This is a genomic window from Geobacter pickeringii, assembly GCF_000817955.1.
GTDB classification, from domain to species: Bacteria; Desulfobacterota; Desulfuromonadia; order Geobacterales; family Geobacteraceae; genus Geobacter; species Geobacter pickeringii.
In genome coordinates this window covers 2,912,501-3,365,626 of record NZ_CP009788.1, presented here as the reverse complement: position 1 = coordinate 3,365,626, position 453,126 = coordinate 2,912,501, and the positions used below count along the sequence as shown (strand labels likewise).

Here is a 453,126-nt window from a genome sequence, read left to right as displayed (position 1 = left end):
GGTGGGGGTTCGATTTTGATCTGATCATCAAAAAGGGAGCAGGGGCCTTCGTCTGTGGTGAGGAAACGGCTCTCATGGCTTCCATTGAAGGTGAGCGCGGCATGCCACGCCCCCGTCCTCCTTTTCCTGCCGTCAAAGGCCTCTGGGCAAAGCCGACCAACATCAACAATGTTGAAACGTTTGCCAACGTTCGCCACATCATCAATAAAGGTGCCGAGTGGTATGCATCCCTTGGGACAGATACCACCAAAGGGACCAAGATTTTTGCTGTAACCGGCAAGGTGAAACATACCGGACTGGTGGAAGTTCCGGCAGGTATGACCGTCCGCGATGTCATCTATAGCGTCTGCGGAGGCATTGCTAATAACCGCAAGTTCAAGGCAGTTCAGGCTGGTGGCCCTTCTGGCGGCTGTATACCTGCAGAAGTCCTCGATACTCCCGTTGACTACGACTCGCTCATCAAGGCAGGGGCCATGATGGGATCCGGTGGCTTGGTCGTCATGGACGAGACTACCTGCATGGTTGATGTTGCGAGATTCTTCCTGACCTTTACCAGGATGGAATCGTGCGGAAAGTGTGTGCCGTGCCGAATCGGTCTCAAGGCGATGCTCGACATCCTTGAGCGGATCACCGGAGGGCGCGGACAGGCGTCGGATATCGAGACGCTGCTTGAAATTGGAGCGACTATCAAGAAGGCATCGCTGTGCGGCCTCGGACAGACGGCCCCCAACCCGATTCTTTCCACGATCAAATATTTCCGCCACGAGTACGAGGCCCACATCCAGGATAAGCGCTGCCCGTCCAACTGCTGCAAGGAACTGCTTCTCTGGCAGGTGGTGGAAGAGAAGTGCGTAAAGTGCGGTGCCTGTTTCAAAGCATGCCCTTCAGATGCGATTGTTTGGGAGAAGGGGCAGCTCGCCTACCTAGATAAGGAAAAGTGCACGAAGTGCAAGTCATGTTATGACGCTTGCCGCTTCATGGCGATAGAGTAGCCGCTCGCAGAGCTAACTTTCGAGGGAACAGAGGTCACGATGGTAAACCTTACGATCGACGGACAACAGGTAACGGTACCCAAAGACGCTACCATTTATGATGCCGCCAAAACGGCCGGCATCAGGATACCCATTCTCTGTCATGACAAGAAGCTCCATCCTTTTGGTGGCTGCCGCATGTGCCTCGTTGAAGTGGAGCAGATGAAGGGGCGGCAGATCCCTGCGTGCACGACGCCTGTAACAGAGGGGATGATCGTAAGCACCATGACGCCTGAGATCATCAAGGCACGCAAGATGGTGCTTGAGCTGCTTCTGCTGAAACACCCGATTGATTGTCCCGTCTGTGATGCCGCCGGAGACTGCGATCTTCAGAATCTGACCTATGAATATGAGGTAAACGTTAACCGGTTTGTCGACGAGAAGTTCCAGCATCAGATCGACTACGAAAACCCTCTCATTGAGCGGGACATGAACCGGTGCGTTCATTGCGGAAAATGTGCGCGGATCTGTGACGAAATTGTCTCTTTTGGTGCCTACTCCTTTATCAATCGTGGCATCGAAGCAAAAATCGGTACCCAGTTCGATGGCCCCCTCAATTGCGAATTCTGTGGTTCCTGTGTTTCGGTGTGCCCTGTCGGAGCACTGATTTCACGTCCGTTTAAGTTCAAGGCACGGTGGTGGTCTCTCAACAAGGTCAAGACCGTCTGTTCGTACTGCGGCACCGGTTGCAACCTCACCCTGGGAGTTAAGGATAATAAGGTTCTGACGACGATTTACGACGAAAACCAGGGTTTTCACAACGGTCAACTCTGCACCCGCGGTCGTTTTGGTTATCAATTCGTGAACAGCGCAAAGCGACTTACCACTCCGCTTGTCCGCAAGGGTGGCCAATTGGAGCCTGCGACGTGGGAAGAAGCACTGAGCCTCGTTAAGCAGCAGCTTTCCGACGCAAAGGCTGTGGGTGGTAGCTCGTGCGCAGGCCTTGTGACACCACGCCTCACCAACGAGGAACTCTACCTCTTCAAGAAACTCTTCAATGAGGCGATAGGCTCGGACAACATTGATCATTCTGCAGGATATGGGCATGCGGCCCTCACTGCGGGTGCTGCTGAGAGCATAGGCGTTCCCGCTTCTTCTGCCACCATTGCGGATATCCAGGCATCAGATCTCCTCCTTGTGATCAAGAGCGATGCGTATGAAACCCACCCCGTCCTCGGCTTTGAGATAAACCTTGGAGTTAAGCGGAAAGCGATTGACCTCCGGATCGTATCGGACAAGAGCGGGAAGCTCACCAAGCTTCCTAAAGCGACGACCTACCTGCACAAGCCCGGGGGTGAAGTGGCACTTCTCAATGCCCTTGCCAAGGTGATTCTGGACGAAGGTCTCACCGCTGATGCGGCGGCATCAATCACCGGTTTTGAACAGCTCAAGAAAGATCTTGAAAGCGCTGCTGCCGCTTCGACGGTGTGCGGAGTAAGTGCAGACGAGATAGCAACGCTGGCCCGGGATTATGCAAAAGCCGGTAAAGCTCTGATCGTCTTTCCGACAGGAATTGGCTACCCCAGCCATGGCAAAGCGCTTGCCCAGGCTGCCTTTAACCTTGCCCTCCTAACCGGCAAGGTCAGTTCGGAGGGAAATGGCGTCCTGATCCTCGGTGAGAAGAATAATAGTCAGGGGGCGGCCGATCTTAAGCTCCACCCGGTCGCGGGTGGTAAAGATGCGGCAGCCATCATTGACGGCTGTGCCTCTGGAGCGATAAAGACCCTGTATGTAGTGGGTGAGAATCCGGTGATATCGTATCCGAACCGGCAAAAAGTCGAGGCGGCACTGGGCAAAGTCGACTTCCTTGTGGTTCAGGATCTGTTCCTCACAGAGACCGCTGCTAGGGCGAATGTGGTGTTGCCTGCCTGCTCGTTTGCTGAGAAAGATGGCAGTTTCACCAGTGTAGGTAAGGCAGTTCAGCGTGTGCGCAAAGCTATCAAACCCGTCGGCCTCGCAAAGAGCGATTTCGAGATACTTTCTGAACTCTGTGCGACCGTTGGAGGAGGTGAGCGGTATCGCGACGTTGCTGCTGTGTTCGATGAAATCGCGAAGAATGTGCCTGCATATGCTGGGCTTACGCTGGAAGGACTTGGGGAGAACGGAAAAGTTTACCATGTAACAGTTAAACCGAAGTTCGTTTCAGTGAGCGCCGAAGTCCCCGTTGCCGAACCTGGCACGATGATTCTCGTGACCGGTAGCGCACTTTACCACTGTGGAACCATGTCGCTCTTCGGTGAGGGACCGATGTACGTCTGCCCTGAGGGATACGTCGAGCTGGGCAGATCTGATGCTGCTCGACTCGGTGTGGCTGATGGGACGGACCTCATGATTAAATCGAAGATCGGTGAGGTGAAGCTCAAGGCGAAAGTGGGTAATCGCCTGCCGGAAGGGGTTGTGTTCGCCCCTTACCACTTTGCGGAACAATCGATCAACACCATTACTGATGGCTCTACGGCAACCTTGGTCAGCATCAGCAAGTAGCAACAATCATCTGAGAATATAAATCTTACAGAGGGGAAGAGGAGCATATGGGATACGAAATATTAGGATTGCCGATGGCTTACTACATTGCCATGGTCGCCAAAGTGCTCGTCGTCTTTGTGTTCGTTCTGCTTACGGTCGCCTATGCAACGTATGCAGAGCGCAAGATCATTGGTCACATGCAGGTTCGCCTCGGGCCCATGAGAACCGGCTGGCATGGCCTTCTCCAGCCGATCGCTGACGGGTTAAAACTTTTCTTCAAAGAAGAGATCATCCCGTCACAGTCAAACAAATTTGCCTTCCTGATTGCACCGCTAATTGCCCTCGTCCCCGCCTTTATCTCCTTCGCGGTTATACCTTTCGGTGACACGGTTGAGATTGCGGGATACAAGATTCCTCTCCAGATCGCGGCGTATTATGACACTGCTGCAGGAAAGGTCATCGACATTAATGTGGGAGTGCTTTACATCCTCGCTCTCGCGTCGGTGGGGGTGTACGGCATTGTTCTCGCCGGATGGGCATCGAACAGCAAATACTCCCTTCTCGGAGGGCTTCGCTCTTCTGCCCAGATGATATCATATGAACTGGCTGCAGGGCTCTCCATCATCGCCGTCTTTATGCTCTCAGAGTCTCTCTCTCTGCAGAAAATTGTCGCCGACCAGGCGGGGTTCGGCTGGTATGCCTTCAAGCAACCCCTCGCGTTCATTCTCTTCTTCATCTGCTCGCTGGCGGAGATCAACCGGACGCCGTTCGACCTTCCTGAGGCTGAAAGCGAACTGGTGTCCGGTTTTTGTACCGAATATTCCAGTATGAAGTATGCCATGTTCTTCATGGCGGAATACGCGAACATGATCACGGTGTGTGCCGTCACCACAACGCTTTTCCTCGGCGGCTGGCATGGCCCCTTTCCTCCCGTAATCAACTTTATTGCGAAAGTTTACTTCCTGATATTCACCTGTATGTGGATTCGGGCTACGTACCCCCGGTACCGCTACGACCAGCTTATGCGTCTCGGTTGGAAGGTGTTCTTGCCCCTGTCGCTTCTGAACATCGTTGCCACTGGCGTGGTAGTCGCGCTCTAGTCAACTTCATGACGAGGATATTGAAATGATTGTGCCGCTGCTTAAAGGACTCAAGATCACTCTGTCTCATCTGTTCCAGAAACCAATCACGCTTCAGTACCCAGATGAGAAGCCGCAGGTTTCCCCGAATTTCAGGGGGCTGCATGCGCTCAAGGTGTCCCATGACCGGGCCAAGTGTGTTGCGTGTTATCTTTGTCCGACGGTCTGCCCGGCCAAGTGCATCACGGTTGAAGCGGGAGAAGACCAGAATCACGACAAATATGCAGAGCGTTACGAAATTGACATGCTGCGCTGCATTTTCTGCGGATACTGTGTCGAGGCGTGCCCCGTGGATGCGCTCAAGATGACGGGTGAATTTGAGCTGGCAAACTACAAGCGCGAAGATTTCGTCTTTATCAAAGAGAGACTTTTAGAAAAGCGATAAAGGAGCAGCAATGGAAACGTTCTTCTTTACGATTGTGGCAGCGGTGGCTGTCCTGGCCAGTCTTTTGGTCATTACCTGTAAAAACCCGATCAACAGCGCACTCTCCCTCATTCTGACGTTTTTCTGTCTCGCTACGCTGTACGTGATGCTCGACGCTCCGTTCATGGCGGCAGTGCAGGTTATCGTCTATGCCGGAGCGATCATGGTCTTGATCGTCTTTGTCATAATGCTTCTCAATCTGAGGTCTGAAGCCGGAAAGCGGAGTTCCCACACCGTCTTGTTCGGGAGCCTGATCGGTCTCTTCACGATGTTCCAGCTGTTCTACCTACTGGGGCGCAGTGCTCTTACGGGGGCCAAGGGAAGCCTTGACAGCGATCTGATCCATAAAGTTGGGCACACGGAGATAATTGGCAAGGCGCTTTACACGGATTTTCTTCTTCCCTTTGAGGTGACCTCTATATTGCTCCTCGTGGCAATCATCGGTGCGGTCATTCTCACGAAACGTAAAATTTAACCGATAGGGGTAAAGCACATGGTACCTTTGAACAGTTACTTGATTCTCAGCGCGATACTCTTTTCCATCGGGACGATCGGTGTCCTCACACGGCGAAACGCCATAGTCATCTTCATGTGTGTGGAGATGATGCTCAATGCCGTAAATCTGACGTTCATCGCTCTTTCTCGGCATCTCGGCAGTATTGACGGTCAAATATTCGTCTTTTTTGTCATGACGGTAGCTGCGGCGGAAGCGGCAGTGGGCCTTGCTCTCATGATTGCGTTCTACAAGAATCGCGAATCGATCGATGTCGAGGATATCAAGCTGATGAAGCTGTAGCAGAGAGAACGAAATCCTGAATTTCTCGCTATAAAGGAGTCTTGAATGTTCGAGTACGTATGGCTGATACCTCTGTTTCCGCTGCTTGGCGTTGTCATCAACGGCCTCTTCGGGAAAAAAATCAAGAACGAAACGGTGATTGGTGGCCTTGGGGCCCTGATGGTCTTTAGTTCGTTTCTCGTCTCTTGCGGAATCTTTATAGAGCTCCTCTCAAGGGGGGCTGAAGAGCGTGCATTTGAGAAGGTACTGTTTACCTGGATCAAGTCAGGCACGTTCAAGGCCGATATCGGTTTTCTCATTGATCCACTGTCGGCGCTCATGATTATGGTTGTGACTGGGGTTGGTTTTCTGATCCATGTTTATTCCATCGGATACATGCATGGAGAGGAAGGTTTTTACCGGTATTTCACCTACTTGAATCTTTTCACTTTCTCAATGTTACTGCTGGTGCTGGGCAACAACCTCCTCCTTATGTTTGTCGGATGGGAAGGGGTTGGTCTTTGCTCTTATCTGTTGATCGGGTACTACTTCCACAAAAAATCCGCGGGAGACGCCGGTAAGAAGGCATTCGTCATGAACCGCGTCGGCGATTTCGGATTCCTCCTTGGTCTGTTTACCATGTACTGGTATTTCGGCCATACCCATAACGTCTGGACGATTAACTTCCGTGAACTGGCCGCAAATGCCCACCTTCTTCCCGTGGGAGGGGTTGTCACCGTTATAACGCTCTGCTTCTTCCTTGGAGCAACCGGTAAGTCGGCCCAGATACCGCTTTATACCTGGCTTCCGGATGCGATGGAAGGTCCGACACCGGTTTCCGCACTCATCCACGCCGCTACCATGGTCACCGCCGGTGTCTACATGATCGGCAGGATGAATTTCGTCTACATCCGCTCCCACGAAACAATGATGATCGTTGCTATCGTCGGTGCCGCTACGGCAATATTCGCTGCAAGCATTGGCACGGCGCAAAACGACATCAAGCGGGTTCTTGCCTATTCGACAGTTTCACAGCTTGGCTTTATGTTCCTTGCCATGGGCGTAGGGGCGTTTACGGCTGGTATCTTCCATCTGATGACCCATGCCTTCTTCAAGGCGTGTCTCTTCCTTGGGTCCGGTTCCGTCATTCATGCAATGCACCATGCGTTGCACCATATCCATTCCCATGATGATCCGCAAGACATGAGAAACATGGGGGGACTCAAGTCGGCTATGCCGATCACGTTCCTCACGTTCCTCGTTTCCACTATTGCAATCGCCGGAATTCCGGGATTCTCCGGCTTCTTCTCCAAGGATGAGATTCTGTGGCAGGCTTTCGCCAATCCTCTGCACGGAGATCTGAACCTTATCCTCTGGGCAACGGGAGCGATTGCGGCAGGTTTTACAGCGTTCTACATGTTCCGGCTCGTCTTTATGACATTCTTCGGTGAGTGCAGGATCAAAGAAAAGGCTAAGAGCCACCTGCATGAGTCGCCATTTGTTATTACGCTCCCCTTGATTGTATTGGGAGTGCTTGCAATCGTTGGTGGCTATGTTGGCATTCCCAAGGTCATCGGAGAGGTCTTCGGCGGAGTTCCCAACCTTTTTGAACACTATCTGGAGCCGGTCTTCAAGGGATCCCACGAGTTCATGGCACAACAACTCCATCATGCCGAAGGGCATCACAGCGCGGCTCTGGAGTGGGGACTCATGGCAACGTCAGTTGTTATTGCCTTGGTTGGTATATCCATTGCCTTTTTCCTCTACATTGTTTCCCCCAGTATTCCCGCAAAGTTTACGGCTGCATTCCCGCGGCTTCATCGAGCCGTGTACAACAAATGGTACATCGACGAGCTTTATGATTTTCTCTTCGTGAACCCCTGTAAGGCTCTTGGGAATTTCCTCTGGAAGGGATTTGATGTTCTCGTGGTCGACGGCATCGTTAATGGTGTGGCTGCTGTCGTTAAAGGAATCGGTAGTGTGTTGAGAAACATTCAGACTGGCTATGTGCATAATTACGCCATCAGCATGGCCCTTGGCGTGGTTGTGATCGTAGCGTTCTACCTCTTTCGCTAATTGAGAATTAACTAGGACCAAAGGAGCAGATTCATGAGTCAGTTTCCCTTAATCAGCGTGATGACCTTTCTTCCACTTCTGGGGGTCGTACTGCTCTTCTTCGTCCCCAAGCAGAGCCATTCGGTCCACCGAATGCTTGCTATGCTTGTCACGCTGGCTACCTTTGTAATTTCATTGCCGGTGGCGACAGGTTTCCAGAGCAATGCAGAGTTCCAGTTCGTGGAAAGGGTCCCCTGGATTGCCGCCGGGCCGTTCCAGATGAATTATCACGTGGGGATTGATGGCATCAGCATCTGGCTTGTTATGTTGACGACCTTCATCATGCCGATTGCGATCCTCTCGACATGGACTGCAGTTGAGGAAAAGGTAAAAGAGTACATGATCTGTCTCCTGCTGCTTGAGGTTGGCATGTTGGGAGCGTTTGTGTCGCTTGACCTCTTTCTTTTCTACATCTTCTGGGAAGTGATGCTCATTCCGATGTACTTCATCATCGGAATCTGGGGTGGCAAAAACAAGATTTACGCTGCAGTTAAGTTCTTTATCTATACGATGGTCGGTTCGCTTCTCATGCTGGTCGCTCTGGTCACCCTCTATTTCAAGGCGGGCGGTGGCGATTTTAATCTGCTTAGGTTTTATGAGGTCGGGCTCGACCCAGCGACTCAAACTTGGATGTTCTTGGCTTTTGCCCTTGCGTTCGCCATTAAGGTGCCGATGTTTCCGCTGCATACTTGGTTGCCGGATGCCCACACCGAGGCTCCGACGGCCGGTTCCGTCATACTCGCTGCAGTGCTGCTGAAGATGGGGACCTACGGTTTTGTTCGGTTTGCCATGCCGCTGTTCCCCGATGCAACCGCCAAGTTTACTCCTCTGTTCGCGGTACTGTCGGTAATTGGAATCATCTACGCGGCCCTTGTGGCCATGGTGCAGGAAGATGTTAAGAAGCTGGTCGCGTATTCGTCGGTTGCCCACCTTGGCTACGTCATGCTCGGGGTGTTTGCCCTTAACCTACAGGGGCTTTCTGGCGGAATGCTGCAGATGCTTAATCATGGTGTTTCCACTGGGGCACTCTTCCTTATCGTTGGTTTCATTTATGAGCGTCGTCACACCCGTCTGATTACCGATTTTGGCGGTCTTGCGAAGCAGATGCCGGTATTCGCGACGATTTTTATGATCGTCACCCTCTCGTCCATCGGGTTGCCGGGGACCAACGGGTTCGTCGGCGAGTTCCTCGTTCTGCTTGGTTCATTTGAAAGCGAACTCCGGTGGTATGCTGTTATCGGTACGAGCGGCGTGATTTTGGCGGCTGTCTATATGCTCTGGATGTTCCAGCGGGTTATGTTCGGAGAGCTCAATAACCCGAAAAACCAGACTCTCTCGGACCTGAACGCCCGCGAAATTGGACTGATGCTCCCGCTCCTGTTCCTGATTTTCTACATGGGGGTATACCCGACACCGTTCATAGAAAAGATGAGTCCGTCGCTTGAAAAATTGATCGTCCATGTGAAATCTAGGCAGACAGCCAAGGCACAAATTCCGCAGATGCCGGTCCCGCAGGCGATGCCTGCGGTAATCATGCCGCCTGCAGAGTCCAAGTAACCGTCTCAGAAAAGCCACCGGAGGAAACTTAGATGGAAACTATCGCTATTCCTGCTATCAACCTGGCGCCAATCATGCCGGAGGTCATCCTTTCGATCTTCGGGATGGCGCTGCTCCTTGTGAATGTGTTTGTTCCGAGTGAGCAAAAGGCCTATCTGGGATACCTGAGTCTCGGCGGTATTCTGATCACTGCAATGACGGTCCTGAGCGGTTGGAATGCACCCGTATCAGGATTCAGCGGGGCGGTGCTCCAGGACAATTTTGCCGTTTTTTTCAAGTGTATCTTTCTCCTCTCGGGGGGGCTGACGGTCCTGATCTCGGATCATTACTTCAAACGCGAGGAATGTAATGTCGGGGAACTGTACCCGCTTCTTCTCTTTGCCACCGTTGGCATGATGCTCATGGCCTCAGGCACTGACCTGATGACCATCTTCCTTGGTTTGGAAGTGCTCTCGGTTTCACTTTATGTGCTCGCCGGCCTGAACCGCGCAAACCTCAAGTCAAACGAAGCCGGACTCAAGTATTTCCTTCTTGGTGCATTTTCCACCGGGTTCCTGCTCTATGGCATGGCGCTCACGTATGGCGCAACGGGAACGACTCGGGTCGTAAAAATCGCTGAGTACATTGCTCAGAATGGAGTTGTCGCCAAGAATCCGATGTTCTTCATCGGCATGCTGCTCATGGCGGTTGGTTTCTCGTTCAAGATTGCGGCGGCACCCTTCCACATGTGGACCCCTGATGTATACGAAGGGGCGCCGACCCCCATGACTGCGTTCATGTCTGCAGGGCCGAAAGCTGCCGGTTTCGCGGCATTCATGCGGGTCATCCTCATTGCGTTCCCGGCACTGAAGGCCGATTGGTCTGCCCTCCTCTGGATACTTGCTGTTCTTACGATGACGATCGGCAATCTGATTGCACTCAACCAGGATAACATCAAACGGATGCTGGCGTACTCCTCCATAGCCCACGCTGGGTACGCTCTGGTTGGTTTTACGGCGGGTAACCCTGAAGGGACGGCCGGTATTCTTTTCTACATGCTCTCCTACGCCTTTATGAACATTGGTGCATTTGCGATCATTGTCCTTGTTGGCAAGAAGGGGGAAGAGAACAACAACGTATCTGATTATGCAGGTTTTGCCACGAAGCATCCCGTTCTTGCCCTGGCGATGGCCATCTTTCTCTTTTCCCTTGCGGGAATGCCCCCGACCGCAGGATTCATCGGCAAGTTTTACCTGTTCTCGGGTGCCATCAAGGCTGGATACATCTGGCTTGCGATCATCGGGGTACTTAACAGCGCGGCTTCCGTGTATTACTATCTGAGAGTCATGGTTTACATGTACATGAAGAACCCGGTTGAAGAGTTCGACTGGATGAAATTGTCCGCCCCGGTTGCACTCTGTATAACCATTTCGGTCGTCGGCGTACTCGTGCCCGGCGTAATGCCTGCATACCTCTTGGAGCTTGCCCAGAAAGCAGTCCTGCTCTAAGAAACACCGATCGTTTCCATCACAAAAAGAGCCCCTCCGCGCGGAGGGGCTCTTTTTGTTTGCCAAGGCCAAGGTCTTGACGGTGAGACGGTGAAACGGCACCTATTCAAGGGAGCCGAGCCTGAGCTGAATTGGAAACGTTGAGAAAAGTGCCGGGCTCATTTCAAGCTCATCCGGTCAAGAAAGAGGGCTAGTCGTGATGGCCGAATGAAGATGAAAAAAGAAGGCTGCGCTGGTCGCGACGCGACGGTGTAGTCATCTGCCGGGTGCTGGAGGGATCAGGTTGGTGTCAATGTGAGGGGACGAACAGGAAAACCATATCGTGTACGCCGGTGCGAGCCATGCTGCTGAACGCGGTTGACCTCGCGTTTTAAAACTCCATGGCAGCGAGGGGTGATGTTATCCGATAACGGCTTGAAGCGATTCGTCGATCTTTCCAATATCGACCTTCGTGTTGAAGCAGGGGCCAAAGGGGCGGTCGTTGAGAACGCCGATCACCGGGAGCGGGTAACAGTCCTTTATTCCTGAGGTGAGGTCCCGTTCGCATGCGACGGCCAGGACGAGCTTCGGTCTCTTTTCGATGATTACCTTTCGGGCCAAGGTGCCGCCCGTGGCGACGGAAATATCGATCGAGTACTTATGGGCAAGTTCAGCAAGTCCCATGATGTCGCATCTGCCACAGCGGACACACTTGTTGATGTCGCCGGTCACCTTGATCTCGCACTCGAACAATTGCAGGCAGTGAGGGAGAAGGATCAGTATCCGGTCCGGCTTGACCTTGAATCGCTGCGAGAGGACAAGGCTGTTGTTCATGGCGATGAAAGATTGGCGGATGGTGTCGATCGATATGCCGAATGCACGACCGATCAGTTCAATGGCGGGTAGAAGGAATTTGACCACGACACCGCGGAGAAAACGGGTGAACAGGATGTCCTTCCCCAAGGCAGAGGTCAGGACAAGAACCAGGGTGCCGACGAGGGCAAGGAGGGAAAGGGCGCCAAACACGACGCCGGCGATACGCGGCAGGCTCGGGTGGATATTGGCGAGGCCCGTAGTGGGAATCCACCAGAGAAGGTAGATCACCCCGACGATCAGAAGGCAGGTGAGCCCCATGAGGCAGATAAAGAGACGTTTTTGAGGCTGTTTCTGGTCAGGCATCGTTCATTCCACGCTGTGCGCCGAGGGTGGTTTGCGGTTCGATGCGATATCCGGCAAGGAATTCGAATGCCGGTAACCGCTTCCGTCCCTCAAGCTGAAGTTCTTGGATAAGCAGGCTTTCTGCGCCACAGGCAACGAGGATTCCTTCCCTGTCGGCTTTAATGACACGCCCCGGTTTGCCGGAGGCACTGACGACTGATGCTCGGCAGATTTTGAGGGTCTTGCCGTGGAGCGAGGTGAACGCGCCGGGCCAGGGAGTGAGCCCCCGTACGAGGTTCTTGATCTCCTGAGCCGCTTTTGTCCAATCGATGTGGCCGGTTTCCTTTTTGAGCATCGGTGCATAGCAGGAAAGGGCATCATCCTGTTTTTCCCGGGTCAGGGTTCCGGCGGCAAGCCGGTCAAGCGTCTCATCAATGGTGTCGGCGCCAAGACAGGAAAGGCGGTCGTGCAGAGCTTGCGCATCCTCATCGGGATCGATGGGTATGGCGCGTTTCACCAGCATGTCCCCCGTGTCGAGACCGGCATCCATCTGCATCGTGGTAATACCGGTTTCCGTCTCGCCGTTGACGAGACACCAGTTGATGGGGGCGGCACCCCGGTACCGCGGGAGAAGCGACGCATGGATGTTAATGCAGCCGTGCTTCGGAATGTCGAGAAGGCTCTGGGGCAGGATCTGGCCGAATGCGACCACGACGATGAGGTCGGGGCGCAGTGCCCGGATCTGCTCGACAACCTCCGGTGCGCGGACCTTGAGGGGCTGGATCACCGGGATGCCGTGTTCTTGGGCCAGTGCCTTGACCGGTGGCGGAACGAGCTTCTGACCGCGTCCCTTCGGACGGTCGGGTTGGGTGACGACGGCGAGGACATCCTCGCCGCGCTCGATCAGTCTGAGCAGGGTGGGACAGGCGAAGTCGGGGGTTCCCATAAAGATAGTGCGAAGACCTGCCATGGCGATCAGTTAACCCTCCTCTGCGGTACGGCGGAATTTTTTCCGGAACATCTCGCGTTTGAGGGGAGAGAGGTGGTCGACAAAGAGGACTCCGTCCAAATGGTCGATCTCGTGTTGGAACGCGATGGCCAGAAGCCCCGCCCCCCGGTAGGTGACCTCTTCTCCCTCAAGGTTCAGGGCCTTGACCACGACCTCTTCATGGCGGTGGACATTGGCGGCGTACTTGGGGATGGAGAGGCACCCCTCCTCCTCGAACGATTCCCCCTCGGAATGGACGATCAGCGGATTAATGCAGACAATCAGCTCGGGCTTCTCGTCCTTCTGGGAAACGTCGATGACGATAACCCTCTGATTGACACCCACCTGGGGGGCGGCAAGGCCAACTCCCTGGGCGTCATACATGGTCTCGGCCATGTCTCGGACGAGTTCCCGAATCTTGTCGTTGATGACCGGAACCGGCGCCGACTTCTTCTTGAGGATCGGATCGGGATAGGTGAGGATTGTACGTATCATGATAAGCCTTTTGCAGCCGGCTTCCTCCCCGGATCACGGGAGGGCGGCCTGCGGTGTTGACGGTTGTTATTCTCATGAATATAGAGAGTTGGCCGAAAAAAATCAAATCCTTCCTGTTGGCCGGGCGTCACATCAGATCGACCGGATCGACGTCGACATGGAGACGGATGCCGGATGACGGTGCGTAGGTCCGCTGATTGCGAAGAAGGAGCCGATGCAGCGCGGACCGATTGGGGGCCTTGAGAAGGATCTGCCACCGGAAGCGTCCCCGGAGTTTGGCCAGGGGGGCGGCCACCGGGCCGAGGATCTCGATCCGTCCCCCCTGTTCGGCCCGCAGGTCGCGGAGATGCGCTGCCAGACGGTCCGACTCTGCTTCGGTGGCGGAAGGGGAGGTCCCTGTTAGGTAAAAGACTGCAAGGTAGGTGAAAGGGGGGTAGCCGGCATCGCGACGGAACGCGAGCTCGGTGGCGTAGAACCCTTCGATGTCGCCGGCAACGGCGTGGGTGAGGGCATAGTGTTCGGGCGTCAGGGTCTGGATGAGGACCCGGCCGGGGTTCTCCCCCCGACCGGCCCGGCCGATGAGTTGAGTCACCAGTTGAAAGGTCCGCTCGCCGCTCCGGTAGTCAGGGATGTTGAGGCTCGACTCCACCGAGAGGATTCCAACCAGGGTGATGCCGGGGAAATCGTGCCCCTTGGCGACCATCTGGGTGCCGATCAGGATGTCGGTCTTCCGCTCGGCCACCCTCCTGAGGATGCGGGCATGTCCCCCCTTCCCCGCCGTGGTGTCCCGATCCATCCGCTCGACGCGTGCCTCCGGGAAGCGTTCCCGCATCCGCATCTCCACCTGTTCGGTTCCGAGGCCGAGAAGCGTTACCTGCCCGCTGCCGCAGCCGGGGCAGACCGACGGGGCCGGAATGGCGTAGTCGCAGTAATGGCAGATGTGGCGGTTCTTGCGCTGGTGGTAGGTAAGGGTGACGGCGCAGTTGGGGCAGCGGAGCACGTGGCCGCACTCCTCGCAGGTGAGCCAGGTGGCAAAGCCTCGGCGGTTGAGGAAGAGGAGGGTCTGGCCGCTGCGGTCGAGGTTGTCGGCAACCGCTGCGGCGAGGGGGGAGAGGAGCGTTTCGCCCCGCTGGCCCCGGGCATCGAGGAGCTCTGCCGGCGGAAGCGGCATGCCGTTCACCCGCTCGGGGAGCTCGAGGAGGGTGAGTTTGCCGCTGGCTGCGGCATGCCACGTGGTTACCTGGGGGGTAGCGGTGCCGAGGATGACCGATGCCCCGGCGATCTTCCCCCGAACAAGGGCCAGGTCCCGGGCATTGTAGCGGAACCCCTCACCCTGCTTGTAGGATGACTCGTGCTCTTCGTCCACCACGATCATGCCGAGCCGCTCCAGGGGGGCGAAGATGGCGGAGCGGGCGCCGATGACGATGGTTGCCTCGCCCCGCCGGATCCGGCGCCACTCGTCGTAGCGCTCGCCGTCGGAGAGGCCGCTGTGCAGGACTGCAATGCCGCACTGGAAGCGACGACGGAACCGGTTGACGAGCTGGGGGGTGAGGGCGATCTCCGGGACGAGGACGAGGGCGGTTTGCCCCTGCGCCACAACCCGGGCGATGGCCTGGAGGTAGACCTCTGTCTTGCCGCTTCCGGTGACGCCCAGGAGGAGAAACGGCGCGAACCGGCCGGCATCGAGGGCGGAGGCGATCTGTCCCAGGGCGGCCGCCTGCCCCGCGTTGAGGGGGAGGGGGGAATCGGGTTCGACCGCCTCTTCGCGAAACGGGTCCCGGTACACCTCCCGCGCCTCGCTCTCCACGAGGTCGAGCTCCCGCAGCCGGCGGAGCGGGGAGGCGCAGTCGCCGAAGAGCTCCCGCAGTGTCGCGGTGGTCGTCTCCCCCGCCTGGCGAAGGTGGGCCAGAAGCTGCGCTCCCTTCCCCCGCGGAGCGGGGCGCTCCATAGCTCCGGCCGCGGCCCGGTAGACGGTCTCCGTCCGTACCGACCGGCCACCGGTCAGTTCCCCGCCGGAGTGGCCGGTGCTCCCCCGGCGGCTCTGGATATTGATGCCGGCGGGGAGAGCCGCCTTGATCACCTCGCCGAGGGGGTGCAGGTAATAGGAGGCGGCCCAGCGGTAGAGCTCCAGCTCCCGGAGGGTGAAGAGGGGGGCTTCGTCGAGAAGATCGACGATCGTCCGCAGTTCGCGCCCTTCGTCCGTGCCGAAGCCGAGGATATAGCCGGTGACGGTGCGCCTGCCGAAGGGGACCAGCACCCGCCTGCCGGGGGCCGCTGCGCCACGGAGTTCCGGCGGGACCCGGTAGTGGAAGGTGGTGTCGAGGGGGAGCGGGACGGCGACTTCGATGATGTTCGAATGGGAGTCCTTCATGGGGTACGGGGCGGGGGATGATGAGCGGGGAACCGCTCATCATCCCCCGCCGGTCATGGTTTCCGGAGTATTTCTTCGGCGATGGCTCGGCCGAAGCCTTCGAGTTGCCCCAGCGCCTCGGGGCGCGGCGTGAACGGAAAACGCAGAAACGGAGCCGGCAGCTTGAAGTTGAGCCCCTTGAGCCGCTCCTCCGCGATCCGGCACGCCTCGCCGCTCCAGCCGTAGCTGCCGAAGACGCCGGCGATGTTCCCCTTCAGCTTCACCGTGGAGAGGTAGGCCAGGACGTCCCACATCGGTTTGGGGACATCGCGGTTGATGGTCGGGATCCCGAAGATGAGGGCGTCCCCCTCCTCCATCAGATCGCGGATCTCGCCCGGAGTGAGGTGGGATATGTGGCGGCTCACCACCTCGATGCCGGGGAGTGCGGCACCCTTTGCCACGGCGGCCGCCATCCGCTCGGTGTTGCCGTGGGGAGAGAGGTAGAAGATGACGATCTTTCTGGCGGCGGGAGCGGGGCGGCACCACTCCTCGTAGTAGCCGACGTATTTCCACGGATCGGTGCGGATCACCGGGCCGTGGCTCGGGCAGAGGATCTCGATCCGTTCGGCGCGGATCTTGTCGATGGCCGCCAGCGCCTTGTCCTTGAAGGGGCGCATGATGCAGTCGAAGTAGAACTCCATGTCCGGGCGGTAGTCGGGGAGCTCGTCGTTGAAGATCCCGTCGCCGCAGTAGTGGGCGCCGAAGGCGTCGCAGGTGAAGAGGACGCCGTCATCCTCCAGGAGCGAGAACATGGTGTCGGGCCAGTGGAGAAAGGGGGCGATGAGGAAGCGCAGGCGCTTCCCCCCCAGGTCGATCACCTCACCGTCCTTCACCACGTGGGAGGCGAAGGGGGTGTGGATCAGGTTGCCGAGGAAGGTTTTGGCTGCCTGGCTGGAGACGACGGTCGCACGGGGGGAGTGCCGGAGCATCTCCGCCAGGGAGCCGGAGTGATCCGGTTCCGTGTGGTTGACGACGTAGTAGTCGACGGTGGCCGGGTCGACGAGCTCCTTCACCTTGGCGAGGAACTCCGCCGAGCGCTCCCCCTTCACCGTGTCGATGATGGCGGTCTTCTCGCTCCCCTTGATCAGGTACGCATTGTAAGTGGTCCCCTGCTCGGTGGGGAAGAGATCGTCGAAGGTGCGCAGCTCCGGATCCCGGGAGCCAATCCACCAGAGTCCCGGCTTTATCTCGATGATGTCGTTCATGGGATACCCCTTCCTGCGGTCGTGTAGACGCAGGGGAGATAATAGCAGGATGCCCCGCGCCGGACAAGGGTGACGGGGAGTTTTTTCTCGCGGCGTCCAGCACGTACCATGGGGCGGCGGTGGTGGCATCCCTTGACTTCGTTCCGTCCCCTGGGGTACGCTTGACCGATTCGCCCGACAAGAGGAATGCCCGTGGAGTTTGTTGACGAAAAGCTGTACAAAAGGATCAAAAACGCGGTGGGGAGGGCCGTCGCCGACTTCGGCCTCATCGAGGAGGGGGACCGGGTTGCCGTGGCGGTCTCCGGGGGGAAGGATTCCTACACCCTCCTCCACATCCTGGAGGAGCTCCGGCGGCGGGCACCGGTGAAGTATGAGCTGATGGCGCTCACCATCGATTCGGGCTACCCCGGCTTCCGCAGCGACGTCATCGCCGCCCATCTGCGGGAGCACGGCTTCGCCCACCACGTGGAGAGCACCACCCACTACGACATCATCAGGGAGAAGCGCCGCCCCGGCTCCTCCTACTGCTCCATCTGTGCCCGGCTCAAGCGCGGCGCCCTCTACACCCTGGCCCAGAGGTTCGGCTGCAACAAGCTGGCGCTCGGGCACCATCTGGACGATTTCGTGGAGACGCTGCTGCTCAACCAGTTCTACGTCGGCTCCCTCAAGGCGATGGCACCGCGGATGCTGGCCGACAACGGCGAGACGACGGTGATCCGTCCCCTGGTCTACGTGGAGGAGCGGGAGATCATCCCCTTCGCCCGGGGAAACCGCTTCCCGGTCGTCTGCTGCTGCTGCCCGGTCTGCGGCAAGGCGGACCTGCAGCGCAAGCGGATGAAAGAGCTCCTGAAGGAGCTGGAGAAGGAGAACCCCGCCGTCAAGCGGAGCCTCCTGCGGGCACTGGCCAACGTGCAGCCGCGGCACCTCCTCGACCGGGAACTGCAGCGGACCTGCGCGATCCCCTGACGGCATTCCTCGCGGGGGGCTTCTTCTCCCGGGCGGGTTGCGCCACGGGGCGGTCGCGTCTCATGTCGACGAAGGCGATGCAGGCGCACCAGGCGACGAGGGCGGCGCCGAAGACGACGAGTGGTTCCATGGTATCCTCCTCTGTTGCTGATGGAGAAAGGATAGCCGATATGTGCGTCAGAATATGTCACAAGGAGTGATGGCGTGAGCAAGCGTTATGTACAGCCCCTCCGGATCGCCACCCAGTGGGCCTTTCTCTTTTTCCAGATCTACCTCGGCGTCCGGCTGTTTCTCTTCGTGCGCCACTTCCGCTCCGGCGGGGCCGTCCCCTTCGTGCCGCGGGGCGAGGGGGTGGAGGGGTTTCTCCCCATTGCCGGGCTCCTCGGGGTGAGGGACTGGTTTCAGAGCGGCTCCATCAACCCGGTCCATCCGGCGTCGGTGCTCCTCTTCGTGACGGTGGTGGCGGTTTCGCTTCTTCTCAAACGCTCCTTCTGCTCCTGGGTCTGCCCGGTGGGAACCCTGTCGGAACTGCTCTGGAAGCGGGGCTTTGTCCTCTTCAGGCGCAACGTCCGTCCCCCGCGCTGGCTTGACGGGGCGCTGCGGGGGATCAAGTATCTCCTTCTCCTCTTTTTCCTCTATTTCATCCTCTGGAGCATGGCGCCGGAGGCGGTATCTGACTTCATCCTCTCCGACTACAACAAGATCGTCGACGTGCGGCTCCTCGACTTCTTCCTCCATCTCTCGGGGATTCCCCTTGTGGTGATCCTCGTCCTCCTTGTCCTGTCGCTTCCGGTGCGAAACCCCTTCTGCCGCTACCTCTGCCCCTACGGGGCGCTCCTGGGGCTCGTCTCGATGCTTTCTCCGGTGAAGGTGACGCGGGAGGGGAAGGCGTGCGTTGCCTGCGGCGTCTGCACCCAGGTCTGCCCCGCCTACATCCCGGTCATGGCCAAGGAGCGGGTCCATTCCGAGGAGTGCATCGGCTGCTGGCGCTGCGTCAGCCACTGCCGGGCCATGGGAGCCCTGGACATGAAGTTTCCGGGGCGAAAGCTCGTGGTGAACGCCATCCTTTTCGCCGCGCTGGTGGTGCTCTTCTTCGTGGGGGCGTCCCTGGTCGGGCGTGCCACGGGACACTGGAAATCGCAGATACCCTATGCCGAGTACATGCGGCTTCTGGGGCCGTAAGGCAATTGATCGAAAAATTTTTTTAAAAGGAGGCCTTCCATGTCCCTCACAACCGAACTCGTCGACTGGACCTACGAACAGAAGTGCCGCACGGCCGTTGCAGCCCTGGAGAAGAACGGCTTCACCGCCCTCTACTGCCCCGGCGGGAAAGAGGCGTCCGACTACATCGTCGCCGAGGCGGCCGAGGCGCAGAGCGTCGGTTTCGGCGGCTCCATGTCGGTGGTGGACCTGCAGGTCATCGACCGGCTGGGGGAGATGGGGAAGGAGCTCCTCATTCACGGCCAGCCGGGGCTCTCACTTGAGGAGCGGGTGGCCATCATGCGGCGCCAGCTCACCTGCGACCTCTTCCTCTCCGGCACCAACGCCCTGACCCTCGGCGGCTGGCTGGTCAACATCGATGCCACGGGGAACCGGGTCGGCTCCATGTTCTTCGGGCCGAAGAAGGTGATCGTCGTGGCGGGGCGCAACAAGCTGGTGGACGGCGGCGTGGAGGAGGCGATCACCCGGATCAAGGAGTGGGCCTCCCCCCCCAACGCCCGGCGGCTTTCCTACAAGACCCCCTGTGGCACCACCGGCTTCTGTTCCGACTGCAACTCCCCCGACCGGATCTGCCGCATCACCACCGTCATCGACCGCAAGCCGCGCCTCACCGACCTGCGGGTGCTCGTGGTGAACGAGGACCTGGGGCTGTAAGTGGTGTTGCTCCGGGGGCTCCTGGACGTCCTCTTTCCCCCTCTCTGCCACGTCTGCCGGAAGCCGGTGCCGGAGGCGGGGGAGCTGCATCTTTGCCCCGACTGTCGGGGGGCGATGACCCCGGTCGCCTCCCCCTGCTGCCCGGTCTGCGGGATCCCCTTCGGGACGGAAGGGGGGATCGATCACCCGTGCGGCGACTGCCTCACCGCTCCTCCCCCCTTTGACGCGGCCCGGGGGGCGCTCGTTTTTGCCGGTCCTGTCCAGGAGCTCATCCACCGGTTCAAGTACGGCCACAAGGTCCACCTCCGCCGCCCCCTCGCTCTCCTGGCGGTCGAGCATCTCACCCCCTTTGTCCGTGGCGTTGCCCCCGACCTCATCGTTCCCGTGCCGCTCCACCGTGTCCGGCTCCGGGAGCGGGGATTCAACCAGGCGATCCTCATCGGTGAGGTCATGGCGCGGCACTGGGGAGCGCCGCTTCTGCGCGACACCCTGCGCCGCGTCCGGCCTACCGCCCCCCAGGTGGCGCTCAGCGCACCACAGCGGCGGGAGAATGTACGGGGGGCGTTTTCGGTTGCCGTCCCCGAGCGGGTCGAGGGGCGTCGGGTGCTCCTCGTGGATGACGTCTGCACCACCGGGAGCACCCTGGCCGAGTGCGCCCGGGTGCTGCGCCGTGCCGGCGTGGCGTCGGTGGCGGCCGTCACGGTCGCCCGCGCTCCGTAACGCGTTCTTCAGGTCGTTTTCCTCCGCGGTTCCCCCCTTTTTTACACCCCTCTCCCCGCCCGGCTTGTTTTCCCACCTTCGGCATCGATGTGATCCGTATCGAAGAAGCTACGAGAAATAGCGTTCTAAATGGTTTAATGTACCGGGTTGAGCAGATGATTTATCTCAGCTTTTTGGTGTGGATCAGTTGCGGTTTTAAAATAAACAAACTTAGCTGTTTTTAATTTGCAGCAAGCCGATTTACAGGAAAAAAAGGCATGATACACTTTCACCTTGACAATGATTTGTTTTGGTGAGATTGAGTCGTAACAAATGCCGTTCTAAAATATTGTCAGGCGATTTCGGGCCGGCGGGTCCGCTGAGATGGCGCTTTTTATCCTCAACAGAGAAGAAGGAGGAGTTCCATGTCGAAGAGCAGTGACGAACGGGAAGCGGTGCCACGTCCCTCCGCCGGGGCTGGTTCCTGGGAAGAGCGGGGGATCACCCGGCGCGACTTCATGAAGTTCTGCACCGCCATGTCGGCGGCCCTGGCGCTGCCGGTGTCGCTGGTGCCGCGGATCGCCGAGGCCTTGGAGGCCGACGGCCGCCCCTCGGTGATCTGGCTGGAGTTCCAGAGCTGCACCGGCGATACCGAGGCGCTGCTGCGGGCCGCCAACCCCACGGTGGGGGAGATCGTCCTCGACGTCCTCTCCGTGGACTACGCCGAGACCATCATGGCCGCCGCCGGCCACCAGGCCGAGGAGGCACGGCTCAAGACCCTCAAGGAGCGGAGCGGCAAGTACATCGCCATCGTCGAGGGGGCGATCCCGATGAAGGACAACGGGGTCTACTGCTGCGTCGGCGGCCGGTCCGCCGTCGACATCGCCCGGGAGGTCTGCGGCGGCGCCATGGCCACCATCACCGTCGGCACCTGCGCCTCCTACGGCGGCATCCCGGCCGCCGCCCCCAACCCCACCGGCGCCGTGGGGGTGAAGGACGCGGTCCCCGGGGCCACGGTCATCAACCTCCCGGGGTGCCCGGTCAACACCGACAACCTGGTGGCCACGGTGGTCCACCTCCTCACCTTCGGCAAGCCGCCGGCCACCGACGGCAAGGGGCGCCCCCTCTTCGCCTACGGCAAGAAGATCCATGACAACTGCGAGCGCCGCCCCCACTTCGATGCCGGCCAGTACGTGGAGCAGTGGGGGGACCAGGGGCACCGGAAAGGGTACTGCCTCTACAAGATGGGGTGCAAGGGGCCCGAGACCTTCCACAACTGCCCGACCCAGCGCTACAACGAGAAGACAAGCTGGCCGGTGGGGTCCGGCCACGGCTGTGCCGGCTGTTCCGAGCCCCACTTCTGGGACACCATGACCCCCTTCTATCGGCGACTCCCCCACGTTCCCGGATTCGGTATCGAGACCACGGCCGACAAGATCGGCCTCGGCGTCGCTGCCGCCACGGCGGCGGCCTTCGGCGTCCACGGGGTGGTGAGCGCGCTGCGCAAGGGAGACGAATCCGACGCGGGGAAGGAGGGGTAGAGCATGGCCAGAATCGTCGTTGATCCGATTACGAGAATAGAGGGGCACCTCCGGATCCAGGCTGAGGTGAACGGGGGGCATATCACCGACGCCTGGAGCTCCAGCACCATGTTCCGGGGGATCGAGAAGATCCTGAAGGGGCGCGATCCGCGGGACGCCTGGTACTTCACCCAGCGCCTCTGCGGCGTCTGCACCACGGTCCACTCCATCGCCTCCATCCGGGCAGTGGAGAACGCCCTGAACATCCACGTCCCGATGAACGCGGAGCTGATCCGCAACCTCATCATCGGCATCCAGGTGGTGCAGGACCATGTGATCCACTTCTACCACCTCCACGCCCTCGACTGGGTGGACGTGGTCTCGGCGCTGAAGGCCGACCCGGCCAGGACCGCCGTCCTGGCGGCGTCCCTCTCCGACTGGCCCCTCAACTCCCCCACCTACTTCAAGGGGGTGCAGGACAAGGTGGCGGCCTTCGTGAAGAAAGGGCGGCTCGGTCCCTTCGGCAACGCCTACTGGGGGCACCCGGCCTACAAGCTTCCCCCCGAGGCGAACCTGATGGCTACGGCCCATTATCTGGAGGCTCTGGACTGGCAGCGGGAGGTCATCAAGATCCACGCCATCCTCGGCTCCAAGAACCCCCATCCCCAGACCTTCCTGGTGGGGGGGATGGCGATCCCGGTGGACCCCAACTCCCAGAACGCCCTCAACGCCGACAAGATCGCCGAGGTCGGCCAGCTGCTGAAGAAGGCGAAGGAGTTCGTGGAGAAGGTCTACATCCCCGACCTCCTGGCGGTGGCCTCCTTCTACAAGGAGTGGGCCGGCATCGGCGGCGGGGTGGGGAACTACCTGAGCTACGGCGAGTACCCGCTGGACAACAGCGGCAAGCCGGAAAAGCTCTGGTTCCCCCAGGGGATCATCCTGGGCAAGGATCTCTCCCGGGTCTACCCCATCGACCAGAAGAAGATCACCGAGAGCGTGGCCCACTCCTGGTACGAGGGGGGGGACGCCGGGGTCCATCCGTGGGACGGGCAGACCGAGGCAAAGTACACCGGGCCGAAGCCCCCCTACGACATGATCGACACTGACCAGAAGTACTCGTGGGTCAAGTCGCCGCGCTACGACGGCAAGCCGATGGAGACCGGTCCCCTGGCCACCATCCTCGTGGCCTACGCCGCGGGGCACAAGGGGGCCAAGGGGGCGGTGGACCTGGTGCTCGGCAAGCTCGGGGTCGGTCCCGAGGCGCTCTTCTCGACGCTGGGGCGGACGGCGGCCCGGGGGATCGAGACCCTGCTGGTGGCCCAGGAGCTTCCCAAGTGGCTCGACATGCTGGTGGCCAACGTGGCCGGCGGCGACCTGGCGATCCACAATGGCGAGAAGTGGGATCCCGCCACCTGGCCCCGGGAGGCCCAGGGATACGGCTGGCACAACGCTCCCCGGGGAGCGCTGGGACACTGGATCAGGATCAGGGACCAGAAGATCGAGAACTACCAGGCGGTGGTTCCCTCCACCTGGAACGCCTCCCCCCGGGACGAGAAGGGGCAGCGGGGTCCCTACGAGGCGGCGCTGGTCGGCACCCCCATGGCCGACCCGAACAAGCCCCTGGAGATCCTCCGGACCATCCACTCCTTCGATCCGTGCCTCGCCTGCGCCGTCCACGTGGTCGACCCCGACGGCGGCGAGCTGGTGAACGTCAAGGTCCTGTAAGGGGGAAGCCATGACTGACGAGAAACAGTGCCTTACCGAGCAATACGTCTGGGAGGTCCCGGTGCGGGCGACCCACTGGGTCAACATGCTCGCCATCATCGTCCTCTCGGTCACCGGCGTCTTCATCGGCTCCCCCACACCCGTGGGGCTCGACCCCGCCGACTACGTCATGGGATGGGTGCGGGTGGTGCACTTCACGGCCGGCTACACCTTCGCCGTAAGCGTGGCGAGCCGCATCTGGTGGGCCTTCGTCGGCAACCGCCATGCCGGGTGGCGCGAGTTCGTTCCGTTCGTCTACCCCGAGGGGCGGCGCAACATGGGGCGGATGTTCCTCTACTACACATTCCTTTCCCGGAAGGTCCCCCATCCCATCGGCCACAACGCCCTGGCCGGCGCCACCTACCTCCTGGTCTTCGTTCTCTACCTGGTGATGGTCGCCACCGGCTTTGCCCTCTACGCCGAGCACGCCCCCGGCGGGGTGATGCACACACTCTTCACCCCCCTCTACGCCCTCTTCAGCAACCAGGGGATGCGACTCACCCACCACCTGGTCATGTGGCTCCTCATCGGTTTTGCCATCCACCACATCTACAGCGCCTGGCTCATGGACGTGAAGGAGCGGGGCGGGGTCATGTCGAGCATCTTCGGCGGCTACAAGCCGGTGAAGCGGGAGGAGTAGGGTGGCGGTCCTCGTCCTCGGCATCGGGAACCTGATCATGACCGACGACGGCATCGGTGTCCGGGTGGTGCAGCGGCTCGCCGCCTCCTACCGCTTCCCCTCCGGCGTGACGGTGGTGGACGGCGGCACCCTCGGCCTCGACCTCCTCCCGATGATGGAGGGGGTCGACCGGCTCCTCATCATCGATGCCGTGGAGACCGGCGGGGCGCCGGGGACGCTGGTGCGGCTCGCCGGGGACGAGATCCCGGTGGCGTTCCGGACCAAGCTCTCGCCGCACCAGATGGGGCTCCAGGACCTCCTGGCCGTGGCGGAGCTCCAGGGAAACCTGCCGGGAGAGATGGTCCTCTGGGGGGTCCAGCCGGAGAGTGTCGAGGTGGGGATGGAGCTTACCGCGGCCGTTGCCGCCCGGGAAGAGCTCCTGGAGGATGAGGTCCTGGCCGAACTGGCCGGCTGGGGGATCGCTCCCGAGCCGGTCACCGCTCCGTAAGCAGCAGACTATCGTGCCGCCACCTTGGGGCGTTCGGGCCGTGCCGGTCCGGACGCCCTTTTTTCGTCCCCGGTCCCGGCCACTTCTCCCTTGCCGGGAGAGAGAGCCTCTGTTATGTTCGGTGCGGTAAACGAACCATCTTTCCGGGAGGTATCCCATGGTTGAGGCAATGAAGAACGTGGTGATCTTTGTCCGTGATTTCGAGGCGGCGAAGCAGTTTTACAAAGAGCGGCTCAAACTCCCCCTCGTTCAGGAGGGGATGACGATGATGGAGTTCTTCTCCGGCGGGACCACCCTGGGGGTTGCCCTGGCCCTGACCGAAGACGCCCAGGCGCTGGCAGGCCGTCACACCGGGATCACCCTGCGGGTGAAGGAGATCGACACCTTCTGCCGCGAGCTGGCCGAGGCCGGGGTGCGGTTCGACCAGCCCCTGGAGCAGAGCCCCTGGGGAAAGATGGCGGTGGTCGCCGACCCGGACGGGAACCTTTTGGCCATGGTGGACCGGTAGGGGGGTGGCGATGCGGATCCTCACCGAAGCGCTCCTCGACGAGGTGACGGCCCAGGCCGCCGCCGCACCCCGTGGGCGCAAGAACCACAATCTCCATCCCTCCGACGATTTCTGCTGTCACCGGCTCCTGAACGCCATCGAGCCGGGATCGTACATCCAGCCCCACCGTCACCTGGACCCGCTGAAGGACGAGTCGATGGTGGTCGTGCGGGGAGCCCTCGGCGTCGTTTCCTTCAATGAAGAGGGGGAGGTGACCGGGACGTTCATCCTCCGGTGCGGCGGAGAGGCCTTTGCCGTCGACATTCCCCACGGCGAATTCCATACCGTCGTCAGCCTCGCCCCGGGGACCGTCTTCTTCGAGGCCAAGGCCGGCCCCTACCTCCCCCTCACCGCCGACGAGAAAGCTCCCTGGGCCCCTGCCGAAGGGGAGCCGGCCGCATCCTCCTACCTCGACTCCCTGGTGCAGATGTTCCCTCGGCAGTGAATTCCATGCGCTTTTTTGCCGTGCTGCTCGTGACGGTTTTCCTCTGGGGTGAGGCCGGCGCCGCCCCCCGCTCTCCCCGTCCCGAGGCCGGGATCGGCATCCTCTTCATCCGTCCCCCCCCTGCGGACCGCGACGGGGGATCGCCGCTGGTCGTCCTCTACCGCGAGCCCGGTGTCAGCCGGATCGGCGAGTGGCGCGCCGCGTCGCTGCCGCTCCTCTCCCTGCCGGCGGAAGAGGGGGGCGGCATTCCCGTTGCCGTAATGGCCAAGCGTGGAGCGTGGTTCCGGGTCGCCTACGACGATGCGGGGCGCTCCGGCTGGGTGGAGGGAGAGCGGGTATGGTCCTTCCTCCCGTGGGACGAGTATCTCAAGGGGAAAGGGATCCGCCTCCTGCCGGGTCTCCGGAAGCCGTACTACATCCTCCGGGCCGGCCCCGTCGACCATGCCCCCGAACTGCGGACCCTCTCTCCCGAAAATTCGCTCAGAGTCATCGAGGTGGCGGGAGACCGGGCGCGGGTCATCCTCGACCTTGCGGTGATGGGGTGGCTTTCGTGGCGCGACGAGGACGGACGGCTCCTGGTCGGCGTCCGGTGACGGCGGCGAAGCCAAAAAAGCGTTGACTTGGGGAAAACGCTGTGTTATTCGAAACCGTATGAATAAAAACACCGTTTCCATTATCCTGGCAGCACGAGCTATCAGCGCAGCGGCGATTAGCGCCGCAGGGGTGCCCGCTGCCGTGTAAGGAGCCGTTGTTACGCTTCGTTTATTGAAAGGCCGTGGGTAACCCCCGCGGCCTTTGTCGTTTCAGCTGCACCAAACCAACAAAAGACGGGGGATGACGTGAGAAACGAACTGGTGACGCCCGGCGCGGGCGAACTGACCTACGAGATCCGCAACATCGTCAACGTGGCGGAAAAACTCCAGAAGCACGGCGTGAAGATCAACTGGGAGAACATCGGCGACCCGATCGTGAAGGGGGAGGAGATTCCCCGCTGGATGAAGGAGATCGTGGCCGGCGAGGTGATGGAAAACGACACCTGGGGGTACTGCCACACCCGCGGCGTCCTGGAGACCCGGGAATTCCTCTGCGAGCTGACCAACCGGCGCGGCGGGGCCCGGATCACCCCCGACGACATCATCTTCTTCAACGGTCTGGGGGACGCCATCTCCACGGTCTACGGCAACCTGCGCCACGAGACCCGGGTGCTGATGCCGTCCCCCACCTACACCACCCACTCCATCGGCGAGGCGGCCCACGCCCTCGCCTCGCCGGTCTGCTACCGGCTGAAGCCAGAGGATCACTGGTTCCCCGACCTGGAGGACCTGGAGAACCACGTCAAGTACAACCCCCAGATCTCCGGCATCCTCCTCATCAACCCCGACAACCCCACCGGCATGGTCTACCCCAGGGAGACCCTGGAGAGAATCGTCGCCATCGCCCGCAGCTACGGCCTCTTCATCATCGCCGACGAGGTCTACAACAACATCACCTACAACGGCCAGACCACCGTCCCCATCTCCGACGTCATCGGCGACGTGCCGGCCATCGCCATGAAGGGGATCTCCAAGGAAATCCCGTGGCCCGGCTCCCGCTGCGGCTGGATCGAGGTCTACAACAGCGGGAAGGACGAGCAGTTCCGCAAATACGTCAACTCCGTCCTCTCCGCCAAGATGAACGAGGTCTGCTCCACCACCCTGCCGCAGAAGTGCATCCCGGCCATCATGAAGCACCCGGAGTACCAGACCTACCTCCAGGAGCGGATCAGGCGCTACGAGCGGATGAGCACCATTACCTTCGACTGCCTCAAGGAAGTGCCGGGGCTCATGGTAAACCGGACCAACGGCGCCTTCTACATGTCGGTGGCGTTCCGGGACGGCCTCCTCACCGACCGCCAGTCCCTCCCCATCGGGAACGTCGAGGTGCGGGAGCTGGTGGAGAGCCTGGTGAACGTCCCCGGCGTCTCGCCGGACAAGCGGTTAGTCTACTACATCCTGGCGAGCACCGGCATCTGCATCGTGCCGCTCTCCTCCTTTAACACCCCGCTCCAGGGGTTCCGGGTGACGCTGCTGGAGAAGGACGAGGCCGAGTGCCTCCGGGTCTACCAGACCCTGGCGAAGAAGATCGCGGAGTATCTGAACTCCTGAACCACGCGTGCTGTCGAATGAAAAAAGGGTTGACCGCTCTTCCGGTCAACCCTTTTTCCGTTTCTCGACGCTGCGGCTATTCGTGCCCCTCCACGTACTTCTTGAACACCCACCCCTCGTGCTCCTTTTTCCCCCGGCTCCAGCGGATCTTGACCCAGTTCCCCTCTTCTCCGATGATTTCGACCCGCTTGCCACCCTGAAGGACGGCCACCGGTTTTTTCCCGGACGAGGGGTCGGGGCGGACGTTCACGTACTTGTGATGCTGCTTGATCCGGCTGGCAACCGGCACCGGGGCGGCTGCCGGCTTCTGCTCGACGGCCGGAGAAGGGGCCGGCGTCGGCACGGCGACGGCCGGTGGCGGGGAGGTTGTGGGGGCGTCGACCTCGAAGCCGACCCCCGGCGCCAGGGGGCCGCCGTGTTCGCCGCCGGATTGCGGAGCCACGGTGGTGCAGGCCGCCGTGAGGGCGAGGGAGAGGATGAGCGCCATCCGGACGAAAGGGGGCCGTTGGTGGGACTGGTTCATGGGTTCGTACCTCCATCGGGATCAAAGATGACGGCGAAGGAGCCGTCACCATTCATGTCGAGCCGGACCGCTTCCGGCGCCTCGCCCGTGCCGAGCCGCACCAGCAGCTCCCGGGAGAGGAGCGGGAGCACGGCGCCGCGCAGGATGTGGTCGATGGCCCGGGCGCCGCTCTCCACCTCGGTGCAGCGGGCGGCGATCGTTGCCGTTACGGCAGGGGACCACCGGAGTGCCGTCCGGCTGTTCTCCCGGAGCCGGTCGGCAACGCGGCCGAGCTTCAGGGTGACGATCTCTTCCAGGTACTCCGGGGCCAGGGCCAGGTAGGGAACCACCGTCATCCGGGCCAGGAGCGCCGGCTTGAAGTGCCGGGAGAGGTGGGGCCGGACGGCGGTGTTGAGTTCGTCGACCGTGGGGGGGCGCTCTCCGGCGCAGCGGGCGGTGATGACCTCCGAGGCCAGGTTGCTCGTCAGGAAGATGACCGTATTGGCGAAGTCTATCACCCGTCCCTCGCCGTCGGCAAGCATCCCTTTGTCGAAGACCTGATAGAAGAGGTTGAGGACGTCGGGGTGGGCCTTCTCCACCTCGTCCAGAAGCACCACCGAGTAAGGCTGGCGGCGGACCGCCTCGGTGAGGACGCCCCCCTCGCCGTACCCCACGTATCCCGGCGGCGAGCCGATGAGCCGGCTCGTGGTGTGGCGTTCCTGGAACTCGCTCATGTTGATGACGGTGAGGAATCGCTCGCCGCCGAAGAGGAGATCGGCCACGGCCAGGGCGGTCTCGGTCTTGCCGACGCCTGAGGGGCCGACGAGGAGAAAGACCCCCAGTGGCTGGCGCGGCTCCTTGAGCCCGGCCGCGGAGGAGCGGAGCGCCTCGGCCACTGCCGAGAGGGCCGGCTCCTGCCCCCGGATGCGGCGGCTCAGGTCGTCCTCCAGGGTGAGAACCCCGGCGACCCGGTCCTTCCGGAGGCTCCCGAGGGGGATGCCGGTCCAGTCGGCCACCACCCGCGCCACCACCTCCGGGTCCACCTCGATCTTCACCAGCGGGGGGGCGGCCTGGACCGCCTCCAGCCGCCCCGTGGCCTCCGCCACCCGGGCCTTCAGCGCGTCGCCCGCTTCCGCATCAGCCGTCGCCAGCTCCCTTCTCAGGCCAATCACCTCCTCAGCCCGTTCCTGCTCCCCCTGCCAGCGCGCCGTGATGGCTGCCAGCTCCTCCCGCAGGGCCGTCAGTTCCTCCGCCAGTGCGGCCACACCCCCGTCGTCCACCGTCCGGCCGTGGAGCCGGTCGCGGGAGAGGGCCGCTTCCTCCCGCTCCAGGGCCTGGATGCGGCGCTCCTTCTCCTCCACGGGTGCCGGCTTGCCGGTGAGGAGGAGCTTCACCCGCGCCGCCGCCGTGTCGAGGAGATCCACCGCCTTGTCCGGGAGCTGCCGCCCCGCGAGGTAGCGGGAGGAGAGCTCCGCCGCCGCCCGGATGGCGTCGTCGCGGATGATGACGCCGTGGGCCGCCTCGTACTTCTCCTTCAGCCCCCGGAGGATCAGCACCGCCGTCTCCACCGACGGCTCGTCCAGCTTCACCGGCTGGAAGCGCCGGGCCAGGGCCGCGTCCTTCTCGAAGTACTTCTTGTACTCGCTCCAGGTGGTGGCGGCGATGGTCCGCAGCTCCCCCCGGGCCAGGGCCGGCTTGAGGAGGTTGGCGGCGTCGCCTCCCCCCGACTGGTTGCCGGCGCCGATGAGGGTGTGGGCCTCGTCGATGAAGAGGACCACCGGTCGGGGCGACCCCTTCACCTCCTCGATGACGCTCTTCAGGCGGTTCTCGAACTCCCCCTTCACCCCGGCCCCCGCCTGGAGGAGCCCGAGGTCGAGCCCCAGGAGCCGCACCTCCCGGAGCATGTCGGGGACGTCCCCCTCCACGATCCGCAGCGCCAGCCCCTCCACCACCGCGGTCTTGCCGACCCCCGCCTCTCCCACCACGATCGGGTTGTTCTTCCGCCGCCGGGCCAGGATGTCGACCATCCGGGCGATCTCCCGATCCCGGCCGAAGACCGGGTCGATGTCGCCGTCGGCCGCCTTGCGGGTGTAATCGGTGCAGAAGCGGGCGAGGGGCGTGCCGTCGCCGGAAGGTTCCGCGCCGCCGGCAGGGGGCGCCGCTGCGGGGGCGTTTTCCGCCGAGCCGGCCGTGGCCGTGCCGAAGCGGCCGAGGAGCGTCTCCCGGCCGATGGGGATCAGGAGGTCCACGTAGCGGCCGGCCGTCAGCTGGAGCGGCCGGGCCAGGAGCGCCAGGAGGAGCGCGCCGGAGCGGATCCGCCCCTCGTCCAGGTCGAGGGAGGCGATGAGCCAGCCGCTCTGGAGCCACTCCAGGAGCACCGGGGAGAAGACCGGCCTGCCGGAGTTGCCGGCCGGGAGCTCGTCGAGGACCCGCGTAATCCCGCTTTTCACGGCGGCGGCATCGCTCTCGAACGCGTGGAGGATGGCCGCAAGGTCGCCCCCCGGCTCGTCAAGGAGCCGCGCCAGGAGGTGCTCCACGGTCACCTCGTAGTGGCCCCGGGCCACGCAGAGCCCGGCCGCCCCTTCCAGGGCGCGGGAGCAGGAGGGATTGAGGCGGTCGAGGAGGGCTTTCAGGTCAACGGTCAGCAATGGGTGACTCCTTGGGAGGGATGGTGGGGAAAGGTGACGCTGGCCTGGGCCCCCTCCGCCGGCCGGCCGAGCCAGCCGTTCCACCCGAGCCGCGTCCCCGGCAGGGGGCCGAGGGAGGCGACGGGGGCCTCGTCCGGGGCCAGCGTCAGCTCCAGATCCCAGGCGAGGGGGGTGTCCAGGTAGAGCTCCACGATGAGGTCGAGGGTCCGGCGGGCCGGAGTGCCGGGGAGAAAGGCCGCGAATTGCTCACGGGAGAGGGGGCCGAGGCGGAGGAGGAACATGCCGCTCCGGTCCTCCAGTTCGCCTCCCACCACCGTGTCGGTGCCGAGGGTGCTGCCGGTCATCCCGACGGCGAGGCGCTGATCCGGGGGGATCGCGACCCGCCTTAGCCGGCAGGGGAAAACCTCCGCCGGGACGGCAAGGACGTCGGCGATGATCGTTTGCAGTCCCAGGGCCGACCGGGGAGAGTGCCCCAGGAGCCCCGCGTAACGGAGCCAGCGCCGGGGTTCAGGGAGGGAGCGCCGCAGTTCTGCCTCGCCGAGACCCGCCAGGGAGAAGAGCCGTTCGAGGTCGTCGGCGCTTTCATCTTCCACTGTCCGGAAGAAGAGCCGGTACTTGGCCGTGCCGGCGGTGGCGAGTTCGAAGAGGCGCTGGCTCAGGATGTCGAGGAGGTCGCGGCTGGCGGAGGAGTCCTCCCGCGCCTCGTCGATGAGCTCTTCCGTGTAGAAGGTGGGGAGGGGGGAAGCCGAACCGTAGAGGCCGAGAAACCGGGTCGTGACGCGGTAGCCGTCGTCCTGGCGCTCGATCTGTGCCACGTCGGCGGCCGGAAAGGCGAGGGAGAGTTCCGGGCGGACCCGGATCGCGGAGGGGGCGGGAGCCAGGAGCCGCAGCAGCCGCATCGCCTGGGCGAAGGAGAACTCGTGCCCCCGCTGGAGGAGCTCCGTCTCTAGAGGAGCGGGCGCTGTCCGAGCCGGGGCGGCCACGGATACTCCTCTCCCCGCACGCTCTCGCGCACGGTCAGGCGGGTGTAGCTGTTGAGGGCGGCATATCCCCCGAGGAAACGGTCGAGGACCGACCCGAAGAGGAAGAGGTCTCCCGGGCCGGCGAAGTGGTCCCCCCTGAGGGTCAGGGTGATCTCGCTCCCCCGGAGCAGGTGTCCTCCCACGAGGCGGTCGGCCGGCGCGGCGGTCACCGCCTCGATCCCGGCGATCCGTCGCCGGTGGGCGGCCAGGGCGGTCTGGTCTCCCCCTCCGTCGAAGAGGTAGAGGGAGAGAAGCGCCCGGAGGTTGTCGGCGCTGGCCAGGGAGAGGCGGTTCAGGGCGAGATGGGAGACGAGCCGCCAGAGGAGGTTTTTCCCCAGGGGGGGGAGGAGCGCCGGGGTGACGGGGGCGAGGTTCCGGAAGGTGGCGCCGTCGGGGGAGCTTGCGGTCGGTTCGCGCAGGTCGCCGATCCGCAGGCTCTCCGGCAGCCGGCCGTTGCTGCAGGTGAGCTCGGCGGAGAGGGTCTCCGGCTCCGGCAGCCCCTCCCCCTTCGGGTAGGCCACGGAGAGGTGGACGTCGAAGCCGGCGCGGACCGGTGCGGTGCCGACCGAGGTGTGGAACGCGGGGTGATGGGCCGATGGCTCCCGGAACTGCTCGAAGGGATGGTAGGGGCGTTCCGTGGCGCTCCCGCGGATGAAGCCGGTCACCCGGTCGACCGAATGGATCTGGCCGTGCCCCCGGGGGAGTCCCGCCGGCCGCACCAGGTGGCGCTCGGCGCGGTGGTCAAGGAGGATCGGGTCGGCATCGGCGGGGAAGAGGTTTACCGCCGGCGTGGCGAAGAGGGCGATACTCTCCCGCTTCACCCGCGGCGGGGGGAACGGGAGGTCGCCGAGCTCGAAGGTGACGGTGAAGCGTGTGCCGCTCCCCCGGCCGGTCCAGCGCTCCCAGCCGGTCAGCTCCAGGAAGAGGAAGCGCCGGGGGGCGGTGAGGTACTCCTGGAGGAGCCGGTAGCCGGGAAAGGCGTGGGGGGGGTAGGGGATGAGGGGCTCGTCGTCGGCGAAGCCGGCCGGCTGGAGGGAGTGCGCCGGGAGAATGGCGGCCGTCCCCCCCTCCGCGGGGGTGAGGACGATCCGCTTCAGGTGCCGGGAGAGGATGAGGAAGAGCTCCGCCGCCGGGACGTAGTCGCCGGCCAGGAAGAGCCGCAGCGACCGGGGCTCCCAGCGGTCGAGGGGGATGCCGGAGAGTTGCAGCGACAGGGTCACGGCCGGTCCCCTCCCCGCCGGCTGGGCGAAGGAGGCGTCGAGAAGCTCCAGGGGGTGGAGCTCCACCGGGCTCGTGGTCCGGAAGAGGCAGCGGGTTCCCTCCACCGGCACCGAGGCGAGCTGCACCCCCGCCGGGATGGTCTGGCTCTGGACCAGCGACGGCTTCGGCGCGAAGGCGACGATGGTGGTGGCCGGCACCGGCCTCAGGTAGTGGGGGGCCACGAGGCGCATCAGGTCGTGGACCACCTCGGGGAAGTCGTCGTCCAGCTTCCGCCGCAGGAGCGCCGTCTGGAAGGCGACCCCCTCCAGGAGCCGCTCCACGTCCGGGTCGGCCGAGGGGCCGCCGAGCAGCGGCGCCAGGGCCGGGTGGGCCGCGGCGAACTCGGCCCCGAGCTCCTTGAGGCGGGCCAGCTCTTCCTGGTAGTGGGGGGTGATCATCGCAACTCCTATCTCTTCACCGCAATCTTCCCGTCGGTGTCCACCAGGGTCTCGAAACGGACCTCTCCTCCGTTGCCGTCGCTGAGCCGGGCGGTGATCCCGAACCGGAGCGCCAGCACGTCGTCATCCTGGGGGATGAAGGCGACCCGCACGCCGGCCAGGCGCGGCTCGTACCCCTGGATGGCGGCGCGGATGCTCCGCTCGATCTCCCGCACCGAATCGGGGTAGCTCTGGAGGAAATCGAGGAAGTCGGGGACCCCGAACTCCGGGGCGATGGGGGCGCTCCCCTGGCGGGTGTTGAGGATCTGGCGGAGATGCCCCAGGATGGAGTCCACGAGGCGGCCCTGGTCGGTCCGGCCGCGCCGGGACGGTTCCCGCTCGAAGGAGCGGATGCGTTCGAGGAGGCGTTCTTCCCGCATGAATCTACCCCTTCGCCACCACCATCAGCTCCACCTCCAGGTCGGCCGGGGCGTTGGTCCAGTGGAGGGCGAGGGCGTGCTCCCGCTCCACCAGGGGCCACTGGTCGCCGGCGGCGTTCACGGCGAAGTAGTGGGTGTCGGCGCGGCGGGGAAGCTCCTGGGGCGGAACCGGCAGGTGGCTCAGGCCGATGCCGGGAAGGGCCCGGGCGGCCAGGACCGGCAGGTGTTCCCGGGCGCTGAGCTTGGCGGCGGTCTCCAGGGAGGTGAGAAACGCCGCCGGCTCCGTGGCGGTCCGCAGGGCGAGGTAGTAGCGGCTGGCGCCGTCAAAGACGCTCGGCTTCAGCTCGGCGCTGAAGAAGGTGCCGTCGTGGAGGAGGGGGATCACGTAGTCGGGGCCGGCGGTGATCTCGTCCAGGAGTCGGGCGATGAGGTCCCGGACGGCGGCGAAGCACTCCCCGAGGGCGCGGTGGTCGTAGGGGGGGAGGAGCCGGAAGCCGTCATCCAGTTCGCCGAGGGCCGAGACCCGTTCGGAGAAGGAGGCGAGCTCGCCGATGAGCTGGCGCAGCGCCCCGTAGACGTCCCACGGGTGGACCTGCCGCGCCTCGGTCAGGTGGAAGAGGAGCGGCACATGGCGTGCGAGGGAGCGAAGCGCCAGGAGGTAGACCATGTCCCGGGAGCCGAACCCGGCGTTCTGGATGCCGCGCTGCTTCTTGTGCTCTTCGAGCTGTCGGACGCGGGCCGCCACCTGGTCCCGGATCTCCCGGACGATGCGGAAGAGGGGCTCGCTGGCTTCGAGGGAGAGGGCGGGGGGGATGAACCGGCCGGAGAGCCGCACCTCGGCCCCGAAACGCTCCAGCCGCGCCACCGGGATCAGGTGCCAGTCGCCCAGCTGGTCCCGTTCGGTCTCCCAGAAGATCTTCAGCACGTGGCGCAGTCGCTTTACCTGCCCTGCCGCCCCGCCGGCGTGGAGATCCCGGACCTCCTCCGGGTCGGCCGCGACAGCGAAGCGGGTGGTGACCCCCGCCAGATTTTCGAGCCGTTCGACACCGGTGACGTTCTCTCCCGTGCCGTTCCACTTGCGCACCCCCACGGAGACCGTGAGCGGCCGGTCCCCCTCGATCCAGGAGTCGTCGAAGGAGCGGGGCTCGCAGAGGGCGTTCTCGCCGATGACTGCCCAGGTGCCGTCGGGGAAGAGGAACTCGCCGCTCAGGATGCTGAAGATCCGGGTGCCGAGGGCGCTCTGCTCGATCTCCAGCTCGCCCGCGCCCCAGAAGTGGGGGTGGAGGTGGCGGAAGAGGGGAGCGAGGCGCCCCTGGATCGCGAGGTCGTGGAGCTGGAAGTGCTGGGGCTGGAGAAAGAGCCCCTGGTGCCAGTAGAGGGGTGGATGGGCGGTCATGGCTTCGGGGGCTCCTCCGTCACGTCCTGGAGCTCCCGGGGGCCCAGGATGAGCTTGATGTCGATGGCGCCCGGCTTCACGAGCCGGGTGCGGCTGATGAACCCCGTTGTCTCCTCCACCGCCGGGATCGGGTAGAGACGGACCGACTGCTCCTTGTGGAGGTTGTAGTAGCCGGCCACGAACCCGACGTAACGGGCACCCTCGGCCCGGTCGAGGCTTTCGGCCAGCTCCTGCCCCGGCTGGATCACGAACTGTTTCGTGGTGGCAACGCCCGGATCGAAGCGGCCGCACTCCAGCAGCCGCGCCAGACCGTCCGGTTCGTTGCGGAACTGGTTGAAGGCGTTGGGGTCCCGGAGCTGGTAGATGCAGGCCACCAGGGCGTGGGGGGCGCGCTGGAAGAGGTTTAGTTGCCGGTCGCCCGTGAGCCGGAGGCGGATCGCCTCCTTTTCGAACCCCCACTCCACGGAAGGCTTTACCTCGGGGGTCGAGGAACAGGCGCCGAGCAACAGGACGGCAAACGACAGCGACAGCAAAGCGGTGCGGCGCTTCATCGGGTTCTCCCTCTGCGATGTGCGGCGACGTGGTTGAAAACGGATACTGCAGGCGGGTTGCGGGGATGAGACGTTCCTTGGCCCATCGCAACGTTAAAAACAGCTTATTATCATTTTTTATTCTGAGGTGTCAACCTGCTTGAGGGGGCGCGGTGGAGGGGGGAGGACGCCGGATTGGCGGGAGGGGGAGGGGTGAGAAGCAGAGGAGAGCCGCCGCGGAAGGGGTATGGCAGCGGCTCGGGAGACCGGGGAGGGTCAGACGCGGAACGCCTTCCCCCCCTCGGTGGTAAGCCAGCCGATCATCCGCTTGCCGATCTCCGGGAGCGACACTACCTCGGCGACCCCGCCACGGGCGATGGCCTCCTTCGGCATGCCGAAGACCACGCAGCTCTCTTCGTCCTGGGCAATGGTGAATGCCCCTGCCTGGCGCATCTCCGCCATCCCGTCGGCTCCGTCGTCCCCCATCCCGGTCAGGATGACACCGACGGCGTTGTTGCCGGCGGAGTTGGCGGCGGAGCGGAAGAGGACGTCGACCGAGGGGCGGTGTCGGTTGACCGGCGGCCCGTCGGCGAGCTCGGCCACGTAGTTGGCGCCGCTGCGGGCGAGGAGGAGGTGGCGGTTTCCCGGGGCGAGGTAGGCGTGGCCGGGGAGGATCCGGTCGCCGTGCTCCGCCTCCTTCACGCTGAGGCGGCAGGCCCCGTCGAGGCGCTTGGCAAAGGTCCGCGTGAACGCCTCGGGCATGTGCTGGGTGATGAGGATGCCGGGGAAGTCGGCGGGGAGGGTGGCGAGCAACTCCCTGAGCGCTTCGGTCCCTCCGGTGGATGCCCCGATGACGATCACCTTCTCCGTGCCGGCAAAGCAGCGGGAGCGGGCCGGCAGAACCGCGTCGGCGCCCTGCTTCGGCTCCACGGTTCGCTGGATATGGCCCGGCCCCGGCCGCTTCAGGCGCGCCCGGGCGGCGATGCGGATCTTGTCGGCGATCTCGCGGGCGTACTCCATGATGCCGGAGCGGATGTCGAGCTTCGGCTTGGTGATGTAGTCCACCGCCCCGAGTTCCAGGGCGTGGAGGGTGATGAAGGAGCTCTTCTCCGTCAGCGACGAGATCATCACCACCGGCATGGGACGGAGCCGCATCAGTTTCTCGAGAAAGACCAGGCCGTCCATCCGCGGCATCTCCACATCGAGGGTGAGGACGTCGGGGTTGAGGGCCTTGATCTTCTCCCGGGCCACGAGGGGGTCGGGGGCGACGCCGACCACCTCCATGTCGGGCTGGCTGTTGATGATCTCCGTCAGAAGGCTGCGGATGAGCGCCGAATCGTCGACGACGAGAACCTTGATGGACATGGGGGACAACCTCGTAACAATGGGCGTCAGACGACGCCGGTAACGCTGGGGGTGGCGCCCTCCCGCTATGCCGCGGGGGAGGCCGAGCGGATCCGGCGCACGAAGACGCGGCCGCTGCGGGGGGAGAAGTAGATCTTCCGCGGATGGACGTCCCCCACGTCCAGGGCCGCCACCGGGATGCCGCGGTGCTCCAGGTAGTGGAGCGCGAAGTCGGCGTTGCGGCTTCCGACGTCGGTCATGCCGTCCATCACCCTCCCGGCGCCGAAGACCTTGGCCTCCAGGTGGGGGAGGCGTGCCCCGAGGCGCGCCACGTGCTCCAGCAGGAATTCCATGGCGTGGGAGCCGTAGCGGGCCGACGGCGCTGCCGGCGGGGGGGTGTCGCCGGCAGCGGGGAGCATGAAGTGGTTCATCCCGCCGATGCCGGTCAGGCGGTCGCGAAGGCAGACCGAGACGCAGGAGCCGAGGAGCGTGACGATCATGGTGTCGGCGTCGGTGGCGTGGTACTCCCCCGGCAGGAGCTTCACCGCCAGGCGGTTGAAGGTCCGGTCGAAGTAGGTGCTCTCCGTGAAGGATCGAGCGGGCATGGTACCCTCCGTCAGGCCGGGTGGCACGGCGCGTAGACCGTCTTGCCGCAGAGCCGGAACAGGTCGCCGGCCTGGTGGAAGCTCTCCGAATGGCCGGCAAAGAGGAGCCCCTCCGGCTGAAGCCGGGGAACGAAGCGCTTCAGGACCTGGTACTGGGTCTCCTTGTCGAAGTAGATCATCACGTTGCGGCAGAAGATGGCATCGAACCGCTCGGCCAGGGGCCACCGCTCGTCTAGGAGGTTGAGCCGGCCGAAGGTGACGAGCCACTGGAGCTCGGGCTTCACCCGGACGTAGCCGGCGTTCTTTCCCTCCCCCCGCAGGAAGAAGCGCTTCATCCGGGCGGGGGAGAGCTCCTTCACCCGCTCCGTCGGGTAGATCCCCCGCCGCCCCCGCTCCAGGGCGCTGGTGTCGATGTCGGTGGCGTGGATCCGCACCGGCGGGGTGAAGCTGCCGAAGAGCTCCACCATCGTCATGGCGAGGGAGTACGGCTCTTCCCCCGACGACGCCGCGCTGCTCCAAATAGTGAGGGGGCGGCGTAGCGGCAGGAGCTCTTCGAGGTGCCGGGCGAGGATCGGGAAGTGGTGCGGCTCACGGAAGAAGGAGGTCAGGTTGGTGGTGAGGGCGTTGATGAACTCCTCCGTCTCCCCCGGCTCTCCCCGCTCCACCAGGTCGATGTACGCGGCGAAGGAGGCGATCCCCCGGAGCCGCAGCCGCCGGGCGAGGCGGCTGTAGACCATCTGCTGCTTGTTCGGGTTGAGGGAGATGCCGGCCCAGCGGTAGATCAGCTCCCTGATCCGCCCGAAGTCGGCGGCGGTGTAGCGGAACTGGTGGAGGCCGGCGGCGTCCCCGGCGGAAGATGTCAGGCAATTTACTCCAGCCGTCATCGGCAACCTCTGGCTTCGAACGTGATTCCAAGCGTCATCCACGATGCCCCGTTTTCCCCTCACCCCCCCGCTCCCTCTGGGCGAATACCCTCTCCCCCGGGGAGAGGGTGGCCGAAGGCCGGGTGAGGGGTTTCCTCCCCCGCTCCCGACTAGAATTCCTTCCAGTCGTCCTCATCGTATCCCACCGCTTTCTGCAGAGGGGCTTCCTCCTGCGCCTGTCCCGGCTTGTGGTAGCCGTTGGCGGCCCCTTTCGGCTTCGGAAGCTGCTTGGCGGGTCGGGCCGTCGGGGCCGGCGCCTTGGCGGCGGGGCCTTTGCGGGCCGGCTCCTTCGCCACCTGGAGCGACTCGTCGAGCGTGAACTTGCTCACCATATCCACCATGGCGTTGGCCTGCTCGGCCAGCGACTCGGCGGCGGCCGCCGCCTCTTCCACCAGGGCCGCGTTCTGCTGGGTCACGTCGTCCATCTGGGTGATGGCGGTGTTCACCTGCTCGATGCCGCTGGACTGCTCCAGGGAGGCGGCGGAGATCTCCGCCATGATGTCGGTGACCCGCTTGATGCTCGTCACGATCTCCTGCATGGTGGTCCCCGCCTCGGTCACGAGGCGGCTGCCGTCCTCCACCTTCCCGACCGAATCTTCGATGAGGGTCTTGATCTCCTTGGCCGCGGCGGCGCTGCGCTGGGCGAGGCTCCGCACCTCGCCGGCCACCACGGCGAAGCCGCGCCCCTGCTCGCCGGCCCGGGCCGCCTCCACCGCCGCGTTGAGGGCGAGGATGTTGGTCTGGAAGGCGATCCCGTCGATGACGGTGATGATGTCGGCGATCTTGCGGGAACTGGCGGTGATCCCCTCCATGGTGGTCACCACCTTGCCGATGACGTCCCCTCCCTTCACGGCCACGTCGCTGGCGGTGACCGCCAGCTGGTTGGCCTGCTGGGCGTTGTCGGCGTTCTGCTTCACGGTGGAGGTGAGCTCCTCCATGCTGGAGGCGGTCTCCTCCAGGGCCGAGGCCTGCTCCTCGGTCCGCTGGGAGAGGTTCACGTTGCCGGCCGAGATCTGCTCCGTGGCGGTGGCGATGGAGTCGGCACCGTTACGGACCTCGCCGACGATGTGGGAGAGGCTTCCGCTCATGTGGGAGAGGGCCGTGAGGAGCTGCCCCGTTTCGTCCGCACTCTTCACCTCGATGACGGTGGTCAGGTCGCCGGCGGCGATCTGCTCCGAGGCCGCGATCGCCTCGGCCAGGGCCCGGCGGATCCGGTTCGCCACCAGCCAGGCGAAGAGGAAGATCAGGGCGGCGAAGGCGACGGTGGCGCCGATCACCTTCATCCTCAGGGCGTTCAGCTCCTTCTGGACGTCATCCACGTAGATGCCGCTGCCGATGACCCACCCCCACTCCTTGATCAGCTGGACGTGGGAAATCTTGGGGCTTGGCGCCGTGGCCCCCGGCTTTGACCACTGGTACGCCACCTCCCCCTCCCCCTTCTCCTTGGCGACCCTGGCCATCTCCACGAAGATCTGCTTCCCGCTCGGGTCCTTGATGTCGTCCAGCTTCTTCCCTTCCAGCTCCGGCTTCATCGGGTGCATCACCATCACCGGTTCGACGGTGTTGATCCAGAAATACTCGTTCCCCTGGTAACGGAGCTTGCGGATGTTGTCGATGGCCCGCTTCTGGGCCTCGGCCTCGGTCATGTCGCCGCTCTTGACCCGTGCCACGTACCCGTCGACAAGGGTGACCACGGTGTCCACGGTGCTCCCCACGGTCTCCTTCTTTTCGGCCATCAGCTTCTGCTCCACCAGGGGGAGGAGATAGAAGAGGATGCCGGCGATGAGGACGACGATGGTCGTCACCGAGATGCTGAGGATCTTCGTCAGGATCGTCCAGTCTTTGAAGTGCTTGAATTTCATCGGTATCACCTTTCTCCGCGTAATATCGTTGGGCGGCCCGTCAGGCCGCCAGGTCCACGAGCTGCATCTCCGCGCTCCCCATGAGCGTCTCGATGTCGACGAGGATCAGCATCCGCTCGTCGACGGTGGCCAGCCCCGCCAGGTAGCGGGTGTCAAGGCTCGACGAGAGCTCCGGCGCGGGCTTGACCTGCTCCGGTGCCAGGGCCACCACGTCGGATACGCCGTCCACCACCATCCCCACCACCCGGTCGAGGACGTTGATGATGATGACCACGGTGAACTGGCCGTACTCAGCGGTGCCGACGTTGAACTTGATCCGCATGTCGACGATGGGGACGATGACCCCCCGCAGGTTGATGACCCCCTTGATGAAGTCGGGGGTGTTGGCGATGCGGGTCACCGCATCGTAGCCGCGGATCTCCTGGACCTTGAGGATGTCCATCCCGTACTCCTCGCTGCCGAGGGTGAAGGTGAGGTACTCCCTTGCCCCGTTTGCCGCCGTCCCGGAGACGGCCCCTGTTCCCTGTTCCATGCTCTTCTCCCTTGGCTTCGATGGTGCCGCCTACGCGGCCTGTTCCCTGTTTTTCCCCCGCCACATCGCGGTGATTTCCCCCACGTCGAGGATCAGCGCCACCCGGCCGTCCCCCATGATGGTCGCCCCGGCCGAGCCGGGGACCTTGCGGAAGTTCTCTTCCAGGCTCTTGATGACCACCTGCTGTTCGTCCACGAGGGCGTCCACCTGGAGGGCCACCCGGTCCCCCTCGGCATCCACCACCACCAGGACCCCCGCTTCGGGGCGCTCCTCGGCGCCGCCGATGGCGAAGAGCCCGTGGAGGGGGATGAGCGGCAGATACTCGCCCCGCATCGGGAGGACGCGGCCGGCGCCGCTCACGGTGCGGATATCGCCGGGCTGCGGCTGGAGCGACTCGACGATGGCGTTGATCGGAATGATGAACTTCTCCCCCCCCACCGCCACCGCCAGGCCGTCCAGGATCGCCAGGGTGAGGGGGAGGCTCAGGGTGATCCGCGTCCCCGCCCCCGCCTCGCTGGCGATGGTCACCCGTCCCCCGAGGGACTGGACATTGCGCAGCACCACATCCATCCCCACCCCCCGGCCGGAGACGTCGGTGACTGTCTCGGCGGTGGAGAAGCCGGGGGCGAAGATGAGCTGCCAGACTTCGTCGTCGGAGAGGGTATCGCTTACGGCGAGCCCGCGCTCCGCCGCCTTCTTCATGATCCGCTCCCGGTCGAGCCCCGCGCCGTCGTCCATGACGTCGATCACGATCTTGCCGCCGATCTGGGAGGCCCGGAGCGTCACCGTGCCGGCGGCGGGCTTCCCGGCCGCCACCCGCGCTGCGGGGGGCTCGATGGCGTGGTCGAGGGCGTTGCGCACGAGGTGGGTGAGGGGGTCGGCCAGCTTCTCCACCAGCCCCTTGTCGAGCTCCGTGGTCTCCCCCACCATCCGGAGCTCCACCTCCTTGCCGAGCTTCGCCGCCAGGTCCCGCACCAGGCGGGGGAAGCGGCTGAAGACGAGGCTGATGGGGACGAGCCGCATGGACATGACGCTCTCCTGGAGGTCACGGGTGTTGCGGGAGAGCTGCTGGAGCCCCCGGTGCAGGTCGGCGAACTGCACCGGATCGAGAATAGCCCCGAGCTGGGCGAGCATCGCCTGGGTGATGACCAGTTCCCCCACCTGGTTGATGATCTGGTCCACCTTGCCGACCCCGACGCGGATGGACCCCTCGGCCTGCTCGCGCCCCCCGCGTCCCTCCGGCGCCGGCGTGCTCCCCGGGCGGAGGGCGGGCTCCTCCGCGGCCACTGCCGGTGCGGCGGCGGGGGGTTCGGCGGCGGTGACGGTGAGGTCGCCGTCGTCGGCCACGAACTCGAAGATGTCGCGGATCTCGCTCTCCGGGACGGTGGTTTCCAGCTCCAGCCGCCAGCGGCAGTGGCAGAGCTCCGGATCCAGGTCGGTGAGCTCCGGCGCCGCGGCGACATCGGCCCGGACGGTGAGCGCCCCCAGGCCGGCCAGTTCGTCGAAGAGGTTTTCGATCCGGATCCCCCGGCAGAAGACATCGGGCGCGGGGGCGAAGTCGATCCGGTAGCGGGTGGTGCCGGCGGCGGGGGCGCTTCGGCGGGGTGCGGGAGCGCCGGCGGCGCGACGTCGGTGGCGGGGGCGAGAAGCTCCCGCAGGGCGGCGCACGCCCGGTCGATGGCTCCCTGGTCCACCGGCGCCCCGTCGCGGCGTCCCGCCAGCTGCATGGCGATCACGTCGGTGGCTTCGAGGAAGAGGTCGATCATGGCCCGGGTGAGCCCCAGTTCCCCTCCGCGCACCCGGTCGAGGACCGATTCGAGCTCGTGGGTCACCACGGTCATCTCCCCGAAGCCGAAGATTCCCCCCCCTCCCTTGATGGAGTGGGCGGCGCGAAAGATGGCGTTGAGCTCCTCCCGGTCCGGCGCGGCGGGGTCGATGGCGAGGAGCAGGCGTTCCATCTCGGCCAGGTGCTCGGCGCACTCCTCGAAGAAGACGAGGCCGAAGGAGCTGATATCGATGGCGGGTGTTGAGTCGGCGGCTGCGGTCATTTCCCTAAACCCCCGTCCCTTCCAGTTCAGCGTCGAACCCGAGCATGGCCATGCTCGAGCGGACATGCTCCGGCTGGTTGACGATGGTCGGCGCGAACCCGTGCCGCCGGAGATGACGAAGGAAGACGGCGAGCAGCTGGCAGCCGCTGGCGTCAATGCTCTCCACGTCGCGGACGCAGATCTCGCGGGAGGTGGAGGCGTCCGCCTCTCTGCCGGCGAGGAGCGATCCCAGGTGGGTGGTGAGCTCGCTCAGCCGGTCGGTTACGCAGCAGATCGACCAGTTGCCGCTGAGCGCGATCCGTGCGGTGGTGTCGGCATGTTCGGGCATGGGTTCCGTTCCTCCTCCTGCAGCGCAGTTCATGGTGACCGGGCGATCCCTCCGGCCTGATTTCTCATTAAGCACGGAGGGTGCCAAGGTGTTTACATAAAAAATTCAGTTATTACGGTATGTTGTGGACGGCTGGCAAGCGGAGGGGTGCGACGATAGTTGCCCGGCTCAGGGGGGAGGGCGCCAAAGCCGCGCCGGATGCCGCCGGACGCTCTGTGCAACGGTTGTCCGGGGTGCCTGTTTTGTCGCACCTGTTCGGGGGAGTGGGGTGACTAACGGGGAAGGGTGGGGAAAATCAGGAATCGGTGCGCCGGCTGAGCCGCTTGTTGAGGGCCTGCCGGCTGATGCCGAGATAGGTGGCGGCAATTCCCTGGTTTCCGGCGGCTTGGGTGAGAGCGCGGGCGATGAGGGTCTCCTCCGCCTCTTTCAGGGTCGGTATCCGGTCGTCGGGGGGGCCGTCGGCCGGGAGACGGTCGAGGAGGGAGGGGGTGCCGAAGTGGTGGCTGGCCCGGTTGGCCCCCATCGTTTCGAGAAAGCTGTCGATGGCGAGCATCCGCCGGTCGTGGCGGGCGACGGCGTCGAAGACCATGGCCTGCAGCTCCCTGATGTTGCCGGGGAAATCGTAGGTGGCGAGGTAGCCGGAGAGCTCGTCGGGAGGGGTCGGCTTCCGCTTGCCGAGGGCGGCGGCCGCCTCTCCGAGGAAGTGCTCCACGAGGAGCGGCAGGTCCTCTTTCCGGTCGCGCAGCGGCGGGATCTGCACTTCATGGGCGCAGAGGCGGTAGTAGAGGTCGCGGCGGAAGGTCCCCTGCTCGGTCAGCGGCTTCAACCGCCGGTTGGTGGCGGCGACGATGCGGGCCGTGGAGGGGCGGGGGGTGTCGGCCCCCAGGGGGTAATATTCCCGCTCCTGCAGCACCCTCAGGAGTTTCACCTGGGCGGCGGCGCCCAGTTCCCCGATCTCGTCGAGGAAGAGCGTTCCTCCTTCGGCCCGGGCCAGTAGCCCCTCCCGGTCGCGGTCGGCGCCGGTGAAGGCACCCCGGCGATGGCCGAAGAGGGTGTCCGAGAAGAGGTGGTCGTCAAGGCCGGCGATGGTGACGGCGACGAACTCTCCGGAGCGTCCGCTCAGGGCATGGACGGCCCGGGCGGCGAGCTCCTTCCCCACCCCTGTTTCGCCGCAGACGAGGAGCGGCTGGGGAGAGGGGGCCACCGACTCCAGGTAGTGGAAGATCGCCCGCATCCGGGGGCTGCGGGTGATGATCGGGGCGAAGATCTCCTCGTGCTTCAAGCGGTCGGTGAGGAGGTGGTCGCGCAGGGAATCCACCTCGCAGCGGAGGTCTCGCATCTCCAGGGCGCGGCGGGCGCTCGCCACGAGGCGGGCCTCCTCCACCGGCTTCACGAAGTAGTCGAAGGCCCCCGCCTGCATGCACGCCACCGCCATCTCCACCTCGTTGGCCGCGGTGACGACGATGACCGGGATCTGGGGGTGGCGGGCGGTGATCTCCTTCAGGAGTTCGTAGCCGGGGAGGTGGGGCATGTAGAGGTCGAGGAGGATCAGGGCCACCTCCTCCCGGGCCAGGGTCTCCATCACCCGGCGGCTGTCGCTCTCGGTCAGGACCCGGGTGAAGCCACAACTGCGGAGCATGACGGCGGTGGTGAAGAGGATCTCTTCCTCGTCATCCACCAGCAGGATCGGGAAGGAGGTGGCGGCGCTCATCGGATACCCTCCGCCGGTGCCGCCGGCAGGGTCACCGTGGCGGTGGTCCCGGCGCCGGGGGACGATTCGAACTGCAGCGAGCCGTTATGCTCCTGGATGATGGATGCGCAGATGGAGAGGCCGAGCCCGGTGCCGCCCCGCTCGAGCTTGGTGGTGAAGAACGGCTCCGTGAGGCGCGCCAGGACCTCCTTCGACATCCCCTCCCCTTCGTCCCGGACGGTGATGACGACGGCGGCCGCGTCGCGGTCCAGCCGGCTGGAGACGGTGAGCCCCGCCCCCCTGCCGGAGAGGGACTGGAGTCCGTTCATGATCAGGTTGATCACCACCTGCTCCACCTGCTGCGCCTTCCCCGCGGCGGGGGGGATGGTGTCGTCGAGGCGGAGCTGGAAGGCGTCGGTCTGGCGGTGGATGTGGTGGCTCAGGATCAGCGCCGCGTCGCGGATGATCTTGTTGACGTCGATGGCGCTGCGGCCGGCGCTCTTGTCCTCCCGGGCGAAATCCTTGAGGTTGCCGACGATGGCGCTGATCCGGCGCGACCCCTCCTTGAGACCGAGAAGGAGCCGGGGGACGATCCGCTCGATATCCTCGAAGGGGAGCCCGCCGAGGGTGATGCATCCCCCCTCCTCGCGGTGCCGTGCCAGGATCGGCATGACGTCGAGCCAGATCTTTTCGAGGATGCCGGCGTTTCCCTGGATGAAGGTGTTGGGGTTGTTGATCTCGTGGGCGATGCCGGAGACGAGGACCCCGAGCGACGTCATCTTGTTGGCGTGGATGAGCCGCGCCTGGGTGTTGCGCGCCTCTTCCTCCAGCCGGAGCCGGTCGGTGATGTTGCGGATGGAGCAGTAGATGACCTCTTCGCTCCGGAGGCGGATGGTCTTCCCCCAGATGGAGACGATGATTGCTTCGCCGCTCTTGCGGATGTTGCCGAGCCGGTCCATGTGGAAGACGGCTGCCTCCCCCGGCGGGGGGACCGCCCGGACGAAGGAGTTGTACTCTTCCGGCGCGATGAACGACCAGGGGCCCAGCCGGGCCAGTTCGCCGCGGCTGAAGCCGAAGAGCCGCTCCGCCGCCGGGTTGGCGTCGAGCACGTCGAAGTTCTCGCGCCGGAGCAGGACGATGGCGTCCTCGTTCTGCCCGAAGATCTCGCGGAAGCGCTCTTCGCTCTCCCTGAGCGCTTCTTCGGCCCGCTTGCGCCCTTCGATGTCCCGGGCGATGCCGGTGGTGCCGACCACCTCCCCGTTCTCGCCGATGACCGGCGTCTTGATGGTCTCGATCCAGCGCCGTTCCGCTCCGTCGTCAAGGGCCTCCTCGATCCTGCGGCGCTGCCGCTGCGCCATTACCCGCCGGTCATCCTGGCGGTAGAGCTCCGCCAGATCCCGGGGCCAGATCTCCAGGTCGGTCTTTCCCCTGAGCGCCGCGGGGGTCGAACCGCAGGCGCGGGCGAAGGCCTCGTTGACGGCGATGAAGCGGCTCTCGGTATCCTTGAGCCAGACGAGGTCGGGGATGTTGTCGAGGATCGCCTGCTGCTGCCGCTGCAGGGCCTTGAGGGAGCGGAGGTTGGCCTCCACCGTTTCCCGTCCCCGGCTCCGTTCGATGGCGATGCTTGCCAGGTTGGTTGCCCGTTCGATCTGGTGCAGTTCGGCGTTGCCCGGCTGGCGGACGCTGCGGTAGTAGAGGGCGAAGGTGCCGAGAAGCTCGCCCGTGCTGGCCATGACCGGCGTTGACCAGCACGCCCGGAGCCCGTGGACGAGGGGGAGCTTGCGGTACTTGGCCCAGAAGGGGTCGGTGGCGATGTCCGCCACGATCACCTGCCGGCGCTCATGGGCCGCCGTGCCGCAGGAGCCGATGGCGGGGCCGATCCTCGTGCCGTCGATGGTCCGGTTGTAGTCGTCGGGAAGGCTCGGCGCCGCGCCGTGCCGCAGGTGCATGCCGTCGGGGTCCACCAGGAGGATGGAGCAGATTCCGCCGTCGGTCTGCCCCTCGATGGTGAGGCAGATCCGCTCCAGCACCTCGGCCAGGGGGGCTTCGCCGGCGATGAGCTCCAAGATCCGCTTTTCGCCTTCCTGGAGGCGCTGCGCCCGCTTCTGGGCCGTGACATCCTGGTACGACATGACGCTGTGGGTGGTGCCGGGGATCATTTTGACGCTGGCGAGGATGTTGTGAAGGATGCCGGAGCGGTCGACGAACTCGAATTCGTAGGTGGCCGGCGCCGTTCCCCCGTCGGTGCGGCGGGCCTGGTGGTACGCCATCATCCGCTGGAGGCAGTGGTCGGCGACGAACTCGGTCCAGCTCTTTTTCCCTTCGATCTCTTCGCGGCGGTACCCTGAGAGACGGACGAACTCCTCGTTCACCAGCGAGAGGGTCGTGTCTTCCTCGATGATGACGGTGGCGGTGCCGGTGGTCTCGAACACGGCCCGGTACCGCTCCTCCGAGGCGCGCAGGGCCTCTTCCGCCCGGCGGGTGGCGGTCATGTCCACGAACGTCGCCATGAGCGCGCTGTCGGAGCCGTTTCCCCCCGGGACGAGGCTCGCCGTCAGCCGGATGAACATGGTACTGCCGTCGTTCCTCCTGCCGACCAGCTCCCCGGTCCAGTGGCCGGTCTCCCGCACCTGAGCCATGACCGCCGCCGCATCTTCCGGATATTCCCAGAACTCCACGGCATGTCTGCCAAGGACCTCCTCCTCCATCACCCCCCACATTTCGAGAAATGCCCGGTTTACGTAGGTGAGCCGCCCCGTGAGGTCGGAAAACGCCATGGCGGTAACCGAGGTGGCGATGGCGGTCTCCTTGAACTCCAGTTCCCGGAGGGTGCGGCGCCGGAGGCGGAGGAGCCCGCCGGCGAGGAGGGCAAAGGCGGTGGAGATGGTGGCGGCAGTTACGATCACCTCGCGGCGCATGTGATGGTAGTGTTCGAGGAATTCCCCCTTTTTCACCCCCACGTAGAGGGCGCCGATCACCCTGCCGGAGGGATCGCGGATCGGGTCGTACGCCGTGAAGTAGGGGACGCCAAGGATGTCGGCCACGCCGCGGTACGGTTTCCCGTTTTTGAAAAGCGCCTCGTAGGCCGGTCCTTTCAGGGTGGTCCCGATGGCACGGCTTCCATCCGGACGCCGCACGCTCGTCGAGATCCGCGTGCTTCCCTGGAAGATGGTCGCTGTGCCGCCGAAGATGGCACTGACCGTGTCGGGAAGTTCGTAGTTTCCCTTCAGCGGCGTGCCGCCGAGCGTCATGGTGTCGTCCTCGATTCGAAAGACTCCCCCCCTCTCCCGTATCAGCCGCCAGAAGGTCTGGATCCCCTGTTCCTGTTCAATCGCCGCCTGGCGCTCTGCTTCGCCGTCGATCCGCATGACGAAATGGCCCGTCGCCAGGGCGATTGCAACGATGATGATGAGTACGGAGAGATAATACGAATTTTTAATAATTTTCATAGGTTCCCGATGCAGGTGGTGCGACGGTCGTCCCACGGACTTATGGTGTATACCTTGTCGGTATTTTGGGAAAAAAATTTAGCGGATTTTAGGTGTGATTTTGTTGCCGATTTGTGGCGGGTGGCGAGAACGGCGGATTGGAGAGGGGGGATGGTTGCATGAAACAACAATGGCCTCCACGCGTTCGTGAAGGCCGTTGTTGTTATCTGGTGGAGACGAGCGGGATCGAACCGCCGACCTACGCGTTGCGAACGCGTCGCTCTCCCAACTGAGCTACGTCCCCGAATGAATGCGAAAACTCCTTTTTTATACATGAAAGTACGGGGCTTGAAAAGGAGAAATTTATGGTTTGACGGGCAGCACGACGGTGAATTCGGCTCCTCCCTCCGGGCGGTTCGCCACGTCGATGCGACCCCCGTGATTGGTGATGATCCGGTGGGAGATGGCCAGACCAAGTCCGGTGCCGGTCTCTTTGGTCGTGAAGAAGGGGTCGAAGATGGTGTGGATGACGTCGACGGGGATGCCGCAGCCGGTGTCGGAGACCTTGACCGCCACGGCACGGTTGCCGTTGAGGGTCGTCGGGAAGCTCTCGATGGTCAGGGTGCCGCCGGGGTCCATGACCTCGTTGGCGTTGCTGAGAAGGTTGATGAAGACGTGGCGCAGTTGCTGGCAGTCGCCCAGGAATGACGAAAGCCGCGAGGTCAGCCGTTTTTCGACCTGGATTCGCTTTTCCTCCAGAGGCATCGTCACCACGCCGAGGGCGTCTTCGACGATCTGGTTGATGGTGCAGCGGGAATAGCAGATGGTGGTTTTCTTGGAGAAAAAGAGGATGTCGGCCAGCAGTTTCTCCAGGTGGAGAACTTCCCGCTGGATGAGGTCGGCGTATTGCCATTCCTCGGAGCCGGTGGCAACGCGCTTCTTGAGGCGGCCGGCAAAGCCGCCGACGGAAACGAGGGGTGTCTTGAGCTCGTGGGTGATAATGGCGGCCATCTTGCCGATGTCGGCAAGTTTTTCCCCCTGGAGGAGGCGTTCCTGGGCCTCGTGGAGGTTGCGGTTCGTGTCTTCGAGGCGGTTGAAGAGGATCGAGTTTTCGATGGCCATCCCCGCCTGATTGGTGAACAGCTGGAGGAGGTTGACCTCGTCGGCGGGGATGGGTCGGCCGCTCGGCTGGTTATCGACGAAGATCGCACCGATGACCCGCTCCTGGGCGATGAGGGGAGCAATGGCGCAGGGCGCCGAACCGAACCGCCGCAGAAACGTGCGGTCCACCGGCTGTTCCCGGGAGGGACGTTCCGTCAGGATGACGGTCCGTTCAGCAACGGCCCGGGAGACGAGGTTCCGCGTTTCGTCGAGGGGGAGGCGCGTGGCCTTCACCAGGGAGTCGAATTCGGACTCGGGGAACTCGGTGCCGGACGGCGATTCCTCGTCAAGGGGGCTCGCCGCGCCGTCTTCGCAGGTCATTCCCATCATCCCCTGGAGCACCCGTGATCGTTCGTTGGCCAGAAAGAGCATGGCCCGGTCGAAGAGGGGGGTGGGGCCGGAGGTGAGGGAGGAGAGGATCAGGCGGATGAGCCGGTTGAGCCTGACGGTGGAGAGCATGGCGTTGCTGATCTGGTTGAGGAACGAGAGTTCTTGGATCCGCCGGTTGGTCTCTTCGAGCTGCTTCATGCAGCGGACGACACCCGCCGCCTCCAGGAGAACTATTTGAAGGAGCTCCTCCTCGTCGCCGGAGAGGCGTTCGTCACGCACGGAGCCGAGGGAGGCGACGCCCACCAGGCGGTTGCCGTCGGTGAGGGGGTAGGCGGCAATCTGGCGTTCATTGCCGACGAACGGTTCGCCGGGGTGGAGCGCCGATACTCCCCGCCGCAGCTGCTTCGAGTTGGCGGCGCATCTGCCGGCTATTCCTTTTCCGAACGGGATGCTGCAGGGAAAGGGGCCATCGGGGAGCTGGGTCGAGATCTGGCGGGAGAGCTGGCGTGACTCTCCGTCCGAGACGAAAAAGGTGACGGAAACGCAGTGGAACGCCTCGGCGACGAGGTGGGCGAGGGCCTTCAGCCGCTCGTGGTGGGGGCGGTCGGTGATGTTGGCAATCCGAATTGCACTGCTCACTATCCTGAAATGATCTTGAACAGCCATTCAGACTCCGGTTGAAGGTTCAGCCAGGGGTGACGTGAGTGGCGGCAGGGATCAGGGGCGTTTTTCTTTTTGCTCCTGCTCCATCTTGCAGTCGATGCAGAGTGTGGTGACGGGACGGGCCTTGAGGCGGGCTTCGCTGATGTCTTCGCCGCAGACCTCGCAGGTGCCGAAGGAGCCGTCGTCAATCCGTTCGAGGGCATCCTTGATCTTGTTGATGAGCTTGCGCTCCCGGTCGCGAATGCGCAGTTCGAAGTTGCGATCCGACTCCTGGGTGGCCCGGTCGTTGGGGTCGGGGAAGTTGGTGGAGTCGACCGTCATCTCCGATACGGTCTTCCCGGCGTCCTCCAAGAGTGAGCGCATTTCTTCGTTGAGGATCGATCTGAAGTACTCCAGCTTTTCCCTGTCCATGCAACGACTCTCCCTTTGTTCGCTAAATCGAATAGATAGTAGGTGAATCGCGGCGTCAAGTAAAGAAAAAAGTAGGGTGCAATCCTTCCAATCCGTTCAGAGGAGCCGTTCCAGCGCCTCCTCCACCGAGCGCACCCCGATCACTTCCATCCCGGCGAGGGGGGACACCTGCGTGAGGCTCCCTGCGGGGATGACGGCGCGGGTGAAGCCGAGCTTGGCCGCCTCGCGGACCCTGGTCTCCGGCTGGGTGATGGCCCGGACTTCACCGGCGAGCCCCACTTCGCCGATGATGACCGTCTGCGGGTCGATGACCTTGTCGAGATGGCTCGACGCCAGGGCGGTCACCATGCCGAGGTCAGCCGCCGGCTCGTTCAGCCGGGCGCCGCCGGCGGCGTTGAGGAAGATGTCGCTGCCGGAAAGGTGGAGCCCTACCTTCTTGTCGAGTACCGCCACCAGGAGCGCGAGGCGGTTGTGGTCGACGCCGAGGGTGGTGCGCCGCGGCACGCCGAGGGACGAGGGGGTAACGAGAGCCTGCAACTCCACGAGGAGAGGACGGCTTCCCTCGATGGTGGTGACGACGGCGGAGCCGGAAACCCCCACGGGGCGCTCGGAGAGGAAAAGGGCCGAGGGATTCGCCACCTCGCGGAGCCCCCCTTCCTTCATCTCGAAGACGCCGATCTCGTTGGTGGAGCCGAAGCGGTTCTTCACCGCCCGCAGGATCCGGAAGGCGTGCCCCTGGTCCCCCTCGAAGTAGAGGACGGTGTCGACCATGTGCTCCAGGACCCGCGGCCCCGCCAGTGCCCCGTCCTTGGTCACGTGACCGACGATGAAGGTGGGGATTCCGCTCCGCTTCGCCGCCACCATCAGCTTGCCGGCGCACTCCCGGACCTGGCTGACGCTGCCGGGGGCCGATTCGAGGCCGGCGGTGAACATCGTCTGGATGGAGTCGATGACCACGGCCCGGGGGGAGAGTTCCGCAATCTGGCCGAGGATGGTCTCCAGTGAGGTTTCGGCCAGTACAAGGAGTTTCGGCGCCCTGATGTCGAGCCGTTCGGCGCGGAGCCGCGTCTGACGGGCCGACTCCTCTCCCGAGACGTAGAGGGCCGGCCCTGCGCTTTCCGCGAGATGGTTCATGACTTGCAAGAGGATGGTCGACTTGCCGATGCCGGGATCGCCGCCGATCAACACCAGGGAGCCGGCCACGAGCCCGCCGCCGAGGACCCGGTCGAATTCGGAGATGCCGCAGGAGAGCCGCTCCTCAGTCTCCCCCGCCACCTCGCAGAGCGGTACCGCCTTCACTCCGGCGGCAGGGGCGAGACGTCCCCCCTTCTCCCGCCCCCTCACCTCTTCGGTGAAGCTGTTCCAGGCGCCGCAGTCGGGGCACTTGCCGAGCCACTTGGGAGAGTGGTAGCCGCATCCCTGGCAGACGTAAATAGTCGTAGTTTTCATCGGTTTTCTCCTCGGTGGCTGCCGGGGGATACTAGAACGTTTGCCGGCTCCTTGTCAATTGCGGCGGCCGTGCCGTTCCTGCCGGGTAAGCGTTTGACAAAGATTTGGGCCGTAGCTACTATGAACGGATGTCAGGCCACCAGGGGGAGAGGTCGATGGAGATCGGAAGGGAAGGGGAGAGGATGAGAGACGCTGCTGCTCCCCCGCGCCGCTATGGTGCCGCCCTGGCCGAGCTCCACAAGGCACAGAAGGCGCTGGGGTTCTATCCCGATGGTCACCCCCGGCGCGCCGAGGCCATGGACCGCGCCTGCGGCGTCCTTCGTGCTGCCATGGGAGGGAGGGAGCTGGTGCTCGTTGTCGGCAAGGCAGGTTTTCTCGCCACCGACGGTGGCGCTGCCGTCGAGCAGAACCCCATGACCCTCTCCCTCGCCCGCGAGCTCTTCATCCGGCGGATTCGCCGTCTCACCCTCCTCCCCGATCTTTCCTGCACCGATCTCGCCTCCTTTCTCACCCTGCTCACCCTCGATCACCGGACGATCCCCGCCATCGGCGGCATGGAAGGGGCGATGGCCGAGAAGGGAATTGCCACCATCTGGGCCAACGAGATCGACCTGGCGGCGATTCTCCGCAAGCGCCGGGCGGTGGAGGAGCACGCCGGCGAAGTGGCGGCCGACGCCCCGGTTGCGGCCGGAGAGCCGCCTCCCGTTGCGGAGACCGTCGATGCCGTGGAGGTCGCCGCGGAGATTCCCCCCTCCTTCGGGGTGCTTGGCGTCTTCGACGAGCCTGCGTCTCCCGAGCCGCTTCCCGAAGGGGGAGAGGTCGAGGAGCTTCTTGCCCTTCTCGATCTTGAGTATGCTGACGACCGCTACGGGGAGCTTGCCCGGTTGCTGGGGGGAGCGTGCGGCCGGCTCAAGGAGCAGGAGGAGTTCGAGCGGCTCCTGCCGATCCTCGACGGGCTCCTCGGGCAGGCATGGAACCGGGCCAAGAGCCTCGTCAAGCGGAGCTATGCCCTTCTTGCCTTTGAACAGGCCGCCGCGGGACCGATGGTCGACTACCTCTCCCGTTTGGTGGAGGAGCGGGGAGGGGACGAGCGGGAATTTCTGTTTGCCATCTTCCGGCAACTCGGCTACCAGTCGGTGGAGCCGCTGATCGAGCGGCTTGCCCTGGCAGAGACGCTGGTTGCGCGGAAGAACCTCGCGGCCGCCCTCGTGGCGGTGGGGGAGGAGGCGGTGGGGCTGCTGGCCGAAAGGCTCGCCGACGAACGGTGGTATGTGGTGCGCAACGTGGCGTCCATCCTGGGGGAGATCGGTGCCGGGGAGTGTGTCGGCTCCCTGGTGATGGCTCTCGGTCACCCTGACGGGCGCGTGCGGCGGGAGGTCGTCCGGAGCCTGGCCATGATCGGCGGGAACGAAGCGGAGCGTCCCCTCGTCACACTGCTCGAAGATCAAGACCTGTCCGTCAGGCGCCAAGCCATTGTCTCCCTCGGCCAGATGCGGAGCCGGGCTGCCGTCGAGCCCCTCTGCGCCCTGGTCGCCGACCGCGATCCGCTCCTCCGGTCGCTCCCCCTCAAGAAAGACGCCGTCCAGTCCCTCGGCAGGATCGGCGACAGCAGGGCGGTTCCCGTTCTCGTGGAGCTGCTTTCCGGCCATCGCTGGTTCGCCCGGCACCGCTGGGAAGAGTTGCGGCTTGCCGCTGCCGTTGCCCTCGGGCTTCTGGGCGATCCCCAGGCACTCTCCCTTCTCGACCGACTCGCCACCCGGGAGGGGCGCCTCGCCACGGCCTGCGGCGAAGCCGTCGCATCCATCCGGCGGCTGACAGAGGATCCCCATGACTAACGTGACTCTCTCCCAGGCGCAGCGGGTGGTGCTGCTGCTTTCCGGCGCCGTTAAGGGGGTCGGGCTCTATCCGGAATCTCACCCCGCCATTACCCACCCCCTCCAGGAGCTTGCAGGGATCTTCGACGCTCTTCTGGCCGACCGGCACGAACTGCGCTTCGGAATTATCGACGGGGTCCTCTTCTTCGAGCAGCACCTTTTCTTCACCCCGAGCGCCGCAGTGGAGGAGCTGACGGAGCTCCTCGTGCGCAAGGGGGTGGAATCGGCCACCGTGATCCCCGGCCTGCAGGTCGAGGAGTTGCGGCACTTTGTGACGCTCCTCTCCCGGCGCCAGCTCCAGGGTGCCGCGTTGGCGGAAACGCTCCTGCGGGAGCGGATTGTCCATATTGCCCTCCTCCTGGCGGACCGTGACCGCCTCCGGGACGACGAGGAGGCGGAAGAGGACGGCCTCAATCCCCAGGCCACCTACCGGCAGGCCCTCACCGTGGTGGGAGGGATCTTCCGGGAGATCGAGGTCGGCCGGATTCCCAACAGCGACAAGCTTCGGGCCGTGGTCGACCAGATGGCGGTGCTGACCATCAAGGACCCCGCAACGCTGCTGGGGCTGGCCATGATCAAGGATTACGACAATTACACCTTCTACCACAGCGTCAACGTGGGGGTTCTTGCCATGGCGCTCGGGTCGGCGCTCGGTTTCCGGGGAGAGGAGCTGCAGGAGCTGGGGATGGCGGGGTTTCTCCATGACGTGGGGAAGACGCGGGTGGAAAAGACGATCCTCAACAAGCCGGGAAGGCTCTCCAGCGACGAATACGAGGAGATGAAGCTCCACTCGGAGAACGGCGCCCGGATCATCGGCGAGATGGAGGGGATCGGCCCCCGGGTGGCCCAGGCGGTGCTCGGCCACCACATCCGGTTCGACCGGACCGGCTATCCGCCGTGGGCACGGGCGCTCCCCTTTGACCGGTTCTGCGACATTATCGCCGTGGCCGACTGCTACGACGCCATCACGACGCTGCGGGTCTACAAATCCGCCCTCAACCCGAAGGCGGCCGTGGAGCTGCTCCGGGGGTTGGCCGGGTGGCATCTGGACGGCGCGCTCGTGGAGAAGTTCGCCGAGATGATGGGACGGTATCCGGTGGGGACCCTCGTCCGCCTCGACACCAACGAGATCGCCGTAGTATGGCGCCCTGACCCCCATGGGGGGGAACAGCCGACGGTCAAGATCATCATGGATGCGGTGGGGGGGATGCTGGAGCCACCGTTGGTGCGGGATCTGGCGGCAGGTGCGGCCGGAGGGGAGATCGTGGCGGTGGTCGATCCGCTTCTGAAGCTGATCGACGTCTCGAAATACCTGGAGTGACGGTCACCCCTCCAGGGGGAGCATCCCGAGGGCGGTTGCGGCGGCTTCGCGGGTCCGGGGGTGGGGCGAGTCGAGGAGGGGGGCGATCCGCTCCTCCAGGTTCGGCGCGCCGATTCTCCCGAGGGACTGGGCCGCTTCGGCGTCGAGCAGGCCGTCTCCCGCCGTGAGGAAGGGGAGGAGGAGTTGGACGGTCTCCGCTCCGGGGTAGCCGCCGAGGGCGGCAATGACCTTTGCCTTTACGGCCGTGTTCTGCTCCGAGAGCCGGTCCGCCAGGAGCGGAAAGGCCCGCGGTGGCGCCAGCTCCCCAAGAACCTCGATGGCGGCCGACTTGATGTCCTCTTCGGGACGCGACGCGCAGTAGAGAAGGGGGGGGAGAACCCGGTCGCCGCCGATCCTGCCGAGGGCGTAGATCGCCCTGACCTTGGTCCCCAGATCCCCTTTCCTGAGGAGCTCCACCACTTCGTCGAAGCTCCCGAGACCCTCCAGGCGCTCTAAGGCCCGGGCGGCGGCGAGGCGGACCTCCTCCGCGGAGTCTTTGAGGAGCGGCACCAACCGTTCCCGGCGTTTTCGGGTTGCGTTCGTTTCCATCACTGTGGCATTAGTAGCAGAATTGGCGGGTGGCAACAACTCTAATTCTACACCGGCGCCCTCGCCGTGCAACAGAGGCGAGCGGGGCCGGGGCACGAAAGGGAACAGTGATGAAGCTCAACTTCAAGGCCGCGCTCCTCTCCGCCTTCGTCCTGCCGGGACTCGGGCAGTTTGCCAGCGGCCGCAGGGTACGGGGGGGCGTGCTCCTCGTCCTGGCGAATATTTTTCTCCTGGCGGCACTCTTCCTGCTGCTGCGGGAGATGGGGCCGGTCTTCGTGGAGGCCAAGCTGACCGGCAAGGTCGATGCCGCCGCCGTCGCCGCCAAGGTTTCGGGGGGCGCTCCGGCGGCCAAGGCGCTTCTCGCCTGCTTCGCGGGGCTCTGGTGCTTTGCGGTCGTCGACGCCCTCATCGACCGGGGGGGGCGGCGCGATAACACCCCCCGCGAATAACGGCGGCGGTCGGGATTATCGGTTTGACATTTTTTGCCAAAGTGTGCGATAAAATAGGGAATTCATAGCCTGAGCCCCCGCAAGGGGGCTTACGTATGTCAGGCGGCGGAACGGAGCAGGCGTCATGTACTATTCGGAGATTGTGGCCACAGGCGGATTCGTCCCGGAACGGGTCGTTCCCAACGATTTTTTCAATTACCTCGTCGCGGATGCCGACGAATGGATCCGGTCGCGCACCGGCATCGGTGAGCGCCGCTTCGCCGCCCCTGATGTGTCGACCTCCGATCTCGCCACCGAGGCAGCGCGCCACGCCCTCGACATGGCAGGAATGCCGGCCGACGAGCTCGACTGCATCATCGTCGCCACGTCGACCCCGGACATGATCCTCCCCTCCACTGCCTGCATGGTCCAGAAGAACATCGGGGCCAGCAACGCCTTCGCCTTCGACATGAACGCCGTCTGCAGCGGGTTCGTCTACGCCGTGGAGACGGCGGACAACTTCATCCGCTCCGGCAAGTACCGGCGGGTCATGGTGATCGGCGCCGACACCTATTCCAAGATCCTCGACTTCGACGACAAGGGGAGTTGTCCCCTCTTCGGCGACGGCGCCGGCGCCCTCATCCTCGGCAGGACCGAGGAGAAGAAGGGGATCCTCCAGAGTGTGGTCCGGAGCGACGGCGGCGGCTGGGAACTGATCCAGGTCCCGTCGTCCGGTTCCCGCAAGCCGGTCACCGCCGAGACCATCGCGGCCCGGGAGAATACCTTCAAGATGGCTGGCAAGCAGGTCTTCATCTTCGCCACCGACGTCATCCCCAAGATCATCGCGGACGTTACCGGAAAAGCGGGGATCGAGGTGGGAGAGATCGACTACATCATCCCCCACCAGGCCAACGTCCGGATCATCGATTTCATCTCCAAGAAGACCGGCCTCGGCAAGGAGCGCTTCCTCCTGAACCTCCACCGCTACGGCAACACCGCTGCCGCCTCCGTGGGGCTCGCCCTCGACGAGAACCTGCGTAACGGCACCATCAAGGCGGGGCACCAGGTCCTGATGATGGGGTTTGGCGGCGGACTCTCCTGGGGGGGCGCCCTCATCCGGTTCTGATCCCCGCAATCCCTTCGCCGGCGGCCTCCACCCTCAGTCCCGCCGCGGCAAAGAGCTCCCCGACCCGCTCCGACGGCACCGACCGTTTCCACCCCTCGTGGAAGCGGTCGGCCGCCAGGACGACTCCCCCCGCCGCAAGCCGGCGGCAAATCCCCGCCACCGCCCGTTCCAGGGCACTGCGTTCGTGGATGAACGGACCGCCGAGAATCCCGTTGCAGAGGATGATGTCGTAACGCTCGCCCCTCTCCGGTGCCGTCAGCTCTTCGGCGGTGAAGGCGATCCGCGTCAGCGCACCCCCGGCATGGAGCCCGTCCCGGATCTGGCGAAACACCTCCTGCCGTGGCGGATCGTGGGGGAAAAAACCGTGGACGGCGGCGAAGATCTCCAGCGGCTCGCGGCTTGCGCCGAGGATCTGAAAACAGTGGGGGGGAAATCCGGCATCGAGGAGGAGGCTGGCCAGGCCATAGCTTCCTTCCCCGGCGCCGCAGGCGGCATCGAGGCAGCGGAGCCGTTCCCGCCGTGGTGAGCCCGATTTTCCGAGCCAGCGACGGAGAAAGGCCCCTTGTCCGGGATAGCGGTCGAAACTGGCGCCGTGGCGGCGGGGGACGAAGAGCGAGAAGAGAAAGGTGCGGCGGAGCCCGGCGTCGGCCGCAAGCCGCTCCAGAAGCCGGGCGGGGCTGGCCGTCCGGAACGGGAGGTCGAGGCGTTCGCTGCAGTCGGGCCAGCTCGGGGCGCGGTGAAGCGGGGTCCCTTCCAGGGAGCATTCGAAGCTGACCGCGAGCCGCAGGAGCCGGCGAAAGGCGGCGCCGATCTCTTCCTGGGGGATGAGGAGCGCCGTCGTCGATCGCACCTCGGGGGTGATTATCCCGCCGGGGGCCCAGATCCCCCCGGGGGTGGCGGCGCAGGCGGCAGACCGCTCGTGGAGGCGGCGGATGCGCCGCCGGAGACCGGGGTCGTCGAGCGCTCCCGCGACGAGAAGGAGGCTGAGGGCGCGCTCCGTATCGACGGGGTCCGTGACCGGATGCAGGGTGGCGAGGTGCTGTTCCATGATGATGACAGGCGCGTTGGAGGGCAAGGGATGGTGGCGGATGGTCCGTCTGCGGATCGTGCCATTGTACGTCGCGATTCCGGTTATGTCCACGGTGATGACGGAGGAAGCCCCATGGGGACCATGACACGACTCCGCGTCCTGGCGACGGTGGCGGTGAATGCGGTTGTCCCTGCCACGAAAAAGGGGGGCGTCGGTAACCCGGCCTCCGCCCATCCCGGCACGCCGGTGCCTCCGGGGCGCATCCCCGTGTCGCCGGCCGCCATTTCCGCCTGTCTCGCCCATCCCGAATCGTACGTGGACGGGGGAGGGAACCTCTCCCTCTTTTTCTGCGACGCCCCTGCTCTGGCGGCGCCGTTTCTCCTCTTTCGCCTCAAGCGGCTCGGTTTCTCCCGCTGCCGTGCCGCAGTCCATGCTGACGGCATCGTCCTCACCGCCCGGCGGTGACCCCCTCAGCCGGCGATCCGCGCGATCTCCGGCCCGATCTGGGTGAGGGGGAGAACCGAGTCGGCGACCCCTCCCTCCACGCAGGCCCGGGGCATCCCGTAGATGGTGGAGGTCGCCTCGTCCTGGGCGATGGTCGCCCCCCCTTTTTCCTTCAGGTGCTTCATCCCCTTGAACCCGTCGGCCCCCATGCCGGTGAGGATCACCCCGAGCATGGCGCCGTTGCTGGCGTCGGCCAGGGAGGTGATCATGTGGTCCACCGACGGCACGTAGATGTACTGGGGGCAGTCGGTGGTGGCGAGGGTCCTCACCACCACGCTGTTCCCCTGGCGGACGAGGGCGGTATGGCGTCCTCCGGGGGCCACGAGCGCCACCCCCGGCTGAAGGATGTCGCCGTCGTTCGCCTCCCTGATCTGGAGGGAGCATTTGCTGTTGAGCCGTTCGGCGTAGGGTCCGGTGAACGCCTTCGGCATGTGGATCGCTACCATGATGCCGTGGGGGAAATTGGCCGGGAGCCGGCCGAGGACCTCCTGAAGGGCGACGGGGCCGCCGGTGGAGGCGCCGATCCCGACGTACTGGACTCTCTGGTGCGGCAGCCGCGATGGAGCCGGTCGGGGTGGTGGCGTAACCCGCGGTACGGCTGACGGCGTGACCAGTGAGGAGAACCGCCGGCCGAGGAAGGATGGAGCGGCCCCCTTCACCTTGCGGAGCAGTTCCTCCCGGAAGACGCGCTGGGCGTCGGCGCTGTCGGTGACGTTCTTCGGGATATAGTCGAGGGCCCCGGCATCGAGGGCCTCGAAGGTTGCCCGGGCCCCCTCGCAGGTCAGGGTGGAGACCATGAGGACCCGCGTCGGGCATTTGGCCATGATCTGCCTCAGGGCTGAGATGCCGTCGAGCCGGGGCATCTCGATATCCATGGTGATCAGGTCGGGGCGCAGCGCCAGGGCCTTCTCCACCCCTTCCACGCCGTCCACCGCCACCCCCACCACCTCGATGGCGGGGTCCTTCTCGAGAACGCTCCGGATCACCATCCGCATGAACGACGAGTCGTCCACCACGAGGACCCGCAGTTTGCCGCTCTGGTTGGGAAGTATGGTCATGGTCACTTGTCCTTGAAGATATTCTGTACCAGTTCCTGGATCTCCTCCACCTGGTCGTCCAGTTCGTAGCAGAAGCGCTCGACGTCGAAGTCGCCCAGTTTCGAGCCTCCCCCCTGGACCATCTGCCATGCCGGCTCGTCCGCCAGGGAGAAGCTGACCCACTCCTTTCCGCCGTAGTCGAGGCGCCGGACCGTGCAGAAGAGATCGGCGAGGTTGACGATGGCGACGAGCCGCGGGTCGATTATGGCGTCGAGGGGGGTGTGGTGGCAGTAGATCACCTCACGGTACTCGGAGGGGAAGTTCCACTCCTGGGCCATGCAGAGGCCGATCTCGCAGTGGGTGGTCCCGAACTCCTCGGCCTCCGCGTCCACGAGGAGGTAGGGGCGCTCCTTCATCCGGTCGACGAGCCGCTGAAACTCGTTCCGGAAGTAGAAGCTCAGGAAGACCTCGCCGATGTCGTGGATGATCCCCCCGATGTACGCCTTCTCCGTGTCGCGGTAGCCCGCTTTCTCGGCAATGAGGCGGGCGACGATGCCGACGCCGAAGGAGTGCTCCCAGAATGGTTTGATGCCGAGGACCCCGTCCTTCCCCTCGAAACTCTGGATGAAGGCGCAGGTCAGGATGAACTCCCGGATGTGCCGCAGTCCCAGGTAGATGAGCGCCCCCTTCAGGGAGGCGATCTGCTGGGAGGGGCGATAGAGGGGGGAGTTGACGAGCTTGAGGACGCGGGCCGCCATCACCTGGTCGGTCAGGAGGAGGTCGGCGATCTCGTCGATATCGACTTCGGGCTGGTCGAGGAGGGAGAGGACGCGGCTCGCCACGGCGGGGATCGTCGGAAGATCCGTCATCCCCTTGATGAGGCTTATGGCCCGATCCATTCTTTCTGTAGTTTCCACGCGCTCCATACCGCCTTTCATTTTTTGTAGGCAAACCCACCGGGGAAGTGGACCGTCTTGAACCGGTCGTTGACCCCGTGGAGCGATTCGGACTGGCCCACGAAGAAGTAGCCGTAAGGCTGGAGGTTGTTGTAGAAGTGCTGCACCACCTTTGTCTTCGACGCCAGGTCGAAGTAGATCAGGACGTTGGCGCAGAGGATGAAGTCAAAGCTCTTCATGAAGACCATCTTGGTATCTTCGTAGAGGTTCAGGGAGGAGAAGGTCACCAGCTTCTTCACCTCGGGGGAGAGAACGTAGCGCCCTCCCGCCTCCTCTCGGAAGTATTTCTTGAGATAGAATTCGGGGGTGTTGCGGACGGCGTAGGAGTTGTAGACCCCGTCCCGCGCCTGGGCGAGGACCGTTTCGTTGATGTCGGTGCCGACGATCTCGATAATCCAGTCCTTCAGCAGCGTCGCCCGCTTCTCCAGCAGCATCATGGCGAGGGTGTAGGCCTCCTCCCCCGACGACGAGCCGGCGCTCCAGATCCGCAGCTTGCGGAAGCCGATCTTTCCCTTGGTGGCGACGATCTCGGGGAGGAATGCCGTCTCCAGTGCCTTGAGTTGGGGGGGGCTGCGGAAGAAGCAGGTTTCGTTGGTGGTGATCTCGTCGAGAAGCTTTGACAGCTCCGGGGATTTGCCCGCACCGCTCCTCAGGAGCCCCAGATACGAGGTGACGCTGGGGGTCCTGGTCTCCTCGAGCCGCCGGCTGATCCGGCTCTCCAGGAAGTATTTCTTGCTGGTGTGGAAGTAGATGCCGCAGTGGCTGTAGATGAAGTCCCGCAGGACCTCGAAATCCTTGTCCGATATCTTCGCGTTCATTACCTACCCGATTCGTGTCCCGTGTCGTGGCCGCGCAAGGCGGACGGTCAGGCCGCGATCCGCCCGCCACCACTCCCGTCGCTGTTTTCCAGCAGGCCGGCCGGATCGATGATGAGGGTCACCCGGCCGTCTCCCAGGATGGTGGAGCCGGCGATCCCCGGCAGGTTTGCCAGGTATTTGCCGAGGGACTTGATCGCCACCTCCTGCTGGCCGAGGAGCCGCGACACCACCAACCCCACCCGTTTCTCCGCCACCCCCACCACGACCACGTAGCAGGCGGCGCGGGTGCGGTCGCTTTCGGCCACGTTGAAGACCTTCTGGAGCCGCATGAGGGGGAGGACCGAGTTGCGGAGCTTGAGCACCTCCTGGCCGCCGATGACGTGGAACTCCCGCTCCTCCACCCGCAGGGTTTCGAGGACCGCCGCCAGGGGGATGGAGTAGGTCTCCTCCTCCACCTCGACGAGGAGCGACTGGATGATGGCGAGGGTCAGGGGGAGCTTGAGGATGAACTCCGACCCCTGGCCGAGCTCGCTCTTGATATCGATGATCCCGTTCAGCTTCTTGATGTTGGTCCGGACCACGTCCATGCCGACGCCGCGTCCCGACAGGTCGGTGGCCTTCTCCTTGGTGGAGAAGCCGGGGAGGAAGATGAGGTCGAGGATCTCCCGCTGTCCCATGACCGCCAGCTGCTCGTCGGTGACCAGCCCTTTTTCCTTTGCCTTGCGGGCGATCCGGTCGGCATCGATCCCCTTGCCGTCATCCTTGATGCTGATGACGATCTGGTTCCCCTCGTGGGCCGCCGAGAGGATGAGGGTCCCCTTGCGGGGTTTGCCGGCGGCTACCCGTTCGTCGGGGGTTTCGAGGCCGTGGTCCATGGCGTTGCGGATCAGGTGGATCAGCGGGTCGCCGATCTCGTCCACCACCGAGCGGTCCAGCTCCGTCTCCTCGCCGAGGACCACGAGATCCACCTCTTTGCCGAGGTCCCGCGCCAGGTTCCGGACGATGCGGGGGAATTTCTTGAAGACCTTCTCCACCGGGATCATCCGCATCTTCAGGACCTGCATCTGCAGCTCCGAGGTGACAAAGCTGATCCGCTTGGAGAGCTTGCCGAACTCCTCGCCGAAGGCGTTGTCCTCGCTCCCCCCCTGGTAGTCGGTGTTGAGCTGCATCATCCGGTTACGCTCCAGCACCAGCTCCCCCACCTGGTTCATCAGGTCGTCGAGGCGCTTGACGTCGACCCGGACGGTGGAGTTGTCGGAAAGATCGTCCACCTTCTTGTCGGCGTCCTTGGCCACGGGGGGCGGCGGGGTCCTGGCCGGGGCGGGGGGCTCGGCAGCCTTCACCGGCGCCGTCTCCGGCGCGGGCTGGGGCTCGGGGGAGGGGGAACTCTCCGCGACCGGTGCAGCGGGCTGCTCGGGAGCGGCCGTCGCCGGCTGCTTGAGGACCGTCGCCTCCTTCACATTGTCCGAGAGGTAGGGGAGGAGCTTCCCGATGGTGCCGTCGATCTCCCGGTCGACGATGTCTCCCCCCTTGATGTCGCTCACCAGCAGCTTGACCAGATCAACCGCCTCCAGGATCACGTCCATGATCTCGGGGGTTACCGCGAGCTCGCTGCGGCGCATCCGGTTGAGAACGTCCTCGGTCTTGTGCGTGACCTTGACGAGCAGCTCGAAGCCGAGGAAGCTCGATGCTCCCTTGACGGTGTGGATCGACCGGAAGATGCCGTTCATCAGCTCCGTGTCCGACGGCGCCTTTTCCAGCGCCACCAGATCATCGTCCAGCTTTTCCAGCAGCTCGGTGGTCTCGGTCAGGAAACCTTCCAGGAGTTCCTGGTCTTCGCACTCAATTGCCATGCGCTACTCCTCACGAACAGTAAATGAAAGCCTTCCTACATCATGCCGCTGAACAGCTGGCGCTCATCGCGGGAGATGAGCTTCTCCAGGTCGAGGAAAAAGAGGAGCCGCTCGGTCTGGTTGATGACCCCCGAGAGGCACTCCTGCTCCACGGCGCTGTTGACCACCGCCGGCGGCGGCTGGATCTCGCTCTCGGAGATCCGGATCACCTCCGACACCGCATCGACGACGAATCCCATCAGTTCTCCGTCCATGTCCATGACCATGATCCGGGTCTGGCTGCTGATCTCCCCTTCGGGAAGGCAGAAGCGCTTCCGCATGGAGATGATCGGAATGACCTTGCCGCGCAGATTGATGACCCCTTCGATGTAGTGGGGGGTGTTGGGGACGCGGGTGATGGTCGGCATCCTGATGATCTCCCGCACCTTCAGGACGTTGACCCCGTACTCTTCCTGCTCCAGTTTGAAGCTGACCAGCTGGATGAGCTCGCTTCTCGACTCTTCCACCTTGGTTTGCAGTGCCGTTTCCATCCATCTTCCTCCTTGTCCGTCCCGACTGCGGATACATTGCCCGGTTCCATGCCGCCGGTCGCTCCCCGTGCCGCGCGGGGGAGGTTTCCCGGCAATGCAATAATCGTTCTTGTCCGGCGGCGTCACGCTGGACTTCCGGTGCAAACGTGCTGCTGAAGGGAAGTGGTGCCGCGCAGTTATACTCTTCGGCGTATGCGGCGAAAATTTTACTATTTTTTTCGCGGAGCAGCCGGTGCGTGTGCCGTATGGACTGCCGTCCGTAAATTTGACACGACTCACGCCCCAGTGCCGTTATCTGCGCTCCATGTTTCCTGTGAGAGTCGCGTTTTCATAAGAAAGAAGTTTCCGCGGCGTAGGGTCAGAAATTTTTTCGACACCATCGTCATTTTGTTGACTTTTGTCATAATCCTGACTATTATGGCCTTTGCCGGCTGGATCAGGATGTTCAAGGCGCTACGTTCAGGGGAGACCATGGAAACAACGAGACTGCTCATTGCCGATGACGACAAGAAGACGCGGGACTTTGTGGCGGCGTTCCTCAAGTACAAGGGGTACGACGTGGTGCAGGCCTGCGACGGGCAGGACGCCCTCGACAAGCTGGAGACCGAGGAGGTGGACCTTGTCATCACCGACCTGATGATGCCCCGGGTCAATGGGCTCGAGTTCGTCAAAAAACTGAAATCGATGCGTCCCGGCACCGTCATCATCGCCTACAGCGCCTTCGGCAACCACGAGATGGCCTCGAACCTCCTCAAGGCGGGGGTCTTCTTCTACCTGGAAAAACCGTTCAACCTTGACGAGCTGGAGACCCACGTCAAGCGGGGGATGGAGCACCAATCCCTCCAGAGCCAGACCTATCGCCCCAAGCCGGCCATCAAGAACCGTTCGCTCATCCCCAACATCATCGGCGAGAGCCCCAAGATGCTCTCCCTCTTCGAGCTCATCGAAAAGGTCGCCGAGTCCGACTCGACGGTCCTCGTCCAGGGGGAGTCGGGGACCGGCAAAGAGCTCGTCGCCCGCGCCATCCATGACCTGAGCAACCGCAAGGCGCGCAACTTCGTCCCGGTCAACTGTGCCGCCATCCCCGACGAGCTCCTCGAAAGCGAGCTCTTCGGTCACGTGAAGGGGTCGTTCACCGGCGCCGTCGCCACCCGCATCGGCCGGTTCGAGATGGCGGACCGCGGTACCCTCTTCCTCGACGAGATCGGCGACATGAAACCGAACCTCCAGGTGAAGCTCCTGCGGGTGCTCCAGAACCGGGAGCTGGAGCCGGTGGGGGCCACCCGCTCCAAGAAGGTCGATGTCCGGATCATCGCCGCCACCAACCAGAACCTGGAAAAACTCGTGGCCACCAAGGCCTTCCGGGAGGACCTCTACTACCGGATCTCGGTTATTCCGATCTTCATCCCGCCGCTGCGGGAGCGCCGGGATGACATCCCCCTTCTCGTCAATACCTTCCTTGACCGCTTCAACCGCCACAAGAAGAGCAAGGTCAAGGGGATCGACAGCGATGCCATGGAACTCCTCTGCCACTACGAGTGGCCCGGCAACGTCCGCGAACTGGAAAATCTCGTGGAGCGTCTCGTCATCCTTAAGGGGTTCGGCATCATCGGCGTCAAGGATCTCCCCGAGAAGTACTCGGGGGTGGTCATTGCCCCCCCCTCCGAGGCGATGGCGCTTCCCGACAGCGGCATCTGCCTCAACACCGTCGTGGAAGAGTTCGAAAACGGCCTGATCATGCAGGCCCTCAAGAAGACCGGGGGGAACAAGAAGGAGGCTGCCCTTCTTCTCAACCTCAAACGGACCACGCTGATCGAAAAATTAAAAAAGAGAAAACTCGATTCGGTTGCCACGTCTTTTGCATAAGACGTGGGCATGATAATCGATTCGCTTGCACAGCTCCAGGCCGCCGCACCAACGACCAAAGAACGGGGTGAAACCTCCTCCGCTCCTGGCGATGACGCCCGGTTTGCCTCCCTCCTTACCTCCACTCTCGGCGGCTCCTCGTTGCCGGGGAGTCGCCCTAAAACCGCTGCCGCCGCTGCCGAACTGCTCCGCCTCGACATGATGCGAAGTGCCTTTTCCCTCGGGGATTCCGACGGGGGCGGGACCGTGCCCTCTCCTTCCCGGGCCATGGAACTGGTTCTGAAGAGCTTCGCGGAAAACGGTCGGAAATCCGACACCCCCGTCCCGGCATCCGCTGCGGTTTCTGGTGACGAGACGCTGCCGACACCCGAAGTGAATGCCGGCAACTGGCTCGACGACGTCGTCCAGCGCGCATCGCGTCGCTACGGAGTCGATGTCGGGCTGATCAAGGCAGTTATCAAGGCGGAGAGCAATTTCAACCCCAACGCGGTTTCTCCTGCCGGCGCCCAGGGGCTCATGCAACTCATGCCGGCGACGGCGCGGGGGTTGGGAGTCAGCAACTCCTTTGATCCCGAGCAGAATGTCATGGCGGGGACCCGATTTCTCAAGGACCTCCTCGACCGTTACCAGGGAAACGTCGATAAGGCTCTGGCCGCCTACAACTGGGGGCCGGGAAACGTCGACCGGAAGCCCCATCTCCTCCCCCGTGAGACACGGGAATATCTTGCCCGGGTCAAGGGGTACTGCGCGACGATGGCCTAGGGGCAGGGCTGGCGGCATATCTGGATGAAAGAAGGCTTCGGTGACGATCTCCGGGGCCTTTTCCGTGTGAAGTGGAGGGCACGTTTCAGCGAACAAAAGATGCCGGCAACTGCCGAATCGGGGTTACGCTGAGGAGAAAGGCCCGCATTCCGGGCGTCCCTGAGAGGCCTCACTTTGAACGAGTGCGGTTGAGGTGGGATTTTAGTCTCGCGGTGATAACAAAATGTTGACAACGACAAGAGAGTGAAATATTTATATGGAGTTCCTCGTTAGCATGAGGCGTTTGCACAAACAGAGGCTACTGCCCGGAAACGTCGAAAGACGCCAATGGGTAGACCAGGTCTTGCCGGATTAAGGCTTGACTTAAGGTAGCTGGTCATCTGACCTACGTTGTGCACTGCTGAAAACCTACGAGTGGGGAATCACGGCACGTTGTGTTCAGGCCACGGTTCTCCGTGGCTTTTTTTGTATCCATGTCGAAAGCGAAAGGTGGTGGTTATCCAATTGGACAGTCATAGTAGGCAAACGATTCATATGTAGATCCCGGCGGTAACCCCCCCAAGACTCCTTCAGGTTTTTCCGCTGGGCCACACTTCACCTGGCCGGCGGAGAGACTCCCCATAGACCCCCCTCTCCCCAAGCCCAACCATGTCAGCATATTGATTCGCAGCATAGCGCTTGAACAGCGTTATTGGTCCGTGGTTCGTCTAATTCTCGGTAACATATCGGCTGAAGGAGGTTTCACGTGTTCAGTGTCTCACAGCTTTACTACGAATTTCGCCGCATCTGGAAGGCGATCAAGCTCTTTTTCATCATATCCGGTCCCGGAATCGTCGTCATGGTGGCCGACAATGACGCCGGCGGCATTACGACATATGCCGCCACCGGCGCCAAGTATGGCTATCACCTGATCTGGTTCCTTCTTATCCTGATTCCGGTGGCCTACTATGTCCAGGAGATGACCGTCCGTTTGGGGGCAGTCACCAAGCGGGGCCATGGCGAAGCGATTTTTGCCGGCTTTGGCGCCTTCTGGGGCTGGTTCTCCCTGATCGACCTGATGGTGGTCAACTGGCTGACCCTGGTGACGGAATTTATCGGCATGACCTCCTCGCTCAGGATTTTCGGCATCCCGCCATGGCTCACGGTCATTGGCGTATGTATCATTATGTTGATCATGGTGGTACAGGGGAACTACTGGACGTGGGAAAAGATCGCGATCCTGTTTTGCGCCGTAAACCTGATCTACATCCCCGGCGCCTTCATCGTCAATCCATCGATGAAGGACATCATGCACTTGGGATTCGTACCGCACCTGCCGCCGGGAGGATTCACCAACGAGCTGTTCTTCTTCATCATGGCCAACATCGGCACCACCATCGCCCCGTGGATGCTCTTCTTCCAGCAGAGCGCCGTCGTGGACAAGGGGACGAAGGAGAAGGACATCCCATGGGGGAAGGTTGATACCTTCGTCGGGTCGATCATCACCGTGGTGGTGGCGATCTTCATCGTTATCGTCACCGGCACGATCCTGCCGGGCGTCAATATCGACGATGCGGCTCAGGCGTCACGGATGCTGATGAAGTACAACAAATATGCCGGTGCCTTCATGGCCATCGGCCTGTTCGACGCGGGCTTCCTTGGCGCCATCTGCATCTCCCTGGCCAGTTCCTGGGCCTTCGGCGAGGTCTTCGGCTGGGCCCACTCGCTCAACAACAAGATTCGCGAGGCCCCATGGTTCTACGGAAGCTACTTCCTGTCCCTCATAACCGCCGGCTGTGTTGTGCTGATCCCTAAAGCGCCGCTGGTGCTGATCACCCTGTTCGTGCAGGTGGTTGCCGTCACCCTGCTGCCGGCCGCTCTGGTCTTCCTGATACTCCTTTTGAACAACAAGAAGACCATGGGGGAGTATACAAATACCCTCTGGCAGAATATCGTCACCACGACCATAGTGGTGGGTATCGTCATCTTGTCTACCCTTTACGGGATCAGCGCCCTGTTCCCGGACATGTTCAAATAGGAGGTATGCACCATGATCAGAGATTTCTTCTCCCACAACTTTGCCAAGGTGCGGGAAATCAATAAAAAGTATGCCAAGCCGAACGTGGAGATGTCCGGATGGGTAAAAGGTTCCCTGCTTTTTCTGCGCCTCTACCTGATCTTCCTGGTCGGTCTGCTGCTGTACAAATTCATCACCATGCTCTGAAAGGAGGTGCGCCATGACACCCATGAAAAATTCCCAGAATGATCAGGTGTTCTTCCTGAGTGACCTGACCGGCATCCCGGTGCGCAACCAGGGCAAAAAGATCGGCAAGCTGGATGATCTCCTGATCGTAGAGCACGAAAAGGTTGCCGTGGTGACCCATGTCATCGTGAATCGCCCCTTCGGCCACAAGTCACTGCTTATTCCCTTCGGGAAGGTCGGTGAACTGAAACGGGACGGGATCGAACTCTCCCTCCCCACGGTGGAGGCATTTGAAGGCGAACCGGAAGAAAACCAGGTACTGCTCAAGGACCACATCCTGGACAAGAAGGTCATCGATCTGGATGGCAATGAAATCGATGTGGTGTATGACGTGAAACTGGTGTTGCGGAGCGGGAGCCTCTACGCCACGGATGTGGATTTCAGCCGCTATGGCCTGCTGAAAAGGCTCGGGCTGCGCTACGTGGCGCAATTCGCCTACCACCTGGCAGAGATGTTCAAGAAGGAGACCATCCCCTGGACGTATGTTCAGCGACTGCCGGAGAAGATCGGGAGTTTCAAGGGGAATGTACAGCTCAATATTCTCAAGGAGGCACTGCCGGAGATCCATCCCGTTGATTTGGCCGATATTCTGGAGGAGCTCTCCGAGGAGCAGCGCCTGGCCATCTTCAACGAACTGGAGACGGACCATGCCTCCGATACGCTGGAAGAGATGGAGCCCCGGGTGCAGCGCAGCCTGATCTCATCCATGGACAAGGAGCGGGTCGCCGACCTGATCGACGAGATGACCCCTGCCCAGGCGGCGGATGTCCTCTCGGTCCTTCCCACAGACCAAGCGGAAGAGATTCTCGACCTGATGGAGCATGACGAAACCGAAAAGATCGAAGCGCTTCTGGAAAACCAGGTCGACACCATCGCCAACCTGACAACCAATGCCTACATCAGGTTTGTGCCCGACACCCATTCCGACCTGGTCATTGCCGCGTACCGCAAGGCGGGCGAGGAGTCGGACGTACTAGATTACATTTACGTCGTGGATCACGACAACAAACTCAAGGGGGTTGTCAGTCTTCCGGAACTGCTGATGGCCAAGCAGAGCACGCCGCTCTCCGAGATCATGACCACCCAGGTTATCAGTCTCGACAGCACTGACACCCTTGAAGCTGCTGAAGAGAAATTCAAGCGCTATGGGTTTTCAGCCTTGCCGGTGCTTGATGGTGAAGATACGATCCAAGGCGTGGTTCCCTACCGTGACATCATGCAATTGGAGCATAATCTGTAATCCCGGGGAAAGGACCGGGGGCCTTCGATCTGTTCGGCCGTCGAGTAATGACGGCGGCGGGAGTTGTCTGCAGAAAATTATTATCTCCTGTCGGCAAGAGACCTTCAGGGGACCGCCATTGGACCGTGACAATGAAAAAGCCCTTCCACGCAGAGCGGAAGGGCTTCATTTTTTGGCGTCCCCTGGGGGATTTGAACCCCCGTCGCCGCCGTGAAAGGGCGGTGTCCTGGGCCGGGCTAGACGAAGGGGACGAAGGGAAAAGAACCCGGTGGGGAGTCCCGACCGGGTTCTTTGTTGGTAGATGGTGAGCCGCGTTGGGATCGAACCAACGACCACCTGATTAAAAGTCAGGTGCTCTACCAACTGAGCTAGCGGCTCGTGAAGAGAAAACGATTAATACCAGATGGAGCTGCAGGTGTCAATGTTTTTTTCTCTTTTTATGCAAACGGGTTTCTGATGGTGATTGTCTGGTCGCGGCCGGGACCCACCGACACGAGAACAATGGGACAGCCGACCAGCGCTTCCAGGCGCTTGACATAACGCTGGGCCGCGTCGGGAAGCTCGTCGAACGTGCGGGCGGCGCTGATGTCGCTTTTCCAGCCCGGCATCTCCTCGTAGATCGGCGTGCATTTCTCGAACACGGCCAGATTGGACGGAAGCTCTTCCAGCGGCTGGCCGTTGTACTGGTAGCCGGTGCAGATCCGTATGGAGTCGAAATCGTTGAGGACGTCCAGTTTTGTGAGGGCGATGCCGGTCAGGCCGTTCACTCGCGTGGCGAAGCGGACCACCATGGCATCGAACCACCCGCAGCGGCGGGGACGGCCGGTGGTGGAGCCGAATTCGTTCCCTGCCTGGCGAAGCTTCTCGCCGTCGGCGTCGAGGAGTTCAGTGGGGAACGGACCGCTGCCGACCCGCGTGACGTAAGCCTTCGAGATGCCGATGATCTCGTGGATCTCCCGGGGGCTGACACCGGCGCCGGTGCAGGCACCGCCGGCGCAGGTCGACGAGGAGGTTACGTAGGGGTAGGTGCCGTGGTCGACGTCGAGCAGTGTCCCCTGGGCCCCTTCGAACAGGATCTTCTTCCCGGCCGCGATATCCTTGTGCAGGATAAGGGTGGTGTCGGCGACGTACTTGCGCAGAATGTCGGCGTAGCCGCAGTACTGCTCGTAGATCTCCTCGAAGGTGAAGGGCGTGGCGCCGAGGAGCTTTTCGAGGATGAAGTTCTTTTCCTCAAGGGCTTCTCTGAGCTTGCGGGCAAAGATCTCGCGGTCGAGAAGGTCCATGAGGCGGATGCCGCGCCGGCCGATCTTGTCTTCGTAGGTCGGGCCGATGCCGCGGCCGGTGGTTCCGATCTTTTTCTCGCCGCTCTTCGCTTCGCGGGCGATGTCGATCTGCTTGTGGTACGGCATGATGACGTGGAGCGATTCGCTCACGAGCAGGGCGCTGTCGCTCTGGAGTCGCCCTTTTTCCTTGAGCCGGGTGACCTCCATGATGAAGACCTCGGGGTCGAGCACGACTCCGTTGCCGATGATGCAGCGCTTCCCTTCGTGCAGAATGCCGGAGGGGATCAGGTGGAGAATGGTCTTTTCCCCCGCCACGACGAGCGTGTGGCCGGCATTGTTGCCGCCCTGGTAGCGGACGACGTCGTCCGCATGCTCGGTATAGATGTCGACTACCTTCCCCTTCCCTTCGTCGCCCCACTGGGCTCCTACCACTACCACGTTAGCCATCGTATTCTCCTTGTCAGGGGCGGATGCGGAGGGAAAAGCCGTCCTTCATCAGGTCGGCCTTCCGGACTGCCACCCCATGTTTGTCGGCGACACGGACGAGGTAGACCTCGTCATCGGAACAGTATGGTCCGCCAATGACCATCATGTGAAGAATGTTCATGCGCCTTGCATAGGCGAGGGAATCGTCGAATTCCCGGCGTATGATGTCGCGTGCGGTCGTATAGCCGAGAGCGCGGAGCCGCTGGGCGATTTCAAGGGCCTCACGCCGGTCGTCCCTGAGGTTGAAGACCAGAACATCCCGCGTCTTGCTTGCCTCCACATCCGGCATCCGTTCAAGGGCGCTCAGGAGGGAGAGGATGTTAAACGCAAAGCCGGTGGCCGGCGCCGGAAAGCCGTAGCGCGCCGTGAGGTTGTCGTATCTTCCGCCGCTGCAGACGGCTTCGCCGATGCCGGTGACGAACCCTTCGAACGTGAGGCCGCTGTGATAGTCGAGCCCTCGAATCTCACCCAGATCGATGGTCAGATAATCCGAGACGCCATGGATGTCCAGAAGGTCGAGCACCTGGGCAATGTTGTCGAGGGCTTGTTTTGACGCGGCATTGGTGACGATCCGGGCGGCTTCTTCAAGGACTTCGCGTCCGCCAAAGAGGCGGGGGAGCGACAGCAATTCTTCTTTTGCGTTCTCGGGGATCGAGAGGGGTTCGACGAGCAGTTTGACTGCCGAAACATCCTTCTTGCCGATCGCCTCCTGGAGCGCAAGGCGGGTCGGCGCATCGAGGTCGATGGCGTCCATGATTCCGCGGAAAAAGCCGACATGGCCCAGGTCGAGCTTGAACCGCTCGAAGCCGAGGCTCCGCAGAACCTCCACCGCCATTGCCACCATCTCGGCGTCCGCTTCCGGCGAGTCGAGGCCGATCAGTTCGACGCCCGACTGGAAGATTTCCCTGCTTCGCCCGGACTGGAGTTCCGTGTGTCGAAGCACCCGACCGTTGTAGCAGAGGCGATGGGGAAGGGGGTAGCCATGCATGCGGGTGGCGACGATCCGTGCCACCTGGGGGGTGATGTCCGAGGGGATGGCGAGGAGCTTGCCGGTCTGCCGGTCGTCAAAGCGGAAGGTCTTTTCCTTCAGCTCTTCGCCGAGGCCGGCTGCCATGACGTCCTGAAATTCGAGGAGGGGAGTGATGACCCGCCGAAACCCCCAGAGTTCGAACACTGTGCGGATTTTTCCCTCGATGTAGCCGATCTTGTCGGCCTTCTCGGGGAGAAAATCGGTGACTCCCTTGGGGAGCGGGGCTTCTATCGGAATGATGTGGGACACTGGGTTCTCGATATGCGAATTTTGATCCGGATAGGCGAAAAATCGCGCAAAACGCCCGAAATCGTAGCAGTATGCAGGGGGGATGTCAATGCTTTATCGGGCAAAACGGGAGGGGACACTGCGTGCCCCCTCCCGTTGTTGCGCCTTCCCGCAGATTGCCCCGTGATTGGGATCATTCCACCTTCTTGATCGCCAGCACGCTGGCGCCGGAGGTGAAGACCCCTTCCTTTTTGGCCACTTCGAGCACCGTGAGCTCTTTTCTCGCCGGATCATAGCCGTAGTCGGCCAGGTAATTCTGGCTTATTTTCGTATGCCAGCGCTCGTCGAGAGAGGAGCCGTTCCAGGTGAAACAGTAAATCGAGTTCTTGGTATAGGCGCGGTTGTACCCGACCACGAAAAAGCCGCTGTTCTGGGGGATCATGATGTCTCCGCCAGGGGCAACGGTGATGCGCTGTTCCAGAAATACCCACCGATAGGCGACGCCGGTTGTTTGGACGTGCGATATATCCTCGCGTTTGAAATGGGTCTCCGATCCGCCAAGCTTATCGCTGCTGCGCCATATCTCCTCGCCTGCCGCCGAGTAGACCACCAGATAGCCGTCGCTGTTGAGAACAACGTAGTGGAGCTCGCCCGATGAATCCGTGAAGCGGTTAAAATTGTAGAGATTGCCAAACCGGGGGAGTTTGATCGGATTTTTCGTTTCGAACCGGTCTCCGTTCTTCACCAGCTCGAAGACGTCACCGTAGAAATCCTGATCGGTGCTCATCTGTTGGACGTAAATCCGCCGCTCTTTGCCGTCGAGGGCGATTCCCCGGAAGAAGTAGGGGAGATTGGCTGCCACCCGCTTAAGGGAATCGTTGGTGGCGACCCAGACCTGGGACGCCAGCGTCTCGCCATCCATCACCGTCAGGTAGATCTCCGGGATGCCATCCCCGTCGAGGTCGGCGGAATCGACGGCAAGGACCTTCTCGCGGGGAGAGAAGGAGACCTCGGCCACCAGCTTCAGCCCGTCATGCTTCCGGTAGAGGCGCAGGGTGTGCTCCTCGACAAGGTAGTACTCCTGAGAGCCATCTTGGCCGATGCGTCCCGGAGCCATGCCGATCAAAGCGCCGCCGAGCCTCTGGCTGACCCAGCTGCCGGTCGGTGCGCCGACCGGTTCCTGGGGGCGTATGATCTCGGGCGCGGCTGCCGTGGCGGTGCTCCGGATGATGTCAGGAGTCGCGCTCGGTGCCGGTGTCTGCATCCGTGCCGCCGCCGGGGGAGGGGAGACCGCAACCTTGGCGGTCAGCTCGCTGGCGAGAGCCTGCCCCAGCTTGCCGACGGCCGGAATCAGCTCGTCCTGGTTCTCTCCCTGCTGGAACGCGCGGGCGATGACCCTCCCTCCCGCATCCTTGGCAACGGCATCGATGCTGAAGACCTTGCCGAAGACGATATAGCTCCCCTTCACGAGGAGATCGGCCCCTGACGGCGAGTCAACGGAGATGATCTTCTCGCCGCTGAGGCGCGAGGCGAGGAGGGTCTGGAGGGTGGTCTTCAGTTCATCCTTGTTGGCAGCGCCGGTGACCGAAAACTCCGCGACGTAGGCCCGGATCGGGGCGGCCGATGCCCCGGCAATCGTCAGGGCGACAAGCAGCAGGGAACAGACAATAATCGCAATTTTTTTCATCGTTACTCCTGATGGGCGTGGGGTATCGGATCTCAATGCCGTATTTGACGATTTCGGCCAACAGCGTGCCGGGGCGGGCCCTTTTCAACCGGGTGAGAGAGTATCCCGGGACGTTCAAGGGGGGCGGGATGTCACGGGTAGCCCTCCCGAAGACCCTTTGCCGGTTGCATTTTCTTGAAAGTTCCCTGAGATTTCCGGGCATCGGGTGACGACGCTCAACCGTGGTTATCCAGTTCTTTACGGCTGGATTCACAGAGCTCCGCCTTCGGGTTGGCCGATTATCGCAAACCGAACGTCCCGCTGTCAAAGCAATAGTGCCTGTCGGGGCGATAGCAAAGGGGCGTCGGCGGATGCAAAAAGGGGGGAAGAGTCGCCTCTTCCCCCCCTCGGTTCACGCAGCCGGAAACGTGGTCTAGCTGCCGCCGGCCTTCAGGAGATCGTCGAGCATCTTGTTGGCCTCGTCGAGCTTCTGCTGGAGCTTCTTGATCTCATCTGCCGAATAGACCTTCTTCCCCTTCTTGATCTCGGCATTGAGCTTCTTGATCTTCTTCTGGATGCTGTCGACCTCGGTTGCGCAGTTTTTCGAGGCGAGCAGGCACTGGTCTTTTTCTTCCTTGGTCATTTCAGCGGCCAGTGCCGGGACGGTGGCGGACATCATGACTGCCGCCATGACTGCAAGAGCTATCTTTTTCATAGAATTGCCTCCGATCGTCTTGTTCGGGTTAAGTGCGGGGAGCCGGATGGTGAGGCAATCCGGCTCCCCCGGTTGGACAAAGGATTAGAATACGTACTGGAGCTGGACCCGGGCGGTGAAGGGGCTGTTGGGGAGGTCGCCCGCTGCCGCGCCGTTCTGCCCTTTGAAGTAGTCGCCCAGGAAGACGTAGGCGCCCTGGAGGCTGGCGGTCATGTTGTCATAGAGCTTGTACCCGAGCTCGGAGTTGATTTCCGTACCCATGTACTTGCCTTCGTGGGTGGTGTCCTTGGCGGCGGCCATCATGCCGAGATTGGTGTTGGAGAAGATTTTGCCGAAGGTCATGTCGTAGCCGAGGAAGCCGCCGACGATGCCGTGATTGCCATTGTTCAGGTCGAAGGCAATGGCCCGGTCGGTGCCGGCAGTAGCGTACTTGTTTCTCAGGAGGATCATCATTTCGCCGGGATAGAAGGCATGGCCGGCAGTATTGGCGCTACGCTCCATGATGGTCTGGAAGTCGTTACGGTCGTGGCGGGTGGGATCGTTCTCGCCAGAGATATAGAGGACATTGCTCCGGAAGGTCCCCGGACCGACGGCCGCCTTGGCGCCGACGTTGGCGGCAAAGGCACTGACGGTCTGGCCCTTGTCGGCAATGGCAGGATTGCCGAGGTGGCCGACCTGATAGATGAAGAAGCCGTCCAGGGTCACCGGCCCGATCTTCCCTTCGCCGTTTACGCCGAGCATGTGGATGTCGGTCCGGTCGGTGGATTGCCGGAGTACGTCGCTGTAAAGGAGGATGTAGTCTGCGCCTACTTTGACGTCCTTGGTGATGTTGTATTTGCCGGACACGTTCAGGAAGTCGCGGGTCATATACCCTGCTACGCTGTTGGTGGTTGTTCCAGCCAAAGAGGAGAAATTGGTGCCTACGGCATCATCGAACCGGAAATAGGCGAGGCCGAGGGTGGCGTTCCCCACCCGGGCGCTGGCCACGGCGCCGGCGGCGTCGTTATTGAAGATGATCCCCTTGTAGTTGTCGTTGTACCCCTGAATACCGACCTTCATGTTCACCGGGGTGGAGGGGATGTTGAAGTCGAGGTAGATGTTCTTGGTTTCCAGGTTGGTCTGGTCGGCACCGATGCCACCGCCGTTGTTCCGGGTGGTGTTGTTGGAGTTGTAGGAGTTGTCCCCCCAGCGGGAGTCAAACTCGAAATGGGTCACCAGCTTCAGGTCGTCGTTCGCCTTGGCGATGTACATGAGGCGGGCCCGCTGCTCGATGTAATTCTTGGTGCCGGGGTTATCCTTTACAGTCAGAGGGCCGGAGCCGGCATCATCATAGTTGGACATGATGCCGCGTACGCGGAACACGCCGTGGAATTCATTCTCCAGCGCCAGGGCCGGAACTGCCGTCGCAGCGGTCAGCGCACCAGCGGCGACTACTGCCAAAAGCTTCTTTTTCATCTGTTGCCTCCTTCATTGGTGATAAATTGCATTAGTTTAGTTTGGTACTGCACCGTGTTATTGTGTGAGAGAAATCACCACCTTTCCATTGTTAAAATGTCCAGATCAATAACTGGTAAGTACCCCCTCCAAAAGCAAGACCCTTTTCCGTTCCCTCCAGTGAGGGACGAGAAAAGGGTCGTAGGCACATCAGGTTTCCCTGCGATGCTTCATGCGTGTGGTTTTAAAAAGTATAGTGTCGACCGACATTGTCACCCGCACTTTCGTATCAGGGGTTAGATCATACTCATTCAAGGCATGCTGTCAAGGGTAATTCGCTCAACTATGCCTGATTATTGGGCATTTCTGTGTTTTGGGACAATATGTTGCCTTGTCGGGTGACAAGAAAATCAAAATAGCGTTTTAAAATTTAGGGACACTATAGAGATTTGACGGCCGTTGTCAAGAAAAAATTCCCTCATTTGTTTCGGACTGGCGCGGAGTTGAAGTGGTTTTACTTTCAGGGAGAAAGGGGCTGCAACCAGCAAATGAATCAGTGTCCCCCTTCGCAGAGCTCCGTCAGTACTCCGTGACTGCTTTTGGGGTGGACGAAGGCGATCCGTGCTCCGTGGGCGCCGTTGCGCGGCACGCTGTCGATCATCCGGGCGCCGCCGGCCACGAGTGAGGCGATAGCCGCTTCGATGTCCTCCACCTGATAGGCGATGTGATGGATGCCGGGGCCGTTCTTTTCCAAGGCCTTCGCAATGGGGCTTTCGGCGGAGGTCGGTTCCAGGAGTTCGATCTTGGATTCACCGATCTGCAGAAAAGCGACCGTGACCTTCTGCTCCGGGACTTCCTCGGTCCCTTTGAATGCCATGCCGAGTTGATCGCGATAGAAGGGGACTGCTTCAGCGAGCGACGGAACTGCTATGCCGATATGGTTGATTCTGGTAAACATGGAAAATCCTTTCGAAACCGTCGAGGGGGGCCCGAAGGCCGCCCTCGATTCGTTTACAGCACCACCGTCTCGCGGTGGACGCCGAAGACGTCGCGCATGACATTGGCGATCTCGCCGAGGGTCGCATAGGCTCTGACGGCTCCCAGGATCGGCGGCATGAGATTACCGGTTCCTTTTGCGGCCTCCGCCAGGGTCGCAAGGGCCTCCCGAACCGTGGCCTCGTCCCGCTTCGACTTCATGGCGGTAAGGGTCTTCTTCTGGGCGATCTCCACCTCTTCCTTGATCTTGAGGAGTTCCGGCTGGGGCTCATTCTGGATGGTGAACCTGTTGACGCCGACGATGATGAGGTCGTCGGTCTCGATGGCGCGTTGGTAGGCGTAGGCCGAGTCTTGGATCTCCTTCTGCTGGAAGCCGCGGGAGATGGCCTCCACGGCTCCGCCGAGGGTGTCGATCTTGTTGATGTACTCGGTGGCCGCCTTTTCGATCTGGTCGGTGAGCGATTCAACGAGGAAGCTTCCCGCCAGGGGGTCGATGGAGTCGGCGGCGCCCGATTCGTAAGCGATCACCTGCTGGGTGCGCAGCGCGATCCGGACGGAGTCCTCGGTGGGGAGAGCGAGGGCCTCGTCGCGGGAGTTGGTGTGGAGCGACTGGGTCCCGCCGAGGACGGCGGCCAGGGCCTGGATAGTCACCCGCATGATGTTGTTGTCGGGCTGCTGGGCGGTGAGGGTGCATCCCGCGGTCTGGGTGTGGAAGCGGAGCATCATGGAGCGCGGATCCTTGGCGCCGAAGCGCTCTTTCATGATCTTCGCCCACATGCGACGGGCGGCCCGGAACTTGGCCACCTCCTCGAGGAGGTTGTTGTGGGCGTTGAAGAAGAAGGCGAGGCGGGGAGCGAACTCGTCGACATTGAGGCCCGCCTTGAGGGCCGCTTCCACGTAGGCGATGCCGTCGGCAAGGGTGAACGCCACTTCCTGCACGGCAGATGAGCCGGCCTCGCGGATATGGTAGCCGGAGATGGAGATGGTGTTCCACTTGGGGACGTTGTCTTTGCAGTAGGCGAAGATGTCGGTGATGATCCGCATCGACTCCTTCGGGGGGTAGATGTACGTGCCGCGGGCCATGTATTCCTTGAGGATGTCGTTCTGGATGGTCCCTTGGAGTTTGTCGGCGGAAACGCCCTGCTTCTCGGCCACCGCAATGTACATGGCCAGGAGGATCGAGGCCGTGGAGTTGATGGTCATGGAGGTGGAAACCTTGTCCAGGGGGATGCCGTCGAACAGGACTTCCATGTCGGCGAGGGAGTCGATGGCGACCCCGACCTTGCCCACTTCGCCGGCGGCCATGGCGGCGTCGGAATCGTAACCCATCTGGGTCGGGAGGTCGAAGGCAACGGAGAGGCCGGTCTGACCCGCGGCGAGGAGGTATTTGTACCGTTCGTTGGACTCGCGGGCGGTGCCGAAACCGGCGTATTGCCGCATGGTCCAGAAGCGCCCCCGGTACATGGTGGGCTGGACGCCGCGGGTGAAGGGGTATTGGCCGGGAAATCCGAGGACCTCTTCGTACCCCGGATAGTCGAAGTCGGGAGTGAAACAGCGCTCCATCTCGATGCTGGAGGTGGTCCGGAAGTCAGTCTTGCGTTCGGGGGTTTTGGCGATGTTCTTGGCAACGACCGCTTCCTGCCATGCGTTTTTCGTTTCGGAAATACTCATTGTGTTCTCCTGATTCTATGAGATAGGGGGATGCTTCCTGTTTGATGCAAGGCAGTAACTGGATGACCGCCCTCCGATGACAGGGCGGGATACGTCGCGCGCTGCGGGAGGGAGCGGTCGATTTTTTTCTTGCAAGCACTGCCAGCGGTCTTATACTGTCGATTGAATCGTATACAGAGCTGCTATAATCCGACGGAAAGGAGAACGTCCATGAAATGTCCCGTTTGCAAGAATCACGAACATGTCGATATTGATCTGCATTCAGATGGATTTACGGAAAACATTATCGAATGTCCCATCTGTGGCGCCATCTGGTCGGTCAACCATGGAGTCATTGAGATCGTTAAGGACCCCCAGGAAAAGTCGTTTCTCGAAGCGAAGTCCGAGTGCGTCGAGGGGGACGACTACAACCTCGATGGAGCGTGACGTTTCTCCAAACAACTGACCCCGTCTTCGCAGGCGGGGTCGGGCGGCGGAAGAGGGCTCCGGCCAGAGGTCGGAGCCCTCTTTGCGTCTTCCCTCTGCCTTACAGCACAGCCTTCAGGTATGCGGTGGTGCGCTCGCGCCTTTCGCGCTCGATTACCTCGGGGTCCACGGCCACGAATTTCTCGTCCGGCGTGACCTTGAAGAGCGGTTGCCCCTTCTGGACGATGGTCCCGTCGCCACCCTGGATGAGGATCTTGTCGATGGTTCCGGAGAACTGGGCGTTCACCTTGTTGAACATCTTCATGACCTCGATGATGTAGAGCGGCTGCCCCTTCTCAAAGTGCATCCCTTCGACCACGAAGGGGGGCATCCCCGGCGCTTCCTGGCTGTAGTACATGCCGCCGCAGACCGCGACGATCTCGTCGGCCTTGGTGGCCGGCGGCGGGACGAGGATCTTTTTCATCCGGGCCTGCAGGTCGGGATCGTGCAGGTGGGAGGGGATGGTTACCTCCAGATCGTCCTCGACGCGGAAGCCCCAGAACCCCGTGTTCTCGGCCACAAGGAAGAGAATCCCGAGGAGCTCCAGACCTGCCTCGAAACCGGTGTGGGCGGCGCGGATCTCGTCCCATTGGGTGGCCGAGAAGGTTCCCTGGGGCTTCTCCTTCTGGAGAATTCCGTTCAGTTTGAAGTAGTCCCGGGTCCCGAACGCTTCTTCCAGCGAGGCGTAGAAGCGGAGTCCCTTCTGAAGCAGTTCGTTGTCGTGTCCCCAGATCACCTCGGCGGCCGGCGCCTTCGGGTCGAACGCCATGTTCAGGTATTCATACGTATCGGCTAGGATGGTCAGCGGGTTGTCGAGCCATTGCGCCTTCCCCTTTTCGATCGAGAAGTTTTTCTTGTTGATGGAAAGCCAGCCGGAGAGCAGGTGCGGATCCGCCAGCAGCCGGTCCATGGGGCGGGTTACCAAGGTTCCCTTGCGGTCGAGGATCTGGGCCATGGCCTTGGCCGCCTGCGGATCGTCGGGGAATTGCTCCGCCATCCGCTTGGCGTAGGCCTTCTTGAGCTGCAGGAAGGCGAACACCGTGTCGAGCTTGTTGGCCTCCTCCTTGAGCTGTCCGACGAGGGTCAGGTAGGGGACCACGAAGCGGGTGGTCGGCTTGGCCATGACGTTCTGCCCGATGAACCAGTTGACCAGGCCGTAGTGGAACTCCAGGTTGGTTGCCAGGTCGGTCCCGCGGAGGGTGGTCCTGCCAAGCACCTTGGCAAGGGCGCAGTAGCTGTCAAGACGGTCCTCACCCTGGGTAAGGAGCAGGGCGATGTTGGAGTCGTAGGCTCCCGCCACCTTGTACCGCATGAACATGCCGGTGTCGGGGTTTACCAGGCTGATCCCCTGGTCATCGCGGATCTCTCCTTCGATCGGCGTCGACCAGTAGCGGATCATGCCGCCGGCATGGGGGGAGAGGGAGCAGTCGGTGGCGTTGAGGCGGGCCTCGGCGCCGGCCCCGAACCGGGGGATGCGCTCCGGCTTCGGAAGCCGCTTCTTGTGACGCGCCAGGAGGGCCATGGCCTCCACCAGCGACTCAACGACGAAATAATCGCTCTTGTTCTTGGGGTTGGTGAACTTGAGGGCGTAGCAGAGCTCGGAGACACGGTGCTCCACCTGGATCCGGGTGTTCACCTCCATGAAGTAGTAGCGGTCCCGGTCGACGATGCACTCGAAGGTGGAGGCGGAGTCGAGCCCGACGGCCTGGCCGAACTTGGCGGCATCGTCCTCCATCCGCTTCAGGACCTTGAGATCGCTTTCCAGAGCCTTGACTTCCGCCTTCCGGCCGGCCTTCTTCGCCTTTTCGATGGCAAGGGCCAAGCTCTCCTGGGTTACCGACACCTCCAGGAGTTTCTGCTCGTGCATCTGCAGCGAACAGTCACGCCCCCCCAGGGAGACGCACCACTCGCCGTTCCCCAGAAGCTGGATTTCGTTGTGGCGGGTCTGCTCGATATTGAGCTCGATCAGGACGTTCTTGTTGTCGCCAACGCCGTTGGCCTTCACCTCGTTCAGGACCTCGCGGACCAGGCCCGGAGCCTCGACGGCGGCTTCCTTTACCTGCTTGTCGTTGGGGTTCTTGGCGGTCAGGAGCGACGCGCCCAGAATCCGCTGTCCCTTGCCGCCGCCGCCGCCGATGGCCTTGAGGCGGATCCGGCTCCCCGGGTACTCCCGGAACATCGCTTCCACCTCGGACTGCACCTGGGCACAGAGCTCCTCAATGGAGTAGAGGTCGAGCCCCTTTTCGTAGGAGGCGTAGAGGATCTGGTCGGCCAGGTCCTCAAGGGAAAGTTTTGCATCCTTCAGCACCGACGGATCGAGGGTCAGCCCCTCCGCCTTGGCCAGCGCCAACAGCTTGTCACGGGTCGGGTGCTTCTTCACCAGGGTCCGGGCGGTCACGTTGTTGATGCCGGGGGTGACGCTCACCCCCACCTCGAGGGCGGTCCGCTTTGCCTCGTCTTTCTTGCCGGCATCGGCCTGGGTCCGGGAGTTGGGACCGATGAACGAAAGCCCGGCGTTTTCGATGGCCGCCACGAACTCCTCATCCTCGGCCATGAAGCCGTAACCGGCGAAGATGGAGTCGTAGCCGTTGTCGAGGGCGATCTGGATGATCTGGCCGATCCGCTCCACCCGCTCTTCCTTGCTGGCCCCCGTGTAGTCGGGCACCCGGTGGACCCGGGTCGGGTCGGTCAGCTGCCGGAGTTCAGGCGCCAGGGCATTGGGGTAGACGATGGAGTCTTTCTCGGAGAGAAGAATGCCGTAATGGGTGATTCCCATCTCCTCGAAGACGTCCATCGCCTCCTTCCGGATCGGGCCTCGGCAGACGATGAGCGGTTTGAGATCCTCGCTGGCGAAGGAGCGTACCCACTCAGAGGGGGAGGTGCCCAGGCGGCGGTCCCGGTGAATCATGGGGTTATGTGTGTAGTAATCGACAGTCTGTGTCATTGCTCGCTATCTCCAATTCGTCGGAAAGTGATTTAATGGAACTCGCGCTGGACGGACTGCATCGGCGAGGCCTTGTAGTGCCGGAGGAAGAAATTCATGTTCTCGCCCAGCACTTTGCGCAGGTCGGTCGGCATGACGATGGAGGAGATGGAGCCCAGGCTCAGCGCTTCTCTCGGGTTCATCAACTCTTTCTCGTAGCGGAGGTTGAGGGCGGTTTCCTGCGCCTTCAGCCATTCGGCCGCTTCCTTCTCGGCATCCTTCTTGGCCTCATCGCCGTTCATGCCGGCCGCGGTCCGCTCCTGAACCCCCTTCCTGATCAGCTCGGGGACCGAGCCGCGGATCTTGCGGAGTTCGTCCTTGTAGACGAATTCCTTGCCGGCGGGGCCCATGACGGCCAGACGGGTGGTCGGAAGCGCCAGCACCAGATCGGCACCGGTGGGGTAGTTGTTGTAGGAGGCGTAGGCGCCGCCGAAGGCGTTGCGGATGATGAGGAGGATGCGCGGGGTCCGAATGTCGACGATGGAGTCGAGCATCGCCCGGCCGGCATGGACGATCCCGCGGGCTTCCTGCTCCCGCCCCGGGAGGAAGCCGGTGGTGTCCTCCATGAAGATGATGGGGATGTTGTAGATGTTGCAGAAACGGTTGAACCGGGCAATCTTGAACGCTGCGTCAACGTCGATCTGGCCGGAGTCGACGGCGCTGTTGTTGGCGACGAAGCCGACCACGTTTCCGCCGAGGCGGCCGAAGGCCGTGACGGCGTTGCGGGCCCGGTCCGGCTGAATCTCGAAATAGTCGCCGTGGTCGCAGATCTGCTGGATGATGATGGATATGTCGAACGGCGTGTTGAAGCCGGTCGGGGAGTTGAAGGCCTTTTTCAGGAGGGTGTTGATCTCCCAGGTCTTGCGATCGAGGGGGTCGCCCGTCTCCTGGTAGGGGGCGGCAACGCCGTTGTTGTCGGGGAGGTAGGAGAGGAGCCGGACCGCCGTCCGCAGAGCCGCAACCTCGTCGGTCACGGTGATGTCGGCCACGCCGGACTGGCCGTGGACCTTCGGTCCGCCGAGCTCCTCCGGGGTGATGTCCTCGCCGAGGACCGACTTCACGACGCCCGGACCGGTGAGGCCGAAAAAGGTGTCGCTGGGCTGGATGACGAAGCTTCCCTGCCGCGGCAGATAGGAGCCGCCGCCGGCGTTGAAGCCGAACATGCACATGATGGAGGGGACCACGCCGCTGATCTTCCGCAGCGCGGTGAATGCCTCGGCATAGCCGTCGAGGCCGCCGACCCCCGCCGGGACGTAGGCGCCGGCGCTGTCGTTCATCCCGATGAGGGGGATCCCCTTCTCGCCGGCCATCTGGAAGAGGCGGGCCAGTTTGCTTCCGTTGGTGGCGTCCATGGAGCCGGCGCGGACGGTGAAGTCATGGCCGTACACCGCCACATCCCGGCCGCCGACGTTGATGATGGCGGTTACCAGCGATGCCCCGTCCAGGTTCTTGCCCCAGTTCTGGTAGAGCACATACGGGTCCTTGTCGGTGAGGACGCGGATACGCTCCCAGACCGTCATCCGCTTCTTGAAATGCTGCTTTTCGATCTGATCGATGCTGACCGACTTGATCGGGCGCTGGGTCAGGTCGTACCCTTCCTGCATCGCCTCTTCGTAGGGGCCGGTGCTCTTGCTGATCTCGCCCGGAATGGTGAACTCGATTTTCTCGGGCGGATCGAACGGGTTCTTCAGCGACGGTTTAATCGTTTTATTGGACATCTTCGTCATCCTTCCGGTACGTAGAATTTTCCATCAGCGACTGCATCATTACGACTCCTCCTGCATGAATATTCGTTGGTAAGACCGTGCCGGGAGCCCGACCGTACGCGCCACCGGCGCGGGTCCCGAAAAAGGTGCGATTGCGATTGTTGTATACGGGGCGGGGCGAAAAAAACGGGCGCTAATCGGAAAGAAAAGGCCCGTGCGTTTTTCGGTCGGCCCGCTGGAGCGGCTAGCGAGCCACGACGGCGAGCACCCTGACTTCGCTGCCATCCTTGGAGAGAAGGCGGTGCTTCAGGGATGAATCGAAGTAGACGCAGTCGCCTTCTTCGAGGGTGATGCGTTCGTCTTCCACGAGGAGCTCGGCGGCCCCTGCCAGGACGAAGAGGAATTCCTCGCCGTCGTGGCTGTAGGTGTTCTCTTCGGCGGCCTTTTCCGAGACGGTGAGGAGGAACGGCTCCATCTTCTTGTTCTGCTTGCGAAACGAAAGGGACTCGTACGAGTATCCCTGACTGGTGCCGGCGCGGGAGATGACCCGCGGGATCACCTTCCGCTCCCCCCTGCGCACCACTTCATAGCGATACTCTTCCTCATCCTCGGTGAAAAACAGCCCGATTTTGACGTCGAAGAATTTGGCAATCTTCGAGAGCGTGGCGATGGGAGGGGAGACGTTGTTGTTCTCTATCTGCGAAATGAGGGCGGGCGAAAAACCTGTCTCGCGGGCGACCGCCTGGAGGGTCAGTTTTTTTGCGAGTCGGAGCTTTTTGATCTTCGCCCCGATGTTGTAGTCGGTCATCAACCACCCCGAAAGACAGAGAAATAAAACTGGTTTTTACCGTTGCAGTTAATACCCCAATTTAGCGTGTACTGTCAATAAAATATTTTTTATCTTGACTTAAATTCTCAGGTATGACGCGGTTTTATTCGCGAGGAGGAGCGGCGGGCGAAAGCGAGTTTTAAAACGATTTTATTGAGAATAAAAATCGGCCGGGGAGAGAGGTTCCCCGGCCGTGTCGGTTTCGACCTGGATTCGGCCGCCGCCGGTTTCCCGGTTTACGCTGATTCAGCGGATGGAGCGGGCGAGAACTTCGAGGGTGTGCATGACGCGGGTCCGGGTCCCGCGCTGCTTGAGGCCGTCGGAGAGCTGCATCATGCAGCCGGGGCAGCCGGTGACCACCGCCTCGGCGCCGGTCTTCTCGATGGCAACGCTCTTCCCCTCGTTGATGGCGAGGGAGGTGTCGTAGTGGTAAACGTTGAAGGTGCCGCCAAGGCCGCAGCATTTGTCCGCCCCTTCCATCTCCACCAGTTCCACGCCGGGGGTGCCGGCCAGCAGTTCCCGGGGCTGGCGGGTGATGGCCCGGGTCCGGAGGTGGCAGGGGTCGTGGTAGGTGATCTTCAGGGGGGCGCCGGCGCCGGTCTCGGCGGGATGGAGGCCGAGTTCCCGGAGGAGCTGGGCCGCGTCCACGGTCTTGTCGGCGATGGCCCTGATCCGCGCCGCCAGCTCCGGATGACGCTTGCCGATGAGGGCGGGATAGAACTTGTGGAGCGCGCCGCCGCAGGTGGCGCAGGCGGTCATGACGTAGTCGGCCTCGTACTTCTCCAGGGCCGCCAGGTTCTTTTCCGCCAGCCCCCTGACCGTATCCAGGTCGCCGCCGGACATGCCGGGGAGGCCGCAGCACTGCTGCTCCTTCGGGATGATGACGGTGCAACCCAGGTGGCGGAAGAGGGCGAGGGTCGCCTCTCCCACCTCGGTGTAGACGAAGTTGGTCATGCAGCCGACAAAAAAGACGACGCGCGGTTTTCCCGGCTCCCCCGGGATGACCTCGGGGTGGCGGTTCATGAACGGCGTGCGGGCGATCTGCGGGATATGGCGCCGGTTCCCGACGAAGGGGAGGGGGAACCGGAGCCGGAGCCCCGAGGTCGCGGGGACCTTGCGGAAGAAGAGTGGTCCAAGGATGGCCGCGGCAAGGGCGCCGAACGACATCAGCTTCCGGTTCCTGATTACCTGCCCCACCGCCTTGTGGAAGGTGGTGAGCCCCCGCTTCCGGGCCAGGGCCTCGCGGGCGGTGATGACGATTTCGTCGGTGGGGACCTCGTTGGGGCATTTCTCGACGCAGCTTCCGCAGAGAAGGCACTTGGACATGACCGCGTAGGTCTGGTCATCGAGGGTGATGTCTCCCTTGAGGAGGTGCTGGGCCACCGCCACCTTGCCGCGGGCCACTGCCGGTTCGCGTTGCAGCGCGGCGAAGGCGGGGCAGTGGGCCCGGCAGGCGCCGCACTTGACGCATTTTTTCAGTTCCTGTTCAACTCGTTTCAACGGATCCAAAATCTAAACCTTTCAATCGCCACAGAGACACAGAGGCACAGAGGCACAGAGGCACAGAGGCACAGAGCAACAGAGCAACAGAGAGTCCCCCCGATTATCTCACGATTACTGGGATTTTAGCCCCAAAATCAAGAGGTAATCACGAGGTCAGGAAAGCTTTTCTCCGTGTCTCTGTGTCTCTGAGGCAGGTTTTCTATACGGGGAACATCTTCCCCGGGTTGAGAATGCCATTCGGGTCCAGCGCCTTCTTTACCGACTGCATCGTGGCGATCTGCACCGGCGAGAGCTCCAAGGGGATGTAGGGCTGCTTGGCGAGCCCCACGCCGTGTTCGCCCGACATGGTTCCCCCCAGCTCCAGGGCCGCCCGGAAGATCTCCTCGATGGCGGCGTGGGCCTTCTCGTCCATCCCCGGAATCTCCTTGTCGACCATGACGTTGACGTGGATGTTGCCGTCGCCGGCGTGGCCGAAGTTGACGATGGGGATGCCATGGCGGGTGGCGATGGCGTCGATCCTCCGGATGACGTCGGGAACCCGGCTGCGGGGGACCACGATGTCTTCGTTGTACTTGGTCGGGTTTACGTCGCGCAGGCTGGGGGAGACGAGGCGCCGCACCTTCCAGAGCTGTTCCGACTCGGCGGCGTCCTTCGCCACCTTGAACTCCACGAGGCCGAGGGGCTTCACCACCTCGTGGACCCGGGCCGCCTGCTTCTCGATCAGATCCCGGTCGCCGTCCACCTCGATGAGGAGCACCGCCCGGGCCGCCGCCGGCAGTCCCAGGTTGAAGCGCCGGTCGACGCACTGGAGCGTGGCGTGGTCCATGAATTCCAGGGTGGTGGGGATGATCTTGTTGCCGATGATGGTGGATACCGCCCGGGCCGCACCGTCGATGGAGTCGAAGATGGTGAGCATGGTCTTCTTCGCTTCGGGGAGGGGGAGGAGCTTGAAGATGATCTTGGTGATTACCCCCAGGGTCCCCTCGGAGCCGACGAGGAGTCGGGTCAGGTCGTAGCCGACGACCCCCTTGTAGGTCTCCCCCCCGGTGCGGATGATCTCTCCCGTGGGAAGGACCACCTCCAGCCCCATGACGAAGTCGCGGGTCACGCCGTACTTCACCGCCCGGGGACCGCCGGCGTTCTCCGCCACGTTGCCGCCGATGGTGGAGAACTTGAGGGAGGCCGGATCGGGGGGGTAGAAGAGGCCGAGTTTCTCCACCGCCTGCTGGAACTGTTCGGTAACGACCCCCGGTTCCACTTCGGCTACCAGGTTCTCGGTGTCGATGCGCAGGATCCGGTTGAGGCGCGTCGTCACGAGGACGATCCCTCCCCCCTTGGGGAGCGCCCCGCCGGTGAAGCCGCTGCCGGCTCCCCGGGGAAAGACCGGGAACTGCTCCGCGTTGGCGAGCTTCAGGATGGCGGCGATCTCTTCCGGCGATCCGGGATGAACCACCGCGTCGGGGAGAAACTCCATCTGGGTGGCGTCGTAGCCGTAGCAGAGAAGATCCTGGCGGTCGGTGGCGACGTTTTCGGCGCCGACGATGGTTTTCAGGTGGTCGATCAGGCGTGGTTCGAGCATGAATGCCCCTTGTCTCGGTTTAAAGTCAGCTTCATGGCCGCCGGGAAGCATCGCTTCCCGCGGCCGGTTCCATTATGGGGAGCACCGTCCCCCCTTCGGGGATGACGTATGCGGCGTAATCGTCCGGCAGCAGGCGTGCCGCCTCCGTCATGGCCGCGGCCAGCGTTTTTGCGGGGATCAGCCCCATGGTCCGCACCTCTTCGGGGGGAAGCTCCGAAACGAGAACGATCCGGAACCGCTGCGCCTTCTGGAGGAGCGAGTAGGCGGTCTGGCCGTTGATCTCGTAGTGGCTCCTGAGCCGGGATTCGAAGGCGTCCAGATCCCGGTGCCGGAACCAGTCGAAGAAGGTGGCGTTGCCGTAGCCGTCGCGGCACTGGGCCAGCAGGATCATCACACCGCCATCCTTCAGGGCCTGGCTGGCGTATTCCATCGACTTGTGGGCCTGGATGACGTTGATGTCCTTGGGGAAGCCGCCGCAGGAGACGACGACCAGATCGGCCTTCTCCCTGAGCGGGTAGGCGAAGCGGTCGGCGTAGTACCGGCACCCCTCCGTATGGGCCTCCCGCCAGTGGCCGGCAAAGGTGGCGACGATCCGCTTCTCCGGTGACAGCACCGTGTTGAGGATGAAGGCGGGCTCCACCATGGCGCACGCCTCGTCCATGGCGGCATGGACCGGATTGCCGGCAAGATTGCCGGTGGTGGCAAGGGGGTTCTTGCCGCTTCCCTCGCCAGGGTTGAGGACGGCGAAGTGGCTCGCCATGCAGGATCTGCGGGCTGCCACCCCGGGGAGGATGCTTTTGCGCCCCCCGCCGAAGCCGGCGAAATAGTGGAAGCCGATGGTGCCGGTGAGGATCACCCGGTCCGCCTCCACCACCCGGCGGTTCACCTCAACCTCCACACCGCCCGGGGTGCGGCCGATGAAGGTGAGCTCCCCCGGGTCGTCGCAGTCGTGGTCGACGATCCGGATCCGTCCGAAGAGGGGGCCGGCGATCTTCGCGTGCTCGTGCTCCGTCTGCTTGCGGTGGATGCCGAGGGCCACGAGGATCTCGATGTCGCGGTCGCGGATCCCCGCCGCCGTGAGCCGCTCCACAAGGAGCGGGAGGTAGATCTCGCTGCCGGTGTAGCGGGTGATGTCCGAGGTGACGATGACGACCCGCTCGCCGGGGCGGAAGGCGCGGATCACATCGGTGCAGCGGTCGAGGGCGGCGGTGACGATCGCCTCCGGCGGATCCGCCGTCGCAGCCGCCGCCGGGCGGATGACCCCCCGGAGCCGCCCGGCGGGGAGCTCCAGCGAAAACGATATGTCACCGTACTTCAGGTCCATGGGGGTGGATGATACAGGGTGGCGCCGCAAAGCGCAACCGTGCCGGTTAAAACCTCTGGTGGTACTCCGCCACCTGCTGGGCGAAGGAACGGCCGAACTCGAAACACGCCTCTTCGTCGGCCCGCGACGGGCGGTAGGGGATCTGGATTCCCGGCTCCACGGTCTGCAGCCCCATCCGCTTGAACTCCTCGTACGCCTCCTTCACGGCGCCGCCCCCCCAGCCGAAGCTGCCGAAGGCGCCCACCATGCGGTTCTTGGGGCGCAGCCCCCGCAGGTGGGTGAGGAACTCGGCGACGGAGGGGTAGAGGATGTTGTTGAGGGTCGGCGAGCCGATGAGCGCCCCCTGGGATTTCCAGAACTCCTTGATGGCGACGCTCATGGGGGTCGCCCGGAGCTTCATGATCCGGCAGTCGAGCCCCGCGGCCCGGACCCCCTCGGCGATGGGGACCGCCATCTTCTCGGTGCTCTGCCACATGGTGTCGTAGATGATGGCGACCGACCGCCGGGCCTTGCCGCTGGCCATCTCGAGGTATTTGTCGAGCACCTTCCGGGGGTTCTTTCGCCAGATGAGCCCGTGGTCCGGGGCGATCATCTCGATCTCGATCCCCTTGGCCCGGATCTCGGCGATCTTGCTCGTGACGATCTGGCCGAAGGGCATGAGGATGTTGGCGTAGTAGTCGATGACCGCATCGTCCAGTTCCGCAGCCGAGTCGGAGTCCTCGAATTCGTCGTCGAAGCGCGCGGCCGATGCCACGTGCTGGCCGAAGGCATCCTGGCTGAAGAGGATCTTGTCCTCCCGGGCGTAGGTCACCATGGAGTCGGGCCAGTGGAGCATGGGGGTCTCGATGAACTCCAGGGTCCGCTTCCCGATGGCGAGGGTGTCGCCGGTCTTGACCGTCTTCACGTCCCAGCGGGAGAGGTCGAAGAAGCGCGCAAGGCCCTTCTTCCCCTTCTCCGAGATGTAGATGGTGGCATTGGGGGCCAGCTCCATGACGCAGTCGAGGCTCGTGGCGTGGTCGTTTTCGATGTGGTTGATGACGACGTTCTTGATCCGCGCCGGGTCCACAACCCCGGCGATGTTCTTGAGGGTGTAGGTGGCGAAATCGTGCTTCACCGTGTCGATGAGGGTGATCTCGTCATCGACGATCAGGTAGTTGTTGTAGGTGGTCCCCCGCGGCGTCTCGTAGCCGTGGAAGTCCCGCACCGCCCAGTCGACGGCGCCGACCCAGTAGATATCCTTTGTTATCTCGACAGCTTTCACGGGCGAATCCCTCCTTTTCTGGTATCCGGGCCTCTGCCGAGGCTACTCCACGATCTCCTCGAACTGGTCGCGGCCGACGCCGCAGACGGGGCAGACCTCGGGGGGCTCGGGCCCCTCATGAATGTAATCGCAGATGACGCATCTCCACTTCTTCACGGTATCCCTCCCTTACGGCGATTGGAATGAACGGCACGCGGGGCAGAGCCCGCTGAAGTTGATGGAAAAATCGGTGATGGCGAAGCCGCCTAATCCGGCGGTCGGCAGGACGATGGTGTCGAGGGCCGGATCGGAGAGGTCCTGAATCTTCTGGCAGCGGCTGCAGTAGAGGTGATGGTGCCGGACGGTGTCGGCATCGAAGCGGGCCTTGGCCTCGGGGTTGCTGATCTTCTGCACGACGCCGATCCCCACGAGGGTTTCAAGAACGCGGTAGACGGTGGTGCGCGAGATTCCCCGCAGCCGGCCGCGGACGGCTTCGTAGAGCTGGTCGGCGGAGGGGTGGTCGCTGCGCTCGGACAGGGCCTCGATGATAACGCGGCGCTGGACGGTGATGGCCAGGCCGCTTTCGCGGCAGCGCTCTTCCATCTGGCGTATTTTCAGTTGAGTGAAATCGGGCTCTCGCTGCATATAGTTTGGTATTTTATTGCAAACAGTCTGGGCTGTCAATTCGTTTGAACGGCCGGGCGGAGAACGGGACACGGTGTCGGCAGAGGGGAGGCGAGGAAAAGGAGCTATTTTTAACGTTGACAAAACCCCCTATTTCCTATAACAATTTTGCGTTTTTACTCGGCTGCGGGATGCCGGGATCCAGGAGAATCAAGGCCTTTCACGGGCTATCTTTGAGGAGGTTAGTCAATGGAACAGTATGCAGTCTATTTCGCCCTGGCGTGTGCCGTGGCGGCCGTCGCCTACGGACTCGTGTCGGCCCAGTGGATTCTGGGCCTTCCCCAGGGCAACGAGCGGATGAAGCAGATCGCCGCCGCCGTCCAGGAGGGGGCCGGCGCCTACATGAAGCGCCAGTACACCATTATTGCCGTGGTCGGTGCCGTCATGTTCGTGGCGCTCTTTGCCACCCTCGGCGTGAAAACCGCCATCGGTTTCGCCGTCGGGGCCCTGTTTTCCGGCCTGACCGGCTTCATCGGCATGTTCGTCTCAGTCCGCGCCAACATCCGGACCACCGAGGCTGCCAAGTCGGGAATCCACAAGGCGCTGAACGTTGCCTTCAAGGGTGGCGCCATCACCGGCATGCTCGTCGTCGGCCTCGGCCTCCTCGGCGTTGCCGGCTACTACATGGTGCTGCAGCAGCTCATGCCGGGCGCGCCGGTGAAGGAAGTGGTCAGCCAGCTGGTGGGGCTCGGCTTCGGCGGTTCGCTCATCTCCATCTTCGCCCGTCTCGGCGGCGGCATCTTCACCAAGGGAGCCGACGTCGGCGCCGACCTGGTCGGCAAGGTTGAGGCCGGCATCCCCGAGGACGATCCTCGCAACCCGGCGGTCATCGCCGACAACGTGGGTGATAACGTGGGCGACTGCGCCGGTATGGCGGCCGACCTCTTCGAGACCTATGCCGTCACCCTCATCGCCGCCATGCTGCTGGGGGCCATGGCCTTCAACAACTTCGCCGGTGCCGTCAGCTATCCGCTGATCCTCGGAGGCATCTCCATCATCGCCTCCATCATCGGCACCTTTTTCGTCAAGCTGGGTGCCAGCCAGAAGATCATGCCGGCCCTCTACAAGGGACTCATCGCCTCCGGCATCCTGGCCTGCATCGCCTTCTACTTCGTTACCGTCCAGATGTTCCCGGCCGGCAACCCGACCGGCTATTCCGCCACCAATATCTTCATTTCCGCTATCGTCGGCCTGGTGGTCACCGGCGCCATCTTCTGGATCACCGAGTACTATACCGCCACCGAGTACGGGCCGGTGAAGCACATTGCCCAGGCCTCCACCACCGGCCACGCCACCAACATCATCGCCGGCCTCGGCGTCTCCATGAAGTCGACCGCCCTGCCGATCATCGTCATCGCCGCCGGCATCATCGTGGCATTCACCTGTGCCGGCGTGTACGGCATCGCCATCGCCGCGGTCTCCATGCTCTCCCTCACCGGCATCGTCGTTGCCATGGATGCTTACGGGCCGATCACCGACAACGCCGGTGGTATCGCCGAGATGGCTGAACTGGATGACTCGGTGCGTGCCGTCACCGACCCGCTGGATGCGGTCGGCAACACCACAAAGGCGGTGACCAAGGGGTACGCCATCGGCTCCGCCGGTCTCGCCGCCGTCATTCTCTTCACCTCCTATGTGGACGAACTGAAGGCCGCTGGCAAGATCGTCTCCTTCGACCTCTCCAACCCCAAGATCATTGTCGGCCTCTTCCTGGGCGGCATGCTCCCCTACTACTTCGCCGCCCTCTGCATGGAAGCGGTCGGCAAGGCTGGCGGCGCCGTCGTTGAGGAGGTTCGCCGCCAGTTCCGCACCATCAAGGGAATCATGGAAGGGACCGGCAAGCCCGACTACGCCGCCTGCGTCGACATCGTCACCAGAACGGCCCTGAAGGAGATGGTTATCCCGGGGATCATCCCGATCGCCGCGCCGATCATCATCGGCTTCACCCTCGGCGTAGAAGCGCTGGGTGGCGTGATCGTCGGCACCATCGTCACCGGCATCTTCGTCGCCATCTCCATGACCACCGGCGGCGGCGCCTGGGACAACGCCAAGAAGTACATCGAGGACGGGCACCACGGCGGCAAGGGGGGCGACGCTCACAAGGCCGCCGTCACCGGCGATACCGTCGGCGACCCGTATAAGGATACCGCCGGCCCGGCCGTCAACCCGATGATCAAGATCATCAACATCGTGTCGCTTCTGATCGTGCCGCTTCTCAGCAAGTTCTAGTCGTCAGACCTGCTTTACGGAAACAGAAAACGGCAGCCCCCGAGGGAGCTGCCGTTTTCTGTTTCCGGTACGCGCTTGCGGTCAGTGGGAAGGGGGTGCTGGTTCCGTAGCGGATGGAGGGGCCTTTCCCGCCCCCTTGAAAGGATTCTGTTTCCAGAAGACTCCCAGGACCGACCGGTCCCCTTCGGAGAGTTTCGCCCCTTTCTGCTCCATTCTCCGGGTGATCTGCTCCATATCCTTCCGTTCCCGGACGGCGGCCTCAATCCGCTGCCGGTTGTGACAGGCAACGCACTTCTCGTCAAGGACCCTGATTCCCTGCTGGCGGAAGGTCCACCCTCTCACATCCTCCTGGCCCAGCGCCGGCAGGGCAGCAAGGACGATGCCCGCGATCACCGTGCTCCGCATCAGGTCGTTCATCATTCCCTCACGTAGATGTCCTGATCCGACTCGTGAACCATGGTCATGACGTGGCGATACTCCTCCTCGATCAAGGCGTGGTGCTTCTCCGTCTCCTTGATCACGCGCTCGAAGATGCTCCGCACCAGGGGGTCGACGATATCCTTGACGAGGACCGAGTACTGGTCGATGCACGACTTCTCCTCACGCAGGGCGATCTCCAGGGCCTTCTGCTCGTGGGTCTCCTCGTCGATCGCCTTTATGAGGGCCACGTAGGTGGGATTCTTGCTGTCGGGAGGCTGAGCCATGTAGGAGGCGATGTCGCCGAATTCTCCCCCCTTGTAGTGGTCGAAGAACGCCTTGAGGTGCCCCACTTCTTCGTTCGCCAGGAGGTCGAAGACCTTCTTCGCGCGATCGTTCTTCGTGACGGCCCCCGCCTTCCGGTAGAAGTCCATGCTATCCTTTTCGCCCTTGATCGCCAGCTTCAGTGCTTCCTGAACCGAATACTCCCTGGTCATGTCGCGCTCCTCCTCTCATCCCATTGTAATGTTGTGTAGACAGTATAGCGGGAATCGGGGGCGGTTCAACCGGAGCGGTGCGTTTTTACTCCCGGGCGAGGAGGTCGTTCACGACCACCCCCGCCATGGTGAGGCCGAAGATGCTCGGAATGAAGGAGATGCTGCCGAGGATCACCCTCCGGTGCTCGCAGGAGAAGCGCTGCTCGTCCTTGTTGGGGCAGATGCAGTTGGAGCGGCAGCCGGCGTCGGCCACCACCTGCTCGCGGTATTCCTCGGTGGAGTAGACCACTTTTACGCCGCTTCTGATCCCCTCCTTGCGGAGGAGCTTGCGGACCACCCGGGCCAGGTGACATTTGCTCGTATCGGCGATGTCGGCAACCTTTATTTTCGTTGGATCGAGCTTGTTGGCAGCGCCCATGCTGGCGATGATCGGCAGCCCCCGCTCCTTGCAGCTGCGGATCAGGTGGAGCTTGCTCGTGATGTGGTCGATGGCGTCCACCACGTAGTCGTACCCGCCGGAGAGGAGGAAGTCGCTGTTCTCCCCCTCGTAGAAGTCCTTGTGGGGAACAATGTCGGCGGCGGGGTTGATGAGGCGGAGCCGCTCCGCCATCACCTGGACCTTGGCCCTCCCCACGGTGCCGTCCAGGGCGTGGAGCTGCCGGTTCACGTTGGTGAGGCAGATGTCGTCGAAGTCGACCAGGACGAGCCTGCCGACCCCGGCCCGGCAGAGGGCCTCGGCGGTGAAGCTCCCGACGCCGCCGAGGCCGAAGATGGCGACGGTGGCGCGACGGAGCCGGTCGAGACCGTCAGGGCCGATGAGAATTTCTGTGCGCGAAAAACGGTGGAGAGACATGGGATACCTCGAAATTGTTCATGGGTGCCAGGGTGGCGGGGAAAGCCTGAAGAGGCGCCGGGCGTTGTCGGTGGTTGCCCGTTCCACGGTGTCGGGGGAAGCTCCCCGGATCTCCGCCACCTTCCGGGCCGTCTCCGCCAGGAAGGCCGGCTCGTTGGGGCGGCCGCGGTGGGGCTCGGGTGTCAGGTCGGGGGAGTCGGTTTCGAGGAGCAGCCGGTCGAGGGGGAGCTGCCGGGCCACTGCCACCGGACGGACCGCTGTGGCGTAGGTCACCGTCCCCGACAGGGAGATGAAAAGCCCGCGCTGCAGGCAGGCGGCGGCGATCTCGGGGCTGCCGGAAAAGGCGTGCATCACCCCGCCGGCCCGTGCGCCCCCCTCTTCGTCGAGGATGGTCAGCAGATCCCGGAATGCCTTGCGGCAGTGGAGAATGACCGGCAGCCCCGCGTCCGCCGCCACGCGAAGCTGGGCGCGAAACGCCGCCTGCTGCGCCTCCCGCGGAACGCCGGTGAGGGTGTAGTCGAGGCCGATCTCCCCGATGGCACATGCTTCCCGGGCATACTGCCTGAGCAGGGCGAGGGCTTCCGCATCCGCCGCATCCGCCGCCATGGGGTGGATGCCGAAGGCGGCCTGGACCGCCGGCCCCTGTGCGCGGGCCAGGGCCGCGATTTCTCCCCAGCCCCTTGGGGTGACGCCGGGGACGAGGAACTGGGTCACGCCGGCGCGGCGGGCGGCGTCCAGGACCTCAGGGTGGCGGGATAAAAGCGGAGGGGCGTTAAGGTGACAGTGGGTGTCGATGAGCATGCTGCACCCCCGGCATACGGTGTCGCGGTGCGGGAAGGGGCTTCGTCGGGGCGGGCGGAATCACTCTCTCACGGCGAGAAGAACCGGACGAGTTCCGCCGTCAGGGCCTCCAGGGTGTACGCCGGCGGTTCGACGTCGACCTTCAGCCCCAGTTCCTGGCAGCTCCGGGAGGTGATGGGGCCGATGGAGGCGATCGCCACCCCGTCGAGGAGCCGCAGGAGGCGGTTTTCGCCAAGGATCGCCGCCAGATTTTCCACCGTTGAGGACGAGGTGAAGGTGACGCAGTGGATCCGCTTTGCCTCAAGGTCCGCAATGACCCCCGCCGGGATGACCTCAGGGGTGACATTGCGGTAGGCGACCGGCGCCGTCACCTCGGCCCCAAGTGCGGCCAGTCCCGCCGGGATCACGTCCCGCGCCCGGTCTCCCTTCGGGAAGAGGACCCGTGCGCCGGAGACGACGGAACGGAGCGCCTCGACGACCCCCTCCCCCTTGTAGTCGCCGGGGATGAGATCGGGACGCAGGCCGTGGAGTGCCAGCGCCTCGGCCGTCTTGGGCCCCACGACACAGATCCGGCAGGGGCCGAGGGCGCGGCTGTCTTTCCCCTGGGCGGCGAGGCGCGCGAAGAAGAAGCGGACGGCGTTGTACGAGGTGAAGACGACCCAGTCGAAGGTGGCGAGGCGGGCGACTGCCGCGTCCAGCTCGTCCCAGCTTTCAGGGGGGGCGATGGCGATGGTGGGGCATTCGACCACCCGGGCCCCCTTCCTCCGGAGAATTGCGCTGAATTCCCCCGCTTGGTCGGCGGCGCGGGTGACGAGGATTCCCCTGCCGAAGAGGGGACGACTGTCGAACCACCGCAGCTTCTCCCGCAGGGTGACCACTTCGCCGACCACCGTCACCGCGGGGGCCTTGAAACCGGTCCGTCGGGCCTTGTCCGCGATGTCGGACAGGGTGCCGGCCAGCACTTCCTGCTCGGGTCGGGTCCCCCAGCGGACCAGCGCCACCGGTGTCTCCGGGGGGCGGCCGTGGGCCATGAGGTTTGCCGTGATCTGGGGGAGGTTTTTCATCCCCATGTAGAAGACCACGGTCCCGCTACCGAGGGAGAGTCCCTCCCAGTCGATCTCCGACGCTTCCTTGCCGGGGCTCTCGTGGCCGGTGACGAAGGCGACGGAGGTGGTGAAATCGCGGTGGGTGAGGGGGATGCCGGCGTAGGCCGCCGCGCCGATCGCCGCCGTGACGCCGGGAACGATCTCGAAGGGAATGCCGGCTGCCACCAGTGCTTCGCACTCCTCGCCCCCCCGCCCGAAGACGAAAGGGTCGCCCCCCTTGAGGCGCGCCACAACGCGACCCTCTCGGGCCTTCTCCACCAGGAGTTCGTTGATCTGCCACTGCTCCCGGTTGTGGTGGCCCCCCACCTTGCCGGCGTAGATCAGTTCGGCTCCGGGACGGGCGTACTGCAGGAGGTCGTCGTTGGCCAGATAGTCGTAGACAACGACATCGGCGAGCCCCATGCACTCCTTTCCCCGGACCGTGATGAGGCCCGGATCGCCGGGGCCGGCGCCGATGAGGTAGACGAGACTGTTATTGTCGGATGTGTGGGTCATCGGATTGAAAAAACGGAGCTAACCACAGAGGGCACGGAGGCCCACTGTGGTTAATGCCTTTGATCGTGAATGAATTAAACGGGAATCTCTTTCTCCCGCGACACTTCCCGCTGGTAGACCTCGGCAAGGATCTCGTGGCCGCCGGCGGCGAGGAGATCCTCGGCCAGGGCGATGCCGAGCTTGTCGCAGTCGGTCGCCGGGCCGGTGATGCTCTCCTTCACGGAGCGCGTCCCGTCCACCGAGGCGATGAAGCCGGTGAGGGTGAGGGTGTCGCCCCCTACCTGGCCGTGGGCGGCGATGGGGACCTGGCACCCCCCCTCGCAGCGCCAGAGCAGCGCCCGCTCGGCCCGGACGGCGTGGGCGGTGTCGGGGTGGTTGAAGAAGTCGATGGTCTCCCGGACCGCCGTGTCGTCCAGACGGCATTCGAGGCCGAGGGCCCCCTGGCCGATGGCGGGGAGCGAGAGCTCCACCGGGAGGTACTCGGTGACGGCGTCGGTGAAGCCGAGACGCTTGAGCCCCGCAGCGGCAAGGATCACCGCGTCCAGGTTCTCCTCGGTGAGCTTCCGGATCCGAGTCTCCACGTTGCCGCGGATAACGACCATCTCAAGGTCGGGACGGACCTTGAGGAGCTGGGCCTGGCGACGCAGGGCCGAGGTGCCGATCTTTGCCCCCCGGGGAAGGTCGGCGAAGGTCACCCCGCGGGAGATGACGGCATCGCGCGGGTCTTCACGCTCCGTGATGCAGACCAAGCCGAGCCCTTCGGGGAACTCCGTCGGCACGTCCTTCATGCTGTGGACCGCGATGTCGATCTCGCCCCGGAGCATCGCCTCTTCGATCTCCTTGACGAAGAGCCCCTTCCCCCCCACCTGGGCGAGAGGGACGTCGAGGATCTTGTCTCCCATGGTCTTGATCTTCACCAGTTCCACGGTCATGCCGGGGTAGCGCTTTTCGAGCTCGGACTTCACCCAGTTGGCCTGCCAGAGGGCGAGCTGGCTCGCGCGGGTTCCTATTTTCAGGTGCTTCAGTGCCATGAAAAGACTCCTTGTAGATTATTCTTCCAGTTCGCCGAGCTCCGTCTCCTCGGCTGCTCCTGTCTGCAGATCGAAGAGGGCGCGCACGGCGTCGACGTAGAGGTCGGTCCTCCCCCCCTGACCGGTCTTCTTGAGGGCCGCGATGGGAGGGTGGAGGAGCTTGTTGACGATGGCGTTGGTGAGGGCCTCCAGCCGCTTCTCCCCGTCGGGAGGAAGGTCCTTCCAGGTGGAGAGGGTCTTCTCCAGTTCGTTTTTCCGGATTTCGTCGAATTTCGAGCGGAGGGCCACAATGGTCGGGGTGACCTCCAGATTGGAGATCCACTTGTAAAACTGCCCGATCTCCTCGTCGATGATCGCCTCGGCCTTTTTTGCCTCCTCGGCCCGCTGCTGGAGGTTGGAGGCGACCACTCCCTGGAGGTCGTCCATGTCATAGAGGTAGACGTTCTCCACGTCGTTGACCTTGGGGTCGATGTCCCGCGGCACGGCGATGTCGATGAAGAACATCGGTTTGAGCTTGCGGCGCCGGATCACCTCTTCCACGTCTTTCGGCTTGATGATGAAATGGGTGGCGCCGGTGGAGGAGAGAACGATGTCGGCCTTGTGGAGCTGGTCGAAGAGGTCCTCGAAGCGGATCGCTTTCCCCTCGAACTCTTCGGCAAGCCGCTCGGCCCGTTCAAAGGTCCGGTTGGTCACCATGACGCCGCGCACGCCGTTGTTGATGAAATGCTTTGCCGCCAGTTCGCACATCTCGCCGGCGCCGACCAGCAGCACCGTCTTGTCCGACAGCTCGCCGAAGATCTTCCTGGCGAGCTCCACGGCGGCAAAGGAGACGGAGACGGCGGAGGAAGCGATCTTCGTCTCGGTCCGGACCCGCTTCGCCACCGAGAAGGCCTTGTGGAGGAAGCGGTTGAGGATGATGCCGGAGGTCTTGAACTCGGCCGCGTAGCCGTAGGAGGTCTTGATCTGGCCGAGGATCTGGGGCTCTCCCACCACCATGGAGTCGAGGCTCGCCGCGACCCGGAAGACGTGGCGGATGGCGGCCTCGCCGTGGTGGGCGTAGAGGTGCGGCTCAAGGGTGTCGGCAGAGATGGTGTGGTAGTCGGCCAGAAAGCGCTTGACCCGGGCCATGCCGCCGGCGATGTCGCGGGTGGTGGCGTAGATCTCCACCCGGTTGCAGGTGGAGACGATGACCGCCTCGGTGATCTCCGGCAACTCCACCACCGCCCGGAGCGGCTTTTCCATCTGGGTCGGCGAGAAGGCGACCTTCTCCCGGATGTCGACCGAAGCTGTTTTGTGTGAAAGTCCTACAACGATGATTTCCATAGCGTTTGCCGTGCCTCGTCCGTTACTTGTAGCTGTGCAGCCCCGGCAGGAACAGGTTTACGCCGAGGAAGGTGAAGAGGAGCACAAAGAAGCCGACGATGGCCAGGATTGCTGCTTTTTTTCCCCGCCAGCCGGTGGTGAGACGGCCATGGATGAGGGCAGCGTAAACGAACCAGGTGATGAGCGACCAAGTCTCCTTCGGATCCCAGCTCCAGTACGTCCCCCAGGCCGTTTCGGCCCAGATGGCCCCGCTGATGATGGCGAAGGTGAGCAGGGGAAAGCCGAAGGTGAGACAGCGGTAGTTGATCTCGTCCAGGATGTCGAGGGACGGAAGCTTCTGGTACATGGCACCGAGCTTCTTCTGCTTCAGGAACCGCTCCTGAATCAGGTACATGATGGCGGCGCCGAAGGCGACGGCGAAGGCGGCATAGCTCAGGAAGGCCATGACGGTGTGGACGGCGAGCCACCTGCTCTTCAGGGCCGGATTGAGAGGGGCCATCGCCGACGGGAAGCTGGTGGAGGCGCTCAGGATCAGGAGCGCCAGCGGGGTGACGAAGGAGCCGAGGATGACGGTCCGGTATTTCCGCTCGCAGGCGAGGTAGACGCCGACGATGGCGAGTCCGAAGAAGGAGAGGGACTCGTGGAGGTTCGTGATGGGGGTGTGCCCCGCCTCGATGTAGCGATCGACGGTGTAAAGGGAGTGGGCCGCGAACCCCGCCACGAGGATCCAGCGAGCCACCCGCCCCAGCGCTTCCCGCGGCTTGACGAGATAGGCAAGATAGGCGACGGTAGCGACCAGGTAGAGTGCCAGGGTTGTCGCGAAGAGCAGGGCATTCATGCGGAATCCTTTTTTTCGACTCCCAGCCTCTCCCGGGTGAAGCCGGGCCCGGCGAGCCGTGTCAGGAGGAGATCGATTGCGTCGTGCCGGCGCGCGCGGACCAGCTCGAGGAGGGGGGACGCGGCCAGTTCGTTAAAAATCTTCTTATTGTAAGCGGTGTCTTTCGAGACCGTCAACAGCTTTTCACGGAACGCGCCGAGGATTGCCAGCGCTTCCGCGTATTCGGGGCCGAATTCTTCCTCAAGCTGCTCACGGATGAGCCGGGCGAGGGCAGGGCTCTTTCCCCCCGTCGAGACGGCAATGAGGAGTTCTCCCCGCCGGACGACCGACGGCATAGTGAAGGTGCCGAGCGCCGGCGAGTCGGCGAGGGAGACGAGGATTCCCCGGGACGCTGCCTCCTCGGCCACGGTCCGGTTGACGGCGGCACTGTCGGTGGCGGCGAAGACGAGGAAGGCGCCGGCGAGGTCGCCGGGCTCGTAGGGGCGCTGGATATGGGTGAGCAGCCCTTGGTCCCGGAGTTCGCCGAGGCTCGGGTCGAGCCGCGGGGCGATAATGGTAATCCGGGCGCCCCCCTCCAGGAGAGCGTGGCATTTGCGGCAGGCAACGCCACCTCCTCCGACGATGGTGGCGGTGCGCCCCCTGATGTTCAGATTGACGGGGAAAAAGTTCATGGGCTCCCAGGCGAAAACGGCGCTTTCACCCTTATGTAGCAGATTTCCCCTTCCTTGCCAAGGGGAGGGGGGTGAGGGTGGTGCGAAGCCTTGTCCGATGCCGCACGGTGAGCCTTTTCTTATGGTTGCAGGGAAAGATTTCCTCCTTGATGTTTTCCGGGAGCTCGGCTATATTTTGAAAGCACTATACATGTCAAAGGAGGCTCTCATGGCCAGTGAAAAGGTTCTTACGCTTAGCGACGACGGCTTCGATGCGGACGTCCTCAAGTCGAGCGTTCCGGTTCTCGTAGATTTCTGGGCGACGTGGTGTGCCCCCTGCAAGGCGATAGCACCGGTCATCGACGCCATTGCCGAAGAATATGACGGCAAGGTCAAAGTCGGCAAGGTGAATGTGGACGACAACCCGGCAACCCCAGGCAAGTACGGGGTTCGCGGCATTCCGACCGTCATCCTCTTCAAGGACGGCAAGGTTGTCGATCAGGTCGTCGGGGCCGTTCCCAAGGCGCAGCTCGAAGCCCTCATCAAGAAGGCCCTCTAACCGGGAAGAAGGCAGGTAGCCATGAAGATTTCCCTCTTTCTGCGGTTTGCCCTGGCGGTTGCCGCTCTGTCTGTCCTGGCGTTGCCGGTGCCGTCCCACGCCGTGGTCCAGAAGGGGCAGGCGGCGCCTCCGATAAAGGTGGTGAGCACCTCGGGGCAGCCGATCACTCTGAACAACTACAAGGGGTATGTCCTGGTGATCGACTTCTTTGCCACCTGGTGCCCCCCATGCCGGGAGGCGATCCCTCACCTGATGACGCTCAACCGGAAGTATGCCAAGCAGGGTCTGCAGATCCTCGGCCTCTCCCTCGACGAGGGGGATGAGCAGGGGGTGAGGGATTTCATCACCAGCAAGCGGATCAATTACCCGATCGCCCTTGCGTCCCAGGATATCCAGGCTGACTATGGCCTCCGCTCTCTGCCGACGGTGTATGTTGTCTCCAAGAAGGGAGTTGTGGCGGAGAAGTTTCAGGGTGGATCCGAAGAGACCCTCCGTACCATGGAGAGTCTCATCAAGAAGCTTCTGGCCGAGCCGTAGCTGCCGGCGTGACCCATGTATGAACGAAGGCGGCGCTCCTAGGAAGGGGTGCCGCCTTCGTTGTTTTCGTGCAGTGCCGTCCAGATCGTCTCCGCCAGAGTCGGGGGGATCGAGGGGGTCGCCGCCAGCTCCTCGCGGCTCGCCTTCCGGAGGCTCTGCACGCTTCCGAACCGGCGCAGCAGCTCTCTGCGGCGCTTGACCCCGATCCCCGGGATGGCGTCGAGGATCGACGCCACCGTAGCCTTGCCCCGCAGTGTCTGGTGGTAGGTGATGGCAAAGCGGTGGGCCTCGTCGCGGATCTGGGCGAGCAGGAGGAGGGGGGGGGAGTTCTGGCGCAGCACCACCGGATTCTTCCTTCCAGGCAGGAAGACCCGCTCGTCGCTCCGCGTCACGTGCTCCCCCATCATGTCCCGCTCCACGCGGCTCTTGGCCAGGGAGGCCGCGTCGACCCCTTCGATCCGCAGGTCCCTGAGCACGGCCGTCAGGATGTTGAGCTGGCCTGGTCCTCCGTCCACGATGATCAGGTCGGGGAGATCGCCCTCGGCAACCCCCCGGGCAAAGCGCCGGGAGAGGACTTCGTGCATCATGGCGAAATCGTCGGCGCCGGCAACGGTCCTGATGCGGTAGCGCCGGTAGTTCGCCTTGTCGGCCTTGGCGTCGCGGAAGCTGACCCTGCTCCCTACGGCGAAACGGCCCTGGATGGTGGAGATGTCATAGCACTCGATCCGCCGGGGGAGGGTGCGCAGGTGGAGTCGCTCCTTCAGTTCGCCGAGGACGGCCTCGGCCCCGGCCTCCCGGTCCCGGTGCTCGCGTAGCGAATGCTCGGCGTTTTTGACGGCGAGCCGCACCAGTTCGGCCTTGGTCCCCCGGCGCGGCGCGGTGAGGGTGGTCCGCTTTCCCCGCTTTTCGGACAGCAGTTCCCCGAGGATCCCTTCGTCGCCGATGGGGGACGGGATCAGCACCTCGTCGGGAATGAGTACCTCCCGGCCGTAGTATTCGTTGAGAAATGAAGAGATCCCCTCCGCATCGTCCAGTTCCCAGTTCACGATGAAATTCCTGCTGCCGATGAGCCGGCCGCCCCGCATGAACAGCAGTGACAGCGAGAGCTCGGTTCCTTCGCGGCAGAAACCGAGCACGTCCGTATCCCCTCCGCTGGTCACCACCTTCTGCTTCTCAACCGTCACCTCGATGGCGCGGAGCAGGTCGCGGTAGCGGGCAGCCTCCTCGTACTGCTCCCGGGCGGCGGCTGCGCCCATCCGCTCCCGGAAGATCTTTGCCAGATCACGGTTTTTTCCCCGCAGGAACAGGGCCGCTCCTTCGGCCAATGCCCGGTAATCCTCGGGGGAGATGAGCCCGTGGCACGGTGCCGAGCATTGCCGGAGCTGGAAGAAGAGGCAGGGGCGCTTGCGCCGGCGACAGGTCTCCAGCGGGTAGTGTCGCAGGGGGAAGAGCTTGTAGAGTTGTTTCAACGCTTCCCGGGCGGCGGAGGCGGAGGAGTAGGGGCCGAAATAGTGGGCCCCGTCGCGTGCCACCGTGCGGATGATGGTCAGGCGGGGGAACTCTTCACGCATGTCCATGCGCAGCGAAAAGTAGGTCTTGTCGTCGCGCAGGTCGATGTTGTAACGGGGACGATGCTGCTTGATGAGGGTGTTTTCGAGGATGAGGGCCTCTTTTTCGGTGTCGGTGACGATGACGTCCAGTTCCTCGACCCGTGCCATGAGGAACTGGATCTGCCACCGTGATTCGACGTGCTTGCCGAAGTAGGAGCGCACCCGTTTCCGGAGGCTCTTCGCCTTGCCGACGTACAGGATCTCGCCGCGTGCTCCCTTCATGAGGTAGACGCCGGGAGTATTCGGGAGGGTAGCCAGTCTCGCCTTGTCGATCATGGGGAGAGTATACCGGCGGAGCGGGCCGTTTGGAAGGGGGGATCGGAGGGTCTGCACATTCCCGGAAGCATCCTGGAAGCGACCGCTCCGGTCGACGGTTTTTCGCGTAATTACAAGGGCTCACGCCGCCATTCTTCGTTGACAAGCTGGTGTTATGATGATATTTAACTGAAGCTGATTAAGACTACGCTCCCGCTTGAGGTTGGAAAGGCTAACCCCGTGACTTTTATGAAATATTTCCGCACTGCCATGTTCAAGTGCCTGACCGGATGTCTCATAATCGCGTCGCTCCTTTCCTCTCCCGCCCATGCAGTCAACTCGGAAGACTCCCAAATCTTCATCGCCGGCTTCAACGCCTACCAGAAAAAAGATTACCAGTCCGCCATCGAGCGGATGAAGACGGTTCTTGAGAAATACCCCGACACCCCCCTTCGGGACATGGCCATCTTCTGGCTCGCCCGTGCCAGCTATAAGGCGGGCTTTGATCGGGATGCGGCCCGCTCCATGTCCCAGTTCTTCAAGGAATATCCCGACAGCCCCCTCAAGGGGACCGTGGAGGATGAACTGTTGGCTCTGGTCGCACGTTACGACAAGGGCGAGCAGTTGCCGGTCATGGCCAAGCGCGAGGGGACGGAAAAGGCCACTGAGGTGGCGGCTGCCAAGAAGGCGCTTGCCGATAAGACCGCTGCTGCCAAGCAGGCTGCGGAAGCTGCCGCCCGTCAGAAGACGGATGCCGAGCGGCTTGCGACCCAGAGAGCGGCAGCAGAAAAGGCTTCCGCAGAGAAGGCTGCGGCAGAGAAGCTTGCCGCAGAACGGGCTGCCGCGGAGAAAGCCGCCACCGAGATGGCCGCGGCCCAGAAGGCCGCCGCGGACAAGGCCGTCCGTGAGAAGGCCGAAACCGAGCGTCTGGCTGCGGAAAAGGCGGCCAAGGAAAAGGCCGAGGCAGAACGGATTGCGGCCGAGAAAGCCGCCTTGGAGAAGAGGGAAGTAGAGCGCATCGCCGCGGAAAAAGCTGCCGCCGAGATGGCTGCGGCCCAGAAGGCCGCAGCGGACAAGGCCGCCCGCGAGAAGGCCGAGACCGAGCGTCTGGCTGCGGAAAAGGCGGTCAAGGAAAAGGCCGAGGCAGAACGGATTGTCGCTGAGAAAGCTGCCCAGGATAAGGCGGAAGCGGAGCGCATCGCCGCGGAGAAAGCTGCCGCCGAGATGGTTGCGGCCCAGAAGGCTGCCGCGGACAAGGCCGCCCGTGAGAAGACCGAGACCGAGCGTCTGGCTGCGGAAAAGGCGGCCAAGGAAAAGGCCGAGGCAGAACGGATTGCCGCGGAGAAAGCCGCCCAGGAGAAGAGGGATGCGGAGCGCGTCGCCGCGGAGAATGCCGCTGTCGAGATGGCTGCGGCCCAGAAGGCCGCCGCGGACAAGGCCGTCCGTGAGAAGGCCGAGACCGAGCGTCTGGCTGCGGAAAAGGCGGCCAAGGAAAAGGCCGAGTCAGAACGGATTGCCGCCGAGAAAGTCGCCCAGGATAAGGCGGAAGTGGAGCGCATCGCCGCCGAGAAAGCCGCTGTCGAGATGGCTGCCGCCCAGAAGGCCGCCGCGGACAAGGCCGTCCGTGAGAAGGCCGAGACCGAACGCCTGGCAGCGGAAAAGGCGGCCAAGGAAAAGGCCGACGCAGAGCGGATTGCCGCCGAGAAGGCCGCTCAGGAAAAGGCGGCGGTGGCACACAGGGTAGAAGCGGAAGAGCGGGCGGCGCGCAGTGCCGCGCTTCGGGAAAAGGCCATTGCAGAATACAAATCGCTGGTCGAGCGTTTCCCCGGGACGAAGGCGGCGGCAACGGCCGCGGCCAAGCTGGCGGAGCTCGGCATTGCCTTTACCCCGGCAGCCAAGGCGGTGGCGGCCGTTCCGGTGCCGGAGAAGAATGCCCAGGTCCTGTCGCTTGAAGTCGGACAGTTTGCCGATATCGAGCTGACAATCCCGCCGGCGGCCCAGAGCCTGGAGGTGGGCAAGCGCCATGAGATCCCGTTCGAGGTTGTCAATAACGGTAACGGTTCGGACAGCTTCTATCTCGAGTCGGGCTTCCCGGCCGAGTTCAACGCCCAGTTCGCGGACGCCGCCAAGAAGGAGTTGCCGGTCAATCTTACGTCGACCCTGGCGCCGGGTGAACGGTTCAGGGGGGTACTCTCCCTCGTGGTGCCGCGTGAGTTCATCGATGGCCAGAAGATAGTCTATCCGATCAAGATCGCCTCACGGCTCGAGCGCGACGCGTCCCAGGCCCGCGACATCTTCCTGACCGCGTCCGCGCCGCTGCTGCGGGCGGTGGTCAAGACCGACAAGGTCCAGATACTTCCCGGCGAGAAGGTCTCCTACCGCATTGCCCTCCTCAATATCGGCACGGCAACGGCCCAGGGGGTCGCACTCCGGTTGAACTATCCTCCCCAGTATGAGCCGGTCGGCGTCGCCGGTTCCGGTTTCAAGCAGGAGATGAAGGCGGTCCTCGTGCTCGACGGCATGCGGCTCAATTCGGGCGAAAGCCGCGAGTTCGAGGTGACCTTCCAGCTCAAGGAAGAGGCGATCGCCCAGCAGGAACTTTTCCTGCGGGCTGATATCGCCAATACGGAGCTCCAGACGCGGGATTCCTTCCTCTCCGCCGCCGCCTTTGTGAAGGCGGTGAGCGGCGTGGCGATCAGGACCAACAGCGAGAAAATCGTGGTGATCCCGGGACAGCCCGTTTCCATTCCGCTCGTGGTGACCAACACCGGCAACGTCCGCGAGGATTTCCTGATCAAGCCCAACCTCCCGGCCAACGTTACCTATACGTTCTATCAGGATCTGAACCGCGACGGCATCCGTCAGGCGAACGAACCGATCATCAACCATGTGGGACCGCTGGCGCCCAAGGAAGAATCGTACGTGATCCTCGATCTCGCCACCCCCGCCACCGAGAACGACGGGGCGAGCACGACGATCACCATGGCCTTTGAACCGGAGAGCGACAAGACCCAGACAAAGGTGGCGACGCTCCGACTGGTCTACTCGCGGCCGGTGGTCGATCTCGCCATGGCCGGCAAGGGTGGACGGCTCAAGCCAGGCGAGGTTTCGTCCTTTGAGTTGAACTTCACCAACAAGGGGTCCAACATGGCGAAGGCGGTGGAGCTGCAGAGCTTCCTGCCGCGCGACCTGGAGCTGATCGCATCGGATCCAGCCTTTGCCAAAGGGACCAATGGTGATTACTTCTGGAGGTTCGACGAACTCGGGGCCGGCGAGAAGCGGACCATCAAGGTGACCTTCCGCGTCAAGGCGGGAACTGCAGTCGGAAAGAGCATTCAGGTCCGGAATGTCCTGAAATACCAAGATCTGCTGGGGAACAGGTACTGATATGAACAACGCCCTCAGGGTTGTCGCTTCGTCTCTCGTTCTTGCCTGCCTCACACCGCCGCTCGGCGGGGCGGAGGAGTATCTCCTCTACTCCCCTGAAGCTTCCGAAGGGAAACGCCCCGCGGGTCCCGACGAAGGGGTGCTCGTCAAGAGCATCACGATCCGCAAGGGGGATACCCTCTATTCCCTTTCGCGCAAGTATGGCGGGAAGGGGGGATACTACCCCCAGATCCTTCTCTTCAACCTGATAAAAAACCCTGATCTGATCTATGCGGGGAACAAGCTGCTCGTGCCGCTCCCGCCGGAAGGGAAAGGGGAGGTGCCGACGGTGCACCCGAAGAAGAAAAAGAGTGAGAAGACGGTCCGGGTGCACCGGAAAGAGGGAGAAGGGAAGAAGGCCGTTCCGGAAAGGGTGAAAGAATCTGCGGTCTCCTCTCCCGAGCCCCGGGGCGGTGCCGGTGGAACAAAGGCGCCCGAGGCGGCGTCACGCAAGTCGGCTGCCGAGGTGCTGCGTCCGGCGACCGCTGCCCCAAAAAAGACGGATGAAAACGAGCAAGCCCTCTTCGAGGCCGGGGTCAGCGCGTATAAATCGGGCGCCCTGCAGCAGTCGATCGATGCGTTCGATCGTTTCCTCGCCCGCTACCCCGCGTCACCGCTCGTCCCCGATGCGACGCTCTATCGGGCCGACGCGCTCATGAAACTGGCCGGACAGTAACCGCTCCGCCACCCACCAACGGGGGGCTGCCCCCGCGCCACACCCTAACACCCCGCTACCTTTCGGGACGAATGCGTGTCGCACCGCCACCCGGCGGCTGTCGCACCGTCCTGCGGCCTCCCCGCCCACGATTGTCCTGACGTATCTCTACCCGTTGTTTATTTCTTCCTCCTGGGCGCGTTCTGCAGCAGCTCGGCAAAGACAGGATCCGACGGTTTGCTGGTGAGCAGCAGCCTTCCCGGAGAATCCCCTTTGCGAGTGATCTTGAAGCCGGTGACGCTGATCCGGTAGCGACCATAGTCCAGATCGTAGCGGCCAAAAGAGTAGGGGTAGTTCAGTTCCTTCAGAAGCTTTTCCGTGACGGTGGCAAAATCGTCCTTCGGCTGGGGCTGGACGATGCCATAGCCCTGAAGCTGAAGGAGCCGGTAGAGGGTGTAGTTGTACGAATCGCTCTCGCCACAGTCGAGGATAAAGCGCTTGCCTCCCGATTCGAACTGGCCGTCGACGCGGATGCTGAAGCGGCTTTCGGCATTCTGTCCCATGGAGCCGGTGACGATCCTGTTCCGGTCCAACTTCAGGGAGAGGATCTCCATGAGGGACAACGCCATGTCGCACGGTGCCGCGGGTAGAAGGGAGCGGAGGTCGTATCCCGGTTCGTCTGAGTGAACGGGCTCGTTTTGGCAGAGTTCCGCCACGCGGTACCCCCGGCGGTTGAGGTATTCCTTGAGAGGGAGCGGCAGGCACGGTTCGTTCTCGTTAACGAAGATGAGAACGCTCTCGGGGCCCCGACCGGCATCGGGAAGCGTGGTGATCCGGAAATCGGCCAGGATGGCGAGCCGGGGATCGGCACCGAGCTCCACCATGACGTTTTCGTCAATACGGGCGAATTCGGCAGTCCGGAGTAGATCGGCAAAGAAGGCCTTGAAGCTGTCCTTGCCGCGGGGAACGATCCTGATGTCGGGGTGCTTCTGGATGAGCTGCCCCTTGGTCGTGGCGTTCAGGGCGCCGCGGACGTCGACCAGAATCTTGCCGCCGTCTGCCGCCAGGAGCAGCGGATAGTCCTCTGGGGAGAGAACCCGGCCGTTGAGAGTGATCGGTTCCACTCGCCCCTGGTCGGGAACCAGCTGCTCCCAGATCCTGAGAAGGGCGACGGAGAACGGAAGGGGGGGCTGAGTCGCCGTTTCCCCCGGTGCTGCAGGGAGGGGGAGTGCGGCGGGAAGGGGGCGGGGGGCTTCAGCCACCGGTTGCTGGGGGGGCTGGGGAGGTGCCGCCGCAGGGGGAGTGGCGACCGGCGTCGGTTCCGCTGCCGGCTGTGGTGCCGGAGCGGAACCGGCCGGCTTTGCCACCTTCGGCGTAACCGATTTGCGCCTCCCCCGGGGGATGAGGAGGGTTCGACCCACCTCGAGGCGCGTGGCGCTGGTGAGATGGTTGATCCGCTGGACCTCGGGGATCAGTGCTTCCGCTTCGGCGTTGGAGAGGCCGAAGTCCCGCATCAGGATCTTGAAGAGAAAGTCCCCGGGCTTGACCGTGTAACGGGTGAGAGTCTCGTTTCCCTCGGGGGCTGATGGTTGTGCCGCGTCTCCCCCTTTGTCCGTCGGCGTTCGATGGGGACGGGCGGACGGATGCTTCGGAGGGCGTGCCGGGGGGGCGGTGCTCTCCAGTTCCCGCGGGTCGAGCTCGAAAGAGGGGGGAGCGGCGCCGGCCAAGCCGCCGTAGCAGAGCGAGAGGGTTCCCCATACCAGAAACGAGCGGGCAAGGGTGTGGGCGGTACGGTTGATCATGGTAACATCCGATGGCTATTGAAAGTAGACGACAAAGGCCCGTATGGGGCCCCGGGGGGCGGTCCGGTAGATGACGAGCCGGGCTCCGGAGGCAACGGTCCCCTTTTCCGCGAGGAACTTCCCTTTGGCTTCCTTCTCCGCAATGGCGAAATCCCGTGACTCGGTCATCTGCGCCAGCGCTCCCCGCAGGAACGACTCAGGGATACCGACTCCGCTCCGGTCGATGGCCTGGACCGCCTTGATCCCGCTCTCCTCGCGGTAGACCTTGAATTCGGTGCGTGCCCCGCGATACCGCTCCCACCCCGGATGGGCGGCGCCGTATTTTTTGTCGAAACCGTCCCGTGGAATGAACGCCGGAAGCTTGGCAAGTCCTTTGGCTGCCGGCTTCGGAGCGGCGGGTGGTTCAGATTGCTTCGGAGTCGGCACCGGTCTCTTTTCTGCGGCCTTCGGGGCAGCAGGGAGGGGGGTAGCGGTCGTGGCCGGAGAAGCGGAGACGGGACGGGCAGCCGTCACCGGCGTTTCCGAGGGTGACGGCTTGGCCGGGGCGCCGGCGCTCTGCTTTGTCGCGGGGGCTTTGGGAGGGGGAACCGGCACTTTGGTTGGCATCAGGAGGAAAAGCAGTGCCATGCCGGCGACAAAGACGGCTGCCGCCACCAGGTATGGCTGCAGCGTCCCCGTCCGGGCCCGTCCGCGGGTGTGGAGGGCGCCGTTGGCCGATCCTTCCGGTTTGACGGTCCCCTCTGCCGGGTGGTTGAGCGCCATGGTATCCTCGAGTGCAGCCAGGGCCACGGGCGCAGGGGTGTCATCCAGGGCGCTCTGCAGGGTCTGGTCGAACGGAGAGGTCTCTGTCTTCGGCAGGACCGGTTCCGCGGCGGCTGGCTCCGCCGGATTCGGCTCGGGACGGGGCGAAGGTGCGCCGTCGCCGGCGGGAAGCGGTGACGCCATGGCCTCGTCTGCCGCAGTCACGGGCTCGGCGGGTGCCGGGCTTTCGGCAGTCGAATCAGTCGAATCGGTGCCGCCCGAGATGAGCCCGATGATGGCGGCGACGAGTTCCTCGTCGGCGAGGGATACGTTCAGGCATGCATCGACAACACCCTGAACCGGCGCACAGCGGCCATCTTCACCGAACAGGGCGACCACGGGACGCTTCCCCGCAATCTCCGCCACCAAATGGCGGGCGATGATTTCTCCCGAGAGCCCGGAGAGGTGGTTCTGGATGAAGAGAAACGCAGGCGGCGCTTCGGCAATGTCCAGAATCCCCTGGCGCAGGGAACGGGAGATCCGGAAGTCGATCTGGGAGGACTCCCTGGTGAAGTCGAAGAGTTGTTCGAGCCGATCCTGGTCGGCGATGAGAAGGATTGTGACCACGTGTGCCCCGTGTGCCGGAAAGTCAGAGTATTCTAAGAGACCGTCGGCCGAGAATCAACAGCAAATGCGACGATTGCATGCAAAAATGCTGCCCCTCGGTGATGTTGGCGGGCAACCGACGGAAAAAGGGATGGACAGGGGGTCGGCGGACCGTGTACGGTTGAGGCGATTCACAACCGTTTCACCCAGGAGAGGACCTCCGCCATGGAGTACATCGCCGATCTCCACGTCCACTCGCCTTTTTCCCGGGCCACGAGCAGGGAGTGCGACCCCGCCGGACTCGCCGCCTGGGCCCGGGTGAAAGGGATCCAGGTGGTGGGTACCGGAGACTTCACCCACCCCGGCTGGCTCGCCCGGCTGAAGGAGCTCTTCGTGCCGGTCGAGCCGGGCTTCTTCCGCCTGCGGGACGAAAACGTGCCGTCGCCGCTGCCGGGCCTTCCCGCCGCCCCGGCGCCGGTCCGGTTCATGCTCTCCGCCGAGATCAGCTGCATCTATAAGCGCCACGGCGCGGTCCGCAAGGTCCACAACCTCCTCTACGTCCCCGATCTCGCCGCCGCCGAGCGGGTCAGCGTCCGGCTGGCCGGCATCGGCAACATCGAGTCCGACGGCCGTCCCATCCTCGGCCTCGACTCCCGGAACCTGCTGGAGATCCTCCTGGAGGCGGCGCCGGAGGGGTTCCTCGTCCCGGCCCACATCTGGACGCCGTGGTTTTCCCTCTTCGGCTCCAAGTCGGGATTCGACGCCGTGGAGGAGTGCTTCGGCGACCTCACCCCCCACGTCTTCGCCCTGGAGACCGGCCTCTCCTCCGACCCCGAGATGAACCGGATGATCTCGGCCCTCGACCGCTTCACCCTGATCTCCAACTCCGACTGCCACTCCCCCGGCCGCCTCGGTCGGGAGGCGAATCTTCTCGCCACCGGCTTCGATTTCTTCTCCCTGCGCGATGCCCTGAAGGAGAACCGTCGCGACCGGTTCCGCGGCACCGTGGAGTTCTTCCCCGAGGAGGGGAAGTACCACCTGGACGGCCACCGTGCCTGCGGGGTTTGCCTGGAGCCCTCTGAGACGCGGCACCTCAGCGGCCGCTGCCCGGTCTGCGGCCGCCCCCTCACCGTGGGGGTCCTCCACCGGGTGCTGGAGCTGGCGGACCGCGACCGGCCGCTCTTTCCCGAGGATGCGCCGGAAGTCTTCAGCATGGTCCCCCTCCCCGAGGTGCTCGGCGAGATCCTCGACGTCGGCCCCGCCTCCAAGGAGGTGGCGCGCCAGTACGCCCGGCTCGTGGCCCGCTTCGGTTCGGAGTTCGCCATCCTCCTCCACGCCTCAGGAGAGGAGCTGGCGGAGGCGTCGCCGCTGCTCGCCGAAGCCATCGGCCGCATCCGGGCCGGGCGCGTCATCCGCCACGGCGGCTACGACGGGGAGTACGGCACGATCCGGGTCTTCGAGGAGGGGGAGGTGGCGCGCCTCGCCGGCCAGGGAGGGCTCTTCGGCGACGACACCCCGCGGAGAGGGCGGAAAAAGGCGCCCGCCCCGCGGGTGCCGCTTCCCGCACGGCAGGAAAAGGGTGCGGCGCCGGCGGTGCCGGCGGGGCCCAATCCGGAGCAGGCTGAAGCGATCGGATGCACCGACCGGCAGATGCTGGTGGCCGCCGGCCCTGGGACCGGCAAGACCTTCACCCTCGTCGCCCGACTGGCGGCGCTGCTGGAGCGGCCCGACACGGTGCCGGAGCGGGTATGGGCCATCACCTTCACCAACCGGGCGGCCGTCGAGGTGCGTGAGCGCCTCGTCCGTGCCGCCGGTGCGGCGGGGGAGCGGGTCTTCGTCGGCACCTTCCACAGCCTCTGCCTGGGGTGGCTGCGGGCTGCCGCGCCCGACCTCGCCGTGCTGGGGGAGGAGAGCCGTGACCGCTTCCTGCGCCGCCTCTTCCCCGGGCTGGCGAAGCGGGAGCGGGACTCCCTCGCCGGGGAGATCGCCGCCTTTCTCCACCGGGCGGAGGGGGAGGGGGCCGCGGACGCGCCGCCGGAGCCGGTGCGCCGCTATCTTGACGAGCTGTCGCGCCTCGCGCTCGTCGATCTGGACGATGTGGTGCCGGAGGCGGTCCGCCGGCTGCGGCGTGACGCCTCGTTCCGGCAGCGGATCTGCGGCGGGGTGGCGCATCTCTTCGTCGACGAATTCCAGGACCTGAACGCCTCCCAGTACACCCTGGTGGAGACCCTCGGCCGGGAGGCGGAGGTCTTCGCCATCGGCGACCCGGACCAGGCGATCTACGGCTTCCGGGGGAGTTGCCCCGCCTTTTTCTTCCGCTTTGCCGAGCTCCCCGCCACCCGTCGACTCTCCCTCGTCCGGAACTACCGCTCGGCGGCGCCGATCATCGAGGCTGCCTCGGCGGTCATCGCCCGCAACCGGCTGCGGAGCGGCCTCATCCTCACTGCAGCCACGTGGGGGTCCGGTTCCATCGAGCTCCACCGGCCGACCACGGCCACGGCGGAAGCGGAGTTCATCGCGCGAAGGATCGAGGAGTTCATGGGAGGGACCAGCCACCTTTCCCTCGCCACGGGGCGGGGCGGAGAGCGGGGGCGCGGGCGGAGCTTCGGGGAGATCGCCGTCCTCTACCGGCTCACGAAGCAGGCCGACGAGCTGGCCGCCGCCCTGGAGCGGCGGGGGATCCCCTTCCAGCTCGTGGGGGCCGTCCCCTACTTCCTCGGGTCGGCGGCGCGGGGGCTCACCCGCTTCGTCCTGGCGGCGGACGGCAGCCGGGAGATGGCCCACTGGCTCGCGCTGCTGCGGGAGCTCTCCGGCATCGGCGCGGCGAGCATCGGACGGCTGGAGGAGGCGCTCCCCCTCACCGGCGACTTTTTCTCCCTTGCGGCGGCCGTGGAGCTTCCCCCGGCGGCGGCCGGCCAGGCTGCGGCCCTGGCGCAGGCCCTGGAGCGCTTCCGGGAGACCGCTGCCCAAGACGGGGTTGCCCCGGCCCTTGGGGAGGCGGCCGTCTTCCTCGGCGCCGACGGCGGGCACCCCGACTGCCGGCGCCTCCTGACCCTGGCCGGCAGCTTCGGCGCCGACCTTTCGGCCTTTGCCCGACACCTGCGGGAGTACGCCGCCGAGACGGTCTACGACGACCGTGCCGAGGGGGTGGCCCTCATGACCCTCCATGCCGCCAAGGGGCTCGAATTTCCGGTGGTCTTTCTGGCGGGGTGCGAGGAGGGACTCCTCCCCTGCGCCCTCTGGCAGGACGCCGATCTGGAGGAGGAACGGCGGCTCTTCTATGTGGGGATGACGCGGGCGCGGGAGGCACTGGTCCTCACCGCGGCGGTGGAGCGTCCCTGGTGCGGCCCCGGCGAGCGCCCCCTCTCCCGCTTCGTGGCGGAGATCCCGGAGCATCTGGTCCGGAAAGGCGTGCCCCCCCGCAACGGTTCCCCGGCGCGAGGGAGCGAGCAGCTGACCCTGTTCTGAGGGTGGTTTCTTCTCAGCCTCCGAGCACCTCGGCCCGGAACCGCTCGAATCCGGCCTGCTCGATGGCCTTTCCGAGCCGTAGCTCGCTCCCCGAGTTCCGGTACCATCCGATGATCCGGTCGATGAGGGCGAGGACCTCGTCGTCCGTCGCCAGGCCGTCGGTCAGGAGTTCGGCCAGCTGTGGCCGCGCCCCGGCGTTCCCCCCCACATAGACCCGCCACCCCTTCGGCGTTCCCATGACGCCGATATCCTTCACCGTCACTTCCGCGCAGGAGAGCATGCACCCCGAGATCCCCATCTTCATCTTGTTGGGGAGCTCCATGGCGTGATAGAGGGCGTCGATCTTCAGCCCGAGGGCGACGGAGTCCTGCACCGCCCGCTTGCACCAGGTGGTGCCGGGGCAGATCTTGACGCTCCGCACGCAGAGGCCGATGGCCGCTCCCGGCTTCTCCTGCAGGTCGCGCCAGATGGCGTCCAGGTCGTCTTCCTTCACCCCCATGAGGGCGATCCGCTGGGCCGAGGTGAGCTTCAGTTCCTTTACGCCGTAGCGGTCCGCCACGTCGCAGATTTTACGAAGCGTGGCGGTGTCGGTGATCCCTCCCGGGATATGGGGGGCGATGGCATAGGTTTCCCGATCCCGCTGGAGGATCGCCCCTTTTTCGAGGATGTCTTTCTTCATCGGTGTCTCCTTCGGTAGATGGTTGAACAGTTCTCTATCACACTTTCCGGGCCGGATAAAGGGGGAGCCCCTGCCGGTCACTCGCCGGCCCGGGCCATGTCGCGGGCAATGGTGCCGCCGCAGAGGAAAGAGAAGAGGGCGGCGGCGAGAATGGCGAGGGGGGTGGCGAGAAGGGCGGTGCGGAGCCCCAGGCGATCCGAGAGCCAGCCGATGACGGCGGGGGAGATGGCGTCTCCGAGGGCGTGGATGAAGAAGATGTTGACGGCAAACGCCATGGAGCGGATCGCCGGGCGCGTCACGTTGACGATGACGGTGTTGAGGGGGCCGGTGTTGAGGAAGAGGAAGAACTCGGCCACGAACATGGCGGTGAGGCAGTGGCCGAGGGAGGGGGCGAGGATGGCCCAGGCCGCGGCCGGCGTGCCGATGACAAACCCCCACGCCGAGACGACGAGATGTCCCCGGGGGGTGCGCCGCTGGAGCAGGTCGCCGAGCCATCCGCCGGTCAGGGTGCCGCAGATGCCGGTGACGACGGTGATGGCGCCGAAAATGGTGTTCCCCCGCGCCACGTCGAGGCCGTGCATCCTGAAGAGGAAGGTGGGTATCCACTGGGCGAGGCCGCCGAGGGCAAAGGTCATGGCGGCCATGGCGAGGGTGTTGATGAGGAACGTGCGGTTGTCCAGGAGGGTGCGGTAGCCGGGGGGGGCCGTGGCGTCCGGGGGGCTCCCGCTGCCGTCGCGGTGCGGCTCCTGCAAGAGCCCGAGGGGGAGCGCAAGGGCAAGGCCGGGAAGCCCGACGACGAGGAAGGCGGCGTGCCAGCCGAGACGGTGGCCGATGAGGCCGCCGATGAGGTAGCCGAGGGCACTGCCGACCGGGATGGCGAGGAAGAAGAGGGACAGGATCCGGGCGCGCCGTTCCTTGGGAAAGAAATCGGTCAGGAGTCCCGGCGATACGGTGCCGAAACTCGCCTCGCCGATCCCGACGGCGGCCCTGGCCGCCAGCAGGCCCCGGTAGCCGGAGACGACGCCGGCCGCCGCGGTCGCCACGCTCCAGACCGCCACCCCGGCGGCGGCAAGGCGCGGTCGGCTCCACCGGTCGCCCCACCAGCCGAAGAAGGGCGCCGAGACCATGTAGCAGATCATGAAGGCGCTGCCGATGAGGCCAAGGGCGGTGTCGGAGAGGGCGAGATCGGCCTTGATGAGCGGAAAGACGGCGTAGAGAATCTGCCGGTCGATGTAGTTGAGGAGGTTCACGGCAAGGAGGAGCGCCAGGGCGTAGCGTCCGCCGCGGGAGCGGCGGGGGGGGGGCACCGGTGCGGGCGCATCGTGGCGGGGCATGGCAGACGGCACCGCGCTAGCGCGGCACGTTCTCCGCGACGAACCGTTTCACCAGTTCGGACGTCTCCTTGGCAAGGTCGAGGAACTCGACGCCGAAGCCGTCGGGGAGCCCCTTCTTGATCCGCTGATGTCCCTGGTTGATCCAGGCGACCCGGCTTTCGGTCTCCACCAGTACCGGTCCGGGAAGGACGAAACCGAGGTGGAGGGTCTCGTCGACCTCCATGTTGCACCGGGCGGCCACATAGGCGCCATTGGGGCTGAGATCCTCGACGGTGCCGTGAAAGCTCTCGTCGCCTTTCCGGAAGACGGCGAGGCCGCCATAGCTGACGCGGAGCTGCCGCCGCTCCACGTCGGGGAGGAACCGCCGCCCGACATCGAGGAATTCGCGGCGGTCGAGGGGCTTGGTGATGATGGCGTCGCACCCCGCGGTCCGGCATGCCAGCCGGTCGTCGTCCTTCCCCTCGCCGACGACCATGATGACGGGGATCCGGTGGAGGCGGGGGTCGGCCTTGAGGCGGGCGCAGCACGCGGCGCCGCTCATCTCGGGCATCCGGTAGTCGAGGACGATGAGGGCCGGGCGGTGGGTGCGCACCCGTTCGAGGGCGGCGGGGCCGCTCTCGGCGGTCATGACCGATACGGGCGACTCCCTGAGGAATTCGCACAGCAGATTGAGGAAGAACTGCTCGTCATCCACGAGGAGGACCGTTGGCTCACCCATGGTGGTCCTCCTTCAATCCCAGTTCCCGCGTTTCGAGCCGTTTGATCCGGTCGCGCAACTCCGCGGCCTTTTCGAAGTCGAGCTTTTTCGCCGCGTCGAGCATCTCCTTGCGGAGCTTCTTGACGAGCTTCGGGATCTTCTCTGCCGGGAGGTACTCCTCCCGGGGCTCGGCGGCAAGGGGAATCGTCAGGTAGTCCCGCTCCTCGATCGATTCCAGGATGGTGCGCAGCCCCTTCTTCACCGTCTGGGGGGTGATGCCGTGCTCGGTGTTGAATGTCTCCTGAAGCGTCCGGCGGCGGGCCGTCTCGCCGATGCAGCTCTGCATGGAGCCGGTCACCGTGTCGGCGTACATGACGACGCGGCCGTTGACGTTGCGCGCGGCCCGGCCGCAGGTCTGGATGAGGGAGCGGGCCGAGCGGAGGAATCCCTCCTTGTCGGCGTCGAGGATCGCCACCAGCGACACCTCGGGGATGTCGAGCCCTTCCCGCAGGAGGTTGATCCCGACGAGGACGTCGAACTCACCGAGGCGCAGATCCCGGATGATCTGCATCCGCTGGATGGTGTCGATGTCCGAGTGGAGGTACTTCACCCGGACACCCAAGTCCCGGTAGTAGTCGGTGAGATCCTCCGCCATCCGTTTGGTGAGGGTCGTGGCGAGGACCCGCTCCCCCCGGGCCACCGTCTCGCGGATCTCGTGGAGGAGATCGTCCACCTGGCCGCTCGCCGGCCGCACCTGGATCACCGGGTCGAGGAGGCCGGTGGGGCGGATCACCTGCTCCACCACCACGCCCCCCACCTGGACCAGTTCGTAGTCGGCGGGGGTGGCCGAGACGTAGACCGCCTGGTTGAGCCGCTCGGTGAATTCCCGGAAGGTGAGGGGGCGGTTGTCGAGGGCTGCCGGAAGGCGGAAGCCGTAGTTGACCAGGGTCTCCTTGCGGCTGCGGTCTCCCCGGTACATCCCCCCCACCTGGGGGACGGTGACGTGGGATTCGTCGGCGAAGAGGAGGTAATCGCGGGGGAAGTAGTCGAGGAGGGTGTAGGGGGGCTCCCCCGCCGCCCGGCCGTCGAAGTAGCGGGAGTAGTTCTCGATTCCCTGGCAGAATCCTATCTCCTCCATCATCTCCAGGTCATACATGGTCCGCTGCTCTATCCGCTGGGCCTCCACCAGCATGTTCTCTCCCCGGAACCACTGGATCCGCTCCCGCAGGTCGGTCCGGATCTCTTCGATGGCCCGCTCCAGCGTCTCCCGGGTCGCCACGTAGTGGGAGGCGGGGTAGATGGCGCACTTGGCGAGGCGCTGGAGCACGAGGCCGCGCAGGGGGTCGATCTCGGCGATGGCCTCCACCGTGTCGCCAAAGAACTCGATCCGCAGCGCCTTCTCGTCCTCATGGGCCGGGAAGATCTCCACGATATCGCCCCGCACGCGAAAGGTCCCCCGGTGGAAGTCGACGTCGTTACGCTCGTACTGGATCTCCACCAGTTTCCTCAGGAGCGTCTCCCGGCCGTACTCCTCCCCCTGGTGAAAGAAGACGTGCATCGCCTGGTACTCGGCGGGGGAGCCGATGCCGTAGATGCAGGAGACCGAGGCGACGATGATCACGTCACGCCGGGTGAGGAGGCTGCGGGTGGCGGCGTGGCGCAGCTTGTCGATCTCGTCGTTGATGGAGGAGTCCTTCTCGATGAAGGTGTCGGTGGTGGGGAGGTACGCTTCGGGCTGGTAATAGTCGTAGTAGGAGACGAAATACTCCACGGCATTGTGGGGGAAGAGCTCCTTGAACTCGCCGTAGAGCTGGGCCGCCAGGGTCTTGTTGGGGGCAAGAATGAGGGCGGGGCGGTTCACCGAGGCGATGACGTTGGCCATGGTGAACGTCTTGCCGCTGCCGGTGACCCCCAGCAGGACCTGCTCGCGGTCGCCGCGGAGGATGCCGTCGCCCAGTTCGGCGATCGCCTTCGGTTGGTCCCCGCGGGGAGCGTAGTCACTGACAAGGGTGAAGCGATCCATGGGGGGGATAGTAGCATGAACGGCGGCGCATTGCACCGGGCAAAAGGGCGATGCCCCGCAACACCCCGCTTATTTCGCCGAGTTGTAGAGCTTGGGAATCAGGTTCAGCTGGAGCCAGTAGCTGCCGATAAGGCGCAGCGCCTCGCTCAGCTGGTTGAAGTCGACCGGTTTCCGGATGTAGCTGTTGGCCCCGAGACGGTGACATTCGAGAATGTCCTGCTCTTCGTTGGACGAGGTGAAGACCACCACCGGCAGGAGCCTGGTCCGTTCGTCGGCCCGCAAACGGCGCAGGACCTCGAGGCCGTCCACCTTGGGGAGCTTCAGGTCGAGCAAAATGAGGCGCGGCATGACACCCATGTCGCGGTCGTGGTACGAACCGGTGCCGAACAGATAGTCCAGGGCCTCGACTCCATCGCGCGCCACCACCACGTCGGAAGAAATCCCGTGCTTGCGGAGCGCCCGCAGTGTCAGGATTTCGTCGTCGGGGTTGTCTTCAACGAGAAGAATGTGCCTGTTGGTCATGGGGTCCGTGGGACCCTTCTCATCCCGGCAACCGGTGAAGAAGAGGCGGTGAGATGTTTACATTTTGTTACCTTACCATAAGTGAAAATAAAAAAGGGAGTGTCTAAAAAAAATATACTGAGGTTGTACGTCTGGGCGGTGGGGGCGAGTCGGAGATGTTGCGCTTGATTTTTGGCTATCCCGGTGCAATACTCGATTCTAATACTGATTCGACGGAGGTTTCGTATGTTCGGTTTCGGCATGCCCGAACTCATTGTCATTCTCGTTATCGTCCTGGTGGTTTTCGGGGCCGGACGGCTGCCGGAGATCGGCGGCGCCCTCGGCAAAAGCATCAGGAACTTCAAGAAGGCCTCGGAGGGGAAGGAAGAGATCGAGATCAAGGCCGAAAAGAAGGACGATACCAGGAAAGAAGGGTAGATCCCCTCGGGAGGAAGGGAGGCCGCCTCTTGCGGCAGCCCTCCTTCCCGTTATCCTGTCGCCGTTCAGTGCCGTTTCAGGCACCGCCGGCGGTCAGTGCTTCTTCTTTTTCTTCACCTTTTTCCCCCCGGCTCCCTTCGAACCGTCGGATTTTTTCGACACCCCTGACTTCTTCCCCCCTTTTCCCTTTTTCCCCTTGCGCCCTTTCTTCGAGTACTTGGTCGGTTCGGGAGAGAGTTCCTCCTTGATGTTGCTCAGGAGCACCGCAGTCTCTTCGAGCCCCGGGTCGGCCTTCTTGGCCGCTTCCAGGGCCTCCTTCGCTTCGGTGATCTTGCCGGTCTTGACGTAGACCCGGCCGAGGGCGTTCAGGGACTTGGCATGGTCTCCCTTGAGCTCCACCGCCTTCTTGTACTCTTCCTCCGCCGGACCATACTCCTTTTTGAACTCATAGATCAGACCGAGCTTGTAGTGGCTTGCCGGGTCCTTGGGGGCGAGTTCCACCCCCTCTTTGAGCAGCGCAATAAGCTCGTCGTATTTCTTCCCCTTCACGTAGAGCGACGTCAGGACGTTGCGGCTCTCCGCATCGTCCTTCTTGAGGCGAAGCACTTCCCGGTACTGCTTCTCGGCCTCCTCCGTCTGGTTTCCCTTCCGGTAGAGGGCTGCCAGCTCCCGGTGGGCCTCCAGGTTGTCGGGGTTGAGCTTCAGCGCTTCCTGGTAGGAGGCGACGGCTTCCTTGGGATTCTTGGCGGTGACGAAGACCCGGGCGAGTTTCAGGTGGAGGAGCGGATTGTTGTCGCCTCGCTTGAGGAGTTCCCGGTACTGCTCGATGGCCTGGGGGTAACTGCCGCGCAGTGAATAGATATCCGCCAGCCGGCGCCGGGCGTCGCCGTTCTCGGGGGTGGCCTGCAGCGCCTGCTTGTACTCGACGACGGCTTCATCGATGAGTCCCTTGCGCTCGTAGAGGACGCCGAGGTCGTAGTAGATGTCGCCGGTACCCTTCTTGAGCCGTACGAGTTCCTTGTAGGATGCGATGGCCTCGTCGTCGAGCCCCGCCGCCATCTGGGCATCGCCAAGCTTCAGGAGTGCTTCGGGCCACTCTCCCTTTTCTTTGACGGCGGCCCGGTACTCTTCGGCGGCCTTGGCATACTCCTTCGCCTTCGCCAGGTCGTCTCCCCGCCGGAGATGCTCTTCGGGGAGGATGCCGCGCTGTTTCCCCGCAAGGAGGTATTCGTAGTCGGCAGCCTGGCGGTCCCCCTTTTTCTCGTAGGCGTCGGCCAGGAGCAGGTGGATCTCTTTGTTCTGGGGGGCGGCGATCTGGGCCTGTTTCAGCTCCTCGATCGCCTTGTCGGTCCGTCCGTCGACGGTGTAGAGGGCCGCAAGGCCGAGGCGGGCCCGCTCGCTCGTGGGGGCAAGGGCGATGGCCTTGCGGAATTCCTGCTCGGCCGTGTCGGAACGCCCCATGGCCCGGTGGAGCTCAGCCAGGTCGGTGTGGACGGCCGGGTCCTCGGGGAGGGCTTTGGCCGCTTCGCCGTAATGGTAGAGGGCGAGGGAGTAGAGCTTGCGCTCGGTGAAGATCTTTCCCAGTCCGCGATGATAGAGGGGGTCGGGGGTGGTGGCGATGGCCCGGGTCAACTCCACGACCGCATCGTCGTATGCCCCCTTCCGGAGGAGGGCCAATCCCAGATTCCCCTGAACCCGCGGCAGCGACGAATCGAGGCGGAGCACTTCGCGGTATCCCTTGATGGCGTCGTCGAGACGATTCTCCCGCTCGGCCCGGAGTGCCAGAACAAAACGCCCCGGGGCACCATTGGGGCAGTATTCCAGGATGCGGTCCTCGGCACCCTTCGGATCGCTTTCATCGCCCGTGGCGAGATCGACGGCAATGCTCCGGGCCTCGCCGCAGCGCTGCTCGGCCGACCTGGCGGCGCCGGTGGTCAGGGCGGCGACGGAAAGGGTGAGGGTGAGGGTTGCGATGGTTCTTTTCACGAGATTCCTCCCGGAACGTTTTTGTGAGTAAGTGCCCGAGAAACAGGCCGGATGTTCGATGGTGGTGCGGACCCCTCCCGGGGGCGGCATTCGGCCGAGGGCGGCGATCGGGTTACGGCCGGCGGTGGAGCGGGGAGCGGCAGGGAACCGGTGGCCGGCAGGCACAGAGTGCTTGGTCGTTCGGCCGGAGGCGGCCCGCGCTTTCTGCTTTTGATAGGGCTCCGCCCGCAGGCGAGACGGGGGGGATTATACACAGTGGGGAGGGGAAATTCAATTTTTAACGCTGCCGGGCCGCCAGGAGGGGCGCGCCGGGCAGATTACCTTGACTTCGAACGCAAAGATGATTAAATCATCAAAAACTTGGGTCCGGCCTCCGCAGCAGAGGGGAGGAGCCACGGGGCCCGATGGGCAGACGGGGGTGTTATGGCTGTGATTCCCAAGGAACCGCTCGACTGGATGACGCTGCTGCAGCTCAAGGTGGACGAGGTCTTTGACCTCCTCGCCCGGAGCGATAGCGGGGAGCGCCTCGGCGAATGCGATTTCGTCCCCCTCGTCGATATTTTCGAGACGCCCGATTCCTTCACCATCGAAGTGGAACTCCCCGGTTTCGAGGGGAGCGAGATATCCCTCAAGCTCTGCTGCAACATGCTGATCGTCGAGGGAACAAAGCGGGACGACACCCGCGAGGGGGTCGGCTACATCTGTCTGGAGCGTCATTTCGGCCGTTTCTGCCGGGCCATAGAGGTGCCGCCGACCGTCGACCTTGCCGGCGTCAGGGCGCGCTACCGGCAGGGGGTCCTGACGGTGGTCTTTCCCCGCCTGTCGGACAAGGGGCAGATCATCCGCGAGATACCGATTGAACAAGGAGATGTGTGATGAAAGATAAAGAAGATACCGTGGAAGCAAAGCAGGAAAGCGAAGAGCTCAAGATACCGGACATCCTGCCGCTCCTGCCGGTGCGGGACGTGGTGGTCTATCCGTACATGATCCTCCCCCTCTTCGTGGGGAGGGAGATTTCGATCAGCGCGGTGGACCAGGCCCTCTCCCGCGACCGCCTCATTTTCCTCGCCACCCAGAAGGAGATGGGGGACGAGGAGCCGACCCCGGAGGGGATCTATTCCGTCGGCACCGTGGCGATGATCATGCGGATGCTCAAGCTTCCCGACGGGCGGGTGAAGATCCTCGTCCAGGGTCTCGCCAAGGGGCGGATCGTCGAGTTCGTCGACGACAAGCCCTATTTCTCGGTCCGGATCGAGCGGATCGTGGAACCGGCGGCCACCGAGGAGTCCCTGGAGACCGAGGCCCTGATGCGGGCGGTCAAGGAGCAGCTCTCCAAGGTCGTCTCCCTCGGCAAGGTGATCTCCCCGGAAGTCCTCGTCATCGTCGAGAACATGCAGGAGCCGGGAAGCCTGGCCGATCTCATCGCGAGCAATATCGGCCTCAAGGTGGACGACGCCCAGCGGCTCCTCGAGATCATCGATCCCCTGGAGCGGCTTCAGAAGGTGAACGAACTCCTCAGCAAGGAACACGAGCTCCTCGACATGCAGGCGAAGATCCAGTCGGCCGCCAAAGAGGAGATGGGGAAGAGCCAGCGCGAGTACTTCCTGCGGGAGCAGCTTCGTGCCATCCAGCAGGAGCTCGGCGAGACCGATGCCCGTGCCGAGGAGATCAGCGAGCTCCGCAAGTCGATCGATCAGGCCAAGATGCCGTCGGCGGTGGAGAAGGAAGCCCTCAAGCAGCTCGGCCGGCTGGAGCAGATGCACCCCGATGCCGCCGAAGCGGGGATGCTCCGGACGTACCTCGACTGGCTGGTGGAGCTGCCGTGGGGGAAATCGACCAAGGATGTCCTTGATATCAAGCGGGCGAAGGAGATCCTGGACGAGGATCATTTCTACCTGGAGAAGATCAAGGAGCGGATCCTGGAGTTCCTCGCCGTCCGCAAGCTCAAGAAGAAGATGAAGGGGCCGATCCTCTGCTTCGTGGGCCCTCCGGGGGTGGGGAAGACCTCTCTCGGCAAGTCCATCGCCCGGGCCATGGGGCGAAAGTTTGTCCGGATCTCCCTCGGAGGGGTGCGCGACGAGGCGGAGATCCGCGGCCACCGCCGCACCTACGTCGGCGCGCTGCCGGGGCGGATCATCCAGGGGCTCAAGCAGGCCGGCTCCAACAACCCGGTCTTCATGCTCGACGAGCTCGACAAGCTCGGCTCCGACTTCCGGGGCGATCCCTCCTCGGCGCTGCTGGAGGTTCTCGATCCGGAGCAGAACCACATGTTCTCGGACCACTACATCAACCTCCCCTTCAGCCTCTCCAACGTGATGTTCATCGCCACGGCCAACCAGATGGACACCATCCCGGGGCCGCTCCTCGACCGGATGGAGGTGATTTCCCTGGCCGGCTACACCGAGGAGGAGAAGCTGGAGATCTCCAAGCGCTACCTGATCCCGCGCCAGACCAAGGAGAACGGCATCACCGACAAGCAGATCAGCTTCACCGACGAGGCGATCCGGACGATCATCGCCAAGTACACCCGGGAGGCAGGGCTGCGGAACCTGGAACGGGAGATCGGCGGGGTCTGCCGCAAGGTGGCGCGGAAGGTGGCCGAGGGGGATACGCGGCACTTCCGGATCACCCCGGCGGCGGTGGCGAAGTATCTCGGTCCGGCCAAGTTCATCCGCGAGGGGGAGATGGAGAAGAACGAGATCGGCACGGTGACCGGTCTCGCCTGGACCCCGGTGGGGGGCGAGGTCCTCTTCGTGGAGGCAACGACCATGAACGGCAAGGGGGGGCTCACCCTCACCGGCCACCTGGGAGATGTCATGAAGGAGTCGGTGCAGGCGGCCCTCTCCTATATCCGGTCCAAGTCCAGGGAGTTCCATCTTCCGGACGATTTCCTCTCGGGGGTCGACATTCACGTCCACGTTCCGGCCGGCGCCATCCCGAAGGACGGCCCCTCCGCCGGTGTCACCATGGCGACGGCCCTCGTCTCCGCCCTCTCCCGCATCCCGGTCCGCAAGGATGTGGCGATGACCGGCGAGATCACGCTGCGGGGGAAGGTGCTCCCCATCGGCGGCCTCAAGGAGAAGATGCTCGCCGCCATCCGTGCCGGCATCAAGACCATCGTCATTCCGGAGCAGAACCTGAAGGATCTGGAGGAGGTGCCGAAACATATCCTGAAAAAGGTTACGGTCGTCACTGCCAAGGTGATCGACGATGTCCTCCAGGTGGCCCTTGAGACGTTCCCGCCGGCTCCTCCTGCAGGGGCTGAAAAGCCGGCGGCCAAGGCGAAAACCGCTCCTCGCCGGGTCACGGCGCCGGCCAAAGGGGTTGTTGCGGGGGCCAAAGGGTGAATCTCCGGGAGATAGGGGAATTCGGCCTCATCGGCCGGATCGCCTCCCGGGTGACAACGGGGCCGGCGGTGCGGATCGGCATCGGCGACGATGCCGCCGCCACCGAGCCGACCCCGGGGCGCCTCATTCTCACCACCTCCGACATGCTCGTAGAGGGGGTCCACTTCGATCTTTCCTTCACTGATCCGTACCGGCTCGGCCGAAAGTCCCTGGCGGTGAACCTCTCCGATATCGCCGCCATGGGAGGGGAGCCCCGGGACTTCCTTCTCTCACTCGCCATCCCGCCCGGGCTGTCCGTCGAGTTTCTCGACCGCTTCGCCGAGGGGATGCTCTCCCTGGCCGACGAGCACGCCGTGGCGTTGGTCGGTGGGGACACCTGCCGTTCGCCGGCGGGACTCGTCATTTCCGTCACCCTCCATGGTGAGCAGCAGCCCGACTCGATCGTCCGCCGCCACGGGGCCCGACCCGACGACCGCCTCTTCATCACCGGCACGGTGGGCGATTCGGCCATGGGGCTGGAGCTTCTGCGCAGGGGGGAACGGGAGGGATGGGCAGTGGAGCGCCATCTCGACCCGTCGCCCCGGGTTGCGGCAGGCCGGGCACTGGCCGCGGCGGGGCTTGCCACGGCCATGATCGATGTGAGCGACGGCGTCGTCGCCGACCTGGGGCACATTCTGGAACAATCCGGTTGTGGCGCCCGGGTGGAGGCGGCGCTCCTCCCCCGCTCTCCGTTCTTTCGCGAAGAAGCGGGGCGGGTCGCCTCTTCACCGGATCTCCTGGCTCTGACCGGCGGCGAGGACTACGAGCTCCTCTTTTCCGTGCGTGCGGAGCGCGAGCATGAGGTCGCCGCGGTACTCCGGGGGACGGGGACGACCGCCACCGCCATCGGCAGTATCACCGCCGGCAGCGGGGTGACGGTCGTGGCGGCCGATGGCGCGGAGCTGGCGCTTCCCCGTGGTGGTTACAACCACTTTGCGAACGGAATGTGAACAGTCTCTGACCCGGGTGCCGGTTTCGGAACGATTGTTGCTGCCGAAAAATCTCAAATCCCCGCATACGGACGACTCCCGTGATGAAACACTCGACGCCCATCCCCCAGCAGGCGGAAGATTTCCCCTTCGAATTCTCCGAGGCGGCGTTTGCGCGGATTCGCCAGATCCTCCGGGAACGCCGGAACTTCGATATCGGCAGCTACAAAGACAAGTACATGAAGCGCCGTATCGCCATCAGGGTGCGGGCGACCCATGCCGTCTCGGCGACGGTTTACAGCGAACTGCTGGCCGGAAGCGAGCGGGAGCTCGACGCGCTCCTCAAAGGGCTCACCATCCACGTGAGCCACTTCTTCCGCAACCGCTCCACCTTCGGCAGGATCCGGGACGAAGTCCTCCCCGCCCTCTTTGCCCGGCTCCACCGGGAGGGGAGGGCGGAGGCGACCTTCTGGAGCGTGGGGTGCTCCAGCGGCGAAGAGCCCTATTCCCTGGCGATCCTGCTGAAGGATTCATTCCCCGAGGAGCTGAATAGGCTCAAGATTTCCGTGGTGGCGACCGATATAAATGAGGGGATACTCGACGCGGCCCGGAGGGGAGGGTACCCGCCGGACCGCCTCCACGAGACCCCTCCCGAGGTCGTGACCCGCCATTTCACGGCAAATGGCGGCAAGTTCCACCTGGCGCCCGACATCCGGTCGATGGTGGCGTTTCGGCGTGGCGACCTCTTCGATTACGCGTCGTACCTCGCAAGCGACCTGATCCTCTGCCGCAACGTCCTCATCTATTTCGAGCGGGAAGAGCAGGAGCGGATTCTCATGGGGCTCGCCGCCTCGCTGCCGGCCGGCGGCATCCTGGTGCTCGGCAAGGCCGAAACCCTCGTGGGCGAAAGCCGGCGGCGCTTCGTGACGGTCTGTCCCGTGGAGCGGATCTACCAGAAGAACAGGCTGTCGCTCTACTGAACGGCCCGGCTAGCGGGTAGCAGCTTGCCGCCGACCGGTTCGCGGCGCGCGGAGAAGAACAACTGAGCAACTCAATATGGAGGATCAATGGCCAAGACAGTGATGATCGTGGATGATGCTCTGTTCATGCGGAACATGCTGCGGGGCATTCTTGAGGGGGAAGGGTTCCAGGTTGTCGCCGAGGCGGCCGATGGTGCGGAGGCGGTGGTCAAGTACCGCGACGTGCGTCCCGACATCGTGACCCTCGATATCATCATGCCGGTGAAAAACGGCATCGAAGCGTTGCGGGAGATCATGGTCATCGATCCCCACGCGCGGGTTGTCATCTGCAGCGCCGTGGGGCAGGAGTCCCTCGTCCAGAAGGCACAGAGCGTCGGCGCGCGCGATTTCATCCTCAAGCCGTTCAACCCCGACCGGGTCAAAGAGGTCATGCGGCAGGTGGCCGCGGGGTAGCACATGGACATGTCCCGGTACCGGGATCTGTTCGTCGCCGAGGCCCGGGAGCACCTCGCCGTGATGGGTGAGACCATCCTGGCGCTGGAAAAAGCGCCGGCGTCCCCCGAGCTCATCGATTCGCTTTTCCGCTGCGCCCATTCCCTCAAGGGGATGGCCTCATCCATGGAGTATCCCGAGATCGCCACCCTCGCCCACAGCGCTGAGGGGGTGTTGAGCCGGGTTCGTGCGGGGGCGCTCTCCTTCGATGCCGGTGCGGCGGACCTCCTGCTGACTGCCGCCGGTCTCCTGGGGCGGATGGTCGATGCCGTCGCCGCAGGGGAGAAGGGCGCAGTCGATGCCTCTCCCCTCATCGAGCAACTCCTCGCCTTCGGCACGGAACCGGAAACGGTGGGGGAGGGGAAAACGTCGGGTGGACGGGCTGCGTCGTCGCCGTCACCCGTCGATGACGCACCTCTCCCGGCGAAGCGCTGATGCTGCTCCGGCTTCGCTACCGCTGACGCCGTCACCGATCTTTCCGGCAGCGCCGTTCTCGGCGACGGCCGGGTTATCTTTCATTCTCGATCTTGTCAGCCTGCTCGGCCCGTTGTGGGGGACGCGCCGGTTGCCGACTCCACATGCCGGTATCGCTTAAGGGGGGGACTGCATGAAATTTGATTCGTTGACGGAGGAGCACCTCGACGCGCTGCGGGAGGTGAGCAACATCGGCGTTGCCCATGCCGCCACGGCACTCTCGCAGTTGATCGGCCGCAGTATCTCGCTTCAGGTCCCCAAGGTCCTCATGACCGAAATCACCAAGGTCCCCGAAGCCTTCGGCGGTGCGGAGAAAATCGTGGTCGGCATCTACCTCCAGATGCTGGGCGACGCCCGGGGGAACATCCTCATCGTCCTGCCGCGCGAAAGCGCCCTGAAGCTCCTGTCGCGGCTTCTCCCCCGGGAGAAGAGCGAGGGGGCGCTCCTCACCGAGCTGGAGATCTCCGCGCTCAAGGAAGTGGGGAACATCCTGGCTTCGGCCTACCTCAACGCCCTCGGCACGCTGATGCACAAGACGCTCATTCCGTCGGTGCCGGTCCTCTCGTTCGACATGGCCGGGGCGGTCATCGACTACGTCCTGATCGAGCTGGGGGAGGTGGGAGACCTGGCGCTCGTGGTGGAGACAGAGTTCTTCGGGGAGGACGAGAAGATCAACGGCCAGTTCTTCCTCCTCCCTGATCCCGATTCCCTCAAGATCATTCTGAATGCCATCGGGGTGAGCCTTTGAGCAGAATCCTCAGTGTCGGCATATCCGAGTTCAGGGTGGCGGCGGCGCCGTCGATCCTCATGACCTACGGTCTCGGGTCCTGTGTTGGCATTGCCCTCTACGATCCCGTCGCCCTCACCGGGAGCCTCGCCCATACCCTTCTCCCGGCACCGGTACGCTTCCAGGACGACGGTGGCAGGTCTGCCAAATTTACCTGCTGGGCCGTGGATCTCATGGTGGAGGAGCTGGGCAAATGCGGTTGCGCCATTGACCGTCTTGTGGCAAAATTGGCCGGCGGTGCCACCATGTTCGAGCCCCGGCATCGGACCACCCATGGGGGCATCGGCGAACGGAACGTGACGGCGGCGCGGGAGGCTCTGGAACGGTGCGGAATACCGCTCGTCGCCGAGGATACCGGGGGAGACTACGGTCGAAGCCTCGAATTCAACACGGCCACCGGCATCATCATGGTGCGGGCGCTGCAGCGCCCCATCAAGCAGCTGTGAGGGAGGGGAGATGAATGCTCTGAGATTCCTGCTGGCGGGACTGGCGCTTCTCGGCTCCGTGGCGTCGGCAGCGGCCGCCCCGGTCGGAACGGTGAACGTCGGGCTCCAGGACGTGATCGACACGGTGGAGAAGTCGTTTCTGCCCAACTCATCCGACCCCTTTGGCGCCCCGCCGCTGAAGACGGTGTCCGCCGATTTCTTCCAGCGGTCGACCCTTGCCGCGAAACAGCGTGAAATGCGGGCCGATGGAGAGATGTTCTTCCGCAGCGCGACAAACCGCGACCCCCTGATGTTCCGGTTCGACTATTTCCGTCCGCTGCAGCAGGAGATCGTCTCCAACGGCCGGACCCTCTGGATGTACCTTCCTGAGAATCGCCAGGTGATCCTGAGCGATGTGACGCCGGTCTTCAACCCGTACACCTTCAACCCCGAGCGGGACCGGGCGTCGAATTTCCTCCAGGGGCTGCCGCGGATATCGAAGGACTTTCTCGTGGTGCTCGCCTCCGATCAGCGCGACATCGCGGGAAACTACGTGTTGGAGCTCACCCCCCGGCGTGCAACCGCCTCCATCACCAAACTCTATGTCGTCGTCAACCGCGACACGGTCCTGAGCTACGTGCGGAGCGGCAGGAACATCTCCGCCACCTTCGCGGCCCTCGGGCGGCCGGAATGGGCCTTCCCGATCCTCTCCACCACCATGGTGGACCACGACGGGAACACGACGACCATCGAATTCAGCAACGTGCGGGCCAACATCATGCTGAGCGACAGCCTCTTCACCTTTGCCATCCCGCCGGGGGTGGAGATTGTGAAGCCCCCCCGGGGGCGCTGAGCCAGCCAGTCCCAGCGATTGTCTCGACGAGGGCGGTATGGGTCATGCCGCCCTCGCTGTTTACTTCCCGTCTCAACGTCCAGGAGGAGTCGATGATGTTCCGGATGATTGCCCCGTGTCTTGTCGCCCTGATCGTGATGGCGTCGTCGCCGGCGGCCGTAGTGGCGGCGTCGCTCGGCGACGTGGTTACCACCCTGGAGCAGGGATATGCGTCGCTCAGAGACCTGCAGGCGGCGTTTTCCCAGCGCACCGAGCTGGCGTCGGTGAAGCGGGCCCAGAGCGGGTCGGGAGAGCTCTTCATCCGGAAGGGGAGCGGTGGTGCGATGTTTCGCTTCAACTACGTCAAGCCGCCCCAGCAGATTGTCTCCAACGGCAAGACCGTCTGGTACTACCTCCCGGAGAACCGCCAGGTGATGACCATGGATGCCTCCGCCCTCTTCACGGGGGGAGGAGGGGTGGCGCTCTCCTATCTGACCGGCATGGGAGAGGTGTCGAAGGATTTCACGGCCCGTCTCGTGGGTGAGGGGCGCGACGCCAAGGGGAACTACCTCCTGGAACTCGTGCCAAAGAAGCCGGGACAGGCGTTTACCAAGCTCCATCTCACCGTGTCGGGGCGGGCGGTGGACGAGTTCGTCAAGAGCGGAAAGGCTTCGGTGCCGTTTCCGATCGTCTCGTCGGTGGTCTTCGACCAGCTCGGGAACCGGACGGCCATCGAGTTCAGCAAGGTCCGCGTGAACCGTGGCGTGAGCGCCGCGCTCTTCACCTTCAAGGTCCCTGCGGGGGTTGAGGTCATCGCCAACCCCCTCGGGAAAAAATAATCACACGATACGGACAGGGGAGGAATCCGGATGCCTTCATTTGACATTGTTTCCAAGGTAGAGATGCAGGAGGTCGATAATGCGGTGAACCAGACCGTGAAGGAGATCGGCCAGCGGTACGATTTCAAGGGGGCCAAATGCGAGGTGACCCTGGAGAAGGATTCGATCAAGATCCTCGCCGATGACGACTTCCGGCTCAAGGCGGTGGTCGACATCCTCCAGTCCAAGTTCATCAAGCGCAACATCTCCCCCAAGGCGCTCCAGTACGGCAAGGCGGAGACGGCGTCGGGCGGGATGGTGCGTCAGACCGTCACCATCCAGCAGGGGGTCTCCAAGGAGAAGGGGAAGGAGATCGTCGCCGTCATCAAGGATTCCAAGCTCAAGGTGCAGGGGCAGATTCAGGACGACCAGGTCCGGGTGACGGGGAAGAACCGCGATGACCTCCAGGAGGCGATCCGGCTCCTCAAGGGGAAGGATTTGGGGATCGAACTGCAGTTCGTCAATTTCCGCGATTAGATGCCGCCCCGGCTTCGGCCGGCGTCAGCCGTCAATACACACGAAGAGGTGAAAGTGAGTAACGCCGTCAAGGAAAAGATCAGCATGGTCAGCCTCGGCTGCCCGAAAAACCTGGTGGACGCCGAGGTCATGCTCGGCTGCCTCGCCAACAATAGCTACGAGATCACCACCGACGAACGGGAGGCCGACATCATCATCGTCAACACCTGCTCGTTCATAAAGGAGGCGAAACAGGAGAGCATCGACACGATCCTCGACCTGGCCGACCGCAAGCACGACGCCAAGTGCAAGCTTCTCATCGTCACCGGGTGTCTCCCCCAGCGCTATCAGGAGGAGCTGGCCACGGAGCTCCCCGAGGTCGACATCTTCGTCGGCACCGGCGATTATCCGCGGATTGCCGAGATCATCGCGGAGAAGCGGGGGAGAGAGGAGCAGATCCGCTACGTGGGGGATCCGAATTTCATCTACGACGAGTCCCTGCCGCGTCTCAAATCGTCCCCCTCCTACACCGCCTATCTCAAGATCGCCGAAGGATGCTCCAACTGCTGCTCCTACTGCGTGATCCCCTCGCTGCGGGGAGCGTTCCGCTCCCGGCAGCTGGAGGAGCTGCTGCGGGAGGCGCGGGAACTGGCCGCCGGCGGGGTGAAGGAGCTGAACCTCATTGCTCAGGACATCACCGCCTACGGGCGCGATCTGCCGGGGCGTCCGACCCTCGAAACTCTCATCGAGGGGCTCGCGGCCATCGACGGGGTGCGGTGGATCCGTCTCCTCTACGCCTACCCGGACGGGATCACCAACAGCCTCATCGAAACCATCAAGAACGAGCCGAAGGTCTGCAAGTACCTCGATCTTCCGATTCAGCACATCAGCGACCCCGTCCTGAAGCGGATGAACCGCCGCAGCGGCGAGGCCGAGATCCGTGCCCTCGTGGCGAAGCTCAAGGAGGAGATTCCGGACATCGCCCTGCGGACCTCCCTCATCGTCGGCTTTCCCGGCGAGACCGACGAGGATTTCCGCACTCTCGTCCACTTCGTGGAAGAGGCCCAGTTCGACCGTCTCGGTGTCTTCTGCTATTCCCGCGAGGAGGGGACCCCGGCGGCGGAGATGGCCGACCAGGTCTCCGAGCGGGTCAAGCGGGAGCGCCACAAGAAGCTGATGCGGACCCAGGCCCGCCTCTCCTTCAAGCGGAACCGGCGCCTCATCGACACCGTCGAGGAGGTGGTGGTTGAAGGGTACAGCGAGGAGACGGAACTCTTGCTCAAGGGGCGCTCCTCACGCCAGGCCCCCGACATCGACGGCCAGGTCTACATCACCGCCGGCACCGCCAATGTCGGCGACATCGTCCGGCTGCGGATCACCGATTCCTCGGACTACGACCTGATCGGCGAAATTGTTTCCTGAGAGGGGGGCAGCAGGACTGCTGACTGGGCCCGGTTTTTGCTTGACAAAAGAGCCGATTTGGGTAATATTTCGTGACCTTTTAACCCCCAATAACGATATGGAGTGATGTAAATGGTTGAAAAACAAGAAGAAATGAAGGATATTCTCCTCAGGATGAAGGAGGAGATCCTTGCAGGGATAAACAAGGCGATGAAGTCAGGCTCCGAGTCCACCGCGGGCGAGCCGACCGGCGACATCTACGACCAGGCGTCCAGTGAGCGCGACCGGGAGCTGGGCCTGCTGCTGAACGATCGGGAGCGCGGGAAGCTCCGCCAGATCGATGAAGCCCTCACGCGGCTCGAGGATAACGAGTACGGGGTCTGCGAGGAGTGCGAGGAGGATATCCCCCTCGGCCGTCTCAAGGCGATGCCCTTCGCCCGCTTCTGCGTCAAGTGCCAGTCGGACATGGAGAAGCTCCAGGCCCAGACTCGCCGGTTTGAAGAGGACCGGGCGTACCGGGAGATATCCTTCAACGAGGAAGAGGAGGGGTAGAAACCCCTTCCCGGAGATGACAGAAAGGGCGCTGCCGGTTAACGGCAGCGCCCTTTCTGCGTTGGGATTGGCCTCCCGCCGCATCCGGCTCGGAGGCTGTCGGCCTAGGCGACGATGAGGCTCGTGCCGGTCATCTCCGCCGGCTTGGGGATGCCGAGGATGTCAAGCATGGTCGGCGCGATGTCGGCCAGGATTCCGGGGCGAAGCCGCACCTCCCTGCGGGAGTCGTCCACGAGAATCAGGGGGACCAGGTCGCTTGTGTGGGCGGTATGGGGGCCGCCGTTCTCGTCCACCATGATCTCGGCATTGCCATGGTCGGCGGTGATGATGGCGGTCCCCCCCTTTTCGCGCACCTTGGCCACGAGCCTGCCGACGCACTGGTCCACCGCCTCGATGGCCCGGATGGCGGCGTCGAGGATGCCGGTGTGCCCCACCATGTCGGCGTTGGCGAGGTTGAGGACGATCACGTCGTGGGTCCCCTCGTTAAGCCGCTTCAGGAGCTCGTCGGTGACGGCGAAAGCGCTCATCTCCGGCTTCAGGTCGTAGGTCGCGACCTCCTTCGGCGAGGGGATCAGACAGCGGTCTTCGCCGGGGGAGGGGGTCTCGTTCCCTCCATTGAAGAAGAAGGTGACGTGGGCGTATTTCTCGGTCTCGGCGATCCGGAGCTGACGAAGCCCCGCGCGGCTCACGACCTCGCCGAGGATGTTGGTGAGCTCTTCGGAGGCAAAGGCGATGGGGAGCCCGAAGGTGGCGTCGTATTCGGTCATGCAGACGTAGGAGGCGAGGGCCGGCGCGTTCCCCCGCGGGAAGCCGGCGAACGCGGGGTCGGCAAGGGCGCGGGTGATCTCCCGTGCCCGGTCGGAGCGGAAGTTGAAGAAGATGAATCCGTCGCCGTCCCGGACCGTTCCCGCCGGGTCGCCATCGCCGGCAATGACCGTTGGTTCCACGAATTCATCGGTGACGCCGGCGGCATAGCTGGCGGCAATGGCCGCGGCCGCGCCGGGCTGACGGATTCCGGTCCCCCGCACCATGGCGTCGTAGGCCCGCTCCACCCGTTCCCACCGGTTGTCCCGGTCCATGGCGTAGTAGCGGCCGATGACCGTGGCGACCGCGCCGATGCCGATCTTTCCCATCTCCGCTTCGAGCTGAGCCAGGTAGTCGGCGCCGCTTTGAGGCGGGGTGTCACGGCCGTCGAGGAGGGCGTGGACGTACACCTCGGCGATCCCCTCGCGCTTGGCCAGCTCCAGCAGGGCATAGAGGTGGGTGAGGTGCGAGTGGACGCCGCCGTCGGAGAGGAGACCGGCAAGGTGGAGCCGCCCCCCGCCCCCTTCGTCCGGGCGATGCAGTCGCGGAGCACCGGATTGGCGAAGAAGTCGCCGTCCTGGATCGCCTTGGTGATCCGGGTCAGGTCCTGGTAGACGACGCGGCCGGCGCCGATGTTCAGGTGCCCCACCTCCGAGTTCCCCATCTGGCCGTCGGGGAGCCCCACGGCCAGACCCGAGGTCTGCATCTCAACGCAGGGATAGGTGGCGCAGAGGCTGGACATGTTCGGCGTCCGTGCCAGGGCGATGGCGTTGTTCTCGCGGTGGGGGCTGAGCCCCCAGCCGTCGAGGATCATGAGGAGCAGCGGCTTTTTCGGCATGGGCACTCCTTTGCGTTCAGTGGTGGTACGGTTCTCCGTTGATGATCGTGTGAGCGCGGTAGATCTGCTCCAGGAGCACGACACGGACCATCTGGTGGGTGAGGGTCATGCGGGAGAGGGCGATGGTCTTGTCCGCCCGGGCCCGGAAGCTGTCGGCGAAGCCGTAGGCGCCGCCAATGGCGAAGGCGAGCTCCGGCACGGCGGTGTCCCGCTGCCGGGCAATGAAGGCGGCGAACTGGGGGGAGGTCATCTCGTCGCCCCGCTCGTCGAGGAGGACGAGCCGGGCGTTTCGCGGGAGGAGCTTTTCGAGCCGGTCACCCTCCCGGGCCCGCATCGCTTCGGCGGCGGCCCCCTTTTCGTCCCGCGCCTCGGCGATCTCCAGGGGGGCGTAGCGCCTGATCCGGCCGGCGTACTCGTCGATCCCGCGCCGCACCCACTCCTCCTGGGTCTTGCCGACCCAGAGGACGCGGAGCTTCACGCCCCGTGGCCCTCTTTTCCCTCCCAGAGGTACTCGGCCGGGATCTCCAGCAGGGGGGCTTCCGCCCAGAGTTCATCCAGGTCGTAGTAGCCGCGGAGTTCCTCGCGGAACACGTGGACGATGACGTCGCCGTAGTCGATGACGATCCAGTTCCCTTCGTTGAGCCCTTCCACATCCAGGGCCTTGCCGTAGGGCTTGAGCCCCTTCTTCACCGAATCGGCGATGGCCTGGGCCTGCTTGTCGGAGCGGCCAGTGGCGAGCACCAGGTAGTCGGCAATGGAGGTGAGGCGCCGGATCTCCATAACCTTCACGTCGAGGGCCTTTTTGTCGAGGGCGAACCGGGCGCACTGCAGCGCCCGCTCCTGGGGGGTGAGCGTTGGTTTATCCTGCATCGGTATAAATCCTTTGTTCCTTGATGTAGTGCTCGACCCGTTCCGGTACCAGATACCTGATCGACCGGCCGAGGCGGGCGAGTGTGCGGATGGCGCTGGACGAGATGTCGAGGGGGACGCCGGCCAGGTGGTAAACCGAATATCCCGAGCGGTGGGCAAGTCGTTTTTCGGCGTCATGATAGCAGAACTGGCTTGCGATGGCAACCGGCAGAGCCGTCGTCAGATCGGGCACTTCCGCCCCCGGCCGCTCCACCACGACAATGTTGCATGCGTCGAAGATGGCGGTGTATTCCCGCCACGAGCCGATGTCGAGAAACGAGTCGCTGCCGATGATGAAAAAGAACTCGTCCCCCGGATGCTCGCGGCGCAACTCCCGGAGCGTGTCGATGGAGTACGATTTCCCGGCGCGCCGTCCTTCGATGTCCGATACGGCGAAGGCGGGGTTGTCGACGGTGGCGCGGCGCACCATTTTGCACCGGGTCTCGAACGGCAGCTCCCCCGCCATCGGCTTGTGGGGAGGCGCGGCGGCCGGGATGAAGATCACCCGGTCAAGGGCGAAGCGGTCCCGGACCTCCTCCGCGATGCGGAGGTGGGCAAGGTGGATCGGATTGAAGGTGCCGCCGAGGATGCCGGTTTTCATTCGTTACCCTGGATTCGGCAGGTGTCGGCATGCTTCATTCGCGGAAACGCGCTCGTTCTGCCGTTCTAGGCTCATTTCGCTGCAACCGATTAACTCGCCCTTCGGGCTCGGACAGAATCGGCTGCTGACGCTCCATTTCGCCAAGAACGCCAACGAACGAGCGCGTAATCGCTCATTACGCATGCCGACACCTGCCGGATGCCGCTACTGCCTCACCTGGCCGTTGCCGTAGACGATAAACTTCGTCGTCGTCAGGTCCTCCAGTCCCATGGGGCCGAAGGAGTGGAGCTTGGTGGTGGAAATGCCGATCTCGGCGCCGAGGCCGAGCTGGTTGCCGTCCGCGAAGCGGGTGGAGGCGTTGACGAGCACCGTGCTCGAATTCACCTCCCGGATGAAGCGCTGGGCGTTGCGGTAGTCGTCCGTGATGATCGCCTCGGTGTGGAGAGAGCCGTAGCGGTTGATATGGGCCACCGCCTCGTCCAGGCCGTCGACCACGCGGGCGGCGAGGATCAGCTCCAGGTACTCGGCGGCCCAGTCCTCTTCGGTGGCGGCCTTGGCAGCCGGGGCGAACTGCCGGAAGCAGTCGTCACCCCGCAGCTCCACCTGGAGGCCGGCAAGGGTGGCGGCGATGCGGGGGACGAAGGTTTCGGCGATGTCCTTGTGGACCAGGAGGGTTTCCAGGGAGTTGCAGACGCCGGGGCGCTGGACTTTGGCGTTGACGACGATCCGCTCCGCCATGTCGAAGTCGGCGGCGGCGTCGACGAAGATATGGCAGACCCCCTTGTAGTGCTTGATGACCGGGATCTTGGAGTGCTCCACCACGAAGCGGATCAGGCTCTCGCCACCTCGGGGAATGATGAGGTCGATGGACTCCTCCTGCTTGAGCATCTCCAGGACCCCCTCCCGCTCGGGAAAGGGGATTACCGAGAGGGCCGCCTCGGGAATCCCCGCCTTCTTCATCTCACCGGTCAGGATGCGGGCGATGGCTATGTTTGAGTGGAGCGCCTCGGAGCCGCCGCGGAGGATCACGCCGTTCCCCGCCTTGAGGCAGAGGGCCGCGGCGTCGGCGGTGACGTTGGGGCGCGCCTCGTAGATGATCCCGATGACGCCGAGGGGGATCCGCATCTTTCCCACCATCAGGTCGTTGGGGCGCTTCCACATTTTGGTAACTTCCCCGACCGGGTCCGGGAGTGCCGCCACCTCCCGCAGGCCGTCCGCCATCGCCCGGATCCGTGCCTCGTTCAGCATGAGGCGGTCGAGCATGGCCGCCGAGAGCCCCTTCTGCTCCCCCGCCTCCAGGTCCTTCCGGTTCTCCTCGATCAGGTGGGGGGTGTTGTTGATGAGGGCCATGGCCATGGCCACGAGGAGGTCGTTCTTGGCCCCGGTGGAGAGCTTTGCCATGGCGATGGCAGCCTGGCGGGCGTCGGCGGCGATGGTGCGTATCTTCTCTGCGATGGTCATGTCCTGCCCTCCGTTAAAGAATGACGAGGTTGTCCCGGTGGATGATCTCATCCCCGTACTTGTAGCCGAGGATCGTCTCGATTTCGCCGCTGCGGTGGCCGAGGATCCGTTCGATCTCGGCGTGGGAGTAGTCGACGAGCCCCCGGGCGACCTCGATTTCGTCGGGACCGCAGACCCGGACGCAGGCCCCCCGGTCGAATTCCCCCTCCACCCGGACCACGCCGGAAGGGAGGAGGCTCTTCCCCTGGCGGGCGAGGACTGCCCGGGCACCGTCGTCCACGATGATCCGTCCCGACGGCTTCAGGGTGTGGGCGATCCAGTGCTTGCGCCGGTTGAGGCTCTCCCGCGCCGGCAGAAAGAGGGTGCCGACCTCGCGCCCCGCGAAGGCCTCGGTCAGGATTCCCGGCACCTTGCCGTTCACCATGAGGGTCGGGACGCCGGACTGGGCCGCCTTCTTCGCCGCGGCGAGCTTGGTCACCATCCCGCCGGTCCCTACGGTGGAGGCGCTGCCGCCGGCAGCCCGCTCGGTCTCCCGCGTGACGCTTTTCACCAGGTGGATGAGGCGTGCGTCGGGGTTCGCGCGGGGGTCCGAGTCGTAGAACCCGTCGATATCGGTCAGGATGACGAGCAGGTGCGCCTCGGCCAGGTTGGTCACCAGGGCCGAGAGGTTGTCGTTGTCGCCGAACTTGATCTCGTCCACCACCACCGTGTCGTTCTCGTTGATGACCGGGATGACCCCGAAGGAGAGCAGCGTGTCGAGGGTGGCGCGGGCGTTGAGGAAGCGGAGGCGGTTGGCTAGGTCGTCCCGGGTGAGGAGGATCTGGGCCACCTTGTGGCCGAACCGGCCGAAGGCCTCCTCGTAAGTGCGCATGAGGTGCGACTGGCCAATGGCCGCTGCCGCCTGTTTCTGGGGGATGCTCCGGGGGCGCCCTTCGATCCCCAGCTCGCGCCGGCCGGCGGCTACGGCGCCGGAGGAGACGATGATCACCTCGTGGCCGTCTTCACGCAGGGTGGCGACTTCGGCGGCCAGGCCGTCGATGAGGTCGAGGTCGAGGCCGTTGTCCTCGCAGGTGAGGACCCGGCTGCCGATCTTGATGACGATACGTTTGGCCTTCTTCAGGTTCTCGGTTCGCATGGGCTCTGTCACGGGGCCGGAGTTCCGGCCGGTCTCAGGAAAATACCGTGTCTGCCGTCAGCGGCAAACGGCTCCTACCACTCTTCCTCGGCGCTTCCCCACAGGTTGCGGGCGATCTCGTCGAGCAGCGGCGCAATCCCCTCGCCGGTGGCGGCGGAGATGGGGAAGACCGCGAGCCCCCGCTCTTCGAACCAGGGGAGGATCTCCGGCAGGTTTTCGCGCACCGCCGGGAGGTCAAGCTTGTTGACCACGACGATCTGCCGCTTCTCGGCCAGCTCCGGGCTGAAGAGGGCCAGCTCGCGGTTCAGGGTCTCGAACTCCCGGATCGGGTCCCGGTCGGGAATCCAGGAGAGGTCGAGGATGTGGAGCAGGACGTTGGTCCGCTCCACGTGCTTCAGGAAGCGGTGGCCGAGTCCCGCCCCCTCGGCCGCCCCTTCGATGATGCCGGGGATGTCGGCCACCACGAAGGAGCGGTAGTTCTTGTACGGTACCACCCCCAGGTTCGGCTTGAGGGTGGTGAAGGGGTAGTCGGCGATCTTAGGCCGGGCGGCGGAGACCTTGGTGATGAACGACGACTTCCCGACGTTGGGGAAGCCGAGGAGCCCCACGTCGGCCATGAGCTTGAGTTCGAGCCGGAGCCAGCGCTCCTCCCCCGCTTCCCCCGGCTGAGCGAACTTGGGAGCCCGGTTGGTGGAGGTGGCGAACCGGGCATTCCCCTGGCCGCCGCGTCCCCCCTTGAGGAGCACCAGGGTCTGGTCCTGCTCGGTCATGTCGGCGAGGACCTCCCCGCTCTCGGCATCCTTGATGATGGTTCCGGCGGGGATCCGGATCTCCAGGTTGTCGCCGTTGGCGCCGTGGCGGTCGCTCCCCATGCCGTTTTTCCCCTTCCCCGCCTTGAGGTGGGGGCGGTAGCGGAGGTCGAGGAGGGTGGAGAGGTTGGGGTCCACCGTGATGACGACATCACCCCCCTTGCCGCCGTCGCCGCCGTTGGGGCCGCCGTAGGGGATGAACTTCTCCCGGCGGAAGGAGACACAGCCGGCGCCGCCGTGGCCCGATTCCGCGTGGATCTTTACTTCATCGATGAACTGCATGGTGTACCATTTCCCTTGTTTCGAGAAACAACAAAAGCCCGGAACTCGAAAGTCCCAGGCTTTTGGGTTCCTGTTGCGCGGCGGAAATCAGTTCGCCGGGTAGACGGAAACCTTCTTCTTGTCCCGCCCCAGCCGTTCGAACTTCACGACACCGTCGATCAGGGCAAAGAGGGTGTAGTCCTTGCCGCAGCCGACGTTGGTGCCGGGGTGGATCTGGGTGCCGCGCTGGCGGTAGATGATGTTCCCCGCCTTGACGGTCTCCCCGCCGAACTTTTTGCAGCCGAGTCGTTTGGATTCCGAATCGCGTCCGTTCCGTGTGGAACCGACGCCTTTTTTGTGTGCCATGGTGTCAAACCTCCCGACGGCTTCCTGTAGCGATCAGTCAGGATTGCGGGCCGTCGTAACTAATGTGTCCGATGTTGATTAACCGTTGATCTTCTCGATCTTGAGGATCGTTCTCGGTTGACGGTGCCCGCGCAGTTTCCTGCTGTTTTTGCGCCGCTTCGACTTGAAGACGAGGATCTTCTTGTCTTTGCCCTGCTCGACGATCTTGCCGACCACAGAGGCGCTGGGCACTAACGGTGTTCCGATCTTGACCGTGTCGCCGCCAACCATCAGGACTTCGCTGAGTTCGATCGTGTCGCCAACGGCGCCGTCGAGCTTTTCGACTTTCAGAAAGTCGCCTTCGGAAACTTTATACTGCTTCCCTCCGGTTCTCACTACTGCGTACATGTACTTCACCACCTTTACGCAAATTTTTTGAAGAGCGTGAAAGTATATCGGGAAAAGCACCATGAGTCAAGGAGTTTTTTATCCGACCTCGACCATCACGTCGTCGCCCGCCACCTGCACCGGGTAGGTCTTCAGGGTGTACTCGGGAAATTCCCGGCAGGCGCCGGTCTTCAGGTTGAAGCGATAGCCGTGGCGCTGGCAGGAGAGGTGCTCCGCATCCTTGATCAGGGCGCCGGCGAGGGGGGCTCCCTGGTGGGGGCACTCGGTTTCGCAGGCGTAGACCTCACTCTTGATCCTGACGAGGAGAATCTCCTGGCCGTTGACGGTGACGACTTTCTTCCCCCAGTCGGGGATCTCGGAAACCTTGGCGGCGAATACCATGGCAAACCTCCTCAGTTAAATTGGGATGTCAGGGGATGACGATCCGTATCGCGTGGGCCGACTGCTCGGCCCGGGCCCGGGCCTGATCGGTGTCGGCCCCCAGGGAGAGCGCCACTCCCATCCGCCGTCCCGGCCGGGTGTCAGGCTTGCCGAAGAGGCGGAGCTTCGTCTCCGGTACGGAGAGCGCCTCGCCCAGGCCGTCGAAGGTGACCTCGCCGGCCGGGGCGGTGGCCAGGATCACGTGGGAGGCGGCCGGGGCGACGTTCACGACGTCGGGGATGGGGAGGCCGAGGATCGCCCGGACGTGGAGCTCGAACTCGGAGAGGTTCTGGGAGATCATCGTCACCATCCCGGTGTCGTGGGGGCGGGGGGAGACCTCGCTGAACCAGACCCGGTCCCCCTTGATGAAGAGCTCCACCCCGAAGATGCCGAAACCGCCGAGGGCGTCGGTCACCGCCCTGGCCTGCCGCTGGGACTCCGCCAGGGCGGCCGGCGTCATGGCCATCGGCTGCCACGACTCGTGGTAGTCCCCCTTGATCTGGATGTGGCCGATGGGGGGGCAGAAGGTGGTGCCGCCGGCGTGGCGCACCGTCAGGAGCGTGATCTCGTAGTCGAAGGAGATGAACTCCTCGACGATCACCGTGTCGGAGGCCCCCCGCGCCCCTTCCATGGCGTAGGTCCAGGCGCCGTCGATCTCCTCGGCTCCCTTCACGACGCTCTGTCCCTTGCCGGAGGAACTCATGATCGGCTTCACCACGCAGGGGAGGCCGATCTCCGTCACCGCCGCGCGGAACGCCTCACGGCTTGCGGCAAAGCGGTAGGCCGCCGTCGGCAGCCCCAGCTCCTCTGCGGCCAGGCGGCGGATCCCCTCGCGGTTCATGGTCAGGTTGGTGGCGCGGGCCGTGGGGATCACGGTGTACCCTTCCTGCTCCAGCTCCCGGAGGTAGGGGGTGTCGATCGCCTCGATCTCCGGGACGATGAGATGGGGGCGCTCCTGGGCCACGATCCGGCCGAGCTCGCTCCGGTCCAGCATGTTGATCACATGGGCGCGGTGGGCCACCTGCATGGCCGGGGCGTCGGCGTAGCGGTCCACGGCGATGACCTCCACACCGAGCCGCTGGGCCTCGATGACCACTTCCTTGCCGAGCTCGCCGGAGCCGAGGAGCATGAGGCGGATGGCGCTTTTCTTGAGGGGGGTTCCGATCATGACGAGTTATCCTTTGCGTGTCAGCTGATGGCGATCTCGAACTGCTCCTGGTGGAAGCCCGGCTTGGCCCGGACGGTGATCCGCTTCTTGAACTTTTTCTCCAGCTCCTCCAGCCCCCGGCGCTCCTCGTCGTAGAGGAGGTCGGCCACCTGGGGATGGACGGTGAGCATCACCTTGGTGCCGCGGATGTCGAGCATCTCGCGCCGCAACTCCCGGAAGATCTCGTGGCAGACCGTGGTCTTGGCCTTCACGTAACCGCGCCCCTCGCAGTAGGGGCACTGCTCGCAGAGCATCCGCCCGATGGACTCCCGCACCCGCTTGCGGGTCATCTCCACCAGACCGAGTTCCGAGATCTTCAGGATGTTGGTCTTGGACTTGTCGCTCTTCAGCGCCTCTTCCAGGGCGGTGAAGACCTTCTCGCGGTTCACCTCCTTCTCCATGTCGATGAAGTCGATGATGATGATCCCGCCGATGTTGCGCAGCCTGAGCTGGTAGGCGATCTCCTTCACCGCCTCCAGATTGGTCTTGAGGATGGTGTCCTCCAGGTTGTGCTTCCCCACGAAGCGGCCGGTGTTGACGTCGATGGCGGTCAGCGCCTCGGTCTGCTCGATGATGATGTAGCCCCCCGATTTCAGCCAGACCTTGCGCCCCAGGGCCCGGCTGATCTCCACCTCCAGCCCGAAGTGGTCGAAGATCGGCTCGTCCTCGTCGTAGAGCTCCATGGTGTACTTCATCTTCGGCATGAAGGTGGAGATGAACTGGACGATCTTGTCGTGCTCGTGCTTGGAGTCGACGACGATCTTGTTCACGTTCTCGGTGAGGATGTCGCGGATTACCTTCTGGGTCACGTCGAGGTCGGCGTGGATTAGGCTCGGGGCGTGCCCCCGCTCGTTGCGCTTGACGATCTCCTCCCAGAGCTTCGTCAGGTAGTGCATGTCGGCGACGAGGTCCTCCTCGCTCTTCCCCTCGGCGGCGGTCCGGACGATGAAGCCGCCGGCGGCGGGCTTCACCCGCTCCACGATCTCCTTGAGCCGCTCCCGCTCTTCCTCTTCCTCAATCCGTCGGGAGATCCCCACGTGGTCCACGGTCGGCATGTAGACCAGATGCCGGCCGGGGAGCGAGATGTGGGAGGTGATCCGGGCCCCCTTGGTGCCGATCGGCTCCTTGGAGACCTGGACGAGGATCTCCTGCCCCTCCTGGAGCAGCTCCTCGATGGGGTGGAGCGGCTGGATCACCTGCTCGCTCTCCCCCTCTCCCTTGCCGTTGCCGTCCATGAAGGTCTCGAACTCCTCCATGGCATCGAAGACGTCGGCGACGTAGAGGAAAGCCGCCTTCTCCAGGCCGATGTCGACGAAGGCCGCCTGCATGCCGGGAAGGACGCGGACGACCTTCCCCTTGTAGATGTTGCCGACGATTCCCCGGACCCGGCTCCGCTCGATGTAGAGCTCGGCGATGGTGCCGTTCTCGATGAGGGCAATGCGGGTCTCGTGGGAGGAGGTGTTGATGACGAGTTCATTGGCCATTGGTCGTATCCTGTATCTGTATGGGTAATGGTAACGGCGTGTCTCTGAATATGACGTCGAGCTTTTCGATCCGGGCGCCGGCCAGGGCCTCGGGGGGGAGGCCGGTGACGGCGGCGGTGAACTCCAGCGGTTTCCCCCGGCCGATGACCAGTTCCAGGGCGGTGCCGGAGACCGTGAGCCCTGCCAGTTCGTGGCGCAGGTCGTACTCGGCCGGCTTTTTTCCCTTCTTTTCCTTGCGGAAGGGGAAGCTTTCGAGGGCGAGGAAGGCGGCTGCCCGGTCGGCGAGGCCGGTCGTAGCCTCCGCCGGGAGGATGACCCGGTAGCGGACCTTGTCCATGAGGACCGAGAGGGACGGCGTGCCGGGAGGGACCACCCGCGCTTCCGTGATCCGCATCCCGTCGGGGAGAGTGGCGTTGAGCCGCTCCGTGAGCTCCTCGGGGGTGAAGTCCGGGGCGACCTCCAGGTCCAGATATTCGGCCCACGATTCTACACCGACCGAAAGGGCGGTGGCAAACGAGAATTTGGGGTGGGGGTGGAACCCCCGGGAGTACCGGATCGGGATCCGGCCGCGCCCCACGGCCCGGGTGAAGAGGCCGATCATCTCCAGGTGGCTCAGGTAGCGGAGCGGTCCGGTCTTGGTGTAGCGGCAGCGGATGGTCACCTTCCCGTCGTCCGCCGGCTGTGCCGCGATCCGGGGCGTCCGGGCGCCCGGTCCCCCCTCCGCCGCGAGCCGCATCGCGATCCGGTCGAAATCGCAGACCCCGCAGCCGGTGCAGCGGCCGAAACGGCAGTCCTCCGTCGGGGCGCCGAGGCCCGACCGGCCCAGTTCTCCCAGGAGGAATTCCCTGGTGACGCCGAAGTCGAGATGATCCCAGGGGAGGACCTCGTCCCGCTCCCGCCGGCGGTGGTAGAAGCAGGGGTCGATGCCGACGCCCTCGAAGGCGTCGCGCCACGCCGCCGCGTTGAAGCGGTCGCCCCAGCCGTCGAAGCGGCAGCCGAGCTCCCACGCCCGGATCAGGGCGGCGCCGAGGCGCCGGTCTCCCCGGGCGAAGACCCCCTCCATGAACGAGAGGGGGGGGGCGTGCCACTTGAAGACGAGCCGCTTCGCCCGCAGCTCCGTGCGCAGAAGCGCCTGGCGGGCGAGGATCTCGTCGTGGCCGATCTGAGGCTCCCACTGGAAGGGGGTGTGGGCCTTGGGGACGAAGGTGGAGACCGAGACGTTCACCTCGCCGCCGCTCCCGGCCCGCTTCCCTTCGAGCTTCACCTTTCTCCCGAGTTCCACGATGCCGTGGAGGTCCTCTTCGATCTCGCCGGGGAGGCCGATCATGAAGTAGAGCTTGATGAGTCGCCAGCCGTTGGAGTAAGCCTCGAAGGCGTTGCGGAGCAGGTCCTCCTCGGTGATCCCCTTGTTGATGATCCGGCGCAGCCGCTCGCTCCCCGCCTCGGGGGCAAGGGTGAAGCCGGTCTTGCGCACCTTCCGGATCTCCTCCACGAGCTCCTGGTTGAGGCTCCCCACCCGCAGCGACGGCAGCGACACCGCCACCTTCTCCTCGGCGTAACGGACCATCAGTTCCTTGAGGAGCGGGGTGAGGCAGCCGTAATCGCCGGTGGAGAGAGAGAGAAGCGAGATCTCGTCGTAGCCGGTCCCCCTCAGCGTTTCCTCCACCAGTTCCAGGATCTTCTCCGGCGAGCGCTCCCGCACCGGCCGGTAGAGGTAGCCGGCCTGGCAGAAGCGGCAGCCGCGGGTGCACCCCCGGCCGATCTCGATGCTCACCCGGTCGTGGACCGTCTTGAGGAAGGGGACCACCGGCGCGGTGGGGTAGGTGGCCTCGTTCAGGTCGGCGACGAAGCGGCGCCGCACCGGCCCGTACCCTTCCCGCAGCGGGGTGATGGCCCTGATGCGGCCATCGTCGTGATACTCAACCGTGAAGAACGACGGGACGTAGACGCCGTCGATCCGGGCGAGCCGCTCCAGGAGCTCGCGCTTCGGGCCCCCGCTCTTCTTCCAGTCGCGACAGGCGGCAGCGATCTCCACCACCGCCTCTTCGCCGTCACCGAGGAGAAACGCGTCGAAGATGTCGGCCAGCGGCTCGGGGTTGCAGGCGCAGGGGCCGCCGCCGATGACGAGGGGGTAGCCATTCTCCCGCTCGGCGGCGAGGAAGGGGATTCCCGCCAGGTCGAGCATGGTGAGGATATTGGTATACGAGAGCTCGTACTGCAGGGTGAAGCCGAGGATGTCGGTCCGGGCCAGGGGGGTGCCGCTCTCCAGGGTGGCGAGGGGGATCCCCGTGCTCCGCAGCTGTTCTTCCCGGTCGGCCCACGGGGTGTAGGCCCGTTCCGCCGCCACCCACGGGAGGTCGTTGAGGACCGCGTAGAGGATCTGGAGGCCCAGGTGGCTCATCCCCACTTCATAGACATCGGGGAAGGCGAGGGCGAAACGGATCTCTGCCCCTTCCTTGGGGCGGGAGCCGACCTCGTTTCCCATGTAGCGGGCCGGTTTCTCTATGGCAAGCAAGCTGTTGTGCGACACGTATTACGCTCCAGGTGCCGCGGCTCGTGGCCGCAGTGCACGAAAACATTTTAAAATACTCCATAATTGCCATTAAGGCAAGGAACCAGATTGGTTTCGGCCGGCCGGCAGCGTGCTGTCAGTTCTGCCTTATATGCGGTATGTGGTGGATGATATGCGGCGCCATTGGACCCCTGTAGTGCGGCTGCGGGGCGCCGGGAGCGGAGTTAGGGTCTGTAAAGTCGGCTAGTTGCGGCAATAATGGAAAAGTGGCACGGACCCTGCTATAACGCCGGTTACTAAATATCTTTTTGGAGGTTTGTGATGAAAAAAGTTCTGTCCTCGATCGTAGCCGCCCTGGTAGCCGTTTCTTTCGCTGGCGTTGTGTTCGCCGCTGAAGCGAAGAAAGAAGAAGCTCCGGCTGCTGCTCCGGCTGCTGCTGAGAAGAAAGAAGAGAAGAAGCCGGCTAAGAAAGCCAAGAAAGCCAAGAAAGCCAAGAAAGCCGAGAAGAAAGAAGAAGCTCCGGCTGCTCCGGCTGCCGAGAAGAAGTAATTCTTCTTTACGAGCAATGAAAAAAGCCGCATCTTCGGATGCGGCTTTTTTTGTGCCCATTTCGACCTGCCGGAAGCGTCGCAGCAGGGATGCGGAGGGGCTCCTATTCCTTCTGCCAGACGTAGGGCGGCTCCAGGTACGGCTCGAAGAAACCGGGCCAGGCGACGAAGAAGGTCGCCAGCTCCCCCACGCCGCTCAAGGTTCTGACCACGGTCATCCCCACTCCCTTCAGCGGACCGATGAGAATTCCCTTCGTCGGACCCGACTCCTGCCACGTCACGTACACCTGTTTCGGCAGCTCAAGCCAGCCGGTGGCCGTATTGGCCACCCCCCGCGAGAATTTGTTCGCCATGCCGTCCACGACCTCCTGCGGCGAGGCATTGTCGACGTTGCGCAATCCTCCGGCGAAAGCCGGCGGGAGGCAGGCCGTCGCGGTCACGATCGTCAGCAGTGCCGCTGCCATGCGGAGGCGTCCCCTCATTGGCTGTCACCCCGCTTTTCGGCCGGTTCGCCGGCCACCTGTCCCGGCTCACCCCGCGGCTCTTCCCACCCCTTCCAGACATAGTCGGGCTCTATCATCGGGTCGTAGTAGCCGGGTTGGGGGACGAGGAAGAAGACCGTCTCGGCGGCGCCGATGAACGCCCGGTAGGCGGTCATGCCGATCCCCTTGAGGGGGCCGATGACATAGCCGACCGTCCCTCGGTCCCGGACGCTCAGATATGACTGCTTGGGGAGCTCGACGACGGCGGTGGCGATGTTGGTGACGCCACGGGCGAACTTGAAGGCCATCTTCTCCGCGATGAACTCGGGTTTGGGGCCATCTGAGGCGAAGGCTGGCGGGGTCAGGGCGAGGGTGGCAAGAAGGAGGGCGGAAAGCGTGACGGAACGCATAAAATTCTCCTTGTGATGGGTGGTAAACGCCTGATACCCCTTGTAACACAAATACTTTGGAGTGGCAAGCAACGAGGCTTTTCTGCAGGCTGCATCCGGCAAGCCGCGGGGGGCACGGGCAGACAGGTTCGCGCGAACCCCTCAGTCAAAGAGCGAGCGCTCCCGCGGCAGGAACGGCGCGAACCGCTTCAGCATCTGGCGGAGCTTGTCCAGGTAGTATTCCGTGTTCTCGTCGGGGCGGGCGGGATCGTACCGGGATGCCGGTTTGCAGCTTTCGTACACCGTCACCCCCTTTCCCCGGCCGGCGACGTAGTAGCTGATCTGATCGCCGGCACGGTACTCGTGGTCTGCCTTGAGTGCAATCTCGAAGGCTGCCGACGGATTGCGCTTCCCCTGGCGCACCTTCTGGAGGTAGGTGGCCGGCGATTCGCCGAGGGTTTCGGTCCGGGCGAGCCGGTCGACGGGGATGAGGTGGTCCCGGAGACGCCGGGCGTATTCGTCGTGGAGAAGGGGGATCGCCTCCCCTTCGCCGGTCAGCAGGAGCCGGATCATCTCCGCCATGAATTCCCGCAGGTAGCGCTCGATCCCCCGGGACTTGAGGGCGCTTCCCTTGACGCGCACCGCACCGTCGTGACCGAGGAGGGCGTAGTTTTTCATCTTGTAGGAAAACATGGCGTGGTACCGGCCGTCCAGTTCCACCTCGATCCCCTCGGGAAGGGTCGCCGACAGCTCGCTGACCAGGGACTGTTCCTGTTCGGGCGAGGTGATTCCGGGCGGGGGGATGAAGTAGATGCCGTCGGTGTCCACCTCCACGGGGTGGGCACCCCGGTCCCTCAGCCACTGGAGCATGGTGCCAATGGTCTCCCGGCCGAGCCGGGTCACCTCCGCGGCGGCCCGGACGTCGGCGAAGGGGTGGAGGGTGGTGCCGAGGTAGCCGTAGAAGGAGTTGATCAGGATCTTGAACGTCTGCTGAAGGGCGTCGTAGTACTCCCGCTCGTGCGGCTCCTCTGCCTGGCGGGCGAGGGCCTTGGCCCGCAGGCGGAACTCCCGCAGGCTTTTCAGCAGCGGCAGGTAGAGGCCGAGGTTCTCCCGGGCCGGCGCGATACCGTAGGCAAGCATGAGGGATGGATAGAGGGAGGCGACGTCGCAGTGGACGATGGGGGAGAGTACCCCGGTCTCGAAGATGTCGGTGTACCCCCCCTCGAAGGGGGTCGCCTCCCCGGTGGGGATCGGGACGGCCCGTTCCTGCCGCAGGTATTCCCTCAGGAAGAGGGCGTTGATCCGGGTGGCGTTGCCCCGGATGACGCAGGTCTGATAGGTGTAAGGGAAGATTCGGGCCTGGAGGAACCAGGAGTAGGAGAGGAGTCGCGACAGGGCCAGGGTCTCCCGCACGTCGTCCAGATTGTAGCGCCGCAGGCTCTCGGGATCGGTCCGGAAGATCTCGTCCATGGCCTGGCGGTCCAGGTAGACCCGGTCGGGAGCGGCGATGCCGAAGTGGCGCGCCGCCTGCTTGAGTCCGTGGCTCTCCAGCTCGCGGCTCGTGACGTCGTAGATCAGGAGGAGGAAGTAGGTGTCGATGACGGAGCGGCCGTAGATGTCCCAGCGGGGGTAGTCGACGGCCCGCTCGGCCACGGTGAAGCGCGACGGGTGGACCCGCGGCACGCTCCCGTCGCGACCCCAGGCGAGCCGCACCCCGTGGCGGGCGGCCCGGACGCGGAGATACTCCAGGTCGAAGCGGAAGAGGTTGTGCCCCTCGATCACGTCCGGGTCCCGCTCGCGGATGATGGCCGTGAGCCGCTCCAGCATCTCCCGCTCGTCCAGCTCGTGCCCCGAGAGGTATGCCTCGAATCCCCCTTCCTCCATGACGGCGATGGAGAGGATCCGGTCCTCCTCCCGGGCGGGGTTGGAGAATTCGAATCCCGGGGCGCAGGCGGTTTCGATGTCGAGGGCGAGGCGGCGGAGCTGCGCGAACTCCACCCCCTTGAAGAGGGTCGTGCCGGTGAGGAGGAGGTGCTGGTGGACCGGGTCAGAGAGAAAGAGGTAGGGGGCGCCGGGGGCCGACGGGGTGTGGCCGCTCCGTTTCGCCAGCAGCTCCTTCGCTTCGGTGCAGTCGTGCCAGTCACGGAAGAGGGCGAGGTGGCGGAGTTCGCCGGGCCCGGCCAGGGGGCGCAGCTCGACGTCACCCCTGAAGCCGCTCAAGAGGTCGGGCTCCGTCAGGACGATGAAGGGGCGGAAGGGGACATCCCGGAATACGGCCCCGTGGGGGGTACGGATGAAGAGGCGGATGAAGCGTCCCGCCAGTTCCGCCGCCACGACCCCTTCCGTCGGGTCGGCTCCGAAGAGAAGCGGCGTATCGGTCAGGTGGAGATCGTCCATGGCTATTGGTCCGAGGTTGACTGCGGGGCTGAAACAGAAACGGCACGGCCCGGTGGACCATGCCGTCTGTTTCATCTGTTGTTTCGGGCCTATCCCACCGAGTGCTTGGCAAGGTAGTCGGCTACCCCCGCCGCAGTCGGCTTCATCGCCTCGTCCCCCTCCTGCCAGTTAGCGGGGCAGACCTGATCGCCGTGGGTCTCGACGAACTGGAGGGCGTCGACCATCCGCATCGCCTCGGCGACGCTGCGGCCGAGGGGGAGATCGTTGATGACCGCGTGGCGGACGATCCCCTTGGTGTCGATCAGGAAGAGGCCGCGCAGCGCCACGGAGTTGTTGAAGAGGACCCCGTACTGCTTGGCGATCTCCTTGTTGAGGTCGGAGACGAGGGGGTACTGGATGTTGCCGATGCCGCCGTCCTCCACCTTGGTGTTCTTCCAGGCGAAGTGGGTGAACTTGGAGTCGACGGAGACGCCGATGACCTCGCAGTTCTTCTCCTTGAATTTGCCGATCGTCTTGTTGAAGGCGAGAATTTCCGACGGGCAGACGAAGGTGAAGTCGAGGGGATAGAAGAAGAGGATCACGTACTTGCCGCGGAAACTCGAAAGCTTGAGGGTGCCGAAGGTGTTATCGGGCAAGACCGCATCAGCGGTGAAATCAGGGGCTTCCTGGGTTACGAGGGTACACATGCACATGGGGAGTATCTCCTTTCCGGCGTGAAATTGGTTTGCACAGGGAAATAGATACCAGCCGGAAAACCCCTTGTCAATTAAAAAAGATAAAAAGAGTCTTTTTTGTCTTTTGCGGTGAACGCGATGCCGGGAAGGGGGAGATAAGCGTGAGTCCGTGACGGATGCCGCCCCGCTTCGCTCCGCGTGCCGCTCGCACCGCCCCGGTACGGCTCATTTCGCTACCGGCCTGAAACTCACCCTGACGGGTTCGGACAATCAGGCCGGTGGCCGCTCCATGTCGCCTACCGCGGCTGGCACTCGGGCACAGTCGCTCCGTCGGGACGACATCCGTCACGGACTCAGGATAAAAATGGCCGGGGGAGGGGAAGGTTACTTGACGGTCCCCTGGATGCCGATGGTGACTTCGCGGAAGGGGATCTCCTTCCCCGAGGCGGCCAGGGCCTGGCGGGCCGCCATGACGATGCCGCCGCAGCACGGGACTTCCATCCGCACGACCGTGATGCTCCTGATGGTGGAGACGCGGAAGATCTCCGTCAGCTTTTCCTGGTAGAACCGGTTGTCGTCGAGCTTGGGGCAGCCGATGACCAGCGCCCTGCCGTCGAGGAAGTCGCGGTGGAAGTCGGCGTAGGCGAAGGGGACGCAGTCGGCGGCGATGACGAGGTCGGCATCCTGGAAGTAGGGGGCGGTGGGGGGAACCAGGTGGAGCTGGACCGGCCACTGGCGGAGTCTGCTCGGCTGGGGGGGCGCCGTTGTTTCCGCGCCGCTCTGCGCAGGGGCATCGAAGACCATGGCGCGGGAGCCGGGACAGCCGCCGCCATGGTGGTGCTGGGGCGCGGCCTGCGCCGGCGCGTGGTGGGCAGGTCCCCGGCCGATGTCTTTCAGATGCTTCTCCACCGCCTCCTCGTTGAATTCGTCGGCCTCCCGCTCGATGATCCGGATGGCATCGCGGGGGCAGTCCCCGAGGCAGGCGCCGAGGCCGTCGCAGAGGTTGTCGGCGGAGAGCACCGCCTTGCCGTTGACGATCCTGATGGCCCCTTCGGCGCAGGCCGGGACGCAGAGGCCGCAGCCGTTGCACGCATCTTCGTCGATCTGAACGATTTTTCTGATCATGGTGTTTCTCCCCGAATGAAAATGAACGGTGATGCCGTCTAGAAAAAATAGTGCCAAAGGTAGTCGAACCGGCCGCGCATGATCATGCGCCGCCCCGAGAACGCCATGACCTCGCGGATCCTGGCGCGGTACTCCTTGCCGTAGCAATGGATGCGGCAGTGCTTGCACGACGGTTTCGGGTCGAGGGGGCACTTGCGCCGCTTGGCGATGCCGTGGGCCAGAAGCCCGGCGCATTCGCCGCAGAGCTCCACCCCCTGCCGGTACCGGTGGGCGATCTCCGGCGGGAGGTCGAAGGGGGCGCGGTCCCCGCGGTCGTGGCGGGCATGGCAGTAAACCCGGACGAAGTCGATCAGGACCCGCAGGTCGTGCTGCTGTTTTTTCGTGAATGGTTCCATGGGGCCAATCATAGGATAAACGGCAGGCGGTTGTCATGACCCAGATCAAAAAACTCCGCTTTCATCCGGGGGGCGGTTTTGCTTTTCGGGCTGTTCTGTGCTATGTAACCCCCATGAACAGACGAACTCCCCTTATTATCCCCCGTGCCGACCACCCCATCTCCCGCTCCCTCGTCAGTCCCAACGCCCTGCGCGTCCTCTACCGCCTCAAGGAGAACGGCCACCTCGCCTTTCTCGTGGGGGGATGCGTCCGCGATCTGCTCCTGGGGCGGGAGCCGAAGGACTTCGACGTGGCCACCGACGCCACCCCGAACCAGGTGAAGCGGATCTTCCGCAACTGCCGCTTGGTGGGGCGGCGGTTCCGCCTCGCCCATATCCACTTCCAGGACGAGATCATCGAGGTCGCCACCTTCCGCGCCCTCGCCACGGGAGAGGAGGAGCCCGAGCCGGAGCCGGCCGCCGGAGGAGAGCCCGGTGAGGGGGAGCGTCCCCGGCCGCCGCGGCATCTGGTGAGCGAGGAGGGGGTGGTGCTGCGGGACAACGTCTTCGGCACCCCGGAGGAGGACGCGCTGCGGCGCGACTTCACCGTCAACGCCCTTTCCTACACTGTCGCCGATTTTTCGATCATCGACTACGTGGGGGGGATGGAGGACCTGCGGCGGGGGGTGATCCGGACCATCGGCGACCCCCTCGTCCGCTTCACCGAGGATCCGGTCCGGATGCTCCGGGCGGTCCGCTTCGCCGCGCTCCTCGGCTTCGCCGTGGAGGATGAGACCTGGCATGCGGTTTTGGAACTCGCTCCCGCCATAACGCGGGCCACGGCGCCGCGGCTCTACGAGGAGGTCTTGAAACTCTTCCTCTCCGGCGAGGGGGAGCGGGTCTACCAGCTCATGCGCCAGACCGGGCTCTTCGGGCACCTCTTCCCCCGTTTCAGTGCCTGGCTCGACCGGGAGAGCGACGGCTTTCCCCATGCCCAACTCGGCAAGGCCCTCGAATGGGTCGACAGCCAGATGGGGAGCGGGGAGCCGGTGTCGCCGCCGCTCCTTCTGGCGCTCATGTTCGGGGAGTTCCTGGAGGAGCGGGCCGATGAGCTCGCCGCGTCGGGAGTCCCCCCCCAGGAGTCGATGAGTGCCGCCGTAGCCGAATTCCTCGGCGAGCAGGCCCCCCTGGTCACCGTACCCCACCGGATCGGCCTCGCCGTGCGGGAGATGCTGGCGCTGCAGTACCGCCTCCGGAAGATCCCCGGCAAGCGCCCCCAGGCGGTGCTCGCCCGCAACTGCTTTGCCGAGGCGATCGCCTACCTGCGGTGCCGCTCCCTCCTCACGGGTGAGGGGACGAAGGTCCTCGACTGGTGGGAGCGTTACGCGCGGGAGAGCGTCATGCCTCCCGTGGAGGGGGGGAGCGGCGAAGGGGACAGTGCGCCGCGCCGGAAGAGGCGCCGTCGGCGGCGGGGGAAGAAGCCGCCGGCATCCTGAGCCGTCATCCCTCAGACGTGATTGCGCAGCATCAGTTCCGTGGGGGTGGGGGTGAGGTAGACCTGGCCGAGGAGATACTCATCCCCGCACGTCCTGGCGTAGTGCCGCAGGAGCGTCACCGGCACCACCAGGGGGACGAGCCGCCGGCGGTATTCGTCGATCACCTCGCCGAGCTCGTCCCGCTCGTCCCGCGGGAGCCGTTTCCTGAAGGAGCAGGCGATGTGCCGGAGGACGGCGGTGTTCTTGGGGACGGTGGCGAGGCGGGCGAGGGCCTTCATGAAGAGCGCCCCGTAGCGCGCGAAGAGCTCGTCCCGCGGCACCTCCTTTCCGCGGGCCACCAGCCCCCCCAACTCCCGGCAGAGCTCCGGACTGTGAGCCATGAGCAGGAGTTTGTGGGCGGTGTGGAACTTCGCGAGGCGGCCGGGCGTCCCCCCTCCCGCCACCAGGTCTTTCCACCGCCGGTACGCGAAAATCCGCACGACGAAGTTCTCCCGCAGCTCCAGGTCGTGGAGCCGCCCCTCCTCTTCCACCGGCAGGAGCGGGAAGCGTGCCGTCACCGCCTCGGCAAAGAGCCCCCGCCCCATCCTCGCCGGCATCCCCGCCCGGTGGACCTTCACCCTGAAGAGCCCGGAACTGGGCGAATCCTTCTTGAAGATGAAGCCGCAGAGGTCCGCGGCCGCCAGTTCCCCGACCTTCTCCGCGTACCACCTCCGCATCCGTTCCGTGTGATCAATACGGCTCCTGGTGGTGACGAGCCGGACCTCCCCCGTTACCTCTTCGAGCCGCATCGGTTCCCGGGGAGCAGGCAGGCCGCAGCCGACTTCGGGGCAGACCGGGACGAGGCGGAAGAACGCCCCGAGGGTGTCGGTGAGGTAACGGTCGTGCTTGTGCCCTCCGTCGTAGCGGACCCGCTCCCCGAGGAGGCAGGAACTGATTCCGATGGCGATTGGTGTCTCCATTGCGCTCTCCGTCGTGCGAGAAAAATTATTAATGATATGCCGCCGGATGCCGATAAAACAAAGGTGGCTCAAGGGTTGGTCCCCGCCGTGGCCGGAGCGTCGGTCGGTTCAGTGGCAGTATTTTTAATTAACAATCACCGCGGCACCGATCGCAGCCAGCCTTGAAAATAAGGGATTTGCTGCTATAATTTGTGCCATTTCCTCTGATGGAAATCAACCCCGCCGGAGAGGTTTTCGTGGATTGGGAGTGCTGCTGGGACAGGGAGGTCATCGAGCCGGGCGATTGCCCCAACATCGGCGAAGGTGAGGAGGTGCTCTACTCCTCACTCCGGCGCCGGATGGCGGAGAAGTGCATCGAGTGTCCCCGTTTCCAGGCCGACCTGAAGCGGTTGCGGGATGAGGGGAACCCCCTGGCGGAGATCCTGCCGCACGTCCTGACCGAGCTCCAGGAGCAGCGGGGAAAGCTCCAGGCCATGGGGAGCTTCCTCGACAGCCGGGACCGGGAGATCAAGTTCCTTCACGAGATCAGCCTCGTGCTCCAGACCTCCGTGGACCTCGACGAGGTGCTGTCGGTGGTCATGACCGCCATCACCGCGGGCAAGGGGTTCGGGATGAACCGGGCGTTTCTGCTCCTGGCCGACAAGGAGCGGAAGAACCTGAAGGGGTACCTGGGGGTCGGCCCCCGGAGCTACGGCGAGGCCTGGGAGATCTGGGGCGATATCCAGCGCGACGACTTCACCCTCAAGGAGATGGCGAAGAACTTCTACAAGACGAAGCTCTCCTCGGAGAAGCAGAAGTTCCACGACATCCTGGAACGGCTCGCCGTCCCCCTTGCCGAGCACGGCCACATCCTCAACCGCTCGCTGCGGGAGAAACGGCCGGTTCTGGTGGAAAACGCGTTCCACAATCCCGATGTCGACTGCTCCCTCGCCCAGCTCCTGGGGGTCGACACCTTCCTGATCACCCCGCTCATCTCCCGTAACCGGCGGATCGGTGTCATCATCTCCGACAACTGCATCACCCACAAGCCGATCACCCCCCAGGATGTCCAGTCCCTGGAGACCTTCGCCTTCCCGGTCGCCTTTGCCATCGAGCGGGCCTCGCTCTACGAACGGCTCCAGGAGGAGCTCCTCAAGGTGACCGCCGCCAACGTGAAGCTCCAGGAGCAGCAGGAGCTGATCGTGAAGATGGAACGGATGGCCCTCGTGGGGAAGATCACGTCGAGCATCGCCCACTCCATCCGCAACCCTCTCATGATCATCGGCGGGTTTGCCCGCTCGCTCCTCAAGGGGGCCGGTGAGGGGGACCCGAAGCGGGAGTACCTGGAGTCGATCGTGCGTGAGGCACGCCAGCTGGAGGGGGTTCTCGCGGAGGTCCTCAACTACTCCGACTCCCTCTACCCGACACTGGACACCTGGGACGTGAACCATCTGGCGAGCGCGGTCTGCCGGGAACTCGATGGCCGGTTCGCCGAGCGGCGCATCACCTGCCACCTGCGGCTGGATGCGGGGCTGCCGCCGGCACGCATCGATTACAAGCAGGTCTCCTACTGCCTGCGGACCGTCCTCGCCACCTGCATGGAGGGGTTGCCGGACGGGGGGGATGTCCGGATCGAGACCCGCCTCGACGATGGCTGGATCGTCCTGTCGGTGCAGGATGCCGGCCGGCCGGTCCGCCGGGAGAGCCTGGAGGCGATGACCACCCCCCTCGGCAGCGCGCAGGAGATGGGGAACGGCCTCGGCCTCGCCATCTGCAGGACCATCATGGAGAAGCATGGCAACGTCTTCGACATCGAGAGCCCCCCGGCGGGGGGGACCCGTTATATCATCAAACTACCCGTGAACAGGGAGGGTATTGCCCATGGCTAGACTGCTCGTAGTGGACGATGAAAGCAGCATCCGGCTCCTCTATTCCCAGGAGCTGGCGGATGAGGGGTACGAGGTGGTCACCGCCGCCACCGCCACCGAAGCGGCGGAAAAGATCCGGGAGAACGAGTTCGACCTGGTCGTCCTCGACATCAAGCTCAAGAACGAGAGCGGGCTCGACCTGCTGCAGAAGGTGGTGAAGGAGCGGCACAACATGCCGGTGATCCTCTGCACCGCCTTCTCCTGCTTCAAGGACGATTTTTCCGCCTGGCTCGCCGACGGCTACGTGGTGAAGTCGAGCGACCTTACGGAGCTGAAGGACGAGATCGCCAAGGTCCTCGCCAAGAAGAAACAGCTCAAGGGATAGAACCGGGGGGCACTCCCGTCACATTTGCAGATGCACTGACTCAACCGAAAAGGAGCGTTCCAGATGAAAGCTGTGATTATGGCCGGCGGGTTCGGCACCCGCATCCAACCGCTGACGAGCAACATCCCGAAACCGATGATCCCGCTGCTGAACCGTCCGATCATGCTCCACATCGTGGAACTGCTGAAGAAGTACGAGATCACCGATCTCGTGATGCTCCTCTATCACCAGCCGGCGGTGATCAAGAACTTCTTCCGCGACGGCACCGACTTCGGGGTGAAGATCACCTACGTCACCCCTCTGGAGGACATGGGGACCGCCGGGGCGGTGAAGTGCGCCGAGAAGTACCTGGACGAGCGGTTCCTCATCATCAGCGGCGATCTCCTGACCGACTTCAACCTCCAGAAGGTGATCGACTTCCACGAGGAGAACAAGGCCCTCGCCACCATCACCCTCACCTCGGTGAAGGATCCGCTCCAGTTCGGCGTGGTCATCACCGACAAGCAGAAGCGGATCACTCAGTTCCTGGAGAAGCCGGGGTGGGGGGAGGTGATCTCCGACACCATCAACACCGGGATCTACGTCCTGGAGCCGGAGATTTTCAAGTACATCCCCGAGAGTGAGAACTTCGACTTCTCCCAGGATCTCTTCCCGAAGCTGCTGGAGAAGCAGGAGCCGCTCTTCGGCTACACCGCCAAGGGGTACTGGCGCGACATTGGCAACACCGACTCCTACCGTGAGGCCCACCACGACATCTTCAAAGGGCGGGTGAACGTGAAGATCGACGAGCCGAAGCAGGACCTGGTGGGGAAGGATCTGCGGCTCGGCACCGACGTGAACCTGGACGACCACGTGACCCTGGAGGGGACGGTGGTGGTGGGGGACAACTCCCAGGTCTTCGAGGGGGCCCAGATCAAGGACTCGGTCATCGGCCGCAACTGCACCGTCGAGGCGGGGGTGAAGCTCAACCGCTGCGTCATCTGGGACAACGTCTACGTGAAGAAGGGGGCGAAGCTCAACGACAGCGTGCTCTGCGGCAACGTCCGGGTCGGCCACGGGGTGGTGATGGAGGAAGGGGTCATCGTCGCCGACGACACCGCCATCGGCGAGGAATCCTATATCAAGCGCGACGTGAAGATCTGGCCCCGCAAGGTGATCGAGGCGGGCGCCACGGTGACCGGCAACCTGATCTGGGGCGAGAAGTGGAAGAAGTCCCTCTTCGAGGGGGCGATGGTCAAGGGGCTCACCAACATCGAGCTCACCCCCGAGTTCGTGGCCAAGCTCGGCTGCGCCTACGGCACCGCCCTCGGCAAGGGGAGTTACATCCTCTCCGGCCGCGATGCCTACCGCTCCTCCCGGATGCTGAAGCGGAGCTTCATCGGCGGGCTCCTCTCCGCCGGCATCAACGTCCGCGACCTCACCATGGTGCCGATGCCGGTGCTGCGCTACAAGCTCCGGAGCTTCGGCGAGGTGGGGGGGGTCCAGTTCCGCCAGGCCATCGACGACCCCGCTTCCACCGAGATCGTCTTCCTCGACGGCGACGGCCTCGACTTCTCCAGCTCCATGGGGAAGAACGTGGAGCGGATCTTCTTCAAGGAGAACTTCCGCCGCGCCCACCACACCGAGCCGGGCGGCCTCTCCGAGCTCCCCCAGGTGATGGATTTCTACCGTGAAGGGTTCCTCCACGCCATCGACAAGGCGCCGCTGCAGAAGAAGAAGTTTAAGGTGGTGATCGACTTCAACCACTCGGCGGCGAGCCAGCTCCTCCCCGGTATCCTCACCTCCATCGGCTGCGAGGTCATCAGCCTCAACGCCTACGTGGACGAAGAGCGGGGAATCCAGGCGATGACCGAGCGGACCCAGAGCCTCTCCCAGCTCTCCAAGATCGTCGCCACCCTGGAGGCCAACGCCGGCTTCTGGCTCGACCCGACCATCGAGGGGGTCATCGTCCTCGACGAAGGGGGGCGGGTCTACGAGGGGGCGGAGCTCCTGCCGCTCATGGTGGGGCTCATGCTGAAGGCGGGGGAGAAGGGGCTCTTCGCCGTGCCGGTCTCGGCCCCGTCCGCCATCGAGCGGATGGCCCAGGAGCGCGGCTGCGCCGCCACCAGGACCAAGAGCGCCGACCGGGCCATGATCGAGGCGGCCCAGTCGTCGGAGGTGATCCTCGCCGGCACCATGGACGGCCGCTTCGCCTTCCCGAAGTTCCAGGCCGCCTTCGACGGGATGTACGCCATCGCCCGGACCATCGAACTGGTGGCCCGGTGCGGGGTGCCGATCTCGAAAGTGATGGCGGAGATTCCCCAGCGGGCCTTCCTCCAGAGCCGCGTCCCCTGCGTCTGGGACATGAAGGGGGGGATCATGCGGAAGATGAGTGAGGACAGCCTCGACAAGGAGGCGAGCTTCATCGACGGCATCAAGGTCCACTTCGGCGAGGACTGGGCGCTGGTGCTCCCCGACCAGTACCACCCCTACGTCCACATCGTGGCCGAGGCGCGGGACCCGAAGACCGCCCAGAAGCTCCTCACCGACTACCAGAAAAAAGTGGAGCAGTGGAAGAAGGAGCTCTCCTAGATGGCCGAGCCGCTGCGCGTAGCCTTTCTCTGGCACATGCACCAGCCTTACTACAAGGACCCGGTGAAGGGAGAGTACGCCCTTCCCTGGACCTACCTCCACGCCGTGAAGGACTACTACGACATGGCGGCCATCGTCGACGCCACCCCCGGCGCCCGGGCGGTCTTCAACCTGGTGCCGTCGCTCCTGGACCAGCTCCTGGACTACGCCTCCGGCGAGGCGGTGGACCCGTGGCTCGTCCGGGGGAAGATGTCCCCCGCCGACATGGACGAAGAGGACCGCCTCTTCGTCCTGGAGAACTTCTTCTCCGCCAACCGGCAGCGGCTCATCGACCCCTCCCCCCGCTACCGGGAGCTCCTCGCCCTGGCGGGGGGCGGCAGGAAGGCGAAGGGGCGCGACCGCCTGAGGCATTTCGGCGATCAGGAGCTGCGCGACCTCCAGGTCTGCTTCTTCCTCGCCTGGACCGGGGAGGCGGCCCGCCGCCGCTATCCCGAGCTGAAGGAGCTCGCCCACAAGGGGCGCGGCTTCACCGAAGAGGAGAAGGCCCACCTCTTCGACCGCCACACCGAGATCCTCAACGCCATCATCCCCCTCTACCGGAAACTCCACGAGGAGGGGAAGGCGGAGCTTGCCGTCTCCCCCTACTATCACCCGATCCTGCCGCTCCTCTGCGATATGAAGGCGGCCCAGACCGCCATGCCGCGGGCCAATCTCCCCGCGGCCCGCTTCCGTCACCCCGAGGATGCCCGGAGTCAGGTCGCCCGGGGGGTTGCCCGCTTCCGTGAGCTCTTCGGCTTCGCTCCGGCGGGGATGTGGCCGTCGGAGGGGTCGGTGAGCGACGAGGCCCTCTCGATCATGGCCGGTTGCGGCCTCAAGTGGGTCGCCACCGACGAGGAGATCCTCGGCCGGACCCTTCCCGGCGGCCTCGGCCCCGACAAGGGGCTCCTCTATCACCCCTACACCTTCCGGTCCGGCGCCCGGGAGCTGAAGATGTTCTTCCGGGACCACCTCCTCTCCGACCTGATCGGCTTCACCTACTCGTCGTGGGACCCCCCCGGGCCGTGGAGGATTTCGTGGGGAGGCTCCGCGCCATCCGCCAGCGGGTCCCCGAGGCGCGGGTGGTGCCGGTCATCCTCGACGGCGAAAATGCCTGGGAGTACTATCCCGACAACGGTTACGACTTTCTCCGCTCCCTCTACGGCGCCGTCGCCGCCGCGGAAGGGGTCGAGCTCGTCACCTTTTCGGAGGCCCTCGCCCGGGAGCCCGAGCGGCGGGTGCTGGAGCACATCTACCCCGGCTCCTGGATCAACGGCAACTACGGCATCTGGGTGGGGCACCCGGAGGAGAACCTGGCGTGGGACTTCCTGGAACGGGCCCGGGAAGCGGCCGTCACCGCCAGCCCCCACGTGGCCGAGCTCCTGGCGGTGGGGGGGACGGCGAGGCCGGGGAGGCGGCGGAGATGCGCCGGGCGCGGCTCGTCGCCACCTCCCTCTATGCCGCCGAGGGGAGCGACTGGTTCTGGTGGTACGGCGACGACCATTTCTCCTCCCACAGCGACCGTTTCGACCGGCTGTTCCGCCGGCACCTGATGAACGTCTACCGCCTGCTGGGGCTCGAAACCCCGCGGGAGCTCTTCGAGCCCATCAAGAAGATGAGCCCGGCGGGGCTCGTGCGGGAGCCGGCGGCCCTCATCACGCCGACCATCAACGGTGTCGTCGACGACTACTTCGAATGGCTCGCCGCGGGACTCTACGACCTGACCAAGCAGTCGTCCGCCATGCATGCGGCGGAGAGCCTCCTGCAGTCGTTCTTCTACGGGTTCGACCGGGACAACCTCTACGTCCGCCTCGACGGTCCCGCCCCCCTCGCCGATTCCGTGACCGAGGGGGACGAGCTGCACCTCTACCTCGCCACCACGTGCGAGCACCGGCTCGACCTTCTCCCCGGCACTGCCGGCGCCACCCTGTACGTCAAAGGGGCGAAGGGGTGGCGGAAAGCCCGCGGCCGCTGCCGGTGGGCCATGGGGCGGGTCTGCGAGGCCGCCGTTCCCCTGGCATCCCTCGGCCTCGAGCCCCACGGGAAGCTCGCCGCCTTCGTGACCCTGACCCGCGCCGGCGAGGAGTTCGGCCGCTGGCCGGCCGACGCACCCCTCCTCCTCCCCTATGCGGGGCCCGACCTCGACACCGACAATTGGATCATATGATGACGGAGGAACGATGTCCGAACTGAGATGGGACCCCCTGAAGCAGCACTGGGTGATCATTGCCACCGATCGCGGCCGGCGGCCGCGGGATTTCCTCGTGGAGCCCGAGCCGACCGAGATGACGAGCTGCCCCTTCTGCTACGGCAATGAGGACAAGACTCCCCGGGAAATCTACGCCGCCCGGCCGGCGGGCCCCCCCAACTCCCCTGGCTGGAAGGTGCGGGTGATCCCGAACAAATACCCGGCGCTCCGGATCGAGGGGGAGCTCAACAGCCGGGGCTATGGTCTCTACGACGTCATGAACGGGATCGGGGCCCACGAGATCATCATCGAGACCCCTGACCACAACCGGGGACTCGCCGAACTCACCCCGGCGGAGATCACCGAGGTCCTCAAGGCGTGGCGCGCCCGGTTTCTCGACCTGCGCAACGACACCCGCTTCCGTTACATGGTGCTGTTCAAGAACCACGGCCTGCGGGCAGGGGCGACCCTCTCCCACTCCCACAGCCAGCTCATCGCCGTGCCGCTCATCCCCCCCGTGGCGGCCACCGAGCTGCGGATCTGCCGGGAGCACTTCGAGAGCAAGGAACGGTGCATCTTCTGCGACCTGATCGACTTCGAACTCCAGAGCGGCGAACGGGTGGTGCGCGAGTTCGCCAATCACGTCGTGATGACCCCCTACGCCTCCTGCTTCCCGTTCGAGCTCAGGCTCTACCCCAAGCGCCACGGCCACGACTTCGCGCTTCTCTCCGACGGGGAGCTGGGGGAGCTGGCGGTGGCGATGAAGGATATGCTCGGGCGTCTGAAGGGCGTCCTCAAGGACCCGCCGTACAACTTCATCCTCCATACGGCCCCGCCGCGGCAGCCGCGGCTCGGCAAGCCGGACTACTGGAGCTCCCTGGAGTACGATTATCACTGGCACATCGAGCTCGTACCCCGGCTCACCCAGATTGCCGGCTTCGAATGGGGGACCGGCTTCCACATCAACCCCACCTCGCCGGAGGATGCCGCCGCCTTCCTCCGTGAGGCGGAGTTTTGAGATGACGGGGCGGGACGCCGGGAGGGGGCGATGAAGATACTGGTGGTTGCTTCCGAGGTCACCCCGTTCGCCAAGACGGGGGGGCTCGCCGACGTGGCCGCGGCCCTGCCGAAGGAGCTCCGGCGCATGGGGCACGACGTTCGGGTGATCATGCCGTTCTATGGCTGCGTCGCCGCATCGGGGCAGACGATCCGCAAGGCCCGCAAGAGCGTGGAGGTGGAGGTCGGCGGCGCGCTCTACAAGGGGTTTCTCCGCCAGGCGTCCCTGGGGGAGGTGCCGCTCTATCTCGTGGAACAGCGGGAGCTGTTCGGCCGCGACCACCTCTACGGCACCGCCGAGGGGGACGACCCCGACAACCCCCGCCGCTTCGCCTTTTTCTGCCGCAGCGTCCTGCAGTTCCTGAAGCGGATGGATTTTCGTCCCGACGTGATCCACTGCCACGACTGGCAGACGGCCCTGATCCCGATCATCCTCCGGCACGAGCTCGGCGACGATCCGTTCTTTGCGCCGGCGGCCACGGTCTTCACCATCCACAATCTCGCCTACCAGGGGATTCACCCCCGGCCGGCCCTGGCGGAGATGGGGCTCAGCCCGGCGCTCTTCACGATGGAGGGGGTCGAATATTTCGGCCGGGTAAACCTCATGAAGGGGGCGATCCTCTCCGCCACCGTCATCACCACCGTTTCTCCCACCTACTGCCGCGAGATCCGCACGCCGGAACAGGGGTGCGGCCTGGAAGGGGTGCTGGCGGAGCGCAGCGGCGATCTCCACGGCATCCTCAACGGCCTCGATACCGACGAGTGGAACCCCGCCACGGACCGGCGGATCGTTCGCACCTACTCGTCCCGGGCCCTGGCCGGGAAGGGTGGGGACAAGCATGAGCTGCAGCGGGAACTCGGCCTCCCCCTTGCGGCGACGGTTCCCCTCATCGGCATGGTGGGACGGATCGTCGAGCAGAAGGGGATCGAGCTGGTTGCGGCGCTCCTCCCCCGTTTTGCCGCTGAGGAGCTCCAACTCGTCATCCTCGGCACCGGCGATGCGCGGTACATGGAGTTGCTGGACCGGTTCCGGCGGCGGGGGGTGGCGAACATCTCCATCAACCTCGGGTTTCGGGATCCGCTGGCCCCGCGGATCTATGCCGGAAGCGACATGTTCCTCATGCCGTCGCGCTTCGAGCCGTGCGGTCTCTCTCAGCTCATCGCACTTCGCTACGGGGCGGTCCCCATCGTTCGCCGCACCGGCGGTCTTGCCGATACGGTGGTCGACGCCACCGCCGACCCCCGGGAGGGGAACGGATTCTCCTTTGCTGAGTATTCTCCCGATGCCTGCTGGGAGGCGGTCCAGAGGGCCCTGACCGCTTGCCGCGATCGCGAGGGGTGGCGAAAAATCGTGCGGCGCGCTATGCTGAAGGATGTCTCCTGGCGCAATGCCGCGGGGGAATACGAGGAGCTGTACCGGGCGGCCATCGAGAAGAGGCGGGGGTGAGGGACCGATGAGCGAAGAGGCGAATGAACTGGACGAGCTGAGCAAGGAGATCCGGAAGGTGATCGATGCCAACCGGAAGTTTCTGGAGCGGGTCCTCGACGACGATTTCGATGCCGAAGATGCCCCCGAGGAGCAGGACGACGAGGGGTTCGAAGAGTTGTAGCCTCCCGACGGCTCATCTGGCCGTGGGGGACGGGAGCACCGATCGAAACGATGACGAAACGAAAGAGCCCCGGGGGACAACCTCCGGGGCTCTTTCGTTTCAGTCAGCTCATGGTGCGGCGGGGGATCAGTGCTTCCCTCCCCCCGGGACGTCTTCGCCGCCGGCGGAGTGGCAGTCGCTGCAGTTGGTCTTCATGATCTCGTCCCCGATGTCGACCGGGTGGACGAACTGCTTGACTTCCTTGCCGGCAGGGATGTTCTCCTGCTTCTGCCCGATGACGGTGTGGCACATGTTGCAGTCCTTGGAAATCACCCTGCCGTTGGTGGCCTTGTGCTTGCCGTCGTGGCAGCGAAAGCAACCCGGCGTGTAGAAGTGGCCGATGTGGTTCGGGTAGGTGTTCCAGGTGACCTTCATCTCGGGGAAGAAGTTCCGGCTGTAGATGTCCTTGATCTGGTCGACCGCCTGGTTGATGGCGGCACCCTTCTGCTTGGCCACCTCCGGGTAGTTCTTGGCGTAGTAGTCGGGGATGCCGGCGGCGATGGCCGCATGGGCCTCGGCCTTGGTCTTGTACGGCTTCTCCAGCAGCTCGACGCCGATTTTCTTGATGTAGGGGAGCGCCGCATCGATCTTGTTCGAGACGATATGCTCATCCATCTCCTGGCCCGGCGAACGGTAGATGTGGGTCGGCCGGTTGTGACAGTCGGTGCAGTCCATGAGGCGCTTCTTCGCCGTGGCGATCTGTTCCTTGGTGAGCGGCTTCTCGGTGCTCATGTACTCCAGGAAGGAGCCGTCCTTCTGCTTGACGGCGATGTACGGGATCTCGAGGCGCTTCTTGTCGTTGGCGATGTAGTAGACCTCAGTGCCGATATGCCAGTGGATCCCCTTGGCATGGGGGGACTTGGGGGTGCCGCCGATGTTGATCAGGAGGTTGACCTCCCGCGGGGTGTTCTCCTTGTTCGGGGCGTAGTGATAGAAGACCTTCTGTCGGCCGGCATAGAACTTCTCGGGCCAGTGGCAGTGCTCGCAGGTGTCGCGGGCGGGGCGCAGGTTCTCGATGGGGGTCTCGATGGGGGTCGGGTAACTGTGGGTGGCGACCGCCCATACCTGGCGCAGGCCGGAAATCTTCGCCTTCACGTACCACTCGGCGCCGGGGCCCACGTGGCACTCAACGCACTTGACCCGGGCATGGGGGGAGTTGGACCACGCCGTGTGTTCCGGCGTCATGACCGTATGGCAGAGCTCGCCGCAGAAGGTGGTCGATTCGGTGAATTCGAAGCCGAGGATGGAGGCGATGGATACGATCAGGACGAAAATGACGCTGGCAAGCACGAAGAAGATGAAGAGGTGCCGCTTGTGCGGATCGTTGAAGTCGAGCCGGGGGTAAAGGGGGATCTCCTCCGGGGTGACCGTTCGCCGCTGCTGGCGAACCCGCCATGCCCCCACCGGCACGAGCAGCAGGCCAACGATGAGCATCCCCGGGAACGCGAAGTAGACCAGGAGCCCGATGTAGGGGTGCTCGAACCCGGTGATCGCCTCCATGGCGAGGAATGCGATGATGAGTCCTGTTGCCACGAAGGCAAGGAGGAGACCCACCAAGCTGATCGGGTTCCAGAGATAGCCTGCAGTCTTACGTAACGTCATACATCCTCCTCAGCTAAAACACTTTTTTGCATTGTTGTCAGACAAGGTGTAAACACTGACACGTTTAAACTAGGCATTATTACTACTCAACGCGTTCAGTTGTCAATTTAAAAAGTCTTTCGCCGGGGAAAAGCGTTGTTTGGAAGGAGAGATGACCAAGGCTGTTTTCATGAAACTAGGTTAAAATGCGGTTTGGCAGGCGTGGGGGCGGCTTGACAAACGGGAGGCTCTTCTGCTAGCCTCAGAAGGCTTTCTGAGCTGCTTCGGGGGCGGGTTACCCGCTGGCCCCGTCCGGCCTTTTTCGACTTTAATGAACGAGGAGACGATACGTCATGGCAAAAAAACTCTTCATTCCAGGACCGGTTGAGGTTCACCCTGACATCCTCCAGGCGATGGCTACCCCCATGATCGGACATCGGATGCCCGAGTATGCCGACTTGCACGGCCGGGTAACTGCCGGGCTCAAAAGGCTCCTTGCCACGGAATCGCGGGTCTTCCTCGCCACGTCCAGCGCCTTCGGCGTCATGGAGGGGGCGGTGCGAAACCTGGTCGGCAGCCGCTGCGTCAACTTCTGCAATGGCGCCTTTTCCGACAAGTGGCACGACGTCACGAAGCGCTGCGGCAAGGAGGCCGATGCGGTGAAGGTGGAGTGGGGCGAGCCGATCACCGCCGAGGTGGTGGACCGCGCCCTTGCCACGGGGAAGTACGACAGTATGACCCTCATCCATAACGAAACCTCCACCGGGGTCATGTCTCCCCTGCCTGAGATCGCCGCGGTGCTCAGGAAATATCCGGAGGTGGTCTCCATTATCGACACGGTCTCCTCCATGAGCGCCCTGAGCATTCCGGTTGACGAGCTCGGCATCGACTGCTGCATCTTCGGCGTCCAGAAGGCCTTTGCCCTGCCGCCGGGGCTCGCGGTCTTCACCGCCAGTGAAAAGGCGCTCTCCCGGGCACGGACGGTGGAGGGGCGCGGCTACTACTTCGACTTCGTGGAGTTCGAGACCAACGACGCCAAGAACAACACCCCGTCCACCCCCTGCATCTCCTTGATCTACGCCCTTGACCGGCAGCTCGGCAGGATGTTCGGCGAGGGAGTGGAGCAGCGCTGGGCCCGGCATCGGGAGATGGCATCCTTCGTTCGGGGATGGGTTGCCGAGCGGGGGTACGGTTTCTTTGCGGCCGAGCCCTATCGTTCCGTCACCCTCACCTGTGCCGTCAACTCCCGCGGCACCGACCTTGCGGCGCTCAAGAAGATGCTTGCCGAGCGGGGATACGCCTTCGACGACGGCTACGGGAAGATCAAGGGGAAGACCTTCCGCATTCCCCACATGGGGGATATGCGGCGGCAGGATCTGGAAGAGTTCCTGGCGGTTGTGGATGACTGCCTCGGGGGGCTTCCCGGCTGAAGGGGGTAAGACAGCCGCCTCGAGCTGTTTTTTCGGGAATTGCTGCTATACTTTTCCCAGGCGGTCCGTTGTCGCGGTCCCTGCGGAAACGGGGAAGAGGCTTCCGGAATGCTGTCTGTGTGGCCGTGCTCGTCTGAGACGGGTATGGCCGATCGATTCAGGGCCAGGTTTGGGTGGATGGAAGAGGGGGCTCTTCGCGATCCGGGCCGGTCGGTGAGAGGAGGGTGTGGCTATGAAATGTCCGGAGTGCGGGAGCAGGACGTCGGTCGAGATCGATATGCATTCGGAGGGGTTCACCGCCGATGAATCGCCGGTCAAGGAGTGTGGCTCCTGCGGGCTCGTCTGGCGGGTGAGGGTCGTTAAGGGAAAGCCGACGGTCGACATCATCAAGGCAGCCGAAAAGAAGGTTCAATAAAGGCGAAAGCCTCTCGCGAGAGAGGCTTTCTGTCGTTTGCGGCACGGTTTCCCCGTCGGTCAGGCCGGTTCGAAGAGTTCCTTCCCGGCCCCGCAGATGGGGCACACCCACCCGTCGGGCAGATCTTCGAACGGGGTGCCGGGGGGGACGCCGTTCTCCGGGTCCCCGGCGGCGGGATCGTATTCGTATTGGCAGATCGTGCAGCGCCAGCGTTGCATCGGACACCTCCTCGTTTTTTTCGGTCAGCAGTGTTACTCCTGCCAGGATATGGCCTGGACCGGGCAGCCGTCGATGGCCTGCTGGATCTCCCCTTCGGAGGCCCCCGCCGCATCGTAGACCTCCGACTTCCCATCATCGTTGAACCTGAACACACCGGGGCAGGTCGACACGCAGAGTCCGCAGCTGATGCATGCCTCCTGATCGACCTGGGGTCTTCTTGCCATTGACAATCCCTCCTTCAGAATCAAATGTTCCCAATTGTAGCAATCGGGGGTCCTGTGTCAATCCGGGAATGGCATAGAATTCAGTCTCGCGTGCCTAACTTTTCGTCATTTCTGATTATTTTACTGGCACTTGATATTTTTTTGTGATAATAAATCCGGTTACAATAAACAGGGTTATGGGCGGACCTCCGGGGGGGCTTTGCCGGACTCCGCATCGCAACGGTAGAGCTGTGCAACACACATATACTGCTGGGAGGAGGGAGAAGAGGCATGAGTTACGAAGTTCCGAAGAATGAAAAACTGTTGAAATGGGTCGAGGAAGTCACGGTCCTGTGCGAGCCGGAGCGGATCCACTGGTGCGACGGCTCCCAGGAAGAGTACGACGAACTCTGCAATCTGCTGGTCAAGAGCGGCACCTTCCGCACGCTCAATCCGGAAAAACGTCCCAACAGCTACCTGGCTTGGTCCGATCCGATCGACGTGGCGCGGGTGGAAGACCGCACCTACATCTGCAGCCTCTCCAAGCAGGATGCCGGCCCGACCAACAACTGGATGCATCCGAAGGCGATGAAGGAGAAGCTCCAGGGGCTCTTCAAAGGGTGCATGAAGGGGCGGACCATGTACATCATCCCCTTCAGCATGGGGCCGCTGGGCTCGCCGATCGCCAAGATCGGAATAGAGATCTCCGACTCCCCCTACGTGGCGGTCAACATGAAGATCATGACCCGCATGGGGAAGGCGGTGCTGGATGTCCTCGGCAACGGGGAGTTCGTGCCGTGCCTGCACTCGGTGGGTGCCCCCCTGGCGCCGGGTCAGAAGGATGTGGCCTGGCCGTGCAACAAGGAGAAGTACATCGTCCACTTCCCCGAAGAGCGGGCGATCTGGTCCTTCGGCTCGGGCTACGGCGGCAACGCCCTGCTCGGCAAGAAGTGCCTGGCCCTGCGCATCGCCTCCAAGCAAGGGAAGGATGAAGGGTGGCTGGCCGAGCATATGCTGATCCTCGGCGTCGAGTCGCCGGCCGGCGATAAGACCTATGTGGGTGCCGCCTTCCCGAGCGCCTGCGGCAAGACCAACTTCGCCATGCTGATCCCGCCCAAGCCGCTGCAGGACAAGGGATGGAAGGTTACCACCCTGGGGGACGACATCGCCTGGATCAAGCCCGGCCCCGACGGCCAGGTCTACGCCATCAACCCCGAGTACGGCTACTTCGGCGTCGCCCCCGGCACCAACGTCAAGACCAACCCCAACGCCATGACCTCCTGCGCCTCCAACACCATCTTCACCAACGTGGCGCTGACCGAGGATGGCGACGTCTGGTGGGAGGGGATGACCGACGAGCCGCCGGCAAAGCTCACCGACTGGCAGGGAAATGAGTGGACGCCGGGATGCGGCCGTCCGGCCGCCCACCCCAATGCCCGCTTCACCGCGCCGGCCTCCCAGTGCCCCTCCATCGACCCCGACTGGGAAAACCCCAAGGGGGTGCCGATGAGCGCCTTCATCTTCGGCGGCCGCCGCAAGGATACCGTGCCGCTGGTCTACCAGGCCTTCAACTGGAACTTCGGCGTCTATCTCGCCTCCACCCTCGGGTCTGAGACCACCGCCGCGGCCGTCGGCGCCACCGGCAACGTCCGTCGCGACCCCTTTGCCATGCTCCCCTTCTGCGGCTACCACATGGCCGATTACTTCAGCCACTGGCTCCAGTTCGGCCGTACCATTCCCAAGCCGCCCCGCATCTTCAGTGTCAACTGGTTCCGCAAGGATGCCAACGGCAAATTCATCTGGCCCGGCTACGGCGACAACATGCGGGTCCTCAAGTGGATCGTCGAGCGGGTCCAGGGCAAGGCCGCTGCCGTCGAGTCACCGCTGGGGTGGATGCCGCGCTACGAGGATATGGATTGGGACGGGCTGGATATGACTCGCGAGAAGTTCAACGAGCTGACCTCCGTCGACCGCGACGTCTGGCAGAACGAGCTCGTTGCCCACGAGGAGCTGTTCGTTAAGCTCTACGACCGTCTCCCCAAGGAGTTCCTGCACATCCGCCAGCTCATCACCTCCAGCCTCTGGCGTTCGCCGGAGCACTGGGAGCAGATCGGGGAGGTTCACCCCGAGGGATGGAACGAGTAAGCACCGCGTGACGCGCCTCGGCTTCCCGCGGGAGCCGGGGCGCGAAGCGTCCGTGTGAAAAGATGAAAAGGGTGGGAGGATGCCGGAACACGGCACGCCTCCCACCCTTTTTTCATGGCCGGCGTTTCCCGGCCACCCTGTAGTTGTAAAACATTATTTTATCTGGTAAGGTATACGAAATCCGCTGTACGCGGCGATCATCCAAGATAGCGAGGTTGCAATGGCCCAGGCGTTTGATTTTACCCGGTTGCGGAGACTCACGGTAATCCATGCGGTGGTTCAGCTCTTTCTCCTGATCCTGCTGGCCGGCTCGGCCTACGTGTTCCTGGTCAAGGTCCCGTCGGCGTCGGTATTGGGGAGCATCGTCCGGGTGGTGGTGATCCAGCTCGCCCTCTTCTACCCCATCTACAAATTCGCCGGCGCGGATGCCGAGCGGGAGGTGGCGTCGTCCGCGCCGCACCTCACCACCGACGAGCAGAACGCCCTGCGCCGCAAGCGGGTCTTCAGCGACATCGTCAAGGGGGCGCTCTTCATCTTCTTCGTGGTCTTCACCCTCCGGGCCCCGGGGGCGCCGGCGGTGCAGTTCATGATCCTCTCCCTCTTCCTTCTCTCCTACCTCTGCTACTTCCAGTGCTTCAACCAGGTGGCGAAGCGACTGATGCGGCAGAAGAGCTGAAAAACCGCGTCATCTCGCCGAAAACCTCGTCGCTCGGGCCGCTGGCCAGTTTCACCGGCGGCAGCGAGCGGAGGAAGAACCTGCCGTAGTTCTTGGTGAGGACCCGGCTGTCGAGGATCAGGACCGCCCCCCGGTCCTCCCGGCTCCGGATCAGCCTCCCGAATCCCTGCTTGAACTTGATGACCGCCTGGGGGACCGTGTACTCCATGAAGGGATCCCCCCCCCGCTCCGCGATGTGCTCGGCCCGCGCCTCCAGGATCGGCTCCGTCGGCACCCGGAAGGGGAGTCGCGTGATCGCCACGAGCTCCAGCGCCTTCCCCTGAACGTCGACCCCCTCCCAGAAGGAGTCGGTGCCGAAGAGGACGGCGTTTTTCTCCCGACGGAAGCGGGAGAGGAGATGGTGGCGGTTCACCTCGCCCTGGCGCAGGGGGGTGAGGCCGCGCCGCTTCATGGTCTCGGCCATGCGACCGTAGAGCCGCGTCAGGAGATCGTAGGAGGTGAAGAGGACGAAGGCGTGCCCTTCGGAGATGGCGAGCCCCCGGTGGAGGGCCACCTCCAGCGCCTCGCCGAAGCCGCGGGCGACCGGTTCGGGGAGGTCGGACGGGATGCCGACGAAGGCCTGGTGCTCGTAATCGAAGGGGGAGGCGAGGAGGAGCTCCGTCACCCGCTCCCGGTTCACCAGCCCGATGCCGGTCCGCCGCTTCAGGAAGTCGAAGGTCTCCCCCACCGCCAGGGTGGCCGAGGTGACCACTACCGTCCGGAAGGCGTCGATGACCGTCGCCTTGAGGGATTGGGCCACCTCCAGAGGAGAGGAGCAGAGCCGCACCGTGATCCCCTTCGCCCCCTTCTTCACCTCGAACCAGCGGCAGACCTCGTCGTCGCGGGCGATGAAGGCGAGGAGGTCCGCCGCGCTCGCCTCCAGCCGTCCGGCGATCCCCTTGAGATCGATGAGGGTTCCGGAGAGCTTTTCCTGGCTCCGCTCGGGAAGCCGGCCGCACCCCTTGAGAAATTCCTTCACCTGCTGCACATAGCCGTTGAGATCCGCCGCCAGCTCCCGGGCCTCGTCCTCCACCTCGCGCCAGAGCTTCGCATTGTGGAGCGCCGGGGTGACCCGCAGCTTCCGTTCGCCTCCCGTTTCCCCCTTCAGATGGGTGAGGAGGGCAAGCCCCACGGCGTCCAGCGCCCGGGTGGCGGCGTCGACCAGGGTCTGGCGGCGCGGGAGGAGGGTCCCTTCCAGAAGCTCGGCCAGCTCCCGGTAGAGGTCGTCGAAGACCTCGGGGACTTCCCGGGCGAGCTGGGACGAGAGTTGGGGGAGGAGCCCCCGCTGCGGCTTGCGCGGGTTCTGCAGCTTGCCGAGGAGCTTCAGGAGCCCCTGGCGGGAGATCTGGGAGGAGAGGTGCCCCGTGGCTACATCCTCCAGATGGTGCCCCTCGTCGAAGATCAGCCGCTCGAAGGGGGGGAGGATGGCGGTGGAACCGTAGCCGGTCTCCCGGCGCAGCGCCACGTCGGCCATGAGGAGGGAGTGGTTCACCACCAGGAGGTCGGCGCTGGCCGCCTGCCGGCGGGCGGTGTAGAAGAAGCAGCGGGCGTAGAAGGGGCATTTGACCCGGCCGCACTGGTCGGCCTCGCACGCCACCTCGTCCCAGCTCTCCTCCTTCGGGATGAAGGAGAGGTCGCTCTTGCACCCCTCGCTGGTCTGGGCGCTCCAGGCGACGATGGCCGCCAGTTCCCCCGCTGCCGGGTCGTCGGCGAAGAGGGAGGGCTCGCTCTTCACCCCTTCGAGCTTGCGGAGGCAGAGATAGTTCCCCCGCCCCTTGACCAGAACCGCCCGGAATCCGAGGCTGCCGTGCTCCCGGAGGAACGGGATGTCCTTGCGGGTGAGCTGCTCCTGCAGGTTGATGGTGTTGGTGGAGACGACCACCCGCTCCTTGTTGCGGATGGCCCAGAGGGCCGCGGGGACCAGGTAGGCGAGGGATTTGCCGGTACCGGTGCCGGCCTCGATCACCGCCACCCGGTTGTCGTTGAACGCTTCAGTGACGGCGAAAGCCATCCGGAGCTGCTCGTCGCGGAATTCGTAGCCGGGGAGATTCTCTGCAAAGACGCCGCCGTGGGCGAACATCCGCTCGATCTCCGGGAAGGAGAGCCGCTCCACCTCCCGGCGGGCGAAGGGGGCCACCGCCTGGTAACAGTCGGTCACGTCGTTGTTGACGATGGAGAAGCCGACCCCCTGGTTTCCAAGGAGGGAGGCGATCTCGATGTCGGCTTGGGACGGGGTGAGGAGGCCGGAGGGGTGGTTGTGGATCACCACGTCGCCGAAGCTCGTGGCGATCATGATGGCGGCCACGGCGTCCCGGTTCCCCCGGGCGAGGGGCTCTGCCTCCACCACGATCCGGTTCTCGTCGGTGCGGCCGAGGAAAAAGACCTCGTTTCCGCCGGCGTCGCGGATCGCCTCGCGCATGGCGACGATGGCCTGTTCTGAAAAGTACTGTTTCATCCGGTCGAGGATACCGGAGAGCGGGGCGGGGTGGCAACGAAAAAGGGGCGGATCGCTCCGCCCCTCGCTCCCGCCGGGTCGGCCGCCGGCAGTTACTTCTTGTGGCACTCCCCGCACTTGGTGGGGCCGGCCTTCTTCTGCTCGTGACACCCCTTGCAGGTCTTGTGCGCCCAATCCTTGCCGAATCCCTCGATCTTGCCGGGACCCTTCTCGTGGCAGGTCTTGCAGTCGCCCGCAATCTGCTGGTGCTTCTTGTGGTCGAAGGTCACCGCGCCGTTTTTGGCCGGGAAGGTGACGGTGTCGGCCGCCAGCGCCGTGCCGGCGGCGATGAGGGTGAAGGCCAGCGTTGCAATCAGCTTGTTCATGGTGCATCTCCTTTTTCCGTGGGTTGTGCGAAATCGCATGGTCCCATTCTAGCGGGATGCACCCGGCGCGGGGTATCGACATCTATCGGGATTCGACCCGATGTCGGGTCCGGCAGCACCCGGAATGGCTGTGAAATCGGTCGGTTACTTCCCCTGGTGGCAGCCGTTGCAGCGAGTCGGCCCCTTTTTCAGTTCCTCGTGGCACCCCTTGCACCCCTTGCCGTGGGCGAGCACCTTGTTGAACCCGTCGATCTTCCCCGGCCCCTTCTCGTGGCAGCCGCGGCACTGGCCGAGGGCCTCCTGGTGCTTCTTGTGGGGGAAGACCACGGTGCCGATCCGGGTAGGGAAGGTGATTTTCTCGATGGCGAGGGCAGGTCCGGCAACGAGGATAAGCGCCGTCGCCGCGACGAGAATTCTGGTCTGCATGGAAAGGACTCCTTTTGACAACGGGTGGCGATGCGAACAACGATCGATTGCAAATTTCCTGCCCTCTTCCGGGAGGGGGCTCAAATCGCTTTCGCCGGGGGGCGAAAACCTGTTACAATTGAACGCTATGGAAACTACCGCCGAGAAAAACGACAAGGCCGGCGCCCCCATCGTCGCCATCGACGGCTCGACCATAAAGAGGATCCGCGAAGCGAAAAAGCTGACCCAGCTCTACGTGGCGAGCGTGGTGGGGGTGACCACCGACACCATCTCCCGCTGGGAGAACAACCGCTATCCGACCATCAAGCGGGATAACGCCGAGAAGCTGGCGACGGCCCTGGAGGTCGCCGTGGAGGAGATCCTGAGACGGGAGCCTTCCGCCGAAGAGCTTCCGGCCGAGCCACCACCCCCGCCGGTGACGTCCCGAAAGCGCTGGTGGTGGGGCGCCCTGCTCCTGGCGGTGGCCGTGGCGGTGGCGGGCGTGTTCCTCTTCCAGCGCTCGACCCCCCCCCTGCCGCCCGGCGGCTTCTCGCCCCTTTCGGCGCCCCGGGGCTGGTGGTGCCGGTACAGGTGAAGATCGCGCGGGAAGCGGGAGATGCCTCCGGTTTCATCGTTAAGGAGCGGTTTCCCGCCGGTTGGCGTTTTATGGGCGCCAATCCGCCGATCACCGGTGAGGTGGGGGACCAGGGGGTGAAGTGGCTCATCCCCGGCGGCGCGGGGCCGGTTACCATCTCCTACGCCCTCCAGATCCCGCCGGATACCCCGCTGGGGGGGCGCGTCACCTTCGACGGCGAGCTGGTCTTGCGGGACGATGGCGCCACCCGCCGGGAGCCGGTCGGCGGCGGGAAGGTCCTGACCGTTGCCGGCATCCACTGGGCCGACACCAACGGCGACCGCCGGATCGACGACAACGAGATCATGCCCGCCTACTACTTGACCGAGGAGATGAAGGGGCTCGGCCTCGACTGGAAGACCATCGAGACCATCTGGAGCGGCACGGGGTATACCTGGGACGACCGGCAGAAGCGCTTCGAGGTCGTGCGGTGACGGAGCGCCAGCGGCGCTACCGCGCCTTTTCCGACGAGCTTCGCCGGGAATTCGGTTGCCGCGTGCAGCGGGTATCCGTTGACGCCGGCTTCACCTGCCCCAACCGCGACGGGAACCGCGGCACGGGGGGGTGCATCTTCTGCGGCGGCAAGGGGTCCGGCTCCTTCGGCATCCGGCCGGAGCTCTCCGTTACCGACCAGCTCGGCCACGGCAGGGAGTTCCTCGCCCGCCGCTACGGCGCCGTGAAATTCCTCGCCTACTTCCAGGCCTACTCCAACACCTACGCCCCCCCCGAACGACTTCGGGCGCTGTACGACGAGGCCCTCGCCGTTCCCGGCATCGCTGGCCTCATCGTTGGCACCCGCCCCGACTGTCTTCCTCCCCCCGTCATCGACCTGCTGGCCGAATATGCCCGCACGACCTACTTCTGGCTCGAACTGGGACTCCAGTCCCCCGTCGACCGGACCCTGGCCCTCATCAACCGGGGGCACGACTTCGCCGCCTTCCAGGAGGGGATGCACCGCTGCACGGCGGAGGGAATCCGGGTCTGCGCCCACATCATCCTCGGCCTGCCGGGGGAGAGCAGGGAGGCGATGCTGGCCACGGCCGGCATCCTGAACCGCCTCGGGGTCGCCGGGGTGAAGCTGCACCAGCTCCACGTGATGAAGGGGACGCCGCTTGAGGAGATGTACCAACGGGGCGAGGTGCGCTGCCTGGGGCGGGACGACTACGTGGGGGTGGTCTGCGACTTTCTGGAGCGGCTCGATCCGGGGATCGTCATCCACCGCCTCGTGGGAGACGCCCCTGCCGACCAGCTGGTGGCTCCCCTCTGGTCGCTGCGCAAGGGGGAGGTGCTGGAGGCCATCGACGGGGAGCTGGCGCGGCGCGGGACGCGTCAGGGGAGCGCGCTGGTGGCGGGCTAGAAGCTAGAAGGGGTAGCCGAGGCCGACGAAGATCGCCGGCCCATCCTTGCCGACGCCGAGATCCACCCGGCCGACGATGTTGGGGCGCACGACCGCCCGGAAGCCGATGCCGGGGTTGAACTCGAAGCTCTTGGTCTTTGCCTTGTCGAGGGACTCCATGACGGCGCCGAGGTCGATGAAGGGGGCGAGCTCCCAGTCGGTGTTGACGTCGAAGACGCTCCAGCGGAAGAGCCTGATCCGCTCCTCCAGGTTGCAGAGGAGATAGCTGGAGTCGATGAAGCGGTTGCGGCCGTAGCCCCGGAGGGTATTCTCCCCCCCGAGGATGCTCCGCTCCAGGAACGGGACGTCGTCGCCGAGGGTCTGGTTGTAGGCGAGCCGCACCACCGAGATGTAGCGGGCGTCGGCAAAGGGGAAGTAACCCTTGGTTTCCGCCTCGTAGTGACGATAGCCGGCGTCGCTGCCGAGGAAGCGGGCGCTCCACTCGATGGCGGCCTTGGCGTAGAGACCCCTGGTCGGCATGTCGCGGGAATCGAGGGTGTTGTAGACGAGGGCGAGCTTCTGGGCGTGGGCGACGAACCCGTCGAGCCCGGGGACCTCTGCGTTTGAGAAACGGTCGCGGGTGTAGGGGAGGTTCTGGACCGCCCCCTGTGCGATCCAGACCTTGCGAATCCGTTCGCCGACCACGAGCTGGAGCTTGTCGACGATGTCGTAGCCGGCGCTGACGGTGAACCCGAGCTCCTGGTCGGCATAGTTGGTCTCGTTGGCCTTGCGGCTCTCCGACTGGAATCCGAAGAACCGGGCCGAGCCGTCGCTGAGCCGGTAGAAGAAGGCGTTGGTTTCGAGCTTCCCCTCCAGCAGGCTCTTGTCCCGGAGGCGGAGCTCGTAGTCCTCGTTGATCTTGGTCGATTTCGAGAGGTTCAGCTCCCAGTTCCGGTCGGGACGCGGGAAGAAGGCGCCGTAGAGGGAGAAGGTGGTGCCGAAGTTCTGGTTGTAGTTGATCTGGGGGGCGAGGAGGGTGCTCACCTCGTCCTTGGCGTTGTGGAGGAGAAACGCGGAGAGCGCCCCCACGGTGGCCCCCTCGTTGGGGCTCGTGGCGATGACCGGCAGGGGGATGCTCACCACCTTCGTCGGGTCGCCGAAGGTCTCGTTGGTGAGGGGGTAGGGGAGCTTCTCCCGGGGGACCATATTCGTGCAGGCGCCGAGAATCATGGCCACGGCGCCAAGGATGATCATGCGTATCGGACTCATGGGGTGTCTTCCTGCCTGCGTGATGAATAGCTTCAAAGAATAACCCGTTTCGGCCCGATCTTCAACCAGAAATGCCGGCAGTTACTTCGCCTCCTCCATCTGCTCCAGCCAGTGGAGCCAGGCGAGGAGTTCCGCCACCGCCCGGTAGAGGGCCGGCGGAATCTCTCCGTCGAGGTCGACCTGCATCAGCTGGCTCACCAGCTCGGGAGACTGGTGGACGTAGACCCCCGCCTCCCGCGCGCAGGCGATGATCGCCTCGGCGGCGACGCCGTATCCCTTCGCCACCACCTGGGGGGCGTACTGCCCCTCCTTGTAGGTGAGGGCCACCGCTTTCCTGTCCCGTTCATACTCCGCCATGACGCACCGTCAGGCCGGAAAGGGTGATGCCGGCTCCTTCCATGTTTTCCTGCAGTCGCCCGGCTCCCTCCGACAGGAGGGCCGTGGTCTGCTCCTCGGCCGCCACCAGCGAGACGGCGACCCCTTCGCCTGCCAGATTGAGGACCGCCCGGACCTCGCCGAGGCGGGGAAAGGCGATCCGCACCTCGGTCTGCCAGTTCCGCCCCCCCTTACCCCCTTCCGCTTCCCGTTCCTGCACCGTCCACTCCATGTCCTGGCCGGGCCAGACCTGGCCGAGCCAGCTGAAGACGCCGGTAGTGAGGACCGCGAGTTGCTCCTTGATGATCGGGATGGTCTGGGGCTCCACCCCTCTCTGGAGTGGGGGGGGGAGTCGGGGAGCGCCGCCGGCCGGTCGATGGCCGTTTCGCCGCCGGTCCGTGCTGCGCCGCCGGTGATCTCTCCCGCAGTCGGCGTGCCGAGGGGGGCCCCGGCGCGAGTCAGGTGTGGCTCCCCGTTTCGGGGCGAAATCGGGGTGGAACGGGGCATTTCCCCGTCGACGGTTACCCGCGGCTCACCTCCCGCGGCGGCCGGTGACGCCGGGGGGGGCGGTTCCGGCGCCTTGGCCGCAGGAAGCGGCTCCCGCTCCGGCAGCAGCGGGACCTCTCGCGGGAGCGCCGCTCCCGGCGCCGGCGCTCCGTCCGGCGGGAGCGGGGAGGCCGTCGGCGCGGCCGGCGAGGCCGAGGGCGAGGAGTGGGAGGCCGCACCGTGAACGGATGGATCGTGAATGGCTGCGTCGTGGGCTGGTGCCGCTGGCGGAGCGCCCGGTGCCGCCGGCGCGGGAGCTGCGCCTTCGGCTGGCGGCGGTGCGAAGCCGGCCGGCGGTGCGTCGGTGGCACCGGGACGGAGTGCCGCTGCCGCCTGGTCGGGGTGTCCGGCCTCCGGCAATGCTGCCGCGGCGGGGGGGGGCGGTGCCGGTGCCATCCCGTCCGCGGGGGGCGGTTCGCTCCCCTTGGCGGGGGACGCATCAGCAGTAGTGGCTGCGGGTGCGGGGAGGGCGGCGTCGCGTGATGCTCCCCCTGCCGGGGGAGAGGGATTCTGGCCTCGGGGGGCCGGCTCGCCCTCCGAAGCGGCGGGGGACGCTGCGGAAGAGGGCGCAGCCGGCGGGGCCGCCGCCGGCGTCTCCGCCGTTTCGGCCGGCAGGAGCGCGGCAAGGCGCGAGAGGGTCCCCTGGGGCTCCTTCAGAAGATCCACCAGGGGGCGGTCTCCCCGCATCCACCCGGCCAGGTGCGATTCGTAGAAATTTCCGCTCCGGGAGAGGGCGTTCTTGAGCCCTTCGGCCAGGGTCGCCGGATCGCTGGAGGGGGAGGGGAGGATGAGGGACGGTCGGGGAAGCGGGGCAGTGGCGGAGGGGGAGTTTCCCTCTTGGGCGAGGCCGTTGAGCCAGCGCCCGGCATCGCTGATCTGGACCGGGGCGCCGGAGTTGGCCGATTTCGACAGGGCGAAGATGATGCGGGGCTCGTCGGTGACGTAGGTGAGCTCCACCGCCTGCCCCGGCTGGAGGTTGAGGGGGAGCTCCATCTTGAGGAGCTCGTTGGCGACCCGGACGAGGTAGCGGCTCTGGGGGAGGCTCGCCATCACCTCTCCCTGGACCACCTGCCCCGGGGTCAGGTTGAGGGGGGTGAGGGACTGCCAGGTCCCCTCCACGAGGGAGGCGGCGGTGTCCTTGAGGAGCGCCTGGGCGATCCGGGCTATTTCCTGCGTGACGATCATGCCATACGTATCGGCCGAAACGGGAAAAACTTAACACATCCGTCGGGCGTTTTCCCCGTGTCACCCCCAGGCGAGGAGCCCCTGCTCGTAGACCGGGCCGATCTTCGGGTGCCGGGGCATGACCCGCACCATGAAGCCGTGCCTGCCGCAGAAATGGGGCTCGATCTTCCCGGCGAAGCGGTGCAGCCCGTCGCTGACGGCCCCGCCGTGGGAGAGGGGGAGCAGTTCGCCGCCGACGATGTTTCCCCGGGAGTCGAGGACGCCGCAGTAGAGATCCACCGTCACCTGGTCGGGGAGGATGTCGCCGAGGGAGACCTCCGCCGTCACCGGGATGGCCGCTCCGAGGGGAACCTCGGCGGTGGCCCCCGCATCCAGGCGGGTGACCCGGACCTGGCTCCATCCCCGGTGCATCTCCCCCTTCCACCGGGTGAGGTCGACGGCGAGGGCGAGCCGGTCGCCGGAGAGCTTCTCCCACTGGCCGTAGGCGGGAAGGTAGCAGAGCTGGGTGTACTCCTGCACCATCCGCTCGGTGCTGAAGAGGGGGCAGAGGGTCTGGAGGCTCGCCTTGATGCAGGAGAGCCAGCCGCGGGGGATGTCGTCGGTCCCCCGGTCATAAAAGAGGGGGACGATCTCTTTCTCCAGCAGGTCGTAAATGGCGCGGCTCTCCACCTCGTTCTGGTAGTCGACGTCGTCGTAGACCTCGCCGTTGCCGATGGCCCAGCCGTTGTTCCCCCGGTACCCCTCGGGCCACCAGCCGTCCAGGACGCTCATGTTGAGCCCCCCGTTGAAGGCGACCTTCATGCCGCTGGTGCCACTCGCCTCCAGGGGGCGGCGGGGGGTGTTGAGCCAGACGTCCACCCCCTGCACCAGGTGTCGCGCCACCGCCATGTCGTAGTCCTCGATGAAGACGATCTTCCCCCGGAAGCGCCCGCCGATGGAGTGCTGGAAGATCTCGCGGATCAGCTCCTTCCCCTCCACGTCGTGGGGGTGGGCCTTGCCGGCGAAGATGATCTGCACCGGCCGGTCGCTGCTGCCGAGGATCCTTTCGAGCCGCGCCAGATCGCGGAAGAGGAGGGTCCCCCGCTTGTAGGTGGCGAAGCGGCGCGCGAAGCCGATGGTGAGGGCCTCCGGGTCCAGGACCTCCTCCGCCGCGGCGATCTCCTTGGCGGTGGCCCCCACCTGCCGGAGGTGGTCCTTCAGACGGCGGCGGGCGAAGAGGACGAGCCGTTCGCGGCACCGCTCGTGGGTCCGCCAGAGCTCCGAGTCGGGGATGTTGGCGACCCGCTTCCAGAGGACCGGATCGGTGGAGTCCTCGCGCCAGCGGGATCCCAGGTAGCGGGTGAGGAGCCCCGCCATCTCGTTGGAGAGCCAGGTCTTGGTGTGGACGCCGTTGGTGACGGAGGTGATGGGGATATGCTCGTCGGGGAGCTCGGGCCAGAGGTTCTTCCACATCCGCCGCGAGATCTCGCCGTGGAGCTGGCTGACGCCGTTGGCATGGTTGGCGAGCTTCAGGGCGAGGACCGCCATGCAGAAGGTCTCGTTGAGGTTGCGGGGATTGATCCGGCCGAGCCCCAGGAACTCTTCGCGGGAGATGCCGAGGGAGCGGTAGAGGCGCCCTAGGTACCGCTCCAGGAGGTCGGGGGGGAAGTGGTCGATGCCGGCGTCCACCGGGGTGTGGGTGGTGAAGATGTTGCCGGCCCGTACCGCCTCCATCGCCTCCGCGAAGCTCAGGCCGTGCTCCTCCATCAGGAGCCGGGTTCGCTCCAGGGCCAGGAACGCCGCGTGCCCCTCGTTCATGTGGCAGACGTTGGGGGTGATGCCGAGCTGGTGCAGGGCCCGGATGCCGCCGACGCCGAGGAGGATCTCCTGGCGGATCCGCATCTCCTGGTCGCCGCCGTAGAGCTGGGCCGTGATCTCCCGGTCCTCCGGGGCATTCCCCTCCAGGTTCGTGTCGAGGAGGTAGAGGGGGACCCGCCCCACCTGCACGCTCCAGATGTGGGCCGTCACCGTCCGCCCCGCCATGTCGAGCACCACCGCCACCGGCTCGCCGCTCTCGTCCCGTTCCAGGCGCAGCGGCAGGTTGTAGAAGTCGTTCTCGGGGTAGAGCTCCTGCTGCCACCCCTCGATGTTGAGGTACTGGCGGAAGTATCCCTGGCGGTAGAGGAGCCCGATCCCCACCAGGGGGATGCCGAGGTCGCTGGCCGATTTCAGGTGGTCGCCCGCCAGGATGCCGAGCCCGCCGGAGTAGGTGGGGAGCGATTCGTGGAGACCGAACTCCATGGAGAAGTAGGCGGCGATGAGGCTTTTCCCGCCGTTGCAGCTGCGGTCGAACCAGGTGCGGGCCCCCATGTAGTCGCGGAACTTCTCGCTGACCCGCTGGAGCTGCGACATGAACCCCTCGTCGGCCACCAGCTTCTCCAGCGTCGTCTGCTGGAGGATGCCGAGCATCTCCACCGGGTTGTGGCGGGTCTGCTGCCAGAGGTCGATGTCGAGCCGCTTGAAGAGCTCGACCCCTTCGGGCTCCCAGGTCCACCAGAGGTTGTAGGCAAGCTTCTGCAGGGGGGCCAGTTCACCGCTGAGGGTCGGGAGGACGGTGAACCGGTGGATGCTGCGGACAAAATCCATGGAAAACCTCCGGCGTGCAGGCTGAAGTTTCACGGCTGACGGGTGAAGATTGAAGGAAAGGCTACCGTGAAAGGGGGGCGCGTCAAGGGGGCGAAACCACGTTTTTACCCTGGGTGCCGGTTACCCCGGTTTTTCGATGCCGAATTTTTCCAGGCGGTACTGGAGGGTCTTGTAGCTCATGCCGAGCAGCGGCGCTGCCTTGGCGATGACCCAGTCGGCCCGCTCCATCGCCTTGATGATGAGGTTCTTCTCCAGTTCCTCGAACTGGATCCCGTCGGCGGGGAGCTCGAAGGGGACCCAGCCGGCCTGGGAAAGCCCCTCCGTCACCTCGATCGGGAGGTCGGACGGCTCGATCTGATCGCTCTCCGCCATGAGAACCCCCCGCTCGATGACCGACTCCAGCTGCCGGACGTTCCCGGGCCAGCTGTAGTTCATGACGAGCTTCAGCGCCGGCCGGGAGATCCCCTTCACGCCGATGCCGGACTGGCTGCTGTACTTGCGGACGAAAAAATCGGCCAGGGTGGCGATGTCGCTCCCCCGCTCCCGCAGCGGCGGGAGGTTGATCCGGATGACGTTGAGCCGGTAGAAGAGGTCCTCCCGGAACCCCCCCCTCCTGATCTCCGCCTCCAGTTCCCGGTTGGTGGCGGAGAGGATCCGGACATCCACCGGGACGTTCACCTTCCCCCCCACCCGGCGGATCTCCTTGGTCTGGATGGCGCGCAGGAGCTTTGCCTGCATCGCCACGCTCATCTCGCCGATCTCGTCGAGGAAGACGGTCCCCCCGTCGGCCGCTTCGAAGATCCCGATCTCCCGGCTGCTGGCGCCGGTGAAGGCCCCTTTTTCGTGGCCGAAGAGCTCGCTCTCCATGAGGGTTTCGGGGATGGCGGCGCAGTTGATGGCGAAAAACGGCTTCTCCTTGCGGGGGCTCCCGTCGTGGATGGCGCTGGCCACCAGCTCCTTCCCGGTCCCCGATTCGCCGTAGATGAGGACCGTCGAGTTGGTGGGGGCGATCTTGGTGATGACCCGGTAGACCTCCTTCATCTTCGGGTGGGCGCCGATGATGTTGGGGATGGCGTTGGTCTCCTCCAGCTTCCGGTGGAGTGCCCGGTTCTCCTTCACGAGGCTCACCCGCTCCAGGGCGCGCCGCAGGGTGAGGAGGAGGTTGTCCCGCTCCAGCGGCTTCTCCAGGTAGTCGAAGGCGCCGAGCTTCATCGCCTCCACCGCCGAGTCCACGGTGCCGTGGGCCGTCATCATGATGGTGCACTGCTGGGGGTCGTCGGTGAGGACCTGCTCCATGAGCTCCATCCCCGACATCCCCTGCATCTTCAGATCGGTGAGGATGATGTCGAACTCCCTGCCTTCCAGCGTCTCCAGTGCCTCCCGGGCGCCGGAGACCGCCACCGTCCGGTGCCCCTCCCCCTCCAGGATCGTCTGGAGGATCTCGCGCTGGCCGCGCTCGTCGTCAACGATGAGAATGGTCCCTTTCATTCCGTCTCCTTTGGTCGTGCCGGCAGAACCACCGTGAATGTCGTCCCCGCCCCCTCCGTGCTCGCCACGCGGATCTCGCCGCCGTGCTCCCGGATGATCCGTTCGGTGATCGCCAGGCCAAGGCCGATGCCCGCCTCCTTGGTGGTGAACCACGGCTGGAAGATCTTCGCCACGTCCTCCTCGCGGATCCCCCCCCCCTGGTCGGCGAAGGTGAGGAGGAAGGCGCGCTGCTCCGGATCGAAGGCGGCGCCGAGGGTGACGGTCCCGCCGGCAGGCATCGCCTGGGCCGCGTTGGTGACGAAGTTGAAGACGCAGTTGCGGAGCATCTCCCCGTCGGCGCGCAAGGGGGGAAGGTCGGGGGGGATGTGGGCCTCCACCGTCACCCGCTGCTCGGCGAGCTTGTCGTGGAGCACCGGCAGCGCCTTTGCCAGCAGATCCGGGTACGACAACTCCGTGATCCGCAGCTTGAGCGGCCGGCCGTAGTTCATGAAGTTGACCACCATGTAGTTGGCCCGGCGGACCTCCTCCTTGATCTTGTCGGCCAGGGGGACGAACTGCTCCTGACGGTCGGGGCAGGCTGCCTGGAATTCACTCTTCAGGTGGTCGATGGCGAGGCTGATGTAGTTCAGGGGGTTGCGGATCTCGTGGGCGATCCCCGAGGCGAGCTGCCCCACCTTGGAGAGGTGTTCCGCCTCGTAGAGCCGCTTCTCCAGCGACTCCCGCTCCCGGAGCTTGGCCACCATCTCGTTGCAGTTGCGGGCCAGCTCCCCGATCTCGTCCCCGCTCTGGGCCGGAAAGGTGACGGAGAGGTCCCCGTCGGCCACCCGCCGCACCCCGTCCGCCAGATTGTTGATGGGGGCCGTGTACCGCTTGGCGAGGAAGATGGTGAGGGTGATGCCGAGGAGGAAGACGAGGGAGGTCGCCACCACCCGGTTGACCAGGTTCTCGTGCTGGATGGTCCGGATGTTGTCCAGCAGAAGGTTGATCTGCACGTACCCCAGGTGCTCGTCGCCGACGATGACCGGCACCACCAGGTTGTAAGGGCGGACCGAGCCGCTCCCCCCCCGGGCGCCGGGGGAGGCGCGCAGCCCCGTCACCAGCTTCTTGAGCTCCTTCTTCTTGCCGATCTTCGCCGGGTCCGAGGAGTCGATGATCTCCCCCTCGTTGCTGATGATGTTGATCTCGTTGACCCCCTTCTCCTTCGCCTCCTTCATGTACTCGATGAGGCGGGAGCGGTCGGCCTCGTACTCGGAGGTGAGATCCTCGATGCTCATCTGGATCGCCTTGGAGACCACCGTCGAGCTCTCCTGGATCTCCCGGACCATCTCGTTCTGGCTGTACTCGTTGAGGAAAAAGAGGGTGACTACGGCGATGACGAGCAGCGTCAGCATGATCGTCACCAGTTTGGAGTTGAGGGTCATGGGGGCCTCGTGTAAATGGTACGAAATACCGCGGAATTATACACGACCCCCCGGGGGGAGACAAGGCGAATGTCCCCCGTCGCCCGTCGCCGCTCCTTCCCTTTACCGGGGGAGTTCTGCTATCATCGGCGGAAAAACGGCGGGGCTGCCCGGACGGAGGATTTCGTGCACGAGATGTCCATAACCCAGAGCGTGGTGGAGATATGTGAGAAGAATGCGGAGGGGCGGCGGGTCCTGGCCGTGACCCTGGAGATCGGGGAGCTCTCCGGCGTCGTCCCCGAGGCGGTGGAGTTCTGCTTCGAGGCATGCACCAGCGGCACCCTCCTGGAAGGTGCCCGGCTTGCCATCGAGCGGGTGCCGGGGCGGGGCGAGTGCCCCGCCTGCCGTGCCGAGATGCCGGTCAAAACCTACTTCGAGCCATGCCCCTCCTGCGGGGCCTACGGCGTGCGGATCACCGCCGGGGAAGAGCTGCGGGTGAAGGAGCTGGAGGTGGAGTAGGAGAACTGACGTGCCGGAAGGATGGCCGCCACAGGGCGGGAAAGGTACTCAGTAATGGTAACGACAGGCGATGACGACAATCTCGCTTTCTTCAACCTGATATACGAGACGATGTTCGCGGTCGATCCGACGGGACCAGCAACCCGCAAGCTGGAAGCGGAGCGGCTCCGGTTTTCCGGTCCCATCGAAAGGGGTGCGACGAATCTCTTCGAGAAGAGCGAAAATTCGGTCAGCCTGACGTTTGTCGGTCTTTAGCCAGTAACGCAGGTCATCGAGTGCGGTCGGAGTGAATGTGACATTCATAGATCAAGGGCATCCAGGGGGGTACGTTTCCCCGCCCGGGCTTCTTCAAGCGATTGCATGAGCCGTGCGGCATTGGCAGGGTTGGACAGCAGATATTCGCTTTCCATGATGGACTCATAGTCTTCAAGGCTCAACAGGACGACGTTCTCTCCTTTTCGACGCGTAATCAGTATTGGTTCGTGGTTGTTACAAGCTTCGTCCATGACATCCTTTAAAGAATGACGAGCTTCGCTATAGGTAATCGCGTTCATGGCGGTTCTCCTTGAAAATGACAAGATGTTGTACAATAACATGCAATTACATATCTCGCAATGGTAAGATCACAGCCAACCAGTTGGGGGAAGAAAACGGGACAGGCTACTTACGCGAGCAATTGCTGGCCATGCGTGGAAACTGATTTTAACTGGCTAATAATTTTAAAGGTAATTAAATATGGTGTCCCCTGAATTCCTGTAAATTGCTCTATCTCGTTCTTCTTGATTTTTTCAATTTCCGTCAAAGTTTCTTTTTTGGTTTTTGCAGTTTGCTCAGGAGTGCTTGCGCTGACTTGTACTTGCACAAAAGAGCAATCGATCTCTTTGTAGGGGGCTTCGCCATAACAGCGCATGGCAAGTCCTGCGTTATTTCCAACGGATCCTTGCAGGTAGAAGTATGGTGGCTTGCTAATGTCTTGTTCCTCTGAGTATGCAAGCCCAGTCGATGCGCACAACAACAGGATGGTTATCAATGCTTTCATGGCCCACCTTTTTTCAATTTTTTTCCTCATCCAACGGCTTGGGAGAACAGCGGCGGTTTTCAGGCCGCTGCTTCTTCCTGGTTGGGCGCCTCCTTATCTAAGTTGCTAATATGTCGAGCCTGACACCAGAACCACCTCATGATGTTTCGGATATTTCTTTTGATCTTTCAGTGAGTTTTATCCGCCCTAAATACTTCAATATCTCTTTATATTTCGTTTCTTTCAGCTTTACAAAATGGCGTACAAAGTCAATGACCAAAGCGCCAAGTAGAAATATGTACAAAATAAGCACGATTGATCTAGGTTGCTTATTGACCCTTTCTTGAAGGCCCCCTAAAACTAATGGGATTACCACCACAACGAACGTGTTGAAATACAAACCCAAATCAGTGGTTTTTCTGTTTTCTATTTCTAACGAAACTACTTCGATCAGTGTATCAACATTGCTATTGACGTTGAGTATTCTAGAATTTAAGCTTTCTTCAAACTTTTGATAATGCGACTTTGGCATAATGTCGTGTATTTGTGTCACATGGTTAATGTCAATACATGCAGCTGGCTCGAAATAGTTGCGCATTAAAAAATTAATTAGTATGGATATGCCAAAGTACACAACAACTGAAATAATATTCACAACCAAATTATTTGTTGTAACTAGTATAAAAACAAAAGTTGCGATTAATAGTAAATATGCTGAAATTGTCAACTTAAATAGTCCTGAAATTCCAGACAATTGTCGGGTGAACAGAAATTTTCGTAGAGACTTAACGCGTGAGGCGTCTCTGTATGCTCCGTCGAGATGTTCAATTATAGTTTTTAGAGTCATCCTATTCCTCCAATTCTCTGGTCTGCCCAACTCGTAAATCACCCGTTAGGGCGAGCTATCTAAAAATATATAGAACCATATACATGTACATGGACGCGTCTATATCTATATGGGGTTCGGCTATATAGATTTATATGGGAGGCTCGTTTGCCCAGTTATCCGAAACCATCTACATCTATAGGGGTGACTAAGGGGACGTAGTTGATTTGTTGACGAGCCTCTCAACTTGTTCCCACAGTGGCGTCCCCTGCGCCACTATCTCACCGCCACGTACCCAGAGGTGGTCCCAGTTTGTAGGACAGGTTGGCGGCGGGAATAAGGTGGATTGCCGATTGTAGTCATGCCGCCAGTGAGAGAATACGGCCGGCGTAGCCAGACCGGGGGTTTTGCCGATTTTCGGGGACCACCTCTTAGTCCCTCCAGAAATGATCACGGTGTTGAGGCAGCCTTTGGGGTGCTCCCGGCAATATACGGAATCTCTTGTGGTGAGTAAATTGATAATTTCCAAGTCAAGGCGTGTGCTGGGGGCGCTAAGGGGAGAGACGAGGACTGTCTGCCGTCGTGGTGCTACTCCCTCATGCCCGCGGCACGATCATATCCGCGGCCAGGGCGGCCAGCAGCAGGAGGAGGTAGGCGATGGAGGCAGCGAAGGCGCGGCCGTAGCGCTCCCGGGCCACGACGGTGCGCCAGAGGGTGGCGAGGAAGCCGCCGCCGAGGATGAGGGCCGCCGCGGCGTAGCGCCCCGAGCAGGGGCCGAAGAGCCAGAGGGCGAGGGAGGCCGGGACGAGCGCGGTGGCGTAGGCGAAGAGGATGACCTTGGTGTAGGGTGCGCCGAGGACGGCGGGGAGGACCGGTACGCTGGCCCGGTGGTAGTCGTCCCGGTACATGAGGGCCAGGGTCCAGAAGTGGGGAGGCTGCCAGAGGAGCATGAAGAGGAAGAGGGCCACGCCGTCGACCCCGAGGGCCGGGGCGGCGGCGCAGTAGCCGATGAGCGCCGGCAGCGCCCCCGGAATCCCCCCCGGCACCGCGCTGTAGGGGGAGCGCCCCTTGAGCCAGAGGGTGTAGAGGAAGATGTAGGACGCCGCCGCCAGGGCGATGAGGAGCCCGGCGGCGGGGGGGAGCAGCGCCAGCGCCAGCCCGAGTCCCCCGGCGATGAGGCCGAGCGCCGCGGCCATGGCGCGCCCCCGGCCGACCCGGCCGAGGATCGCCGTCCGGCGGGCGAGGCGGGCCATGCAGGTGTCGCGCTCGGCCTCCAGGCAAGAGTTGAGCATCGCCGCCCCGCCGGCCGCCAGCGCGAGGGCCGCGAGGCAGGCGAGGGCGCTCTCCGCCGCCGGCATCCCCCGGGCCGCCAGCGCCATGCCGGCGAACCCCTCGATGACGACCGCCGCCACGATCCCCGGCTTGGCCAGGAGCAGGAGCGATCCCCCGCGCGCCGGCGCCGTTGCCGCGATTCCTTCTCCCATCAGGCGGGTTCCCCCTTCACGGCTGCCGACCACATCCTCCCCATGACGAGGACGATGGCGAGCGCCACCGCCAGGTGGCACGCCGTTGCCACGTAGGAGAGCCCCGAGAGGACCACCACGCCGCCGATCCCCACCTGCGCCGCGCCGAGCACGAGAAGCGCCAGGGCGCTCCGGCGGTGGGGGGAGAGCCGCGCGTCGAGGCGGGTCGCCACCCAGAAGACCGCCAGGGTGACGAGGATCAGGTAGGCGAAGAGCCGGTGGGAGAGGTGGGCGGCGAGCCCCGCGGAGGTGAGGGGGGGGAGCCACTGGCCGCCGCAGGCCGGGAAGTCGGGGCAGGCGAGCCCTGCCCCGGCGTGGCGGACGTAGGCGCCGAGGGCCGCCTGGCAGACCACGAGGAAGACGAGGCCGAGGAAGAGCCCCGCGTCTCCCCGGGCCGGGAATGCCGGCGTCCGTTCATTCCCCTCGAAGGCGGCCATGGCGGCGGCGAGGAGGAAGACCCCCATGCCGGTGGCGAAGTGGAGCGTCGTCAGGTTCACCGGGGTCTCCAGCAGGACCACCATCCCGCCGATGACGATCTCGACCCCGAGGATCGTCACCGCCGCGACAGGGACCGCCTTTGCCATCCCCCGCCATTGCCGCAGGCGCCTGCTCGCCAGCAGGAGGAGCGCGAGGGTCGCCACCGCCGCGATCACCCGGTGCATAAACTCCATCCAGATGTCGAGCCGGAAGGGGGGGAGCACCCGGCCATGGCAGAGGGGCCAGTCGGGGCAGGCGAGCCCCGCCTTCATCCCCGCCACCAGGTTCCCCCAGACGAGGAGGAGAAAAAACAGTCCCACGGTTATTCTGCCGAGCATGGCGGAACCTCCTTGCGAATTCAGCGGAACAGCGTGTCCGACAGCGTCCCGAAGATTATCAGCGCCAGAAACCCCAGGGGGAAGAGGGCGAAGGCCCAGACGAGCCTCCCCTCATTGCGCAGGTGCATGAAGTAGAGCGCCACCAGCGCCGCCTTCAGCGAGGCGATGGCCAGGGCCGCCGCGGCGTTCCCGAGCCCCAGGTCCAGGTAGGAGACCCCCCAGGTGATCCCCGTCAGGACGAGGAGCGCCAGCCAGATGGCGATGTAGGTGCGTTGGGCGGTCATCGGTCACCCCACGAGATAGAGGAGCGGAAAGAGATAGATCCAGACGAGGTCCACGAAGTGCCAGTAGAGCCCCCCGATCTCCACCGGCGTGCGGGAGGCGCGGGCGAAGTGCCCTTTGCGCGTCCGGGCCAGCAGCCAGCCGAGTACCCCCATCCCGGCCATGACGTGGATGCCGTGGAGCCCCGTCATGGTGAAGTAGAGGGAGAAGAAGAGGTTGGTCTTCGGGTAGAGGTGGCGGCTGAAGTCGTCGCTCCACTCCAGGTACTTCACCCCGAGGAAGGAGGCGGCCAAAACGATGGTGCAGAGGAGAAAGAGCCGAAGCCGCTTCCTGCGCCCCTGCCGTGCCGCCGCCACCGCCAGCGCCATGGTGAGGCTGCTGGTGATGAGGATCACCGTGTTCGCCGCTCCCAGGAGACGGTTCAGCTTCAGGTGCTCGGTGTGGAAGAGGTCGGGGTAGCGGAGCCGGAAGACCGTGTAGGTGGTGAAGAGCCCGCCGAAGAGGAGGACCTCCGTGGCGAGGAAGCACCAGATGCCGAGCCTGGCCGTATCCAGGGCGTAACTCCGCTCCTCCCGGCTCTCTTCCGCCCCCCCTTTCATCGGCACACCACCTTTTTCCCGTAGCCGTAGGGCCAGTCGGTGACGGTGGGAATCTCTTCAAAATTCTCCGTCGGGGGGGGCGACGGCGTCTGCCATTCCAGGGTGAGCCCCCGCCACGGATTGGCGCCGGCCTTTTCTCCCCGCAGCATCCCCCAGACGAAGTTGGCGAACATGATCGCCACGCCGACGGCGAGAATCCAGGAGCCGGCGGTGGCGAAGACGTTGTCGGCGTGGTACTTGGGGAGGTATTCGGCGTAGCGGCGCGGCATGCCGTGGTACCCCATGATGAACATGACGAAGAAGGTGGCGTTGAAGCCGACGAAGGTGACGGCCCAGGCGAGCTTCGCCACGGTCTCGTTCAGCATCCGCCCGGTCATCTTCGGGAACCAGTAGTGGAGCCCGGCGAAGAGCCCCATCACCGTCCCTCCCATCATGGTGTAGTGGAAGTGGGCCACCACGAAGTAGGTGTCGTGGAGGTGGACGTTGGTGGCCAAGGCGCCGAGAAACGGCCCGGTGAGCCCGCCGATGATGAAGAGGAAGATGAAGGTGAGGGCGTAGAGCATGGGGGATTCGAAGGTGATGGAGCCGCGGTAGAGGGTGGCGATCCAGTTGAAGACCTTCACCCCCGTTGGCACCGCCACGAAGAAGGTGAGAAACGAGAAGATCACCCCCGCCACCGGCGACATGCCGCTGACGAACATGTGGTGCCCCCAGACGAGAAAGCCGATGAAGGCGATGGCGAGCGACGAGTAGGCGATGGCCCGGTAGCCGAAGATCGCCTTGCGCGAGAAGACCGGGATCACCTCGGAGATGATTCCCATGGCGGGGAGGATCATGACGTAGACCACCGGGTGGGAGTAGAACCAGAAAAAGTGCTGGAAGAGGAGGGGGTCCCCCCCCTTGGCCGGGTCGAAGAAGCCGACCCCGAAGAGCCGCTCGGCGGCCAGGAGGAGGAAGGTGATCCCCACCACCGGCGTGGCGAGGACCTGGATGATGCTGGTGGCGTACATCCCCCAGATGAAGAGGGGGAGCCGCATCCAGGTGAGCCCCGGTGCCCGGAGGCGGTGGGTGGTGACGATGAAGTTGAGGCCGGTGAGGATCGACGACATCCCCACGAGGAAGATGCCGAAGGAGAGGGTGGCCACCGCCGCGCCGGTCTTGGCCGAGTAGGGGGTGTAGAAGGTCCAGCCGGTGTCCATGGGAGAGACCAGCGAGGCGAGGATCACTACGATGCCGCCGATGAAGACCCAGTAGGAGAGGAGGTTCAGCCGCGGGAAGGCGACGTCGCGGGCGCCGATGAGGAGCGGGATGAAGAAGTTACCGAGCCCCGACGGGATGCCGGGGATGATGAAGAGGAAGATCATGATCGCCCCGTGGAGGGTGAAGAGGACGTTGTAGGTGTGGTCGTTCATGAGGGACGGGCCGGGGGTGAGGAGCTCCAGCCGCATGAGGAGCGCGATCACCCCGCCGACGAGGAAGAAGAAGAGGGTGGTGAAGAGGTAGAGAACCCCGATCCGCTTGTGGTCGAGGGTGAGGGCCCAGGAGCGGAACCCCTTGTCGGTCAGGTACCCCCGGTCGGCGGGGGAGGTGTCGGTGGCGTGGTCAGTCATGGGTTTTCCTCGTCATTTCAGCGTCTTCAGGTACGCGATGATCGCCGCGATGTCGTCGTCCGAGAGGGTCCCCTTGAAGGTCGGCATCACCGGCGGGTACCCCTTGACAATCTTGGCGTTGGGCTCCACGATGGACTCCTTCAGGTAGTTTTCGTCGGCCACGACGCTCGATCCCCCCTCAAGCTCCACCTGGTGGCCGAAGACCCCCTTGAAGGTCGGTCCCACCTTGCGGCTCCCGTCGAGGGAGTGGCAGGCGAGGCACCCCGACTTCTCCACCAGTTCCTCGCCGCGGTGGGCGAGGGATTCCCCTCCCGCTCCCTCCGCCGGCCCCTTCTGCCACCGCGCGAAGTCGTCGGGGGGTACCACCACCAGGTTCGCCATCATGGCGGAGTGCCCCGTCCCGCAGTACTGGGAGCAGAAGATGACGAAGGTCCCCGTCTTCTCCGGCTGGAGCCAGAGGTGCGTGTACCGGCCGGGGAGGATATCCTGCTTGAGCCGGTAATCGGGGATGAAGAAGCCGTGGAGGACATCCGTTGAGGTCATGGTCAGCTTCACCGGCTTCCCCACCGGGATCCGCAGCTCGTTGATCACCTTGCGGCCGTCGGGGTAGGTGAACTCCCAGAGCCACTGCCGGGCGGTGACGTTGATCTCCATGGCGCCGGGGATGGGGCGCACCATGTCGCGGTATCCCCACCACCCCACCACGAAGATGGCCAGCACCAGGAGCGACGGGATCACCACCCAGATGAATTCCAGGATGCCGTTCTCCGTGATCTGGGGGGTCTCCTCCTCGGGCTCTCCGCGGCGCCGGCGGTACCGGATGGCGAAGTAGATCAGGAACCCCTGGGTCAGGAAGAAAAAGAAGAGCCCGACGGCGACGATGAAGAGAAAGACCGCATCCACCTCCCCCGTGGAGCGGGCGGCCTGGTCGGGGAAGAGGGCGAGGGTGTTCATGGCCGTTCCCTCCCGCTGCGCCGCTCCCGGCGCCAGAAGAGGGCGAGGGGGACCCCCACGGCGACGAGGGTGACGATGCCGGCGCCGGTCATGACCCGGGAGGCGAGGAGGGCGTACTTTTTCCCGACGGGGTCGTAGTGGTAGCAGGCGAGGATGATCCGGTTCATGAGGGGAGAGCCGCCGATCTTTCCGTCCGACGCCTCCATGAGGGCAAGCTTCAGGTCCCGCGGGGACTGCTCGATCCCGTAGAGGTAGCGCGCCACCCGGCCGTCGGGGGTGAGGATGACGATGACGGCGGGGTGGGCGTAGTTCACCTCGTCGGTCTTCACGTAGCGGTAGCCCACCGTCGTCGTGAGCCGCCGGATCTCCGGCTCGTGGCCGGTGAGGAAGGTCCAGCGCCCGGCCGGAACGGGAGTCCCCCGGAGCATGGCGTGGGTTTCGCTCTCCTTCTCCAGGGCGCGGGAGAGGGGCTCCCCGGGGTCGAAGCTCACCGTCACGATCCGGAAATCCTTCGCCAGGGAGAGCCCTTTCATTGTCTCCATGGTGCCGGCCAGGTTGCGGAAGATGGTGGGGCAGAGCATGGGGCACGAGTAGTAGTTGAGGGTGAGGATCACCGGCCCGTCGTCGAAGAAGTCGCCGAGGCGGACCGTTTTCCCGGTGGTGTCGGTGAAGACGAGCTCCTGCGGAATCCGGGCGCCGGGCTTCTCGTCAACGCCGATCTGGCGCAGGATCTCGTCGGCCGGATCGCGGCGGAATGGATCCTGCTGGTGGGCGTCGGCGGCTCCGCCGGGGCCGGCCACCGGGGCCAGGGTCAGGATCCCCGCCACCATGAAGCGGAGCGCTTTTCGCACCATCTCTTTGCCGCCGCGGGCGGCGCGTGGGAAGCTGATCATGGTCCGGGACCGTTTTTCCTTCGGGGGGTGGTGGGCACAGCTTCAATACTACCCCACGGGGGGGGCTTTGCAAGCCGCCGGACCGCGCCGGCGGCGGCCAAAATCGTTTTACAAACCGCGGCAAATATTCTAAAGTGGCGCCTCTGTGTAAACAATATCCCGCGTGGGGAGAAACGCCATGGAACCCCTCAAAAGTACGCCGCTTTCTGTCGAGCACGAACGCCTCAATGCCCTCATGGCCCCCTTCGGCGGCTGGCACATGCCGATCCAGTACGAGGGGATCATCGCCGAGCATAAATGGTGCCGCGGGCAGGCCGCCCTCTTCGACATCTGCCACATGGGGGAGTTCCTCTTCACGGGGGACATCGTCGCCTCGGGGCTGGAAGAGGTCTTCACCTTCTCCGTGGCGTCGATCCCGGTGGGGCGCTCCCGCTACGGCTTCCTCCTCAATGAAAACGGCGGGATCATCGACGATCTGATCGTCTTCCGCATCGCCCCCGACGAGGCGATGGTGGTGGTGAACGCCGCCACCATCGACAAGGACTTTGCCGCCATCTCGGCGCGGCTCTCCGGCGGGGAGTTCCGCAACGTCTCCGCCGCCACCGGCAAGCTCGATCTCCAGGGACCCCTCTCCCGCGAGGTGCTCACGGCGGTGGCCGGCCCCGAGATCGCTTCAATTCCCTATTTCAAGTTCATCAAAACCCAGGTGCTCGGTGCCGACGCCATCGTCAGCCGCACCGGCTACACCGGCGAGCTCGGCTACGAGATCTTCCTCCCGGCGGAGAAGACCGTGGAGCTCTGGCACCGGCTCCTGGCGGACGAGCGGGTGAAGCCCGCCGGCCTCGGCGCCCGGGACGTGCTCCGGCTGGAGGTGGGGTACAGCCTCTACGGCAGCGACATCGACGAGGCCACCACCCCCCTGGAGGCGGGGCTGGAGGCGTTCGTGAACTTCGACAAGGGGTTCGTCGGCAAAGAGGCGCTCCTGAAACAGCGGGCCGAAGGGACGGCGCGGACCAAGGTCGCCTTCCAGGTCGGCTCCCGCCGCTCGCCGCGCCACGACTACGAGATCTGCTTCGAAGGGGAGCGGGTCGGCACCGTCACGAGCGGCGTCTTCTCCCCCATGCTCGGCTGCGGCATCGGCATCGGCTACGTGACCCCCGCCGTCGCCACCCTCGGCGCGCCGCTCACCATCCGCCAGGAGAAGGTGAGCATGGAGGCGACGGTGGTGGAGCTGCCGTTCTACCGGGGCGGATCGCTGCGGTCCTGAAATCTTTTCATCCGAAATAAGAAGCAATTTGACATTACAGGAGGATTCACCATGGAAACCTATTTCACCAAAGAGCACGAGTGGGTCAAGGTCAAGGAGGGGGTTGCCGCGGTGGGGATCAGCGAGTACGCCGCCCACCAGCTCGGCGACGTCACCTTCGTGGAGCTCCCCGCGGTCGGGAAGAGCGTGAAGCAGTTCGAGGTCCTGGCGGCCATCGAGTCGGTGAAGGCGGCGAGCGACATCTACGCCCCGGTCTCCGGCACGGTGACCCAGGTGAACGATGCCTTGAACGACCGTCCCGAGATCGTGAACGAGGCCGCCGAGGACGCCGGCTGGATCGCCTGGATCGAGATGGCCGACCCGGCGGAACTGCAGAAGCTCATGACCCGCGCCCAGTACGACGACTACCTGAAAGGCCTCGAATAATGAGCGGTGCCAGCTACTGTCCCAACACCCCGGAGGAGATCCGGGAGATGCTGGCGGCCATCGGCGTCGGGAGCGTCGACGATCTCTTCCGCCCCATCGCGCCGGGGTTGCGGGCCAAGTCCTTCGACCTGCCGGAGGGGATGTCGGAGTTTGAGATGCTCCGCCACTTCCAGACCCTGGCCGGGAAGAACGCCCAGCACCTCACCCCCTTCGTCGGCGGCGGCTTTTACGATCACCTGATCCCGGCCGTGGTGGACCACCTCTCCGGGCGGGCCGAGTTCTACACCGCCTACACCCCCTACCAGCCCGAGTGCTCCCAGGGGACCCTCCAGGCGCTCTTCGAGTACCAGACCGCCATCTGCCGCCTGACCGGCATGGATGTCTCCAACGCCTCCCTCTACGACGGCGGGACGGCCCTGGCCGAGGGGGCCCTGATGGCGCTGCGGGTCACCGGCCGCAGCCGGCTGGTCATCGACGGCGCGGTGAACCCGCTCCACCGCGACATCGTCCGGACCTACCTCGCCAGCCTCGACGTGGAGCTGGTGGAGATCGGACCGAAGCTCGGGATGGAGGACGACGCGCGGCTGCGGGCCGCCATCGACGACGCCACGGCGGCGGTCATCGTCCAGAACCCCAACTTCTTCGGGAGCGTGAGCGACTTCCGCCGACTTGCCGCCGACGCCCACGCCGCCGGCGCGCTCCTGGTGGTTTCCGCCTACCCGGTGGCCCTGGGGCTCGTGGAGAGCCCCGGCGCCATGGGGGCCGACATCGTGGTGGGGGACGGCCAGAGCCTCGGCAACCCCCTCTCCTTCGGCGGCCCCTCCTTCGGCTTCATCGCCAGCCGCAAGGAGTACATCCGCAACCTCCCCGGCCGGATCATCGGCGAGACCGTGGACCGGAAGGGGCAGCGGGGGTTCGTCCTGACGCTGCAGGCCCGCGAGCAGCACATCAAGCGCCACAAGGCCACCTCCAACATCTGCAGTAACCAGAGCCTCTGCGCCCTGCGCGGCCTGATCTTCCTCTCGGCCCTGGGGAAGGAAGGGTTTGCCGAGCTCGCCCGCCTCAACTACGACAAGGCGGAGTATGCGAAGGGGGTCCTCGGGGGGCTCTCCGGGGTGGAGGTGGTGAACGGCTCCGCCACCTTCAACGAGTTCACCCTCTGCCTCCGGAAGAGCGCCGACGAGGTGGTGGCCGGGCTCCTCAAGCGGGGGGTGGCGGCGGGGGTCCCCCTGGGGCCGTACTACCCCGACATGGGGAACTGCCTGGTGGTGACCGTGACCGAAAAACGGACGAGGGAGGAGATCGACACCTTCGCCCGGCAGCTGGAGGGGGTGCTATGGAGCTGATCTACGAACAGTCACGGAGCGGGCGCCGCGGGGTGCGGCTTCCTGCGAGCGACGTCCCGGCCGCCGCCGGCCTTCCCGCCTCCCTGGCGCGGAGCGAGGCCGCCAACCTTCCCGAGGTGAGCGAGCTGGACGTGGTGCGCCACTTCACGAACCTGTCGCGCCGCAACTTCTCGGTGGACACCCACTTCTACCCCCTGGGCTCCTGCACCATGAAGTACAACGTCAAGGCGATCGAGGAGGCGGCCAGGCTCTTCGCGCCGTTCCACCCGATGGTGCCGCTCCTCCCCGGCGGGGCCTCCTTCAGCCAGGGAAGCCTCGGGCTCGCCCATGAGCTGGGGAGTGTCCTTGCCGAGATCACCGGCATGGACGAAGTGACCACCCAGCCCCTGGCCGGCGCCCACGGCGAGATGACCGGGATCATGCTGGTCGCCGCCTACCACAAGGCCAAGGGGAACAAGAAGAAGTACGTGGTGGTCCCCGACTCCTCCCACGGCACCAACCCGGCCTCCGCTGCCATGGTGGGATACGAGATCATCACCGTCCCCACCGCCCCTTACGGCGACATGGATCTGGATAAATTCCGCGAGGTGATGACCGACGAGGTGGCGGCGGTGATGATGACCTGCCCCAACACCCTCGGGCTCTTCAACCCGCACATCAAAGAGATCTGCGACATCGCCCACGACCACGACGCCCTCATGTACTACGACGGCGCCAACCTCAACGCCATCCTCGGCAAGGTCCGCCCCGGCGACGTCGGGTTCGACGTGATCCACGTGAACCTCCACAAGACCTTCGGCACCCCCCACGGCGGGGGCGGCCCGGGGAGCGGCCCGGTGGGGGTGAAGAAGCAGCTCGTCCCGTTCCTCCCCGATCCCCGGATCGTGAAGCACGCCGACGGAAGCTACGCCGTGGACTTCGCCCCCCACCGGACGAGCATCGGCCGCACCGCCGGCTTCTTCGGCAACTTCGGGGTCATGGCGAAGGCGTTCGCCTACATCACCATGCTCGGCCGCCAGGGGCTCATCGAGGTGAGCGAGCAGGCGGTCCTGAACGCCAACTACGTCATGAGCCGGCTGAAGGACGTGTACGACCTCCCCTACGACCAGACCTGCATGCACGAGTGCGTCTTCTCCGCCGGCCGCCAGGTGAAAAACGGCGTCCACGCCATCGACATCGCCAAGTTCCTCATCGACCGGGGATACCACCCCCCCACGGTCTATTTCCCGCTCATCGTCAAGGAGGCGATCATGATCGAGCCGACCGAGACCGAGAGCAAGGAGACTCTCGACGCCTTCATCGAGGTGATGCGCGCGGCGGCGGAGCTGGCCGAGACGGAGCCGGCCGCCTTCGCCGCAATGCCGGAGACCATGCCGGTCACGCGTCTCGACGAAACCAAGGCGGCGCGGGAGCAGAACGTCTGCTACTTTGGCTGCTGATTCCCCGCAGAACCTGACCCGCTGGCGCCTCATCGACACCGGCCCCCTGGATGGGAGGGCCAACATGGCGGTGGATGAGGCGCTGCTGCGGCATTTCGATCCCGCTGCATCGCTGCCGGTGCTCCGCCTCTACGGGTGGGAGCCACCGGCTTTTTCTTTGGGACGGTTCCAGAACGGGGCGGAGGCGCTGGATCTGGAGCGCTGCCGGGCCGCCGGGATTCCGGTGGTGCGCCGGATCACCGGCGGCGGGATGATCTACCACGCCGAGGAGCTGACCTATGCCGTCGTCTGCGGGCCGGCCCAGATTCCCGACGGGCGGGGGGTGAAGGGGGCGTTCCGGACCCTCACCCGCTTCCTCCTTAGTTTCTACGCCGGCCTCGGCCTCGACCCCTCCTGGGCGGTGGAACGCCAGCCGGCGGAGATGCTCGGGCTCCGGACCCCCCTCTGCTTTGCCGGCCGGGAGGAGTACGATATCCTTGCCGCTGGGAGGAAGATCGGCGGCAACGCCCAGCGGCGGCTGAAGGAGGCGGTCTTCCAGCACGGCTCCATCCCCCTGCGTCCCGCCCTGCCGCAGGCGCTGCCGTATCTCCGGCAGGTGCCGCCCGGTTTTCTGGAGGGGACGGCGAGCCTCGCCGAGCTCGGGATAACGGCAGGTGCCGCCATCCTGAAAGAGCGCCTTGCCGTCGCCTTCGCGGCCGCCCTCGGGGTGGAACTTGTCCCCTCGGTCCTCTCGGATGCCGAGGCGGCCACCGCCGCCCGACTCAAGGCGGAGCGCTACGGCAGCGACGCCTGGAACCTCCACGGAGAAAGCCCATGAACATCGTCCGCAAGCCGGAATGGTTGCAGAAGAGGATCAACCCCGCCGCCCACGCCGAGATGGAGGGGCTCCTCGGTGAGCTCCGCCTCCACACGGTCTGCCAGGAGGCCCGCTGCCCCAACATCACCGAGTGCTTCCGGGAGCGGCAGGCGACCTTCCTCATCCTCGGGGCCGACTGCACCCGCCTCTGCTCCTTCTGCAACGTGACCAAGAAGACACCTCTCCCCCCCGATCCCGGGGAGCCGGAGCGGGTGGCCGAGGCGGTGGCGCGGCTGCGTCTTGCCCACGTGGTGATCACGAGCCCCACCCGCGACGACCTCGCCGACGGCGGCGCCGGCCACTACGCCGCCACCGTCGCCGCCATCCGGAGTGCCTCCCCCGCCACCACGGTGGAGCTCCTCATCCCCGACTTCCAGGGGAGCGTCGCGAGCCTCCGGACGGTGGCCGCCGCGTCCCCCGCCATCATCGGCCACAATCTGGAGACCGTCCCGCGCCTCTACCAGATCCGGGCCGGGGCCGACTATGGCCGCTCCCTCGCCGTGCTCCGGACCCTGAAGGAGCTGGCGCCGGAGGTAAAGAGCAAGTCGGGGCTCATGCTCGGCCTCGGCGAGACGGAGAACGAGGTGCTGCAGGTGATGGCGGAGCTGCGGGAGGCGGGGTGCGCGTACCTGAGCCTCGGCCAGTACCTGGCGCCAAGCCGCAGCCATCACCCGGTGCACGAGTTCGTCCGCCCCGAGCTCTTCCAGCGGTTGCGGGAGAAGGGGGAGGCGATGGGGTTTGCCCATGTGGAGAGCGGTCCCTACGTGCGGAGTTCCTACCACGCCGCCCATTACGGCGAAGGGGTCTGAGTCGGCTGCCGGCTTTACACCCCGTCCGGTGGTGGTACCCTTGTGGAAAAACACCGACGGAGGGAGGGGACCATGAGCTACGGCGAGGACAGGATCTACAAGAAGGTGGAGGTGATCGGCGTTTCGAAGCGGGGGATCGAGGCGGCGATCCAGGCGGCGGTATCCAAGGCCCACAGGACTCTGGAAAAACTTTCCTGGTTCGAGGTGCAGGATATCCGGGGGCACGTGGCGGATGACGGAACGGTGAGCGAATACCAGGTGGTGCTCAAGGTGGCGTTCCAGCTCAAGGAGTGAGAATCCCGTGGATTGTTCAGCGGGGCTCTGGTATAGTCGCCCGGTATCCACTAACCGATTGAAAGGAAAGTCATTATGGCACAGGCACAGCAGGGCGATACCGTGAAGGTTCACTATACCGGCAAGCTTACCACCGGCGAGATATTCGATTCATCGGAGGAGTGCACCAGCTGCGACTGCGAGAGCGGCCCCATGGAGTTCACCATTGGCCAGGGCGAGGTGATTCCCGGCTTCGAGACGGCGGTCATCGGGATGAGCCCCGGCGAATCGAAGACGGTCACGATCCCCGTGGACCAGGCCTACGGCGAGCGGGTGGATCAGATGGTGGCAGAGGTTGAGCGGGAGTTTCTCCCTGCCGACGTGGTGCCGGAGGTGGGGCACCAGTACGAAGTGACCCAGGAGGGGGGCGATGTCTTCAGCGTGACCGTCACCGCCGTCACCGATACCCACGTCACCCTGGACGCCAACCACCCCCTGGCGGGCCGCGACCTGGTCTTCGAGATCAAGCTCCTCGAAATCGCCTGATTCCGAAACGACATACCGCATCAAAAAAGGGAAGGGGCTCGATGCCCCTTCCCTTTTTCTATTGAACAATCACCACCCTGCGAAACGTGGATTTTGTGTCCTGGCTAGGCGCCGAGCACGTGCGCGGAGGCGTACCCCTCGATACGCCGCACAAGCACGCGCGCAAGGCAACAACGCCAGGGCGCAAAAGCCGCGTTTCGCCCTCAGTTTTCGGTCATGAAGTGCTCTTCGTACATATCTTCCAACTGCTGCAGATGCTTGGTCTCGTCGGCGAGCATCTGGGCGAAGATCCCCCCCATCGGCGCCCCGGCGCACCCGTCGGCCATCCTCTTGTAGAAATCGATGGACCCCTTTTCCAGGTGAATGGCGTAGGCGAGGGCCTCGCGGGTGTCGGAATCGGCTCTCAACTCCTTTTTGGCCAGCACGTAGCCGAGGTTCATGGTCGGAATCTGCCGGGTGAGGGCGTCGCCCCCGGCCATCTGCCCCTCGAGGAGCGATTTCTCCAGGCTGCATTTGTGGTCGAGCTCGTCGACGGCAGCCTCCTTGAGGATCTCCCGGGCTCCCTTCAGCTTCACCTTGCGGATCGCGTCGAGGTAATGCCGGAACCCCTCCTCCTCCATCTTGATCGCCATCTCCACGGCGGCTTCGAACGTATAGCAGACAGCTCCCTGGTCACTCATGGCTTTTCCCCTTCCGTGTCTCGGTTAAATGACACTTTATTAACACACCAGCCGTTCAAGCACAAGGGTCTTGTATACACGATCTCCTGGCAATCGGCGGCAGGTGCGCTACACTTTCCGGCAGAAGCGGTCATCTGTCCAGTTGGGGGAGGGGCGTCATGAAGGTATTTCTCGCCGGAGGAACCGGTTTTGTGGGGGGGCACGTGCGGCGCGAACTGCTGGCCAGCGGTCACACCGTTCGCCTTCTGGTCCATAGCCGCCGGGACGGCCTGGAGCAGGGAGTGGAGCAGGCGGAGGGGGACGTGACCCGCCTCGAAATCTTCGCGCCGGCGGTGGCGGGGTGCGACGCCACCATAAACCTCGTGGGGATCATCCGGGAGTTTCCCGGCCGGGGGGTGACCTTCGAGCGGCTCCACGGGGAGGCGACCCGGAACGTGCTGGCGGCGGCGAAGGGGGGGGGCGTGAAGCGCCATCTCCAGATGTCCGCCCTCGGGACCCGTCCCCATGCCACCTCTCGCTACCACCAGACGAAGTGGGAGGCGGAGGAGCAGGTCCGGGGCTCGGGGCTCGACTGGACCATCTTCCGGCCGTCCATCGTCTTCGGGCCGAAGGACGACTTCATCAACAAGCTGGCCGGCTACATCAGGGGGTATCCGGCGGTGCCGGTCATCGGGGATGGGAAGTACCGACTCCAGCCGATCGCGGCCGACGACGTGGCGCGCTGCTTCGCCCGGGCCCTGGAGATCCCCGCAACGGTCGGTCAGACCTACGAACTGTGCGGCCCGGACCGGATCGTCTACAACGACCTCCTCGACACCATCGGCCGGGTGCTCGGCAGGGGGCGCGTGGCGAAGATCCCCAACCCCCTCGGGGTCATGAAGCTGGTGGTGCCGCTCCTGCAGGGATTTCCGTTCTTTCCGATCACCATGGATCAGATCCTGATGCTTGTGGAGGAGAACATCTGCGCCACCCCGTGGCCCGCGGTCTTCGGCTTCGAGCCCGAGCGGTTCGAGGCGGGAATCCGGAAGTACCTCCGCTAGCTTGCCCCCACCACCCCGCCCGACGGAGAACCCGGCAGATCATGCCGGGTTTTTTTCGTTACAGCAGCCCCTGGGAGACGAAGCTCGTGAACCGCCCGTCGCCGACGATGATGTGGTCGAGGACCTTGATCCCCATCAGATCCCCCGCCTCCCGCAGCCGGCGGGTGATCTCCAGGTCTTCGCGGCTCGGGGCGGGGTCGCCGGTGGGGTGGTTGTGGACGAGGATTACCGCGGCGGCGGATTCGCGCACCGCCGGGTTGAAGACCTCCCGCGGATGGACGATGCTCTGGTTGAGGGACCCTTCGGAGACCTGGACTTCGCGGATGATCCGGTTCTTGCCGTCCAGGAGCAGCGCCAGGAAATACTCCTTGCGCCGGTCCCGCAGGGCGAAGTGGTAGTGGTTGTAGATCTGCTCGGGGGAGGTGAAGCGGTCACTGCAGACCAGGAACCGGTCGGTATTGATCCGGGAGGCGATCTCCAGCGCGGCCTTGATGGAGGCCGCCTTGGCCGTCCCCATCCCCTTGACGGCGCAGAGTTCGGCCGCCGTGGTGCCGGCCAGGGTGCGGAGATCGCCGAACCGTTGCAGCAGCGCCCGGCCGAGGTCGATGGCGCTGTGTTTGGTCACTGAATCGCCGGTGCGGATGATGAGGGCGAGGAGCTCCGCGTCGGTGAGGATGCCGGCGCCGCGCCGCACCAGCTTCTCCCGGGGACGCTCGTCCTCGGGCCACTCCTTGATCCCCCCTCCCATCGCCATTCCCCCTTCATGCCTGGTTTCCCGCGTCGGACCGCCCCGGAGGGCGGACAAACCCTAGCATGAATCATAAATAATGAGAAATGGTTTTTGTTTGGGTTACTTTACGAAGAGGTAGACGAGCACGGTGCCCCCCACCAGGAGCCGGTACCAGACGAAGGGATAGAGGGAATGGCGCTGGACGAGACGCAGGAGCAGCGCGATGCTGAGGTAGCCGATGACGGCGGAGGTGGCGATGCCGATCAGCATCGGCTGCAGTTCTCCTGCGGGGATGCCGTGCTTGAAGAGGTGGCCGAGCTTGAGGATGGCGGCGCCGGCCACGATGGGGAGCGAGAGGAGAAAGGAAAAGCGGGCCGCCGTGTCGCGGCCGTACCCGGCGAAAAGGGCCGCGGTGATGGTGATGCCGGAGCGGGAGACGCCGGGGAGGAGGGCGAGGCACTGGGCGAAGCCGATGATGAGGGCCGTCCTGAGGTCGATGCGGTCCATGCGCCACCGCTTGCTGCCGATGGTGTCGGCCAGAGCCAGCAGCAGGCCGAAGCCGATGAGGAGTGCCGCGATGGCGGCCGGGTTATGCCGGAAGAGCGCCTCGATCGGTTCCTCCAGAGTCTTGCCGGCGATGGCCGCGGGGATGGTGCCGGCAATGAGGTAGAGGGGGAGCCGGGAGGCGGAGGAGCGGAAGCCGGTCGAGACGCCGGAGAAGAAGTTCACCACCAGTTCGGCGATGTCGCGGTGGAAGTAGAGGCAGAGGGCGATGAGGGTGCCGACGTGGAGCGCCACGTCAAAGGTGAGCCCCGATTCGGGCCAGCCGAGGAGCCAGGGGAGAAGGATCAGGTGCGCCGAGCTGCTGATGGGAAGGATCTCGGTGAGCCCCTGGAGGGCGCCGAGAACGGTGGCGTGAAGCGGGTTCATGAAAGGACCTCCGTGGTGGATGCGCAAGCCCGGGCACCGTAGAGCAAATAGTGCGTAAAATCAAGCGAAAACGGGCATGTCGTTTTCGTGACCATGAAACGCCGTTGTAACATTTTCCGTAGGAATTGGCGGTCAGATGTGGTATTGCTCTTCCGTTTGACACATCAAATCCGGCGGCCGAAAGCCGCCGCCACCGTGGAGGTTTCGATGTTCGGCCTGATCCCGAAGGAAGAGAAGTTTTTCACCATGTTCAAGGAGATGTCCGCCAACATCACGGAGGGAGCCCGCCTCCTGAAGGAGATGCTCGACAATTTCGACGACCCCCAGGCATCCCAGCGCCGCATCAAGGATGTGGAGCACCGGGGCGACGCCATCACCCACGACATCATCCAGAAGCTCAACAAGAGCTTCATCACCCCCTTTGACCGGGAGGACATCTACTCCCTGGCGTCGGCCCTGGACGACATGATCGACCTGATCGACGCCTCGGCGATCCGCTTCATCATGTACAACGTGGAAAAACCGACGGCAGAGGCCAAGGAGCTTGCCTTCATCATCCTCCAGTCGTGCCAGGCGGTGGAGAAGGCGGTTTCCCACCTGGGGGGGAAGTTCGAGCATATCGCCGAGCACTGCGTCGAGGTGAACGCCCTGGAGAACGAGGCCGACCGCGTCTGCCGGGAGGCGATCAGCCGCCTCTTCGACGAGGAGAAAGACCCGATCCAGCTCATCAAGTGGAAGGAGATCTACGAGACCCTCGAACGGGCCACCGACAAGTGCGAGGACGCGGCCAACATCCTGGAAAGCGTGGTGGTGAAAAATGCCTGACGTCATGCTCCTGATGCTCGTCCTGGTCATCGGGGCGGCCTTGGCGTTCGACTACATCAACGGGTTTCACGACACCGCCAACGCCATCGCCACCTGCGTCTCAACCCGGGCCCTGTCGGTCCGCTCGGCCATCATCATGGCGGCGGTCCTCAACTTCGCCGGGGCCATGATCTCCACCAAGGTCGCCGCCACCATCGGCAAGGGGATCGTCGACGCGGGCAACGTCACCCAGATGGTGGTGCTGGCCGGCATCCTCGGCGCCATCGTCTGGGACCTGATCACCTGGTACTACGGCCTTCCCGCCTCCTCCTCCCACGCCATCATCGGCGGCCTCATGGGTGCGGTCATCGCCCACGCCGGTTCCGGCGCCCTGCACTGGAAGGGGCTTGAGAAGATCGTCCTCTCCCTGGTCCTCTCCCCGATTGTCGGCGTTGCCCTCGGCTTCATCGTCATGGTCATCATGCTCTGGAGCTTCAGGGGCACCGCCCCCCATGCCATCAACAAGCAGTTCCGGCGGCTCCAGGTCCTTTCGGCCGCCTTCATGGCCTTTTCCCACGGCACCGCCGACGCCCAGAAGTCCATGGGGGTCATCACCATGGCCCTGGTGAGCTACGGTACCCTCTCCGCCTTCGTGGTCCCCACCTGGGTCAAGATCGCCTGCGCCGTGGCCATGGGGCTCGGCACCGCCGCCGGCGGGTGGCGGATCATCAAGACCGTCGGCAAGGACTTCGTGAAGCTGCAGCCGGTCCACGGCTTCTGCGTCGAAACCGCCTCGGCCGGGGTCATCCTGGGGGCGTCCTCCATCGGGATGCCGGTCAGCACCACCCACGTCATCACCTCCGCCATTCTCGGCGTCGGCCTCTCCAAGCGGCTCACGGCGGTAAACTGGAACGTGGCGGGACGGATCCTCGTCGCCTGGGTGCTGACCATCCCGGCCTCGGCCATCATGGCCTACGTCTGCTACCAGGTTTTCAATCCGCTTCTCGGGAAATAGGGGAGATGCTCTGCGGCCGGTGCGGGCCGCACGCTGCAGGAGACGAAACGAAAAAGCGGGGGATGCCCCGCTTTTTCGTTTCTGATGGACTTATTCCAGCTCTTCGCCCACCTCTTCCATCTCCTCGGTGATAGCGGCGAAGGTTTCGTCCCGCTTCCGGAAGCGGACGAGGAGCCAGTAGCAGAGGGCATAGGCGACGAGGGCGGCGGCAAAGCCGAGAAGGGACGAGCCGACGAGGAGGGAGGTGGCGTGGCTTTCCAGGTGCCGCCACTCGAGCCCCCGGATGTGGAGGGGTTGGGGGGGGAGCCCCCGGACGAGCCGTCCGAGCTTGTAGGAGAACCCGAGGGCCGGCACCACCGTCAGGGGGGTGTTCACCCAGGCGCCGGTGATGCAGGTGAGCTTGTTGATCCGGAGCAGGAACGCCGCCGCGATGGCGAGTGGGGTATGGATGCCGAAGAAGGGGGTGAAGCTGATGAAGACCCCCACGGCGAACCCCGCGGCGATATGCCCCGGGTGGCTGTCCAGGGAGAGGATCGTCTTGAGGTTTTTCTTCCATTTTTCCTTGTTGAACACGAGATCGTCTCCCTGATGCGCGGTCGAGTCTAATGGGGACCCCTCACCTTTGTCAATCCATTTCCCCCCGCGGCGGGCCGGCAAAGAGTCCTCCGGGGGGGCTGAGCTGAAAAATGACCGGCCTGCGCTATACTTTTACCGTTGACAATATTCCACACCAAATATATATGTTAAATCATATGTGCGGTGGCGCCGGCGCGTAGTGCCGTTCGCCTCCACGAGGAGGTTGTGTGATCCGGTTCCTTGCCCTCTCTTCCCTTCTGCTGCTTGTCACCCCCGCTGCCTGGGCCGCCGAGCCTGCCGTGAGCTTCCGGGAGGCCCTCCGCATGGCGCTGGAGCGCAACCACCTCGTCAGCGGCGCGGCGTACGAAAAGGAGGCCGCCGAACGGGGTGCGGCCGCCACCAGGAGCCGCTATCTCCCCCGCATCACGTTTGACGAGAGCTTTGCCGCCTCCAACTCTCCCACCCGCACCTTCATGATGAAGCTCGACCAGGGGCGCTTCGCCCAGGACGACTTCCAGCTCGGCAACCTCAACTCCCCCGCCACCCGCACCGATTTCCGGACCATGTTCTCCCTGGAGCAGCCGCTCTTCGATTTCTCCATCGGCTATGGCCGGGAGATGGCCGAGCGGGAGGCCGAGGAGAAGGGCTACCTCTTCGAGCGCCGCCGCGAGGATGCGGGGTATGCGGTCCTCGCCGCCTACCTGGGGGTCCAGCGGGCGCGGGCCGTCCTCGACGCCACCGAGAAGGAGGTGGTGGAGGCGCGGGAGCACCTGCGGCTGGCCAGGACCCGCAGCGAGGGGGGGACGGGGCTTCGGTCGGACGAGCTGCGGGCCCGCACCTTCCTTTCCGAGGCGGAGGAGCGGACCATCACCGCCCTGAACGACCTGCAACTCGCCAAGATGCGGCTCGCCCTCGCGGTGGGGGGCGGTGCGGGGGAATCCCTCGACATCCGCGAGGAGATGAAGGGGGAACCGCTCCGGCTGCAGGAGGAAGAGCTCGTGCGCGCGGCCCTCGTCACCCGTCAGGACCTGAAGGGGGCCGAGAAGGGGGTCGAGCGGGCCGCCGCCGCCGTCGGCCTCGCCGCCAGCGCCTGGCTCCCGACCGTCTATGCCGGCGCCTCATGGCAGATGAATGACCGCGACATCCCCTTCGGCCGCGACAACGACGCCTGGAACGCGGGGGTGACCCTTCGGTGGGAGCTCTTCGACGGGATGCGGCGGAGCAGCGACCAGGGGCGGGCCCGTGCCTCCCGCGACGCGGCGGTCCAGTACCGGGAACAGTTCCGCAAGGAGATCGCCCTCCAGATCCGGGAGAGCCTCCTGCGCCGGGGCGAGGCGGGGAAGCGCCTGGAGGTCGCCCGCCATGCCTTCCTGGCGGCCGAGGAGGGGATGCGGCTCGTGAACAAGCGGTTCGGGGAGGGGCTCGCCACCATGGTGGAGCTCCTCGACGCCCAGACTTCCCTCAACCGTTCCCGCACCGGGCTCGTGGAGCGGGAGACCGATCTTCAGCTGGCGACGGCGCGGGTCTACCACGCCGCCGGCCTCTTTCTGAAGGAGATGATGAATCCGTGACGGCTGCCGCCCCGCTTCGCTCCGCGTGCCGCTCGCACCGCCGCGGCGCGGCTCATTTCGCTACCGGCCTGAAACTCACCCTGACGGGTTCGGACAATCAGGCCGGTGGCCGCTCCATGTCGCCTGCCGCGGCTGGCGCTCGGGCACAGTCGCTCCGTCGGGGCGGCAGACGTCACGATTCTTGGGAGATGAATAGATGACCAGAGGGAAACTGTGCGTCATGATCCTTCCCGCCGTTCTGGCGATGGCCGGCTGCGGCGCAAAGGAAGGGGCGAAGGAGACGGCCGCGCCGGCCGTCGTGACGGGGGTGCCGACGGAGGCCGTTGCCGCGGTGGCGATCCCCGAGGGGACGGAGGCGGTGGGGACCGTGCGGGCCCGGAATGCCGCGGTGATCGCCGCCCGCCTTGCCGGCACCGTTTCCGGCATCTTCGTCCGGGAGGGGGATCGGGTCGGGAAGGGGAAACTCCTCGTGACCCTCGACGCGGCGGAGAGCGCCGCCCAGGCGGCGGGAGCCCGGGCCACGGAGGACGAGGCCCGGCGGGGGGTGGACGAGGCCCGGGCGCACCAGCGGCTTGCCGATACCACCTTTGCCCGCTACCAGAACCTGTACGCGGAACAGGCCGTCACCCGCCAGGAATTCGACAACCGCAGGGCGGACAAGGAGGTGGCGGACCAGGGGGTGGAGCGGGCCGTCGCCCGGCTCGCCGCGGCGCGGGAAGGGGCCCGGGCCGCCGGGATGGTGGCGGGGTACGGCCGGATCACCGCTCCCCTGACGGGGGTGGTGACCGCCAGGCAGGCCGAGCGGGGGATGACCGTCTTCCCGGGGAGCCCGCTCCTCACCGTGGAGGAGATGGGGAGCTACCGGCTGGAGGCGGCGGTCCCCGAATCGGAGATCGGCCGGGTGAAGATCGGCGCCCGGCTGCCGGTCGCCGTCGAGGGGGCCGGCGTCGCCGCCACGGGGCGGGTCGCCGAGGTGGTTCCCGCCGCCGATCCCGGCAGCAGGACCTTCACCGTGAAGGTCGATCTCTCCGGCAGCGGCCTCAGGTCGGGGATGTTCGGCCGCGTCTTCATCCCGACCGGCGAACGGAACGGGATCTCGGTGCCGAAGGGGGCCGTCGTGGAGCGGGGTGGGCTCACCTCGGTCTGGGTGGTTGACGGCCGGGGAATTGCCCGGATGCGGCTCGTGAAGTGCGGAAAACCCCTGGGCGGGCGGATCGAGATCCTCTCCGGGGTGACGGCCGGCGAGCGGGTGGTGACCGGCGGAACGGAGAACGTGGTGGAAGGGGCCCGGATCCAATGACCGGACTCGGCGTTGCCGGAAAGATCGCCCGGGCGTTCATCGATTCCAAGCTGACGCCGCTCATCGTGGCGGCGTCGCTTCTCCTGGGGCTCTACGCGGTGCTCGTGACCCCGCGGGAGGAGGAGCCCCAGATTGTCGTGCCGATGGTCGACATCTACCTCCCGCTCCCCGGTTCCGCGCCGCAGGAGGTGGAGGAGCGGGTGGTGGCCCCCTTCGAGAAGAAGATGTGGGAGCTCCCCGGCGTGGAGTATGTCTACTCCATGAGCCGCCCCGGCATGGGATTGGTCACCGTCCGCTTCCTCGTGGGCGAGGACCTGGAGAAGTCGCTGGTCAAGCTCTACAACAAGGTGATGGAGAACCGCCGGCTCCTGCCGCCGGGGGCGGGGGAGCCACTGGTGGCGCCGAAGTCCATCGACGATGTGCCGATCCTGACCCTCACCCTCTGGTCCGACCGGACCGATGGCGCCGGCCTCCGGCGGGTGGCCCGGGAACTCTGCGACGAGCTGAAGAAGGGCGAGAATGTGGCGGAGACCGGGATCAAGGGGGGACTCCCCCGCCAGCTCTCGGTCCGCCTCGACACGGCGCGGCTCGCCGCCTACGGCCTCTCGCCGCTGCAGGTGGCCGGGGCGCTCCAGCGGGGGAACGCCTCCCTGCCGTCGGGATCCTTTGCCGCCGGCAACCGGGAATATCTGGTGGATGGCGGGGGGCTGCTCGCCGATGCCGATTCTGCGCGGCGGCTGGTGGTGAGCGTCCATGACGGGAGACCGGTCTATCTGGGAGATGTGGCCCAGGTGATCGACGGCCCCGCGGAGCCGAAGGAGTACGTCTTCTTCGGCCTGGGGCCGGCGGGTGGGAACGTCAATAAATCGACCAGCTACCCCGCCGTCACCATCTCCGTGGCCAAGCGCAAGGGGGCCAACGCCACCTGGGTGGCCGACGATCTCCTGAAACGGGTGGAGTTCCTGAAGGGGAAGGCGATCCCCTCCGACGTGCGGGTGACGGTCACCCGCAACTACGGTGAGACCGCCCGGGAGAAGAACAACGAGCTCCTCTTCCACATGTTCCTGGCGGCCATCTCGGTCACGATCCTCATCGCCGTATTCATGGGGTGGCGGGCCGGGGCCGTGGCGGCCATCGCCATCCCGGTGACCCTGGCGCTGACCATGCTGGTCTTCAACCGGATCGGCTACACCCTGAACCGGATCACCCTCTTCGCCCTCATCTTCTCCATCGGCATCCTGGTGGACGACGCCATCGTGGTGGTGGAGAACATCCACCGCTACTTCACCACCACGCGGCTCAACCCCCTGGAGGCTGCCATCCGGGCCGTGGACGAGATCGGCAACCCGACGGTGCTCGCCACCTTCGCCGTCATCGCCTCCATCCTCCCCATGGGGTTTGTGGGGGGGCTCATGGGTCCGTACATGCGGCCGATTCCCGTGGGGGCCAGCATGGCGATGCTCCTCTCCCTGTTCATCGCCTTCATCGTCACCCCCTACTTCGCCTACCGGCTCATGAAGGGTGAATCCCACTTCGGGAGCGACGCGGCGGCCGAGGAGTCGCGGCTCACCGCCTTCTACCGGAAGTGGATGGGGCTCCTCATTCACCGCAAACCCCTCCGCTACGGCTTCCTGACCGGGGTGGTGGTGCTCCTCCTCGTCTCCTGCTCCCTCATCTACCTCAAGCTCGTCACCGTCAAGATGCTCCCCTTCGACAACAAGAACGAGCTCCAGGTGATCATCGACGCCCCCGAAGGGACCCCGCTGGAGGATACGGCCCGGATGACCGCCGAGATGGCCGACGTCCTCCGGACGGTCCCCGAAGTGACCGACTTCCAGAGCTACGTGGGGACCGGCGCCCCCTTCAACTTCAACGGCCTGGTCCGCCACTACTACCTGCGGAGCGGCCCCAACGTGGCCGACATCCAGGTGAACTTCCTCCACAAGGAGGAGCGGAAGGACCAGTCCCACGCCCTGGCCAAGCGGATTCGGCCGCTCCTGAAGGCCGTGGCCGACCGCCACGGCGCCCGGATCAAGGTGGCCGAGGTGCCGCCGGGGCCGCCGGTCCTCTCGACGCTGGTCACCGAGGTCTACGGCCCCGACCAGGCAACCCGCCTCGACATCGCCCGGAAGATCAAGGCGATCTACCGGAAGGTGGACGGCGTGGTGGACACCGACTGGTACGTGGAGGACGACCAGCCGAAGGTGACCTTTGCCGTGGACCGGGAGAAGGCGGCCCTCTCCGGCATCGCCGTGGAGGACGTGGCCCGGACGCTGCGGATCGCCCTCGCCGGGGAAGACGCCGGCATCATGCACCTTCCCCGTGAAAAGGAGACGGTGCCGATCACCCTCCGGCTCCCGGCGGCCCAGCGCAGCTCCGTGGCCTCGCTCTCCGCCATCTACGTCCCCGGACCGCGGGGAAACGTCCCCCTCTCCCAGTTGGTGCGGGTCACCACCGCCACGGAGGAGAAGAGCCGCTACCGCAAGAACCTCAAAAGCGTGGTCTACGTCACCGGTGACGTGGCCGGGGCCATCGAGGCGCCGGTCTACGCCATCATGAAGATGCAGCGGGAGATCGACAAGATCGCGCTCCCCGGCGGCTACCACATCGAGCAGCGGGCCGCGACGCAACCCTGGAGCGAGGAGCGCCCCGGCATCAAGTGGGACGGCGAGTGGCACATCACCTACGAGGTCTTCCGCGACCTGGGGCTCGCCTTCGGAGCGGTGATGATCCTGATCTACCTGCTGGTGGTGGCCTGGTTCCGTGACTTCACCACGCCGCTGGTCATCATGGCGCCGATCCCCCTCACCCTCATCGGCATCCTCCCGGGGCATGCCCTCTTCGGCGCCTTCTTCACCGCCACGAGCATGATCGGCTTCATCGCCCTGGCCGGGATCATCGTGCGGAACTCCATCATCCTCATCGACTTTGCCGAGCTGAAGCGGCGGGAGGGGCTCCCCCTGGACGAGGCGATCATCGAGGCCGGTGCGGTCCGGTTCCGCCCCATGCTCCTGACCGCGGCGGCGGTGGTGGTGGGGAGCTTCGTCATCGTCTTCGACCCGATCTTTCAGGGGCTGGCCCTGGCGATGATGTTCGGGGAGATCGCCTCCACGACCCTGTCGCGGGTGACGATACCGATATTGTATTATATGGTGGAGAACTGGAAGGAGCGACGGCGGAAGGGTGTTCCCGTATCGTAGGGGCAATCCGTATCGTAGGGGCAATTCATGAATTGCCCCTACAGGGCGTTCAGAAAATCGATTCGTAATCGGAGGTTCAATGTTCTGGCAGAAAAAACAAGACAGCCCGGAGGGTGAGACGGTGGCGGAGAAGGTGGGGGTGGAGGCGGAAGGGTTCCATCGCTCAGGGAAGATGCACTGTGCCGAGGCGGTGCTCATGGCGGTGCGCGCCCATTTCTTCGCGACGGTGCCGGAGGAGATCGTCCGGGCGGCCGCCGGCTTTGGGGGCGGTTCCGGGGCGGGGTGCATCTGCGGCGCCGTCGCCAGCGGCACCATGGCCTTCGGGCTCGCCCTTCCCGACGACAAGCGGCGGGTGAAACAGGTGACGAAGGAGCTCCACGAGTGGTTCAAGCACGAGTACGGCGCCTCCTGCTGCCGGATCGTCATGCCCAACGCCAAGGGGCGGGGGGGGTGCGCCGTCCTCACCGGCGAGGTGGCGAAGAAAGTGGCGGAGCTTCTGGCAGGGTAGAGGCGCCGCCGGACCGGGGCGGCCGCGACGGGCGTCCCGAGAGAGGGAGGATAGTCATGGAACTGACGACGGCATACGCATTCGGCAAGAGTGTCGGAATGGCCTACGGCGAGACCGTGGCCCGGGTCCGGGAGGAACTGGCGAAGGAAGGGTTCGGCATCCTCACCGAGATCGACGTGACGCACAAGTTCAAGGAGAAGCTCGGCCGCGACTTCCGCGACTACGTCATCCTCGGCGCCTGCAACCCGGCCATGGCCTGGGAGGCGTTCGGACGGGAGCTGAACATCGGGACGCTCCTCCCCTGCAACGTCTGCGTCTACACCGGCGACGACGGCGCCACGGTGGTGATGGTCATGGACCCGGTGGCCGCCCTCGGGATGATCGGCAACCCGGAGCTGACCGAACTGGCCGGTATCGTCCGGCAGAAGCTGGAGCGGGTGCTGGCGGCGCTGAAATAATCCCCTCACCCCTCTCCCTGAGGGAGAAATCATCCCCTCTCCCCGGAGGAGAGGGTGGCCGAAGGCCGGGTGAGGGTCCGGAAGTACGAGTCATCCGGAGTGCGTTCGCATAAAGGCAAGGAGAACTGACACCATGTACATCGACAGAATGCTCAGAATCATCGCGGGGGCCTTCATCCTCCTCTCGGTCGTCCTGGCCGTGAAGGTGAATCTCAACTGGCTCTGGTTCACCGCCTTCGTGGGGCTCAACCTCTTCCAGTCGGGGTTCACCAACTGGTGCCCCATGATCACCCTCCTGGAAAAGCTCGGGGTGCCGCGGTTCCCGAAGGGGAGCTCTTCCCGATGAAGTGCCGGATCACGATCCTCTGCGACAATACGGTGGGCCCGGTCTCCGGCACCATGGGGGAGCACGGCTTCGCCGCTCTGGTGGAGCGGGAGGACGGGGCACTGCTCTTCGACACCGGCCAGGGGCTGACGCTGCTGCATAACGCCCAGCGGATGCACAAGGATCTCCACCGGGTGGAGCGGGTCATCCTCTCCCACGGGCACTACGACCATACCGGCGGGCTCTGGCCGCTGCTGCGCAGCTGTGGCCCCAAGGAGGTGCTGGCCCATCCCGGCGTCTTTGCCCCCCGCTACGTGGGGCGGGACACGGGGGAGCGGATCTCCGTCGGCATCCCCTGGGACGAGGAGTTTCTCCGGGGGCAGCGGGCGCGGTTCAATCTCAGCGATCAGTTTCGGGAGATCGTGCCCGGCTTGTTCCTCACCGGCGAGGTCCCCCGGACCACCCCCTTCGAGACGGGGGACGCCGGACTCTCCTGCGACGAAGCCGGCTGCCACGCCGACCCCCTCTGCGACGACCAGTCGCTCATCATCCGCACCGAACGGGGGCTCGTGCTGCTCCTCGGCTGCTGCCACGCGGGGCTCGTGAACACCATCGAGTGGGCCCGGGAGGCCACCGGCGTCGCCGGGATCTATGCCGTCATCGGCGGCACCCACCTCGGCTTCTGCTCCCCCCGGCAGCTGGACGAGACGGTGGCGGCGCTGCGGCGCTTCGACGTGCGAAAGATCCTCGGGAGCCACTGCACCGGATTCCAGGCCGCCGCGCGGCTCGCCCAGGAGCTTCCCGGCCGCTTCCACCCGGCGTACGTCGGCTACACCCTCGAGCTGTAACGGCAGCAGGTTGTCGCCGCCGGCCCCGCGGCGGAGAAGGAGCCATCCCATGACCATCTTCAACGATTTTTCCGAGGCCTACGATCTCATGTTTCCCCGGGAGGAGCGGATCCGGAGCGAGGAGCCGTTCTGGCGGGAGCTCGTCGCCCGCCACGGGGTGAAATCGGTCCTCGACTGCGCCTGCGGCACCGGCGGCCATCCGATCCTCTTCGCCCGGCTGGGGTGCGCCGCCTACGGTTCCGACCTCTCGCCGAACATGGTCGAGGCGGCCATGGCCAACGCCGTGGCGGCGGGGACCACGGTGAACCTGCGGGTCTCCTCCTTTACGGAGCTCACCGCCGCGTTCAAAGAGGACGAGCGGTTCGACGCGGTGATCTGCGTCGGCAACTCCCTCACCCTGGCCCCCACCGACGACGACGTGGCGAAGGCGCTCCGGGAGATGTACGCCGTCCTCAACCCCGGTGGAATCTGCGTCCTCAATATCTTCAACTGGGACCGGCTCGCCGCCGAGGGGCTCCGGATCATGCCGGCCGCCGTGGCCGAAAAGGAGGGGCGCGAGCTCACCTTCCTGCGGGTCTTCCATCACCGGGGGGACGTGATCCATCTCAATATCGTGGTGGTCACCCGGGACGGCGCGAAGGCGGTGACGGAGATCCTCACCGCCCGCCAGCGCCCCGTCGGCCCCGCGCGGCTCGTGGAGTACGTCAAGACCGCCGGCTTCACCTCCTGGGAGGCGACGGCCGGCTACTCCGCCACCCCCTTCGATCCTGCCTCGTCGGACATTCTCACCCTGGTGGCGCGTAAGGCGTAACGCCCTACCGGCTCCGTTCCGGCGGTGCGGCCCCGCGTTCCCGCCCGGGGAGGGTGAAGTAAACCGTCGCTCCCCTGTCGATCGCCCCTTCCGCCCAGATCCTCCCGCCGTGACGGTGGACGATGCGCTGGACTGTGGCGAGGCCGATTCCCGTCCCCTCGAATTCCTCCTGGCGATGGAGGCGGTGGAAGGGGCGGAAGAGCTTGTCGGCGTACTGCATGTCGAACCCGACGCCATTGTCGCGCACGGAAAACGTCACTTCCCCGTCCACCGTTTCCGCACTGAGTTCGATGGTGGCATTCTCCTTGGTGGAGGTGTATTTCCAGGCATTGCCCAGGAGGTTTTGCAGGATCAGACTGGTCAGCTGGGGGTCGGCGCGGGCGGTCAGCTCCCCCACCGTCGTGAACCGCACGCGGCGTTCCGGTTCCACGGTCCGGAGCTCCTGGATGATCGCCGTCCCCATCTCCCCCAGATCCACCGGTTCGCGGCTGACCTCCACCCGTGCCACCCGTGCCAGTTCCAGCAGGTCATCGATGAGCCCCCCCATGTTCCTGCTGGCGACGCGGATCCGCTCCAGGCAATGCTGTCCCTCGGCGTCGAGCTCCCCTCTATGCTCTTCCTGGAGGACCGCGCTGTAGCTGTTGATATGGCGCAGCGGGGCGCGCAGGTCGTGGGAGACGGAATAGGCGAAGGCTTCCAGTTCGCGGTTGGAATTTTCGAGGTCGGCGGTGCGGTGGAGCAGGTCCTGGTTCAGCCGCATGATCTCCAGCCGGTCCTGCCGGCGCCGGACGTCACCCCGCGCCCAGACGGCGCAGACAATCCCGAGGATCACCAGGAACGACCCCTGCAGCGTGACGAACATCCCCTTCGATCTGCTGATCCGGGGGGCCATCACCTCCGGCGGCAGGTACGAGACGATCTTCCACCGGTAATCCTTGGAACCACTTCCCGCCTCCGGTGTCCCCTCTTCCCCCGACGCAAAGGGATGCACCGTCACGAAGCTGAACAATCCCCCCCCATCGTAAAACTGCCCGCTTTCCCCCTCTGACATGCGCCTCCAGGCCGAGGGGAAGTCCCGGTCGAACTTCCGGTTGCGGCGATTGTCGAACATGAAGCCCCATTCGTCCTCCGGGCGGGGCCCCATGAGCCAGTAGCCGTCGCTGTTGAGGAGCATGAGCTGGTCCGACAGGTGCGGCGTCAGCCCTCTCAGGTGGGAGATGAGCCGGGCACCCAGATAGTTGAGGATCACGATCCCCCGCTTGCGGCCGGCGCGGTCGAAGACCGGCGTTGCCAGGCGGATCATCGGCTTTGGCGGCTGCTCGATCTGGCCGTGCTCGACATTCAGGTCAAAGGGGGAGATATACACCTCGCCCCGGGGGAGCCGGATGGTCTCCTCGAAATAGTAGCGCTGCGCCTTGGACTGAAGTTCCGCTTCGGGGACGATGGCGGGGTGGCCGTCGCCGTAGTTGATCCTGAGCCGCTCCATGCCGGTTTCGTCGATGAAGCGGATCTGGTCGTAGAGCTTTTTGTTCCGTGCCAGGGAGAGGTAGTCGGCGGCCAGGAGCCGTTTGAAGGAGGGATAATATCCTGCCAGCATTTCGGAAAGTTCCGGTTGCTCGGCCAGGTACTGGAGATCGCCGCCGATGGCATCCAGTTCGGTGACGATCCGGTTTTTTGCCAGCTCCAGCGTCTGGATCGCCGTGTTCTCCACGATCAGCCGCCGGCTGCGCCGGTCGCTGTAGTAGAGCCAGAACGCCATCAGGCTCGTGAGGAGCGCGAGCGGGAGGTAGATGGCGAAGAAGCGCTTCAATACGGCCCGCACTCCGGCGGGGTGAGGTGCGGATGCTCCTTCGGGCATGGCGGGATCTCCGAAACGTCGACACTGGTTGGTGGCGGTGAGCTGCATCTAATCTTTGCGGGAATCGACTTAATCATAACAAAGATTTCGCGATTGCTCCAGAATCCGCGTTCATGTTCGTTTTCGTGATAATGGAAAGACGTTCTATTTTAGCTAAAGTCTCGGCCGCTTCTGCCGATAGATACTACTACGACCCTCCCGCCGCAGGGGGGGCGCAATGGTTTGGGAGAATCTACGCCGGGCAAAGGAGGCGCCATGGTTATCAAGAGGTATCGGAACTGGAAGATTCTGCCGAAGGTGATGACCCTTTCGGCGGTGACGGTGGCCCTCATCGCCGGGCTGGTCGCCTTTTTCCTCCTCCCCCGCATTGAGGCGAAGCTGATGGAGGGGAAGCAGGAGGCGACCAAGAATGCCGTGGAGGTCGCCTACCACACCATCCACAGCTACGGCGAGAGGGCGAAAAAGGGGGAGCTGGCGGTGGCGGAGGCCCAGAAGCGGGCCATGGACGATCTCAAAGATGTCCGCTACAAGGGGAAGGAGTACTTCTGGATCAACGACCTCAGCCCCCGGATGATCATGCATCCCATCAAGCCGGAACTGAACGGCAAGGATCTCTCGGAGAACAAGGATCCCAAGGGGAAGCGGTTCTTCGTCGAATTCGTGAAGACCTGCCGCGAGAAGGGGGCGGGGTTCGTCGATTACATGTGGCCCAAGCCGGGGGCGAGCGAGCCGGTTCCCAAGATCTCCTACGTCAAGCTCTATGAGCCGTGGGGGTGGGTGCTCGGCAGCGGCATCTACGTCGACGACGTGAAGGAGGAGATGGCAACGCTTCGCTGGTGGGTCCTGGGCGGCACGTTCCTCTTCGCCTGCTTCGCCCTCTCGCTCGCCTTTTCGGTGGGGCTCGGCATCGTCCGCCCGCTGCGCCACGTCGTGGTGAGCCTCAACGACATCGCCGAAGGGGAGGGGGACCTGACCCGGCGGATCGCGGTGCAGCGCGAAGACGAATCGGGGACCCTCGCCCGCTCCTTCAACACCTTCGTGGAGAAACTGCAGGGGATCATCGGCCAGGTGGCCCAGAATGCCGCCCAGGTGGCTGCGGCGGCGGGACAGGTGCAGGCGGCGTCGCAGCACATGGCCGATGGGGCCGAGCAGGTGGCCGGCCAGGCCGGCTCGGTGGCCACGGCCAGCGAGGAGATGGCCGCCACCAGCATGGAGATCGCCCGCAACTGCGTCACCCTGGCCGACGGCTCCCAGACCGCCAGCCGTTCGGCGGAGAGCGGGGCCACGGTGGTCCTGGAGACCGTGTCGGTCATGGGGCGGATCGCCGACCGGGTGACGGCGGCGGCCAGGACCGTGGAGAGTCTCGGGGCGCGCAGCGACCAGATCGGAGAGATCGTCGGCACCATCGAGGATATCGCCGACCAGACGAACCTCCTGGCACTGAACGCCGCCATCGAGGCGGCCCGGGCCGGCGAGCAGGGGCGGGGCTTCGCCGTGGTGGCCGACGAGGTGCGGGCCCTGGCGGAACGGACCACCAAGGCGACCAAGGAGATCTCCCTGATGATCAAGGCGATCCAGCAGGAGACCCGGGGTGCCGTCTCTTCCATGGAAGACGGCGTCCACGAGGTCGAGCGGGGGACCGGCGAGGCGGCCCGCTCCGGCGACGCGCTCCGCGAGATCCTCGACCAGGTCAATGCCGTCACCGTGCAGATCGGCCAGATCGCCACCGCCGCCGAGCAGCAGACCTCCACCACCTCGGAGATCAGCGGGAGCATCCAGAACATCACCGACGCGGCCCACGACACCGCCCGGGGGGCGCAGGAGTCTGCCGCCGCCGCCGCTCAACTGGCCGTTTTGGCTGAGGAATTGCAGAAACTGGTGGGACGGTTCCGAGTGGCTGTATGATGTAATTGCTAATATATTGATATTGCAATTATATTGTGGTGGCCGGCGACTTCCCGGCCATTTTTTTGCTCACGTGTTCGGTTTTTTGACGCGGGCATGCCGCGGGATACAAACGTAAAACGTCAGGAAGGAGTGGGGAGATGCAGTTCACGATCAGGCAGAAAATGGGGGGGACTCTCGGAATCACCTGTGTCGGCATGGCCATCATCGTGGTCTTCATGCTGGTCGGCTTCAGCAAGGTGCAGCGGCAGCAAAACCTCATGGACCGCCTCACCCTGGTCAACAACACGGCCCTGCGCGGAAACATCGCCATGCTCAAGGCGCGGGAATACGAGGCGGAGTTCTTCGACCGCAGGCAGGAAAAGTGGGTGCCGCGGGCCAAGGAGATGGTGGGGAAGGTCAACGGGGAGCTGGACGTTATCGCCAAAAACTCCGACGATCCGAAGATCCGGGGGGCGGCCGACAAGGCGCGCGCCCTTGCCGGAAAGTACGTGGCGCAGCTGGATGCCCTCGCCGGCAAGGCCCGGGCGAGCGATTACCGGGATCCATCCCTTGCCGAGGACCGGGAGGAACTGCGCGACGTCATCAACGAATTCGAGCCGCTCCTGGACAGCACCATCCCGAAGCAGGTCACTGCCGCCTACCAGGCGGCGAACCGGGAGATGGACGACGTGATCGCCACCACCCGCACCCAGATCGTCGTGACGGTCGGTGCCGTCGCCGCCATCCTCATCGCGTGCCTTCTCACCATCTCCCTCTCCATCTCGGCATCGCTGCGCACCGTCATCGGGCGGTTGCAGGACATTGCCGACGGCGACGGGGACCTGACCACGCGGATCGAGCTGACGCGCCACGACGAGTTCGGCGAGCTGGCCTCCTGCTTCAACAACTTCGTCGAGAAGCTCCACGCTATCATCTACCAGGTCTCCCAGAGCACCCTCCAGGTGGCGTCGGCCTCCTTTCAGCTCCAGGCCACCGCCGAGCAGATGGCCCGGGGAGCCGAGGCGGCGGTTACCCAGGCCAATACCGTCTCCACGGCCAGTGAGGAGCTGGCGGCCAGCACCTACCAGATTGCCGGCAACTGCGGCACGGTGGCGGAGAGTGCGCGCCTCGCCGATGAATCGGCCCGCACCGGCGTGGCGGTGGTCGACGAGACCATCGCGGTCATGGGGCGGATCGCCGACCGGGTCAAGGACTCGGCGCGGACCGTGGAGAGCCTCGGCGTCCGGGGGGACCAGATCGGCGCCATCATCTCCACCATCGAGGATATTGCCGACCAGACGAACCTCCTGGCGCTGAACGCCGCCATCGAGGCGGCCCGGGCGGGAGAGCAGGGACGGGGGTTCGCGGTGGTGGCCGACGAGGTCAGGGCCCTGGCCGAGCGGACCTCCCGCGCCACCAGGGAGATCTCCCAGATGATCAAGAGCATCCAGGTGGAAACCCGCGAGGCGGTAACCGTGATGGAGCAGGGGGTGAAGGAGGTGGCGCGGGGGACCGGCGAGGCGGCCCGCTCGGGGGAGGCTCTGCGGCAGATCCTGGAGCAGTTCGCCACCCTCAATGGCCAGGTGGGGCAGATTTCCACCGCTGCCGACGAGCAGACCCGGACCACCGCCGAGATCAGCACGAGTATCGTCGAAATATCCGACATCATTCTGGCCACCGCCAAGGGGGCGACCGATTCGGCCGGCGCCGCCGGCGGGCTCGCACACCTGGCGGAGGAGCTGAAGTCCCTCGTGGGGCGTTTCCGGCTGGCGGCGTGACGGTCCCCCCGTTTCTGCTCTGACCGGGATGCGTTGTTGTGGCTGTCTATTATGACTAAAGTTTCTTTCATCGCGTCCGATGTAGAGAAGTACGGCACGGAAAATATGCAACCGAAAGGGAGGGACGGCATGGCACTGATTACGTGGAGTGACAGTCTGAGCGTGAAGGTGAAGCAGTTCGACGACCAGCACAAGAAGCTCGTCGACATGGTGAACCAGCTTTTCGACGCCATGAAGAGCGGCAAGGGGAATCAGGTCATGGGGGATATCCTCAAGCAGCTCATCGCCTACACCCAGACCCACTTCGCCGCCGAGGAGCGGTTGATGGCGCAGCACGCCTACCCCGACTACGAGGCCCACAAGAAGGAGCACAACGCCCTCGTCATGCAGGTGCTCGACCTCCAGAAACAGTTCCAGGAGGGGAAGGCGGTTCTTACCCAGAACGTCATGACCTTCCTGCGCGACTGGCTTTCCAAGCATATCCAGGGCGACGACAGGAAGTACGGCGTCTTTTTCAACGGCAAAGGGATTTCCTGAGGCCGGTTTCCTCTGCTCAAGGGATGGAACGGACCGTGCATGGCGCTCCGATGTTTGAATTTGCTTCGGGGCGGTGAGGTTACATCTATGGGAGAGGTTCGGAACGCTGGAGGGATGGAGGCGGTTTTCCGCGAGGCGGAAGTGGCGACCGATGCCGCCAACCTCCTGGCCCTGGGGTCGCTCATCGATTCCCTTGCCGGTGGCCTGCCGGGGGGCGTTCCCGGCCGGGAAGCCGCAGAGGCGGCGCGGGCCACTGCCGCGCTGGAGCGGCTCGCCCGCGCTTCAGGGCTGTTTTGACGGCAACGATTCAAATTTCCGACTCCCGGCGTGCCCGGGGCGGAACACCGAAATATGACGCACGTGATGAAAGGGGAAGGAGACAGGCATGGCCAACGTACTCATTGTGGATGATTCTTCAACCATGAGGAAGATTATTTCCCGCTCGCTCCGCCAGGCGGGGCTCCCGGTCGACGAGATTTTCGAGGCGGGCGACGGCATCGAAGGGCTCAACGTCCTCTCGGGCAAGAGCGTCGACCTGATCCTCTCCGATATCAACATGCCGAACATGGACGGCCTTGAGTTCATCAAGCAGGCCCGTGCCAACGGCAACAAGGCTCCCATCGTCATGATCACCACCGAGGGGGGGGAGGATATCCTCAAGCAGGCGATGGACAACGGCGCCAGCGACAGCATCAAGAAGCCCTTTACCCCTGAGCAGCTCAACGAAAAGCTCGGAGGACTCCTATGAGCCTCGATACCGGTGTGGCGGACGCAACGAAGCTCACCGAAGAGGATGTGGCCGGCTACATCATCAGCGCCACCAAGGAAGTGTTCAATACCATGGTGATGATGGAGCTCGAGGACCAGTATCCCCTCCGGGAGCCGATCACCCGGTTCCACTGCAGCGTCACCGGCATGGTGGGGCTGGCAGGGACCTATACCGGCATCCTCTCCATCCACTGTCCCCAGCAGTTCGCCCTCCGGATCACCTCCAGCATGCTCGGCATGGAGGTGGAGGAGGTGGGTGAGGATGTGAACGACGCCCTCGGCGAGATTTCGAACATGCTCGGCGGCTACGTGAAGATGATCCTCTCCAAGGGGGGGCTTGACCTCCACCTCTCGGTCCCCACGGTAATCTCGGGCGAAGAGTACACCCTTAACGCCATGGCCGACAGCGACTGCGTCATCATCCCCTTTCTCAACGAGGGGGAGCGCTTTCTCGTGGGACTCAAACTGAAGAAAGAAGCGTAACGGGAGCCCGTTCTGGTCATGGAAGGTTTCGCCGCTCTTACATCCGTCGTCAATAACGCCCTTACGCAGACCGCCGGCGACAGCGGGATGCTCCTGGGGCAGGAGCTGGTCATTGCCGATGCCGACCTGATCGGCACCAACCGGCAGACCTACTTCTCCGATCTGGACGACGTCTGCTTCGTGGCCGAGATCACCGCCAGCGGCGAGTACCCGGGGAAGTTCTTCGCCGTCTTCGGTCTGCGGGACGCCATCTGCCTCAGCGGCTTCCTGCTCGGGATCCCTCCGGCCCGGATCAACGAGAAGCGCCGCCTGGCCATCATGGAGAATGACGACGCCGATGCCTTCTCCGAGATCACCAACCAGCTGGTCGGCTCCTTCAACTCGGTCTTCCAGCCCGCCTTTGCCAACAAGGTCCACCTGAAGGTCACTCCGCCCAGGAAGTTCATCCCCGAAGAGACGGAGCTCACCGAGACCGAGCCGGTCCCCGACGGCGAATACCTTCTTTTCCGCGGCCGGATGGAGCTTTCCGGCTTCGAGATGGGGAACGTCGATATCCTGATTCCCCGTCCCCTGGCGGAACTGTTCGACCCCCCGGGGGAGGAGCCGGAGCCGGCCGCAGTTGAAGAGCCGGCGGCGGAGGGCGAATCTTCCGCTGCCACCGCCGGGACGGTGGAGGATGCGGCGGAGGCTCCCGGCGTGCCGGACGACGGCTTCCGCAAGGTCCTGATCCTGGAAGACGATGCCGGTGACCGTCAACTGGTCCGGGAACTGCTCCAGGAGCGGGGATTCGAGCCGGTGGAGGCGGGGCTCGACGCCGACATCCGGGAGATCGTTTCCCAGGGGGGAGTCGGGCTCGTGGTGCTCGGCATCCATAACGGCGATGACCGCGACATGGCGGTCTGCATCAAGATCAAGGCCATCGCCCAGGGCGAGCGCCTCCCCATCATCATGTGCGCCCGCGAGTGGACCCGCTCCGCCGTCCTCAAGGCGATCAAGTACGGCGCCCGCGACATCATCGTCAAGCCGTACCGCCCCGACGAGGTGCTGGCCAAGGTGGAGAAGTTCCTCTCGGCGGCCTGACCTCCCTCCGTTTCGTTTTTTTCTGTCGTGATGGTCAAGATATTGACTTTTGTCCCCCTCTTTTGACGCTCCTTCCGTTTTCCGTAATTCCCTTCGTGTAACTCTCTGATATTGCGATGCCCGTCGTGGCGAATTCCGGCACGTCTTTTGCCGTGTAGCGCACGGGGGAATACGTCCTCCGGTCCGGCTGCCGCGGCGCGGGAGCCGGCTACTTCGATACACTAAAGGGTGTGACATGGTGAACAACGCCACGACCAGGGGGCGAACGGTGCTCCTGCGGTCGGTCATGACGCTCGTCTTTGCGCTCTTCGTCGTCTCCTTCGCCTGGGGGGGGGAGCCGAACCGGCTCTACCGGATCGACATCCGCCAGCGGAGTGGCTTCACCCGCCTCGGCCTGAAACTCGACCGCCAGCCGGAGTATGTCGTCACCTCCCTGTCGGGAAACCGGGTCCGGGTGACGCTGCGGGAGACCAGCGGCAGACGGTGGAAGCGCCTCCGTTCCTATGCCGACTCTCATGTGGCGGGGGTGACGGTGGGTCGCCGGGGCGGGGATCTGCTCGTCACCGTGGCGGTGAAGGGGAATCCCCTCGGGGTCCGGGTCCTTTCCCCCGACGATTCGGACGTCCTTACCATCGATGTCGGGGACGCCCTGGTGCCGCGGCGCCGCTCCCCCCTGGCGGAGGGGCGCGAGGGGATCCGCGCCGGCGTGGAGCAGCTCCTCACCCGCTTCGATCCCCCGTTGCGCTCCGACATCCCCTTCACTCCCACCGACCGCCGGCAGTTGGAGAAGGTCATTCCCCCCGATCTCGTGGCGCAGGTCCTCGCCGGCGAGGCGGCCCTCTACCAGGGGCAGGGTGGGGCGGCCGAAGAGGTCTTCGCCCCCCTCGCCGCCCGGGAGACCCCCGTCCGGGGGCTCGCCCTGTTCCGGCTCGGCGAGGCCCGCTACATGCTCCAGAAGTACGGCGAGGCCCTCAAGGAGTTCCGGGAGGGGGAGCGGGTTTACCCCGACTTCCTCAGGATCTCCCCCGCCACCACCTTCGCCTATGCCGACAGCGTCGCCCGCAGCGGCGATCTCGAGGGGGGGCGCCGGATGATGGCGCGCCTCATCGCCGGCCTGGCTGACAAGGGGTACGCGCCGATGCTCCTCGTACGGCTGGCGGACATCCTCGCCCGCCAGGGACGCGAGCTGCATGCCGAGGCCATCTACCGGGCCGTGGCCGAAAACTTCACGGGAAGCAAGGCCCTCTGGCGGGCACGGATGAAGCTTGCGGACCGCCGGCTCGTGACCATGGACCCCGCCACCTTCGATTCCCTGGTGACGGAATATCTCGACATCTATCAGAATGGGGGCGACTACGGGCTGCGGGAGGAGGGGCTCTTCAAGGGGGCGCTCCTGATGTCGCTCTACGGCGACGCCGCCGCTGCCTTCGATCTCCTCCGGGAGTATGGCCGGAAATTCCCGCGGGGGGTTTACGGCAGCATCGTGCGGGGGATGCGCGAAGAGCTCCTCGTCCCCCTCTGGCGCGGGATTGTCCGCGACAAGGACGATGAGGGGCTCATCAGGCTTGCCCAGGAAAACAAGGAATACCTGGCGCGCTGTCTCGCCGATCCCGCCTTCGTCAAGCGCCTTTCCGACGCCTTTGCCGCCGGGGAGCGGACCCGGGACGAGGCGACGCTCTTCGCCTGGCTCGTCGACAAGGAGTGGAGCGGCGGCAGCGCCCCCGAGCTCTACCGCCGCCTCATCGACGACGCCCAGCGCCTCGCCGATCTCCCCCTGTTCGAGAAGGCGACGGCGGACTTCCTGCGCCGCTTCCCGGCCCATCCGGCGGCGCTCAGCTTCCGGGAACAGCTGGCGGCCCAGGAGTACCACCGCGGCGAGATGCCCAAGGTGGTGGCGCGGCTCTCGGGCTTCCTGGGCGGGAAGCAGCGTCCCGAGTCGGTGGAGAGCCTCTACTACCTCGGCAAGGCCCTGGACGGCACCGGCAGCCACAAGGATGCGGAACGGGCCATGACCCTCTTTCTGTCAGAAAACCGGCAGCGGGGAGGGGGGGGGGAGCTCGTCCCCGACGCGTACTACGTGGTTGCCGCCGCGCGGCTCGCCCGGGGGGACCGCGCCGGGGCGATGTCATATCTGCAGGCCGGCAGCGAGGCGGCTCCCGCCGGGGGGAAAGCGCCGTTCCTCTACAAGATGGGGGAGGTGGCCCGGTCGGCGGGGCGCTCCGATGAGGCGGTGCGCTACCTGAAGAGCGTGGCGGCGGAAACGAAGGACCCGGAGTGGCAGAAGATGGCATCCCAGGCCCTCGCCGATATCGAACTGCAGCGAAGCCTCGCCGGAAAAGTGAGGTTGTCAAAATGATGACAGGTGCCGGGTGGGGCGCTCGCTTTGAACACCAGCTCCCCGCTCCTCGCGCCCTGTTTGCGTTCTGGTACGGCTTTTGCTGATTAGCGTGTGCGGATAGAAGGAGGGGCTGTAATGCCGATTGACACCATATTCGGAACCACCGTAGACCTGCTGGCCAAGAGCATCGATCTCCGCGCCAAGAACCACACCATGATCTCCGCCAACCTGGCGAATGTCGAGACCCCCAACTTTACCCCGACCTCGCTCTCCTTCGAGGACGAGCTCAAGGGGGCCCTCAAGGAGAAGAAGGGGGCGCCGTCGGTGACCAACCCGCGCCACATCCCGCTCAAGGGGCACGGCGCCACCCTGCAGCAGGTGGAGGGCCGGGTGATTGAAACCCCGTCAACAACCCCCGGCAAGGACAACAACGGTGTGGAGCTTGAAGCGGAGATGGGGCGGATGGTGGAGAACCAGCTCATGTACAATGCTTCGATCCAGATCCTCGGCAAGAAATTCGAAGGCCTGAAAACGGCGATCAAGGGACAATAAACCATGGACTTCTTCAGCTCGATGCAGATCAGCTCCTCGGCCCTCACGGCCGAGCGGACCCGGATGAACCTCATCTCCTCCAACCTCGCCAACGCCAACTCAACCAAGACGGCGGAGGGGGGACCCTACAAGCGCAAGGACGCCGTTTTCTCCGCCACCCAGGTGGCCGAGACCTTCCGTTCCGCCCTGGACCGGATGCGGCGCGGCGCCCCCCAGGGGGTGGAGGTTACCCAGATCGTGGAGGACCAGAACCCGCCCCGCCTCCAGTACGACCCCACCCACCCGGACGCCAATGCCCAGGGGTACGTGGCGCTCCCCAACGTCAACGTGGTGGAGGAGATGGCCGACATGATCGCCGCCACCCGCGCCTACGAGGCGAACGTCACGGCGGTGCAGGCGGCCAAGAGCATGGCCCTGAAGACGCTGGAAATCGGCTCGAAGTAGGGCCGGGTAGCCGGACGTATTTTTTTTGACACAAAAAAAGGGGTGCCGCACAAGCATCCCCATTGAGGCCTATCGGCAGTAGCACGGAAAACTTGAGAGATTTTTAGGGAGGCAAACGTGTTGAACGGCATCGAGAGTGGCATCGGCATTACCAAGGCATTTTCGGCGGGGGACGCGACCGAGGCGAAACCTGCCGCCCTTGCTGCCGACGCCGGCAAGTTTTTCAACGAACTCGTGAACAAGGTGAACGATCTCCAGGTCAAGGCCGACGGTGCCGTCCAGGAGCTTGCCACCGGCGACTCCAAGGGGCTCCACGAGGTGATGATCGCCATGGAGAAGTCGTCGATCTCGTTCCAGTTCCTGACCCAGGTGCGGAACAAGGCGGTGGAGGCGTACAACGAAGTGATGCGGATGCAGGTGTAGGTGCGGGTGAGCGCTGAAAAACGCCCATCATGAAAGCAGCGCCCGCACCCGGCCGGATCAGGAGCGAAATCCGTCTCCCCCCGGGAAAAGGTGGCCAAAGGCCGGATGAGGGGGGCGGGAGCTGATGCAACACAATTTCCCCCTCACCCTGGCCCTCTCCCTCAGGGAGAGGGGACTGTTTGAAAAGTTACCTCATTGAATAAAACCTGTTGAACCCGGAGATAGATACATGCCTGAAGGTCTTAAAAAACTGGCACAGCCGTTCATGGCCCTCCCTCCCGCCAAGCGGTGGGTGGTGGGGGCGTGGTGGGGGTGTCGATCATCGCCTTCGCGCTGCTGATCATGGTCGCCAACCGGACCGATTACCGGCCACTCTTCACCAACCTCTCCACCGAGGATGCGGGTGAGATCGTCCGCAAGCTCAAGGAGCAGAAGGTGCCGTACCAGATCGGCGGCGACGGCAAGGCGATCCTCGTCCCCTCCGACAAGGTGTACGAGCTGCGGCTGGCGATGGCATCGGACGGCCTCCCCCAGGGGGGCGGGGTCGGCTTCGAGATCTTCGACCGGAAGAACTTCGGCATGACCGAGTTCGTGCAGAAGCTCAACTACCAGAGGGCGCTCCAGGGGGAGCTCTCCCGCACCATCGGCCAGATCTCCGGCGTGGAGCAGGCCCGGGTGCATCTCGTGATCCCCGAGAAGTCGCTCTTCAAGGAGAACGAGAAGCCGGCCACGGCGTCGGTGGTCCTGAAGGTGAAGGGGAACCGGCAGCTCCCCGACAATGACGTGCAAGGGATTGCCCACCTCATCTCCTCCGCCATTGAGGGGATGAACCCGGAAAATGTGACGGTCCTCGACAACAGGGGGAAGGTCCTCTCCCGCACCGGCCCGGCCGATGCCGCCGGCAAGATGACCGCCTCCATGCAGGAGATCCAGCGCACCTACGAGAAGAACGCCGAAGAGCGTCTCCAGTCGCTGCTCGACAAGGCCATGGGGAGCGGCAAGTCGGTGGCACGCGTCTCGGCGACCTTCGATTTCCGGCAGGTGGAGCGCTTCGAGGAGAAGTACGATCCCGAGACGGTGGTCCGGAGCGAGCAGCGGAGCGAGGAGAAGCTCGGCGGTGCCAACGGCGCTTCGGGGGTCCCCGGCGTCCAGACCAACCTCGGCAAGTCCCCTGGCGGGGCGGCCAATATGGCAGGAAACAACGGGAGCAAGAACGACGAGACGATGAACTACGAGGTGAGCCGCTCCACCGCCCGGACCATCGAGCCGGTGGGGACCCTCTCCAAGGTTTCGGTGGCGATCCTCGTGGACGGCAGTTACGCATCCCCCGCCGCCGGCAAGGACGGCAAGGGGGCCAAGCCGAAGTACACCCCCCGCTCCGCCGACGAGCTCCAGAAGGTCGATGCCCTCGTGAAGAGCGCCGTCGGCTTCAACGCCGGCCGCGGCGACCAGGTGACGGTGGTCAACATCCCGTTCCAGGATACCGGCGACGGCGGCACCGACGAGGCGGGCCAGTGGTGGAACGCGCCGCTCTTCCTCTCGCTCCTCAAGAACGGCCTCATCGGCTTCGGCTTCCTGGCGCTCCTCTTCTTCGTGGTCCGTCCCCTCATGAAGGTCCTCAGACCGCCGAAGGAGACCAGCTTCGAGCCGGTCCCCACAGCTGAGGACACCCTGAACCAGATCGCCGAGGCCCACCGGCTCCAGCTCGGCAACCAGTCCATCCGGCAGGTGGAGCTGATCAACATGGTGAAGGAAGAGCCGTACCAGGCGGCCCAGATTCTCCAGAACTGGCTCCGCAGCGACGAGCAGAAGAAGGCATGACCGCGCTCTCACCAATACCACATTTTTCGAGGTCCTAATTCCATGGACGGAGCAGATAAGGCTGCCATACTCCTCCTCTACCTTGGCCCCGAGGCAACCGCAGGGGTCTTCGAGCACATGGACGACTCCGAGATCAAGAAGATCTCCCGGAGCATGTCGCGACTCGGCCATGTCCCCCACTCGGTCATCCAGGAGGTGGTGGCGGAATTCACCAACGTGACCAACCCGGAAACCGGCATCTTCTCCCAGGGGGAGGAGTTCGTCCGCAAGATCCTGGAGCAGACCCTGGGGCCCCAGAAGGCGGAGCTTCTCCTCAAGGAGATCAGCACCTCCAGCTTCGGCGACATGGTCGACATCCTGGCGAACCTGGACGCGAAGACCATTGCCAACTTCCTCTCCCAGGAGCACCCCCAGACCATCGCCGTCATCCTGGCGAAGCTGCGGGCCAAGCAGACCAGCGAGATTATCTCCATGCTCCCCCAGGAGCTCCAGGCCGAGGTGGTGCTCCGGATCGCCGACGTCGACCAGGTCTCTCCCGAGATTCTCGAGGACATCGACGAGGTGATCCAGCGGGAGCTGACCGCCATGGGGGGGGTCCAGCGTTACAAGGTCGGCGGCGTCGAAAAGGTTGTCGACATGTTCAACCACCTGGACCGGAGCAAGGAGAAGCAGATCCTCGACAAGCTCGACGTCATCAGCCCGCCGCTGGCCGATGTCATCCGCAAGCACCTCTTCACCTTCGACGACATCTTCAAGCTCGACGACCGCTCGATCCAGGGGATCATGCGCGAGATCTCCAACGACACCCTGACCCTCGCCATGAAGACCGCCGACGATCACATCAAGGAGAAGATCTTCCGCAACATCTCGTCCCGCGCCGCCGAGATGATCAAGGAAGACCTGGAGGTCATGGGGCCGGTACGCCTCTCCGACGTGGAGAAGGCCCAGTCGGAGATCATCAAGATCGTCCGCCGCCTGGAGGAGGAAGGGAAGGTGGTCCTGGCCGGTCGCGGAGGCGACGATGTCCTCGTCTAAGGGGAACCGCATCATCAAGGCCGACCACCGGCACGCCGTTGCCGTGCAGGGGTACAGCTTTGCCGCCATCGCCGCCCTGCCGCACCCCCCGCCGGAAGAGCAGGAGTTCGATCCGAGTCCCGACGGCTTCGTCCCCCACTCCCTCGTGGCAGCGCTCCCTCCCCCCGCGGCTTCGGCGACCGCAGCCGAATCGGAGGAGCCGGCCGCCCCCCTCCCCGATCTGGAGGGGATGATCGTCCTGACGGAGGAAGAGCTCCAGGCAAAGGTCGACGAGGTCTACCGCAACGGAATGGAGGAGGGGCGACGCCAGGCCGAGCGGGGGCTCGCCAATGTATTCAAGTCGCTGCGCGAAGGGGTCTCGGCCCTGACGGGGCTGCGGCAGCGGGTCTTCAAGGAGAGCGAGGAGGATCTGCTCAAGCTCGCCGTCATGATCGCCCGGAAGATCGTCCAGCAGGAGATCGCCCAGGATCCGACGGTGCTCGCCGCCATCATCGCCGCGGCGGTGGGGGGGTGCGCCGAGCGCGACCGGGTGGTGGTCCGGCTCAACCCCGCCGACTTTGCGCTGGTCTCCGCCAACCGACAGGAGTACTTGGCGGGGCTCGGCGAGGAGACCCCCGTCACCCTCGCCTCCGATGAGAGCGTCGGCGCCGGGGGGTGTCTCGTGGAGACCGTCACCGGCACCGTCGATGCCCGGATCGAGGCCCAGATCGACGAGATCTACCGCACCCTCCTGGAGGAGCGGAGCGCGCCGGTGGAGACGCAGCCTCCGGCCCCGGTGGAACCGGAGCCGCTCGGGGAGGTCCCGCCGATCCCCGATGACGCCATCCCGCCGTTCAAGGGGCCGGGAGAGTGGGTGAAGGTGGACGAGGAGAAGTCCCATGTCTCTGCATAGGGTCGATTTCTCCCGCTATCTTTCCGCCGTGGAAGGGGTCCGGCCGATCCGGTTCCACGGCAAGGTGACCCAGGTGGTGGGGCTCGTCATCGAGGGGTACTGCCCCGACGCGGCCGTCGGCACCCTCTGTCACGTCCATCCCCACGAAGGGGAGCCGATCCCTGCCGAAGTGGTCGGCTTCCGCGACAACAAGACCCTTCTCATGCCTCTGGGCGAACTGCGGGGGGTGGGGCTCGGGAGCCTCATCTCCGTCAAGCGCAAGAAGGCATCCCTCGGCGTCGGCCCGGGACTCCTGGGACGGGTCATCGACGGGCTCGGCGAGCCGATCGACGACAAAGGGCCCCTGGCGGTCCGGGAAGAGTACCCGATCTACGCCAACCCTGTGAACCCCATGAAGCGCCGCCCCATCCGCAACCCCCTCGACCTCGGCATCCGGGCCATCAACGGCCTTCTTACCTGCGGCGAGGGACAGCGTGTCGGAATCATGGCGGGCTCCGGTGTCGGAAAATCGACACTGCTCGGGATGATCGCCCGCTACACCGAGGCGGACGTCAACGTCATCGCCCTCATCGGCGAGCGGGGACGGGAGCTGCGGGAGTTCATCGAGAAGGACCTCCAGGATGAGGGACTCAAGAAATCGGTGGTGGTGGTCGCCACCTCCGACCAGCCGCCGCTGGTCCGGATGCGCGGCGCCTACATCGCCACCACCATCGCCGAGTATTTCCAGGCCCAGGGGAAGAAGGTGCTCCTGATGATGGACTCCGCCACCCGTTTCGCCATGGCGATGCGGGAGGTGGGGCTTGCCATCGGCGAACCCCCCACGACCAAGGGGTACACCCCGTCGGTCTTCGCGGCGCTGCCGAAGCTGCTGGAGCGGACCGGCAACTTCCTTGACGGGAGCATCACCGGCCTCTATACGGTGCTCGTGGAGGGGGACGACTTCAACGAGCCGATCTCCGACGCCATGCGGAGCATCCTTGACGGCCACATCCTCCTCAACCGCGAACTGGCTGCCCGGGCCGTCTATCCCCCCATCGACGTCCTGGGGAGCGCGTCGCGGGTCATGATGGACGTGACCGAGAAGGGGCAGCAGGTCTTCGCCTCGCGCTTCAAGGAGCTCCTGGCCGCCTACAAACAGGCGGAGGACCTGATCAACATCGGCGCCTACAAGCCGGGGTCGAACCCGACCATCGACTACGCCATGGCGAAGATGGAGCAGATGATCGGCTTCCTCAAGCAGGGGGTCCACGACGGGGTCTCGCTGGAGCAGGCGGTGGAGGCCCTCGGCGACCTCTTCGACGAGGGGATGGCACTCTGATTGCAGTCTTGAGGGTGAAGGTACATCCTCGCTGAATCAGGGGTTTTTCGGAGTACTGCCATGATGCACAAACAGGGATTCCAGCTGCAGCAGGTCCTTAACTACCGGAAGGAAGTCGAGAAGGTCCGCAAGGTGGAGTTCGCCACCGCCAAGCGCGAGTTCGAGAGCGCCACGGAGCTTCTCGACCGCCACGAGGCCGAGGCCGACCGGGCCCGGGTGGAGTACAACAACAAGCAGGCGGCGGGGATTACCGCCAGCGAACTGCAGATGTACGGCGACTTTTTTCTGAGAAAGAGGAGCGACATTCAGTCGCAGCGGCTTCAGGTCGATACCCTGGGCCGGGAGATGACCGAGAAGCGGGAAGTGCTCCTGGATGCCGCCAAGGAGAAGAAGGCCCTGGAGCTCCTGAAGGAGAAGCAGATGCTCGCCTTCCGGCGCGAGATGGCCGCGAAGGAGCGGGCATTCCTGGAAGAGCTTGCCGTGCAGAAAAAGGTCGCCCGCTGATGCGGCTTGCCTTCTGGATACCGGTTCTGGCGGCGTCGGGGGCGCTCCTCCTCGCGCCGCCGCTCTCTTCTCCCCCCGCCAGCGCGGTCCAGGCCGCGGGGAGCGAGGCGGCGAAGCACCCGGCCCCCCACGGGACTGCGCCGGCCACCGGCGTCAAGGGGGCCGCCAGCGAAACGGCCGCCCTGGAGATCAAGCGCCAGCAGCTCGCCGCCCGGGAGGCGTCCCTCGCCATCAAGGAGCAGGAACTCAAGAACCTGGCCGCCACCCTCGATGCCCGGGTGAAGGAGCTGGAGGCGGCCAAGGCGTCCCTCGACCAGTCCCTCGATGCCCGGAAGAAGGTCCAGAAGACCGAATACCAGAAGATGCTCAAGGTCTACAAGGCCCTCAAGCCCGACGAGGCGGTGAAGCTCCTCGACAAGATGGACGAGGAGCAGGCCCTGGAGCTTCTGAACGAGATGGACCAGAAGCGGGTCGCCAAACTCCTGCCGCTCATCAAGCCGGAACGGGCACTGAAGTGGACCCGCCAGAACATGGCGGCGAAGTAGGTTTTTTCGCTCTTTGACAACCACATACGTCGCAGGAACGTGGATTTTTTCCAAGGTCAAGGCGATCAAGGAACGACGCGGAGGCGTACTCTTTGTACGCCGCACAAGGAGTTCCGCAGATCAACGCAGAGATTGGGGAAAAGCCGCGTTCCATTCCACCGAAGGAAGGAGGTGAAACAGAATGCAAATCATGCAGTTGCTCCAGATCGTTCCGCAGGCCACATCGCCGAACGGCGCCGCATCTGAAGCCCCTGCCGCTCCCACTGCCGATTCCTCGCTCTTCGCCGCGCTCTTCGCCGGGCTGGTTGTTCGCCCCGTCGAGGCCGCTTCCGCCGCACCGCTTCCCGACGTCACCTCCGCGGCTCCTCACGAAGATGCGAAAACCGGCACCACCGACGAGGAGGGTGCCACCGCAGCCGCTCAGGCTGTACAAGCAGCCCAGACCGCCCTGATCTCCCCCTTCGTCACGCTCCCGTCCCTGCCGCTCCCGGAGGGGGCTTCCGTCGCTTCCGCGGCACCACTGGCGACCCCTGCGGTCGCTGCCGCACCGAAAACGGCCGATAACGCCGTTGTCACCCCGAAGACGGAACTGCCCATCCCCCTGGCGGTCCCCCTTGCCATTCCGGCGGGGGAGGCGAAAACCGCTGCCCCGATCCCGGCCCTCGGCCCGGAGACGGCATCGGCCCAGCCCGGGACCGCGCAACCGGCATCGCCAGCCGTTTCGGCACCGCCGGCCGCAGAGACGCCGCCCGTACTCAAGGGCGACGTGGAGGTCCTCCGGGTGGCGCTCGATACGACGGCGCTGAAGAAGGAGGTGGTGGGGAACCAGCCGGAACTCCAGACGATGGAGAGCATTCCGGCGAACCAGGACGTATCGCTCCCTAAACCGCAGGATGTCCGGACCCTCGGTCCTGCCGCAGCCTATCCCGACCGGATACCCGCCATCGCGCGGGGAACCGATCATCCGCTTCGCGCGGCCCATGCCGCACCGGCGGAGGCAGCCGAAGGGGAAGCACCTGCCGCTTCCCGGGAGGGTGTTTCCGGGGGGGGTGCCACGCTCCGGAACGTCGAGGTAATCGTCAAGGACGAGGCCGGCGAACAGCAGTCGGCGGGGAACCACGACTCCGGCAGCCGGAAGGAATCGGTGGCAGTTAAGGATCACACCATTTCGCCCCCCGTTCAGGAGGGTGCCAAGGGGTTCGAAACTTCCATGCCGACCAAAGCCACGACGACGTCAGAGCCGTCGCGGGCCCTGCACGACAGTGTCATGGCCCAGGTGAAGGAAGGGATTGCGGCCCGCCAGGGGAACGGCAACGGCGAGATCACGGTCCGGCTCAATCCGGTGGATCTGGGAGAGCTTCGGATCAACGTCCGGGTGGTCGACCAGCACGTGAAGGTTGAGGTGCTGGCGGCAAACAGCCAGGTGCGGGATATCCTCCTCAACAACCTGGACTCCCTGAAGGACAACTTTTCGCGGCAGAACCTGACCATGTCCGGCTTCGACGTGTCGACCGGCACCGGCCAGGGATTCGACCAGTTCTTCCGCGGGGGGAGGGAGGCAGGCCAGGGTGTCTACCGCGGCCATTCCGGCAGCGGACCGGCACCGGACGACGCCGTCGTCACGGCTCAGAACTCAGACTACTACTACACCGACCGGCGGGACAATTCCCTGGTCGATCTCCGATTCTAGGAAAGGAGGTGCACACGAAATGGTTACCGGCGTAACAAACGACACGACCGCAGCAGCTGCGGCCATGAAAAAGTCGACCGGCATGAACAAGGACGACTTCCTGAAGCTCTTCATAACCCAACTCCAGAACCAGGACCCGCTCAAGCCCCAGGACAGCTCCCAGTTCATCGCGCAACTGGCCCAGCTGACCCAGGTGGAGCAGGCCTACAACACCAACACCAACCTGCAGAGCCTTCTTAGCGCCATGAACGGCGCCTCGAACCTCTCGGCGGTTTCGTTCATCGGCAAGGCAATCAAGGCCGACAGCGACCAGCTGAATCTCACCGCAGGAAGCGCAGCTACCGTTGGCTACCGGCTCCCGGCCAATGCCAGTCAGGTGCAGGTCGGCATTGCTGACGCAACTGGCAAGACGGTCCGGACCATAACCCTCGGCGCCACGGCGGCGGGCGATGGCTCCCTGGCCTGGGATGGCAGGGACAGCAGTGGAAATTCCCTTCCCTCCGGCAGCTACACCGTCACCGTTACCGGCATCAACAGTGACGGCACGCAGTTTTCGGGGAGCCCGCTGCTCCTCGGGAAGGTGGACGGAGTGACCCTCGAAGGGTCGGAGCCTTCCATAACGGTCAGCGGCATTTCGGTGCCGATCTCGAAAATACTCTCGGTAAAGGGGTGACTCTGGGATGATCGACAAGATCTTTTTTCCCGAACCACTTCCCATAAACCCGGGACAGAAACCGGCGCAGCCCCAGACCCCGAAGACGGGCGAGAAGAAAGGCGACTTTGCCCGGATCCTCGACGGAAAACTTCCGGCACAGGGGGTCAAATTTTCCAGCCATGCCCAGGAACGACTCAGGGCGCGGGGGATCAGCCTCAGCGAGAACGATCTCAGGAAGCTGGAGGGGGCGGTTGACAGCGTGGCCCAGAAGGGTGGGCGCGAATCGCTCATCATGATGGGGGACGCCGCGCTGGTGGTGAGCGTCACGAACCGGACGGTCATCACTGCCATGGACCGGGCAAGCATGCAGGGGAATGTGTTCACGAACATCGATTCCGCAGTGGTCTTTTAACCGGCGGCTCGCGACGGGCAGCCAGCGACTTTCAACCAACAACGGGCCGGACCTTCCGAGGGGGCCCGGGGACGCCGACCGATTGACGCGTCCCGTACAACCCCGGCGACAGCCGAACGGCTGCCGCCATGAGGAGGCAACACAATGAGCGTTACGTCCGCAATGTATACGGGCATCAGCGGCCTCGCGGCCAACGGCGAGGCGATGTCCGTCATCGGCAACAACATCTCCAACGTCAACACCACCGGCTTCAAGTCGGGGAGGATGCTCTTCTCCGACGTCCTCTCCAGCACCATCAGCGGCGGCTCCCAGATCGGGCGCGGCGTGCAGATCCAGGCGGTGCAGAACGATTTCAGCCAGGGCTCCTTCGAGAGTACCCAGAGCTCCACCGACCTCGCCATCCAGGGCGATTCCTTCTTCGTGGTGCAGAACAGCAACGGTCGCTACTACACCCGGGCCGGCGCCTTCAACTTCGACAAGGACAAGGTCCTCGTCAATCCCGACGGCTACCAGGTGCAGGGGTACGGGATCATCCCCGGAACCGGCCAGTCCAACGGGGTTCTCGGGGCCATCAATCTGACCAGCTTTGCCTCCACCCCCCCGAAACAGACCGCCAACGTGAAGATGGTGGTGAACCTCGACTCCACCCAGACCACGCCGGCCCTCCCCTGGGATCCGACCAACCCGGTGGCGACCTCCAACTTCTCCACCAGCCTCTCGGTTTACGACTCCCTGGGGAATGCCCACACGGCCACCGCCTACTTCCGCAAGACTGCGGCCAACGCCTGGGACTGGCACGTCATCATCCCCGACGCCACCGCCGGTACTCCGGGGAGCGTCACCACCCCCATCAACGGCACCCTGGCCTTCAGCAGCACCGGCGCCCTCACCGCCCAGACCCCGACGGCCGGCACGGCCCAGAACATCACCTTCGCCAACGGTTCCACCGTTCCCCAGCCGGTCCTGTTCGACCTCGGCGTCGGCGCCACCACCCAGTATGCCAGCGCCTCCATCGTCTCCTCCCAGACCCAGGACGGCTACTACCAGGGGACCCTCACCAAGGTCACCATCGACGACAAGGGGTACGTGAACGGCGTCTACTCCAACGGCCAGCTCCAGAAACTCTACCAGGTGGCCCTCGCCAAGTTCTCGTCCAATGACGGCCTCTCCAAGTCAGGAGGAAGCCTTTTCGAGGAGACCCTCGCCTCCGGCCAGCCGATGCTCTCCAATGCGGCGACCCCGGGGGTCGGCAAGATCCTCTCCAACTCCCTGGAGCAGTCCAACGTCGACATGGCGGCCCAGTTCGTCAAGATGATCACCACCCAGCGGGGCTACTCCGCCAACTCCAAGACGATCACCACCGCCGACGAGATGCTGCAGGAAGTCCTCGGCCTCAAGCGGTAACAGAAGGATCGCGGGGGACCGGTAACGGTCCCCCGCTTTTTTCCGGTGCCGCGGTCACCATCTCTTCTCCCCTCACCTCTGCCCCTCTCCCCTGGGGCGAGGGGTGAACTCATACCCTCTCCCGCCGGGTGAGGGGGGGTGACGGATAGTTGACAGGAGCCGGCAACGGGGTCATTGTACCCGTCTGCAGCATGGTGCTGACGGGCCGTTTTCGTGCTGCGAAGGCCATTTTCGGGGTATGAGCCCGTGTCAATAATTTGATCTGTGTTTCCCCGTTATCCCTCCCCCTGCCGGTGTGCCGACACCATTGTCGCGGGCCGGCTTCCCCATCTCCCTTCCTAGCTCCCCGTCTTTACTCCGTTTTTGCCACAATCACCCTCAACTGACGCATGATTCCAGTTCTGGCACTTCGGTTGCAACAACAGGCTTCGTTGCACCACATCGTGTACTTCCATATTCACCAAAAATAAAAGGAGGAGCTGATGGCTTCCGACGAGAAGGCGCCTGCCGAAGGCGCGCCCAAGAACAACAAGAAACTCTTTATCATCATCGGGGCTGCGGCCGTGGTGGTGATCGCCCTTGCCGTGGTCTTCATGGGGGGTGGGAAGAAGGAGAAGGGGAAGGAAGGCGAGGCCGAGGCGAAGGTGGAGCAGAAGGCCGAGGCCGGGAAGGAAGGGGGAGGCCACGGCGGCAAGGAGGGCGAGAAGGGGGGCGCGGCGGCCAACATCTTTGCCATGGAGCCGTTCATCGTCAATATCTATGACGGCCAGGAGATCCGCTACCTCCGGACGAAGATCGAGTTCGAAACCGCCGGCCCCGCCGCGAAGGCTGACATCGAGGCCCGCCAGGCGCCGCTGCGCGATGCGATTCTCGTCCTTCTCACCACCAAGACCCTCCAGGACGTGCAGGACCTCCAGGGGAAAAACCAGCTGCGCGACGAGATCATGGTTGCCGTGAACAAGATCCTGCCGCCGGGCAAGGTGAACAAGGTCTATTTCACCGATTTCGTGGTGCAATAAACGGTAGCGGAGCGAAAGAGCACCATGGAGAAAATCCTCACCAAACAGGAGATCGAGGCGCTGCTCGCAGCCGTCTTCGAGGGGAAGATCGAGCCCGACAAGGAGCTGGCGAAGACGGAAGGGGCCGCCGTTCACTCCTATGATCTCTTCAACAGTGAGGCCAAGGGGAACATCCCCAACCTCGACATCATCTACGACGGTTTCATCCGCTACCAGCGGGGGACCCTGTCGAACCGTCTCGGGCGCATCGTCGAGATCAAGAAGATGGGGGCCGGTTCCTACAAGTTCGACGACTTCATCCAGACCCTCCCCTCGCCGGTCGCCATGGCGATCTACAAGGCCGAACCCCTCAAGGGGGCGGCGCTCATCGCCTTCGACAGCACCCTGGTCTTCACCATCGTCGACTGCATCCTCGGCGGCACCGGCACCTCGGCGCTGCCGAGCACCAACCGGATGTTCACCTCCATCGAGCTGAAGCTCGTCTCGAAGATCGTGAAGGACGCCCTCGCCGATCTGGAGAAGGCGTGGGCCCCGCTCTACGCCACGAAGATGAGCCTGCTCCGGATGGAGATGAACCCCCGGCTCGTCAACATCGTTCCCCCCGAGTACCAGGTGGTGACGATGGAGATGCAGATCCAGATCGACGAGATCGTGGGGAAGATGGTCTTCGCCGTCCCCATCATGACCATCGAGCCGGTGAGGGAGAAGCTCAAGTCCGGCACCCAGTTCGACATGATGGCCATCGACCCCCAGTGGTCGTACCGGCTGTCGCGGGAGCTCCTGGAGGCCCCCCTCGGCGTCTCGGTGGAGGTGGGTGGGGCAGTCATCAGCCTCGACGACCTCCTCAATCTGACCCCCGGCGATACCATCATGCTTGACACCCCCTGCACCAGCAACCTCCGGGTGAAGGTGGGGGGGGTCGAGAAATTTTCCGGCACGCCGGGGCTGCGGCACGGCAACAAGGCGATCCAGATCGCCGCTATCAACGGTAAAGGGAGAGCGCAGTGAGCGACCTCGAAAAGGAAGAAGTGAAGGACGGGGCGGGCACCGAAGACCTCGACCGGAAGAGTCTGGAATTCATACTCGATATCCCGCTGCAGCTCACTGTCGAACTCGGCCGGACCAAGATGCTCGTGAAGGACGTCCTGCAGCTCAGCCAGGGGGCGGTGGTGGAGCTGACCAAGCTGGCGGGGGAGCCCCTCGACGTCTTCGTCAACTCCAAGCTCGTGGCCCGCGGCGAGGCAGTGGTGGTGAACGAGAAGTTCGGCGTCCGCCTCGTCGACATCGTGAGCCCCAACGAGCGGGTGGAGAAGGTGCTGTGAGATCCCTCACGGCGCTCGCCGCCACTGCGCTCATCCCCGCCGCTTCGGCTCTGGCGGCGGATCAGCAGCTGGCTGGGGGAGGATTCAGCATGATGGGGGCCTTCCTCCAGATGCTCGCCTCCCTGGCGCTGGTTCTCGGCATTATCTACCTCGTCTACTACCTCTCCAATCGCCTGTTCCGGGTGGGTGGGGCGCAGCGTGTCGCCGAGCGGCATATCCGGGTCGTGGAGACCCGCTACCTGGCGCCGAAGAAGTCCCTGGTCCTCGTGGAGGTGGGGGGAGAGTTCCTTCTCCTCGGCTCCAGCGGCGACCGGCTCAATTTCATCAAACAGATCGACATCCTGGAAGAGATCGAGGTGGTGGACGAGGAACCCGCCCGCCCGCCGCTGGCCATGCTCTTCCAGGGGAAGCTCGACGCCGTGGCCGCCCGGCTCGCGACGATGAAGCAGGGACGGGCCGACGCGCCCCGCTCCCCCCTGCGCCAATCCTAACACCACGGATGGTGTCTCCATGCTGAAACGCGTTTTTCTCATATCCGCGCTTTTGATCCTTGTCTGCGTCCCGACGGTCCTGGCCGTAGAGCCCGCCGGCATCCCCACCCTCAGCATCGGCGTGGGAAAGGCCTCCAAGCCGGGAGACGTCTCCTCCGTCCTCCAGATCTTCTTCCTCATGACGGTGCTCTCCCTGGCGCCGGGGCTCATCATGATGACCACCTCCTTCACCCGGATCGTGGTGGTCCTCTCGTTCCTGCGCCAGGCCATCGGCACCCAGCAGGCGCCGCCGAACCAGATCATCGTAGCCCTGTCGCTCTTTCTCACCTTCTTCGTCATGAGCCCGGTCTGGCAGCAGGTGAACACCCAGGCGATCCAGCCCTACCGGGCGGCCCAGATCAGCCAGGACGAGGCGATGAAGCGGGCCATGGTGCCGATGCGCAAGTTCATGCTCTCCCAGACCCGGGAGAAGGATCTGGCGCTCTTCCTCAACCTCTCCAAGATGCCCCGGCCCCGCAACGCCGACGACATCCCGACCCTCACCCTCATCCCGGCCTTCATGATCTCGGAGCTGCGGACCGCCTTCCAGATCGGCTTCCTGGTCTTCATCCCGTTCCTCGTGATCGACATGGTGGTCGCCTCGGTCCTCATGTCCATGGGGATGATGATGCTCCCGCCGGTCATGATCGCACTGCCGTTCAAGATCCTGCTCTTCGTCCTCGTGGATGGCTGGGGGCTGGTGATCGGCTCCCTCATCAAGAGTTTCGGGTAGGAGGAGACCATGAATCCCGACCTCGTCGTCCAGCTCACCCGCCGCAGCTTCGAAGTGACCCTCATGCTCTCGGCCCCCCTTCTCATCGCCGGCCTCGTGGTGGGGCTCCTCATCAGCATCTTCCAGGCGGTCACCTCCATCCAGGAGGCGACCCTGGCCTTCGCGCCGAAGATCATCGCCGTCATGGTGGCGCTGGTCATCTTCTTCCCATGGATGATGAGCTACATGAGCGACTTCACGCGGGAGATATACGCCCTGATCGCCACCATGAGACAGTAAAAGGCCGGTTCCTGGCCCCAGACTATGTTCCCCCTGACCACACCATTTCCGACGCCGAACGACGTCGCCTTCTTCGCCCTCGTCATGGGGCGGATGGCGGGTATCTTCTCGTCGATCCCCCTCTTCGGCGGGCGGCGGGTGCCGATGAACATCCGGGCCCTCGTCGTCGTCGCCATGACCTTCGTCTGCTATCCCATCGTCAGGATGAAGGCCCCCGAACTGCCGGGGGACATGCTCGGCCTCGGCATTCTCGTGGTCCGGGAGACCCTGGTGGGGATCAGTCTCGGGCTCCTCTCCCTCATCGTTTTCGCCGCGGTGGAGTTCTGCGGCCAGATCGTGGGGGTCCAGATCGGCCTCTCCATGGTGACGGAATTCGACCCGAGCCAGGGGGGGCAGCAGTCGATCATCTCCATCTTCCAGGAGATGATGGCGACGCTCCTCTTCATCACCCTCGGCGTCCACCACGTCTTCATCGCGGCCCTGGTCGAAAGCTTCAGTGTCCTCCCCCTCGGCTCATGGCACATGAGCGACGGACTCATGAAATTCCTCATCGTCACCCTGGGGCAGGTCTTCATCCTGGCGGTGAAGCTGGCCGCCCCGGTGATGGTGGCCCTCCTCGCCACGAGCGTCGTCCTCGGCATCATGGCCCGCTCCTTTCCCCAGATGAACGTCTTCTTCGTCAGCATGCCGCTCAACATCGGCATCGGCTTCATCATCCTCAGCCTCTCCCTCTACTTCTTCCTCCACTCCGTGCAGGGGGCCTTCGACACCCTCGGCCCCCAACTGAAGACCATCATGAAGCTCATGGGGACGGGGTAGGGCCACCATGTCCGAGGACAAACATTCCAAAACAGAACAGCCGACAGCGAAGAAGCTGGATGAGGCCAAGAAGAAGGGGGTTCCCCACAGCCGGGACCTCACCTCCACCGTCACGCTCATCGCCGCCATGGTCACCCTCTACTCCACCGGCGGCTTCATGTTCTCCACCCTCAAGCAGACCAGTGCCGATCTTCTCGGCTCCATGGGGACCTATCAGCTCACCGAATCGAGCGTCCAGCACCTCCTCATCAAGCTCCTGCTCGTCATTCTGAGCGTTCTCGCGCCGTTCATGCTGGTGGTCATCATCGTCGGCATCTGTACCACCACGATCCAGGTGGGGTTCTCCATAAACTCCGAACGGCTCGAATTCAAGTTCGAAAAGCTCAACCCCGTGGAGAACTTCGGCAAGCTCTTCAACAAGGATTCCCTCGTGGAGATGGTCAAGGCGGTGCTGAAGATCGCCATCGTCGGTTACATGGCCTACCGGATCCTGCGGGACGAACTGGACGGGATCATCTATCTGACCGAGACCGACATCGCCGGCACGCTGGAGCTCATGAAGCATCTCGCCTTCAAGATCGTTCTCCACACCTGCGGGGTGCTCCTGGTTCTCGGTGCCCTGGACCTCGCCTTCATCAAGTGGCGTTTCATCCAGAACCTCAAGATGACCAAGCAGGAGGTGAAGGACGAACACAAGGAGTCGGAGGGTGACCCGCAACTCAAGGGGAAGATCCGCCAGATGCAGGTGGAAACCGCCCGCCGCCGGCTGCGGCAGGTGATCCCCACCGCCGACGTGGTCGTCACCAACCCGACCCACTTCGCCATCGCCCTCAAGTACGAGCGCGAGACCATGGCGGCGCCGGTGGTCCTCGCCAAGGGGGCCGACCACATGGCCCAGACCATCAAGGCCATGGCCCGCGAGCACAACGTCATGCTCGTGGAAAACCGCTTTCTCGCCCGGGAGCTCTACGCCCAGGTCAAGGAGGGGGAGCCGATCCCCGAGAGCCTCTATGCGGCGGTGGCGGAGGTGTTAGCCTACGTCTACAGCCTCAAAGGGAAGATGTAGTCGCGTCCGTCTGCACGCCATCTTCGGCCGCTCCTCACTCGCGCAATCTTGGGCTACGCCTGCGGTTGCGCTCAATCGTCGCAGCCAAATCTGACGCACATACGAACGCGATGCAACGGCAGTGTCAATTAATTGTTATCGCGGGAGGCATTGAAAAGGGGAAAGGCCGGGGCATCTGCTCCGGCCTTTCTTTCGTCCGGCTCAGTTCGTCACCGGCCGGGGGGTGCCGTCGGCGTTGGGGGGGAGGATCGGGTAGACCACCTTCGGCTGCTTGCCGGTGAGGGTGTCGAGGAAGGCGGTGATGGTGCCGGCCTCGTCGTCGGTCAGTTTGATGCCGAGCTGGGCGCTCCCCATGATCTTCACGGCGTCGCTCAGCTTCCAGACCTTGCCGGAGTGGAAGTAGGGCTGGGTGATCGCCACGTTGCGCAGGCTCGGGGAGCGGAAGACGTACTTGTCGGCGGCGGTGTTGGTCACCTTGAACCGGCCGGTGTCCGCGGGGGGGCGGACGTCGGCCGCCGGCTCTTCGCGGACGCCGAAGGGGAAGTAGCCGGTGCCGCCCATGTTGACGCCGCCGTGGCAGGCGCCGCACCCCTTGTCGATGAAGAGCCGCAGCCCCTCCTCCTGACGGGCCGAGATCGCCCTGCGGTTCCCCTTGAGGTAGGCGTCAAAGGGGGCGCCGGGGGTGAGGAGGGTCGCCTCGAAGACCTCGATCGCCCGAGCCACGTTGTCGAAGGTGACCGGATCGGACTGGGCCGGGAACGCCTTCCGGAAGAGCGGCTGGTAGCCGGGGATGCTTTTGAGGGTCACCACGAGCTGGTCGGGCTTGTTGTTCATCTCCACCGAGGCCTGCACCGGCCCCTTGGCCTGGGCCGCCAGGTCCTCGGCCCGCCCGTCCCAGAACTGGGCGATGTTTAAGACGGCGTTCAGCACCGTGGGGGAGTTGCGCGGCCCCTTCTGCCAGCCGTGGCCGATGGCGGTCTCCTGTAGGTCGGCGCCGCCGAGCCCCACGTTGTGGCAGGTGTTGCAGCTGATGAGTTGCGAAGCCGAGAGCCGCGGGTCGAAGTAGAGCATCTTTCCCAGCTCCAGCTTGGCCGGGTTCGCCGGATTCCCCTTCATGGCCGGGGCCTTGTCGGGGATCGGCTTGAACAGCCCCTGCGCCCGTTTCATGACATCTTCCTTCCCCCAGGCGGCTCCCGCCGAACAGGCGAGGATGAGAGCCCACGAGACCGTGTTCGCCTTCATGTCGTCCTCCTTGCTGTCAAAATGTAGTATGGCCGAATCAAGTGTACCCGAAATTCCCGTTATGAAAACCGTCGCTTGTCCCCGGTCCCGCCGAATACGCCGCCGGTCCGTTTTCTCCGGGGGGGGCGGTGCCGGTTCCGCCGCAGACGGTTGCCGCTAATCGGGTTTACCGCGGAGGCGAGGTGGGGTAGTATGGGGGCGCGAGAGCCGGACAAGAGCCGGCCGTTTGCGGGAGGATGGCGGATGCAGAAGGGAAAGCCGGCGAAGAAGTACTCCCAGGCGGGGCGGGTCCACGATCTGATCCGCCTCATCGAGGCGCGCCACGGGGTCACCATCGAGGAGATGGCCGAGGAGACCGGCGTTGACCGGCGCACCGTCCACCGCGACCTGAACGCCATCCACGAGGCGGGGTACCCCCTGGTCTCCGAATGGCTGACCGGCCGCAAGGTCTACCGCTTCCTCACCCGCTTCAAGGACGTCCCCCCCGTCACCTTCACCCTCCAGGAACTGGTGGCCCTGTCGTTTTTCCGCTCCCAGCTCCACTTCCTCGACGGCACCCCCTTCCGCGACGATCTCGACGCGGCCTTCCGCAAGATCGGATCGGTCCTCCCCCCCCGCTACGCGGCCCACATGGAGCGGATCGCCGAGGTGTCGCTGCCGCTTTTGCAGGGACGGCGCGACTATGGCCGGGTGGCCGGATCGCTCACGACGATCCGCGACGCCCTCATCTACCAGTACCGACTCCGGCTCACGTACCGGGCGCCGGGGAAGGGGCGCTCCACCACCTACGCGGTGGACCCCTACACCCTCATCTTCTACAAGGGGGGGCTCTATCTCTTTGGCTACGCCCACAACCGCAAGGCGCTCCGGACCTTCGCCGCCGAGCGGATCGCCGGGGTGGAGCTGCTGAAGGAGCGGTTCGAGATCCCCGATGACTACCGCCCCGGCGACCGCCTGAAGGGTGCCTTCGGGATCGTCGACGAGGAGCCGCTGGCCGTCACGGTCCGCTTCGCTCCCGCCATCGCCCACGCCATCCGCGACCGGCTCTGGCACCCGAGCCAGAGCGTGCGCGAGGAGGCCGACGGAAGCGTGCTCCTCTCCTTCACCGCGGGGGGGCGGATGGAGATCGTCTCCTGGCTCCTCTCCTACGGCGCCCATGCCGAGGTGCTGGAGCCGGCCTGCCTGCGGGAGGAGATGGGGGCGATCGCCGCGGCCATGGCCGAGCGGTATCGGCAGATCCCCGTTTCGCCGCCGTGACGGGGCCGTTGTCCTAAAGTTTTAATCCTTTCCGCCGATACGAGAACAAGAGAGTTCCCCATTTCGTATCGCGCGTGGTTGCGGCGGGTCATACCGTATCCCCTCACAGTCGGCGCGTTGGAGCATGGCAATGCCGCTGGCGCAGGTCCCCCGCAAGATCCGTCACTACCTCCCCTCCGCCCTGAAGCAGTTCGTCGTTTTGCTCCTGATCCTCTTCACCATCGATACCCTCGTGATGTCTTTTCTGCCGTTGGTTGCGAAGGGATGCAACTATGCGTGGCTCACCATGCTGGACGGTACCCTGCTCATCCTCTTCGGAGGGCCCTTCATCTGGAGCTCCATCGTCAGCCCGCTGCGCGGCGTCGCCTTCACCGCCGCCTCCCATGCGGAAAACCTGCTGGACAACCTGGCCGACGGGGTGGTCAGCTTCGGTCACGACGGCCGGATCGTCTCGGGCAATCCGGCGGCGGAGCGGATGTTCGGCTACGGGGTGGAGGAACTGGTCGGGATGGGGATCGAGCAGCTCCTGGCCGGCAGGGAGGCGGAGGGGGGATACTTTCCGTTTACGACCCTGACCACGTGCGAGCGGGAGGAGTGCCGCATCTCGTACGGCGTGGCGGGGGTTCGCCGCGACGGCACCCGCTTCCCGGTCGATCTCTCGGTGAGCCGGGTCCTGGTGGAGGGGGCCTGGACGTTCATCGGCATCGTCCGCGATATGACCGAGCGGGTCGAGAGCGACGCGCGGCTCCATGAGACGAACGAACGGCTCCACGCCCTGATCCAGGCCTCGCCCCACGCCATCATCGCCATGGACCGCGGGGGAAACGTCTCCCTCTGGAACCGGGCGGCGGAGCAGATCTTCGGCTGGCGGGCCGAGGAGGTGGTGGGGCGTCCCTATCCCGCCATCCCCGAGGCGCGGCGTGAAGAGTACGCCGTCCTCAAGGGAAAGGTGCTGGGAGGAGGGATTTTCACCGACCAGGAGGTCCAGCGGCAGTGCAGGGACGGCTCGCTCATCACGGCGAGCGTCTCGTCCGCCCCCACCTTCGACGCCTCCGGTTCCGTCACGGGGATCATGACCATCATCTCCGACATCACCACCCGCAAGCAGGACGAGCAGAACCTGGTCCTCCTCAAGCGGGCCATCGAGTCGACCCTGAACGGCGTCATCATCACCGACGTGACCGGGACCGACAACCCCATCATCTACGTCAACCCGGCGTTCGAGCGGATGACCGGCTTCGGCGTCCATGAGGTGCTGGGGCAGAACCCCCGCTTCCTCCGGGGGGACGACCGGGACCAGGTGGAGCTCAAGAAGCTCGCCCAGACCCTCCAGGAGCACCGCGACGGCTACTTCGTGCTCCGCAACTACCGCAAGGACGGCAGCCTCTTCTGGAACGAGCTCTTCATCGCCCCCGTGCGCGACCGCGACGGTGCGGTGACCAACTACATCGGGGTCATGAACGACATCACCGAGCATCGCCGCTACGAGGAGCAGCTCGTCTACCAGGCGACCCACGACCCCCTCACCGGCCTCCCCAACCGCAACCTCCTCCAGGACCGGCTCGCCCAGGCCCTGGCCCTGGAGGCGTTCCGCCGCCGGACCCCGCTCTGCGTCATGTTCCTCGATCTCGACAACTTCAAGAAGGTCAACGACACCCTGGGGCACACGGTGGGGGACATGCTCCTCAAGGCGGTGGCCAACCGGCTCAGGAACTGCGTGCGGGGAGGGGACACGGTGGCGCGCCTCGGCGGCGACGAGTTCATCGTCGTCCTTCCCAACGTCCGGGAGGTGCAGGATGTCGTCATCGTCGCCAAGAAGATTCTCGACGTCTTTGCCACGCCGCTCCAGCTGATGGGGCACGAGATCTACATCACTGCCAGCATCGGCATCGCCATCTTCCCCACCGACGGCGAGACGGTGGACGCGCTCCTCAAGAATGCCGACGCCGCCATGTACCACGCCAAGGAGCAGGGGAAGAACAACTACCAGTTCTACTCGGAGGAGATGAACACCCGGGTCTTCGAGCGGCTCGCCCTGGAGACGAGCCTCCACCGGGCGGTGAAGCAGCAGGAGTTCCTCCTCCACTACCAGCCCCGGGTCGACCTGCGGACCGGGCGGGTATCGGGGGTGGAGGCGCTGGTGCGCTGGAACCATCCGGAGATGGGGCTCGTCTCGCCGGCCCGCTTCATCCCCCTGGCCGAGGAGACGGGGCTCATCGTGCCGCTGGGGGAGTGGGTGCTCAGGACCGCCTGCTCCCAGAACCGTCTCTGGCAGGAGGCGGGGCTGCCGCCGCTGCGGGTGGCGGTGAACCTCTCGGCCCGGCAGTTCCGGCAGGAGAACCTGATCGAGATGGTGGCCGCGGTGCTGGCGGATACCGGCCTCGACCCCCGGTGGCTGGAGCTGGAGCTCACCGAGAGCCTCGTCATGCAGCAGGCGGAGCGGTCCGCCGACGTCCTGCGCCAGCTGGCGGCCATGGGGATCGAGGTCGCCATCGACGACTTCGGCACCGGCTACTCGTCACTGAGCTATCTGAAGCGCTTCCCCATCGGCAACCTGAAGATCGACCAGTCGTTCGTGCGCGACCTCTGCCGCGACGCGGACGACGCGACCCTGGTGCGGACCATCATCACCATGGCCCACGGCCTCGGCATGAAGACCATCGCCGAGGGGGTGGAGACGCTGGAGCAGATGGATTTCCTCTGCCGCCACGGTTGCGAGGAGATGCAGGGGTACTACTTCAGCCGGCCGGTCTCCGCCGAGGATTTCGCCCTCCTCCTCCGGGAGGGGAAAGAGCTCGATCTGCGCCGCTACGCGGACGCCGACCCGAACGCCGCCGGAACCTGCCTCATGGGGAAGGAGGTTCGCTGCTGTGCCGGTAATTGCCCCTGACAGTGCCGGTTGGCAGGGCCCGGATTCCCCGGTGCGGTATGGGGAATGCCGGGCGATAAAAAAGGAGAAAAGGAGGTCGCCATGAAGGAAAAACCAGATGAAGAAAGCACGGAGCGCGTGACGGGCAGCATGTCACGACGGGGATTCATTACGGCGGCAGGCATCGTTGCCGTGGGAGGGGTGCTGGCCGGGGGGGCCATTGCGTCCGTCACCGGCGCCAAGGAAGCTGCCCCCGGAACGCCACCTCCGCTGCCGTGGCCGTGGCTGAAGATGGATCCGATGGAGGCCGGGAAGAGGACCTTTCACAACTACCACGCCAAGGGTGGCTGAGGGAGCGGTGCCTGGCTGGGGGTCCTCAGCCTTCTGAAAGAAAAGATCGGCTTCCCGTATACCCTCCTTCCCGACGACATGTTCCACCACGCCGCCGGCGGCTATGCCCTGCAGGGAACCCTCTGCGGCTCCATCGGCGCGTGCGGTGCCATCATCAACCTCGCGGCCATGGACAAGGAGAATTCGCACACGAAAATCCTGACGGATCTGATCTCCTGGTACAGCCAGTGCTCATTTCCGACCCAGCGGTTCGACGCCATCGCCACCTACAAGAACCAGGTGCAGAAGGTTGCCGTTTCTCCCCTCTGCCACACCTCGGTCTCCGGCTGGATGGTGGCGGCGAATTCTTCCTATCACGCGAAGGAGCGGAAGGACCGCTGCGCGAAAGTCGCCGCCGAGACGGTCTATCAGACGATGGTGATGCTCAACGCATACGCCGAAGGGAAGTACAAGCCACTGGCGGCAAAACTCTCCCCGGAAACCGAGAGCTGCCTGAGCTGCCACGGCCCCAAGGCGGCCGACAACGCGAAGGGGCAGATGGATTGCCTCAGTTGCCACGACGATCACACGAAGTGACGGCAAACATCTCATCTGCCCGCTGAATGCGAAAGGGACGGCCCAATAGACCGTCCCTTTTGCGTCTCTCCCCGTTCAGAGCTCCGTTTTCACGGCTCGATGCCGACGAAAAGATCTACCCCTAAACCCTGAACCATCCCACCATGCCGTTCAGTTCCACCGCAAGGCGCGAGAGGTCCGAGGATGAGTTCCTGACGTCGCTGAAGGAGCTCTGCAGTTCATGGGTGATGGCGGAGATCCGTTCCATGGTCCGTGACACCTCGCCGGTGGAGGCCGACTGCTCCTCGGCAGCCACGGCGGTCCGCTGGACCATGTCGGTCACCTGCTCCACGTAGGTGACGATGGCGTCGATGTTGCCGAGGGTATTTTTAACGTGCTGCACCACCTTTGATACCGATTCCCGCTCCTCCTGCATGTAGCTGACCGAGTCGCCGATGCTCGCCTCCATCTCCCTGATGGTGGCGCCGATCTCGCTGGTCGCTTCGGTGGTCCGCACCGCCAGCTGCCGCACGCTGTCGGCCACCACGGCGAAGCCGCGCCCCTGCTCCCCGGCCCGGGCCGCTTCGATGGCGGCGTTGAGGGCCAGGAGGTTGGTCTGGTCGGCGATGTCCTTGATGAGCGCCACGATGTCGTTGATCTTCTCCGACTGGGTCCCCACCACTTCCACCTTTTTAGCCGATTCCCGCACCGTCTCGGCAAAGTGCTCCAGTTCCTGCATGGTGCCGTGCATGGCTTCCCGTCCCTCTTCGGCGACCTTCTTCATGTTCACGGCGGCTTCGGAGGTGTCGCCGGAGTTGCGGGCAACCTCCTCCGTGGTCTGGGACATCTGGGTCATGGCGGTGGCCGACTGCTCGATCTGCATCGTCTGCTCCCGGGAGCCCACCTCCATGGCGCCGGCCGTGGCCGAAAGCTCTTCGGAACTGGAGGCAAGGTTTTCCGTGGCAACGCGGATCTTCCCGACCATATCGCGGAGGTTGGCGACCATGGCCGCCATGGCCGTTTCCACCCTGCCGATTTCGTCCTTGCGGTCGGTGGCCAGGATGCAGGCAAGGTCCCCCTCGGAAACCTTGCCCGATGCGTTGATCAGCTGGGTGAGCGGCCCGGCGATGGAGCGGTAGATCCAGAAGCCGAAGATGATGCCGAAAAGGACGGCGCCCGCACTGATGGCGGCAATGAGGAGGGTGCTGAATTTCACCATCCGGTTGACGGTGGCGATGGCCTTTTCCTGCTCGCCCTGGGCGACGGAGACGGTCTGTTTCCCCTTTTCCGCCTGTTTGAGCACGATGTCGCGGAGTTTTCCCGTGGCGGCCGCAGCCTTCGCATCCATTTCGAGCCGGCCCCGGATCTTCGAGATGATCCCGTCCTTGACGAACAGGAGGTTGTTGATGCTGGCCAGGGCCCCTTCCGTGTTGCGGAGGATGACCGCTTCTTTCCGGGCATTCAGTTTCGCCAGTGACCTGGCCAGGTCGTTTCTGACCACCGTGCTCCGTGAAAAGTCCCGTTTCAGTTCGGCCTCGATCAGATCGAGCTCCTTGGCGGAGGAGACGTTGAAGAGGCGGGACGAGAGCCCCTCGATGCTCAGGCCGAGGGAGAGGAGCTCCGAGTTGCTTGCCAGAATGGCCGTGGCAAGGGTTGAGTTGCCGAAAAACGACGACTGCTTGCGGGTCTCCGACGAAAAGCTGTCCGATGCCATGGCCCCTTCCTGCTCGACGGCAAGGATAACGGCGCTCAGCTTGTCCGTCACCTCCGCTGCCAGGCCGTCACGGAGCGTGGTGTCCGCTCCGGCCTGTCCGACGATGGCCGAATGGGCCTTCAGATATTCGGGGACTTTGATGCTCATCTGCCGGATGTCTGCCGCGATGGATGGGGATGTTTTCAGGAGCTCATTCTGTAGCGCCTTGTTCATGGCCGAATTGCACTTCCCCTGGGCAATGAGGACCGTTTTCCTGTTCTGGGCCTTTGCCGCCTCCAGAAAGCCGAGCTGGAAATCCTTCAGCGTCAGTTTCAGCGCTTCGACGTTCCTCACCCGGGCGGATACGTTCCTGGTGTCGTCCATCGAGCGGGTGTAGGACGATGCGGCAGTCACCTGCAGCCCCTTGATCTTGCTGTCCAGTTCCTTCAGGCGGGCGCTGGCCTCCCGCATTTTTTCCGTGATCACCCGGTCGGCGTTCACGGCATCCTCGTCAGCCGTCAGTCTCCCGTCGGTAACGGAAAAAAGTTCCCGGGCGATGCTGTTCAATTGGTCGTATGCCGTGATGATGCTCTCTCCGGCGAGGGCCTGCAGCGCGCCCTGGTCGGTGGCGACCTCCGCCAGCGACTTTTCCGCTTCGGCCCGGGCGGCCTTGAATTCGTTCCGGTCCCGGGAGGCACCGACCTTGATCAGGTCGGCCGTCGCCCCCTGGATTGCCCGCTGGAATTCCACCGTGCGCATCTGGAAGGGGGTGCTCCGTTCCGTCAGGTAGTGCAGGCGGTTGCTGACGGACCCCATGCCGATAATGCTCGTGGCGGCCACGGCGGCGACAATCAGGATGACGGTGATGACGTTGAGGATGAGCTTGGTTTTGATGGTCATGAAAGAACCCCGTAAGCATTGTGCGGTAGTGGGCAGCGCGTACCGTGCTGCCCGTCAGGGTCACTCCTTTACGTACTTCTGCCCCTCACCCGTGATGAAATCGATGAGCTTTTGCGCTGCCGGCGACGGTTTTCCCTTTGTTATCAGGATTATCGGACGGGAAAATTCGGGGGTGCCGACCGTTTTAACCGTCCCGTCAAGCATGGTAACCGGGCCGAAGCCGATGGCTTCGGGGGTCGATGCCACCTTGTCGCGCAGGTCCTCGAAACGTCCCGCATCGAGGATGTCGGTGGAGTAGGGCGCGTCATCCAAGGCGAGCTTCCGGTATGCGGCGTTGGTTGCGGGGTTGATTTTGGAGAGGACCACGATGATCGGGGCGTCGCTCCCGCCGACTTCCTTCCAGGAGGTTATCTTGCCGGTGAAGATCCCCTTGAGTTGCTCCCTGGAGAGCTCCTTCACCGGGTTGTCCCGATGGACGATGGTGTAGATTTTCCCTTTGCCGATGGTCGTCGGGATATAGGCGGCGGGGTCGTTGACGATGATATTTTCCTTCCGGGCTGCCGCGAGGAGATCGGCATAGGGGAGTCCGGCGGTGGACGCGTCAAGCTCTCCGTTCACAAGCTGCCTGAATGACATGGTGGCGCTGCTGTAAACGAGATTGAGCGAGATGCCGGAGGCCTTTTCGAAATGCTCCTTGACCGGCTTGAGGATGCAGTCGACGGGGGCGCCACCGCCGCCTACCTTCATTTCTTCGGCATGCGCACCGGCTGCCGCCGTCATTATCAATAACAGTCCCGCCATCAAACGCATCATCTGCTGTGGCATGCTTCCATCCTCCTGGGTTGAGTGATTATCCTGACTTTGGTTCCCGAGCGGGAGGAACCGTTGTCGGTTATTTTACGTACTTCTGTCCTTCCCCCGTGATGAAGTCGAGCAGCCTCCGGACCGTGGTGGACGGGGCGCCTTTGGTCACCAGGACGATGTCGCGGGAAATTTCCGGCGTCTTGGGGGCACGGACGCTGCCGTCGACGATGGCGGCAGGGCCGATGCCGATGGCTGGGGGATTGGAAGCCACGTTCACCTTGATTTCCGCGGCGGTGGTCGTTTCGAGCACGTCGTTCAGCACGGCTTCCCCGTCGAGCATCGCCTTGGTGAACATGCTGTTGGTCCCCGGGACCAGTTTCCCCCAGACGACGATAATCGGAGAGTCCGGGCCGCCCACCCCCTTCCAGTTGTCGATCTTGCCGGTGAAGATCCCCTTGAGCTGTTCCTTGGAGAGCTCCTTCACCGGGTTGTCCTTATGGACGATGACAACGATCCGGTCCTTGCCGATGACGGTGGAGCGATAGACCGACGGGTCCTTGACCCCGGCGCCCTCCTTTTTCATGAGCGCCATCCAGTCCGGGAAGGAGAGGCCGGCGGCCGCGGCGTCGACGGCTCCGCGGTCCAGGTCGGTGAGGGCGTTCTTCGGGCCGTTGGCAATGACGGAGAGCCGGATTCCCGTCGCCTTCTCGAAAGGGGCGCTGACCGGTTTCAACACATTTTCGACAGGGGCGGCGCCGGCGCCGACCTTGATTTCGTCGGCACCCCAGGCCAGGGTTGCGGCAGCTCCGATGCAGAACGCGGAAATCTGGGCGATGATCCTTTTCATGGCGTTACCTCCGTATGGGGTCGGGTTAGTTATGGGAATGCGTATACTGTTTCGTATCGGTCGATTTGTCTGGTTCTTGAGACGAAATTAAGAGTTTCTATGGCTCATCCCCAGGGGATAGAAGGTGGGGCCCCGGGCCTCCGCACGCCAATGCGAGGGATGCCGTTCTTCGCGCCGGGGGCGCCATTGACAAAACCGCGCCCTTCCACTATAAGTGGAATTTTTTCGGGAGGTTTTCGTGGAACAGGTGGACGACAGCGCCCTTCGCGGCGTTATCCGGAAGCGGATTTTGGAAAAGGGGCGGATTCCCTTCGTGGAGTTCATGACCGCCTGCCTCTATGAGCCGGGGCTCGGCTATTACACCTCTCCCGGCCGCAAGGTGGGGGCCGAGGGGGATTTCTATACGAGCATCAACGTCCACCGGGTCTTCGGGCGGCTCATCGCGCGGGAGATCTGCCGGATGTGGGAGGTGATGGGCTGCCCCGCCTCCTTCGACGCCGTGGAGGTGGGAGCCGGCCACGGCCAGCTGGCGAAGGATGTCCTCGACGCGATCCGCGAGCTGAACGCCGAGTTCTACGAACTCCTCTCCTTCCGGCTGGTGGAAGCGGAGCCCTCCCTGGCGGAGGTCCAGCGGACCCTGCTCGCCGACCATCTCCCGAGGCTCTCCTGGAGCCCCCCCGCCGACCTGGCCGAAGGGCGCCTGCGCTTCACCGGCTGCCTCTATTCCAACGAACTCATCGACTCGTTCCCGGTCCACCTGGTGGAGATGACGCCGGCGGGGGTGCGGGAGGTCTTCGTGGTCGCCGACGGTGACCGGTTCGCCGAGGTCCTGGAGCCTCCTTCCACGCCGGAGCTGGAGGGATACCTGGCGCGCCTCGGCATCACTCTCGATCCGGGACACCGGGCGGAGATCAACCTCAATGCGCTCCGCTGGCTCGGATCGGTGGCGACGGCCCTCGAGCGGGGCTTCGTCCTGACCATCGACTACGGCTACCTGGCCCCCGAGCTGTACGGCCCCATGCGCCGCAACGGGACGCTGCTCTGCTACTGGCGCCACACCATCGAGGAGGACCTCTACGTCCGGGTCGGCAGGCAGGACATGACGAGCCACGTCGACTTTACCTCCCTCATGGCGGAGGGGGAAGCCCTCGGGCTGAAGAAGGCGTGGTACGGCGAGCAGTACCGCTTCCTCGTGGCGGCGGGGATGATGGAGGAGATGATGGCGCTGGAGGCGGCCGCAACCACCGAGGAGGAGCGCCTCAGGATCCGCCTCACCCTCAAGAAGCTCGTCCTTCCCGAGGGGGGGATGGGGGACACCTTCAAGGTCCTCGTGCAGGCGAAGGGGGTGGAGAACCCGCGGCTGCTCTGCATGCGGGAGTGGGGGCAGCTCTTTTGACAGCCCGGTCGCGGATGATAGACTTGAGCCAGGACGGCGGAGACGGCGCCCTGGGGGGGGTCAAGGCCGTGGTGTTCGATCTCGACGGCACCCTCTACGTCAGCCGGGAGCTGGGGGAGGAGATTGCCGCCGTCGCGGCCCGTTACCTGGCCGAACGGCGTGGTATCACCCCGGAGGAGGCCGACCGGCTCATACGGGAGACAAAGGCGGAGCTCACCGCCCGCACCGGCTTCCGGTCGTCCCTGAGCCATGCCACCATCGAATTGGGGGGGGACCTGCGGGAGCTGCACTGCCGCTTTGCCGCCGAGATCGATCCTTCGCCGTTCCTGGTGCGGGACGAGCGGGTGATCCGCTTCCTGCGGGATCTGGCGAGGCGGGCCGAACTCATCCTCTACACGAACAACAACCGTTCCCTCGCGGAGCGGATCCTCGCCGGCCTCGGCCTGGCAAGGGCGTTCCGGCGCGTGGTGACCATCGAGGAGAGCTGGCGCCCCAAGCCGGACCGGCAGACCCTTGAGGAGATCATCGGCGCTGCCGGGGTGTGCCCCGAGGAGTGTCTCTTCGTCGGGGACCGGTACGACATCGATCTGCGGCTCCCGGCGGAGCTCGGATGCCAGGTATATCTTTCACGCAGCGTCGACGAGCTGCTTGCATTGCATTCCATCATGAGTGAGGAGCACCGATGAACGAAACCCGGAAAGAGACCCTCGACGCCATCATGCGCGCCATGGAGATCGAGAAGGAGACCTTCGATTTCTACACCAAGGCGGAGCACAAGACCTTCAACGCCGAAGGGAAGCGGATCTTCCGCTGGCTTGCCAAGACCGAGGAGCAGCACTACCTGAAGCTCACCGAGCTCTACGAATCGCTCCACGAGGGGGGGCGCTGGGTCTTCTACGGAGGTTCCACCATCGTCCTCGATCCGGCGGCGCCGGGGGAGACGCAGGTCGGTTTCGACACCGATGATCTTCAGGCCCTGGAGATCGCCATGGAGATCGAAAGGAAGGGGATCGACTACTTCGAGTCCCTCATGGAAAAGACCGGCGACCCGGACGGCAAGAGCATGCTCAAGGCCCTGCGGGACGAGGAGGCGGAACACCTGCGGGTGGTCACCGAGAGATACCGGGCGCTCAAGGGGGGGTAGTTTCCCTTCCGGCCCGGCGACATACGGCAGGATAAACCACAAGGAGGAGACAACGATGGTGGAAGAAGTCAGGAAGGTTCTCGATATGGTGCGCCCCGCGCTCCAGGCGGACGGCGGCGATGTGGAGCTCGTGGAGGTCACCGAGGACGGCGTGGTGAAGGTTAAACTCGTCGGTGCCTGCGGTCACTGCCCCATGTCGACCATGACCCTCAAGATGGGGATCGAGCGGACCCTCAAGGAGAAGGTGCCGGGGGTCAAGGAAGTGGTCTCGGTGTAGCAGGCGTTCCCGGCCGCCGTGCCGGCTCGGGGAAACAGGAGGTGTCCCGTGGCATACAAGGTCAAGACGTTCGGCATGGAGATCCGGCCCCTGAAGACCATGAAGGAGCTCGCGGAGCTCGATGGGCAGGTCAACAGGTTCGTGGCCGAAAACGGCGTGAAACGGATCGTTTCCGTTTCCGACACCCCGACAACCGACGACACGGGCGAGACCATCGGACTCGTCAGGGTCATCGCCTACGAGGAATGAAGCATCAGTCGAAGGCGCGGGTTTCCCCCCGCGCCTTCGTCGTTTGCGAAGCAGGGACAGCGCCACCCATCCGTCCCGCCCCGTTCTCCCTTGCGGTCACACCTTCGCCCGCGCTGCCCTGAAACGGGAGCCGATTCCCATGTCCGTCATTCACCGCAAGAATATCCGCGCTGCCGGCCGTGCCCCGCGCTTTCTCCGGTTTTTCCGGCGCAGCGGCGAGGTGGCCCACTCCCGCGGCAACCGGGTTGAGCTCTACCGCAGCGGCGGGGAGTTCTTCCCGGCCCTGCTGGCGGCGTGCGCCGAGGCGCGCCACCATATCCACGCGGAGTTCTACATCGTGCGGGACGACGCTACCGGCGCCGCCTTTGCCGAGGCGCTCCTGGCAGCCGCCGCCCGGGGGGTGGACGTCTCCCTGATCTACGATTACATCGGCTCCTTCGAGACCCCCGCCACCTACTTCCGCCGCCTTGAACGGGGGGGGGTCCGCTGCCTCGCCTTCAATCCGCCGCCGTTTCGCCGGGGACTCGCCTGGTTCGACAAGCGCGACCACCGCAAGATGGCGCTGGTGGACGGGGAGACCGCCTTCATCTGCGGCGCCAATATCGGTGACGAGTACTCGGGGTTCGGCCGCGTCGTCGAGCGGTGGCGGGATGTGGGGGTGCGGATCGACGGGCCGGCGGTGGCGGCGCTGGTGAAGCTGTTCCGGGAGTTCTGGCAGGAGGAGGGGGGGCGGGCGCCGCTCTGCTGGCTCGCCGAGGAGATTCCGGTGGCCGGCATGGGGGATGCCGAGGTGATGGTGGTGGCCGGAGGGCCCCACCGCAGCCGCTCCTTCATCCGCAACGCCTTCCTGGCGGCCATGGCCGGGGCCGCCGAATCGATCCGGATCATGAACCCGTACTTCGTGCCGGGGCCGCGGGTGGTCCGCTCGCTGCTGCGGGCGGTCCGGCGGGGGGTCCGGGTGCAGCTCGTCCTCCCTGCCAAGAACGACGTACCGCTTGTGGGGCTCGTGAGCCGGAGCTACTACGCGCCGCTGCTGCGGGCGGGGATCGAGATCCACGAACGGCAGGGGCCCGTCCTCCACGCCAAGGTGATGCTCATCGACGACGGGTGGGGGGTGGTCGGCTCCGCCAATCTCGACAACCGGAGCTTTCACCGCAACTACGAGGTGAACGCCATCGTCGTGAGCCACGACTTCGGCCGCCAGGTGGCCGAGATGTTCGCCGCCGACCTGGCCGGCTCCCGCCCCGTGGTGCTGGAGGAGCATGAGCGCCGCGGCTGGCATGTCCGCCTGCTGGAGCGGCTCTGCGGCACGGTGAGCTGGTTTCTTTAGGTTGCCGGGGCCCGCCCCCTGGTGTAGGATGGCGCGTACTCCACTCCCCCGAGGTGCCACCATGTCGAAAAAAGCCGTCGTCCTCTACAGCGGGGGACTCGATTCCACCACCTGTCTCGCCATCGCCCGGACCGAAGGGTTCGAGCCCTATGCCATGAGCTTCTCCTACGGCCAGCGCCATACCCACGAGCTCGAGGTGGCCAAGGCCAACGCCCGCCCCCTGGGGGCGGTGGACCACATGGTGGTGGAGTTCGACCTGCGCAAGGTGGGGGGGAGTGCCCTCACCGCCGACATCGCCGTCCCCAAGGAGGGGGTGGGGGACGAGATCCCCGTCACCTACGTCCCGGCCCGCAACACCATCTTCCTCTCCTTCGCCCTCGGATGGGCCGAAGTGCTGGGTGCCTTCGACATCTTCATCGGGGTCAACGCCCTCGACTACTCGGGGTATCCCGACTGCCGCCCCGCATACATCACCGCCTATGAGACGATGGCAAACCTGGCCACCAGGGCGGGGGTGGAGGGGATGGGGCGCTTCCAGATCCACACCCCCCTCATCAGCCTCACCAAGGCCGAGATCATCCGGAAGGGGCTTGAGCTCGGCGTCGACTACGGCCGCACCCACTCCTGCTACGACCCGACCCCGGAGGGGTTTGCCTGCGGCCTCTGCGATTCCTGCCGCCTGCGGCTGAAAGGGTTTGCCGAGGCGGGGGTAGCGGACCCGGTGCCGTACGTGACGCGCTAGGCGGTCCCCGTTCCCCGGCGCACGACATTTTACCTTTCGAGAGACCGATGACTTCAAAGCGCAGAGAAACCGAAGGGGCGACCGCCCCCATGCCCGACATGCAGAAGACCCCCGACACCCGGAAGATCCCCATCAGCAAGGTCGGGGTGAAGGATATCTCCTACCCCATCGTGGTGATGGACAAGAACCGGAAGTTCCAGCAGACCGTGGCCCGGGTCAACATGTACGTGGATCTCCCCCACCACTTCAAGGGGACCCACATGAGCCGCTTCATTGAGATCCTCAACGCCTACCGCGAGGAGATCGCCCTCGACAAGATGGAGCCGATCCTCCAGAAGATGAAGGAGAAGCTCGGCGCCTCGTCGGCCCATCTGGAGATCGAGTTTCCCTACTTCATCGAGAAGCGCGCTCCGGTCTCCGGCGCCCGCAGCCTCATGGAATACACCTGTTCCTTCGTCGGCACCCTGGGGGAGGAGTTCGACTTCGTCCTCGGGGTGACGGTGCCGGTCACCTCCCTCTGCCCCTGCAGCAAGGAGCTTTCGCGCTACGGCGCCCACAACCAGCGGAGCGCTATCACGGTGCGGGTCCGCTACCGCGATTTCATCTGGATCGAGGACCTGGTGGCGATGATCGAGGAGTGCGGTTCGAGCCCGGTCTGGTCGCTCCTGAAGCGGGAGGACGAGAAGTTCGTCACCGAACGGGCCTACGAGAATCCCAAATTCGTGGAGGATATCGTGCGGGAGACGACCCAGAAGCTCCTCGCGGAGGAGGCCATCACCTGGTTCTCGGTGGAGGCCGAGAACTACGAGTCGATCCACAAGCATTCGGCCTATGCGGCCATCGAGCGGGACAAGCGAAATAAACAATAAAAACTTTTCATTTTTGCACGTTATTTGCTTTGCCGCGCCATCCGGGTTGTCGACAGCGGTTGTGGATAACTGTGTGGAAAAAGCCCAAAGTTGTGGATAAGGCTAGCGGTTATCCCTTCCCAAAGACCCGGTGAGCCCCGGTTTCCCATGTCAAAAGCGCTGCTGATCTTCGCCAAAAAACCGACTCCTGGCCGTGTAAAGACCAGGCTTGTGCCGCCACTTTCGGCGGTGGAGGCCGCGGAACTCTACCGCTGCATGCTCTTCGACGTTCTCGCGAATGTCGGCCAAATAACGGGCGTGGCGCTTCACCTCTGTTACGGGGAAGGGGGGCGGGACTATTTCGAGGCGACCATGCCGTCGGTGGGGCTTTTCCCCCAGGAGGGGGACGATCTGGGAGAGCGGATGGCGGGGGCGTTTCGCCGGGCGTTTGCTCAGGGGTACCGCCGGGTGGCGATTGTCGGCACCGACTCCCCCGACCTGCCGCCGGAGTTCGTCGAACGCGCCTACGAGCTGCTGGCGGATCCGGATGTCGATGTGGTCTTCGGGCCGAGCGCGGACGGGGGTACTACCTTCTGGGGATGAAGCGCTTTCATCCGGAACTCTTTGCCCGGATCCCGTGGTCCACGGAGGAGGTGCTGGAGCGCTCCCTCGTCCGGGCGGCGGAGGCGGGGCTCGCCACGGCGCTCCTCCCCCCGTGGTACGACGTGGATACGGTCGCTGACCTGCGGCGGCCGGGGCTTGCGGCACCGGAGAGCCGTGCCCCCCGCACCCGGGAGTTCATCCTCGGGCTCGGGGGACGGGGCGGCCTCACTTCACCACATCCACCTCGTACCCCCCGCGCAGGTGGTCGATGACCTCCTCGATATGCTCGTACCCCCTGGTCTCCAGCTCCAGCAGGACCTCGGTCTTGCCGAGGGGGAGGTCCTTGGAGCGGCGCTCGTGGGTGATGAGGGAGATGTTGGCCCGGGTGGCGGCGATGTCGGCGGCGAGCTTTGCCAGGGAGCCGGGGATGTCGTCCAGGAGCACCTTGAGCTTCAGGTAGCGCCCCGCGGCCAGGAGCCCCCGCTCGACCACCGTGGCGATGGTCTTCACGTCGATGTTCCCCCCCGACAGGACGCAGACGGTCTTGCCGGCCGGCTTCCCCGCCGTGCCGTTCAGGAGGGCCGCCAGGGTCACCGCCCCTGCCCCCTCCACCAGGAGCTTGGTCCGTTCCAGCAGCGCCACGATGGCGAGGGCGATCTCCTCCTCGTCCACCAGCACCACCTCGTCCACCAGTTCCCGCACGATGGGAAACGTGTTCTTCCCCACCTTCTTCACGGCGATGCCGTCGGCCAGCGTCACCGTGAGGGGGGCCTCCAGGATCTTCCCCTTTTTTACCGAATAGTGCATGGAGGGGGCGGCCTTCGACTCCACGCCGACGATCCGGACGTGGGGATGGGTCTCCTTCACCGCCGTGGCGATCCCCGCGATGAGCCCGCCCCCCCCGATGGGGACGAGGATCGTTCCGACGTCGGGGAGCTCTTCGAGGATTTCCAGGCCGATGGTCCCCTGGCCCGCCATGACGAGGTGGTCGTCGAAGGGGTGGACGAAGAGCGCCCCGGTCTCCTTCTGGCTCTGGACCGCGGCGGCGTAGGCCTCGTCAAAGTTCTTCCCCGCCAGCACCACGTCGGCCCCGTACTCCTTGGTCGCCTGCACCTTCTGGGGCGGGGTGCTCTCCGGCATGAAGACCGTCGCCCGTACCCCCAGGAGGTCGGCGGAGAAGGCGACCCCCTGGGCGTGGTTTCCCGCCGAGGCGGTGATGACCCCGCGGGCCAGCGCTTCCCGGGGCTGGGAGAGCATGAAGTTGAGGGCGCCGCGGATCTTGAAGGCGCCGGTCCGCTGCAGGTTTTCGCACTTGAAGTGGACCGGGATGCCGAGCCGTTCGCTGAAGTGGTGGGAGGGGATCATCTCGGTGCGCCGCACCCGCTTCTTGAGGCGGTCGGCGGCTTCGTGGATCAGGGCGTAGGGGAGCATGGCGTCGCGGGGCTCCTGAACGGTCAGTGGGGGTGACCGTGGTCGTGGTCGTGGCTGCAGGGGTGGCCGTGGGTGTGGTGATGGTCGTGGCCGTGGTGGTCATGGGGTTGTCCATGGCGGGGACGGTGCCGCAGCTCCTTGATGACCGGGGCCTCGACGCACCGGGTGCATTCGGCCTGAAGGGTGGTGTGGGAGATATGGTAGCGCTCGAAGAGGAACTCCTCGATCCGGCGCAGCACCTCCGCCTGCCGTGCCTTGTACTCCGGCATGACGTCCACGTGGGCCGAGAGGGCCAGGATGTGGGAGCAGATGGTCCAGATGTTCAGGTGATGAACGGCGTTCACCCCCTCGATGGCGGCGATGGCGTCGGCCACCTCCCCGGTGGTCATCCCCCGCGGGACCCCTTCGAGGAGGATGTGGGCCGATTCGCGGATTACCCGCCACGACCCCGAGAAGATGACACAGCCGATCCCGATGGAGATGATGGCGTCCAGGAGGTACCAGTTGGTGTAGTAGATGATGGTGCCGCCGATGATGACCCCCACCGAGGCGGCGGCGTCGCCGACCACGTGGAGAAAGGCGCTGCGGACGTTGAGGTCGTCGTGGGAGTGGCCGTGGAGCGCCGAGGCCGCCACCAGGTTCATCACCAGTCCCACCGCGGCGATGACGAGCATCGGGACGCTCTTCACCTCCTGAGGGCTGAAGAGCCGTCCCCACGCCTCGTAGAAAATCCCGAGGGCCATGAGAAAGACCGTCACGCCGTTGATGAAGGAGGCGAAGACTTCGGTCCGGTGCCAGCCGAAGGTGCGGGTGTCGGAGGCGGGAAACGACGAGAGCTTGATGGCCGCCAGGGAGAGGATCAGGGCGAAGAGGTCGAGGAAGACGTGGGCCGCGTCGGAGAGGAGCGCCAGGGAGTTGGTCCAGATCCCCCCGGCGACCTCGGCCACCAGCGTCAGGGCCGTCAGGGCGATGGCGTACTTGAAGCGTCCGGTGATGCTTTGGTCAAGGTGTGAGTCGGCGTGCATCGGATACCTCGCGGGACGGCCGGGAACCGGCATCCCGGCGGCGCTTTCATGAGAAGAAAAGTGTAACAGAGCACCCCCCACCGGTCAATGGTAAAGAACCGCTCTCTCCTTGCAATTTCGCGTCGTTGCTGGTATTGTAGCGCCACCGTTTTCTTTGGAGGTTTCTAATATGGAAGCAATTCATCACCGGCTCCTGATCCTCGGCTCCGGCCCCGCCGGCTATACCGCCGCCGTCTACGCCGCCCGGGCCAACCTGGAGCCGGCGCTCATCACCGGTCTCCAGCAGGGGGGGCAGCTCATGACCACCACCGAGGTGGACAACTGGCCCGGCGACGCCGACGGCGTCATGGGGCCGGATCTCATGGAGCGGATGCGGCTCCATGCCGAGCGGTTCAACACCACCTTCATCTATGACCATATCAATAAGGTAAATCTCCGGGAGCGCCCGTTCCGCCTGGAGGGGGACAGCGGGGCCTACACCTGCGACGCCCTCATCATCGCCACCGGCGCGTCGGCCCGTTACCTGGGGCTGCCGTCGGAGGAGAAGTTCAAGGGGAAAGGGGTTTCGGCCTGCGCCACCTGCGACGGCTTCTTCTACCGCGGCAAGCCGGTGGCGGTCATCGGCGGCGGCAACACCGCCGTGGAGGAGGCCCTCTACCTCTCCCACATCGCGAGCCACGTCACCGTCATCCACCGCCGTGACCGGCTCCGTTCCGAGAAGATCATGGCCGACAAGCTCATCGAGAAGACCAAGGGGGGGAATGTCACCATCGAGTGGAACCACGTCCTCGACGAGGTCCTCGGCGACGAGTCGGGGGTGACCGGCATCCGGGTCTGCCACCGGAGCGGCTCCACCAAGGAGATCCCGGTGCACGGCGTCTTCGTCGCCATCGGGCACACGCCGAACACGGAGCTCTTCGCCGGCCAGATCGACATGGAGAACGGCTACATCCGGACCCTCTGCGGCAACGAGGGGAACGTGACCGCCACCAGCGTCCCCGGGGTCTTCGCCGCCGGCGACGTCCAGGACCCGATCTACCGCCAGGCGATCACCTCCGCCGGCACCGGCTGCATGGCGGCCCTCGATGCCGAGCGCTACCTCGACATGCTGAAGCCCTGACCCATGCTCGCCAAGGTCCTTTCCAGCGCCCTGCTCGGGATCGACGCGGTGATCGTCGACGTGGAGGTCGATATCGCCCAGGGGCTTCCCCAGTTCGCCACCGTGGGGCTCCCCGACGGCGCCGTGAAGGAGAGCAAGGACCGGGTCAAGTCGGCCCTGAAGAACAGCGGCTACGACTTTCCTCCCCGCAAGATCACCGTCAACCTGGCCCCCGCCGACCTGAAGAAGGAGGGGGCCGCCTTCGATCTCCCGATCTCTGTCGGCATCCTCGCCGCCACCGGCGTGGTGAAGGGGGAGCGGCTCAGGGAGTACCTCCTCCTCGGCGAACTCTCCCTCGACGGGAGCGTCAAGCCGGTGCGGGGTTGCCTGCCGGTGGCGGTGGCGGCCCGCAATGCCGGCGTGCGCGGCATCGTCGTTCCCCGGGAGAACGCCCCCGAGGCGGCGGTGGTCGAAGGGATCGATGTGGTGGGAGTGGCGGAGCTCGCCGAGGTGGTGGAGTTTCTGAACGGCAGCCGGGAGCTCGTTCCGCACCGGATCGACGTGGCGGCCATGTTCGAGCAGGGGTGTGAAGGGGGAGACGATTTCTCCGAGGTCAAGGGGCAGGAGCACGCCAAGCGGGCCCTCGAAGTGGCCGCCGCCGGATCGCACAATATTCTGATGATCGGACCGCCCGGTTCCGGCAAGACCATGCTTTCGCGCCGCATCCCCACCATCCTGCCACGGATGTCGTTTGAAGAGGCGATCGAGACCACCAAGGTCTACAGCGTCATGGGGCTCCTGGACCGGGAGAGCGCCCTGGTCGCCCAGCGGCCATTCCGGGCCCCGCACCATACCATCTCCGACATCGGCCTCATCGGCGGCGGCAATATTCCCCGCCCCGGCGAGGTCTCCATGGCGAACCACGGGGTGCTCTTCCTGGACGAATTGCCCGAATTCAAGAAGCACGTCCTGGAGGTGCTCCGGCAACCGCTGGAGGATGGCCGGGTCACCATCTCCCGGGCGCTCATCTCCCTCACCTACCCGTCGCGCTTCATGCTCGTCGCTGCCATGAATCCCTGCGTCTGTGGATTTTTAGGAGATATTAATCATGTATGCACATGTACTCCGGTAGGAATTCAGCGTTATAGATCGCGTATTTCCGGGCCTTTGCTCGACAGAATAGACATTCACATCGAGGTTCCAGCAGTCAAATATCGTGACCTTGTAGACCGGAGTGACTCGGAGAGTTCCGCTGAGATCGCTAAGCGAGTGGCACGGTCGAGGGAAATCCAGTTGGAGCGCTACAAAGGTACAAAAATCCACTGCAACGCCCAGATGACGCCGCGCTTCATCAAGAAATACTGCGAGCTGGATCCGGCCGGCAACCGCATGCTGGAGCTGGTAACCGATCGGCTTGGTTTCTCGGCCCGCACCTACACCCGCATCCTCAAAGTGGCCCGCACGATTGCCGATCTGGATAGCAGCGAATCGATCCGCGAGCAGCATATCGCCGAAGCAATCCAGTACCGGAGTTTGGATCGGAAAAGGGTTTAACCCCAGAAAGTCATCAACGTGATATTGACGAGGAGAAAGCATCGTATGACAACCCTTTTGATGTAGATCGACAGACGATAGATGTCAGGCGCAATTTCATCAATCCGAGTTTCCATAACGCTCCCTTGTTTGATGCAATCATCCGGAGTAGGTTATACCTCACTTACGCCCCCAAGACATTATTATGGAGAGTTGCGCTAATAATCATGGAATGTCTTTTGTCTGGTCAAGCAAGAAATCGACAAACGCCCGATTGGCCCGCGACAGGTAGCCCAGCTTTTTCCAGGCAATTAGGAGATCGAGATACAGCGGCGGGTCAAACGATACCGCCCTCAGGTCTTCGTCATTCGAGACGACCATCCGGAGGAACGTGGATATCCCCAGGCCGTTTCGCACGAGCGATTTGACGAGCGAGAAGAGGTTCGTCTCGAACACGATATTGGGCGCGATGCCGGTCCCCTTTGTCACGTCGAATATAAGCTCGCGGATGTAATACCCTTCCTTGTAGAAGACCAGGGGCTGTTGCATAAACTCATCGAAGCTTACTGCCTTCCGACCAGCAAAAGAGTGCCCCTTTGGCACGCAGACTACGACCTCCTCCCGCAGGAACCGGCGGACCTCAAGATTTTCCGGATAGATGCCGGCGGCAATGACCCCCATGTCCAGTTCCCCCTGTTCGATCATCTTCTGAATACGCCAGGCCCCCTCGCCGTAGACCGACAGATGGAGGTTAGGGTAACGCCTCACGAAGTCACGGATGATGTCGGGGAAATAATAGGCGCTGAGCATCGGAGGAATGCCCACCCGCACCTCTCCCTTGCTCAAACCGTGCAACTCGCCCATTTCCATTTCAGCCGCCTTCACCTCCGCGAGGACTCTCCGAGCATGCGCGAGGAAGATTTTCCCCTCAGCCGTCAAAGCTACCTTCCTTTCCTGGCGGCTGAAGAGGACCAGGTCCAGCTCCTCTTCCAGCTTCTTGATCGCCATGCTGACCGCCGGCTGGGCAACGTGCAACTGTTCCGCCGCCTTGGTGAAGTTGCCGTGCCGGGCGATTTCTACAAAGAAGCGCAGCTGCCTGAGATCCATGACCTTTCCCTGATTGATAACTATTATTTATCGATACAATACAAACAATATATTTTTATTATCAAAGCACAAGTGGTATCTTTTCTTTGACAGTCAAAATCACTTAACTTGGCGATTGGTTCATGAGAAATGGAAGCTGTCCACAAGGGCACTGAGGCGTACAGACAAATCAATCTGGCATTCTTTGCCGCAGGCTAAATAGAGAATTGATCACATGCAATGCAATGCCATCTATAGAACCTGTCCTCGCACGACCAGAGAACTAAAGGAGTATAACTCCCATGGGTTATTTTTCGAAAATCGACCTTCGCCTCGCCGCACTGCTTATCGGGGTCACACTTTCCACGGTGGACTCCAGCGCCCTTAATCTGGCGCTCCCTTCGCTCGCCACTCATTTTCATACGAATGCCGCTGCCGTCCAGGGGGCCGCCTCATTTTACCTGATCGGGTCTGCCCTCGCTTTCCTCCCACTGTCGGGATTGGCTGGTAGAATGGGCACGGTAAGGGTTTATCGAACCTCACTCTTGGCGTTCAGCATCATATCGCTGCTCCTTGCCATGGCACCCAACCTCCCGGCGCTTCTCACGCTCCGCTTCGTCCAGGGAATTGCAGGGGCAGGTATCATTGGACTGGTGCCAGGACTGGCCGCTGCCACGTTCCGGGAAAGGAGGGGATGGGCCCTCGGCATGGTTTCCGGAGCGGTCGCTGCCGGGACCCTGATGGGGCCGCCATTGGGAGGGATCATGGTCGAGGCGTTCGGCTGGCGCAGCATCTTTTACATAAACCTCCCTTTCGGGGTAATGGCACTGCTCCTGTCCGGAAGACTCGGTGAGCTCCGCGGGGTGGGGCTCCGGGAAAGCCTGCGGCGGGTCGTTTCCGCCCCTCGTTTTCTCCTGGCGCTCCTGGCAACGGTTTTCTTTTACGCCCAGTCTTTCGGCACCAACCTGCTCTGGCCCTTCTATCTGGAAGCCGGGGGGATGAACCCCGGCCGGGTCGGGCTTTTCATGCTGGTGCCGCCGGTCATGCTCCTGTTTATTGGGCCATGGGCCGGAAAGCTCTCCGACCGGCATGGCTTTGATCGGGTCAGCTGGATAGGAAGCGCGGTATTGGCGGCCTCATCCTGGGCACAGGGGGTGACCGGGCGGGTATCGCTCGGCCTGGCGGGAATCGGCTTCGGCCGCGCCCTCTTCCAGGCGGCAAACAATGCGGCAGTACTGTCGCAGGCCCCGGAAGAAACCGAAGCGGTCGCTTCCGGCTTTCTCTCCATTGCCCGGGTCTGCGGCCAGGCATTGGGAAGCGTCCTTGCCGGTGGGATGTGGGGTGTCCTGGAGCACCAGGGCGCCAGGCAGGCGTTCCTGCTATCTAACCTGGTGCTGGGAACCTTTGCGATCATCTCAGGCTTACTGATCAAGGGGCGAGGGAAGATCACATACTCTCCCCCGATCGGTGCGTCCTGGCGGATTGGACCGGCAGCAATCTGTCGCCAGGAATCCCCAGGAAAATAGAACCTACGATGGAAAACTTCGCACTCATCGGGGTGTTTGTGCTGCTGGGGATGCTGTTTCGCCGTCTCAAGGCTTTCCCCAAGGATTCGGCCCAAGTCCTCAACATGTTCGCCCTCTACGTATCGCTCCCCGCGCTGATCCTGCTCAAGGTGCCGCAGATCGTCTTCTCCCGCGAGACCGTGATCGCAGCTCTGATGCCATGGGGGATGCTGCTTTTTTCCGCGGCTCTGGTGCTCCTGGCCGTGCGTCTGTGGCACTGGGAACGCGCAACCGTCGGTGTGCTCCTCCTGGTGGTGCCGCTGGGGAACACCTCGTTCCTAGGAGTGCCGATGATCCAGGCGTTCTTCGGGGCGGCGGGCCTTCCCCATCTGATCATCTACGACCAGCTCGGCACCATGATGATCATGGGAACCTACGGCTCGCTCATCCTCGCCCTTTACGGCCGTGAGGGTGCCCCGAATCTCCCGGCTGTGGTCAGGCGGATGCTGTTGTTTCCGCCTACCATCGCCCTTCTGGTCGGCATTGCGGCCCGTTCCTGGCCCTATCCGGAGAAGCTGGCGCTGGCGCTGCAGAATGTCGCCGTCACCCTCGTGCCGGTGGTCATGACCGCCATCGGCCTGCAACTGCGGCTGAGGCTGCCGTCCAGAGTGCTGGCCCCGCTCGGATTCGGACTGGCGGTCAAGCTCCTGGTCGCCCCTCTGGGAGCCTTGCTCCTCTGCCGGATGGCAGGCCTTACCGGCATGGTCGTTGACGTGTCAATACTCGAAGCAGCCATGCCACCCATGGTGACCGCCGGGGCGCTGGCGGTCGTTGCCGGGATGGAAGCCGAGCTGGCCGTGGCTCTGGTCGGGATCGGCATCATCCTCTCGTTCGGATCCCTGCCGGCAATGTACTGGCTGACGAGGATAGTGCCGTAGCCGCCATGGTGATGAGAAGGATTGCCGAGGTGGAAGGAAAGCAAAAACCGCTGGACTTTTACTAGACGACCGGTCTATTCTGAACAGCATGGAAAGGAAAGACACGAGAGCAGAAATAATCGCCATCGGCATGGAAATGATCTCCCTTCAGGGATACAGTGCCACCGGCATTGATGCGGTGTTGAAGCGGGCCGGGGTTCCGAAAGGCTCCTTCTACCACTACTTCGGCAGCAAGGAGGAGTTCGGGCTCGCGGTGATCGACCACTTTGCGAAACGATACGCTGAAATCGTCGACAGTTTCCTGAAGGATGAAGAACCGACGCCTCTGAACCGTATCCGCAATTATCTGGAGACAGGTCTGGCGCGACTCACCCAGAACCAGTGCACCAAGGGGTGCCTCGTCGGCAATCTTGGCCAGGAACTGGCCGACCAGAACGAACGGTTTCGGGCGCGGCTCGATGAGATATTCCGTTCCTGGAAAGAGCAGATCGCCACTTGTGTCGAGGAGGCACAGCGCGCGGAGGAACTGACGCAGGACCTCGATCCGGGAGTCCTCGCGGGATTCATTCTCTCCGGGTTGGAAGGAGCGATCCTGCGGGCGAAGGTGATGAAGTCGCCCCAGCCGATGCGGGATTTCATCGAAACCCTCTTTGCCACCGTATTAAAGAAGAGCTAAAAAATTTTCATCTTTCACTATACGACCGGTCTAATATTAGTCTCATCCCGCCGTATAACCGGTGAGATTCGGCGACACTCATTCAACAAACACATTGAAAAGGGAGACAACGAACTTGGCTATTCATGAGATCAGCGAAGAAATTCGCAGTAACTTTCACCTCTTCTGGGACAACTTCCCTTTTCCCGTCATGCTTGTCCATAGGGACAGGACCATCGTTGAGGTCAACAGTGCCGCCAAAGCCATGGAGTATCCCGTGGGAACCAGATGTTGCGACATGGGGGAGAAGAAGTTCCATGCCGGGTGCCGCGCGAACATGGCTCTTCGTGAGCAGGCGGGGGTGAGGGAAGTAGCGTATTACGAGCACTTGGGGCAGGTTATCGATGGCTACTGGATTCCACTATCGGGTGTCGCAGACCTCTACGTCCATTTCGGCATCGACATCACAGAACATGCGGCCGACCGGCTTTTCCCCGAGAAGTGCGGCGACACGAGAAGTGGCTGCAGTTCCTGCAGCTGCGAATAACTAATATTCGCCACCATAAAGGTCAACAGGAATGAAAGGGGGTGAATGACAATGCTACGCAAACGCTATCAGCTGCGGGCGATCGCCCACTGCAAAGAGGGGTGCCGACTCCGGTCCTGGGCATGACGTTAAACTGCCCATCATTCTGTTTGTTACGATCTGCATGAATCAGAGCAATCGTTTATATACCAAGAGATACTTCAAGGAGAATACTAATGCTTAAGACGCCAGCGTTTGCAGCCGCTTCACCCATAACTTCTCTGGCTCCGCACACCATCGAACGCCGCGAGCCCGGTTCGCACGACGTGCTGATCGACATCCTCTATTCGTCATCGACATCGCCAGCCTGAAGGCAGTGTGAAAGCTTTGTCGCGAACAATGACAGAAAGCGGCGTGGCGGCGGGATTCCTCACGCTGGTGGTGGTGATGGGGATCGGCCGGTTCCTCTACACGCCGCTTCTGCCGCTCATGCTGACGGAGTACGGGCTCCGGACCGAGCAGGCGGGGTTTCTGGCATCGCTCAATTATGTGGGGTACCTGGCCGGGGCTTTTGCCGCCGGTCCCCTCTGCCACCGGTTCCGGGAGTTCCGGGTGCTGGTGGCGGGACTTCTCATCTCCTGCCTCACCACCGCTGCCACCGGCCTCTCCACGGATTTCGTCTGGGTTACGGCGGCCCGGCTCCTCGCCGGCATTGCCAGCGCCCTTGCCTTTGTCGCGGTTTCCGGGCTGGTGCTTCTCATCGTTGCCCGCGACGGAAGGGAAAACCTGACGGGCCTTTACTACGGCGGGGTCGGCGGCGGCATCGTCCTCACCGGCCTCGCCGCTCTGCCGACAGCCAGGATCTGGGGCGCCGGCGGCACCTGGATCCTCTTCGGAGCGGTGGGTGCTACCCTCTCCGGCGTGGTGCTTCTCCTGCTGCAAAGACATGACGAGCCCCGGCACTCCGCAGCCACGCCCAGGGCGACACTTCCCTGGCATCCCCGCTTTGCCCGGCTGGTCATTGCCTACGGCCTGGAAGGGTTCGGCTACATCATCACCGGCACCTTCATGGTGGCCGCGGCCAACGCAACCGTGGGGCCGACGGGGGCGCATCTGGCCTGGGTGGTGGCGGGATGTGCGGCGCTCCCCTCCGCCTTCCTCTGGTCCACGGCCGCCCGCAGATGGGGGCGCCTGAAACCGCTTGTCGTCGCCTTTTTTCTCCAGGGGGCCGGGATCATACTCCCTGCGGCCCTAAACGGGGCAGCGGCGCTGTTCGCCGGAGCGCTTTTGTTCGGCGCCACCTTCATGGGAATCGTCACCCTGGCCCTGTCCGAGGGGGCGTCTTATGCGCCAACAGCGCGGGCGCGGATCGTCGGGCTGATGACCGGAATCTACGGCATCGGCCAGATCGTCGGCCCCGCCCTGGCGGGTTACTTTTCCGCTCGCACCGGCACCTACCACATAGCCATCTTCATCGCCTCCGCCACTGTGGCGGCAGCAGGGGGGCTCCTGATTCCCGATGCCTTCGCCCATGAACAGGCGCGTGAAAGGAGATAGTCATGCCGTACGTCAATATCAGAATCACGAAAGAGGGGGCGACCGCCGAGCAAAAGGCGGAGCTCATCAAGGGGGCCACCGACCTCCTGGTGAGGGTGCTCAACAAGAACCCGGCCACCACGGTGGTGGTCATCGACGAGGTCGACACGGACAACTGGGGCATCGGCGGCGAGACGGTCACCGTGCTGAGGCGGCGCTGAACCCGGGCCGCAAACGGTTAGGAAAATTACGGATATCGGATTGGAGGAGAACACTATGCAGCAACGCAAACTGGGCCGGGAGGGACTCGTCGTCTCCGCCCAAGGGCTGGGGTGCATGGGGATGTCGGACTTTTACGGGGAGCGGGACGAGCGGGAGGCCGTTGCCACCATCCACCGGGCCCTGGATCTGGGGGTCAATTTCTTGGACACCTCGGACATGTACGGCCCCTTCACCAACGAGGAACTGATCAGCAGGGCGATCAAGGGGAGGCGCAACCAGGTGGTCATCGCCACCAAGTTCGGCATCGTCAGGAGCAACCAACCGGCACCGAACGGCGGCTGGGCCCCCATAACCGGCGTGAGCGGCCGCCCCGAATACGTCCGCTGCGCCTGTGACGCATCCCTGAAGCGCCTCGGCGTGGACTACATCGATCTCTACTACCAGCATCGGGTCGACACTGAGGTCCCGATCGAGGAGACGGTCGGCGCCATGGCCGAGCTGGTGTGGGCCGGGAAGGTCCGTTTTCTGGGGCTGTCCGAGGCGGCGCCGCCGACCATCCGCCGGGCCCACAAGGTTCACCCGGTCAGCGCCCTGCAGACGGAATACTCCCTCTGGAGCCGGGAGCCGGAAGACGAGATCCTGCCGACCTTGCGGGAACTGGGGATCGGCTTCGTCCCCTACAGTCCCCTTGGCCGGGGCTTCCTCACCGGCCAACTGAAGAGCTACGAGGACTTCCCCCCGGACGATTACCGCCGCAACTCCCCCCGCTTCCAGGGGGAGAACTTTGCCAAGAACCTGCAACTGGTGGCGAAGGTCGTGGACCTGGCCGCCCGCAAGGGGGTTACGGCCGGACAGTTGGCCCTGGCCTGGGTGCTGGCCCAGGGGGACGACATCGTTCCCATTCCCGGCACCAAGCGGATAAAGTACCTGGAGGAGAACGTCCGGGCCGCTGACATTGCGCTCACCCCGGAGGAGCTGGCCGCAATCGCCGCCATCATACCGCGGGGCGCGGTGGCCGGTGACCGGTACCCGGCCCACATGATCAAGATGGTGAACCGCTAAGAAAGAATATCGAGAGGAGGGAGAGATGGATAAGGGAACGCGATTCAAGGCACTGGTGGTGGAAAAGATGGCCGAGAGGGAGTTTGCGCGGGAGATCCGGGAGCGGAGCATCGAGGAGTTGCCGCCGGGGGACCTGCTGGTTCGGGTCCACTACTCCTCCCTCAACTACAAGGATGCCCTCTCGGCTACGGGGCACCCGGGGGTGACGCGGCAGTTCCCCCACACCCCGGGGATCGACGCGGCCGGAGAGGTGGTCTCCTGCGGGAGCGGCGCCTTCGCGCCGGGAGACAAGGTGATCGTCACCGGGTACGACCTGGGGATGGAGACCGACGGCGGCTGGGGGGGGTACATCCGCATCCCCTCCGCCTGGGCCGTGCGGCTCCCTGCGGGGCTCACCCTGCGGGAGAGCATGGCGCTCGGCACCGCCGGGTTCACGGCGGCCCTCTCGGTCTTGAAGCTGGAGCGGGCCGGGGTGAAGCCCGCTCACGGCGAAGTGCTCGTCACCGGCGCCACCGGTGGGGTGGGGAGCATCGCGGTCTCGATCCTCGCCGCAGCGGGATACCGGGTGGTGACAGCCACCGGAAAGGGCGCCGAGGCAACCTTCCTGCGCGACCTGGGGGCCGCGGAGGTCATCCCCCGCGCCCAGGTGACAGAAGGCGCCGAGCGTCCGATGATGAAAGAGCGCTGGGCGGGGGTGGTGGATGTTGTCGGGGGGGAGACCCTGGCCGCTGCCGTGAAGAGCACCCGCTACGGTGGGGCGGTCACCTGCTGCGGCCTGGTCGGCTCGGCCGACCTGGCCATGAACGTCTACCCCTTCATCCTCAGGGGGGTTAGCCTCATCGGCATAGATTCGGTCAACTGTCCCGTCGATGCACGCCTGCAGGTCTGGGAAAAACTGGCGGGAGATTGGCGGCCGGAGCACCTGCCGGACCTTGCGAAGGAGGTCTCGCTGGAAAACCTGGAGGAAAAGATACAGGCCATCCTACACGGCGGAATTCGGGGACGGGTCATCGTGAAACTTTCATGACAGAACGAAGGCATGGACCTGGCTCGGTCGTGCGCCTACGAAGTGGAGTTATGGGGCTACAGTTTCTCCACGGCTGACCAGAAAGAGGGGATGAGCGCTTTTCTTGAAAAGAGGCCGCCTGTTTTTCAAGACCGCTGAAACAGAGGGACGCCACGCATGGAAGAGAACTTTTTTCAGGCCCTGGCAGGAGCTGCAGTCTCTTGAACATTGATAACTGAAAGAGCAGGAATTTAGCAAATGGCCAACATCATACTGCTTGTGGTCTGTCTTATGGCGGGCGTCGGGCTTAGAAAAAATGGGCGTTTTCCCTCGGCAACTCCGGCTGCGCTGAATGGATTCATCATCCATATCTCGCTGCCTGCTTTGTCGATCCTGCATATTCATAACCTGAAACTTGACCCGGCTCTGGTGCTGACCGCAGGGATGGCCTGGCTCCTCTTCGGCGGAGCCTGGGCGGTATTCTGGGGCGCCGGAAAAGTTTTCAACATCGGCATGGATACGGTGGGTGCCCTGATTCTGGTGGCGGGACTCGGTAACACCTCATTCGTCGGGTTGCCCATGATTGAGGCATACTTCGGTAAAGAGTACCTGGGAATAGGGATCGTGGCTGACCAACTGGGGTCGTTTATGGTCCTTTCGACATTGGGGATTTTCGTGGCAACGTACTATTCATCCGGCTCCGTTTCCCCCCGACAGATGGCGCGCAAGATACTGCTGTTCCCCCCCTTTCAGGCCCTTATTCTTGCGCTTGTGCTCAAACCGGTGCCTTTCCCCGGCTGGGCGGTCACGGTACTGGAAAAACTCGGCAGCACTCTTACCCCCCTGGCCCTCGTCTCAGTTGGTTTCCAGCTCCAGTTCGGCGCTATGAGAACAGAGTTGCGGACATTGAGTGTGGGGCTGGCCTACAAACTGCTCGTGGGCCCGGCACTCATTACTCTGCTGTATGTCGCCCTCCTGGGGGCAACAGGGACTGTCGTTCAGGTCACCCTGTTTGAAGCTGCCATGGCGCCGATGATCACGGCGGGCATCATCGCCATCGACCATGACCTGAACCCCCGGCTGGTTGGCATGCTGGTTGGTCTAGGCATCCCTCTGTCCTTTGTGACCCTCCATTTCTGGCACATGTTCCTCAAGGGGATATGACAGGTTGAAGGAGATATTAAGGAGCTGCTATATCGCGAGTAAGAGTGATGCGGAGTTGCAGGAACTGAAAGACCTGCGTACCAACGACCTCTATGTCGGCTTGGAGAGCGGCTGTGGGGAAGTCGTACAGGCAATCAGCAAGGGCTCAAAGCCATCCTGCGGGAGGAAATCCGGGGCGGGGACAGGTTTTCTCTTTGAAGGCATGGCGGCCTTCATAACGTCCGGGCCGCAGTTTGAAGCGGTCAAGAAGCGGTTTCCCTGGGCCAGGGCGGCACTGGAAATAACCGTTGTCTCCGCCACGCAGACCCTTTGAAAGTTCTGGGGAAACGACGGTAAAGGCAGTCATTAACAGCATGCACAATCAAACTTGGAGGATGTAAATGAAGATAGTCAGTCTGCTGGGAAGCCCTCGAACAAAGGGAAACAGCGCGACCATTGCCAACCGTTTCACCGAAACCGCCGCAAAGCTCGGTGCCCAGATCCGCACCTTCGAGCTGAATCGGCTCTCGTACCGCGGCTGCCAGGGGTGCTACGCCTGCAAGAAGGGCCTTGACCACTGCGTGCTTAAGGATGATCTGGCCGAGGTGCTCGCGGCCGTGCAGGGGGCGGACGTGGTGCTACTCGCCTCGCCGGTCTATTACGGAGACGTCACGGCCCAACTGAAGGGGTTCATCGACCGGTGCTACTCGTATCTCAAGCCCGATTACCTCACGAACCCAGAGCCGAGCCGACTGGAGCCAAAGAAGCTCGTCTTCGTCCTCACCCAGGGAAACCCTGACGAAGGGCTCTTTGCCGACATCTTCCCCCGGTACGACGGCTTCCTGCGCTGGATGGGGTTCACCGATACCAGCATGATCCGCATCTGCGGCATCGGACCCGCCAGCGTGGACGAGGTACCCGAAAAGATACTGCAGCAGACAGAAGAGGCGGCGAAGGCGCTCATGGCCTGACCGCTGCCCCACCTCTTCCGTGGGAAAGCAAATTGACAAAGAGCCATTACCAACATTTGAGAGGTCATGATGTTCAAGCGAATTGATCATGTGGAAATCATCCCTTGCGATTTTGACAAGGCAATGGCCTTCTACACGGAGGTCCTCGGCTTTACGGTCAGGCAGCGGATGGCGGTGGACGCCCAGCCGCTCGAAGAGATTGCCTACCTTGCCCTTGGCGACACGGTCCTGGAGCTGATGCGCGTGAAGGATGCGGCTTCCGCACAACGACAACCGTGGCAGACCGGCTACCGGATGATGGCAATCGAGATCGAAGATATGGACCAGGCAGTGACATATCTTGCCGGGAAGGGAGTGCCTGTTACCTGGGGACCGGTGACCATGGGAACAACGAAGAGGGCCGAAATACACGATCTGGATGGAAATCCGATTGAGCTTAGACAGTGGTAGATATCAAGGAGAAAGTCATGAAAAAATCCCTGGGGGCCAAGACCCTGCTCTTTCCGACCCCGGTCCTGTTGGTCGGAACCTACGATCGGGAGGGGAAGACCATCCCCTTCGCCGTCATCAGCTTTTTCGACATGTTCCTGGTGACCATGGTGGGGGTCCTCTGGTTCCACATCCCGATCAAGGGGACAGTTCCCCTCCTTGTCCTCTCCACGGCGATCTACCTCCTGTCGGTGCTCGGCGTGGGGCTCTTCATCTCCACCATCTCCAGGACCCAGCAGCAGGCGCTCATGGCGACCTTCCTCTTCTACATCCCGGCGGTCCTCCTCTCGGGGTTCATGTTCCCCATCGAGAACATGCCGGTGGTGATCCAGTACGGCACCTACCTGAACCCGCTCCGCTATTTCCTCGTCATCATCCGGGGGATATTTCTGAAAGGGAACGGGATCGCCGTTCTCTGGCCGCAGATGGCCGCTCTCTTCGCGCTGGGGGTGGCTGTCATGACAACCAGCTCCCTGCGTTTTCGCAAGCGCATCGGGTGATTGGCTGTTGCCCTGCCTAAAAAGCGGCGAATTGCCGCTCAACGGCTTTGGCATCGGCCGCAAGCCCCTGGCAGACCCCCTTGGACATCTCATCGGGGTAGATTTCCTCACAATCGGCGATGATGCCTGCAATCACCTCCTGCGCCACCCCCGCCGGTGTCGCCATCGGCATCTCCAATCCCTCTGTCATCCTCGTCGCCACCGGCCCCGGATAAACGCCAATCACCCGGGTGCCCTGTCCGGCCAACACCCCCCGCATCCCCTGGGTTACGGAGTGCAGCGCCGCCTTCGAGGCGCTGTAGGTCCCGACCGACGGCATGTTGACCATGGCGAGGATCGAAACAATATTGACGATGCAGCCACCGCCATTGGCGCCGAGCAGCGGCGCAAACGCCGTGCACATTGAAAGGTTGCCGAAATAGTTGACGTCCATTTCCGTCCGGGCCGCCAACGGGGTGCCGAGGAGGCCGCCTTGATTTGCGCCCGCGTTGTTTACCAGGATCGTCACATCTCCATGCGCTGCGGCAGCCGCCTCGATGCTTGAGGGATCGGTTATGTCGAGTTCCACCGGCTGAACTCGCTGGTCGGCAAGCATTCCCGCCAGCGTCTCCGCTTTCCGTGCGCAGGCGTACACCTTTTTCGCCCCTGCATCCAAAAAGGCGCGGACCAAGGCGCTGCCGATCCCCCCGTTTGCTCCCGTTACCATGACAATCTGTTCCTTCAGTTCCATGTACGTTCCTTTCTGTCCAATTACAGATTTGCGTTCACCTTGCGAAGAAGCGCGAGCAGATTTTTCCTCTCTTCAACCGACAAAAGACTACCGGCGTCCTCATTCATTCGTGCGGCAACCGGCACTACCTTGTCACGCAACCGCCGTCCCTCCTCGGTCAAAAAGACCAGAAAACCGCGGCGATCTTCCGGATTGGCCTCCCGCCGTACCAGCCCCTTCTCGACGAGACGGTCAATAATGCGCCCCGTTGTCGGCTGGTCCTTGAAGGTACTCTCCGCAATCTGTTTTTGCGGCAGCCCATCCGCCTCCGCAAGGCGAGTCAGAACCGACCACTGCTCCGGCGTTATGTCGAAGCTCTTGAGGCGCCGGGCCATCTCCGCCCTGAGCTTGAGGGCCGTCCGATACACCGTGAAACCGATTGACTCTTCGAGGTTGAAATCCATCCCGAGCTCCTTTTGATTGTCGTAATTATATTAAGTCAGACAACTAATTGTCAAGTGACCTCTTGCGAGAGTCTTGAGGAATATGGCGCAGAAATTTGATTATTGTGGGGGTATACTATTCGATGGTCGCGGGAGTGGTGGGATAACCGGGGAAAGGTAGTTTTTCGAGGGGAGTGGGGATTGGGAACGAGAGCCGTTTTACATGCAGAATTTGTAGAGGAAGGTTGACACACCCCTGCACGTGCGGCCTGAATGGCGAAGACGCCAGCGGCTGCAGCGGTATGCCCCGTGAGATCTATCTGTACCGCAGTCTCGACCGGAAGGGGGGGAGGGGCGGGGCCGGCTGCCACAGGCGGATCCCCGACCCTCTCCGCGTATTACCAGGTCTGGGTGGCGGACTCGATGGTGACGGCCAGGGTGGCCCGCAACCATTCGAATTTTGCCTTCAGAAGATCAAAGTCCGGACCGGATGTCACGAAGGCCGCCGTCCCCTTGATCAGGAACCCGGCTCCCGGTCCGTGCAGCCCCTTCACCTTGCTGCTCCCCGCGGTGATGAGGACCTGGGGGTTGTGGGCGATGTTCGCCTCGGTCCGATGCATGTAGCCGGCCGGGATGAGCAGCCGCCCCTCGGGTGAGAACCTGATGTAGCTGTTCCAGGTGTTGACCATGTGCGGCCCGTCCTGTCCCAGGGTTGCAATGGCAACCACCCCGTCCTGTTTCAGTATTTCCAGCAGTTTTTCCGGAATCATCGTGACGACCTCCTGTTGGGTGTGATATGTCTCCGCCGGATACCGGTGCCGGCGCCACCATTGATCAGCGCCGTTTTCCCGGGATACACGGCGGTAGTCTCTCTTTGCGGATGCCTCAAATTCCCTCGAGCGGGCTGCCGCTCTTCGGCCGGAGTCGCCCATGTTTACCCTGAACAGCACCGATCCTCTCCCATTATACCGCCAACTCTACGACCAGATCAGAGGGCGTATCCTCTCGGGAAGGCTGCCGGCTGGATCCAGGCTTCCATCGGTGAGGGAGCTGGCCGCCGAACTTTCAGCCAGCCGCAATACGGTGGAAGGGGCCTATCAGGAGCTCGCCGCGGAAGGGTACATCTACGGCAAGCCGCGCAGCGGCTATATCGTGTCGGACCTTGACCACTCCGCCGCACCGGTCTCCCTGTCCCATAAGCCCCGGAGACCGGAGCGGTTTCCTGCCCCTCCGCCGCACTACGCGTACGACTTTCATCCGGCCCGCCTCGATCCGGCGAGCTTCCCCGTGGCGCTCTGGCGAAGATGTTTCACCGACAGCCTGCGCGAGAGTTCCCGGGACCTTTCCCACTATGGCGATTCCCAGGGAGAATGGAGGCTGCGTCACAGCATCCAGCGCTATCTGGAACGCTCCCGCGGCGTGATCTGCGACCCCGGCCAGATCGTCATCTGCGCCGGGCTGCAGCAGAGCCTCGACATTGTTGCCCATCTGCTGAAGGGGAGCCATGCCGCGGTGGCGGTGGAGAATCCCGGCTACCACCTGCCGCGGGCCGTTTTTCGTAACCACGGGCTGGAAATTGTCCCGGTCCCGGTGGGGACACACGGCCTTGACCTGGATACCCTTGCGGCCAGCAGCGGCACCATTGCCTACGTCACCCCCTCGCACCAGCTCCCGCTGGGGTGCGTGATGCCCATTGCCAATCGGCTCAAGCTGCTCGAGTGGGCAGAGAAGGGCGGCAGGCTGATCATCGAGGACGATTACGACAGCGAACTGCGCTACCACGGCACCCCTATCCCCTCGCTGCAGGGGCTGCGACCCCACGGCGCCATCGTCTACGCCGGAACGTTCTCCAAGATCCTCTCGCCGGCGCTGCGGGTGAGCTATCTGGTGCTCCCCCCTCCGCTGCTCGCCCCGTACCACCGGCTGTTCCGGGACTATTTCGGCACGGTCTCGCTGCTGGAACAGAGAACCCTGGCGAAATTCATGGAAGAGGGGCACTGGGAGCGGCACGTCCGGCGGATGCGCACGGTCTGCAAAAAGAAGCACGATGCGCTGCTTCGGGCGGTCGAGCGCCATTTCGGTCCCCGGGCCGTCGTTGCCGGCCAGGGAGCCGGGCTCCACATGGTGCTGCAACTGCCCGGCACGGCCCGCGGAGAGGCGGAGATCATCGAAGCGGCCCGGCGCAAGGGGATTCGACTGCTGCCGTTTTCCGACTTCTTTGTCAGGGGCACCCCCGATGCCACGACGGTCCTCCTCGGTTTCGGCGGGATGGTCCCTGACGAAATCGAGGAAGGGATTGCGCTCCTCTCCCCCCTTTGCTTCTGACTGAAGCATAGACCATGATTGTCCCCGTTGACAGGTGCAGTTTTAAATATGTTGGTGGGGGCAGATGGTCTCAACCGTCAGGCAACCGCCAGAGTGTATGCAGTATCCGCTAGAAGGTTAGTATTTATAATGAGTTAGGCACACTTTTTTTAGCTTGACTAAATATTTCTGCTTAAGTAGAATCCGGTTCTAATTTTACCCCTTCGCCGATCTGGTCCGGCCCCATCGGGCAGCCGATACCACACTGGTCTACGGCACGAGAAGGGCTTTTTTTGAAGCCTTATCTGTAAACACCAAAAACAAACAGGAGGTAACAGATGTCTGAGTACGGCACCCTGCAAGACCGCGTACGCTGCAAGTCGCTTCTGAACAAGGTCATGACGGCCGAGGAGACGATCCAGTTCTTCAAGCCCGGCATGAACCTCGGCTGGTCCGGCTTCACCCCCGCCGGTTATCCCAAGGCAGTTCCCATCGCCCTGGCAGATCACGTCGAGAAGAACAGCCTGCAGGGGAAGATGAAGTTCAATCTCTTCATCGGCGCCTCCGTCGGTGCCGAGACCGAAGACCGCTGGGCCACCCTTGACATGATCGACCGTCGCTGGCCGTACCAGACCGGCAAGAACATCGCCGCCGGCATCAACGAAGGGCGGATCCGGATGGGCGACAAGCACCTCTCCCTCTTCGCCCAGGATCTCGGCTACGGCTTCTACACCAAGGACAGCGAGAGCGGCAAACTCGACCTCGCCATTATCGAAGTCTCGGCCATCACCGAGGACGGCGGCCTGGTCCCCACCACCTCCTGCGGCGTCATCCCCGAGATCCTCATGGTCTGCGACCGGATCATCGTCGAGGTGAACACCGGCGAGCCCTCCTTCGAGGGGATGCACGACATCGTCGTCTGCAACCACCCGCCGAAGCGTCAGATCCTCGGCATCACCCATGCCGGTGAGCGGATCGGCACCACCTACGTGCCGTGTGATCCGAGCAAGATCATCGCCGTGGTCGAGTCCAAGTACCGCGACAAGGGGCGGGCCTTCTCCGAGCAGGACGACACCTCCGAGGCCATCGCCAACAACATCATCGACTTCTTCAGCCACGAAGTGAAGATGGGGCGTCTGCCGAAGAACCTCCTCCCGCTCCAGTCGGGTGTCGGCTCCATCGCCAACGCCGTCATCGGCGGCCTGGCCAAGGGACCCTTCTCCAACCTGACCGTCTATACCGAGGTTCTCCAGGACACCATGCTCGACCTCTTCGACTCGGGCAAGCTGGATGCCGCCTCCTCCTGCTCCCTCTCCCTCTCCGAGACGCCGGGCTTCCCCCGCTTCTTCGAGAACTGGAACAAGTACTTCGACAAGATCACCCTCCGCCCCCTCTCCATCTCCAACGCGCCGGAGCCGATCCGCCGCCTCGGGTGCATCGCCATGAACACCCCGGTGGAGATCGATATCTACGCCCACGCCAACTCCACCCTGGTCGGCGGGACCCGGATGATCAACGGCCTCGGCGGTTCCGGCGACTTCCTCCGCAACGGCTTCCTGAAGATCATGCACACCCCGTCGAGCCGGCCTTCGAAGACCGATCCGAACGGTATCTCCTGCGTGGTGCCGCACTGCTCCCACATCGACCACACCGAGCACGACCTGGACTGCGTGGTCACCGAGCAGGGTCTGGCCGACCTCCGGGGTCTGGCGCCGAAGGAGCGCGCCAAGCGGATCATCGAGAAGTGCGCCCACCCGGAGTACAAGCCGATCCTCGGCGAGTACCTGGAGATCGCCTCCAAGGACTGCCTTGCCAAGAAGATTGGTCACGAACCGCAGCTGTGGGACCGCGCCTTCAAGATGCACCTCAACCTGGCGCAGAATGGCACCATGAAGATCAAGAACTGGGACGTGAAAATCGACCTCTGCGAGTAAGATCGCTCCCCGTTTCGAGCATGAAAAAAGCCCCGCCGGCAAACCGGCGGGGCTTTTTTCATGGCTGATTCCCGGACCGGCGTGACACGCCCGGCCCGGGAGAGGGGATTTTCGCTGAGCGCCCCGGTGAACGTTACCGGTCGAACTGGGACTTCCGGGGGGGCTTGCCGGCACCCGAACCGGCAGGTTTCGACCCCTGCCACGGGGCGCGGGGGGAGGAGTTGCCCCGGCTGGTGTGGGCGTTGTCGCGCCGGGGACCGCGGGGCGGGAAACCCTTGCCGCCGCGCTTCTGGCCCGGCGCACCCCCTCTCCCCTTGCCGAGGCGCACCAAGGGCCGGACCGGCTCAAGACCCGGAATGGCGTGCTCCGGCAACTGCTGGCCGATGTAGCGCTCGATCCGGTCGAGGTAGTTCAGTTCGTTGAGGGAGGCGAAGGAGATGGCGATTCCCGACGCCCCGGCACGGCCGGTGCGGCCGATGCGGTGGACGTAATCCTCGGCGAACTTCGGCAGGTCGAAGTTGATGACGTGGCTGATGCCGGAGACGTCGAGCCCCCGGGCCGCCACGTCGGTCGCCACCAGCAGCCGGATCCGTCCCTGCTTCATGGCGGTGATGGTCCGGTTGCGGGCCCCCTGCGGCATGTCTCCGTGGAGGGCGGCGGCGGCATGGCCCTGGGCCTTGAGTTCTCCGGCGAGATTCTCGGCGTCGCGCTTCGTGGCGGAGAAGATGATGGCGCGCCGCAGTTCGCCGTCGGCAACCAGGTGGCGGAGCAGCCGGTTCTTGTGGCCGAGGTCGTCAGCCACGTGGAGACGCTGCTCGATATGGTCGTGGGTGGTCTTGGGGCCGATGATTTCGATCCGCTCGGGGGCGTTCAGGAGCTCTTCGGCCAGGCGGGCCGTGGCCTTGTCCATGGTGGCCGTGAAGAGGAGGGTCTGGCGGCTGGTGGGGGTGGCGGCGGCGATCCGGTTCACGTCTTCACTGAATCCCATGTCGAGCATTCGGTCCGCTTCGTCGAGGACGAGGATGTCGAGGCGCGAGAGGTCGAGCTTTCTCCGTTCCAGGAGGTCGACGAGCCGGCCGGGGGTCGCCACGAGGAGGTCTACCGGTCCGGAGAGGAGGCGGAGCTGATCGCGGTACGGCATCCCGCCGAGGATGGAGCCGCTTCTGATCCGCATGAACTTACCGTAGGTGCGGACCGCGTCGGTGACCTGGGTCGCCAGTTCGCGGGTCGGCGTGAGGACCAGGACCCGTGGGCCGCGCCCCGGCGTCGTGGCGGGGGTTCCCAGGCGCTGCAGGGCGGGAAGGACGAAGGCCGCGGTCTTGCCGGTGCCGGTCTTGGCGGTGGCCATGAGGTCAACCCCGGCGAGCGCCTTCGGGATCGCCTCGGCCTGGATCGGGGTCGGCTCGGTGTAGCCGCAGGCGGCAATGGCCTTGAGGATGGGGGGAGCGAGCTGCAGTTCGGTAAACGTCATTCAATGGTTCCTTGTCGATTTCCGCACGACAGTCGGCGCCCCGGGGCACTGCGGGCGTGCAACGCACCACGCCACGCCGCGCGTACCCGGTCAGGGGCGTCGGAGAGCTGTCGCTGGAAACGATGGTTAGAGGTGGACGTGCGCGCCGCAGGGCATCCCTATGCCCTGGAAAAGGACGGCAGCGGCACAATACTGACTGGCGTGGAACATCGTCGCCAACCGGTCGTGCTGCTGCGCTGTCGAGCGTGTCGAATGCAGGGGGGTTAGTGAGCGATGAAGGGCTGAGGGCGGGAGACTACGGAAGTACGGCTGTGATGCGGTTTCCGCCTGAGCGTTGATCAGTCAACCACTGACTCTACGGGATAATAGATGAAATGACAAGGATTTATTTTCGAGCCTTGGGGTGCGCCTTGTCGTAGACCTCCATGAGCCGGTCGATGCCGACATGGGTGTACTTCTGGGTGGTGGAGAGGGAGGCGTGGCCGAGGAGCTCCTGGATGGCCCGCAGGTCCGCCCCCCCTTCGAGCATGTGGGTGGCGAAGGTGTGGCGCAGGGTGTGGGGTGAGATCCGACGCATGGTGGCGAGCCGGAGGATATGGTTGTCCACCACCCGCCGGACGCTTCGGGAGGTGAGGCGCCCCCCCCGGGCGTTCAGGAAGAGGGGGGCATCCACGGGAGGGTGGCTCCGAGCGGCGAGGTAGGCGTCGAGCGCCTGTCGGGCGTGGCTTCCCACCGGCACGACCCGTTCCTTCCCCCCCTTGCCGAGGACCCGCACGGTGGCGTCGGCAAGGTCGAGCCCGCCGACGTCGAGGCCGGTCAGCTCCGAGACCCGCAGGCCGCAGGAGTAGAGGGTCTCCAGGATCGCCCGGTCCCGCAGGCTCAGGAGGTCGGGGGCCCGGGGGGCCTCCACGAGGGCGGTCACTTCGTCGATGGCGAGGTGGTAGGGGACCTTCTTCTCCTTTTTCGGGGTGCTGACCAGTTCCGCCGGATTCCGGGCGATGCCGCCGGTGCGGAGGAGGTATTTGAAAAGCGCGCGGACCGCGGCCAGCTTCCGGCCGATGGAGCTCTTCTGGTGGGTCCGGTGGAGCTGGGCGAGCCAGCGCCGGATGAGGATGTGGGTGACGTCGCCGGGCCCGGCACCCGCCCCCAGCTCCTGGACGACAAACTGCCGGAACTGGCCCAGATCCGAGCGGTACCCCTCCTGCGTGTGGGGCGAGGCGTTGCGCTCGGTTTCGAGATAGCGGAGAAACGAGGCGATGGCGGTTTCCATGGCGGCATCCTTTCGCCACGCCATCATAGCAGATAAATAGTGTAAACCGAACAGCCGGTTGTGTCGGGGCGCAATTCGAGATATTCTTCCCCCATCGGCGCCGCTTTTGACCCAGATCAAGGCAGGGGGATGGCGGCGGAGACTATGCTGGGTAAAAAACCGGAGAGGAGCGGGAATCGTGAAGAAGCGGGTGGTCATCATCGGGATGGGGTTCGGCGGCATCAGGACGGCACGGGAGCTGGCGGGGAAGGGCTTTGACGTCACCCTCGTCGACCGGAACAACTACCACCTCTTCCAGCCTCTCCTCTACCAGGTGGCAACGGCGGGGCTCGAGCAGGAGTCCATCGCCTACCCGGTGCGTGCCATGGCCCGCGGATGGGCCGGCACCCGTTTCCACCTCGCCGAGGTGACCGGGATCGATTTTGATGCCCGGGAGGTCCGGACCAACAACGGCACCATCCCCTACGACTATCTCGTGGTCGGTGCCGGAAGCGTCACCAACTACTTCGGCCTCGAGTCGGTGGAGCGGCACGCCTTCGACCTGAAGGAGCTCGTCGACGGCGAACGGCTCCGCAACCATGTCCTCACCGCCTTCGAGCGGGCCGTGGTCGAGCCCGACCCGGCCAAGCGCCGGGCCCTCATGACCTTCGTCATCGTCGGGGGCGGTCCCACCGGCGTCGAGTTTGCCGGCGCCCTCATCGAGCTGGTCCGTTTCGTCCTCGCCAAGGACTACCCCGAGCTGAGCGTCCAGACGGCGCGGGTCGTCCTGGTGGAGGCGTTCGACCGGCTCCTGGCCGCCATGGAGCCCCCGCTGCAGGTCTACACCCTGGAGAAGCTCCGGAGCATGGGGGTGGAGGTGCTCCTCAACGCCCGGGTGGTGGATGCCGGACCGGAGCGGGTGGTCCTCCACGACGGCGCCGTCATCCCGGCCCACACCCTCTTCTGGTCGGCGGGGGTGAAGGCGGCCCCCCTTGCCGCGGCCCTCGGCGCCGCACCCCGGCCGGGGGGAAGAATTCCCGTGGAACCCGATCTGACGCTCCCCGGGCATCCCGAGGTCCTGGTCATCGGCGACATGGCGTATCTCGAGCAGGATGGCGCCCCTCTCCCGATGGTGGCCCCGGTGGCGATGCAGATGGGAATCTACGCGGGGAGCTCGATCCTGGCCCGGGAGCGCGGCGGGAGCCTGCCGCCGTTTCGCTACCGCGACAAGGGGAGCATGGCAACCATCGGCCGGAGCGCCGCGGTGGCCAGCGCCTTCGGGATGAAATTCCGGGGGTACGCGGCCTGGGTGATCTGGCTCCTCCTCCACCTCTACTACCTGATCGGCTTCCGCAACCGGATCGTCGTCATGCTGAACTGGATCTGGTACTACTGGTTCCATGAGCGGCAGGTGCGGCTCATCACCGAGCGCGAACGGGCGGGAGGGCAATGAACGTAGTTGTCGTGGAGAAGGCCGAAAGCTACCGCCCGGAGGTGGTCGGGCCGGCCATTCGGCGCCTGCTGGATCCCCTTGGGGGGATGGGGGCCTTCGTCCGTCCCGGCGAGCGGGTCCTTCTCAAGCCGAACATGCTTGCCGCCAAGGAGCCCGAGCGGGCGGTGACCACCCACCCGGCGGTGCTCCGGGAGGTGATCGGGCTGGTGCGGGAGGCGGGCGCGGTGCCGCTGGTGGGGGATTCCCCCGGCGTCGGCGGCATCCGGCGGGTGGCGGAGAAGAGTGGCCTGCTGGCGGTCATCGAGGAGACCGGTGCCGAGCTCGTCCCCTTCGACGAAACCGTCACGGTGCGGGGGGAGGGGATGTTCCGGGAGTTCGCCATCGCGCGCCCCTACCTGGAGGCGGACCGGCTCATCAACCTCCCGAAGCTCAAGACCCACGAGATGATGACCATGACCTGCGCCGTGAAAAACCTCTTCGGTGCGGTGGTGGGGGCTGCCAAGGCGGGGTGGCACCTGAAGGCCGGGGCCGACCGGGAGCTCTTCGCCCGGATGCTCCTGGAGATCTACCTTCTGCGTACCCCCGATCTCACCATTGTCGACGGCATCCTCGCCATGGAGGGGAACGGTCCGGGAAGTGGCGATCCGCACCACGCGGGACTCCTTCTGGCCGGCGCCAATGCGGTGGCGGTGGATGTCATTGCCGCCGAGCTTGCCGGCATCCCGAAGAAGCTCCTCTGGGTGGAGCGGGCCGCGGAGCGGCTCGGCCTCGACGGCTGGGACCGGACCACCATCGAGACCCGGGGGGTGGCCGTGGAGGAGGCGACGCTCCCCCCCTTCCGGCTGCCGCACCTCTCCGATGTCCAGTTCGGCCTGCCGCGCTGCATCAAGAACCGGCTCCGCCACTACCTCACCTCCCGTCCCTGTGAAATCCCCGGCGCCTGCAAACTCTGCGGCATCTGCCGCGACGCCTGCCCCCCTCGGGCCATCGCCATCCGCGACGGCCGGCTCCATTTCGACTACCACGCCTGCATCCGCTGTTTCTGCTGCCGCGAGCTCTGCCCCGAGGGGGCGCTGGACGTGCGGGAGGGGGCGCTGATGGGTATCGTCAAGAGATTTGTATGACAATTATTTAATCTTTTCGCGCGGTTGACTTTCCGGGGGGCGAGCATTACCATATATCTATCCGGACCCGCTCGAGCGGGAAGAAACGCTGCGAAAGGAGACCCAGGCCATGTGGACCACCATTTATATGCTTCGCCCGGTGACCCGTTGCAAGGAGGGTTGCCGACGCGAGCCCGCCGCTTGACGGTGGCGGGCTGAACCGACGAGCCCCCTGGTTTCACGACCAGGGGGCTTTTTCATGTCAACGCGGTTGAGTCCTGCCTCGTTTTCGATTATACAAGCGAAGTGGCTATTCTCCTCGCCGAGGTTCCAGAATGAAGAAATTCCTCATCCCTGCCGTCGCCGTGCTCGTGGTGGCGGGCGTCGCCGCCTATTTCACCCTGAACAAGAAGCCGGAGACGGTGTACAAGACCGCCAAGGTCGAGCGGGGGGACATCGTCTCCGCCGTCTCCGCCACCGGCAACCTCGCCGCCGTGGTGACGGTGCAGGTCGGCACCCAGGTTTCCGGCACCATCCAGAAGCTCTTCGTGGACTACAACTCGTCGGTGAAGAAGGGGGAGGTCATCGCCCAGATCGATCCCGCCCTCTTCTCGGCCCAGGTGGAACAGACCCGGGGGAACTACCTGAACGCCCAGGCCACCCTCCAGAAGGCGAAGGCCGATCTTGCCGATGCCCGGCGCAGCATGGAGCGCAACCGCCAGCTCCTGAAGGACGGCGTCGTTTCCCAGGGCGATTTCGATACCGCCGATAACCGGTACCAGATGGCGCTGGCCACCGTGAAGGCGTCCGAGGGGAGCGTGTCCCAGACCCGCGGCTCCTTCAGCCAGGCCGAGACCAACCTCCGCTACGCCACCATCCGCTCCCCGGTGGACGGCATCGTCGTCTCTCGCAACGTGGACGTGGGGCAGACCGTGGCCGCCTCGTTCCAGACCCCGACCCTCTTCACCATCGCCCAGGACCTGACCCGCATGGAGATCGACACCAGCGTGGACGAGGCCGACATCAGCCGGGTGAAGGTCGGCCAGGCGGTCACCTTCACTGTGGACGCCTACCCCGAAAACCGCTTTGCCGGCACCGTCAGGCAGGTCCGCAACGCCCCGGTCGTCACCCAGAACGTCGTCACCTACGTGGTGGTGATTGACGTGGACAACGGGGACCTGAAGCTCAAGCCGGGGATGACCGCCAACGTCAGCATCGAGACGGCCCGCAAGGAGAACGTCCTGAAGCTCCCCGCCGCTGCCCTCCGCTTCCGGCCGAAGAAGGGGAAGGACGGCAAGGAGGCGAAGGAGGCTAAGGGGCCGCAGGCCGGTCCGGAGCAGCACCGCAAGAAGAAAGAGGGGGGGCAGCAGGTCTACGTGCTGGGGGCGGAGAACAAGCCGGTGGCGGTGGCGGTGAAGACCGGCATCGGCAATGACGGCCAGGTGGAGCTCGTTTCCGGCCCCCTCAAGGAAAACGATGAGGTGATCGTCGAGCAGGCGACGTCGTCGGAGAAAAAGTCGGGCGGCATGGGCGGCCCCATGGGGCCGAGGTTCTAGATGGGCGAGGTGGTCAGGATCACGGACGTCACCAAGGTCTACACCATGGGGGATCAGCGGGTGGAGGCCCTGAAGGGGGTCTCTTTCACCGTGGGAGAGGGGGAGTTCGTCGCCATCATGGGGGCGTCGGGAAGCGGCAAGTCCACCTGCATGAACATGCTCGGCTGCCTCGATGTCCCCACCGGCGGCCAGTACCTGCTGGACGGGGTGAATGTCGGCCAGCTCTCCCCCAACGAGCTGGCCGAGATCCGCAACCGCAAGATCGGCTTCGTCTTCCAGGGGTTCAACCTCCTGGCCCGGACCATGGCGCGGGAGAACGTGGAGCTGCCGCTGGTTTACGCCCGGGTGCCGGCGTCGGTCCGTCGGGAGCGGGCCCTGGCGGCCCTGGAGCGGGTGGGGCTCGCCGGGCGGGCCGACCACTACTCGAACCAGCTCTCCGGCGGCCAGCAGCAGCGGGTGGCCATTGCCCGGGCCCTGGTGAACGAGCCGGCCATCATCATGGCCGACGAGCCGACCGGCAACCTCGATTCCCGGACCACCGTCGAGATCATGGCGATCTTCCAGGAGTTGAACCGCCAGGGGATCACGATCATCATGGTGACCCACGAGCCGGACGTGGCCGCCTTCACCGGGCGGCACATCATCTTCCGCGACGGCACCATCATCGCCGATACGCCGAACGCCTCCCCCGCCGTGGCGGCACCGGTCTCCGGGGAGGCACCATGACAACGCTCTGGCAAAGCCTGCTGATCGCCATGCGGGCCCTGCGGGTGAACAAGATGCGGGCGCTCCTGACCATGCTCGGCATCATCATCGGCATCGCCGCCGTCATCGCCATGGTCGCCATCGGTTCGGGGGCGAGCAAGATGATCTCCGACCAGATCTCCAGCATCGGGAGCAACCTCCTCCTGGTCATTCCCGGCTCCACCACCAGCGGGGGGCTGCGCACCGGCGCCGGCGGCACACCGACCCTCACCTACGACGACGCCCGCGCCATCAAGGCGGAGTGCCCGTCGGTGGGGGATGTGGCCCCCACGGTGCGGGGATCGGCCCAGATCGTCTACGGCAACCAGAACTGGTCCACCATCGTCATGGGATGCACGCCGGAGATGCTCACCGTCCGGGACTGGCCCCTGACGGCCGGCAGAAACATCTCTCCGTCCGATGTGGACGGGGCGACCAAAAACTGCCTCATCGGCCAGACCGTGGCCGACAGCCTCTTCGGCGACGCCGATCCCATCGGCAAGATCATCCGGATCAAGAAGATCCCCTTCACCGTCATCGGACTCCTCGGGAAGAAGGGGCAGTCCCCCCAGGGGACCGACCAGGACGACGTGATCTTCATCCCGCTCCGCACCGCCCAGCGCAAGCTCTTCGGCAGCCAGTTCCCCAATACGGTGAGCGCCATGATGATCCAGGCCAAGAGCGCCGACGTCCTGAAAAAGGCCGAGGAGGAGGTGACCGCGCTCCTGGACCAGCGGCATCGGATCGGCCCGAGCCGGGAGCGGGACTTCACGGTGCGCAACCTCTCGGAGATCCTGGCGGTCTCCGAGCAGTCCTCCAAGGTCATGTCGATCCTCCTGGGGGCGGTGGCTTCCATCTCCCTCATCGTGGGGGGGATCGGCATCATGAACATCATGCTGGTGTCGGTGACGGAGCGGACCCGGGAGATCGGGATCCGGATGGCCATCGGCGCCAAGCAGCGGGACATCCTGCTGCAGTTCCTCACCGAGGCGGTGCTCCTCACCACCTGCGGCGGGGTGGTCGGCATGCTCCTCGGGGTGGCGGGGGCCACGGCGATCTCGAAGCTGATGCAGTGGCCGACCCTGATCTCCACCCAGGCGATCGTCATCGCCTTTGCCTTCTCCGCCGGGGTCGGCGTCTTCTTCGGCTTCTATCCTGCCCGTAAGGCGGCCAACCTGAACCCCATCGACGCGCTGCGGTACGAGTGATCCTGTAGCCTGAGACCGGCAGATGGACGGGGTCTGCTCCGCTCAGAACACTCCACGGTGCAAAAAAGGGGAACGGCCCGCTGGCCATTCCCCTTTTTCATCTCTCCCGCACCGATCATCCGGTGCCGCTACTCCGGTTTCGGATTTTCCCCCGCCGGCTTCTTCTTCCGGGGGCGGCTCCGGCGTTTCTTCGCGTCACCTTCGGCGCCCGCGTCTTTCTTCTCCCCTTCCGGATGCCTCTTTCCGTGATGGATCGGTCCCTTGGCCCGGGCCTCGTGGTGCTTGGCCTTCGGCTTCACCCGCTTGAAGTCGTGGACGAAGAGATCATCCTCGGCCCACTCCACCGGGATCTTGTCCTTGATGTACTCGTGGATCGCCTCCAGGTGGAAGGCGCCGTCCTCGTCGGCCATGGAGATCGCCTTCCCCTCGGCGCCGGCCCGGGCGGTGCGGCCGATGCGGTGGACGTAGTCCTCGGCGTCCTGGGGGAGGTCGTAGTTGATGACGTGGGAGACCCCGTCGATGTGGAGCCCCCGGGAGGCGACGTCGGTGGCGATCATGATCGGGAGCGTGCCGCTCTTGAAGTCCTCCAGGATCCGCAGCCGCTTGCGCTGCTCCACGTCGCCGGAGATGACCCGGCAGGGGAAGTCGTTGGCATTCAGCCGCTCGTCCAGGAATTCTGCTTCGCGCTTGGTGTTGACGAAGATCATGGTCCGTGCCATCCCCTCCTTGCGCAGAAGGCCGAGGAGGAGCGGGAACTTCTCCTTGCGCCCCACGTGGTAGAGGACCTGCTCCACCCGTTCGGCGGTCATCTGCTCGGGGGTGACCGCCACCTTCTCGGGGACGTTCATGAACTCGTAGGCAAGCTCCATCACCCGCTGGTTGAGGGTGGCGGAGAACATGAGGTTCTGGCGCTTGTCGTAGGGGGGGAGGCGCCGGAGGATGAAGCGGAGGTCGGCGATGAAGCCCATGTCGAACATCCGGTCCGCCTCGTCGATGACGAGGACCTCGATCTCCTTGAGGGAGTAGACCTTCTGCTTCAGGTAGTCGATGAGCCGCCCCGGGGTGCCGACCACCACGTCGGCCCCTTCCTTGAGGGCGTTGCGCTGCTTCATGTAGTCGACCCCGCCGTAGATCGCCTGGATGGAGAGGCCGCAGTGGGCGCCGAGCACCTGGGCGTCCTTCTCGATCTGGACCACCAGCTCCCGGGTGGGGGCGAGGATCAGGGCCCGGGGATGGCGGCTCTCTCCCTGCTTTTCGTTCGCCAGCAGCTTGGTGAAGAGGGAGATGAGGAAGGCGGCGGTCTTGCCGGTGCCGGTCTGGGCCTGGCCGGCCACATCGCGCCCCGCGAGGGAGAGGGGGAGGGTCTTTTCCTGGATCGGGGTGCAGTCGGCAAACCCCGCATCGACGACCCCGCGGAGGACCGGTTCGGGGAGGTTCAAGTCACTGAATTTCATCTGGTGTTCCTTTTTTACGTTATTTCAATCGGATAGCTATAGCACAGCAGGGACTAAATGGCAAGAAAAGCGCTTCCGCGTTTTGGCCGTTTTATGCTATGGTACGCGGACTTTCACACCATCGGGAACCCGTCCATGCAGCGAATGATCGAGATTCAATCCCCATTTTTCCTCAACCCCGACGACCTGGCCGCGCCGGTCGACTGGTACGCCCTCTTCGACAACGCCAATCCGCTCGCCCTGGAGATCGGCTGCGGCATCGGCGATTTTATCGCCAAGACCGCCGCCGACCGCCCCGACCTGAACTACATCGCCATCGATTTCTACAACAAGGGGTGTTACAAGACCTGCCGCCGGATCGAGAAGCACGGCCTCGCCAACGTCCGGGTCGTCCGGGACGAGGCGCGGAAGTTCGTCGCCGAGCGGATTCCCCCCGGATCCCTCGCGGCGGTTCACATCAATTGCCCCGATCCGTGGCCCAAGAAGCGGCACCGCAAGCGCCGGCTCGTGAACGCGGAGTTCGCCGGCTTCATCCGCCACTACCTGGCGCCGGGGGGGGATTTCTACTTCGCCACCGACTTCGACGACTACGGGCTCGACGTGGCGGAATTCATGACGGGGGTGCCGGGGTATGAGAACATGCTCGCCCCCGACCGCTACCGCCACGAACTGGCGGGGTACCACCTCTCCAAGTACATGCAGAAGTTCATGGCCGAGGGGAAGCGGATCTACTTCGTCCACTACCGCAAGACGAGCGAGGGGTAAGGCGTGAGGAACGATGAGCCGACGAGCCGTTATCTGACCGCCGGCCTTCCCGGCACCGGCGGAAGCATCAAGGAGAGCGCCGAAGACTTCATGGTGGAGGAGCTTCCGCTTTATCTGCCGTGCGGGGAGGGGGGGCACACCTACGCCCTCATCGAGAAGCGCGGCATCACCACTCTGGAGGCGATCCGGCGGCTGGCACGGGCTTTGAAAGTACCGGAGCGGGAGGTCGGCTACGCCGGGATGAAAGACAGCCGCGGGGTGACCCGCCAGACCGTGTCGCTGCCCCGGGTGGCGCCGGAGGAGGTCCGGGCCCTGGAGCTTCCCGGCATCGCGGTCCTCTCGGCGGAGCGCCACCGCAACAAGCTCCGGCTCGGCCATCTGGCGGGGAACCGCTTCCTGATCCGGGTGCGGGGAGTGGTGCCGGAGGCCCTTTCCCGGGCCGGGGAGATCCTGGCCGTGCTCACGCGGCGCGGGGTGCCGAACCGCTTCGGGGAGCAGCGCTACGGCGTGCAGGGGAACAGCCATCTCATCGGCCGGGCCATGCTCGCCGGCGACTGGCGGGGGGCAGTGGACCTCCTGATCGGCGACCCGACGAAGGTGGAAGGGGAGGGGTGGCGGGGGGCCATCGATGCGTACCGCCGGGGGGAGATCGAGGAGAGCATCCGCCTCTTCCCGGGGCACTGCCGGACCGAGCGGGAGGTGCTCCAACGCCTGGCGAAGCGCCCCGGCGATTTCGAGCGGGCCTTCCAGTCGGTCCATCCCCGCCTCAAGAAGCTCTACCTCTCGGCCTGCCAGTCCCACCTCTTCGACCAGGTGGTGGCGGCCCGGATCGACTCCCTCGACACGGTCCTGGCGGGGGATCTCGCCTGGAAGCACGAAAACGGCGCCTGTTTCCTCGTGGAGGATGCCGCCGTGGAGGCCCCCCGGGCGGCGCGGTTCGAAATCTCTCCCACCGGCCCGATCTTCGGCTGCCGGATGACCCCCGCCAGCGAGGAGGTGGGGGAGCGGGAAGGGGCGCTCCTTGCCGCCGCAGGGCTTACCCCCGCCAGCTTCGACCTTCCGGGCGGGCTGCGGATGGAGGGGGAGCGCCGTCCCCTGCGGGTGCCGGTGGGCGACCCGCGGACGGAAGTCGATGCCGACGGGCTCGTCCTGGAGTTCTCGCTGCCGAAGGGGAGCTACGCTACGGCGGTGCTGCGGGAGATCATGAAGCCGGAATGAGGCCCGGGCCAGCCGGCCGGGGATGCTGTGGGCGCATGCCGCCATTGTACGGTACAATACGTCGTGGGGAGGGGTGTTCAATGCAACAGGACCGCGAGCGGTACGACGTCAATCTCTTCCGCCCCCGGCAGGGGTACATGACCGGCGAGGTGGCGATCATTCTCGCCGTTCTCCTGGGGTGGGGGATGGTGAATTTCGGTTTCCAGGCCGTGCTCCGGCTGCTGGCCGAGACCCCTGCCGGCGAAGGGATCTTCACCCGCCTGACGTTTCTCTCCTTCCCCTGGCACTTCTGGTTCACCGGCCAGTTCCTTCCCCTCTGGTTCATCATTCTCTGCATCCTGTTCAACATCTACATCGACCGCCACACCGAGCGCCACAGCCGCAGAAGGGACCGCAGCCATGACTGACGCCGGATTCAATCTCATCCCCCTGCTCATCGTGGCCGCGACCCTCGGCTCCTTCATCGTGTCGGGGCTCCGGGCCCGGAGCCGCGAGATGAGCGACTACGGCTTCGGCGGCCGCTACATCGGCCGGGTGGGGGGCGGGGCGGCCATCGCCAGCAACTGGATGAGCGCGGCGAGTTTCCTCGGCATGGGGGGGCTCCTCTACCTCCAGGGGTACTATGCCCTCGCCTACGTCATCGGCTGGACCGGCGGCTACGTCCTGCTGTTGGTCCTCATGGCGGGGCAGATCCGGCGCTTCGGCAAGTACACCGCCCCCGATTTCGTGGGGGCCCGCTACGATTCCCCCGCGGCGCGGCTCATCTCGGCCGGCATCTCCATCACCATCTCGGTCATCTACTGCACCGCCCAGTTCAAGGGGATCGGGATGCTCTTCGCCTGGCTCTTCGGCACCGACTACCGCAGCGGCCTTCTCCTCGGCGGCGCCGTGGCGGTGGGCTACGTGATCCTCTCGGGGGTGCTCGGGGTGGCCCGCAACCAACAGCTCCAGTACACTGTCCTGATCGTCTCCTTCATCCTCCCGCTCATGGCCCTGGCGTACAAGCTCGGCTACTTCTGGATGCTCCCCCAGTTCGGCTACGGGGTGGCGATTCAGGATCTGAAACGGGAGTTCGGCATCAATTTTGCCGCCCCCTTTGCCTCGGGAACCCTCTTCCAGTGGGTCGCCCTCTGCTTCACCCTCATGGTGGGGACCGCCGGCCTTCCCCACGTGCTGTCGCGCTTCTACGTGGTCCCCAATATCCGCGATGCCCGCTGGAGCCTGGTCTGGGGGCTCTTCTTCATCGCCCTCATCTACTGGTCGGCCCCGGCTTACGCGGTCTTTGCCCGCCTCCTGGAGGCCCGGGCGGGGATGGTTCCCCCTCCTGCAGCGACAACCGGCATGGCCGACATCGTCGTGATCAGGACGGCAGTCATGGGGGGGTTGCCGGCGTGGATGATCGGCATCCTGGCGGCGGGGGCGACGAGCGCCGCCTTCTTCACCGTGGCGGGGCTTCTCATAACCGGCGCTGCTTCCCTCTCCCACGACATCTATTACCGTATCATCAACCCCCGGGCGTCGGAGGTGACCAAGATGGCCCTCGCCAAGGGGGCGGTCGTCGTCCTTTCCGCCGTGGTCCTTTTCATCGCCCTCCATCCGCCGGGGCTCATCGCCGAGATCACGGCGGTGGCCTTCGCGCTGGCCGGCAACACCATCTTTCCCGCCTTTCTCCTCGGCATCTGGTGGGGGCGGGCAAACCGCTACGGCGCCATTGCGGGGATGCTGACCGGCGTCGTCGTCACCTTCGCCACCCCCCTCTTCGGCGGTGTCGTCCCGGCGGTGGCGGATATCTTTCCCCTCACCTCGTCGGCCCTTTTCGGCGCCCCCCTCGTGGTGGCGGTGATGATCGCGGTCTCCCTCCTCACCCCCCCACCGTCCGAGGAGATGCGCCGTTTTCTGGCCGAGCAGGTCCACGGCCACATGGAGTGATCCGGAGGTAGCATGCCGATCTTTCTCGGAGCCAGGGGGGAGGATGTCCTCTCCCGACAGGGAACGGCCGATTTTCTCGCACGCCTGCGGCGGGATCTCCATGGCCGGATGGCGCATCTTCCTCCGGGTGAGGAACTGGCGCTCCTGGAAGGGGTGGCGGGGACCCTCCGCGACGAGATCGCCTTCGAGGAACGGTTTTACGCTGAGGTCGGACGGGAGGTGGCCGCCATCGACGAGGCTGGCGATGCCGAAGGCCTGGCCGTCCCCCTCCAGCGACTGCGCGACATGGTCGCCGATTATTTCCGGCGGCGCGGTTCCGTGGCGGCCTGTCATCTGGTCTGCACGGCAGTTACCGACCGTGCGGCGGCGGCGGCGTTCCGTCTTGCCCGGCCGCTTCCGTCCGTCCCCTGGTGCCTGATGGGGGTCGGCGCGGCTGGCCGGGGGGAGGGAACCCTCTTTTCCCTCGGCGATTTTCTGCTGGTCCACGGGGCGGAAGGGGATGAGGGGGAGGCGGTGACGGCCTTTGCCGGGCAAGGCGCGGAAATCCTCTGCGACCTCGGCCTTGCGGATCGCTCCGGCGTCCTGCCGTCACTGCCGGCCTGGCGCGGGAGCATGGCGGAGTGGCGGACGCGGATCGCGACGCGTCTCGCCGAAGGAGACGGCGATCTGGAGGGGCTCATCAGGCTGGCGGACCTGCGGCTCGTGGCGGGCGACGCCTCCCTGGCCGCGGGGATGGTCAATCTCGTCCGGGCGATGCTCGGCTACCACCAGGATGCGGTGCGGGAAGCGGCCCGGCGGACGGCGATGATGCCGTCGGGGTTCGACTTCTTCGGGCGCTTCCGGGTGGAGCGGGGGGGGGCGCACCGGGGCGAGTTCAATCTGGGGCTCTACGGCGTCGAGCCGCTGGTGGCCATCGTCCGGGTGCTGACGGTGCGCTTCGACATCCCGGAGAGCGGGACGGTGGAGCGGATCCGGGGGTTGCTGCAGGGGGGGCGGATCGATGTGGAGCTGGCAGAACAGCTTCTGTTCGCCTGGCATGCCCTCGGGAAGTTTGCCCTGGCGGAGGAAATCGCACGGGGGGGGCGCGCCAGCGGGATGTTCATCTCTCCGTCGACCCTGGCGGTGGATGAGCAGGAAGAACTGAAGCGGGGGCTGGAGGCGGTGGGAACCCTCCAGAAGATGGTCTACAGCAGCATGGCCGGCCAGGGGTGAGCGGGATGAGGATTTCTCTTTCCACCGGCACCCTCTTCACCCTTCCCCTCGGCAAGGTGGTGGCGATCGCCCGGGAGGCGGGGTTCGACGGGGTCGAACTGATCATCAACCAGGATTTCCAGAAGGTCAACTGCCGCAAGCTCATGGAGGAGCTGGCGGAGATCATCCCGATCAACTCGATTCATGCCCCGTTCATGCCGCTGGACGGCTGGGGGAGCCCCATCGACTCCCTCAAACGGTGCGTGGAGCTTGCCGCCGCCGCCGGGGTACCGCTGGTCAACTTCCACCCCCCCTCCTGGATGGGGTTCGAGGTCGGCTTCTGGCGGTGGATGTACACGGTGATGGATTTTCAGAAGGAGGTGGGGGGCGGGGCAGTCATCGTCACGCTGGAGAACATGCCGTGGGTGGGGAAGAGGTTTCGGGTGAATCCCCACATCCTCTCCCAGACCGCCAAGTTCATCGATTTCATCCAGGAGCGGAACCTCTTCATGACCTTCGACACCACTCACATGGGGTCGGGGAAGGCCAATTTCATCAACGATTTCTACCTCTGCTACAATTCGGGACGGATCCGCAACGTCCATTTCTCCGACTACGGCCATGGCCGGGAGCACCTGCTGCCGGGGCACGGCATCCTCCCCCTGACCCGCTTCCTCAACCACCTGCGAAGCACCGGCTACCACGAGACCCTTACCCTTGAGCTCTCCCCCGAGGAGTTTCCCCGCGACGAGCGGATCATCGTCGAGAGTCTGCGGGAGGTCCTTGCCTACCTCCGCACCGGCACCGGCTCCGCTACCCCCTGACGATGTAGACCGAGCACGGGGCGTTTTTCGCCACCTTGTGGGAGACGCTGCCGAGGAGCTTTCGCTTGATGAACCCCTTGCCGGAGCTGCCGATGACGATGACGTCGATCTGCTCCTGCTCGGCAAAGGCGATCAGCTGGTCGGCGGGGTCGCCGTACACGGCCTTGATCTCCAGGGGGATTCCCGCCTCCCGGGCATCCTTCTCGATCACGTAGAAGACCCGCTCGCGCAGTTCGTCCCACTCCTTCGTCTCCGTGATGGGCGCGGGGGGGACGAAGTCGGTGAACGTGCTGCGGGGCGCATTGGGAAGGACCAGCATGGCGTAGATCTTGCTTTTGAACTGGCTCGGGTTCCCCGCCGCCATCCGGACCGCCTCTTCGGCCGCCTTGTCGGAAAGGGGGGAGCCGTCGATGGCCACCAGGATCTTTTTGCGCAGATTCAGCATGCTCTCCTCCCGGGAATAAAACGGGCGTGATGGTCGTCGGCGTTACGCCCCCTGCCATGGAGGCCGTTCGCAACGTTCCGGCCGGCCGGCTTTTTTGGCCCGGACATGGCTGTGGATGCCCATGTGGCCGCTTCGGTGGCGACTATAAAGCAAATATTCACCCTTGACAATTATAAAACGATATTCTATCGTTTTTCAAATTATATGGTATGATGGGAAGAGGATGCGGCAGGAGCGGCTTTTTCTCTCCGGGAGGGGAGCGCGGCCGACGGTTTCTTCCGTGGTTTCGCGTCCCCCATGTTTGGCTTGACTTATTTTTTCTGACGAAGTATCAAACTAAATTCATCTTTTTTCCTGAGAAAAAGGGGCACCAATGGCCAAAAAGGACAAATCGGAATATATCATCCAGGCGGTCGATCACGCACTCGACCTTCTGGAACAGTTCCACGATGATGTGGACGAGCTTGGGGTTACCGAACTCTCCAAGCGGCTCAAGCTGCATAAGAACAACGTCTTTCGCCTCCTCGCGACCCTCGAGTCCCGGGGGTATATCGAACAGAACCGGGTGACCGAGAATTACCGTCTTGGCCTGAAGACCCTGGAGCTGGGCCAGACCTTCATCCGTCAGATGGGGATCCTGCGCCAGTCGCGGCCGGTGCTTGAGTCCCTCGTCAGCCAGTGCAACGAGACCGCGTACGTGGCGATACTCAAGGAGCAGAGCATCGTCTACCTGGACGTGGTGGAGACCGACATGACCGTGCGGGTCGTCCCCCGCGTCGGCTCGCGTCTCCCCGCGTATGCCACGGCGGCCGGCAAGGTGCAGATCGCGTCGCTCCCCGACGAGGAGCTGGACAGCTTCTTCCCCCACAAGGAGCTGAAGGGGTACACGCCGAACACCATCACCGACAAGGATGTCCTGAAAAAGGATTTGAAGCAGGTGGTGGAGCAGGGATACGCCATTGACAACGAAGAGCTCGATATCGGGGTTCGCTGCGTGGCGGCGCCGATTCGCGACTATACCCGCCGGATCATCGGTGCCGTGAGCCTCTCGGGACCTTCCATGCGCTTCACCGATGAGCGGCTGGATAAAGAGCTGGTCCCCCTCGTCAAGAAGGCGGCGGACGATATCTCCATGAAGCTCGGTTACCACAAGTAACGAGACGGCAGAGAGCGAAACAGAAAAGCCCCCGGCAGTGCGTCGGGGGCTTTTTTCGTTGAGCGAGAGGAGTCGATGCGGCGTTCAATCTCCGGCGCGGCAATGGCGGTCCCACAGCATCAGCACCTGCCGTTCCAGCTCCGACGGCTCTCCCCGGTTGTCGATGACCACTGCCCCCCGGGCTGCTTTCTCCTCCATCGGCATCTGGGCGGCGAGGCGCTGCTCGGCCTCGTGGCGGGTGATGCCGTCGCGGGCCGTCAGCCGCGCCAGTTGGGTTTCCCGGTCGACATAGACCACCCAGATCTCGTCGACCCTCCCTGTGGCCCCCGCCTCGATGAGGAGCGGCGCCACGTAGAATGCCACCCTCTCGCCGCGCCGGCGAAGCTCCGCCAGCTTTTGTTCGGCCAGGGCTGCAATGGCCGGGTGGGTGATGGCTTCCAGCTTGCCGCGGGCGACGGGGTCGGCGAAGATGATCCGTCCGAGGGCCGGGCGGTCGATGGCGCCGTCGGGAAGGAGAACGGCCGGTCCGAAGGTCTCGACGATGGCACGATGGCCGGCGGTTCCGGGCACGACCGCCTCCCGGGCCAGTTGGTCCGCGTCGATGACCGCCGTGCCGAGCCGTTCCAGGATCCGTGTCACGGTGCTCTTTCCCGACGCGATTCCGCCGGTCAGTCCGATTATGCGCATGGGGCCTCCGTTTCGATGGGTATACGTTCCCATACTCGATAGGCCGTGTCAACTGCGGGGATGGGAGAATCAGGGTGCATGGGGGGGCGGGGGACGGAGATCAGGATGAGACGACGATTTCTCCCTCTTCGAGCCGGAACGTGGTCGGCCCCAGGTCCTCGACGATCTGGAGCGCCTTGGTGCCGATGGAGATGATGACGCCGCTCAGTACCGATCGTTCCACGGTGATCTGGGCGTTGGCGACGCGTTCGAGGCGTTTCTGGAGGCGTTTCTTCTCGCCGGACAGTTCCGCCACGGCGGTTGCGAGTTTCTCGCGGTCCAACCGGGTTTTTTCGACTTGGTTGGGGAGTGCTTTGGCGGGATTTTCGGTAAAGTACGAGAGTTTTTTCGTGATCTCGTCCAATTCCCGTTCCTTTTCCTGGAGCTTCAGCTTCACGGTGGAGAACTTCTCCCGCACGGTTGGATCGACGCCGACGCAGACCATGGTGTGGACCCCTGCGTGGGAGCCGAGGGTGATCGCCTGGATGCGGTTTACCGCCTGGCAGCTGCCGCCGATGATATGCCCCTTCTGGCTCCCCTCTTCGCCCACGGCAATCCGGTTGCCGGCTGAAAGCTCGCTCTGCATGACGAATCCCTGGACGAGAATGTCGGACCCGGCCGTGACCACGGCGTTTTCCGTAAAGAGGGCCGTGACCGATCCCTTGGCGCTGACGCGGGCCGTTTCTTCGCCCAGTTCCCCGCGGGCGTTGCGTACTTCCCCCTGGCCGATGATGCCGCCGTTTACCTCGATGTTGCCCCCCGCCTCCACCTTTGCCGCCTCTACCACCCCGCCGACGGAGATGTCGCCCGATGCCTGCACCGTCATCCCCGCCGTGATGTCGCCTGTGACGACGATGGAGCCGATGAACGACAGGTTGCCGCTGGAGAGGTCGACGCTCTTCATCGTAAGGACCGGCTCGACGGTCACGCAATCCTTGGCGAGGACCGGCTGTCCGGCGATGGCGGCCACCAGGAGGTTGGGGTCGTCGGGAGATATCTCCGCACCGCTGGGGTTCTGGGCAAACTGCACGTCGGCCACTGGCGGCGGGGGGATTTCCTTCCCGAAGACGCTCTCGCCCACCGTTCCGGGGACCGGCGGGATGCGGCGCATGAGGGGGGTGCCGGCGGCGACGCTCACGAGCTCCCCGAGGTTGCGGTAGTCGACGATGCCGTCTTCCCCTGCGCAGCGCGGAATCCGCTCCTTGACTTCGGGGAGGAGGCTGATGAGTTCGCCGTCGGTGCCCGGCTCGGGGGGGCAGCCGCTGGCGGCGAGGATTTCCTGGGGACGCCCCGAGGCGACCGCCGCTTCGATCTCGGCGTGGCGGACCCCGGTGACGATCTTTTTCTCCGTAAGTCCCCGCCGGACCTGGTCGAGGCTGACCGGAGTCCCTCCCCACGGCGGAGCTATGATGAGATATGCCTCGACGCCGTCGTGGGAGCAGCGGATTGCGAAGGTGCCGTCACGGCGTTCGCCGATGGCGACGGTGAAGGGTTGCGTGATTGTGTTGCAGCGGGTGAGGAGTTCTTCGAGGGCGTTGTCGAAGATGAAGTGGTCGGCGTAGCCGCTTGCCAGGAATGCCTGCTTGATCGCACCGATGGTGAAGGGGCTCTTCTCGCCGTCCGCCGGAGTGTAGGACGCCAGAAGTTTTTGTCCCCCCTCAAGCGAGAAGGTCAGTCTTCCCCTGTTCTGCGGTCCGGCGTCAGCCATGTCCCGACCTCGTAGGCATCGTGATGGATGTGCCCGCATTGCGCGGGCGCCGGGAGCATGGCGCCATATACGGGTCATTTCTCCCGATTATATGTATCGGAAGGGAGCAGGAAGACTTGAGGAAAATTTCCCCGCTCAGTCGGGAAGAAGGAGCTTGCCGTCCCGGAGGAGCACCGTGGCGGTGCCGTCTGCGGCCACGGCGGTGAGGGTGGGGCGGTAGAAGACGTAGTCTTCGTGGAAGGGGGTTTGGACCGTGCCGCCGAAGCCGGAGTTGTCGCCGAGGGCGATATGGATCGTGCCGAGGATCTTCTCCGCCTCCAAGATGTTGTCGGGGCGGCTTGCGCGGTCATTGGTCCCGATGCCGAGCTCGGCGATGTTCCGGTTCAGTTCGCTCTCCGCGAATTTTCGCTCCAGGGTCGCCCGGTGAGGCTCGTCACCCCGGATCTCCACCACTCTTCCCTGGCGCACCACCAGTTCGAGCGGAGAGGCGAGCGCACGGGTCGGCCCGTACTCCAGGACCATTACCCCCTCGCTGGTCCCTTCCACCGGGGCCAGGTAGACCTCTCCCGCCGGAAGATTGCCGAAACTTCCCGGCTCGATGAGCAGCCCGTCGTCCCCCTCTGCCATCCGCCCCCCTTTGCCGAACGTCATCCGGGTTCCGTTGGGGCTCTCCACCACTATTTCGACGGCGGCGTTGACGGCCTCCGCAAGCCTGCCGGTACGCACGGCGAGGCGGGGCCAGTCGACCTGCATGGAGGTGAAGAACATGTCGGGATCGAAGTGGGGAAGGCTTGCAAAGCGTCCTCCCGCGGCATTTGCCAGCGCGCGGAAGCGCGTATGGCTTGTGGAGTTGTTGGAGAGGGCGATGATCACGTCCGCAACGTCGTGCCGGTGGGCAGCGACGATTTCCCGCGCCCGCTCCACCTCGGCCGTCGTGGCCTGCTTGGCCAGAAGCCGCGCCAGGAGCCCTTCCCGGGCCAGCAGGTCAACGATCGCTTCGCCGAAGACTGCCTGCCAGAGGGGTTCCGGCGGCTCTGCTCCCGATGCCGCCGTGGCGGGGAAGGATACGAATGTGGTGGCGCCATAGGTCTCGTCGGCGAACCGTGCCGCTTCCCCCGCGACCTCCAGGAGGCGGAGCCGCCGTTCCCGGTCTGCCGCAGAGGAGGTCTCGTCGGCGCGGACCGTATCGCCGAAAACGATGATACGTTCTCCCTGTCGTACCCCCATGTTGACTTCAAAGAGTGATTTGAACGGTTCCCGGTACATGAACGGTGTCCTCTCTTCAATTGTTAATGGTGTTGTCCGAACAGTTGATGGGCCGACGCCACAGCCGCAGGCCGAATGCTCTCCGCAGACTATACCAGAGGAGCCCTGGGGCTTCAATCCTGAGGAGAAACCAATCCATTGATGATTTTTCCCTTGATTTGTCACAGTTGAATGTGATAGATACTGCATACTGTATACAATTTGTCGGTTCAATTTTTGATAATAAAAGCAGGTAGTTAAGACTTTTTGACTAGCTCTGTGAAGGTCTGAACGGAGGCGTGCGTGGCACAGGTGGTTTTTTCCAGCTGGGGGAGGACGGTCGTCGACAACCGCAAGGGAGGCGCGGCCCAGGAGGCGAGCTTCAGGCTCCCGACCACCGTTGACGGGGAGCGTTCGCTGTCCGCTTTCATGGGGTGGGACGGAATAATCCTTTTCGACGGCAGCGTTGACGTGCCGGCCATGGCCGCCGAGTACATGAAGCGGGTCCAGACCCAGTACTGCTGCGGCAAGTGCACCCCGGGCAAGAAGGGAACGCGGGTCCTCATGGACGTTCTCGCCGCCATCGTCGAGGGACGGGCCAGCGAGAAGGACCTGGATACCATCGAGGATCTGGCGGAGCTGCTCGCCAATTGCAAGTGTACCCTCTGCCAGAGTTCCACCGTGCCGGTCCTCGATGCGGTGAAGCACTTTCGCGAGGATTTTCTTGCCTACATTGCAGGGATTCGCAAGCCGGCGGCCGCCCACCGGTTCATCGACAAGTACACCGCCCCCTGCATGGACCGCTGTCCCGCCCATATCGACATCCCCGCCTACATCGAGGCGATCAAGGAGTACCGGTTCGACGAGTCGCTCGCGGTGATCCGCGAGAACATGCCGCTTCCCTCGGTCTGCGGCCGCGTCTGCCCCCACCCCTGCGAGACCCACTGCCGCCGCAAAAACGTGGATGAGGCCATCAGCATCATGGTTCTCAAGCGCTCCGCCTCCGATTACGAGTGGATGCACGGCATGCAGCCTCCCATGCAGCCCAAACCCCGCAAGAGCAAGACCGTTGCCGTGGTGGGCGCCGGTCCCGCCGGCCTCGCCTGTGCATATTACCTGGCGCTCGAGGGGTATCCGGTAACAATCTACGAAGCGCTTCCCGAGGGGTTCGGCGGCGGGATGATCGCCGTCGGCATCCCCCCCTACCGCCAGCCGCGGCACCTGCTGCAGCGGGACATCGACATCATCGCCAGCATGGGGGTCGAGATCGTCTATGATACCCGCATCGGCAAGGATATTTCCCTCGAAGAGCTGAAGCAGAAGTTCGATGCGGTATTCCTGGCCCCCGGCGCCCATCGCTCCAAGCCGATGGGGGTCGAAGGGGAAGACAAGGGATACAAGGGGTTCCTCAAGGGAGGGATCGATTTCCTCCGCGAGGCCTACATGGGACGCCCCACCGGCATGGGGAAGAAGGTGGCCGTCGTCGGCGGCGGCAACACCGCCATCGACTGCGTCCGCGTCGCCCTGCGCGAGGGGGCCGAAGAGTCGACGCTGCTCTATCGCCGTTCCCGCAAGGAGATGCCGGCCGACGTCTGGGAAGTTGACGGCGCCGACGAGGAAGGGGTCCGGTTCGAATTCCAGGTCCTCCCGACCCGGGTCATCGTCGACGCCAGCGAGCAGGTGACCGGCGTCGAATGCGTCCGGATGGCCCTTGGCGAGCCCGATGCCTCCGGCCGTCGCCGTCCGGAACCGGTACCCGGCAGCGAATTCGTCGTCGAGTGCGATACGGTCATCCCGGCCATCGGCCAGGATCCGGACCTGGCGTTCATTCCGGAGAACATGGGGATCGACATCACCAAGTGGAACACCGTCGTCACCAAGTACCTGCCGCTGAAGGACGCGGCTGGGAAAGACCTCAAGGACGGCATGGGAAACCCCCTCTCCCGGACGCTCATCACCGATCTGGACGGAGTCTTCGCCGGCGGCGACGCCGAGATCGGCCCCCTCACCGTCGTGGCCTGCATCGGGAGTGGTCACCGGGCGGCGAAGGTGATTCAGCGCTGGCTGGAGGAGGGGAAGGCCACCCTCACCGAAGACGAGCTCTTCGAGGACATCCTGACCAATCTCCCGGTTTACGACAAGGGAGAGGCGGTCCCCTGGCTCGACTCGGTGGCGCGGGCGCACCAGTCCGAAGTCCATGGCAAGGAGCGGGCCAGCTACAAGAACTATCAGGAAGTCGAACTCGGCTTTGCGGACAGCCACGCAGTACGCGAAGCCGAGCGGTGCCTGCGCTGTTACCGCGTCGCCATGGCGGCGGTCTAGCCTGAACCCGCACGCGCCAGCGTCACGAAAGCAACAAGACCAGCACAAGGCTTAAGGTCCAAGCCGGAACGGGGCAACCCCTTCGCGCTTTTGGGCCTTGGCCTTTTGCCTTACTATCCGAGGTGATTACGATATGGTCAGTCTCACGATCGACGGGAAGGATATCACGGTAGCGAAGGGGGCGACGATCCTCGAGGCGGCTGAACTCCTCGGCATTACGATCCCGACTCTCTGCTGGCTGAAGAAGGTCTCCCCCACCGGGGCCTGCCGCGTCTGCGCGGTGGAGGTCGAAGGGGTCGACCGCCCCATGACCGCATGCAATACGCCGGTGAAGGACGGCATCGCCGTTACGACCCAATCGGAGAAGCTCTCGCGAATCCGCCAGAAGATCGTGGAACTGCTCCTCGTGAATCACCCCCTCGACTGTCCGGTCTGTGACGCCGGGGGCGAATGTGACCTTCAGAATTCCTGCTACGGGCTGGGAGCCTCCCGGCAGGAGTACGGAGCGGTCCTCGAACGGCGCCAGATCCGGTACGACTGGCCCCTCATCGAGAGTGACCCCAACCGCTGCATCCTCTGCGAGAAGTGCGTTAAGGTGGACCACGAGGTGGTCGGCTGCGATGCCATCGCCGTCGTGGACCGCGGAGAGGCAACGGTCATCGATACCGTGGACGGCAAACCGCTCAACTGCGAGTTCTGCGGCAACTGCGTCGGCGTCTGTCCCACCGGCACCCTCATCAGCAAGCCGTTCAAGTTCCGGGGACGCCCCTGGGCCTTCACGGTTACCAAGAGCGTTTGCGCCTTCTGCGCGGCTGGGTGCCAGATCGAGTATCACACCCGCAACGGCCGGGTGGAGCGGGTGACGAGCGACGACGGAAACTACAACAGCGGCAACCTCTGCATCAACGGGCGGTTCGGCTACAGTTACGCGAACTCGGCCGACCGGCTTACCGCGCCGATGGTTCGGGGGGCCAGCTCCGACTGGAATGCCGCCATGGGAGCCGCCGTCACCGGTCTGAAAGAGATCGTCGCGAAGTACGGAGCGGGCGCCGTGGCAGGACTCGGCTCGCCGCGGGTCACCAACGAGGAGAACTACCTCTTCCAGAAGCTTTTCCGGGCAGGGATCGGGAGCAGCAACATCGATTCCGAAGCGCGGCTCGGTTTCGCACAGGCCCAGACTGCGCTCCGCGAGATGCTCGGCCTGACCGGAGCCAACGCCACCATCGATGCCATCGATCAGGCTGCGGCGGTCCTTGTCTTTGGCTGCGACCTCAATGCCGAGGCGACCGGCATGGAGTACCGCGTCATCAAGGCGGTCACCAAGAACGACGCCAAGCTGGTCCTTGCGAACCCGCGCGGTGTGAAGCTCAAGAAGTTCGCCAACAGCCATCTGGCATACCGGCCGGGGAGCGAACTGGCGGTCATTGCCGCCCTCATTAAGCTCGTGCTTGAGGAGGGGGGAGAGGATGCGGATTTCATCGCCCGGCGGGTGACCAATATTGCCGAGCTGAAGGCATCGCTCTCTTCCGTTTCCGTTGCCGCCGCTGCTGCCGCCTCCGGCGTTTCCGAAGCCGACCTCCGGGAAGCGGCGAAGCTGCTGGGCGGGAAGAAGAGCGTTGCCGTCATCTTTGGCGCCGATCTCATGCGAAGCGGCGGTACCGGCGAAAAGGTCAGGGCGCTGGCCAATCTCGCCCTCGTGCTCGGGGCTCTCGGCAAGGATGCAGGGGGGCTGTTCCCTGTTTATGAAAAGACGAACATCCGGGGCGTTCTCGATATGGGGGTTGCCCCCGACCATCTGCCGGGCTACCGGGGAACCGCCGCAGCCTCCGCCTTCGAGAAGGCGTGGGGGAGGCCGGTTGTGGCCGAGGCGGGTAAAGACCTCTGGCAGATCGTCGAGGGGGTCGAGCAGGGAACCATCAAGGCCCTCTATCTTCTGGGCTGCGACCCGACGGTTTCGTTCCCCGAAGGGGGAAGGATCCGGGCGGCGCTGGAGAAGCTCGAACTGCTCATCGTCCAGGATCCGTTCCCCGGCGAGGCGGCGAAGTGCGCCCACGTGCTCTTCCCCTCTTCCGTGGCGGCCGAAAAGAATGGAACGTTCACTACTATCGACGGTCGGATTCAGGCCCTTGCAAAGGCGGTCAACCCGCCGGGCGACGCCCGTGAAGACTGGGACATCCTGACGGAACTTTACAACCGACTTACCGGCGCGGCGCGTCCCGCCACTCCCGCTGCCATCATGGCCGAAATTGCCGCTCTGGTCCCCGGCTACGGGGCAGACGTCACCCTTCCGGCCGTCGTGCCGACGGGGCCCGTCACCCTTGCCATCGGCGGCACTGTTGCAGCGGCAGCGCCCCAGCCGTATACCCTCCTTGCCGGGGCGATCCTCTATCACAGCGGAAGCACCACCACCTGGTCGGCGAATAACCTCGAGGTGGCACCCGAGGGATATGTGGAGATCCATCCGGCCGATGCGGCGAAGCTTGGGGTTAGCGATGGCGCTCCGCTGAAGCTCAGCAGCGCAGGCGGGAGCGTTACGGGAAAAGCGCGGGTGTCGAACCGGGTCCAGCCGGGTCTTCTGTTTGCCCCGTATCATTTCCGGAGCCTGAACGTGAACACGCTCCTTTCGCGGGGGGCGAACTGGGCGGGAGTTTCAGTGGAAAAGGGATAGCGGTCCCTGCTAAAAAAGAGTCACGCAAAAGGCCCTGCCAGTACGGCGGGGCCTTTTGCTTTTGCCTGACGAAAAGCGATCAGCGACGGCCGGTGATCGACGGATGCTCGGTGCGGAGTTCGGTGGTGGGGGCGGCAGCTCCCCTGAGGTAGGTGCGGACGGCGGCGTTGTGCTCCGCCAGGGTGGCGGAAAAGTGGTGGGTTCCATCTTTCCTGGCGACAAAGTAGAGGTAGCCGGTCTGCGCCGGGTGGAGAGCCGCATCGATCGCGGCGTCGCTCGGGTTGCCGATGGGGCCGGGAGGAAGGCCGGGGATGCGGTAGGTGTTGTAGGGGGTTGCCCGCTCGATGTCCCGTTTTGAGACGTTCCCGCCAAAGGCGCGGATGCCGTAGATGGCGGTGGGGTCGCTCTGAAGGCGCATCCCCTTTCCGAGGCGGTTATGGAAGACCGACGAGATAAGGGGGCGCTCGGCGGCGGAGATGGCTTCCTTTTCGATCAGTGAGGCGAGGGTGACGACTTCCCGGCGAGAAATGCCGAGGCGACGGGCCTCGGCAGCGAACCGTTCGGCGTAGATCTTGTCGGCATGGGCCACCATGGCGCGGATGAGGGCGGCCTCGTCCATCTTCTTCGTGACGTTATAGGTGCTCGGGGAAAGGTACCCCTCCACGCTCGTGCCGTCGATGCCGAGCTCCGTTAGAAGTTTCGGGTCACCGGCGGCCTTGAGAAAGGCGTCCCTGCGAAAGATCCGGCGCTCTTCGAGGAGCTCCGCCACCTGATAGATGGAGTATCCTTCGGGAACCGCGAACCGCTCGGCATAGACCTCACCGTTCACCATCTTGCGCAGGATCTCGGAGGGACGCATGGCGTCGGTGAACTGGTACTCTCCCGCCTGCAGCCGTCCGGCGGCGTCGGAAAGCCGGGTGTAGATGACGAAGAGCCGGGCGCTGGAAATGACGCCGGACCGCTCCAGCTCGTCGGCGATGCGGCGAGGGGTGTCTCCTTTCTCGAAATCGATGATCCGGACGGTCTTTCCGCTACCGGAGGGGAGCAAGAGGAACCAGGCGTAGCGGATAAACGGCGTGAGAAGGAGGATGAGCAGGAGCGCCAGCGCCGCCCGAGTGCGGCGGTCCCTCAGGTCGAACCGCGGGGGTGGAGACGCGGATGCCGCAGTCGAAGAGGTCGGCGCCTCGCCTGCCGAATCATCCTCCTCGGGGACCGGGCAATGGTCTGGAGAGAGGGGAGCGGTCATGCCTTGAACTTGTTTTCGGTCCCTTCCCGGAGCCGGCGGATGTTCTCCCGGTGCTTCCAGATGACGAGGAAGGAAACGGCGAGGGTGAGGAGAACGACGCGGGGTTTCCCTTCGAGGAGCGCCACGGCCACGGGCATCACGGCGGCGGCCGTGATGGAGCCGAGGGAGATGTAGCGCCATTTGGCGACCATGCCGATGAAGACCGTCAGTGCCACCAGGACGGCGAGGGGAGAGATGCCGAGGAAGACGCCGAGGGCCGTGGCAACCCCTTTCCCCCCTTTGAACCGGAGGAAGATGGTGTAGATATGGCCTAGGAATGCCGCGAGGCCGGCGGCGGCGACCCAGGCCTCGTCAAAGCCGAGCTGGCGTGCCACGAGTACCGGGACGAGCCCCTTCAGGCAGTCTCCCACGAGGGTCATGATGCCTACCGTGCGTCCCATAGTCCGGTAGACGTTGGTGGCGCCGATGTTGCCGCTGCCGGTGGTTCTGATGTCAACGCCCAGGGCCCGGGCGAGGAGGAGCCCCGTGGGGATCGAGCCGAGGAGATAGGCCCCGGCGAGGAGAAGTAGCTGATTCAATGTTTATGCTCCGTTACTTAATGAAAACGAGCGGCATACTACACCATTTCAGGCGGAGGGGCAAGGGAAGCGGTGCCGTCAGCGCGTTCCCTTTCGGTAGATGAACCCCGCTGCCACCATCAGCATGAGATCGCGGAAGATGGCGGTCCAGGCCGAAGTCTTTTCCCCCCCCTGCCTGAAGCAGCCGCAGTCGATGTCGAGCCCCCTGACAACGGTGGAGAAGAGCAGGACGATGAAGACGACGTTCAGCACCACCGCCATCGCCGCGGCGGTCCGGGCGCGCCAGCCGGTGACGAGGAGCGCGCCGCAGATCACCTCTACCCACGGCAGGATGGCTGCCACCACGTAGGTCCCGACGTAGCCGATGACCTGGTAGCTGGCAATGCTCCCGGCGAAGGCGGCGGGATTGGAGATCTTGAGCATCCCGGCGTAGAGGAAGACGGCGCCGAGCGCCACCCGGAGCACCGCCGTGAGATGTCTGGCGACGGGTTGCATCACTCCCCCCCCTGGGCGACGGGGTAGCCGGCGTCGCGCCATTCCGGAAATCCCCCCTCGAAGACGAAGACCTGACCAAAGCCGGCCGCCAGGAGCCGCCGGCCGAGGGTCTTGCTGTCGTGACAATCGTAGCCGTTGCAATAGACGACCAGGAGCTTCTCCTTCGGGGTCTTTGCCACCAATTCCGGCACGAGGCGGTCGGCCTCGCCGAGGGGGAGGGAGAGCGCTCCGCTGATATGCCCCTTGCGGAAGGCCTCCCGGTCCCGGGCGTCGATGATGACGGCCTCCTTCGAGTCGACGAGTTCCTTGATCTGTATGAGCCCGAGGGGGAGCGGCTCGGCAGGAGCGTTCGGCGCCGGCAACGACGGGGCCGAGGCGGTCGAGGCATGCCCCTGCCAGACGTCGCGGAGCAGACGGAAGTTCCAGGCAATGCCGACCGCCGCCGCCACGAGGACGATGACAGCCATCTCCGTCGCAAGACGGCGGAGGTCGCTCCTCACGGCCTCGCCCCTTCGCGTTCGCTCCGCCGTTCGTACCGGATGACGGTCGCCTTCTCCAGGGTTATCATCCCGCCGTCCATCATGGCGTCGATCCGCGGCATCAGGGCGTCGATCCGCTCCTGCTCCTCCACCACCTCCACCACGAGCGGAAGGTCGGTGGAAAGCTCCAGAAGCTTGTCGGTATGATAGACGCTGGAGGCGCCGAATCCAGCCACGCCGCGGAGCACCGTGGCACCGGCGAACCCCTCCTGCCGGAAGAGCTCCACGAGGGCTTCATAGAGGGGCTTGCGGCCGTGTCGGTCGCTTTCGCCGATGAAGATCCGCATCAGGACCTTTTCGCCGCTGAATCTCATCATGGGGAGCTCCTTACAGGTGGCGGGCCGCTAGGATGCCGACCCAGGTGCAGGCGAGGCAGACCACGACGCTCGCCAGGACGTTCACCGAGGCGGTGAGAAACTCGCCGTCCTCGAGCAGCTTGAAGGTTTCGTAGCTGAAGGTGGAGAAGGTCGTGAGTCCGCCGAGGAAACCGATGGTGAGCGCGCTGCGGAGCTCGTGGGTGAGGAGGGTGCTGCGGATGCCGAACTCCATGATCAGCCCGATGAGGAACGCCCCGACGATGTTCACCGCAAAGGTCCCGTGGGGGAACCCCCGCCCGAGGAGCGTGTAGACCCATCCCGATAAGAGGTAGCGGCTTACGCAGCCGAGGGCGCCGAAAATGGCTATGAGGAGGATGGTCTGCATCTCGCGTGATCCCGCGTTCAGAGTCCGCCGACGATCTTCCATCCGCCGGTCTCGCGGTGGAGGTGGATGGTCTCCTCGCCGGCGAGCTCCAGCGGCCGTCCCCGGAAGGTGACCTTCAGGGCGTAGCGGCCGGCGACGGTGGCGTCGGCACCGTGCACCGTGACGGTGCGGTCGAGGGAGCGGTAGGAAACCGGTCCGAAGCCCCGGATCATCCCTTCCAGTTCCGCCCGCTCGGCGGTGTAGTCCTTCCCCTTGTCGCGGTAGGCGGAGGAGAGGAGGGAGGCGTAGAGGGGGGCATCCGCCGTGGCGAGGGCCTTTTCCCGCAGCCTCATGACATCCTCCACGGCGCGCCGTTCCGTGCTGCAGCCGGCGAGGCAGAGCAGCGCCAGGAGCGCCAGGAGGGATCTCATCAGTAGTTCTTGTCGAGGAACTGCCGCGCCTCGTCCACGTATTTGCTCGTGCGGTAGTCGTTGAAGAGCCGCTGGAACGCCTCGCGCCCCTTGGCCCGGTCGCCGGCAAGGACGTAGGATTTGCCGAGATAGTAGAGGGTCTCGTCGTGGAGCGGCGAGCGGGGGTATTTCTTGAGCGCCTCCTCGAGGCGTTTGATGGCGGAGGCGTACTTGTCGGTCCGGTAGTAGAACCGGCCGATGTAGATCTCGTATTCCACCTGCTTCATCCGGCAGACTTCGAGCTTGTTCCGGACCTCGGCGGCGTACTCGGAGGTCGGGTAGAGCTTCAGGAACGACTCGAAGAAGGCGACGGAGTTGGTGGTCGGCGTCTGGTCGGTGTCGATGCCGGTGATCTGGTTGTAGTAGCTCAAGGCTTGGCGGTAGAGGGCGTAGGCCGACTTTTCGTGATTGGGGTGGAGCTTGCGGAACTCCTCGTAGGAGGCGGCCGCTTCGATGAAAGTGCCGCTGTCGAACTGGGCGTCGGCGATCTTCATCTCGGCCAGGGTGGTCATCTCGGGCGAGGCGTAGCTCTCCTTCACCTTCTTCCACTGGGCGATGGCGTCTTCGTAGCGGCGGGAGCTCTGGAACTCCTCGGCCTCTTTGGCGATCATCTCGGGGTTCCTGCTCACCGGCTCCGACGTGGTGGCGCAGCCGGCGGCTGCGAGCAGGGAGAGGGCGCAGAGGGAATGCAGGGTCCGGCGTATGGAGAGCTTCATGGTTCGTCTCACCTTCCAGGGGGATTCAGGAAAAGGTAGAGAAAATGCCCGGCAAAGTCAATGCAAACGTGTCGCTGCCGCGCTTGCGCGATTGGTGCCGCCGGCAGGTCGCTGACGACGCTGCCGGCGGCACGGAGGTGGGACGTTTGCCGCTACCCTTTGCGCTTCCGCCGGTTCGGGTCCAGCTCCTTCTTCCGGAGCCGGATCGACTGGGGGGTCACCTCCACCAGCTCATCGTCGTCGATGAACTCCAGGGCCTGCTCCAGGGTCAGGACGCGGGGCGGGGTGAGCTTGATGGCGTCGTCGGAGCCCGAGGCTCGGACGTTGGTGAGCTTCTTCCCCTTGCAGGGGTTCACGTCCAGGTCGTTGTCCTTGGCGTGCTGGCCGATGATCATCCCGCCGTAGACCTCGACGCCGGGGCCGATGAAGAGGATGCCGCGGGGCTGGAGGGAGTCCAGGGAGTAGGCGGTGGTCTCGCCGTTCTCCATGGCGATGAGGACGCCGTTCTTGCGCCCCGGGATGTCACCCTTGAAGGGGGCGTAGTCGTGGAAGGTGTGGGTCATGACCGCGGTGCCCCGGGTCTCGGTGAGGAGCTCGCCCCGCAGGCCGATGAGTCCCCGGGCCGGCACGATGAACTCCAGGCGCACCGTCTCCCCCATGGGCTGCATGGAGGTCATCTCCCCCTTGCGGGGCCCCATCTTTTCGATGATCGACCCCTGGAACTCCGAAGGGACGTCCACCACCAGGTACTCCATCGGCTCCATCTTCTTGCCGTCGATCTCCCGCATGATGACCTCGGGCTTGGAGACCGCCATCTCGAACCCTTCCCGGCGCATGTTCTCGATAAGGATGGAGAGGTGGAGCTCGCCGCGGCCGGAGACCTTGAAGGTGTCGGCGTTGCCGGTGTCCTCGACCCGCAGCGATACGTTGGTCCGCAGCTCACGGTCGAGGCGGTCGCGGATGTTGCGGGAGGTGACGAACTTCCCCTCCTTGCCGGCGAAGGGGGAGGAGTTGACGATGAAGTTCATGGCGATGGTCGGCTCGTCGATGGAGACGTAGGGGAGCGCCACCGGATTGTCGGCGGCGGCCAGGGTCTCGCCGATCCCCACCTCGTCGAAGCCGGCCACGGTGATGATGTCGCCGGTGCACGCCTCGGGGATCTCCACCTGCTTGAGCCCTTCGTAGCCCAGCAGCTTGGAGATGCGGCCACGCACCACGCTGCCGTCGCGGCGCACCAGCGCCACGGTTTCGCCGGCCTTCACGCTGCCGTTGAAGATCTTGCCGGTGGCGATGCGGCCGATGTAGTCGTTGTAGTCGATGTTGGTGACCAGGAGCTGGAACGGCGCCTTGGCGTCGCCGGCCGGCGGATGGACGTTGGCTTCGATCACCGCGAAGAGCGGCTCCATGCTGTTTGACTCGGTGTCGAGATCCAGCTTGGCGAAGCCGAGCTTGGCGCTGGTGTAGACGATGGGGAAGTCCAACTGCTCGTCGTTGGCGTTCAGCTCGCAGAAAAGGTCGAAGACCATGTCCACCACCTCGTCGGCCCGGGCGCCGGGGCGGTCGATCTTGTTGATGACGACGATCGGCTTGAGCCCCAGGTCCAGGGACTTCTTGAGCACGAAGCGGGTCTGGGGCATGGGGCCGTCCAGGGCGTCGACGAGCAGCAGCACCGAGTCGACCATCTTCAGCACCCGCTCCACCTCGCCGCCGAAGTCGGCGTGGCCCGGGGTGTCGATGATGTTGATCTTGTAGCGGCCGTGGTGCACCGACAGGTTCTTGGCCAGGATGGTGATGCCGCGCTCCTTCTCCAGGTCGTTGGAGTCCATGACCCGCTCGGTGATGGCCTCGTTTTCCCGGAAGACCCCGGCGTGCTTCAGCATGGCGTCCACCAGGGTGGTCTTCCCGTGGTCGACGTGGGCGATGATGGCGATGTTCCTGATTCTTTCCTGCATGACACGATACTCCTCGCGTGGATTGTTCGGTGGCGGGGCCGGGGCCCGGGAAAAAAGAAAAGACGAGCGCCTGCCCGTCCTTGAAAACGCTTCACTATGGCAACTTTTTCGAGAAAAGACAAGCCTTTTTCGGTCAGTCACGGGTTGCATTGTTGTGCCAAAACGTGGCATATGGATTGCTAGGACAAACACGAACCGGGTATGCAGCGGGGGAGATTTCAGTCATGAAACGTTTCATCTTTCTGGCGGCGGTGGCACTGATGGCCGTTCCGGCCATGGCGGCGGCGCGGCGGCTGCCGGTGGACGGGGGGACCATCACCTCCGGCATCGGCTGGCGTCCCGATCCCTTCGGCAGCGGCCGGATGGTCTATCACCACGGGGTCGACATCGCCGTCCCCGAAGGGACCTCCGTCTACCCCACCCAGACCGGCACGGTCATCTACGCCGGGCTCTACAAGGGATACGGGAACCTGGTGGCCATCGATCACGGCAATGGCTACATAACCATCTACGGCCACAATGCATCGGTTCGCGTAAAGGCGGGAGACCGCGTCGACGAGAAGACCGTCATTGCCCTTTCCGGCAACACCGGCCGTTCCACCGGCCCCCATGTCCATTACGAGGTCCGGCAGATTCCGGTCTCCGATCGGCAGCGTCGCGAGGCCCAGGCCCGGCTCGAAGAGCGGCTAAAGGAGGTTGTTTCCGAGAATGTCGGGGCGTGGATAGCCGGCCACGAGCAGGGACAGGGGGGAGAAGCGACGTCTGTCGAGCTGGCGCTCCCGACGGGGGACGAGCCGTAAGGGGGAGCATCTTTTCTACCAGCGTTTGCGGTGTCTGACGAGGAGGTAGAGGCAGAACACGCCCCCCGTGGCCTGGGCGGCCACGAGGAGCCAGGAGACCTCTTTCCCCACCCCGAGGTAGAAGAGGGGGTAGAGGAAGGCGCCGTTTATGAGGCTGACGGCGAGGAAGGTGAGGAGGGCTTTCACGGGGCCGTGGTCTTGAACAGGGCCGAGAAGTCCTCGGCGCCGAAGCCGGCGGCGGATGCCCGCTTGAAGAGCTCGTTGGCCGTGGCGGCGGCGAAGAGGGGCTGCCCGACCCGCTCGCCGAGGGCAACCGCCAGGCGCAGGTCCTTCTGCATGTGCTTCAGGGGGAAGGCCGGCGCGAAGTTCCCCTCGCCCATGAGTTTCCCCTTGAGGGCGAACATCGGGTTCGCCATGGCACCGGCGGCGACGACGTCGAGGATGTCGTCAGAGGCCAGTCCCGCTTTCCCCCCCAGGGCGAGCCCCTCGCAGAAGATCGCCATCATCCCCCCCATCATCATGTTCACCACGAGCTTCATCTCGGCCCCCCTCCCGACGTCGCCCAGGTGGAGGACCTTTTTCCCCATCTTCTCGAAGCCGGGCATCGCCTCGTCGTAGAGGGTCCGGTCCCCGGCGGCGAGGATGATGAGCGTGCCGTCCTCCGCCGGCTTCTTGCTCCCCGAGACCGGCGCCTCCAGGAAGCGCCCTCCCGTTGCCGCCACGGCGAAACCGATCCGCTGGGAGGTGGCCGGGTCCACCGTCGACATGTCGACGTAGCCCCGCCCGTCGCCGATCCCCTCCAGCACCCCGTTCTTGCCGAAACAGACCTCCTCGGCCGCCGCGGGGTCGGCGAGCATGGCGAAGGTGAGGGGGGCCGACGCCACCACCTCCCGCGGCGTTGCCGCCTGCCGCGCCCCCAGCGCCACCAGCTCGTCGCACTTCTCCGGCGAGCGGTTCCAGACCGTCACGTCGAATCCCGCCATGACGAGATTCTTCGCCATGGCGCTCCCCATGATCCCGAGACCGATGAATCCGAATTTCTGCATGGTTTTTCTCCTTGGTTTTCCGGATGGAATCAGGTCAGCCGCGCCCCGCGCCACTGCCTGACCGAGTTGACGAGAAAGATATCCTCCGCCTGCTCCAGCTCCGTCCGCGTGATGACCCGTTCCCGCACCTGGCCCAGGGCGAGGAGCTCCTCACGGAAGGTGCCGGGGAGGAGGCCACATGCCACGGGAGGGGTGACGAGCTCTCCCCCGATGCGGGCCACCACGTTGGCGTTGGCCGCCTCGGTCACCTCCCCCCGCTCGTTGGTGAAGATCACGTCGGCACACTCCGGGCGGGCCGCCAGTTCGCGGCGGTAGAGGGGGCGGTGGGTCGTCTTGTGGTAGAGGAACGGATCGGCGGAGTCGACGGTGGCGGCGGCGAAGCTGACCGGCACCGGCTCCTCTCCGTCGGCGGGAAGGGGCTCGGTTTCGATGGTGAACCCGCCCCGGCGGCTCAGCAGGAGCCGCACCCGGTGCCGGCCGGCGAGGGGGGCGGTGCGGTGTTCGAGCACCGTGGTGATGGTTCCGAGCCGGACCGGGAAGCCGAAGTAGGCGGCCGAGCGGTAGAGCCGCGCCAGATGCCGCTCCAGCAGGAAGCACCCCTTGTCCTCGTCGTAGAGCATCGTCTCCACCAGCTGGAAGTCGGGGAGCCGCTCCCGGGCAAAGCGCCCCTTGGCGAGGCATTCCGCGTACTCGGCCTCCGCGCGGGAGCCGAAGGTGACGCCGCTGCCGATCCCGAGCTCCCCCATCCCGGTCTCCCCGTCGATGACCGCCGTCCGGATCGCGACGCTGAAGAGCGCCTCGTTCCCCGGCGAGACGTAGCCGATGCACCCCGTGTAGACCCCGCGGGGGGAATCTTCCAGTTCCCTGATGATCTCCATGCTCCGCTTCTTAGGCGCCCCGGTCACGGAGCCGCAGGGGAAGAGGGCCTGGAAGAGCTCCGTGAGACCGACCCCCTTCCGGAGCCGGGCGGTGATGGTGGAGGTCATCTGGTGGACCGTCTCCAGCGTCTCCACGGCGAAAAGCCCGTCCACCTCCACCGACCCCGTCTCGGCCACCATCCCCATGTCGTTGCGCAGCAGATCGACGATCATCAGGTTCTCGGCCTGCTCCTTCTCGCTTGCCGCCAGCTGCCGCCGCTGCTCCTCGTCCTCGGCGTGCCAGCGTCCCCGCCGGGCGGTCCCCTTCATGGGGCGGCAGGTGAGGGTGCCGTGGCGGAGGGCGAAGAAAAGCTCGGGGGAGGCCGACAGAAGCCGGAATCGTCCCGTGTCGACGAAGGCGCAGAAGGGAGCCCGCTGGGCGCGGCAGAGGTCGTGGAAGTACGCCTCCGGGTCGCCGGTGAAGCGAAAGTGCTGCCGGAGGGTGAAGTTCACCTGGTAGGTGTCGCCGGCGGCGATGTACTCCCTGATCCGGTCGATGGCCGTACCGTAGGTGCCGGGAGAGAGGGTGGCGTCCCACCCCTCGGTCCCGTAGGTCGGCCCGTCGCCATCGCCGCCGGCTAGGCGCGGGGCGATGGCGACGCGTTTCGCGAAGATGCCGAACCAGACCAGGGGGAGGGGGCCGGCGGGGTGGGTGGCGAGTCCCGTGCCGAGCCCCGGTGCCGCTTCGTAGGAGACGAATCCCGCCCCGTGGAGCCCCCGGGCGGCCGCCTCCGCCACCCGCTGCAGCGCCGGGAGGACCTCCTCCGGGGAGCGGGCCTCCACCACCTCCACGATCTCCTCGAAACGGTAGGATGCCGGGTGGCGCTCCGGGTCGAAGGAGGCGAGGGTCACCGCCGGCGTGCCGCTCATGGCCGTTCTGCCCCGCAGAGTTCTGCCACCGGGCACTCCCGGCAGGCGGGGCGCACCGAGCCGTCGCACCCCTCGGAGATCCCCAGGTGACAGAGGGCGAAGTCGTACTTCACCGGGTCCGCCGGGTCGAGGCGCCGCAGCGCCGCCGTGATCTCCCGGGCCGTGCGCCAGTCGGCCTGACGGCGCGCCGTGAGCCCCAGGTTGCGGCCGATGCGGTGGATGTGGGTATCCACCGGGATCACGAGCTTGGCCGGCGACACCTCCTTCCAGAGCCCGAGGTCGATCCCGTCCGCCGGCCGCACCACCCAGCGGAGGAACATGCAGAGCCGCTTGCAGGCGCTCCCCGCGGCGGGGGAGGGGAAGAAGAAGGGAAAGTACGAATCGTCCGGGATAACCGGGGTGCCGAAGACCGGCGCGTAGTCGAAGGCGAGGATGCGGGCGCTGTATTCGGTGAGGGCGGGGGTGATGTCGTCGGCCAGGGGATCGTAACAGCCGAGGAAGTAGTCGCCGAGGGTGTCGGCCTCCTCGATCATCGTCCGGGCCGCCAGGAAGAGGGCGCAGAGGTCCCGGCCGTCGTTGAAGCGGTGCTTGAAGCCGGCAAAGAGCTGCAGCCCCTCCGCCGGCTCGAAGGTCTCCACGAAGCGCCGGGGAGAATCCCCCATGACGGCGAAGACCGCGGCAAGGCTGCGCAGGATGATCTTCACGTTGCCGTAGGCCAGCGACGAGGCGACCAGCGCCGCGATCTCCCGGTCCTCGGCCGTGCGGTAGCGGTGGCAGAAGGAGAGGGGGTCGTTGGCCAGGTGACGGGACGACCGGGATGCGTACAGATTGTCGAGGACGGTTTTCAGCTCCACGCGGGGCTCCGGGGGGGATGGGTGCGGATCCGCTCTTGGTATACCACAGGGGGGGGAAGAGGGGGAAGGGGATTGTTATGCGCTGCGTTGCGGTCCGGTGCGGGGCCGGGACGAAAGGCGGCTCCTCTCAGGGGCTCTCCAGGATGAACGTCACCGGGCCGTCGTTCACCAGCTGCACCTTCATGTCGGCCTGGAAGATGCCGGTGGCCACCGGCAGCCCCGTTGCCCGCATCAGTTCCACGAACCGTTCGTAGAGTCGCTTCCCCTCGTCCGGCGGCGCCGCCGTGTCGAAGGAGGGGCGCCGCCCCTTGGCGCAGTTCCCCGCCAGGGTGAACTGGGAGACCGCCAGGATGGCGCCGTCCACCTCCCGCACCGAGAGGTTCATCTTTCCCGCCGCGTCCTCGAAGATCCGCAGCCCCGCGATCTTCTCCGCCAGCCACGCCGCGTCCCGCTCGTCGTCCCCCTTTTCCACGCCGAGGAGGACCAGGATTCCTCCGGAGATGGCGCCGACGGCCTCCCCCTCCACCGTCACCCGCGCCTCGCTCACCCGCTGGATGACTGCCTTCACGCGCCGAACTCCGCCTGGAAAGCTTCCTCGTAGAGCGCCGCCGCACCCGCGCTGAAGGGGACGAAGATCACCCGGGTCAGCTCCGGATACTGCTCCAGGGCCCTCCTCGTCTCCTCCATGGCGATGACGCACGCCTCACGCATCGGATAGCCGTACACCCCGCAGCTTATGGCCGGAAAGGCGATGGACGAGAGCCCCTCGCCGTGGGCCACCGCGAACGAGCGGCGATAGCAGCTCCGCAGGAGTTCCGGTTCCTCCTTCTCCCCCCCGTGCCACACCGGCCCCACCGTATGGATCACGTGCCTCGCCGGAAGTCGGTACCCCCCGGTGATCTTCGCGTCGCCGGTCTCGCACCCCCCCAGCAGCGCGCACTCCGCCTTCAGCTCCGGACCCGCCGCCCGGTGGATGGCGCCGTCCACCCCGCCACCCCCCAGAAGGGTGTTGTTGGCCGCGTTCACGATGGCATCCACCGTCAGCTTCGTAATGTCGCCCTGGATGATTTCGATCTTTTCCTTCATGGCGCCTCCTCCCGTGCCAATAACATTACCGGTCAATTCTACAGCCGATCCTGCGGAGTTTCCACCCCTGTGCCTTCACAGGTGGGCGAGGGAGGCGATTTTACGGTTTCCTACCGTCCGGGCGCGATGCGTCTTTATCGATTCTCTCCAGTGCCTTGAGCGCGGTGGGGCGGTATTTCCCGAGGCGGTTCAGCCGGTTGTCGAGGGCGATCGCCTCATCCAGTGCCTTTCGTGCCTCTGTCGGATGGTTGTGGTGGAAATTGTACAGCCCCTCCATGAACCGGGCGAACACCCTGTCCTTGCCGGCCAGTTCGCGATACAGCTGCTCTTCTCCCGCGATGTCCCCCCTGATTTCATAGATATAACCGAGGTAAAGGTACACCTCTTTGAAGAAGGTAAACGAGGTCCCCGCACGGGTGCGGAGGTATTCAAGCTCGTTGAAGGCCGCGGCATAATCCTTCTTGTCGAGCTTTCTCCGTGCCGACAGGAACCGTTTGATGTTCGCCAACTCTTCGGACCGTGTGGGGGGGAGTTCTTTGCCGAGGAGCCTGTAGATCCCCCTTCCGATCGGATTGTAGGGCCAGGTGATCGCCGTCAGGATGGCTGTGGCAGCAATGAGGATGCCGGCGATGGTCAGGAAAAGCTTCCTGCGGCCAGCGCTCTGCCGTTGCGGGGTTTTGATCGGTTTTCCCACGGTTGATGCTACTCCAGGGTGAGGTCGAAGACGAAATAGGCCTTGTTCTTAAGCCGGTAGACGACCGCCTTGACCTTTTGTCCCTTTCTGAGCGTGAACGATGCCTTTTCCGCCGGAACGCCGCCGACTTCGGTCTCTTTCAGGATCAGATAGGTCTTTTCTCGCATCGAAAACTGGTTGTTTGCATGGACTTCAACGATCATGCCTTCGTGGGTCTCCGACGTGATGAGCTGGTCCATGCCGGTCCCCAGCCGGGCCAGCGAGGGGAGCTCCTGGCTGAAGACGGCCGGGGCCGCGACGAGCGAAGAAGCAAAGAGCACCAGGGTAACTGCTCTCTTCACGACGAACATCAGAACACCTCCCGCCACGAAATCGGAACGATCCCGGTGGCAAAATTGAAAATGGTCGAGATCGGGGTACTGTTTGCCCCTGTTGTGTCGACGGTCACAGAAGAGAGGTTGACCACCCCCCCGCCGGCACCGACGAAGGCCGTCGTCCCCGTGGGGCGGACCACCAGCACCGGTTCGGTGGGAATTCCGTTGCCGAGGACGTAGCGGGTATAGAGCCCCGTAAGATAACTGACGGCATACAGCTTTGCCCCGCCGCCGATGTCGCAGAGGGCGTTGTTGGGAAGGAACGAATCGAACAGGACATATTTGTTGAACAGGACTGGAGCTGCAAGGGATTTCTCCCCGCTCGCTGCAATGAGCCGAATATACCAGCCGTTACCCGACACAGGCGTTGTCGAGGTGCTGACTACCCCTGTCTGATCCGTCAGGGTGCTTTCCGTGACGGTTGTGAACCCGCTCGCCGGATTGAAATCCTTGACCCCGTACAGTCGGTCCACTGCTGTGGTCGATCGCGGGTTGTCCCGGTCTCCGGTTGAGAAGAAAAGATAGTCAAAGCTGCCCTGAAAGGCGATCTCTGGCTGATAGAAGATCTTCCGGCCGCCGCTGGTGTCGGCACCGGGATTGGAGGCAAAGAGTTTTCGGATGACCCAGTTGTCGACCAGATTGTCGTCTCCGGTGGGGGCGGCAAACCGCCAGAGATTCCCCCCCAGGTCGCCAACGTAGACCCGGTCGACAATACCGTCGGCGGTTTTGTCCACTGCAGTGACGGTGCTCGGCATGGCGTAGTCGAGGCCGTTCGTTGCGTCATGGAGAAAGCTCTTTAAGAGCGTCCCGTCCAGGAGGTTGACCATGAAGATCCCCCTCCCCTTGGTAGAGGCCGCCACCGCCGTGTTGTTGGACTGGGAGGAGTCGAAGCCGGCGGCGAAGATAACCGCCTGATAGGAGGCCGGATTGTTGCTGGCATCATTTTTCCTGACGGTCGCCACCACCGGCTCGGACCAGGTTTGGCCCAGCTCGGAGAGACCTGTTGTAGCGCTGTTGATCCGCCAGAGGAGGCGGGGGGCCGTGGGAGTGGTCACATCGATGGCATAGTAGTTGTCCCCTCCCCCCCGCTGGCCGAAGATGATGATGGCCTTGGAGATTACCCCCGAGGAGTTCCGCTCCTGATAGAGCCTCACCGAGCCATCGACGAAGTAGGGATGGGAGGTTCCCTCCTGGAAGAGCTTGAGCCGCGGCAGTGCGTCCGGCGGCACGAATGCCCACTCTTCGCTCCCGTCGACGTCCGAGATGCAGTGCAGCATCCCGTCGTTGGAGCCGAAGAAGATATGTCGGTTCGGATCCGTGGCCGTCGGCCCGTTGTAGTCGACCACCAGCGGCACGGAGTGGAGGATGTCGCCCAAGATGAAGTCGCGTTTTCCCGTCCAGTTCAGGTTGCCGTTGTCGTCGTAGGAGTCGTAGCCGTGGATGTAATTGATCAGATCGTCCCGTGCCGCGGTTGCGGCGTTGGCAGAGGCTATTTTCGCCGGGTTGCCGAGGGTGGCCGCCGTCAGCGAGGCGTTGCTTACGGCAAAAGCGTTCGCGCTGTTCGTCAGGTCGGCGTTGGTGCCGAGATAGGTGTAGATGTTGCGTGCGGTGGCCCTGTTCTTGAGGAGCGTCGAGACACTCCAGTACGGCACGGCGCTGTCGAGCATGGCGCCGCTGGAATCGGTGGCGCTGTTGCCCGCGCTGTCAACGATCTGGTTCGTTGGCGACAGGCCGTATTTCTGAAGGTCGCCGACCCAGAACTTCGAGTAGGAGAGGGGCTTGAAAAAGGCAAGGTACATCTTGTCGCCGCTCGACGTCCGGGTTATCGGAACGACGGGGGCGGTATAGGTCTGGAGCTTCTTGGCGATGTCGTCCAGGGCCGTCAGGAGGCTGTGTTCTAGTTCCGCCGCGTTGTTGGCCGTAAAGTACATCCCGCCGCCGTTCTGGGCGGTCTTCTGCAGCAGGGGACTGTTGTGGGAGAAGCCGATGGTGTACGTCGTTATGTTCTGGGTCCCCTGCAGGTCTGAGCGGAGGTCGTGGGTATAGAGGTACTTGGCCACATCAGCGAGGAAGGTCTGTGGTACGTTGTCACTGTAAGTATTGTCGGGAACCCAGACGTCGTTGTTGAGGGGGTCGGTGAGGGTGGAGCTGTGCAGGTAGTAGTCGCCGTCCTGGTCCCACTTCTGTCCCCGGTTGGCATCGGTGATCCCCGTCTGTCCCCGGTCGAGAAAATGGCCGATAATGCTGATGTTGGTGTCGTGGGTCGGCTCCCCGTCGGTGATGATGATGACAAAGGCCTTCTGGCACCAGTTGCTCGCGTTCCAGGGGCTGTACTGGCCGGTGTAGGTGTTTTCGAAATACTTGCCGGCATCGGCCAGGGCCTCGGCAAGGGGGGTCCAGGTCGTGGCGTTCATGGCGCTGATCTGGCCGTGCATGGCGGTGATGGTTGCACCAATCTTGGAGATGACGTTACCGCCATCCTCGGTGTTGAACTTCATGAACCCGAAATCGACGTCGTTGTACATCAGATCGACCAGGTTGTTGAGTACCCCCTTGGCGGTGCTCAGCTTGCTGGTGGTCGGCATCGCCTCGTAGTTGAGGCGGTTGCCGGTCTTGAGGGTACTGTCGTTGTCGTCGATGCCGTCCTGGCCGGCAATGTCGACGCCTCCGTCGCGGTTTATCAGGTCGGTAAAGGCGCCGGTGTACGCCTGCCACTGGGTGGCTGTGCACTGCCCCCTCTTGTTTCGTGCGGTGCAGGTATATTGGTAGACCGTGTTGCGGCTGTAGCTTCCCGGGTATGTCGTGAGGTTGTCGTACGGAACCGGGTCTGCCATGCTGCCGGAGTTGTCCATGATGATCATGACCATCGGCTTGGCGGTGGCACCGGCGGAATAGATTTCCGTGTCATCGGCCCACGCCACCCCCGCAAGCGATGAGAGATGGGCGATAAGCACCGGTACCGCCATGGTTCTCAATACCTTCCGGAACAGTCTGCTCGTCAGCATTTTTTGCCCCCACCATTACATTGTGTTCGTCAATAACAGAATATCCTTGGAAACCTGTTGTGCTTTGACGGCACCCTGTCAAGGCGCTAGGTTGTACCCTTCGAATTCCACGGTCTTGCGCGTCAAGCCGATCACGGCGGTAGAAGTGGTTCTGCTCCGGTAAGGACTCAGTTTCAATGACCCTCCTCCCGCATTGGCCGAGACGTACTTGGCGCTGAAGCCGCTTCCTGTCAGTAGTGACGGATCGGCCCCCATCGACGACATATTGAGAAAGGTGATCTTCTGCCCCACTGGGGAGGGGAGCTGCGTCTGGGCTTGGGAGGTGTAATTGCCGGTCGGCGACGATGACGGAAACGAACTGCCGATGAGGACAAAGCTTCCCCGGACGAATTCCACGCCCGAGTCGGCCGTGGCGAGGGCCTTCTTGCTGATGGAGCTCGCTCCTGACATCAGGGTCTCGATCATGGTCGTATTGAGCATCATCGTCATGACGGCCATGAGAATTGCCGTGAAGGTCAAGACCGTCACGAGGGCAAAACCGGCTTCGCTTCCGGTCCGGCGGCCGCTTCGGCATTGTGGGGGAATCGGGGGGGACGCGCGCATGATCAGCTCCCGAAGTAGTTGCGGGGATTGATTGTGGAGTTGTAGACCCTGCGCCGGAAGCCGTCGGCCGGCCGGGCGATACCGTTTCCTATTTGGGGGGGAGCGACGGTATAGGCCGGGTCCTTGGCCGCCGAGCGGACCATGAGGCCCAGTACTACCTGCATGGCGCCGGTTGCCGGTACGTCGGGAGTGACCGTGACCTGCAAGTCCTCGACGTTCGAGGCAATGGTGTCGGTCGTGCCGCCGACGAGATCCTGTCGGACCAACCCCCCCTCGCCGCTCTTGGCAATGTAGTAGTTGTAGTTGCGGGAGCCGCGTGTGCCTGGGGGAGCGGAGAGGGGGACCGCCGTGGAGTAACGGATCTGGATCGCGTCGGTTCCGACGCTCCGCAGCGGGTCCGTGGCCGCGGCATTGTCCTGCGTGACAATGGCATTCGCCTTGTTGACCCCGTACCCTGCCATGCGGACGTCCCGCTCCAGCATGTCCATCGTTACCTGGCCGCTGAGCTGGGTATCACTCGTGGCGGCCTGGATGCCCGCAATCTTGTTCTGGACGATGAAGGTGGTGACTGCGGCCATCACGACGAGTCCCGCAACCACCATCACGACCAGCAGTTCGACGAGGGTGAACCCTCCCGTACCCTTGGCGCGCTGAGCTCCCATGGCCATCCTTACCGGGACCTGACCAGCTGGAAACCCATGCCGTGGGCCCCGGTCTTGTCGGTCCAGGTTGTCGAGATATTGATGAATGCCGAATTCGTCGAGAGGGCGGTTACCCGCCACGTGGTGCGGTAAGTAACGCCGTTGCTCGTCGTCTGGACCGGTGTCAGCTGGCTCGCCAGGCTGGCGAAGGATGATTTGAGCAGATTTTCCACCTGTGACTGGATTGTGGCCGCAGCAACGTAGCGGTTGTTGCTCCCGGCGCTGGTGGCGAGACCGTTGAAGAGCATCGATGCGGTTCCCAGCAGGACAACGGCGAGAATCGCGATCGCCACGAGCGCCTCCATGAGGGTGAATCCCTCTTCGGACTGCAGCATGCGTCGTATTCCGGCGACGGCCTTCATCTTTTTCCTCATCAGTTGTATCCCGTGCCGGTCCACGACTTGATCCGGGGTCTGCCGGCACCGGTGACCTCGATTTCCCTTCCGTCGGCGGTGGCTCCGCCGCTCTTCAGGTAGAAGCTCCCGGTGGAGGCCAAGCCAGTGGCCTGCATTACAAGGCGGTCATTGGGAAACGTCCCCGAATCGGGTGCCGGCGCCGCGGTGTTGAGACTGCCGAAGGAAACCCCCGGGAACGCCCCCAGATCAACGGTCTTCAGGACGACACCATTTTGCACGATGCGGTAGCTGTTGGCATTCGCCGGGAACTGCTCGATGGTGCAGGGTATTCCGTTGCGAACCGCGTTGATCCGCGCCGTCTGGATGTCGCTGAAGAGTACCCGTGCCGCGTCCTTGAGCCGGTATCGGGGAAGATCGCGAATAAACATGGTGGTCGCAATCCCTCCCAGGATGCCGATGATCCCCATCGCCACGAGCAATTCGAGCAGGGTCATGCCGCTTTCGTTTTTCGTTTGTGTGGTCATGTCTGATTCGTTCTCGTGCAGTGATGTTTATGCAATGCCAAATATGTGCCACCCATCGTCATGTCTGCGGCCTTTGTATTAATGCTTTGTAACCATTGTAAGTTTTTTTGTTGCGCGGAAGGGGCCTGCAGTTTTTGCGCAGACCGTGTGACGGAAATGGGAAGGGAGACGCAAGAGCGCTCAACGTCCGACCATCTCCCGCAGGGTCTTGAGGTTCATGATGTCGAATTCGTCGTCGTCCCCCTTGGGGGTTTCCAGGACCTTGGGGATCTTTGCGAAGCGCGGGTCGTTCACCAGGAACCGGAAGCCGTCGAGCCCCATGGCCCCCTGGCCGATATGCTCGTGGCGGTCGATCCGGCAGTTGAGCCCCTTCTTGGAGTCGTTGACGTGGAAGCACTGGAGCCGGTCGATGCCGATGATCCGGTCGAATTCGGCGAAGACCCGGTCGTACCCCTCACGGCTGGTGATGTCGTAGCCGGCGGCAAAGGTGTGGCAGGTGTCGTAGCAGACGCCGAAGCGGTCGGAGAAGGCGGTGCCGTCGATGATGGCGCGCAGATGCTCGAAGGTGTAGCCGAGGTTGGACCCCTGTCCGGCGGTGGTCTCCAGGAGCACCTTCCCGGTGAAGTCGGGGGCGGCGGCGAAGAGCTCGTCGAAGGCCGCGCAGATCCTCTTGATGCCGGTCTCTTCCCCCTCCCCCAGGTGGGAGCCGGGGTGCATGACGATCTTGGTGATGCCGAGGCGGGCGCAGCGCTCCATCTCCTCCCGGAAGGCGGCGAGGCTCTTCTCCCGGACCTCGCCCGGGGCGGCGGCCAGGTTGATGAGGTAGATATCGTGGCAGACGATCTCGTGGAGCCCCGACTCTTCCCACTGTTCCCGGAAGAGGGCGACGTCGGAGTCGGAGGGGATCTTGCCGCGCCACTGGTTGGAGTTCTGGGTGAAGATCTGGATGACGCCGCAGCCGGTCTTCACGCCGCGCCCGGGGGCGTTGTGGAGGCCGCCGGCGATGGACATGTGGGCGCCGAAATAATCGTTCATGGGGGAACCTCGCGTGTGTCCTCCGGGACTATGGCTTGAGATGGTTTGCGATCAGGGCGATTCGCTCCGCATACTCCCCATCATACAGTATCACCTCCCCGTGGGGCTCGCTCCAGATTGGGCGGGGCCAGAGGGGATCGGTAGCGAAGCGGGGGACCAGGTGCCAGTGCATGTGGGGAACCATGTTGCCGAGGAGCTCGTAGTTCATTTTAGCGGGGCGCAGCAGGTTGTAAAGGGCCTCGGCCACGACGGTGACCTCCTCCACGATCCCCTGCCGGACGCGGGGGGGGAGGTGGAAGAGCTCGGTGACGTGCTCTTTGGTGAAGACGAAGGTGTAGCCGGGGAAGAACTGGTCGCGGTTGAGCAGCACGTATGTGTGCTCCAGCTCGGCGATGCGCAGCGCCGGCTCGTCGTTCCATTTCGTGCACATGGGGCAGTCGGTCATGGTGCTCCTCCAAGGACGAAGGGCCAAAGGCGACCGGGACATGAACCCGCTCCGCCTTTGGCCCTTTTGCAGTTGCGAACGCCCGGAATTACCGTTTCGCCAGGTCGATCTCGCCGGAGAAGACCTCGGTGGCCGGGCCGGTCATGTAGAGGAAACCGTCGTCGGCCCACTCCAGCTCCAGGTCGCCGCCGGAGAGGTGGTTGAGGATTTTCTTGTCGGTGAGGCCGTTGAGGGCTCCGGCCACGCAGACGGCGCTGGCGCCGGTGCCGCAGGCCAGGGTCTCGCCGGCGCCCCGCTCCCAGGTCCGCTGGCGCACCTCGGTGCGGGAGATGATCTGGACGAATTCCACGTTGGTGCGGCGGGGGAAGAGCTCGTGATTCTCGATGAGGGGGCCGTACTTCTCCACCTGGAGGTTCTCTACGTCGTCCACGAAAATCACGCAGTGGGGGTTCCCCATGGAGACGCAGGTGATCTGGAAGGTGGTGTGGAGGATGTTGAGGGGCTGGCTGACGATCTCCCCGTCGGCCGGTTCGCCGGCCATGGGGATCTCGGCTCGCTTCAGGCGGGGGATGCCCATGTTGACCCGCACCTTCTCGATCTTCCCGTCGGTGCCGGGGACGAGCTGCAGGGTCAGGATGCCGGCGCCGGTCTCGGCGGTGATCTCCTTCTTGGAAACGATGCCGTGGTCATAGGCATACTTGGCGACGCAGCGGATGCCGTTGCCGCACATCTCGGACTCGGAGCCGTCGGAGTTGAACATCCGCATCCGGACGTCGGCCTTGTCGGAGGGCATGATGAGGATGAGGCCGTCGGAGCCGATGCCGAAATTGCGGTTGGAGACCGCGATCGCCACCTGTTCGGGATTTTCAACCCGCTCCTCGAAGCAGTTTACGTAGACATAGTCATTGCCGGCGCCGTGCATCTTGGTGAACTTCATCGAATTGCACCTCCTCGGGGGGGCTTGGTATTGGGGTAAAGTAATCGTCTACGAATACCAGAAACGCCGGTCGCCAACAAGGGAAAACCGGGTTTTCTTGACCGTCTCTCCGCCATTTCGGTATGATGGGCAAAAAGTGCGGAGGTAATTTCCCATGATGGATATCAAGAACAGGATCTGGATGACCGGCAACCTCGACTGGTTCGCCTATATCGGCGACGAGGAGGTCTGGCTCGGCCGGCGGGAGGTGCCGATCCCGCTGGAGGAGGGTGACCGCTGGACGAACGACCTCGGCTTCGTGTTCCAGGTGATCGACAAGGAGATCGTCATCGTCGACAAGGTGGACCCCCCCCAGAAATTCTGGTGATCGGCGCGTCCCCTCGTTGCGCGGCGTCGGTTCCGTGATAAGCTTTTTCAGTCGGTTTTTCGCGGAGGTGGCGCCATGGCGAGGGGACGGTCCGTATTGGTCGCACTGCTGTCGGGGAGTCTTCTGCTGTCCGGTCACCCCCTTCCGGGGGCGGAGCTGGTCCCCCATCACGGGGAGGCGGTGAACCCCCGCGGCAGCATGGAAGAGTGCCTCACCTGCCACGACGGCCGCATCGCCCGGGCCGTCGACTACTGCACCTCCAATTGCTCCATCTGGTCGTCCCACCCGGTACGGCGCCCCTACCCCCCGCGGGGGAAGGAGCGCGCCTACCGCCCCGCTTCCGACCTCCCCGCCCTGGGGATCGAGTTGGTGAGCGGCACGGTGGACTGCATTTCCTGCCATAGACTCGACAACCCCGACAAGGGGCACCTCGTGCCGGACACGGAACGGGTCGGCCTCTGTCTCGCCTGCCACGTCAATCTCCAGTAATTTCTACGGCCGCGTTCCAATTTGCTGACGGTGTGAGGGGTAATTCTCCTGCTGTTGAAACGGGAATTTGGACGGTACGCCATTTGAGTTCTTGATGTTTTAGGTAAAGGACGGTATAGTTCTCTCAAAACAGCAGGGGGGGACGATGAAGCTTTCCACCAAAAGCCGTTACGGATTGCGGGCAATCTTCGACATCGCATACAATTCGGGGAACCTTCCCGCCCAGGTGCAGGATATCTCGCGGCGCCAGGGAATCTCGCCCCGTTATCTCGAACAGATCTTCCAAGGGCTCAAGCGGGCCGGCATCCTCAAGAGCAAGCGCGGTCCCCAGGGGGGGTACTTCCTGGCGAAAAAGCCCGAGGAGATCACGGTGGCCGCGGTGCTGCTCGCCACGGAGCGGGACATCAGCCTCGTCGAGTGCGTAAGCAAGAAAAAGAAGAAGACCGACTGTTCCTTCGACGGCAGTTGCGTGACCCAGGAACTTTGGAACGAGGCGGGCGCCAGGCTCGTCGCGTACTTTTCGTCCATCACCATCAAGGACCTGTGCGACCGCGGCCAGCAGCTCGGGATCAAGCGGGAGCAGGACCATCGCTTCATGTATTTCATCTAGAGAACGGAGGAGGCGGAAATGCCGGTGCTTACCAGCTACAACGTTATCGAACAGATCGGAAACACCCCGCTGCTGCGTCTGGCTGCCCTCGAGGCGCCCGGGTCGGCGGCGGTGTATGGCAAGGCGGAGTTCTTCAACCCCGGCGGAAGCATCAAGGATCGCATCTGCCTCGCGATGATCGAGGCGGCGGAGCGCGACGGCCTCCTCAAGCCGGGGATGACGGTGGTGGAGCCCACCAGCGGCAACACCGGTATCGGCCTCTCCATGATCTGCGCCGTGAAGGGGTACAAGCTGATCCTCACCATGCCCGATACCATGACCATCGAGCGGCGCCGTCTGCTGGCCGCCTACGGGGCGGAGCTCGTCCTCACCCCCGGTGCCCAGGGGATGCGCGGTGCCGTGCAGAAGGCGGAGGAGCTGTCGGCCCAGCCGGGCCACATCCTGATGCAGCAGTTCAAGAACCCGGCAAACCCCGAGGTGCACCGCGTGACCACCGGGCCGGAGATCCTCTGCGCCCTTGACGGTCAGACCGTCGACGCCTTCGTGGCGGGGGTCGGGACCGGCGGCACCATCACCGGGGTGGGCGAGGTGCTGAAGGGGCGCAGTGCGGCGACCCGCATCGTGGCGGTGGAGCCCGATGCCTCGCCGGTGCTGTCGGGCGGCCAGCCGGGCCCCCACAAGATCCAGGGGATCGGCGCCGGCTTCGTCCCTGACGTGCTCAACACCAAGGTCTACGACGAGATCATCCGCGTCACCAACGACGACGCCTACGATACGGTCCGGCGCCTTGCCCGCGAGGAAGGGATCCTGGTGGGGATATCCTCCGGGGCCAACGTCTACGCTGCGTTGCAGCTGGCGAAGAAGCTCGGTCCCGGCAAGAACGTCGTCACGATCCTCTGCGACACGGGTGAGCGGTATCTCACCACCGGCGTGTTCGACTAGCACGAGCTGTTTCATCGGCAGGGGCACCCTTTCCGGTGCCCCTGCACACCGTGCCCCGCTTCGGGGTTTTTGTTTTTTACGGGAGCGACATGGATCCGGTTCATCAAAAATACGAAAAACTCAAGGCAATCCTGCGGGAGATGGGGTCGGTGCTCGTCGCCTTCTCCGGCGGCGTGGACTCCACGTTTCTCCTCCGGGTGGCCCACGACCTCCTCGGCGACGGGGCCGTGGCGCTCACCGCCACCTCCCCCACCTATCCCGAATCGGAGTTTGACGCGGCGGTGGCCCTTGCCCGGGAGATCGGCGCGCGGCAGATCGTGGCGGAGTCCAACGAGCTGGAGATTCCCGACTTTGCCTTCAATCCCCGCAACCGCTGCTACTACTGCAAGAAGGAGCTGTTCCAGATGGCCGGCCGCAAGGCGGCGGAGCTGGGGCTTGCCTGGGTCGCCGACGGGAGCAACGTGGACGATCTGGCCGACATCCGGCCGGGGCGCCAGGCGATCCAGGAACTGGGGGTCCGGAGCCCCCTGCTGGAGGCGGAGCTCGGCAAGGAGGAGATTCGGGAGTTGAGCCGGGAACTGGGGCTCGCCACCTGGGACAAGCAGCCCTTTGCCTGCCTGTCGAGCCGCTTCCCCTATGGAACCGAGATCACGCCGGAGCGACTCCGGAAGGTGGGGGCGTGTGAAGAGTTCCTCAAGAAGGAGGGGTTTTCCACCTACCGCGTCCGCTTCCACGGCGAGACGGCCCGGATCGAGCTGTCCGAGCGGGAGATGTCGCGGTTTCTGGAACCGGAGCTGCGGCGGAAGGTGGTCGAGCGCTTCAAGCGGATCGGATTCACCTACGTGGCGCTGGACCTGGAGGGGTACCGGACGGGGAGCATGAACGAGAGTTCGCGCTGAAAAACGTGCGGGCGTGAATCGAAAAGGCCGGGTTTCCCCGGCCTTTTTGCTTACTTCACTTCCACGTTGATCTGCTTCGGCTTGGTCTCTTCCCGCTTGGGGAGGGTGATGGTGAGGACCCCCCGGTCGCAGGTCGCCTTGACCTTTTCCCGCTCCACGGTGTGGGGGAGGGTAAAACTGCGCTGGAAGCCACCGTAGTAGCGTTCGATCCGGTGGTAGTTCTCCTTCCGCACCTCGTCGTCGTGCTTGCGCTCGCCCCGCAGCGTCAGGGTGTTGTCCTCGATCCGCACCTCGATGTCCTTTTGGTCGATGCCGGGAAGCTCCGCCTTGATGACCACGGAATTTTCGTCCTCGAAGATGTCCACCGGGGGCTGCCAGGCCCCCTCGCGGAGCTCTTCACCCCCCTCGCGGCTCCAGGCGAGGTCGAGCAGGCGGTTCATCTGCTCCTGGAGATTCCTGAGATCGCGAAACGGACTATACTTGACGATTGCCATGACTGAAAGACCTCCTCTGCAGTGATGATTCGGACCGGATGGTGAATCCGTCTGAGGGAAAGATAATAACCGCCGCGCCAAAGTCAAGGGGGAGCCGCCATGAATGGCGACTCCCCCTTCGGCTTCTTCTCTGTCTGTATGTGCCGGTCGGACGTCAGATACGCTTCCCTTTGGGAACGCTATGCTTGAGTTTTTTCGATCCGTCGTAGAGGGTGCTCTTCAGAAGCCCCCGCCGCTCCTTCATGTCTCTCTTGTCGTAGTCGCTCTCAAGGGAAATCTCCGCATCTTCAGCCAGTCTTTCGATAGTTTCCGTTTCCTTTTCCATCATGCCGAACACCTCGCGTCGTTGATGTGCCCTCCCCGCAGGGAGGCGCGGTTGCCAGCCGTTCGTTTCCCGGTCACCTCCTTCGCTCATGGTGACAATCATGATACCATGGGATTCCGTTGTTGCAAATGGCGAAAAAATAAATTTTTCTAATTGTTTTAATGAGTTATACTGTTTGATGGACGGGACGCACGGGGGGATTTTCTGCGGCTTATACCTTGAAGCGCGGGGTGAGATCGGCTACTATTCCCCCAAAACTTATCAGAGGTGATGCGTGCTGACATACAAGGTTGTCGAACTGAGTACCGTGACGGAGGACACCGTGGCGGAGGTCCTGAACGAGTGGACCGCCAAGGGGTGGCGCCTGGACGGGATACAGTTCGCCATGCGGGAGGCGAGCCGGCGGCCGAGCATGGCCTTCGTCATCTTCACCCGCGAAGCGGAGGGGAACTAGATGCCCGCCCCCCGGACCCTCTACCTCATCGACGGCTCCTCCTACATCTACCGGGCCTACTTCGCCATCCGGCACCTCTCGTCCCCCAAGGGGTTCCCCACCAACGCCCTCTACGGCTTCACCCAGATGCTCCTCAAGGTGATCAAGGACCGCCGGCCCGACCATATCGCCGTGGTCTTCGACGTGGGGCGGACCACCTTCCGCACCGAGCTCTACCCCGACTACAAGGCCAACCGCTCCGCCATGCCCGACGACCTGGTCCCCCAGATCGCCCCCATCAAGGAGATGGTCCGGGCGTTCAACATCCCGGTGCTGGAGCTGGCGGGGTACGAGGCCGACGACATCATCGGCACCATCGCCCGGGAGTGCGAGGAGCGGGGGATGGAGGCGGTGGTGGTCACCGGCGACAAGGACCTGATGCAGATCGTGAGCGACCGGGTGACGCTCCTCGACACCATGAAGGAGAAGGTCTCCGGCATCCCCGAGGTGCGGGAGCGGTTCGGCGTCGGCCCGGAAGCGGTGATCGACATCCTGGGGCTTGCCGGCGACACCTCCGACAACATCCCCGGCGTGCCGGGGATCGGCGAGAAGACCGCCATGAAGCTGATCCAGGAGTTCGGCTCCCTGGATTCCCTGCTGGAGCGGGCCGGCGAGGTGAAGGGAAAGACCGGCGAGAAGCTCCGGGAGTTCGCCGACCAGGCCCGCCTCTCGCGACAACTGGCCACCATCGTGCGTGACGTGCCGATGACCTTCGACTTCGCGACCTTCGCCGCATCCTCCCCCGACAACCGGCGCCTGGCCGAGCTCTTCAAGGAGTACGGCTTCACCACCCTCATGAAGGAGCTGACCAGCGAGGCGACCCTCTCCACCGAGCAGTATCGGACGATTTCCACGGAGGAGGAGTTCCGTGCGCTTCTTGCCGATTTGAAGGGTGCCGGCACCTTTGCCGTGGACCTGGAGACCACGAGCCTGAACCCCCTGGAGGCGGAGATCGTCGGCATCTCCCTGAGCTACCGGGACCACGAGGCGTGCTACATCCCGGTGGGGCACGTCGTCATTTCTCCCTCCCCCTCGACGGGGGAGGGTCGGGGTGGGGGTGAAGCTGCGGGTGGCAGTGAAGATGGAACGCTCCCCCTCCCCCCCTCCCGCCAGGGGAGGGGGGATGTGGTGTTGGCGCCGGAGCAGCTCCCCCGCCAGCGGGTGCTGGACGCCCTGAAACCGCTCCTCACCGATCCGCAGGTGCGCACGGTGGGGCAGAATCTGAAGTACGACTACCAGGTCTTCCGCTGTAACGGGATCGGGCTGGCCGGGGTCTGGTGCGACACCATGGTCGCCTCCTACCTCCTGAACCCGGTCCGCTCCAGCCACGGCCTCGACTCCCTCTCCGTGGAGTTCCTTGACCACAAGATGATCTCCTACGAGGAGGTGGCGGGGAAGGGGAAGGAGCAGGTGAACTTCGCCCAGGTGCCGGTGGAGAAGGCTTCCGTCTACTCCTGCGAGGATTCCGACGCAGCCTGGCTCCTCCACCGCCTCTTCCTGCCGCGGGTGGCGGAGATGAAGATGGAGCGCCTCTTCGACGAGGTGGAGATGCCGCTGGTGCCGATCCTGGCCGAGATGGAGCTGGCCGGGGTGAAGCTCGATCTCCCGCTCCTGGGGGAGCTCTCCGCCGGCTTCGGGAAGCAGCTTGCGGAGCTGGAGGGGCGGATCGCGGGGCTGGCGCCGGAGCCGTTCAACATCAACTCCCCCAAGCAGCTCGGTGAAGTCCTCTTTGAAAAGATGGGGCTCCCCACCGGCAAGAAGACCAAGACCGGCTGGTCCACCAACGTGGAGGAGCTGGAGCGGCTGGCCGACGCCGGCCACGAGATCGCCACCCTCATCCTCCAGTACCGGGGGCTTTCGAAGCTGAAATCCACCTACACCGACGCCCTGCCGAAGCTCGTGCAGCCGGCCACGGGAAGGGTCCACACCTCCTACAACCAGACCGTCACCAACACGGGGCGGCTCTCGTCATCGGAGCCGAACCTGCAGAACATCCCGGTCCGGACCGAGGAGGGGCGGCGGATCCGTCGGGCCTTCATCGCCGAGGAGGGGCATCTCCTCCTCTCCGCCGACTACTCCCAGATCGAACTCCGGGTCCTGGCCCACCTCTCGGAGGATCGGGTCTTCTGCGACGCCTTTGCCCGGGACGAGGATATCCACACCCGCACCGCCGCCGAGGTCTTCGGTCTCTTCCCCGAGATGGTGACCCCGGAGATGCGCCGTCAGGCCAAGGCGATCAACTTCGGCGTCATCTACGGCCAGGGGGCCTTCAGCCTCGCCAAGCAACTCGGCATCGCGACGAAAGTGGCCAAGGAGTTCATCGACAACTACTTCGCCCGGCACCCCGGAGCCCGGGCGTTCCTGGACGGCTGCGTGCGGGAGGCGGAGGAGAAGGGGTTCGTGACCACGCTGCTCGGCCGCCGGCTCCCGATCCCCGACATCACCAGCAGCAACGGCAACATCCGGGCATTTGCCCAGCGCAACGCCGTCAATTACCCGATCCAGGGCTCCGCCGCCGACATCATCAAGGAGGCGATGGTGAGGGTGACGGAGCGGCTGCGGCGCGACGGGATGCGGAGCCGGCTCATCATGCAGGTCCATGACGAACTGGTCTTCGAGGTGCCCGAAGGGGAGCGGACCGCCATGGAACAGCTCGTGCAGCATGAGATGGAGCATGCCATCCCCCTGCGGGTGCCGCTGCGGGTCGACGTGAACTGCGGGCGGAACTGGAGCGAGGCCCATTAAATATGGCTCTTCCGCCACAGAGCGGCGGCCGAGCCGATACATGACCCCCAACATCGAAAGAGGAGGCCCCATGGCCGGCGACATTCTTCACGAGATCATCGATGCGTGTCTGAGCATGGAGAGGAAGGCGGCGCAGATTTTCAGCACCTTCGCCACCCACGCGAAGACCGGCGACGCCCGGCACTTCTGGGAGACGGTGGCGGCCCAGACAAACCACCACAGCACCCTCATCGCCACCCTCCGCGCCGTGGAGAGCCGAAGCGTGCCGCCGCTGGTGATCTACCGCCCGGCCGAGACCAGGGAAGAACTGGAGATGGTCGAGCGGGGGATCGACGAGCAGTTCGAGCGCTACCGCAGCGACCCGAACCCTGAAGCAGCCTGCCTCCTCGCCTTCCGTCTCCAGCTCTGCCTCCTCCACCCCGCCTTCGCCAGCATCTGCCGCATGGTCAAGGACACCATCGGCGAAGATGCCAACGACCACGGCTACGGCATTTACCTGCGCCGCTTCATCGACGGCATCGGCTCCTGCTGCATGACCACCCCCGAGTCCGAACTCCTCGGTGAGGCGCTCTTCCGCCTCTGGAACGAGGCGCGGCAGCTGGCCGCCCAGTCCCACCTCGACCCCCTCACCGGCGTCCTCACCCGGGCAGCCTTCTTCCGCGAGGTGCTCCCCCTTGCCCACGCCGCCCAGCGCACCGGGAGCAACGCGGGGATGATGCTGATCGATCTCGACTACTTCAAGCTGCTCGGCGAGAGCCGGGGGCACGAGGCCGGCGACCGGGTGCTCCAGGTCGTTGCCGACACCATCACGGCGCAGCTGCGGCGCTCCGACGTGGTGGGGCGCTATGACGGCGACGAGTTTATCGTCTTCCTGTCGCCGGTGGAGCCGGCAGCCCTTCGGAGCGTGGCCGAGAACCTCCGGGCGCGGATCGGCGAGGCGAGCGGCCGCATCGTTCCCGCCACGGTCAGCATCGGCGCGGCCCAGGGAGAGTTCGGGGCCAGCGTCGACGACTCCCTCGGCACTCTGATCCGGCTGGCCGACGAGTGCCTGATGCAGGCGAAATACACCGGCAAGAACAAGGTCGTGTTGAAGTAAGGGGACGGCCCCCATCCTTCCGCGCCGTCGCCACCACGTTCCAGCCGATCATGGCTCCCCTCCGCCGCCGTTTTTCCGCTCCCCTGACGATTCCTCCGGGCAATCCCCGCCGCCGCTTGCAAAGTTTCCCAAAGGCTTCATACTTTCCGTACCTTCCCCACGCCGGGAAGGGTCACGGAAAGGAGGCCGTCATGAAATGTCTGTCGCTGCTCGTTGCCGCCGCCCTGTTGCTCCCCTCCGCCGCCGGCGCGGCCGGGTTCCTCGATGATCTCACCCGGGAGCTGCTCCCCGCGGTGCAGGGGAGTTCCCTCGACGACTCCACCGTCGTCAAGGGGCTGAAGGAGGCGCTGGCCACCGGCACCGAGCGGGCGGTGAAGGAGGTGGCGAAACCCGACGGCTACTTCGGCAACCAGCTCATCAAGATCCTCCTTCCCGACAAGATCCAGAAGGTCGCCAGCGTCCTCGGCACCCTCGGCTACCAGAGCCAGGTGGACGAGCTGGTGCTCAGCATGAACCGGGCGGCGGAGAAGGCGGCCCCCAAGGCGGCGGGGTTCTTCGGCGACGCCATCCGACAGATGTCGGTGGAGGACGCCAAGGGAATCCTCTCCGGTGGCGACCGGGCGGCCACCAACTTCTTCGAGAAGAAGACCCGCGGCAAGCTCTTCGACGCGTTCAAACCCTCCGTGGCCACGAGCATGGAGCAGGTGGGGACCGCCCGTGCCTACAAGAACCTGATCGGCCAGTACGAGGCGCTTCCCGTCTCCGCCCTGACCGGCACCCAATCCCTGAACCTCAACGATTACGTGACCAACAAGGCCCTCGACGGCCTCTTCTCGATGATCGGTGCCGAAGAGAAAAAGATCCGGACGGATCCGACGGCCCGGACCACGGACCTGCTGCGGAAGGTGTTCGGCCAGTAGGAGAGAGGGATGACGTCTCCCTGTGTCGCTATCGGGAAACGGTGGGGCCGGAGGGTGGTGCTGGTGGCGTGGGGGCGCTTCTGGGGGGCCTTCCCGGCGAGGCGTCCGTCTTTCCGACGGGGGGCGCGGTGGTGGGGCGGAGTTCCCACCGGACGGCACAGCCGGGCGAATCGCTCCTGGAGGTCGCCCGTGCCCACGACCTCGGTTTCAACGAGATCGCGGCGGCCAATCCCGGCATCGATCCCTTCGTCCCTGCCGCCGGCGCCCCCGTCACCATCCCGGGGGAGCATGTCGTGCCGGCGGCGTTGATGCCGGGGCGGATCGTCGTGAATCTTTCCGAACTCCGCCTCTACTTCGTTCCGGCCTCGGGCCCCTCCCTCGTCGCCACCTTTCCGGTCGGCACCGGGAGCGAGGGGAAGGAGACCCCTCCCGGCAGCTACCGGGTGACGGAAAAGCGGGCCAACCCTCCCTGGCACGTCCCCCTCTCCATCCGGCGCGAGCAGCCCCGTCTCCCCGCCGTGGTCCCCCCCGGCCCCGACAATCCCCTCGGAAGCCACGCCCTGCGCCTTACCAGCGACGGACTCATGATCCACGGCACCAACCGGCCGTGGGGGGTGGGGCGCGCCGTGAGCCACGGCTGCATCCGCCTCTACCCGGAGGATATTCCCGTCCTCTTCCGCCTGGTCCCCCTCGGGGCGCCGGTCGCCATCGTGCGCGAGCCGGTGAAGGTGGCGGTGCTGGAGGGGCGGCTCCTCATCGAGGTCCACCGTGACGACGGGGCGCAGGTCGACTACGCGGCGGAGGCGACCCGCCTCCTCCTGGCGCGGGATGCCCTCGCTCGGGTGGACGTCGCGCGCCTCTTCCGGGCCCTGGCCGAGAAGCGCGGGGTGCCGGTCGATATCGGCCGGTGAACGGTTACTTCTTCTGCTGGAGCTCGAAGGCCTTCACCGATTTTCCCGCCGCATTTTCCGCCTGCTGGGCGGCCCCTTCGGCCCTCGTCGCGGCTGCCTCGGCCCGGGATGCCGCTGCCTCGGAGCGGCCCGCGGCGGCGGTGGCCGCCCCCACTGAGCCCTGGGCGCTCTGGGCCGCCTGCTGGGCCTGGGCGCGGGCATCGGCGCTTTCGCGCTTCGCCGCGTCGAGGTCGGCAGGGGAGACCACGGGGCGCTTCGCCAGCTCGGCAACCTGGGCCTCGATGGTGCTCAGCCGCTTTTCCAGCCCGCCGAGCCGGTCCGCCAGGGGAGCGGTCTGCTCCTGGACGAAGGTTTTGGTGGCGCACCCCGCCGTGAGGGCGAGGAGCGGAATGACTGCCGCAGAGACGATTCGTTTCATTGCTCTTCCTTTCTGGTGTCGTGTGCCGGCGCTATGACAGGCGATAGGCGAGCATCACCCCGTCCCGCAGCGGGATGATGGTGGTGAAGAAATCCCGCCGGAGGCACATGAAGTCGTTGAATTCCCGGATGCCGCGGGTTTCGGGGTCGTCGCCCCCCTCCGCCACCCTGCCGTACCAGAGGGCGTTGTCGGCAATGAGGAGGGCGTTTTTCGCCAGGCGCGGGATCATCGTCTCCGCCGCCAGGCGATACTGTTCCTTGTCGAGGTCGATGAAGAGGATGTCGATGTCGCGGTACTCCCGGCCGATCTCCAGGGCGTCCCCCTCCCGGAATTCGAGCCGGTCGATGAGGCCGTTCTGCCGGAACATGGTGCGGGCGTAGTCGAGATTCGCCCCGTCGCGATCGGTCATGACCACCGTGCCGGTGATGCTGACCGCCCGGGCGAACCACCAGGCGGAGTAGCCGAAGCCGGAGCCGAGCTCCACCACGAGCTGGGGCTGCCGGAGCCGGGTGAGGAGGTAGAGGAGCCGCCCCACGAGGCGGTCGACGATGGGGAATGCCAGCTCCTTCGCCCGCTGCTCCATGGCGATGAGGTGGGTGTCGTCTTCGGGAGCGAGGCCCCGCAGGTACTCTTCGATGCGGGGATCGGTGATCGGGATCATCGGCGCTACCTCCCGTGGGTCGGGGAGTTTCGTTGGAGCAGTCCAACCCAACAAGTCTAGCACCTCGGGGGGGAACCGCAACGGCGGGAGAACACGCCTGTTGACTTCCGGACCCCCGCCGTCTTTAATAGGGCAATGTCTTACGCGCGCGAAACGGCACCGATGCCGCAGGGAAAAATCACGGCGATCCTCGTCTTCACCACGCTCCTGTGGGGGGGGAGCTTCCTCTTCAACAAGATCGGGATGCGGGAGATACCCCCCGTCCATTTCTTCTTCTTCCGCTTCGCCCTGGCGGCGCTTCTCATGGGGATTGTCTGCATCCCGCGCCTGGGGCGCCTCAACCGCCAGATCGTCAGGCGGGGGGCGGTGGTGGGGGTGGCCCTGGCGGCGGTGAATCTCTCCTTTGTCCTCGGCGTCTCGGGGACCACCATCTCCCGGGCGGGGTACCTCAACAACCTCTTCGTCATCTTCATCCCCCTCCTCTCGTTTCTCGTCTGGCGCGAGCGGGTCGACCGGGTCACCTTCGGCGGGGTCGCCCTGGCCGTGGCGGGGCTCTGGTTCCTGGCCAGCGGTGGCGCGGAGGGGTTCAACCGGGGGGACTTCCTCTCCACGGTCTGCGCCCTCTTCATTGCCGTCCATATCATCACGGTGTCGCGGGTCTTGCGGGACGAGGACGTCTACCTCGTCACCTTCGTCCAGTTCGCCACCGTCGCCTGCGTGGGGGGGGCCATCACCCTGGCCATGCCGTGGCCGGCGTTCCGGATCGGGGCGGCGGGGGGGTGGTCCCTCGCCTACTGCGCCATCTTCCCGACGGTGATCTGCTTCACGCTCCAGAACACCTACCAGCGCTACACCACCCCGACAAAGGCGGGGCTCATCTACACCATGGACCCGGTCTGGAGCATGCTGGCCGGGGTCTTCATCCTCGGAGAGCGCCTCACCCCGCGGGAGTTCTTCGGCTGCATGCTGATCCTCCTCGCCGTGGCCGGACCGCTCTTCGTGCGGTTGTACGTGGAGCATAAACAACGGATCCTCTACCGCCTCGGCGCCGCCGGCGAAGCGGAGGAGGGTGAATGAACGAGACCCGGGAGACAACCGTGACCGAAACCCATCGCTTGCGTCGCTCCGTTGCTGCCGTTGTGCTCCTGGCGGCTCTCTTCGCCCTTCTCCCGGCGCTTCCCGCCTCGGCCCGCACCCTTCTCTGGAAGGTGCAGGGGAAGCAGGGGACCGCCTATCTCTTCGGCTCGTTCCACGCGGCAAAGGAGGGGGCCTACCCCCTGCCGCCGGTGGTGGAGGAGAGCTTCGCCCGCTCCAGGGCGCTCATGGTGGAGGCCGACCTGACCGCCGTCTCTCCGGAGCAGGCCGTGGGGGCGGTCCAGCAGCGGGGGATGCTCCCGGAGGGGGACACCCTCTGCAACCACGTCTCGGCCCAGACCTGCCGCTCGTACAACGACTACCTGGCCGGCCGGGGGGTGATCCCCGAGCTTTTCGCCGGCTTCAAGCCGTGGTTCGCCGCCACCATGATCGCGCTCCTGGAGGTGCAGCAACAGGGGTACGAGGTCGGCAACGGCGTCGACCTCTACTTCACCCGCAAGGCCAAGGGGAAGAAGCAGATCGTGGAGCTGGAATCGGTGGACTACCAGTTCTCCCTCCTGGACAGCTTCACCCCCCGGGAGCAGGAGCTGTTCCTCGTCAGCACCATGCGCGAGGGGGGAGAGAAGATCGACGCCGCCTACCGGGCGTGGCGAAGCGGCGATGCCGTGGCCCTGGAGGAGGCGGCCCTCGGCGAGCTGAAGCGCGACCGCTCCCTGGAGCCGCTCTTCGAGAAGCTGATCTTTGCCCGCAACCGGACCATGGCGGCCGCCATCGAGCGCCGGATGCAGGGGAAGGAGCCGGTCTTCGTGGTGGTGGGGGCGGCGCACCTGGTGGGGCCCCGGGGGATCGTGGAGCTGCTGCGTCGCAAGGGGTACCGGGTCGAGCAGCAGTAGCGGCGCGGCCGGAAGCGTGATGCCATGACCACGACCTTTGCCGTGAGCGAGGAGAAAAACCGCTGGCTCCGCGAGAAGATGGCGGAGCTCGGGGTGACTGAAGGCGACCTCGACGAGCACTTCGTCCGCTCCTCCGGCGCCGGGGGGCAGCATGTCAACAAGACCGCCACCTGCGTCCAGATCAGGCACCGGCCCACCGGCATCGAGGTCAAGTGCATGAAGGACCGGAGCCAGTCGGTGAACCGCTTCCTCGCCCGACGGGAGCTGCTGGAGCGGATCGAGCGGCTCCTGAAGGGGGAGGCGCCCCGGGACGCCAGGACGGAGAAGCTGAAGAAGCAGAAGGCGCGGCGTAAGCGGCGCGCCAGTGGGAAATACGAAAATAATGGCTAAAAGTTAAAAGGATTTTTTGATGATCAGGCACGAAACCCTCCGCACCCTCGAATTCGACAAGATCCTCTCGGCAATCACCGGCTCCGCCCACAGCGACGCCACGCGGGACGAGATCGCCCTCATCCGCCCCCTGGCGGATGGCGAGGCCATTGCCCGGCGCTTCGGTCAGGTGGGGGAGATCCGCCGCATGGTGCAGTCGGGGCTGGCGCTCCCCCTGGCCTCCTTCGAGGACATCGCCCCGCTCCTGGCTGCAGTCCGCCCCGAGGGGGCGGTTCTGGACCCCACGGAACTCGTGGTCCTCTTCCCGGTCCTGCGGATCATCACCGCCATCGCCAAGCAGTTCGCCTACCGCGCGGACATCCCGCTCCTGAAGGAGCTGGCCGGCCACCTCACCGGCTTCCCCGACATCCTGGACGAGCTGGAGGTATCCATCGACTCCGAGGGGGAGATCCTCGATTCCGCCTCACCGCTCCTCCACGACCTGCGCCAGCGGAAGCGTTCCCTCACCGAGCGGATCCGGCGGCGGCTGGCCGAGATCGTCCGGGAGACGGGGGTCACCTCGTTCCTCCAGGACGACTTCATCACCCAGCGGGGGGGGCGGTGGGTGATCCCGGTCCGGATGGACTCCAAGGGGATGGTGCCGGGGGTGGTGCACGACGTCTCCAACTCCGGCGAGACCGCCTTCATGGAGCCCCTGGAGATCATCGGCCTCGCCAACGAGCTGGAGAACCTGGTGGCCGAGGAGAAGGCGGAGATGATCCGGATCGTCCGGACCATCTGCCGGATGATCCGCCAGGAGGCCGAGTCCCTGGAGGAGCAGTTCCGCACCCTGGTCTGCCTGGATCTCCTGAACGCCGTCGCCTCCTTTGCCGACTCCCTCAACGCCGAGACCCCCGGAATCAACGACGCCCGCTTCATCCGGGTGAACGAAGGGCGCCACCCGCTGCTGGCCCTCATGGCGCGGGAGCGGGAGGCCGGCCGGGTCGTTCCCCTGGAGCTTGCCCTTGGGGAAGGCGATCAGGTCATGGTCATAACGGGGCCCAACGCCGGCGGCAAGACCATCTCCCTCAAGACCACCGGCCTCCTCCACCTCATGGCGCTGGCGGGAATCCCGGTGCCGGCGGTCTCCACCTCGTCGTTCCCCCTCATCTCCGACCTCCTGGTGGACATCGGCGACGAGCAGTCCATCGAGCAGAGCCTCTCCACCTTCTCGGCCCACGTCTCCAACATCGCGGGGATCCTCGGCCGGGCCGACGAACGGACCGTGGTCCTGCTGGACGAACTCGGCACCGGCACCGAACCGGTCCAGGGGGCGGCCATCTCCTGCGCCGTCCTGGCCGACCTGCAGGAGCGGGGGGCGCTGGTCATCGCCACTACCCACCTCACCGACATCGTCGGCTTCGTCCACAAGCGCGACGGCATGGTGAACGCCTCCATGGAGTTCGACCGGGCGACCCTCACCCCCCTCTACCGCCTCAAGAAGGGGGAGCCGGGGCAGTCCCACGCCCTGGAGATCGCCCGCCGCTACGGCCTCCCCGATCGGGTGGTGGATTTCGCCACCGGGATGCTCGGCCGGATGGAGACCGAGTTCCACGAACTGTTGGCCGAACTGAAAGAGCAGCGTCGGCGCCACGAGGAGGCGCTGGCCGAGGCGGAGCGGTTGCGGCGGGATGCCGAGAGTCAGGCCCGCCTCGTCCGGGAGCGCCTGATCGCGGCCGATGCCACGCGGCGCGAGGCCCAGGAAAAGGCGCTCCAGGAGGCGAAGGAGATCGTCCGCACCGCCCGGCGGGAGGTGAACGCCATCATCGAGGAAGCCCGCCGGGAGAAGAGCCGCGAGGCGCGGAAAAAGATCGACGAGGCCGAGGCCCTGATGGAGGCGAAGCTGCAGGAGTTCCACCCCGAGGAGACCCTCTCCCTCGACACCATCAGCGAGGGGGATACGGTCTTCGTGAAGGGGATCGGCCACGACGGCACCGTCACCGCCGTGGACCGCCGGAACGGGCGGCTGCGGGTGCGGGCCGGCGCCATGGAACTGGAGGTGGCGGCGGCCGACGTGGCCCCCCGCCGGGGAAAGGCGGCGGAGGCGAAGATCCGGCCCGGCTCCGGCAGGAAGATGGCGCCGGAACAGGAGCCCGCCCGCGAACTGAAGCTGATCGGCCTCCGGGTGGACGACGCCCTGGGGCGGCTGGAGCCGTTCCTGAACCACGCCTCCCTGGAGGGGTACCGCGAGGTGCGGATCGTCCACGGCAAGGGGACCGGCGCCCTCATGCGGGCCGTGCGGGAGTACCTGGACGGCCACCCGCTGGTGCTCGAATTCCGCCCCGGCGAACCCTTCGAAGGAGGGGAGGGGGCCACGGTGGTGATGATGCGGTAATTCCAAAGGGCCTTTACGCCGACACGTCCCCCCTCACCCTAGCCCTCTCCCTCAGGGCGAGGGGAACGTCAAACCCTCTCCCTGGGGGAGAGGGTGGCCGAAGGCCGGGTGAGGGGCAACCGATGAGCCAGGTGCGATTGGTATCATGTTGATTGCATCGTGGAATAACTTGTCTTGATGATGAAATATGAACCTGCCCGAGGAGTCGACAGCAATGGAAACCATGGAAGCACGGCTCGCCGCGGCCGAATCCCGCAACCGGCTCAATAACCGCGTCGCCGTGGCGGTGGCGCTTATCTCCGCCTTCATGGCGGTGACCAAGATCAAGGACGACAACATCGTCCAGGCGATGCTCCAGGCCAAGTCCGACGCCGTGGACACCTGGAACGAGTACCAGGCCAAGAAGCTCAAGCTCCACCTCTCCGAGCTCGGTCTGAACCAGGCACGGGCCCTGCGGTTGGCGGTCCCTCCCCAGGGGGCTGCGGCCCTGGCGGAGCAGGAGAACGGCTACGCCGCCACCATCGCCCGCTACCAGGCCGAGAGCGAGACGATCATGAAGAAGGCCAAGGGGTTCGAAAAGCAGTATGACGACCTCAACTTCCGGGACGACCAGTTCGACCTCTCCGACGCCCTCCTCTCCATCTCCCTGGCGATCCTGGCGGTGACGGCCCTCACCGCCAACCTTTGGCTCTTCCGCTTCTCCCTCGTCTTCGCCGGCTTCGGCGGCGTCATGGGGATGGCGGGACTGATGGGGCTGTCGCTCCACCCCGACTGGCTGACGAAGCTCCTCTCCTGAGGCGAGGCGCAGTCGTGATCACCGACCGCGACGACCATTACCTCGCCGCCATCGCCGCCCGCGACCCCTTCATGGTGGGAGGGTAAGGCAGGAGACGGACTTGCTTTTATCCACCTGAAGAAATGTCCCTTTTGGGTAGATCACCAGTTCACGCACGTGCGCGCGTGAACTGCTCAATAACGAGTTGTAAGGAAAGAGGAAAGTGAACGGAATCGAAAAAAGAATAGCCTTTCTGCGCACTGGATTAGATCTCCATTTAAAGCTCGGAGAAAAGATGCTCCTTGCCTATGGTGGTGCGCTGTACCCGCTTGACATTTTGGCTAATGCAGTTTTGAAGCGGTCTATGGCCTTGATAACAGGATTCACCTCCCTCGTTGAACAGCGCAACTACGTTTGTGCTGCTCCGCTGTTACGGCTACAACTTGACAACTGTATTCGTTTCTATGGGGCTTTCATTGTAAAAAACCCACACGAGTACGCAGAAAGAATCTTAAAGGGCACTCCTGTAAAGAAAATGAAAGATCGCAATGACAAACTTATGCACGACGCCCATTTAGTAGAAATGATGTCGGAGAAATATCCGTGGGTGAAGCGTGTTTACAAGGAATCATCAGGGTTTATACATTTGTCCGATAAGCATATCTTCTGCACCTTTACAGAGCCAAAGGAAGAAGAAAACTCAGTGGGCATCTGTATTGGTGCGACAGATGAAAACATGCCAGAAAAGATATGGGAAGAGGTTATTGATGCCTTCATTGAAGCCACACAAGTGCTTTTTGCGCACATTCAAGGATGGATCATCACCAAGGAGAACCCACAAATTGTGGCTCAATACAGAAAAGATCATGACATAACAATATGAAGGCGACTTACAACCAGCGCCACGACCGGCCTTGAAATCCGCCGGTCAGGCTTGTTGCGTTATCTTGGGAGGAATGAACATGAAGATTGAAGAAAGAGGTGGTTCATAATGCACATCGTTATTTCGTGGGACATAAAAGCTGATGGTGCTAATTGGAAAGAATTGAATGAAAAGATGAAAGGGTGCCTCAGTGGATACTCTTGGGTCAAGCCTTTGACGACATTATATATTGTCAAAATATATAGTTCAGAGGATAGAAAACAGATTAGAGATGATCTAGTTTCTGTTTGCAGAGACAATCCGAAGAAGGTCAACTTCATAATGTCTCCTGCGATGGAGGGTGGCAGTTATAGTGGCTGGCTACCCAAATCACTTTGGCCGAAAATAGAAAAAAGGACGGAGGACTAACATGAAAGAAAATAGTCATCTTCGTCCTGAACATGATGAATTCGAGCAATATAGTACTGCTGAAGCATCGCAAGAGCCAACAACTGGCGACTTTAATATTTCATTGTCGATTCCTGAAAGCATTGAAATCAAAATGGTTGATGCAAGCAGTCTAGCAGACTATGAAATTTGGTTTTTTTGTTCAAGTATAGGGTTTTCTATTTTTGTCGGGTTCCTTGTCGCATACATACAAGAAACATCGAAAGAAAAAGAAAAGCTACTTTTGGTTTCGACATTTCTCTTTTTGGCTGCGTTCTTATTTTGTTTCTTAATGTCTTTAGTCAAAAGACACACTCTGAAGAAAAAAGGCAAGACTATAAAACTAAAGACCTCCAAGGTAGTTGAAGAAAAAGGGAGGTAACCAGGTGGCGGCACACAGGCGCTGACGCGCCCCCACGCCGTTATGGCGTGTTTCACCAACCATTGCTTATCGGAAAGCCACCTGACATGACCCAAAACTCTCATTTCACCTATCGCCCCATCGGCATCCTGCGATCTCCCTATTCCCGCCGCATTGATGCACCCCACCAAAGCACGGTGGTGGAAGGGACGGAAACCGGGGGGCTGGCGCTGGCCACCCTGGAGCTTCAGGAGTGGCTGGACGAGAAGGTTGTTCAGGATCTGAACGGCTTCGACAGGCTCTGGCTCATCTTCGCCTTTCATCTGAGCGAGGGGTGGAAAAGCAGTGTCAAGCCCCCCCGGGGTGGACCGAAGCGGGGCGTCCTGGCCACCCGCTCTCCCCATCGCCCCAATTCTATCGGCTTGTCGGCGGTGGGGCTGGAGCGGGTCGACGGCAGGACGCTGTACCTTCGGGGGGTGGATCTCCTGGACGGCACCCCCGTTCTGGATATCAAACCGTACGTCCCTTACGCGGATGCCTTTCCGGACTCCCGGGCCGGCTGGATCGACGAACTGGACGCACAACTGGGGCGCCGTTCCGCGCCGGGGCCGCGAAAACCCCGGTAATTGCAACGTGAACCGGCAGGAGCATGACATGACACCGAGATGCGAATGGTGCGGCACCGACCCCCTCTACGTGGCGTACCACGACGAGGAGTGGGGGGTGCCGGCGCACGACGACCGGCACCTCTTCGAGATGCTGGTTCTGGAGGGGGCCCAGGCGGGGCTTTCGTGGCTGACGATTCTGCGTAAGCGCGAGGCGTACCGCCGGGCCTTTGCCGGTTTCGACGCGGAGACCGTCGCCGCGTGGTCCGAGGCCGACGTGGCGCGGCTGTTGGCCGACGCCGGCATCGTGCGCAACCGCCTGAAGATCGAATCGGCCATCCGGAACGCCCGGGGAGTGCTGACGATCCGGGAGGAGTTCGGCTCCCTCGACGCGTACCTCTGGCGCTTCGTGGACCATCCCCCCCGACAGAACGGGTGGCGTTCCCTGGCGGAGGTGCCGGCCCGCACGGAGCAGTCCGACGCCATGAGCCGGGACCTCAAGCGGCGGGGGTTCAACTTCGTGGGGTCCACCATCTGCTACGCCTTCATGCAGGCGGTCGGCATGGTGAACGACCACACGGTCCACTGTCACCGCTACGACGACATCCGGAAGCTCTCTGCGGGGGGGAGCGCGCCGTGATTTCGCCGGTACTGAAGGGGTGCGGCATCTGGCTTCTGTTCGTCCCGCTGGGAATCCTGAACGGCGGCCTGCGCGAGAAGGTCCTGAACCCGCTGCTGGGCCAGCGCGTGGCGCTCCCGCTGAGCGGCGTCACCCTCGGCATCCTCATCGTTGCCGTCACGGCGCTCCTCATCCCTTCCCTCGGGGTGCTCAGGCCGTCCCGCTACTGGCTCGTGGGCGGGGGATGGCTGGTGATGACGGTCTTTTTCGAGTTTTTCTTCGGCCGCTGCGTCATGGGGCATTCGTGGGCGAAGCTTCTGGAGGCGTACAATGTGCTGACGGGGAACCTCTGGGTGGTGGTGCTCCTGGTGATCGCGGCGGCGCCGTACCTGGCCGCCCGGTTGCGGGGGCTCGGGTAGCAGCAGGGAGGGGAAGGGAGTGGGAAATGTCCGATAAAATGACTCAGTGGGACGAACGGTACGATACGGCGGATTTCGTCTATGGGAGGGAGCCCAATGCGTTCCTCGCCGGGGTGAGCGATCTGCTCCCGCCGGGAGATGTCCTCTGCCTCGCCGAGGGGGAGGGGAGAAACGCCGTCTTTCTGGCGAAGCGGGGGCACCGGGTGCTGGCGGTGGACTCGTCCGCCGTGGGGCTGGCCAAGGCGGCGCGCCTGGCGGAGGAGAGCGGGGTGCGGATCGAGACGGTGACGGCCGATCTGGCCGACTTTGCCATCGAGCCGGGGAGGTGGGACGCCATCGTCTCGATCTTCTGCCATCTGCCGCCTGCCATGCGGAGGGCGCTCCACCGGCAGGTCGTTCAGGGGCTTCGTCCCGGCGGGATCTTCGTGCTGGAAGCGTACACGCCGGCGCAACTGGCGCTTCGGACCGGCGGTCCGCCGACGGAAGAGCTCATGATGACGCTGGCCGGGCTGCGGGAAGAACTGGCCGGCCTTGAGTTCCTGCAGGGGCGCGAGGTGGAGCGGGACGTGGTGGAGGGGCGCCTCCACACCGGACGGGGGGCTGTCGTGCAAATCGTGTGTCGTGCCGCAGTCGGCAAAAACACGGATTACCATTGCCGTGCCCGAAGAGTTTAGCAACCGTGCGGAAGCGGCTGGCAAAGGGTATCAGACGCTGATTAACGATGCCTTGCGAGACGAAGGGTTCGGGTGCCTTGGAAGAGACCCTGCGCAGAGTTATTCGTGAAGAGATGGGGCGTTGCTGCCTGATTCTACGTGCCGGTTCAGCAATGGGCAAATTTTACTATCGCTAAAATTTTGATTTAGCTATACTTACACGGGTGAGCACCCTCGCCTTTACCCTCATCGTCATCTCCGCCGTCATGCACGCCCTCTGGAACCTGCTGGTGAAGCGGAGCCGTCACAAGACGGTCTTCATCTGGTGGATGTTCGTCGCCTCCGGCGGGCTCTTCACCGTCACCCTGCCGCTGGTGCCGGAGCGGTTCCGCTGGCCCGACCAGACCACCCTCATGCTGGTGACGACGGGGGCGGCCTGCTTTGTCCTCTATCATCTCCTGAACGGCCGCGCCTACCGGGGGGGCGATCTGTCGGTGGTCTATCCCCTCTCCCAGACCTCCATGATCTACGTGCCGGTCTGGGGGATGAGCATCCTGGGCGAGCGGCTGACGCCGCCGGGGATCGCCGGCATCCTGCTGGTGATCCTGGGGGCCTACTCGGTGCAGATGGAGCGGGTATCCCTCGCCGAGTTCCTCCGTCCGTTCCGCAATCTCGCATCCTCATCGGTGCGCAACGCCCTGGCGGCGGGGTTCATCTACTCCCTCGGCTCCATCGCCGAGAAGACCGGCGTCCGGCACTACTCCCCCCTCTACTTCACCTACTTTCTCGTGCTGATCATGCTGGGGCTCATGACCTTCAATCTCCTCCGCTCCCGCTACCGCCCCCACATCGCCGCCGAACTGCGGGAGCACTGGGGGCTCATCCTCGTCAGCGGCCCCATCATGATGGCGTCGTTTCTCACCTTTCGCTACGGTCTCAACCTCTCCCCCATGAGCTATGCCGTGCCGGTGCGCCAGGTGAGCATCCTCGTGGGGGTGCTCATCGGCATTCTCTTCCTCGGCGAGTCGTGCGGCCGGATCCGGTTTGCGGCGGCGCTTCTGACCCTGGCCGGTGCCGTGCTGATCCGGCTCGGGTGATCCCTTCCGCCGGGGGGAGGCCCCATTCGGCCGTGTTGTCACCATCGGGAAACGTGCTATCCTGCCTGCATGGCGACGGGGAGCTCCCGGCACGCCGATTCCTCTGCGGGACGGAGCGAACATGATCATCACCCTCATTGCGGCCATGGCCGATAACCGCATCATCGGCAGGGAGGGGGCCATGCCGTGGCATCTCCCCGACGACCTGTCCCGCTTCAGGGCCATCACCATGGGGCACCCGGTCGTCATGGGGCGCACTACCTTCGAGGCCATCGGTCGTCCCCTGCCGGGGCGGCTGAACATCGTCCTTTCCCGGCGTCCGGGGTATGGGCCGGCGGGGGTGCTGGTCGCCCGAAGCCTCTCCGATGCCCTGTCGCTGGCCGGTGACGCCGGCGAGCTCTTCATCTGCGGCGGCGGTGAGGTCTACCGGGAGGCGCTGTCGCGGGCGGACCGCATCCATCTCACCGTCATCCACGGCGACTATCCGGGGGATACCACCTTCCCCGAACTCCCCCCCGATTTTGTCGAAGTGGCGCGGGACGAGGCCGCCGGCGACCCCCCCCACGCCTTCGTCACCCTGGAGCGGAGAAGGGGGGCGGGGCGCCCCCCGATCCGGGCCGTTCTCTTCGACTTCGGCGGCGTTCTGGCGGAGGAGGGGTTCCGGGAGGGGCTCTTCGAGCTCGCCCGGCAGCAGGGGCTCGACCCCATCGCCCTCCACGGCGCGGGAATGGAGGCGGTCTACGAGAGCGGCTACGTCGTCGGCAGGGGGGACGAGGCCGCCTTCTGGCGGCTTATGCGGCAGCGGACCGGCATCCGGGGGAGCGATCGGAAACTCGCCGGCCTGATTCTCGCCCGTTTCGTCCTCCGCCCCCGGATGATGGAGGCGGTCCGGGAACTGCGCCGCCAGGGGTACCTTACCGCCATCGTCAGCGACCAGACCGACTGGCTGGAGCTCCTCGACCGGCGCGATGGCGTCTTCCGGGAGTTCGACCGGGTCTTCAACAGCTACCGTCTCGGCAAGGGGAAGCGGGATCCGTCCCTCTTCGACGACGTGGCCCTCAGCCTGGGAATCGCCCCCGGGGAGGCGCTCTTCGTCGACGACATGCTCGCCAATGTGGTGCGGGCCGAGAGCCGGGGGGGGCGGGCGATCGTCTTCGAGGATGAGGAGCGGTTCCTGGAGGAACTGAAGCGGTCTCTCGACGGAGGAGGGTGAGGGGGCGAAATGACGCTATTTGCCCGGGTTACGAAGGAGGTCGGCCATTTGGCGTGCCCCTGCTCCTGGTGCCTGCGGTACGCCCTGGCGCAGGGATCGCCGTCGGGAGGGGGGGCTGCATCCTTTCGGCCTCCGGCGGATCGACGGACGTGCGTTCTGGCCTGATTATTGAAAGGTGAGGGCAGGGTCCGATGACCCGATCATGCGACAGGAGTCACGAAGGCGAGGCGTATCATGGCAGCACTGGAGGCTGTGGAGTGGTTTTCCAAAGGGGTTGAGGCGCTGGGGCACGATCATGTCTATCTGGCCCGCACCTGTTTCGAGCGGGCGGCGGAGATGGATCTGACCCCGGAGGCCTGCTCATATCTGGCGCTGTGCCAGGCACGGACGCGGGGGAGGTTCGAGGATGCCGTCGAGCTCGCCCGGGAGTCCATCGTCGGCGAGCCGGGAAATGCCGTTCATTATCTGAATCTCGGGCGAATCTACCTTCTGGCCGGCCGGAGGGGGGAGGCGATCGACACCTTCCGGGAGGGGCTGAAGTACGGCCGGAACGAGGAGATTGTGGCCGAGCTGGAGAAGGTCGGCCTGAGGAAGCCTCCGCCCATTCCGTCGTTGCCGCGCAACCATCCCCTCAACAAGTATGTGGGGATCGTCATGGCCCGCCTGGGACTGCGGTAGCGCGAGGGGGGAAGATACTACGCAAGAAGAAGGGCGTCCGGATGATCGGACGCCCTTTTTGTTTGAGACGCAGAACCGCTGCCGGAGCTAGAAGACGAAGCCGAGGGATACCTGGAACTTGTCGTTGTCCAGAGCCGTCTCACCCCCCCGGCGGTGGTCGTCGTAGAGCTGGTAGTCGGCCTTGATGGCGACGGTGGGAACCGGCTTGAAGGAGAAGCCGAAGGTGGTGTAGTTCCGGTCATACCGGCCGCTTGCCCTGGTCGGGTCGGCGATGCTCCCCTGCTGGGTGTCGAATTCGGAGTAGCGGGCAAAGGCGATCAGGTCGGCCTCGGCCAGTTTCCCCTTCTTCAGGGCTGCGGGCATCAGGTGGTAGGCCGCCTCGACCCAGTAGCCCGACATCCGGTGACCGATGTCGCTCGCCAGGAGCGCCGGCTTGTCCTGGATGACCTGGACGTACTCGCCGGCGAGCTCGAAGTCGCTGATGCGGTACTTGCCGTCGAAGGCGAGGATGGTGGTGTAGGCGGTGGGGGTGCCGCTGGGCGCCGCGTTGGCGGTGTAGAAGGAGACGTTGGTATAGAGGTTGGTGACGGGCCGGACTTCCAGGCGGCCGGTGACCGCCACGTTGCGGTTGCTGTCCTTGCCGAAATTCTGCCGGCCCTCCCTGACGCCGGTTTCGGCGGCGAACTTGGTCCCGTCAAGGCCGGGGGTGGCCAGGAGCTGGTAGTCCGCCTTGTCGCCAAGGGCGCCGTGGATGCCGATTCCCATCTCCTGCCAGGTGCTCGGGATCAGGTAGCGGTCGAGCTGGGGGCGTTCGGTGGAATTGAAGTTGACCGGTTCGTGGTAGAGGTTGAGGGCCCCCAGGGGAACCAGCATGACCCCCGCCTTGACGTTGAATGCTTTGGTGAACTTGAAGTCGAGGAAGGCCTGCTCCACCGAGATCCCGCCGTCCGGGCCGCCGTCGGTGCCGCCGTGCTCCCATTCCAGCTCGGTATTGAGGGTGATCCAGTCGGCCAGGTCGGAGTTGACGTACAGGACGAACCGCTGGGGATCGAAGGTGTTCCCGCCGTTGCCGTTGCCGTTCTCCTTCTTGAAAATGTAGGCTAGCTCGCCATAGCCGCCGATCCTCGTCTTGTCCCAGACCTTCTTCAGGTAGCCGTCTCCCGGGGCGGCATCGGCGGCGGGGGCGGCCTTTTCGGCCTGCAGCGTTCTGACCTGGCCGGTCAGTTCGTCGAGCTGGCGCTGCAGCTCGTCCACCGTTGCGGCGCTGGCCATGGTGCCCGCGGCGAGCAGGAACATGGCGGCTGCGGGGATGATGAAGCGTTTCTTCATGGTGTTGATTCCTCCTTTGATGGGTGTGCATTGCCGACAGGGGGGCAACTGGCAGTTCTCCCCTGTCGATTGGAAACCAAGAAAATGAAATTCATGTTCAATTGTCGGGTGCACGAATCCCTGGACAGCGATTTATGGTGGGGTTTGCGGGAACCGCTGCGGTGCCGGTGTTTGTGGTAAAAATGAAAGTCTTTTTCAATTAACATGACTCGGCCGCATGCGTCAAGGGGGCGGCGGATTATTTCTGTCCAATCTTGCGGCGGCCGTTGACGGGGAACGAGGTGCGATGTTACCGTGTCCGCCATGGAAGCGAGCCGTTCTGAAGCCATCGTCCTGGGCGCCATGGATTACCGGGAGAGTGACCGGATCGTCACGCTCTTCACCTTGCAACACGGCAAGGTGCGGGGGGTGGCGAAGGGGGCGAAGCGGAGCATGCGGCGCTTCGGCGGGGCGCTGGACCCCTTTGCCCGCCTGAGTGTGGAGCTGGTGGTGCGGGAGGGGCTCTCGTCAATCCGGGGGGCCGACATCGTCTCCCTCTATCCCCGCATCCGGGCGGATCTCCGGAAGATCGGCCTTGCCGGCTATGCCGTGGAGGTGGCGGAGCGGTTCCTGCCGGACGGCGCTCCCTATCCCCGGCTCTTCCGCCTGCTCACCGCCTACCTGGAGCATCTTGAGCACGGGGAGGGGGAACCCTCCGCCCGGCGCTTTTTCGAGGCGAATCTCCTCAACATCCTCGGGTACCGGCTCGCCCTGGAGCAGTGCGGTGCCTGCGGCGCGGAGCTGCCGCCCGATGCGCCGCGCCGCTGCGGGCCGGCGGGGGTGGTCCTCTGCGCGCGGTGCGGCAGGGTCGGCACCATCATCGGACCGGAAACCGTCCGGCTCCTGGGGCTCTGCCTCGCGACAGGACGCTTCGGCGCCGTGGCCTTCCCCCCCGCGGCCCTGCGCGAGGCGGGGGAGCTCCTCGACGGCGCCATCGCCGCCCACCTGACCCGCCCCCTGAATTCCCTCGCATTCCTGCGCCAGATCGAGGCTGATCTGGCCTCCGTCCCGATTATTCCTTGACACACCCCCGCGGACGTTGTAATCTTTTCGACTCTAATTGCCCGTAACTTGGACGCTTTTTCAGTTCTGCCAAATTCGGTTTACGCTGGATAAAGTAGTTCTTATTTTTTATGCCAGTGGAGGAACTCCCTTGACCTTTCAAGACCTGATTCTCTCCCTCCAGGGGTACTGGGCCAAGCAGGGATGCGTCATCCAGCAACCCTACGACACCGAAAAGGGTGCCGGTACCTTCAACCCCGCCACCTTCCTCCGCGTCCTCGGCCCCGAGCCGTGGAACGTCGCCTACGTCGAGCCGAGCCGCCGCCCCACCGACGGCCGCTACGGCGAGAACCCCAACCGCCTCCAGCACTACTACCAGTTCCAGGTCATCATGAAGCCGTCGCCGGTGAACATCCTCGACCTCTACCTCGATTCGCTGCGGGCCTTCGGCATCGACCCGACGAAGCACGACATCCGCTTCGTGGAGGACGACTGGGAGTCGCCGACCCTGGGGGCCTGGGGGCTCGGCTGGGAAGTCTGGCTCGACGGGATGGAGATCACCCAGTTCACCTACTTCCAGCAGGCGGGCGGTATCGACCTGAAGCCGGTCTCCTCCGAGATCACCTACGGTTGCGAGCGGATCGCCATGTACCTCCAGGGGGTCGACAACGTCTACGACCTGGAGTGGATCAAGGGGGTCAGCTACGGCGACATCCACCACCGGGGCGAGGTGGAGTTCTCCACCTACAACTTCGAGGAGGCCGACGTGGCGATGCTCCTCCAGCTCTTCACCATGTACGAGAAGGAGTGCATCCGGCTGGTGGAGCGCGAGCTCGTGCTCCCCGCCTACGATTACGTCATGAAATGCTCCCACACCTTCAACCTCCTCGATGCCCGGGGGGCCATCTCCGTCACCGAGCGCGCCTCCTACATCGGTCGGGTGCGGAACGTGGCGCGCCTCTGCGCCGAGGGGTACCTGAGACTGCGTGAGAAGCTCGGCTTCCCGCTGCTGAAGAAGTAGTAGTAATACAACCTGCCACAGAGACGCAGAGAACGCACGGAGAACACCCCCGATTCGTTTGAGTATTCTCTGTAAATCCTCCGTGTCTCTGTGCCTCCGTGGCAGATTTTGTATTGAAAGGAATCAAGAATGAGCAAAGAGCTTTTTCTCGAAATAGGCACCGAAGAGATCCCCGCCGGCTTCCTCCCCAAGGCGATGGCCGATCTGGAGGCCCTCGTCACGAAGGAGCTGACCGCCGCCCGCCTTGGCTTCGGCGAGGTGAAGAGCTTCGCCACGCCGCGCCGCTTGGCGCTGGTGGTGAAGGAGATCCCGGCGGTGCAGCCCGATGCGGAGATCACCGCGCTGGGGCCGGCGAAGAACATCGCCTTTTCCGCCGACGGCTCACCGAGCAAGGCGGCCGAAGGGTTTGCCCGGGGGCAGGGGGTGGCGGTGTCGGACCTCACCCTGGTGGCGACGGAAAAGGGAGAGTACGTGGCGGCGGTGAAGAAGGAGAGCGGCCGGCCGGTCCCCGATCTCCTGGCCGAGATCCTGCCGCGGGTCATCACCGCCATCCCGTTCCGCAAGTCGATGCGCTGGGCCGATTACGACGTCCGGTTCGCCCGGCCGGTTCACTGGGTCGTGGCGCTGTTTGACGGCATCGTGGTGCCGTTCGCCTTCGGCGCCGTCCAGAGCGGCAACGTCTCCCGGGGGCACCGCTTCATGGCGAACCAGCCGTTCCCGGTCCGCGATTTTGCCCATTACCTGGAGGAGTGCGAGCGCCACTTCGTGATCCCCGATCCGGAGCGTCGGAAAGAGACCATCCGCCGGGAGATCCACCGGGTGGCCAAGGCCGCCGGCGGGCACCTCCTCCCCGACGAGGGGCTCTTGGATGAGGTGGCCTTTCTCTGCGAATACCCGAGCGCGGTGCACGGCACCTTCCCGGCGGAGTTCCTGAAGGTCCCCCGGGAGGTCCTCATCACCTCCATGCGGAGCCACCAGCGCTACTTCTCCATCGTCGACGACGCCGGCAGGCTCATGCCCGGTTTCATCACCATCAACAACACCCTGACCGAAGACCCCTCCGTGGTGGTCAAGGGGAACGAGCGGGTGCTCCGCGCCCGCCTCTCCGACGCCCGCTTCTTCTTCGAGGAAGACCAGAAGGTGAAGCTTGCGAGCCGCGTCGAGTCGCTGAAAAACGTGGTCTACCAGCAGAAGCTCGGCACCTCCTACGAGAAGATGGAGCGGTTCCGGGCCCTCGCTGAAGGGCTTGCCACGCTCCTGAACCCTGCGGTGAAGGAACAGGTCGCCCGGACCGCCTTCCTCTGCAAGGCCGACCTCGTCACCGGCATGGTGGGGGAGTTCCCCGAGGTGCAGGGGATCATGGGGCGCGAGTACGCCCTCCTGGAAGGGGAGAACTCCGAGGTGGCCGCGGCCATCGCCGAGCACTACCTCCCGACCCAGGCGGGGGGAGAGCTGCCGGCATCGGACATCGGCGCCTTCGTCTCCATGGCTGACAAGCTCGACACCATCTGCGGCTGCTTCGGCGTCGGGCTCATCCCCACCGGCTCCGCCGACCCCTACGCCCTGCGCCGGTCGGCCCTGGGGATCATCAACATCGTCCTCGAGAAGGGGTACCGCCTCTCCCTGGACGCAGCAGTGGACCGGGCGCTGGAGCTCCTGGCCGCCAAGCTCATCCGCCCCGCCGCCGAGGTCAGGGGCGATGTCCTGGAGTTCTTCCGGGGGCGTTTCGTGAATCTCATGGCCGACCGTTATCCCGTCGATGCCGTCGACGCGGCGGTGGCTGCCGGCTGCGGCGACCTTGTCGATGCCGCCGCCCGGATCGCGGCCCTGGCTGAATTCAAGAACCGACCCGACTTCGAGCCCCTGGCCGTCGCCTTCAAGCGGGTCTGCAACATCGTCAAGGAGGGGATCGATCGCCCGGTGGACGCCGCGCTCTTCCAGGAGCCGGCCGAAGGGGAGCTCCACAAGGCGCTCCTTTCCGTCCGGGCCGACGTGGAAGCCCGCACCGCCGCCGGCGACTACCTGGCGGCCCTCGCCGGCATCGCCGCCCTTAAGGGGGCGGTGGACGACTTCTTCGACAAGGTCATGGTCATGGCCGAGGATGAACGGGTCAGGCTCAACCGCCTGGCGCTCCTGACAGGGATCGCGAGGCTCTTCGGCTCCATCGCCGACTTCGCCAAGATAGCCGCCTAGCTCACGCTAGGCGGCTTTTTTAATGTTTTATTTTCCCTAAATCCACTTGACTCACATTAAAGCTAATTTATTGAAAATAAAGGCTTTTTGAGCAGCAATAAAACAAAAGGAGGAGTGCAATGGCAGCAAAGTATGTCTATTTCTTCGGTAACGGCCAGGCCGAGGGGCGGGCCGACATGAAGAACCTGCTGGGGGGCAAGGGGGCCAACCTGGCGGAAATGACGAGCATCGGCCTTCCGGTTCCTTCCGGCTTTACCATCACTACCGACGTCTGTACCTACTTCTATGCCAACGGCCAGCAGTATCCCGCAACCCTTGCCGCCGAGGTGGCCGAGAACCTGAAGCGGGTCGAGGCCCTCATGGGGCGCACCTTCGGCGACCCGAAGAATCCGCTCCTCGTTTCGGTCCGTTCCGGCGCCCGGGCGTCCATGCCGGGGATGATGGACACCATCCTCAACCTCGGCCTCAACGACGAGACGGTGCAGGGGATCATCGCCCAGAGCGGTGACGAGCGCTTCGCCTACGACGCCTACCGCCGCTTCGTCCAGATGTACTCCGACGTCGTCATGGGGATGGAGAAGGATATCCTGGAGCACCTCCTGGAGCAGAAGAAGGAGGCGAAGGGGGTCCATCTCGACACCGACCTCACTGCTGGCGACTGGCGGGAGCTCGTCGGCGTCTTCAAGGCGACGATCAAGGAAACCCTCGGCGTGGCGTTCCCCGAGAATCCCCAGGACCAGCTCTGGGGGGCCATCGGCGCCGTCTTCGGCTCCTGGATGAACCAGCGGGCCATCACCTACCGCAGGCTCAACAGCATCCCCGCCGACTGGGGGACCGCCGTCAACGTCCAGTCCATGGTCTTCGGCAACATGGGCGACGACTGCGCCACCGGCGTTGCCTTCACCCGCGATCCCTCCACCGGCGAGAACTACTTCTACGGCGAATATCTGGTGAATGCCCAGGGCGAGGATGTGGTGGCCGGCATCCGGACGCCGCAGCCGATCAACAAGGCCAACGGCAAGGACTCCTGCCTCCCGGCCATGGAGGACGTGCTCCCCGAGTGCTACCAGCAGCTCGTCCAGATCCGCGGCATCCTGGAGAAGCACTACAAGGACATGCAGGACATCGAGTTCACCATCGAGAAGGGGAAGCTCTACATGCTTCAGACCCGCAACGGCAAGCGGACCGCCAAGGCGGCCATCAAGATTGCCGTCGACATGGTGAAGGAAGGGCTGATCGACGAGAAAAGCGCCGTGCTCCGGGTCTCCCCCTCTCAGCTCGACCAGCTTCTCCACCCCTCCCTCGATCCGAAGGCGAAGAAGACGGTGATCGCCAAGGGGCTGCCGGCCTCCCCCGGCGCCGCCAGCGGCGAGGTGGTCTTCACCGCCGACGAGGCCGAATCGGCGGCCCGCCTCGGCCTGAAGGTGATCCTGGTGCGGGTGGAGACCTCGCCGGAGGATATCCACGGCATGCACGCCGCCCAGGGGATCCTCACCGCCCGCGGCGGCATGACCTCCCATGCGGCGGTGGTTGCCCGCGGTATGGGGAAGTGCTGCGTGGCCGGCTGCGGCGACATCAAGGTCGACTATGCCGCCAACCAGTTCGTTACCGCCAAGGGTGAACTGGTGAAGAAGGGGGACATCATCACCCTCGACGGCTCCACCGGCGAGGTGATGCTCGGCCAGGTGCCGACGGTGCCCCCCCAGCTCACCGGCGATTTCGGCATCCTCATGGAGTGGGTCGACCGGTTCCGGACCATGAAGGTCCGCACCAACGCCGATACCCCCAACGACTCGAAGGTGGCGCGGGAGTTCGGCGCCGAGGGGATCGGCCTCTGCCGTACCGAACACATGTTCTTCGAGGCGGAGCGGATCGCCGCGGTGCGGGAGATGATCCTCTCCGAGGACGTGGAGGGGCGCAAGCGGGCCCTGGCCAAGATACTCCCGATGCAGAAGGGGGACTTCATCGGTATCTTCCGCGAGATGAAGGGGCTGCCGGTCACCATCCGGCTCCTCGATCCGCCGCTCCACGAGTTCCTCCCCCAGGAGGAGAAGGATGTCGAGGCTCTGTCAAAGACCATGGGGGTTTCGGTCCAGGCCCTCAAGAACAAGGTCGACTACCTCCACGAGTTCAACCCGATGCTCGGCCACCGCGGCTGCCGCCTCGGCCTCACCTTCCCGGAGATCTACGACATGCAGGTCCAGGCCATCATGGAGGCCGCCTGCGAGCTGACCAAAAACGAAGGGTTCACCATCGTTCCCGAGATCATGATCCCCCTCATCGCCACCGTCACTGAACTGTCGCGGCTCAGGGCGAACGCCGTTGCCGTCTGCGAGGAGGTCATGGCCCGCTCCGGCGTGAAGATCGACTACCTCATCGGGACCATGATCGAGCTCCCCCGGGCGGCGCTGACCGCCGACGAGATCGCCCGGGAGGCCGAGTTCTTCTCCTTCGGTACCAACGACCTGACCCAGACCACCTTCGGCCTCTCCCGCGACGATGCCGGCAAGTTCCTTCCGTTCTACGTGGAATCGGGGCTGCTGGAGGAGGACCCCTTCGTCTCCCTCGACCAGAATGGCGTCGGCCAGCTCGTGAAGATGGCGGTGGAGAAGGGGCGCGGCGTCCGGTCCGGCATCAAGCTCGGCATCTGCGGCGAGCACGGCGGCGATCCCGCCTCGGTCATCTTCTGCCACCGGATCGGCCTCGACTACGTCTCCTGCTCGCCGTTCCGGGTCCCCATCGCCCGGCTTGCGGCGGCCCACGCCGTGCTGGGGGAGTGATTGCATGAGACGCGGCGGGAGGTGCCGGTGACCCCCGCCGCTTTTTTCATGAGGGAAATATCAGCTTGACCGTTTCTCTTATTGGTGCTAGAAAACGGGGAAAATCGCCTTTCAGCTGGGGGCCCCGGAGTGAGCCCGGTTAACGTAACGCAGGCAGAATGTAACGGGAGGACTGAAGTAATGGCAAAAGGTGTGGTGAAATGGTTCAATGACAGCAAGGGGTTCGGTTTCATCGAGCAGGATAACGGCGAGGATGTCTTCGTGCACTTCTCCTCCATTCAGGGCGACGGCTTCAAGTCCCTGGCCGAGGGACAGGCGGTGACCTTCGACGTGGTGCAGGGGGCGAAGGGGCTTCAGGCAGCCAACGTCATGAAAGCGTAACAGGGTCGGCCACAGACAGACCGAAAACGAAAAGCCCCGGAATAGTCCGGGGCTTTTTTTATCTGTTGTTCGGGGATGTTCGCGCTAGTCACGGCGCGACGCGGAATCCCTCCATGGTCACCGTCAGGTCGCCGATCTGGCGGGAGAGCCCCGAAACCGTCCCTTCCATGATCCGGGTGGTCGCCAGGTTGCGCTCCGCCGTCTGCTCCATTTCTTCCACCGCCCGGACGATCTTGTCGCTGTTTTCCGCCTGAACCTGACACGCCTGGCGAATGGTGGCGATCATCTGGGAAATCCCTTCGCTCGACCGGACGATCAGCGCCCCGGTGTTGCGCTGCTCCTGGGTCGAGTTCCGGACCCGCGCCGTGAGCCCTTTCATTTTCCCCACCGCCCCCATGATCAGCTCGGTGCCGTGGGTCTGTTCCTGGGTGGCCCGGACGATCTGCCTCACCATATCCGCCACACGTTCCATGGCCTGGCGGATATGCTCGCTCCCCAGGGACTGCTCCACCGTGGTCCGGGCGATTTCGCTCACCTGGTCCGCAGCCATCTTTACCCCGTCGACGATCTTGTAGAGCGCATCGCCGGAACGGTTGGAAAGCTGTTCCCCTTCGGCAATCCGATCCTCGGAGTGGCGGATCGCCACGACCGCCCGCTCGGTTTCGTCCTGCAGCCCTTCGATGATCTGGGCGATCTCCCGGGTAGAGGAGGTAGTTCGCTTTGCCAGCTCCTTGATCTCGTGGGCCACCACGGCGAACCCCTTGCCGTGCTCCCCCGCCTGGGCGGCAATGATGGAGGCGTTGAGCGCCAGAAGCTTTGTCTGGTCGGCCACCTCATCGATTACCGAGATGATGGAGCCGATCTCGCCGGCGCGAACCGAAAGGGTTTCAATGGCCTCCGCCACGGTCCGGGACGAGCGGCTGATCTCGCCGATTCCCGAGATGGTGCTTTCCACCGCCTCCCGGCCGAGCTCCGCATCCCGCAGCACCTCTTCGGCGATGGCGGCGGTCTCCACGGTGCTCTTCTCGATCTGCTTGATGGAGCGTTCCATCTCGGCCACCAGGGAGGCGGTCCCCGACGCGTCCTCCATCAGGCCGCCGACGTTGGCGCCGATGGATTTCTCGGCGGTGGCCATCTGGATAATGGAGGAGCTGACCTCCTCCACCGCCCGCGCCAGCTCTTCCACGTGGGAGGCGACCTCGTCGATGCTTGCCGACATCTGAAGGATCGAGGCGGAGTTGTCGGAAGCCGAACGGGAGAGGCTTTCCACGGAGCATGCCACCTCGTTCACCGACCGGTCGATGGCGCGGATTCCCTCCGTCGTCCCCTGGACCGCCAGCGCCTGCACCTCTGCCGTGGCGAGACCGCTGTCGGCGGCGCTCCGGACCGTGGCGGCGATCTCCTTCAGCTCGGTGACGGCGCCGTTGACGTTGGTCACCATCCCCGCGAGGCGCTGAACCATGGTGGAGAAGTTGCCGCTGAGCATCCCGAACTCGTCCTCCGACTCGTCATCTGCCACGGGCACCGTCAGGTCCCCCTCGGCCCCCCGGTTCATCGCCTCTGCCAATATGTTGACTCGGCTGACCAGTTTTCTGGCGGAGAGGATCCTGAGGACGATGATCGAGATTGCCCCGTTGACGAGAAAAATTGCCGCGAGGGGGAGGGAGGATCGGAATGTGACAGCGGCGCCCGCGAGCGCCATGACCGCGCCGGCGGTCAGGAGCCCGCGTATCAGGGTCGAGCCGAGGCGAAGGTTTCGTGCCATGGGATACTCCTTTCGAGGAGTCGGGATCGGAGGGTAAATGGGATTGATTTGCAAGTGGCGTACCGCTGCGGAAAAAGAAAAAGGGGGCGTGTTCGCGCCCCCCTCCCGGCATCAGTTCCCGCAGCCGCAGTCGGGGAGCTCGGTCCCCTGGAACGGGAGTTTCTTGCCGCACTTCTGGCACCGCCAGAAGAGCCCCCCTCAGCCGGGGAGGAGCAGCATCGTCCCCTGGCACTCCGGGCAGTTCTTGGTATCCATGTCGCCACCTCCGGTGATTTTCTTCACGATAGCGTGATCATCCCCTTGAAGTCAATAATATGATTACTTGAATTATTTGACGGAGACCCGAAGCGCGCCGACACCGGGAATCTCCGCCTCGACCAGATCGCCGGAGACGAGGGGGCCGACTCCCGCCGGAGTGCCGGTGAGAATCACATCTCCCGGCTCCAGGGTGAAGATTCCCGAGAGGTAGCTGATCAGTTCGCGCACGGGGTGGATCATGAGGGAGGTGGAGCCGTCCTGGCGGAGCGTCCCGTTGACGGCGAGGCGGATCCGCAGATCCTGCGGGTCGGCAACCTGGGCGACTGGGGCGAAGTCCGAGAGGGGACAGGCGGTGTCAAACCCCTTGGCGATGTCCCAGGGGAGCCCCTTTTTCTTCAGCTCTCCCTGGACGTCCCGCAGGGTCAGGTCGATGGCGATGCCGTAGCCGGCGAGGTGCGCCAGGGCCTCTTCCGGCGGGATATCCTTCCCCGTCCGTCCGACGAGGAGAGCCAGTTCCGCTTCGTGGTGGCAATCCTTCGAGTAGGGGGGGATGACGATGGCGTCGCCGCTCCCGATGACCGACGAGGCTGGCTTGGAGAAGATTACCGGCGCCTCGGGGGTCTCGTTCCCCAGTTCCCGGATATGCTCGGCGTAGTTGCGGCCGATGCAGAGAATCTTGCCGATGGCGTACTGCGTGGCGGTGCCGGTGATGCGGGCCGTTTTCATCCGTCTCCCTCCGTTCAGAGATTGCCGACCTTGCTGCTGCAGGCGCCGTCGAGCCGGCACCCCTGCCAGCTGTCGCGGCGCTTCAGTTCGTTGACGATGGCGTACCACATCTGATTGTTCTTCAGCCCCCAGGTGGGAGCCACCCGGATGGCGAGGGGGGCCGAGCCGTAGAGGCGCTGGACGGCGATCTGCGGGGGGAGGAGCTCCAGGAAGTCGCAGGCCGCGGTCACGTATTCGTCGCGGGAGAGCGGGGTGAATTCGCGCCGGTAATACATCTCGGCAAGGCGGGTCCCCTTCACGGCGTGAAGCTGATGGAGCTTCACCGAGTTCACCGGAAGGGTGGCGATGAGGCCGGCGGTCCGGAGGAATCCGTCCCGCGTCTCCCCCGGAAAGCCATAGATCAGATGGGTGCAGAGGTCGATCCCCCGCCCGGCGATCCGCTCCACCGCCCGGAGGTATTCGGCCAGGGTATGGCCGCGGTTGATCCGGCTCAGGATGGCGTCGTCCATGGACTGCAGGCCGAGCTCGATGCAGACGTAACGATTCCGGGCGAGCTCCTCCAGCAGGTCGAGGGCCTCGTCGGTGAGGGAGTCGGGGCGGGTACCGACGGAGATCCCGACCACGTCGGGGTGGGCCAGTGCCCGGCCATAAAGGTCCCGAAGCTTCGCCTCCGGGGCGTAGGTGTTGGTGAATTTCTGGAAATAGACGATGAACTTCTCGCTCCCGAGGCGGGTGCGGTGGTAGGCCATCCCCTCCGCCATCTGCTGCTCGATCGGCTTGTCGGGAAGGGTCCCCCCCGGCGAGAAGGAGCTGTTGTCGCAGTAGACGCACCCCCCCGTTCCCCGGGTGCCGTCGCGGTTCGGGCAGGTGAAGCCGCCGTCGACGTTCACCTTGCTCACCCGGCAGCCGAAGCGGCGCCGCAGCCACGTGCCGTAGGAGTTGATGCGAAGATCGGGGTTGAGGTGTTGGTCAGGCATTCGTTACCTATATGCGGGAGGGGGAGGGGAGGAGCGAGAGGAGATTCCGTGCCGCTTCCCGCGGACTCTCTGCAGTGCCGATGGCCGAGATCAGGGCTATGCCGGCCGCGCCGGCGCCGACGACCTCCGCGACATTGTCCCGCGTGATACCGCCGAGGGCGAAGACCGGCAGCGTAACGGCCCGAACGGTCTCGGCAAGGGCGGCGACCCCTGCGGGGGGGCCGTAGGATGCCTTTGACGGAGTAAAAAAGACCGGCCCGAAGGTGATGAAGTCCGCCCCCCGCTCCTCGGCCCCACGGGCACCGGCCAGGGAATGGCAGGAAACGCCGATGAGCCTTTCCGGCCCGAGGAGCCGGCGCGCCGCGTCGGCGGGGATGCTCGCCTCGCCGAGGTGGACGCCGTCGGCCTTCGCCGCCAGTGCGATATCGACCCGGTCATTGACGAGGAGCCGGGCGCCGAAACGCCCCGTCAGCTCCCGCAGGGCGTGGGCCAGCTCCAGGAGCTCCCGCGGCGGGAGGTCCTTTTCCCGCAGCTGCACCCCCCGCACTCCCCCTGCCAGCGCCTCGCCCACGACGTCGAGGAGGGGGCGCCCCGCCGTCTGGTGGCGGTCGGTGATGAGGTAGAGGGGGAACGGCGTCGGCATCGACTAGCCGACCATTCCCTCGATGGGGCTGGAGGCCGTGGCGTAGAGCTTCTTCGGGATCCGTCCCGCACGGTAGGCGAGGCGCCCTGCCCGGACCGCCAGGTTCATCGCCTCGGCCATGGCAATGGGGTCATTCGCCCCGGCGATGCCGGTGTTCATGAGGACGCCGTCCACGCCGAGCTCCATGGCGATGGCGGCGTCTGAGGCGGTTCCCACCCCGGCGTCGACGATGACCGGCACCTTCACCGTGTCGAGGATGATCCGGATGTTGTAGGGGTTGCGGATGCCGAGGCCGCTGCCGATGGGAGCCCCCAGCGGCATCACCGCGGCGCAGCCGATCTCCTCCAGCTTTTTGCAGACGATGGGGTCGTCGCTCGTGTAGGGGAGGACCGTGAACCCCTCCTTCACCAGGACCTTTGCCGCTTTGAGCAGCTCCTCGTTGTCGGGGAAGAGGGTCTTCTCGTCGCCGAGGACCTCCAGCTTCACCATGTCGGACATCCCCGCCTCCCGGGCGAGCCGGCAGGTACGGATGGCGTCGTCGGCGGTGTAGCAGCCGGCGGTGTTCGGGAGGAGGGTGTACTTTTTCGTGTCGATGAAGTCGAGGAGCGATTCCTTGGAGCGGTCGGTGATGTTCACGCGCCGCACCGCGACGGTGATGATCTCCGCCCCGGAGGCTTCGATAGCCGCCACCATCTGCTCGTTGCTGGCATACTTCCCGGTACCGACCATGAGGCGGGACGTGAATTCCCTCCCGGCGATCACCAGTTTGTCGGTCGTGTTGGTCATGGCACTCTCCTGTCTAGCCGCCGCCCACGAAGTGGACGATCTCCAGGCGATCGCCGCCGGAGAGCTGGGTAGTTTGGTAGTCTCCCTTGGGGAGGATGTCGAGGTTGAGCTCCACCGCCACCCGGCGGGGATCGATGTCGAGAAGGGCAAGAAGCTCCGTGACCGACATGGGGGTGATGGTCTTCGCCTCTCCGTTTATGATGATTTCCATGGTTGTCTCCGTTGTGCCCGGAAGAGGTCGACTGTAAACAGAAAAGGCCGCGAAAGCGGCCCCTTTGGATGAACGCGCTTCCCTCCGCCGGCATTACCCGGATCAGGTTCAAAGGGTCGCTCGCCGCACGACGGCGAACTCTCAGTCGAAACTCCCCTAGCGAATGAAACGTATGCGGTTGTCAGGTATCGGGTAAACTGGGAATAAACCTAGCAATTCTGCCATGATTCGTCAAGCGTTTTCCGGCATGCGCGCCCGGTCGGGCCACCGTCCGCCCGGGGGTCACGCCCGGCGCGAGCGCTCGATGGCGTCGAGTACCTCCTGCTCCTTCCGAATCTCCTCCGAATAGTGGTTCCAGATATGGTAGCTCTCCAGCGCCAGGATGGTGAAGCCGGCGGCGAAGACGGCCCAGAAGTTTTCGTCGAGGGCGCGGGCGAAGTGATAGAACACGTAGAACGCGGTGAGGTAGCCGACGTGGGAGAAGCCGCTGAACTGGCCGGAGCCGCTCATCATGCGGGAGAGGACGAGGATGATGGCCGAGAAGGTGTAGATGACCAGGGCTCCGCTGATCATCGTGGCCGAAGGGGGATGGCCGAGGAGCGCCCGGACCGTTTCGGGGAGAGAGGGGAGGATGCCGAAGTTCCGCAGCGCCGCGGTGCTGACGGCGATGAAGAGTGCCATGGCCCAGAGGCCGCGGTTCGACCGGTTCCGCAGCCGCTCGATGCGGCGCACCGCTTCGGTCCGCACCATGTCCCGGTCCGGGGGGGTGCCGCGCAGTTCGGGGGAGGAGAGTTCCGGGGAGTTTCTCATGGCGGTCTCGTGACGGAGGCGGGGCTCACGGCTCCGGCGGGGGAGGGGAACGCCGTGCCCGGTCGTCGCGGGACGTATTGAGCCGCTCCGCCATCTCCTGGAACGATCGGGCCAGCTCTCCGATCTCGTCCCGGTAGACCGGTGCCGTAAGGCCCGTTTCGCCGCGCCTGGTCCGGGAGACGAAGTCCCACAGCTCCCGGATGGGCATGAGGACGTTGCGCTGCAGCAGGGCCGAGACTCCTCCCACCGCCAGGGCCAGCACCATCAGGCAGAAGACGGTCATCCTCATCCTGAGGGTGGCGAGAGTCCGCTGGAGCGGCTCTTCCGAAAGGCCGATGTCAAGGATGCCGAGCACCTTCTGGCCGGCGGTATGGACGTGGCAGGGGGCGGTGAAGCATTCGGGTTCGTTGTAGATGGGGGCGGTGATGGCGATGACGCTCGTCCCCCGGGGGGCGATGAAGCGGCGGGCCTGCTCCATCCGTCCCATGCTCGTCGCTGCCACGGGCCCCTCGTGGCAGGCGATGCAGCCGGGGGCCTTCTTGTCGACGGTGGTGTTCACCTCCGCATGGTTGGCCGAGAAGGCGACCACTCCTTTCTTGTTGAAGATCCGGACCTGCTCCACCCCCTTCTGCTGGCCGATGTTGCCGATGATGTTGCGCAGCATCTCCCGGTCGTCCTCGTGCATGGCGTAGCGGGTCGACTTGATGATGGTGTCGGCCAGGTTCGTTTCGTGCTGGATGGCGTCGTTGAGCATGTCGGTCTTGATGACCGAGTAGAGGAGGATGCAGCAGACGATGACGAAGCCGGTGACGGCGAGGGCGGGGGGGACGATGGCCTTGGCGGCGAAGCTCTTGAACATGAACGCTCCTTAATTGGATTCGGTCCACTTCAAGCTTATCCCGGACGGCGGATAATGCAAGGGCGGGGTTTTCCCCCGCCCTTGCCCGTGGAAGGCTGGCTTACATGTCGTGGCACTTGACGCAGGAGTCGCGGACACTGAAGGCGGTCTTGCCGTCATGACAGGCGCCGCACGATTTCTTCTTCTCCATCTCGGCCATGGTGACGACCTTCGTGCTTCTCCCCGCCTTGAAGATCTTGGTGTGGCAGTCGTTGCACGAGTACATACCCAGGTGGACGGTGTGGCTGAACTTCACCGGCCCGGCCCCGGAGACCTTGAAGGCGACATCATGGACGGGATGGCATTTGGAACACTCTTTCACGCTGAAGGCCGCCTTGCCGTTGTGGCAGGCACCGCACGACTTCCCTTTTTCCATGGCGGCCATGCCGACCGGTTTGCTCCGGCCGGGGGTGAAGAGCTTGTTGTGGCATTCGCCGCACTTGAGCTTGCCGGCGTGCATCTTGTGGCTGAAGATGATCCTGCCGGTCTCGCGGGAGGTGATCCCCACCTCTTTCACGGTGTGGCAGGATGCACATTCGCCCACGCTGAAGGCGGTCTTGCCGTTGTGGCAGGCACCGCACGATTTTCCCTGCTCCATGTCAGCCATGGTGGCCGGCTTGTTCCGCCCCGCCTTGAAGAGCTTCGGATGGCAGGCCCCGCAGTCGGCGAACGCCGCCAGGTGCTTCTTGTGACTGAAGGGGGTCGGGCCCGTGGCCTTCACCTTGTAGGTGATCTCCTTCACGGCGTGGCAGTGGCCGCACTCCTTGAGGGGGAATGCCTCCTTGCCGTTGTGGCAGGCACCGCACGACTTCCCTTTTTCCATCTCGGCCATGGTGCGGGTGACCTTTTTCCTCATGTCGAAGATGGCGGGGTGGCAGGCCTTGCAGTTGTTTTCGATCCCCTTTTTGCCGATGTGGACCTTGTGGCTGAAGACCACCTTGCCGGCGTCCGTGGTGGAGAAGGTCACGTCCTTGATGGTGATCGCGAAGGCAAGGCCTCCGAAGATGACCATTCCTGCCGCGAGGAGAAAGGTGCAGCGCAGTCTCATGTTCGCCTCCTGTGGAAAGTGAGTGCCGATGGCTACAAAACAGCCCGGATTATAGGAAAGAGGGGAAGATTAGTCAATTTTAAATACCCGCGGTTCATCGCTCGTCCTGCGACTCTGGGGAGAGCGGCACAAAAAAGGCGAAACGGCCGGCCGTTTCGCCTTTCGGGGGGGAGGGATGGGGCGCTAGTGGTGCTCCACCTCCTCCCAGCCGTCCCACATCGGTTTGAAGTGGGCCAAAGGGGTGTGCCCCATGGTGGCGAGGTAGACATGGACGAAGAGGAAGGCGAAGAAGCAGCAGGCGATGAGGAAGTGGGCGCTTACCAGGATCTTGATTCCACCGATCAGGATGATCAACTCGCGCAGCGGCGCCACGTTCAGGATGAGGATGCCGGTTGCGATTACCAGTGGCATCAGGGCCAGCATGAGTCCCATGTAAGCCACCTTCTGCATCGGATTGAACTTGTCGTCGGGGGTGGCGTGGTGGGGACTCGGCCCCCCCTTGAAGAAGTGGTAGAAGTAGAAGAGGACCTGCCGGAATATCCCCATTTTCAGGTCATAGGTGTTGGGGACGTAGAGCCGGAACAGGTTCCCCTTGACGATGAGGTAGTAGCAGAGCCAGACGGCGTAGAAGATGGAGACGGTGATCCCGGCGGTGTTGTGGAGCCGGATGGCCGCTTTGTAGCTCCCGAAGATGTTGACGTATTCGGGGAACCGGATCTGGATGCCGGTGATGCAAAGGGTGACGATCCCGAGGGCGTTGATCCAGTGCCAGATCCTGACCGGCATCGGGGTGAGGTAGATGAATTCTTTCTGGTCGCTGTGGCCACTCATGGTCAGTGCTCCTTTCTGTTGTTTCTGGTCAGGAATCGGAACGTCCCGTGGACCCCGGCGAAGGCCATCCCGCCGCAGATGATCAGGCCGCCGACGATGGAGAGGGCCGTGCTGCGGGTGGATCCCATCATGTAGAAGTCGGGGGTGCCGTAGAGGAGGTCGAGGATGGCTCCCTTCTCGACGGCGACCCGGGTGAAGGTACCGTTCTTGTCCGGGAAGGAGACGAAGCTCGTCTGCATGGCGCGGGGTCCGGAGGCGTGGCAGAAGGTGCAGTCCCAGCGGTTGTCGAGGATCTGATAGCTGTGGGTCATCTTCTCGGGGGTCATCATCCCCCAGAGGCGCATGTTGTCATGTTTGGCGTTCCGGTTGAAGTTACGGAGCTCGGCCAGGGAGATGAAGTTGTCGCCGTTGGCGTCGATAAGGGATTTCACATCCTTATCGCCCGGGAGGAGCTGGGAGAGGTCCTGGTAGGTCGCAACCTTGAAGTCGCCGTGGGGCTTGTCCCCCGCCCGCTTCTCGATGTACATCGTGATCACGTAATTCCGGGAACCGGTATGGCAGGTGATGCACGGCAGCGCGTCGAGATGAAGATCGGACTGGGGAAGCCACTTGTCGTGTACCGTGACCATTCGGGCCGTGTCGTGACACTTGGCGCACATGGCGTTCATCTCGCGCCCCGAGACCGTCACCGGTTGCCTCACCGCATGGGGGTTGTGGCAGTCGGCGCAGCCGGCGTTGTTGACGTGGAGACTGGCGGCGTACTCCTTCTGTACCGGACCGTGGCACTCCTTGCAGGTGGCCCGCGACGGCCTGATCCCGTCATCCGGGTGGCTGGCGGTCACCGCTTCGTGGCACGAGGTGCAGCCGATGACCGCATGGGTCGTCCGGGTATACTGCTGCGGGTCGATGTAGATATGGGAGCCGCTTTTGCCGCTGATGTTCCGGTCGCCGTGGCAGCCGAGGCACTGGTCTTCCGGTTTGTCCGCCGCAAGAGCGCCGGCGGTGACGATGCCCAGAAGCGAAACCGCCAGAAGTGTCGAGCGTAGCGTGAACATTGTGTCGTCTCCTTTTTCAGTGAGTGTGCATCGAGGGAATGCGGCGACTCAGTGCGATGCGTGCTCCTTGGCCAGCGGCCGCTCTTTCTTGAGCCCCTTGGCGAAGCCGAACATCATCAGGACGGCCGGCAAAAGCTGGGCGACGATGATGAGGGCGCAGAACCCGAGAAAGATCCAGACGAAGATTCCGCTGTTGTCCTCGCGGGCACCCGAGGCCGCCAGCGCCGGGACGACGGTTCCGATCCACAGGGCCACTGCGTGTGCGAACGTTGAGCGTTTCATGGCATCCTCCTTTTTCAGGTATGTGATGTTGCGTAATTCGCTGGTTCAGCGGGCCGGCCGGCAGCTCATGAGGCTGTCGAAGGCGCACCGCACCGCCAGGCGGATCTCTTCCTTGTCTTCCGGTTGCACCGGCTTGAGGGCGTGGTAGAAGATCCCTTCCCGGCGCAGTTTGCGGATCACCGGGAGCGAGGCGTCGTCGGAGACGAGGATGATCGTCAGGTTGCGGTTGCACTTCTTGAGCAGCGGGATCAGTTCCCCCGCCTTGAACTCGTCGAACTCGCTGCCGATGATGACCACCTGGGCGGTCTTCTTGAGGATTCCGTAGAGGGCGTTGGCCGCCGAGTTGGTGACGATGACGTTGTAGCCCGCCTCGATGAAGAGGTCCGCCAGCTGTTTGCGGGCCTCCGTGTCGTTATCTGCTATGAGAAGTCCTAACATGGCCGTACCTCTCGTCGTCAGAATGGTCCGTTCCGCAATCGCCCGAGATCAGGTGGTGCGGTTGGTCTCGCGCTCTTCAGCGGCCGGCCGGCTGAAGATACCCTTCAGCATGGAGGCGAACAGCAGCAGGCCGGGGACGAGCTGGAACACGAGGATAAGGGCGCCAAAGGCGAGAAAGAGGGTCACGAGGAAGCCGTTCCCTTCGGACTCGGCGCCGCTTGCCGCCAGTGCCGGAGCTGCCGTTGCCAGGATCAGGGTGATGGTTCTCGTCGCGGTTTTCATGGCATCCTCCTTGGTTGCGAGATGGCTGGTGTAATCGTTCAGGCTTGTCCTCCTAAGAGCAGGCAGTGTGCCATAATTAAAAAAAATTATTTAAATTGTATAATGTGTTGAAATGATGAGGTAATTCCGTGCCGTTCCGGTCCCGGACGCCGCAGGCTGACGGAGGCTCTGTATAACGGGGATATACGGCTGGGACGTCGGTGCAGTGGCAGCGGGCCGGACGGTGCCGGAGTAACCCGCCGAAGTAGCGCGATAAATTGCGATGGTAGCGGGTGTATAAAAAAATATACGGCGGTGCAAGTCCGTAATGTACTGATAATACGTGGTATTGTGATGATGCCGGTGCGTGGTTGCTCGAGGGGAGGGTTTCGCCGTTTGACTTGAAAAATTAATTGCTGTAATTTAGTAAATATTAATCAATTGCGGGTTTGTGACGAAGATAAACCGTTTCGCGGATGCTTCCGTAATGCACTGATATCCTTCGGGCCCGATGGCGGCGAAAGGTGGTGACAATGGAGAACATCGATGTCCTCGTGGTTGACGATGAGGCGGTAATACGCGAGGGGCTGCGGCGAATCCTGGAGAAGGAAGGGTTTCACGTGGAGAGCTCCGCCAGCGGGCAGATTGCCCTGGAGCGGATGCAGGATGAAAACTTCGGCCTGGTGATCACCGACCTGAAGATGCCCGGCATGAGCGGGATGGAGGTCCTGAAGGCGATCAAGGTCCTGCAGCCGGAAGTCCCGGTCATCATCATCACCGGGTTTTCCACCGTCGACACGGCCGTGGAGGCGATGAAGAACGGTGCCTTCGACTATATCGCCAAACCATTCACCCCCGACCAGATCATCGAGAAGGTCCGCAAGGCCCTCGCCCAGCGTGCGGTTCTGCTGGAGAACATCTTTCTGAAGAAGGAGCTGGGGGAGCACCACGGCTTCGATCTGTTCGTGGGTGAGAGCAAGGAGATGCAGAAGGTCTACCGCCGCATCATCCAGGTGGCCCCCACCGACAGCACCGTCCTCATCACCGGCGAGAGCGGCACCGGCAAAGAGCTCGTCGCCCGGGCGATCCACAACAACAGTCACCGGCGGGAGAATCCGTTCGTGGCGGTGGACTGCACCTCCCTGGCGGAGAATCTCCTGGAGAGCGAGCTCTTCGGCCACATCAAGGGGTCGTTCACCGGCGCCATCCAGACCAAGACCGGCCTCTTCAAGGTGGCCGACGGCGGCACTCTCTTCCTCGATGAGATCTCCAATATCAGCCTCACCACCCAGGCGAAGCTCCTGCGGGTCCTCCAGGAGCGGGAGATCACCCCCATCGGCGGCACCCAGCCGGTTCCCATCGACATCCGCCTCGTGGCCGCCACCAACAAGAACCTCCGGACCCTGGTCTCCCAGGGGACCTTCCGCGAAGACCTCTTTTTCCGTCTCAACATCATTCCCATTGACCTCCCCCCCCTGCGGGAGCGCACGGGAGACCTGCCGCAGCTGCTCGGGCACTTCCTGGCGACCTTCTCCGAGGAGATGGGGAAAGAGATTCGTGGACTCGCCCCCGACGCCCTGGCTCTGCTGGAGGAGTACACCTTCCCCGGCAACGTGCGGGAACTGGAGAACATCATCGAGCGGGCGGTGGTCCTTGCCGAAGGGGACCTGATCCAGAAGGAGGACCTGGAGCTGCGGGTGGCGGGGGGCGAGACCGGCGGCGGCCTTGGGGGGTACGTTCCGCAGAACGTGGACGAACTCAAGGAGACCAAGCGGCAGATCCGGGAGCGGGCGGTGGAGCCGGTCGAGAAGGCATTCGTGCTGCAGGCCCTCAAGCGCAACAACTGGAACATCACCCGGGCCGCCGAGGAGACCGGGATGTTGCGTCCCAACTTCCAGGCGCTGCTGAAGAAATTGCGGATTTCGGTCCGCAACCAGATGAGCAACTGACCCGGATGCGCAGGCCGTAGTCGGACAGTGGAAACGGAAAGGGGCGTCCCGTGGGGCGCCCCTTTCCGTTTCCGCCTTATCCGGTTGAGTCTCCTTCTGCCAGTACCCCTTCGTGCGCGAGGGGAAGCCAGACGGTGAAGGTCGTGCCGACCCCCACGGCGCTCTGCACCTCGATCCTCCCGCCGTGGGCCTCGATGATGCCGTAGGAGACCGAAAGCCCCAGGCCGGTCCCCCGGTTTTCCTTGGTGGTGAAGAAGGGGTCGAAGATCTTGCCGGCGATCTCGTCGGGGATTCCGCAGCCGGTATCGCTGATGGCGGCGTAGGCCGCGGCGCTCTCGCGGTCGAAACCGGTCCTGAGCCTGATCTGCCCCGGACCGGCGATGGCGTGGCAGGCGTTCAGGAGCATGTTGATGAAGACCTGTTCGATCTGGTGCGGATCGAGCAACATATCCGGAATGTCCGGATTGTACTCCTTGACGATCTGTACGTCGTGGAAGCACGACTGGTTTCCCACCAGCGTCAGGGTGGCGTCCATGATCTCGTTGAGGGAGGCGGGGCGCTTCTGGGGGATCGATTCCCGGGAGAAGTCGAGGAGCCCCCTGACGATCTTGGCGCAGCGCTGGGTCTCCTTGACGATCAGCTCCAGATCTCCCTTAAGAGCCGGGTCGAGTTTCGTGTCGCTGGAGAGAAGCGACGCAAAAACGAGGATGCCGGTGAGGGGGTTGTTGATCTCGTGGGCAATCCCCGCCACCAGTTCTCCGAGGGAGGCCAGCTTTTCCGAATGGACGAGCTGGGCCTGGATGGTCCGGAGCTCCCGGGACCGTTCCTCCACCTTCGTTTCGAGGTTTTTCCCCCAGTCGGCCAGATCGTCGTGGGCCTTCTTGAGGTTGACGGTCATATCGTCGAACGCCTCGGCGAGCTCCCCCAGTTCATCGCGGGATTTGATCTCCACCTTGGCGTCCAGCGTCCCCTCGCCGACGAGGTGGGCGTGGCGCACGAGGCGGCGGACCGGCCGGTTGACGAAGCGCTGGGTGAAGAAGGTGAGGCAGAGGGCGATGAGCACGACCTGGAGGATGGCGAGGACGATGATCTCGTTGCGGTAGGCGTAGACCTTGCGGTGCATCGGGTCGAGGGAGACGATGATGTCGAGAACCCCGAGGACCTTCGCCTCCTTCGGATGGAAGTGGCATGGCGCGGTGTAGCACCGCTCCTCGTTGTAGATCGCCTTCGCCATGCCGAGGACCTCGTGCCCCTCCCGGTTCCGGAAGAGCCTGCTCCGGTTCATGGTGGTGGCATGGACGAGGGGCGACGAGCCCGCGTGGCACATGCTGCACGCCTCGGCCTTCTTGTCGAGGTAGAGGCCGGTCTCCTTCGGGTCGGTGGAGTGGGTGACAAGTCCGAACTTGTTGATCATCCGTATCCGCTCGATGATCCCGCGCTGGCTGGCGACTTCGTCGATGAGCTGGTAGGCCCGTTTCAGGTTGTTCTCCAGCATGTGGTAGTGGGTGGTTTGGACGATGGTCTCCCCCAGCTTGTCGGCATCGCTTACCGCTTCCTCGAAGAGGAGCTTTTCCAGCTGCTCGACGTTGATGTAGGAGAAGAGCCCCATGGTCAGGAGCAGGACGGCGCTGGTGGCGATGGAGAGCTTCGCGATGAGGGTCAGTCGCACGATGGCACGCTCCGGGGTTCTGCGGCGCAGAGAGGAAGCAGTTGGTTAGAGTTGGCTAATTCAGATTACTGACGGCACGCTAAAGAGTCAAGGCTTTCGTTGCCGAAAGAGCCTCACGGCACGCGCCAACGGACGTTGACGGGTCCGGGCAATTGGGCTACTATCCTTGGCAGACGGCGGACGTGCAGGACGGAGCAGCGTCGGTTCCGTGCCGGGGCTGCGCACAACCAGAGGCGGGGGGACGATGACACGACAAGAGGGGCAGGAAACCGCGTACTTTCCGTTTGAGCTGCAGGTGTCGGGAGAGGCGTGGGAACAGCTGGGTCTGGCCAGTGTCCGCCAGGCGCTGCCGCCGGCAGGGGATGTCCCGCGCATCATGGTCGCCCGGCAGGTGGCAAGCCGGCTCAATCGCCACCCCGCCCTGTCGGCCCGGCCGGTGCCGGCGGGACAGCTCAATCTCTACATCCTCATGCTCAGGGCGCTGCGCCACATGGTGGACCTGTACACCGACACCCGCCATCCGGCACTTCTGACGAACTCCGCTTCCGCCTGCGGCTATGCCCTGGAGGGCGGCGAACTTGGCGACACCGTCTCCCGGTTCGTCGAATTATTCCCCCCTGCGGCGGTCCTCGACAGCGCGGAGTCGCCGGCGGAATTCCTGGCCGGGGACGCCCCGGACCGTCGGCGGCGGCAGCGGGTGGTGAAGGAGCTCCTGTTGCTGCGGGTGGCGACCGAGAACCGGGCCCTCGACCCGTTTCGCCTCCTGTTCGACGACGGCGAGCTGGCGCTCCGCTCCCCCTACCGGCGGGTGATGACGGCGCTGGAACGGGAGATCGGGAACGCACCCGCCGACCAGGCACTGGGGCTCACCCTTGCGGAACTCCTCCGCGCCCCCCTCAAGGCGTCGCCCGATTCTCTCGCTGGCCAGCTGGAGTACATCCGGAGCCACTGGGAGCCGTTTCTCCCTCCGGAGGTCATCGCCGAGGTGACCACCGCCTTCGGCATCGTGGCCGAGGAGACGCGGCCGCGATGGGAGGGAGCCGGACCGCCCCAGGTCCTGGAGTTCGGTCCGCGGGGCGGGTTTCTCGCTCCGGACGACCACTATCCGGAACCGGAACGGTTCTCTGCCGACGTCGACTGGATGCCGAACGTGGTCCTCATCGCCAAGATGGTCTACGTCTGGCTCGGTCAGCTGGCGAAGCAGTACGGGCGGGAGGTGACCCGCCTCGACCAGATCCCCGACGAGGAGCTCGACCTCCTCGCCCGCCGGGGATTCACCGGGCTGTGGCTCATCGGCATATGGGAACGTTCCGCCTCCTCCCAGCGGATCAAGCGACTCTGCGGCAACCCCGAGGCAATCTCCTCCGCCTACTCCCTCTTCGACTACACCATCGCCGCCGACCTCGGCGGCTGGGAGGCCCTCGGCAACCTCCGCGACCGGGCGCTGCAGCGCGGCATACGGCTGGCGAGCGACATGGTGCCGAATCACACCGGCATCTATTCGAAATGGACCATGGAGCACCCCGACTGGTTCATCCGGCTCGACTACCCCCCGTTTCCCACGTACACCTTCAACGGTCCCGACCTCTCCTCATCCCCCGAAATATCCCTCCACATCGAGGACGGCTACTGGGACAAGCGGGACGCGGCGGTGGTCTTCAAGCATTACGATCACCGTGACGGCCGCACCCGCTACATCTACCACGGCAACGACGGGACGAGCACTCCGTGGAACGACACCGCCCAGCTCGACTACCTCAACCCCGAGGTGCGGGAGGCGGTGATCCGGACCATCCTCCACGTGGCGCACCATTTCCCGATCATCCGCTTCGACGCCGCCATGACCCTTGCCAAGAAGCACTACCAGCGCCTCTGGTTTCCCCAGCCGGGGCTCGGCAGCGGCGTCCCCTCCCGGGCCGAGCACGGGCTGACGCGGGGCGCCTTCGACGCCGCCATGCCCGAGGAGTTCTGGCGCCAGGTGGTGGACCGGGTGGCGGCGGAGGCGCCGGATACGCTCCTGCTGGCGGAGGCGTTCTGGCTCATGGAGGGGTACTTCGTCCGGACCCTGGGGATGCACCGGGTCTACAACAGCGCCTTTATGAACATGCTCAAGCTGGAGGAGAACGCCAAGTACCGCCAGACCATCAAGAACGTCCTGGAGTTCAATCCCGAGATCCTCAAGCGCTTCGTCAACTTCATGAACAACCCCGACGAGCGGACCGCCGTGGAGCAGTTCGGCAAGGAGAAGAAGTACCTCGGCGCCGCGGTGCTGCTGGTCACCATGCCGGGACTCCCGATGTTCGGCCACGGCCAGGTGGAGGGATACCACGAGAAGTACGGCATGGAGTACCGGCGGGCATACTGGGACGAGCCGGTGGACGAGCACCTGGTGGCGGAACACGAGCGACTCATCTTCCCCCTGGTGCGTCGTCGGCGGCTCTTCTCGGGCTCCGAGGGGTTCATCCTCTACGACTTCTTCGTGGACGGCGTGGTGAACGAGGATGTCTTCGCGTACTCTAACCGCTTCGGCGACGAGCGCGGGATCGTCCTCTACCACAACCGGTACGCAGCCACCGCCGGATGGATCCGGAGCTCCACCGCCCGGGCCGTCTCCATCGACTCCGGCGAAACGGTCCTTGCCCAGACCACCCTCGGCGAGGCCCTCGGATTCAACCCCGACGGGAGGTATTACTACGTCTTCCGCGACTACGCCACCGGGCTCGAATATATCCGCCACGGCCGGGAGCTGTGCGAAAAGGGGATGTACGTGGAGCTCGAGGCATACGAATACCACGCCTTCCTCGACTTCCGGGAGATCCGCGACGACGACTTCGGCACCTGGGGCGCCCTCTGCTTCGGGCTTGAGGGGAGGGGGGCGCCGAGCATCGACGAGGAGGTGAAGCTCATCCGCTTTGCCCCCCTCGTGGAGGCATTCCGGGGGCTCTTCACCGGCGTGCCGGAGATCCTCGGCCTTCTGGCCGCCGCTCCCAAGGCCGGCCGACCCAGACAGAACGCCGCATTTGCCGCGGGGGTGAGGCAGTTTGCGGAACGCTTCGCCGAAGGCGCCGGTTCCGGAGAAGAGGCGCCGGCACTGGTCGAAGCCATCGACAGCGGTATCGGGCGGGCGCGCCGCCTCGTCGCCGAACCGGAACCGACCCCCTGGCGCGGTGTCGTCGGCACCCCGGCGGGGCAGTTCCTGCTCCTCATCCTGGTGGTGCTGGGGGGGGTGGACGACGCCGCTGCCGGCAAAGGGGGCGCTGCGGCGGGGGGACGGGCCGGCGAGTTCGGGCTCCTGCGCGCTCTGAACGACGTGGTGGCGGGGGGGGCGGAGGAGATCGACCTCCCCTGGACGGCCGCCGAGACGGCGAGCCTCATGGCGGTGATCCTGCGGCACCGGACGTTTTTTGCCGGAGAACGGGAGTCTGTAATGCGGAAGCTCCTGGCGGACCGGGATGCGGCGCGGTTCCTGGGGGTTCATGCGAGCGGCGGGGTCCGGTGGTTCGTGAAGGAGCGCTTCGAAGAGCTCCTCGCCTGGCTGACGCTGGCGGAGCTGGTGACCCGGCGCGAAGAGCTCCCCGCCCGCCGTCTGGCAGCGCTGACCGTGGCCGTTTCGGAACTCGCTGCCCGGGCCGCCGCCGGGGGATACCGGGTCGATCACCTGCTGGAGCCGGCGGGAAGCGAGGGGGCGGCCGCCGCGAAGGAGCGGGAGTGAGGCGGCACGGGGAAGCGCACGCTTCCGCGCCGGCCCGTGCCGCGGTGATGCGGTGTTCTTCCTGAAGCGCCTGCGGCGTTCCCGCCTCGCCCGCCGGGAGTTCCCTCCCATGTGGCGCGGCATCATCGAGCGCAACGTCCCCTTCTACCGCATGCTTTCACTCCCGGACCGGGAAGAGCTCCTGCGCCACACGCGGATCCTCCTCGCGGAAAAATACTTTGAGGGGTGCGGCGGCATCGCGGTGACCGACGAGATTCGCGTGACCGTCGCGGCCCTCGCCTCCCTCCTTCTCCTCCACCGGCAGACCGATTACTATCCGTTCCTCTCCTCCATCGTCATCTACCCCGACGAGTACGTCGGCGAGCGGCGCCGCTGGGACGATGCGGGAGTCGTGACGGAGGGGGCGGAGCTTCGGGTCGGCGAGTCGTGGGAGCAGGGGACGGTGGTTCTTTCTTGGCGGGACGTGCTGCTGGATGCGGAGAGCCCCGATGACGGCTTCAACGTGGTTCTTCACGAGTTCGCCCATCAGCTCGACCTTGAGGGGAGGATCACGGACGCCGGCGGTTTTCTCGTGGCGTCGCCGTGGCGGGAGATCTTCACGCGGGAGTACGAGCAACTGCTGGCGGACGACGAGGCGGGGAGAGAGACCTTTCTCGATCCCTACGGGGCCGAGAGTCCGGCCGAGTTCTTCGCGGTGGCGGTGGAGACGTTCTTCGAGATGCCTGCCGGGCTCAAGGAGCACCACCCCCGGCTCTTCGAGGCGCTCGGGGAGTACTTTGGGCAGGATCCGGCGGCATGGGGGCGGGGAGGCTAGTTCTCCGCCACCTCCACCTCTACGTAGGGGGCAAGATTTGGGTCGCTGGCCCGCTTGAGGGTCACCTCGGTGTAGGAGAGCTGCTTGGTCCCGGGGCGATAGGTGTATCCGGAGAGGACGATGACCTGGGCCGGCGTCTTGATCCCGAAGACCTCCGTCGGTGCCGGCGCGCTCGACGCATCTCCCGAGACGATGACGGTGTGGTGGATATCCTTGAGTCGGTCGTCGAAGTAGCGCTCGACCTCGGCCAGATCGGCCTTTGCCGCGTAGATCACATCTTTTTTGTCAGGGTCATTGTCGCGGACGACACGGACCCGCGATCCGGGGTAGCGGCCGGTTTTCGGGTCACGGGCGGCCGGCTCCTGAGCGGGAAGCAGCCGCACCTTCTGCCACGTTTTCCCGAAGTCTGCCCGCAACGGGATCGAAAGCTCGTCCACCGAAACGGTGAGCGGCATGAGCGGTTGCCCGCTCTGCGGATCCCGGGCGATTCCCTCCGAAACCTCGATGGTATCAGCTTCTCCCGTCACTTTCCGCGTCGCGGTGATGGCGGCGTCCACCACCGTCCTCTCCCATGAATAATCGCCATAGTATGCGGCCCCGAAGATGCTGATCCCCCGGGACAGGAGGTTTTCGTTGAATTTCCGGACCGCCCGGCTGTTGAGCGTCCGCTCCGCCGTTATGGTGATGAGCTTCCGATCGTTGCTCCCCGTCGTTACCTTCACGTCCCGATAGCCGAAGGGGGGGGTGAAGAGATCCGTCAGCTGCTTGTCCGCCGGTGAGGAATCCGTGGCCTCCACCGGCAGGTATCCCTTGTCCGTCTCCGCGGCCGCCGCCCGAACGGGGGGAGCGGCGGCAAGCGTCAAAAAAACGGAGAGGGAGATGGTAGCGAGCCGAATGGCTGCGGAATTCAGCGGGGTGGTCAACACGGGGGAAATCTCCTTTCAGTCCTTTTGCCCGAAGGGGCGAATGCTTCGGTTGTTTGAAAAAAACAGATTGTATACAATTTGGCATAAATTGCCAGAATTATTGCGGGTTGCGCCGCAATTGTGGTTCAGGTTCCGCCACGGAGGGCATCGGCGATGGTGACCCGTTGTGATGCCCGTTCGTGGTCGGCATCGGGGGCGATGAAGAGAGCGTTGACGGCCGTCAGGATTTCGTTGAGGCGGTCGAGATCGATTACCGCGTCACCGGGGAGCGAGGGTACCCCCTGGAAATTCAGCGGGCAGAAATCAATGCGCCGTTCGCCATCGGCAGCCGTGATGAGCGGCATGCCATGGGTCCGGCAGATGAGGGGGCGCGCGGCATAGAGCAGGCAGGCTCCGTCTGCGAGGAGAGGGCAGGGGCCATCGGAAGACGCCTGCCGGGCCTTGCTGCGGATTTGCTCTGCTTCGGCGGGGGGGAGGGCGGCCACGGCTTCCGCGAGGGCGGCTCCTTCCACCGGGAAAAGGGAGAGGTGCCGGCAGCAGTCCGAACACCCCTTGCGGCACACGATCTGGTCGGCGAACCGCGCTTCGATCCGTTGGCAGAGTGCGTCGACCCGCTGAATGAGGGCCCGGTAATTGTTAAGCTTTTCTGGTTTTTCTTCGGACACGGGGAGCAAAGATACCCTCTCGCCGTCCATGGCGTCAATGCATAATCTGTCGTCGCGGAGACCGGCGCAGGGATCGGTTGCGCTCCATCGTCTGACGGTCGTGATCCTTATGTGACGGACGAGAAAAACGAAAAGGCCAGTCGGAGAACTGGCCTTCTTGATTCCTGGAGCCACCTGCCGGAATCGAACCGGCGACCTATTGATTACGAATATTTGTCCAGCCAGCCGCATGACAACACAATCTGCCGCATTTCCGCCGACCTGTCAACCGATATTTCCGCAACAAATCTAAATAGTTGATTGTGCTAGTTCACCGACACGCGCACAGCCGACCAGCACCGAAACGCCGCCGCCAGTCGTGCGACTTGACCACGTTCTTGACCACATTGTCCATTGACATCGAACTTTCTAAGTAATATTCGATTGTTATGCAGCTTGAAATCAGAAAGAGATACGGAGTCGATACGTGGTACTTCAGCTTCAATCATGAGAAGCAGCGACATCGCGGCTGGCTACGTCCGGTGTCAGCAATGAACCGGCGCGAAGCAGCAGCAGAACTGAAACGACTTATGGCCGATGCTGTCAACGGCGTGCGCGTGGCCGGTCGTGAACTGGATTTTCACGCGATCATCGAGGACTACATGGAGTATTTGGAACATCACAAGCCGGGAACGTACCGAAGCGCAAAATCGTTGGTACAGATTGCAAAGCAGCATTTCGGCAAGCGACCGACAAAGGCTGATGTTGTCGAGTATCAGAAGGCACGGCGGCGCGAAGGCGTGACCGGTGCCAGCATCAACCGGGAACTGAGCTATTGCAGGGCAGCGGTGAATCGAGCGATTCGGCTAGAGATAGCCAAGTCGAATCCGTTCGACAATTTCCAGAAGTTCAGAGAGACGGCACGGATGCGATATTTGACCAAGGATGAAATCAAAAGGCTATTCCAGGCAATCGAGAATCATTCAGAGCAGTGCGAGCATCTGAGGGATATAGTTGTTATTGCAATTTGTAGCGGGATGAGGAAACGTGAGATTTTGACGATTCACCGGGACGAGGTTGACTTCGAGTTCGGAACGATAACCAAGCAGGGAGATATGACCAAGAACGGAGAAGCCAAGGTTGTGCCGATGACCAATGAGATGGCTCGGATCGTCAGGAGTCGTTTAAATAACAACAAGTCCGGTTATGTTTTCGTGAATCCGAAGACAGGCGAACCGATAACTGACATCAAGCATTCATTTGCGACAGTGGTAAAAGCTGCCGGTATCGAAAATTTCAGGTTTCATGATCTGCGGCACACGTTCGCGACGTATGCGTTGCTAGCAAGTCGGGACATCAGGACGGTTCAGGTGCTGCTGGGTCACAAGACGTTAAAAATGACGGAGCGATATACGCATGTTCTGAGCAATCACAAATTTGATGTGGTAATTCAGACCAGCAACGAGTTATTGGGCGAGGCGATCAAAACGCAATGAATGACGAGGGGTTGAAATGATAGATCGAGATGAGATCTCCGTAATGTCGATCATAAATCTGGACACTGGACAGGAAAGTCAATTCAAGCTGTTCCCGAACGAATCGAGCCTTACCTGCTTCGTGAAGCTCATGGACATCGAGGTAATAGAGCTGGTTGACCTGCCGGACGATTACTGCGAAATAGTGGCAACGGGTACGGCGATGGACAGCGTCGGACATATATTCAAGGTACAATTGCAGTATTCACCGGAGACGGCGGCAGAGAAAGATCAAATTTTAGCGGCCGTGCAAGCCGGTAGGTTTTACTGGGCATCTGGTCAATTTTCTTACGTCGCAGAGGAAGGCATGTTGATGTACGATGCCAGATGCCGCGAGCTTTCCGACGAAGAAGCAGCCGGAGTTATCCACGTCTTCAATATAAATGAACACAGTGGCGGTCTGGCAACGTGAAAGCTGCCAGACCGTTGGAAGAATTTTGGCACTCAGGACTGCGACGATGCTATCACTTTGTATGTGGCCGAAGAGCCGCCGCTTTTGGTGAGCGTAAAGGTGTAAACCGACAAGGCCGCCGGTGAAAAGTTGATCGTCAAGCGGAATTGACCATTTGTGTTTGAATACGTAAGAACTTGAGTGCCGACAAGGCCCGGTCCTGAAACGGTTGCACCTGTTACGCTCTGAGTTGGGTCATACACGCTTAGAGTCACAATGCCGTTACCAATAAGTGCTTTCACGTGGGCGATTCTCTGGTCGCCGTAGAACAGCCATTTTTGGCTGACCGAATCGTATATGAAATAGAGGGGGTGGGTGACGGCCCCCCAATTCGCAGTGTTAAGTGTGATGTTGGCGGTCACGACCTTAGACACGGCGTCATAGTTGACTATTTCTTTAACAGTTGCAGTTGTGATAGTGCCGGGGTGATTGCCGCTGGAAATGGTGTCGGCAATATCTGCGCTGACGGTCAGGCCACCATTGAGGTATGTGGTTGCACCGGCATATAGCGGCAACAGATCGGCAACGGCAATGCCAGTTCCTTTGCTGTTGATGGTATTCTTCCAACTCGTCAAGGTCTGGTTTATTCCGTCTTTAGCGGCGTCGAGCTGACTGGCCGACAGGCTGGCACTGTCCGGCAAGGTGCTGATGGGGTCGGCCTGAACGCCGGTCGTCGGATCAACGGGAACAATGGTCATGGTGCCGCTGGAAATGTTGACCTTCAGGACATCGAGAACGGAGTCAAAGCCGGAGCCGTTGGCATCGAAGGCCGAGTTCAACAGGCTGAAGCTCGTAATATCCACGCCCTTTGCCTGCAACCATGTACCGATTATCTGCCGGATGGCCGCCTCAATGGTGTCGACCTCCGTTTTCGTTGGTACGGAAACGGCACCCGATTTGACGTATTCGGTGTCGAGGTCTTTCCCCTGTGCCTTGTACCAATTCCTGATGATCAGGTTCGTGAACTGGTGCAGGTTTGCCGTGCCGGTCTGCGTAGCAACCCCGTAAAGTGTTCCGCCCGCAGTCGTCACTTTGAGCAGGTACGGCGGCGTAAGACCGGACACATCAAGGGTGTACTTGCCGTTTGCATCCGAAGTGGCGGTCTTCGTGTTGCCGCTGCCGTCTCTCAGGGTAATAGTTGCATTCGCAATCGGTTTTCCAGTCGCCGCAGTACCGGTCACTGTCGTTGTGCCACCAGCAGGCTGATTGGTTGTCGTACTGTTTCCACCGCCCCCACATGCCGCAAGTGCGCCCCACATGAATACGATCCCACAAAGCAGCTTCCGCATTTTCCCCTCCCCGTAAATGTAACTGTTTAACCACCGGCACTTCCTTAAAAACCGGCGATCAGTCTATATTTTTCAATGAAATTAAACCATCTGGACTATAAAATCAATCAAATGTTTCTGAGTTGGTCTGTTTATGCTCGCGAACATTTAGCTTATTCTCCAAGCATGGAAGCTGAGAAGCTATTAAAATTGCTCGGGGAGCATGTACGAAATCTCCGGAAAGCTCGAAAGTTATCGCAGGAAAGACTGGCTGAGTTATCGGACTTGCATCCGACCTATATCAGCGACATCGAGAGAGGCAAGGCGAACCTATCTTTTTGTGCCGTTGACACATTGGCGCAGGCTTTTGGTTTATCTCTTGCTGAGTTTGTGGATTTGCCGCAGAAGGGGAAGTCTGCTGATGGGGAGTTGCTTGCGATTTACTCCGAGGTGAAACAACTCGATAGCAGGCGCCGGAAAGCATTCACAGCCGTGGCCAGAGCCTTAATCGCGGAGATTCGGGGACTGTAGGTTCGGCAGTGCGAGTATAGCTGGTAGCCGGAACTTAATTGTAATCAGTACATTTCTGTGTATGGCAACGTGCGCATTCCGGGTCTTGGCACGGTTCACCAATCCAGCTATTGCAGTGTATGCACCAGACGGAATCCAATTCCGGACAATACACGCGCTTGCAGCCACATATGCTGCAAGTACCGAAACTGATTGATTTGCAATCATTTGGGTCATCGAAAAGCTTTACCGCATCAGTCATGTTGGGTTCTGTTTTCATTGTGTCACCCATAGTGTGATTAAGCCAGCAATTGCAGAATGCTGGTAATGGTCTTGTTGATTGACATCCTGGAATCGTTCTGCTCGGCAAATTTCAGCAACCGGTAGACGATCTCATCAGAGACGTAGACAGTGTACCGGTATGAAGTTTTGCCAGTTTTCTTGGAAATGTATCTTGATTTCATTTCTAGCTCCGTGGCAGGTCATGCCTAGCTTACCGCGTCAATATTTATACAAGCGATTAATTCAAAGTCGCACGACTGGCGGCGGCGTTTCGGTGCTGGTCGGCTGTGCGCGTGTCGGTGAACTAGCACAATCAACTATTTAGATTTGTTGCGGAAATATCGGTTGACAGGTCGGCGGAAATGCGGCAGATTGTGTTGTCATGCGGCTGGCTGGACAAATATTCGTAATCAACGGAACTGGGTGGCGCGGACGCAGAAAAATACAGTTAATGCCGTTGTGGCTCAGGGGTAGAGCAGCTCACTCGTAATGAGCAGGTCGTCGGTTCGATTCCGACCAACGGCTCCAAAATTCTGCAATAACAATAACTTGTAAATGCGGCACAGCAGAAAGCTCAATCGTCATAACTGGCGGCTGAGCTTTTCGCGCTTCTGGCGTTGGCAATGTCGGTCAGCATGGCAGCTGCATGTCTGGTTTCGGTGCTGGCGGTCGCAGTGGTCAAGATCGTGGTCAAGCTGGCAGCAGTCGGCATGATTCAAAGTTGATTCAAAACATGCGGCACTGCATGACGACTGGTGCATGTGCTGTGCGTGACGCTAACTGGTTCATTTCTGCATCTATAATACAACTGGCAGTTGATTGTAGTTGCAATGTCGGCAGCGTCGGCACGGCACGCGGCGGCAGACTGGCAGCAACACGTCGCGCGGCACGCGGTCAATCAGTCATGCGGCTGGCAGTCATGCGCGTCTGGTCGGCTGGTTCATTTCTGCATCTATAATACAACTGGTAGTTGTTGTTGATATAGCAGCCGATGCGAACCGACTGCGCGCACATGCTGCCGACTCGAACTGACTGTGTTCTGCTACGACTCGCGCGCGCCGACTACTGCCGACGTCAACGTACTACTGCCAACGTAAACCAACAGTTCTGCTAATCACCGGCTGCCAATCTAACGCTAATGTTCCATTGACATCTACTGTTCGGAAAAATACAATTTTGCTAGTTATATTAGCAAGATACGAACAGGAGGCTAAAATGGGACAGACGATAGCGTATCTGAGAGTCAGCACGAACCAGCAGGACTTAAGAAATCAGCGGTACGAGATTTTGGAGTACGCGCAGAAGAACAACTTCAACATTGATGACTTCGTTCAGATTGAGATGTCGAGTCGGAAAGATGCCAGCGAACGACTGATCGACTATCTGTTCGACAAGCTGGAAGCTGGCGACTGCGTTGTCGTGTCGGAGTTGTCGCGCATCGGCAGGAGCACGGTTGAAGTTTTGGGCATAATCAACCGATTAGTAACGAAGAAGGTCAAGCTAATCGCGATAAAGCAGAATCTGACGGTTAGCGGCAATGGTGACATGACGACGAAGGTTATGGTCACGATGTTTTCGTTATTCGCAGAACTGGAACGTGATCTGATATCAGAGCGTACCAAGAGAGCATTGGAAGCGAAGAAAGCAGCCGGTGTCAAGATCGGTCGTCCGAAGGGCGCAACGAGCGCAAGCAAGCTGGACGGCATGGAGATTCAGATTGCCGAACTGCTGCAAAAGAAAGTGTCGTTGACATCGATTGCAAAGATATTCGAGGTGTCGCGCGGCACGGTTTACAATTTCATTCAATCCAGAAAATTGGTGACGTGAGGAGGCAAGATGAAGTCAGCGACTGCCAACGAAGTATTCAGCGATGTCTATTCCGAAGAATGGCAGGCTGATTTCAGGAAAAAAGAAGAGCTGTTAAGCAGTCATTTTGAGAAGATAACGCCGGAAGAGTATTATAGGCAGATATTCGGCAGCGTCGAGTCACGGAGCAAATTGCTGCTGCAGGAGCTTGAACAATGCAAAAATGTTAACAATTTCAAGGAGGTCGAGGAGCATCTATCCAAACACGAACACGTAAGTCTGTATCTACAAAGCTTTTTCAAGAACGGCTTACCTAAGACCATTCTAATAGACAAGTGCTTTGGCATCGTCGTCGAACTGGATAACGTCCGATCAATACGATTGCCGGAGCTGCTTGTTAAGATATCTGGCATGGAATTGAAGCCGAATATGCTGGTCAGTTCCGGCAACGGCATTCATTTGTACTATCTGTTCAGCGAGCCGTTTGATTTCTTTTCGTTCACGTCAACGATATCGATGTTGGGCTACATTAAGCGAGAAGATGTATTTGAGGTAGTTAAACAGGTCTACAATAAACTGAGCGATTTGTACGTAGACGAGAGCATCGGCTACAAGGTTGACCGGATGCATTTGAGCCAGCCGATACGGATGTGCGGTTCAACGACCAAGAACATCAATTTCAGGACGGTCGGGTATCGAGTTTCGGATGAGCGGAGGTCATTGGAAGAGTATGCAGAGTTGCTGGGAGTCGAGCTGTTCGACGATGAGCTGGCAAAGCTAATCGACCAGTATTTGCACAAAGATTCTGATGAGTTACCGGAAGATGTCATCAAAGAACTGGAGCCGGAGGCCGCAGAATCAACAGAACAGTCAAATAAATTCAACATCTTCGACGACATCAACACGACGTTTTTTGAGTTTTACAAAGACAACAAATCAGAAGTGCGTGCAAGATGGTTGGAATATGCAAAGCAGCTGGGCGACGAAGATCGACCGAAAGCGACAACAGTACCGGTCGGGAAGAGAAAGTATCCGACCAAAGAGCCTAATTACAGTAATTATCTGAAAACATTGATAAAAGTGATGTATGGCGCTTCGATTGGGAATCGGCAAAAGCTGATGACTATATTTTGTTCTCGGGCTGCAATGTACAGAGTTCCAGAAGAGAGGATGAAGAAAGATGCCAGAACGATAAGAGATTTCTGGAACAAGACGTGGCCGAAGGAAATGTTCAAGGAAAGAGAATTGGAATGCGCGTTCAAGGGCAGGAAATATTGGTACAGTAATCACACGATATGGAAGCAGACCGGCGTCGATTTATCAATTGAGAACAAGCGCGAAGCAAAGAAAGCAGTCAAAGAGGAGAAGCGAAGCGACATGCAGAAATGCGCGGTTGAGTTCATTCAAGCAAATAGAGATTGCAGTTACAGCGATATCGCGGAATATCTAACGTCGAGCGGGCACAGGGTGTCAGAATCGACGATCAAGCGCGACGCGGTAATCAAGGCAGAAAAAGAACGGCGTCCGGCAGATGTCAACGAAATGAGCGATATCAAGTGATTCCGAACAGTAGATGTCAATGGAACATTAGCGTTAGATTGGCAGCCGGTGATTAGCAGAACTGTTGGTTTACGTTGGCAGTAGTACGTTGACGTCGGCAGTAGTCGGCGCGCGCGAGTCGTAGCAGAACACAGTCAGTTCGAGTCGGCAGCATGTGCGCGCAGTCGGTTCGCATCGGCTGCTATATCAACAACAACTACCAGTTGTATTATAGATGCAGAAATGAACCAGCCGACCAGACGCGCATGACTGCCAGCCGCATGACTGATTGACCGCGTGCCGCGCGACGTGTTGCTGCCAGTCTGCCGCCGCGTGCCGTGCCGACGCTGCCGACATTGCAACTACAATCAACTGCCAGTTGTATTATAGATGCAGAAATGAACCAGTTAGCGTCACGCACAGCACATGCACCAGTCGTCATGCAGTGCCGCATGTTTTGAATCAACTTTGAATCATGCCGACTGCTGCCAGCTTGACCACGATCTTGACCACTGCGACCGCCAGCACCGAAACCAGACATGCAGCTGCCATGCTGACCGACATTGCCAACGCCAGAAGCGCGAAAAGCTCAGCCGCCAGTTATGACGATTGAGCTTTCTGCTGTGCCGCATTTACAAGTTATTGTTATTGCAGAATTTTGGAGCCGTTGGTCGGAATCGAACCGACGACCTGCTCATTACGAGTGAGCTGCTCTACCCCTGAGCCACAACGGCATTAACTGTATTTTTCTGCGTCCGCGCCACCCAGTTCCGTTGATTACGAATCAATTGCTCTACCATCTGAGCTAAGGTGGCATGAGATACGGCTGAACGGAAAATCTAACCCAATTTGACCTGATAGTCAACCCAGAACATGGAGGGGAGGTGCAGGCCGGCTTGACTGGGGGCGGAATTGTGGAATACTTGCCGGTATGCCACGAGATAACCTGTTTTCAGGATAGCCGAAAACGCTAAACCAACCGTGAGGTTGGGACAGAAAGCCAAGGGTCTCACCGAGACAGCCGGGATGCCGAAATATCCAGATGGGTATGATGGCGCCCGGTTTTTTTGTTCTCGGACTGCCGGATGAATGGAGTCTGTGGGTGGAAAGGGGGTGAGATCGCCTTCGGAAAACGCGACGCCGTCGGAAAAAGGAATTTTCGGGAACGACAAGGAGGTTTGCGTATGCGAGTAAAGCAATGGTTGTTCGTCGTGGGGGCGGCTCTCTTCGCCCTGTCGCTGGCCGGCTGCGGCGGTGGCGGGGGCGGGGCTGCCCCGGCAGCCGGCACGCCGGTGGTCAGCAAGGGGATGATCACCCAGCTGGGAAGCGTCTATGTCAACGGGATCAAGTTCAACGTCAACAATGCCGCCATCAACATGGAGGACCCCACCGACGTCTCCGGCGGACTCAAGGTCGGGATGATCGTCACGGTCAAGGGGACCCTCGACGATGCCTCCAACGGAACGGCGAGCAGTGTCGATTTCTCCGACAACCTGAAGGGTCCGATCGCAACGTTCAGCAACATCTCCAGCTCCATGACGGTCCTCGGCCAGAAGGTCAGGTTCGACCCGGCCCGGACGGTCTTCGACAACTTCTCCGGGGCCGGAACGATGGGGGTCAAGCCGGGTCAGATGGTGCAGGTGAGTGGCATGGCCGATGCGAGCGGTACGATCATAGCGACCCGCATCGAGCGGCATCTCCCCGATTGGACCCCCTCCTCGGTCATCGAGCTTAAGGGATCCATCGGCACCATCTCCGGCACCACCTTTACCATCAACGGTCTGCAGGTGGATGCCTCCGGCGTGACCCTGCCGACAGGGATGACCATCGGCACCTTCGTGCGGGTGGAGGGGACGCTGCCGGCGCTGAGCGGCGCACCGCTCAAGGCTACGGAAGTGAAACTGTTCACCGAAGGGGTTCAGGCAGAGGAAGGGAAGCATGCGGAGGTCGAGGGGCTGGTCAGCGGCCTCACCGGCACGACATTCATGATCGGAGGAACCGCCGTTGACGCCTCCGGAGCTTCTTCTTTTCCTGCCGGCGTTGCCAACGGCGTCATGGTGGAAGTAGAGGGGACCTTCGTCAACAACGTCCTGAAGGCGACCACTGTAAGGGTGGAGTGGACACCGCCGGTGGTGACGCCGCCCCCGCCGGTGGTGACGCCGCCCCCTGTGCCCACGCCGATCCCTGTGGATACGCCGGTGCCTAACGCTCCGAGCACGGTGACCGCCACCGGCGGCACCAATTCGGTGTCCGTCTCCTGGACGGCCGTGGCGGGGGCGACCTCCTACAATCTCTACTGGTCGACGACAACCGGGGTCACCACTGCCACCGGGACCAAGATCACCGGCGTCACCTCTCCCTCCCGGCAGACGTTCCTTGCCGCCAATACCACCTACTTCTACATCGTGACGGCGATGAACGGCGCGGGCGAGAGCGCCGCCTCCAGCCAGGCTTCGGCCACCACGTCGGCGACCGATGGCGTGGCGCTCTACGGTACCAACTGCGCCGGCTGCCATAACCCGTTGGCAACCTCAAGCAAGAAGAACCGGACCGCCGCCCAGATCCAGGCCGCGATCAACGGCAACGTCGGCGGAATGGGCTTCCTCTCCACGCTGACGGCGGCCCAGGTTCAGGCGATTGCGGATGTTCTGACGTTCTGATGAATTCGTTGCTGTGGGAATAGAATAAAGGAATGATGTTGACCGGCCGCCCGACAATGGGCGGCCGTACTTTTGTCGAGGTGGGCGGTTCGGGAGTCTACCCCTGTGCTGCCTGCTTTTCCATGGCGTCGTCCATCACCTTGTAGGCGCAGAATTCGCCACACATGGTGCAGGCGCCGTGCTCGGCGACCCCGGACTCGGAGCGCAGGCGCCGGGCCTTCTCCGGATCGAGGGCGAGGCTGAACTGCCCCTCCCAGTCGAGTTTCTTGCGGCATCGGGCCATTTTGATGTCCTTGTCGATCGCCCCCTTCACCCCCTTGGCGATGTCGGCGGCGTGGGCGGCGATGCGGGAGGCGATGACCCCCTCGCGGACATCCTCCACGGAGGGGAGGCGCAGGTGCTCGCTGGGGGTGACGTAGCAGAGGAAATCGGCGCCGGCCGTGGCGGCGATGGCCCCGCCGATGGCACAGGTGATATGGTCGTAGCCGGGGGCGATGTCGGTGACCAGGGGGCCCAGGACGTAGAAGGGGGCGCCGTGGCAGAGCCGCTTCTGGAGGAGGATGTTGGCCTCGATCTGGTTGAGCGGCACGTGGCCGGGCCCCTCGATCATCACCTGGACCCCGGCGGCCTGGGCCCGCTGGGTCAGCTCGCCGAGGATGATCAGTTCGTGGATCTGGGCCCGGTCGGTAGCGTCGGCGAGGCAGCCGGGGCGGAAGCCGTCCCCCAGCGACAGGACCATGTCGTACGCCTTCGTGATCTCCAGGAGCCGGTCGAAGTGCTCGAAGAGGGGGTTCTCCTGCCGGTTGTGCGCCATCCACTCCACGGTGAAGGCCCCGCCGCGGGAGACCACGTCCATGATGCGCCCCTCGTTCTTCATCCGCTCCACCGTGGCGCGGGTCACGCCGCAGTGGACGGTGATGAAGTCGACCCCGTCCTCGGCGTGCTTGATGATCCCTTCGAAGATGTCGTCCACGGTCATGTCGACGATCGCCTTCTTCTTGGTCCGGACCGCGTCCAGGGCCGCCTGGTAGAGGGGGACCGAGCCGATGCAGGCGCTGGTCTCGGCGATGATGGCGCGGCGGATCTCGTCCACCGGACCGCCGGTGGAGAGGTCCATGATGGCGTCGGCCCCGTGATGCACCGCCACCCGGGCCTTCTCCAGCTCCTTGGTGATGTCGGTGTCGTCGGCCGAGGTGCCGATGTTGGCGTTCACCTTGGTCCGCAGCCCCTTCCCTACGGCCAGGGGCCTGCCGTTGGCGTGCTTGATGTTGTGACAGATGATGATGGTGCCATCGGCGATGCCATCGCGGATGAATTCGGGGGCGACCCCTTCGGCCAGGGCGGCCTCCTTCATCTTGTCGGTGATGATCCCCTTGCGGGCGTATTCCAGTTGCGTCATGAAAAGCTCCTCGGTGAAAGTTGGCGTTACGTCGTTTCCTGGGCCGCCATGATATGGTTCACCGGCCCGTGCCCCCTGCCGAGGGGGTGGCCGAGCCTGATGGCAGCGGTGATGAATTGCTTGGCGTGTCCGATCGCCTCGCGCAGCGGCTCACCCTGGGCAAGGAAGGTGGCGATGGCCGAGGCGTAGGTGCAGCCGGTGCCATGGGTGTTCTTGCTGAGGATCCGGGGGGTGGCGTAGCGGTGGAAGGCGGCGCCGTCGAAAAAGATGTCGACGGAGTCGCCGGAGAGGAGATGCCCCCCCTTCACCAGAACGTTCCGCGCCCCGAGCCGGTGGAGGCGTCGGGCCGCTTCCTGCATCCCCTCCTCGTCGGCGATGGTCATGCCGGTGAGCCGCTCCGCTTCCGGGATGTTGGGGGTGAGGAGGTAGGTGAGCGGCAGCAGCTGCTCCTTCAGGACCCCCACCGCGCTGCGGTCCACAAGGGGGGCGCCCCCCTTGGCGACCATCACCGGATCGACCACCGTGATGCGGCGGCGGTACTCGGCGAGCTTGTCGGCCACGGCCGCGCCGATCTCGGCCGAGAAGAGCATGCCGGTCTTCACCGTGTCGATGGGGATGTCCGAGAGGACGGCGTCGAGTTGCTCCGCCACGAACCCGGGGGGGACGCCGTGGATGCCGCTCACGCCCCGCGTGTTCTGGGCGGTGAGGGCGGTGAGGACCGATGCGCCGTAGCTCCCGAGGAGGGTGATGGTCTTCAGGTCGGCCTGGATGCCGGCCCCTCCCCCCGAGTCGCTCCCCGCCACGGTGAGGACTGAACCTCGCGGTGGCGCGGCGCGGCGGTTGAAGAGGAGGGAGAGCTCTGCGGCTGCCAGGGCGGGATCGGGGGCGGCGAGGACCGCCGAGATGACCGCCAGGGCGTCGGCGCCCGCGTCGATGACCGTCCCGCCATTGTCGCGGGAGATCCCGCCGATGGCGACGATGGGGAGGGCGATCTGTTCACGGATGGCGGCGAGGGTCTCGGGGCCCGGCAGATGCTCCACCTCCTTGCTGGAGGTCGGGTACATGGCGCCGAAACCGAGGTAGTCCACGCCCGCCGCCTGGGCCTCCAGGGCTTCCCGGAGGTTGTGGGTGGAGACGCCGATAAGCCTCCCGGGACCGAGTATGCGCCGTGCCTCGCGCGGGTCGCCGTCCTCCTGTCCCAGGTGGAGGCCGTCGGCCTGGAGGGTCTTCGCCAGTTCCAGATCGTCGTTGACGATGAACGGCACCCCCCGCCTCGCGCAGAGTTCCCGAATTTCCTGGCCAATGGCGAGGCGGGTTTCGGCGTTCCCCTCCTTGTTCCGGTACTGGACCACCCGGGCGCCGCCGTCGATGGCCGCCTCAACCCGCTCCGCGAGGCGTTCTCCCCCGTCGGTGACGAGGTAGAGCCCCCGGATGACCGAGTCCTGCTTTTCGCGGCTGACGACGAGTCGAAGGGTGCGGCCGTTGGTACTCATGAACATCTCCCGAAACAAAAAAACCGTGACGGCGGTCACGGTTCCAGAAAATAGAAGAAGAGGTGCGGAGGTTTCTGGCCGCTTCCCTACGCCGGTGCAAACCGGATCAGGTTCAAAGGGTTCGGGCGCCGCCCGTCTCAGTTCTGTGCGAACTCCCCCAGCAGGCATTTTGTGTAAACAGGCTAAACGAATTTTCCCGCCAAGTCAATGTGTTTTAACCCTTGAGCCGTGCGGGTTTTGATCTTTACAGCATGTGGGAGAAGTGATAGTTGTTAGCTGTTCAGATGTGAATACTTGATAATTACCACCGCCGCCTGCCGACGGACAGCCCGGATGCTTCCATGGACAGCAGACCCACCATTGCAGAAATAGACCTTGCCGCCCTGCGCCACAACTTCGATCTCGTGAGGCGGACCGTTCCCGCCGGCTGCGGCATGCTGGCGGTGGTCAAGGCCGACGCCTACGGTCACGGCTTCATGGATATCTCCCGCGAGCTCGAGGCCCTCGGGGTGACCGCCTTCGGCGTCGCCTTTCTGGCCGAGGGGATCCAGTTGCGCAAGAGCGGCATCGACCGTCCGGTGCTGATCCTCGGCGGGGTCTACCCGGGGCAGGAGCGTAAGTGCATCGGCTACAACCTCTCCACCGCCCTCTTCAGCCTCGATCAGGCGCGGGTCCTGGACGAGGCGGCCGCGCGGCTCTACCGCAAGGCCAAGGTCCACGTCAAGATCGATACCGGTATGGGGCGGCTCGGCGTCGCCGCGGCCGATGCCCCCTCCTTTTTCCGGGAACTGCGCGACCTGCCGCATATTGAGCTGGAGGGGATCATCTCCCACTTTGCCTCGGCGGACGAACTGGACGACGAGGGGCGCCGTTACACCGACCGCCAGGCGGCCGCCTTTGCCGAAGCGGTGGCCGCGGCGCGGTCGCTGGGGCTCTCCCCCCGCTACGTCCACATCGCCAACAGCGCCGCCGCCTTCGGGATGGAGCTGCCGTTCTGCAACTTGGTCCGGCCGGGGATCGTCCTCTACGGGGCGCTCCCGTCGGGCGATTTCGAGGGGCGGATGGCGCTGCGACCGGTGATGCGGCTGCGGAGCACGGTCGCCATGCTGAAGGAGGTGGAGCCGGGGACGAGCATCAGCTACGCCCGCCGCTATACCTCCTCCGAGCGGAGACTCATCGCCAGCGTCCCCGTGGGGTATGCCGACGGTTACGACCGCGCCCTCACCAATCGGGGCGAAGTGCTGATCCGGGGGGAGCGCGCCCGGGTCACTGGCACGGTCTGCATGGACTGGATCATGGTCGACGTGACCGGGATCGCCGGCGTCAGGGTCGGGGACGACGTGACGCTCCTGGGGTGCGACTCCGCCGGCAACTGCGTCCGGGCGGAGGAGCTGGCCGCCTGGGCCGGGACCATCCCCTACGAAATCTTCTGCGGCATCAGTAAGCGGGTGCCGCGGGTCTATCTCAACGCGTCGCGCTGACGCCCACCCCGCGGAAGGGGTGCGATTCCTTCATACCTATCGGGACACTGACATGACCAACACTACGATCAAACTCACCGGCATGGTGACGGCTGCCGGTTGAGCGGCCAAACTGGGCCCGGCGGGCCTGGAAAACGCCCTTGGGGGCATCCTGGGGAAGAGTGTCGACGAGAACCTCCTCGTGGGGCCGGAGACCGCCGACGACGCGGGGGTCTACCGGATCGGGGAGGGGCTCGCCCTGGTGGAGACGGTGGACATCATCACGCCGCTGGTGGACGATCCGTTCACCTTCGGCCGGATTGCGGCGGCCAACGCCCTCTCGGACGTCTACGCCATGGGAGGGAAGCCAGTGACGGCCATGAACCTCGCCTTTTTCCCCGGTTGTACCCTGCCGTCAGAGGTGCTGGCGGAGATCCTGGCCGGGGGGCTCGATGCCGTGCGGGAGGCCGGGGCGTGCCTTGTGGGAGGCCACACGGTGGAGGATCATGAGTTGAAGTACGGCCTCGCCGTGACCGGCCTCATCAGCCCCGAGCGCGTGGTGCGCAACTCGACGGCCCGCCCCGGGGACCGGCTGGTTCTCACCAAGCCGCTGGGGACCGGGATCGTCGCCACGGCCCTCAAGGTCGACATGGCGTCCGACGCGGTGGTGGCGGAGGCAACCCGCTGGATGACGGGACTCAATGCCGCTGCCGGTGCGCTGATGCTCGAATGCGAAGCCTCGGCCTGCACCGACGTCACCGGCTTCGGCCTCATCGGCCACGCCTGCGAGATGGCCCGGGGGGGAGGGGTGACGCTGCGGTTCGACCGGGGCGTCGTGCCGGTCCTGGCCGGCGTCGCCGGCCTCGTTGCCGACGGAATGGTGCCGGCCGGCTGCTACCGCAACCGCGACCACTACACCCCCCACGTCGCCTTCGCCGGAGCGCCGGATCTGCTACTCCCCTTCTTCGACCCCCAGACCTCCGGGGGGCTCCTCATCTCCCTTGCTCCCGACGCCAGCCGCCGGTTTCTGGCCACCGCCGCCGACCGGGGGCTCTTCGCGGTGCCGGTCGGCGAGGTCCTCCCGGCCTGCGGGCATGCCGTTGAGATCGTCTGAGCCCCTCGCCGTCGCGGTCGATCTGGGGACCACGACCCTCGCCGCATCCCTTGTCATCCTCGCCACGGGGGAGCGCCTCGCCGCGGCCGGCTGCCTCAATCCCCAGCGGGAATTCGGCGCGGACGTCGTCTCCCGCCTCGATGCCGCCTGCCGCTCGGACGAGGCGGCGCACCGCATGGCCGATCTGGTCCGGCGGGAGTTGGCCCGCCTGACGGATGAACTGCTGTCGAACGCCGCTGCCTCGCCCGACTCCCTCCGCACCATTGCCGTCGCCGGCAACCCCGCCATGGAGCACCTCCTGCTCGGCCTGCCGGTGCGCTCCCTGGCGTTTCCCCCCTACCGTCCGCTCTTCACCGCCGGACGCCGCGGTCCGGCAGCGGATTTCGGGTGGGACTCCTCTGCCGACGTCTACCTCTTCCCCCTTCCCGGCGGATTCGTGGGGGGGGACACCGTCGCCTTTCTCCTCGGTGTCCATGATCCGGCTTCCCTTTCCGCCGCGCGCCTCTATCTCGACCTCGGGACTAACGGCGAGATCGCCCTGGCGGCCGGCGGCCGGCTCCTGGCCACCTCCGCCGCCGCCGGCCCCGCCTTCGAGGGGGGGAATCTCGCCTGCGGCATGGCGGCGCTCCCCGGCGCCATCAGCAGGGTGACCCTGGGGGGGGAGCGCCTTGCCATCACCACCGTCGGAGGGAGGCCGGCCACCGGCATCTGCGGCTCCGGGGTCCTCGACACCATCTCGCTGTTGCGGGAGCAGGGGGTGATCGACGCCACGGGGCGGCTCCTCCCGGCGGCGGAGATCGCGTCGAGCCTCGGCAACCGGGTGACGGAGGTGGGAGGGGCGCCGGCGTTCATCCTGCACCGGGACGCGACACGCACGGTCTGGCTCAGCCAGGAGGACATCCGCCAGGTGCAGCTCGCCAAGGGGGCGATCCGGGCCGGGATGGAGGTCCTTTTCGAGCGGGCCGGCATCCGCGGCGACGAGGTGGCGGAGGTGCTTCTGACCGGCTCCTTCGGTGCCGTCCTCGATCCGCGAAGCCTAAAAAACGTTGGAATTTTCACGGAAAAGATGGTACAAACGTCCGGCTTCATCCGGGAAGGGGCGCTGTGCGGTATCGAGAGAGCCCTTCGCTCACCGGAGGGGCTGACGGCGGCGGACCGTCTGGCTGACGGCATCCGCGTCATCCCGCTTTCCGGCACACCTGCCTTTGAGAAGCACTTTCTCGAACACATCAATTTTCCTCAGACAGACTGAACACCCACCGCGGAGAGACGAAGAGACGGAGAAAAACCGAAAATTAACCGGGACGAACGGAACAGCCATGAATTTAGTTCCGTCTGTTCTTCCGTTTTTTCACCCTTCTCCGTGCCCCCGTGTTGCCGTGGCTAATTCGCTTTCAAGGAGCATGTAAACAATGGCAAAGATTACCCGCGCGCTCATCAGCCTCTCCGACAAAACCGGCCTCGTCGAGTTTGCCCGGGAACTGGCAGGCTACGGCGTCGAGATCCTCTCCACCGGCGGCACCGCCAAGCTTCTGCGCGATGCGGGGCTTGCCGTCAAGGACGTATCCGAATTCACCGGTTTCCCCGAGATGCTGGATGGCCGGGTGAAGACGCTCCACCCCAAGGTCCACGGCGGCCTCCTCGGCATGCGCTCCAACCCCGAGCATGTGGCCACCATGAAACAGCACGGCATCGAGGCGATCGACATGGTGGTGGTGAACCTCTACCCCTTCGAGGCGACCGTGGCAAACCCCGACTGCCCCCTGGAGGATGCCATCGAGAATATCGACATCGGCGGCCCGACCATGCTCCGCTCGGCGGCGAAGAACAACGCCGACGTGACCGTCGTGGTGGACCCGACGGATTACCGCACCGTCCTCGACGAGATGCGTGCCTCGGGAGGCTCCGTTTCGAAGGAGACCAACTTCCGCCTGGCGGTGAAGGTCTACCAGCACACCGCCGCCTATGACGGCGCCATCTCCAACTGGCTTGGGAGCAGGACCGGCGAAGGGGTGTCCCCCTATCCCGACACCATCACCCTCCAGTTCCGAAAGGCCCAGGAGATGCGCTACGGTGAGAACCCCCACCAGGGTGCCGCCTTCTACGTCGAGCGCGGCGTGAAGGAGGCGTCGGTCGCCACCACCCGCCAGCTCCAGGGGAAAGAGCTTTCCTACAACAATATTGCCGATACCGATGCGGCGCTGGAATGCGTGAAGCAGTTCACCGAAGGGCCCGCCTGCGTCATCGTCAAGCATGCCAACCCCTGCGGCGTCGCCGTCGGCGCGACGCTCCTTGAAGCGTACGACCGGGCCTACGCCACCGACCCCGAGTCGGCCTTCGGCGGGATCATCGCCTTCAACCGCGAGCTGGATGCCGAAACGGCCCGGGCGATCTGCGACCGGCAGTTCGTGGAGGTGATCATCGCCCCGCAGGTCGCTGCCGGGGCCGTTGAGGTGGTGGCCGCCAAGAAGAACGTGCGGCTGCTGGAGTGCGGGGTGTGGCCCGAGGAGCCTGCACGGCGCCTCGACCTCAAGCGGGTGAACGGGGGGCTGCTCGTTCAGGATGCCGATCTGGACCTCTATGCCGAACTGAAAGTGGTAAGCGCGCGCCAGCCCACCGACCAGGAGATGAAGGACCTGATCTTCGCCTGGCGGGTCGCCAAGTTCGTGAAATCCAACGCCATCGTCTATGGGAAGGGGAACATGACCATCGGCGTCGGCGCCGGCCAGATGAGCCGCGTCAACTCTGCCCGCATCGCCGCCATCAAGGCCGAGCACGCCGGACTGGAGGTCAAGGGGGGAGTCATGGCCTCCGACGCCTTCTTCCCGTTTCGCGACGGGATCGATAATGCGGCCGCCGCCGGCATCACCGCCGTCATCCAGCCGGGGGGGAGCATGCGCGACGCCGAGGTGATCGCCGCCGCCGACGAGCACGGCATGGCGATGGTCTTCACCGGCATGCGGCACTTCAGGCACTGATTCGAGGAGGATACCCATGAATGTTCTCGTTATTGGCAGCGGCGGCAGGGAGCATGCCCTGGTCTGGAAGATCTCCCAGTCGCCCCTTGTGACCAAGGTCTACTGTGCGCCGGGGAATCCCGGCACCGGCCTCATCGCCGAAAACGTCCCGCTGAAGGTCGACGATCTCGACGGCCTCCTGGCCTTTGCCCGGGCGAACGGGATCGACCTCACCGTCGTCGGGCCGGAGCTCCCCCTCTCCCTCGGCATTGTGGACCGGTTCGAGGAGAACGGCCTCGCCATCTTCGGCGCCCGGCAGAATGCGGCGATCATCGAGGCGAGCAAGGCATTTTCCAAGGACCTGATGCACAAGTATGGCGTCCCGACCGCTGCTTACGGCGTTTTCACCGAGGTGGAGCCGGCGGTGGCGTTCATCGACAAGACGGGGATTCCGATCGTTATCAAGGCCGACGGCCTGGCCGCCGGCAAAGGGGTCATCATCGCCCAGAGCCGCGACGAGGCGGTGGCCACCGTCCGGGACATGCTTTCGGGCAATGCCTTCGGGGCGGCCGGCTCCCGGGTGGTGATCGAGGAGTTTCTCGTGGGGGAGGAGGCGTCGTTCCTCGCCTTCACCGACGGGAAAAACATCATCCCCCTCGCCTCCGCCCAGGACCACAAGGCGGTGTACGATGGCGACCAGGGCCCCAACACCGGCGGGATGGGGGCCTACTCCCCGGCTCCGGTGGTGACCCCCGCCATCCACGAGAAGGCGATGGCCGAGGTGATGCGCCGGACGGTGGACGGCATGGCGGCGGAGGGGCGTCCCTACCGCGGCGTCCTCTACGCCGGGCTCATGGTGAACGGCGGCGAGGTGAAGACCCTCGAATTCAACGCCCGGTTCGGGGACCCCGAGTGCCAGCCGCTGCTGATGCGGATGAAGTCGGATATCGTTCCGGTCCTCCTGGCGGTGGCCAGGGGGGATCTCTCGGGCGTCTCCATCGAGTGGCACGACAAGGCGGCCGTCTGTGTCGTCATGGCCGCCGGCGGCTACCCGGGCGACTACCGCACGGGGGACGAGATCAGGGGGCTCGACGGGGCCGCGGCCCTGGACGATCTCGTCGTCTTCCACGCCGGGACCGCCGAGGCGGACGGGAAGATCATCACCAGCGGGGGACGGGTTCTCGGGGTTACTGCCCTCGGCTCTACGGTGCAGGATGCCATCGACCGCGCCTATCAGGGGGTTGCGACCATAACGTGGGATGGGGTTCACTTCCGCCGGGACATCGGCGCGAAGGCCCTGAAACGCTGACTACCGGTTCCCGGCAAGGAGAATAAAAATGGACAAACCGCAGGTTTTGATCGTCATGGGAAGCGACTCCGACGTCCCCATTATGGAGGAGGTTGCCAAGGTCCTCGACCAGTTCGGGATTGCGTGGGAGATGCGGATCGCGTCGGCCCACCGGTCGCCGAAGAAGGCCGCCGCCCTGGCCTCCGGTGCCGCCGGTCGCGGCGTCAAGGTAATCGTCGCCGGAGCCGGCATGGCCGCCCATCTGGCCGGAGTGATTGCCGCCGACACCATCCTGCCGGTGATCGCCGTTCCGATCCCCGGCGGAGCCCTCAACGGGCTCGACGCCCTGTACGCCATGGTCCAGATGCCCGGCGGGATCCCGGTGGCGACCATGGCCATCGGGAAGGCGGGGGCTAAGAACGCGGGGCTTCTGGCGGTGCAGATCATCGCCCTCGGCGAGCCCGCTCTGAGCGCCAGGCTCCATGGGTACAAGGAGGCGATGGCCGAAGAGGTGGAGGCCAAGGATCGCGCTCTCCAGCAGCGTTCACCCGTGGCATAGCGATGGAGAGCCGCGCTCAGTAATGGCGCGGTTTGCGACAGTTTTTGGGGTGGATTTTTGCTTGACAAAACGCAACGGTGCTGTATAAGTTTCAGACGATTTTGATCCATTCCATAGAAAAGGGGTAAAACGATGAAAAAGATTGTCGCTGCTCTCGCTCTCACCGTCTTCGCTGCCGGCCTTGCCTTCGCCGCCGATGACATCGTCCTCAAGGCAAAGAACGGGAACGTCTCTTTCCCGCACAAGAAGCACCAGGAGGTCCTGAAGGACTGTAAGAAGTGCCACGAGAAGGGCCCGGGCAAGATTGAAGGGTTCGGCAAGGACGTGGCGCACAAGACCTGCAAGGGGTGCCATGAAGAGATGAAGAAGGGGCCGACCAAGTGTGGTGAGTGCCACAAGAAGTAATGTCGCTGCCGCGCAAGCGGCTTGAGGCAGCAGGCGGAAGGGGGGTAACTTCAATAGTTACCCCTTTTCTTTTTTAAGGGCAGGGACCACGCAAACAACCATTTGTCTTTCGCAGTCAATCTGCTTATAATGCACAACTGACGTGAACCTGTGTAAAATCCATCGCAATCCGGGAGAGTTACGTTGACAAACAGTAATCGAGGCTTTTTGCAGGCGTTGTGGGACTTTTTCTGTTCCCTCAAACTCGCCATATCCCTTCTCATCCTCCTTGCTGCCACGTCGATTATCGGGACCATCATCCCGCAGGGGCAGTTGAGGCCGGAGTACCTGCAGACCATCAGCCAAGCCAAGCTCAAGCTGTACAGCACCCTCGGCTTTTTCGACATGTACCACTCCTGGTGGTTCATGCTCCTGCTGTACCTCTTCACGGTCAACATCGTCGCCTGCTCCATCAAGCGGCTGCCGCGGGTCTGGAAGATAATCTCCGAACCGACCCTCGTGATGACCGACAGTTTCGAGAAGAGTCTCGCCCTTACCCATGATTTCAAGCCCGGCGGCGATGCGGCGACCCTGCGGGACAAGATGGTGGCCTTTCTCAAGGCGGAATTTGCCGCGCCGGTGGTGACCGAGCATGACGGCGAGTACCATCTCTTCGCCCAGAAGGCCCCCTACAGCCGTCTCGGCGTCTACGTGGTGCACCTGAGCATCGTCATAATATTCATCGGCGCCCTCATCGGCTCGTTCTTCGGTTTCAAGGGGTTTGTGAATATTACCGAGGGGGGAAGCGTCTCTGCCGTTCAGACCTTTTCAGGCCAGCGCATCAACCTCGGTTTCTCCGTGAAGTGTGACGATTTCAAGGCCACCTTCTACGATACCGGTGCCCCGAAGGAGTTCAGGAGCGTGCTGACGGTCACGGACAACGGCCGCGTCGTCATCGACAAGCGCCCGGTAATCGTCAATGATCCGCTGACCTACAAGGGGATCACCTTCTATCAATCGAGCTACGGCCAGGCCGAAGAGGGTGGCCTCTTCCACTTCACGGTTCGTGATCGGAAGGGGGGAGCACCGGTCAAGATTTCGGCAGGCTATGGCGAGAAGAAACCCCTTCCCGACGGTTCCATGATGCAGGTGCTCGAGGCAACCCAGGAGGTGAGCCAGTTCGTTCCCCAGTTCAACGGACCGGCCGCGCGGATCGAGGTGACCCCCAAAGGGGGGCAGCCCCTGGCCTTTATCGTCTTCAGGAACTTTCCCAACTTCGACGAGCAGCGGGGCGGGGCGCAGATCTTTACGTACGACGGCTCGGACGAAAAGATGTACACCGGTCTGCAGGTGGCGAAGGACCCCGGCGTCTGGGTTGTCTGGACCGGCTGCTTCATGATGGTGCTGGGGTGCTGCATGGCGTTCTTCATGTCCCACAAGCGTATCTGGGTGCGGGTACGCAAGGGGCATGTCACCATCGGCGGGGGGGCCAGCAAGAACCCGGCCGGGTTCCAGATTCTGTTTGACGAACTCGTCGACAAGCTGAAAAAACAGTAACGGCGGAGGATCTATTCAAATGACCAGTTCTATGATGTTCAATATAGCCACGTTTTCCTACCTGGTTTCCATGCTGATCTTCTTCGCTTTCCTGGCGACCAAGGTCAAAGGGGTGGGGCTGGCGGGCAGCCTCGCCTCCTACTTCGGATTCATCGTTCATACCACGGCCATCGTGCTTCGCTGGAAAGAGTCGTATGACATCGGTCATGGGCACGCCCCTCTCTCCAACCTCTATGAGTCGGTGACGTTCTTTGCCTGGACGATCATCCTGATCTTCGGCATCATCGATCTGAAGTACAAGTATCGGGTCGTTGGCGCCTTTGTCGTTCCATTCGCGCTCTTCGGCATGGCATGGGCCCAGCTGGGGCTCAGCAGCGGCATCGAGCCGTTGGTGCCGGCGCTTCAGAGCAACTGGCTCCTCTATCACGTCATTACCTGCTTCCTTGGGTATGCGGCATTCGCCGTCGCCTGTGGTCTTTCGATCATGTACCTGATCAAGGCGGGGCAGGAGGGTTCGGCGGACAGCACCGCCCAGGCCGGCGGCGTCATCTCGATGTTTCCTTCGATCAAGGTGCTCGACGACCTGAATTACAAGGCGATCATGGTCGGCTTCCCGCTCCTTACCCTCGGTATCATCACGGGAGCGGCCTGGGCGAACTATGCCTGGGGAACCTACTGGAGCTGGGACCCGAAGGAGACCTGGTCGCTGATCGTCTGGTTTGTCTATGCGGCGTTTCTCCACGCGCGGATCACGCGCGGCTGGGTCGGCAAGCGGGCCGCAATCCTTTCCATTGTCGGTTTTGCCGCCACCATTTTCTGCTACCTCGGCGTGAACCTCGTGCTGTCAGGGCTCCATAGTTACGGCGGCCGCTAAGAAGAGGGCAGGAATTTTGCATGGATAACGGCGGGTTTGTCGCGCACCAAATGCGTCCCGATTCCAATCTCTCCTGATTTTCCGGCTCTTTCCCTCTGGGGGGAGAGCCGGAAACCGTGTGTCCATGCCATGATCAGATCGCCGTTTCACGGGCTATGCCTCGGCATAGCCGTCTTTCTCCTCCTGCTGGCTGCCGGGGCGTCCGCTGCTCCTCTCCCCGGAATTCCCGATGGCTGCAATACCCGTTGCCACAAGAGCAAGGTTCGGGAGCAGTTCGTTCACGGCCCCGTCGGAGCCGATGACTGCATCGCCTGTCACCGCCCCGTCGGTGGCGAACACCCGAGGGACCGCGGCGTGTTCATGCTGGCGGGAGAGCGGGAAAAACTCTGCTATCTCTGTCACGAAGGGAAGGCTGCCAAGCGGGTTGTTCATCCCCCCGTTGCCCAAGGAGATTGTCTCGCCTGCCACGATCCGCATCAATCACCCTATGCCATGCAACTCAAGGCTCTGGGGAGCGACCTCTGCTTTACCTGCCACGACGCGGCGGCATTCAGGCAGAAGCATGGCCACGCTCCCGTGGCGTCCGGCAACTGTCTGGGATGCCACGACCCGCACCAGTCCGACAGTCGCTTCCTCCTCAAGGCTGACGGGGCCGGCCTCTGCTTTCTCTGCCATGACAAAAATTTGGCCATGGGCGTGTCAAAACACAAGCCGGTAGCCGATGGGAAATGCGTCTCATGTCACGCTCCCCACGGCTCCGAATGGCCCAAGCTTCTCAGGAATGCCTTTCCGGCACCATTCTATCTCCCCTATGCACAGGCCAACTTTGCGCTCTGTTTTGACTGCCACGAGAAGAATATCGCCCAGGACCGGAGGACCGACACGCTCACCGGTTTCCGCAACGGAGACGTCAATCTCCATTTCGTTCACATCAACAAGGCAGACAAGGGGCGCTCCTGTAAGACCTGCCACGACCCTCACGCGGCCAGGCAGCAACGGCTGATCAAGGAACACATTCCCGGCTTTGGTACCTGGGAGATTCCGATCAGTTATACGAAAACCGAGACGGGGGGGACCTGTGTGGTGGGGTGTCACAAGCCGAAATCATACGACAGAATTCGAGCGATGAAGAATCCCTGATGGGTAAGGAGGCAGAATGTTCCGGAAAGGGATAGTGATAACCGTGGCGGTTGCAGCCACACTCATTGCCAGCGCTACGGCTGCCTTGGCTGCTGTTTCATTCATCTATCCAGCTCCCAACAGCTGGGTCGAGCGCTCCAACTATCTGATCCTCAAGCTTAACAATCCGGAAATTACGGGGGTCAAAATCAACGTCAACGGCGTGCCCGGAGATCTGCTGGAAGTGTCGTCGACTGAATACCGTAAGGCGTTCCAGGATCTCCTCATCGTGCAGCCGGTCTGGGACCGGGGGCGCAACGAGGTGAGCGTTGAGGCGTACGTCGGCAAGGACCGCGCGGAAACCGCCCAGGCGCTCATCTACTATTCACCCCCCGGAGACCAGGTTGCGCCGCCCCCGGAGTTTACCCGTTATCTCTTCCATCTCCCCGATTCGGAGCTCCGCTGCGTCGGCTGCCACACCATGGAGCCTTCCGCAACGCAGGCGATGAGCACTCGTGAAAAGGAAAACCCCTGCATCGGTTGTCACAAACGGATGTTGAACGTGAAATTCGTCCATGGCCCTGCGGGAACCTATTCCTGCGTCTACTGCCATAAAGAGACGTCGTCGCCCAAGTATGCCGTCGTCAAGCGCGAGGCGGCACTCTGCAACGAGTGCCATGAGGACAAGGCGGCGGAGTTCGCCAAGAAGAAATTTGTTCATGGCCCCATTGCGGGGGGGATGTGCGAGGTCTGCCACGACTCCCATGGAAGTGCCAACTATGGCCAGCTCAAGGCGCCGGTCAACGATCTCTGTCTTTCGTGCCACGAATCGGTCCGAAGAATTCCCCACGTCGTGCGGACCACCACGGGGGAGGGACACCCGGTGAGCGGCCGCAAGGATCCGTCGGCTCCCAAATCGGGGCGCGAGATGTCGTGCATTTCCTGTCATAACCCCCACGCAGGGAATGTTCGCTACTACTTCCAGAACGACTCTGCGGATCGGCTTCAGCTTTGTCAGATGTGCCATAACAAATAAGCCTGAGACGGCGCCTGTCGCCGGTGATGGATCGCACGCCAGTTCACCATCAGGGCGAAACGGGAATCAAGGAGATGATATGAGACGGCTGTCACTGTTCAGTAAATTCGCCATAATGCTTTGTGCAACGACTCTCTTTGCCGGGTGCGCCACCCAGGAAGCCGGCCAGCAGCGTCGTTACTTCTGGCCTCCGCTTCCCGAGCGCCCCCGGATCGAGTGGATCAAGGCTTACAGCAGTCAACTCGATTTCCCCAAGGAAGGGTTCGGTTCCATTCTTACCGCCATTGCCGGAGATGAAGAGCCGCTTCGCTTCTCCAAACCCCTCGATATCAGGTCGAACGGGCAGGGGCAGGTGTATGTGGTGGATGTCGGCTACAACGTGGTTTTCGTCTATGACCTGCTGAAGAAGCAGGTCCGGATCATGGGGGGGGAGGAGAGCGGTCAGTTGAGTAAGCCGGTTTCCCTGGCGATCGACGGCGATGGGAATATCTACGTTTCGGAAGTCGAAAAGGGGCTCGTTCTGGTTTTTGACAAGGATGAAAAACCGCTCCGCGCCATGAAGCTCAGCGATACGGTCCAGAAGATAGGCGGTCTGGCGATCGATCGGGAACAGAAGCGGCTCCTGGTAACGGATGCCCGCGGCCACAAGGTCGACGTCTTCTCCCTCGACGGCAAGCACCTCTTCAGTTTCGGATCTCGGGGAGAGAAACAGGGTGAATTCAACTTCCCCATCGCCGTGACGGTGAATCACAAGGGGGAGATTATCGTCGTTGATGCCATGAATGCCCGGGTGCAGATATTCGATGGGGAAGGGAAGTTTCTGCGCGCCTTTGGCAACCGCGGCGACGGTCCGGCCGATTTCCAGCTGCTCAAGGGGGTGGCGGTCGACTCGGACGACAATATCTATGTCACCGAGGGGAAGGGGCACAAGATGGTAGTGTTCAGCCGCCAGGGCGATTATCTGATCACCATCGGCGGCCTTTACTCCATCCTGCAGACGGGTAAGCAAGCCCCGGGCGGTTTCGTTATCCCGCAGGGGATAGATATCGATGCCTCTGATCGGATCTATGTGGTGGACCAGTTAAATCAGCGTTTTCAGGTGCTTCAGTACCTTTCCGATCGTTATCTGAAAGAGAATCCGATCTCCGGCTTCAATCCTCAATAGAGAGTCACCCTCTTTTGTTATTTCACGTACTGATCTTGTCATTTTTTGGGTCTCTCCACTGTGGGTCGACTCTGGCCAGGGGGTGACGGGGGGGGCCGATGGTGGAGATTTTTCGGGGCTGAACGCACTGAACGTATCGGCTCGGTAGTCAAATTGCTTAGTTATGGGTGTGTGGGGGCGGGGATGCTATTCCCGTCCCTATTTTTTTGCTCTCAGGCGGTAAGTGTGAAGGAGAGGCACGGTGTTTGCTAGTAATCGGGTGCATACGGTTTGAACTTTCATCATACCATGGTCATTTGACCAGAAAACGAAAGGAGAAGCATCATGAAAGCACGTCTTACGCTCGCCGTCGCAGGGGTAACCCTGATGGCGGCAACGGTCGCCTCGGCGGCCAGCATCGTTGGCAGCAAGCATGACATGAGCGCCACAACGACCACTGCCGGAGAGACCACCCAGATCTGCATCTTCTGCCACACCCCGCACAACCCGGTGGCCCAGATCCCCCTCTGGAACCGCACCGGCCAGAATGCCAACACTGTCTTCAAGCTCTACACCTCCTCCTCGACCCTTGACATGTACAACGCTGTGTCGGCCGGCTTTAAGCCGTCGGGCTTCACCACCAACAGCATCTCGCTCTTCTGCATGAGCTGCCACGACGGCAGCCCGCTCGGTGGCGGCGTCCACAACCATCCTTCCGACGCCCAGGGCGCCTTTGCTGCCGACAAGCGCAACTCCCGCGGCGGTGGCAGCGGCACGTACACCGGCGACGTAATCTCGGGTACGGCGGCTGACTTGAGAACCAAGTTCGGCACCGACTTGACCAAGAGCCATCCGGTCAACATCCCTTATAATGCCGCTCTTGATGCCAACAAGGCGTTCTATGCCGCCAGTGGTGCCCTGATCAACGGCGGCGGTACCCTTACCAACGGTCTTCCGCTCTTTAAGGCGACCTTTGGGGCCACGACGCTTCTGTCCGTAGAGTGCTCTTCCTGCCACGCGGTTCATGGCTCAAAGGCGATGAGCGGCTCGACCAACTTCCTCCGGACCACCATGGCTGGCAGCAAGCTCTGTCTTGGCTGTCACAACAAGTAGTTCCTGCGATTGTTGAGTTGCCGAGGGGTGGTGCAGCCACCCCTCTTTTTTTGTGCAGTGGTCAGGGGGCGGTCGTTTCGCGCGCCCGGCCTGTCAAATCGCCGGGAGTGGGGCGGAATTCTGCGGGTGGTGGTGGCCTTCGTTCCGCAAAAACCGCTGCTGAGTCGGTATGGTAGACCTGGGTGTGAAGCCGACGCTCAAGGTATGTTCCTTGCAGTCTTTTTCAGTGACAGACTCGGCGCAGTGGCGGTAAGAACCAAGATTTTTGGGTCCCGATTCGTATGCCAATCAAACGAGACATCATTCTTCTGTGTACACTTGCCACAACGGTGGCCGGGGGGGGCTTTGCGCGTGAGGCCGCCGCCAGGGTGACCGCCGATGCCGAGTTGGGATACGTTGGCTACGAAGCGGAGGCCAACGGGAAGAAGGTTGTCAGTGCCCATTCCTTTCAGCAGCGCTATTCACTCATCTATCAGAACAGTGGGCTTTTCTATGACGGCCGCATCGGTAGCTATGACGTCAACCTCGGCTACGAGTGGGGGTCGTTCAATACGAAAATCAAGAATCCGAGCGATCCGACCGACTCCGGCAGCAACGCCAATCCCTCCATCAGTGCCGGTCATCTGCTGTATCGGGGTGAGGTTGTGCTCGACCCTCTGGAGCTTCCCCTCAAGATAAAGGCGTACAGCTATGACATGAACCGACTTGCGTTCACCAAGGACTCGACCGGGCCGGTCTCGGTGGGGGGGACGCTGGTCGGTCCGGGGTTAACGACCGACCTTCAGGACGGAGTGAGCATCAATACCGGCGTTACGATGCTCTTTGGGGTCAAGAACGGGCTCACCAACGGGTACAACGCCATTTTCCAGCATATCCCCCTGGTGATGCTCGATTATCGCGACGAGCTGCGCAAGGATACGAAGAGCACGTCCCCGATCGATACGCGGCTCCGCCGACTGGCGTTCGTGAGCCTCAACAAGCGGGACAACTGGTTTCACTTTCGCACCACCCGCTTCGACGATCACCTCAACCCCACCCAGTCGTTCACCGAGAGCCAGTTCCAGCTTGGGACCATCGACCATCTGCTCACCCGCCGCTGGATCGATATGACCAACTGGCTGAAAATCTCCACTGACGGCCAGTTCACGAAACATACCACAGCCGATGCGGTAAGAACCTTCGAGTCCTATGACTTCAACCTCTTTGCGGTAGCCGAGAGAAGGTCATGGGATGCGAGAACCTTTACGACGTTTACCCGACGGAAGGACAATGACGGATTGACCCTGGAGCGGACGATTCCCGTTTATGTGAAGGGGGTGCTGAACGGGGACACCGATTGGAAGGGAACCCTCTACGCGCGTGACCAGAAAGTGAGTCGACCTGACGGGAGCGAGTCCCTCATGAACGACCGTAACGGCTCTCTGCGGGTCGACATGTTCAAGCGGGCCCCGTTCACCCTGGGGACGTTTACGAAGGTGGAACATTCCGAGAGCAATGGCGCAAAGATCCTCTCGTTCGAGGGAGGGGTCGAGACCGCGAGCACCCGCCGCTTTTCCCGGGATTACACGCTGTCTGCCAGTTACAATGTCAAGTATTTCGATGCTGCCAACGGACAGGCGGATAACTCGACCTATCTCAACCAGAACGCTGCCGCCAGGCTGACCTACGCCCCTTCGACGACGATGCGGATCGAAGCCGAGGAGAACGTCTCCACCGGTTCCGGCAACAATCCCCGTGTTTATTCAAACCAGTCAATCGTCATCAACGGCGGACTGACAGGCAATACAGGGGTCGGCAGTGCATTTGACCACAATGACGCCAACGTCAACGAGTACCTCCGTTCAGTGACTACACTGGCCGGGTACTGGACGCCGCTTCCGCGACTTAAGGTGTCGACGGCCCTTTCGGAGGATATTCTGACCCAGCCCGGTATGCCGAGCGATTCCGTGACGGCGGTGCGCGGCGATATCGATTACTCGGTGTCCGACGTTACGGTGAGGGTGCGGGGGAACTACCGGTACCGGAGCCAGGGGGGGCAGGTGACCGATTTCTTCGACGGGCAGGGGGTGGTGGAGTACAAGCCCAACAGCCATTTGGAGACCTCCCTCTACTATATCTACAGTTTCGGTCATGATACGCCGACCACGCGAACCGAGGTGGTGGATATCCGGCAACGGGTCAGCTACTCATTCTTTTCGACGAGGGGGTTGGCGAGGAAACTGCTGGAAATCAGTGAAGAGTATGATTATAATCGCACCCAGAACTTCGGGATGACAGTCAGTACACCGACCTCCACCCAACGGCTCACGCTCGGCGCCCGCTATTATCCGCTCAGAAGCCTCTTCGTGGGGGGGAACGCCCGTTTCTCTCTCCTGGAGCCCAACAGCGTAACGGAGCAAGTGTACAACGCCTCGATCGGGGTTACGTTCAGCAAGCTGCAGGCGAGCCTCGACTATTCCTACGGCAAGCGTGACGGCAACGATAACCGGATCGAGAAGCGGATCTCGGCCAATGTGAAGAAGATCTTCTGACCGGGTATCCGCCGCAGTCGGCGGGTGCCCCCTACGATGAAAGCGTGTGCGAAAGCCGGGGAAATCCCGGTTTTTGTTTTGGATCAAATGCCATTGACCCCTACATTTACAGTGGTTATTCCGGTGAAGCCGGGCGGTGAAGTGACGGCAGTCGACCGTTTGCGAGCCATTGACTATCCCGCGGAGTGCTACGAAGTTCTCGTGGCCGAAGGGAGACGTCCGAGTTGTCAGCGCAACCGTGCCGCAGCCCAGGCGCGGGGAGAGTATCTCTATTTTCTCGATGACGATTCCCTCGTCCCTCCGGAATTTCTGCAATTGGCGGCCCGGCATTTCGAGAATCCGTCAGTTGCCGCCGTTGGAGGACCTTCGCTCACCCCTTCCTCTGATACCACCATGCAACGTGCGTTTGGAGCCGCCTTTGCATCCCTGCTCGGAGGGGGAGGCGTGCGCAATCGCTACCGTCAGGCCGGGATGGTGCGGGAGACCGATGACGCGGAGCTCATCCTCTGCAACCTTGGTTTTCGCAGAGATACGTTTCTGGCCGCCGGCGGGCTCGACGAGCGTCTCTACCCCAACGAGGAGAACGAGCTCATGGCGCGACTCAGACGGCAGGGGATGAGACTTGTCCACGACCCCGCCCTGGCGGTCTTTCGGAGTCAACGGCCGCATCTCCGTGCATTCGTGCGACAGCTTTTCACCTATGGCCGGGGGAGGGCCGAGCAGATCCATCTCGGCGGCGGCTGCGGCGTTTCGAACCTCGTGCCGGCACTCTTTCTGCTTTATCTCTGCGTCCTCCCGTTTCTGGGGAGCGGACCCGGCGCGATCCCTCTCGGGGGATATCTGCTGGCGACCCTCCTGTCGTCCTTCATCGAAGGAGGACGATCCGGCGATGGGAGAGTCTCTGCGGTTCTCCTCCTGGTATATCCGGCCCTCCACCTCTCTTACGGTGCGGGGCTTATCTGGGGGCTCCTCTTCCCCCGCTTCAAGGGGAAACGGGGCGGCGACGGGGTGGTAACCGTCCGAATGATAAAAAGTCTGGAGGCCGAGTGGTGACGTCGGGACGTTTTGGGCGAAGGTATCTGCTGGTGGTGATGCTCCTGGCCACGTTCGTGGCCTATGGCAATACGTTCCGGAATAACTGGTCGTACGACGATATCCCGGTTGTGGTGGAGAACATCGATGCCCATAGTTTAGCCGGTTTTCTGGAACACAAGCGTCCGGGGCGTCCCCTGCGGGTGCTGACCTATATCCCGGAGTACAAGCTCTTTGGGGACAAGCCGGCAGGCTACCGGATACAGCAGCTTCTCTGGCACGGCGCCAACGGCTTCCTGCTGGTCCTTCTGCTCCAATCCCTCGGCGTAGAGACGCTTCCCGCCATCCTTGCCGGTCTCTTCTTCCTGGTGCATCCGCTCCAGGTCGAATCGGTGGCGAACATCTCCCACCGCAAAGAGCTCCTGGCGCTCTTCTTCTGCCTCGCCACCCTTTTCCTGCACCGGAGGCTGCTGGCGGCGGAAGGGAGAAAGCGGCTCGTTTTTGCCGCCGCCGGGCTCGGCACCTTCGGCCTCTCCCTGCTCGCCAACCAGACCGCCATCACCTTCCCGGCGGTCCTGGTCCTCTATGAACTCCTCTTCGTCCCGAAGGAACGGCGGTTCCTGATTCGTCGCCCCCTTCTCGCCGGGGTGGGAGCGGCGGCTGCTGCGGGAGGGGCGTTTTACCTCCTCCGGGGGCTCCTGACGGCCGACCAGTTGCTCACCGTCTACTCCAAGAACAACTTCATCGCCTCCAAGAGCTACTATCCGCTCTTCATGGGAGTAATGAAGTCCTTTGGCTTCTACCTCTCCAAGATCCTCGTTCCCACTGGGCTCGCGCCTGAATACGCGGTCCGGTTTTCGGAGGATTTCTTCCAGCCGGCGGCCTGGGGGGGGATGGCGCTCCTCGTGGCGGTTGCGGCTGTCGCGGTGTTTGCCTCGCGGAGGGCCCCCCTCCTCTCCTTCGGCCTGGGGTGGTTTCTCCTCCTCTATCTGCCGATCTCCAACCTCGTTCCGGCCGGTTACATGATCGCCGACCGCTACCTGTACATGCCGTTGGCCGGAGTTGCGATCGCTTTCGCCTGGGGGGTGCAGAAGCTGCGGCTGCGCGTCGTGTATGCGGCGGCGGGAGCGGTTCTCGTGCTGTTCACCGGCCTCACCGTGGTGCAGAATACCTACTGGTACGACGAGCACACCCTCTGGCGGCATGCCGCCGAGGTCGATCCCGGCTCCACCTGGGCCCAGGAGTCGGCTGCCTACAGCTACTACGTGAAGGGTGAGTACGACCAGGCGCGGGAGCATGCCCTGAAGGCGCTGGCAATCAACCGTTTCAATACCAAGGCATATCTCGTGCTGGCCCAGATTGAAGAGGGGCGGGGAGACATCGCCGAGGCGGTGCGCAACTACGAGATGTTTTCCGAGATCGGCGAGGCGGAGTATCCCGCCCTCGTGGCGGGGGTGCGGGACCGCCTTCCCGAGCTCCGGGAGCGTCTGCGGCAGATCGAGCTCTACAAGAAGGGGAATCCGTGAACCTGAGCATCGTCGTACCGATCTACAATGAAGAAGAGAACATCGTTCCGCTCCACGAGCGGGTGACCGAAGCCCTGGCGGAAACCAGCCTCGCCTACGAGCTGATCCTCGTGGACGACGGCTCCAGCGACGGCTCCTTCCCTCTGCTGCGGGAGATTGCCGGTCGCGACCCGCGGGTGAAGGTGATCCGCTTCCGCCGCAACTTCGGTCAGACCGCCGCCATGGCGGCCGGTTTCGATGCCGCCCGGGGGAGGGTGGTCGTCCCGATGGACGGCGACCTCCAGAATGATCCGGCAGACATCCCGATGCTTCTGGCGAAGATCGACGAGGGGTACGACGTGGTCTCCGGCTGGCGCAAGGATCGCCAGGACACCTTCATCAACCGGCGGCTTCCGTCGATCCTGGCCAACGGCCTCATCTCCCGGCTGACCGGGGTTCATCTCCACGACTACGGCTGCACTCTCAAGGCCTATCGCCGCGAGGTGTTGGAAGGGGTGAACCTCTACGGCGAACTGCACCGCTTCGTGCCGGCGCTCGCCTCCCAAGTGGGGGCTCGGGTGGCGGAGCTGCCGGTCCGGCACCACCCGCGGCTCCACGGCACGAGCAAGTATGGCATCTCCCGCACCACCCGCGTGGTGCTCGACCTGATGACGGTCAAGTTTCTCCTCAGCTATTCCACCAAGCCGATCCAACTCTTCGGCAAGTGGGGAATCTACACGATGCTGGCCGGGATGCTGGCCGGCGGGCTCACCCTCTACATGAAGCTTTTCGAGGGGATGAGCATGAACCGCAACCCCCTCCTCATCCTCACCGCTTTCCTCCTCTTCGGCGGAGTCCAGTTCATCGCCCTGGGGCTGCTGGGCGAGCTCAACGCCCGCACCTACTACGAAGCCCAGGCGAAGCCGATCTACGCGGTGCGCGAGCGGATCAACCTTGGCTGAACGGCGACTGAAAATCCTCATGCTGGCGCCAACCCCGTTCTTTGCCGACCGGGGGTGCCACGTCCGGATCTATGAGGAGGCCCGGGCCCTCATCGCCCGGGGGCACGACGTGCGGATCGTCACCTATCACCTGGGGCGCGACATGCCGGGAATCCCGGTCCGACGCACGATCCGGGTTCCCTGGTACTCCAGGCTCGCCGCCGGCCCCTCCTGGCACAAGCCGTATCTCGACATCTTCCTCTTCTTCACCGCCCTGCGGGCAGCGCGCGCCTTCTCCCCCCATCTGATCCACGCCCACCTCCATGAAGGGGCGTTCATCGGCGCGTTCCTCAAGAAGATTCTCCGCGTGCCGCTCATGTTCGACTGCCAGGGGAGTCTCACCGGCGAGCTGGCCGATCACGGCTTTGCCCGGGAGGGGTCGCTTCTCTTCCGCTTTTTCGCCGTTCTCGAACGATGGATCAACCGGACCGCCGATGCCATCATCACCAGCTCCGGCGCGGGACGCACCGACCTCGTGGGGCGCTGGGGGGTGCCGGGAGAGAAGGTTGCCGCCCTCATCGACGGGGTCGACACAGCGGTCTTTCGCCCCTATCCCCGCGACGACGTGCGCCGCAGGCTCGGCATCTCTCCCTCGATCCCCCTCGTGGTCTTCCTCGGGGTGCTGAACCGGTACCAGGGGATCGATGTCCTCCTCTCCGCCGCCGTCATCCTCAAGTCGCAGGGAGCCGCGCTCCGTTTCCTCGTCATGGGATTTCCCGATGAGTCGTACCGCGAGAAAGCCCGGGCGCTCGGCGTGGGCGACATGGTCACCTTCACGGGGCGGATCGACTACGCCGCCGCTCCCGCCTACCTTTCAGCGGGCGATATCGCGGTCTCGCCCAAGATCTCCCTCACCGAGGCCAACGGCAAGCTCTTCAACTACATGGCCTGCGGGCTGCCGACGGTCGCCTTCGATACCCCCATCAACCGGGAGATTCTCGGCGATACCGGCGTCTACGCCCGGTTTGCCGATGCGGCGGACCTGGCGGAGCGGCTTGCCGATCTGGCCGCCGACCCGCCACGGCGCGCCTCCCTCGCCAGCCGCGTCCGGGAAAAGGCGGAGCGCGAGCATTCGTGGCGAGGCCGGGGGGAGCTGCTCGAACAGTTCTATCGACGGACGCTGAGGGGTAAGGCCCCGTAAAGACGAACTTTCCCTTGCGATTTCGCCGAAAGTTGTTTACTGTTCATTATATGAACGATGCCCACGACAAAGGAGCCGACTCCTACCGCTCGTTTCTCCTGCTGAATGAGATCGCCGGTGAGGAATCCCTCTCCCAGCGGGATCTGGCCCGCCGCCTCGGTATTGCCCTGGGGCTCGTCAACTCGTACCTCAAAAACCTGGTGGCCAAGGGGTACGTGCGGGTCAAGGAGTTTCCCGCCAACCGCTACGCCTATCTGCTGACCCCCCAGGGGATCGCCGAAAAGAGCCGCCTCGCTTACCAGCACCTGAGTTCGTTCACGACGTTGTACCGGGTCGCCCGGCAGGATTTTCTCCTCCTCTTCCGCCGGCTGAAGGAAGAGGGGGTGGAGCGGGTTGCCTTCTGCGGGGTGGACGAGGTGGCCGAGATCGCCTTCCTCTCGCTCCGTGAAACCGGGATCGAACTTGCCCTGGTCATGGATGCAGAGGGTGAGGGGGGGGAGTTTTTCGGCAAGCCGGTGCTGTCCATTCCCCACGGGCTCCTGGCGGGAAACCACCGTATCATCATCACGTCGTTCAAGCGGCACGGGCCGCTGCGCGACGAACTCGTCCGACGGGGAGCTCCCCCCGAAACTATCCACTGCGCCGTCAGTGCCGATATTGCTACGATGACTTTATCAACGGAGGGATTGTAATGAAAAAAGCGCTCATCACCGGAATCACCGGCCAGGACGGCTCGTACCTGGCGGAACTGCTCCTCGCCAAGGGGTACGAGGTCCACGGCATGATCCGCCGCTCCTCGTCGTTCAATACCGACCGGATCGACCACCTCTACCGCGATCCCCACGAGGCGGGGGTGCGGCTCTTCCTTCACTACGGCGACCTGAACGATGCCAGCTCCATCAACAAACTGCTGCGCGACATTCGTCCCGACGAGATCTACAACCTGGGGGCCCAGAGCCACGTGCGGGTCTCCTTCGACGTCCCCGAGTACACCGGCGAGGTGGACGCCATGGGGGCGGTCCGGATTCTGGAGGGGATCAGGGAGGCGGGGATCTCGCCGAAGTTCTACCAGGCCTCTTCCTCCGAGCTCTACGGCAAGGTGGTGGAGACCCCCCAGAAAGAGACCACCCCCTTCTATCCCCGCTCCCCTTACGCCTGCGCCAAGGCCTATGCCTTCTACATCACCCTCAACTACCGGGAGAGCTACGGGATGTTTGCCTGCAACGGGATCCTCTTCAACCACGAGTCCCCCCGCCGCGGCGAGACCTTCGTGACGAGAAAGATCACCCGCGCCGCCGGCCGGATCAAGGCGGGGCTCCAGGAGCGGCTCTATCTCGGCAACCTGGACGCCAAGCGCGACTGGGGGTTTGCCGGCGACTACGTGGAGGCGATGTGGCTCATGCTCCAGCAGGACCAGCCGGACGATTACGTGGTCGCCACCGGTGAGACCTACTCGGTGCGCCTCTTTGCCGAGAAGGTCTTCGCGCGGCTCGGCATGCCGCTGGAGTGGCGGGGGAGCGGCGTAAACGAACAGGGGGTCGACGCCAACACCGGTAAGGTCCTTATCGAGATCGACCCCCGCTACTTCCGTCCCGCCGAGGTGGACCTCCTCCTGGGCGATCCCTCCAAGGCCAAGGCGCGGCTCGGGTGGCAGCCGAAGACCGATTTCGAGAGACTCGTGGCGATGATGACCGACGCCGATCTGGCGCTGGCCGAGCGGGAGAAGCGGGCCAATGGATAAGAACGCGCGCATTTACGTCGCCGGCCACCGGGGACTCGTCGGGTCGGCCATCGTCAGGAAACTGGCGGCCGAGGGGTACGGCAACCTCCTCCGGCGCACCAGTGACGAGCTCGACCTGCGCGATCAGGCCGCCGTCGCCTCCTTTTTCGAGCAGGAGCGGCCGGAGTACGTCTTCCTGGCGGCGGCCAAGGTGGGGGGGATCGTCGCCAACAATTCCTATCCGGCCGACTTCATCTACGACAACCTGATGATCGAGGCGAACGTCATTCACAGCGCCTGGCGCACGGGGGTGACGAAACTCCTCTTCCTCGGGAGCACCTGCATCTACCCGAAGCTCGCCCCCCAGCCGATCCGGGAGGAGTATCTCCTCACCGGTCCCCTGGAGCCGACCAACGAACCCTATGCGGTGGCCAAGATCGCCGGGCTCACCCTCTGCCGGTCATACAACCGCCAGTACGGGACCCGCTTCATCTCCGCCATGCCGACCAATCTCTACGGGCCGGGCGACAATTTCGATCTCCAGAACTCCCACGTCCTGCCTGCCCTCATCCGCAAGTTCCACGAGGCGAAGCTCGCGGCCGCACCGACCGTCACCGTCTGGGGGACCGGAAGCCCGTACCGCGAGTTCGTCCACGTCGATGACGTGGCCGATGCCTCCCTCTTCCTGATGCGCCACCACGAGGGGAACGACATCGTCAACATAGGGAGCGGCGAGGAGATTGCCATCCGCGACCTGGCGCTCCTGGTGAAGAGGGTGGTCGGCTTCGGGGGCGAACTCGCCTTCGATACGTCCAAACCCGACGGCACCCCGCGCAAGCTCTCCGACGTTTCGCGGCTCCACGCTCTTGGCTGGCAGCACCGGATCGGGCTGGAAGAGGGGATTGCCGGGGTCTATGAATGGTACAAGGAGCGTCTATGAAGGTAGTGATCCTTGCAGGGGGGCTCGGAACCCGGCTCAGCGAAGAGACCGTGGTGCGGCCGAAGCCGATGGTGGAGATCGGCGGAAAGCCGATCCTCTGGCATATCATGAAGATCTATTCCCACTACGGATACAATGATTTTGTCGTCTGCCTCGGGTTCAAGGGGTACATGATCAAGGAGTACTTCTCCAATTACTTCCTCCATATGAGCGATGTGACCTTCGACATGAAAAACAACGCCATGGAGGTGCACCAGCAGTACGCCGAGCCGTGGAAGGTGACGCTGGTGGACACGGGTGCCGACTCCATGACCGGTGGTCGGGTCAAGCGGGTCGCTCCCTACATCGGGAACGAGACGTTCATGCTTACCTATGGCGACGGGGTGGCCAATGTCGACGTTGCCGCCCTCGTTGAATCCCACACGCGTCACGGCAGGCAGGCAACGGTCACGTCGGTGCAGCCCATGGGAAGATTCGGTGCCCTCGATCTTTCCGGAGATAACACGGTTCGCGGTTTTCAGGAGAAACCCAAGGGAGACGGCAGCTGGATCAATGGCGGATTCTTCGTCCTCGAGCCGGGGGTGCTGGGAAGAATCGAGGGCGATTCCACCGTATTCGAGAAAGAACCTCTTGAAGGGCTGGCCCGTGACGGGGAGCTGGTTGCCTACAAGCATGACGGCTTCTGGCAGCCGATGGATACCCTGAGGGACAAGAATTATCTGGAGGAACTCTGGAGTACGGGCAATGCCCCCTGGAAACTCTGGTGACGGAATCCTCGGGTTGGCGGGAGGCGGGATGGTAAACGCAGATTTCTGGAGAGGTAAACGGGTCTTTCTCACCGGTCACACCGGCTTCAAGGGGTCATGGCTCTCCATCTGGCTCCACGCGATGGAGGCGGAGGTGACGGGGTATGCCCTGGAGTCGCCGACCGACCCGAGCCTCTTTGGCCTGGCCCGGGTCGCGGAACTGGGCCACTCGGTCATCGCCGACGTGCGGGACATCGATCGGCTCAGGGCGGAGATGGCGACGGCCGCTCCCGAGATCGTCATCCACATGGCGGCCCAGCCCCTGGTGCGGGATTCGTACAAGATTCCGGTGGAGACCTATACCGTCAACGTCATGGGGACGGTGAACCTGCTGGAGGCGGTACGCGGCTGTCCGTCGGTGCGGGCCGTTGTCAATGTCACTACCGACAAGGTGTACGAAAATCGGGAATGGGTCTGGGGGTACCGGGAGAACGAGCCGTTCGGCGGCTACGACCCCTATTCCAACAGCAAGGCCTGCTCCGAACTGGTGACTGCCGCCTACCGCAGTTCCTACTTCAACCCGCGGGACCATGGGAAGCACGGAGTCGCGCTTGCCACCGCCCGGGCCGGCAACGTCATCGGCGGTGGCGACTGGGCCACCGATCGGCTGATTCCCGATGTGCTTCGTGCCGTTTTAGCCGGAGAGGCGGTACGGATCCGCAACCCCCGCGCAGTCCGCCCGTGGCAGCACGTGCTGGAACCCCTGTCCGGCTATCTGCTCCTGGCCCGGCGGTTGTACGAGGACGGTGCACGGTATGCGGAAGGATGGAACTTCGGTCCGGCCGAGAGCGACGCCCGTCCCGTGGAGTGGATCGTTAAACGGCTCTGCGACCGGTGGGAGGGGGGTGCCCGCTACGAGATCGACCGGGGCGAGCATCCCCACGAGGCCCACTACCTGAAGCTCGATTGCTCCAAGGCCAGGTCGGAACTGGGATGGCAGCCGCGGTGGGGACTGGAGAGAGCGCTCGACAGCATCGTTGACTGGACCCGGCAGTATCGGGACAAGGGCGACATGAGAAATGCCTGTTTGCGGCAGATAGATGACTATTCAAGATGCGAGGTACACCAGTGAAATGCAGATTCTGCGGCAAGGAAGATATTTTCAAATTTCTCGAACTCGGCACCATGGCCCTGGCGAACAGCTTTCTCAATGAACGGCAGTTGCAGCTTGGAAAAGAGCCGACGCACCCGCTTGACGTCTTCTTCTGCGAGCAGTGCGGTCTGGTCCAGATTGGTCATGTGGTGTCGCCGGACGAGCTGTTCACGGACTACATCTATTTTTCCGCAACCTCCGATCTCGTCCATCGGCACGCCTCCTCCCTGGCCGAGAGTTTCCAGCGGCGTTTCAGCCTGAATAAAGATTCGCGGGTGGTCGAGATCGCCAGCAACGACGGGACCGTCCTTCAGTACTTCAAGAAAACCGGCGTGCAGACCCTCGGCGTCGAGCCGGCCGCCAATATCGCCAAGGTGGCGATCGAGTCGGGCATCGAGACCGTTAACGAATTTTTCAACGAAGCGACGGCACAGGCCGTCAGGGAGAGGTATGGGGCGGCCGATGTCATCCTGGGGCGCCACGTGTTTGCCCATGTCCCGGAGATCCATGGCTTTGTCAAGGGGCTGAAGACCCTGCTGGCGGAAAAAGGGGCGGTCGCCATCGAGGCACCGTACCTCATCGATTTTGTGGAAAATAACGAATTCGACACCGTGTATCATGAGCACTACTCCTACCTGTCGGTACGGGCGATGTCCTATCTCTTCAATCTCTACGGCATGGAGCTGTTCGACGTGGAGCGGGTCGCGATCCATGGCGGTTCCATCATCTATTTCATCGGTCATCGGGGTGCCCATCCCGTCAGCGCGAACGTGGCCGAACTGGTTGCCGCGGAACAGGCCAAGGGGCTCGGCAGCAAGGAAACCTACCGGGAATTTGCCCTGCGTACCGCCGCGATCAAGCATGACCTCATGAAACTCCTGACAGAGCTGAAGGAGTCGGGCAAACGCATCGCCGCCTACGGCGCGCCGGCCAAGGGGAACACCCTCCTCAATTACTGCGGCATTACCACCGATCTGGTGGAATATACGGTGGACAAAAGCCCGTACAAACAGAACCTCTACACCCCCGGCACCCATCTGCCGGTCCTGCACCCGGACAGGCTGGTTCAGGATATGCCGGACTACGTGCTGCTTCTGGCCTGGAACTTTGCCGATGAAATTCTCCAGCAACAGCAGGTGTATCGCGACCGCGGGGGGAAATTCATCCTCCCGATTCCGGCCGTGAGGATCATCGAGTGACCTTCACCGAGACCGCCCTCAAGGGGGCCTGGATCATCGATCTCCAGCGGATCGATGACGAGCGGGGTTTCTTCGCACGGAGCTTCTGCCAGGACGAGTTCACCGCGCGTGGTTTGAAAACGGCGGTGGCCCAGTGCAATGTCTCGTTCAACCTGAAAAGGGGAACGTTACGCGGCATGCACTTCCAACTGTCGCCAAAAGCGGAGGCCAAGCTGGTGCGCTGCACCCGGGGGGCGATCTACGATGTCATCATCGATCTGCGCCCCGAATCCGCCACCTACTGTCAATGGAGAGCGGTGGAGCTGACGGCGGACAACCGCCGGGCGCTCTACATCCCCGAAGGATTTGCCCACGGGTTCCAGACCCTGGCGGACGACAGCGAGCTCTTCTACCAGATGTTCGAGTTCTTTGCCCCCGAATGCGCCGCCGGCGTGCGCTGGGATGATCCAGCCTTCGGCATCGACTGGCCCTTGCCCGACCCGATCATGTCGGAAAAGGACCGAGGGTATGCGCCGTTCCTGAAGAATGGGCGCGGAGTATGGTCATGAAAGTGCTGCTCATCGGCAGGACCGGCCAGCTGGGGGGCGATCTCATCCGGAACAATCCGGGGCATGACATCGTTGCCCCTTCGCGTGACGAGCTGGATATCGGCAATCGCGGGGAGATCGACGCGGCCATTGACGGTTGCAGGCCTGATGTCGTGATCAACACGGCGGCGTTTCACAACGTCCCCCTCTGCGAAACCGACCCGGAGAGCGCGTTCCGGATCAACTGCACCGCGGTGCGGGACCTGGCGGTCGCCTGTCGCAAGGTTGATGCGCGTTTCGTCAATTTCAGCACCGATTACGTGTTCGGCGGTGACCAACGTACTCCCTACGCGGAAGATGACCGGCCCCAGCCACTGCAGATGTACGGGATTTCCCGGGTCGCCGGCGAGTATGCGGCACAGGCTTCGGCGCCGGAACACGCGGTGATCATCAGAACGTGCGGGTTATACGGCCGGTCGGGGGCGCAGTCCAAGGGAGGGAACTTTGTCGACAAGCGGTTGCGGGATGCCAGAAACTGCACATCCCTGGAAATGGGGTGCGACCAGGTGGTTTCTCCCACGTCGACCGAAGACCTGAGTCGGGCGGTATGGCAATTGATCGAGAATCGGCGTTTGTCGGGAGGCATTTACCACCTGGTGAACGAAGGGGAGTGCAACTGGTATGAGTTCACCCGGGCGATCTACGAGATCGCCGGGCTCCCGGTGGAGGTACTCCCGGTGGACCGGGGAGGAATGAGCGGAGAGATGCGGCGACCGCTCTATTCGGTGCTGGGTAACAAAAAGGCGCGGGCGATGGGGGTCGTGATGCCTCACTGGCGGGATGCGCTGGAGAGGGGCCTCACTGGTCCGCGTGGGTAAGGATTTAATGGCCGGGGAGACGAAAGAGCTGACGGTTGTTCACCTGGTACGAGCGTGTAACGGGATTGAGCCACTTCAACGGTTTCTCGATTCCTACCGTAACCATCCGGCAGGCATTGAGCATAATCTCGTATTTGTGCTCAAGGGATTCGACCGAGGGCAACCGGACAAGGGGATTAAAGATCTTCTGTCTGAATACTGTCATCAAAAACTTGAAGTTGGAGATGAAGGATTTGACATAGGGGCTTATTTCCAGGCCGCTCAGGCAATCAAGACGCCGTATTGCTGCTTTCTCAATTCATTCAGCGGGATTCGAGGTGATAATTGGCTTAGGCACCTTTTTATGCATGTTACGGCGCAAGGTGTTGGAATGGCTGGGGCAAGTGGTTCGTATGAAAGTCACTATTCCGATTTCAGGGCACTTCTGTCACTGAGAGCTGTAATATCACGACGAATAGTTAAAGTACTCAGAGAATTCTGGAACTATAAAACCTGGTTTTCTCCTTTTCCAAACCCACATCTGAGAACTAATGGATTTGTGATTTCCCGTGACATTTTCCTTAAGACAGAATGCAGAATAATATCCAAGATGGATGCCCATCGTTATGAAAGCGGCAAGTATGGGCTGAGCAGCCAAATTCGCGCACAGGGGCTCAAACTAGTATTAGTAGGGCTTGATGGCAGGAGCTTTACTGAAGATAAGTGGCCGTTAAGTGACACTTTCAGACTTGGTAACCAAGACAATCTTCTGATCAGTGATAATCAGACCAATCAGTTTCAGAATGCCAGCGATGATGAAAGGCAGGTGTTGTCAAGGTATTCATGGGGTAATCTAGTAGCTCAAGGGAGAAATTAACGTGGAGTTTTTATGCCCGTACTGCCGGACAAAATCATCAAAGTATTTTTCAGTTACAGACTTGAATCAGCAGCTTTCGCCACATTCCTTTGACTATTATCGTTGTCCATCATGTCGCTTGATTTTTCTCTCACCAATACCGGATGACTTGTCGCAGTATTACACTGCCGCATATCCTGCCTACCAAATGCCTACCAAAGAAGAGTTAAAGGATAAAGCAGAGCAGGAAAAATACAAACTAGAAATTTTGAGACGGTATGCACAAGGCGGAAGATTGCTTGAGGTTGGTCCGGCATACGGTGGTTTTGCCTACTTGGCGAAGCAAGCCGGATTTGACGTTGAAACAATCGAAATGGATCGCCGCTGCTGTGAGTTTTTGGAGAATGTGGTTGGTGTCAAAACGCTGAATTGTACAGATATATCTGAAGCCCTACTCAAGGTTGAGTCGTATGATGTAATAGCTCTGTGGCACGTTGTCGAACATTTGTCTGATCCGTGGGAGGTTCTGGAGGCTCTGGCGAGGAAACTTCGCCCTGGAGGAGTGTTGATAATTGCCAATCCAAGTCCCGATGCGCTTCAGTTCAAGTTGTTTGGTCGATTCTGGGTTCACGTCGATGCGCCTCGGCATCTGGAACTAATCCCCGCGTCGGTGCTCGCCATACACATGGAGAGAGTTGGACTGAAAACGGTAAAGATTACTACCAGCGATAAGGCAAGTCGAATTTTCAGTTCACTGGGCTGGTGGAATGTTTCATTGAATCACGTCCGAACGGATGTATCTCGTGTGAAACCGATACGAGCAAAACTCCTGGGACATTTGATGTCATTTATCATTCGGATATTTCTGATTCCGCTTGAGCGGATTGAAGGATTGGGATGTTCCTATACCGCCGTCTTCGAGAAACCACGAGAGTCCGCGAGGCCGTAGTCGGCAACTCAACCTTGGTTAAACCCGGGCAGGATGGACAACAGAGAATCGAATGCGATTGAATACGAAGATAACATTTCGGGCGTTTGCGGAGATTGCCGGTCTCGTCATCGGTGCCCTGAGTATGATTTACGTGAGTCGGACACTGGGGCCAGAATATATCGGGTTCAGTTCCACATCCACGGCGGCGTTGCTCCTCGTGTCCAGGTTTGCAGATGGAGGATTGACCGCGTTGGCTTCTCAGCGACTTGCTCGGGATGACGAAGATTTGAACTCATTGTTGGCTTCAACATTGCCGCAACGCCTTGTCATGTCTGCGCTTTTTATCGCTTGCGTCATTGCGCTGATAGTAGTGCTGCCGATTGATGCGCGGCTGCGATATTTTATTAGAATTTCGGTGTTCATGATTTTTTTTGAAGCATGTACGCCGGGATGGGCTTTCCCTGCACTAGGGAGAATCAATACCATGTCGGTGATGCGTATCAGCCAAAGTATCATTTCCGCAGGATTGATATTTACGTTGATACGTTCGGCAGGAGATTGGCGATACCTTCCATATCTCACCGTGATTAACTCTGCACTGAACTCATGTATGGCAATTTGTTGCATATGGTATTTCAGGCTGTGTTCGATAAGTCAGATGTTTAGTCATAAAATAAGAGTGGTTAAAATATTTGATTTGTATAAAGAAAGTTTTCATTTTTTTAAGGCAGAATTGTCGACGTATATTTATACATCATCAGATAGATTGATACTCTACTACTTCGGAACACCGTACGCTGTTGGACTCTATGAAGCAGCTTACAAGATAATAAATCCGTTTTACTCAATAAATAGTGTGGTTACACCTTCCATGTTCAGAGATTTAGCTCAAAGTTTCAAATATTCAACTATTTATGGTGTTATGACAAAATATGTATTTGCCATGTCGGTGTTCACTATCCCGTTGGGATTTTTTATGCTCTATTTTTCCCAATTTACCGTCAATCTGATGTACGGAGCAAAGTTCGCTGAAAGCGCACCTCTTCTCATGATTCTGGGATTTGTCATCACTTTTGGCTTCACTAATGGCACAATTGTGATTCCTTTTACTGCCTGGAACATGCAGAGGGAATTCGGCAACTCGGTCTTCTGGGGGAACCTTTTGAACACAATCCTTAATTTTGCCCTGATTCCCTTCATCGGTGCCTTCGGAGCTGCCATAGCAACTCTGGCGGCAAAGATTGCTATAACAGTAGTAGGTTATTGTTACTTTAGCAAGGTGACAGACTATCCAATAATTAAGGAGTTTTTGTATTTTTTTGTTGCCTCGATAATCCCATTAATAGTTGTCTATGCTCTCTCTTTGGCAGTTTATAATAATTTTGTACTAGCTGCTGTATATGGATTTTTGTATTTAGCCATTATTTATTTTATGTATAAATATCATTTTAAATATAATCAACGCAAAGTGATGGTGTAAGTAATTTGTAGTGACTTGAGTAGTATGTAAATATTGTTGATATGGTTGATAGCGTCGGATGCAAAGTTAGCGGAGTATGCGTGGGTGCTATTTCTAGCAAATCAAAAGTTGGAATATTGATTCCAACTTACAATAGAAAAGAGTATTTGAATTTAGCATTGAAAAGTGCGCTTGGACAACTGTGCAATAATATAGAAATTATTGTTATAGATAACGGATCTGTTGATGGTACTGTAGAATATATGGCTACTATAGCTGATCACCGGGTCAATTATGTAGTCAATAGCGAAAATATCGGATTGATTGGGAGTATAAATAAGGGGGTTGCTCTTTTTTCTGAATCGGTGGACTGGTGTACAATCTTGCCCGACGATGATTTGCTGGATTGCAAATTTGTTGGTTCAATGCTTGAGTTTGTTGGGAAAAATTTAGTCAAAAGCGTTGTTCATTGTAATAGATTGCTGATAGATGGTGGAGGAAATATCACAAGAGGGACAATGCTGTCTCCGACAGTCGAGTCACCGATTGACTACATCTATAATAGATCGGTTTTCAAAAGAGAAACATTTTTGACGGGGGTGTTTTTCTCCAGAAAAGCCTTCTTCGAGATTGGAGGGTATCCACAGTTTGCCACTGGCATGGCTACTGATGATGCTTTCATTTTTGCCCTGGCCTTGAACGATAAGCTGTTCTGTTGTGGGGATGCTGTTGCCTATGTGAGAATGCATGGGGGGGCCGAGAGCCATAAAGCTCATGATGGAATTAAACATATCAGAGCATTGCAGGATTATAAAAAGTATATCAATGAGGTAGCAGAGCAGAGTGGTAGGTTCGATTCTCGTGCTCTTAAGCTGATATCGAATATCACGGAACGATTCGTAAAAATTCATGACAGTGGATTCTGGCTCGGAAATGTTCTTTCCCTTTTGGAGGCCGGTCGTGACTGCAATGACGGCGAACTGAAGGGGCTTTACTCGCTGGCAGGTGACAATAGGTATCGATTTGACATGCGCGTCTCCTTTGACCTGCTTTGTATAAAACATTTCGGGTACTGCCCGGAACGCAACCGGTTGTACCGGTTACTACAGAACGGTTGGGCAAAGATCCGTAACCGGCTTAAACGGTAACCTGATGCAAGGCTGTCGACCCAAAGGTTGAGACTTCATCCGTCCGGCAAGAAAAGGAATCTTTACTATGTTCAATGTGCTGTTCGACATCTCCTTGCTCGGTTCTGCCCATTATTATCGAAGGGCTCGTACCGGCATTGCCAGAACTGTCGAGAATCTGCTGGAGACCCTTGACCGCCGTGAAGAGTGCTCACTGGCTTTCTGCGCCTACAACAGCATTGAGCAGTTTATCCAGACATCCGTCTATCTTTCCCAGTGTCCGAAGTTCAAAGATAAGCAATTGTGCCACTCGGGGAGCCCCACGTTGAACCAACTGATGCGCATTGCTGAAACGATCTATCCCGCTTCGGTATCGGTTGCCTCAGAAAAATTCCGCAGGCGGGTTGTTTCATTTTTTCTCAAACGGCTCACGCCACTGTATAATTCTCTCGATGCGGACGTGCTCAAGGGGACAAATATATTCCATGCCAGTTTTTATCCACTTCCTGAATACGTCCGCACTCCTTCCTTGCAGCGGTTCATAACCATCTACGACATGATTCCGGTACTGTTTCCCGAGTACTTTGAGCCCCATATTGTCAAGACCTTTTCGAATACGATCAAGAGCATTCGTCCTGATGACTGGGTCATAGCCATTTCCCAGTCGACGAAGAATGATTTCTGCAGCTGGACAGGTTTCGATCCAGCGCGTGTGTTCGTGACTCCGTTGGCGGCATCGGGAGAGTTTTTCAGGTGTAGTGATCCGGGGAGAAACAGCGCGGTGCGCCACAAATACGGGATTCCGGAGGGACACTACGCCCTCAGCCTCTGTACGTTGGAGCCGCGCAAGAATATCGATCAAACGATTCGCTGCTTCGTACGGACCGTCAGAGAACAGCGGATTCCCGATCTCAGCCTGGTGCTGGTAGGGACAAAGGGGTGGTATTTCGACAGGATCTTCGATGAGATTGCGAATTCCGCCGAGATCAGGGACCGGATCGTTGTAACTGGCTATGTGCCGGATGAAGACCTTGCCTCACTGTATAGCGAGGCCATGATGTTCGTCTATCCCTCGCTCTATGAGGGGTTCGGCCTCCCCCCCCTGGAAGCGATGCAGTGCGGTGTCCCGGTCATTACTTCAAACAGCTCGTCGCTGCCGGAAGTCGTCGGCAGTGCTGGAATCATGGTGTCTCCAACCGATAGTGACGCGCTGTGCCAGGCATTCCTGGACATCTACCGCAATGCTGAGCTCCGGGACGACCTCTCCCGAAGGTCTCTCGAGCAGGCGAAAAAGTTCAGCTGGGAGCAGTGTGCGATTGATACGGTGACCGCCTACAAGGCCGCACTGGGGTGATAACCAAAGGGAAAACGATCATGACAAAAAAAGCGCTCATCACCGGCATTGCCGGCCAGGACGGCTCGTACCTGGCGGAACTTCTCCTGGACAAGGGGTACGAGGTGCACGGCATCGTGCGGCGGGTCGCCATCGAGGACACTGAGCACAAACTGAAGAACATTGTCCACCTGCTTGACCGGATTCAACTCCACGTTGCCTCGCTGGACAATGTTTTTTCCGTGATCAAGACGGTCAAGGACGTGGTCCCGGAGGAGTGCTACCACTTGGCTTCTTCCAGCTTCGTGAGTTACTCCTTCGAGGACGAGATATCCATACTCAACAATAATGTCAACAGCACCCATTATCTGCTGGCGGCGCTCAAGGAGTTTGCCCCGGAATGCCGCTTCTATTTCGCCGGCACCAGCGAGATGTTCGGCCAGGTCAGCGTGTTCCCCCAGGATGAGGCGACGCCGTTCACCCCGCGCTCTATTTATGGCATTTCCAAGCTGGCAGGGTATCACCTGGTCCGCAACTACCGTCAGCAGTACGGTGCCTTTGCCTGCACGGGAATACTCTACAACCACGAATCGCCGCGTCGGGGATATGAATTCGTTACGAGGAAGATCGTTTCCTCGGCGGTGAAGATCAGCCTCGGGTTGCAGAAAACCGTGCTCCTCGGCAACCTGGATGCCTGCCGCGACTGGGGATATGCCCCCGACTACGTGGAGGCCATGTGGCGGATGCTCCAGGCCCCGGAACCCGATGATTACGTGGTGGCCACCGGCGTAACCCACACGGTCCGGGAATTCGTTTCCCGTGCCTTTGCGGCGGTGGGTCTCGACTACCGGTGTTATGTGCAGGTTGATCCCCGTTTTTTTCGGCCCACCGAGGCAGTGCCGCTCTGCGGCGCCCCGAAGAAGATTCACGACCGGCTCGGCTGGGCTCCTACCAAGACGCTGGATGAGATAATTGCCGGCATGGTGAGCCACGAGCGGACGCTCCACGGGCGGCAGGAAGGGTCTGCCGGAAAGATTCAGGGGGCGGGATGAAAATCTGTTTCATCCTTCCAGGCAGTTCGCCGACTCCAACGGGCGGGCCGAAGAACATCTACGAACACGCCAGCCGGCTCGCTGCCAGAGGGCATCAGGTGACCATCCTCCATGCCGCCTACGCCACCCGGCACGGCGGGGTGCGCGGCATCGGCAGGGCCGTGGCCAGCTATCTCCTCAACCGGACCGGATTGAAGCGGTGGCGGCCGGACAGCTGGTTCCGCATCGATCCGCGCGTTGACATGCGTTGGGCTCCAAATCTGGCAGGATGCTGGGTTCCGGATGGCGATGCTGTCGTTGCCACATCCTGGCAGACGGCGGAGTGGGTCCGGGAGTATCCTTCGTCCAAGGGGCGGAAGTTCTATTTCGCCATGGATTTCGAGCGGTACATGGAGGCATCTTCCGAGCTGAAAGAGAGAATCTCCGCTACCCATAAGGCAGGTCTGCGGACCATGGTGATCTCACCGGCAGGACGGGCCATGGTCGAGGCCAGCGGTGGACCAACTCCGGCTCTGGTCCCGTGCGCACTGGAATTCTCGGTGTATTGCCTTCGGAATGCTATCGATGCCGACTCACGGACGATGATCGGGTTTCCCGTGAGGCCCGAGCGGCATAAGGCTACCGAGGATGCAGTCAAGGCTCTGGAAATTGTCAGAACCCGCCTGGATTTTTCCCGGGAAGTATGGGCGTTTGGTGGTTCCCGTCCCGATTTTCTCCCCGAATGGGTGACCTACTACGAGCGACCGACCGACGATGAACTGGCTGAGTTGTATAACCGGACCGCAATTTTTGTGGTTCCATCCCGTTTCGAGGGGTGGGGGCTGCCCGGTTCCGAGGCCATGGCGTGCGGGGCGGCGCTTGTCTCCACTGACAATGGCGGCGTGAGAGCCTATGCGGAACATGGACGGACGGCGCTTCTCACTCCCATCGGCAATCCCGGGGCACTTGCGGCTGCGGTCAATTCCCTTCTCGACGACGACAGCTTACGACTCCGGCTGGCCGGTGCGGGCTACGAACATATCCGGCAATTTACGTGGGAGCGGGCATCGGACGACCTGGAGCGCTGTCTCAGAGATTGGGAACCGTCCGTCACCGGACCCACTCCATGACCGCATGCCGTATCATGACTCCACCTATCCACCTGGGGCTGTAATGTCGGAGATCTGCGTAGTTCATCTGGTCCGCGCGTCTAATGGTGCGGAGCCGTTTCGGCGCTTCTGGGAATCGTACGCCGGAATGCCTGCCGGTATTACCCACGATCTGGTGATAATCTACAAAGGGTTCTCCTCCCGTGAGGATGTCCAGGAGTATGAGGAGATCATGGCGGATTGTCCTCACCGCATCCTGTATCTATCGGATGCTGGCTTTGATATCGGACCCTATTTCAAGGCCGCCATGGATTTTGACTACCGTTTTTTCTTTTTCCTGAATTCTTACAGTGTCGTTCAGGGAGAAGGCTGGTTGCGCACGTTTTACGACCATATGTCGCGCCCTGGTGTTGGCCTGGTGGGGGCAACCGGTTCATGGCAGAGCATGTATGCCGATGCCCTCGTTCCTCCCGCCAGCGGAAAACAGCCCTTATGGAAATATTACCTGTACAAACTGGCCGGAAGGATACGCCCGTGGTTCCTTCTCCGCTTTTTCCCGCCGTTTCCCAACTACCACATACGTACCAATGCATTCATGATTTCTCGAAATGTCATGCTGCAGATCAGGCGTAAGCCATTCTGGTGCAAATTTTCCGTGTGGGCGTTCGAGAGTGGTTGGGATAGTCTCACCAGGCAGGTAGTCAATCTGGGGTTGAAGGCGCTGGTGGTTGGCAAGGATGGGCATGGCTATCGTGCCGAGGAATGGGACAAGAGTTATACCTACAAGCAGCGAAATCAGGAAAACCTGCTCATTGCGGATAACCAGACTATCAGGTTCCGCGATTCGGACTTCGAGGAAAAACAGCTCCTGTCGGGGAAAGCCTGGGGGGATCGGGCGCTTGTGAGTTCTGATGTCTGACACGTTATCGCAGATAGGGCATCATTGTTGTGCGGCGGTGGTAATTTTATATCATCCGCAACGGGACTATCTTGACAACATCCGGACGTGGATCGAGCAGGTCGATGCGGTCTACGTGGTTGATAATTCAGAATCACCCGATCTGACAATCGCGGAGCACCTGTCGGTTCTCCCCGGAGTGACCTACCTTGCACAAGGAGAGAACCGGGGTGTTGCCTATGGCCTCAATCTCGGCGCACGCAAGGCAATTGAGGCGGGATACGATTATCTGCTTACGATGGATCAGGACAGCAGGGCTTCAGGGGCATTGGTAAAGACGATGTTTGAGTGTCTCGATGCCTCTGCTGCCACCGTAGGGATAATCTCTCCGTTCCATCTGACCAGGGCCGTTCGGCAACGGCCGTCCGGAGCAACGTGCAGTGATGTGATGACTCCCATGACATCCGGATGCCTGCTTAACTTGTCCGCCTGGCGGTGCATCGGTCCTTTCCGGGAGGACTTTTTCATCGATTTCGTCGATGATGAGTTCTGCCTCAGGCTCCGAAGGAACGGTTATCAGGTTTTGCAGGCAAACGCGGCGCTTTTGGAGCATGAGGTTGGAAATGTCACGAGATTCGGGCCGTTCATAGCCACCAATCACTCCCCCTTGCGCCGCTACTACAAGACCCGCAATCGGTTTGCGGTTTTTGCGGAGTACCGGCGGGATTTCCCCGGCCACTGCCTCTTTGATCTGGTCCGTCTGGCAAAGGAGGCCGCGAGCATTGTCCTCTTCGAGCGAGAGAAGGGCGCAAAGCTCCGCATGATGTGGCGGGGGTGGCGCGACTTCCGCCGGGGGAAATTCGGGAAGTTTGAAGGTGGGTCGCGATGAAGATCGTGTTTCTGGCACCGTTCGGCATCCGCCCGAAGGGGACGGTGCTCGCCCGCATGGTGCCGTTGGCCGCGGAACTGCAGGGGCTTGGTCACAAGGTGGTGATCGTCGCCCCGCCGTACACCAACCCGGAGGATTCGGGAAAGGCGGAAACCGTTCGCGGAGTGATGATCCGTAACGTAAAGCTCGCCCGGGGAGGCAAGGCCCTTGCGGCGCCTGTTCTGGCCGTGCGCATGCTCCGGGCCGCGCTGGCCGAAAAACCGGACCTGGTCCATCTCTTCAAGCCAAAGGGGTACGGCGGGCTGGCAGCCATGCTCCATCTTTTCATGCTGCGGGACACGCCTCTGTTCGTCGACACGGATGACTGGGAGGGGCGCGGGGGGATGGAGACGCTCCATGACTATTCGTTTCTGGAGCGTCACCTCTACCGGCTCCAGGAGGGAGAGCTCCCTCGTCGGGCTGTCGGCGTGACCGTGGCGAGCCGGATGCTCGAAACCCTTGTCCGGGGAATGGGGGTTCCGCCGGAGCGGCTTCTCTACCTTCCGAACTGTGTGGAGAATGTTCCGGTAGGGGACGGGGAAGCGGTCCGGCGCCGGCTCGGCATCTCCGCCAGAACCCCTGTGCTGCTCCTCTACACCCGGTTCTTCGAGTTCGACCAGGAAAAACTCCACACGGTCTTTGGGGAGGTTGCTCGAAGGGTCCCGGGAGTACGCTTCCTCGTGGTGGGAAAGGGGCGGCATCGGGAGGAAGAGCTGCTTGCGGCTGCAGCGGACAGAAACGGCTTTGCCGATTCCCTCACCGTTGCCGGGTGGGTGGAGCCGGAAGAGCTCCCCGACTGGCTGGCCGCCGGGGATGTAGCCATCTACCCCTTTGCCGATACCGTGGTGAATCGGGCCAAGTGCCCTGCCAAGCTGACGGAGCTGATGCGGGCCGGGGTGCCGGTGGTGGCCGACCGGGTGGGGGAGATCGCCGAATATGTGGTTTCCGGGGAATCGGGAATACTCTGCACGCCCGATGACTGGCAGGAGATGGCGGTACGGGTTGCGGAGCTCCTCCGTGAGCCCGATCTTCGGAAAGAAATGGGGGCGGCGGGCCGGAAGCGCATCCTGACCCATTTCGCCTGGGGTGATGCCGCAGTGCGGCTCGACATGTTTTACAAAGCTCTGACCGGGAAAGGTAACGATACGAAATGACCGAACGGCAAAAGGACTTCGCAGCCCTCGGGACGCTGCTGGCGCTCCTCATCCTTTTCTTCGCCAAGATACTCTTCACCGACAAGATCATCCGGGCTCCGGACATCACCACCGAGTTTTACTGGACGGTGAAGCACTTCAAGGAGATGGGCTTCGTCGATCTGTTCACGGTGAACCTCCGGGCCGGCTGGGACATGCTGGCCAACGGCGGTGGGACCGAAGGGGGGGGGACGCTGTCGATGCAGTTCCTCTTCTATCGCAATCTGATCTTCTGGCTCTTCCCGGCGCCGGCCAACGTGGCGTGGTTCATCGTTTTTCACCTTTTCGTCGGAGGGGCGGGGACCTACGTCTACTGCCGGGCCATCGGCGCCGGACGCGGGGCCGCTCTTCTGGGGGGGATCATCTTCGCCCTCGCCCCGGAAAACGCCTCCCTCATCAATGCCGGCCATGTGCAGAAGATCGCCACCATCAGCTTTGCCCCGTGGGCATTCTACTTCTTTGAACGGGGATTCCAGGCACGGCGGGTAATCTGGTTTCTCGCCACCGGTTTCGTCCTCGCCTTCCAGTTCTTCAACATGCACTGGCAGATCGCCTTCTATACCTGTCTCGGAATCGGCGCCTACGGCCTGCTCCGGTCGGTGGTGATCCTGTTCCGTGAACGGGATCGTCGGGGGAGGTCCGCGGTACGCCTGGTGGGGCTGAACCTGGTGACGATGTTCTTCTTCCTCTCCACGGTTGCCATCTCCCTCATTCCCCTGGCCGACTGGTCCAAGGAGACGACCCGCGGCGTCCAGAGCGGTGCCAATCAGGGGCAGGGGGGGCTGCAGGTGGAGGAGGCGATGTCGTGGTCCCTGCCGCCGGAGGAACTGGTGACGTTCGTCGTCCCCGGATTTTTCGGGCTTTCGCGCCAGGAGGGGGCCTACGACAGTCCGGACAACGGTGCCTACTACTGGGGGCGAATGGCCTTCACCCAGACCACCGACTACTTCGGTCTCCTCCCGTGGCTGCTCGCCCCCTTGCCGCTCATCTTCCGTCGTGACCGCTACACCTGGCTCGCCGTGGCGGCCGTCGCAGGGGGGCTTCTCTTCTCCTTCGGCAAGTACACCCCGTTTTACTGGTTTCTTTACGAGCATTTTCCGGGGGTCAATCACTTCCGGGTCCCCAAGATGATGATGTTCATCCCCGTGTTCGGGATGGCGATTCTAGCCGCCCGGGGGCTCGACCTCCTGCTCGATCCGGAGATTCGGGCGCGGCGCGGCTTTTCGCGGTATCTGCTGGGGATATTCTCCCTCGCCCCCCTTCTTCTTGCGGCCCTTGGGGCCTCGGTTCTCGGCAGAAATTTCTGGATCGATCTCTTCAGCCCGCAGATCGCCCAGCCCAACCGGTTCGAGGATGGGCTGCAACTGGTGATGCAGCGCTGGCACACGATCGAAAAGGAGCTCAGTTTTGCCGCCCTCTTCGCGGTTGCCTACGCGGTGGTGATCGGGGCGTTTTCCCGGCAGTGGCTGTCGCGCATGGCCCTGGCGTTGATCCTTGCGGCACTCTTTCTGGCCGACGTGGGGCGGGTGAATGCCAAGTTCCTGCTCCTCCAGGATCCCCCGCAGAGCGTGAAAGGGGTGGCGACGCCGGTCATCGATTACCTCTCCCGGCAACCAAAGGGGTACCGCGTTCTGCCGATGGACGGGAGCGACCCGATGCAGTACGTGAGCCACGGCATCCCGGTCATGTTCACCTCGGCCCCGGTGCAGGTGCAGCGGTGGCAAGACTTCCTCGACGGGTTCAATTTTGCCTCGGCCATGCCGGATATGATGAACGTGCGCTATCTCGTCTATGGTGCGGCACAGTACCAGCAGGAGCGGTCGTCGATTTCGCCGAAGTTCCAGCCGGTATTCACGTCGCCCGACGGGACGCAGGTCGTGCTTGAAAACAAGGAGGTCCTTCCCAAGGGGTGGCTGGTGTCCCAGGCGCTCCTTCTGTCCGATCCCCGCCAGACGCTCGGCATCCTCCCGAATCCCGCCTTCAGCCCGGGACGTGTCGCGCTTGTGGAGGAGCCCCCCGTCGTGCCGCTTGCCCCGCCGAGCAACCCGGTCGCGCCGCCAGCGGGAAACGTCACGATAGCAACTTACGAGTGGAATAGAATTGCGGGGGAGGCGGATACCCCCGGCAATGCCCTCCTCGTCCTCGGGGAGAAATTTTACAAGGGGTGGCGTGCCACGGTCGACGGTTCGCCGGTCGAGGTTCGCCGGGTAGATTACATCCTGCGGGGAATCTACCTTTCTCCGGGGCGGCACCGGTTCGAATTCGTCTTCGACCCTCTCCCCTTCAAGGTTGGCAAGTACCTGACCCTTGCGTCGTTTGCCCTGTTTGCCGCCATGCTGGGGCGGGAGTGGCGTAGGCGGCGTACGGTGGGGGCCTGATGCCTGACACTGAGACCGTCGATGAACTGCGCGCGTATGATCTGCGGCTCATCCAGCGTCGGCACGGCTACCGTTTTTCCCTCGACCCTCTGCTCCTCTGCGCCTTTGCCACGGTGGACGGAGCCGCACGGGTCGTTGACCTTGGAACCGGGAGCGGGATCATCCCCCTCGTTCTCGCCCGGCAGCATGGGGAAGCCACCTTTGTCGGGGTCGAGGTGCAGGAGGCGATGGCTGGTCTGGCGGAGCGGAACGTGGCTCTGAACGGGCTCTCGGATCGGATTGAGGTTATGCGCGGTGATGCCGCCGGCGTGAGACGGCACTTTCCCGTGTCGTCGTTTGATCTTGTCCTGTCCAATCCCCCCTACCGGAAGCGGGGTACCGGCCGGATAAGCCCCAAGGCGGGGCGCGATGATGCCCGCCACGAATCGACGGCGACCCTGGCCGATTTCCTCGCCGCCGCCAAATACCTGGTGAGGCCCACCGGGCGCATCTGTTTTATCTATCACCCCGGCCGGCTTGCGGAGCTTTTTGCCGAGGCGTCGCTGCTCAAGTTAACCGCACTGCGGTTGCGGCTCGTCCATGGCGTCCGGGAGGCCGAGGCGCGAATGGCGCTGGTGGAGTTCGTAAAAGGGCGCGGAGGGGAGTTGCGGGTGTTGCCGCCACTGATTGTCAGGGAGGGTGAGTCGGCATACACCGATGAGGCGGCGGCAATCCTGGGGGTGTGATTCGGTCGGGAAAGCAGGCCGGAGTGCGGAAGGCTGGGTGATTCTATTTGGGGGGAGTGAGGGCCAGGTGCCGGCTCATGAGCCGGGAAAACGCTGCCCGGAGGTCGGGATCGTCGATGGCGGCGGCCTCGGTGGCAACGCGGTCGAGTTCCTGAACGGTGAGTTCCCGCAGGGGAGGGGGGGATGGTGCCGGTGGCTGCGGCTTGTCTATCTTTCCGGTCTTGAGGAAGATCTCCCGGACAACCGGTTCGCCGATGAGGATATTCAGGCGTTCCACAAGGGTGCGTTTGAGGAAGTTCAGCTCCTGCATCCATGGAGCGCTTGCAACGGCAACGGTCAGTACCCCGTCACGAAAGGAAACGGGGCGGGCATGGCCTGCAATCTGGGGTCCCACCGCCCCTTCCCAGTGGAGCCATATCCTTCCTTCCTTCAGCCGCTTTTCCGCCGGTTTGCCGCGCAGGGCGTCCGCAAGCAGATCGGCCACGGCACGGGGGCGAGGCATGCGCGGCCGCTTTTCACCCATTTTTTTGACGCCGCCGCTGGATCAGTCCGCCGACAAGCTGTCCGGCAAAGGCTCCGCCGAGGGTGAGCGGGATGAATTTCCAGCTGTATCCTGATTTGATGCGGAGGTAGATGATGATCGGGATCGAGATGTGAACGTAAAAGTACCAGCCAAACGAGAATTTTTCATAGCCTTGCCGCAGGTATCCGAAGGGGAGGTTGATGGCGAAAGCAAGAAAAATCAACCCCAGGAGCATCAAAAACGTATGCATTATTCACCTCTTCCGGCATGTTACGTGATGGGTGGTTCGTTGTCAATCCGCATGTTTCTTGAAAAGGGACGAGCGATGTGTACAATTGGAGACTCGTTCGGAAAGGGTGGAATATGGTGAAGGATGGCGAATTTGTGGCAATCTTCAATTCCATCCACCGGGTGATGAAGGCCGAGAAGATTCTGAAGGAGCGCTCGCTCCCGATCCTCCTGATCCCGGCTCCCCGGGCGCTTCGAGCCGACTGCGGACTTGCCATCCGCTATGGGGGTGCCGATCGGGAAGCGGTTGAAGGAGTGTTGTCGGAGTTTGGGCTGGTTCCCGAAGAGATATTTGTGCGTGAGGGCGGATCATATCGCCGGTGTGACGGGCCAGTCGGCGGTTCGGAGCTGTCTTGATTATGGTGGGAGACGGGATGAAAACTATCGATTGCAGGAATATGGCCTGTCCGTTGCCGGTGGTGACGGTCAAGCGTGCGTTGGAGTCGGCCGGCGGCGAGACGGTGCGGGTTTTGCTCGATGATGGACCGTCTCGGGAGAATGTTCGGCGCTTTGTGGTGGAAAGAGGCTATGCCGTGGAGGAATCATCCCTTTCGGAGGGGGTTGCATTCGTTATCGGCGGGGTCAGCAGGGATGAAGCGAGCGCTGATGGGTCCGCCGGGGGGCGAAAGGTGGTTTTGATCACATCCGATCGCCTGGGGGAGGGACCGGAGGAACTCGGCAGGCTGCTCATGAAGAATTTTATCATTACGCTCCTCGATCTGGACGTGGTTCCGGACCGGATGCTGTTTGTCAATGGTGGAATCTTTCTGACGACGGAAGGCTCGGAGGTGCTGGAGGCGCTGGAAAAGCTCGGCAATCGAGGAGTGGAGGTTCTGTCGTGCGGGGTCTGTCTCGACTTCTACCATCGCAAGGACAAACTCAGGGCTGGTGCCGTCACCAATATGTTTACCATTGCCGACAGTCTGCTGGGTGACCGGCCGGTACTGAAGCTCTGACCACCGTATGTGCTGATGGTGTATCCAGTTTTTGTCTTGACAGGAGTAATGGCCGCAGTCTATAGTTAACCTCTTTCTCCGTGGATACGTGCGCGCGGTGTGCGCTTTGTGGGGCAGGCGGCTAACGGTCCGTAACTGCACAAGAGTTCGAATGCTCGACAACCTTTCCGATAAGCTTGACATACTCTTCAAAAAGCTCCGGGGTCAGGGGGTAATGACCGAGGAGAATATCAAGGAGGCGCTCCGTGAGGTGCGGCTTGTCCTTCTTGAGGCAGACGTCAATTTCAAGGTTGTCAAGGATTTTGTCGAGCGCATCCGTGAGCGGTCGGTCGGGGGGCAGGTTCTTCAGAGCCTCGCTCCGGGTCAGCAGGTCATCAAGATCGTTCAGGAAGAACTCGTTGCTCTCATGGGAGGGGGCGAGGATAACAGTCTCGATCTTGCGGCCAAGCCACCGGTAGCGATCATGATGGTGGGTCTCCAGGGAGCGGGAAAGACGACGACATGCGGGAAGCTCGCTCGCCTGCTGCGGTCGCAACGTCGACGCCCCCTTCTGGTTCCCGCTGATGTGTATCGTCCTGCTGCAATCGAGCAGCTGAAGACGCTGGGGCGTCAGCTCTCCATTGAAACCTTTGATTCTCAGGCAACGCAGGATCCGGTCGACATTTGTCGGGACGCGATCCGGTTTGCGTCGCTCAACGGCTTTGACACCGTGATCCTTGATACCGCCGGTCGCCATCAGATCGACGAGTATCTGATGGGGGAGCTCGTTCGGATCAGGGATGCGGTGGAGCCGCGGGAAATCCTCTTCGTGGCCGACGCCATGACAGGCCAGGAGGCGGTGAACGTTGCCTCCGGATTCAATGAGCAGCTTGATCTCTCCGGGGTCATCCTGACCAAGCTCGACGGTGATGCCAAGGGGGGGGCTGCCCTTTCGATACGGGCCGTAACCGGTAAGCCGGTTAAGTTTGTCGGCCTCGGTGAAAAGTTGGACGCGCTTGAGGTCTTCCACCCCGATCGGCTCGTTTCCCGTATTCTCGGGATGGGCGACATCCTGAGTTTGGTGGAGAAGGCCCAGGCGACGTTTGATGAGAAAGAGGCCGAGCGGCTCCAGCAGAAACTCAAGAAGAACCAGTTCGATCTGGAAGATTTCCGTACCCAGTTGCAGCAGATCAAGAAGATGGGGTCGCTGGAATCGATCCTCGGCATGATTCCCGGCGTCGGGAAGATGATGAAGCAGATGCAGGGAGCGCAGCCGAGCGAGCGCGAGTTGAAACGCATTGAGGCGATCATCGATTCCATGACGCCGGCGGAGCGCGCCAATCATGCGATCATAAACGGAAGCAGGAGGCTGCGGATTGCCTCGGGGAGCGGTACTACGGTGCAGGAAGTCAACCAGCTCCTGAAGCGTTTTACCGAGGCGCAGAAGGTGATGAAGCAATTGCAGAAGCTCGGTCCGAAAGGGCTTATGCGGGGAATGAAGGGGATGGGGAAAGGGATGCTCCCTTTCTGATATACTTAAACCAAAGCTGTGCGGCCCAAGGCCGTGAGAACACCAGGAGGAAAAGATGGCTATCAAAATGCGTTTGGCCCGTGCCGGGGCGAAGAAAAAGCCTTTCTACCAGATCGTCGTTGCCGATGTGCGCAGCAGGCGTGATGGTCGGTTCATTGAAAATGTCGGGACGTATGATCCGAATCAAAATCCTGCGGCCGTTAAGTTCGAGGAGACCAAGGCTCTCGACTGGCTCGGCAAGGGTGCTCAGCCGACCGATACGGTCAAGCAGTTCCTCAAGAAGGCCGGTATCTGGGAGAAATTCGTCACCAAGTCTGCGTAACTGAAGCCTGCTTCCCGGTCCGCCGGTCATTTCCATTACAGAGGTTACCGACATGAGAGCACTCGTAGAGACTATCGCAAAGGCGCTTGTTGACGACCCGAATCAGGTAAGGGCAACCGAAGAGATGGAAGAGGACACGACGGTCATTAAGCTGACCGTGGCGAAAGAGGACATGGGAAGAATTATCGGCAAAGAGGGACGGACCGCCAAGGCAATCCGGACCCTTTTGAACGCGGTTTCAACGAAGGACAACAAGAAGGCTGTTCTGAAGATTGTGGAGTAATGCTACACGGTAAGGAGCTTTTGCTGCTCGGTAAGATCGTTGGCACCCATGGGATCAGGGGGCAGTTGAAGGTGGTCCCCTTTTCGGGAGAGCATGAGACCATTCTGTCGCTGAAGACGGTCATGCTCAAAGGGATGGACGGGCGGATGGATGAATTCGAGGTGGCGGCTGCGTCGCCGCATCGGAACGTGGTCCTCCTGACGCTGAAGCCATATACGGACATCAACGAGGTGCTTCGCCTCGTCGGACGTGAGCTCTATGCACGTCGGGATCAGTTCCCGGCGCTGGCCGAAGGCGAATATTACTGGTGTGATCTGGTGGGCCTCGCGGTACGTTGCGAGGACGGAACTGATCTCGGCCGTGTGGCGGAAATCATCTCCACCGGTGGTAACGATGTGTATGTCGTACGTGGCGCCGGGCGGGAATACCTTATCCCCGCGGTGGAAGAGATCGTGACCGCCATAGATCTTGCTGCGGGGACTCTTACCGTAAGCCCTCCGGAAGGGCTGTTCGATCTATGAAATTCGATATACTGACCCTTTTCCCGGCGATGTTCGAGGGGCCCCTTACCGAGAGCATTATCAGGCGGGCTGCGGAGAAGGAGCTTGTTGACATCCGTGTTCACAATATCCGCGATTATGCCACTGATCGTCATCAGGTCGTGGATGACGCTCCCTATGGTGGCGGCGATGGCATGGTGATGAAGGTAGAACCGCTTGCGGCATGCATCGAGGCGGTAAAGCGGGAACGGCCCGCTGCGAGGGTCATTCTGACCACACCGCGGGGAAGAACGTTCAAGCATGAAGTCGCCCGGGAGTTGAGCCGTGAGGCGGAGCTGATCCTCATCTGTGGCCGCTATGAAGGTGTGGATGAGCGGGTGCGGGAGCTCTTTGTAGACGATGAACTTTCGATCGGGGATTTTGTTCTCACCGGCGGCGAATTGGCAGCCATGGTCATGGTTGATGCCATAGTCCGGTTTATTCCCGGAGTTCTCGGGTCGGCCGGTTCCGTCGAGACCGACTCGTTCGCTGACGGGTTGCTTGAGTATCCCCAGTACACGCGGCCAGCCGAGTTTCGCGGGTTGCGGGTGCCTGACGTGCTTCTTTCCGGAAATCACGCGGAAGTTTCACGATGGAGACGGTGCAAGTCCTTGGAGAAAACTCGGATCGAGCGGCCGGACCTCTTGGTGGAGCAGGTCGTTACGCCGTCTGATCGGGCATATCTGGCGGAGTTTGAAAGGGCGCTGAGGCAGTGAGTGAGGGGATAGTGCCCTGCAGAAATGTGGCTGTCGCCCTCGTTCACTATCCTGTGTACGACAAGAATCGACAGGTGGTCACGACTGCTGTCACCAATCTCGACATCCATGACATCGCCCGTGCTGCTCGGACTTTCGGGCTTGGCCGGTATTATGTCGTAACACCGGTGGCCGGACAACAGATGCTGGCAGAGCGGATTGTCATGCACTGGCAGGACGGCTGGGGGGCTCAGTATAATCCGAAGCGGAAGTCTGCCCTTGAGCTCGTACGTATCGTTTCGACGCTTGATGCTGCCGTCAGTGACCTTGAGGCTGCATTCGGCAGACCACCAAAACTTGTAACGACCGGTGCTCGCTCGCGGACGGAGACAGTCTCCTGCGGTGATTTGTCGGAGCTGCTTCGAGACGAGCGTCAACCGTACCTTCTGGTCTTTGGGACCGGTTGGGGGTTGACGGAAGAGGTCACTTCGCGCGCGGATATGGTTCTTGAGCCGATTCAGGGGCCGGGTGACTACAATCATCTTTCGGTTCGCTCTGCTGTGGCGATAATTATGGATCGGCTCTTCGGCATGCGCTGAGTGGGCTAGGCCCTGGTTACAATACAAAGAACTGCAGAGGTTTCTGTAGATTAAGGGAGGAAGTACGAGTATGAACAAGATTGATGCGATTGAACTGGAGCAGATGAAGAAGAACATCCCTGTTTTCAAGCCCGGCGACACGGTAAAGGTCCACGTGAAGATTGTGGAAGGCGACAAGAGCCGGATTCAGGCATTCCAGGGTGTGGTGATCAGCCGCCAGAACGGTGGAATCCGCGAGTCTTTCACCGTTCGCAAGATCTCCAACGGTATCGGCGTAGAAAGGGTTTTCCCTCTCCATTCACCGTCTCTCGATGCTGTCGAGGTAATCACGCGCGGCCACGTGCGGCGAGCCAAGCTTTATTACCTTCGGAAGCTCCGCGGGAAGGCCGCGCGGATCCGCGAAAGAAAGTATGTTGCAGCGCAGTAGCACGAAGCCCCGCCAAGCGGGGCTTTCTTTTTATGGTCTCGTGGGAGTTGCCGGTGTCACTCTTCGAAGATGACGCAAAACCAGATCTGTGGCAATTTGAGAATCTTGCCGCCCGACGGGGGTTTCGGGCTGTGGCGGGAGTCGACGAGGCGGGACGTGGCCCTTTGGCGGGTCCAGTTGTTGCGGCTGCCGTTTTGCTTCCTGTGGATGCTGATTTGAGAGGCGTCGATGACTCGAAGAAGCTCTCGGCGTCAGCGCGGGAAGAACTCTTTGCCCTTATCGCGGAGCGTGCTCTTGCTGTTGGCGTCGGGATCGCCGATCACTGTGTCATCGACAGGATCAATATCCTTCAGGCCACGCTGGCTGCCATGAGGGAAGCGGTAACCAAACTGATTCTCCCCGCAGACTATCTCCTCGTCGACGGGATCTCAAAGGTTCCCGTGAATATCCCCCAGAAAGCCATCAAGAAGGGCGACAGTGCCAGTGTCTCGATTGCTGCAGCCTCCATCGTCGCCAAGGTGACCCGTGATCGAATGATGGTCGAGTATGATCGGCAATATCCGGGATATGGCTTCGCAGGGCACAAGGGGTACGGTTCGGCGGCCCACCTTGCTGCCATCGCCCTGCTGGGGCCGAGCCCGATCCATCGCTTGACCTTTCGCGGCGTGCGAGAGCATGTACGGGAGGGGGCGTGACGGGCTGCGCGGAATGCTCTAACAAAATCCTCGGCTCACAGGGTGAGGAGCTGGCGGTCTCCTTTCTCAAAGGGCTCCGTTACCGGATTCTGGAGCGGAACTTCCGCTGCAAAGGTGGGGAGATCGACATCGTCGCGCAAGACGGGGCAACCCTTGTTTTCGTGGAAGTCAAATCGAGACGGACTGCTGATTATGGTCCGCCGCAACTTGCGGTCACCCCATTCAAGCAAAGACAGATATCAAAGGCGGCCCTCACCTGGCTGGCGTCGCGACGAAAGCTCGATTCGGGGGCCCGGTTCGATGTTGTGGCAATAACCTTCAAGTCCGGTGGCGATCCCCAGGTGGAGCATTTCGTCAACGCATTCGAGTTGAACTACTAAGCGGGTATCCCGGTTGAAAAGGGGGAGCCCCTGTGGTACGTTAGCGGGACTTTGCGGAGGGTTTTGTGAATTTCACCGTTGCACTGGCACAAATAAAGCCTAAGCTTGGATGTCTTGCCGATAACGGTGAGATGATCTGTTCCGTGGTCGAGCGCGGCATCTCCGAAGGGGCTGATCTGGCCGTATTTCCCGAACTCGCTTTGACCGGCTACTTCTTGAGGGATCTTGTGCCTGAGGTGGCGCTTCGCATGGATTCTCCCCTTCTGACCCGCCTGCTGAATCTTTCCCGCCGTATTGACATTGCGATCGGTTTTGTCGAAGCATCTGACGATTACCGTTTTTTTAACTCGGCACTGTATCTTTCAAACGGAGAGGTGCTGCACCGGCACCGCAAGGTCTATCTTCCCACCTATGGCCTCTTTGACGAACAGCGCTATTTTGCACGCGGTGAGAGTATCCGTGCATTCGATACGCGATTTGGTCGCATGGGACTGCTCATCTGCGAAGATATGTGGCATCTGTCCGCCCCCTATGTCCTTGCCATGGATGGCGCCACGACGCTCATCTGCCTTTCAAGCAGCCCCAGTCGGGGCATATCCGAGGATGCGAGCCTTGGCTCCACGGTTGCGTGGCAGAAGTTGACGAGTACGACGGCGATGTTCCTGAATTGCCGCATTCTTTACTGCAATCGCGTCGGGTATGAGGATGGGGTCAATTTCTGGGGCGGGTCCGAGGTGGTTGCTCCTTCGGGGAACGTTGTTGTCCGGGGCAAAATCTTTGAGGAAGATTATGTTGTGGGCAGCCTTGACGAGGGGGCACTGCGCCGCGAGCGGATATTCTCGCCAATGATGCGGGACGAGAGTCTCCCGATCACTATGAAGGAGCTTCGCCGAATCGAGACGGAGAGGAGCAGATAATGGGTCTCAAGGTAAACGCAAAGCTCCTGCGACAGCTGCTTGTCGGGTTTATCCGTGAGGAAGTTTGCAAGGTGGGGGTTCGGAAGGCCGTTTTAGGCCTCTCGGGGGGGATAGATTCCGCCCTGGTGGCGTTTCTCGCTGCAGAAGCACTCGGTCCGGAAAATGTCTATGCGTTTGTCATGCCGTATCGAACGAGCAATCCGGAAAGCGAAGCCCACGCCCGTCTCGCTGCGGAGCAGCTGGGAATACCCCATGAAGTCGTAGAGATTACCTCGATGGTGGAGAGCTACTTCTCACGGTATCCTGACGCTGACAATATGAGACGTGGCAACAAGATGGCCCGGGAAAGGATGACAATCCTTTATGACCAGTCGGCCGCACTTTCCGCTCTCGTGCTGGGGACCAGCAATAAGACTGAGCTCCTTTTGGGGTACGGGACCCTGTTTGGCGACATGGCAAGTGCCCTCAATCCCATTGGTGACATTTATAAAACGCAGGTCTGGCACCTGTCTGAGGAGATGGGGGTTCCGCGCGCGATCATCGAGAAGAAGCCGTCGGCCGATCTCTGGGCGGGCCAAACGGACGAGCAGGAGCTCGGCTTTACCTATCGGGAAGTCGATGAACTCCTTTATCACATGGTTGATTTGCGTATGAATCGTGAGGAGTTGGTGGCGGATGGATTTGATCCTCTCTTTATTGATACGATTTATCACAAAATCCAAAATTCTCATTTCAAACGACGCCTGCCGGTGATTGCGAAGGTTTCCAACCGGACCATAGACCGGGATTTTCGCTATTCCCGCGACTGGGGTAAATGAGACCCTCCGGTATGCTGTATATTGTTGCCACCCCCATTGGCAACCTTGAGGATATTACCTTCCGAGCGATTCGCATCCTCAAGGAAGTTGATCTTGTTGCCGCCGAAGATACACGGCATACCCGCAAGCTGCTCACTCACTTCGGAATCACAAAACCACTCACCTCGTACTTCGATCATAACAAAAGCCTCAAGGGCGAATACATTCTGGATCGCCTGCGTGACGGATTGTCGGTGGCGCTGGTCACCGATGCCGGGACACCATGTATTTCCGATCCCGGATATCAACTTGTGCGCAGTGCAGTGAGTGAAGGAATCGCGGTTGTGCCAATCCCGGGTGCCTGTGCTGCGATTGCCGCACTTTCCGCATCAGGGCTGCCGACGGACTCTTTCATCTTCCACGGTTTTCTGTCGAATCGATCAGCGAGGCGACGGGATTGTATTTCTTCATTCAAAGAAGCTAAACACGTAATCGTCCTGTATGAGGCGCCGGTGAGGCTCATGGCTACTCTCGAAGATATCAGGGAATTGCTTGGTGAGCGGGTAGTGGTGGTGGGGCGAGAACTTACCAAGTTGCACGAAGAATTCGTCCGAGGACCGGTATCGGAGGTTATGGACAGTTTCGTTGACCGACAGATTCGGGGCGAAGTCGTTATATTGATTTCACCGCGGAGCGAGGAGACGCAAATTCCAGATTTCGCCGAGGTTGAAGCTCGTCTCCGGAAATATTTTTTTAGAGAATCTCTCACTCTAAAAGATGCAGTACGTCGTGTGTCCACCGAACTCGGCTTGCCGCGAAGTGAGGTTTACGCAGAAGCGCTCCGAGTGAAAGATAATCGCCTGGATTGATGTTGTGCCGGGACT

438 protein-coding genes, 5 tRNA genes, 5 pseudogenes and 4 riboswitches (1 of these 452 running past the window's edge) are annotated in these 453,126 nt (G+C 63.4%); of the genes and pseudogenes, 260 read left to right on the top strand and 188 right to left on the bottom strand.

Features of this window, described 5'->3' with window-relative positions; all coding sequences use genetic code 11:
* The 9 genes in view from nuoF to GPICK_RS15245 are tightly spaced (at most 47 nt apart) and all read left to right on the top strand, a layout consistent with a single transcriptional unit that may run on beyond the window.
* On the top strand, window positions 1–992 hold the 3' portion of the coding sequence (gene nuoF / locus GPICK_RS15285; protein ID WP_039744662.1) for an NADH-quinone oxidoreductase subunit NuoF. The gene continues 790 nt to the left of window position 1, outside the view; 992 of the gene's 1,782 nt are visible here — the last part of the coding sequence; its start codon lies off the left edge, out of view; the stop codon is at window positions 990–992.
* A gap of 39 nt (window positions 993–1,031) precedes the next feature.
* The gene (locus GPICK_RS15280) at window positions 1,032–3,515 is read left to right on the top strand and encodes a molybdopterin-dependent oxidoreductase (protein ID WP_039744661.1); all 2,484 of its coding nucleotides are present in this window, start codon (window positions 1,032–1,034) and stop codon (window positions 3,513–3,515) included.
* 47 nt (window positions 3,516–3,562) lie between these two features.
* Window positions 3,563–4,597 (top strand): NADH-quinone oxidoreductase subunit NuoH, encoded by a 1,035-nt coding sequence (gene nuoH / locus GPICK_RS15275; RefSeq protein ID WP_039744658.1) that lies wholly within the window; start codon window positions 3,563–3,565, stop codon window positions 4,595–4,597.
* Window positions 4,598–4,622: 25 nt separating this feature from the next.
* Window positions 4,623–5,021 carry an NADH-quinone oxidoreductase subunit NuoI gene (gene nuoI / locus GPICK_RS15270; RefSeq protein WP_039744655.1) on the top strand — a complete coding sequence of 133 codons (399 nt, stop codon included), beginning with the start codon at window positions 4,623–4,625 and terminating at the stop codon, window positions 5,019–5,021.
* 10 nt (window positions 5,022–5,031) lie between these two features.
* Window positions 5,032–5,535 carry an NADH-quinone oxidoreductase subunit J gene (locus GPICK_RS15265; RefSeq protein ID WP_039744654.1) on the top strand — a complete coding sequence of 168 codons (504 nt, stop codon included), beginning with the start codon at window positions 5,032–5,034 and terminating at the stop codon, window positions 5,533–5,535.
* An 18-nt stretch (window positions 5,536–5,553) separates the two neighbouring features.
* Entirely contained in the window at window positions 5,554–5,856 is a 303-nt protein-coding gene (gene nuoK / locus GPICK_RS15260) for an NADH-quinone oxidoreductase subunit NuoK (protein WP_039744651.1), read from the top strand.
* 45 nt (window positions 5,857–5,901) lie between these two features.
* On the top strand, window positions 5,902–7,911 hold the full coding sequence (nuoL, locus tag GPICK_RS15255) for an NADH-quinone oxidoreductase subunit L (RefSeq protein WP_039744650.1): 2,010 nt from the start codon (window positions 5,902–5,904) through the stop codon (window positions 7,909–7,911).
* A 33-nt stretch (window positions 7,912–7,944) separates the two neighbouring features.
* A complete protein-coding gene (locus tag GPICK_RS15250) occupies window positions 7,945–9,507 on the top strand; it encodes an NADH-quinone oxidoreductase subunit M (RefSeq protein WP_039744647.1) in 1,563 nt (520 codons plus the stop codon).
* Window positions 9,508–9,539: 32 nt separating this feature from the next.
* Window positions 9,540–10,994: an NADH-quinone oxidoreductase subunit N gene (locus GPICK_RS15245; protein ID WP_039744646.1), complete on the top strand. Its 1,455-nt coding sequence runs from the start codon at window positions 9,540–9,542 to the stop codon at window positions 10,992–10,994.
* A 399-nt stretch (window positions 10,995–11,393) separates the two neighbouring features.
* Here GPICK_RS15245 and GPICK_RS15240 read toward each other — a convergent pair whose 3' ends face one another.
* The 5 genes from GPICK_RS15240 to GPICK_RS15220 form a co-directional block, all read right to left on the bottom strand.
* Window positions 11,394–12,152 carry a DUF116 domain-containing protein gene (locus GPICK_RS15240; RefSeq protein WP_039744644.1) on the bottom strand — a complete coding sequence of 253 codons (759 nt, stop codon included), beginning with the start codon at window positions 12,150–12,152 and terminating at the stop codon, window positions 11,394–11,396.
* Entirely contained in the window at window positions 12,145–13,101 is a 957-nt protein-coding gene (gene fmt / locus GPICK_RS15235; protein ID WP_039744641.1) for a methionyl-tRNA formyltransferase, read from the bottom strand. Before fmt ends, GPICK_RS15240 begins: the two co-directional genes overlap by 8 nt.
* 9 nt (window positions 13,102–13,110) lie before the next feature.
* Window positions 13,111–13,614: a peptide deformylase gene (gene def, locus GPICK_RS15230; protein WP_039744639.1), complete on the bottom strand. Its 504-nt coding sequence runs from the start codon at window positions 13,612–13,614 to the stop codon at window positions 13,111–13,113.
* Window positions 13,615–13,741: 127 nt separating this feature from the next.
* Window positions 13,742–15,985: a replication restart helicase PriA gene (gene priA / locus GPICK_RS15225; RefSeq protein WP_039744637.1), complete on the bottom strand. Its 2,244-nt coding sequence runs from the start codon at window positions 15,983–15,985 to the stop codon at window positions 13,742–13,744.
* A gap of 53 nt (window positions 15,986–16,038) precedes the next feature.
* Window positions 16,039–17,229: an FprA family A-type flavoprotein gene (locus tag GPICK_RS15220; protein ID WP_039744635.1), complete on the bottom strand. Its 1,191-nt coding sequence runs from the start codon at window positions 17,227–17,229 to the stop codon at window positions 16,039–16,041.
* Between the two features lie 192 nt (window positions 17,230–17,421).
* Between GPICK_RS15220 and ttcA the strand changes: the two genes are divergently transcribed.
* The 12 genes from ttcA (at window position 17,422) to GPICK_RS15160 (ending at window position 28,316) form a co-directional block, all read left to right on the top strand.
* Complete coding sequence (gene ttcA, locus GPICK_RS15215; RefSeq protein ID WP_039744631.1) at window positions 17,422–18,195, top strand: tRNA 2-thiocytidine(32) synthetase TtcA; 774 nt, start codon at window positions 17,422–17,424, stop codon at window positions 18,193–18,195.
* 204 nt (window positions 18,196–18,399) lie between these two features.
* Window positions 18,400–19,377 carry a 4Fe-4S binding protein gene (locus tag GPICK_RS15210; protein ID WP_039744630.1) on the top strand — a complete coding sequence of 326 codons (978 nt, stop codon included), beginning with the start codon at window positions 18,400–18,402 and terminating at the stop codon, window positions 19,375–19,377.
* A gap of 39 nt (window positions 19,378–19,416) precedes the next feature.
* Window positions 19,417–20,070, top strand: coding sequence for a lactate utilization protein (locus tag GPICK_RS15205; protein WP_039744628.1), 654 nt, complete (start codon window positions 19,417–19,419; stop codon window positions 20,068–20,070).
* Window positions 20,071–20,073: 3 nt separating this feature from the next.
* On the top strand, window positions 20,074–20,790 hold the full coding sequence (locus GPICK_RS15200) for a ComF family protein (protein ID WP_144400148.1): 717 nt from the start codon (window positions 20,074–20,076) through the stop codon (window positions 20,788–20,790).
* 404 nt (window positions 20,791–21,194) lie between these two features.
* Complete coding sequence (locus tag GPICK_RS15195; protein ID WP_039744625.1) at window positions 21,195–22,310, top strand: hydrogenase small subunit; 1,116 nt, start codon at window positions 21,195–21,197, stop codon at window positions 22,308–22,310.
* 3 nt (window positions 22,311–22,313) lie between these two features.
* The gene (locus GPICK_RS15190; protein WP_039744623.1) at window positions 22,314–24,014 is read left to right on the top strand and encodes a nickel-dependent hydrogenase large subunit; all 1,701 of its coding nucleotides are present in this window, start codon (window positions 22,314–22,316) and stop codon (window positions 24,012–24,014) included.
* Between the two features lie 10 nt (window positions 24,015–24,024).
* On the top strand, window positions 24,025–24,693 hold the full coding sequence (gene cybH, locus GPICK_RS15185; protein WP_039744619.1) for a Ni/Fe-hydrogenase, b-type cytochrome subunit: 669 nt from the start codon (window positions 24,025–24,027) through the stop codon (window positions 24,691–24,693).
* A 1-nt stretch (window position 24,694) separates the two neighbouring features.
* Complete coding sequence (locus GPICK_RS15180; protein WP_039744617.1) at window positions 24,695–25,180, top strand: HyaD/HybD family hydrogenase maturation endopeptidase; 486 nt, start codon at window positions 24,695–24,697, stop codon at window positions 25,178–25,180.
* A 157-nt stretch (window positions 25,181–25,337) separates the two neighbouring features.
* Complete coding sequence (locus tag GPICK_RS15175) at window positions 25,338–25,688, top strand: VOC family protein (protein WP_039744614.1); 351 nt, start codon at window positions 25,338–25,340, stop codon at window positions 25,686–25,688.
* 10 nt (window positions 25,689–25,698) lie between these two features.
* Complete coding sequence (locus tag GPICK_RS15170) at window positions 25,699–26,172, top strand: WbuC family cupin fold metalloprotein (RefSeq protein WP_039744613.1); 474 nt, start codon at window positions 25,699–25,701, stop codon at window positions 26,170–26,172.
* A 5-nt stretch (window positions 26,173–26,177) separates the two neighbouring features.
* The gene (locus tag GPICK_RS15165) at window positions 26,178–26,765 is read left to right on the top strand and encodes an SH3 domain-containing protein (protein ID WP_039744611.1); all 588 of its coding nucleotides are present in this window, start codon (window positions 26,178–26,180) and stop codon (window positions 26,763–26,765) included.
* A 246-nt stretch (window positions 26,766–27,011) separates the two neighbouring features.
* Window positions 27,012–28,316, top strand: a complete 1,305-nt coding sequence (locus GPICK_RS15160; protein ID WP_039744609.1) for a pyridoxal phosphate-dependent aminotransferase — start codon at window positions 27,012–27,014, stop codon at window positions 28,314–28,316.
* A gap of 76 nt (window positions 28,317–28,392) precedes the next feature.
* Here the strand turns inward: GPICK_RS15160 and GPICK_RS15155 are convergent, their stop codons facing one another.
* The 14 genes and pseudogenes from GPICK_RS15155 to GPICK_RS17930 all read right to left on the bottom strand — a co-directional run.
* Window positions 28,393–28,839: an SH3 domain-containing protein gene (locus GPICK_RS15155; RefSeq protein WP_052263461.1), complete on the bottom strand. Its 447-nt coding sequence runs from the start codon at window positions 28,837–28,839 to the stop codon at window positions 28,393–28,395.
* Complete coding sequence (gene tssH / locus GPICK_RS15150) at window positions 28,836–31,466, bottom strand: type VI secretion system ATPase TssH (protein WP_039744605.1); 2,631 nt, start codon at window positions 31,464–31,466, stop codon at window positions 28,836–28,838. The genes GPICK_RS15155 and tssH overlap by 4 nt, the downstream gene beginning before the upstream one ends.
* Entirely contained in the window at window positions 31,460–32,449 is a 990-nt protein-coding gene (tssG, locus tag GPICK_RS15145; protein WP_039744603.1) for a type VI secretion system baseplate subunit TssG, read from the bottom strand. The genes tssH and tssG overlap by 7 nt, the downstream gene beginning before the upstream one ends.
* A complete protein-coding gene (gene tssF / locus GPICK_RS15140) occupies window positions 32,413–34,146 on the bottom strand; it encodes a type VI secretion system baseplate subunit TssF (protein ID WP_039744601.1) in 1,734 nt (577 codons plus the stop codon). Before tssF ends, tssG begins: the two co-directional genes overlap by 37 nt.
* 8 nt (window positions 34,147–34,154) lie before the next feature.
* Complete coding sequence (tssE, locus tag GPICK_RS15135; protein WP_039744599.1) at window positions 34,155–34,565, bottom strand: type VI secretion system baseplate subunit TssE; 411 nt, start codon at window positions 34,563–34,565, stop codon at window positions 34,155–34,157.
* Between the two features lie 4 nt (window positions 34,566–34,569).
* Entirely contained in the window at window positions 34,570–35,961 is a 1,392-nt protein-coding gene (tssK, locus tag GPICK_RS15130; protein WP_039744598.1) for a type VI secretion system baseplate subunit TssK, read from the bottom strand.
* Window positions 35,958–36,512, bottom strand: a complete 555-nt coding sequence (gene tssJ, locus GPICK_RS15125; RefSeq protein ID WP_039744596.1) for a type VI secretion system lipoprotein TssJ — start codon at window positions 36,510–36,512, stop codon at window positions 35,958–35,960. Before tssJ ends, tssK begins: the two co-directional genes overlap by 4 nt.
* A 255-nt stretch (window positions 36,513–36,767) precedes the next feature.
* Window positions 36,768–37,865 carry a protein-glutamate methylesterase/protein-glutamine glutaminase gene (locus GPICK_RS15120; protein ID WP_144400108.1) on the bottom strand — a complete coding sequence of 366 codons (1,098 nt, stop codon included), beginning with the start codon at window positions 37,863–37,865 and terminating at the stop codon, window positions 36,768–36,770.
* Between the two features lie 56 nt (window positions 37,866–37,921).
* Complete coding sequence (locus GPICK_RS15115; RefSeq protein ID WP_039744592.1) at window positions 37,922–38,440, bottom strand: chemotaxis protein CheD; 519 nt, start codon at window positions 38,438–38,440, stop codon at window positions 37,922–37,924.
* 11 nt (window positions 38,441–38,451) lie between these two features.
* On the bottom strand, window positions 38,452–39,324 hold the full coding sequence (locus tag GPICK_RS15110; RefSeq protein WP_052263460.1) for a CheR family methyltransferase: 873 nt from the start codon (window positions 39,322–39,324) through the stop codon (window positions 38,452–38,454).
* A gap of 149 nt (window positions 39,325–39,473) precedes the next feature.
* Window positions 39,474–41,225, bottom strand: a complete 1,752-nt coding sequence (locus GPICK_RS15105; protein ID WP_039744590.1) for a methyl-accepting chemotaxis protein — start codon at window positions 41,223–41,225, stop codon at window positions 39,474–39,476.
* Window positions 41,226–41,265: 40 nt separating this feature from the next.
* On the bottom strand, window positions 41,266–41,757 hold the full coding sequence (locus GPICK_RS15100; RefSeq protein WP_039744588.1) for a chemotaxis protein CheW: 492 nt from the start codon (window positions 41,755–41,757) through the stop codon (window positions 41,266–41,268).
* Between the two features lie 30 nt (window positions 41,758–41,787).
* On the bottom strand, window positions 41,788–43,425 hold the full coding sequence (locus GPICK_RS17645; protein WP_236685588.1) for a chemotaxis protein CheA: 1,638 nt from the start codon (window positions 43,423–43,425) through the stop codon (window positions 41,788–41,790).
* A 134-nt stretch (window positions 43,426–43,559) separates the two neighbouring features.
* Window positions 43,560–43,694: pseudogene (locus tag GPICK_RS17930) on the bottom strand (Hpt domain-containing protein); the annotation flags it as partial.
* Between GPICK_RS17930 and GPICK_RS17925 the strand changes: the two are divergent.
* Window positions 43,638–43,787 (top strand): hypothetical protein, encoded by a 150-nt coding sequence (locus tag GPICK_RS17925; RefSeq protein ID WP_236685587.1) that lies wholly within the window; start codon window positions 43,638–43,640, stop codon window positions 43,785–43,787. The pseudogene GPICK_RS17930 and the gene GPICK_RS17925 overlap by 57 nt on opposite strands.
* 22 nt (window positions 43,788–43,809) lie before the next feature.
* On the opposite strand, the gene GPICK_RS15090 is transcribed toward GPICK_RS17925, so the two are convergent.
* The 7 genes from GPICK_RS15090 to radA all read right to left on the bottom strand — a co-directional run bounded on the left by GPICK_RS15090 (window position 43,810) and on the right by radA (window position 53,265).
* Window positions 43,810–44,133 (bottom strand): STAS domain-containing protein, encoded by a 324-nt coding sequence (locus GPICK_RS15090; protein ID WP_039744586.1) that lies wholly within the window; start codon window positions 44,131–44,133, stop codon window positions 43,810–43,812.
* Window positions 44,134–44,428: 295 nt separating this feature from the next.
* On the bottom strand, window positions 44,429–45,844 hold the full coding sequence (locus tag GPICK_RS15085) for a sigma-54-dependent transcriptional regulator (protein ID WP_039744583.1): 1,416 nt from the start codon (window positions 45,842–45,844) through the stop codon (window positions 44,429–44,431).
* Window positions 45,841–49,272 carry a PAS domain S-box protein gene (locus GPICK_RS17135; RefSeq protein ID WP_084201454.1) on the bottom strand — a complete coding sequence of 1,144 codons (3,432 nt, stop codon included), beginning with the start codon at window positions 49,270–49,272 and terminating at the stop codon, window positions 45,841–45,843. Before GPICK_RS17135 ends, GPICK_RS15085 begins: the two co-directional genes overlap by 4 nt.
* Before the next feature lie 207 nt (window positions 49,273–49,479).
* Window positions 49,480–49,555, bottom strand: a tRNA-Ala gene (locus GPICK_RS15075).
* Between the two features lie 59 nt (window positions 49,556–49,614).
* Window positions 49,615–51,408 (bottom strand): ATP-binding protein, encoded by a 1,794-nt coding sequence (locus GPICK_RS15070; protein ID WP_039744576.1) that lies wholly within the window; start codon window positions 51,406–51,408, stop codon window positions 49,615–49,617.
* Between the two features lie 51 nt (window positions 51,409–51,459).
* Window positions 51,460–51,816: an RNA polymerase-binding protein DksA gene (dksA, locus tag GPICK_RS15065; RefSeq protein ID WP_039744573.1), complete on the bottom strand. Its 357-nt coding sequence runs from the start codon at window positions 51,814–51,816 to the stop codon at window positions 51,460–51,462.
* 96 nt (window positions 51,817–51,912) lie between these two features.
* Window positions 51,913–53,265: a DNA repair protein RadA gene (gene radA, locus GPICK_RS15060; RefSeq protein WP_039744571.1), complete on the bottom strand. Its 1,353-nt coding sequence runs from the start codon at window positions 53,263–53,265 to the stop codon at window positions 51,913–51,915.
* Between the two features lie 155 nt (window positions 53,266–53,420).
* Here radA and GPICK_RS15055 point away from each other — a divergent pair, with 155 nt between their 5' ends.
* Both GPICK_RS15055 and GPICK_RS15050 read left to right on the top strand, forming a co-directional pair.
* Window positions 53,421–55,100, top strand: coding sequence for a HEAT repeat domain-containing protein (locus tag GPICK_RS15055; protein ID WP_052263459.1), 1,680 nt, complete (start codon window positions 53,421–53,423; stop codon window positions 55,098–55,100).
* Complete coding sequence (locus tag GPICK_RS15050) at window positions 55,093–56,460, top strand: HD-GYP domain-containing protein (protein ID WP_039744567.1); 1,368 nt, start codon at window positions 55,093–55,095, stop codon at window positions 56,458–56,460. Before GPICK_RS15055 ends, GPICK_RS15050 begins: the two co-directional genes overlap by 8 nt.
* Window positions 56,461–56,463: 3 nt before the next feature.
* Here GPICK_RS15050 and GPICK_RS15045 read toward each other — a convergent pair whose 3' ends face one another.
* The gene (locus tag GPICK_RS15045) at window positions 56,464–57,048 is read right to left on the bottom strand and encodes a HEAT repeat domain-containing protein (RefSeq protein WP_039744565.1); all 585 of its coding nucleotides are present in this window, start codon (window positions 57,046–57,048) and stop codon (window positions 56,464–56,466) included.
* 110 nt (window positions 57,049–57,158) lie between these two features.
* On the opposite strand from GPICK_RS15045, the gene GPICK_RS15040 reads away from it, so the two are divergent.
* Together GPICK_RS15040 and GPICK_RS15035 are read left to right on the top strand one after the other, a co-directional pair.
* Window positions 57,159–57,497, top strand: coding sequence for a hypothetical protein (locus GPICK_RS15040; RefSeq protein WP_039744564.1), 339 nt, complete (start codon window positions 57,159–57,161; stop codon window positions 57,495–57,497).
* A gap of 124 nt (window positions 57,498–57,621) precedes the next feature.
* Window positions 57,622–58,602, top strand: a complete 981-nt coding sequence (locus GPICK_RS15035; RefSeq protein ID WP_039744562.1) for a beta-ketoacyl-ACP synthase III — start codon at window positions 57,622–57,624, stop codon at window positions 58,600–58,602.
* On the opposite strand, the gene GPICK_RS15030 is transcribed toward GPICK_RS15035, so the two are convergent.
* The gene (locus tag GPICK_RS15030) at window positions 58,589–59,650 is read right to left on the bottom strand and encodes a class I SAM-dependent methyltransferase (RefSeq protein WP_039744560.1); all 1,062 of its coding nucleotides are present in this window, start codon (window positions 59,648–59,650) and stop codon (window positions 58,589–58,591) included. The two genes, GPICK_RS15035 and GPICK_RS15030, sit on opposite strands and share 14 nt — an antisense overlap.
* A gap of 114 nt (window positions 59,651–59,764) precedes the next feature.
* Here GPICK_RS15030 and GPICK_RS15025 point away from each other — a divergent pair, with 114 nt between their 5' ends.
* The gene (locus tag GPICK_RS15025) at window positions 59,765–60,097 is read left to right on the top strand and encodes a hypothetical protein (protein ID WP_039744559.1); all 333 of its coding nucleotides are present in this window, start codon (window positions 59,765–59,767) and stop codon (window positions 60,095–60,097) included.
* A gap of 5 nt (window positions 60,098–60,102) precedes the next feature.
* On the opposite strand, the gene GPICK_RS15020 is transcribed toward GPICK_RS15025, so the two are convergent.
* The 5 genes from GPICK_RS15020 to GPICK_RS15000 are packed head-to-tail and all read right to left on the bottom strand — an operon-like array spanning window position 60,103 to window position 65,330.
* Window positions 60,103–61,188, bottom strand: coding sequence for a protein-glutamate methylesterase/protein-glutamine glutaminase (locus GPICK_RS15020; protein WP_039745849.1), 1,086 nt, complete (start codon window positions 61,186–61,188; stop codon window positions 60,103–60,105).
* 8 nt (window positions 61,189–61,196) lie between these two features.
* Window positions 61,197–62,072: an HDOD domain-containing protein gene (locus GPICK_RS15015; RefSeq protein ID WP_039744558.1), complete on the bottom strand. Its 876-nt coding sequence runs from the start codon at window positions 62,070–62,072 to the stop codon at window positions 61,197–61,199.
* A 35-nt stretch (window positions 62,073–62,107) separates the two neighbouring features.
* Window positions 62,108–62,947: a CheR family methyltransferase gene (locus GPICK_RS15010; protein ID WP_039744556.1), complete on the bottom strand. Its 840-nt coding sequence runs from the start codon at window positions 62,945–62,947 to the stop codon at window positions 62,108–62,110.
* 47 nt (window positions 62,948–62,994) lie between these two features.
* Window positions 62,995–64,800, bottom strand: coding sequence for a chemotaxis protein CheA (locus tag GPICK_RS15005; protein WP_039744555.1), 1,806 nt, complete (start codon window positions 64,798–64,800; stop codon window positions 62,995–62,997).
* 35 nt (window positions 64,801–64,835) lie between these two features.
* The gene (locus GPICK_RS15000; RefSeq protein WP_039744554.1) at window positions 64,836–65,330 is read right to left on the bottom strand and encodes a chemotaxis protein CheW; all 495 of its coding nucleotides are present in this window, start codon (window positions 65,328–65,330) and stop codon (window positions 64,836–64,838) included.
* Window positions 65,331–65,801: 471 nt separating this feature from the next.
* On the opposite strand from GPICK_RS15000, the gene GPICK_RS14990 reads away from it, so the two are divergent.
* From GPICK_RS14990 to GPICK_RS14975, 5 genes are all read left to right on the top strand, one after another.
* Window positions 65,802–67,196, top strand: a complete 1,395-nt coding sequence (locus GPICK_RS14990) for a sigma-54-dependent transcriptional regulator (RefSeq protein WP_039744550.1) — start codon at window positions 65,802–65,804, stop codon at window positions 67,194–67,196.
* A 9-nt stretch (window positions 67,197–67,205) separates the two neighbouring features.
* Entirely contained in the window at window positions 67,206–67,958 is a 753-nt protein-coding gene (locus GPICK_RS14985) for a lytic transglycosylase domain-containing protein (protein ID WP_039744547.1), read from the top strand.
* 258 nt (window positions 67,959–68,216) lie between these two features.
* Window positions 68,217–68,384: riboswitch (M-box (ykoK) riboswitch) on the top strand.
* A 319-nt stretch (window positions 68,385–68,703) separates the two neighbouring features.
* Window positions 68,704–69,975 carry an NRAMP family divalent metal transporter gene (locus GPICK_RS14980; RefSeq protein ID WP_039744545.1) on the top strand — a complete coding sequence of 424 codons (1,272 nt, stop codon included), beginning with the start codon at window positions 68,704–68,706 and terminating at the stop codon, window positions 69,973–69,975.
* A 12-nt stretch (window positions 69,976–69,987) separates the two neighbouring features.
* Window positions 69,988–70,161 (top strand): hypothetical protein, encoded by a 174-nt coding sequence (locus GPICK_RS17610; RefSeq protein ID WP_169745374.1) that lies wholly within the window; start codon window positions 69,988–69,990, stop codon window positions 70,159–70,161.
* 13 nt (window positions 70,162–70,174) lie between these two features.
* Window positions 70,175–71,440: a magnesium transporter MgtE N-terminal domain-containing protein gene (locus GPICK_RS14975; RefSeq protein ID WP_039744543.1), complete on the top strand. Its 1,266-nt coding sequence runs from the start codon at window positions 70,175–70,177 to the stop codon at window positions 71,438–71,440.
* A gap of 173 nt (window positions 71,441–71,613) precedes the next feature.
* On the opposite strand, the gene GPICK_RS14970 is transcribed toward GPICK_RS14975, so the two are convergent.
* From GPICK_RS14970 to GPICK_RS14930, 9 genes are all read right to left on the bottom strand, one after another.
* Window positions 71,614–71,691 (bottom strand) — tRNA-Glu (locus GPICK_RS14970).
* A 51-nt stretch (window positions 71,692–71,742) separates the two neighbouring features.
* Window positions 71,743–71,818, bottom strand: a tRNA-Lys gene (locus GPICK_RS14965).
* Window positions 71,819–71,877: 59 nt separating this feature from the next.
* Window positions 71,878–73,170, bottom strand: coding sequence for an adenylosuccinate synthase (locus tag GPICK_RS14960; protein WP_039744541.1), 1,293 nt, complete (start codon window positions 73,168–73,170; stop codon window positions 71,878–71,880).
* Window positions 73,171–73,183: 13 nt separating this feature from the next.
* Window positions 73,184–74,488 (bottom strand): ATP phosphoribosyltransferase regulatory subunit, encoded by a 1,305-nt coding sequence (locus GPICK_RS14955; RefSeq protein ID WP_039744540.1) that lies wholly within the window; start codon window positions 74,486–74,488, stop codon window positions 73,184–73,186.
* A 172-nt stretch (window positions 74,489–74,660) separates the two neighbouring features.
* Window positions 74,661–76,154 carry an FG-GAP repeat domain-containing protein gene (locus GPICK_RS14950; RefSeq protein WP_039744537.1) on the bottom strand — a complete coding sequence of 498 codons (1,494 nt, stop codon included), beginning with the start codon at window positions 76,152–76,154 and terminating at the stop codon, window positions 74,661–74,663.
* A gap of 412 nt (window positions 76,155–76,566) precedes the next feature.
* Window positions 76,567–76,848: a hypothetical protein gene (locus GPICK_RS14945; protein ID WP_039744534.1), complete on the bottom strand. Its 282-nt coding sequence runs from the start codon at window positions 76,846–76,848 to the stop codon at window positions 76,567–76,569.
* An 84-nt stretch (window positions 76,849–76,932) separates the two neighbouring features.
* Complete coding sequence (locus GPICK_RS14940; RefSeq protein ID WP_039744532.1) at window positions 76,933–78,303, bottom strand: alginate export family protein; 1,371 nt, start codon at window positions 78,301–78,303, stop codon at window positions 76,933–76,935.
* Between the two features lie 532 nt (window positions 78,304–78,835).
* Window positions 78,836–79,240, bottom strand: a complete 405-nt coding sequence (gene mce / locus GPICK_RS14935; protein WP_039744531.1) for a methylmalonyl-CoA epimerase — start codon at window positions 79,238–79,240, stop codon at window positions 78,836–78,838.
* Between the two features lie 53 nt (window positions 79,241–79,293).
* Window positions 79,294–80,949 (bottom strand): acyl-CoA mutase large subunit family protein, encoded by a 1,656-nt coding sequence (locus GPICK_RS14930; protein WP_039744530.1) that lies wholly within the window; start codon window positions 80,947–80,949, stop codon window positions 79,294–79,296.
* Window positions 80,950–81,159: 210 nt separating this feature from the next.
* Between GPICK_RS14930 and GPICK_RS14925 the strand changes: the two genes are divergently transcribed.
* Window positions 81,160–81,375 (top strand): hypothetical protein, encoded by a 216-nt coding sequence (locus GPICK_RS14925; protein WP_039744529.1) that lies wholly within the window; start codon window positions 81,160–81,162, stop codon window positions 81,373–81,375.
* A 100-nt stretch (window positions 81,376–81,475) separates the two neighbouring features.
* On the opposite strand, the gene GPICK_RS14920 is transcribed toward GPICK_RS14925, so the two are convergent.
* From GPICK_RS14920 to GPICK_RS14880, 9 genes are all read right to left on the bottom strand, one after another.
* Window positions 81,476–84,358, bottom strand: coding sequence for an ATP-binding protein (locus tag GPICK_RS14920; protein WP_039744526.1), 2,883 nt, complete (start codon window positions 84,356–84,358; stop codon window positions 81,476–81,478).
* A 32-nt stretch (window positions 84,359–84,390) separates the two neighbouring features.
* Window positions 84,391–86,115, bottom strand: coding sequence for an acyl-CoA carboxylase subunit beta (locus GPICK_RS14915; protein WP_039744525.1), 1,725 nt, complete (start codon window positions 86,113–86,115; stop codon window positions 84,391–84,393).
* A gap of 232 nt (window positions 86,116–86,347) precedes the next feature.
* Window positions 86,348–86,911, bottom strand: a complete 564-nt coding sequence (locus GPICK_RS14910; RefSeq protein ID WP_039744523.1) for a helix-turn-helix domain-containing protein — start codon at window positions 86,909–86,911, stop codon at window positions 86,348–86,350.
* 267 nt (window positions 86,912–87,178) lie between these two features.
* Window positions 87,179–88,441 carry a (Fe-S)-binding protein gene (locus GPICK_RS14905; protein ID WP_039744520.1) on the bottom strand — a complete coding sequence of 421 codons (1,263 nt, stop codon included), beginning with the start codon at window positions 88,439–88,441 and terminating at the stop codon, window positions 87,179–87,181.
* Between the two features lie 193 nt (window positions 88,442–88,634).
* Window positions 88,635–90,014, bottom strand: a complete 1,380-nt coding sequence (locus GPICK_RS14900) for an FAD-binding oxidoreductase (protein ID WP_039744517.1) — start codon at window positions 90,012–90,014, stop codon at window positions 88,635–88,637.
* Between the two features lie 31 nt (window positions 90,015–90,045).
* On the bottom strand, window positions 90,046–91,338 hold the full coding sequence (locus GPICK_RS14895; RefSeq protein WP_039744515.1) for a lactate racemase domain-containing protein: 1,293 nt from the start codon (window positions 91,336–91,338) through the stop codon (window positions 90,046–90,048).
* A gap of 46 nt (window positions 91,339–91,384) precedes the next feature.
* Window positions 91,385–92,599: an FprA family A-type flavoprotein gene (locus GPICK_RS14890; protein WP_039744513.1), complete on the bottom strand. Its 1,215-nt coding sequence runs from the start codon at window positions 92,597–92,599 to the stop codon at window positions 91,385–91,387.
* Window positions 92,600–92,641: 42 nt separating this feature from the next.
* Complete coding sequence (locus GPICK_RS14885) at window positions 92,642–92,755, bottom strand: rubredoxin-like domain-containing protein (RefSeq protein ID WP_039744511.1); 114 nt, start codon at window positions 92,753–92,755, stop codon at window positions 92,642–92,644.
* 12 nt (window positions 92,756–92,767) lie between these two features.
* Window positions 92,768–93,181, bottom strand: coding sequence for a Fur family transcriptional regulator (locus GPICK_RS14880; protein WP_236685586.1), 414 nt, complete (start codon window positions 93,179–93,181; stop codon window positions 92,768–92,770).
* 270 nt (window positions 93,182–93,451) lie between these two features.
* Here GPICK_RS14880 and GPICK_RS14875 point away from each other — a divergent pair, with 270 nt between their 5' ends.
* On the top strand, window positions 93,452–95,491 hold the full coding sequence (locus GPICK_RS14875) for a sodium-translocating pyrophosphatase (protein ID WP_039744507.1): 2,040 nt from the start codon (window positions 93,452–93,454) through the stop codon (window positions 95,489–95,491).
* Between the two features lie 81 nt (window positions 95,492–95,572).
* Here GPICK_RS14875 and GPICK_RS14870 read toward each other — a convergent pair whose 3' ends face one another.
* The 9 genes from GPICK_RS14870 to GPICK_RS14830 all read right to left on the bottom strand — a co-directional run bounded on the left by GPICK_RS14870 (window position 95,573) and on the right by GPICK_RS14830 (window position 103,523).
* The gene (locus GPICK_RS14870) at window positions 95,573–95,908 is read right to left on the bottom strand and encodes a hypothetical protein (protein ID WP_144400106.1); all 336 of its coding nucleotides are present in this window, start codon (window positions 95,906–95,908) and stop codon (window positions 95,573–95,575) included.
* Window positions 95,908–96,405 (bottom strand): ferritin family protein, encoded by a 498-nt coding sequence (locus GPICK_RS14865; RefSeq protein WP_039744505.1) that lies wholly within the window; start codon window positions 96,403–96,405, stop codon window positions 95,908–95,910. Before GPICK_RS14865 ends, GPICK_RS14870 begins: the two co-directional genes overlap by 1 nt.
* An 85-nt stretch (window positions 96,406–96,490) precedes the next feature.
* Window positions 96,491–97,258 carry a tRNA threonylcarbamoyladenosine dehydratase gene (locus tag GPICK_RS14860; RefSeq protein ID WP_039744501.1) on the bottom strand — a complete coding sequence of 256 codons (768 nt, stop codon included), beginning with the start codon at window positions 97,256–97,258 and terminating at the stop codon, window positions 96,491–96,493.
* Between the two features lie 18 nt (window positions 97,259–97,276).
* The gene (locus GPICK_RS14855; RefSeq protein WP_039744500.1) at window positions 97,277–98,059 is read right to left on the bottom strand and encodes a TatD family hydrolase; all 783 of its coding nucleotides are present in this window, start codon (window positions 98,057–98,059) and stop codon (window positions 97,277–97,279) included.
* Between the two features lie 68 nt (window positions 98,060–98,127).
* Window positions 98,128–99,660 (bottom strand): uroporphyrinogen-III C-methyltransferase, encoded by a 1,533-nt coding sequence (gene cobA / locus GPICK_RS14850; RefSeq protein ID WP_039744499.1) that lies wholly within the window; start codon window positions 99,658–99,660, stop codon window positions 98,128–98,130.
* A 74-nt stretch (window positions 99,661–99,734) separates the two neighbouring features.
* Entirely contained in the window at window positions 99,735–100,691 is a 957-nt protein-coding gene (gene hemC, locus GPICK_RS14845; RefSeq protein ID WP_039744498.1) for a hydroxymethylbilane synthase, read from the bottom strand.
* 18 nt (window positions 100,692–100,709) lie between these two features.
* Window positions 100,710–102,014 (bottom strand): glutamyl-tRNA reductase, encoded by a 1,305-nt coding sequence (gene hemA, locus GPICK_RS14840; protein ID WP_039744494.1) that lies wholly within the window; start codon window positions 102,012–102,014, stop codon window positions 100,710–100,712.
* 22 nt (window positions 102,015–102,036) lie between these two features.
* Window positions 102,037–102,852, bottom strand: a complete 816-nt coding sequence (gene ccsB / locus GPICK_RS14835) for a c-type cytochrome biogenesis protein CcsB (protein ID WP_039744493.1) — start codon at window positions 102,850–102,852, stop codon at window positions 102,037–102,039.
* Complete coding sequence (locus tag GPICK_RS14830; RefSeq protein WP_039744492.1) at window positions 102,849–103,523, bottom strand: precorrin-2 dehydrogenase/sirohydrochlorin ferrochelatase family protein; 675 nt, start codon at window positions 103,521–103,523, stop codon at window positions 102,849–102,851. Before GPICK_RS14830 ends, ccsB (GPICK_RS14835) begins: the two co-directional genes overlap by 4 nt.
* A gap of 208 nt (window positions 103,524–103,731) precedes the next feature.
* Between GPICK_RS14830 and trxA the strand changes: the two genes are divergently transcribed.
* Together trxA and GPICK_RS14820 are read left to right on the top strand one after the other, a co-directional pair.
* Window positions 103,732–104,061, top strand: a complete 330-nt coding sequence (trxA, locus tag GPICK_RS14825; RefSeq protein WP_039744491.1) for a thioredoxin TrxA — start codon at window positions 103,732–103,734, stop codon at window positions 104,059–104,061.
* A gap of 21 nt (window positions 104,062–104,082) precedes the next feature.
* Complete coding sequence (locus GPICK_RS14820) at window positions 104,083–104,598, top strand: TlpA disulfide reductase family protein (RefSeq protein ID WP_039744489.1); 516 nt, start codon at window positions 104,083–104,085, stop codon at window positions 104,596–104,598.
* Between the two features lie 38 nt (window positions 104,599–104,636).
* Here GPICK_RS14820 and uvrC read toward each other — a convergent pair whose 3' ends face one another.
* Window positions 104,637–106,484 carry an excinuclease ABC subunit UvrC gene (gene uvrC, locus GPICK_RS14815; protein WP_039744487.1) on the bottom strand — a complete coding sequence of 616 codons (1,848 nt, stop codon included), beginning with the start codon at window positions 106,482–106,484 and terminating at the stop codon, window positions 104,637–104,639.
* Window positions 106,485–106,712: 228 nt separating this feature from the next.
* Between uvrC and GPICK_RS14810 the strand changes: the two genes are divergently transcribed.
* Both GPICK_RS14810 and GPICK_RS14805 read left to right on the top strand, forming a co-directional pair.
* Complete coding sequence (locus GPICK_RS14810; RefSeq protein WP_084201453.1) at window positions 106,713–109,850, top strand: tetratricopeptide repeat protein; 3,138 nt, start codon at window positions 106,713–106,715, stop codon at window positions 109,848–109,850.
* Between the two features lies 1 nt (window position 109,851).
* Window positions 109,852–110,565, top strand: coding sequence for a LysM peptidoglycan-binding domain-containing protein (locus GPICK_RS14805; RefSeq protein WP_039744483.1), 714 nt, complete (start codon window positions 109,852–109,854; stop codon window positions 110,563–110,565).
* 158 nt (window positions 110,566–110,723) lie between these two features.
* On the opposite strand, the gene GPICK_RS14800 is transcribed toward GPICK_RS14805, so the two are convergent.
* Window positions 110,724–112,346: a LysM peptidoglycan-binding domain-containing protein gene (locus GPICK_RS14800; RefSeq protein WP_039744482.1), complete on the bottom strand. Its 1,623-nt coding sequence runs from the start codon at window positions 112,344–112,346 to the stop codon at window positions 110,724–110,726.
* 15 nt (window positions 112,347–112,361) lie between these two features.
* A complete protein-coding gene (locus tag GPICK_RS14795; RefSeq protein WP_039744481.1) occupies window positions 112,362–113,714 on the bottom strand; it encodes a hypothetical protein in 1,353 nt (450 codons plus the stop codon).
* Between the two features lie 204 nt (window positions 113,715–113,918).
* Here GPICK_RS14795 and GPICK_RS14790 point away from each other — a divergent pair, with 204 nt between their 5' ends.
* On the top strand, window positions 113,919–117,161 hold the full coding sequence (locus GPICK_RS14790; protein ID WP_039744479.1) for a UvrD-helicase domain-containing protein: 3,243 nt from the start codon (window positions 113,919–113,921) through the stop codon (window positions 117,159–117,161).
* Between the two features lie 13 nt (window positions 117,162–117,174).
* Here GPICK_RS14790 and GPICK_RS14785 read toward each other — a convergent pair whose 3' ends face one another.
* The 5 genes from GPICK_RS14785 to GPICK_RS14765 all read right to left on the bottom strand — a co-directional run bounded on the left by GPICK_RS14785 (window position 117,175) and on the right by GPICK_RS14765 (window position 122,416).
* Window positions 117,175–117,840 carry a nitrite/sulfite reductase domain-containing protein gene (locus tag GPICK_RS14785; RefSeq protein ID WP_039744478.1) on the bottom strand — a complete coding sequence of 222 codons (666 nt, stop codon included), beginning with the start codon at window positions 117,838–117,840 and terminating at the stop codon, window positions 117,175–117,177.
* A 77-nt stretch (window positions 117,841–117,917) separates the two neighbouring features.
* On the bottom strand, window positions 117,918–119,174 hold the full coding sequence (locus GPICK_RS14780) for a spinster family MFS transporter (protein ID WP_039744475.1): 1,257 nt from the start codon (window positions 119,172–119,174) through the stop codon (window positions 117,918–117,920).
* 16 nt (window positions 119,175–119,190) lie between these two features.
* On the bottom strand, window positions 119,191–119,892 hold the full coding sequence (locus tag GPICK_RS14775) for a response regulator (protein ID WP_039744473.1): 702 nt from the start codon (window positions 119,890–119,892) through the stop codon (window positions 119,191–119,193).
* On the bottom strand, window positions 119,885–121,894 hold the full coding sequence (uvrB, locus tag GPICK_RS14770; protein WP_039744471.1) for an excinuclease ABC subunit UvrB: 2,010 nt from the start codon (window positions 121,892–121,894) through the stop codon (window positions 119,885–119,887). The genes GPICK_RS14775 and uvrB overlap by 8 nt, the downstream gene beginning before the upstream one ends.
* A gap of 69 nt (window positions 121,895–121,963) precedes the next feature.
* Window positions 121,964–122,416, bottom strand: a complete 453-nt coding sequence (locus GPICK_RS14765) for a response regulator (RefSeq protein ID WP_039744469.1) — start codon at window positions 122,414–122,416, stop codon at window positions 121,964–121,966.
* A gap of 225 nt (window positions 122,417–122,641) precedes the next feature.
* Here GPICK_RS14765 and GPICK_RS14760 point away from each other — a divergent pair, with 225 nt between their 5' ends.
* Complete coding sequence (locus GPICK_RS14760) at window positions 122,642–122,833, top strand: twin-arginine translocase TatA/TatE family subunit (protein ID WP_039744466.1); 192 nt, start codon at window positions 122,642–122,644, stop codon at window positions 122,831–122,833.
* Between the two features lie 93 nt (window positions 122,834–122,926).
* Here the strand turns inward: GPICK_RS14760 and GPICK_RS14755 are convergent, their stop codons facing one another.
* Entirely contained in the window at window positions 122,927–124,819 is a 1,893-nt protein-coding gene (locus tag GPICK_RS14755) for a tetratricopeptide repeat protein (protein ID WP_039744464.1), read from the bottom strand.
* Between the two features lie 423 nt (window positions 124,820–125,242).
* On the opposite strand from GPICK_RS14755, the gene GPICK_RS14750 reads away from it, so the two are divergent.
* The 13 genes from GPICK_RS14750 (at window position 125,243) to GPICK_RS14690 (ending at window position 136,411) form a co-directional block, all read left to right on the top strand.
* Window positions 125,243–125,695: an Hsp20/alpha crystallin family protein gene (locus GPICK_RS14750; RefSeq protein ID WP_039744463.1), complete on the top strand. Its 453-nt coding sequence runs from the start codon at window positions 125,243–125,245 to the stop codon at window positions 125,693–125,695.
* Window positions 125,695–128,166, top strand: a complete 2,472-nt coding sequence (gene lon / locus GPICK_RS14745) for an endopeptidase La (protein WP_039744461.1) — start codon at window positions 125,695–125,697, stop codon at window positions 128,164–128,166. The genes GPICK_RS14750 and lon overlap by 1 nt, the downstream gene beginning before the upstream one ends.
* Window positions 128,163–129,155, top strand: coding sequence for a thiamine-phosphate kinase (thiL, locus tag GPICK_RS14740; RefSeq protein ID WP_039744458.1), 993 nt, complete (start codon window positions 128,163–128,165; stop codon window positions 129,153–129,155). Before lon ends, thiL begins: the two co-directional genes overlap by 4 nt.
* 83 nt (window positions 129,156–129,238) lie before the next feature.
* On the top strand, window positions 129,239–130,114 hold the full coding sequence (locus GPICK_RS14735) for a CheR family methyltransferase (protein WP_039744456.1): 876 nt from the start codon (window positions 129,239–129,241) through the stop codon (window positions 130,112–130,114).
* A gap of 87 nt (window positions 130,115–130,201) precedes the next feature.
* The gene (locus tag GPICK_RS14730; protein WP_039744454.1) at window positions 130,202–130,567 is read left to right on the top strand and encodes a response regulator; all 366 of its coding nucleotides are present in this window, start codon (window positions 130,202–130,204) and stop codon (window positions 130,565–130,567) included.
* A gap of 3 nt (window positions 130,568–130,570) precedes the next feature.
* A complete protein-coding gene (locus tag GPICK_RS14725; protein WP_039744452.1) occupies window positions 130,571–131,041 on the top strand; it encodes an Hpt domain-containing protein in 471 nt (156 codons plus the stop codon).
* Between the two features lie 172 nt (window positions 131,042–131,213).
* Window positions 131,214–131,828, top strand: a complete 615-nt coding sequence (locus tag GPICK_RS14720; protein ID WP_039744451.1) for a chemotaxis protein CheC — start codon at window positions 131,214–131,216, stop codon at window positions 131,826–131,828.
* The gene (locus GPICK_RS14715; RefSeq protein ID WP_039744449.1) at window positions 131,825–132,313 is read left to right on the top strand and encodes a chemotaxis protein CheD; all 489 of its coding nucleotides are present in this window, start codon (window positions 131,825–131,827) and stop codon (window positions 132,311–132,313) included. The genes GPICK_RS14720 and GPICK_RS14715 overlap by 4 nt, the downstream gene beginning before the upstream one ends.
* Before the next feature lie 10 nt (window positions 132,314–132,323).
* Window positions 132,324–133,145: a LolA family protein gene (locus GPICK_RS14710; protein WP_039744447.1), complete on the top strand. Its 822-nt coding sequence runs from the start codon at window positions 132,324–132,326 to the stop codon at window positions 133,143–133,145.
* Between the two features lie 92 nt (window positions 133,146–133,237).
* Window positions 133,238–133,963: a LolA family protein gene (locus GPICK_RS14705; protein WP_039744446.1), complete on the top strand. Its 726-nt coding sequence runs from the start codon at window positions 133,238–133,240 to the stop codon at window positions 133,961–133,963.
* A 30-nt stretch (window positions 133,964–133,993) separates the two neighbouring features.
* Window positions 133,994–134,479: a YajQ family cyclic di-GMP-binding protein gene (locus tag GPICK_RS14700; protein ID WP_039744444.1), complete on the top strand. Its 486-nt coding sequence runs from the start codon at window positions 133,994–133,996 to the stop codon at window positions 134,477–134,479.
* Window positions 134,480–134,533: 54 nt separating this feature from the next.
* Window positions 134,534–135,880 (top strand): 30S ribosomal protein S12 methylthiotransferase RimO, encoded by a 1,347-nt coding sequence (rimO, locus tag GPICK_RS14695; RefSeq protein WP_039744443.1) that lies wholly within the window; start codon window positions 134,534–134,536, stop codon window positions 135,878–135,880.
* Between the two features lie 111 nt (window positions 135,881–135,991).
* Window positions 135,992–136,411, top strand: coding sequence for a TraR/DksA family transcriptional regulator (locus tag GPICK_RS14690; RefSeq protein ID WP_039744442.1), 420 nt, complete (start codon window positions 135,992–135,994; stop codon window positions 136,409–136,411).
* A gap of 104 nt (window positions 136,412–136,515) precedes the next feature.
* Here GPICK_RS14690 and gpmI read toward each other — a convergent pair.
* The 14 genes and pseudogenes from gpmI to GPICK_RS14625 form a co-directional block, all read right to left on the bottom strand.
* Window positions 136,516–137,673, bottom strand: a pseudogene (gene gpmI / locus GPICK_RS14685) (2,3-bisphosphoglycerate-independent phosphoglycerate mutase); the annotation flags it as partial.
* Window positions 137,637–138,029 (bottom strand): annotated as a pseudogene (locus tag GPICK_RS18185) (hypothetical protein); the annotation flags it as partial. The pseudogenes gpmI and GPICK_RS18185, both read right to left, overlap by 37 nt.
* Before the next feature lie 40 nt (window positions 138,030–138,069).
* Window positions 138,070–138,531, bottom strand: coding sequence for a 23S rRNA (pseudouridine(1915)-N(3))-methyltransferase RlmH (locus GPICK_RS14680; RefSeq protein WP_039744441.1), 462 nt, complete (start codon window positions 138,529–138,531; stop codon window positions 138,070–138,072).
* Window positions 138,528–138,923, bottom strand: coding sequence for a ribosome silencing factor (rsfS, locus tag GPICK_RS14675; protein ID WP_039744439.1), 396 nt, complete (start codon window positions 138,921–138,923; stop codon window positions 138,528–138,530). Before rsfS ends, GPICK_RS14680 begins: the two co-directional genes overlap by 4 nt.
* A complete protein-coding gene (gene nadD, locus GPICK_RS14670) occupies window positions 138,913–139,563 on the bottom strand; it encodes a nicotinate-nucleotide adenylyltransferase (protein WP_039744437.1) in 651 nt (216 codons plus the stop codon). The genes rsfS and nadD overlap by 11 nt, the downstream gene beginning before the upstream one ends.
* Window positions 139,564–139,767: 204 nt before the next feature.
* Window positions 139,768–141,024 carry a glutamate-5-semialdehyde dehydrogenase gene (locus GPICK_RS14665; protein ID WP_039744435.1) on the bottom strand — a complete coding sequence of 419 codons (1,257 nt, stop codon included), beginning with the start codon at window positions 141,022–141,024 and terminating at the stop codon, window positions 139,768–139,770.
* A 13-nt stretch (window positions 141,025–141,037) separates the two neighbouring features.
* Entirely contained in the window at window positions 141,038–142,159 is a 1,122-nt protein-coding gene (gene proB / locus GPICK_RS14660) for a glutamate 5-kinase (protein ID WP_039744433.1), read from the bottom strand.
* A gap of 74 nt (window positions 142,160–142,233) precedes the next feature.
* Entirely contained in the window at window positions 142,234–143,250 is a 1,017-nt protein-coding gene (gene obgE, locus GPICK_RS14655; RefSeq protein ID WP_039744431.1) for a GTPase ObgE, read from the bottom strand.
* 87 nt (window positions 143,251–143,337) lie between these two features.
* Window positions 143,338–143,595 (bottom strand): 50S ribosomal protein L27, encoded by a 258-nt coding sequence (rpmA, locus tag GPICK_RS14650; protein WP_039744427.1) that lies wholly within the window; start codon window positions 143,593–143,595, stop codon window positions 143,338–143,340.
* A gap of 78 nt (window positions 143,596–143,673) precedes the next feature.
* Entirely contained in the window at window positions 143,674–143,982 is a 309-nt protein-coding gene (gene rplU, locus GPICK_RS14645) for a 50S ribosomal protein L21 (protein ID WP_039744424.1), read from the bottom strand.
* Between the two features lie 78 nt (window positions 143,983–144,060).
* The gene (locus GPICK_RS14640; protein ID WP_039744422.1) at window positions 144,061–144,363 is read right to left on the bottom strand and encodes a Rieske (2Fe-2S) protein; all 303 of its coding nucleotides are present in this window, start codon (window positions 144,361–144,363) and stop codon (window positions 144,061–144,063) included.
* Window positions 144,364–144,391: 28 nt separating this feature from the next.
* Entirely contained in the window at window positions 144,392–145,570 is a 1,179-nt protein-coding gene (gene purT, locus GPICK_RS14635; RefSeq protein ID WP_039744420.1) for a formate-dependent phosphoribosylglycinamide formyltransferase, read from the bottom strand.
* A 20-nt stretch (window positions 145,571–145,590) separates the two neighbouring features.
* On the bottom strand, window positions 145,591–147,093 hold the full coding sequence (gene rng, locus GPICK_RS14630; RefSeq protein WP_039744417.1) for a ribonuclease G: 1,503 nt from the start codon (window positions 147,091–147,093) through the stop codon (window positions 145,591–145,593).
* Window positions 147,083–149,623: a TIGR03960 family B12-binding radical SAM protein gene (locus GPICK_RS14625; protein WP_039744414.1), complete on the bottom strand. Its 2,541-nt coding sequence runs from the start codon at window positions 149,621–149,623 to the stop codon at window positions 147,083–147,085. The genes rng and GPICK_RS14625 overlap by 11 nt, the downstream gene beginning before the upstream one ends.
* Window positions 149,624–149,926: 303 nt before the next feature.
* Here GPICK_RS14625 and GPICK_RS14620 point away from each other — a divergent pair, with 303 nt between their 5' ends.
* Window positions 149,927–150,154 (top strand): hypothetical protein, encoded by a 228-nt coding sequence (locus tag GPICK_RS14620; RefSeq protein WP_039744412.1) that lies wholly within the window; start codon window positions 149,927–149,929, stop codon window positions 150,152–150,154.
* Between the two features lie 103 nt (window positions 150,155–150,257).
* On the opposite strand, the gene GPICK_RS14615 is transcribed toward GPICK_RS14620, so the two are convergent.
* The 6 genes from GPICK_RS14615 to GPICK_RS14590 all read right to left on the bottom strand — a co-directional run bounded on the left by GPICK_RS14615 (window position 150,258) and on the right by GPICK_RS14590 (window position 155,615).
* Complete coding sequence (locus GPICK_RS14615; RefSeq protein WP_052263456.1) at window positions 150,258–150,617, bottom strand: exosortase system-associated protein, TIGR04073 family; 360 nt, start codon at window positions 150,615–150,617, stop codon at window positions 150,258–150,260.
* A gap of 14 nt (window positions 150,618–150,631) precedes the next feature.
* Window positions 150,632–151,045, bottom strand: a complete 414-nt coding sequence (locus GPICK_RS14610) for an exosortase system-associated protein, TIGR04073 family (protein WP_039744409.1) — start codon at window positions 151,043–151,045, stop codon at window positions 150,632–150,634.
* Between the two features lie 141 nt (window positions 151,046–151,186).
* A complete protein-coding gene (locus GPICK_RS14605; protein WP_236685585.1) occupies window positions 151,187–153,496 on the bottom strand; it encodes a DNA polymerase domain-containing protein in 2,310 nt (769 codons plus the stop codon).
* 14 nt (window positions 153,497–153,510) lie between these two features.
* Window positions 153,511–154,113 carry a peroxiredoxin gene (locus GPICK_RS14600; protein ID WP_039744405.1) on the bottom strand — a complete coding sequence of 201 codons (603 nt, stop codon included), beginning with the start codon at window positions 154,111–154,113 and terminating at the stop codon, window positions 153,511–153,513.
* A 366-nt stretch (window positions 154,114–154,479) separates the two neighbouring features.
* A complete protein-coding gene (locus GPICK_RS14595) occupies window positions 154,480–155,220 on the bottom strand; it encodes an ATP-binding protein (RefSeq protein WP_039744402.1) in 741 nt (246 codons plus the stop codon).
* A gap of 38 nt (window positions 155,221–155,258) precedes the next feature.
* Window positions 155,259–155,615, bottom strand: coding sequence for a nitrous oxide-stimulated promoter family protein (locus tag GPICK_RS14590; protein ID WP_039744400.1), 357 nt, complete (start codon window positions 155,613–155,615; stop codon window positions 155,259–155,261).
* Between the two features lie 113 nt (window positions 155,616–155,728).
* On the opposite strand from GPICK_RS14590, the gene pcnB reads away from it, so the two are divergent.
* The gene (pcnB, locus tag GPICK_RS14585; protein ID WP_039745842.1) at window positions 155,729–157,090 is read left to right on the top strand and encodes a polynucleotide adenylyltransferase PcnB; all 1,362 of its coding nucleotides are present in this window, start codon (window positions 155,729–155,731) and stop codon (window positions 157,088–157,090) included.
* An 11-nt stretch (window positions 157,091–157,101) separates the two neighbouring features.
* Here the strand turns inward: pcnB and GPICK_RS14580 are convergent, their stop codons facing one another.
* A complete protein-coding gene (locus GPICK_RS14580; RefSeq protein WP_039744397.1) occupies window positions 157,102–158,049 on the bottom strand; it encodes a YbgA family protein in 948 nt (315 codons plus the stop codon).
* A 236-nt stretch (window positions 158,050–158,285) separates the two neighbouring features.
* Here GPICK_RS14580 and GPICK_RS14575 point away from each other — a divergent pair, with 236 nt between their 5' ends.
* From GPICK_RS14575 to GPICK_RS17605, 7 genes and pseudogenes are all read left to right on the top strand, one after another.
* Window positions 158,286–159,917 (top strand): sensor histidine kinase, encoded by a 1,632-nt coding sequence (locus tag GPICK_RS14575; RefSeq protein ID WP_039745840.1) that lies wholly within the window; start codon window positions 158,286–158,288, stop codon window positions 159,915–159,917.
* Entirely contained in the window at window positions 159,910–160,281 is a 372-nt protein-coding gene (locus GPICK_RS14570; RefSeq protein WP_039744394.1) for a response regulator, read from the top strand. Before GPICK_RS14575 ends, GPICK_RS14570 begins: the two co-directional genes overlap by 8 nt.
* 63 nt (window positions 160,282–160,344) lie before the next feature.
* On the top strand, window positions 160,345–162,852 hold the full coding sequence (locus tag GPICK_RS14565) for a mannose-1-phosphate guanyltransferase (RefSeq protein WP_039744391.1): 2,508 nt from the start codon (window positions 160,345–160,347) through the stop codon (window positions 162,850–162,852).
* Window positions 162,853–165,055 (top strand): annotated as a pseudogene (locus GPICK_RS14560) (glycoside hydrolase).
* A gap of 13 nt (window positions 165,056–165,068) precedes the next feature.
* Entirely contained in the window at window positions 165,069–166,094 is a 1,026-nt protein-coding gene (galT, locus tag GPICK_RS14555; RefSeq protein WP_039744389.1) for a galactose-1-phosphate uridylyltransferase, read from the top strand.
* Window positions 166,095–166,124: 30 nt separating this feature from the next.
* Window positions 166,125–167,579, top strand: a complete 1,455-nt coding sequence (gene glgA, locus GPICK_RS14550; RefSeq protein WP_039744387.1) for a glycogen synthase GlgA — start codon at window positions 166,125–166,127, stop codon at window positions 167,577–167,579.
* Window positions 167,580–167,586: 7 nt separating this feature from the next.
* The gene (locus GPICK_RS17605) at window positions 167,587–167,742 is read left to right on the top strand and encodes a hypothetical protein (RefSeq protein ID WP_169745373.1); all 156 of its coding nucleotides are present in this window, start codon (window positions 167,587–167,589) and stop codon (window positions 167,740–167,742) included.
* A gap of 126 nt (window positions 167,743–167,868) precedes the next feature.
* Here GPICK_RS17605 and GPICK_RS14545 read toward each other — a convergent pair whose 3' ends face one another.
* Window positions 167,869–169,383 (bottom strand): cytochrome c3 family protein, encoded by a 1,515-nt coding sequence (locus GPICK_RS14545; protein WP_039744385.1) that lies wholly within the window; start codon window positions 169,381–169,383, stop codon window positions 167,869–167,871.
* Between the two features lie 332 nt (window positions 169,384–169,715).
* Between GPICK_RS14545 and GPICK_RS14540 the strand changes: the two genes are divergently transcribed.
* Window positions 169,716–170,792, top strand: coding sequence for a pyridoxal-phosphate-dependent aminotransferase family protein (locus tag GPICK_RS14540; protein WP_039744382.1), 1,077 nt, complete (start codon window positions 169,716–169,718; stop codon window positions 170,790–170,792).
* A gap of 232 nt (window positions 170,793–171,024) precedes the next feature.
* The gene (locus GPICK_RS14535) at window positions 171,025–171,207 is read left to right on the top strand and encodes a hypothetical protein (RefSeq protein WP_039744380.1); all 183 of its coding nucleotides are present in this window, start codon (window positions 171,025–171,027) and stop codon (window positions 171,205–171,207) included.
* A gap of 59 nt (window positions 171,208–171,266) precedes the next feature.
* On the opposite strand, the gene rd is transcribed toward GPICK_RS14535, so the two are convergent.
* Window positions 171,267–171,425 carry a rubredoxin gene (rd, locus tag GPICK_RS14530; RefSeq protein WP_039744378.1) on the bottom strand — a complete coding sequence of 53 codons (159 nt, stop codon included), beginning with the start codon at window positions 171,423–171,425 and terminating at the stop codon, window positions 171,267–171,269.
* Window positions 171,426–171,458: 33 nt separating this feature from the next.
* Entirely contained in the window at window positions 171,459–171,650 is a 192-nt protein-coding gene (locus GPICK_RS14525; protein WP_039744376.1) for a ferredoxin, read from the bottom strand.
* A gap of 270 nt (window positions 171,651–171,920) precedes the next feature.
* Between GPICK_RS14525 and GPICK_RS14520 the strand changes: the two genes are divergently transcribed.
* Both GPICK_RS14520 and GPICK_RS14515 read left to right on the top strand, forming a co-directional pair.
* The gene (locus GPICK_RS14520; protein ID WP_039744374.1) at window positions 171,921–173,774 is read left to right on the top strand and encodes a phosphoenolpyruvate carboxykinase (GTP); all 1,854 of its coding nucleotides are present in this window, start codon (window positions 171,921–171,923) and stop codon (window positions 173,772–173,774) included.
* A gap of 220 nt (window positions 173,775–173,994) precedes the next feature.
* Window positions 173,995–174,450 carry a hypothetical protein gene (locus GPICK_RS14515; protein WP_039744372.1) on the top strand — a complete coding sequence of 152 codons (456 nt, stop codon included), beginning with the start codon at window positions 173,995–173,997 and terminating at the stop codon, window positions 174,448–174,450.
* Here the strand turns inward: GPICK_RS14515 and GPICK_RS14510 are convergent.
* The 3 genes from GPICK_RS14510 to GPICK_RS14500 form a co-directional block, all read right to left on the bottom strand.
* A complete protein-coding gene (locus GPICK_RS14510; RefSeq protein WP_039744370.1) occupies window positions 174,410–176,944 on the bottom strand; it encodes a helicase C-terminal domain-containing protein in 2,535 nt (844 codons plus the stop codon). The two genes, GPICK_RS14515 and GPICK_RS14510, sit on opposite strands and share 41 nt — an antisense overlap.
* A gap of 92 nt (window positions 176,945–177,036) precedes the next feature.
* A complete protein-coding gene (locus GPICK_RS14505) occupies window positions 177,037–177,309 on the bottom strand; it encodes a cytochrome c7 (RefSeq protein ID WP_039744368.1) in 273 nt (90 codons plus the stop codon).
* A 144-nt stretch (window positions 177,310–177,453) separates the two neighbouring features.
* The gene (locus GPICK_RS14500; RefSeq protein ID WP_039744367.1) at window positions 177,454–177,735 is read right to left on the bottom strand and encodes a cytochrome c3 family protein; all 282 of its coding nucleotides are present in this window, start codon (window positions 177,733–177,735) and stop codon (window positions 177,454–177,456) included.
* Window positions 177,736–177,862: 127 nt separating this feature from the next.
* Between GPICK_RS14500 and GPICK_RS17920 the strand changes: the two genes are divergently transcribed.
* The 3 genes from GPICK_RS17920 to GPICK_RS14490 are packed head-to-tail and all read left to right on the top strand — an operon-like array spanning window position 177,863 to window position 179,705.
* The gene (locus tag GPICK_RS17920; protein ID WP_236685584.1) at window positions 177,863–178,309 is read left to right on the top strand and encodes a helix-turn-helix transcriptional regulator; all 447 of its coding nucleotides are present in this window, start codon (window positions 177,863–177,865) and stop codon (window positions 178,307–178,309) included.
* Entirely contained in the window at window positions 178,291–178,782 is a 492-nt protein-coding gene (locus tag GPICK_RS17915) for a hypothetical protein (protein WP_236685583.1), read from the top strand. The genes GPICK_RS17920 and GPICK_RS17915 overlap by 19 nt, the downstream gene beginning before the upstream one ends.
* Window positions 178,779–179,705, top strand: a complete 927-nt coding sequence (locus GPICK_RS14490) for a TIGR01212 family radical SAM protein (protein ID WP_039744365.1) — start codon at window positions 178,779–178,781, stop codon at window positions 179,703–179,705. Before GPICK_RS17915 ends, GPICK_RS14490 begins: the two co-directional genes overlap by 4 nt.
* A gap of 3 nt (window positions 179,706–179,708) precedes the next feature.
* On the opposite strand, the gene GPICK_RS14485 is transcribed toward GPICK_RS14490, so the two are convergent.
* From GPICK_RS14485 to fliK, 3 genes are all read right to left on the bottom strand, one after another.
* Complete coding sequence (locus GPICK_RS14485; protein ID WP_039744363.1) at window positions 179,709–180,953, bottom strand: BamA/TamA family outer membrane protein; 1,245 nt, start codon at window positions 180,951–180,953, stop codon at window positions 179,709–179,711.
* 81 nt (window positions 180,954–181,034) lie between these two features.
* Window positions 181,035–181,310 (bottom strand): EscU/YscU/HrcU family type III secretion system export apparatus switch protein, encoded by a 276-nt coding sequence (locus GPICK_RS14480; RefSeq protein WP_039744361.1) that lies wholly within the window; start codon window positions 181,308–181,310, stop codon window positions 181,035–181,037.
* Entirely contained in the window at window positions 181,297–181,560 is a 264-nt protein-coding gene (gene fliK, locus GPICK_RS17910) for a flagellar hook-length control protein FliK (protein ID WP_236685710.1), read from the bottom strand. The genes GPICK_RS14480 and fliK overlap by 14 nt, the downstream gene beginning before the upstream one ends.
* 261 nt (window positions 181,561–181,821) lie before the next feature.
* On the opposite strand from fliK, the gene GPICK_RS17905 reads away from it, so the two are divergent.
* Genes GPICK_RS17905 through GPICK_RS17895 form a run of 3 tightly spaced genes read left to right on the top strand, consistent with a single transcriptional unit; the run spans window position 181,822 to window position 182,820 of the window.
* Window positions 181,822–182,058 carry a hypothetical protein gene (locus GPICK_RS17905; protein ID WP_052263454.1) on the top strand — a complete coding sequence of 79 codons (237 nt, stop codon included), beginning with the start codon at window positions 181,822–181,824 and terminating at the stop codon, window positions 182,056–182,058.
* 15 nt (window positions 182,059–182,073) lie between these two features.
* A complete protein-coding gene (locus tag GPICK_RS17900) occupies window positions 182,074–182,586 on the top strand; it encodes a hypothetical protein (protein WP_236685582.1) in 513 nt (170 codons plus the stop codon).
* A gap of 27 nt (window positions 182,587–182,613) precedes the next feature.
* Complete coding sequence (locus GPICK_RS17895; RefSeq protein ID WP_236685581.1) at window positions 182,614–182,820, top strand: hypothetical protein; 207 nt, start codon at window positions 182,614–182,616, stop codon at window positions 182,818–182,820.
* Between the two features lie 299 nt (window positions 182,821–183,119).
* Here the strand turns inward: GPICK_RS17895 and GPICK_RS14470 are convergent, their stop codons facing one another.
* The 3 genes from GPICK_RS14470 to GPICK_RS14460 form a co-directional block, all read right to left on the bottom strand.
* Entirely contained in the window at window positions 183,120–185,684 is a 2,565-nt protein-coding gene (locus tag GPICK_RS14470) for a glycosyltransferase family 1 protein (protein ID WP_039744359.1), read from the bottom strand.
* A gap of 120 nt (window positions 185,685–185,804) precedes the next feature.
* Complete coding sequence (locus GPICK_RS14465) at window positions 185,805–187,172, bottom strand: sigma-54-dependent transcriptional regulator (RefSeq protein ID WP_039744357.1); 1,368 nt, start codon at window positions 187,170–187,172, stop codon at window positions 185,805–185,807.
* The gene (locus tag GPICK_RS14460) at window positions 187,169–188,593 is read right to left on the bottom strand and encodes a sensor histidine kinase (RefSeq protein WP_039744356.1); all 1,425 of its coding nucleotides are present in this window, start codon (window positions 188,591–188,593) and stop codon (window positions 187,169–187,171) included. The genes GPICK_RS14465 and GPICK_RS14460 overlap by 4 nt, the downstream gene beginning before the upstream one ends.
* Window positions 188,594–188,758: 165 nt before the next feature.
* Between GPICK_RS14460 and hypA the strand changes: the two genes are divergently transcribed.
* Window positions 188,759–189,091, top strand: coding sequence for a hydrogenase maturation nickel metallochaperone HypA (hypA, locus tag GPICK_RS14455; RefSeq protein WP_039745839.1), 333 nt, complete (start codon window positions 188,759–188,761; stop codon window positions 189,089–189,091).
* A gap of 48 nt (window positions 189,092–189,139) precedes the next feature.
* Here the strand turns inward: hypA and GPICK_RS17125 are convergent, their stop codons facing one another.
* The 11 genes from GPICK_RS17125 to GPICK_RS14405 form a co-directional block, all read right to left on the bottom strand.
* Complete coding sequence (locus tag GPICK_RS17125) at window positions 189,140–189,394, bottom strand: Txe/YoeB family addiction module toxin (protein WP_084201451.1); 255 nt, start codon at window positions 189,392–189,394, stop codon at window positions 189,140–189,142.
* Window positions 189,391–189,645, bottom strand: coding sequence for a type II toxin-antitoxin system Phd/YefM family antitoxin (locus GPICK_RS14445; protein WP_039744352.1), 255 nt, complete (start codon window positions 189,643–189,645; stop codon window positions 189,391–189,393). Before GPICK_RS14445 ends, GPICK_RS17125 begins: the two co-directional genes overlap by 4 nt.
* A 110-nt stretch (window positions 189,646–189,755) precedes the next feature.
* On the bottom strand, window positions 189,756–190,130 hold the full coding sequence (locus GPICK_RS14440) for a hypothetical protein (RefSeq protein WP_039744350.1): 375 nt from the start codon (window positions 190,128–190,130) through the stop codon (window positions 189,756–189,758).
* Between the two features lie 136 nt (window positions 190,131–190,266).
* The gene (locus GPICK_RS17890; protein ID WP_236685580.1) at window positions 190,267–190,707 is read right to left on the bottom strand and encodes a hypothetical protein; all 441 of its coding nucleotides are present in this window, start codon (window positions 190,705–190,707) and stop codon (window positions 190,267–190,269) included.
* A gap of 824 nt (window positions 190,708–191,531) precedes the next feature.
* Window positions 191,532–192,419 (bottom strand): heme o synthase, encoded by an 888-nt coding sequence (gene cyoE, locus GPICK_RS14435; protein ID WP_052263453.1) that lies wholly within the window; start codon window positions 192,417–192,419, stop codon window positions 191,532–191,534.
* Window positions 192,419–193,273 (bottom strand): COX15/CtaA family protein, encoded by an 855-nt coding sequence (locus tag GPICK_RS14430; protein WP_039744349.1) that lies wholly within the window; start codon window positions 193,271–193,273, stop codon window positions 192,419–192,421. Before GPICK_RS14430 ends, cyoE begins: the two co-directional genes overlap by 1 nt.
* Window positions 193,274–193,293: 20 nt before the next feature.
* Entirely contained in the window at window positions 193,294–193,557 is a 264-nt protein-coding gene (locus GPICK_RS14425) for a cytochrome C oxidase subunit IV family protein (protein ID WP_039744347.1), read from the bottom strand.
* Between the two features lie 3 nt (window positions 193,558–193,560).
* Window positions 193,561–194,154, bottom strand: coding sequence for a cytochrome c oxidase subunit 3 family protein (locus tag GPICK_RS14420; protein WP_039744345.1), 594 nt, complete (start codon window positions 194,152–194,154; stop codon window positions 193,561–193,563).
* Entirely contained in the window at window positions 194,151–195,764 is a 1,614-nt protein-coding gene (gene ctaD / locus GPICK_RS14415) for a cytochrome c oxidase subunit I (protein WP_039744343.1), read from the bottom strand. The genes GPICK_RS14420 and ctaD overlap by 4 nt, the downstream gene beginning before the upstream one ends.
* A 12-nt stretch (window positions 195,765–195,776) precedes the next feature.
* The gene (gene coxB, locus GPICK_RS17885) at window positions 195,777–196,718 is read right to left on the bottom strand and encodes a cytochrome c oxidase subunit II (RefSeq protein ID WP_039744342.1); all 942 of its coding nucleotides are present in this window, start codon (window positions 196,716–196,718) and stop codon (window positions 195,777–195,779) included.
* Entirely contained in the window at window positions 196,715–197,611 is an 897-nt protein-coding gene (locus GPICK_RS14405) for an SCO family protein (RefSeq protein ID WP_052263452.1), read from the bottom strand. Before GPICK_RS14405 ends, coxB begins: the two co-directional genes overlap by 4 nt.
* Before the next feature lie 178 nt (window positions 197,612–197,789).
* Between GPICK_RS14405 and gcvT the strand changes: the two genes are divergently transcribed.
* The 8 genes from gcvT to GPICK_RS14365 all read left to right on the top strand — a co-directional run bounded on the left by gcvT (window position 197,790) and on the right by GPICK_RS14365 (window position 204,573).
* On the top strand, window positions 197,790–198,878 hold the full coding sequence (gene gcvT, locus GPICK_RS14400; protein ID WP_039744340.1) for a glycine cleavage system aminomethyltransferase GcvT: 1,089 nt from the start codon (window positions 197,790–197,792) through the stop codon (window positions 198,876–198,878).
* A 51-nt stretch (window positions 198,879–198,929) separates the two neighbouring features.
* Window positions 198,930–199,304 (top strand): glycine cleavage system protein GcvH, encoded by a 375-nt coding sequence (gene gcvH, locus GPICK_RS14395; protein WP_039744337.1) that lies wholly within the window; start codon window positions 198,930–198,932, stop codon window positions 199,302–199,304.
* Window positions 199,304–200,650: an aminomethyl-transferring glycine dehydrogenase subunit GcvPA gene (gene gcvPA, locus GPICK_RS14390; protein WP_039744335.1), complete on the top strand. Its 1,347-nt coding sequence runs from the start codon at window positions 199,304–199,306 to the stop codon at window positions 200,648–200,650. Before gcvH ends, gcvPA begins: the two co-directional genes overlap by 1 nt.
* Complete coding sequence (gcvPB, locus tag GPICK_RS14385) at window positions 200,641–202,089, top strand: aminomethyl-transferring glycine dehydrogenase subunit GcvPB (RefSeq protein WP_039744333.1); 1,449 nt, start codon at window positions 200,641–200,643, stop codon at window positions 202,087–202,089. Before gcvPA ends, gcvPB begins: the two co-directional genes overlap by 10 nt.
* Window positions 202,079–202,906 (top strand): lipoate--protein ligase family protein, encoded by an 828-nt coding sequence (locus GPICK_RS14380; protein ID WP_039744331.1) that lies wholly within the window; start codon window positions 202,079–202,081, stop codon window positions 202,904–202,906. Before gcvPB ends, GPICK_RS14380 begins: the two co-directional genes overlap by 11 nt.
* Complete coding sequence (gene lipA, locus GPICK_RS14375) at window positions 202,903–203,754, top strand: lipoyl synthase (RefSeq protein WP_039744328.1); 852 nt, start codon at window positions 202,903–202,905, stop codon at window positions 203,752–203,754. The genes GPICK_RS14380 and lipA overlap by 4 nt, the downstream gene beginning before the upstream one ends.
* Before the next feature lie 72 nt (window positions 203,755–203,826).
* Window positions 203,827–204,048 carry a dodecin gene (locus GPICK_RS14370; RefSeq protein WP_039744326.1) on the top strand — a complete coding sequence of 74 codons (222 nt, stop codon included), beginning with the start codon at window positions 203,827–203,829 and terminating at the stop codon, window positions 204,046–204,048.
* A gap of 75 nt (window positions 204,049–204,123) precedes the next feature.
* Entirely contained in the window at window positions 204,124–204,573 is a 450-nt protein-coding gene (locus tag GPICK_RS14365; RefSeq protein WP_039744324.1) for an FKBP-type peptidyl-prolyl cis-trans isomerase, read from the top strand.
* 203 nt (window positions 204,574–204,776) lie between these two features.
* Here GPICK_RS14365 and GPICK_RS14360 read toward each other — a convergent pair whose 3' ends face one another.
* Window positions 204,777–205,253 (bottom strand): ferritin family protein, encoded by a 477-nt coding sequence (locus GPICK_RS14360; RefSeq protein ID WP_039744322.1) that lies wholly within the window; start codon window positions 205,251–205,253, stop codon window positions 204,777–204,779.
* A 158-nt stretch (window positions 205,254–205,411) separates the two neighbouring features.
* On the opposite strand from GPICK_RS14360, the gene GPICK_RS14355 reads away from it, so the two are divergent.
* Window positions 205,412–206,293 carry a complex I NDUFA9 subunit family protein gene (locus tag GPICK_RS14355; RefSeq protein ID WP_039744320.1) on the top strand — a complete coding sequence of 294 codons (882 nt, stop codon included), beginning with the start codon at window positions 205,412–205,414 and terminating at the stop codon, window positions 206,291–206,293.
* Window positions 206,294–206,351: 58 nt separating this feature from the next.
* On the opposite strand, the gene radC is transcribed toward GPICK_RS14355, so the two are convergent.
* Both radC and uppP read right to left on the bottom strand, forming a co-directional pair.
* Window positions 206,352–207,041 (bottom strand): RadC family protein, encoded by a 690-nt coding sequence (gene radC / locus GPICK_RS14350; RefSeq protein WP_039744318.1) that lies wholly within the window; start codon window positions 207,039–207,041, stop codon window positions 206,352–206,354.
* A gap of 102 nt (window positions 207,042–207,143) precedes the next feature.
* Window positions 207,144–207,953 carry an undecaprenyl-diphosphatase UppP gene (gene uppP, locus GPICK_RS14345; RefSeq protein WP_039744316.1) on the bottom strand — a complete coding sequence of 270 codons (810 nt, stop codon included), beginning with the start codon at window positions 207,951–207,953 and terminating at the stop codon, window positions 207,144–207,146.
* A gap of 207 nt (window positions 207,954–208,160) precedes the next feature.
* Between uppP and GPICK_RS14340 the strand changes: the two genes are divergently transcribed.
* Complete coding sequence (locus GPICK_RS14340) at window positions 208,161–208,778, top strand: DUF47 domain-containing protein (protein WP_039744314.1); 618 nt, start codon at window positions 208,161–208,163, stop codon at window positions 208,776–208,778.
* The gene (locus GPICK_RS14335; protein WP_039744311.1) at window positions 208,771–209,772 is read left to right on the top strand and encodes an inorganic phosphate transporter; all 1,002 of its coding nucleotides are present in this window, start codon (window positions 208,771–208,773) and stop codon (window positions 209,770–209,772) included. Before GPICK_RS14340 ends, GPICK_RS14335 begins: the two co-directional genes overlap by 8 nt.
* Before the next feature lie 90 nt (window positions 209,773–209,862).
* Here the strand turns inward: GPICK_RS14335 and GPICK_RS14330 are convergent, their stop codons facing one another.
* Window positions 209,863–210,345 carry a DUF2062 domain-containing protein gene (locus GPICK_RS14330; protein WP_039744309.1) on the bottom strand — a complete coding sequence of 161 codons (483 nt, stop codon included), beginning with the start codon at window positions 210,343–210,345 and terminating at the stop codon, window positions 209,863–209,865.
* A 230-nt stretch (window positions 210,346–210,575) separates the two neighbouring features.
* Here GPICK_RS14330 and GPICK_RS14325 point away from each other — a divergent pair, with 230 nt between their 5' ends.
* From GPICK_RS14325 to GPICK_RS14290, 8 genes are all read left to right on the top strand, one after another.
* Window positions 210,576–211,919 carry a TolC family protein gene (locus tag GPICK_RS14325; RefSeq protein ID WP_039744307.1) on the top strand — a complete coding sequence of 448 codons (1,344 nt, stop codon included), beginning with the start codon at window positions 210,576–210,578 and terminating at the stop codon, window positions 211,917–211,919.
* A gap of 196 nt (window positions 211,920–212,115) precedes the next feature.
* Window positions 212,116–213,219: an efflux RND transporter periplasmic adaptor subunit gene (locus GPICK_RS14320; RefSeq protein WP_039744305.1), complete on the top strand. Its 1,104-nt coding sequence runs from the start codon at window positions 212,116–212,118 to the stop codon at window positions 213,217–213,219.
* Window positions 213,216–216,419: an efflux RND transporter permease subunit gene (locus GPICK_RS14315; RefSeq protein WP_039744303.1), complete on the top strand. Its 3,204-nt coding sequence runs from the start codon at window positions 213,216–213,218 to the stop codon at window positions 216,417–216,419. Before GPICK_RS14320 ends, GPICK_RS14315 begins: the two co-directional genes overlap by 4 nt.
* Window positions 216,420–216,498: 79 nt before the next feature.
* Window positions 216,499–216,927 (top strand): C-GCAxxG-C-C family protein, encoded by a 429-nt coding sequence (locus tag GPICK_RS14310; protein WP_039744301.1) that lies wholly within the window; start codon window positions 216,499–216,501, stop codon window positions 216,925–216,927.
* Window positions 216,928–216,983: 56 nt separating this feature from the next.
* Window positions 216,984–217,385 (top strand): DUF302 domain-containing protein, encoded by a 402-nt coding sequence (locus GPICK_RS14305; RefSeq protein ID WP_039744300.1) that lies wholly within the window; start codon window positions 216,984–216,986, stop codon window positions 217,383–217,385.
* A 133-nt stretch (window positions 217,386–217,518) separates the two neighbouring features.
* Complete coding sequence (locus GPICK_RS14300; RefSeq protein ID WP_039744298.1) at window positions 217,519–217,731, top strand: YgaP family membrane protein; 213 nt, start codon at window positions 217,519–217,521, stop codon at window positions 217,729–217,731.
* Window positions 217,728–218,558: an MBL fold metallo-hydrolase gene (locus GPICK_RS14295; RefSeq protein WP_039744296.1), complete on the top strand. Its 831-nt coding sequence runs from the start codon at window positions 217,728–217,730 to the stop codon at window positions 218,556–218,558. The genes GPICK_RS14300 and GPICK_RS14295 overlap by 4 nt, the downstream gene beginning before the upstream one ends.
* 49 nt (window positions 218,559–218,607) lie before the next feature.
* Complete coding sequence (locus tag GPICK_RS14290; protein WP_039744292.1) at window positions 218,608–219,369, top strand: class I SAM-dependent methyltransferase; 762 nt, start codon at window positions 218,608–218,610, stop codon at window positions 219,367–219,369.
* Window positions 219,370–219,373: 4 nt separating this feature from the next.
* Here the strand turns inward: GPICK_RS14290 and GPICK_RS16745 are convergent, their stop codons facing one another.
* Window positions 219,374–221,227: a sensor histidine kinase gene (locus tag GPICK_RS16745; protein ID WP_158414183.1), complete on the bottom strand. Its 1,854-nt coding sequence runs from the start codon at window positions 221,225–221,227 to the stop codon at window positions 219,374–219,376.
* A 255-nt stretch (window positions 221,228–221,482) separates the two neighbouring features.
* Here GPICK_RS16745 and GPICK_RS14280 point away from each other — a divergent pair, with 255 nt between their 5' ends.
* The 29 genes and pseudogenes from GPICK_RS14280 (at window position 221,483) to flhB (ending at window position 247,561) form a co-directional block, all read left to right on the top strand.
* Window positions 221,483–223,132, top strand: coding sequence for a methyl-accepting chemotaxis protein (locus GPICK_RS14280; protein WP_039744289.1), 1,650 nt, complete (start codon window positions 221,483–221,485; stop codon window positions 223,130–223,132).
* A 140-nt stretch (window positions 223,133–223,272) separates the two neighbouring features.
* Window positions 223,273–224,892: a methyl-accepting chemotaxis protein gene (locus GPICK_RS14275; protein ID WP_039744287.1), complete on the top strand. Its 1,620-nt coding sequence runs from the start codon at window positions 223,273–223,275 to the stop codon at window positions 224,890–224,892.
* 129 nt (window positions 224,893–225,021) lie between these two features.
* On the top strand, window positions 225,022–225,429 hold the full coding sequence (locus GPICK_RS14270; RefSeq protein WP_039744284.1) for a bacteriohemerythrin: 408 nt from the start codon (window positions 225,022–225,024) through the stop codon (window positions 225,427–225,429).
* A gap of 87 nt (window positions 225,430–225,516) precedes the next feature.
* Window positions 225,517–225,726, top strand: coding sequence for a hypothetical protein (locus GPICK_RS14265; protein WP_039744281.1), 210 nt, complete (start codon window positions 225,517–225,519; stop codon window positions 225,724–225,726).
* Between the two features lie 88 nt (window positions 225,727–225,814).
* Window positions 225,815–226,177 carry a response regulator gene (locus tag GPICK_RS14260; protein WP_039744278.1) on the top strand — a complete coding sequence of 121 codons (363 nt, stop codon included), beginning with the start codon at window positions 225,815–225,817 and terminating at the stop codon, window positions 226,175–226,177.
* The gene (locus GPICK_RS14255) at window positions 226,174–226,680 is read left to right on the top strand and encodes a chemotaxis protein CheX (RefSeq protein WP_039744276.1); all 507 of its coding nucleotides are present in this window, start codon (window positions 226,174–226,176) and stop codon (window positions 226,678–226,680) included. Before GPICK_RS14260 ends, GPICK_RS14255 begins: the two co-directional genes overlap by 4 nt.
* A gap of 18 nt (window positions 226,681–226,698) precedes the next feature.
* Complete coding sequence (locus GPICK_RS14250; RefSeq protein ID WP_039744273.1) at window positions 226,699–227,760, top strand: response regulator; 1,062 nt, start codon at window positions 226,699–226,701, stop codon at window positions 227,758–227,760.
* A gap of 235 nt (window positions 227,761–227,995) precedes the next feature.
* The gene (locus GPICK_RS14245; RefSeq protein ID WP_039744271.1) at window positions 227,996–230,116 is read left to right on the top strand and encodes a hypothetical protein; all 2,121 of its coding nucleotides are present in this window, start codon (window positions 227,996–227,998) and stop codon (window positions 230,114–230,116) included.
* Window positions 230,117–230,233: 117 nt separating this feature from the next.
* A complete protein-coding gene (flgB, locus tag GPICK_RS14240; protein ID WP_039744268.1) occupies window positions 230,234–230,650 on the top strand; it encodes a flagellar basal body rod protein FlgB in 417 nt (138 codons plus the stop codon).
* A gap of 3 nt (window positions 230,651–230,653) precedes the next feature.
* Window positions 230,654–231,094, top strand: coding sequence for a flagellar basal body rod protein FlgC (flgC, locus tag GPICK_RS14235; protein WP_039744266.1), 441 nt, complete (start codon window positions 230,654–230,656; stop codon window positions 231,092–231,094).
* Between the two features lie 117 nt (window positions 231,095–231,211).
* Window positions 231,212–231,517, top strand: a complete 306-nt coding sequence (gene fliE, locus GPICK_RS14230; protein ID WP_039744263.1) for a flagellar hook-basal body complex protein FliE — start codon at window positions 231,212–231,214, stop codon at window positions 231,515–231,517.
* Window positions 231,518–231,746: 229 nt separating this feature from the next.
* A pseudogene (gene fliF, locus GPICK_RS14225) lies at window positions 231,747–233,338 on the top strand (flagellar basal-body MS-ring/collar protein FliF).
* 42 nt (window positions 233,339–233,380) lie between these two features.
* Window positions 233,381–234,373 (top strand): flagellar motor switch protein FliG, encoded by a 993-nt coding sequence (gene fliG / locus GPICK_RS14220; protein ID WP_039744260.1) that lies wholly within the window; start codon window positions 233,381–233,383, stop codon window positions 234,371–234,373.
* A complete protein-coding gene (locus GPICK_RS14215; protein ID WP_039744258.1) occupies window positions 234,360–235,265 on the top strand; it encodes a FliH/SctL family protein in 906 nt (301 codons plus the stop codon). Before fliG ends, GPICK_RS14215 begins: the two co-directional genes overlap by 14 nt.
* Window positions 235,252–236,583 carry a flagellar protein export ATPase FliI gene (gene fliI, locus GPICK_RS14210; RefSeq protein ID WP_039744256.1) on the top strand — a complete coding sequence of 444 codons (1,332 nt, stop codon included), beginning with the start codon at window positions 235,252–235,254 and terminating at the stop codon, window positions 236,581–236,583. The genes GPICK_RS14215 and fliI overlap by 14 nt, the downstream gene beginning before the upstream one ends.
* 60 nt (window positions 236,584–236,643) lie before the next feature.
* Window positions 236,644–237,087: a flagellar export protein FliJ gene (gene fliJ / locus GPICK_RS14205; RefSeq protein WP_039744253.1), complete on the top strand. Its 444-nt coding sequence runs from the start codon at window positions 236,644–236,646 to the stop codon at window positions 237,085–237,087.
* Complete coding sequence (locus GPICK_RS14200; RefSeq protein ID WP_039744251.1) at window positions 237,087–237,632, top strand: MotE family protein; 546 nt, start codon at window positions 237,087–237,089, stop codon at window positions 237,630–237,632. The genes fliJ and GPICK_RS14200 overlap by 1 nt, the downstream gene beginning before the upstream one ends.
* 181 nt (window positions 237,633–237,813) lie before the next feature.
* Complete coding sequence (locus GPICK_RS14195) at window positions 237,814–239,322, top strand: flagellar hook-length control protein FliK (protein WP_039744248.1); 1,509 nt, start codon at window positions 237,814–237,816, stop codon at window positions 239,320–239,322.
* 19 nt (window positions 239,323–239,341) lie between these two features.
* The gene (locus GPICK_RS14190) at window positions 239,342–239,995 is read left to right on the top strand and encodes a flagellar hook assembly protein FlgD (protein WP_039744246.1); all 654 of its coding nucleotides are present in this window, start codon (window positions 239,342–239,344) and stop codon (window positions 239,993–239,995) included.
* Between the two features lie 7 nt (window positions 239,996–240,002).
* On the top strand, window positions 240,003–240,389 hold the full coding sequence (locus tag GPICK_RS14185; RefSeq protein WP_039744243.1) for a TIGR02530 family flagellar biosynthesis protein: 387 nt from the start codon (window positions 240,003–240,005) through the stop codon (window positions 240,387–240,389).
* Window positions 240,390–240,533: 144 nt separating this feature from the next.
* Window positions 240,534–241,793, top strand: a complete 1,260-nt coding sequence (gene flgF / locus GPICK_RS14180; RefSeq protein ID WP_039744241.1) for a flagellar basal-body rod protein FlgF — start codon at window positions 240,534–240,536, stop codon at window positions 241,791–241,793.
* A gap of 482 nt (window positions 241,794–242,275) precedes the next feature.
* Window positions 242,276–242,812 carry a flagellar basal body-associated FliL family protein gene (locus tag GPICK_RS14175; protein ID WP_039744239.1) on the top strand — a complete coding sequence of 179 codons (537 nt, stop codon included), beginning with the start codon at window positions 242,276–242,278 and terminating at the stop codon, window positions 242,810–242,812.
* Between the two features lie 24 nt (window positions 242,813–242,836).
* Window positions 242,837–243,820, top strand: a complete 984-nt coding sequence (gene fliM, locus GPICK_RS14170; protein WP_039744237.1) for a flagellar motor switch protein FliM — start codon at window positions 242,837–242,839, stop codon at window positions 243,818–243,820.
* A complete protein-coding gene (gene fliN / locus GPICK_RS14165; RefSeq protein WP_039744235.1) occupies window positions 243,817–244,134 on the top strand; it encodes a flagellar motor switch protein FliN in 318 nt (105 codons plus the stop codon). The genes fliM and fliN overlap by 4 nt, the downstream gene beginning before the upstream one ends.
* Window positions 244,131–244,625: a flagellar biosynthetic protein FliO gene (fliO, locus tag GPICK_RS14160; protein ID WP_039744232.1), complete on the top strand. Its 495-nt coding sequence runs from the start codon at window positions 244,131–244,133 to the stop codon at window positions 244,623–244,625. Before fliN ends, fliO begins: the two co-directional genes overlap by 4 nt.
* 19 nt (window positions 244,626–244,644) lie before the next feature.
* Entirely contained in the window at window positions 244,645–245,397 is a 753-nt protein-coding gene (gene fliP, locus GPICK_RS14155; RefSeq protein WP_039744230.1) for a flagellar type III secretion system pore protein FliP, read from the top strand.
* A 9-nt stretch (window positions 245,398–245,406) separates the two neighbouring features.
* Entirely contained in the window at window positions 245,407–245,676 is a 270-nt protein-coding gene (fliQ, locus tag GPICK_RS14150; protein ID WP_039744229.1) for a flagellar biosynthesis protein FliQ, read from the top strand.
* 24 nt (window positions 245,677–245,700) lie between these two features.
* Window positions 245,701–246,495, top strand: a complete 795-nt coding sequence (fliR, locus tag GPICK_RS14145; protein ID WP_039744228.1) for a flagellar biosynthetic protein FliR — start codon at window positions 245,701–245,703, stop codon at window positions 246,493–246,495.
* Between the two features lie 7 nt (window positions 246,496–246,502).
* Window positions 246,503–247,561 (top strand): flagellar biosynthesis protein FlhB, encoded by a 1,059-nt coding sequence (flhB, locus tag GPICK_RS14140; RefSeq protein ID WP_039744226.1) that lies wholly within the window; start codon window positions 246,503–246,505, stop codon window positions 247,559–247,561.
* Between the two features lie 201 nt (window positions 247,562–247,762).
* On the opposite strand, the gene GPICK_RS14135 is transcribed toward flhB, so the two are convergent.
* Entirely contained in the window at window positions 247,763–248,803 is a 1,041-nt protein-coding gene (locus tag GPICK_RS14135) for a cytochrome-c peroxidase (protein WP_039744224.1), read from the bottom strand.
* 243 nt (window positions 248,804–249,046) lie between these two features.
* On the opposite strand from GPICK_RS14135, the gene GPICK_RS14130 reads away from it, so the two are divergent.
* The 4 genes from GPICK_RS14130 (at window position 249,047) to GPICK_RS14115 (ending at window position 253,856) form a co-directional block, all read left to right on the top strand.
* Window positions 249,047–250,060 carry a helix-turn-helix transcriptional regulator gene (locus GPICK_RS14130; RefSeq protein WP_039744222.1) on the top strand — a complete coding sequence of 338 codons (1,014 nt, stop codon included), beginning with the start codon at window positions 249,047–249,049 and terminating at the stop codon, window positions 250,058–250,060.
* 124 nt (window positions 250,061–250,184) lie between these two features.
* Window positions 250,185–252,950 (top strand): sensor domain-containing protein, encoded by a 2,766-nt coding sequence (locus GPICK_RS14125; RefSeq protein WP_236685579.1) that lies wholly within the window; start codon window positions 250,185–250,187, stop codon window positions 252,948–252,950.
* Between the two features lie 81 nt (window positions 252,951–253,031).
* On the top strand, window positions 253,032–253,280 hold the full coding sequence (locus GPICK_RS14120; RefSeq protein ID WP_039744221.1) for a hypothetical protein: 249 nt from the start codon (window positions 253,032–253,034) through the stop codon (window positions 253,278–253,280).
* Window positions 253,281–253,295: 15 nt separating this feature from the next.
* Window positions 253,296–253,856 (top strand): C-GCAxxG-C-C family (seleno)protein, encoded by a 561-nt coding sequence (locus GPICK_RS14115; RefSeq protein WP_084201448.1) that lies wholly within the window; start codon window positions 253,296–253,298, stop codon window positions 253,854–253,856.
* 121 nt (window positions 253,857–253,977) lie between these two features.
* On the opposite strand, the gene GPICK_RS14110 is transcribed toward GPICK_RS14115, so the two are convergent.
* From GPICK_RS14110 to GPICK_RS14100, 3 genes are all read right to left on the bottom strand, one after another.
* The gene (locus GPICK_RS14110) at window positions 253,978–256,428 is read right to left on the bottom strand and encodes a methyl-accepting chemotaxis protein (protein WP_039744218.1); all 2,451 of its coding nucleotides are present in this window, start codon (window positions 256,426–256,428) and stop codon (window positions 253,978–253,980) included.
* A 60-nt stretch (window positions 256,429–256,488) separates the two neighbouring features.
* Window positions 256,489–257,253, bottom strand: a complete 765-nt coding sequence (locus tag GPICK_RS14105) for a substrate-binding domain-containing protein (protein ID WP_039744216.1) — start codon at window positions 257,251–257,253, stop codon at window positions 256,489–256,491.
* A 67-nt stretch (window positions 257,254–257,320) separates the two neighbouring features.
* Complete coding sequence (locus GPICK_RS14100) at window positions 257,321–258,079, bottom strand: substrate-binding domain-containing protein (protein WP_039744215.1); 759 nt, start codon at window positions 258,077–258,079, stop codon at window positions 257,321–257,323.
* Between the two features lie 238 nt (window positions 258,080–258,317).
* Here GPICK_RS14100 and GPICK_RS14095 point away from each other — a divergent pair, with 238 nt between their 5' ends.
* The 10 genes from GPICK_RS14095 (at window position 258,318) to GPICK_RS17875 (ending at window position 264,940) form a co-directional block, all read left to right on the top strand.
* Window positions 258,318–259,475: a class I SAM-dependent methyltransferase gene (locus GPICK_RS14095; protein WP_039744214.1), complete on the top strand. Its 1,158-nt coding sequence runs from the start codon at window positions 258,318–258,320 to the stop codon at window positions 259,473–259,475.
* A gap of 14 nt (window positions 259,476–259,489) precedes the next feature.
* On the top strand, window positions 259,490–260,161 hold the full coding sequence (locus GPICK_RS14090) for an HAD family hydrolase (protein WP_052263449.1): 672 nt from the start codon (window positions 259,490–259,492) through the stop codon (window positions 260,159–260,161).
* On the top strand, window positions 260,158–260,619 hold the full coding sequence (locus tag GPICK_RS14085) for a ferritin family protein (protein WP_039744213.1): 462 nt from the start codon (window positions 260,158–260,160) through the stop codon (window positions 260,617–260,619). Before GPICK_RS14090 ends, GPICK_RS14085 begins: the two co-directional genes overlap by 4 nt.
* Window positions 260,620–260,674: 55 nt before the next feature.
* Window positions 260,675–260,896, top strand: a complete 222-nt coding sequence (locus tag GPICK_RS14080) for a NifU family protein (RefSeq protein ID WP_039744212.1) — start codon at window positions 260,675–260,677, stop codon at window positions 260,894–260,896.
* A 48-nt stretch (window positions 260,897–260,944) separates the two neighbouring features.
* Window positions 260,945–261,145 (top strand): hypothetical protein, encoded by a 201-nt coding sequence (locus tag GPICK_RS14075; protein ID WP_039744211.1) that lies wholly within the window; start codon window positions 260,945–260,947, stop codon window positions 261,143–261,145.
* Between the two features lie 139 nt (window positions 261,146–261,284).
* Window positions 261,285–262,475, top strand: a complete 1,191-nt coding sequence (locus tag GPICK_RS14070) for a phospholipase D-like domain-containing protein (RefSeq protein ID WP_039744210.1) — start codon at window positions 261,285–261,287, stop codon at window positions 262,473–262,475.
* Window positions 262,476–262,536: 61 nt separating this feature from the next.
* Entirely contained in the window at window positions 262,537–263,217 is a 681-nt protein-coding gene (gene queC, locus GPICK_RS14065; protein ID WP_039744209.1) for a 7-cyano-7-deazaguanine synthase QueC, read from the top strand.
* A gap of 89 nt (window positions 263,218–263,306) precedes the next feature.
* Window positions 263,307–264,086 carry a GTP cyclohydrolase FolE2 gene (gene folE2 / locus GPICK_RS14060; RefSeq protein ID WP_039744208.1) on the top strand — a complete coding sequence of 260 codons (780 nt, stop codon included), beginning with the start codon at window positions 263,307–263,309 and terminating at the stop codon, window positions 264,084–264,086.
* Between the two features lie 147 nt (window positions 264,087–264,233).
* Window positions 264,234–264,668 carry a TIGR04282 family arsenosugar biosynthesis glycosyltransferase gene (locus tag GPICK_RS17880; protein WP_236685578.1) on the top strand — a complete coding sequence of 145 codons (435 nt, stop codon included), beginning with the start codon at window positions 264,234–264,236 and terminating at the stop codon, window positions 264,666–264,668.
* Window positions 264,665–264,940: a glycosyltransferase family protein gene (locus tag GPICK_RS17875; RefSeq protein WP_236685577.1), complete on the top strand. Its 276-nt coding sequence runs from the start codon at window positions 264,665–264,667 to the stop codon at window positions 264,938–264,940. The genes GPICK_RS17880 and GPICK_RS17875 overlap by 4 nt, the downstream gene beginning before the upstream one ends.
* Here the strand turns inward: GPICK_RS17875 and ilvA are convergent.
* The gene (ilvA, locus tag GPICK_RS14050) at window positions 264,894–266,099 is read right to left on the bottom strand and encodes a threonine ammonia-lyase (protein WP_039744207.1); all 1,206 of its coding nucleotides are present in this window, start codon (window positions 266,097–266,099) and stop codon (window positions 264,894–264,896) included. The two genes, GPICK_RS17875 and ilvA, sit on opposite strands and share 47 nt — an antisense overlap.
* A gap of 23 nt (window positions 266,100–266,122) precedes the next feature.
* The gene (locus GPICK_RS14045) at window positions 266,123–267,124 is read right to left on the bottom strand and encodes a cation diffusion facilitator family transporter (protein WP_039744206.1); all 1,002 of its coding nucleotides are present in this window, start codon (window positions 267,122–267,124) and stop codon (window positions 266,123–266,125) included.
* Between the two features lie 169 nt (window positions 267,125–267,293).
* Here GPICK_RS14045 and trxB point away from each other — a divergent pair, with 169 nt between their 5' ends.
* Window positions 267,294–268,244, top strand: coding sequence for a thioredoxin-disulfide reductase (gene trxB / locus GPICK_RS14040; protein ID WP_039744205.1), 951 nt, complete (start codon window positions 267,294–267,296; stop codon window positions 268,242–268,244).
* 3 nt (window positions 268,245–268,247) lie between these two features.
* On the top strand, window positions 268,248–269,777 hold the full coding sequence (locus tag GPICK_RS14035) for a YifB family Mg chelatase-like AAA ATPase (RefSeq protein ID WP_039744204.1): 1,530 nt from the start codon (window positions 268,248–268,250) through the stop codon (window positions 269,775–269,777).
* Between the two features lie 204 nt (window positions 269,778–269,981).
* Here GPICK_RS14035 and GPICK_RS14030 read toward each other — a convergent pair whose 3' ends face one another.
* Window positions 269,982–270,863, bottom strand: coding sequence for a LysR family transcriptional regulator (locus GPICK_RS14030; protein ID WP_039744203.1), 882 nt, complete (start codon window positions 270,861–270,863; stop codon window positions 269,982–269,984).
* Here GPICK_RS14030 and GPICK_RS17870 point away from each other — a divergent pair.
* From GPICK_RS17870 to GPICK_RS13965, 14 genes are all read left to right on the top strand, one after another.
* Window positions 270,786–270,953, top strand: a complete 168-nt coding sequence (locus GPICK_RS17870; protein ID WP_236685714.1) for a hypothetical protein — start codon at window positions 270,786–270,788, stop codon at window positions 270,951–270,953. The genes GPICK_RS14030 and GPICK_RS17870 overlap by 78 nt on opposite strands.
* A 191-nt stretch (window positions 270,954–271,144) precedes the next feature.
* Window positions 271,145–272,368, top strand: coding sequence for an MFS transporter (locus GPICK_RS14025; protein ID WP_236685576.1), 1,224 nt, complete (start codon window positions 271,145–271,147; stop codon window positions 272,366–272,368).
* A gap of 8 nt (window positions 272,369–272,376) precedes the next feature.
* On the top strand, window positions 272,377–273,285 hold the full coding sequence (locus tag GPICK_RS14020) for an AEC family transporter (RefSeq protein WP_039744202.1): 909 nt from the start codon (window positions 272,377–272,379) through the stop codon (window positions 273,283–273,285).
* Window positions 273,286–273,373: 88 nt separating this feature from the next.
* Window positions 273,374–273,961 carry a TetR/AcrR family transcriptional regulator gene (locus tag GPICK_RS14015; protein ID WP_039744201.1) on the top strand — a complete coding sequence of 196 codons (588 nt, stop codon included), beginning with the start codon at window positions 273,374–273,376 and terminating at the stop codon, window positions 273,959–273,961.
* Window positions 273,962–274,151: 190 nt separating this feature from the next.
* The gene (locus tag GPICK_RS14010) at window positions 274,152–274,487 is read left to right on the top strand and encodes a hypothetical protein (RefSeq protein ID WP_236685575.1); all 336 of its coding nucleotides are present in this window, start codon (window positions 274,152–274,154) and stop codon (window positions 274,485–274,487) included.
* Window positions 274,488–274,865: 378 nt separating this feature from the next.
* Entirely contained in the window at window positions 274,866–276,023 is a 1,158-nt protein-coding gene (locus GPICK_RS14005; protein WP_039744200.1) for a YbfB/YjiJ family MFS transporter, read from the top strand.
* Window positions 276,024–276,025: 2 nt separating this feature from the next.
* Complete coding sequence (locus GPICK_RS14000; protein ID WP_039744199.1) at window positions 276,026–276,223, top strand: 2-hydroxymuconate tautomerase family protein; 198 nt, start codon at window positions 276,026–276,028, stop codon at window positions 276,221–276,223.
* Window positions 276,224–276,278: 55 nt separating this feature from the next.
* Window positions 276,279–277,286, top strand: a complete 1,008-nt coding sequence (locus GPICK_RS13995) for an aldo/keto reductase (RefSeq protein WP_039744198.1) — start codon at window positions 276,279–276,281, stop codon at window positions 277,284–277,286.
* Between the two features lie 25 nt (window positions 277,287–277,311).
* Complete coding sequence (locus GPICK_RS13990; RefSeq protein WP_039744197.1) at window positions 277,312–278,313, top strand: YhdH/YhfP family quinone oxidoreductase; 1,002 nt, start codon at window positions 277,312–277,314, stop codon at window positions 278,311–278,313.
* Between the two features lie 237 nt (window positions 278,314–278,550).
* Window positions 278,551–279,456, top strand: a complete 906-nt coding sequence (locus GPICK_RS13985) for an AEC family transporter (RefSeq protein ID WP_039744196.1) — start codon at window positions 278,551–278,553, stop codon at window positions 279,454–279,456.
* 4 nt (window positions 279,457–279,460) lie between these two features.
* Window positions 279,461–279,769, top strand: a complete 309-nt coding sequence (locus tag GPICK_RS17640) for a hypothetical protein (protein WP_052263447.1) — start codon at window positions 279,461–279,463, stop codon at window positions 279,767–279,769.
* Window positions 279,770–279,836: 67 nt separating this feature from the next.
* The gene (locus tag GPICK_RS13975; RefSeq protein WP_039744194.1) at window positions 279,837–280,406 is read left to right on the top strand and encodes a flavodoxin family protein; all 570 of its coding nucleotides are present in this window, start codon (window positions 279,837–279,839) and stop codon (window positions 280,404–280,406) included.
* Between the two features lie 66 nt (window positions 280,407–280,472).
* Complete coding sequence (locus GPICK_RS13970; protein ID WP_330217051.1) at window positions 280,473–280,856, top strand: VOC family protein; 384 nt, start codon at window positions 280,473–280,475, stop codon at window positions 280,854–280,856.
* Window positions 280,857–280,873: 17 nt separating this feature from the next.
* Window positions 280,874–281,395: an ABC transporter permease gene (locus GPICK_RS13965; protein WP_236685573.1), complete on the top strand. Its 522-nt coding sequence runs from the start codon at window positions 280,874–280,876 to the stop codon at window positions 281,393–281,395.
* Between the two features lie 16 nt (window positions 281,396–281,411).
* Here GPICK_RS13965 and GPICK_RS13960 read toward each other — a convergent pair whose 3' ends face one another.
* From GPICK_RS13960 to GPICK_RS13950, 3 genes are all read right to left on the bottom strand, one after another.
* Window positions 281,412–282,125, bottom strand: a complete 714-nt coding sequence (locus GPICK_RS13960) for an SDR family oxidoreductase (RefSeq protein WP_039744191.1) — start codon at window positions 282,123–282,125, stop codon at window positions 281,412–281,414.
* A 20-nt stretch (window positions 282,126–282,145) separates the two neighbouring features.
* Window positions 282,146–282,568, bottom strand: coding sequence for a MarR family winged helix-turn-helix transcriptional regulator (locus GPICK_RS13955; RefSeq protein WP_039744188.1), 423 nt, complete (start codon window positions 282,566–282,568; stop codon window positions 282,146–282,148).
* A 377-nt stretch (window positions 282,569–282,945) separates the two neighbouring features.
* Window positions 282,946–283,317 carry a pyridoxamine 5'-phosphate oxidase family protein gene (locus GPICK_RS13950; protein ID WP_039744186.1) on the bottom strand — a complete coding sequence of 124 codons (372 nt, stop codon included), beginning with the start codon at window positions 283,315–283,317 and terminating at the stop codon, window positions 282,946–282,948.
* Window positions 283,318–283,477: 160 nt separating this feature from the next.
* Between GPICK_RS13950 and pdxR the strand changes: the two genes are divergently transcribed.
* A complete protein-coding gene (gene pdxR / locus GPICK_RS13945; protein ID WP_039744184.1) occupies window positions 283,478–284,872 on the top strand; it encodes a MocR-like pyridoxine biosynthesis transcription factor PdxR in 1,395 nt (464 codons plus the stop codon).
* Between the two features lie 317 nt (window positions 284,873–285,189).
* On the top strand, window positions 285,190–286,785 hold the full coding sequence (locus tag GPICK_RS13940; RefSeq protein ID WP_039744182.1) for an acetyl-CoA hydrolase/transferase C-terminal domain-containing protein: 1,596 nt from the start codon (window positions 285,190–285,192) through the stop codon (window positions 286,783–286,785).
* A gap of 133 nt (window positions 286,786–286,918) precedes the next feature.
* Here the strand turns inward: GPICK_RS13940 and GPICK_RS13935 are convergent, their stop codons facing one another.
* Both GPICK_RS13935 and xerC read right to left on the bottom strand, forming a co-directional pair.
* Window positions 286,919–288,256 carry a DEAD/DEAH box helicase gene (locus tag GPICK_RS13935; protein WP_039744180.1) on the bottom strand — a complete coding sequence of 446 codons (1,338 nt, stop codon included), beginning with the start codon at window positions 288,254–288,256 and terminating at the stop codon, window positions 286,919–286,921.
* 385 nt (window positions 288,257–288,641) lie between these two features.
* Window positions 288,642–289,526, bottom strand: a complete 885-nt coding sequence (gene xerC / locus GPICK_RS13930; protein WP_039744178.1) for a tyrosine recombinase XerC — start codon at window positions 289,524–289,526, stop codon at window positions 288,642–288,644.
* Between the two features lie 175 nt (window positions 289,527–289,701).
* Between xerC and GPICK_RS13925 the strand changes: the two genes are divergently transcribed.
* The 5 genes from GPICK_RS13925 to GPICK_RS13905 all read left to right on the top strand — a co-directional run bounded on the left by GPICK_RS13925 (window position 289,702) and on the right by GPICK_RS13905 (window position 295,569).
* Window positions 289,702–290,958, top strand: a complete 1,257-nt coding sequence (locus GPICK_RS13925; RefSeq protein WP_084201498.1) for an NAD(P)/FAD-dependent oxidoreductase — start codon at window positions 289,702–289,704, stop codon at window positions 290,956–290,958.
* Window positions 290,955–292,082: a DUF362 domain-containing protein gene (locus GPICK_RS13920; protein WP_039744176.1), complete on the top strand. Its 1,128-nt coding sequence runs from the start codon at window positions 290,955–290,957 to the stop codon at window positions 292,080–292,082. Before GPICK_RS13925 ends, GPICK_RS13920 begins: the two co-directional genes overlap by 4 nt.
* Window positions 292,083–292,396: 314 nt before the next feature.
* Entirely contained in the window at window positions 292,397–293,617 is a 1,221-nt protein-coding gene (locus GPICK_RS13915) for an efflux RND transporter periplasmic adaptor subunit (protein ID WP_039744174.1), read from the top strand.
* On the top strand, window positions 293,618–294,343 hold the full coding sequence (locus GPICK_RS13910) for an ABC transporter ATP-binding protein (RefSeq protein ID WP_039744172.1): 726 nt from the start codon (window positions 293,618–293,620) through the stop codon (window positions 294,341–294,343).
* Window positions 294,340–295,569 carry an ABC transporter permease gene (locus GPICK_RS13905; RefSeq protein WP_039744170.1) on the top strand — a complete coding sequence of 410 codons (1,230 nt, stop codon included), beginning with the start codon at window positions 294,340–294,342 and terminating at the stop codon, window positions 295,567–295,569. Before GPICK_RS13910 ends, GPICK_RS13905 begins: the two co-directional genes overlap by 4 nt.
* 128 nt (window positions 295,570–295,697) lie before the next feature.
* Here the strand turns inward: GPICK_RS13905 and GPICK_RS13900 are convergent, their stop codons facing one another.
* Window positions 295,698–297,023: a DEAD/DEAH box helicase gene (locus GPICK_RS13900; protein ID WP_039744168.1), complete on the bottom strand. Its 1,326-nt coding sequence runs from the start codon at window positions 297,021–297,023 to the stop codon at window positions 295,698–295,700.
* Window positions 297,024–297,158: 135 nt separating this feature from the next.
* On the opposite strand from GPICK_RS13900, the gene trmB reads away from it, so the two are divergent.
* The 6 genes from trmB (at window position 297,159) to GPICK_RS13870 (ending at window position 302,950) form a co-directional block, all read left to right on the top strand.
* Entirely contained in the window at window positions 297,159–297,788 is a 630-nt protein-coding gene (trmB, locus tag GPICK_RS13895) for a tRNA (guanosine(46)-N7)-methyltransferase TrmB (RefSeq protein ID WP_039744167.1), read from the top strand.
* A 3-nt stretch (window positions 297,789–297,791) separates the two neighbouring features.
* The gene (gene truD / locus GPICK_RS13890; protein WP_039744166.1) at window positions 297,792–299,006 is read left to right on the top strand and encodes a tRNA pseudouridine(13) synthase TruD; all 1,215 of its coding nucleotides are present in this window, start codon (window positions 297,792–297,794) and stop codon (window positions 299,004–299,006) included.
* 80 nt (window positions 299,007–299,086) lie between these two features.
* Window positions 299,087–299,413 (top strand): DUF4212 domain-containing protein, encoded by a 327-nt coding sequence (locus GPICK_RS13885; RefSeq protein ID WP_039744164.1) that lies wholly within the window; start codon window positions 299,087–299,089, stop codon window positions 299,411–299,413.
* Window positions 299,406–300,935 carry a VC_2705 family sodium/solute symporter gene (locus GPICK_RS13880; protein ID WP_039744162.1) on the top strand — a complete coding sequence of 510 codons (1,530 nt, stop codon included), beginning with the start codon at window positions 299,406–299,408 and terminating at the stop codon, window positions 300,933–300,935. The genes GPICK_RS13885 and GPICK_RS13880 overlap by 8 nt, the downstream gene beginning before the upstream one ends.
* 12 nt (window positions 300,936–300,947) lie before the next feature.
* Entirely contained in the window at window positions 300,948–302,147 is a 1,200-nt protein-coding gene (locus GPICK_RS13875; protein ID WP_039744161.1) for a putative nucleotidyltransferase substrate binding domain-containing protein, read from the top strand.
* A gap of 5 nt (window positions 302,148–302,152) precedes the next feature.
* Entirely contained in the window at window positions 302,153–302,950 is a 798-nt protein-coding gene (locus tag GPICK_RS13870) for a sugar phosphate isomerase/epimerase family protein (protein ID WP_039744159.1), read from the top strand.
* Here GPICK_RS13870 and GPICK_RS13865 read toward each other — a convergent pair.
* On the bottom strand, window positions 302,940–303,395 hold the full coding sequence (locus GPICK_RS13865; RefSeq protein WP_039744157.1) for a universal stress protein: 456 nt from the start codon (window positions 303,393–303,395) through the stop codon (window positions 302,940–302,942). The two genes, GPICK_RS13870 and GPICK_RS13865, sit on opposite strands and share 11 nt — an antisense overlap.
* Window positions 303,396–303,768: 373 nt before the next feature.
* On the opposite strand from GPICK_RS13865, the gene GPICK_RS13860 reads away from it, so the two are divergent.
* Window positions 303,769–304,551, top strand: a complete 783-nt coding sequence (locus GPICK_RS13860) for an IclR family transcriptional regulator (protein WP_039744155.1) — start codon at window positions 303,769–303,771, stop codon at window positions 304,549–304,551.
* 84 nt (window positions 304,552–304,635) lie between these two features.
* Here the strand turns inward: GPICK_RS13860 and coaE are convergent, their stop codons facing one another.
* From coaE to GPICK_RS13845, 3 genes are all read right to left on the bottom strand, one after another.
* Window positions 304,636–305,238 carry a dephospho-CoA kinase gene (gene coaE / locus GPICK_RS13855; protein ID WP_039744153.1) on the bottom strand — a complete coding sequence of 201 codons (603 nt, stop codon included), beginning with the start codon at window positions 305,236–305,238 and terminating at the stop codon, window positions 304,636–304,638.
* Between the two features lie 100 nt (window positions 305,239–305,338).
* Window positions 305,339–306,985, bottom strand: coding sequence for a FapA family protein (locus tag GPICK_RS13850; protein WP_039744151.1), 1,647 nt, complete (start codon window positions 306,983–306,985; stop codon window positions 305,339–305,341).
* 135 nt (window positions 306,986–307,120) lie between these two features.
* Window positions 307,121–308,251: an aminopeptidase gene (locus GPICK_RS13845; protein ID WP_039744149.1), complete on the bottom strand. Its 1,131-nt coding sequence runs from the start codon at window positions 308,249–308,251 to the stop codon at window positions 307,121–307,123.
* Window positions 308,252–308,533: 282 nt separating this feature from the next.
* Between GPICK_RS13845 and GPICK_RS13840 the strand changes: the two genes are divergently transcribed.
* On the top strand, window positions 308,534–310,552 hold the full coding sequence (locus tag GPICK_RS13840; RefSeq protein WP_039744147.1) for an FAD-dependent oxidoreductase: 2,019 nt from the start codon (window positions 308,534–308,536) through the stop codon (window positions 310,550–310,552).
* 133 nt (window positions 310,553–310,685) lie between these two features.
* On the top strand, window positions 310,686–313,220 hold the full coding sequence (locus tag GPICK_RS13835; protein ID WP_039744145.1) for a molybdopterin-dependent oxidoreductase: 2,535 nt from the start codon (window positions 310,686–310,688) through the stop codon (window positions 313,218–313,220).
* A gap of 79 nt (window positions 313,221–313,299) precedes the next feature.
* Here the strand turns inward: GPICK_RS13835 and mltG are convergent, their stop codons facing one another.
* The 9 genes from mltG to typA form a co-directional block, all read right to left on the bottom strand.
* Complete coding sequence (gene mltG, locus GPICK_RS13830; RefSeq protein ID WP_084201447.1) at window positions 313,300–314,466, bottom strand: endolytic transglycosylase MltG; 1,167 nt, start codon at window positions 314,464–314,466, stop codon at window positions 313,300–313,302.
* Entirely contained in the window at window positions 314,463–315,044 is a 582-nt protein-coding gene (plsY, locus tag GPICK_RS13825; RefSeq protein WP_039744143.1) for a glycerol-3-phosphate 1-O-acyltransferase PlsY, read from the bottom strand. The genes mltG and plsY overlap by 4 nt, the downstream gene beginning before the upstream one ends.
* Before the next feature lie 78 nt (window positions 315,045–315,122).
* Window positions 315,123–315,539: a MauE/DoxX family redox-associated membrane protein gene (locus GPICK_RS13820; RefSeq protein WP_039744141.1), complete on the bottom strand. Its 417-nt coding sequence runs from the start codon at window positions 315,537–315,539 to the stop codon at window positions 315,123–315,125.
* Complete coding sequence (locus GPICK_RS13815; protein ID WP_039744139.1) at window positions 315,539–316,039, bottom strand: rhodanese-like domain-containing protein; 501 nt, start codon at window positions 316,037–316,039, stop codon at window positions 315,539–315,541. The genes GPICK_RS13820 and GPICK_RS13815 overlap by 1 nt, the downstream gene beginning before the upstream one ends.
* Window positions 316,036–316,395 (bottom strand): DUF190 domain-containing protein, encoded by a 360-nt coding sequence (locus tag GPICK_RS13810; protein ID WP_039744138.1) that lies wholly within the window; start codon window positions 316,393–316,395, stop codon window positions 316,036–316,038. Before GPICK_RS13810 ends, GPICK_RS13815 begins: the two co-directional genes overlap by 4 nt.
* Before the next feature lie 10 nt (window positions 316,396–316,405).
* Window positions 316,406–316,780, bottom strand: a complete 375-nt coding sequence (gene crcB / locus GPICK_RS13805; RefSeq protein ID WP_039744135.1) for a fluoride efflux transporter CrcB — start codon at window positions 316,778–316,780, stop codon at window positions 316,406–316,408.
* A gap of 17 nt (window positions 316,781–316,797) precedes the next feature.
* The gene (locus GPICK_RS13800; protein WP_039744133.1) at window positions 316,798–317,190 is read right to left on the bottom strand and encodes a nuclear transport factor 2 family protein; all 393 of its coding nucleotides are present in this window, start codon (window positions 317,188–317,190) and stop codon (window positions 316,798–316,800) included.
* Window positions 317,190–317,945, bottom strand: a complete 756-nt coding sequence (locus tag GPICK_RS13795) for an outer membrane protein assembly factor BamD (protein WP_039744131.1) — start codon at window positions 317,943–317,945, stop codon at window positions 317,190–317,192. The genes GPICK_RS13800 and GPICK_RS13795 overlap by 1 nt, the downstream gene beginning before the upstream one ends.
* Before the next feature lie 152 nt (window positions 317,946–318,097).
* On the bottom strand, window positions 318,098–319,897 hold the full coding sequence (gene typA / locus GPICK_RS13790; protein WP_039744129.1) for a translational GTPase TypA: 1,800 nt from the start codon (window positions 319,895–319,897) through the stop codon (window positions 318,098–318,100).
* Window positions 319,898–320,121: 224 nt separating this feature from the next.
* Between typA and GPICK_RS13785 the strand changes: the two genes are divergently transcribed.
* Window positions 320,122–320,697: a M23 family metallopeptidase gene (locus tag GPICK_RS13785; RefSeq protein WP_039744128.1), complete on the top strand. Its 576-nt coding sequence runs from the start codon at window positions 320,122–320,124 to the stop codon at window positions 320,695–320,697.
* 15 nt (window positions 320,698–320,712) lie between these two features.
* Here GPICK_RS13785 and GPICK_RS17600 read toward each other — a convergent pair whose 3' ends face one another.
* From GPICK_RS17600 to dapF, 16 genes are all read right to left on the bottom strand, one after another.
* Entirely contained in the window at window positions 320,713–320,883 is a 171-nt protein-coding gene (locus GPICK_RS17600; protein WP_169745372.1) for a hypothetical protein, read from the bottom strand.
* Window positions 320,880–321,743 (bottom strand): NAD(P)-dependent oxidoreductase, encoded by an 864-nt coding sequence (locus tag GPICK_RS13780; protein ID WP_039744125.1) that lies wholly within the window; start codon window positions 321,741–321,743, stop codon window positions 320,880–320,882. The genes GPICK_RS17600 and GPICK_RS13780 overlap by 4 nt, the downstream gene beginning before the upstream one ends.
* Window positions 321,744–321,772: 29 nt before the next feature.
* Window positions 321,773–323,530, bottom strand: coding sequence for an aminodeoxychorismate synthase component I (gene pabB / locus GPICK_RS13775; protein WP_039744123.1), 1,758 nt, complete (start codon window positions 323,528–323,530; stop codon window positions 321,773–321,775).
* Window positions 323,527–324,384, bottom strand: a complete 858-nt coding sequence (locus GPICK_RS13770; RefSeq protein WP_039744121.1) for a TIGR02757 family protein — start codon at window positions 324,382–324,384, stop codon at window positions 323,527–323,529. Before GPICK_RS13770 ends, pabB begins: the two co-directional genes overlap by 4 nt.
* A gap of 127 nt (window positions 324,385–324,511) precedes the next feature.
* Complete coding sequence (gene dtd / locus GPICK_RS13765; protein ID WP_039744119.1) at window positions 324,512–324,952, bottom strand: D-aminoacyl-tRNA deacylase; 441 nt, start codon at window positions 324,950–324,952, stop codon at window positions 324,512–324,514.
* The gene (locus GPICK_RS13760; RefSeq protein WP_039744116.1) at window positions 324,949–325,470 is read right to left on the bottom strand and encodes an O-acetyl-ADP-ribose deacetylase; all 522 of its coding nucleotides are present in this window, start codon (window positions 325,468–325,470) and stop codon (window positions 324,949–324,951) included. The genes dtd and GPICK_RS13760 overlap by 4 nt, the downstream gene beginning before the upstream one ends.
* 100 nt (window positions 325,471–325,570) lie before the next feature.
* Complete coding sequence (locus GPICK_RS13755; protein ID WP_039744114.1) at window positions 325,571–326,164, bottom strand: tetratricopeptide repeat protein; 594 nt, start codon at window positions 326,162–326,164, stop codon at window positions 325,571–325,573.
* Between the two features lie 8 nt (window positions 326,165–326,172).
* Window positions 326,173–326,514 carry a hypothetical protein gene (locus tag GPICK_RS13750; RefSeq protein WP_052263446.1) on the bottom strand — a complete coding sequence of 114 codons (342 nt, stop codon included), beginning with the start codon at window positions 326,512–326,514 and terminating at the stop codon, window positions 326,173–326,175.
* A complete protein-coding gene (locus tag GPICK_RS13745) occupies window positions 326,514–329,543 on the bottom strand; it encodes a pilus assembly protein (protein WP_039744112.1) in 3,030 nt (1,009 codons plus the stop codon). The genes GPICK_RS13750 and GPICK_RS13745 overlap by 1 nt, the downstream gene beginning before the upstream one ends.
* 78 nt (window positions 329,544–329,621) lie before the next feature.
* Entirely contained in the window at window positions 329,622–330,146 is a 525-nt protein-coding gene (locus tag GPICK_RS13740; RefSeq protein WP_052263445.1) for a pilus assembly PilX N-terminal domain-containing protein, read from the bottom strand.
* A gap of 2 nt (window positions 330,147–330,148) precedes the next feature.
* Window positions 330,149–330,808, bottom strand: a complete 660-nt coding sequence (locus tag GPICK_RS13735) for a prepilin-type N-terminal cleavage/methylation domain-containing protein (protein WP_039744110.1) — start codon at window positions 330,806–330,808, stop codon at window positions 330,149–330,151.
* 8 nt (window positions 330,809–330,816) lie between these two features.
* Window positions 330,817–331,221, bottom strand: coding sequence for a type IV pilus modification PilV family protein (locus GPICK_RS13730; RefSeq protein WP_236685571.1), 405 nt, complete (start codon window positions 331,219–331,221; stop codon window positions 330,817–330,819).
* Window positions 331,221–331,727 carry a pilus assembly FimT family protein gene (locus tag GPICK_RS13725; RefSeq protein WP_039744108.1) on the bottom strand — a complete coding sequence of 169 codons (507 nt, stop codon included), beginning with the start codon at window positions 331,725–331,727 and terminating at the stop codon, window positions 331,221–331,223. Before GPICK_RS13725 ends, GPICK_RS13730 begins: the two co-directional genes overlap by 1 nt.
* Window positions 331,728–331,907: 180 nt before the next feature.
* On the bottom strand, window positions 331,908–332,762 hold the full coding sequence (locus tag GPICK_RS13720; RefSeq protein ID WP_039744106.1) for a deoxyribonuclease IV: 855 nt from the start codon (window positions 332,760–332,762) through the stop codon (window positions 331,908–331,910).
* 28 nt (window positions 332,763–332,790) lie between these two features.
* Window positions 332,791–333,207 (bottom strand): HIT family protein, encoded by a 417-nt coding sequence (locus GPICK_RS13715; protein WP_039744105.1) that lies wholly within the window; start codon window positions 333,205–333,207, stop codon window positions 332,791–332,793.
* Between the two features lie 88 nt (window positions 333,208–333,295).
* A complete protein-coding gene (gene dapF / locus GPICK_RS13710; RefSeq protein WP_039744103.1) occupies window positions 333,296–334,144 on the bottom strand; it encodes a diaminopimelate epimerase in 849 nt (282 codons plus the stop codon).
* A 154-nt stretch (window positions 334,145–334,298) separates the two neighbouring features.
* Between dapF and GPICK_RS13705 the strand changes: the two genes are divergently transcribed.
* The 5 genes from GPICK_RS13705 (at window position 334,299) to larE (ending at window position 337,451) form a co-directional block, all read left to right on the top strand.
* Complete coding sequence (locus tag GPICK_RS13705) at window positions 334,299–334,511, top strand: hypothetical protein (protein WP_456236257.1); 213 nt, start codon at window positions 334,299–334,301, stop codon at window positions 334,509–334,511.
* 75 nt (window positions 334,512–334,586) lie between these two features.
* Window positions 334,587–335,000 (top strand): cytochrome c3 family protein, encoded by a 414-nt coding sequence (locus GPICK_RS13700; protein ID WP_039744102.1) that lies wholly within the window; start codon window positions 334,587–334,589, stop codon window positions 334,998–335,000.
* Between the two features lie 145 nt (window positions 335,001–335,145).
* Window positions 335,146–335,610 (top strand): RrF2 family transcriptional regulator, encoded by a 465-nt coding sequence (locus tag GPICK_RS13695; protein ID WP_039744099.1) that lies wholly within the window; start codon window positions 335,146–335,148, stop codon window positions 335,608–335,610.
* 18 nt (window positions 335,611–335,628) lie between these two features.
* Complete coding sequence (cysK, locus tag GPICK_RS13690) at window positions 335,629–336,552, top strand: cysteine synthase A (protein ID WP_039744097.1); 924 nt, start codon at window positions 335,629–335,631, stop codon at window positions 336,550–336,552.
* Between the two features lie 89 nt (window positions 336,553–336,641).
* A complete protein-coding gene (gene larE / locus GPICK_RS13685; protein ID WP_039745803.1) occupies window positions 336,642–337,451 on the top strand; it encodes an ATP-dependent sacrificial sulfur transferase LarE in 810 nt (269 codons plus the stop codon).
* Between the two features lie 50 nt (window positions 337,452–337,501).
* Here the strand turns inward: larE and GPICK_RS13680 are convergent, their stop codons facing one another.
* Window positions 337,502–337,945: an Hsp20/alpha crystallin family protein gene (locus tag GPICK_RS13680; RefSeq protein WP_039744096.1), complete on the bottom strand. Its 444-nt coding sequence runs from the start codon at window positions 337,943–337,945 to the stop codon at window positions 337,502–337,504.
* Window positions 337,946–338,099: 154 nt separating this feature from the next.
* The gene (locus tag GPICK_RS17595; protein ID WP_236685713.1) at window positions 338,100–338,360 is read right to left on the bottom strand and encodes a hypothetical protein; all 261 of its coding nucleotides are present in this window, start codon (window positions 338,358–338,360) and stop codon (window positions 338,100–338,102) included.
* A 184-nt stretch (window positions 338,361–338,544) separates the two neighbouring features.
* Here GPICK_RS17595 and GPICK_RS13675 point away from each other — a divergent pair, with 184 nt between their 5' ends.
* The 5 genes from GPICK_RS13675 to GPICK_RS13655 all read left to right on the top strand — a co-directional run bounded on the left by GPICK_RS13675 (window position 338,545) and on the right by GPICK_RS13655 (window position 344,435).
* Entirely contained in the window at window positions 338,545–338,724 is a 180-nt protein-coding gene (locus GPICK_RS13675; protein WP_039744094.1) for a hypothetical protein, read from the top strand.
* Complete coding sequence (gene polA / locus GPICK_RS13670) at window positions 338,725–341,508, top strand: DNA polymerase I (RefSeq protein ID WP_039744092.1); 2,784 nt, start codon at window positions 338,725–338,727, stop codon at window positions 341,506–341,508.
* A gap of 70 nt (window positions 341,509–341,578) precedes the next feature.
* A complete protein-coding gene (locus GPICK_RS13665) occupies window positions 341,579–342,604 on the top strand; it encodes a GGDEF domain-containing protein (protein ID WP_039744090.1) in 1,026 nt (341 codons plus the stop codon).
* 191 nt (window positions 342,605–342,795) lie between these two features.
* Entirely contained in the window at window positions 342,796–343,524 is a 729-nt protein-coding gene (locus GPICK_RS13660; RefSeq protein ID WP_039744088.1) for a DUF4197 domain-containing protein, read from the top strand.
* Between the two features lie 41 nt (window positions 343,525–343,565).
* Window positions 343,566–344,435 carry a L,D-transpeptidase family protein gene (locus GPICK_RS13655; protein WP_236685570.1) on the top strand — a complete coding sequence of 290 codons (870 nt, stop codon included), beginning with the start codon at window positions 343,566–343,568 and terminating at the stop codon, window positions 344,433–344,435.
* Window positions 344,436–344,439: 4 nt separating this feature from the next.
* Here the strand turns inward: GPICK_RS13655 and GPICK_RS13650 are convergent, their stop codons facing one another.
* Both GPICK_RS13650 and GPICK_RS13645 read right to left on the bottom strand, forming a co-directional pair.
* Complete coding sequence (locus GPICK_RS13650; RefSeq protein ID WP_039744086.1) at window positions 344,440–344,853, bottom strand: hypothetical protein; 414 nt, start codon at window positions 344,851–344,853, stop codon at window positions 344,440–344,442.
* A 31-nt stretch (window positions 344,854–344,884) separates the two neighbouring features.
* Entirely contained in the window at window positions 344,885–345,514 is a 630-nt protein-coding gene (locus tag GPICK_RS13645) for an O-methyltransferase (RefSeq protein WP_039744084.1), read from the bottom strand.
* Between the two features lie 162 nt (window positions 345,515–345,676).
* On the opposite strand from GPICK_RS13645, the gene GPICK_RS13640 reads away from it, so the two are divergent.
* From GPICK_RS13640 to GPICK_RS13575, 15 genes are all read left to right on the top strand, one after another.
* The gene (locus tag GPICK_RS13640; protein WP_144400104.1) at window positions 345,677–346,591 is read left to right on the top strand and encodes a DMT family transporter; all 915 of its coding nucleotides are present in this window, start codon (window positions 345,677–345,679) and stop codon (window positions 346,589–346,591) included.
* Window positions 346,588–347,502: a TraB/GumN family protein gene (locus tag GPICK_RS13635; protein ID WP_039744081.1), complete on the top strand. Its 915-nt coding sequence runs from the start codon at window positions 346,588–346,590 to the stop codon at window positions 347,500–347,502. The genes GPICK_RS13640 and GPICK_RS13635 overlap by 4 nt, the downstream gene beginning before the upstream one ends.
* Window positions 347,503–347,526: 24 nt before the next feature.
* The gene (locus GPICK_RS13630) at window positions 347,527–347,892 is read left to right on the top strand and encodes a peptide chain release factor family protein (RefSeq protein WP_039744079.1); all 366 of its coding nucleotides are present in this window, start codon (window positions 347,527–347,529) and stop codon (window positions 347,890–347,892) included.
* Window positions 347,893–347,911: 19 nt separating this feature from the next.
* Window positions 347,912–350,266 (top strand): endonuclease MutS2, encoded by a 2,355-nt coding sequence (locus GPICK_RS13625; protein WP_039744077.1) that lies wholly within the window; start codon window positions 347,912–347,914, stop codon window positions 350,264–350,266.
* A gap of 214 nt (window positions 350,267–350,480) precedes the next feature.
* A complete protein-coding gene (locus tag GPICK_RS13620; RefSeq protein ID WP_201773198.1) occupies window positions 350,481–351,062 on the top strand; it encodes a DUF4337 domain-containing protein in 582 nt (193 codons plus the stop codon).
* Between the two features lie 202 nt (window positions 351,063–351,264).
* Entirely contained in the window at window positions 351,265–351,924 is a 660-nt protein-coding gene (locus GPICK_RS13615; RefSeq protein ID WP_052263443.1) for a hypothetical protein, read from the top strand.
* A gap of 108 nt (window positions 351,925–352,032) precedes the next feature.
* Entirely contained in the window at window positions 352,033–352,332 is a 300-nt protein-coding gene (locus GPICK_RS17865) for a hypothetical protein (RefSeq protein WP_236685569.1), read from the top strand.
* Window position 352,333: 1 nt separating this feature from the next.
* The gene (locus tag GPICK_RS17430) at window positions 352,334–352,732 is read left to right on the top strand and encodes a hypothetical protein (protein WP_144400103.1); all 399 of its coding nucleotides are present in this window, start codon (window positions 352,334–352,336) and stop codon (window positions 352,730–352,732) included.
* Between the two features lie 86 nt (window positions 352,733–352,818).
* Window positions 352,819–353,337: a tRNA (N6-threonylcarbamoyladenosine(37)-N6)-methyltransferase TrmO gene (gene tsaA / locus GPICK_RS13610; protein ID WP_039744075.1), complete on the top strand. Its 519-nt coding sequence runs from the start codon at window positions 352,819–352,821 to the stop codon at window positions 353,335–353,337.
* Window positions 353,338–353,365: 28 nt separating this feature from the next.
* The gene (locus GPICK_RS13605) at window positions 353,366–353,956 is read left to right on the top strand and encodes a DNA-3-methyladenine glycosylase I (protein ID WP_039744072.1); all 591 of its coding nucleotides are present in this window, start codon (window positions 353,366–353,368) and stop codon (window positions 353,954–353,956) included.
* Window positions 353,953–354,354 carry a hypothetical protein gene (locus GPICK_RS13600; RefSeq protein ID WP_039744071.1) on the top strand — a complete coding sequence of 134 codons (402 nt, stop codon included), beginning with the start codon at window positions 353,953–353,955 and terminating at the stop codon, window positions 354,352–354,354. The genes GPICK_RS13605 and GPICK_RS13600 overlap by 4 nt, the downstream gene beginning before the upstream one ends.
* 26 nt (window positions 354,355–354,380) lie before the next feature.
* The gene (locus GPICK_RS13595; RefSeq protein ID WP_052263442.1) at window positions 354,381–355,028 is read left to right on the top strand and encodes an SAM-dependent methyltransferase; all 648 of its coding nucleotides are present in this window, start codon (window positions 354,381–354,383) and stop codon (window positions 355,026–355,028) included.
* 203 nt (window positions 355,029–355,231) lie between these two features.
* A complete protein-coding gene (locus tag GPICK_RS13590) occupies window positions 355,232–356,104 on the top strand; it encodes an EamA family transporter (protein ID WP_039744069.1) in 873 nt (290 codons plus the stop codon).
* A 121-nt stretch (window positions 356,105–356,225) separates the two neighbouring features.
* Window positions 356,226–357,317, top strand: a complete 1,092-nt coding sequence (locus GPICK_RS17860) for a dihydrofolate reductase (RefSeq protein ID WP_052263441.1) — start codon at window positions 356,226–356,228, stop codon at window positions 357,315–357,317.
* Window positions 357,318–357,551: 234 nt separating this feature from the next.
* Entirely contained in the window at window positions 357,552–357,995 is a 444-nt protein-coding gene (locus tag GPICK_RS13575; RefSeq protein WP_039744067.1) for a tetratricopeptide repeat protein, read from the top strand.
* Between the two features lie 87 nt (window positions 357,996–358,082).
* Here GPICK_RS13575 and GPICK_RS13570 read toward each other — a convergent pair whose 3' ends face one another.
* On the bottom strand, window positions 358,083–359,324 hold the full coding sequence (locus GPICK_RS13570; RefSeq protein ID WP_039744066.1) for a porin: 1,242 nt from the start codon (window positions 359,322–359,324) through the stop codon (window positions 358,083–358,085).
* 303 nt (window positions 359,325–359,627) lie between these two features.
* Here GPICK_RS13570 and recO point away from each other — a divergent pair, with 303 nt between their 5' ends.
* The 5 genes from recO to GPICK_RS13545 all read left to right on the top strand — a co-directional run bounded on the left by recO (window position 359,628) and on the right by GPICK_RS13545 (window position 366,740).
* Window positions 359,628–360,386 carry a DNA repair protein RecO gene (gene recO, locus GPICK_RS13565; RefSeq protein ID WP_039745789.1) on the top strand — a complete coding sequence of 253 codons (759 nt, stop codon included), beginning with the start codon at window positions 359,628–359,630 and terminating at the stop codon, window positions 360,384–360,386.
* A gap of 130 nt (window positions 360,387–360,516) precedes the next feature.
* The gene (gene glyQ, locus GPICK_RS13560; RefSeq protein WP_039744064.1) at window positions 360,517–361,386 is read left to right on the top strand and encodes a glycine--tRNA ligase subunit alpha; all 870 of its coding nucleotides are present in this window, start codon (window positions 360,517–360,519) and stop codon (window positions 361,384–361,386) included.
* 129 nt (window positions 361,387–361,515) lie between these two features.
* Window positions 361,516–363,579 (top strand): glycine--tRNA ligase subunit beta, encoded by a 2,064-nt coding sequence (gene glyS, locus GPICK_RS13555; RefSeq protein WP_039744062.1) that lies wholly within the window; start codon window positions 361,516–361,518, stop codon window positions 363,577–363,579.
* 119 nt (window positions 363,580–363,698) lie between these two features.
* The gene (gene ppdK, locus GPICK_RS13550; protein WP_039744060.1) at window positions 363,699–366,359 is read left to right on the top strand and encodes a pyruvate, phosphate dikinase; all 2,661 of its coding nucleotides are present in this window, start codon (window positions 363,699–363,701) and stop codon (window positions 366,357–366,359) included.
* 180 nt (window positions 366,360–366,539) lie between these two features.
* A complete protein-coding gene (locus GPICK_RS13545) occupies window positions 366,540–366,740 on the top strand; it encodes a cold-shock protein (protein WP_039744059.1) in 201 nt (66 codons plus the stop codon).
* An 88-nt stretch (window positions 366,741–366,828) separates the two neighbouring features.
* Here GPICK_RS13545 and GPICK_RS13540 read toward each other — a convergent pair whose 3' ends face one another.
* The 14 genes from GPICK_RS13540 to GPICK_RS13470 all read right to left on the bottom strand — a co-directional run bounded on the left by GPICK_RS13540 (window position 366,829) and on the right by GPICK_RS13470 (window position 377,750).
* Entirely contained in the window at window positions 366,829–368,505 is a 1,677-nt protein-coding gene (locus GPICK_RS13540) for a methyl-accepting chemotaxis protein (RefSeq protein ID WP_039744057.1), read from the bottom strand.
* Window positions 368,506–368,832: 327 nt separating this feature from the next.
* The gene (locus GPICK_RS13530) at window positions 368,833–369,489 is read right to left on the bottom strand and encodes a fumarylacetoacetate hydrolase family protein (RefSeq protein WP_039744053.1); all 657 of its coding nucleotides are present in this window, start codon (window positions 369,487–369,489) and stop codon (window positions 368,833–368,835) included.
* Window positions 369,490–369,503: 14 nt separating this feature from the next.
* Window positions 369,504–370,466 (bottom strand): TIGR01212 family radical SAM protein, encoded by a 963-nt coding sequence (locus tag GPICK_RS13525; RefSeq protein ID WP_039744051.1) that lies wholly within the window; start codon window positions 370,464–370,466, stop codon window positions 369,504–369,506.
* A gap of 7 nt (window positions 370,467–370,473) precedes the next feature.
* Entirely contained in the window at window positions 370,474–371,109 is a 636-nt protein-coding gene (gene thiE / locus GPICK_RS13520) for a thiamine phosphate synthase (protein WP_039744049.1), read from the bottom strand.
* 3 nt (window positions 371,110–371,112) lie between these two features.
* Entirely contained in the window at window positions 371,113–371,895 is a 783-nt protein-coding gene (locus tag GPICK_RS13515) for a thiazole synthase (protein WP_039744047.1), read from the bottom strand.
* A gap of 13 nt (window positions 371,896–371,908) precedes the next feature.
* Window positions 371,909–372,106 carry a sulfur carrier protein ThiS gene (gene thiS / locus GPICK_RS13510; protein WP_039744045.1) on the bottom strand — a complete coding sequence of 66 codons (198 nt, stop codon included), beginning with the start codon at window positions 372,104–372,106 and terminating at the stop codon, window positions 371,909–371,911.
* 62 nt (window positions 372,107–372,168) lie between these two features.
* Window positions 372,169–372,274: riboswitch (TPP riboswitch) on the bottom strand.
* 114 nt (window positions 372,275–372,388) lie between these two features.
* The gene (locus tag GPICK_RS13505) at window positions 372,389–372,916 is read right to left on the bottom strand and encodes a hypothetical protein (RefSeq protein ID WP_039744044.1); all 528 of its coding nucleotides are present in this window, start codon (window positions 372,914–372,916) and stop codon (window positions 372,389–372,391) included.
* A gap of 25 nt (window positions 372,917–372,941) precedes the next feature.
* Window positions 372,942–373,775 carry a HAMP domain-containing protein gene (locus tag GPICK_RS13500; RefSeq protein WP_039744042.1) on the bottom strand — a complete coding sequence of 278 codons (834 nt, stop codon included), beginning with the start codon at window positions 373,773–373,775 and terminating at the stop codon, window positions 372,942–372,944.
* A 100-nt stretch (window positions 373,776–373,875) separates the two neighbouring features.
* A complete protein-coding gene (locus tag GPICK_RS13495; RefSeq protein WP_039744039.1) occupies window positions 373,876–374,862 on the bottom strand; it encodes a cytochrome c3 family protein in 987 nt (328 codons plus the stop codon).
* A 183-nt stretch (window positions 374,863–375,045) separates the two neighbouring features.
* A complete protein-coding gene (locus tag GPICK_RS13490) occupies window positions 375,046–375,693 on the bottom strand; it encodes a cytochrome b/b6 domain-containing protein (protein ID WP_039744038.1) in 648 nt (215 codons plus the stop codon).
* Window positions 375,694–375,695: 2 nt separating this feature from the next.
* Window positions 375,696–376,748 (bottom strand): cytochrome c3 family protein, encoded by a 1,053-nt coding sequence (locus GPICK_RS13485; RefSeq protein ID WP_039744036.1) that lies wholly within the window; start codon window positions 376,746–376,748, stop codon window positions 375,696–375,698.
* A 48-nt stretch (window positions 376,749–376,796) separates the two neighbouring features.
* The gene (locus tag GPICK_RS13480; RefSeq protein WP_039744034.1) at window positions 376,797–377,030 is read right to left on the bottom strand and encodes a hypothetical protein; all 234 of its coding nucleotides are present in this window, start codon (window positions 377,028–377,030) and stop codon (window positions 376,797–376,799) included.
* A 45-nt stretch (window positions 377,031–377,075) separates the two neighbouring features.
* Window positions 377,076–377,468, bottom strand: coding sequence for a response regulator (locus GPICK_RS13475; RefSeq protein WP_039744032.1), 393 nt, complete (start codon window positions 377,466–377,468; stop codon window positions 377,076–377,078).
* A 48-nt stretch (window positions 377,469–377,516) separates the two neighbouring features.
* On the bottom strand, window positions 377,517–377,750 hold the full coding sequence (locus GPICK_RS13470; RefSeq protein ID WP_039744030.1) for a hypothetical protein: 234 nt from the start codon (window positions 377,748–377,750) through the stop codon (window positions 377,517–377,519).
* A 512-nt stretch (window positions 377,751–378,262) separates the two neighbouring features.
* Between GPICK_RS13470 and GPICK_RS13465 the strand changes: the two genes are divergently transcribed.
* Window positions 378,263–379,678 (top strand): sigma-54-dependent transcriptional regulator, encoded by a 1,416-nt coding sequence (locus GPICK_RS13465; protein ID WP_039744028.1) that lies wholly within the window; start codon window positions 378,263–378,265, stop codon window positions 379,676–379,678.
* Window positions 379,679–379,754: 76 nt separating this feature from the next.
* Here GPICK_RS13465 and GPICK_RS13460 read toward each other — a convergent pair whose 3' ends face one another.
* A complete protein-coding gene (locus GPICK_RS13460; protein ID WP_039744026.1) occupies window positions 379,755–381,347 on the bottom strand; it encodes a sensor histidine kinase in 1,593 nt (530 codons plus the stop codon).
* 244 nt (window positions 381,348–381,591) lie between these two features.
* On the opposite strand from GPICK_RS13460, the gene GPICK_RS13455 reads away from it, so the two are divergent.
* Window positions 381,592–385,059 carry an alpha-amylase family glycosyl hydrolase gene (locus GPICK_RS13455; RefSeq protein WP_039744024.1) on the top strand — a complete coding sequence of 1,156 codons (3,468 nt, stop codon included), beginning with the start codon at window positions 381,592–381,594 and terminating at the stop codon, window positions 385,057–385,059.
* Between the two features lie 52 nt (window positions 385,060–385,111).
* Window positions 385,112–385,873, top strand: a complete 762-nt coding sequence (locus tag GPICK_RS13450) for a M90 family metallopeptidase (protein WP_039744022.1) — start codon at window positions 385,112–385,114, stop codon at window positions 385,871–385,873.
* On the opposite strand, the gene GPICK_RS13445 is transcribed toward GPICK_RS13450, so the two are convergent.
* The gene (locus GPICK_RS13445; protein WP_144400102.1) at window positions 385,870–386,799 is read right to left on the bottom strand and encodes a hypothetical protein; all 930 of its coding nucleotides are present in this window, start codon (window positions 386,797–386,799) and stop codon (window positions 385,870–385,872) included. The genes GPICK_RS13450 and GPICK_RS13445 overlap by 4 nt on opposite strands.
* Window positions 386,800–386,924: 125 nt before the next feature.
* On the bottom strand, window positions 386,925–387,464 hold the full coding sequence (locus GPICK_RS13440) for a YkgJ family cysteine cluster protein (protein WP_039745785.1): 540 nt from the start codon (window positions 387,462–387,464) through the stop codon (window positions 386,925–386,927).
* Between the two features lie 428 nt (window positions 387,465–387,892).
* Here GPICK_RS13440 and GPICK_RS18115 point away from each other — a divergent pair, with 428 nt between their 5' ends.
* The gene (locus tag GPICK_RS18115) at window positions 387,893–388,939 is read left to right on the top strand and encodes a tyrosine-type recombinase/integrase (protein WP_084201446.1); all 1,047 of its coding nucleotides are present in this window, start codon (window positions 387,893–387,895) and stop codon (window positions 388,937–388,939) included.
* A gap of 43 nt (window positions 388,940–388,982) precedes the next feature.
* Complete coding sequence (locus GPICK_RS13430; RefSeq protein ID WP_144400101.1) at window positions 388,983–389,390, top strand: hypothetical protein; 408 nt, start codon at window positions 388,983–388,985, stop codon at window positions 389,388–389,390.
* Between the two features lie 32 nt (window positions 389,391–389,422).
* Here the strand turns inward: GPICK_RS13430 and GPICK_RS13425 are convergent, their stop codons facing one another.
* Window positions 389,423–390,718, bottom strand: a complete 1,296-nt coding sequence (locus tag GPICK_RS13425) for a carboxypeptidase-like regulatory domain-containing protein (RefSeq protein WP_039744019.1) — start codon at window positions 390,716–390,718, stop codon at window positions 389,423–389,425.
* Between the two features lie 165 nt (window positions 390,719–390,883).
* On the opposite strand from GPICK_RS13425, the gene GPICK_RS16725 reads away from it, so the two are divergent.
* From GPICK_RS16725 to GPICK_RS13405, 4 genes are all read left to right on the top strand, one after another.
* Entirely contained in the window at window positions 390,884–391,228 is a 345-nt protein-coding gene (locus GPICK_RS16725) for a helix-turn-helix domain-containing protein (protein WP_144400145.1), read from the top strand.
* 714 nt (window positions 391,229–391,942) lie between these two features.
* A tRNA-Thr gene (locus GPICK_RS13415) sits at window positions 391,943–392,017 on the top strand.
* A gap of 687 nt (window positions 392,018–392,704) precedes the next feature.
* On the top strand, window positions 392,705–393,316 hold the full coding sequence (locus tag GPICK_RS13410) for a recombinase family protein (protein WP_039744017.1): 612 nt from the start codon (window positions 392,705–392,707) through the stop codon (window positions 393,314–393,316).
* 9 nt (window positions 393,317–393,325) lie between these two features.
* The gene (locus GPICK_RS13405) at window positions 393,326–394,855 is read left to right on the top strand and encodes a hypothetical protein (protein ID WP_039744016.1); all 1,530 of its coding nucleotides are present in this window, start codon (window positions 393,326–393,328) and stop codon (window positions 394,853–394,855) included.
* A 638-nt stretch (window positions 394,856–395,493) separates the two neighbouring features.
* On the opposite strand, the gene GPICK_RS13400 is transcribed toward GPICK_RS13405, so the two are convergent.
* Window positions 395,494–395,568, bottom strand: a tRNA-Thr gene (locus tag GPICK_RS13400).
* Window positions 395,569–395,793: 225 nt separating this feature from the next.
* A riboswitch (cyclic di-GMP riboswitch) is annotated at window positions 395,794–395,868 on the top strand.
* A gap of 150 nt (window positions 395,869–396,018) precedes the next feature.
* Here GPICK_RS13400 and GPICK_RS17515 point away from each other — a divergent pair.
* Entirely contained in the window at window positions 396,019–397,494 is a 1,476-nt protein-coding gene (locus tag GPICK_RS17515; protein ID WP_158414182.1) for a DUF5666 domain-containing protein, read from the top strand.
* A gap of 97 nt (window positions 397,495–397,591) precedes the next feature.
* Here GPICK_RS17515 and thiC read toward each other — a convergent pair whose 3' ends face one another.
* The gene (thiC, locus tag GPICK_RS13390; protein ID WP_039744014.1) at window positions 397,592–398,893 is read right to left on the bottom strand and encodes a phosphomethylpyrimidine synthase ThiC; all 1,302 of its coding nucleotides are present in this window, start codon (window positions 398,891–398,893) and stop codon (window positions 397,592–397,594) included.
* A gap of 26 nt (window positions 398,894–398,919) precedes the next feature.
* Entirely contained in the window at window positions 398,920–400,386 is a 1,467-nt protein-coding gene (gene thiD / locus GPICK_RS13385; protein ID WP_039745779.1) for a bifunctional hydroxymethylpyrimidine kinase/phosphomethylpyrimidine kinase, read from the bottom strand.
* 66 nt (window positions 400,387–400,452) lie between these two features.
* Window positions 400,453–400,555, bottom strand: a riboswitch (TPP riboswitch).
* A 172-nt stretch (window positions 400,556–400,727) separates the two neighbouring features.
* Here thiD and alr point away from each other — a divergent pair.
* From alr to GPICK_RS13195, 38 genes are all read left to right on the top strand, one after another.
* Complete coding sequence (alr, locus tag GPICK_RS13380; RefSeq protein WP_039744012.1) at window positions 400,728–401,867, top strand: alanine racemase; 1,140 nt, start codon at window positions 400,728–400,730, stop codon at window positions 401,865–401,867.
* Between the two features lie 52 nt (window positions 401,868–401,919).
* Window positions 401,920–402,960 carry a selenide, water dikinase SelD gene (selD, locus tag GPICK_RS13375; RefSeq protein WP_084201444.1) on the top strand — a complete coding sequence of 347 codons (1,041 nt, stop codon included), beginning with the start codon at window positions 401,920–401,922 and terminating at the stop codon, window positions 402,958–402,960.
* On the top strand, window positions 402,941–404,212 hold the full coding sequence (locus GPICK_RS13370) for an ASKHA domain-containing protein (RefSeq protein ID WP_039744010.1): 1,272 nt from the start codon (window positions 402,941–402,943) through the stop codon (window positions 404,210–404,212). The genes selD and GPICK_RS13370 overlap by 20 nt, the downstream gene beginning before the upstream one ends.
* Window positions 404,213–404,372: 160 nt before the next feature.
* The gene (gene purH / locus GPICK_RS13365; RefSeq protein ID WP_039744009.1) at window positions 404,373–405,938 is read left to right on the top strand and encodes a bifunctional phosphoribosylaminoimidazolecarboxamide formyltransferase/IMP cyclohydrolase; all 1,566 of its coding nucleotides are present in this window, start codon (window positions 404,373–404,375) and stop codon (window positions 405,936–405,938) included.
* Between the two features lie 16 nt (window positions 405,939–405,954).
* Complete coding sequence (gene purD, locus GPICK_RS13360; RefSeq protein ID WP_039744007.1) at window positions 405,955–407,226, top strand: phosphoribosylamine--glycine ligase; 1,272 nt, start codon at window positions 405,955–405,957, stop codon at window positions 407,224–407,226.
* Window positions 407,227–407,254: 28 nt separating this feature from the next.
* The gene (gene purE, locus GPICK_RS13355) at window positions 407,255–407,764 is read left to right on the top strand and encodes a 5-(carboxyamino)imidazole ribonucleotide mutase (RefSeq protein WP_039744005.1); all 510 of its coding nucleotides are present in this window, start codon (window positions 407,255–407,257) and stop codon (window positions 407,762–407,764) included.
* A 132-nt stretch (window positions 407,765–407,896) separates the two neighbouring features.
* The gene (locus GPICK_RS13350; RefSeq protein WP_039744003.1) at window positions 407,897–408,169 is read left to right on the top strand and encodes a cytochrome c7; all 273 of its coding nucleotides are present in this window, start codon (window positions 407,897–407,899) and stop codon (window positions 408,167–408,169) included.
* Window positions 408,170–408,352: 183 nt separating this feature from the next.
* Window positions 408,353–409,705, top strand: coding sequence for a cytochrome c biogenesis protein ResB (gene resB / locus GPICK_RS13345; protein WP_039744001.1), 1,353 nt, complete (start codon window positions 408,353–408,355; stop codon window positions 409,703–409,705).
* A gap of 19 nt (window positions 409,706–409,724) precedes the next feature.
* A complete protein-coding gene (gene ccsB, locus GPICK_RS13340; RefSeq protein ID WP_039743999.1) occupies window positions 409,725–410,579 on the top strand; it encodes a c-type cytochrome biogenesis protein CcsB in 855 nt (284 codons plus the stop codon).
* A gap of 129 nt (window positions 410,580–410,708) precedes the next feature.
* Complete coding sequence (locus GPICK_RS13335; protein WP_039743997.1) at window positions 410,709–411,719, top strand: cytochrome c3 family protein; 1,011 nt, start codon at window positions 410,709–410,711, stop codon at window positions 411,717–411,719.
* 16 nt (window positions 411,720–411,735) lie between these two features.
* Window positions 411,736–412,734, top strand: coding sequence for a cytochrome c3 family protein (locus GPICK_RS13330; protein WP_039743995.1), 999 nt, complete (start codon window positions 411,736–411,738; stop codon window positions 412,732–412,734).
* A gap of 79 nt (window positions 412,735–412,813) precedes the next feature.
* Window positions 412,814–413,899, top strand: coding sequence for a 6-bladed beta-propeller (locus GPICK_RS13325; protein WP_039743993.1), 1,086 nt, complete (start codon window positions 412,814–412,816; stop codon window positions 413,897–413,899).
* Between the two features lie 324 nt (window positions 413,900–414,223).
* On the top strand, window positions 414,224–414,991 hold the full coding sequence (locus tag GPICK_RS13320) for a cytochrome c3 family protein (RefSeq protein ID WP_039743991.1): 768 nt from the start codon (window positions 414,224–414,226) through the stop codon (window positions 414,989–414,991).
* 281 nt (window positions 414,992–415,272) lie between these two features.
* A complete protein-coding gene (locus tag GPICK_RS13315) occupies window positions 415,273–417,522 on the top strand; it encodes a hypothetical protein (RefSeq protein WP_039743990.1) in 2,250 nt (749 codons plus the stop codon).
* A gap of 36 nt (window positions 417,523–417,558) precedes the next feature.
* On the top strand, window positions 417,559–418,575 hold the full coding sequence (locus GPICK_RS13310; protein ID WP_407920190.1) for a glycosyltransferase family 2 protein: 1,017 nt from the start codon (window positions 417,559–417,561) through the stop codon (window positions 418,573–418,575).
* Window positions 418,572–420,080 carry a tetratricopeptide repeat protein gene (locus tag GPICK_RS13305; RefSeq protein WP_039745777.1) on the top strand — a complete coding sequence of 503 codons (1,509 nt, stop codon included), beginning with the start codon at window positions 418,572–418,574 and terminating at the stop codon, window positions 420,078–420,080. Before GPICK_RS13310 ends, GPICK_RS13305 begins: the two co-directional genes overlap by 4 nt.
* Window positions 420,077–421,021, top strand: a complete 945-nt coding sequence (locus GPICK_RS13300; RefSeq protein WP_039743985.1) for a glycosyltransferase family 2 protein — start codon at window positions 420,077–420,079, stop codon at window positions 421,019–421,021. Before GPICK_RS13305 ends, GPICK_RS13300 begins: the two co-directional genes overlap by 4 nt.
* Window positions 421,014–422,201, top strand: a complete 1,188-nt coding sequence (locus tag GPICK_RS13295; RefSeq protein WP_236685567.1) for a glycosyltransferase family 4 protein — start codon at window positions 421,014–421,016, stop codon at window positions 422,199–422,201. The genes GPICK_RS13300 and GPICK_RS13295 overlap by 8 nt, the downstream gene beginning before the upstream one ends.
* Window positions 422,202–422,251: 50 nt before the next feature.
* On the top strand, window positions 422,252–422,893 hold the full coding sequence (locus GPICK_RS13290; RefSeq protein ID WP_039743982.1) for a winged helix-turn-helix transcriptional regulator: 642 nt from the start codon (window positions 422,252–422,254) through the stop codon (window positions 422,891–422,893).
* On the top strand, window positions 422,893–423,942 hold the full coding sequence (gmd, locus tag GPICK_RS13285; RefSeq protein ID WP_039743981.1) for a GDP-mannose 4,6-dehydratase: 1,050 nt from the start codon (window positions 422,893–422,895) through the stop codon (window positions 423,940–423,942). Before GPICK_RS13290 ends, gmd begins: the two co-directional genes overlap by 1 nt.
* Window positions 423,935–424,861: a GDP-L-fucose synthase gene (gene fcl / locus GPICK_RS13280; RefSeq protein WP_039743979.1), complete on the top strand. Its 927-nt coding sequence runs from the start codon at window positions 423,935–423,937 to the stop codon at window positions 424,859–424,861. The genes gmd and fcl overlap by 8 nt, the downstream gene beginning before the upstream one ends.
* Window positions 424,858–425,628: a glucose-1-phosphate cytidylyltransferase gene (gene rfbF / locus GPICK_RS13275; RefSeq protein ID WP_039743977.1), complete on the top strand. Its 771-nt coding sequence runs from the start codon at window positions 424,858–424,860 to the stop codon at window positions 425,626–425,628. The genes fcl and rfbF overlap by 4 nt, the downstream gene beginning before the upstream one ends.
* Before the next feature lie 28 nt (window positions 425,629–425,656).
* Complete coding sequence (gene rfbG / locus GPICK_RS13270) at window positions 425,657–426,739, top strand: CDP-glucose 4,6-dehydratase (RefSeq protein WP_039743975.1); 1,083 nt, start codon at window positions 425,657–425,659, stop codon at window positions 426,737–426,739.
* A complete protein-coding gene (locus tag GPICK_RS13265) occupies window positions 426,736–427,959 on the top strand; it encodes a class I SAM-dependent methyltransferase (RefSeq protein WP_158414181.1) in 1,224 nt (407 codons plus the stop codon). The genes rfbG and GPICK_RS13265 overlap by 4 nt, the downstream gene beginning before the upstream one ends.
* On the top strand, window positions 427,956–428,507 hold the full coding sequence (rfbC, locus tag GPICK_RS13260; protein WP_039743972.1) for a dTDP-4-dehydrorhamnose 3,5-epimerase: 552 nt from the start codon (window positions 427,956–427,958) through the stop codon (window positions 428,505–428,507). Before GPICK_RS13265 ends, rfbC begins: the two co-directional genes overlap by 4 nt.
* Window positions 428,504–429,364, top strand: a complete 861-nt coding sequence (gene rfbD, locus GPICK_RS13255; protein ID WP_039743970.1) for a dTDP-4-dehydrorhamnose reductase — start codon at window positions 428,504–428,506, stop codon at window positions 429,362–429,364. The genes rfbC and rfbD overlap by 4 nt, the downstream gene beginning before the upstream one ends.
* Window positions 429,357–430,220, top strand: a complete 864-nt coding sequence (locus GPICK_RS17410) for a hypothetical protein (protein WP_144400100.1) — start codon at window positions 429,357–429,359, stop codon at window positions 430,218–430,220. The genes rfbD and GPICK_RS17410 overlap by 8 nt, the downstream gene beginning before the upstream one ends.
* 1 nt (window position 430,221) lies before the next feature.
* Window positions 430,222–431,148 carry a class I SAM-dependent methyltransferase gene (locus tag GPICK_RS17115; RefSeq protein WP_144400099.1) on the top strand — a complete coding sequence of 309 codons (927 nt, stop codon included), beginning with the start codon at window positions 430,222–430,224 and terminating at the stop codon, window positions 431,146–431,148.
* 58 nt (window positions 431,149–431,206) lie between these two features.
* Window positions 431,207–432,610 carry an oligosaccharide flippase family protein gene (locus GPICK_RS13240; RefSeq protein WP_236685566.1) on the top strand — a complete coding sequence of 468 codons (1,404 nt, stop codon included), beginning with the start codon at window positions 431,207–431,209 and terminating at the stop codon, window positions 432,608–432,610.
* Window positions 432,611–432,690: 80 nt separating this feature from the next.
* Entirely contained in the window at window positions 432,691–433,737 is a 1,047-nt protein-coding gene (locus tag GPICK_RS17110; RefSeq protein WP_158414180.1) for a glycosyltransferase family 2 protein, read from the top strand.
* A 67-nt stretch (window positions 433,738–433,804) separates the two neighbouring features.
* On the top strand, window positions 433,805–435,070 hold the full coding sequence (locus GPICK_RS13230; protein ID WP_039743964.1) for a glycosyltransferase family 4 protein: 1,266 nt from the start codon (window positions 433,805–433,807) through the stop codon (window positions 435,068–435,070).
* 20 nt (window positions 435,071–435,090) lie between these two features.
* Window positions 435,091–436,101 (top strand): GDP-mannose 4,6-dehydratase, encoded by a 1,011-nt coding sequence (locus GPICK_RS13225; protein ID WP_039743962.1) that lies wholly within the window; start codon window positions 435,091–435,093, stop codon window positions 436,099–436,101.
* Complete coding sequence (locus tag GPICK_RS13220; RefSeq protein WP_039743960.1) at window positions 436,098–437,210, top strand: glycosyltransferase family 4 protein; 1,113 nt, start codon at window positions 436,098–436,100, stop codon at window positions 437,208–437,210. Before GPICK_RS13225 ends, GPICK_RS13220 begins: the two co-directional genes overlap by 4 nt.
* 43 nt (window positions 437,211–437,253) lie before the next feature.
* A complete protein-coding gene (locus GPICK_RS16715; RefSeq protein ID WP_144400098.1) occupies window positions 437,254–438,108 on the top strand; it encodes a hypothetical protein in 855 nt (284 codons plus the stop codon).
* The gene (locus GPICK_RS13210; RefSeq protein ID WP_052263432.1) at window positions 438,101–438,976 is read left to right on the top strand and encodes a glycosyltransferase family 2 protein; all 876 of its coding nucleotides are present in this window, start codon (window positions 438,101–438,103) and stop codon (window positions 438,974–438,976) included. Before GPICK_RS16715 ends, GPICK_RS13210 begins: the two co-directional genes overlap by 8 nt.
* A complete protein-coding gene (locus tag GPICK_RS13205) occupies window positions 438,973–440,169 on the top strand; it encodes a glycosyltransferase family 4 protein (protein WP_039743958.1) in 1,197 nt (398 codons plus the stop codon). The genes GPICK_RS13210 and GPICK_RS13205 overlap by 4 nt, the downstream gene beginning before the upstream one ends.
* Window positions 440,166–442,586, top strand: a complete 2,421-nt coding sequence (locus GPICK_RS13200; protein ID WP_039743956.1) for a membrane protein — start codon at window positions 440,166–440,168, stop codon at window positions 442,584–442,586. The genes GPICK_RS13205 and GPICK_RS13200 overlap by 4 nt, the downstream gene beginning before the upstream one ends.
* Window positions 442,586–443,311, top strand: coding sequence for a tRNA1(Val) (adenine(37)-N6)-methyltransferase (locus GPICK_RS13195; protein ID WP_039743955.1), 726 nt, complete (start codon window positions 442,586–442,588; stop codon window positions 443,309–443,311). The genes GPICK_RS13200 and GPICK_RS13195 overlap by 1 nt, the downstream gene beginning before the upstream one ends.
* Before the next feature lie 43 nt (window positions 443,312–443,354).
* Here the strand turns inward: GPICK_RS13195 and GPICK_RS13190 are convergent, their stop codons facing one another.
* A complete protein-coding gene (locus tag GPICK_RS13190) occupies window positions 443,355–443,813 on the bottom strand; it encodes a DUF721 domain-containing protein (RefSeq protein WP_236685565.1) in 459 nt (152 codons plus the stop codon).
* Between the two features lie 13 nt (window positions 443,814–443,826).
* On the bottom strand, window positions 443,827–444,084 hold the full coding sequence (locus tag GPICK_RS13185) for a hypothetical protein (protein WP_039743952.1): 258 nt from the start codon (window positions 444,082–444,084) through the stop codon (window positions 443,827–443,829).
* A gap of 113 nt (window positions 444,085–444,197) precedes the next feature.
* On the opposite strand from GPICK_RS13185, the gene GPICK_RS13180 reads away from it, so the two are divergent.
* The 14 genes from GPICK_RS13180 (at window position 444,198) to rsmI (ending at window position 453,111) form a co-directional block, all read left to right on the top strand.
* Window positions 444,198–444,479, top strand: coding sequence for a DUF3343 domain-containing protein (locus GPICK_RS13180; protein WP_039743950.1), 282 nt, complete (start codon window positions 444,198–444,200; stop codon window positions 444,477–444,479).
* A 17-nt stretch (window positions 444,480–444,496) separates the two neighbouring features.
* Window positions 444,497–445,078 carry a sulfurtransferase-like selenium metabolism protein YedF gene (gene yedF, locus GPICK_RS13175; RefSeq protein WP_039745769.1) on the top strand — a complete coding sequence of 194 codons (582 nt, stop codon included), beginning with the start codon at window positions 444,497–444,499 and terminating at the stop codon, window positions 445,076–445,078.
* Between the two features lie 151 nt (window positions 445,079–445,229).
* Window positions 445,230–446,588, top strand: a complete 1,359-nt coding sequence (gene ffh / locus GPICK_RS13170; protein ID WP_039743948.1) for a signal recognition particle protein — start codon at window positions 445,230–445,232, stop codon at window positions 446,586–446,588.
* A 55-nt stretch (window positions 446,589–446,643) separates the two neighbouring features.
* A complete protein-coding gene (gene rpsP, locus GPICK_RS13165; protein ID WP_039743946.1) occupies window positions 446,644–446,910 on the top strand; it encodes a 30S ribosomal protein S16 in 267 nt (88 codons plus the stop codon).
* 52 nt (window positions 446,911–446,962) lie between these two features.
* Window positions 446,963–447,193 (top strand): KH domain-containing protein, encoded by a 231-nt coding sequence (locus GPICK_RS13160; protein ID WP_039743944.1) that lies wholly within the window; start codon window positions 446,963–446,965, stop codon window positions 447,191–447,193.
* Window positions 447,193–447,714, top strand: coding sequence for a ribosome maturation factor RimM (gene rimM / locus GPICK_RS13155; RefSeq protein ID WP_039743942.1), 522 nt, complete (start codon window positions 447,193–447,195; stop codon window positions 447,712–447,714). The genes GPICK_RS13160 and rimM overlap by 1 nt, the downstream gene beginning before the upstream one ends.
* On the top strand, window positions 447,711–448,448 hold the full coding sequence (gene trmD / locus GPICK_RS13150) for a tRNA (guanosine(37)-N1)-methyltransferase TrmD (RefSeq protein WP_039743940.1): 738 nt from the start codon (window positions 447,711–447,713) through the stop codon (window positions 448,446–448,448). Before rimM ends, trmD begins: the two co-directional genes overlap by 4 nt.
* Window positions 448,445–449,026 (top strand): RNA methyltransferase, encoded by a 582-nt coding sequence (locus tag GPICK_RS13145; protein ID WP_084201440.1) that lies wholly within the window; start codon window positions 448,445–448,447, stop codon window positions 449,024–449,026. The genes trmD and GPICK_RS13145 overlap by 4 nt, the downstream gene beginning before the upstream one ends.
* Before the next feature lie 70 nt (window positions 449,027–449,096).
* Window positions 449,097–449,453 carry a 50S ribosomal protein L19 gene (gene rplS, locus GPICK_RS13140; protein WP_039743938.1) on the top strand — a complete coding sequence of 119 codons (357 nt, stop codon included), beginning with the start codon at window positions 449,097–449,099 and terminating at the stop codon, window positions 449,451–449,453.
* Window positions 449,454–449,485: 32 nt separating this feature from the next.
* Window positions 449,486–450,148, top strand: coding sequence for a ribonuclease HII (locus GPICK_RS13135; protein ID WP_407920189.1), 663 nt, complete (start codon window positions 449,486–449,488; stop codon window positions 450,146–450,148).
* Window positions 450,145–450,528 (top strand): YraN family protein, encoded by a 384-nt coding sequence (locus GPICK_RS13130; RefSeq protein ID WP_039743937.1) that lies wholly within the window; start codon window positions 450,145–450,147, stop codon window positions 450,526–450,528. Before GPICK_RS13135 ends, GPICK_RS13130 begins: the two co-directional genes overlap by 4 nt.
* A gap of 65 nt (window positions 450,529–450,593) precedes the next feature.
* Window positions 450,594–451,445: a nitrilase-related carbon-nitrogen hydrolase gene (locus GPICK_RS13125; RefSeq protein WP_039743935.1), complete on the top strand. Its 852-nt coding sequence runs from the start codon at window positions 450,594–450,596 to the stop codon at window positions 451,443–451,445.
* Complete coding sequence (locus GPICK_RS13120) at window positions 451,445–452,263, top strand: NAD+ synthase (RefSeq protein ID WP_039743933.1); 819 nt, start codon at window positions 451,445–451,447, stop codon at window positions 452,261–452,263. The genes GPICK_RS13125 and GPICK_RS13120 overlap by 1 nt, the downstream gene beginning before the upstream one ends.
* Before the next feature lie 11 nt (window positions 452,264–452,274).
* Entirely contained in the window at window positions 452,275–453,111 is an 837-nt protein-coding gene (rsmI, locus tag GPICK_RS13115) for a 16S rRNA (cytidine(1402)-2'-O)-methyltransferase (protein ID WP_236685563.1), read from the top strand.
* The last annotated feature ends 15 nt before the right edge of the window (window positions 453,112–453,126 follow it).

Coding starts and splice junctions, on each gene's coding strand:
- GPICK_RS14515 (WP_039744372.1), top strand. CDS start 173,995: ATGGCCCAGGCGTTTGATTTTACCCGGTTGCGGAGACTCACGGTAATC.
- GPICK_RS13330 (WP_039743995.1), top strand. CDS start 411,736: ATGTTCCGGAAAGGGATAGTGATAACCGTGGCGGTTGCAGCCACACTC.
- GPICK_RS13705 (WP_456236257.1), top strand. CDS start 334,299: ATGATGGATATCAAGAACAGGATCTGGATGACCGGCAACCTCGACTGG.
- GPICK_RS13210 (WP_052263432.1), top strand. CDS start 438,101: ATGTCTGACACGTTATCGCAGATAGGGCATCATTGTTGTGCGGCGGTG.
- GPICK_RS14580 (WP_039744397.1), bottom strand. CDS start 158,049: ATGGAGACACCAATCGCCATCGGAATCAGTTCCTGCCTCCTCGGGGAG.
- cyoE (WP_052263453.1), bottom strand. CDS start 192,419: ATGGGAGAAGGAATCGCGGCAACGGCGCCGGCGCGCGGGGGATCGCTC.
- rfbF (WP_039743977.1), top strand. CDS start 424,858: ATGAAGGTAGTGATCCTTGCAGGGGGGCTCGGAACCCGGCTCAGCGAA.
- GPICK_RS14985 (WP_039744547.1), top strand. CDS start 67,206: ATGATAATCGATTCGCTTGCACAGCTCCAGGCCGCCGCACCAACGACC.
- rsmI (WP_236685563.1), top strand. CDS start 452,275: ATGCTGTATATTGTTGCCACCCCCATTGGCAACCTTGAGGATATTACC.
- GPICK_RS13605 (WP_039744072.1), top strand. CDS start 353,366: ATGACACCGAGATGCGAATGGTGCGGCACCGACCCCCTCTACGTGGCG.
- GPICK_RS13810 (WP_039744138.1), bottom strand. CDS start 316,395: ATGATGAGATTCAGCGGCGAAAAGGTCCTGATGCGGATCTTCATCGGC.
- GPICK_RS13195 (WP_039743955.1), top strand. CDS start 442,586: ATGCCTGACACTGAGACCGTCGATGAACTGCGCGCGTATGATCTGCGG.
- obgE (WP_039744431.1), bottom strand. CDS start 143,250: ATGCAGTTCATCGATGAAGTAAAGATCCACGCGGAATCGGGCCACGGC.
- GPICK_RS13735 (WP_039744110.1), bottom strand. CDS start 330,808: ATGGGAGCTCAGCGCGCCAAGGGTACGGGAGGGTTCACCCTCGTCGAA.
- GPICK_RS15055 (WP_052263459.1), top strand. CDS start 53,421: ATGGAGATCGGAAGGGAAGGGGAGAGGATGAGAGACGCTGCTGCTCCC.
- GPICK_RS13620 (WP_201773198.1), top strand. CDS start 350,481: ATGGAAACCATGGAAGCACGGCTCGCCGCGGCCGAATCCCGCAACCGG.
- GPICK_RS14360 (WP_039744322.1), bottom strand. CDS start 205,253: ATGAGTGACCAGGGAGCTGTCTGCTATACGTTCGAAGCCGCCGTGGAG.
- GPICK_RS14275 (WP_039744287.1), top strand. CDS start 223,273: ATGCAGTTCACGATCAGGCAGAAAATGGGGGGGACTCTCGGAATCACC.
- GPICK_RS13515 (WP_039744047.1), bottom strand. CDS start 371,895: ATGACCAACACGACCGACAAACTGGTGATCGCCGGGAGGGAATTCACG.
- GPICK_RS17595 (WP_236685713.1), bottom strand. CDS start 338,360: ATGAGCGAAGGAGGTGACCGGGAAACGAACGGCTGGCAACCGCGCCTC.
- GPICK_RS14920 (WP_039744526.1), bottom strand. CDS start 84,358: ATGACACAGACTGTCGATTACTACACACATAACCCCATGATTCACCGG.
- folE2 (WP_039744208.1), top strand. CDS start 263,307: ATGCCCGACATGCAGAAGACCCCCGACACCCGGAAGATCCCCATCAGC.
- GPICK_RS14085 (WP_039744213.1), top strand. CDS start 260,158: ATGAACGAAACCCGGAAAGAGACCCTCGACGCCATCATGCGCGCCATG.
- thiD (WP_039745779.1), bottom strand. CDS start 400,386: ATGAGTACCAACGGCCGCACCCTTCGACTCGTCGTCAGCCGCGAAAAG.
- GPICK_RS13135 (WP_407920189.1), top strand. CDS start 449,486: ATGGTCTCGTGGGAGTTGCCGGTGTCACTCTTCGAAGATGACGCAAAA.
- GPICK_RS14865 (WP_039744505.1), bottom strand. CDS start 96,405: ATGACCAGGGAGTATTCGGTTCAGGAAGCACTGAAGCTGGCGATCAAG.
- mltG (WP_084201447.1), bottom strand. CDS start 314,466: ATGACCGCTCCCCTCTCTCCAGACCATTGCCCGGTCCCCGAGGAGGAT.
- GPICK_RS13480 (WP_039744034.1), bottom strand. CDS start 377,030: ATGAAACGCTCAACGTTCGCACACGCAGTGGCCCTGTGGATCGGAACC.
- uppP (WP_039744316.1), bottom strand. CDS start 207,953: ATGAACCCGCTTCACGCCACCGTTCTCGGCGCCCTCCAGGGGCTCACC.
- GPICK_RS14255 (WP_039744276.1), top strand. CDS start 226,174: ATGAGCCTCGATACCGGTGTGGCGGACGCAACGAAGCTCACCGAAGAG.
- GPICK_RS13370 (WP_039744010.1), top strand. CDS start 402,941: ATGCCGTTGAGATCGTCTGAGCCCCTCGCCGTCGCGGTCGATCTGGGG.
- GPICK_RS13190 (WP_236685565.1), bottom strand. CDS start 443,813: ATGCCTCGCCCCCGTGCCGTGGCCGATCTGCTTGCGGACGCCCTGCGC.
- GPICK_RS14295 (WP_039744296.1), top strand. CDS start 217,728: ATGAAGTGCCGGATCACGATCCTCTGCGACAATACGGTGGGCCCGGTC.
- gcvH (WP_039744337.1), top strand. CDS start 198,930: ATGGAAACCTATTTCACCAAAGAGCACGAGTGGGTCAAGGTCAAGGAG.
- tssF (WP_039744601.1), bottom strand. CDS start 34,146: ATGATCACCCCCCACTACCAGGAAGAGCTGGCCCGCCTCAAGGAGCTC.
- rpsP (WP_039743946.1), top strand. CDS start 446,644: ATGGCTATCAAAATGCGTTTGGCCCGTGCCGGGGCGAAGAAAAAGCCT.
- flgF (WP_039744241.1), top strand. CDS start 240,534: ATGAGCGTTACGTCCGCAATGTATACGGGCATCAGCGGCCTCGCGGCC.
- GPICK_RS13225 (WP_039743962.1), top strand. CDS start 435,091: ATGACAAAAAAAGCGCTCATCACCGGCATTGCCGGCCAGGACGGCTCG.
- GPICK_RS15040 (WP_039744564.1), top strand. CDS start 57,159: ATGAAGCTCAACTTCAAGGCCGCGCTCCTCTCCGCCTTCGTCCTGCCG.
- GPICK_RS14990 (WP_039744550.1), top strand. CDS start 65,802: ATGGAAACAACGAGACTGCTCATTGCCGATGACGACAAGAAGACGCGG.
- GPICK_RS15050 (WP_039744567.1), top strand. CDS start 55,093: ATGACTAACGTGACTCTCTCCCAGGCGCAGCGGGTGGTGCTGCTGCTT.
- GPICK_RS13975 (WP_039744194.1), top strand. CDS start 279,837: ATGAAGATAGTCAGTCTGCTGGGAAGCCCTCGAACAAAGGGAAACAGC.
- GPICK_RS14030 (WP_039744203.1), bottom strand. CDS start 270,863: ATGGATCTCAGGCAGCTGCGCTTCTTTGTAGAAATCGCCCGGCACGGC.
- GPICK_RS14820 (WP_039744489.1), top strand. CDS start 104,083: ATGAAGATTTCCCTCTTTCTGCGGTTTGCCCTGGCGGTTGCCGCTCTG.
- GPICK_RS13540 (WP_039744057.1), bottom strand. CDS start 368,505: ATGGCACGAAACCTTCGCCTCGGCTCGACCCTGATACGCGGGCTCCTG.
- GPICK_RS15000 (WP_039744554.1), bottom strand. CDS start 65,330: ATGGAAACGGCACTGCAAACCAAGGTGGAAGAGTCGAGAAGCGAGCTC.
- GPICK_RS17880 (WP_236685578.1), top strand. CDS start 264,234: ATGTCAAAAGCGCTGCTGATCTTCGCCAAAAAACCGACTCCTGGCCGT.
- GPICK_RS17610 (WP_169745374.1), top strand. CDS start 69,988: ATGATCAGAGATTTCTTCTCCCACAACTTTGCCAAGGTGCGGGAAATC.
- GPICK_RS16725 (WP_144400145.1), top strand. CDS start 390,884: ATGGAAGCTGAGAAGCTATTAAAATTGCTCGGGGAGCATGTACGAAAT.
- GPICK_RS14640 (WP_039744422.1), bottom strand. CDS start 144,363: ATGGTATTCGCCGCCAAGGTTTCCGAGATCCCCGACTGGGGGAAGAAA.
- pabB (WP_039744123.1), bottom strand. CDS start 323,530: ATGAGCGGCACGCCGGCGGTGACCCTCGCCTCCTTCGACCCGGAGCGC.
- hemA (WP_039744494.1), bottom strand. CDS start 102,014: ATGGAAATCATCGTTGTAGGACTTTCACACAAAACAGCTTCGGTCGAC.
- GPICK_RS15265 (WP_039744654.1), top strand. CDS start 5,032: ATGGAAACGTTCTTCTTTACGATTGTGGCAGCGGTGGCTGTCCTGGCC.
- GPICK_RS13960 (WP_039744191.1), bottom strand. CDS start 282,125: ATGGAACTGAAGGAACAGATTGTCATGGTAACGGGAGCAAACGGGGGG.
- GPICK_RS15090 (WP_039744586.1), bottom strand. CDS start 44,133: ATGCCCGAACATGCCGACACCACCGCACGGATCGCGCTCAGCGGCAAC.
- GPICK_RS17515 (WP_158414182.1), top strand. CDS start 396,019: ATGCGAGTAAAGCAATGGTTGTTCGTCGTGGGGGCGGCTCTCTTCGCC.
- GPICK_RS16745 (WP_158414183.1), bottom strand. CDS start 221,227: ATGCCCGAAGGAGCATCCGCACCTCACCCCGCCGGAGTGCGGGCCGTA.
- GPICK_RS13910 (WP_039744172.1), top strand. CDS start 293,618: ATGGGCGAGGTGGTCAGGATCACGGACGTCACCAAGGTCTACACCATG.
- purE (WP_039744005.1), top strand. CDS start 407,255: ATGGACAAACCGCAGGTTTTGATCGTCATGGGAAGCGACTCCGACGTC.
- fliR (WP_039744228.1), top strand. CDS start 245,701: ATGTTCCCCCTGACCACACCATTTCCGACGCCGAACGACGTCGCCTTC.
- GPICK_RS15085 (WP_039744583.1), bottom strand. CDS start 45,844: ATGAGCGCCGCCACCTCCTTCCCGATCCTGCTGGTGGATGACGAGGAA.
- GPICK_RS14510 (WP_039744370.1), bottom strand. CDS start 176,944: ATGAAACAGTACTTTTCAGAACAGGCCATCGTCGCCATGCGCGAGGCG.
- GPICK_RS14735 (WP_039744456.1), top strand. CDS start 129,239: ATGAAACACTCGACGCCCATCCCCCAGCAGGCGGAAGATTTCCCCTTC.
- GPICK_RS15025 (WP_039744559.1), top strand. CDS start 59,765: ATGGGGACCATGACACGACTCCGCGTCCTGGCGACGGTGGCGGTGAAT.
- GPICK_RS13985 (WP_039744196.1), top strand. CDS start 278,551: ATGGCCAACATCATACTGCTTGTGGTCTGTCTTATGGCGGGCGTCGGG.
- GPICK_RS14215 (WP_039744258.1), top strand. CDS start 234,360: ATGTCCTCGTCTAAGGGGAACCGCATCATCAAGGCCGACCACCGGCAC.
- GPICK_RS14485 (WP_039744363.1), bottom strand. CDS start 180,953: ATGAGTCCGATACGCATGATCATCCTTGGCGCCGTGGCCATGATTCTC.
- GPICK_RS13625 (WP_039744077.1), top strand. CDS start 347,912: ATGATCAGGCACGAAACCCTCCGCACCCTCGAATTCGACAAGATCCTC.
- GPICK_RS14020 (WP_039744202.1), top strand. CDS start 272,377: ATGGAAAACTTCGCACTCATCGGGGTGTTTGTGCTGCTGGGGATGCTG.
- typA (WP_039744129.1), bottom strand. CDS start 319,897: ATGCAGGAAAGAATCAGGAACATCGCCATCATCGCCCACGTCGACCAC.
- GPICK_RS13935 (WP_039744180.1), bottom strand. CDS start 288,256: ATGACGTTTACCGAACTGCAGCTCGCTCCCCCCATCCTCAAGGCCATT.
- GPICK_RS15115 (WP_039744592.1), bottom strand. CDS start 38,440: ATGCCCGCTCGATCCTTCACGGAGAGCACCTACTTCGACCGGACCTTC.
- GPICK_RS13900 (WP_039744168.1), bottom strand. CDS start 297,023: ATGAAATTCAGTGACTTGAACCTCCCCGAACCGGTCCTCCGCGGGGTC.
- GPICK_RS15105 (WP_039744590.1), bottom strand. CDS start 41,225: ATGAAATTCAAGCACTTCAAAGACTGGACGATCCTGACGAAGATCCTC.
- GPICK_RS14600 (WP_039744405.1), bottom strand. CDS start 154,113: ATGTGCATGTGTACCCTCGTAACCCAGGAAGCCCCTGATTTCACCGCT.
- fmt (WP_039744641.1), bottom strand. CDS start 13,101: ATGGCAGGTCTTCGCACTATCTTTATGGGAACCCCCGACTTCGCCTGT.
- purT (WP_039744420.1), bottom strand. CDS start 145,570: ATGATCGGAACCCCCCTCAAGAAAAGCGCCATCCGCCTCATGCTCCTC.
- GPICK_RS14765 (WP_039744469.1), bottom strand. CDS start 122,416: ATGACCAACAGGCACATTCTTCTCGTTGAAGACAACCCCGACGACGAA.
- GPICK_RS14870 (WP_144400106.1), bottom strand. CDS start 95,908: ATGAACGACCTGATGCGGAGCACGGTGATCGCGGGCATCGTCCTTGCT.
- GPICK_RS14445 (WP_039744352.1), bottom strand. CDS start 189,645: ATGAACGCGATTACCTATAGCGAAGCTCGTCATTCTTTAAAGGATGTC.
- GPICK_RS17605 (WP_169745373.1), top strand. CDS start 167,587: ATGAGCGAAGAGGCGAATGAACTGGACGAGCTGAGCAAGGAGATCCGG.
- nadD (WP_039744437.1), bottom strand. CDS start 139,563: ATGAAAACCGGCATCCTCGGCGGCACCTTCAATCCGATCCACCTTGCC.
- GPICK_RS13205 (WP_039743958.1), top strand. CDS start 438,973: ATGAAGATCGTGTTTCTGGCACCGTTCGGCATCCGCCCGAAGGGGACG.
- GPICK_RS13740 (WP_052263445.1), bottom strand. CDS start 330,146: ATGCGCGCGTCCCCCCCGATTCCCCCACAATGCCGAAGCGGCCGCCGG.
- GPICK_RS14135 (WP_039744224.1), bottom strand. CDS start 248,803: ATGAAGGCGAACACGGTCTCGTGGGCTCTCATCCTCGCCTGTTCGGCG.
- GPICK_RS14525 (WP_039744376.1), bottom strand. CDS start 171,650: ATGGCAAGAAGACCCCAGGTCGATCAGGAGGCATGCATCAGCTGCGGA.
- GPICK_RS13635 (WP_039744081.1), top strand. CDS start 346,588: ATGAACGAGACCCGGGAGACAACCGTGACCGAAACCCATCGCTTGCGT.
- GPICK_RS13180 (WP_039743950.1), top strand. CDS start 444,198: ATGGTGAAGGATGGCGAATTTGTGGCAATCTTCAATTCCATCCACCGG.
- GPICK_RS14200 (WP_039744251.1), top strand. CDS start 237,087: ATGCGGCTTGCCTTCTGGATACCGGTTCTGGCGGCGTCGGGGGCGCTC.
- GPICK_RS14005 (WP_039744200.1), top strand. CDS start 274,866: ATGACAGAAAGCGGCGTGGCGGCGGGATTCCTCACGCTGGTGGTGGTG.
- purH (WP_039744009.1), top strand. CDS start 404,373: ATGGCAAAGATTACCCGCGCGCTCATCAGCCTCTCCGACAAAACCGGC.
- GPICK_RS14545 (WP_039744385.1), bottom strand. CDS start 169,383: ATGACGTTACGTAAGACTGCAGGCTATCTCTGGAACCCGATCAGCTTG.
- GPICK_RS13695 (WP_039744099.1), top strand. CDS start 335,146: ATGAAGCTTTCCACCAAAAGCCGTTACGGATTGCGGGCAATCTTCGAC.
- nuoL (WP_039744650.1), top strand. CDS start 5,902: ATGTTCGAGTACGTATGGCTGATACCTCTGTTTCCGCTGCTTGGCGTT.
- GPICK_RS17865 (WP_236685569.1), top strand. CDS start 352,033: ATGCACATCGTTATTTCGTGGGACATAAAAGCTGATGGTGCTAATTGG.
- GPICK_RS14365 (WP_039744324.1), top strand. CDS start 204,124: ATGGCACAGGCACAGCAGGGCGATACCGTGAAGGTTCACTATACCGGC.
- uvrB (WP_039744471.1), bottom strand. CDS start 121,894: ATGGATCGCTTCACCCTTGTCAGTGACTACGCTCCCCGCGGGGACCAA.
- GPICK_RS13715 (WP_039744105.1), bottom strand. CDS start 333,207: ATGACCGACTGCCCCATGTGCACGAAATGGAACGACGAGCCGGCGCTG.
- rfbG (WP_039743975.1), top strand. CDS start 425,657: ATGGTAAACGCAGATTTCTGGAGAGGTAAACGGGTCTTTCTCACCGGT.
- GPICK_RS14355 (WP_039744320.1), top strand. CDS start 205,412: ATGAAGGTATTTCTCGCCGGAGGAACCGGTTTTGTGGGGGGGCACGTG.
- trmD (WP_039743940.1), top strand. CDS start 447,711: ATGAAATTCGATATACTGACCCTTTTCCCGGCGATGTTCGAGGGGCCC.
- GPICK_RS13325 (WP_039743993.1), top strand. CDS start 412,814: ATGAGACGGCTGTCACTGTTCAGTAAATTCGCCATAATGCTTTGTGCA.
- GPICK_RS13700 (WP_039744102.1), top strand. CDS start 334,587: ATGGCGAGGGGACGGTCCGTATTGGTCGCACTGCTGTCGGGGAGTCTT.
- GPICK_RS13940 (WP_039744182.1), top strand. CDS start 285,190: ATGTCTGAGTACGGCACCCTGCAAGACCGCGTACGCTGCAAGTCGCTT.
- GPICK_RS13650 (WP_039744086.1), bottom strand. CDS start 344,853: ATGAAACGAATCGTCTCTGCGGCAGTCATTCCGCTCCTCGCCCTCACG.
- gcvPA (WP_039744335.1), top strand. CDS start 199,304: ATGAGCGGTGCCAGCTACTGTCCCAACACCCCGGAGGAGATCCGGGAG.
- GPICK_RS14725 (WP_039744452.1), top strand. CDS start 130,571: ATGGACATGTCCCGGTACCGGGATCTGTTCGTCGCCGAGGCCCGGGAG.
- tsaA (WP_039744075.1), top strand. CDS start 352,819: ATGACCCAAAACTCTCATTTCACCTATCGCCCCATCGGCATCCTGCGA.
- flgC (WP_039744266.1), top strand. CDS start 230,654: ATGGACTTCTTCAGCTCGATGCAGATCAGCTCCTCGGCCCTCACGGCC.
- GPICK_RS14690 (WP_039744442.1), top strand. CDS start 135,992: ATGGTTGAAAAACAAGAAGAAATGAAGGATATTCTCCTCAGGATGAAG.
- GPICK_RS14700 (WP_039744444.1), top strand. CDS start 133,994: ATGCCTTCATTTGACATTGTTTCCAAGGTAGAGATGCAGGAGGTCGAT.
- rd (WP_039744378.1), bottom strand. CDS start 171,425: ATGCAACGCTGGCGCTGCACGATCTGCCAATACGAATACGATCCCGCC.
- GPICK_RS14710 (WP_039744447.1), top strand. CDS start 132,324: ATGAATGCTCTGAGATTCCTGCTGGCGGGACTGGCGCTTCTCGGCTCC.
- polA (WP_039744092.1), top strand. CDS start 338,725: ATGCCCGCCCCCCGGACCCTCTACCTCATCGACGGCTCCTCCTACATC.
- GPICK_RS14780 (WP_039744475.1), bottom strand. CDS start 119,174: ATGCCCCGCCACGATGCGCCCGCACCGGTGCCCCCCCCCCGCCGCTCC.
- GPICK_RS17125 (WP_084201451.1), bottom strand. CDS start 189,394: ATGAATGTCACATTCACTCCGACCGCACTCGATGACCTGCGTTACTGG.
- GPICK_RS14480 (WP_039744361.1), bottom strand. CDS start 181,310: ATGGCGGAGTATGAACGGGACAGGAAAGCGGTGGCCCTCACCTACAAG.
- GPICK_RS14930 (WP_039744530.1), bottom strand. CDS start 80,949: ATGAGTATTTCCGAAACGAAAAACGCATGGCAGGAAGCGGTCGTTGCC.
- GPICK_RS15030 (WP_039744560.1), bottom strand. CDS start 59,650: ATGGAACAGCACCTCGCCACCCTGCATCCGGTCACGGACCCCGTCGAT.
- cysK (WP_039744097.1), top strand. CDS start 335,629: ATGCCGGTGCTTACCAGCTACAACGTTATCGAACAGATCGGAAACACC.
- GPICK_RS17430 (WP_144400103.1), top strand. CDS start 352,334: ATGAAAGAAAATAGTCATCTTCGTCCTGAACATGATGAATTCGAGCAA.
- GPICK_RS14120 (WP_039744221.1), top strand. CDS start 253,032: ATGAAGGAAAAACCAGATGAAGAAAGCACGGAGCGCGTGACGGGCAGC.
- flgB (WP_039744268.1), top strand. CDS start 230,234: ATGCCGATTGACACCATATTCGGAACCACCGTAGACCTGCTGGCCAAG.
- cybH (WP_039744619.1), top strand. CDS start 24,025: ATGACTGACGAGAAACAGTGCCTTACCGAGCAATACGTCTGGGAGGTC.
- GPICK_RS13495 (WP_039744039.1), bottom strand. CDS start 374,862: ATGAGACTGCGCTGCACCTTTCTCCTCGCGGCAGGAATGGTCATCTTC.
- GPICK_RS14260 (WP_039744278.1), top strand. CDS start 225,815: ATGGCCAACGTACTCATTGTGGATGATTCTTCAACCATGAGGAAGATT.
- ccsB (WP_039743999.1), top strand. CDS start 409,725: ATGACCAGTTCTATGATGTTCAATATAGCCACGTTTTCCTACCTGGTT.
- gcvPB (WP_039744333.1), top strand. CDS start 200,641: ATGGAGCTGATCTACGAACAGTCACGGAGCGGGCGCCGCGGGGTGCGG.
- ctaD (WP_039744343.1), bottom strand. CDS start 195,764: ATGACTGACCACGCCACCGACACCTCCCCCGCCGACCGGGGGTACCTG.
- GPICK_RS14595 (WP_039744402.1), bottom strand. CDS start 155,220: ATGATCAGAAAAATCGTTCAGATCGACGAAGATGCGTGCAACGGCTGC.
- GPICK_RS13490 (WP_039744038.1), bottom strand. CDS start 375,693: ATGAGTGGCCACAGCGACCAGAAAGAATTCATCTACCTCACCCCGATG.
- GPICK_RS13970 (WP_330217051.1), top strand. CDS start 280,473: ATGATGTTCAAGCGAATTGATCATGTGGAAATCATCCCTTGCGATTTT.
- GPICK_RS13850 (WP_039744151.1), bottom strand. CDS start 306,985: ATGGCTGACGCCGGACCGCAGAACAGGGGAAGACTGACCTTCTCGCTT.
- GPICK_RS13785 (WP_039744128.1), top strand. CDS start 320,122: ATGAAACGTTTCATCTTTCTGGCGGCGGTGGCACTGATGGCCGTTCCG.
- GPICK_RS13645 (WP_039744084.1), bottom strand. CDS start 345,514: ATGATCCCGATCACCGATCCCCGCATCGAAGAGTACCTGCGGGGCCTC.
- GPICK_RS13350 (WP_039744003.1), top strand. CDS start 407,897: ATGAAAAAGATTGTCGCTGCTCTCGCTCTCACCGTCTTCGCTGCCGGC.
- GPICK_RS14705 (WP_039744446.1), top strand. CDS start 133,238: ATGATGTTCCGGATGATTGCCCCGTGTCTTGTCGCCCTGATCGTGATG.
- GPICK_RS13875 (WP_039744161.1), top strand. CDS start 300,948: ATGCCGATCTTTCTCGGAGCCAGGGGGGAGGATGTCCTCTCCCGACAG.
- GPICK_RS14300 (WP_039744298.1), top strand. CDS start 217,519: ATGTACATCGACAGAATGCTCAGAATCATCGCGGGGGCCTTCATCCTC.
- priA (WP_039744637.1), bottom strand. CDS start 15,985: ATGAAGGACTCCCATTCGAACATCATCGAAGTCGCCGTCCCGCTCCCC.
- GPICK_RS13485 (WP_039744036.1), bottom strand. CDS start 376,748: ATGTTCACGCTACGCTCGACACTTCTGGCGGTTTCGCTTCTGGGCATC.
- GPICK_RS14190 (WP_039744246.1), top strand. CDS start 239,342: ATGGTTACCGGCGTAACAAACGACACGACCGCAGCAGCTGCGGCCATG.
- GPICK_RS14105 (WP_039744216.1), bottom strand. CDS start 257,253: ATGCCACAGCAGATGATGCGTTTGATGGCGGGACTGTTATTGATAATG.
- GPICK_RS13470 (WP_039744030.1), bottom strand. CDS start 377,750: ATGAAAACCGCGACGAGAACCATCACCCTGATCCTGGCAACGGCAGCT.
- proB (WP_039744433.1), bottom strand. CDS start 142,159: ATGCGAACCGAGAACCTGAAGAAGGCCAAACGTATCGTCATCAAGATC.
- GPICK_RS14535 (WP_039744380.1), top strand. CDS start 171,025: ATGAAATGTCCGGAGTGCGGGAGCAGGACGTCGGTCGAGATCGATATG.
- GPICK_RS14805 (WP_039744483.1), top strand. CDS start 109,852: ATGAACAACGCCCTCAGGGTTGTCGCTTCGTCTCTCGTTCTTGCCTGC.
- GPICK_RS13990 (WP_039744197.1), top strand. CDS start 277,312: ATGGATAAGGGAACGCGATTCAAGGCACTGGTGGTGGAAAAGATGGCC.
- GPICK_RS13315 (WP_039743990.1), top strand. CDS start 415,273: ATGCCAATCAAACGAGACATCATTCTTCTGTGTACACTTGCCACAACG.
- GPICK_RS13800 (WP_039744133.1), bottom strand. CDS start 317,190: ATGAGATCCCTCCTGGCGCTCCTGGCGCTGCTCTGCCTCGCCGGCTGC.
- GPICK_RS14760 (WP_039744466.1), top strand. CDS start 122,642: ATGTTCGGTTTCGGCATGCCCGAACTCATTGTCATTCTCGTTATCGTC.
- uvrC (WP_039744487.1), bottom strand. CDS start 106,484: ATGATCGACAAGGCGAGACTGGCTACCCTCCCGAATACTCCCGGCGTC.
- GPICK_RS13820 (WP_039744141.1), bottom strand. CDS start 315,539: ATGCAACCCGTCGCCAGACATCTCACGGCGGTGCTCCGGGTGGCGCTC.
- GPICK_RS13905 (WP_039744170.1), top strand. CDS start 294,340: ATGACAACGCTCTGGCAAAGCCTGCTGATCGCCATGCGGGCCCTGCGG.
- glyS (WP_039744062.1), top strand. CDS start 361,516: ATGAGCAAAGAGCTTTTTCTCGAAATAGGCACCGAAGAGATCCCCGCC.
- GPICK_RS13920 (WP_039744176.1), top strand. CDS start 290,955: ATGAACGTAGTTGTCGTGGAGAAGGCCGAAAGCTACCGCCCGGAGGTG.
- GPICK_RS14305 (WP_039744300.1), top strand. CDS start 216,984: ATGGAACTGACGACGGCATACGCATTCGGCAAGAGTGTCGGAATGGCC.
- GPICK_RS14610 (WP_039744409.1), bottom strand. CDS start 151,045: ATGCGTTCCGTCACGCTTTCCGCCCTCCTTCTTGCCACCCTCGCCCTG.
- GPICK_RS14540 (WP_039744382.1), top strand. CDS start 169,716: ATGGCAAAAAAACTCTTCATTCCAGGACCGGTTGAGGTTCACCCTGAC.
- rpmA (WP_039744427.1), bottom strand. CDS start 143,595: ATGGCACACAAAAAAGGCGTCGGTTCCACACGGAACGGACGCGATTCG.
- GPICK_RS15205 (WP_039744628.1), top strand. CDS start 19,417: ATGTCCCTCACAACCGAACTCGTCGACTGGACCTACGAACAGAAGTGC.
- alr (WP_039744012.1), top strand. CDS start 400,728: ATGGACAGCAGACCCACCATTGCAGAAATAGACCTTGCCGCCCTGCGC.
- GPICK_RS13750 (WP_052263446.1), bottom strand. CDS start 326,514: ATGTTCGTCGTGAAGAGAGCAGTTACCCTGGTGCTCTTTGCTTCTTCG.
- GPICK_RS14035 (WP_039744204.1), top strand. CDS start 268,248: ATGCTCGCCAAGGTCCTTTCCAGCGCCCTGCTCGGGATCGACGCGGTG.
- GPICK_RS14340 (WP_039744314.1), top strand. CDS start 208,161: ATGTTCGGCCTGATCCCGAAGGAAGAGAAGTTTTTCACCATGTTCAAG.
- lipA (WP_039744328.1), top strand. CDS start 202,903: ATGAACATCGTCCGCAAGCCGGAATGGTTGCAGAAGAGGATCAACCCC.
- GPICK_RS13220 (WP_039743960.1), top strand. CDS start 436,098: ATGAAAATCTGTTTCATCCTTCCAGGCAGTTCGCCGACTCCAACGGGC.
- GPICK_RS13575 (WP_039744067.1), top strand. CDS start 357,552: ATGGCAGCACTGGAGGCTGTGGAGTGGTTTTCCAAAGGGGTTGAGGCG.
- fliM (WP_039744237.1), top strand. CDS start 242,837: ATGGAGAAAATCCTCACCAAACAGGAGATCGAGGCGCTGCTCGCAGCC.
- GPICK_RS13845 (WP_039744149.1), bottom strand. CDS start 308,251: ATGTACCGGGAACCGTTCAAATCACTCTTTGAAGTCAACATGGGGGTA.
- GPICK_RS14665 (WP_039744435.1), bottom strand. CDS start 141,024: ATGACCATCGCAGAGAAGATACGCACCATCGCCGCCGACGCCCGCCAG.
- GPICK_RS14875 (WP_039744507.1), top strand. CDS start 93,452: ATGGAACAGTATGCAGTCTATTTCGCCCTGGCGTGTGCCGTGGCGGCC.
- GPICK_RS13530 (WP_039744053.1), bottom strand. CDS start 369,489: ATGAAAACGGCCCGCATCACCGGCACCGCCACGCAGTACGCCATCGGC.
- GPICK_RS14175 (WP_039744239.1), top strand. CDS start 242,276: ATGGCTTCCGACGAGAAGGCGCCTGCCGAAGGCGCGCCCAAGAACAAC.
- GPICK_RS14290 (WP_039744292.1), top strand. CDS start 218,608: ATGACCATCTTCAACGATTTTTCCGAGGCCTACGATCTCATGTTTCCC.
- GPICK_RS14860 (WP_039744501.1), bottom strand. CDS start 97,258: ATGTCTCTCCACCGTTTTTCGCGCACAGAAATTCTCATCGGCCCTGAC.
- GPICK_RS14125 (WP_236685579.1), top strand. CDS start 250,185: ATGGCAATGCCGCTGGCGCAGGTCCCCCGCAAGATCCGTCACTACCTC.
- GPICK_RS14800 (WP_039744482.1), bottom strand. CDS start 112,346: ATGATCAACCGTACCGCCCACACCCTTGCCCGCTCGTTTCTGGTATGG.
- GPICK_RS14730 (WP_039744454.1), top strand. CDS start 130,202: ATGGCCAAGACAGTGATGATCGTGGATGATGCTCTGTTCATGCGGAAC.
- GPICK_RS14080 (WP_039744212.1), top strand. CDS start 260,675: ATGGTGGAAGAAGTCAGGAAGGTTCTCGATATGGTGCGCCCCGCGCTC.
- GPICK_RS14470 (WP_039744359.1), bottom strand. CDS start 185,684: ATGGATTTTGTCCGCAGCATCCACCGGTTCACCGTCCTCCCGACCCTC.
- GPICK_RS15250 (WP_039744647.1), top strand. CDS start 7,945: ATGAGTCAGTTTCCCTTAATCAGCGTGATGACCTTTCTTCCACTTCTG.
- GPICK_RS13230 (WP_039743964.1), top strand. CDS start 433,805: ATGTTCAATGTGCTGTTCGACATCTCCTTGCTCGGTTCTGCCCATTAT.
- GPICK_RS14590 (WP_039744400.1), bottom strand. CDS start 155,615: ATGGAACCATTCACGAAAAAACAGCAGCACGACCTGCGGGTCCTGATC.
- GPICK_RS16715 (WP_144400098.1), top strand. CDS start 437,254: ATGTCGGAGATCTGCGTAGTTCATCTGGTCCGCGCGTCTAATGGTGCG.
- GPICK_RS15245 (WP_039744646.1), top strand. CDS start 9,540: ATGGAAACTATCGCTATTCCTGCTATCAACCTGGCGCCAATCATGCCG.
- GPICK_RS13795 (WP_039744131.1), bottom strand. CDS start 317,945: ATGAAGCTCTCCATACGCCGGACCCTGCATTCCCTCTGCGCCCTCTCC.
- GPICK_RS13860 (WP_039744155.1), top strand. CDS start 303,769: ATGGCCAAAAAGGACAAATCGGAATATATCATCCAGGCGGTCGATCAC.
- GPICK_RS14265 (WP_039744281.1), top strand. CDS start 225,517: ATGGGAGAGGTTCGGAACGCTGGAGGGATGGAGGCGGTTTTCCGCGAG.
- GPICK_RS13640 (WP_144400104.1), top strand. CDS start 345,677: ATGCCGCAGGGAAAAATCACGGCGATCCTCGTCTTCACCACGCTCCTG.
- GPICK_RS13465 (WP_039744028.1), top strand. CDS start 378,263: ATGGAGAACATCGATGTCCTCGTGGTTGACGATGAGGCGGTAATACGC.
- GPICK_RS14315 (WP_039744303.1), top strand. CDS start 213,216: ATGACCGGACTCGGCGTTGCCGGAAAGATCGCCCGGGCGTTCATCGAT.
- GPICK_RS14810 (WP_084201453.1), top strand. CDS start 106,713: ATGAAATATTTCCGCACTGCCATGTTCAAGTGCCTGACCGGATGTCTC.
- GPICK_RS14130 (WP_039744222.1), top strand. CDS start 249,047: ATGCAGAAGGGAAAGCCGGCGAAGAAGTACTCCCAGGCGGGGCGGGTC.
- trxA (WP_039744491.1), top strand. CDS start 103,732: ATGGCCAGTGAAAAGGTTCTTACGCTTAGCGACGACGGCTTCGATGCG.
- GPICK_RS15195 (WP_039744625.1), top strand. CDS start 21,195: ATGTCGAAGAGCAGTGACGAACGGGAAGCGGTGCCACGTCCCTCCGCC.
- GPICK_RS14925 (WP_039744529.1), top strand. CDS start 81,160: ATGAAATGTCCCGTTTGCAAGAATCACGAACATGTCGATATTGATCTG.
- GPICK_RS14100 (WP_039744215.1), bottom strand. CDS start 258,079: ATGAAAAGGATCATCGCCCAGATTTCCGCGTTCTGCATCGGAGCTGCC.
- GPICK_RS14880 (WP_236685586.1), bottom strand. CDS start 93,181: ATGGAAGAGCGCTGCCGCGAAAGCGGCCTGGCCATCACCGTCCAGCGC.
- GPICK_RS14895 (WP_039744515.1), bottom strand. CDS start 91,338: ATGGACCTGAAGTACGGTGACATATCGTTTTCGCTGGAGCTCCCCGCC.
- GPICK_RS14915 (WP_039744525.1), bottom strand. CDS start 86,115: ATGTCCAATAAAACGATTAAACCGTCGCTGAAGAACCCGTTCGATCCG.
- GPICK_RS14500 (WP_039744367.1), bottom strand. CDS start 177,735: ATGCAGACCAGAATTCTCGTCGCGGCGACGGCGCTTATCCTCGTTGCC.
- GPICK_RS14090 (WP_052263449.1), top strand. CDS start 259,490: ATGATAGACTTGAGCCAGGACGGCGGAGACGGCGCCCTGGGGGGGGTC.
- GPICK_RS13745 (WP_039744112.1), bottom strand. CDS start 329,543: ATGCTGACGAGCAGACTGTTCCGGAAGGTATTGAGAACCATGGCGGTA.
- GPICK_RS13835 (WP_039744145.1), top strand. CDS start 310,686: ATGGTCAGTCTCACGATCGACGGGAAGGATATCACGGTAGCGAAGGGG.
- GPICK_RS15280 (WP_039744661.1), top strand. CDS start 1,032: ATGGTAAACCTTACGATCGACGGACAACAGGTAACGGTACCCAAAGAC.
- mce (WP_039744531.1), bottom strand. CDS start 79,240: ATGTTTACCAGAATCAACCATATCGGCATAGCAGTTCCGTCGCTCGCT.
- GPICK_RS14900 (WP_039744517.1), bottom strand. CDS start 90,014: ATGCTCGAACCACGCCTGATCGACCACCTGAAAACCATCGTCGGCGCC.
- GPICK_RS17875 (WP_236685577.1), top strand. CDS start 264,665: ATGAAGCGCTTTCATCCGGAACTCTTTGCCCGGATCCCGTGGTCCACG.
- GPICK_RS14940 (WP_039744532.1), bottom strand. CDS start 78,303: ATGAAAAAGAAGCTTTTGGCAGTAGTCGCCGCTGGTGCGCTGACCGCT.
- GPICK_RS14830 (WP_039744492.1), bottom strand. CDS start 103,523: ATGAACTTTTTCCCCGTCAATCTGAACATCAGGGGGCGCACCGCCACC.
- GPICK_RS13660 (WP_039744088.1), top strand. CDS start 342,796: ATGAAATGTCTGTCGCTGCTCGTTGCCGCCGCCCTGTTGCTCCCCTCC.
- GPICK_RS13505 (WP_039744044.1), bottom strand. CDS start 372,916: ATGAGAAACTCCCCGGAACTCTCCTCCCCCGAACTGCGCGGCACCCCC.
- queC (WP_039744209.1), top strand. CDS start 262,537: ATGTCGAAAAAAGCCGTCGTCCTCTACAGCGGGGGACTCGATTCCACC.
- GPICK_RS14425 (WP_039744347.1), bottom strand. CDS start 193,557: ATGACCGCCCAACGCACCTACATCGCCATCTGGCTGGCGCTCCTCGTC.
- GPICK_RS14430 (WP_039744349.1), bottom strand. CDS start 193,273: ATGCTCGGCAGAATAACCGTGGGACTGTTTTTTCTCCTCCTCGTCTGG.
- GPICK_RS13310 (WP_407920190.1), top strand. CDS start 417,559: ATGAAAGCGTGTGCGAAAGCCGGGGAAATCCCGGTTTTTGTTTTGGAT.
- GPICK_RS13525 (WP_039744051.1), bottom strand. CDS start 370,466: ATGCCTGACCAACACCTCAACCCCGATCTTCGCATCAACTCCTACGGC.
- GPICK_RS13630 (WP_039744079.1), top strand. CDS start 347,527: ATGACCACGACCTTTGCCGTGAGCGAGGAGAAAAACCGCTGGCTCCGC.
- GPICK_RS13200 (WP_039743956.1), top strand. CDS start 440,166: ATGACCGAACGGCAAAAGGACTTCGCAGCCCTCGGGACGCTGCTGGCG.
- GPICK_RS15175 (WP_039744614.1), top strand. CDS start 25,338: ATGGTTGAGGCAATGAAGAACGTGGTGATCTTTGTCCGTGATTTCGAG.
- GPICK_RS14750 (WP_039744463.1), top strand. CDS start 125,243: ATGGCTGTGATTCCCAAGGAACCGCTCGACTGGATGACGCTGCTGCAG.
- GPICK_RS13405 (WP_039744016.1), top strand. CDS start 393,326: ATGAAGTCAGCGACTGCCAACGAAGTATTCAGCGATGTCTATTCCGAA.
- GPICK_RS13430 (WP_144400101.1), top strand. CDS start 388,983: ATGTCGATCATAAATCTGGACACTGGACAGGAAAGTCAATTCAAGCTG.
- GPICK_RS15110 (WP_052263460.1), bottom strand. CDS start 39,324: ATGACGGCTGGAGTAAATTGCCTGACATCTTCCGCCGGGGACGCCGCC.
- GPICK_RS13595 (WP_052263442.1), top strand. CDS start 354,381: ATGTCCGATAAAATGACTCAGTGGGACGAACGGTACGATACGGCGGAT.
- radA (WP_039744571.1), bottom strand. CDS start 53,265: ATGAAAACTACGACTATTTACGTCTGCCAGGGATGCGGCTACCACTCT.
- trmB (WP_039744167.1), top strand. CDS start 297,159: ATGCAGCGAATGATCGAGATTCAATCCCCATTTTTCCTCAACCCCGAC.
- ccsB (WP_039744493.1), bottom strand. CDS start 102,852: ATGAATGCCCTGCTCTTCGCGACAACCCTGGCACTCTACCTGGTCGCT.
- GPICK_RS15155 (WP_052263461.1), bottom strand. CDS start 28,839: ATGAACCAGTCCCACCAACGGCCCCCTTTCGTCCGGATGGCGCTCATC.
- GPICK_RS13995 (WP_039744198.1), top strand. CDS start 276,279: ATGCAGCAACGCAAACTGGGCCGGGAGGGACTCGTCGTCTCCGCCCAA.
- GPICK_RS15070 (WP_039744576.1), bottom strand. CDS start 51,408: ATGGCTGTTCAAGATCATTTCAGGATAGTGAGCAGTGCAATTCGGATT.
- hemC (WP_039744498.1), bottom strand. CDS start 100,691: ATGGCACTGAAGCACCTGAAAATAGGAACCCGCGCGAGCCAGCTCGCC.
- GPICK_RS15005 (WP_039744555.1), bottom strand. CDS start 64,800: ATGGCAATTGAGTGCGAAGACCAGGAACTCCTGGAAGGTTTCCTGACC.
- galT (WP_039744389.1), top strand. CDS start 165,069: ATGTCCGAACTGAGATGGGACCCCCTGAAGCAGCACTGGGTGATCATT.
- ilvA (WP_039744207.1), bottom strand. CDS start 266,099: ATGCTCCCCTACGCCCTGATCCACGAAGCCGCCGACCGCCTCAAGAAG.
- GPICK_RS14405 (WP_052263452.1), bottom strand. CDS start 197,611: ATGATCAGCTTCCCACGCGCCGCCCGCGGCGGCAAAGAGATGGTGCGA.
- GPICK_RS14270 (WP_039744284.1), top strand. CDS start 225,022: ATGGCACTGATTACGTGGAGTGACAGTCTGAGCGTGAAGGTGAAGCAG.
- tssE (WP_039744599.1), bottom strand. CDS start 34,565: ATGCGGGAAGAACGCCTCCTCGAACGCATCCGCTCCTTCGAGCGGGAA.
- GPICK_RS14975 (WP_039744543.1), top strand. CDS start 70,175: ATGACACCCATGAAAAATTCCCAGAATGATCAGGTGTTCTTCCTGAGT.
- GPICK_RS13545 (WP_039744059.1), top strand. CDS start 366,540: ATGGCAAAAGGTGTGGTGAAATGGTTCAATGACAGCAAGGGGTTCGGT.
- purD (WP_039744007.1), top strand. CDS start 405,955: ATGAATGTTCTCGTTATTGGCAGCGGCGGCAGGGAGCATGCCCTGGTC.
- GPICK_RS14460 (WP_039744356.1), bottom strand. CDS start 188,593: ATGACCCTCAACTCCAAACTGGTGACGATCATGCTGACGCTGCTCGTC.
- GPICK_RS14945 (WP_039744534.1), bottom strand. CDS start 76,848: ATGAAAAAGATAGCTCTTGCAGTCATGGCGGCAGTCATGATGTCCGCC.
- gcvT (WP_039744340.1), top strand. CDS start 197,790: ATGGAACCCCTCAAAAGTACGCCGCTTTCTGTCGAGCACGAACGCCTC.
- fliG (WP_039744260.1), top strand. CDS start 233,381: ATGGACGGAGCAGATAAGGCTGCCATACTCCTCCTCTACCTTGGCCCC.
- GPICK_RS14950 (WP_039744537.1), bottom strand. CDS start 76,154: ATGAAAAAAATTGCGATTATTGTCTGTTCCCTGCTGCTTGTCGCCCTG.
- GPICK_RS13865 (WP_039744157.1), bottom strand. CDS start 303,395: ATGCTGAATCTGCGCAAAAAGATCCTGGTGGCCATCGACGGCTCCCCC.
- dapF (WP_039744103.1), bottom strand. CDS start 334,144: ATGAAGTTCACCAAGATGCACGGCGCCGGCAATGACTATGTCTACGTA.
- GPICK_RS14505 (WP_039744368.1), bottom strand. CDS start 177,309: ATGAACAAGCTGATTGCAACGCTGGCCTTCACCCTCATCGCCGCCGGC.
- fcl (WP_039743979.1), top strand. CDS start 423,935: ATGGATAAGAACGCGCGCATTTACGTCGCCGGCCACCGGGGACTCGTC.
- cobA (WP_039744499.1), bottom strand. CDS start 99,660: ATGACCCACACATCCGACAATAACAGTCTCGTCTACCTCATCGGCGCC.
- GPICK_RS14570 (WP_039744394.1), top strand. CDS start 159,910: ATGGCTAGACTGCTCGTAGTGGACGATGAAAGCAGCATCCGGCTCCTC.
- xerC (WP_039744178.1), bottom strand. CDS start 289,526: ATGGAAACCGCCATCGCCTCGTTTCTCCGCTATCTCGAAACCGAGCGC.
- GPICK_RS15100 (WP_039744588.1), bottom strand. CDS start 41,757: ATGGAACAGGGAACAGGGGCCGTCTCCGGGACGGCGGCAAACGGGGCA.
- rimM (WP_039743942.1), top strand. CDS start 447,193: ATGCTACACGGTAAGGAGCTTTTGCTGCTCGGTAAGATCGTTGGCACC.
- GPICK_RS13120 (WP_039743933.1), top strand. CDS start 451,445: ATGGGTCTCAAGGTAAACGCAAAGCTCCTGCGACAGCTGCTTGTCGGG.
- pdxR (WP_039744184.1), top strand. CDS start 283,478: ATGTTTACCCTGAACAGCACCGATCCTCTCCCATTATACCGCCAACTC.
- thiC (WP_039744014.1), bottom strand. CDS start 398,893: ATGACGCAACTGGAATACGCCCGCAAGGGGATCATCACCGACAAGATG.
- coxB (WP_039744342.1), bottom strand. CDS start 196,718: ATGAACACCCTCGCCCTCTTCCCCGACCAGGCCGCCCGCTCCACGGGG.
- GPICK_RS14465 (WP_039744357.1), bottom strand. CDS start 187,172: ATGAAAGGGACCATTCTCATCGTTGACGACGAGCGCGGCCAGCGCGAG.
- GPICK_RS13665 (WP_039744090.1), top strand. CDS start 341,579: ATGGCCGGCGACATTCTTCACGAGATCATCGATGCGTGTCTGAGCATG.
- GPICK_RS13780 (WP_039744125.1), bottom strand. CDS start 321,743: ATGCAGAAATTCGGATTCATCGGTCTCGGGATCATGGGGAGCGCCATG.
- fliQ (WP_039744229.1), top strand. CDS start 245,407: ATGAATCCCGACCTCGTCGTCCAGCTCACCCGCCGCAGCTTCGAAGTG.
- radC (WP_039744318.1), bottom strand. CDS start 207,041: ATGGGAGGGGGGATCAAGGAGTGGCCCGAGGACGAGCGTCCCCGGGAG.
- nuoH (WP_039744658.1), top strand. CDS start 3,563: ATGGGATACGAAATATTAGGATTGCCGATGGCTTACTACATTGCCATG.
- dksA (WP_039744573.1), bottom strand. CDS start 51,816: ATGGACAGGGAAAAGCTGGAGTACTTCAGATCGATCCTCAACGAAGAA.
- GPICK_RS13500 (WP_039744042.1), bottom strand. CDS start 373,775: ATGTTCAAGAGCTTCGCCGCCAAGGCCATCGTCCCCCCCGCCCTCGCC.
- GPICK_RS14960 (WP_039744541.1), bottom strand. CDS start 73,170: ATGGCTAACGTGGTAGTGGTAGGAGCCCAGTGGGGCGACGAAGGGAAG.
- GPICK_RS18115 (WP_084201446.1), top strand. CDS start 387,893: ATGCAGCTTGAAATCAGAAAGAGATACGGAGTCGATACGTGGTACTTC.
- GPICK_RS13410 (WP_039744017.1), top strand. CDS start 392,705: ATGGGACAGACGATAGCGTATCTGAGAGTCAGCACGAACCAGCAGGAC.
- thiE (WP_039744049.1), bottom strand. CDS start 371,109: ATGCCGACGCCGTTCCCCCTCTACCTCATCACCGACCGCCACCAGACG.
- nuoI (WP_039744655.1), top strand. CDS start 4,623: ATGATTGTGCCGCTGCTTAAAGGACTCAAGATCACTCTGTCTCATCTG.
- GPICK_RS15045 (WP_039744565.1), bottom strand. CDS start 57,048: ATGGAAACGAACGCAACCCGAAAACGCCGGGAACGGTTGGTGCCGCTC.
- GPICK_RS15015 (WP_039744558.1), bottom strand. CDS start 62,072: ATGGATCGGGCCATAAGCCTCATCAAGGGGATGACGGATCTTCCGACG.
- GPICK_RS14440 (WP_039744350.1), bottom strand. CDS start 190,130: ATGAAAGCATTGATAACCATCCTGTTGTTGTGCGCATCGACTGGGCTT.
- GPICK_RS13185 (WP_039743952.1), bottom strand. CDS start 444,084: ATGCATACGTTTTTGATGCTCCTGGGGTTGATTTTTCTTGCTTTCGCC.
- GPICK_RS15165 (WP_039744611.1), top strand. CDS start 26,178: ATGCGCTTTTTTGCCGTGCTGCTCGTGACGGTTTTCCTCTGGGGTGAG.
- crcB (WP_039744135.1), bottom strand. CDS start 316,780: ATGCAGACCATCCTCCTCATAGCCATTTTCGGCGCCCTCGGCTGCGTA.
- GPICK_RS13680 (WP_039744096.1), bottom strand. CDS start 337,945: ATGGCAATCGTCAAGTATAGTCCGTTTCGCGATCTCAGGAATCTCCAG.
- GPICK_RS14620 (WP_039744412.1), top strand. CDS start 149,927: ATGAAAAAAGTTCTGTCCTCGATCGTAGCCGCCCTGGTAGCCGTTTCT.
- glgA (WP_039744387.1), top strand. CDS start 166,125: ATGAAGATACTGGTGGTTGCTTCCGAGGTCACCCCGTTCGCCAAGACG.
- GPICK_RS15190 (WP_039744623.1), top strand. CDS start 22,314: ATGGCCAGAATCGTCGTTGATCCGATTACGAGAATAGAGGGGCACCTC.
- GPICK_RS13965 (WP_236685573.1), top strand. CDS start 280,874: ATGAAAAAATCCCTGGGGGCCAAGACCCTGCTCTTTCCGACCCCGGTC.
- GPICK_RS15220 (WP_039744635.1), bottom strand. CDS start 17,229: ATGAACGACATCATCGAGATAAAGCCGGGACTCTGGTGGATTGGCTCC.
- GPICK_RS14855 (WP_039744500.1), bottom strand. CDS start 98,059: ATGCTCATCGACACCCACTGTCACCTTAACGCCCCTCCGCTTTTATCC.
- GPICK_RS13880 (WP_039744162.1), top strand. CDS start 299,406: ATGACTGACGCCGGATTCAATCTCATCCCCCTGCTCATCGTGGCCGCG.
- GPICK_RS13455 (WP_039744024.1), top strand. CDS start 381,592: ATGACACGACAAGAGGGGCAGGAAACCGCGTACTTTCCGTTTGAGCTG.
- GPICK_RS14420 (WP_039744345.1), bottom strand. CDS start 194,154: ATGAAAGGGGGGGCGGAAGAGAGCCGGGAGGAGCGGAGTTACGCCCTG.
- rplS (WP_039743938.1), top strand. CDS start 449,097: ATGAACAAGATTGATGCGATTGAACTGGAGCAGATGAAGAAGAACATC.
- GPICK_RS14790 (WP_039744479.1), top strand. CDS start 113,919: ATGGAGTACATCGCCGATCTCCACGTCCACTCGCCTTTTTCCCGGGCC.
- GPICK_RS15010 (WP_039744556.1), bottom strand. CDS start 62,947: ATGAACGCGAAGATATCGGACAAGGATTTCGAGGTCCTGCGGGACTTC.
- GPICK_RS14025 (WP_236685576.1), top strand. CDS start 271,145: ATGGGTTATTTTTCGAAAATCGACCTTCGCCTCGCCGCACTGCTTATC.
- GPICK_RS17860 (WP_052263441.1), top strand. CDS start 356,226: ATGATCATCACCCTCATTGCGGCCATGGCCGATAACCGCATCATCGGC.
- fliK (WP_236685710.1), bottom strand. CDS start 181,560: ATGGAGTGGACGGTGCAGGAACGGGAAGCGGAAGGGGGTAAGGGGGGG.
- larE (WP_039745803.1), top strand. CDS start 336,642: ATGGATCCGGTTCATCAAAAATACGAAAAACTCAAGGCAATCCTGCGG.
- GPICK_RS13290 (WP_039743982.1), top strand. CDS start 422,252: ATGAACGATGCCCACGACAAAGGAGCCGACTCCTACCGCTCGTTTCTC.
- GPICK_RS14785 (WP_039744478.1), bottom strand. CDS start 117,840: ATGAAGAAAGACATCCTCGAAAAAGGGGCGATCCTCCAGCGGGATCGG.
- rsfS (WP_039744439.1), bottom strand. CDS start 138,923: ATGCAGGATAAACCAACGCTCACCCCCCAGGAGCGGGCGCTGCAGTGC.
- tssJ (WP_039744596.1), bottom strand. CDS start 36,512: ATGAAGCGCCGCACCGCTTTGCTGTCGCTGTCGTTTGCCGTCCTGTTG.
- yedF (WP_039745769.1), top strand. CDS start 444,497: ATGAAAACTATCGATTGCAGGAATATGGCCTGTCCGTTGCCGGTGGTG.
- GPICK_RS15170 (WP_039744613.1), top strand. CDS start 25,699: ATGCGGATCCTCACCGAAGCGCTCCTCGACGAGGTGACGGCCCAGGCC.
- pcnB (WP_039745842.1), top strand. CDS start 155,729: ATGAACAGACGAACTCCCCTTATTATCCCCCGTGCCGACCACCCCATC.
- gmd (WP_039743981.1), top strand. CDS start 422,893: ATGAAAAAAGCGCTCATCACCGGAATCACCGGCCAGGACGGCTCGTAC.
- thiS (WP_039744045.1), bottom strand. CDS start 372,106: ATGGAAATCATCATAAACGGAGAGGCGAAGACCATCACCCCCATGTCG.
- GPICK_RS13720 (WP_039744106.1), bottom strand. CDS start 332,762: ATGAACGATTATTTCGGCGCCCACATGTCCATCGCCGGCGGCCTCCAC.
- GPICK_RS14280 (WP_039744289.1), top strand. CDS start 221,483: ATGGTTATCAAGAGGTATCGGAACTGGAAGATTCTGCCGAAGGTGATG.
- rfbD (WP_039743970.1), top strand. CDS start 428,504: ATGAAAGTGCTGCTCATCGGCAGGACCGGCCAGCTGGGGGGCGATCTC.
- fliP (WP_039744230.1), top strand. CDS start 244,645: ATGCTGAAACGCGTTTTTCTCATATCCGCGCTTTTGATCCTTGTCTGC.
- GPICK_RS13570 (WP_039744066.1), bottom strand. CDS start 359,324: ATGAAGAAACGCTTCATCATCCCCGCAGCCGCCATGTTCCTGCTCGCC.
- GPICK_RS14605 (WP_236685585.1), bottom strand. CDS start 153,496: ATGAAACAGACGGCATGGTCCACCGGGCCGTGCCGTTTCTGTTTCAGC.
- flhB (WP_039744226.1), top strand. CDS start 246,503: ATGTCCGAGGACAAACATTCCAAAACAGAACAGCCGACAGCGAAGAAG.
- GPICK_RS13475 (WP_039744032.1), bottom strand. CDS start 377,468: ATGTTAGGACTTCTCATAGCAGATAACGACACGGAGGCCCGCAAACAG.
- lon (WP_039744461.1), top strand. CDS start 125,695: ATGAAAGATAAAGAAGATACCGTGGAAGCAAAGCAGGAAAGCGAAGAG.
- GPICK_RS14245 (WP_039744271.1), top strand. CDS start 227,996: ATGGTGAACAACGCCACGACCAGGGGGCGAACGGTGCTCCTGCGGTCG.
- GPICK_RS14015 (WP_039744201.1), top strand. CDS start 273,374: ATGGAAAGGAAAGACACGAGAGCAGAAATAATCGCCATCGGCATGGAA.
- rng (WP_039744417.1), bottom strand. CDS start 147,093: ATGGCCAATGAACTCGTCATCAACACCTCCTCCCACGAGACCCGCATT.
- GPICK_RS13870 (WP_039744159.1), top strand. CDS start 302,153: ATGAGGATTTCTCTTTCCACCGGCACCCTCTTCACCCTTCCCCTCGGC.
- GPICK_RS14910 (WP_039744523.1), bottom strand. CDS start 86,911: ATGACCGACTACAACATCGGGGCGAAGATCAAAAAGCTCCGACTCGCA.
- GPICK_RS14070 (WP_039744210.1), top strand. CDS start 261,285: ATGTCCGTCATTCACCGCAAGAATATCCGCGCTGCCGGCCGTGCCCCG.
- GPICK_RS13425 (WP_039744019.1), bottom strand. CDS start 390,718: ATGCGGAAGCTGCTTTGTGGGATCGTATTCATGTGGGGCGCACTTGCG.
- GPICK_RS14775 (WP_039744473.1), bottom strand. CDS start 119,892: ATGGGTGAGCCAACGGTCCTCCTCGTGGATGACGAGCAGTTCTTCCTC.
- GPICK_RS14310 (WP_039744301.1), top strand. CDS start 216,499: ATGTTCTGGCAGAAAAAACAAGACAGCCCGGAGGGTGAGACGGTGGCG.
- recO (WP_039745789.1), top strand. CDS start 359,628: ATGGAAGCGAGCCGTTCTGAAGCCATCGTCCTGGGCGCCATGGATTAC.
- GPICK_RS13725 (WP_039744108.1), bottom strand. CDS start 331,727: ATGACCACACAAACGAAAAACGAAAGCGGCATGACCCTGCTCGAATTG.
- nuoK (WP_039744651.1), top strand. CDS start 5,554: ATGGTACCTTTGAACAGTTACTTGATTCTCAGCGCGATACTCTTTTCC.
- rplU (WP_039744424.1), bottom strand. CDS start 143,982: ATGTACGCAGTAGTGAGAACCGGAGGGAAGCAGTATAAAGTTTCCGAA.
- GPICK_RS14320 (WP_039744305.1), top strand. CDS start 212,116: ATGACCAGAGGGAAACTGTGCGTCATGATCCTTCCCGCCGTTCTGGCG.
- GPICK_RS13320 (WP_039743991.1), top strand. CDS start 414,224: ATGAAAGCACGTCTTACGCTCGCCGTCGCAGGGGTAACCCTGATGGCG.
- ppdK (WP_039744060.1), top strand. CDS start 363,699: ATGGCAGCAAAGTATGTCTATTTCTTCGGTAACGGCCAGGCCGAGGGG.
- GPICK_RS14250 (WP_039744273.1), top strand. CDS start 226,699: ATGGAAGGTTTCGCCGCTCTTACATCCGTCGTCAATAACGCCCTTACG.
- coaE (WP_039744153.1), bottom strand. CDS start 305,238: ATGCGCATAATCGGACTGACCGGCGGAATCGCGTCGGGAAAGAGCACC.
- GPICK_RS14565 (WP_039744391.1), top strand. CDS start 160,345: ATGAAAGCTGTGATTATGGCCGGCGGGTTCGGCACCCGCATCCAACCG.
- GPICK_RS14520 (WP_039744374.1), top strand. CDS start 171,921: ATGAGTTACGAAGTTCCGAAGAATGAAAAACTGTTGAAATGGGTCGAG.
- GPICK_RS14185 (WP_039744243.1), top strand. CDS start 240,003: ATGATCGACAAGATCTTTTTTCCCGAACCACTTCCCATAAACCCGGGA.
- def (WP_039744639.1), bottom strand. CDS start 13,614: ATGATACGTACAATCCTCACCTATCCCGATCCGATCCTCAAGAAGAAG.
- GPICK_RS14000 (WP_039744199.1), top strand. CDS start 276,026: ATGCCGTACGTCAATATCAGAATCACGAAAGAGGGGGCGACCGCCGAG.
- GPICK_RS13160 (WP_039743944.1), top strand. CDS start 446,963: ATGAGAGCACTCGTAGAGACTATCGCAAAGGCGCTTGTTGACGACCCG.
- GPICK_RS13760 (WP_039744116.1), bottom strand. CDS start 325,470: ATGAAGGAAAAGATCGAAATCATCCAGGGCGACATTACGAAGCTGACG.
- GPICK_RS17920 (WP_236685584.1), top strand. CDS start 177,863: ATGGAAACTACCGCCGAGAAAAACGACAAGGCCGGCGCCCCCATCGTC.
- GPICK_RS14195 (WP_039744248.1), top strand. CDS start 237,814: ATGCAAATCATGCAGTTGCTCCAGATCGTTCCGCAGGCCACATCGCCG.
- GPICK_RS13885 (WP_039744164.1), top strand. CDS start 299,087: ATGCAACAGGACCGCGAGCGGTACGACGTCAATCTCTTCCGCCCCCGG.
- GPICK_RS17900 (WP_236685582.1), top strand. CDS start 182,074: ATGGCTGCGTCGTGGGCTGGTGCCGCTGGCGGAGCGCCCGGTGCCGCC.
- GPICK_RS13915 (WP_039744174.1), top strand. CDS start 292,397: ATGAAGAAATTCCTCATCCCTGCCGTCGCCGTGCTCGTGGTGGCGGGC.
- fliI (WP_039744256.1), top strand. CDS start 235,252: ATGTCTCTGCATAGGGTCGATTTCTCCCGCTATCTTTCCGCCGTGGAA.
- tssK (WP_039744598.1), bottom strand. CDS start 35,961: ATGACCGCCCATCCACCCCTCTACTGGCACCAGGGGCTCTTTCTCCAG.
- fliJ (WP_039744253.1), top strand. CDS start 236,644: ATGATGCACAAACAGGGATTCCAGCTGCAGCAGGTCCTTAACTACCGG.
- trxB (WP_039744205.1), top strand. CDS start 267,294: ATGGAAGCAATTCATCACCGGCTCCTGATCCTCGGCTCCGGCCCCGCC.
- GPICK_RS15035 (WP_039744562.1), top strand. CDS start 57,622: ATGTACTATTCGGAGATTGTGGCCACAGGCGGATTCGTCCCGGAACGG.
- ffh (WP_039743948.1), top strand. CDS start 445,230: ATGCTCGACAACCTTTCCGATAAGCTTGACATACTCTTCAAAAAGCTC.
- GPICK_RS15240 (WP_039744644.1), bottom strand. CDS start 12,152: ATGCCTGACCAGAAACAGCCTCAAAAACGTCTCTTTATCTGCCTCATG.
- GPICK_RS13335 (WP_039743997.1), top strand. CDS start 410,709: ATGATCAGATCGCCGTTTCACGGGCTATGCCTCGGCATAGCCGTCTTT.
- GPICK_RS13950 (WP_039744186.1), bottom strand. CDS start 283,317: ATGATTCCGGAAAAACTGCTGGAAATACTGAAACAGGACGGGGTGGTT.
- GPICK_RS13955 (WP_039744188.1), bottom strand. CDS start 282,568: ATGGATTTCAACCTCGAAGAGTCAATCGGTTTCACGGTGTATCGGACG.
- GPICK_RS14720 (WP_039744451.1), top strand. CDS start 131,214: ATGAAATTTGATTCGTTGACGGAGGAGCACCTCGACGCGCTGCGGGAG.
- GPICK_RS17890 (WP_236685580.1), bottom strand. CDS start 190,707: ATGCGCAACTATTTCGAGCCAGCTGCATGTATTGACATTAACCATGTG.
- GPICK_RS14370 (WP_039744326.1), top strand. CDS start 203,827: ATGAGCTACGGCGAGGACAGGATCTACAAGAAGGTGGAGGTGATCGGC.
- GPICK_RS17135 (WP_084201454.1), bottom strand. CDS start 49,272: ATGAAAATTATTAAAAATTCGTATTATCTCTCCGTACTCATCATCATC.
- GPICK_RS13730 (WP_236685571.1), bottom strand. CDS start 331,221: ATGAGGAAAAAGATGAAGGCCGTCGCCGGAATACGACGCATGCTGCAG.
- GPICK_RS14010 (WP_236685575.1), top strand. CDS start 274,152: ATGCTTGTCCATAGGGACAGGACCATCGTTGAGGTCAACAGTGCCGCC.
- GPICK_RS14110 (WP_039744218.1), bottom strand. CDS start 256,428: ATGACCATCAAAACCAAGCTCATCCTCAACGTCATCACCGTCATCCTG.
- GPICK_RS14335 (WP_039744311.1), top strand. CDS start 208,771: ATGCCTGACGTCATGCTCCTGATGCTCGTCCTGGTCATCGGGGCGGCC.
- GPICK_RS14615 (WP_052263456.1), bottom strand. CDS start 150,617: ATGGCAGCGGCACTGCTGACGATCGTGACCGCGACGGCCTGCCTCCCG.
- GPICK_RS14045 (WP_039744206.1), bottom strand. CDS start 267,124: ATGCACGCCGACTCACACCTTGACCAAAGCATCACCGGACGCTTCAAG.